Consider the following 452,110-nt stretch of genomic DNA (forward strand, 5'->3'; position numbering starts at 1 on the left):
CCGCGGCCTAGGGGGCACCTCCCCGGCCCTCCGGAACCGTGGGCCTGACCCCCCGCCCCGGGGGGGGGGGGCCCCCCGGCCGGGCCCCCCCACCACCGTTTCTGCGTGAGGATCAGCCGGCCCAGACGTCCTCGACGTAGCGTCCGGACCCGACGAGCGCGGCGAGCCAGGCCACGGCCCGCTCGTCACTCTCACCGGTCCGTTCGCGGTAGATCGCCATGAACGCCTCCCGTACGGCAGGGGCCATGCGACGGCCGTCGCCGCAGATGTAGACGCGCCCACCGGCTTCCAGGACCGACCACACCTCCTCGCTCTCGCGGGCGATGCGCTCCTGGACGAAACGGGCGCCGTTCTCGGGCGCGTGCATGAAGGTGGGCCGCATGCTGACGGCGCCGTCCGCCTCGGCCGCCTCGAACTCCTCCCGGTGCAGGAAGTCCACGTCGGGGTGGTCGCAGCCGAAGTAGCAGAGCAGGGTGCCGGTCGAGCCCGTGTGGTGGCGGTCCAGGACGGCTCCGCGGAAGGGAGCGAGGCCGGTGCCCGCGCTGACCAGGATCACCGGTACGGAGGTGTCCTCGGGGAGGCGGAAGGACTCGCTGCACGGCAGGACCCGGGCCTGGATCACGTCACCCGCGTTCACGGTCTGCAGGAAGTGCGAGGCGATGCCCCGGAAGGTGCCCTCGCCCGACCGGTGGGGCGCTGCGAGCAGCGACACCATCAGGTCGGCCTCGCCGGGCCGGGCCGCGGCGGACGACGAGATCGAGTAGTGCCGGGGACGCAGAACCGGCAGCAGCTCCAGGAAGCGCTCGAAGGGCAGTTCGCACGCCCGGTAGCGCTCCAGTAGGTCCAGGACGCTGAGCCCCGCGCCGGTCACCTGCTCCCGGAAGGTCTCGGGATCGGCGGTGGCGAGGGCGGTGAGCGGCTGCTTCTCGGGCGGGCATTCGGTGTGCTCGGCGAGCACGGCGACCTGCTCCTGGGTGGCCGCGTCCTGGAGCTCGACGAAGTCGGTGAGCAGGCGGCGCAGGGTCAGCGGCCGGTCGACGGGCAGGGCGCTCCGACTCCGGCGGCGGGCGCGCAGCCGGACGGTGCGGTCCAGGTCGAGGCCGAAGCGGTCGGCGACGCGCTGGACGAGGTCCTCGGGGTTGCTGGGCAGGACGGCGAGGTGGTCGGCGGTGCGGTAGGTGACGCCCTCGGGCAGCCGGAGCCTCAGGAACCGCTTGGAGCGGCCCAGCTCGTGGTCGGTGTCGACGAGTTCGTACGCTTCGAGGACCTCCATCGGCTGGACGCCGTGGCGCTCGGCGAGACCACCGAGGACCGACTCCGAGGTGTCCTCCAGCTCGTACAGTCCCTCCCCGTCCGCCACGGGTGCGGGGGCGGCCGCTTCACCGGCGACCGCGTCGCCGTACTCCTCCAGGAGCGCCTTCCACAGGTCTTCCGTCCACTGGTCGACCGCTCCGCCGAAGTCGCCGGAGGCGTCGGCGCTGCCTCGCTCCAGGAGCGGGACGGCGCCGGCGGCGGTCAGACGCTCGTCGATCAGGGTGGGGATCCGCTGGTAGGTGGCGGCCCAGTTGCGGTCGCCGACACCGAGGACGGCGTAGCGCAGCCCGGTGAGCGAGCCGGGGGCGAGGTTCTCCAGGGAGGCGACGAACTCGGCGGCGTCGTCCGTCGGGCGGCCGTTGTAGGAGGCGGCGACGATGACGACGGGACCCTTGGAGCCGGCCAGCCTCTCCGTGTACGCGTCGAGGGGGGCGACGGTCGGGGCGAAGCCGTGCTCCTCGCCGTCCGTGCCGAGGTCGCGGGCGATGCCGGCGCAGGTGCCGAGGTTGGAGCCGTGGAGCAGCGTCAGCGCGGTCCCGCTCGCCCGGCGCGTCACGGCCGCGGCCCGGCCCGCGGCGGCGTCCACCGCCGCGGCGACGGGCAGGCGCCGTTCGTCGCTGGTGCGGCGGGCGAGCCTCAGGCTGAACCCGTCAGGCTTGATCGTCAGCGTCGACTTGATCTTCATCTGGTAGTCGGTGTGGTCGATCAGGCGGTAGCGGTGCACCAGCAGGCCGAGCAGCAGGGTGGCCTCGTGCAGCGCGAACTGACGTCCGATGCAGGCCCGTTCGCCGTTGCCGAACGGCTTGAAGGCGTGGACCGAGCGGGCCGCCTCCCGCTCGGGAGTGAAGCGCTCGGGGTCGAACAGCTCGACGTTCTCCCCCCAGGCCGCGTCGCGGTGCAGGGCCGAGGCGATCACCATCAGCGACTCGCCCTTGCGCACGGGGTACTTGCCGCCGATGACGGTGTCCTCGATCGGCTCGACGGCGTACGCGGGCGCCGTCGGCCACAGCCGCAGGCTCTCGTTGAGCACCTGGCGGATGTAGGTGAGCTTGCCGATGTCGCCGTACTGGGGGTCCGGGGACTCGGTGTCGCCCCACAGAGCGTCCACCTCGGCCTGGGCCCGGGCGAGGACCTCCGGATGCTTGGTCAGGTAATACAGGGCGAAGGAGAGCGCGCTGCTGGTGGTCTCGTGGCCGGCGATCAGGAAGGTGATCACCTGGTGCCGGATGTTGACGTCGTCCAGCGGCTCGCCGGTGACGGGGTCCTTCGTGTGCAGCATCAGCCCCATCAGATCGTCCGTGCTGGTGTCGCCGGAGGCGCGGCGCTCCCTGATCACGTCGTCGACGAGGTCCGTCATCAGGTCGATGTCCGCGCGGAACTGCTCGACCTTCTTCCTCTTGAACAGCTCGGAGCCCGGGATGGACTCGCCCTTCTCCTGGGCGAAGACGAGGGCCCGGGACATCGCCTCGACGAACGGGTGCAGGTCGTCGCGGCGGAAGGACTGGAAGTCGTAGCCGAAGCCGCACAGGCCGATCGTGTCGAAGGTCAGCCGGGTCATCTCGTCGGGCACGTCCACCGACTGCACCCCGGCCAGCCGGTCCCACTTGCCGATCAGCGACCGGGCGACCTGAAGCATGGGGGCGTGGTAGCTGCGCATCGAGCCGAGAGAGAACGCGGGCATCAGGATGTCGTGGGCCTTGCGCCAGTTCGGCTCGTGATTGTAGGCGGTGAACAGACCGTCCCCGGCCAGGGCCCGGATCTCGACCAGGTCGGCGTGGACGTGCTTGCGGAAGCGGGTCTCGTCCGACAGCTCGGTCACGAGGTCCAGACCGCCGACCATGACGGTGTCCCTCCCGAAGAGCCGCAGCCGGTACACGGGCCCGAATTCCCTGAACTCCTTCAGCAGGTAGGCCAGGAAGTCCGCGCCCGCCGGAACGTTGAACGCGTGGCCTACGAGGGGCAGCGGGGGGCGCTCGGGGATCGCCCGCGCCGCGCCTACGGACACCTGAGTCATGAGCGTGCCTTTCGTTGCACTCCAGCAGTCACCAGCCAACATACACGCGACTTTGTCGAGTGAACATGTCGGATGACTGTACTGAACGACACAGTCGCAGGACGGAACTCGGAGCATGCCGCGAACGTCCGGCGGGAGCGGCTTGACAGACGACCTCGTCAATAGACACGGTTAGACGACATGGTCAGTCGACCATGTCGAGCGCCTGAGCTACGCACGCGCTTCCTCCACCGAACAACATCGAGGTCTCCGCATGAACACCATGCTGGCCGGGCGGCTGCGCCTGGACACCCGTACCTTCGCCGTCGAAGAGGTCCCGATCCCGGTCCCCGGCCCGGGCGAGATCCTCGTGGAGGTGCGGGCCGCCGGCGTCTGCCTGTCCGACATCCATCTGATCGACGGCAGCCTGAGCCCCTTCTTCCCCACCGACGCCGTCACGAAGGCGGGCGCCGTCACCCTCGGCCACGAGGTCGCCGGAGTCGTCCACACCCTCGGCCCGGACGTGAAGGGCGACTGGACGCCCGGACAGCGCGTGGTCCTCCAGGCCGGCGAAGCGTGCGGCGACTGCGGCGGCTGCCTGCGCCGCACGCTGTGCCACCGCCCCCTCACCCGCGGCCTGGACTACGACGGCGGCTGGGCGCAGTACGCGATCGCCCGCGAGGGCACGCTGCTCCCCATCCCGGACGACCTGCCCTTCGACCAGGCCGCGATCATCCCCGACGCGGTCTCCACCCCGTACGCCGCGATCGTGGGCACCGGCGCGGTCCGCCCCGCCCAGTCGGTCGGCATCTGGGGCGCGGGCGGCCTCGGCGCCCACGCCGTGCGGCTCGCCCGGATGGTCGGCGCGGCCCCGATCCTCGCGATCGACCCGCTGCCCTCGGCCCGCGAACGGGCCCTCCTCTTCGGCGCGGACGTCGCCCTCGACCCCCTCGCCCCGGACTTCGCGGAGGCGGTGCGGGAGGCGACGGCCGGGCGCGGTCTCGACGTCGCGTTCGACTTCGCCGGCGTGGGCGCCGCCCGCGCCCAGGCCGCGTCGGTCCTCGGCCCCTTCGGTTCGCTCGTCCTCGCCGGACTCACCCCGGAGCCGGTCGCGATCGCCGACAGCATCGGATTCTGCTTCAACGTCAACCAGGTCCGCGGCCACTACGGCTCCGAGCCGGAGCACGTGGAACAGCTCGTCGGCCTGGCCGCCGCCGGACGGATCGACCTCGGCCCCTCCGTCAGCGCCCACGTCCCGCTGGCGGAAGCCGCGGAGGCCGTCGCCCGGCTGGAGAAGAAGATCGGAGACCCGATCCGCCTCGTTCTCACTCCCTGAGCGGCATGGGGCGGTGGCAGCTCGCTCCGCACGCACGGACGAACCGCCACCGCCCCACCGTCGCCCGGAGACCGGCGGAACCCGTCAGCCTCCCTGCCCACCGTCCAGCGCCGCGACCATGCCGGCCACGATCACCGTGTTGAAGACGAACGCGATGGTCGCGTTGGCCGCCACCGTCCGGCGCATCTCCCGCGACATCACCGTGACGTCCGTCGTCCCGAACGTCGTCATGACCGACAGGGCGAAGTACACGTAGTCGGCCCAAGCCGCCGTCTCCCCACCCGGGAAGTCCAGCGCCGCCTCGTCCTCCACGAGGTTGTCGGCATGGAACGCGACCGCGAAGGCGACCAGAACGCAGATCCAGGCGACGACGACGAGACCGAGCGCCATCAGAACCCGCGCGCCCGCCGGGAAGGCGGAACCCAGATGCCCGGGACGCCACAACGCCGAGACCACGAGCGCCGCCGACGCGATGAGGACCGACACCCCGGGCCCCGGCGCGGTCCCCAGAAGGTAGCGCTGCAACACCGTCCCACGCTCCTCCCTCCTGGCCCAGAAGCGGATCCGTTCCGGCGGCGCGGCCGAAAAGGCTCTCAGCGTGACCACCAGGTAGCAGATCAGGTAGGCGAACAGTGCCACCACGCCCAGATCGGCACTGGAGGCGGACACGGACCCCGGCGCGAGAACCCCCAGCAGGCCGAGGAGCACGGCGACACAGGCCCCGAAGACCGTACTCACCGCGGACCGGCGGCGCTCGGAGAGCCATGAATGCACCGGCCGCGCCTCCTCTCGAACGTCCCCTCGCATGCGACGACAACCGCCCGGCCCCGCAAAGGAATCTGGAACAGAACGTGATCGTACGAAAGGGCGGCCATCCAAGGCCGCCGTCCACCGAACGACGCGCTGGTGGCGTGCACTCGCTCCCCGCCCCGCCGTGCTTCCCCCTCCTCCGGACGCGTTCGCCGTCCATCCGCGTAAGCAGGTGCCGGGAACAACCGAGTGTCGGCCATCGCCAACGCAGGTTCCACACTCCGGTCACGAAAGACCGGTCCTGAGACTCGTAAGAAACCGGGAATCAGGCCGCCTCCCAGAGGCCGGCGTCGAGGATCCGGGCGGCCTTGATGGTGCTGCCGGGCATCGCCCATCCACTCTGCGACGTCGGTGATGGGGACGCCGTTGCCGAGGGCGTTGGAGGCGAAGTAGTGCCGGAAGCCGTACATCCCGACGCCTTGCTCTGGCGGGAGGTTCTCGAAGAGTCGCTTCACGCGCCGCCGCTCCATCGGCTCCGTGTAGCAGTCACCGGGACCTCGCAGCAGGTATCCATCTCCTGTGGTGCCGTACTTCTCCGCGTAGCGCTCGATCGCCTCATGGACCGATCGGGGCAGAGGTACCCGTTGTTGACGTTCACCGCCCGCGCCTCGCCATTCCGGAGCCCGCAACCCGCCATCATCGCGATCTCCAGCGCAAGGTCCGTATCGGCAACCGCCAACGCCCGCTTCACATAAGCGAGCGACGGAATGGCCACCTGCTCACGCACGTACTCCGGCTCCTGGGCCCCCTTCACCGGATCGTCCACCATCGCCCCTTTGTCGTACGCGTCGCGCAAGATGGCCTTGAGGATCCGGAAGATGTTCACCTGGTTTCCCCGGCCCACCCCGCCGCTCTCCATCTCGTCCAGGAACCGCTCGACCACCATCGGGGTGACCGAGTTCAGCTTCCGCGATCCCAGGCGCGGGACGATGTGCACGTTGAGCGAGCTGTCGACGTGCTCTCCCGTGGAGTAGTCCGTCATCCTGCGCTGCCGGGGCCGCCACTGCTTCGCGTACTCCCCCACCGTCAGCTGACCCAGCTCACGCCGGGCCGCCGCCACCGAAGGCGCCGTGGTCTTCTTCTCCGCATAGAGCTGCGTGAGGCGTTCGATCGCGTCGTCCTGCGTGCCGTATCCGGACTCCTCGCGCTGCTTCCCGAGGGCGTCCCGAAAGCGGATCGAGTACGGGTGAGGGCAGCGGGTGGGCTTGGAGCAGTCGCAGTCCTTGAAGAAGGACCCCAGGCCGCGGGCGAGCTGTCGGGCCATGTACGCACATCCGTTCCAGCCCAAGATTCGTGCTCAGGCGCCTCGCTGTCGGTCGTAGGTCAGCAAGCGGGGACGCGTCCGGGACGCATGCTGACCGTTTGCTGACCTGGGGGGGCACATGATGCCCCTGACCTGCGGCGACGCCAAATAGTCAGATCTTGGACTTGAACATGGTGCGTATCACTGAGGCACTCCTGGACATAGGCTCCCTGCCTGCGTTTTTGCAGGTCAAGGGCTGTTTCCTCACCCTACAACGAGTCGCAAGTCCGGGCAGCTGTCCCCAGGTCTTTCAGGACTCATCTGACCACTTGCCGACTTCCCTGACGCATCGCCAGTCAGCGCCGGGGGGCTTCACCCGCCCCTCAGGACTGAGCACGACGACTTCACAAGCCTACGCAGCTCCCGCCCACGAGCCCCCGTGATCACCGTCACCCCGATGGACCGGCGACGGCGTCCGGTCCTGCCGGCTTCGGACCTGCCTCGGTGCAGGCCCGAACATCCTCTTCGTGCGGCCTGCCGAGCGGTCACGTCGTCCCGGTCGTCGCGTCGGGGCGGAAGGGCGGGGCGCCGTCCTCCATGCGGAGACCGATGGTCATCGTCAGGCCGCCGCCGGGGGTGTCCTCCGCCGTGACCGTGCCGCCCATGGCCTCGACGAAGCCGCGGGCGACCGCGAGACCGAGGCCGACTCCGGCGCCGCGCGGGGCGTCGCCGTAGCGCTGGAAGGCGCCGAAGATGCGCTCCTTGGCCTCGTCAGGGACGCCGGGGCCGCGGTCGACGACGCGGAGTTCGACGCGGTCGGCGAGGGCACTGGCGGCGACGAGGACCGGTGTGCCGGCGGGGCTGTACTTCACCGCGTTCTCGACGATGTTGGCGACGGCCCGCTCCAGCAGGCCGCGGTCGACGACGACCATGGGCAGCGTCTCGGGAATGTCGAGCTCGACGCTGTCGTCAGGCACTCCGACGAGGGCCATCGGGACGACCTCGTCCAGGTCGGTCTGCCGGAGTACGGCGATGACGGTGCCGGTCTCCAGGCGCGAGACGTCCAGGAGGTTGCCTACGAGGTGGTCGAGCCGGTCGGCTCCCTCCTCGACGTTGGCGAGGAGTTCGGCGCGGTCCTCGTCCGACCATTCGACGTCGTCGGAGCGCAGGGAGGAGACGGAGGCCTTGATGCCGGCGAGTGGGGTACGCAGGTCGTGGCTGACGGCCGCGAGCAGGGACGTGCGGATCTTGTTGCCCTCGGCCAGTCTGCGGGCCTCCTCCGCCTCGTCGACCAGGCGCTGCCGGTCGAGCACGACCGCCGCCTGGGCGGCGAACGCCCCGAGAACGCGCCGGTCCTCGCCCGGCAGCACGCGGCCGGTCAGGGCGAGTGCCAGGTGGTCGCCGACCGGCATGTCGACGTCCGCGTCCTTGGGGCGGCCGACCTGGCGGCCGGGGCCCACGACGGCGACGCACGTCCACGGCTCGGTGTCGTCATGGCGTTCCAGGAGCGCGACGGACTCCATGGCGAAGGTCTCCCGAAGGCGTTCGAGCAAGGCATCCAGGCTGGTCTCTCCGCGGAGCACGCTGCCTGCGAGGAAGGAGAGCGTCTCCGCCTCCGCCCGCAGGCGGGCGGCCTGATGGGTGCGACGGGCAGCCACGTCGACGACGGACGCTACGGAGATCGCCACGCCCACGAAGATCAACAGGGCGACCACGTTCTTCGGGTCGGCGATCGTGAGTTCGTGGACAGGAGGAGTGAAGTAGTAGTTGAGCAGCAGCGATCCGACGGCGGCGGAGGCGAGGGCCGGCTTGAGGCCGCCGAGCAGGGCGGCCGCGACAGTGAGGGTGAGGAAGAGCAGGACGTCGTTCGCGAGGCCCACGTCGGGGAGGGCACCGCTGAGCAGCAGGGTGAGCAGGACGGGCCCCACGAGGCCGACCAGCCAACCCCAGATGGTGCGGGAACGTCCCAGCTTCGCGCGGCGCGCGACGGGCAGGCCCCGGCCTTTCGCCGCCTCGTCGTGAGTGACGATATGGACGTCGAGGTCGGGACCCGACTCGCGAGCAACAGTGGCGCTGACCCCAGGGCTGAAGGCGTACTGCCACGAGCGGCGACGACTGACACCCAGGACGATCTGGGTGGCGTTGACCCCGCGCGCGAACTCCAGGAGCCCCGTGGAGATGTCGTCGCCGATGACGTGGTGGAACGTCCCGCCGAGGTCCTCGACCAGGGTCCGCTGAACCGCCAGTTCCTTCGGGGACGCCGCCGTGAGGCCGTCGCTGCGGGAGATGTAGACGGCGAGGACCTCGCCTCCCGCGCCCTTCTCGGCGAGCCGGGCGGCCCGGCGGATGAGCGTGCGGCCCTCGGGGCCGCCGGTCAGGCCCACCACGATCCGTTCCCGGGAGCCCCAGATCTTCGAGACCCGGTGTTCGGTCCGGTACTCCTGGAGGTACTCGTCGACCCGGTCCGCCGTCCACAGCAGCGCGAGCTCACGCAGGGCGGTCAGGTTGCCGGGGCGGAAGTAGTTGGACAGGGCCGCGTCGACCTTGTCCGGCTTGTAGACGTTCCCATGCGCCATGCGCCGGCGCAGCGCCTGGGGCGACATGTCGACCAGCTCGATCTGGTCGGCACGGCGCACCACCTCGTCCGGAACGGTCTCCCGCTGCCGTACCCCCGTGATCGACTCGACGACGTCGCCGAGCGACTCCAGGTGCTGGATGTTGACCGTGGATATGACGTCGATGCCGGCCGCGAGCAACTCCTCGACGTCCTGCCACCGCTTGGCGTTCCGTGCCCCAGGGATGTTGGTGTGGGCCAGCTCGTCCACGAGCGCGACGGCGGGCTTGCGGGCGAGGACCGCGTCCACGTCCATCTCGGTGAACACGGTGTGCCGGTACTCGATCTTCCTGCGCGGCATCGTCTCCAGGCCGTGCAGCATCACCTCCGTACGCGGCCGGTGGTGGTGCTCGACGAAGGCGACGACGCAGTCGGTGCCGCGCTCCACCCGCCGGTGTGCCTCCGAGAGCATCGAGTACGTCTTGCCGACGCCCGGTGCCGCGCCGAGGTAGATACGAAGCTTTCCGCGTCCCATGGTGTCGTTTCTCGTCGATGTCGGGCGGAGCGTGTCAGGGCAGAGCCCGTGGGGTGAGTGGGCAGGGGTGCGTGGGCGGGGTCACGCCTCGAAGCGGTACCCCATGCCAGGCTCGGTGATCAGATAGCGGGGGTGTGACGGGTCCGCCTCCAATTTGCGGCGCAGCTGCGCCATGTAGACCCTCAGGTAGTTGGTCTTGGTGCTGTAGCTCGGCCCCCACACCTCCTTGAGGAGACGTTGCTGGCTGATGAGGATGCCGGGGTTGCAGATGAGGATCTCCAGCAGATGCCACTCGGTCGGGGTCAGCCTGACGTCGCGGTCACCGCGCCGTACCTTCTTCCCCACGAGGTCGACGGTGAAGTCGTCGGTCGTGACCACGGCGCCGGCCGCCGCTCCAGCACCCGGCTGCACATGCGCGGGCGACTCCTCGATCCGGCGGGTGGCCGCCCTCAGCCGGGCGAGGAGCTCGTCCATGCTGAACGGCTTGGTCATGTAGTCGTCCGCGCCCGCGTCCAGCGCGCGGATCTTGTCCTCGGACCCGCTGCGGGCGGACAGCACGAGCACCGGACTCCGGTTCCAGCCTCGCAGCGCCCGTATGACGTCGATGCCGTCCATGTCCGGCAGTCCGAGGTCCAGCAGGATCACGTCCGGTTGCTCGCTGGCCGCGAGCCGGAGCGCGGTGGCGGCGTCGTAGGCCGCGTCCACGTCGTACTTGCGTGCTTTGAGGTTGATCGTCAGCGCACGCGCGAGCTGCGCGTCGTCCTCGACGACCAGGACGCGGGTCATCGGCGTACTGCCTTTCGTTGTGAGCATGGCGTCGGATGCGTGTCGGGAGCCGGCAGCCGGGGCGGTCCCGGACTGCCGGCTCCCAAGTGTCGGACCTAAGGCCATCAGCCCTTGGCCGCCACAAGGTTCTTCAGCGCGATGTTGAGCTGGAGGACGTTGACGCGCGGCTCACCGATGAAGCCGAGGATGCGGTCGTCGGTGTGGTCGGCTACCAGCTTCTCGACCTGCTTGACGTCGAGACCGTTCTTCTCCGCGACCCGGTGGACCTGGAGCTTCGCGTACTCGGGCGAGATGTGCGGGTCCAAGCCGGAGCCGGAAGAGGTGACCGCGTCGGCGGGGACGTCGGACGGCTTCACCTTGTAGTCGGCGGTGGAGTTGTCCTTGACGACAGCCGCCTTGGCGTCTGTCACCCACTTGATCAGGTCGGCGTTGTCACCCGAACGGTTCGTGGCGCCGGACAGGATGATCAAGTACTGGGTGTTGACGCTGTTGCTGCCGAGGCCGTTCGAGGGGCGAGGCTGAAACCACTTCAGGTCCGGGACCACGGCCTCCTCCGCGTCGTCCGGGTTCTTCTTCGGCAGGTTGTAGGTCTGGCCGATCAGCCCGGAGCCGACGACCTTGCCGCTCGCGTCCTTGATCTCGGAGCCGTTGGCCTTGCCGGGGAAGGCCACCTGGGCGATGCCGGTAACGGCGAGGGGATAGAGCACGCCCGTCACCACGGTCAGGACGAGCAGGGCGCGGAGCCCGGCCCAGAGCAGACGCCCTGCATTTCCGACAGAGTTGTTCATGGTCGTCAGCCGATCCCGGGGATGAGGGAGATGAGCAGGTCGATGATCTTGATGCCGATGAACGGGGCGATCAGGCCGCCCAGGCCGTAGAGGCCCAGGTTGCGGCGCAGCATCGAGTCCGCGCTGGACGGCCGGTACTGCACGCCCTTCAGGGCGAGCGGGACCAGGGCGATGATGATCAGCGCGTTGAAGATGACCGCGGACAGGATCGCGGACTCGGGCGAGGCCAGGCGCATGATGTTGAGCTCGTCGAGCGACGGGTAGGCCACCGCGAACATGGCCGGGATGATCGCGAAGTACTTCGCGACGTCGTTGGCGATCGAGAAGGTGGTCAGCGCGCCTCGGGTGATGAGGAGCTGCTTGCCGATCTCGACGATCTCGATGAGCTTGGTCGGGTTGGAGTCGAGGTCGACCATGTTGCCGGCCTCCTTCGCGGCCGACGTGCCCGTGTTCATCGCGACGCCGACGTCGGCCTGCGCGAGCGCGGGCGCGTCGTTGGTGCCGTCGCCCGTCATCGCGACCAGTTTGCCGCCGGCCTGATCCCGCTTGATGAGGGCCATCTTGTCCTCGGGCGTGGCCTCGGCGAGGAAGTCGTCGACGCCGGCCTCTTCGGCGATGGCCTTGGCGGTCAGCGGGTTGTCACCCGTGATCATGATCGTCTTGATGCCCATGCGGCGCAGCTCGTCGAACCGCTCGCGCATGCCCTCCTTGACGACGTCCTTCAGGTGGATGACGCCGAGGACGCGCGCGCCCTTGTCGTCCTCCACAGCCACCAGCAGCGGCGTGCCACCAGCCTGGGAAATGGCGTCGGTGAGTTCCTGGGCATCCTTCGCGACCTCGCCACCACGTTCCTTCACCCAGGTCACGACCGAACCGGTCGCGCCCTTGCGGACCTTGCGGCCGTCGACGTCGACGCCGGACATCCGGGTCTGGGCGGTGAACTCGATCCACTCGGCATGGGCGAGTTCGCCCTGGTGGCGCTCGCGCAGCCCGTACTTCTCCTTGGCGAGGACCACGATCGAGCGGCCCTCGGGCGTCTCGTCGGCCAGCGAGGAGAGCTGCGCGGCGTCGGCGACCTCGGCCTCGGTGGTGCCCTTGACCGGAACGAACTCCGACGCCTGGCGGTTGCCCAGGGTGATCGTGCCGGTCTTGTCCAGGAGCAGGGTCGAGACGTCGCCGGCGGCCTCGACGGCGCGGCCGGACATGGCGAGGACGTTGCGCTGGACCAGCCGGTCCATGCCGGCGATGCCGATCGCGGAGAGAAGCGCGCCGATCGTCGTCGGGATCAGGCAGACCAGCAACGCCGTGAGGACGATCATCGAGGTCTGCGCGTCGGCCCCGGCGTAGATCGCGAAGGGCTTGAGCGTGACCACGGCCAGCAGGAAGACGATGGTGAGGGACGCCAGCAGGATGTTGAGGGCGATCTCGTTGGGCGTCTTCTGCCGGGCGGCGCCCTCGACCAGGTTGATCATCCGGTCGATGAAGGTCTCGCCGGGCTTCGTCGTGATCTTGATGACGATCCGGTCGGACAACACCTTCGTACCGCCGGTGACAGCCGAACGGTCGCCGCCGGACTCACGGATCACCGGGGCCGACTCGCCCGTGATGGCGGACTCGTCGACGCTCGCGACGCCCTCGACGACGTCGCCGTCGCCGGGGATGACGTCGCCGGCCTCGCAGACCACCAGGTCGCCGATCCTGAGGTCGGTGCCGGGCACCTGCTCCTCTCCGATGCCGTCCTTGGTGAGGCGGCGGGCGACGGTGTCGGTCTTGGCCTTGCGCAGGGTGTCGGCCTGCGCCTTGCCGCGGCCCTCGGCGACCGCCTCCGCAAGGTTGGCGAAGATCGTCGTCAGCCAGAGCCAGGCGGTGATCGCCCAGCCGAACCAGTCGCCCGGGTTCTTGACCGCGAGCGCGGTGGTGACCACCGAGCCGACGAGCACCACGAACATCACGGGGGACTTGACCATCACCCGGGGGTCGAGCTTCTTGATGGCGTCCGGGAAGGACTTCACCAGCTGCTTCGGGTCGAACAGACCGCCGCCGACGCGGCCGGGAGCCTGGTGTCCGGCTGACAGGTCGCCGTGCGGCGCCTTGGTCGCCGTGGAGGTAGACGGCTGGTTCACAGCGTCCTCTTGCTTCTTTACGTCGATGGTCATGCCGCGAGCCCTTCGGCGAGCGGTCCCAGCGCGAGGGCCGGGAAGTAGGTGAGACCCGTGATGATCATGATCGTGCCGACCAGCAGGCCGGTGAACAGCGGCTTCTCGGTCCGCAGGGTGCCCGCGGTCTCGGGTACGGGCGTCTGCTCGGCGAGCGAGCCGGCGAGCGCGAGGACGAACACCATGGGCAGGAACCGGCCGAGCAGCATCGCGATGCCGATCGTCGAGTTGAACCACTGGGTGTCGGCGTTCAGACCGGCGAACGCGGAGCCGTTGTTGTTGGCGCCCGACGTGTACGCGTAGAGGATCTCGGAGAAGCCGTGCGCGCCGGAGTTCGTCATCGAGTTGGCCGGGGTGTCCAGGACGAACGACGCCGCCGTGAAGCAGAGCACGAGTGCCGGGGTGATCAGGATGTACAGCGCGGCGAACTTGATCTCGCGGGTGCCGATCTTCTTGCCCAGGTACTCGGGCGTGCGGCCGACCATCAGGCCGGCGATGAACACCGCGATGATCGCCATGATCAGCATGCCGTACAGCCCGGAGCCGACGCCGCCGGGCGCGATCTCGCCGAGCTGCATGCCCAGGAGGTTGATGCCGCCGCCGAAGCCGGTGTTGGAGGAGTGGAAGGAGTTCACGGCGCCGGTCGACGTCAGCGTGGTGGCCACCGAGAAGATCGCCGAGGCCCCGATGCCGAACCGGGTCTCCTTGCCCTCCATCGCACCACCCGCGATGTCGAAGGCCGGGCCCTTGCCCGCGAACTCGGTCCACATCATCAGGCCCGTGAAGACGAGCCAGATGGTGGCCATCGTCGCCAGGATCGCGTAGCCCTGCCTGACCGAGCCGACCATGCGGCCGAAGGTGCGGGTCAGCGCGAACGGGATGACGAGGATCAGGTAGATCTCGAAGAGGTTGGAGAGCCCGTTGGGGTTCTCGAAGGGGTGGGCCGAGTTGGCGTTGAAGTAGCCGCCGCCGTTCGTGCCCAGCTCCTTGATGACCTCCTGCGAGGCCACCGCCCCGCCGTTCCACTGCTGCGTACCGCCCGTGAACTGCCCGACCTCGTGGATGCCGGAGAAGTTCTGGATCGCACCGCAGGCGACCAGGACGAGCGCGCCGATCACCGAGATCGGCAGCAGGATCCGGACGACGCCGCGCACCAGGTCGGACCAGAAGTTGCCCAGCTCACCGGAACGCGAGCGGGCGAAGCCCCGCACCAGCGCGACCGCTACCGCCATGCCGACCGCCGCGGAGACGAAGTTCTGCACCGCGAGCCCGCCGGTCTGCACGACGTGGCCCATGGCCTGCTCGCCGTAGTACGACTGCCAGTTCGTGTTCGCCACGAACGAAGCGGCGGTGTTGAACGCCTGGTCCGGGTCGATCGACACGAAGCCGAGCGAGCCGGGCAGCGAACCCTGGAGCCGCTGCAGCAGGTAGAGGAAGAGGACGCTCACCGCGGAGAAGGCCAGCACACCGCGCAGATACGCAGGCCAGCGCATCTCGACGTTCGGGTTGGCACCGATCGCCTTGTAGATCCACTTTTCGGGCCGGTAGTGCTTCTCCGAGGAGTACACCTTGGCCATGTAGTCACCCAGCGGCCGGTACGAGAGACCGAGAGCGACGACGAGGGCGAGGAGCTGGAGGATTCCAGCCAGGACGGGACTCATATCCGTACTCAGAACCTCTCCGGCTTGACGAGGGCGAGGACGAGATAGACCAGCAGGCCGGTGGCGACCAGCAGACCGACGATGTTCTCGACAGTCACAGCTTCGCCACCCCCTTGGCGACGAAAGCCACCAGCGCGAAGATCGCGACCGTGGTGACGACGAAGGCCACGTCGGCCATCGTGAGCTCCCGAATGTGTGTGGATGAGATGAGCGGTCCGAACGGACCTGTTAGAGGAAAGCTCATTTCAGCCAGCACGCCGTCGGCGTTGACGCCCTCCTAACGTGCACTGCGGTCGTCTTTACACATCCCGTACGCGCCCTCGTCCTGGATCAGTCGTCTTCCCCGCCGGCCTGCCCCTTCAGCAGTCGGTTCAGCTCGTTCCCGGCGGCCTCGTACCCGGCGTCCGAGATCCGTTGCAGCGCGCGCAGGTCGCCCGCCGCGGCCGCGCGTCGCGTGAGCAGGAGCCCGGCCCGCATGGATCCCTCGTCCAGCAGCTCGCTCAGCTCCTCCAGGTCGCCGTCGGCGTCGGCCAGGTCGGCCAGCCTGTCCAGAGCCGTCTCGTTGCCCTCGTCAGCCAGCGCCCGCAGGGTCTCCCGATCGAAGTTCGTGTTCGTCATGACGCCAGGGTCCAACCCTGCCCCTGGGGAAAGGTCAAATGGGACCATGGCCGCGTGATCACCATCGGGCAGCTGGCCAGGTACGTCGGAGTGTCGACGAAGACGATTCGCGTCTATCACGACAAAGGGCTGCTCGCCGAGCCCGACCGCGACGCATCCGGATACCGGCGGTACAGGGCTACTGACGCGATCGAGCTGATCAAGATCCGCGCGCTCGCGGAAGCCGGAGTCCCCTTGGCCCGTATTACCTCAGAGCGGCGGCAGATGAGGACTTCCAGCAGGCGCTGCGTGAGATCGACGACGAGCTCACCGCCCGCATCCGTGGCCTGCGGGCGAACCAGGTGCGCTTGCGACGGCTTGCGGCGGGGGAACTGTCGCCCCTGCCCGCCGAGGTCGTCGCCTTTCTGGAGCGGCTGACCAGCTGGGGATTCACCTCCCGCTGGGTGGACCTGCAACGTGACCTGTGGATCCTTGTGTTCGCCACCCATCCGGACCAGGCGATCACGCTCTTCGAGGACCAGAGCGAGATCGTGTCCGCCCCAGCGCGGCGGCAGCTCTTCCTCGACTACGACCACGCGCACGACCTCGATCCCGACGACCCTCGCCTCGTCGACCTCGCCCGTCGGATCGTCGAGGAGACCCGGGCACGCTACGGACGCGACGCGGTGCCCGAGCTGGACACGGCCTCCGAGATCCCCGCCCTCATCCAGGGCACGGTCAACGCCGAGTCGCCGGCGTGGCGGCGTCTCGACACGCTGATCCGCACACGCCTGAACGAATGACCTGGCCTGACGGAGACACCCAGGTCGGCTCGCTCACCTGGCCGCCTTCGTAGCTCCCCCGGCACCACTCGCCTCCAGCGGTGCGCAGGGCAGGCTGAGGACCATGGTCAGGCCGCCGCCTGGGGTGTCCTCGGGCGTGAGTGTGCCGCCCATGGCCTCGGTCAAGCCTCGGGAGAGCGCGAGGCCGAGGCCGACGCCCGTGGTGTTGTCGGTGTCGCCGAGGCGCTGGAAGGGCTCGAAGGCCCGTTCATGGGCGTCTGCGGGCAGACCGGGGCCGCGGTCGACGATCCGCAGCTCAACCCGGCCGGCCAGGGTGCTGGCGGTGATCAGGACCGGGTGCTCGGGCGAGGCGAAGCGGGTGGCGTTGGCGACCAGGTTGGCGACGACCCGTTCGAGGAGGGGCGGGTCGGCGAGGACCTCGGGAGTGTCCTCCAGGGCGCCGAGCGTCGGCGGCCGGGAGCCGGGCGGCAGGGTGTCGAGAGCCGAGGGGATGACCTCCTCCAGGGCGGTGGGCCGTAGCGACAGGGAGAGCGCCCCGGCCTGGAGGCGGCTCATGTCTAGGAGGTTGTCGATGAGGTGGCCGAGCCGGGCCATGGAGGTGTCGGCGGTGTCGAGGAGTTCCCGCCGTTCCTCCTCGGTGAAGTCGACGTCGGGGCTGCGCAGCGAGGCGACGGCGGCCCAGCCGCTCGCGAGCGGCGTGCGCAGATCGTGGCTCACGGCGGCGAGGAGCGCGGTGCGCATGCGGTCCGCGGCCCGTACGGGTTCCACCTCGGCGGCGGCTTCGGCGAGCCGGTCGCGTTCGGTGGCGGCGGACACGTGCGCGGCGAACGCGGCGAGGACCCGGCGGTCGGAGGACGACAGGAGTCGGCCGCGCAGCACGAGGTGCAGGTCGTCGCCGACGGCGACGCCGGTGGTGGCCATGCCGTCGTCCGGTTCTGCCTGCCGGGCGGCGGCGAGTTCGGCCGAGTCCATGAGCTCGGCCGACGCCATCCCGAAGGCCTCCTTGGCCCGGCCGAGCAGGGCCGAGATGGCCTCCTCACCACGGACGATGGAGCCCGCGAGCGAGGACAGGGTCTCGGCCTCGGCGGTGGCGCGGGCGGCCCTGCGGGAAAGCCGTAGGGATCGGTCGACGGCCGCGGCGACCACACCCGCGACGACGGCGAAGACGACGAGGGCAAGGACGTTGTCGGGGTCCTGGAAGCTGAACTGCCCGACGGGCGGTATGAACCAGTAGTTGAGCAGCAGGGAGGCGGTGAGGGCGGCGACGAGCGCGGAGGCGACACCGCCGATGCACGCGACGCCCACCACGGTGAGGAGGAAGAGCAGCGCCTCGCTGGTGAGGTTGAGCGTGCCGCGGGCGCGGTCGAGCAGCAGGGTCAGCAGGACGGGGAGGACCAGGCCGGCGACCGGCCCGGCGACGAGCCGGGACGTCGGCAGCGTGCGCCGCCGGGAAGGCAGCAGACGGCCCCGCCCGGCCCGTTCGTGGGTGACCATGTGGACGTCGATGTCGCCGGAGAGCGCCACCGTCGTCTCGCCGATGCCGCGCCCGGTGAGGAATCGTTCCAGCCGCCCGCGCCGGCTGGTGCCGACGACGAGCTGGGTGGCGTTCTCCGCTCGGGCGAAGTCGATCAGGGCCGTGGGCACGTCCTCGCCGACGACCGTGTGGTAGCTGCCGCCCAGGTCTTCGACGAGCCGGCGCTGCCGGCCGAGGGCGGCGGCCGAGGCACCCGCGGTCAGGGCGTCGCTGCGGGCCACGTACACGGCGAGGAGTTCGCCGTGGGCGGCGGCGCGGGCCGCGATCCGGGCGGCCCGGCGGATCAGGGTCTCCCCCTCCGGCCCGCCGGTCAGCGCCACGACCACCCGCTCGCGGGTCTCCCAGACTCCGCCGATGCGGTGTTCCGAACGATAGGCGCGCAGGGCGTCGTCCACACGGTCGGCCAGCCACAGCAGGGCGAGTTCACGCAGCGCCGTGAGGTTGCCGACGCGGTAGTAGCGGGCGAGAGCGGCGTCGACCTCGCCGGGCGGGAGGATGTCGCCGTGGGCCATCCGGCGGCGCAGCGCCTCGGGCGCCATGTCTATGAGCTCGATCTGGTCCGCACCGCGCACGACCGTGTCGGGAACGGTGTCGCCGCCGGGCAGTTCGGTGATGCGCTCGACGGCGTCGCTGAGCGATTCCAGGTGCTGGACGTCCAACGTGGTGACGACGTCCACGCCGGCGGCGAGAAGTTCGGCCACGTCCTGCCAGCGCCGTTCGTTGCGGCAGCCGGGGGCGTGGGCGAGGTCGTCGACGAGCACGACCTCCGGGCGGCGGCTCAGCACCGCGTCCAGGTCGAGCTCCCGACCCTGGGGCGGGGTCCGTTCGAGCCCCTCGAGCAGGGTCTCGGTGTACGGCCTTCCGTGGCACTCCACGAGCCCGGCGACCACGTCCGTACCCCGCGCCGCCCTGCGGCGGCCCTCGTCGAGCATGCGGCAGGTCTTGCCCGCGCCACGGGCGGCCCCGAGGTAGACCTTGAGCCGGCCGGTGCGACCACGAGCCGTCTCGGTGGGGTGGCGGGCGTTCAAAACTTCTCGGGCTTGACGAAGGCGGCCACCAGGTAGCCGACCAGCGCGACCGCGACGATCAGACCGACGACGTTCTCGACACTCATGTTCCAGACGGCCCCTTCGACTGCCTTGCGTTTCATCGGAGTTGCGCTCGTGCTGTGCACGCACACTCGGAGGAGACGCCTCCCGCTGGGTCCTGCACAGCCACTTTGACGGCTCTCTGGCGCGCCGGGCCGCGATGCTGTCAGGCTCTTGACGCGATCCGTACGGGCGTCGTCCGCGGCCGGCACCCGGGCGGGACAGCCGAAACGGGCCGGGGTGCCGTTCCAGGAGTGCGTGTCAGAACTCCTGGGACTCCCCGGCCCGCGGCCGGCCCGACCCGCGAACCCCTTCTGGGTCACAGGCCGAACGAGGCCCCTGGCCGGACGGCCGTCGCATGGCGTTGGGCTTCAGTCGGGGCCCCCGCCCCCTGACTGCGCCCCGTCCCGGCGCTCATGGTCACGCGCCCCCCGATCTCAACGGTCGTCCGTCCTTCCGTGCCGATCAGTCTTGACCGGACGAAGACGGCAATCGATTGCTGTGACGTGCTTCTGACGCGCCGCCCGTGGGTCCTGACACCGCTTTGCCGGACAGCACTTGCGCGGTGCAAAGAAGCCGTCAGAGGAAGCGTCTCAACCGTCAGAAGGACGTCAACGACTTCCAGCGCGGCCCGAGTCGGGGACTAAATTCGGCAACCGCCGCCCACCGCCGAGGACGTCAGTGGCTCGACCCCTCGACGAAGGCCGCTCGGTGCCGTGCCTCCCATCCGCATGCGCCGAGCGGGGCCGGCGTCCCGCCGATCGCCCCACCTCTTCAGGGCTCGGCGGGATGCCGCCCCCTCTCTCCCGTTCCTCTGTCCGCTCGTCCATCCGGCGCACCCGGGGCCTCGCCCGGTGCGTCCAGCCGATCCAGCCGCCGCCCACCGTCCCGGGCGGCGGCTCCTTCATGAAGGTCCTGGCCCCATGAATCCCGCCGCTCCAGTCCAGCAGGCGCCTTCCGTCCCGCCCGCCGCCCGCCCACCACGGCGCAGACGCCGCGTGGAGGGCGGGCTGCTCGACCCCGCCCAGATGCTCAGCTCCTTCCCCGACGCCCTGCGCAAACTGCATCCGCGGCACCTGGTCCGCAACCCTGTGCTCTTCGTCGTCGCCGTCGGATCGGTGCTCACCACCCTCTCCGCCATCGTCCACCCGTCGGTCTTCACCTGGGTCATCAGCGTCTGGCTGTGGCTGACGGTCGTCTTCGCCAACCTGGCCGAGGCGGTCGCCGAAGGGCGCGGCCGGGCCCAGGCCGAGTCGCTGCGCAAGGCCCGGACGGACACGGTGGCGCTACGGCTGAAGCACTGGCGCTACGGCACCAATCTCCACACGGCCGAGACGGAGGCCGTCGCCGCCACCGATCTGGCGATGTTCGACTTCGTGCTCGTCGAGGCGGGCGAGCTGATCCCGGCCGACGGCGACGTCGTGGACGGCGTCGCGGCGGTCGACGAGTCCGCCGTCACCGGCGAGTCCGCACCCGTGATCCGGGAGGCCGGTGGCGACCGGTCGGGCGTGACAGGCGGTACGACGGTGCTCTCGGACCGGATCGTCGTACGGGTCACCTCCCGCCCCGGCCACTCCTTCATGGACCGGATGATCGCCCTGGTCGAGGGCGCCTCACGGCAGAAGACCCCGAACGAGATAGCGCTCAACATCCTGCTCGCCGCGCTGACGACCGTCTTCGTCCTCGTCACCGTCGCCCTGCAGCCGATGGCCGCGTACGCGGGGGCCGCTCCGTCCACCACCGTGCTTGTCGCCCTGCTTGTGACCCTGATCCCGACGACGATCGGCGCGCTGCTGTCGGCGATCGGCATCGCCGGCATGGACCGTCTCGTGCAGCGCAATGTGCTCGCGATGTCGGGCCGCGCCGTCGAAGCCGCCGGCGACATCAACACCCTGCTCCTCGACAAGACGGGCACGATCACCCTGGGAAACCGGGAGGCAGCCGACTTCGTACCGCTCCCGGGAGTCGACGAGGCCAAGCTCGCGGACGCCGCCCAGCTCTCCTCCCTCGCCGACGAGACGCCCGAGGGACGCTCGGTCGTGGTGCTCGCGAGTGAGCGCTTCGGGCTGCGGGCGCCGACCGAAGGCGAGTTGTCCAACGCGCGGTTCGTGAAGTTCAGCGCGCAGACCCGGATGAGCGGCATCGACCTGCGCTGGGGCAACGGCGCCGTCTGCCACATCCGCAAGGGCGCCGCCGCGCAGGTCATCGCCTGGGTGGAGATGTACGGCGGTGCGGTGCCGTCCGAGGCACGCCTCTGGAGCGACGCGATCGCCGCCTCTGGAGGCACGCCGCTGCTGGTGGCCGTGCACGACTGGGACGGCCCCCGGGTGCTCGGCATCGTCCATCTCAAGGACGTCGTCAAGGAAGGCATCAAGGAACGGTTCGCCGAGCTGCGGCGCATGGGCATCCGCACGGTGATGATCACCGGCGACAACCCGCTGACCGCCCGCGCGATCGCCGCCGAGGCCGGCGTCGACGACTTCCTCGCCGAGGCCACCCCCGAGGACAAGCTCGCCCTCATCAAGAAGGAGCAGGAGGGCGGCAAGCTGGTGGCCATGACGGGCGACGGCACGAACGACGCCCCGGCCCTCGCCCAGGCGGACGTCGGCGTCGCCATGAACACCGGAACGTCGGCCGCCAAGGAAGCAGGCAACATGGTCGACCTCGACTCCAACCCGACCAAGCTCATCGAGATCATCCAAATCGGCAAGCAACTCCTCATCACGCGAGGCGCCTTGACGACCTTCTCCATCACGAACGACGTGGCGAAGTACTTCGCCATCATCCCCGCGATGTTCGCCGGCGCCTACCCCGGTCTGGAAGCGCTCAACATCATGGGCCTGCACAGCCCCACCTCGGCGATCACCTCCGCCATCATCTTCAACGCCCTGATCATCGTGGCGCTCATTCCGCTCGCGCTGCGCGGCGTCCGCTACACGCCGGCGTCCGCGCACGACCTGCTGCGCCGCAATCTGCTGCTGTACGGCCTCGGTGGCCTGGTCCTTCCGTTCGTCGGCATCAAGGCCATCGACCTGCTCGTGTCGACGATCCCGGGCCTCGGGTGAACACACGTCAGGGGAGCATCAGAGAATGCCGTTGGCCTTGCCCGGGGACGCGGCCAGGGATTGGATGAGAAGCGTGAACAGCGCGTGGCTCCTGCTCGACCGGCCGCCTCATCAGGCGTCGCCGAGTCGCACGCCCCGCTGCCGTCCGGGCGCGTCCGCCCTGCGCTGACGCCTGCCCGCGCCCACGTCACAGGGGCGCCGTGACCGTCGTAACCGGTCACGGCGCCCCTCTTCTCGTACCTCATCGGCATCAACCATCCCTGGACGAACCATGTCTTCTTCTTCCCTGTCCGGACGCACCGTGCTCGTCACCGGCGCCACCTCCGGCATCGGCCACCAGACCGCCCGGCTGCTCGCCGAGCGCGGTGCGACCGTGCTCGTGCACGGCAGGACCGCCGAGGAGGCGCACGCGGCCGTCGACCGGCTCGTCACGCTCTCCGACGTGTCCGCCGAGCGCGTGTGCGCGTTCGGCGCGGACTTCTCCCGCCTGGAGGAGGTCGAGCAGTTCGCCGCACGGGTCCGCGCCGAACACCCGCACCTGGACGTCCTGGTGAACAATGCGGGCATGGCGGCGCCCGAGCGGCACACCGTCACCGTCGACGGCAACGAGATCGCCTTCCAGGTCAACTTCCTGGCGCACTACCTCCTGACCAACCTCCTGGAGCCGGCCCTGACCTCGGAGCCGGGCGGCCGGGTGGTCAACGTGTCCTCGTCACTGCACCGGTCCGGCTCCATCCAGTGGGCCGACCCCAACCGGGCCCGTCGCTACTCCCGGCTGGCCGCCTACGCCCAGTCGCAGCTGGCCCTGACGGTCTTCGCCGCCGACCCGCGTGTCACCGCCGTCTCCGTCCACCCCGGCATCTGCACCACCAGCCTGCTGCCGCTGTACGCCCACGAGGGCGTGTCGCCGGCCGAGGGCGCCGCCCATGTCGTACGGCTCTGCGACCCGGCCGTCGAGATCGTCAACGGCGCCTACTACGACCGCGACCAGCGCGTCGCCCCCGCGCCGGCCGCCACCGAGGAGCGCACGGTCAAGCGCCTCAACAAGCTCGCCGACGTGCTCGTCGGCCACACCGCCTGAAGGAGCGACCCACGATGTCGAAGCGCGCCCGCAAGAAGAAGGACCGCCGCAAGAAGAAGGCCAACCACGGCCGCAAGGCCGGCCAGCGCTGACCCCGACCGGGGCGGCCCGTCCCCGGGCGGGCCGCCCCGTGTCTATACCGGAGGTTCCCCCCGTGATCCCACACCCCGCCCACCAACCGCCCGCCTGCGCGCGCGTGTTCCCCGTCGGCACACCTGGCACCGCCGCCCTCGCCGAGCACGTCCTCGCCACCGGCCACGGCACCTGGTGGACCGACCGCGCCGAACACCCCCGCGCCATCGCCGTCACGTCCGGCGACCACGCCCTCCTCGCCGGCGACCCCACCGCCCTCACCCCGGCCGAGCTCACCCCACTGGCCGGTCGTTGCGTCGAAGCCTCCGACCACTTCCTGCCGGTCCTCGGTGCCGCCTTCGACCGCCTGCGCCCCTGGGACCGCATGCTCTACGTGCAACAGGCGGCAGGTACTCCGCCGCGCGTGCCGCGCGGGGTGACGGTACGGCGGCTCCATGCCGAGGACGGTCCGGCACTCGCCGCGATGGCCCCCTCCATGAGCTGGATCCACGCCACGTGGGGCGGTCCCGAGGTCCTCGCCGCCTCCGGGCAGGGCTGGGCCGCCTTCCGCAAGGGCCGCGTACTGGCGCTGGCCTGCACACGCTTCACCGGAAGCCGGTACGAGGACGTCGCCTGTGCCACCGACCTCTCCGAGCGACGACAGCACCTCGCCCTCGCCTGCGTCCAGGGCCTGACCCACGACATCTCCGCCCGGGGCAGGACCGCCACCTGGAGCTGCTCCCGCGACAACCGGGCGAGCCGCCTGTTGGCCTGGACCGCCAAATTCCGCCTCGTCCGCGAGTACGTGCACCACACGACTGGGCCCGTGACCGTCAGGAGCCCGACAATTCTGCGGGCGGCTGCGTAAGGACGGCGTAGGAGCTCGATGATCTGGCGGGACTGTGCGCCTAGCGTGAGCGCCATGAAGATGCCCCGTCGCATCGCCCGACCCGTACCGGGCGTCCCCGGCGATGTCCTTTCCGACGTGGGATGGCCGGGAGAGGCCCGGACCGCCGTCGGATGCGCCGTCATGCTGCTGTTGATGTCGCTGATCGCCGACGCCGGTACGCACGGCCTGGCCGTCCTCCGCACCGCGGCATTCATCACTCTCGCGTCGGTATTGCTGGTGATCCTGCTGCCCGCGCGGGTCACCGCAGCATCGGACCTGCTGATCATCCAGGGCCTCTGGGTGGCGAGGACGGTCCGCATCGACCGGCTCTCGTGCGTCGCCTGGCCGTCCGGGGGCACTTCGCATCGCGTGATCCTGAGAGATGCGGAGGGCGGCCGAGTCGAGGTCGACCTACGGGTTCTGTCCGCCAATCCGGCGATCTGGCTCCGGCTCGAGGCCGGCGCCCGAGCCTCCGTGCGGCGCGGCACGCTGAGCCGCGACACCAGCGATCTCGCTCGGCTCTCCCTCTACATCCACGCCGAGACGGCGCGATCGGTCCTCAAGGCGTCAGGGCTGGGATAGATCCGTTTGCCCTGCAAGCGCGAGGGCGGCCAGGCCCGCCAGGTCGACCGCGACCAGTCGGGCCTCCGGCGACGCCGGCACGACGCCGGGGGCAGGCGTCAGAAGAAAGATCCCTTGGCAGCGCCCCTGAGCGACGGCTTACAGCTCGGTCTGCCCGTCCGGCCATCCCTGCCGGTCATGTCCCAGATCCATCCTTCGACCCGCAGCGAGCCGTCGGGTTCCAGCCTGGGTAGCCGATCGGCGGCGGACTCCGCGCCGGGCTCGAAGTGGCAGTCGCGCAAGTCGAGGAGCGCGATGAGGTCCTCCCGGATCCGCTCGACGAGCTCGTCAGCCGAGCATCCGCCCGACCGGACGTACGCAGCACGCGCTCAAGAGCCCTCGTGATCACCGTCACCCTCACAGAGCAGCGACGCCCGATCCGCGCGTGCACGAGGACTCGCCACCGCAGGAGCCCACGGAAAACGGCGCGGCAACTTGGCAGCGAATCCCGGCCCAGCGAAACCGGCGCTCGTCATGACCATGGCCTTGGCCCGCCCCGTGACTCTACGGAGGCTTCACCGCTCCACCTCGCCGCAGATGTGGTCGAACGCAGCCACCGCTTCCACCCGCATGCGGTAGCTGTGCTGAACCGCGCGCGTTTCCGCGGACGCCCGGGGATTTCGCAGGCGCTCAAGGTGTGGCCGTCGAGTCCGCCACCCTTCACGGACCAGCCATGGCCGAAGCGGCAGGCGCTCGCGCTCGGCGAGGCCCTTCGGACGCTCCGCCGTACCTAGCCGCCGTCCCGTCGCTGATCGCAACTCGCAACGATGTCGTGCAAGCAGCCGGAAACCTGCAAGGTGGGCTCCCTTCGCCGGCATTGTCCGGATCAGGTGATGGAGGTCGCCTTCGGGTCTCACAGACCTTCCAGCCTCTCAGCCCGACCGTCGACAAACGCCCCGCGCAAGGCACAACCGTCCATCACCCGGGGCCATCCGGTCGACTCCCTCGCTCGCCCTGCAGGCCGATTTCCACGGTACTCCCGCCCCCGCCCAGCACCAAGGCCGAACGACCCCGTCACTGCACCGACGACCAGGCTGAAAGCGCCCCTGTGAATCCGCCATGTCCCCCGACTGCCCACTCGCGGTGGACGGCGGCGACCGAGTCGGCGGCGCCCACGGACCGCGGCCGACCGCCACCCCGCGTTGGGCCGGGCGGCCCATGTCCAACAGTCTCGGCCTCATTCACGCTGGAGATGCGGACTCCGGACGAAGAAGGTGGTTCCCGTACCCACGAGTGGTCACCATACCGACGGGCACTACAGCGGGCGGCTGCCCCGGCCCGACTCGCCCCTCCCCCGGGACGAAACCCTCACCCACCCCCTCAGAGGACAGGTCTGGACATGAACGAGCAGACGACGAACACGCCGATGCGTACCAAGACGTGGACCCTGCGCGTGGACCTCTTCGAGGAGGGCGACGTCACGAAGGTGCACGCCGTCCTCGACACCGGTGACAACCGGCTGGAGAGCCACACCGAAGCCCACCGCAACCCGCACGACCCTCCCGCGCCGGAGATCGGCGACGAATACGCGGCCGGACGCGCCCTGGTCGACCTCGGCCACCAGCTGCTGCGCTTCGGCATCGCCGACGCCGCCGCCAACGAACCGCCACCGCAAGGATGACCGCCACGGCTCCGGCCCTCGGCGGCCGCCTGTCCGCTCATCGCGGAGGCGGCCGGCCCTCACGGAGGGAATGGTGTTCATGAAGCACCCAGGCGGCGGGGACTGCCGATCACCGCCGGGCCCGGCTCCCAGACATCGGCCGACGAGTGGCCCGGCGCAGGCGACTGCCCGGTCTCACTCGCAGGGGCCTGGCAGACCGGCGGGCATGGCACCGGGGCACGTGAAGCCGTCATCCCGTGCCGTCGACGCCGTGGCTCTCACCAGGCGGGCCGCGGCACGCGGCGCGTGCACCGGGGAACCGCTGGGCGGCGAGCCGCAGGTGCGGTGGCTGTTCCGTCTCCAGGCGGCCGCCTGGAGACGGCGAACACGCCGCCCGCCATCGGCGAAGCCCTCCACGCCGGCCACGTCAGCACACGATCGCCGCCGTTCAGCTCGGCGAGGGAACTCCGGGCGTCCGCAGGTACCGCCCCGGAGGCGCACGCCACCCGCTCCTTCCTCGCTCTCAGGACCGCCGCACACGCGAGCGCGTACTGGCCTCCCATCGAGCAGCCGTGGACGGAGAAGCGATCGATCCCGAGCGCCTCGGCCGGCTCCGTCATGTCCGAGGCCCGATCCCGGGTCGTTCGGCCCGGTCCGGGATCGGAACGGCCGACGCCGGACCGGTCGGGAGAAGCCGGCCGGATCCCTGAGGCGCGTGCCTCGTGCGCCGCAGCGGTGTGGCAAGGCAGCCGAATCGAGCCCCAGCAAGCGCCGGAGCTGCGTCGGCGAGCCCGAGCCGGCGGGTCGCCCGGGCGGCGATACTGTGGTCCTTCCCCGTCAGCGACGCGGTCGTGGCCTCCGGCCCGGCGCAGCGGCCAGGGCGGTTTGTCCTCGTCTCGCGGCACGGCGGAGTCCCGGCCCGTCCCGATCGGCTCGGAGCGGCTGCCGTGCAGGAAGAGGTGATGTCGGGTGGCCGGTCTCGGGGCGGGCCGTGGTGTCCTGCGTCGCAAGCCGATCGAGCTCGTCGAGGAGACCGACGCCGGCGAGGGCCCGCGTCTGGAGCGGGCCCTGGGGTTGTGGCAGCTCACCGCGCTCGGTCTGGGCGGGATCATCGGTGCCGGGATCTTCGCGCTCGCGGGCGCGGTCGCGAAGGACACGGCCGGCCCGGCGGTGGTGGTGTCGTTCCTCGTCGCGGGCGTGGCCAGTGCCGCCGCGGCGCTCTCGTACGCGGAGTTCGCGGGACTGATCCCCAGGGCGGGATCGGCCTACACGTATGCGTACACGGTGCTCGGCGAGCTCGCGGGCTGGTTCATCGGCTGGGATCTGCTGCTCGAATACACGGCGATCGCGGCGGTCGTCTCCATCGGCGTCTCCGGATACTTCGGCTTCCTGGTCGCTGAGGCGGGCGTCGAACTGCCGACATGGATGCTGGGTGCGCCCGGTACCGGTGCCGGGCACCGGGTCGACCTGTTCGCCGCCCTGCTGTGTCTGTTCATCGCGTATCTGCTGAATCTGGGCATCAGGAGGGCGGCGCGTTTCGAGACCACCGTGGTGGTGCTGAAGGTCCTGGTGGTCCTGCTCGTCGTCGGCGTCGGTGTCTTCCACATCGACACCGCGAACTACCACCCGTTCTTCCCGTTCGGGGTCGGCGGGGCGTTCACCGGGGCCGCGACGGTGTTCTTCGCCGTGTTCGGGTACGACGCCATGAGCACCGCGGCCGAGGAGTCCACGGACGCCAAGCGCCACATGCCGAAGGCGATCATCCTCTCGCTGTCCATCGCGATGGTGCTCTATGTGGCGGCCTGCCTGGTGCTGACCGGCATGCAGAACTACCAGGACATCGACCCGGAGAGCGGGTTCTCCACAGCGTTCAAGTCCGTCGGGCTCGACGGCATCGCCGACGTCATCGCGGTCGGTGCGATCATCGGCATCCTCACGGTGATGTTCACCTTCATGCTGGGCGTCACCCGCGTGTGGTTCGCGATGAGCCGCGACGGGCTGCTGCCGAAGTGGTTCGCGAAGACGCATCCCACGCGGCACGTGCCCACGCGCGTGACCTGGATCGTCGGAGCGGTGTCGGCGGTCATCGCCGGTTTTCTGCCGATCACCGCGGCGGCCGAACTGACCAACATCGGCATCCTGCTGGCGTTCGTCGTGGTGTGTGTGGCGGTCATCGTGCTGCGCCACCGGCAGCCGGAATTGCCGCGCACCTTCCGCACGCCCGGGATGCCGGTGGTGCCGGCGATCGGGGTCGCCTTCTCGCTGTGGCTCATCACCTTCCTGCACTGGCAGACCTGGGTGCGCTTCGTCGTGTGGTTCGTGATCGGCCTTGGCGTGTACTTCGGATACTCCTACCGGCGGTCGGAACTGGCCCGCCGGTAGCGATTCGCTTCGGTGGGATGCCACTGGCCGAGGCATGGCGCAGGGCGGACGCGTCGCCGCCGGACCCGACCCGTACCCCTGTTTGCTCCTGCTGACGGCCATCGTGCTGTTCGCCTCGGTTTCGCTCCGGCGATCCACGCCATCGGGTACGGAACCAGCGCCACGGCCGTGCTTGCCACGATCGTCGTACTGCCGTCGGCAGACCCGAAGTGCTGCCAGGATCTCTCCTCCTGCTGCCGCTGATCGTCTCGATCCCAGGACAGCGTCGAGGGTCGTCGGGTCCAGCAGGTCTGGACGCCCGGCGCCACCGCGGTATTGCGTACCGGGTCGGGGCGTTGACCGCTCCGGAGGCTACTCGGGCGGCTTGCCGGGGTGCCGTGAGGCCGCACGCGGGTCGAGCCGGGACAGCACCTCTCGCCAGCGGTCGTAGGCGACCAGGTGCCCGGAGCCGTCCATGACGTGCAGCTCCGCGTGCGGCAGCCGGCGTGCGAGCCTCGCGTGCCATGTCGGTGGCACGAGCCGGTCCTCGGCTCCGAACCAGAGGTCCACGGGGGCCTCGACATCCTCGGGTCGAAAGCCCCATGGCCGCGCCCAGGCCCGGTACTCCTCGACCATCCCACGCGGCTGCCGCATCGCGTCGGCGGTGGCGTGCGCGAACGCGATCCCCATCCTCTCGATCGCGTCCCGGTCCGGAGGAGCGAAGAGACGCGCCGTCATTCCCATCGTGGGGCCCGGCAGCCAGCGGCAAAGCCGACCGGAGATGGCGAAGACGCCGGCTGCCACCGGCGAAGCCCTCCGCGCCAGCCGGGTGAGTGTACGGTCGCCGAGGTTCAGCTCGGCGAGAGCGTGCGGGTCGTCCAGCGGTACCGCCCCGGAGGCGAACGCCACCCGCTCCACCCTCGGCCTCAGGACCGCCGCGCACGCAAGCGCGTACTGGCCTCCCATCGAGCAGCCATAGACGGAGAAGCGCTCGATCCCGAGAGCGTCGGCCAGTTCTGACACGTCCGAGGCCCAATCCCGGGTCGTCCGGCCCGGCTTGGGGTCGGAGTGGCCGACGCCGGGCCTGTCCGGTGAGATGAGACGGATCCCGAGGGCGTGAGCCTCGCCTGCCGCGCTCACGACATCGAGCCGCCCGATCAGGCCTGCATGGCAATGGAAGACTGGCCAGCCCTTGGGATCGCCGAACTCGGTGTAGGCGAGCCGGCGACCGTCCGCAAGAATCACCGACCTGGTCTCGAACTCCTGCACCTCACTCCTCCTCACCGCAGGACTCCGCAGGCGACTCCCGTCGACGGGCACGGTGTTGGGCGTCGTCCAGGGCGTGGCCCAGGCCGCAGTCGCCGGCCACGCCACCGGCGCGTGGCCGAGCCGCCAGGTGCTCTGGACACCGCGTCAGTACCCGTTTGCGCAGTAGGTGTCCGCGCCGGGCCTGATCAGGTTCGTCGTGTCGAGCTGCGCGGTGGGGCTCGGGTACTTCGGCGGGCTGAGCGGCGAGGACGCATTGCCTGGCGCCGCATAGGTGTAGTCCGAAACCTCTCCGCTGAACTGCTCGATCCTGGGCGGCCTGCCGTTCCACCCCTTCTTCACCTTCAGCACCATCAGGTCGGTGGACCAGACGATGTCCTTGCCGAACTTCGGATAGCGGCCCTGGGGGAAGTGGTTCCGCACGCTGTTCATGGCGCATGCGACGGAGTCGTCGGCTACCGGAAAGTGCGCGATGACCGTGAGGTCGGGGCGGGGGTCGATCTGGCTCAGCAGATACCCGAAGGCTCCCTGCGGAGTGTGCGAGCTCGCTTCGACCGCCGCTGCCCCCGCGACGAGCTCCTTGAAGCCTGGAACCGAGTAGTCGGGGAACGTGAGGCCCATGTTCTTCATAGCGAGGAGCTCCGGCGGGAGGATCATCTCGTGGATGAACACGTCCACGCCCTTGCCGCCGTTGTGCGCCTGCTTGATGCTGATCGTCTCGGGCCTGGTGTCGCTCGTGTAGATCACGGACAGGCCGTTCCACTCGAGCTTGTAGCCCATCGAGCCCTTCCGGTCGTGGATCACCGGGAAGTGCGTGATGGTGACGCCGTTGTTGCGGTAGGCGATGTTCTGGTAGTCGGGGTTCCCGTTCGCGTCGAGCCCGGTCTTCGTCCAGTCCAGCTCGATGGGGACGAGCCCGTACGCGTCGTTGGCGGCGTCGTCACCGACCGGCTGGAGGGGTACCGGTGTGTTCCAGTCCTGCTGGGTGGGGATGTCGTAACCCGGAAAGCCCGTTGGCAGGAAGCTGAAGGCCTCGGTGTGCCACCGCATGGCCTCGCGGAAGTGCTTGCAGAAGTCACCCAGGCCGTCCTCGTAGTACTTCGGTTTCCCGCTCGGGTTCTCCACGCCGGAACGGCTCTGTCCCCAGACGTACAGAGGCCAGTGGCGGTCGTACGCGGGGCCGAAGCAATAGATGGGAGTGAGGTCGCTCATGTGATCGCCGTGCAGGTGAGAGAGGAAGATCTTGTCCATCCTGCCGAGCGAGATCCCCATCGCACCGTAGTTCGCGATCACCCCGGCTCCGCAGTCGAAGACGAAGGAGTCCGTCGCCCTGCCGAATCCCCCGTTGGGGTCCGGAAGCCACGGGCCGACCTCCACGAAGATGCTCATCAACTGCTGGGCACGGCGCCCCGGCGATGTCGGGAACGCGGTCCCCAAGAAGGTGATGCGCATCTCGTCGTCAGCGAGATCCGGCTGCATGTCCGGTGTGAACTTCCTCAGCCTGTCCGGATAGCTGTACCGCTGCGTGGACTCGGGATCCACAGGGTAGTTACAGCCGTTCTCGTCACACTGCTGCATGGTGGGCGTCTGCCCCGTCGCCGGGAGCTCCCCGCCCGCTGCGGTACCCGCCGTGGCGGTTCCGAGTGCCAGGCCGCCCAGAGCCGCTCCGGAGACCTTGAAGACATCCCGGCGGGAGACCCCTCCGGGCACTCCGTCCTCAGTTCTCTTCACGACCGTCCTCGATTCGTTTCGCAGTTCTCGCATGGACCTCGGCCCCGGTTCCGCCGTCACGACGACAACGGACGGCCGACAACGGGCACCGTCGCGCCGCCGGGAACGGCAGGGCTGCCGCGGGTCTGCTGATCCGGCCTCTTGGGCGGGCAGGGTGTGGTCGGGGATGACTAAGCTCTCTCATCCGTCGAAAGACCTCAGGTCCTCGACGGACGACGGGGCTGCGATGGCTCCGCAGTCTGCCACGCACCGGCCGTGTCCGAAGTGCACCTCCGGCGGGTGTCGCGGTGCGCATCACTCTGTGGCGCGCCTCATAGTGCGGGGGGGCCGGCGGCGGACCGTAGGCGCCTGGGCCAAACGGACCACACCGGGCTGGCCGCGCCCCGCCGGTCCACCGACCGGGTCGAGGAGGTCACCGAACTCATCCGTGCCCACGGCGGCCGACCGGGTGCGGACCGCGCGCGGGTCCTGGAGGCCGAGCTGTACACCCGGGCCCGGGGAACTGCAGGGGGTCAACGAGCGCCTGCGTCAGGCCCACGCCCGCGAGCGCGAGGTCGCGATCCACCTGCAAGAGGCCATGCTGCCCGCGCCCCGCCCGGCCGTCACGGGGCCGCGGTGCGCCACCGGCTCGCCTCGCCTGCCTTGCCGCACGAGCCGCGTCGCGTTTCACACCAGCCTGATCACCGGCCCTCGTCCGCCCGGAGGTACCCGAACGGCCCTTCACCACGAGTTGCCTCCCGGCGTCATCCTGGTCAAAGAGGAGAAAAACGGTAGCGAAGAAGGTGAGCCTCGATGAAAGCGCATGAAGGTGACGTGCTGCGGTTCACCGGCAGAACCGTGGGAGCGCCCGAACACCGCGCCACGGTCGTGAAAGTGCTCGGCCACGACGGGGAAGCGCCCTGTCGGGTGCGCTACGAGGACGGCACGAGTCAGAGATCTTTCCCGGCCCTGGATGTGTGGTCGAGCCCGGTCCGGTACGCGGTCCCTCATCCAGGTAGCCCCGCCGCGAGTGGCAGTGACCGGCTTCACTGCCCGCGATGACCAGGGTTGCCGATTTCCGAGGACAGCACCCGGTACTCAGCAATCCGGCCCGGTTCAGGTACGCCCACGGTGGGTCCACAGCGGTTCCACGGCGGCCCACTCGCGCTCCCACTCGTCCAGGGTGTGAGCCTCGGTGCGCCGCAGCCGCAGAGCGACCACGCCGGCGGCGGTAAAGGCGAGCGCCCCGGCGACGAGGGTGCCGCCGGCGACGGCGCCGAACTGCCCTTCGGCCGTACTGCGCGGGGCGCTGGTGACCGCCCCGGTGTCGTCGACCCAGATCGTCACCCTGGTGTCTTCGGCGGTACGGGGCTGGACGGCGACCTTGCCGGTGCGCGGTGTGCCGTCGGGCGCTCGCCAGGAGGCGTCCACGAGCGTGGAGGGCGTGCCGAAGCGGGCTGCCGTCGGCGCGCCGGTGGCGCGGGCGAGGGTGGTCGCGGTGGTCTCGTGACGGTGGGCGGCCTCGTCACGGGAGGTTCGTTCCGCGCCGCTCCACAGGCGGGCACCCACGATCCCGCCGCAGACCAGGGCGATGAGCACCGCGAGGGTGAGGCCGACATGCCAGCGGGTACGGGTCCGGTCGCAGGGGCGGACCAGGGGGTTGGCGTCCGGACCGGCGAAGTCACCGTTCCGGTCGTCGTGCGAGGGCCGCTGCGGTTGCCCAGGGGTCGGTGTCGCTCCGTCGCGCATGACGGGCCTCCAGTTGGGACGGCCCCGCCGGGCCCGGACGGGCTCAGCGCGGTGTGATGGGTTCGGTCCCGCGGGGTCGATCCGGGATCCGGCGGGGTTTCATGCCGTGGGTTCCGCCTCGCCGGATTCCACGGCGCGGGTCACGGGAACGGTGCGGGAGCGGGTCTCCTGGGGCTGCCGGAAGGCGACGCTGACCGTGAGGATGCCGTCGGCGTACTCAGCCTTCACGTCCCCGGCGTCGATCGTCTGCGGCAGGCGCACCGCGCGCTCGAAGGAGCCGTAGCGGAACTCGGAGTGGTCCTTCGTCTCGCTGCTCTCCTCGTGCTCGGCGCTGACCGTGAGGATGTCGCCGTCCACCGTGATGGTGATGTCCTTGTCCGGGTCCACCCCGGGCAGCTCCGCCTTCAGCACGTACTGTCCCTCCCCGGTCGCCACCTCGAGCGGGATGGTGTGGCGGCCGAAAGCTGTCCGCCACACGGGCCGGGGAAGGTCGCTGAACCAGTCCCTGACGTCGGGGAAGTCGGGGAAGAAGCTGCGACGCCGTTCCATGTCGCTTGACATGACCGTTCGCTCCTTGGGTCGTGGATCGACCTGTCGGCTCCAGCCTGCCGCCCATCGGTGTGGTCTCCGAGTGCCGGACGGGCCCGGGAAGGGGGACCGATCGGCCCCTCCGCGGGGCACGGCTGCGACGGTTCCCGCTCGCGCGGCATGAGAGGTGGGAGAGATCGAGCCCGCCGCGCTCCCGAGCCGGGTCACGTCGCGGCCCGCATGCGCGGCAGGACGATCTGGGGTACTCCTCGAATGAGAGGAAGGGAGCGTGCTTCGGCCTCGGTTGCCGGCACCCGTGCGCCCTCCCCGCGTCGTCGTGAGAGAGGGAGGCAGTCGCCATGGAGCCCGTCGTCACAGTCGGCCTCGACGGCTCGCCCGAGAGCCTGGCAGCCGCTCATTGGGCCGCCGACGAGGCCGAGCGGCGCAAGGTCACGCTGCGCCTGATGCATGCCTGGCCCATGCTCGCGCCCGAGCCGGTCCGCGCCGCGTCGGAGATCGATCAGAACTACTGGGCGAAGCGGCTCGTGCACAAGGCACAGGCGGAGCTCCAGGCCCGCCACCCGGGCCTCGTGATCGTCGGCAACCTGGTCGCCGACGACGCGCAGGACGCCCTGGTGAAGGCGGCATCGGAGTCCGAGCTGACCGTGCTGGGTTCGCTCGGCCTGACGTCCGCCGAGAGCTACTTCCTCGGCTCCGTCAGCATGGCCGTCGTGGCACGGGCCACACGGCCCGTGGTCCTGGTCCGCCCGGAGCCCCGCGAGAAGGGCACGTCGCCCGCCGCCGGCGGCGTCGTGGTCGCGCTGAAGCTGCACGGCCCCTGCGACGACCTGCTCGACTTCGCCTTCGAGGCCGCCGCGGCCCGCGACGTGCCCCTCCAGATCGTCCACGGCCGGAGTCTGCCGCTCCATGCGCACACCCCTTGGGGCGTGGACCACGACGTCGCCAAGGAGATCACGGAGGACGCACGGAAGCAGCTGGGTGAGGTCCTTCGCCCCTGGCGCGAGAGGTTCCCCGGCGTGGAGCCGGTCGACGCCGTCCGCCTCGAAAGCCCCGCCGAGGCTGTCGTGCGCGCCGCCGAGGGCGCTGATCTGCTGGTCGTCGGCCGGCGCAAGCACCGTCCCACGCTCGCACCCCGCCTCGGTCCCGTAGCCCACGCAGCCCTGCACCACGCCCGCTGCCCCGTCGCCGTCGTCCCCCATGACTGAGCCGACCCCATTGAACGAGCTCATCGCGACGGTGCGCCAGGAGCACACTTCCACCCTTCGGCCGGGCGTCGCCTCTGACACCGGCGCGCTCCCTCGGGCGGACGTGCGCGAGACCCACACGGCGGTCGTGTTCTTCGTCGGCGACCACGCGTACAAGCTCAAGAAGCCCGTCGACCTGACGTTCCTGGACTACACCACCGTGGAAGCACGGCGGGCCGCGTGCGAACGGGAGGTCGAGCTCAACCGTCGCTTCGCCCCGGATGTCTACCTGGGTGTGGGCGAGATCCGGATCCCCGACGCGGAGGCGCCCGAGCCGCTCGTGGCGATGCGCCGCATGCCGGCGGAGCGCCGCCTGTCCCGGCTCGTCCGGGAGGGAGCGGATGTCGGCGACGCGTTGCAGGCCGTAGCACGGCTGCTCGCCACCCGTCACGCGAGCGCTCCCCGCACACCGGAGGTGGACGCGCAGGGCACGCGGGACGCCCTGTCATCACGCTGGGAGGCGAGCTTCGCGCAGGTGCGCGAGATGAACGGAGATGGTCGCGTTCCCGAGGGCGTGGAAGAGATCGAGGAGCTGGTCCGCCGCTATCTCGCCGGGCGGGAGCGGTTGTTCGAGATGCGCATCGGGCAAGGGCGGATCGTCGACGGCCACGGCGACCTGCTAGCCGAGGACGTCTTCTGTCTCGACGACGGACCTCGCGTCCTGGACTGTCTGGAGTTCGACGACCGCCTGCGCCATGTCGACGGCCTCGACGACGCCGCCTTTCTCGCCATGGACCTGGAACAGCTCGACGCCCCGGATCTGGCGGCGTTCTTCCTCGCCCGGTACAGCGAGTACTCCGGCGACCCCGCACCACCCTCCCTGCGACACCACTACGTCGCCTACCGGGCCTTCGTCCGCGCCAAGGTCTCCCTGATCCAGGCCCGCCAGGGCGCGCCGGACGCAGGCCTCGCCGCGCGACGCCTGATCACGACGACCCTGCGCCACTTGCGCACCTCCGCCGTCGGCCTGACCCTCGTCGGAGGACTCCCCGGCAGCGGGAAGTCCACCCTTTCCGGCGCACTCGCCGACCGCCTGGGCGTCACGCTGCTCAGCAGCGACCGGCTGCGCAAGGAACTCGCGGGCATCCCGGCGGAACAGCCCGCTTCCGCCTCCTACGGCGAGGGGCTGTACACACCCGAGTGGACCGCCACGACCTACTCGGCCCTGCTGGAACGCGCCGCCACCCTGCTGACCCGCGGCGAGTCCGTCGTCCTCGACGCCACCTGGTCGAACACCACGCAGCGCGAGGCCGCCCACCGCGTCGCCGAACGCACCAGCGCCGACCTCGTAGCCCTGCACTGCCAGGTCCCGGACGAGACGACCGCGGCCCGCCTGGAAGGCCGTACCGCCGGACCGTCCGACGCCGACCTCGACGTGGCCCTCGCCATCGCGGCGCGGGAGCCTCCCTGGGAGGAAGCCGTCACGATCGACACCAGCGGCCCCCTGGAGGCCGCGGTCTCCCAGGCGCTGACAGCCGTACGACCGCACGACGCCGGCCCCCTGGTCTTCCGCCGCCCCTACATGGAGCCGGAGTAGCAGCGGAGGACACCCACGCGACCGACCCCGACCAGGCCCCGGCACGACTCATCCCATCGACCGGGAGAGCCCGCTCCCCCGGTCCCCCGCGAAAGGAGACGTGATGCCCGAGAACATCGCCCCGAACGAGCACGAGAGGCTGCGCATCCTGGAGGCCCAGGTGCAGGTCCTGGCCCAAGCCGTCAGAGCGCCGGCCGAAGGGCTGGAGGAAATCCCCTCGCAGGACACCGCGATGGAGAAGCAGGCGGCTCGCGGTGCCCGACTGGCGCACGAACTGCCGCTCTCTCAGGGACTGTAGGAGCCTGACGACGATGAGGGTCTCCGAGGCGATGAGCCATCCGGCGGTGTCCGTTCCGACGCGAACACCCTTGAGACAAGTCGCCCGTGAGATGGCGGACTACGGGGTCGGGTCCGTGATGGTCACCGAGGGCGGAATCCTCCGTGGCATCGTCACCGACCGCGACCTCGCGCTGGCCTCTCTCGTCAGGGGCCTCGACGCGAACGAGGTGGTCGATTCGGTGATGACCTCACCCGTGGTCACGGTGAACGTCACCGACGACATCCACGTGGCCTACCGGACCTTCCGCACGGCCGGGGTCCGTCGCCTGCCTGTTCTGGAGGACCACCGAGTCGCGGGTGTCCTCACCGTGGACGACATGCTCATCGACGTCTTCCAGCGGTTGGCCGACCTCCTGGGCCCGGTCGCCTGGAGCGTGCTCGAGGAACCACCCGGGCCGCCCTCCGCGGACACCCGCCCGTCCAAGGCGTGACGATACGCCTGCCGTTCATCCCTTGACGACCCCGAGCGGCACCAGGCGGGCGACCAGCCGGGCGAGGCCGGCGCTCTGGGTGGCGGTGGCCACGGCGTCGACGTCCTTGTAGGCGTCGGGGGCTTCCTCGGCGAGCGCCCGCCAGGACTTCGGCCGGACGGCGATACCGTGCGACTCCAGCTCGTCGTGCAGTTCCTCGCCGCGGACGCGTCGCAGCGCCTGGTGGCGGCTCCAGACGCGTCCGGCGCCGTGGGCGGAGGACCAGAAGGCGTCGTTGCCGGCCGTGCCGGCCATCACGTACGAGGCCGTCCCCATCGTGCCGGGCACCAGTACGGGCTGCCCGGACTCCGCCAGGTCGCCGGGCAGGTCCGGGTGGCCGGGCGGCAGGGCCCGGGTGGCGCCCTTGCGGTGGACGCACAGCCGGCGCCGTACGCCGTCCACGTCGTGGTGTCCCGTCTCATTAGATCTTGCAAGGACAGGACCGCTGACCTGCGGGCTGACAGGTTGAGTCGAGACTCAGGGCAGGTGGAACGGGGCGTCTCGGGAGAGCCGTGGACGGAGTCGAGTGCTCGTCTCACCGATCATGGCGAGGGAGGGGAGTCCTGAGCTGGACTCCGTCAGGATGGTGAGATTCCTGGTCCCATGATTCGCAGTGAAGGTGGCAGTTTCGGACCAAGCCGATGACCAACTTCGTGGCTGGGAGCTGGCAGCACCAATTCCGTCGAGACTGGTCAGGAAGGCGACGACTCAGGTTCATCCCAGTTCCAGCCGGTTTCGGGGAACTGTTCGAGCAGGGCGGAGAGCGACATCGCCTGGTGGATGGCGGATGACCAGTCCTGAGCGGAGACGTCGAGCAGGACCAGCGGCGGGGGTGTCTGCCGGAAGTCGTAGGTGAGCATTTCGCGGCTTCCGTCCCCACCGATGACGACGCTCCCGGGGAAGCGCTTCTGGAACTCGCCAGCCTCATTGACTTCGATGAGCTCCGTGATGGCATTGATCATCAGGAAGTCGTCCGCAGGGAGGATGAACTGGCTCATGCTCCCTTCCGTGGCCAGGAAGTGTCGATAGTCCGCGGGGAATCGGACTCCGAAGTGGCGCTCGGCCTGCACGATCTTGTCGTCGTTCGAACTCATGGGCCCGTTCTATCAAGGCCGGGCGGGCCTGCCCGCACGAGAGTCTCAACAGAGAGGAGTTGCTGCGGGGCGATGCCGAGACGGCGTGCTGCCTCGGTCGGCAACTGGGGGTGGTCTCGCCAATACGGCGCGGAGAACAGGCCGGCGAGAACGACGGCTTCGGGGTAGGTGGCCAGCTCGATCCTGGCCTCGGAGGGACGGAAGGGATCACCGAACGGGTCCTCGCCCAGCACGTCGAGTCGCCGGTTCCAGCGTTGCCGCAGGGACTCATTGCTGCTCTCGCTGTTGAACCACCTGGTCAGGCGGTCACGAGCGTCGATGTAGGCCAGCGCGGTGGAGGGATGGACGCCTCGCCGGACGATCCGCTGGTGCCGGAAGTTGGCCCGCAGGACCTCGGGTAGCCGTGTCAGGTCGTGCTGTTCATCGCCGAGGAGCCAGCGGTGATGCCAGTGGCAGACGCCTTCGTGGTGCGGCGTGCTGCGGACGACGAGACCGCGGATGTGCCGACGGGCCATGCAGAGACGGCAGGCCGGGCGGCGCCGCGGTTCGACGACCTCCTCGGTGGCGGACCGAAGGTGCCGGAGCGGGTCGCCGATCGAGCCGAGTGGCGGCATCGCGCGGATCAGGGTGGACGTGCTTCGGCCGGTCAGCGCGGCGAGCCGGGAGAGGCCGTCTGGGGTCCAGTAGCCGACTCGGTTGTCGACGCGGCGGTGCCGGCGCGACGGGCCGATCAGGGAGGAGAGGCAGCTGATGGTGAGGTGGTTGGCGTCGGCGAGGCGGTTCAGGTAGGAGCCGATGGTCTCGTGATGAACGGGCGGTGGCGCGAGCGGCAGGGACCGCAGCCCGGTGGTCACGCGATGCGCTTCTCGCTGCGGTTCCGTCGCCGGCGGGCGCGGGGGATGTTCTGCTGTTCCGCGCCCTCGTCCAGGTCGACCCGCTCCAGCGAGGCTTTGGTGATCTTCTCGCTGCCGTCGAGGATGGCGTCCAGGGCGGCTTCGCGGACGAGGTGGGACAGGCTGCCGATCATGCCGCCGGTGCGGTCGTGCAGGTAGTCGCTCAGCTTCAGCAAGGTGCCCGGCCGGTGGGCGTGCAGCCGCAAGGACTCCTCCAGCGTCGCTACGAGTGATCGCCAGGAGTCGCGCTGGTCACCGGTCTTGTGGCGGAAAGGGCTGGTGGGAATGAGGGTGTAGCGGCTGGCGATCTGGCCGCCCCGGCGCCCGGCGAACAGTCCAGTGCCCTCGACGTCGACGCCGGCCAGGACGAAGGTCGCCGGGATGCGTTCGGACAGGTACTTGATCTGGTCGGATGCCTCGGCACCGACCCGCGTACCGATGTCGAGATTGTGGAGCTCGTCGATGAGCACGAGACGGCAGCCGAGGGTGCAGAGCAGGTCGCAGACCTTGTTGGTGACCTCGACCTGGCTGAAGCGGGACGGCAGCGGCAGTCCGATGAACCGGGCGAACTCGATGGCCAGCATCTTCGGGGTAGCCGCGGGCGGGACGGTGACGTAGACGACCGGCAACGAGTCCGGCAGGACCTCGCCGCGCTGTCGCCCCAGCTGTTCGAAGTTCTTGCCCAGCTGGGTGATGGCGGTGGTCTTCCCGGTCCCGGCGGGTCCCGAAACGATCAGTCCGCGGCGGGCGGAGTGCTGGTGCCGGTTGAGCAGGACGCGCTTGCGGCCGGTCGCAGCGACATGGCGGATCGTCGGGGTGGAGACGATGACGAGTTGCGCGTGGTAGTCCTCCCGGGCCTGGTCGTAGGCGGTCCGTTCTGCCTCGGTGAGCCGTTGCAGGGCCGCCGGCGGCAGGACGGCCGGCGGAGTGGTGGTCTCCGCGACGAAGGCGGCCCAGCCCTCCTTGCTCGTCAGCGGGTGGTCTACGTCCTCGGGCCCGAAGAGGTGTGTCATCAGCGGGTTCCGTCGGTGAAGGCGTCGAACACGCCGAACGGGATGACCTGGGCGATGTCTTCTTCGCCTTCCGGTTCCTCGTCCGTCTCCGGCTCGGGTTCGTGCCGGGCCTGTGGCAGGGCCGGGACGGCTGTCGCCGCTTTGGTGCGGGCGGCGATGCGGCGGTCGGGTCCGTTTCCGGCGCGGGTCAGCAGGTCGTCGATGACGGCGGCGATGGCGTTCTCGTCGGTGTCATCGGCTCCCTTGGCGGCCAGCACGGCTCTGGCATGGCGCCAGGTGAAGTCGGCGAACGGCGCGGAGACCGTGCCGAGCCGGGTCCAGGGAACGGTGATCCAGCCTCCGGCCCGTGTGTCGCGTACCCAGACGTGGGAGAGGTCGTAGGGGTCGTGGTGGACCTCCCAGAGGTTGCCCTTGGTGTCCACTCCGGACGGCTGGCGCCGGTAAGGGCCCAGCTCCCGGCAGTCGTAGGTGCGGTAATCGAGCGTGATGCCGTAGTCGTTGATCTTCCGCCACTCCGCCGGCAGCAGCTCGATGTAGTCGTCACCGCCCAGACAGACGGGCAGGTAGCCGGTGCGGGAGACGAGCATGGCGTAGACCTCGTTCGGCGAAAGTGCCTTGCCCGGCAGGAACGGACTGCGCAGAGAGTCATGGGGGCGGGTCTGCCACCGGGCGACGACCCATTCGTGGAAGAGATCGGCGAGTTCCGCGATCGTCCAGACGGCCTGGACGTCGCGGCCGCGCCGGGTGGTGTCGAAGCCGACGTATCCGGCGACGTGCTGGCAGAACAGGGTGTTGATGGACTCGAACGTCCGCTCCACGACGCCCTTGTCCGTCGGCGTGGCCGGCCGTGCGGGCTGGACGGAGATCCCCAGCGAACGGCAGGCCGCGACGAACGTGTCCGAGACGAAGACCTTGCCCCGGTCCACGGTGATCGTGTCCGGGACGATCACCGGACGTGCCGCGGCGTGCTCCAGGCGGGCATCGACACTCATCAACCGCGCGTGCGGAACCAGTGAGGCTGACATCCGCAGGGCGTCCGACCAGCCGGGCCGCATCGGTTCCGGCACCAGCATCCGTGCCAACAGCAGCGCGGCATCCACGGCCTTCGTCCCGGCCGGACGCAGGATCGCCGCGCAGATGGTGCGGGAGGCGACATCCACCGCGATCGTCAACTCGACCCGGCCCGTCACACCGTCGTCCAAGACGGCCAGCACGTCCAGCGGGGTGGTGTCGATCTGCACCACCTCGCCGGGCCGGGCGGCCAGCGTCGGGGTGAACGGAGCCTCCGGCCGCCCGGCCAAAGAACGCCGGGTCGTTGCCGCCCCGAAGCTGTGGCGCCCTTCAGACATCGACTTGAGCAGCCGGAAGTACGTTGCCCGCGACGGAAGCGGGACCGTGCCCTCCCCGTGCCGCTCGGCGACCAGCTTCTCGGCCTGCCGAATCACGCGGGTGCGGGTCCCCGTCGACAAATCCTCCTGCGCGGCTAGGACTTCCAGCACCGCTTCGACCAGACGCCCGTCCACCCGGCCGGTGCCCGGCGCCATGGACAGCCTGGTGGCCCGCCGGTCCACCAGCCCCCACAACCCCTCGTCCCGCCACTTCGACCTCAACCGGAACAGCGTCCGTTCCGACACCTCGGTGCCCGACGCGGTCAGCTCGGCCGCCTTGGCTACCAGCCGTTCGTTCACGGTCCGCCACTGCGGGTCGTACTCGGGCCGGGGAACCGCTCCTTTCGGCGCATCCGGCGGGAGCCCGGTCTCTGCCTCGATCAGGTGCTTCTCGACGAACCGGGCCTTGCGCAGGGCCACTTCGGGAACTGTGTCCAGCAGGCCGAAGGGCGGCAGTCCCGGCGTGGGGGCCGTGGAGTCCAGCAGCTCGAACCCGTCCGACGCCATCAGGTGAGCGAACATCACCATGCTCGCGGTGTTGAGCTCGTCGACCAGGCGGACGGTCGTTCCCGACAGGCCCACCACCGTCTGGACCCGGTCCTCGAACCGGACTCGGTCACCCACCCGCAGCACACCCCGCGGCCGCTCGTGCTCCGGCATCAGCCCTCCACCCGGCAGACCAGGGAGTAATCGCCCAAGGGACACGACAGATCCGTCCCCAGGCGCCCGCACCACAGCAGGTGGAAGACGACCGGCAGCACTCGGATCGGGTCTCCGAGCTGAGCGGCTTGGCCCACCAGAGGACCGGGAACCGCGAAGGCGGCCTCCACCGCCTCCGTCAACCCGACCCCGCCGAACCGCGGATGGCGGAACCCGGCGAGCCACCGAAGGTTCGCCACCCGCACCCGATCGATCTCTCCGACGAGCCGGTAGTCCCAACCCACTGCCTCGCACGCAGCCTGCGTACCGGAGAACTTGGCCAGGTCCCGCGGCTTGCGCCGGCCCTCCGGCCGGCAGTCCACCACGACAGCCGAGCCATCGGCCCGACGCGCGAAGTAGTCCGGCGCGTGCGACAGCCGTCCGCCCTCCGCCGACGTCCAGAACAGCCAGAACGGCTGCGACGAGAACCCGGCAACACACGGGTCGAAGTCCATCGAAATCGCGTGATCCCGCTCCAGCCACGACTCGAACCCCACATGCCGCAGCATCGTGGCCGCCCAGTACAAGCCCGGAAAGTGCCGCTGTCCCCGGTACGACGGGAACTCCCGCACCGGAACGACTTCCTCGAAGGCCACCTCGGCCACGTTCCTCAGGGGTCGGCGCACTTCGACGCCCTCCCGGACCCAGGCCACGTCGAAACCGGCCGCCCTGTCCATGCCGCTCAGCGGCTCCCCTTCATCGTCCACACCAGGACGATGTCCACTGGATTGCGACAAGCCACATGCAACGAGACAAGAGCCACCCCAAAGCGGGACACCGTCTCACTCAAACCTGCCTCGACCCCCGCCCCGCAAGGTCGGCACGCAGATCAATGCGACAAGCCACAGTTCGATGCGACGGGACACGTGGGTCTCGATCTTCGCCATGTTGTGGGAGACGTCGTAGACCAGGTCGAGACTCACCCCGGCGGCGACGGTGAAGGCGTGGCGCGCGGCCTCGGTCAGCAACTGCCGGTTGGCTCGCCCGTAATTGGCGGCCGCTGCCATCGCCCCGAGGTAGGCGCGGCCCGGCGTGGAGACGGCGGGCGCGCACGCCAGCTGCCGGTCCGGCAGCTGGATGCCGAAGGAGCGCAGGGACTGCTCCATCACGCGGACGTGGTCGCTGCACACCTGGTGCCCCAGGCCGCGCGAACCGCAGTGGATCATGACGCACACCTGGCCGACGTGCAGACCGAAGGCGGCCGCGGCGGGCTCGTCGTACACCCGCTCCACGGCCTGAACCTCCAGGAAGTGGTTGGCCGAACCCAGGCTCCCCACCTGCCGCAGTCCCCGGTCCACCGCCCGCTGACCGACCTGAGACGGATCGGCTCCCGCCAGCGTCCCCCGGTCCTCGCAGCGCTCCAGGTCGCGCGGCACACCCCTGCCGTGCTCGACCGCGTAGGCGGCCCCGCCGACCATGAGTCCCTCCAGGGAGCGCCCGGACGGCTTCCACAGTCCGCCGGGTCCCAGGCCGCGCGGGACGGTGTCGCCGAGGATGTCCATCAGGCGCCGCATCCGGTGAGCGAGCGGATCACGGTCGATGCCGGCGGCCAGCAGCCGGACGCCGCAGGAGATGTCGAAACCGACGCCGCCGGGCGAGATCACTCCGCCGGCGTCGATGTCCGTGGCGGCGACGCCGCCGATCGGGAAGCCGTACCCCCAGTGCACGTCGGGCATGGCGTACGAGGCGCGGACGATACCGGGCAGGGTCGCCACGTTCGCGACCTGCTCCAGCGCCTTGTCCCCGGCCGCCTGCGGCAGCAGCTCCCGTGTCGCGAAGACGACGCCGGGGACGCGCATCGGGTCCTGCCGCTCGATGCGGAAGCGGACAGGTGTCTCTTCCACCAGGGTGATGTCCATGCCGTGGTCCCTTCCCCGGCCCTCGACTTCCAGTAGACCCTCGGCGTCACGGCTTCGCGCACCGGGAGCGCGGCGAGCGCCCGGTTCCTAGACTGGGAAACGTGGTCCGGCCCAACGAGGAGGTCGAAGCGCTCCTTCAGGAGTACGCGGATCTCATCGCCATCACCGGAGGCGAGGCGTTCAGGGCGCGCGCCTACGAGAAGGCGGCCCGCGCCATCGGGGGCCACCCCGCCGACGTGTCCCACCTCGACACGGCGGGCCTGCGGGACATCCCGGGTGTCGGCAAGTCCATCGCCGACAAGGTCGTCGAGTACTTCCGCACCGGCAAAATCGCGGTGGTCGAGGAGAGACGGGCCCGGATCCCTGCCGGGGTCCGGGAGCTCATGGCCATCCCCAACCTCGGCCCCAGGAAGGCGATGGCGCTCCACGAGGATCTGCACATCTCCTCGGTGGACGAGCTTGCCGACGCCATCAAGGCGGAGAGGCTCCGTGATCTACGGGGTTTCGGTGAGAAGACCGAGGCGAACCTCCTGCACGGCATCGAGCTGATGCGGCAGGCGGGCGGGCGCATTCTGCTGAGCAGCGCGATGGAGGCCGCCGAGGACATCGTCGCGACCCTCTCTCGAATCGCGGACTGCGAGGACTGCGCGTACGCGGGATCGCTGCGCCGCATGAAGGAGACCATCGGCGACCTCGACATCCTCGTCGCGGCCCGCCGCTCGGCCCCCTTCATGGACGCGCTCACCGAACTGCCGGCGACCGCGGAAGTCCTCGTGCACGGCGCCAAGAAGACCTCCGTCCGCACCGTCGACGGCGTCCAGGTCGATCTGCGCGTGGTGCGGCCGGAGTCGTGGGGTGCCGCCCTGCAGTACTTCACTGGTTCGAGGGCGCACAACATCCACACCCGCACGATCGCCGTCCACGCCGGCCTGAAGCTCTCCGAGTACGGCCTGTTCGGCGCGGGGAGCGGCGAACGGGTCGCCTCCCGGACCGAGGAGGAGGTGTACGCCCGGCTCGGCCTGCCGTGGATCCCGCCCACCCTGCGCGAGGACCGCGGCGAGATCGAAGCGGCGCTGCGCGGTGAGCTGCCCGAGGTCGTGACGGAGGACGACATCAGGGGCGACCTGCACACCCACACCGACCTCACCGACGGCCTCGCCACGCTGGAGGAGATGACGAAGGCCGCCGCCGCACGGGGCTACGCCTACTACGCCGTCACCGACCACGCGCCCGACCTGTCCATGCAGCGCATGACCGACGAGAAGATCCTCGCCCAGCGCGAGCACGTACGGTCCCTGGACGGCAAGCACCACCGGATGCGGCTCCTGCACGGCACCGAGCTCAACATCGGCCCGGACGGCGGCATGGACTGGCCCGACGCGTTCCTCCAGGACTTCGACCTCTGCGTGGCCTCGGTGCACTCCCACTTCGGCCTCGACCGGCCGGCGATGACCCGGCGGCTCGTCCGCGCCTGCGAGAACCCCCACGTCAACATCATCGGTCACCCCACCACCCGCCTCATCGGCAAGCGGCCGGGCATCGACGCCGACCTCGACGAGGTGTTCGCCGCGTGCGCACGCACCGGAACCGCCCTGGAGATCAACGCTCAGCCCGACCGGCTCGACCTGGGCGACGAGGACATCCTCCGCGCCAGAAGCCACGGCGTGAAGTTCGCCGTCGACACCGACGCCCACTCGATCCCCCAGCTCGCGTACCTCCGCTACGGCATCGGCACAGCACAACGGGGATGGCTCACCCCCGACGACGTGATCAACACGTGGCCCCTTCGGCGGCTGCGCCGGTTCCTCCGCGAAGAGCGAAGGCGCTGAGGCACAACGTCTTCCCGTCCCCGGCGGGGAGTCACACGTCGAGCGTCACCGAGCACGTCCAGCCGTCAGGCCTGCGCGTCATGGCCAGCCCGTGCAGCGTGACGGCCTTCGGAGCGGCCCCCGTCACGGGCAGCGACCCGGCATCTGCCATCCACAGGACGCCCCTCACCCCACCGTCGGCCGGGGCCAGTTCCACATCAACCGGTACCTCGCCCCCGGTGTCGAGCCGGTAGACAACCTCGTCCAACAGCGCGACGAGGATGTCCTCATCCCGCTCCGCCCGCACCACGACGTCCCGCCGCCGGCCGCCGGTCACCCCCGTCAGATCCAGGAACGACGCGCAGACACCCCGCACCGCCTGCGCCATGCACTCCTCACGCGTCGGTGCCCACGCCTCCACCCGCAGGTCCGCCGTGTGCGGAACACCGCGATACCCACCGCGTGCGGCGGCACTGTCCACGCTTCGCCTCCCTCGCGCGTCGCCTCCGGCGGTCAGGGGACAGCCCTGCCACGGTAGCCCGGCCGTGACGGCAACCCGGGCAACACCGTGCCAGCCCGTGGCCGACGGTCCGCCGGCTCGTGTGGTACCGGATGGCCGGCGAGGGCCGAGACGATGTCGGTGGCCGTCAGCACCCCGGCGAGACGCCCGTCTTCAGCCAGCACCGGAAGGGCGTCGGATCCGGTGTACGTCATGAGGTCGACCGCGTGGCGCACGGTCTGCTCCACGTGCACGAGCGCCGGCCCGTGCCCCCGAAGGAGTTCGTCCACCCGCAGCTCGGCCAGCGAAACGGCGGGGGCCCCACACGCAACCGCCACATCAGCCCTCTCCAGCAGGCCGGCACAACGACCGTCCGATCGCACCACCGGAAGGTGACGGGAACCCGACCGCTGCAACAACTCCCACGCCACGAGCACCGTTTCACCGACGTCGACCGTGACCACCGCGGGCCCCATCACCGCACCGACCGTCCGCGCCAGGACCTCCTCCTGCTCTTCCACGATCGCCTCCTCGGAGCATGGCCCGGACCTCGGTCGCCCGCCTGGACGACCGGACGGCTTCCTCGACACCGAAGACGAACCCCTGGCGAGCTGTGACGCGCTCGGCGCAAGGAGGCCGAGGTCTGGACGTGGTCGGAATTGCGAGCAGTCCGCTCATTCAGAAGTGACGGGGTGTGCGGGCGGCGCCTGTCGAGTGACATGCGGCGCGTGCAGCGTGGGGCGAACTCGATGCTTCTCCCTGCCCTACGGACTCCATGCTAGGGCGGGCGGAACCGGTCGGCAGCCGCAGCACCGCACGGCGTCCCAGGCGCATGGTGGATCGTCGGGGTCCACTGGGCGAGGTGCGCGGGTGGCGGCGCCGCCCGAGCATGGTCTTGTGCCTGTCGATATGGGCCCGGCCAAGGGCTGTCCCGTAAAGATCTGTGCGGGCCGCGCGGCTGGCATCCGACGCGTACGGGCGTGGCTGGACGTCTATGCGCCTGGGACCTGGTGCACACTGCTGACATGGCCGAGGACGAGGCACAGCTCAGCCCTCCTGAGTCGCTGTTGCGGTTGATCGACAATCTCGCGCGGTTCCATCGCGAGCATGAGGAGTACTACTCGCAGGCACCGTTGCGGCAGGCCGACGAGCTGCAAGCGCGGTCTCGGGCGCTGAAGACGCTGGCCGACCGGTGGAGCGTGGTGGGCGTGGGTGAGCAGACGTCGGCGGCTGCGTTCGCCGGCACGGAGGACCTCAATGCCCCCGGGCTCGCCGCGGCGTCGGGGATCCTCTTCATGGAAGGGGAGGGCGAGCCGGTCGAGCTACAGCGGCTGAAACGCGAGGTCGGGCTGCTCGCGGATGACGTCGAGCAGACGGGTGCCTGGCTGGCTGGTGCGATGGAGCAAGCGTGGGAGATGGCGGGGGGCCTGGCTGTCTATCCCGCTCTGGTCGACCTGCTCGGGGAGCGGCACCGGATCATCGCCAACGACTGGCAGTCGGCGGGCCTCCAGGCCCTGGTCGCACGGCTGTTGCGGCGCGCTCTTGACCTGCTGGCCCGCATCGACTTCGCTCCCGCGGCGCTGCGGGTCGATTTGGGAGGCGAGCGGACGGCCCCCGCCTACTTGTATTCGGCTTCAGAGCTGCTGGACCGGGCAGCTGATCTGATGACGGAGTCGGCAACGCTGGTGCATGACAACGAGCGGCGCTGGCGCATCTTCCGTGCCCGAGTTCGGGAGTTGCAGTCCACGTAGGTTCGGCGGCCCGCCCGCCGAGCCGGACGGCGAGCAGGTCGGTCAGGCAGCCCTCGCTGTACAGGTGCCGTTCGCTTCGGGAAGCTGCTCGGTGGCGCCCAGCGCGGGCCCGGAGGGGAGGATGGTGACCTTGGCGACGGGATCGGCGTGCTCGCACAGGGCCGCCACGAGCGCGTGTCCGGATTCGTGGACGGCGACGGCGCGCCGTTCCTCGGGGAGCATTCGAGGATTCCCGCCGCCCGAGTAGGAGCCGATCGCGGGCGTCGTCGAGGTCCCGGGCCTCGACGACGGCACGGCCGTCCCGGACGGCGTTGATGGCCGCTTCGTTGACCAGGTTGGCCAGATCGGCGCCGGAGAAGCCTGGAGTAGCCCGGGCGACCGTGTCCCAACCGATGTCGGGTGCCAGGGTCTTGCCGCGGGCGTGGACGGCCAGGATGGCCGCCCGCTCGGCCTGGTTGGGCAGCGGCACCGTCACGTGCCGGTCGAAGCGGCCGGGGCGCAGCAGGGCAGGGTCCAGGGATTCGGGGCGGTTGGTGGCGGCCAGAACCACGATGCCCACGGACTGGTCGAAGCCGTCCGTCTCGGCCAGAAGCTGGTTGGGGGTCTGCTCGCGTTCGTCGTTGCCTCCCAGCCGTGCGCCCGCGCCACGGCGGCTGCCGACGGCGTCGATCTCGTCGATGAAGACGATCGAGGGGGCCCGTGTGCGTGCCTCGGTGAACAGGTCGCGCACGCGGGAGGCGCCGACACCGACGAACATCTCCACGAATGCGGAGCCGGTCACCGACAGGAACGGGACTTCCGCCTCGCCGGCCACCGCGCGGGCGATGAGGTTCTTGCCGGTGCCCGGCGGACCGACCATGATCACGCCGCGCGGTCCTTTGGCGCCGGCGGCGGCGTAGCACCCGCGGCCGGCCCAGAGGAGCAGGCCGACGATGGCCAGCCCGGGCAGGAACAACACAAGGAGCGTGCTCCAGACGCCGCCGTCGTCGGTCCTGGACGCGGTGATCTCCACCTTCGCGGACTGCAGCTGCTGATCGAGGCGGCTGTTGTCCAGGGCGGTCGGGATCCGTGTGGTGAACTTCCCGCACCGCTGGTCCGGTGCGTCCGTGCGGCGGACACGTTCGCGATCGCGCCGACGTAACGCAGCAAGCCATCCTGCCGCTACTGTTCGTCGGGTCGCCAACCGCGCCCGGGCACGGCTCGGCGGGCCTCGGCACCCGCGGCGAACTTCTCACGCTCTTTCATGCCGCTGTCTCCAGATGCGGTCATGTCTTCCGCGCCCGGGACGGCACAGTGGGCTCGTCACCGTGCCGCCATGGACGCGCGCTCCCCGGCGGATGCGTCCGGCCGCGCCGGGCGGTCTGACAGGTCCGCCGGGGAACGCTTCTGGCCAGGCGCAGGCTTGGTCGGCAACCGGTTGAGCAATCGATCCGCTGCCACGACGAATGCCCTGGCCAGGCCTCTTTCCGGCAAGACCTCAGCCGTCACTCCGCTCCGAGACGGCCTTGTCGAATCCTCTCGGTCGCACCCGGCGACAGAACCGACGCGAACCGCATCGCCGCCGTCGGGGTGGTTCGCGCCGGGGCGGGTGCGGTCAGGGCATCATGCTGCTGGTCGCGGCCCGGCCTGGGCCGCCCATGCAGCAGCAACAGTGAGGTGGAGACCATGCCGTACGACCACACCGTCAAGCCGGCGGGAACCTTCGAGGAAACGGTGGAAGCCGTCCGCCGCGCGCTGGCAGACCAGGGCTTCGGCATCCTGACCGAGATCGACGTCCAGGCCACGCTCAAGTCGAAGCTCGGCCACGACATGGAGCCGTACCTGATCCTCGGAGCGTGCAACCCCCCGCTCGCCCGTCAGGCCCTGGACGCCGACCGCTCGGTCGGCCTGCTGCTGCCCTGCAACGTCGTGGTCCGCACCGACGGCAACCAGGTGATCGTGCAGGCGATCGACCCGTCCACGATGGTCGCTCTCACCGGCGTCGACGCCATGGCCCCCGTCGCGGACGAGGCGGCTCGCCGCCTCGACGCCGCGCTCGCCTCCGTTGCGGAAGGCGGTGCATGAGCGGTCAGGACACGGTGAGGGTCGGCCGGCCCTCCGCGAAAAGCACGACGGGGCCGGTCGGCCATCGAGGGCGTCACTCTGCGGGACCATGCGCGGGCAGCTCCTTGAGCTGCCCGGCGATGTCGTCCGCCCATGCCTCGACCGCCGCCCAGTCCCGGTGGTCTCCGTAACGACAGCCGAGCAGGCGAAAGAGCACGGCCCCCTTCCGGTCCAGGTGTTCGCGCCGGATCACGCCCGAGAACCGCCGATGCTCCCGGGGACGGACGAGGTCCACGAGCGCGGCGATACGCGGCTGCTCCGCACGGTCGGCCAGCAGGCGCAACGGCTTGGGCAGGGCGGCGGACATGCCGACGCTGAACATCCACACCGGCTGTTCGCGCAACTCCTCGGCCCCGCCCCGGATGACAGCTTCCGCCGCCGGCAGCCAGGCCCCGTCATGAACAGCGCTCCCCATCACGAGCGCGTCAGTCTGACGGAGCCCCTGCCTGCCACGGTCCGAATCCAGAGCCAGCACTTCGACAAGGTGACGGTGAGCTCTCAGCCGAGTGCCGATCCGCTCGGCTATCTCCTGCGTGGAGTGGTGCTCGGAGGCGTAAAGGATCCGCACGCGAGCCATGGCGATTCCTCCGTGTCCGGTTCGGCTCGGGGCAGGGGTCGTCCTTGCGGTACCGGATCGTGCGGTGCCCGGACGGTGGACGCCTCGGCGGAGTTCACGGCTGAGAGGTGGCGGCGTTCCTGCCGGAGTGCGGGAAGTGCTGAACGCGCGCGTCCGGACCAGGGAAGACCAGCGTGATCCGGCCCGTGTCCGACCAGCGGACGTCGAAGGGCGGGGTGCCGTCCGCATGGTGCAGGGCGATGATCTCGCCGTCCCGCCCTCCGTCCCCGACGGTGGAGCCCCCGACGATGAGTCGGTCGCCGACGCGGGCCCACAGGCCGGCGCGGTCCTCGTCCGCAGGGTGTCGTGCTGCGGTCCTGCTCATGGCCTCCTCCTCCCGGCACAAGCGCGGAGCCCGTTGTCTCCGTGACCGGCAGTTCTTCCCTCCACCCTGCGTGCGCATCGGTCGGCCCGCATAGGGGCCAAGGGTCCCAGAGCGGGACCGTTCGGCACTCCTGCCGGGAGGGTGGGCGCAGCAGGGTGGGTTCCACGAGGTTCCCCGTACGGTGAAGGAGGAGTGTCAGGGAGCACCGCACCGTATCCGAGGTGATGACGCACGACGTGGTCACCGCCGCTCCCGCCACCTCGTTCAAGGAGATCGCGCATCTCCTCGCCGAGCGCGACGTCTCGGCCGTCCCCGTCATCGACGAGGACCGGCGCTTGCTCGGCATCGTCAGCCGGGCCACCCTGCTGCGGCCGTTCCTCCGCACGGCATCATCGCCCCGCTCACCCTCGGTGTGACGACCGTCGTCGACGAGGGCGACTTCGGCCCCGAACGCTGGTACGGCATCCTCGGCGCCTCCGCCTTGAGCCGGGCCGCGCCACCCAGCAGCCAGAGGACTACGTCGCACACCTCGACCCCGTTCCGTCGGGCGAGGATCGCGTGCGCCGGCTCGTGCGCGAGCAGAGAGGCGAAGAAGACCACGGCGGTCAGCGGCCCGACCGGCCAGTACACCGGCCATGCGCGGCCCGGGTGAACCTCGGGGAGGCGGCCTTCCGAGAGCCCGAGCGCGATCACGGTGAAGATGGGCAGAACGCTCCAGTGGACTCCGATGGGAACCCCTGCGATCCGCCCCAGAACGAACGTCGGCCGCATGGTGTTCTCCCCCCTTCAGACGCGTCTCGAACCCGTGACCGCCGCCCGTCCCGATGCGGAGGCCCACCGTCTGCGGACGGATTCCTCGTGCTCCGTCTGCTCCAGACTCTGTTCGGCGGCGGCCAGCTCCCCGCTCAGCCGGGGGATCCAGTGGTGGCGTAGCGCGCGGACGCGCTGCCGCGTTCTGCGGACCTCGGCGGCCACGAGGCGGGTGGCCTCGCGCGCGGCCGCATATTCGGCTGCCGTCGTGACCGCGTCGCGGTAGGCCGCCTCGGCCCGGACCAGCGCGCTGTTGCGCGGCGTCGGATCATCCGGTGAGCGGGCGGCGGGTGTGCACGTCACGCCGGCGGGGTGCCGTACGCCCATGGCGGTCGTGTACGCGATCGTCACCGTCGCCCGGTCGACGGTGGCCGCCTGGGCGAGGGCCTGCTCGCCGCTCAGCAGCGTGCCGCGCAGCAGCCACGTCTCGGCCTCGCGAAGCCGGGACGACCAGATCCGGGCCGCTGCCTCCTCGGCCTGCCGCAGCGCTCGCTCCCGGTCCATCAGGAACAGCAGCTTGCGCTCCAGTACGTCGGCTCCTCTCAGCGCCGTGTCGAGACGCAGGCGCAGACGCAGTCGACCCGCCCGGCCCGGTGGGACTCGTCGCCCGCTCATCCCTCCCCCTCCGTGTCGGCTGATGCCCTCCTGGTCACGAGCAGGGCCTCCGGAAGCATCCCGAGTTCGCCGTCGGGCAGCGTCAGGAGCACCTGCCACGCCTCGTCGAGGGACTCGTTCAGGGAGCGTGGCTCGCCGGGCCGCTCAACGAGAAGGCGGCGCAAGAAGGCCCGTTCCAGGTCCAGGTACCTCCGGTCGACGGTGCTCAGGGCCTGCTCGCCGATCAGATCGGCGAGCTCCCGCACCTGTCTCGCCCGGGCGAGCGCGGCGATCAGCTGCCCGGCGACCGGAAGATGATCCTCGCGCGTGCGGCCCGCCCCCGCGCCCTTGCGCATGAGCCGGGAGAGCGAGGCAAGCGCGTCGACCGGTGGGTAGACGCCCTGAGCGTGAATCGCGTTCGAGAAGACGATCTGGCCCTCGGTGATGTATCCCGTGAGGTCGGGGACGGGATGGGTGATGTCCCCGGCCGGCATGGTGAGCACCGGGAGGACGGTGACCGATCCCGGCCGGTCGCGGATCCTTCCGCACCGTTCGTACAGCGAGGCCAGGTCGCTGTACAGATAGCCGGGGTAGGCACGCCGGGCGGGGACCTCTCCCCGGGCGGCGGAGACCTCGCGCAGCGCCTCCGCGTAGGCCGTCATGTCGCTCATGACGACGAGGACGTGACGGCCGCCGCGGAACGCCAGGTCCTCGGCGACGGTGAGCGCCAGCCGTGGCGTGAGCAGCCGCTCGATCACCGGATCGTCCGCGGTGTTCAGCAGCAGGACCAGGTCGCCGTCGGCCGAGCGTTCCGCGAGCCCTTCACGGACGAGGGCGGCGTCGGCGTGGGTCAGGCCCATTCCGGCGAAGACGACGCTGAACGGTTCCTCCCCGCACGAGGACTGGGCGGCGACCTGGATCGCGAGTTCGAGGTGCGGCAGGCCGGCGACCGAGAAGACGGGCAGCTTCTGGCCCCGGACCAGGGTCGTGAGAACGTCGATGGCGGCCACACCGGTCAGGACCGGCTCCGTCGGGGGTTCTCTGCGTGCCGGGTTGATCGGCGTGCCGCCGATCGCCGCCCGGACCCTGCCCAGCACCGGCGGCCCGCCGTCGACGGGTTCGCCCCGTCCGTTGCACACCCTTCCCAGCCAGCCGTCACCGACCGGTACGTGCAGCGGCGTCCCCGCGAAGGCGATCCGCGTGGTGTCCGGGCTCATCCCGACCGTGTCCTCGAAGACCTGCACCACGGCGAGGTCCCCGTCGACCTCCAGGACCAGCCCGTGGCGCCGGTCGCCCGAGTCGAGCGTGATCCGGACGTACTCGTCCCATCCCACGCCCGTGATCCCCTCGACCACGACGAGCGGGCCGTGCAGCTCCCGCACGGCCGTGTACTCGATCTCGTAGCCGCCGCTCATGGCGGTTCCGCCAGCCTCGTCAGCACCGTGTCGCGTGCCGCGGCGACGGCGGCCGTGTCGTCCGGCCCGGCCGCGTCGCGGGCCCGCAGGACCGGGGTGAAGTCGACGGCCTCGACGGTCTCCACCTCCGTTCCGGTGTCCACGAGCGCGTGGCACCGGTCGACCACGGCCAGCAGGGCGTCCGCGAGAGCCGCGGTCTTGCCCGGTGTGCAGTAGGCGTCCCGGGGCGAGAGCGCGCTCTGCTGGAGAAGGCCCTCGCGGATAAGCCTGCCGCCGAGGACGCTGACCCGTTCACGCGGGGGCAGGGCGGTGAGTCCGAGGAGCTCGACCAGGCCGGCGAGCCGGTCGGCCTCGGCGAGGCGCGCCGCGACCCTCCCGCGCCGCTCGGCCGCCACGTCGGGTTCCCCGGCCGATGCCACGGCGGCGTCGCGGGAGAAGGAGTCGGGCCAGGACACGGCCGGATAGTGACGGGCGTACGCGAGGTCGCGGTCCAGGGACCACAGGCACCGGACGAAGCGCTCCGTGTGCGCGGTGACGGGTTCGGTGAGGTCTCCGCCGGGCGGGGAGACGGCTCCGATGACGGTGACGGAGCCCGTGGCGCCCCCCAGGGTGCGTACGGCGGCGGCGCGCTCGTAGAACGCGGCCAGTTCGGAGGCGAGGTCGGCCGGGTAGCCCTCCTCGGCCGGCAGTCGGCCCATGCGGGCGGCGAACTCCCGCAGCGCCTCGGCCCAGCGGGACGTGGAGTCGGCGATGACCACGGTGTCCAGGCCCATGTCCCGGAAGTACTCGGCGACCGTGGCCCCGGTGTGCACGCTCGCCTCGCGTGCCATCATCGGCATGTTCGAGGTGTTGGCGATGGTCACGGTGCGGTCGGAGAGCCGACCTCCGGTACGCGGGTCCTCCAGCCGGGACAGCTCGTCGATCACGTCGGCCATCTCGTTGCCGCGCTCTCCGCAGCCGACGTAGACGATGACATCGGCGTCGCACCACTTGGCGATCTGCTGGAGCAGCATGGTCTTTCCGGTGCCGAACCCGCCGGGCACGGCGACCGTGCTCCCCCGGGCCACGGGAAACAGGAGGTCGACCACCCGTTGGCCGGTCGTGAGCGGGTCGCGGGCGACGAGCCGTTCCCGTACGGGACGCGGTACGCGGACCGGCCACTCGGACGTGATGCGTACCTCGATGCCGGCGACCACGGCCAGCACCTCGTCCTCCCCGTACCGGCCTTCCGGCGCGATGCGCTCGACGGGTCCCGAACAGCCGGGCGGGGTCAGGAGGCAGGCGGGCACTGAGGGCGTGGCTCCGCCGAGGTCGCCGAGCACGCCGCCCTCCGTCACGTGCCGTCCGGCCGCCGCACGCGGGTGGAAAGTCCATGTGCGTCCCTCGAGTGACGCTGCGGACGCTCCTGGCCACAGGCGTTCGCCGACGCCGGTGAGGGGCCTGAGCAGACCGTCGAACACACCGCCGAGGAGGCTGGGGCTCAGCCGTACCGAGAGGGGTCTACACAGGCGGCGGGCCGGGTGCCCGGGGGCAAGACCGCCGGTGTACTCGTACGCCTGGAGGGTGGCCACCGCGCCTTTGATCGCCACCACTTCCGCGGTCAGCCCGGCCTCGCCCAGCAGGACCAGCTCCCCCATGGCCAAGCCGTCGGTGTAGTCCACCTCCACCAGAGGGCCCGCCACCCGCCGTACCCGGGGCGGCGTGGTCACGGCGTCCACAGGGCCTCCGCTTCCGCTCCGAACCGCTCAAGGGCTCGGTCGCTCAGGGTGTCCGGAGTGAGATCGACCCGGCGGCCCGGGGCCACCACCGTCAGCCCGCCTTCCGGAGCGGCGGCTGTGGCGGCTTGGGGGCCAAGGAGCACGTCGGCGCGACGCCGCAGCCGGTCCTGCGCGGTCCGGTCGGCGGTTGCCCGTCGGACCGCCTCGCGAACCCGGGCGCGCAGATCCGCGTACGCCGCGGACTCCGCCGCCAGTTCGAGTTCTCTGGCGGCCTGGCGGGCGGCGGTGCGGCGGGCCCTCGCGGCTGCCGTCCCCTCGGCTCTTCCCTGGTGCCGGGCCCGTTCCAGGATCGCTGCGGCTTCGGCCTGCGCCGCCGCCACGAGCTCGTCCGCCTCCCGGGCCGCTCTCGCCAGGACGGTGTCGGCATCGGCGTGCGCCGCACGGAGCAAGGCGTCGCGCACCGGGACGAGTTCCGGCTCCAGCCGTGCCCGCCGGCCGGGGCGGGGCCGCCTCGCGATCACAACGGCATCACCGCCGTGAGGAACCGGGGGTCGGGCAGCTCTGGTCCCAGAGCCTCGGCCGCCGCAGGGGTGAGGATCACGAGGGACACGTCGTCCGGAAGCGACCACCAGGCCTCGCGTACGTCCTTCGCACGCTCCGCCTCGAACACGTCAACGCCGGCCAGGGCGAGTCCGCGCACTCTCATGTGCTCACCTACGGCCGCGACAGTCCCCATCTCTCACGCCTTTCCGATCAACAGGATGGCGACCACGAGACCGTAGACGGCGATGCCCTCCGCGAGTCCCACGATGACCATCGCCCGGCCGAAGAGTTCGGGCCGTTCACTGAGCGCGGCCAGCGCGGCGGCGCCGGTGTAGGCGACGGCCACGGCCGCGCCGATCGACGCCCCGGCCACCGCGATGGCTGCGGCGATGAGGGCGGTCCCGTTGGGTTCGGCCGCAGCGGCCTGGGCGGGCGCGCCGAGCGCGACCCCGGCGAGGCCCATGACCAGGAGGGCGAGTGCTCCCATCAGCATCAGCAGGTTCGATACCAGGAACCATCGGACGGAGCGTTTCCCGTCGCGTCGGGCGAGCGTGCGGAAGGCCCAGAATCCGGCGGCGAGGAAGGGGAGTGCGATCAGCCAGGCGATCATGTGGTCACCTCCGGGTCGGCCAGGGGCACGTGCCAGGGGCGGAACGGGCGTCCCTGCGCCTCGAAGACCCGTGAGAACAGTTCGTAGAACTCCAGCCGGAGGGCCTGGACTCCGGCGATCATTGCCTCCAGGGCGAACGCGGCGGCCGTGGCGACGGTGAAGAGAACGACAGCTGCCACCAGCGGCCCGGGCCCCTGGCGTGCCAGACCGGTGGTTCCCTGCCAGATGAGGTGCGCCAGCGCCGCGTGGGTCAGGCCGAAGGCCGCCAGCCGGGCGAAGGAGACGGTGTTCGTGCCGGCCCGCACGACGACCTCGAAGAGGCGCACGCCGGTCTCCGCCACGCCCGCCGCGCCGCCGGGCGTGGCGGCGAGGAACCCCGCGCCCGCGAGCAGCAGGCCCAGGGGGGCGAGTACGGCCCCCGCGACGACGTACGTCCGCTGGTCCAGGTACAACCCGGCGCCCATGAAGGCGAGGGACAGGTACACGGCGAAGCCGGCGAAGCCGGACGAGGCGTACACAGCACGCACCGGTCCGCCCTCGCGCCATCGGTTGACCGTCCCCGCCAGGTAGGCGAGCGCGAGGAGTACCCCGCCGAACACGATCGAGGCGGTCAGCAGCCGCTCCGGCGAGTCGAGCGGATCCAGCCACAGGACGGGCAGGATCCTGGTCGGTCCGAAGAACTCCCCGTACGCGATGCCCGCCAGGACGGTGGCCGTGCCGGCCCCGGCGAGGAAGGGCCAGATCCGGCGGTATCGCGCGAGGAAAGGAGGGAAACCGCGACGCAGCGCAAGAGCCAGGAGGAGAAGAAGCAGGCCGTATCCGGCGTCCCCGAACATGACTCCGAACATCACGACGAAGATGACACCGGAGGGCCACGACGGGTCCACGTCCCGGTAGGGCACCGTGCCATAGGTGGTCACAAGACGCGCGAAGGAGTCCGCCGTTCCCCGGGAGCCTCGCAGCAGAGTCGGCGGTTCCACCCCGCGCGGTGTCGGGAGGACGACCAAGGCGGCTCCCACGGTGGCAAGGCGTGAGGCCAGCCGTGGCACGTCCGTGGCGGGGCACCAGCCCGCCAGGGCCGCGACCTCTCCGCGCCGGACAGCGATCCGGTCGATGGCCGCCAGTTGTGCCTCACCGGCCAGCAGGTCCTCGCGACGTGCCTGTCGCAGCGCGTCGACGTCGGGGGTGGTCGGCGCGAGCTTCGCTCCGGGACCCGGGCCGGACGGGAGCCCCCGCGATGCCGCGGCCGCCCCGGCGGACTCCCCGCTCCCCGGCCGGTCGAGATCGACGCAGCCTTCGTCGGCGATGCGTACGAGGGTGTCCCGCATCGCGGCGGACGGGACAACGAGGGCCACGCGCCGCATCCGTACCGGCAGAAGGTGCTCAACCGACCAGGTCATCGAAGACCTCCATGGGCCCTCCGCCGTGCGCCGCGAGCTCCAGAGCCGCTCGTACGCGCCACGCGTCCACGGACAGCGCGGCCACCGCGCCCACCAGCGGGACGGGGCCGTACGCGGAGCCGCGCAGCATGCCCTCCGCGTCCCGGCCCAGGACCGCCCACCAGCGCGCCTCCGCCCGCCACAGGTCCGCCGGGTCGCCGACGCCCTCCACGGCCCATCGGGCTCCGGCGGACAGCCGGTCGCGGAATTCGCGGAAGCCGGCTGCTTTCAGGGCCCGGTCTCCCAGGACGTCCGCCGCGCGGTGCCGTACGGGTGTCGGCAGGTCGCGGCCGTGGACGAACAGCTCACGGGCCGTCAGCAAGGCTGCCCTGCCCTCGGCCCAGGTGCGTGCGGGCCCCACCTCCGCGGTCCGCGCGGCGGCAGCCATCCGCATGCCGACGCTCACGCCCCAGGCGGTGGCGGCACCGGGATCACCCCAGGGCGAGGCAGCGAGGACCCGGCGGACGGCAACTGCGGAATCGGCCCGTTCGAGACGCCGCCACGCCGTGCCGAGCGCACCGAGACGGTAGGCCCGCGGAGGGGGCGACGCGCCAGTGAAGGACTTCAGGAGTGCCTCGACGTTGGCGATCTCGAAGCCTGCCGCGAGCGGCCGCAGCAGGCGCGCTCCGGCGGGTGGCTGCCATCCCGCGAGGACCCGCAGATTCCACAGGAGCGCCGAGGCAACCTCGCGTTGCGCGTCGGCGAGCGAGGAGTCCGCCGCAGCGGCCTCTCGGTAGGGCGAGCCGGCCAGGCTGCGCAGCGCATGCCCGAGGGACGCGCTCGCGGCCAGCTCCCGGGCGGCGGCGGCACCCATCCGCCGGGACGTCAGAGCCCTGGCCCTGATCACACCGGCGACCCACCCGGCGCCCACTCGTCGCTCCCCGTGGTGTCGAGGCGTCCGAGAGCGTACTCGGCGACACGGTCGGCGAGACCGGGGATCCGCACGGCGGCCCGCGTGCGCACCTGCTCCGCCGCGCTCCGGCCGGCCGCGAGAAGGGCGGTCTCCTCGCGGCGAGCCGCGGCCAACGCGGAAGCCACGGCTTCCGCCCGCACCCGACCTGCCTGCTCCTGGGCATCGGCCACGATGCCGGCGGCCTGCCGGGCCGCCTCCCGTACGAGGGCCGCGGCCTCGTCCCCGGCTCTGGCGCGGATCTCCGACGCCTCCTCCTGCGCTCCCGCGAGCCGGGCGAGCACCGGATCGAGTTCCGCGGCGGGATCGCCCGTCCGGTCGGCAGGCACCGCAGCGACGGCCGCACCGGGCGCGCCCACCAGCCGGAACCGTGCGAGGAAGGTCCGCAGTCGCATCAGGCGACCTCCTCTCTCACTTCGTTTCCAGTCTCGCCACCCCCGCCCGAGCTGTCGCCTCGAACCGCGTCCTGGCCCGGCGGTCGTCCAAACAGACCGCCGGAAGAGTCACGGGGTCAGCCCTCGCCCGGCCGGCGCACCACAGCAACCGGGCAGTGCGCGTGATGCAGCACCGCCTGGCTCACCGAGCCCAGCAGCAAGCCGCTGAAACCACCGCGGCCCCGAGCACCGACGACCAGGAGCTGCGCGCTGCCGCTCGCCTCGATCAGAGCCTCGCGCGTAGCGCCGTGCACGGCACGGGACTCGACCGGGATGTCCGGGTACCTCTCCCGCTGACCCGCGAGCGCCTCGGCGAGCAGACGCTCCTCGGCCTGGGCGAGCATGCCCGGTGCGCTCGCGTACGGTTGGGCGGGATCCTGCGGCGGAGGCACGGGGGCGTTCCACGTGGTCCAGGCATGCAGGGCGACCAGGCCGACGCCGCGCAGCGCGGCCTCCTCGAAGGCGAAGTCCACCGCCGCCGCGCCCGACCGGGAACCGTCGACCGCCAGCACGATCGGCCCGGCCGGCTCCGGCGAGTCCCGCACGACGAGCACGGGACACCGACCGTGAGCCGCGAGCCGCACCGCCGTGGAGCCCACCATGAGCCCGACAAGGCCTCCCATGCCCCGGGACCCGACGACCACCAGCTCCGCCGCGCGCGACTGCGCCTCAAGGACCGTCACCGGATCCCCCGTCACCACGGCATGGGTGACGTCCATCGAAGGCGCCACCGTCCTGGCGCGTTCCACCGCCTCGGCCAGCAGGCCCTCGGCCATCTTCCGGACCTCACCCTCGTCCGGCATCGGCAGGGCACCCCACAGCGGCACACGCGCCGCCGGCCAGTGGAAGGCGTGCACGATCCGCAGCACCGCATCTCGCCACCGGGCCTCCCGGGCCGCCGCCTCCACTGCGACGAGGCTCGACGCCGAGCCGTCCGCTCCCACGATCACCAGACCACTCACGGTTCTCCTCCGCTCAGCCCCGTCTCAAGCCTCCCCGTCGACGCTCGGCGGCCACAGATCAGCCGACCGGCAGATGATCGTGCTGCGGTGGACCGGCGACGCGAACCGATCGCCGGAGCCCGGAGCCGGTGGCTCAGCTCGCGTGCCAGGACACGGTCGGGGCTGGTCCCCGCATCCCTCGTTCCCACCGGGGACCAGCCACCGTCCCTACCGGCAGTGGCCTTGTGCCGTGGTCGTGTCAGGCACAGACGGCCTCGACGAACTTCCCGACCTGCTGCTCGTCCAGGTGCCTGGCGAGGTCCGCTTCGCTGATCATGCCGACGAGCCGGTGGTCGTCGATCACAGGGACACGACGGATGCGGTGCTCTCGCATCGTCTGGAGAACCTGCTCGCTGTCGGCATCGGCGTCCACGGTGACCGGTTTGCCCTGGGCGAGGTGTCCGGCCGTCATGTGGTGCGGGTCCTTGTCCTTGGCGAGGCACTTCACCACGATGTCGCGGTCGGTGATCATTCCGTGCAGCCGGTTGTCCGGCCCGCAGATGGGCAGGGCGCCGATGCCGAGTTCGCTCATGCGCTGCGCTGCGTCCACGAGAGTCTCGTTCTCCTGTACGCAGACGGCGCCGGTGTGCATGATCTCGCGTGCGGTCGTCATGGCCGCCTCCTCCTTCCGCCCCCTCCGTCATGGATGGTTTCCGGCTTCCTCTGGAGCGGTCCCGGGTCGTCAGAGGAAGAGGGCGCTCACTCGAACGGTGTGCACCGGTCGCCTGGGACGTGCCCTGAACTTCTTCACCGGGATATACGCCGCCACGCTCTGCGCGGGGAGTACGTCACTCGGGATCTCCTGTCGATCGGACCGCGCTTCGGCCCTGGTCTCCCCCGTGCGCGACGGCTGTGCCGATCCGGTCACGGACGTCCTCCTTCCTGCGCCTTGCGCGGCCACTGTCCGTCGCCGTACAGCCGCTCGGGCGATACGAGAAGCACCTCCCCGTCCGCCTCGGCGGCGCGGAGTCGGGGGCTGAACCCTGCGGCTCCGTAGCAGGCGAGGCGGGTCCGGCCGATGTCCTCGCCGAGAGCGGCGAGCTGCGCCAGATAGCCACGCAGCCGTTCGACGTGGAGCGTGTCCATGGGGTGCGTCCAGGAGACCATGCCGATCGACAGCAGCGGACCGGGGCGGCTGGCTTGGCGACCGCGCACCACGACATCGATGATCGCCGGCTGACCGGCGGCATGGGAGCCGCCGACATGAGGGCCGCTGGTATGGGGGAGGGAGCCCGACGAGGCGGATGCCGGTGTGTCTCCGAGGCTCTCCGCCGGGGCGAACCGGACCGCCCATTCCCGGCAGATCTGCGCGAAGTGCGGGGCCGCCACGTCTCTCTCGAACGCAGACCGGGCCGACCGCCAGATCTCGTCGATCGCCGTGTCATCCGCGTCCACGAGGTCGGAGCGGTGGGGGCGGATCACGGCGTGGTCGAAGGCCAGCAGCGGTTCGGTGATGCGGTAGTGGATCAGCCCGGGCTGGAAGGCGTCGGGCTCGCCGTGTATCAGGCCGCGTGCTTCGAGGTGGGACAGGATGTGCGGCACGTCCGTCGCCGGCCGGTCGAGGAAGTCGGCGATCTCCGCGGGCGTGGAGCGGCCGCCTGCGAGCGCGGCCACGGTGGAGTGGCATGCGGCGACGTCCACGCCGTCCGGCACACAGTCCAGGAGGTGCCCGGCCTTCCAGAACAGCGGCAGCCGTGGGCTGAGCACGCACTCGCGTATCCACCGGTCGAAGTCGGCGAAACCGGCAGGGGGTCGGTCGCCCGCGGGGTCGAAGCGGAAGGCCGCGCTGCCGCCGACGACGGCGTGAACGCGCAGCGCGAGCGCGACGTCCTCGATCGCCCACAGGTCTCGCGCCTGCCGGAAGTCCAGGGGTGCCATCTCCACGACCTGGTCCACCCACCTGTCGGAGGCGCTGAGCAGTCGTCTCATCACCGGTGTCGTGCTGCCGCACAGCAGAAGCCGGATCCGGGAGGAACTGCCTGGGCCGTCACCCAGCCGGTGACACACCTCGCTGATCGCGGCAGGGAGGCCTGGGCTCTGGCGCACGACCTCGGGAAATCCGTCGATGACGACCAGCGCGGCCGGTCCGCGCCCCGAGACCGCCAGCGTGAGCAGCGCGTCCCGCCATCCCGTCCAGTGAGGTGCCCGTGCGAGATCGGCATGGCGCGAGTACTGCTGGGCGAGCGCGCGTAGGGTCTCCGCCTGAGCGGCTTCCTGACCGCAGAAGTAGAACCCGCCCGTCGCGCGGGCCAGGGCTTTGAGAAGAAACGACTTGCCGTGCCCCCGTGGGCCGGTGACGACACCGATCGCGGGCCCGGGACGCGGGTCGTCGACGAATGCGACAAGCTGGTCCCACTCGGCCTCACGGTCGTAGAGCCCCCGTGGCCGGGCGACAGGGGTGGTCAGAGCTCCCACTGTTCTCTCCCCTTCCCAGAACACTTCTCGTGCCTGTGGACGACCTGAGGGCGGGGGCTAGGACGGCCACGCCGATCGGATTGCCCCGAACGCCCGGAGTCGAGCCCGGGCTCGCGGGGATCCGGCTGCGCGCCGTGAGCAGAGACAGACGCCCTCCAAGAGTCGCACCCAAGGACGACGAACGCACCCGCACCCTTCGGGGTCGCTCGCAGCGGGGTAACACGGGTGGGCCGCGCTGACGCCGGACGAGCCGGCCGCTTCCACCGTGTGCGCGATCGATGCTCCTGAGACAATCGGGGCACAGGTTCTCAACCGTCCGTCGACTGGGATCCGGCATGACCGAGGTACCCACGCCACCCGCCCGGGTCTTCCTCGTGGACGACCACGAGGTCGTACTCCGAGGCGTGCGTGACCTGGTCGACGCCGAGCCGGACATGGAGGTGGTCGGGGAGGCATCGTCGGCGGAGCAAGCCCTGGCCCGCGGGCCGGCGCTGCGACCCGACGTCGCCGTTCTCGACGTACGGCTGCCTGACGGGAACGGCGTCTCGGTGTGCCGCGAACTTCGTTCCCGGATACCGGCGCTCACCTGTCTGATGCTGACCTCGTTCGACGACGAGGAGGCTCTGCTGGACGCGATCATGGCGGGTGCCGCCGGCTACGTCCTCAAGCAGGTCAAGGGCTCCGATCTGATCGCAGCGATACGGACGGTGGCCACGGGCGCGTCGATGCTCGATCCAGCCACCACGGCTCGCCTCATGGGCGCCCTGCGCGACCCTCAGGCTGGGAAGCCGCCGGAGGACGAGCGCCTGGCGGTGCTGACGGAGCGCGAACACGCGGTGCTCGACCTGGTCGGCGAGGGACTGACCAATCACGAGATCGCCAAGCGTCTGTACCTGTCGGAAAAGACAGTCAAGAACCACATCTCCCGGCTCCTCGACAAACTGGGCGTCGAGCGGCGTGTACAAGCCGCGGTGATCGCCGCCCAAGCACACGAGCACGATGCGCAACACCTCCCACACCGACAGCCACGGTAGCGACATCCTCCGTACCTGGCGCCCTCCGGAGCGTCGACACTGTCACCGTCATTCCATGGGCCAGCACGCCGCACCCGTAAGCGGCGCCGGCCGGGCACCGTTAGGCCCCGGCTCAGGACCGTTCGGCCCTGTTCCGGTGACAGCAGCCGCGAGGAACGTGAAGGTGAGGGAGCACTGCTCTGGTTCCCCAGCGAACCGACCACCGGAGGACGGAGCGCAATGGGACTTCACCGTCCCGATGAGGCGACCGGTGACCTCGTCGTCCCTCGCTCGTCGAGGACGCCCGACTTCGCGCAAGCGATGTCCTTCCGCGGTCGGCCGAGTTGGAAGGGCAATCACAGGCGGGCACAGCACGTGTGCCCGAGAACGGCGCGAGGCAACAGGGGTGGGAGGCAGCCGTGGATGTGTGGTGATGCCCCGCAGCGTACGGACACGACGGGAGCTGAGTGGCGTGTCGAACGTGACGACCACCGACCTTTTACGAGGTCACCATGGCCCTCTCCTACCTCCGCGAGGGCATGCGATCCCCTGCCACGTGGTCGACGCGCTCGTACGGTCCGGAGCATCGATCGACGTGTACGCCGTCGGAACGAAGGTGGGGGTATCGGCCGACGCCCCGTACCTCGACGCGGCCTACGAGCTCGTCGCGTACGACGGACGGCCGGTCATGAAGCTGTCATCCCGCAAGGTCACCGCCCCCGCACGCGAGCAGGTCTTCCGCCGGCCGGACCTCGTGGACGTCATCGGACTGCGCGACGAGCCGGTCCCGGCCGGCGCGGAACCACTGCCGCACACCGTGATGCGGAACGGTCGCCGGATCGGGCCGCCCCCCTCCCTCGCCTCCACGCGCGCCCGTTTCGAGACGGACCTCGAACAGGTACCGGAGGCGGCACGCCGCATCGACGAACCGCGGGCGCCGGTGACCTCCGTGTCACCACGTCTGGCGGCCCTGACGAACGAGGTGAGGCGGCGCATCGCCGCCGCGATCGGGAGTGACACGCCATGAGGCACCGCAGCGTCGCCGATCTGATGACCCCCACGGCGGTGAGCGTCCGCCCCGACACTTCCTTGAAGGAGATCGCCAGGCTGCTCGACGAGTTCGGCATCACCGCCGTGTGCGTCGTCACCGAGGAGAACCACCCGCTCGGCGTGGTCTCCGAACGCGATCTCGTCCGCCGCCAGGCGGTCGGCGCAGGGGCAGGCACCGCCGGGGAGCTCATGACGAGCCCCGCCGTGGTGGCACGGCCCGAGTGGAGCGTGGTGCGCGCGGCCCGGGTCATGGACCGGCAGGGCGTCAAGCGGCTGCCGGTCGTGGACGAGGAGGGAGCGGTTGTGGGGGTCCTGAGCCGCAGCGACCTGGTCCAGCTCTTCCTGCGCCGCGATCGTGCGATCCAGGAGGAGATCGTCGAAGACGTCCTCACCCACACCCTGCGTCTGCCTGCCTCCGCGGTGAACGTCGAGGTCGCCGACGGAGTGGTCACCCTCAGCGGCGTTCTGCCGCGCCGCGGCCTGGGACCGGTCGTCATGCGGCTCTGCGGCAGCGTGGACGGCGTCGCGGGTGTCGTCGACCGGCTGCGGTACGACGACTGAGGACGGCGACGGCGGGGCCGGCACCGCTGGACGCACTGGCCTGGACGTCGCTGTGGCGAACCGTCATTCATGGCCGCGACACCCAAAGGTGCCGGATGAGCGAACTCGGCACCGGGGGCCAGCGGGGTGCGGAGCCCAGGCGAGCCGGAGCCCGCTGGTGTGGAGTCCCCATCGCCTCGGTTCTTCGGCCGTACGTCCTCCCGCGCCCGGGACGCGTCGCGTCGGCTGCCGGTCGGTGGCGTGGCGCGTATGAGCCGCTGCAGACGTCACTAAGTGTCGAAAACGCTGACCAGGGCTCTGCGGGACTCAGTCATGGAGGGTCTCCGTACGACGTGGTCGCGACGGCGTCGTCAAGGGCGGACTCCGCCTCAGCCACGGTCCGTTTCACGGTGGGGAAGCTGTCGGGCGCCACCGAGATCGAATTCAGTCGGGCGCGGACAAGGAGCGCGGTGAATCCAGGGTCGTCGCTGGGGCGCTGGCCGCAGAGGCCGACCGGCCGGTCGGCCGCGTGGGCGCGTGCGGCGAGGAGCCCGATACTGCGGACGACGGCGGGGTCCCGCTCGTCGAAGACATCGGCGAGGGCCTCGGAGTCGCGGTCGATGCCGAGGGTGAGCTGGGTGAGGTCGTTGCTACCGATCGAGAAGCCGTCGAACCGCACCGCGAACTCATCGGCGAGGATGATGTTGGCCGGTATCTCCGCCATGACGTAGACGTGCAGCCCGTTCTCGCCGCGCACCAGCCCTTCTTCCGCCATCACGCCGAGCACCCGGTCGGCCTCGCCGAGGGTGCGGCAGAACGGGATCATGACGACGACGTTGGTCAGGCCCATCTCGTCGCGGACCCGGCGCAGCGCCCGGCATTCGAGGGCGAAGCCCTCGCGGTACCCGGGGCTGTAGTAGCGGCTCGCGCCGCGCCAGCCGATCATCGGGTTGGCCTCGTCGGGTTCGAAGGGGCGTCCGCCGAGGAGTTTGGCGTACTCGTTGGTCTTGAAGTCACTGGTGCGCACGATGACGGGGGCGGGCCAGCGGGAGGCGGCGATCCTGGCGATGCCCCGGGCGAGGCGGTCGACGAAGTACTGCCCGCGGTCGAGGTAGCCCTCGGTGAGGCGTTCGATCAGGTGCCGGTCGTGGGCGTCGAGGCGTTCGGGGTGCAGCAGGGCCATGGGGTGGACCTTCACCTGGTGGGCGACGATGAACTCCAGCCGGGCGAGGCCCACCCCGTCCGCGGGCAGTCGCCACCAGCGGAAGGCGGCCGACGGGTCGGCCAGGTTGAGCATGACCTGCGTGCGTGTGACGGGCAGGTCCGCGAGGTCGGTCTCGGTCTCTTCGTACGGCAGCGATCCCTCGTACACCCGGCCCCGCTGCCCCTCGGCACACGAGACCGTCACCTGCATGCCGTCGCGCAGACGACGCGTTCCGTCGCCGGTGCCGACGACGGCGGGGACGCCGAGTTCCCGGCTGACGATGGCGGCGTGCGAGGTGCGGCCGCCGTGGTCGGTGACGATCGCGGAGGCCCGTTTCATCACGGGTTCCCAGTCGGGGTCGGTGACGGCGGTGACGAGGACGCCGCCGGGTGGGAAGCGGTCGAGGTCGACCGGCACGTCGAGAGCGACGACGGGTCCCTGGCCGATCGCCTCGCCCACGGCGATGCCCTCGACGAGCGGGCTGGGCACGGGGGTGGCGGTCAGACGGCAGCGGCGCAGGGTCGTGGCGCGGCGTCGGGACTGAACGGTCTCGGGGCGGGCCTGGACGATCCAGAGCTCGCCGGTGAGGCCGTCCTTGGCCCATTCGAGGTCCATGGGGCAGCCGTAGTGCTGCTCGATGGCCGCGGCCCACTCGGCCAGGACACGTACCTCGGCGTCGTCGAGGACACGTGCGTTGCGTTCTGCGTCGGGGGTGTCGACGGTCCGGGTCAGACCGTCCTCGGCGTAGACGGCCTTGAGGCGCTTCGCCCCGATCCGCAGGTCGATGAGTGGATCGAGCGCGGGGTCCTTGAGGCTCGGCTTGAAGACGGTGTACTCGTCGGGGTCGACCTGACCGCTGACGACGGTCTCCCCCAGGCCCCAGGCTGCGCTGACAACGATGACGTCCGGGAAACCGCTCTCCGGATCGAGGGTGAAGGCGACGCCGGCGCCGGCGAGGTCGGAGCGGACCATGAGCTGGACGCCGATCGAGAGGGCGACGGCGAGGTGGTCGTAGCCCATGCGTTCGCGGTAGTCGATGGCCCGGTCGGTGAACAGGGAGGCGAAGCAGCGTCGGCACGCGTCCAGGAGCCGGCCGGCGCCTCGCACGTTGAGGTACGTCTCCTGCTGGCCGGCGAAGCTCGCCTCGGGCAGGTCCTCGGCGGTGGCACTGGAGCGGACCGCCACGTCCGGATCGGTCCGGCCGCACTCCTCGGCCAGTTGCCGGTAGGCGCCGACGATCTGGTCCCGCAGGGGGTCGGGCAGGGGTTCGGCGAGGAGGAGGGAGCGGATAGCGGCGCCGACCTCTTCGAGCGGTGCGCCGTCGTGGAGGCGTCCGGTCTGCTCCTCGATCGCCTCGCGCAGCCCATGGCCGGCGAGTAGCTCACGGTACGCCTCGGCGGTGGTGGCGAAGCCCGGTGGTACACGGATGCCCGCCGCGCCGAGCCGGGTGGTCAGCTCCCCCAGGGAGGCGTTCTTGCCGCCGACCCGGCCGACATCCGTGCGGCCGAGCACGGTGAAGGGCACAACCCTGGACTCCGATTCCCTGATGGCGCTCACGATGTCCTCCACGTCCGCCACGGCTCTGACCGAGGTCTCAGTACGGGAGCGGGCGGCCGGACGGCGTCCGCAGGTCGAGGGGGCTGGGCCGGCGGGGCGGCTGGGGCCGCCGGTGGATCCGGATGTGCTGCATCGTCCTCACCTCTCCGGGCCCGGACCACGGTCCGAGGGACTGTCGTCCTCCCACTCTCCCGTGGGCAAGGGAGCCACCCCAGAGCCGAGGGGATCAATCGGAGGGGGCCGGGCGGTCCGTGCGCGACCGGGCCCGGTCGGCCCTGTGCGCGGTGCCGACCGTCCCTGTCGCCCGGGGCGGTGGGACGGTGATGACGGGGCAGGCCGCTCCGTGCAGGAGGCCGCGGACCGTGGAGCTGAGCCTTGTGGCGGAGTCGTCGCCTTGGCCCCCTCGGCCGACGACGAGCGCAAGGGCTTCCTGGGAAGCGCGGGTGAGCTCCTCGACGGGGTGGCCGCGTACGATCTCCTGCTCGATGTCGACGTCTGGGTACCGCTCGGCCCAGCCCGCCAGCGACTCGGCGAGCAGCCGACGGCGTTCGGACAGCCTCTGGGCGACGTCGTCGCGGGCATGCAGAGGGCGGGACCAGACCCGGAGGGCGCGCAGTCGTGCCTCGCGCAGGCTCGCCTCCGCCACGGCGAAGGCGACGGCCGCCCGGCAGCCGCTACTGCCGTCCACGCCGACGACGATGAACGGCGGATGGACGGCGGGGTGCGCCGGTTCCCCGACCACGACGACGGGACATTCGGCGCGCGCGGTGAGCGGGACGACCACGGACCCCTCGCTGAGGACCTCGGCGACACGGCCCAGGTGCCGTGAGCCGACCACGGCCAGATCGGCGTACGGCGTCCTGGCCACGAGAACCTCCGCTGGGTTCCCGTCGACGAGTTCCGCCTGGGTCGGCGGCCCGGGGCGCAGCTCGCGCACCAGGTCCTCGGCATTGGCGAGCGCCGATTCGGCCCGGAGTCGCAGAGCGCTCAGGTGACCACCCACGTCGTGACGCAGTCGATCGTGGGCCGGGGGCACGGCGACGACGAGACGCAGCCGCAGTCCGCGACGTACGGCTTCCTCAGCGGCCCAGACGAGCGCGGGGATCGACGGATCGCGCGGATCGACTCCATGCACGATCTCGTTCACTGCTCCTCCCGGCGCTCCCAGTCCGTGAAGCCGGACGGGACGATCTGCACGGGGCAGTGGGCGTGGTGCAGCACGACGTGGGCGACCCGTCCGAGTGTCGGCGCCACGCCCAGGGCACGGTGCTCGGTGCCCATCATGAGAAGGTCCGCGTGGGCGCTGGCGTCGATCAGGATGCCCGGGGTGCTGGTGCCCGTCTCGACGTGGTGGCTGACGTCAAGTTCCGGGTGGTCGTGCCTCAGGCGATCGGCGATCTCCCTCATCTCCCGGACCCGTGTCCGGGCGATCTCGTCGAGGTCGTCGAGCATGGTCACGACGCTGCCGACGTGGGTGAGCACGTTCCACACGCTCAGCAGTCTCAACGAGGCCTTGCGTGCTTCGGCCTCGGCCGCCGCGACGCGCAGCCAGCTGAGGTCGGAGGCGCCGTGCACGGCCGCGGTCACCACGCCGGTCTCCGGCCGGTCCCCGTGGTCACGCACGACGATCACCGGGACAGTGGCGCGAGCGGCGACACCCAGCCCGACGGAACCCAGCATCAGCGCGGCGAACCCGCCGAGACCCCGGTTTCCCACCACGATCGTGCCCCGGCGGCCGGCGGTGGAGGTGAGTCCGGCCACCGGCTCCAGTTTGCTGAGTTCCTTGACCACGGTCAGGTCGGGGTGATCTTTCTGGACTGCGACGGCCGTCTCGTCGAGCAGGTCGCGACCCGCCTCGCGTATCGCCTGAAGAGTCTCCGCACGGACGAACAGGGCGCGCCGGTCGGTGTCGGCGGCGTGCACGAGGCACAGGGACTGGCCGCGCCGCGCCGCCTCGTCGGCGGCCCACAGGGCGGCCGTCCGAGCGGACGGGGAGCCGTCGACCCCCACGACGACGGTGCCGAGCTCCGGGTGGACGGGAAAGTCGCTCCTCATCGCTCCTCCTCGGCAGTACGTCCCGGGGCGGGGGGAATGCGTCCGCCCAAGGTGCGGCACCTTCCACGCTGGCTCCCTTGCGGGACGCCCGGCAATGGGCCCTTCGGTCCCTTTCGAACGCTGTCGGCCCCCTGGGCACGGACCGCTCCCGTGGAGCGCGGACTGGTCCCGCGGAATGCCGAACCCGCACGCATCGGGGGCACGCTCGGGGAGAGCCCGTCATGCCGGCCCAGGTCGGCGCGGGACTCGAGGCAGTGAGCTCAACGACGGGAACACCCAGCAGCCGACGGCGCACCCGCGCTCGGCGGGCAGGGGCCACGCCACGGGGGTGGCCGGGTGGTGGTCTGCCGGTCCACGCCGAACAGCAGGCGCAGCATGAGTGACCTGCGAAAGAACGGATCAGTCTGTACGGGGTGGGATCAGAGGACCCACCGAGCGATGTCCACCGCGAGCCCCGCCGAGTTGTCCCGTAGGGCCCACGAGGCGACGACCGCGGTCGTCACCCGGAAGCCGATTCGACCAGAGCGAGGATGTTCCCCTCGCTGTCCTTGAACCAGGCCGAACGAACCCCTCCCGCCTCAGCCACTCCGTCGACCGTCACCAGACCCGGCAGGTCGTACTCCTCGAACGTGACTCCGCGAGCGCGCAGAACCTCCATCTCCGCGTCCAGGTCCGTGACGGCCCAGCCGGCCAGAGTATGGGCGGCCTGGCCACCGCTCGGCGTGGCGTAGATCGTGAACACTGTCCCACCCGACTGGAAGACACCTCCACCCCATCAGCCTATGCATCCGACGCCCGACCGGCCGCCATGGTCTTGAGGTGAGCGCCCATCAGCCGGGGCATGGAGGCCGAGGAGGAGGCGAAGGCCATCTTCGGGTCCGCCGCGTGTCAACAGCTCGAGGCGTCTCGGAACGCGTTGTCCGGCGGTCGCCGGTCGCCGCCAGCGGGTGATACCGCTCGGGCCCCATCTCGGCGACGTGGCGCGCGGTGATCCGCCGCGGTGGTACCGCTCGGGCACACGCCCGGACCTCACGGCCAAGCACTGGCACCCGGCCACGCCGGGCCGTCTACGCCGGGCCGTCCGAACGACCCCCGGCTCCGGGCGCGCCTTCCACGACAATGCGCCGGCCGGTGACACGGCGCGGTGCCAAGACCATGACCACGTGCCGCCCCTCCCCCGCCCACGGTCCCGTGTACATCGCGCTCTGCAGTCGTCGGGTGGCGAACGGTTCGGTGACGTGGCGGACCGGGCCAACGACGAGGACGCTCCAGCCCTGGCTGAAGGCCTCGTCCACGTGGTCGGCCTCGAAGGCGATCTCCGTCCCGGCCGTACGGACCACAGCCGCGTCCCGCGCCGTCATGAAGACGATCTCCCCGTGGTCGATCTGGTAGTTGACGGGGAAGGCCGCGGGACCGTCTCCGGTAGTGAAGGCGATCCGCCCGACGCCGTGGGTGCCGAGCAGGCGCAGGCACTCCCCCTCGTCCAGCTCGGTGAGCCGGGCATCGCGTCCTGCTCGGCCGGTGCCTTCGGGCAGGTCGGCCGTGTACCCGGTGAGGTCCTGGACGGTGCACTCCAGGGCGTTGGCAAGACGGGCCATGAAGGCGATGCCCGGGGTAGCCACCTGCTCCTCCAGGTACTGGATGTAGCTCGGTGCCGAACCGGCGCGTTCGGCCACCTCCTCCCTGGTCAGGCCGAGAGCCTCACGCCGGGCGGCGACCCGGCGGCCGATGTCGCCGCGAGCGTGCGGAGTGGCGCCGGTCATCACCGTTCACCCCCGGTAGGAGCGCCGTGGCCCTGCGGGACGACGGCGACCGGGCAGGCGGCGTGGTGCAGGGCCCGGTGGGCGACCCGGCCCAGCTCCATGCCGACGTGGCCCTCGCGACGCCGTGCTCCGACGACCAGCAGGTCGGCCGCCGCCGACCGCTCGACGAGCGCCCTGTGCGCGGGGCCCTCGACCGTGGTGCGCCGCATCCGCACTTCCGGATAGGACCGGACGGCAGCCTCCACGGCCTTGTCGAGGAGCACGGTCGCCTGCTGTTCCTCGTGGTGCGAGGCGTCGCCTGTGAGCAGGGGATGGGCGACCGGTTCGTGTGCCGGGCGCCTCCAAGCGCGGACGACATCCAGGTCGGCCTGCCGGAGAGCCGCCTCGCGGAAGGCGAAACGGACGGCGGGCGAGTCCACGTCGTACTCGCCGATGCCGAGCAGGATGCTGCCGTGGCGCGCCTCCAAGGCGTGCCGGTGGCCGCGCACGACGATGACGGGACCGTCGGAACGGGCTGCCACGATGAGCCCGACGGAGCCGAGCAGGAGGTCGGCGAGTTCGCTGCGGCCCCGGGATCCGACGACGATCGCCTCGGCCGAGCGTCCTTCCCTGAGCAGGGCGCTCGCCGCGTCCTCGGCGAGGACATCCGTCGTGATCTTCAGGCCCGGGGCGCGACGCAGGGCACGTTCAGCCGTGGTGGCGGCGATGTTCTCGGCGAGCACCTGCCCGGAAGGGCGGTTCAGGCTCCAGGCCGGTACGGAGCCCTCGTACCGCTCCCACCGCGAGGCGTGCACGATACGCAGCGGGAGTCCCAGGCGTACGGCCTCGTCGGCGGCCCAGTCCGTCGCCGTGAGGCTGGCGTCGGAACCGTCGACTCCGACCACAAGGGGCGTCTCCATGGCCCCCACCGCCTTTCGGGATGCCGGATGCCTCGCTGCCACGCTCGCACGGGAAGGAGGAGGCCGGGTAGGGCCGGTCGGTCCCGGCCGTGGCCCGCCCGGACCTCGCGACACGGGAACGTCGGGAGGAGGGGCCCATCCGCTTCTCGCGGATCCTGATTGCGCGGTGCGCGGCTCGAAGTCCGTTTCTCCGCGTCTTTCCAGGAGGACCTCTCCTCACTCTCAGGAAAGCACGCGCCGAAGGCTCCTGCCAGGGCCGCCCGGGCCCCGACGGCCCCCGTTCGGCCCTTGCCATACGGGAAACGGCGGCGGCACCCTCGGATCACCGGAGCGCAGCAGCAACGGAGGCCCGCGCGCAGCGGAACACCTCAAGCGGCTTGCCTACGCCGACGGGCTCAGGGCCGTCTCGACCAGCCGGCGCCATTTCCGTTGTCGCGGGTCAGCGTGCCCAGATCACGCGGGTGATGACTTGTTGCCGTGGCCCAGGTCCTTCACGTACGGGTCGACGCCCGTGGTTTGCTCCACGCGCGTGCCCCGGCTCGCCTGCTCGGTGCCGACCCCCTGCGCGGGCACGACGGAGCCGACCTCGCGGCGCCTGCGGGTGCAGCGATGGAGGATCTCAGCGAAGGTGTCGCGGGTGCCGCTCCCAGGCTCCTGCGCCGATGGGGCGGGACCGTTTTCGGGCTCAGCCGGCACGGCGGTAGTAGGTGATCGAGACCTTGACCGGGTTGTCGTCCGATGGGGAGTTGAGGGTGCGGATGATGGCGATGTCCTGCCCGCCATAGGCGCGGACGCAGAAGCTGCGGTTGGCGCGCAGGGTGGTGAAGGGCAGGGCCGAGGCGGGTTGGGTGTCGAGGCCGGTGAGGCAGTCGGGGAGGGCGAGAGGGCCGTCGTCCGGTGCGATGTAGGTGGTGCTGTCGTCCGGGACGTAGAACTCGCCGGCTTCGCGGCCCAGGTACCAGGCGGGGGTTTCCTGGCTCACCTTCCCGGTCCTCAGGTCGATCTCGTAGTCGGAGTCGGGGGAGGTGAGTTCGACGTTCGTGTAGGGGACGGTGTAGCCGTGGGTGGTGGCAGGCCGCGGGGTGGACGGGGGGAGGCTGGCGGCCGGTGCGGCGCCCGGCTCGTCGGAGGCGTCCAGGTATCCGGAGTCGATCAGGAGGAAGGCTGCCGTCGCGCCGACGAGGAGGGCGGTGGTTGTCAGGAGCGCGGTGCGGGCGCCTCGCCGCGCGGGGGGTGTGGCTCTACGTCTGGCGGGGGCCGGCGGCTGCGGCGCAGGGGGCGCCGGAGTGGCGAGGGCGCGTGCGGTCGGGGCATCGGCCGCCGCGCGGGCGGGGTCGAGGACGGTGGCGGGCGGAGGCGGCGTGGCCGGAAGATCCGTGTGGCGGTGGAGTTCGCTGCTGACTTGCCGGGGCAACCAGCCGTCGGAGAAGCGGAGTTCGCCGCCGGTGGCGGGGTGACTGCGGGCGGCTTCGATCAACCAGCCGGTGCCGGGCCGGTCCTCGGGGTTCTTGGCCAGGCAGAGCCACACCAGTTCGTGCAGGCCGTACGGGAGTCGGGAGAGGTCGGGTTCCTCGTGGACCGCCCGGTAGAGGGCCGCATGCTCGGGCCCGCCTCCGAAGGGGGACGCGCCGGAGCCTATGTACGCGATGAGCGCGCCCAGGGCGAAGACGTCGGTGGCCGGGGTGGCGGGAAGGCCGAGGGCCTGTTCGGGGGCCATGAAGCCAGGGGAGCCGATGCGCAGCCCGGTGCCCGTGAGGGGGCTGGCGTCGGTGGCGCGGGCGATACCGAAATCGATCACGCGGGGACCGTCGGCGGCGACGAGGACGTTGGCGGGCTTGAGATCGCGGTGGACGACGCCCGCGGCGTGGATCGCCTGGAGGGCCTCGGCGATACCGACGAGCAGCAGCAGGACGGTCCGCTCGGGCAGCGGGCCGTGGCGGTGGACGACCTGCTGGAGGGAGGGACCGGGGACGAACGCGGTGGCGAGCCACGGGGTGGCGGCGTCGGTGCCGGCGTCGACCACCTGGGCGGTGTAGAGGCCGTGGATACGCCGCGCGCTGGCGGCCTCCTGGGCGAAGCGGTACCGGAACTCGGGGTCCTGGGCCAGCTCGGGCCTGATCACCTTGAGCGCGACCGGGCGCCCGCCCGGGGTGTGGGCCAGGTAGACGTGACCCATGCCGCCCGCGCCGAGTCGCGCGCTGATGCGGTAGCCGCCGATCTCGCGGGGGTCCTCCGGGGACAGCGCCTGGAAGGCCGAGGGCGATGGGGTGGTGAAGGGCTCTGCGGTCATGCTGGCTCCGTGCGGGTCGAGCGGGCGGAACGGGATGGCGAGGGCGGTTCAGGCCAGCGTCCGGAATCGCCCCGGATCGTATCCGGCGGTGATCTCCCGGACGGGTTCGCCCCAGCGTGGCGGCCGGTTTCCCCTGGGGCGCGACTCTGTCCCCGCCGTGTATGCGGCGGGGACAGGATCCGATGGCTTCTGTTGTGTACGGCTCTCTCAGCCCGTGATCTCCTCGGCGGCGCGGATTCCTGACAGGTAGGCGCCGTGGACGGTCGCGAAGGACTTGCGGTGGGTCGCCTCTCCGGCGAAGAACACGCGGTCGCCCACGCCTGCCGCGAGCTGGTCGCGCATGACCGGTGTGGAGCCGAGCTTGTTGAACGAGTACGCGCCGCGCGCATACGGGTCGGACGCCCAGCGACTGATCTGGAAGCCGGTCGGCGCGGGGATGTCACGGCCGAAGATGGTCCTCAGCGTCTCCATGGCACTGTCGACGATCTCCGCGTCGCCCCAACTCTCGATCGTCCGCCCGAAGTCGGCGGCGTTGAATCCGAGCAACACCGGCTGGCCGTTGACGCGGGTGACGTTGATCCACTGCGCCCACTGCCCGTACTTGTCCCACGCCGGCACGTAGTTCAGCCAGTCGGTGTCCGGCCAGAACTTCCGGGGGAAGCGCAGGTAGCACTTGTTGAGCAGCCCCATCCCGAGCTTGCTGATGGCGGCGCGCTTGGCCGCGGGCAGGCCGGGGCCGAAGGTGACCGCGCCGCTCTGCAGCACACCCAGGGGCAGCGTCACCACGACCTGGCCGGCCCGGAAGGTGCCCTTGTCGGTGGCCACGGTGACGCCGTCGGAGTCCCAGTCGACGTGCTTGACAACGTGCCCGGTACGGATGCTGAGCCCGGCCGCGAGGAGGTCGGTGATCTGCCCGTAGCCGTCGGGGAACAGCACATCGGGGCCGTTGATCTTGGTGTCGCTGTCGAAGTACAGGGCCGACATCTGGCGCACGCTGCCCGAGTACTCGTGCTCGTAGTCGTTGAACGCGTTGTTGACCATCGCCTTGTCGGCAGCCGTCAGCCCGGACCAGCCCAGCGTGCGCTCGACGACGCCGCGCATAGCGGCGTCCCTGTCCTGGCTGTTCTGGTAGGCGGTCAGGGCGTCGGCGGTCTCGTCCCGCCAGCGTTCGAGGGCCTGGGCCTGGGCGCCTTCGGCCTCGCTGCCGTCGGTGAGGTACTCGGTGGTGCTCTCCAGGTCGGTCTCCACCATCCGCGCCTTGGCCTTCTCGGCCAGCGCGGTGATCGGGTTCTTGTCGGTGCCGTGGATCCAGGATGCGCCAAGGTCGACCGGTGCGCCGTCCCATGCGTCGCTGGTCCAGATGCGGCCGCCGATCCGGTCGCGGGCTTCGAGGACCAGGACGCTTTCGCCCTGGTCGGCCAGATGACGGGCGGCGGCGAGGCCACTGATCCCGGCGCCGATGACGATCACGCCGGTGCGGCCGGAGGGCTCCGACGCGGTGGCGGCGTCGATGTCGTCCGCCCTGCAGGCGGTCAGCAGGGCCAGGCTGGGCAGGCCGAGGCCCGCACTCTGCAGGAAGCGTCGACGGTGCATCGTCATGTTCATACCGATCTGCGATCTGACAGGGTCTCTGAAGAATCTCGGTCAACGTTCCGCCCCGTGCGGAGCCTGGCCGCGCCCGAAGAAGCCGGGCGGGCTCGGAGCGGCCCGGATCTGGTCCGTTCGGGAACAGCCCTCGCCGGGGATGTGCGTATCTCTCGCCACAGCGCGGCATGGGCCGGCCAGGCGTTCGGGCTCACTGGAACGGATGTGGCGGCCCCGGCCCCGGCCGCCCCGGGCGCGGGGTTGCGACCGGGGTCGGCCGGGCGGCGCTCCTGCTGGACGCCAGGACATTCCGCGGTGGGGACACGGTGCGCGCGACAGCGGTGGAAACGGGGAGGAGGGGGCAGGTCGCGGCGGTGGCCGCGGAGCGTACGAGGTTTCCGGGCAACGGGTGACACCCCCTCTTCAGTACAATGAGACTGACACTTCAAAGAATAAATTGAAACACCAGTGTGTCAATAGAGGCATGGGAGTCTTCTCGGCGATGCGTACAGACGCGACAGAGGTGCTGGACTCGGCGATCCCGGTACTCGCCAAGGACCGAGCGGTGTCGATGCAGACCATTGCCAAGCGTGCGGGCATCAGCCGGGCGACCCTGGTTCGCCACTTCCCCACCCGCCAGCACCTGGTCCAGGCGATGGCCGAGAAGATCCTGGACGACTGCGAGCGGACCCTCTCCCGGGCCGAGGCCGACACCGCGCCCATGGGACAGGTAATGACCGCGCTGGTGCACGACTACGTCCCCTTCGCCCAACTGTGGAACCTGGTCTACGTCGAGCCGGACGTCCTGGGCGTGCCCGAGGCCAGCGCCCGGGCCGACGTCGTCTTCGACAGGACCGTCGCGCTCGTCGAACGCGGCCAGGCGTCGGGCCTGCTGCGCAAGGACATGCCGGCCACCTGGCTCGCCTCGACCTTCTGCGGCCTGTCCGAGACCGCGTGGGAGCTGACCCTTGAAGGCCACATGGGGCCCCGCCAGGCTCCTGACTTCATCACCGCGATCCTGCTGCGCGGAGCCATCGCCTGATCCTCCCCAGCAACCGCCTCTCATGCTTCGTCCGAGGACGGTGCCGGTTCGACCGGCGTCCCGCGCGGCACCACGTGGACCATGACCACGCCGAACGCCACGACCCCGAGAAGCGCCGTGCAGTCGAGCAGGCAGCCGATGGGCGACGACCCCTCGGCCGTGTTGCGGAATCCGGCCAGCGCGAACAAGGTCGCAGCCATCCATCCCACCGCTGGCCACACCCGGTTCCCGACGCGTCCCCCGACCACCAGCACCCCGACCACAACCGCCATGGCAGGCGAAGGGCAGTCGGTGAACTCGCCGTCGGCCGCGGCTGTCACTTCGGTGCGAACTGCTCCCGCATGGCGGTCGCCCTTCGGGGCTAGGGACAAGGCCGACCAAGATCCGGGCCATACGCGGACCAGCCGCCTGCAGCCTGGCCGAATCGTCGTCGTTTCCGCTGGTCAGCGGCCACACGAGGCGTGTACCACCAGTAGACGGAGAACCTGCTGGTCCGGTGACTCTTGGCGGCAGGGCGGGTGTCGACGAGTTTCAAAGGGGAGTTGTCGTCTCAACGGGCCGCGACCGTGCGCGGCACCGTGCCGCCCTCGGTGCTGTTGGTGAGGATCCGGTTCACCGCAACGGCGCGGATCGGCCCTCGAAGAGGTCGATGCTTCGCCGCGCCCGGGCGAGGGTCTCCTGTGCTGCGTTCTCGGCCTTCGCGTACTGCCTCGGCGTCCCGGAGCGGTGACCGGTCAGCTCTCGCCTGTACTCCTCAAGCCCGTGCGCTGCACCACCGATCGTCCTGATCTTCCCCCTGCCCCATGGGTTCGATGAGAAAGCGTCAGGTCGCTGACCCTGCGCCGCCTCATGGTACGGCCGGGGCGCGGTCGAGGTGCGTGACACGGCTGAGCGGCGGTGCCCGCCGTGTGGCGTCTGACGGTCCGGAGGTCCGCCACCCACCGGACGAGCCGGTTGACGGCTGCGGCGTATCCGATGCCGAAGAGCAGGGAGACGATGAGCGCCAGGGGTTCCGAGACGTCGTCGAAGAGCGGAAAGACCTGCCAGTGCGTGAGGTAGATGGCGAGCGAACTGCCCGCGAGCAGGCCGGCCACCTGGTTCACGCGACGAGAACTCGGCAGCGTGGGAAACCACACCAGGAGGCAGAAGCCCACCATGACGAACAGCTCCCGGCGCGGCTCTCCGGGGAAGAAGCCGGGGACGCTGGCCAGGGCGGTGGCCGTCACCAGCAGCCTGTGCGGCACGGTGCGCGACCGGGCTGCCGCCCAGCCGAGGGCGAAGAGCCAGAACACGGTGATGGCGTCGGTGATCTGGGCGCGGGCCGGCAGGCCCACCAGTTCGTAGCGGGTGAGCAGTCCGAGACCGGCCAGGGCGACCGGCAGCCCGTAAGGAAACCGGCGCTCGAGGCGGTGGACCGCGGGGGTGGCGAGCAGTGCCGTGAGGGCCAGCAGGATGTAGACGAGCGCCTCGACGAACCACAGATGGATGCCGGCCCCCATGACCTCCGGCCATAGCGCGTTGTGCAGGAGGAACAGGTTGGACAGGTCGTAGTCGTCGCTGATGAGGAGGGCGACGGCGGTCCAGGCCATGGTGGGGACCGCAATCCGCGCGATGCTGCGGAGCGAGCGACGCGTCCGCTCGGCGCGTTCGTCCGAGGAGAGCAGGAAGCGGGCGAAGTTGAACCCGGCGACGGCGAGCAGTAGGTGGGCTCCGCCGCGGATCTCGAAGAGACGGATGTGGGAGCCGACGACACACACGATGGCCACCGCACGCAGGACGACGCTGGTCTCCAGGCTCCTCCGCCGCGACCGGCCGCCCCTCCCGATCCTGGCGGGCCGCTCCAGCTCGCGGATGGGTGTCGTGTGCCAGTTCACGGGCAGACGTCCGAGGCGTGCTTCGAGGTGGAGGGACATCTCGACGTACGACAGGGAGTCGCCGCCGAGGGAGACGAACGAGCTGTCGGGCGTCACGTCGGGGCGGTCCAGGATCCGTGCGTAGAGCGCGCAGAGGTCGTCCGGCGTTTGCTCGCCGTCGGCCGCGGGCTGTGCGGCCGACCGGCTCAGCGCGCGTACCGCCTGGTAGTCGGGCTTGCCGCTGGCCAGCCTGGGCAGTTCGGGCAACAGACGGACGTGGACGGCGCGGGCGGGAAGGCCGCATTCGTCCACCACCTGTCTTCGGATGCGCCGCTCGTCCCAACCTGGTGTGGGGACGACGGCGAGGGCGACCCGCTCGTCGTCGCCCGTGCACAGGGCGTTCAGACCGTGGCGTTCGAGCAGGGCCTCGATCCGCTGCGGGTCAACGCGCAGGCCGAGGATCTTCAGGAAGCGGCTGCGTCGCCCGACGATCTCGTACAGGCCGTCCTCAGTGCGGCGGGCGAGGTCGCCGGTGCGCAGGGCGTCGACCGTACGGCCCAGCGCGAGGTCTTCGGGGGTGTGGGCGTAGCCGAGCATGACGTTCGGGCCGGTGTAGACGAGTTCGCCCACGCCGTCGGACGCGTCCTCGACCGGCTCCAGGCGGAACGTGCCGCCCGGAACAGGGACGCCGATGGCCGTCGGGTGCTCGGCGGCCAGCGCGGGAGGCAGGTACGCCATGCGCGCCGTCGCCTCCGTCTGGCCGTACATGACGAACAGGTCCCAGCCGCGCCGCCGTCCCAGTGCGGCGTACTTCACGACCCGTTCGGGCGCGAGACGGCCGCCCGCCTGGGTGATGTACCGCAGCCGGGGGAGCTCCATGTCCGCGAAACCGACTCGGTCGAGCAGATCGAAGGTGTACGGGACGCCCGCGAGCGCGGTGCCGCCGGCCGTCCGGAAGAGGTCCCAGAAGCAGGCGTCGGCGACCGAGAGGTCGGTGAGGACGAGTCCGGCGCCGCGCAGCAGGTGGCTGTGGATGACGGACAGGCCGTAGCAGTAGTGCATCGGCAGGGTAGTGGCGGCCCGGTCGGTATCGCGGATGCCGAGGTACGTGGCTATCGACTCGGCGTTGGCCTGGAGGTTTTCGTGGGAGAGCCGGACCAGCTTGGGCGAGCCCGTGGAGCCGGAGGTGCTCAGCAGCAGGGCGAGGTCGGGGTGGAGGGCGTGTGCCGAGGTGGGGCGCCGCTCCTCGATGCGCCACTCGTCGCCGTCGTCCGGGTGGACCACCACGTCCGGGTCGTATGCGGCGGTGAGCGCGGCGACCGACTCGTGGTGGTCGCCGGGCACGAGCAGCACGATGTGGCCGGCCGACAGGGCGGCCAGATGAATGACGAGCGCCCCCATGGTGTTGGCGCCCGGCAGCAGGAGCAGTCGCCGCTCCTGGCCGAGGCGTCGGGCCGTCTCGTCGACCCGCGCGGCCAGCTCACGGTAGGAGAGTTCACCGTCGGCGGTCAGCAGGGCGGTGCGGTCGCCGTGGCGTGCGAGGTCGCGGGCGAGAGGGAGGGCGTGGCCGCCGACGGGCGGGGCGGGGAGGAGCGTCACGGGCGCATCGTAGGTAAGGCTTTCCTTAGCGAAAAGAGGGGGAGGTTGCTCCGGATGCCGATCTGCGACTGGGTCGTTATCAAAGCCTGACTTGACCCTTAGGTTAGCTTTACCTTATCAATGCCGTATTCACAGGTTTCCCGGTAGAGAACAGCAGGAAGGCCCCTCCCGTATGCGCCGCCCCTTGGCCCGCACGCTGACCGCGTTCACCGCGGCCGTCCTGCTCGCCCCCCTCCTTGCCGCCTGCGGCAGCGACGAGCCGGCCGACCTCGTCATCTACTCCGGCCGCAACGAGAACCTCGTGAAGCCGATCATCGAGAAGCTGGAGAAGCACCTCGGCGCCAACGTCGAGGTCCGCTACGGCGACAGCGCCGAACTCTCCGCGCAGCTCCTGGAGGAGGGCGACAAGACCGAGGCCGGCCTCTTCCTCTCCCAGGACGCGGGTGCGCTCGGTGCGCTCTCCAACGAACAGCGCCTCGCTCCGCTGCCCCAGGCCACCCTCGACGAGGTGGACGCCGCTTACCGCGGTTCCGCGGGCGACTGGGTCGGCGTCAGCGGCCGCGTACGTGTCCTCGGCTACAACCCCGACCAGGTGCCGACGCCTCCGAACAGCGTCCACGAGCTGGTGAAGCCGGAGTGGAAGGGCAGGATCGGATTCGTTCCGACCAACGCCTCCTTCCAGGCGTTCGTCACCGGCATGCGCGTCCTGGAGGGCGACGAGGCCACCCGCACCTGGCTCAAGGGCCTCAAGGCCAACGAGCCCAAGGCGTACGAGAACAACCTCAAGGTTTTGGAGGCCGTCGACAAGGGCGAGGTCTCGCTCGGCCTGATCAACCACTACTACTGGTACGAGCAGGCCGCTGAGAAGGGCGCGGACAAGCTCAAGGCCAGGGTCCACTACCTGCCCAAGGGCGACCCGGGCGGCCTGGTCAACGTCGCCGGCGTCGGAGTCCTCAAGGGCGCCGACAAGAAGCAGGCCGCGTTCGCGCAGAAGGCCGTCGACTACCTCCTCTCCGCCGAAGCCCAGGAGTACTTCGCCCAGGAGACCAAGGAGTACCCGCTTGCCGCCGGAGTGAAGACCGCCGAGGGCGTACCGCCGCTGGAGACCCTGCAGCCGCCGAAGATCGACCTCGGCAGGCTGGCCTCCCTCAAGGAGACGCTGGCCATGCTGCAGGACGTCGGACTGGTCTGACGTGACCGCACCGGAGCCCTCCGCCCCGGTCCTTCGCGACCCCCGCCCGGCGGGCGCCCCGGCGCCTGCCGGGCGGGGACGTGTCGGCCGGCCGTCCCTGATCCTGATCGTGCCCGCCGTCCTCGCGGCCGCCCTCGCCGTGCTGCCGCTCGGCTACCTCGGCGTGCGGGCCCTCGAACGCGGCCCCGCCTTCGCCTGGGAGGTCATCGCCGACTCCCGCACCGGCGAACTGCTCCTGCGCAGCCTCGGCCTGACCGCCGTGGTCGTCGCCGCCTGTCTGCTCATCGGCATCTCGCTCGCCTGGCTCACGGTCCGCGCCGCGCTGCCAGGAGCCCGTGCCTGGTCGGTACTCGTCACGCTGCCGCTGGCGGTGCCCAGTTACGTCACCGCGTTCGCCTGGCTGTCCGCCGTGCCGTCCCTCGCCGGCTTCACCGGCTCGGCGATCGCACTGACCTTGGCGAGCTTTCCCTACGTGTACCTGCCGGTCGCCGCCGCGCTGCGCGGTACCGATCCCGGGCACGAGGAGGTGGCGCGCTCCCTCGGTCACGGCCCGCTTCACACCTTCCTGAGCGTCACACTGCCCCAGCTGCGCCCCGCGGCCGCCGGCGGCGGACTCCTCGTGGCGCTGTACGTGCTCTCCGACTTCGGTGCCGTCTCCCTCATGCGGTACGACACCTTCACCCGCGGCATCTACACCTCCTACCGCGCCAGCTTCGACCGCACCCCGGCGGCAGCACTCAGCGCCGTCCTGGTCCTCATGACGGTCCTGCTCGTCGCGGCCGAGAGCCGCACCCGGGGGCGCGCCGGGTACGCCCGCACCGGCACCGGAACCGCCCGGCGGGCCGTCCCCGCTGCTCTCGGACGCCTGAAGGCCCTCGCGCTCGCCTGGTGCGGCGCCGTCGTCGCTCTGGCAGTCGGCTTCCCGCTCGCCACGCTCGGGTACTGGCTCGCCGTCGGAACCTCCGCCACGTGGGACCCGGCATTGCTGACCACCACCGCGCTGACCACCCTTGGCGTGGCCGCCGCCGGCGCCGCCCTCACCGCGGTGCTCGCGCTGCCGGTCGGCGTCATCGCCGCCCGCCACCGCGGCCGGCTCGCCACCCTCCTCGAACAGGCCACGTACGCCGGCCACGCCGTACCCGGCATCACCGTCGCCCTCGCACTCGTGTTCTTCGCCGTCCGCTACGCGCGCCCGCTCTACCAGGAGACGCCGCTGCTGATCTGCGCTTACGCGGTGCTCTTCCTTCCCGTCGCGGTGGGCGCCACCCGGGCCGCCGTCCTCCAGGCGCCGCCCGTCCTCGACGACGTGGCCCGCTCGCTCGGCCGCAGCCCGTTCGGCGTCCTGCGCGAGGTCACCGTGCCGCTCGCGTCTCCCGGCATCGCGGCCGGCGCTGCCCTCACCTTCGTGGTCTGCATGAAGGAACTGCCCGCCACACTGCTGCTGCGCCCCACCGGCATGGACACCCTGGCGACCCGGCTGTGGACCGAGACCGGCAGCGGATCCTTCGCCGCGGCCGCCCCTTACGCTGCCGCGCTGATCTTGCTGGCCGCCGTCCCCTCGTACCTCCTCGGAAGGCACCGCACATGAACGAGCTCGAGGTCCGTCAGGTCGTCAAGGCGTACGGGCCGGGGGCACCGGTCCTCGACGGCCTGGACCTCAGCGTCCCCGGGGGCGCCCTTGCCGCAGTGCTCGGCCCGTCCGGCTGCGGAAAGACCACCCTGCTTCGGGTGATCGCGGGATTCCTCGAGGCCGACGCCGGCACCGTGACCGTCGCCGGTCGGCTCCTCGGCGGCCCCGGCGTCCACCTGTCTCCCGAGCGGCGTCGCATCGGGATCGTGCCCCAGGAGGGCGCGCTCTTCCCGCACCTGAGCGTGTCCCGGAACGTGGCCTTCGGACTGAGTGGCCTCGACCGCCCCGCCAGACGGGTGCGCGTGGAGGAAATGCTCGACCTGGTGGGTCTGCCGGGCTTCGGTGACCGCATGCCACACGAGCTTTCCGGCGGCCAGCAACAGCGGGTGGCACTCGCCCGTGCGCTCGCCCCTCGACCCCATCTCGTGCTGCTCGACGAGCCGTTCAGCGCACTCGACAGCGGACTGCGTGGTGCCGTACGGGCTGAGGTCCGTGCCGTGCTCCGGGAGAGCGGTGCGACCGGACTGCTGGTGACGCACGATCAGCAGGAGGCGCTCTCCACCGCCGACGTCGTCGCCGTCCTGCGTGAGGGGCGGGTGGCCCAGTGCGCCACCCCGGAGGAGCTCTACCACCGGCCGGTGGACCCGTGGCTGGCCTCGTTCGTGGGTGATGCCGTCCTCGTGCCCGGCACCGCCGACAAGGACGTGGCCACGACCGCGCTCGGGCGCATCCCACTGGCCGCTGCTCCGGCGGGCCGGCGCGAAGGACTGGTTCTCCTGCGGCCCGAGCAGCTCCGGCTCGCGGAGCCGGACGGCGCCGACGCCGAAGGCGTCGTGACCGATGTCCGCTTCTTCGGCCACGACGCTCTGGTCACGGTCGCCGTGGTCGGCCTGGACGAGCCGGTCGACATCCGCACTCCCACTCCGCTGCGGGTGGAACCGGGCCGGAGGGTCGGCGTGCGCCTGACCGGTGAGGCCACCTTGCACCCCGGCGCCCCCTGACCGGGCCCGGCCCGCCGGGCTCGCCGACGGCCGGCTGAGGCTCCTGCACCCAGGGGGCCGGGCAGCCTCGTGGCGCATCGCGAATGCTGCGCGACGAGATCCGAAGCGAGATCGACTCACCGGCGCGACGCTTGGTCGAGCCGGTGCTCATGGACACGTCCCGAGTCGCGACGATGCGGACGTGGACCCTGGCGGACGGCCTTCGAGTCCCCTCGCGGACGGCCGACCGAGGACCGTTCGGCCCCAGCGAGATGTCTCTCCTGTGGGCCAGACTGGTGGTGTCGGATCCGGGAGGTCTCATGGATACCCAGCCGAGCGCTACCGCGACAGCCGAGCCTCTCCTGCTCGACGCGGCTCTGCCCGAGTTCCGGTACTCCCGCCTGGAGTGCGCCGTGATCGCCGCCGCGCCGGACGTCGTGTACCGCGCGGCCCGTGATCTGGACATGCTGTCCATTCACTCGCCGCTGTTCGACGTGGTCATGTGGGCGCGTGGGGTGCCGGACCGGGTGCGCCGTCGGCCCGTGGCCACGCCACCTTCGATGCGGGTGTCCGACCTGTTCGACACCGCCGCGACCGATGGTCAGGGGGACGCGGAGGTCCAGCCCTGGGTTGCCCTCGGGGAGCGCGCGGGGCGCGAGATCGTCTTCGGGGCGGTCGGCAAGGTGTGGAAGCCCACCATCGAGTGGCGCCGAGTCGAACCCGGTGACTACGTGGGCTTCGAGGAACCCGGCTGGGCGAAGATGGCCGCCGCCTTCGTGGTCCATCCCTACGGGGCACGCCGGTCCCTCCTGACCTATGAAGCGCGCACCGCGTGCACCGACCCGGCTTCCACCGCGCGGTTCGGCCGCTACTGGACGCTGGTTGCCCCGGGCGTCGGCATCGTGCTGCGCGGAACGCTGCGGGCGGTCGAAGCGGCGGCGGAGAGCAGAGCAGGAAGCACCTGAGGAGATGAGTCGTGATGCGTGCCGTGATCGTGTACGAGAGTCTGTTCGGCAATACGCGCGAGATCGCTGACGCCATCGGGGAGGGCGTGAAGGAAGCACACCCGGACGCCGAGGTCGAGTGCGTGGCAGTGGCCGACGCCTTGCCGGAGCGCATCGGCCCCACCGACCTGCTGGTCGTCGGCGGGCCGACCCATATACGGGGCATGACCACCGGGATGAGCCGGAAGATGGGGCTGAAGTCCGAGAAGCAGGAGGCCGAGAAGGCGGAGCGGCCCTTCACCTCCGAGGAGGGCGCCGAGGGCCCTGGGGTCCGCGACTGGTTCCACGACACGCTCCCGAAGGCCCACACCGGCACCCATGCCGCCGCGGCCTTCGACACCCGGGCGGACATGCGCCTGGCCGGGGCCGCCGCCGGCGGCATCGCACGTCGGCTGCGCAGCCATGGTTACGAACTCGTCGCGGAACCGGAGGGATTCATCATCGAGGACACCGAAGGTCCGCTGCGCGCGGGCGAGCGGGATCGCGCCAGGGCGTGGGGTGCAGCCCTCCAGGTCGCCTGACCGAGCCACCCCCTTGCGGGAGGCAGTACCACCCGACCGACCGCAGGGGTGGTCACGACCGCTCTGCCGGCAGCCACCGCAGCCACGCGGGGCACCTCGGCGCGCCCGGAGCTCGTCGAGCAGCTCGTCCGGTCTCAGCCGCGGAAGTTCGTTGCCCGCCGGCACCGGCCCCTCGTGCTCCGTCACCACCTCCGGCCGCGTCGAGCGCGTGGTCCTCGTCAGGCGGGCGCTTCGTCACGGCCGTTCCCGTGTCCCCGACGCTCCAGCCGGGTGCGTCCCGCGGAAGGCCGTGCGGACGAGTCGCGCGGCGACGAACCCCGCGGGGGCTCCGGCCACGGCGATCCCGATGCCCGCCCAGCCGAGCGGTTCGGTCTCCAGGACCGAGCTCAGGAAGGGCACGTACAGCGCTGCCCCGGCCAGCAGGGCGGAGGCGAGGACGGCCAGGGGAAGGAACGGGTTCCTGCGGGTGAACAGCCGGGCGCGGAGTCCCAGGACGGCGCCCAGCTGGGCGGCCAGGAGGGCAAGGAAGAGAACGCTCTGCCAAGCCAGGTCCAGCGCCCGGGCACCGAGTCCCGCGCCGAGGGAGGCCGCGGTGACGACGGCGGCCAGGACGAGCAGGCGCTGCCAGGCGCCTCCGCCGAGGATGTGCTGGCCGGGTGGGCGTGGCGGTCGAAGCATCGCTCCCGGGGCGGCCGGTTCCGCGCCCATGGCGACGCCGGTGAGGCCGTGCGTCAGGAGGTTGATCCACAGGATCTGGCCCGCTCGCAGGGGCAGCGGCAGCCCGAGCAGCGGGCCGATCAGCATGACGAGGATCTCGGCCGCGCCGCCGGCCATCCCGTAGACGAGGAAGCGGCGGATGTTGTCGTAGACGCGCCGTCCCTCGTCGACGGCCGCCACCACCGTCGACAGCTCGTCGTCGGTGAGGACGAGGTCAGCGGCCTGTCGCGCGACCTCCGTGCCGCGCGCGCCCATGGCGACGCCGATGTCGGCCCGGTGCAGCGCGGGGCCGTCGTTGACCCCGTCGCCGGTCATGGCGGTCACGGCTCCCCTGGCTCGCCACGCCTCCACGATGTCCAGCTTCTGCTGGGGGTCCGTGCGCGCGAAGACCCGCACCGAGGTGAGGTCGGCAACGCGCCCTGCGGCCACGTCCGCCCCCGTGACGACGTGGTCTTCCCCTTCACCGCCGTCGCCCAGAAGGGCGATGTGCGACGCCACCGCCCGAGCCGTCGCCGGATGGTCCCCGGTGATGAGGACGGGGGTGATACCGGCGGCCCGGCAGGAAGCGAGGGTAGCCGCGGCACGCGGCTTGGGCGGGTCGCTGAGCGCGACGAGGCCGAGGAGCGCGAGTCCCGACTCCGCCGTGGTGGCCGGGCTCGGGATGTCGTTCCGCACGCCCGATGCCACGGCGAGCACGCGATACCCCTGCGCGGCCAGGCTCGCGGCCTCCTGGCGGGCCGCCGTGAGCGCCTCCGGAGTGTCGAGCAGAACGGCCGGGTCGAGTACGGCCTCGGGGGCGCCCTTCAGGCAGACCAGCACCCGGCCCTCCCCGGTCGCGTGCAGCGTGGTCATGCGTCTGCGGAGGCTGTCGAAGGGTGCTTCTCCGCGCCGGGGTCGGGTCCTCGCCAGTTCTGTGGGGTCCGGGCAGCCCGCCTTGGCCGCGGCCGTGAGCAGAGCGGCTTCCATGGGGTCGCCCAGGGCTGTCCAGCGGCCGTCGGCGGCCCCGTCGTCCGGCGGGCGCAGTGTGGCGTCGTTGCACAGGGCGGTCGCGGTCAGGAGCTCCGTGAGGGGTTCGAGCTCGTCCGCTGCCGCGGGCTGCCCGGCGACCAGGACCTCGCCCACGGGTTCGTACCCCACGCCGGACAGCTCGGCGCTCACCGATGGTGTCCAGAGGTGCTGGACGACCATGCGGCCCTCGGTCAGGGTGCCGGTCTTGTCGGTGGCGAGGACGGATACGGAGCCGAGCGTCTCCACCGCGGGCAGCCGCCGCACGAGGGCGTGCCGGGCGACCATGCGCCGGGCGCCGAGTGCGAGTGCCAGGGTGACGACGGCGGGGAGGGACTCGGGGACCGCCGCCACGGCGAGGCTGATGGCGGTGACCGCCATCGTGCCGAGCGGGAGTCCCCGGACCAGGCCGAGGGCGAAGACCAGGACGCACAGGGCGAGCGTCACGGCTGCGAGGACGCGCCCGAGGGCGGCGAGGCGGCGCTGCAACGGGGTCTGCTCGCGCCGTTCGTCGAGCAGAGCCGCGATGCGGCCGAGGGCGCTGCCGGCGCCGGTTGCCGTGACCACGGCCACGCCCCGGCCGCGCACGACGACCGTGCCCGCGCTCAGCGTCGTGCCGACGTCCTTGTCGACGGGGACGGACTCGCCGGTGAGCATGGACTCGTCCACGAGTACCGCGGACGCCTCGGCGAGCTCGGCGTCGGCGGCGACGATGTCGCCCTCACCGACCAGAAGGACGTCACCAGGGACGACGTCCGCCGCCGGGAGGTCGCAGACGGCGCCGTCTCGCCGCACGCGCGCGTGCGGCGCGGTGAGGGCGGAGAGTGCGGCGACGGCGTTGTCGGCACGGATCTCCTGCGCCACCCCGACGGTCGTGTTCACGAGGACGACCAGCCCGATGACGATCGCGTCAGGATGGTCACCGATCGCGAGGGTCAGCACGACGGCCCCGAGGAGCACCATGATCAGCGGGTCCGTCAGCTGGGCCAGAACCCGTTGGTGGAGCGGTACGGGCTTTCTCGCGGCCACCTCGTTGGGACCTGTGTCGGCGAGCCGTCGGGCGACTTCCTCCTGGGTGAGTCCCGTCGTCTCCCGCACCGGCGCGGGGGCCCGGTGCGGAGCCGGCGCCGTCATGGCGTGCTCACCCGGCAGGCACGGTGATCACCGGACAGTGGGCCCGGTGCGGCAGCCCGTGGACGACGGAGCCGACGCGCGTCCCGGTGTACCCGCCGCGGCCTCGACGCCCGACTCCGCGGCCCCGGGCAAGGGCCGTGTGCCGGTTCTTGACGGGGTCGACACCGACGACGATGCCGCCGCGGTCCGTGGTGCTGGTCATGACGTGCTCCCGTGTCCGGGGCCTTGCCGAACAATGAGCTCCACGGGGCAGTGGGCGTGCTGCAGCAGACCGAGCGTGGTCCGTCCGATGGTGGGCAGATCTCGGGCGCTCCCGTGGCCACCGTTGCGGACAGAGAGTGCTGCCCCGCAGCGCCGACTCCGCCGCCGCCCACGTCACCGCCGTGTCTGCGGACGGTGATCCGTCCACACCGACGACGACCCTGCCGAGGCCGGAACGGGCTGTGGTTCCGTTCATGGCTTCTCCTCCCAAGGGCCGCGGGACCTTCCTCCACACTGGCAACCGGACTCGGGAGGCTGGAGGGCCGCCGGGGGTAGTGACGGGACCAATGGTCCCCGCCCCGGCAGCGGGGCGCGACCTCTGGGGTGACGAGCCCGTTCGGTCCTGAGGGTGGACCGTTCGGCCCTCGCAGGCCTCGCGCGCGAGTCGGAGGGTGGTACGTAGGAAGCACCGTCCGGACCCTCGAACGGGAGGCGCGGCGATGAAGCACATGAAGGTCGGTGGTCTGATGACCGGCGACGTGGTCTCCGCCGTCCCCGCGACGTCGTTCAGGGAAGTGGCCAAGGTGCTCGCCGAGCACGACATCAGCGGGGTCCCTGTCGTGGACGACGACGACCATGTCGTGGGAGTCGTCTCCGAGAGCGACCTCCTTGCCCGCCACGAGCTGACCGTGCGGGACCTGATGACGACGCCGGCCGTCACCGTTCACGCCGAGGAGACGGTCGCGGACGCGGCACGGCTGATGGTGCGCCGCGGAGTCGAGCGGCTGCCCGTCGTCGACGAAGAAGAACGACTGGTCGGCATCGTGACCCGCCGCGACCTGCTCTGTGTCTACCTCCGCCCGGACGCGGAGATACGCCGTCGCATCCGTGAGGATGTCCTCTCGGATGTCATGGAGCTGCCCGCGGACGCGGTGGACGTGCACGTCCTCGACGGCGTGGTGACGCTGGGCGGCCGCCTCCGGCAGCGGAGTCAGGCCCTGACGCTCGTCGGACTCGCCGAGCGCGTGGACGGCGTCGTCGCCGTCGTGGACCGGCTCTCCTTCCACGAGGACGACACACGTCCCACAGCCCCCGCCCGCACTGCCCACGACATCTCCTGGTGAGTCACCGCAGACAGGACCGACCGTGTCTACCACCGCCCTGACCCGACCACTCGTGACGTCGCTGATCGAAGACGCCGTCACGGCTCCCTCGATGCACAACGCACAGCCCTGGAAGTTCGTCCACAGGACGGGCACCGGAGTCATCGGACTGCACGGGGATCCGCTGCGCGCCCTGCCGCGCGAGGACCCGGACCACCGCGCCCTCCACCTCGGCTGCGGCGCCGCCCTGTTCAGCCTGCGCGTCGCTGCCGCGCACCGGGGCCTGCGTCCCGTGGTCCGGCTGCTGCCCTCTCCGGATGACCCGTGGCATCTCGCCGACGTGCGCCTCGACGGTCCCGACGACGCCGACGGCGAACTGGGCGTCCTGCATGCCGCGCTGTCGCGTCGGCACACCAGTCGCTTCCCTTTCACCGAGGAGCGGATCCCCTCCGAGGTGATCGACGGGCTGCGTGCCGCGGCTCTGCTGGAGGGCTGCCGGCTGGTCGTCCCCGGGGCCTGGCACACCGACACCGTCATGGATCTCGTCCACGTCTCCGAGCTGTTCGAGGCGGCGGACGAGGCGGTGCGCGCGGAGATCGCCGCCTGGACGCGCACGGGCGCGGCCGGGGAAGGACCCGGCACCGAGGGCATCCCGGCGTACGCCTTCGGCCCGCGGCAGTACGACGTGACCTCCCCCGTCAGGGACTTCGGCACTCCCCGCACGGTGCCCGGCCGCGTCTCGGCACGCTTCGAGAGGAGGCCGCAGATCGCACTGCTCGGTACGGTCGGCGACACCCGGGAGGACTGGCTGAAGGCCGGCCAGGCCATGCAAAGGGTTCTGCTGCAGGCCACCCTCGACGGCCTCTCCTCCTCTCTCATGTCCCAGCCGCTGGAGTGGCCGGAGCTCCGTACCGACGCACGCGATCCCGGCTCGACGATCGGCTTCGTCCATATGGTGTTCCGCTTGGGCTACGGGCCCCGCGGTCGGGCCACGCCACGCCGTCCGGTCTCCGAGGTGCTCGCCTTCGACTGAACGGTGTCGCACGGACAGAGCCACTGCTCACGGAGCGACCATCTGCGCCCAGGGCACCTCCGTCGGTGAGGCGGTATCCGCGGCCGTTGCGGCAACGCCGGCACGCCGACTCCTCAGGTAAGGAAAGTGCGATGGCACCTCAGCCGTTCACCGTCCCCGATGTGAGCCGGGGGTGACAGGCGATGAGGCACCGCAGCGTCGCGGATCAGATGACGCCCACGGCGGTCAGCGTCGTACCGGGCACGACGTTCGAGGAGATCACACGGCTCCTGGACGAGTTCGACATCACCGCGGTGTGCGTGGTGGACGAGTCGAACCGGCCTCTGGGCGTGGTCTCGGAGGCGGACCTGGTACGCCGCCGTGCCGCCGGGGCCGCGCTCGACACCGCGGGCGTGCTCATGTCGAGTCCCGCCATCGTCGCCCGACCTGAGTGGAGCGTGGTGCGGGCCGCCCGCGTGATGGACCGGGCGAGGGTGAAGCGCCTGCCCGTGGTCGACGACGGCGGGCAGCTCGTGGGCGTCCTCAGCCGCAGCGACCTCGTCCAGCTGTTCCTGCGCAGGGACCATGCGATCCAGGAGGAGATCGTCGAGGACGTGGTCACCCACACCTTGGGGCTGAACCCGTCCGCCCTGTCGGTCGAGGTGACGGACGGCCGGGTCACGCTCAGCGGCACCGTAGGGCGTCGGAGCCTCGTTCCGGTGCTTCTCCGGCTCTGCAACAGCGTCGACGGTGTCGTGGGGGTCGTCGACCGGCTCGCGTACGAAGACGACGACCTGCCGAAGGAGGGGTGAGCATGAACACCCCGAGCACCCCGCATGCTCCCGTGGTGGTGACGGCCGAACTCGACAGCCGGCTGTCCCGCTGGCTGTGGCTGGTGAAATGGTTGCTGGTGATCCCCCACTGGATCGTGCTGTTCTTCCTCTGGATCGCCTTCCTCGTCGTGGCGGTGATCGCCTTCTTCGCCATCCTGTTCACCGAGCGCTTCCCACGGGGCCTGTTCGACTTCAACCTGGGCGTGCTGCGCTGGTCATGGCGCGTGTCGTACTACTCGTACGGCGCCCTGGGCACCGACCGCTACCCGCCCTTCAGCCTGGGCCCCGAGCCCGGCTACCCCGCCCGGCTGGACATCGCCTACCCGGAGCGGCTCTCCCGCTCACAGGTGCTGGTCAAGTGGTGGCTGCTCGCCATCCCCCACTACCTGGTGATCGCCTTCTTCACCGGCGGGATGGAGGTGCACTGGTGGAGCGGCGGCCTGATCACGCTCCTCACGCTCATCGCGGGCTTCGCCGTGGCCTTCACCGACCGGTATCCGCGTGATCTGTTCGCCCTGATCGTCGGGCTGAACCGCTGGGTCCTGCGCGTCGCCGCTTACGCGAGCCTCATGACGGACGCCTATCCGCCGTTCCGCCTCGACCAGGGTGGTGACGAGCCGGTCGTGGGTACCGCGCGCTGACGGCGCCGCCTGGCGCGCCGCAGCTCGTCCGTGCCCCACACCAGGACCGGGAACGTCGCGATGAGCAGGACGACGTCCAGGGGCAGGGCGGCCGTGCCGAAGAGGTGCTGGAGCGGTGGCGCGTAGACGAGCGCGGCGGTGAACGCGAGCTCGAAGGCGATACCCGCGAGGAGCAGCGGGTTCGAGAACACCCCGATGTCCCGCAGCGCGGCGTGGTCGGTGCGGGCCGCGAAGGCCGTACCGACCTGGCAGGTGACGATGCCGGCGAAGGTGGCCGTGGTGGCCGTCACGTAGGCGTGGTGCAGGGAGCTGCCCGTACCCGTGGGATCGCCCGGCTGCCAGCCCGCGCGCCAGAGCACGTAGAAGAAGCCGACCATGACGAGGGCGGCCGACATCAGGCCCAGGTAGCCCCAGCTGCGCACGAGCATGTCGCGGGAGATCACTCCCTGGTGCCGTGGCCGGGGCGGCCGCTGCATGATGCCGGGCTCGGAGCGTTCCCGGCCGAGGGCGAGGGCGGGCAGGGTCTCGGTGCCGAGGTCGATGGCGAGGATCTGCAGCACGGTGAGGGGAAGGGGGACGGCGCCGGCGGAGAGCGCGAAGACGAGGAAGGGCACGATCTCCGGCGTCGCGTGGGCGAAGATGTAGACGATGAACTTGCGTACGTTGTCGTAGACGCGGCGCCCGGATTCGACCGCGGTCACGATGGTGGCGAAGTCGTCGTCGGTGAGCACCATGGTGGCGGCCTCGCGGGCCACGTCGGTGCCCGAGCGTCCCATGGCCACCCCGATGTGCGCACGGTGCAGCGCGGGGGCGTCGTTGACCCCGTCACCTGTCATGGCGACGATCCGGCCGTGGGCCCGCAGGGTGTCGGCCACCTTGAGCTTCGTCTCGGGCGAGGAGCGGGCGAAGACGATCTCGGCGTCGCCCTCCACGAGGAGCCGGTCGAGCTCGTCGTCGCCCAGCGACTCGGAGGCCGCGACCACGTGCAGGCGGGGCACTCCGATGCCCACCTCGCGGGCGACCGCAGCGGCAGTGGCTCCGCTGTCCCCCGTCACGATGTGCACGCGCACCCCGGCGTCGTGGCAGTGGCGGACGGCCTCCGCCACCTCGGGGCGCGGCGGGTCGTACAGCCCGACCAGGCCGAGCAGTGTCAGTCCCGATTCGGCGTCCTGACGGCGCGACGGCGGCTCCGCCCCCGACGGCAGGTCGCGTGCGGCGACGGCGAGGACCCGCATGCCCCCCTTGGCCAGCTCCTCGGCCGCCGAGCGGGCCGCGTCCGTGGCGGAACCGGGAAGGACGCGGGCCAGGACCGCTTCAGGCGCTCCCTTGGCGACGATCCGCAGGCGACCCGTCGCCTCGTCGTCCTGCACGACCGACATCAGCCGGAGTCGCGGATCGAAGCGGAACAGTCTGCGCCGTGCAGCGTCGCGCCGGCCGAGATCCACCGGGACTCCGTGGTCGGCTGCTCCGGTGACGAGGGCGGCCTCGGTCGGGTCGCCGTGCAGCTCGCCCTCGTCCTCACGGGTGACGGTGGTGCACACGGCGCTCGCCCGCACCAGCTCGTGCGCCCAGGGGCCGGTTCCCGCTCCGTGCTCCGCGGTCCAGAGCTCTCTCAGGCGCATGCGGTTGCGGGTCAGCGTGCCGGTCTTGTCCGTGCAGATGACGTTCGTGGAGCCGAGCGTCTCCACCGCGCTGAGTCGCTTCACCAGCGCGCCTTCGCGGGCCAGCGCGCGGACGCCGACCGCGAGGGCCAGCGTGATGGTGGGAAGCAGCCCCTCGGGGACGTTGGCGACGAGGAGTCCGATGGCGAACGTGAGGGAGTCGGTCACCGGCAGTCCGACAGCCACGCCCAGGACCAGGAACACGGCCCCCATGCCGGTGGCGACGCCGGCGATGAGCCAGGCGACCTTCCTGACCTGTCGTTCCAACGGGCTCGCCTCGCGCCGGGTCCGCTGGCTGAGGGCGGCGATCCGGCCGATCTCGGTGTGGTTGCCGGTGGCGAACACGACGGCCCGGGCCTCCCCCTCGACGCACGTCGTCCCACTGAAGACGAGGTTCGGCTCCTCCAGCAACGGAGCACCGAGGAGCCCGGCCGCGGCCATGCGTTCGGCGGGGACGGACTCCCCCGTGAGCATCGACAGATCGACTTCCACGCCGCCTTCGGTGACGCGCGCGTCGGCCGGTACCTTGTCGCCCTCTTCCAAGAGGATCACGTCGCCGGGCACCAGGTCGCGGGCCTCCACGGTGAGGGGCCGGCCGTCGCGTACGGCGAGGGCGTGCTCGGGCAGATAGCGCGCGAGGGTCTCCACCGCCCGCTCGGCCTGGCGCTCCTGCAGCAAGGCGAAGCCCGCGTTGACGGCGATGACCGCCAGGATCGCCCAGCCGAGCACTCCGAGGTCCGCGACGAAGGCCAGCGCGGCGGCGGCCCAGAGCAGCAGAGCGAGGGGGTGGACCAGCTGTCCGGTCAGCTCCCGTACGAAAGAGGAGCGGGCCTTGCGTCGTACCTCGTTGGGCCCGTGAACGGCGAGCCGGCGGGCCGCCTCGCGAGCGGACAGCCCGTCCGGCCCGGTGGCGAGTTCACGGCGCAGCCTGGGCAGGGGCTCGCTGGGGTCGAAGGGCAGCGCCTCGGTGGGCGTGGCCGCCCGGCCCGTGGCGGCGTGGTCAGTCATCGTCGGTCCCCGGAGCGCTCCCCCGGCGGAGCCGACCGGACCACACGGGTTCGACCTGTTCCCACTCCTGTTCCCAGACCGCGAGCCGGCGGGCTTCGGTCCGCCGCCGGACGAGGACGAGGGCGCCGGTCCCGACCGCTCCGACGGCGGCGGTGACAGCGGTTCCGCCCGAGAGAGAGGTCAGCGCGCGGTCGGCGGCGCTGCCCGGCGGGCCCGCGGGGGCTCCGGAGTCGTCCACCCAGATCGTCACCTTGCGGCCCTCGGGCGTCCGGGGAGGAACGGGGACGGTGCCGGACCGACGGACGTCGTCGGGCTGTGCCCAGACCGCCGGTGCGACGGACCGCGGTGTCGATCCGGAGCGGCTGGCGACGGGCGGGTCCTTGGCCGGCCCGGTGGTGGTCGCCTGCACTTGGTGGCGGTGGGCGGCGAGCTCGCGGTCGGCCCTGGCTCCGGCGCTCCACAGGCTCATGACGGCGACGACGCCGCAGACCAGGGCGATCACCAGGATGAGGAGGGGTGCGGCGCATCCGCCGGCTCCTCCCCCGGACGGCCTGAGCCGCTCCTCCGACCGATTGTGGTGGTCCATGTCGCACCTCTGGGTGGAGTGGCCTCCAGGACGGGCCGACGAGACCGTTCAGCGAGGGGTGCCGGGTTCGGTCCCTATGGGGTGGGCCCGGTCCCGGGTCCGTTCCGGGTCGCGGATGTCCCCGCCTTGCCGACTCGCCTGGGGTTCACGACGTGGCTCCTCCGGGCGGGGTGTCGCCCCGCTTCACCGGGATGGTGCGTGCGGCGCCGGTCCTCTCCTCGGGCATCGGAACGCGGATGGTGAGGATGCCGTCCGCGTACGACGCCTCGACGTCGTCGGCCGGGATCGTGGCCGGGAGACGCACGGTCCTGCGGAACGATCCGTAGCGGAACTCCGAGTGCTCTTTGTCCTCCTCGCTCTCGCTGTGCTCCGCGCTCACCGTGATCAGGTTGTCCTCGACGGTGATGGTGAAGTCGTCGGGGTCCATTCCGGGCAGTTCGGCCCGCAGCACGTACCCGCCGGCGCCGCTGGACACTTCCACCGGGATGGAGTGCGCGGCCGTCGCGGGGCGCCATCCGGGCAGTCCCGGAAACTCGCGGTTGAACCAGCTGTCGAAGTCGGGGAACAGGCTGTGCCTGCGCTCCACCTTGCCTCCGGCCATTGTTCTGCTCCTCGTTTCGGGGCCCAGGACGGTCGCCGAGGACCCGGGTCGGGTGCGGACGGGCGGTGGACCGGGTTCGACCGGGTCACGGGGGCCGGTCCGTCTCCGTAACCCCATCGTCCGCCCGCGAGGTCATGCGGCGCAGCGTGCACGGGAGCTGTCCGTCGGGCCGAAGGGCCGTACCTGGACCGACCGGCCCCTGGCGCCACGGCTCTGGTGCCGTCAGCGGCAGATCTCCTCGACGAAGTGGCCGACTCGTTCCTCCGGCAGGTGCTTCGCCAGGTCCGCCTCGCTGATCATGCCGACCAGGCGGTGGTCGTCGATCACGGGCACGCGTCGGATGCGGTGGTCCTGCATGGTCCGGAGTACCTCTTCGCTGTCGGCGCCCGCGTCCACGGTGACGGGCTTGCCCTGGGCGAGGTGACCGGCTGTCATCCGTTGGGGGTCCTTGCCCTTGGCGAGGCACTTCACGACGATGTCCCGGTCGGTGATGATGCCGTGGAGCCGGTTGTCGGGCCCGCAGATGGGCAGCGCGCCGACATCCAGCTCGCTCATGCGGCGCGCCGCGTCCATCAGGGTCTCGTTCTCCTGCACGCAGCTCGCGCCGGTGTGCATGATCTCCCTTGCGGTCGTCATGGCCGCCTCCTCCTTTCCGGCCCCCCTGCCTTCCTGGCCTCCCTGCTCGTGATCCCGTCGACCCCCTGGTGCTCAAGGGAAGACGTGGGCGGGCCGCGGTGCGGCGACGACCAGGCGGAGCGCCGGTCCTCTTCGTACGGTCCCGCCGGCGGCCCATCCGGGTGCGGGGATCGGCTGCTCCCGGGGGTCGGTCCCGGGCAGTGTCTCGTTCACAGCTCCTCGACCCGGGTGGCAAAGGCGGGTGGAACGATCTCCACCGGAGCGTGGGCGTGGTGGAGCAGGACGTGGGCGACGCGCCCCAGGGACGGTCCTGCGCCCAGAACACGGTGTTCTCTGCCCATGACGAGCAGATCGGTGTGGGCACTCGCCTCCACCAGGATCCCGGGCGTGCTCGTGCCCGTCTCGACGTGATGGCTGACGACGAGCCCGGGATAGAAGTCACGCACGCGGTCGGCGAGCGCCTTGATCTCGTGCACGCGCTGCCACGCGATCTCGTCCAGGTCGTCCAGCATGGTCGCGACGCTGCCGACGTGGGTGAGCACGTTCCAGACGCTCACCAGTCGCAACACCGCCTTGCGTGCGTCCGCCTCGGCGGCCGCGACGAGCAGCCAGCCGACATCCGATGCGCCGTGCACGGCTGCCGTCACCGATCCCGACTCGGGGCGGTCACCGTCGCCGCGGACGACGATCACGGGCACCTCGGCGCGGGCCGCCACCCCCATTCCGACGGAGCCGAGCATGAGAGTCGAGAAGCCGCCGAGCCCCCGGTTGCCCACCACTATCGTGCCCCGATGGCCGGCAGCCGCCCGGAGACCGGCGACCGGCTCCTGGCGGCTCAGTTCCTTCGTGACGGCAAGGTCCGGAAAGCGCTCGTGGACCGCGCTCTCGGTGTCGATCAGCAGGTCTCGGCCCGCTTCGCGTACCGTCTGGATCGTCTCGGCGTCGGCGAAGAGGGCCCGACGGTCGGTATCGGCGGCGTGGACGAGATGCAGGGTCCGACCGCGTCGGTCCGCCTCGGCTGCGGCCCAGAGCACCGCCGTGCGCGCGGACGGGGACCCGTCGACTCCCACGACGACGTTGCCGAGCTCCGGTCGGGCGGGGATCTCGCTGGTCATGGCTTCCTCCTCCGGGGGACGCCCGGCGCTCGGGAGCACGTCCCGAGGGGATACCTCAACGCTGGCACCGTGGCCGGCTTCCCGGGGATGGGCCGTTCGGCCCCGATCGAGACCTGCCCGGCCCTGCTGCCGGGAGGCACGGGACCGCCAGCCTGAAGGTCGGGACGTCCACTTCCGTCCGGACCACGTACGGAACGGAGCGGACACGGTTCAGGAGGCGCACCATGACGGCCCTGGTCACCGTCGGATCGGACGGTTCAAAGGAAAGCCTCGCCGCCGTGGAGTGGGCGGCGAGGGCAGCGGTGTTGCGCGAGGTGCCGCTTCGGCTGGTGCACGTGGAGGAGTGGCCGAACACCCCTGAGGTTCCCCTGCCGTACGCCCGCACCATGGCGGAGCGGGCCGAGGGCCTCCTGCGGGACGAGGCGGTCCGCGTGCGCGAGGACCACCCCGGTCTCGAGGTCCTCGCGGAGCGTGCGCGTGGCCGGGCGGCCGAGGAACTGACGGCCGCCGCGAACGAGTCGGATCTGACGGTGCTCGGATCGCGTGGGCTCGGAGGCGTCCGGGGCTTCATCGTCGGCTCCGTGTCCCTTGCCGTCGTGGGCTCGGCGCGCCGGCCGGTCGTCCTCGTGCGCGCGGAGGGTGCCTCGGTGGCTCCCGAAGGCGGGATCGTGGTGGGCGTCGACATCTACCACCCGTGCGAAGACCTGCTCGCGTTCTCCTTCAACGAAGCCGCCCGCAGGGGCAGGCCGCTGCGGTTCCTGCACAGCTGGACGCTTCCCGCCTCGTACGGCTACGCGGCCGTCATGGACCCGGGGATCGGCGAGGAGCTGGGCGGCCACCTCCTCGGTGGCCTGGACGACCTGCTGGAACCCTGGCGCAAGCGGTACGCGGGCGTGGAGGTGACGCCCACGGCGGTGGTGGGCTCGCCTGCCTACCAGCTGGTCGAGGCGTCGCAGACCGCGCAGCTCGTCATCGTGGGACGCCGGAGCCGGAAAGTCCCCCTCGGCGCGCATCTCGGCCATGTCGCCCACGCGGTCATCCACCACAGCCCCGCGCCGGTCGCCGTCGTCCCTTTGACGTGAGCGGTCGGCTGACGTGAGCGGCGGCTGACGGAGCGTAGGGCGGCGATTCTGCTGTCGGCCACGCCCGGATGCATCACACTCCACCGGTCGGCGAGCGCCTTCCGTGCACGAGACCGCGCCGGCAGGTCGCCGGCCTGCCGCAACGGCGCCTGTGCGTGGTCACTGGCCTGTGCGTGGTCACTGGCCTGTACGTGGTCACTGGCCTGTACGTGGTCACTGGCCTGTGCGTGGTCACTGGCCTGTACGTGGTCACCGAGGGGACGGCCCTTGACCGGCTGCCCCGGGCGACGTGTCGGGAGCACCCGGCACCCGGATACGGCGGCCGGTCACCCGGCGCGGCGAGAGCACCACCACGGTGTCCCGCCCGGCCCCGGCCCACGGCTCCGAGTGGACGGCCTCCCTGATCCTCCGTACCGCGGTCGCGTCCGACACCGTTCGGGCCGGACCGACGAGGAGCACGCTCCACCCCTGACTGAAGGCTTCGTCCAGGCGATCCTCCTCGAAGGCGACCTCCGCACCGGACGCCGCGGTGCGCGCGAGGGACGAGTCCGCGGCGGTCATGAAGACGATCCGCCCGTTGACGACCTGGTAGTTCACGGGGATCACCATGAGCCCGTCCCGTCCTTCGACGGCGATCCTGCCGACGCCGTGGTCGTCGAGCAGCTCCCAGCACTCGGCCTCGTCGATCTCCTCCATCCGTGGCCGATACCCGGCGCGGCCTCCTCCGGGCGCACGGTCCGCCGTGGACCCGGTGAGCTCCTGGACGGTGGTCTCCAGGGCGTTCGCGAGCCGAACCAGGAACTCGATTCCCGGAGTGGGAACCCGCTCCTCCACGTAGGCGATGAAGCTGGGCGTCGAGCCGGCCCGGTCGGCCAGTTCCTCCCGGGACAGACCGAGTCGGGCGCGCCTTGCCGCGACGCGGCGGCCGAGGTCGCTCGTGGCGTGCGGGGCGTGCCGGTCGTCGGCTGTGTTCATCACGGCTCTCCTTCCGTGCCCTCGAGGCGCCGCCGGGAGACGACGGCGACGGGACGCGTGGCGTGGCGTGGCATGGTGCAGGGCGCGGTGGGCGCCCCTGCCGAGTTCGAGACCGACGAGCCCGTCCCGGCTCCGTGCCCCGACGAGCAGGTCGGCGGCGGCGGAGCGCCCGGTCAGCACCGTGTGACTGGAGGAAGGGCCCATCCGCTTCTCGCGGATCCTGATCGCGCGGTGCACGGCTCGAAGCCGCTTCCCCGCGTCCCTGGGGCGGGCCCCTCCTCACCTTCAGGAAAGCACCGGTCGACCGTCCGGGCCAGGGCTGGCCGGTTCCCGAGGTGCCCCTTTCGGCCCTTGTCGTCCGGCGTCCGGCGGCGACACCCTCGCAGGAACAGGAATCGGGGCGCAGAAGTGCCGGAGGCCGGTCATGAAGCACCCACGTACCGTCGACGACGTGATGACCCACGCGGTGGTGTCCGCCAGGCTCGACGCACCGGTCAAGGAAATCGTCCAGTCCATGCGGCGCTGGGGTGTGAGCGCGGTTCCCGTGCTGTCGGCCGAGGGGCGGGTGGTGGGCGTGGTGTCCGAGGCGGACATCCTCGGCAAGGTTCCGGGAGAGGACGGCGACAGGGCGGGTCCGGTGACGGCGGGCAGTCTGATGTCGGCGCCGGCCGTCGCCGTTCCGCGCGGCGCCACGATCGCAGGGGCGGCGCGGCTGATGGGGCGTGGGCGTCTCAAGCGGCTCCCCGTGGTGGACGACGACGGTCGCCCGGTCGGTGTCGTGAGCCGGGGCGACCTGCTCAAGGTCTACCTCCGCTCCGACGCCGAGCTCGCCGAGGACGTGAGGCACGAGCTCCTCACGCACCTGATCGCCGAAGGCGACGCCGCACTCACCGTACGGGTCACGGACGGGGTGGTGACGCTCGCCGGACGCCTGCCACCATCCGTACCCCCGGATCTGGCCCTGCGGCTCACCCGGGCGGTGCCCGGCGTGGTGGACGCGGCCGCGGAGTTCACGACCGCGTAGCGCCTTCGCGTCACGCGTCCGGCTCACGCGTCCGGCTCACGCGTCGGAAAGCGACCGGCCACGGCCCTTCCGGGACCGGTGCTCACGTCTTCCGCCCCGCGACCCGATCGGCCGCTCGTCATGGGGCCGACCGTCCCGGAAGGGGACCATTCGGCACTGCCCGCGGGCCGGCTCCGTGCAACAGGGTGAGAGCTACCGGGGCCGCCTCGCCGCGTGAAGGAGGACCGTCATGCAGCACCGTACGGTTTTCGAGGTGATGACCCACAACGTGGTCACCGCCGCCCCCCAGACCCCGTTCAAGCAGATCGCCCGGCTCTTCGCCGAACACGACGTCTCCGCGGTCCCGGTCGTCGACCCCGACCGACGCCTGCTCGGCGTGGTCTCGGAGGCCGACCTGTTGCGGGCCACCGCGGAGCTCCCCGATCTGGAGGGCCGTTCGGCGGGCGTCCGACTCCTTTCCCGGGAGCGAGGGCTGCCCGATGCGGAGACGGCCGCCCAGCTGATGACCTCGCCGGCCATCACGGCGCAGCCGGGCTGGAACCTCGTCGAGACGGCCCGGTCGATGCACCGCAAGGGAGTGAAGCGGCTTCCCGTCGTGGACGAGACCGGTCGGCTCGTCGGGATCATCAGTCGCAGCGACCTGCTGCGGCCCTTCCTGCGCAGTGACGCCGCGATCCGTGACGAGATCGAGCACGACGTCCTGGCCGACACCCTGCGCCTCGCTCCCGACACGATCCGCGTGACCGTCGACGACGGGGTCGTCCGGCTCACCGGCCGAGTCGACGAACGCGCCGACGTCCGCGTGATCGTGCGGCTCTGCCGCTCGGTCGACGGAGTGGTCGCCCTGCACGAATCGATCGAGTACGCCTACGACAATCTCGCGCTCGACGTGGAGCCACCGCGATGAACGCTCTGTGGGTGGCGCCGGTCATGCCCGACTACGACAGCGCCCGGGCCACGTTCTCCTGGCGCCGCGAGCGGTCCCGGCTCGCCGGGCTTCCGGACGGCGGCATCAACATCGGATACGAGGCGGTCGACCGGCACCTGCGTGAGGGCCACGGCGATCGCGTGGCGCTGCGCTGCGTCGACCGCGACGGCTCCGTGGCGACGGTGACCTTCGCCCGGCTCGCGGCCGGGAGCTCCCGCTTCGCGCACGTGCTGGAGACGCTCGGCCTGGGCCGCGGCGAGCGGGTGTTCACCCTGCTCGGCCGCCGCTTCGAGCTGTACAGCACCGTCCTCGGAACGCTGCGTGCCGGGCGAGTCCTGTGCCCCCTGTTCACCGCCTTCGGTCCCGAACCCGTCGCACTGCGCATGGAGCTGGGCAACGCCCGGGCGCTGGTCACGACCCGGGAGCTGTACGAGCGCAAGGTGGCCCCGGTACGGGGCCGGCTTCCGCACCTGCGGCACGTCCTCCTCCTCGACCCCGGGGCCGACCCGCCCCCGGGCACCCTGTCGTTCCCCGCGCTCACCGACGCCGCGCCGGACGAGTACACGGTGGGGCCGACCGATCCGGCCGAACCGGCGCTGCTGCACTTCACCAGCGGCACGACGGGCACCCCCAAGGGCGCGGTACACGTACACGAGGCGGTCCTCGCCCATCACGTCACCGCCGCCTACGCCCTGGACCTGCACGAGGGCGACGTCTTCTGGTGCACTGCCGACCCCGGCTGGGTCACCGGCATGTCGTACGGCATCATCGCCCCGCTCACCCACGGGGTGACGACCGTCGTCGACGAAGGCGACTTCGCCCCCGCTCGCTGGTACGGGATCCTCGCCGACCAGCACGTCACCGTCTGGTACACGGCTCCCACCGCTCTGCGCATGCTCATGCGGGCCGCACCGCGCAGCGGCGACCCGATGCCCGGCGCGCGCCACGACCTCTCGTCGCTCCGGTTCGTCGCGAGCGTCGGCGAGCCGCTCAATCCCGAGGCCGTGCACTGGGGGCGGGAAGCACTCGGGCTGCCGGTCCACGACACCTGGTGGCAGACCGAGACCGGTGCCATCATGATCGCCAACTTCGCGGCCGATCCGGTGCGGCCAGGGTCGATGGGCCGGCCGCTTCCGGGTGTCGAGGCCGCCGTATTGGCGTGCGGCGAGGACGGCCGGGCGGCGGTCACCGGCGGGCACGTCCGGATCCTTCAGGAGCCGGGCGCTCAGGGCGAGCTGGCCCTGCGGACCGGCTGGCCGTCGATGTTCCGCGGCTACCTCCACGAGCAGCAGCGTTACGAGGCGTGCTTCGCGGACGGGTGGTATCTGACCGGCGACCTGGTCAGCCGGGACGCCGACGGCTGGTACTGGTTCGTGGGCCGCGCCGACGACGTCATCAAGTCCGCGGGGCACCTCATTGGGCCGTTCGAGGTGGAGAGCGCGCTCATGGAGCATCCGGCCGTCGCCGAGGCCGGTGTCATCGGCCGCCCTGACCCGCTGGCGGGCGCCATCGTCAAGGCGTTCGTGCTGCCGCGCCCCGAGTATCCGCCCGACACCGAACTGCGGCGGGACGTCCTGGCGTTCGCCCGTCGGCGCCTCGGGCCGGCCGTCGCCCCGCGCGAGATCGAGTTCGTCGGGGATCTGCCCCACACCCGTAGCGGAAAGGTGATGCGCCGCCTGCTGCGGGCCCGTGAACTGGGCCTGCCCGAGGGCGACGTGTCGACGCTGGAGACACCCGAACCGGCCGGAACGGCCAGGCCCTCGGGGAAGGAGCCGTGATGGCCACCGCACATGGCGGCACGTCCGCCAGGACACCGCAGACGAAGCGGCCCCGTCGCGCCCGGGGACCCGCGACGCCCGCCCTCTCCCCCACGGCAGCCCACGACCTGGGTCTGTTGCGGCACATGCTGCTCATCCGGCGCTTCGAGGAGCGGTGCGTCGAGCTGTACAGCGCGGCGGCGATCCGGGGCTTCGTCCACCTCTACATCGGCGAGGAGGCGGTGGCGGTCGGCGTGAACCAAGCGCTCGGAGAGGCGGACGCGGTCGTCTCCACGTACCGCGAACACGGCCACGCGCTGGCCCGTGGGGTACCGCCCGAGGCCGTGATGGCGGAGATGTACGGGAAGGCCACCGGGTGCAGCCACGGCCGCGGCGGCTCCATGCACCTCTTCGACGCCGGCCGCCGCTTCTACGGCGGCAACGCCATCGTGGGCGGCGGCCTGCCGCTCGCGGCCGGTCTGGCCCTGGCCGACCGGATGCGCGGCGAGTCCCGGGTGACCTGCTGCTTCTTCGGTGACGGAGCCTTCGCCGAGGGCGAGTTCCACGAGACCGCCAACCTGGCCGCGCTCTGGGGGCTGCCCGTGCTCTTCGTCTGCGAGAACAACCTGTACGCGATGGGGACGGCCCTCGCCCGCGAACACGCCCAGACGGACCTGGCGATGCGGGCGGCGTCGTACGGAATGGCGGCCTGGGCCGTCGACGGCATGGACGTACATGCCGTGGAGAAGGCTGCGCGCGGAGCGGTCGAGTCGATTCGGGCCGGCAACGGACCGCACTTCCTGGAGATGCGGACGTATCGGTTCCGCGCGCACTCGATGTACGACCCGGACCGGTACCGGCCGAAGGGCGAGGTCGAGGAGTGGAAGCGGCACGACCCCGTGACGGGCCTCGCCGAGGGCCTGCGTAAGGCCGGTTTCCTCGGCACGGATGCCCAAGAGGCCCTGGACCACGAGGTCATGGAGGCGATCGACCGAGCCGTCCGCGCGGCCGAACAGGCTCCCGAGGAGCCGGCCGAAGACCTGCTGCTCCATGTCACGGGCCGACACGAGGAGGTCCTGTCATGAGCACGCGTACGCGACCGCGGGCCCACCCCGACGACGGCACCACCACCTTCCGGGAGGCCCTTCGGGAGGGCCTGCGCGAGGCGTTGGCGTCGGACGACCGGGTCTTCCTGATGGGCGAGGACGTGGGCCGCTACGGCGGATGCTTCGGCGTGAGCCTCGGCCTCCTGGAGGAATTCGGTCCCGATCGTGTCCGCGACACCCCCCTCTCGGAGTCCGCGTTCGTCGGAGCGGGGATCGGCGCCGCACTGGCAGGGATGAGGCCGGTCGTGGAGATCATGACGGTCAACTTCAGCCTGCTGGCACTCGACCAGATCCTCAACAACGCCGCCACCCTGCGGCACATGTCCGGCGGACAGCTCGGTGTGCCGCTGGTGATCCGCATGACGACGGGCGCCGGACGGCAGCTGGCCGCTCAGCACTCCCACAGCCTCGAGGGCTGGTACGCCCACATCCCCGGCCTCCGGGTCCTGGCGCCGGCCACGATCGACGACGCCCGCCATCTGCTGTCCGCCGCGCTGGCCGACCCGGACCCGGTGCTGCTCTTCGAACACGGCAGCCTCTACAACGCGGCCGGCCCGCTCGATCCGGCCGTCGAGGAGGTCGACCTGGACCGCGCGGCCGTCCGTCGCGCGGGCGACGACGTCACGGTCGTCGCGTACGGCGGCTGCGTGCCCAAGGCCCTCGAAGCGGCGGAGGAACTGGCGGGCGCGGGGATCAGCGCGGAAGTCGTCGACCTGCGGTCGCTGCGGCCGCTGGACGACGCCACGATCGTCGGCTCGGTCCGGCGGACCCACCGGGCCGTCGTGGTCGACGAGGGCTGGCGCAGCGGCAGCCTGTCCGCCGAGATCGAGTCGCGCATCTGCGAGCAGGCGTTCTTCGACCTCGACGCACCCGTGGAACGGGTCTGCAGCGCGGAGGTCCCCATCCCCTACGCCCGCCGGCTGGAGGAGGCGGCGCTTCCTCAGCCGGCCGGAATCGTGGCGGCGGCCCGTCGGGCGGTGAGCTGAGATGGCCGAGTTCACGATGCCCGCCCTCGGCGCCGACATGGACGAGGGCGTGCTCTCCGAGTGGCTGGTGCACCCGGGTGACCGCGTGGCGCGCGGGGACGTCATCGCGGTGGTCGAGACCGCCAAGTCCGCGATCGAGGCGGAGTGCTTCCACAGCGGTACGGTCGAGGCCCTCCTGGTGGACGAGGGCACCACCGTGCCGGTGGGCACTCCGCTGGCACGCATCGGCACGACCTCCGAAAGCCCGTCGGCCGGAATCAGTCCGACCGAGGGCCGACCGCCCGGGAGTCCACCTGCCGAAAGCCCGCCGCCATCGACGCCCCTGGTCCGCCGACTCGCCCAGGATCTGCATGTCGACCTCACCGTTCTCCGTGGTTCGGGCCCGGGAGGCAGGATCACACGCGCGGACGTGGAGCACGCGGAACCGGCATCGGAACCCGCACCCGCACCCGCACCGGAGCGCGACGAGACCGCGCCGGCGACACGGCCGGTGAAGCCGGTGCGCGGCGACGGCTCGGCCGAAGAGCGTCCCGCTCCGCCGCGGGTGAGGTCTTCTCCGCTCGCACGGCGGCTGGCCGCCGAGCTGGGCGTCGACCTCGCCGATGTGACCGGCACCGGTCGGGACGGCACCGTCCGTGCGGATGACGTCCGTTCCGTCGCGGCCGCCGAGGGCGCGCAGCGGCCGGCCGTCCCGGACACGGCGCGGGCGGCCACGGCCCGGATCATGAGCCGGTCCAAGCGGGAGATCCCGCACTTCTACCTCGCCACGACCGTGGACATGGCAGCGGCCCTGGATTGGATGCACGCCCGCAACCGCGAACTGCCGCTCTCCGCACGGCTGGTGCCCGCAGCACTCACGTTCAAGGCCGTCGCACTGGCGGCACGGAAAGTGCCCGAGCTCAACGGGCACTGGGTTGACGACGGCTTCGTGCCCTCGGAAGAGGTGCGGCTGGGCGTCGCGGTCTCCCTGCGGGGCGGCGGCCTCGTCGCTCCCGCCCTCGCCCACGCCGACACGCTCTCCGTGACCGAGGTGATGACCGCGCTCAAGGACCTGGTGGCACGGGCACGGCGCGGCCGACTCCGGGCGTCCGAGACCGTGGGCCCCAGCCTCACCGTCACCAACCTCGGCGACCAGGGCGTCGAGGCCGTGTTCGGCGTCGTCTACCCGCCGCAAGTCGCCCTCGTCGGCCTGGGCAGGATCGTCGAGCGGCCCGTGGCCGTGAACGGCCTGCTGGGAGTACGTCCCGTACTCACGGCGACGCTGTCCGCCGATCACCGAGCCGCCGACGGCGCCACCGGCGCGCGTCTCCTGACCGCCCTGGACCGGCTCCTGCAACACCCGGAGGAACTGTGAACCACGACCAGGCGAAAGCGTTCGTCCGGCAGGCCGTGCAGCGTGTCGTACCCGACGCCGACTTCACAGGGCTCGATCCCGGCGTGTCCCTGCGGGACACCTTCGAGATGGATTCGCTGGACTTCCTCGAGTTCGTCGAAGCGCTCGCCGAACTCAGCGGGAGGGAACTCACCGAGGACGACTATCCGGTCCTCGTCACCTGGGACGGCTGTGCCGCTCGCCTGGTGGCCGGAGCGGGTGCGTCCGCGCAGGGAAGGAGCGGGTGATGCGACACCGCAGGATCGACAAGCTGATGACCCGTGAGGTGGTGAGCGTCCGCGGCGACGCGCCGTTCAAGGAGGTCGTGCGGGTGCTGTCGCAGCACCGGGTCACCGCGCTGCCGGTGGTGGACGGGGAGAACCGGGTGATCGGTGTCGTGTCGGAGGGTGATCTGATGCGGAAGACGGCCGACCAGGCCACCACCCCGGGAGACATGCCGGCCGTGCCGGGGCTCGAGGCGTGGGAGCGGGCGAAGGCCGAGGGAACGCGCGCGGAGGAGTTGATGTCCGCACCCGCCGTGTGCGCACGGCCCGACTGGACCGTGGCGGAGGCGGCCCGGCTCATGGAGGTCCAGGGGATCAAGCGGCTCGTCGTCGTCGACGACGAGGACCGGCTGGTGGGCATCGTGAGCCGCCGCGACCTCCTGAGCATCTTCCTCCGCCAGGACGACGACATCCGCCGGGAGATCGTCGAGGACGTGCTCGGTGACACTCTGCGTCTCGACCCGGCCTCGCTCACGGTCGACGTGCGGGACGGGCGGGTCGACCTCACCGGGAAGCTGCGCTTCCGCGGCATGATCCCGGCCGTCGAGCGCATGTGCGCGACGGTCGACGGCGTGGTCTCCGTCTCCTCGACCCGTCTCACGTACGACGTCGACGACACCGCACAGGGAGGTGGACGATCATGACGCGGGGGATCGTGGCCGGGCCGGACGGTGAGTGGTGCTCGGACGCGCGGGGACCCGAGGCGAGACCCTTGCGGCTCACCGCTCCGCGCCGGGAGCCCGGTACCGGACTTGCCCGGCTCTGCCCAGGGCATCCAGTGTTTCGTCGACGGTCAGGAGAACGGTCGTCTCGAACGAGCTGAGCGCGCCGCCTCCGCTGATCGCCAGCGCAATCGCGGCCATGGACACGTTGTCCGGAGCCTCCCAGAGGTTGTAGCCGTCATGCGTGCCGAAGGCGTACCAGAAGCCGTGGAGCTTCCCGCCGACGGACTCGATGTACGACCGAGCGGCCTCCGCGCGGTCCTCCGGGTGCTCGATCAGCCTCGCCCAGGTCTCCGGCGTGTAGCTGAACCTCGACAGATAGAGCGGCATCGGGGTCTCCTTCCTGTCCGCCACGGATGCCGGCGCTCAGACGGAGAGGCGCCGGGCCGGAATCGGCCCCCCACACAAGCGTCCACCATTCACGTCCCGTGCTCCCGGTCACCTGCGAGCCACCGGTGTGCGCACGCGCTGCCGCGGCAGCCACGGACGGTGACCGGTTCACTGCGGAATGAGGTCACTGGTGACGCTACGACCGAGGGGCGGCATCACCGTACGGACTCGCCGCGGGACAGCCCCGTCGTGGGTGGCTCGCAGGATCAGTCCCGAGGGCTTCGGGCGGAACGGATGAGGGTCGACCGGCCGGGGCGTCAGGTGACCCAGCGGGCGAAGCCGGTGCTCTGCCAGGTGGTGCCGGTGGCGGTCGTCGCCAGGCCTTCGGCGTCCGGCTGCCTCTCCAGCCAGGGACGGGCCGAGTCGCCCATGGCGTAGGCGGCGGTGGCGAAGGCGTCGGCGATCGTGAGCGAGGAACCGACGACCGTCATCGCCGCGAGCGGGTGTGCGGGCGGTTCGCCTGTGTGCGGGTCGAGGATGTGGCAGCCCCTCTCCGCGGGGCCCGAGGTGGCCACCGCGGCCTCCGGTGTGCCGGCGTCGACTTCCACGACCGCGGACAGAGCTCCGGGGACGAGGGGGTCGGCGAGGCCGATGCGCCAGGGGCCTCCGAGGAGCTGGATGTCACCGCCGCCGTTGACGCACACGGCCTCGACGGGCACCGCCGAGGCCAGCATGCGAGCCGCGCGCTCCGTGGCCCAGCCCTTCACCAGCCCGGTCGGATCCCATCCGCCGCCGCTGCCCGCGTACCGGGGCGTGAACCAGCCCTCGGTGCGGCGCAGCAGGTCCTCGCACAGGTGCGTCACCTCCTGGACGTCGGGCCCGCACTGCTCGGGGGTGAGCTCCCCGCGCGCCAGGCGGCTGACCTCGCTGTCCTCGCGGTACGAGGAGAAGACGCGGTCCACGTGGTGCAGGAAGTCCACCGCTTCCGCGAGCGCCGCTCGCGTACGGGCGGGGTCGGAGCCGCCGCGGACGTCGAACGAGAACACCGTGCCCATCACGTGCTCGACGTGCCGCAGGCGCGGTTCAGACACCGGCCCTGTCCAAGGCGCTCTGCAACGACTGGCGGTAGCCGGCGCTCGTGTAGGTGGCGCCCGAGACGGAGTCGATGTTCGCGCTCTGCGCCGCCAGCGTCCGCTGATTGAGCTGCGGGATGGCCTCGGAGGAGATCTCCCTGCTCCGAGGTGTGGAAGACGGCGACTTCAGGGCCGTGGCCCCGGTGATCGTGCTCCCCCTGAGCGTGATCTGCACCTGGACGGACCCGTACTGCGTGCTGATCGTGGCTCCGGCGACGGTACGGGTGGTGGACCCGCCCGAGGTGCTGCCCGACGTCCCGGAGGACCCGGACGTGGTCCTGGACGCGGTGGGAGCGCTCGTCTTCGTCGGGGCGCCGGTGGTACGGGACGCGGAAGGGCCCGCCGACGGCGACGCGTCGGCGGAGGCGGTCGCGCGGGTGCTCGGCGAAGGCGACGACGGGTCGCCGGCCGAGGCCGACGGCGCGGTGGCGGCGGAGGACGGGCCCCCGGGATCGGCCGGTACCGCGGAGGCCAGGGGCGTTCCCAGGCCCGCGGCGCCCTGGGCGAGCGACGGATCCGTGGTCGGCTTGAGCGCGAGCAGGAGCACGACGGCGGATACGGTGCCCGCGCCGGCGAGCACCGCGCGACGGAGCGGGTGTGTCTTCCTCACACCTCGCTCAGCGTCACGGAAACCCCAGGCGTCACACCTGGGCGGACGCCCAGCGATCCGGCGGCTCAGAACGCGAAGGACTCGTGGTGGATCCGCTTGTCCGGAACACCCGCCTCCCGCAGAGCGGCGTACGACTCCTCGGCGAGCCCCTGCGGCCCGCACACGTACACGTCGTGCCGGGCGATGTCGGGCAGGATCCGGCGGAGCATCCCCGCGCTGATCTCCGGCCGTCTGCCGTCCGGACCGTTGACGGCGTACAGCAGCTGCGCCCCACGGTCGTCCGCGATCGCCTCCAGCTCCGCGCGCAGCGCGAGATCGTCCGCCGTACGGGCCCGGTACAGCAGCGTCAGATCCCGACCGGCGCCCGGCAGCGTCTCGAAGAGCGCGCGCAGCGGGGTGATGCCCGCGCCGCCCGCGATCAGCAGCACCTTGCCGCGGCTGCGGCGGGCCGCCGTCAGCGAACCGTACGGGCCCTCCGCCCACACCCGCGTCCCCGGGCGCAGCCCGGCGAGGGCCGCGCTGTGCCCGCCGACGGCCTTGACCGTGATCCGCAGGAGGTCGGGCCGGGGCGGCGCCGACAGCGAATACGGGTTGGCCGACCAGCGCAGCCCCTTCGCGAGGAACCTCCACCGGAAGAACTGACCCGCCTCGGCCCCGAGCCGATGCAGCCGGCGCCCGCGGACGAGCACGGACACCACCCCCGGCGCCTCGGACACCACCGCCTCCACTCGCATGCGGTGCGCGAGATTGAGCCGTACGGGAGTCAGCACCCGGTACCAGAGGAGCAGCCCGCCGACCGCGCCGTACAAGGCGTACCAGGCCGTGCGCGCACCGCGGTCGGCGATGAACTCCGCCCCTGTGGCGAGCTGGTGCCAGAAGGCGAGGTAGACGGCGACGTACGTGAGCAGGTGCAGGTAGTACCAGAACTCGTAGCGCACCCTGCGCCGCACGACCGCCGCCGATACGAGACCGACCACCAGGAAGAGCACGGTGCCGATCGCCGCCTTGCCCATCTCCGGGTACTCGGTGACCAGCGACACCGTCTGTTCCACCACGCCGATCCGGCCCTGCAGCGCGTAGCCGTACACCGTCAGCACCACGTGCGCCACGGTGAGGGAGAGCGCGTACCGGCCGCTCGTCGCGTGCCAGCGGGACACGCGGTCGGAGCCGACCCGCCGTTCCAGGGCCGGGACCCGTGCCATCTGCACCATGACGAGGGCGGTCACGTATCCGGCGAGGAGGCCGGTGATCCGCCCCGCGTGGATCAGGCGGTCGCCGGTCTCGGCGAGCACGGCCGGTGTGTTGCGCCACCACAGTCCGGCGACGGCCGCCGCGCCTGCCCAGGCGAGGACCACCAGCGGCACGGCGGGAGAACGCCGGGGGCGGATGCGGCGCTGCGCCTGCCGTCTGCCCGCCCTGCTGTGCTGGATCGTCGTCACGTGCTCTGACCTCCGGTTGCCTTGGTGCCCGCGCACCTTACCGGCTGCGGCTCTGCGCGGCGCCTTCCCCGACTCGCCGTCGGGGAAGGCGCCGGTCCGTGCCTGGTGCCTCCGGTCAGTCCGTGACCCGTACGACGCCCGAGGCGGTCGCCTCGGTGCCGGCGCCGTCCGCCGGGGCGGAGGTCAGCTGCCAGGTGTAGGAGCCGGTCGCCACCGGGGTGCCCGCCTCGGACGTGCCGTCCCAGGAGACGCGTACGGCGCTGAGGGTCCCTCCGCCCGTCCAGGTGCGCACCACCTCGCCGGTCTCGCGGTGGGTGAGCGTCACCCGCCAGGACGTCGCGGGCTTGGAGAGCCACCATGCGGCGGCCCACTCGGCGGTGCCGTCCTGCACGAGGGTGCGAGGCGCTGCGGCGCGGGCGACGCGCAGCGGGGAGACCTCCCGCTGCGGCGCGGTGACGTGGACGGTGTCGTCCGTCCCCACCCAGGCGAGCTTGCCGGCGCCCGCGTCGAGGGTCCAGGTGGTGCCGCGCCCGTCCCCGTTCGCGTGCTCCTTCAGTCCGGTGACGGTGCCGAGGTCGGCCGTGCCGCCGTCGGCCTTCAGCGCGGTGAGGCGCAGGTCGCCGGAGCCGTCGCGGTGGGCCAGGAAACGGTCGCCCAGGAGGACGCCCGACGCCGGGGCGGGGTAGGTGTGCCCGGTCGCCAGGTCGCGCACTCCCGCCGCGTCCTGGGAGGCGCAGCTCCAGTACAGCAGGGTGCCGCTGCGCTGGAGTTCGTCGGGGACGCACGCGGTGCCGAGCGCGATGGTCTCGGTCACGTTGCCGGTGAGCAGGTTGACCACCTTCACCGTGCCGGGATTCCTCAGCGCCGGCTTGAGCAGCCACTTCTGCTCCAGCACGGCTGCCTGGGCGGGCTGCTCGCGGACGACGGCGTCGCGCGCGGTGTCGACGACGTACTGCCGTCCGGCCGCCTCGTAGAGCACGAACTCCGGTGCCGTGTCGAGGATCCGGCCGCCCTTGCCCGGCAGCGTGAAGCTGTCCGCCGGGTGCTCCGGGTCGTCGCCGGTCACGAGCACGTCGGCACCCGTGTCCGGGTCCTCGACCAGGCGGGCCAGGCCCTCGTCGGTTCCGTCGGCGAAGCGGCCCGCCGCCGCGCCGGGAAGGTCGGCGAGCGCCGCCCCCTTCGCCGGATCGAGGCCGGATCCGATGTCCGTGCCGTGCAACGTGTCCTTGCCGGCGAGGGAGTTGACGTACCGGAGCCGCCCGCGGTCGAGGCTCAGTGCCTGGATGTGGCCGTCCGCCGTCGTGGCCTGCGGCACCTCGCGCAGGAGCAGGTCGAAGACGAGTCCGGAACCGTCCACGCTGAAGTGCCGGATGGCGCGCCTGCCCTCGGCGTCCTTGCCGAGCGCGACCAGCGAACCCCCGCCCTCGGAGCGCAGGAACGTCGCCTCGACGTCGCTCATCAGCGTCCGCTCGACCTCCGCCCCGGCGAAGGGGGTGAGGCGCAGGGGCCCGCCGTCGCCTTCGCGCCAGAGCACGTTGTCGCCCACGACGAAGGTCGTGACCGTGCTGTCGGCCGACCGCAGGGCGAGCGGCACGACGCGCGGGGCGGCGGCCATGTTGGTGCGCGTCATGACCCGCACGCCCGGCTCCCCGCCGCGGGTGAACCAGCTGACGGTGTCCCCCGTGATCCGGAAGCTGCTCGCCTCGCCGGTCACGGGCAGCGGCTCGACGGTGCCGTTGTACGCGGTGAGGATGCCGTACCCCGGCGTGCCGTCGGCGGTGCGGTAGCCGATCAGGAGCCGGTTGTAGTGGGCGCCCAGCAGTACGGGCTCGGCGCCGGTGGTGGCTCCGGCGGGAAGCTGCACGACGGGGTCGTTCGCCGGGGCGCCGCCGCGCGCGACGCGCAGCTGGTAGCTGCCGTCGCCCTGGTCCACGGTGGCCAGCACCCAGCCGTTGGCGACCCGCGGGTTGAGATAGCCGGCGGGCACGGCGACGGTGCTGGTGAAGCCGGGGTCCTCGATGCCGACCCGCACGACGTCCGTGCCGCCGTCCGCGCGCGGCCTGGTGTGGACGACGCGGTTGTACTCGTCATGGCCCCGGACGATCGCGTCCTCCGGTACGCCGTCGAGCTCCGGGAGGGGCTTGGTGGCCCCGTTGTACGTGTTGGTCCAGAGGTAGCCGCCGCCTTCGCGGTGCAGGACGCCCTGGCCGCCGGTCGCCAGCAGCGTCTCGACGCCGTCGCCGTACGCGTCCGGCGCGGGTACGAGAACCTCGGCGGCCTCGGCGGCGTGGGCCGTGGCCGGCAGCACGACGACCGGTCCGGCCGCCAGGGCCGCGGCGATGGCGGCTGCGGTGGCGGTACGCCGAGTGCGTCCGGTTCGGCTGGTACGGCTGGTTCGGCTGATCGTGCGCAGGTGATGGAACACCTGACCCCCCAAGTGTTAACAGGCGAACTTACGGTATCGAACTGTGAACGCGGTCAACACTACACACCAGGAAGGGGAGTTGTACACGAATTGGATCTGCTGCGGTATCCGTGGGGCCTCGCTCGGCCCGAAGCGGCGGTGGAACCGGTGCTTCGTGGTGTCGGACCGGCAGGACGGGGCACACGCGGGGACAGCGACGCGACGGGGTGCACCGCCGTGCCGCTCCGCGCACGACGCCCGTGCGCGGACCGCCTCACGGCCCGACGCCTGCGAGGAGCCATGGACCACGCACGCCCACCCCGACGCGACGCGCCGGAAGAACGCGTCCTCGCCGCCGCCCCGGCCGGGTGACCCCGCCGTGCGGCTGCGGACGAGCGAACCGTCCCGGCCGGGCTGGCAACGCGTCCGCCACGGCCGCGGGTTCCGCTACCTCGACGAGAACGGCCGGCCGCTGCCGGAAGCCGACCGGGAGCGAGCACGCGCGCTCGTGATCCCGCCCGCCTGGCAGGACGTGTGGATCTGCCCCTGGCCGAACGGACACCTCCAGGCCGTCGGCACGGACGCGGCGGGCCGCCGCCAGTACCTGTACCACGAGGAGTTCCGGGCCCGGCAGGAGCTCGCCAAACACGAGCACGTGCGGGAGGCCGCAGTGGCCCTCCCCCGGCTGCGCCGGGCCGTCGACCGGCACCTCTCCAGTCGGGGCCTGTGCCGCCTACGGGTCCTGGCCTGCATGGCGCGGCTGCTCGACCTGGGTCTGTTCCGCGTCGGCGACGACCGGTACCGGCGCGAGAACGACTCGTACGGGCTGACCACGCTACGGCGCGAGCACGTCCGCTGCGACCGCGGCCGAGTGTCCTTCGACTACCCGGGCAAGTCCGGCCGACGGCTCGCCGTCCGCGTCACGGACGAGGCCGCCGCCGAGGTGGTCCGGGCCCTGCTGAGACGCGGCGGAGGCGGCGAGCGGCTCTTCGCCTACTGGGAGGGCCGGTCCTGGCACGACGTCGACGCGGACGAGCTCAACGCCTACCTCCACGAGACGTCCGGCGTGGACCTCACCGCCAAGGACTTCCGTACGTGGCACGCGACCGTGCTGGCCGCCGTGGCACTGGCGGACCCCGAACGGACCGGCCGCCGGTCCGTCAAGGCCCGCCACCGGGCGGTGAGCCGCGCCATGTCCGAGGTCGCCTCACGCCTGGGCAACACGCCGGCGGTGTGCCGGGCCTCCTACGTCTCCCCGCGCGTCCTCGAACGGTACGAGGAGGGGGTGACCATCGCGCCCGCTCTGCGGGGCCTCGGCGCGGACTGCACCCCCGGCAGCCCCGCCTACCGGCGACGGGCCGAACGCGCCGTCCTCGACCTGCTGGACGAGGAGCAGCCCGACGGCGGCGGGGACGGGGCCGCCGGTCGGCCTCGACCGGGCCCGGCCTCCGGCTCCGGTTCCGGCTCCGAATCCAAGGGCTGAGGCGACACGATACGGGGCAGTCGCCCGGGCGGATCCGCGGCGACCGCCACCGGGCGGCCGCCGAACCGGCAAGGGAGGAGTGCCTCATGGACGGCATCGTGCTGCTCCGCGAAGACCACAAGACCGTGGAGAAGCTGTTCAAGGAGTTCGAGCGGGCGGGAGACGACTCCCACGGGCGCAAGCGGGAGATCGCGGACAAGGTGATCCGGGAGCTCACCGAGCACGCCTGGATCGAGGAGCGGGTGTTCTATCCGGCCGCCCGCGAGGCCGCGCCGGACACGAAGGACCACGTCCTGGAGAGCGTCGAGGAGCACCACGCCGTGCTGTGGATGCTGTCGGAACTCGTCGGGCTCGATGCGGAGGACGAGCGCTTCGACGCCAAGATGACGGTGCTCATGGAGAACGTCCGCCATCACGTCGAGGAGGAGGAGAGCGACTGGTTCCCCGACGTGCGCAAGGCCATGGGCCGCAAGCGTCTCGTCGCGCTCGGCGAGCGGATGGCCGAGGAACGGAAGAACGCGCCCGACAGCCCGCTCGACGTGCCGAGCGCGGACGCGTAACGGGGACGACCGGCGACGGGAAGCGGCGCGCCGGCGGTCCTGCCGACGCGCCTCCGCCGTCAGGGGCCCGGACGCGCCGCCGTCAGGAGGGCCGGGGCGCGCCCGCCTTCCCGGGCCGCCGCAAGGGGCCCGACGCGCCGCCCTCACAGGCCGTGCACGCCGCCGTAAGGGGCCCGACGCGCCGCCCTCACAGGCCGTGCACGCCGCCGTAAGGGGCCCGACGCGCCGCTGTCAGGGCTTGAAGAGGACCTTCACCGCGCCGTCGCGCTTGGCCTGGAACATCTCGTACGCCTCCGGGGCCTCGGCCAGCGGCAGCCGGTGGGTGGCGAAGTCGTCGACGCCCAGCGGGTCCTCGTCGGTCAGCAGCGGCAGGAGCCGGTCGACCCAGCGCAGCACGTTCGCCTGCCCCATGCGCAGCGTCAGCTGCTTGTCGAACATCTCGAAGAGGGGCATCGGGTCCGCCGCTCCCCCGTACACGCCGGCGAGCGACACGGTCCCTCCGCGGCGGACCAGTTCCACCGCGAGGTGCAGCGCGGACAGCCGGTCCACGCCGAAGCGGCGCATCAGCGGACGTGCGGCGGCGTCCGGCAGGTACGCGACGATCGAGTGCAGGCCGCGGGCGAGCGGCGCGCCGTGGGCCTCCATGCCGACGGCGTCGATGACCGCGTCGGGGCCGCGGCCGTCGGTGAGGTCGCGGACCCGCTCGAGCGGGTCGCCGCCGTCTTCGGACAGGTCGAGGGTGCGCACACCGCGGGCGGCGGCCCTGGCGCGCCGTTCGGGCACGGGGTCGATGCCGAGGACGAGATCGGCGCCGCGCAGCAGCGCGATGCGGGCCGCCATGTCGCCGATGGGGCCGAGGCCGAGTACCGCGAGCGAGCCGCCCGGGGGCACGTCCGCGTACTCGACGGCCTGCCACGCCGTCGGCAGCACGTCCGAGAGGTAGACGAAGCGGTCGTCCGCCGGTCCTTCGGGGACCGGGACGGGCAGGACGTCACCGAACGGCACGCGCAGGTATTCGGCCTGCCCGCCCGGGACCTGGCCGTACAGCTTGGTGTACCCGAACAGCGACGCCCCGGTGCCGTAGTCGTGCACCTGCGTCGTCTCGCACTGGGAGTGCAGGCCGCGCCCGCACATCGCGCAGGTGCCGCAGGAGATGTTGAACGGCACGACGACCCGGTCGCCGGGCGAGATCCGCCGCACCTCCGGCCCCACCTCCTCCACCACGCCCATCGGCTCGTGCCCGAGCACGTCACCCGGGTCGAGGAACGGCCCCAGCACCTCGTAGAGGTGCAGGTCCGATCCGCACAGCCCGCTCGTCGTGATCCGCACGATCACGTCCGCGGGCTCGCGTATCTCCGGGTCGGGGACGGTCTCGACCGAGACCTTCCGCCGGCCCTGCCACGTGACGGCCCTCATGTCCGTCACCTTCCTTCCGTCCGTCGTTCGGAAGATCCGGTGAGTCGGACCGGCTGCTACCCGTGCCGCGCCCGCCTACTCCTCGTCCGCACGTCCTTCTCGTCGACGGCAGGGACGCGCAGGTCAGCGGATGCGCAGGCCCGGGAAGCCGGGCGGGAGCGGGGTCCTGGCGTCCCCGTCACGGGCCACCACCCAGGCCGCGCCGTCGACGGCCACGGAGGGGCGGGTGCCGTGCTCGGAGCGGCGGCGGGTGAGCGGGGCGCTGACGTACGAGCCGGCTTCCGGCACGGGCAGGCGCAGCGTCTCGGCCATCGCGCGCCCGCGCGCGTTGCCCGCGAGGAGCAGCACCCCGTCCTCGCGCAGCGCCGCGCCCGCGAGCCGTAGCACCGGGTCCAGGCCGCGGTCCCAGCGCCGGTCGTGGATGAGGGGCCGCAGGGCCGTGCCGGGTACGGTCCGGAACCGGACGCGGCGGAAGAGCTCGGCGACCCGGCCGACGTCGTCGGGCTGGGACAGGACGGCCTCGCGGGTCCGCGCCGTCAGGGTGAGGAGGACGTTCTCGGGGAGGGGGGCGTCGCGGTGCAGCCAGACGACCGCCCCGGGGGCCGGGGCCTCGTCCCGTCCCCGCACCAGCCCCGCCGACCACCGGGCGCGGCCGTCGTCCGCGTACAGGAGCAGCGAGATCCTTCCGTCGGGCCGGGCGGTCGCGGCGGGGCGGCGGGGGTCCCGCAGCGACACGGCGACGCCGAGCGGCACGGAGCCCTGCGGTCGTTGCCACGTCAGGCCGGTCCGGCCGCCTCTGAAGGGGAAGACGCTCGCTGCGAGGGCCCGCCCGACCTCGTCGGCGACGCGCGCGCGTTCCCGGTCCGTGAGCTCCTCGGGATCGAAGCGTCCCGTGGCACGCGAGTCGAGGACGGTGTCGAGGGCGTCCCGCAGCATGCCGGCGAGGGTCCGGCCCGCCGGGTCGAGTTCGTTGAACACCCGGGCGAGGGCGAGGAGTTCGGCGTCGTACGCGGAGAGGTCGACGAGCGGCGTCAGGATGACGCACACGACCTCGCCGGAGGCGCTGTGCACCTCGCGCGCGGTGTACGCCCGGGCCGGCTCGCCCCCGTCCGCCTCGCCCGAGAGGCCCTCGTACGCCTCGGGTGAGACGCACAGCACCACGTCGTCCGGGTAGAAGGCCCGCACCTTCCCGAACTCCGCCGAGCGGAGCATCGTGCGCGTGTACTCGACGCCCACGTCGACAACGGGGTCGGCGACCACCGGTCCCCGGTGGACGGCGAGGCGCAGGGCGGCCTGTCCGAACCGCAGCGGCAGGCGCTCCACGAGCGCCTGGACCAGCCGGGCGATCGGTACGGAGCCGTCGACGAGCAGCACGAGTTCGTCGCCGAAGGCGTGGGACTCGAAGCGGTCGGAACCGACGTAGGCGAGGTCCGCGAGCAGCGCCGCCACGGCGGGGCCGAGCAGGGCGACCGGGGCGGCGGCCCGGACGGCGATCACGATGCGCTCGCGCGGGGCGTGCAGCGCGCGGATCAGCTCCCTGGCCGCCTCCCGGGTGGCGGTGTCGTCGGTGGTGTCGAGCAGCGTCAGGGCCCGGTCGATCGAGGCCTGGGCGTCCTCGGGGCGGCCGAGGCGGAGCATGGCGTCCGCGGTGCGCAGGTGCAGCCGCGCCACGTCGACGGTGCGTCCCTCCGGGAGCGCGTGGAGCAGCCGCCGTTGGACTTCCAGACGTTCCCGGTGGGCTCCGGTCGCCGCCAGCGCCTGTTCGAGACACCGGAGCGCGTCGCGGTACTCCGAGGACGAGGTGCCGTCGAAGCGTTCCACCGCTTCCTTCGCCAGGTCGACGGCTTCGCCCGCCCGGCTCGGGCGTACGGCGAGGGCCAGTTGGGCGTGGAGCAGCGCGGCCAGGCCGTAGATCCGCTCGTCGGACTCCAGGACGTCGGCGCTGACCTGGTGGAGGAGCTCCCACGCCTGCTCCGGCTCCCCCGCCAGCCACTGGGCGTGCGCGAGCGCGAGCAGTGCCCTCGTGGCGGCTCCTGTGGGGCGGGTCGCGTCGGCTCCGGCAAGCCTGATCGCGGCGCGCGCGAAGCGGTTGCGGTAGAGGCGCCAGGCTCCCAGGTCGCGGAGGAGGAGCAAGGTGTCGGCGTCGAGGGTCGCCCGTTCCAGGGCGTTGGCCAGCCATGCGTCGGGATCGGCGGCCGGCACCGGCTCGACGCCGAGGAGGTCCGGCAGCGCGCTGCCGGGGTGCCGCTCGCGGTACAGCGCGGCGGCGGCCTGCCGGTGGAACGTGCCGATGCGCGCCCGGGCGATCTCGCGCCGTTCGTCGTAGGCAGCCGTTCTCACCACCTCGTCGTAGACGACGGTGGGAAGGGCGTACCGCCCGCGCCGTGCGTGCTCCAGGAGTCCTTGGCGAACCAGCGCGTCGAGCTCCTGGGACGTGACGGAGGGATCTCCGGGCAGGACGGCACGGGCCTCCTCGACGGTGAACTCCCCTTCCGTGACCTCCGCGAGGCGGAACAGGGTGAGGGCGCGGCCGCCGTCGAAGCTGTCGAGCCAGCGGCGTACGGCGGCGGCGGGATCCGCCTGGGGCCGGTTCACGGCGGCGGGGTGTCCGGTCCGTTCGGCCAGTACCGTCTGCTCGGCGGCGAAGAGCACCGCCTGTGCGGCGACCTCGCTGACGGGCGATCCCATCGCCGAGCCGAGGATGCGCAGGGCAAGCGGCCACCACGTGCCCCGTCGAACCGGTTCTCCGGTGGTCGTGCCGGCCGCCCGCAACAGCCTGGAGGCGTCCTCGCCCACCAGGGGCGGCAGCTCGACGACCAGCTGGTTCGGCGGGCCGGCGCCCGGACGTCCGCGGACCGTCACGAGCGCGGCACAGCCTTCCGGCAGGCCGGCCGCGAGCACGCCGGCCAAGTCCCCGTTGCCCGCCTGGTCGAGGACGAGGAGTACGCGCCGTCCCTGCAGTGCGGCGACGACGGCGGCCACGCACTCGTGCGGGTCGTCGCCGCGGCCCGCCGTCTCCGGGGCGCCGCCCAGGTCGGCGAGCAGACCGAGCAGTGCCGTCTCCCACGACACGGGGCGTCGGCCCGACGCCCGGAGCGGCACGAAGAACACGCCGTCGGGGAAGTGCTCGCGCACGCGGTGGGCCACGGTCAGGGCGAAGGCCGTGCGTCCCGCGCCTGCGACGGGCTGCTCGGCGGTGATCCACACGACCCGCCGCCGGTCCTCGGCGACGGCCATGGCGACGGATTCGAGCAGGCCGTCATGGCCGACGTACGGCTCCGGCGCCGGCGGCAGGTCCACGACCCCGGGTAGCGCGGTGTCCGGGCCGGCGACTGCCTCGGACTCCGGCTCCGGCCCGGCCAGCCCCAGGAGTTCCAGTGTCCGGCGCGACGCCCGGGCGAACGCCTCCTTCTCCGCCGCCAGCGCCTCCGGGCCCTGCCCGTCGTACGCGACCGACGGCAGCCGGGTGCGGCCCGTGCCGCGGGACGCGATGTGGTCGTCGAGTGCCTGGTGGAGGGCCCACACCTCGTGGGCCGGGAGGTGTTCGCCCAGGACCTCCCGGGCCTCCGGCGGCAGCGTCAGCTCGACCGTACCGCCGGTCTCCTCCGTGACGTCGAAGACGCCGCTGGTGACGGCCTCGGCCACGTCGGCCACCGTCGCGTCCGGGACGAGTCTGGCGCGCACGAGGTGCAGCAGGCGCAGGCTCAGCCGGTCGAAGGGGGCGCACAGGACGGTGAGCCGGGCGGCGCGGGGCGAGGCGGTGCGCAGGAAGCGGCGGGTGAGTTCGGCCGGCGGGAGCGGGGCCGCCGGGGTGCGGGCGGGGCCCGGGGCGGTGCGGCCGGTGGGCGGGACGAGGACGGCGGTGCAGCCTTCCGGGTCGCCGCGCATCAGCGTGTCGGACCAGCGGCCGAGGGAGTGCGGGGTGAGGGAGAGGACGGGCACGGGCAGCCAGTCGCCGTCCGCTCCCGCGGCCTCGCTGCCCGGGGCCGGGAGCGGCGGTTCGACGGGGACGCGGCTGCGATGGGTGCCGGGCGCTGCCGGGGTGAAGCGGGTGGTGGGCAGGTTGAGGCCGCCCTGCCGCCACAGCTTGGTGGGCAGCGGGTTGAGGAGGGCGGTGGGCTGGGTGCCGGCCCACTGCCGGAGCAGGTGCCAGACCTCGGGGCGGCGCCAGGCGCCGGTCATGCAGTCGGATACCACGACGACCAGCCGGCGGCCGTCGGCGGCGCGCAGCGGGCCGGGGGCGTGGGGTTCGCCGGCCGCGTCGAAGGTGAGGTCGGTGACCTGGAGGGTGCGGAAGGCGCCGAGCCGGTCGAGGACGGCCGTGAACTCGGCGACGGTCTCGGCCCAGACCCGCATGCCGGGCGAGCGGTCGACGACCAGGACCAGGTCGAACCAGCGCTCGGGCGCGGCCTTGAGCACCGGGATCAGTTCGCCGCTGCGGGCGTAGCCGTCCACGGTGGCGTCGATGTCGAGGGTGCTGCCGCGGCCTTCGGGCCAGCGCCGTTTCCAGGGGCGCAGGGCGCGGGTGAGTTCGAGGGCGCGCGGCAGGCCGCCGGTGTGGGGTGCGGCGACGGCGCGGCCGGGGACCGGGGTGGCGCTGCCGGGCAGGCGTTCGTGGAGGGGGCGGGTGCCGGTCGTGCCGTCGGCCGCCGGCGGCGGCTGCGGGGCGGCGTGGGCCGGCGCCGGGTCGTCGGGGGAGCTCGTGGGGGGCGGTTCGGGGGCCGTCGGCCCCGGCCGGTCCTGGTGCGCGCCGGAGTCGTCCCGTACGGGCCGGGGCGCGGCGCCGTCGGGGCCGGCGGCCCGGTGGGCGGCCAGCCACAGCGCCTCCGCGAGGGCGGTGCCGTCCAGTTCGGGGACGGCGGTGCGCAGCGCGGAGAGCAGCCGGGGCAGCGGATCAGGCATGCGAGAGCTCGCGCAGGATCAGGTCCTCGACGGCCCGGCGCCGTGCCTCGTCGGGTGCGTCGGTGCCGGAGAGGAGGTGTACGGCGTTGAGGAGCTGGTCGACGGCGAGGCTCTCGCCCGCGCCGAGCCGGTCGAGGAAGGTGCGGACGAGCCGGTCGGCCTCGGGGGTCTCCGCGGTGCCCGCGCCCATGTGGGCCTCGACGATGCGCAGCAGGGTCTCGGGGGTGGGCAGGGGCATGGTGAAGCGGACGCAGCGGCGGAGGAAGGCCGCGGGGAAGTCGCGTTCGCCGTTGCTGGTCATGACGATGAAGGGGAACTCGGTGCACTGCACCCGTCCGCGGTGGACGTCGTGGTGCTCGTCGCCCTGCCATTCCCGTACGGCGACGACGTCCGTGCCGTAGCGGGCGAGTTCGGGGATCTCGAACTCGCCGCGTTCGAGGACGTCGAGGAGGTCGCTCGGCAGGTCGAGGTCGCTCTTGTCGATCTCGTCGATGAGCAGGGCGCGGGGCCGGTCGGCGGGCAGCAGGGCGGTGCCGAGCGGGCCCATGCGCAGGAAGGGCGCGATGTCGTCGCCGCCCGCGGGGCCCTGGAGGCGCTGGGCGTGGATGCGGCCGAGGGCGTCGTAGCGGTAGAGGGCGTCGGCGAGGCCGCTGCGTGAGGTGATGTGCCAGCGCAGCACGGTGCCGAGGTCGAGTTCGGCGGCGACCTGTTCGATCACCGTCGACTTGCCGGAGCCGGCGGGGCCCGTGACGAGCAGCGGGCGGCGCAGGGCGAGGGCGGCGTTGACGGCCTCGACGAGTCCGGCCGGCGGGACGAACTGGCGGTGCAGCGGGCGGCGGGGGAACTCGCGCCACGGCGGGGCCGCGGGCAGCGGGACGCGGTCCTCGGGCGTCGCGGGCGGGTTGCCGTGGCCCGCGTAGTAGGGCTGCCAGGTCATGGGTGTTCCTCCGGGTGCTGTTCGTGGTCCTCGCGGTCGAACCAGGTGCAGAAGTCCAGCCACTCGGGTCCGTCCCAGACGGTGCGGAGTCCGGCGAGGTGGTGCGGTCCGGCGACGCCGTCGGGCGCGGGCGGCTGCCCTTCGGGTGTGGCGCAGGCGCTCCACTTCTCCCGGTATGCGCGGCTGAACTCGCCGGGCAGCAGGTGCCAGTGGGCGTCGACGGAGCGGCGTACGGGGCCGGGCACGGATGCGTCGCCCGTTCCGGCGGCCGGCTCGTCACCGGGCCACAGCACGATGGGCGAGGAGGCGAGCAGGGTCTCCATCAGGCCCCTGAGCTGGGCCGGCCGGTGGGCGAGCGCGAGGGCGCGGGTGCGGGGCGCGCTCATCAGGCGGGCGCGCAGCTCGGCGGCGCGGCGGGTGTCGTCCGCGTCGAACCAGTCGACCCGGCTGCCTTCGTCCTGCCCGTCGATGGCCTTCAGGATGTCGCGGGCGTGGTCGTTGATCCAGAACAGGTGGTCGGGCGGCCGGATGCGGTCGCTCCAGCGCAGCACGACGTCGTACAGGGCGCCGAGCCGCATGCCGAACTCGGCCTCCTCGGGCCGCCAGGTGGCGAGCAGCGGGGCGGGGGCGGCGATCTCCACCCGGCGCAGCGGTGCGTCGAGGGCGCGGGCCTGCCTGGAGGCCCAGCGGAGCACGTCGACGAGGGCGCGCTCGGTTCCGGTGCGGTCCTGGGAGGCGCACGGGAAGGCCTCGCGGTGCCGGACGTTTCCGTCGTCCAGGAGCCAGGCTTCGAGGGTCTCGGGCCATTCGTCGCCGATCGCGGAGTGGAGGCTGACGACGAGCCGGAGCCGTAGTTCCGTGGTGCGTTCGGCGAGCCGCGCGAAGGCGTCGTTGAGGTCGATCACCGCTCCGGTGTCCTTCGCCCAGGCCCGCAGCACCGGATCCTGCGGGTCGACGCCGGTGTCCCGGGCGAGGTGGGCGACGAAGGCGGCGAGCGGAGCGGTGCGGCTCCGTCCGGCGCGCGGGGCGCGCAGCAGCAGGTGTTCGACGGCGTCGCGGAGGAGTTCGGTGCCGGTGGAGTCCGGGAGCGCGGTGGGCGGCGCGGGCACGGCGGCGGTCTCGACAGCGGCGAGGGTACGGCGCAGGAGAGCGGTCGTGAGGTCCGCGCCGGGCCAGGCGTCGAGCAGGGCGAGGGTGCGCGCGGCGTCGCGCAGGGCGTCGAGGACCACGCGCGCCCAGTGGCGTCCGGGACCGGGCAGCTCGGGCAGGCGGGCCCGCAGGGCGTCCAGGTCGCTCGGGTGGAGCACGGTGTCGGTGACCGGGCCGGAGCCCGCCGGTGCGGTGCCGCCGGTCCCGGCGCCCGGCGGACCGCCGTCCCAGGGACCGCTCGTGGGTTCACCCTCTCCCGAGGTTCGACCCGGGTTCGTGGGCCGCAAGGACCGGAAGGCACGGGCGAGTTCGGCGCGGCCGACGGGTCCGAGCGGGGAACCGGCGCCCGCGGCGGCGTGCCGGGCGTTGCGGGCGAGCCACAGCGACCCGGTCGCGAACGCGGCGCCGTCGTAGTCGACGTAGTGGACGTTCTGGCCGACGGCTCCGCCGTCCTGCCGTACGGCCCGGGCGACGGCCGCGCCGGTCAGGGTCTCCCCGGCGTCCGCGACGCCTTCCTGGAGCACCTTGACGACGGTGGTACTGAACCGCAGCGCGTACGCCTCCTCGTCGGCGGCGGCGCCCATGAGCAGGGAGAGGCGCGTGTCGCCGCGCCGGATGCCGTTGGCGAGGGAGGGCAGGTCGGGCAGGGCGTTGCCGGCGTGGCAGGTGTCGACGAGGGCGACGAGCCCGTCGAGGCCCGTGGTGTCGAGGAGCCCGCCGAGCAGCGAGCCGACGTCGACGGCGCTCAGCGGGTCCTCCGCGCGCGAGTCCCCCGCCATGTAGTAGAGCTGCGTGCCGGCGGCCATCCCGTGGCCCAGGAAGGCGAGGACGAGGACCGCTCCGGCCTCGGCGGCGGCGCGGCCGGCCCGCCGTACCGCCTTCTCGACGGCGTCCTGGGTGAGCCCCGGCCCGTGCAGCAGGGTCGGGCCGTGCGCCGGGTCCTTGGCGCAGGCGCCGGCCCACGGCGAGGTGAGGGTGTCGTGCAGGGCGCGGGCGGCCGGTTCGAGGCCGTCGAGCACGCCGAGGCCGGGGCACTGGGCCCCGATCACCAGCACGTGCCGCGGTCCGCTCATCGCTCCGCGAGGGTGGTGAGCGCTTCGACGAGCGGCCCGGCGACGGCGGGCTGCGCCAGGTACTTGGCGGCCGGGTGCACCCAGGCGCCGTCGGAGTCGACGCGGCGGCTCGCGGGGACGACGGCGGCGGCGTTCGGCCGGACGAAGTCCTCCAGGCGGGGCCGGGCGGCCACGAGGTCGTCGCGGTCCCAGAAGTTGAGCCAGCGCCCGACGGCGCCGGGAGTGCCGAGCGGATGCGGGCGGACCCGCGGCATGACGGCGCCGCGGATGCCCAGCGGCGAGCCGAGCGTCACGAACAGCGGCACGTCGACGGCGTGTTCGTGCAGCGTTTCCAGGGCGACGACGGTACCGAGGGAGTGGGCGACGACGACGTTGGGGCCGTCGGGGTCGAGGCTCGCGGCGACCCGGGCGCGGATCCGCTGGTCGAGGGTGGTGCCGCCGTCCGGTTCGGCGCGGTTGAGGTAGCGGGCGACCTGGCCGAGCATGCCCGCGGTGACGCGGGCGGTGAGCCAGCCGCCGAGCGAGCGCAGTCCGGGTACGGCGAGCAGGCTGGTGACGGCGTTGACCACGCGCCGGCCGGATGCGCCCGCGCCCTGCGCCCCGGCGGGCGGGGCGAGCCGGACGCGGGCGGCGCGCAGCGCCTGGGCCTCGACCGGGCTCAGCGGGGCCGGGTCCGCGAGCCGTTCGTCGACGGCTTCGAGGAGCAGGGCGGCGAGCAGCTCGTCGTCCGGCTCCCCGGTGGCACCGGCGGGCCCGCCGGGCGTGGTTCCGCCGCCCTGTGCCCCGGCGGTGCGGAACAGGTCGCCGTAGTACGCGAACCGGGCGTCGGCCGCCCAGCCGCCGGTGAGGGCGGAGACCTGGGCGGAGTGGCCGGCCGCGCGGGCGCCCGCGGCGACCGCGCGCAGCCATTCGTCCAGCTCGGCGGCGGCGTCGCGGGGAGCGCCGATGCCGTGGACGAAGACCAGGCGAGGCTTCATTGCTCCCCCGTTCGACATGGTGTTCCCGGTGATCCTGACCGCTACGGCGGTGCAGGAGCAAGCCGCGTTCGGCGGACCGTCAGGTCTCGGCCAACCTCGGCCGACTCCTGCGGACGGCATGGCGAGATGCTTGCGGTCATCCGCCGTCCGTCACGGCCGGTCGGGGCCGGTCGGGGCCGGTCGGGGCCGTTCTCCGCCGACGCCGGTCTCCGCCGGTCTCGGTCGGCAGCCGCCGGTCTCCGTCGACCTCGGCCGGCACCCGCCCCGTCGGTGCCGGTCGGTGCCGGTCAGTGCCGTCCGGTGTCGGTGACCATCCCTTCGATGAGGGCGAGGGCGTCGTGCGCCGCGTACTCCTTGGCGAGTGCGGCGGCCCGCTCCCGGTAGGACGCCGTGCCGAGCACGGTGTCGACGGCGGCGCGGAGCCGGTCGTCCGAGGGGTCGCCGGTACGGAGGTTGACTCCGCTGCCGATCCACTCGACGCGGGCCGCGACCTCGGGCTTGTCCTCGCTGTCGCCGCCGACGACGAGCGGGACGCCGTGGGCGAGGGCGGCCTGGGTTCCGCCGTAGCCCCCGTTGGTGACGAGGAGGTCGGTGAGCGGGAGGAGGTCGGCGAAGGGCACGAAGCCGGCGACGATCGCGTTGCCGGGCACGGCGTCCAGGTGTGCGGCGACCCGCTCGGCGGCGTCCGGCCGTCCGGTGGCGGCCACGACGAGGACGTCCTCGCGGTCGGCGAGCGCTCGCACGGTCGGGACGACGAGCCGGTCGAGGTCGGTGTTGGCGAGGGTGCCCTGGGTGGTCACCACGATCCGCCGGCCGGCCGCCCGGGCCCGCTCGAGCTCGGGCCACCAGGCGGGCGGCTCCTGGCCGACGGTGGCCGGGATCGGGATCGCGCCGACGAAGCGGACCCCCGTCGGCTGGTCGCTCCGCGGGTACTCGAAACCGGGGACGGTCAACTGGAGGAAGAAGTCGGCCGAGTCGGTGAGTGTCCGGCCCAACGGGCCCTCGGGCAGGGTCACTCCGGCGGCGGCGAAGCAGGAGCGCAGATGGCCGACGAGCGGCGCGCGCTGCTCGGCCATGCGGGCCGCGATCGCCGCGTACTCCGCCCGCTGGGCGTCGTCGACGGGAGGCAGCAGGCCGAGCACGTGCGGCGCGGTGTCCCGGCTCTCCACGCCGAGCGGCGAGATGCCGACGCTGTACGTGGCGGGCCGGCGGTCCGGGGCGTCGCCGAGGGAGAGGGCGACGCCGCCGAAGAAGAGGTTGTCGTAGAGGACGGCCGTGGCCGGGAAACCGGCCAGGGCCTCCTGGAGGGCGCGGTGCTGATGGGGCGTCGGGTCGCCGAAGACGTGCATGACGTCCCACATGGTCTGCGCGGGCCCGGCCGGGACGCCCGCGCGCTCGGGGAACCGGGCCGAGAAGTCCCGGTCGTCGTAGTCCGCCTCGGGCGGCAGCGCGCGGAACCCGGGCCCGGCGGCGCGTACGTCGTCGGCGAAGCGGGCGCCGCCGAGGAAGACGACCTCGTGCCCGGCCGAGGAGAGGTGGCTCGCGATGCGGAGCAGCGGGCCGTGGTGGCCCGAGACGGGTGTGGCGGCGACGAGGATGTTCGCCATGGTGGGTTCCCCCTGGGTGCGGTGGCCGGTGTGGTGGCCGGTGTGGTGGTGACAGATGTCGTGGGTGCGCTTCGGTGGCGCGCGTGGCGAGCGTACGAGCTGCGGAAACGGAGGATCGAGGGGTTGGCCGGGCACGGCGCGTCGGCCGCTCAGGCCCGCGACTTCCAGCGTCTGCCCTTGGAGGCGGCGCGTTCTTCGAGCAGCCGCCGGTAGTGCTCGGCGCGCTCTCCGTCGACGTCGTGCAGCCTGAGGACGGTGGCGACGGTGTCGGCGACGTGCGGGCGCCCGGTGAGCCCGATACGGACGAGCGGCCAGAGTCCTTCGGTGACGGCGCTCCCGACGCGTTGGGTGATCTCCGCCGGGGCGAACTCGGCGGTGACGATCCTCCACAGCGTGAACAGCAGGGTGTCGCGCGCGAGGGCCGACGGCTCACCGGTGAGCGCGGCCATGATGACGCCGACGGCCGCCGGGGTGCACGCGAAGAGGTCGCCGTCGCACTCGACGTGGCCGCCGAGGCCGTACCCGCGCAGCTCCTGCTCCGTCCCGGCCGTCAGGATCGCCTCGAACAGCAGCGGCACGTGCTCGGCGCTGTCTCCGCAGCCGCAGTCCAGCGCGGTCCAGTCGTGCCGGGCCAGTTCCTCCTTGACGAACTCGTCGAGCCCGAGCTCCACCGCGTCCCTCCCCCGTCACCTGCTCGCCCCTCGGGCCCCACCCTCTCATCCGGCCGGGGAGCCGGGGACAATACGAGCGTGAAGATCACCGCACGCGAGCTCAACCGGGCCACCCTGCACCGCCAGCTGCTCCTGGAGCGGGTGCCGTTGGGAGTCGCCGACGGTGTGCGGAGGGTCGTCGCGCTGCAGGCCCAGCAGCCCGGTTCGCCGTACCTGGCCCTGTGGAACCGGCTCGCGGGTTTCGACCCCGACGAGATGGACGCGGTCCTCGCCCGGCGCGAGGTGGTGAAGGCGACCCTGATGCGGATCACGCTCCACGCGGTGCACGCCGAGGACTACGGGGTGTTCCGGCAGGCGATGCAGCAGACGCTGTACGGCTCACGGCTGGGCTTCCGGTTCGCGGAGGCCGGGCTCACGCCCGCGGACGCCGAGGAGCTGCTGCCCGGGTTCCTCGGCTTCGCCGAGGTGCCGCGGAGCAGCGCGGAGATGAAGGGCTGGCTGGAGGAGCGGGTCGGCGCCGACGCGCGGGACGGGGCCTGGTGGGGGCTGCGCGGGTACGCGCCGCTGCATCACCATCCGACGGGCGGGCCCTGGTCGTTCGGTGAACGGCCTTCGTACGTGACGGCGGGGGCGGGTCCCGTGCCGGCGGGCCGCGAGGCCCTGCCCGAGGCGCTGCGGGAGCTCGTGGTCCGCTACCTGGCGGGTTTCGGACCGGTGTCGGTGGCGGACGTGGCGCAGTTCGCGATGGTGCGGCGGACGCCGGTCCGCCGGGTGCTGCGCGAGCTCGGCGGGGTCGGCGGGGTCGTGGAGCGGCTGGAAGGGCCGGACGGTACGGAGCTGTTCGACCTGGTGGGCGCGGAGCGGCCGGCCGGTGGGACGCCGGCGCCGCCGCGGCTGCTCGGCATGTGGGACAGCGTGCTGCTCGCGTACGCGGACCGGAGCCGGGTGATCCCGCCCGAGTACCGGCGCGTGGTGATACGGGTCAACGGCGACGTGCTGCCGACCCTGCTGGTGGACGGTCTGGTCGCGGGCGTGTGGCGGCCCGCCGAGGGCGGGATCGAAGCGACGGCCTTCCACGATCTGCCGGAGCCGGTGTGGGAGGCGCTCGCCGAGGAGGCCCGGGGGCTGCACGCGCTGCTCGCGACGCGCGAACCGCGGCTGTACGGGCGCTACGGCCACTGGTGGGCCAAGCTGCCGGCGGGGCGGGTGCGGCTGCTGCCCGGGTAGGGCCGCGGACGCCGCGGATCCGGCCCTGTTCCCGCCGAGGTGCCTTGGCCGTCGGACGGCCGTGAGGGCCCCCGCACCGGTGTGGGCGCGGGGGCCGTGGTTCACGGCGCGGGGCCGGCCGTGCGGGCGGCCTCGCGGTGCTCAGTCTCAGTGCCAGTACTTCATGTCCGAACCTCCTCCCCCGGTGAAGGGCGGGCAGTCAACTCGGCGTCGTGGTGCTCAGTGCCAGTACTTCATGGCCGTACCTCCTCCCCCGTGGCGGGGCGCAGCGTCACCTCGAAGCGGTCGAGTCCGCGCAGGGTGAGGTTGCGCCGGTGGTGTGGTTCGGCGACCGCCCGTGCGCCGGGGTGGTCCGTGGCGAGGGTCCCCAGGACCGATCCGGCGAGCCGGATCGCCATGGACGCGCCCAGGCAGGCATGGGCCCCGCGGCCGAACCCGAGGTGCGGGTTGGGCGCGCGGTCGAGTCGCAGCTCGGTGGGGTGGGCGAAGCGGAGCGGGTCGTGGTTGGCCGCCCCGAGGAGCAGGGTCACCGGGTCGCCCGCCTTGACGGTGACGCCGCCGATCTCGGTGTCGGTGACGCAGACCCGGGCGTCGGCCTGGACGGGTGCGTCGTAGCGGACGAGTTCGTCGACGCCGGTGGCCGGTCCCGCCGAGCGGAACGCGGCGAGGGCGCCGGGTGTGGTGAGCAGGGCCGCGGCGGCGTTGCCGAGGAGGCGTGAGGCCGACTCGTATCCGGCGTGCAGGACGGCGCGCAGGCTGTTGCGCAGGACGGCCGGGTCGACGCCGCTGTCGTCGGCGTGCGCGGCGACGTAGGCGACGAGGCCGTCCTCGGGCGGGTCGGCGAGCCAGCCGCCGGCGTACTCGGCGAGTTCGGCGCGGGCGGCGACGGCCGGTTCGTGCTTCTCGGGCCACAGGCCGGCGTCCATGCCGTCGACGACGGTGCGGGACATGGGCACGAACCAGGCCAGGTCGGGTGCGGGCACGCCGAGGAAGGCGGTGACGAAGCGGAGGGCCAGCGGCTCGGCGAGTTCGCCGACGAGGTCGAAGGAGGGCCGTAAGGCCAGCTCGGCGAGGAGTTCCGCGACCTGGTGGTCGAGCCGCTCGTGCAGGGCGTGCCGGTCCTGGGCGCGGAAGCCGTCGAGGAGCAGGTGCCGGATGGCGGTGTGCTCGGGCGGGTCGAGGGTCTGGACGCTCAGCAGCGGCGCGGGGATGTCCTCGCCGGCACGGCGCCAGTCGGAGGCGAAGCGGGTGCTGTCGGTGAGGACGGCGAGGCAGTCGGCGTGGCGGGTGAGGACCCAGGAGCCGAGGAGTTCGTGCCAGAACACGGGGGCGTTTTCGCGCAATCGGGCATATGCCGGGTACGGGTTCCCGAGTACCTCGGGACCGGCCAGTCCGAGTATCGGATCGGCCTCCACCGCCTGTTCGATCTGTGCCACGAAAAGCCTCCCCCTGCGCAGTAAGGCCTGGTGAGGCCGTAAATGCTGTCGGTTGAGCTGTGCGGAACAAACGTTTCGCCGGTGAGCGACGCCGTTCCGCGGACAATCCTCCGTGCTGATCGTCGGCGACGCTACCACGCAACTTCCGTGGCTGGTATGACTACCTGCCACAGATCTTTCTCTTGGTCACGGGGAGTGACGGATGTCGGATCAGAGTCGGACCATCGTTCACGACGTGCCGCTGAACGTCGCCCAACAGCCCGATCCCTACCCGCTGTTCGAGCGGATCCGCGAGCACGGTGTCGTGCAGCGGGTTCGGCTGAATCCCACCCTTGAAGTCTGGATGGTCACCGGTTACGACGAGGCCGTGGCCGCGCTCACCGACCCACGGCTCAGCAGCAGCCCGGCCGGGGTCAACGGCCTCGCCGAGGAGATGGCCCACCAGGAGCGCACCAACGTGCTGATGGCCAGCATGCTGGTGGCGGACGGCTCGGACCACACCCGGCTGCGCAACCTGGTGTCCCGGGCGTTCACCGCCCGCCGGATCGAGGAGCTGACGCCCCGGATCCAGGCACACACGGACGCCTTCCTCGACGCCTTCGCCGGGCGCGGAACGGCCGATCTGGTGGCCGAGTTCGCGCTGCCGCTGCCGATGGCCGTGCTCAGCGAACTGATCGGCATCCCCGCGGAGGGGCAGCCGGACTTCGCCCGGCTGGCGGTGGGCCTGATCATGCCGCCGAACACCCCGGAGCGGCTCGCGAAGGGAGCCAGGGCGCGGGCCGAACTCACCGAGTTCTACGAGCCGTTGATCGCCCTGCGGAGGAAGGAGCCGCGCGACGACCTGCTGAGCGCACTGTGCGCCGCGCAGGCGGAGGAGCGGATCAGCGACCGCGAACTCACCGCCATGGCCATCCTGTTGACGCTCGCCGGGCACGAGACCACGGCGAGCCTCATCGCCAACGGGGTGCACGCGCTGCTGCGCCACCCCGAGCAGTTCGCGGCACTGCGCGACAACCCCGGCCTGCTGCCCGGCGCGATCGAGGAACTGCTGCGCTACGAGGGCCCGGTGAGCCGTGGCGTCGCCCGCTTCACGGTCGACGACTACGAGATCGGCGGCGTCACCATCCCGGCCGGTGAGATGATCATCATCGGCCTCGCCGCCGCCAACCGCGACCCGGCCCGCTTCGACCGCCCCGACATCCTCGACGTGGCGCGCCGCGAGATGCCGCAGCAGCTGGCTTTCGGCCATGGCGTGCACTTCTGTCTCGGTGCGCCGCTGGCCCGCGCCGAGGCCCGGATCGCGTTGGGCACCCTGCTGCGGCGCTTCCCCGACCTGCGGCTCACCGACCCGGACGAGGACCTGACCCGGCGCGAGGGCATCCTGCGCGGCATGGCGACGCTGCCGGTCAGCTTCAGCCCGGTGCCGACGAGCGGGCAGGCGTGAACGGGGCAGCGGCCGGCACCGCCGCGTTCGACGCCATCGCCCCCGACTACGACGCCTCCCGCGGCGGCACCGCCCGGGCGGCCGGCTTCGCCGGCCAGCTGGCGCCGCTGCTCGACCCGGCCGCCGCGGTCCTCGACATCGGCGTCGGCACCGGCATCGTGGCGGCCGAACTCGCCGCGCTCGGACACCGGGTGTTCGGCGTCGACCTGTCCCCGGGGATGCTGGCCCGGGCCCGCGAACGGCTCGGCGCCCGGGTGGCGGTGGGCGACGCGGGCCGGCTTCCGGTCCGCTCGGCCTCGGTGTCCCAGGCGGTGTCCACCTGGCTGCTGCACGCGGGGCCGGACCCGCGCGCGGTGTTCGCCGAAGTGGCGCGGGTGCTGCGGCCCGGCGGCCGCTATCTGGTGATCCCGGCCCGCGGCATGCGCCCCGCGGACGACATCGGCCGGATCGTGGGCGAGCTCGAGGACCGGCTGGACCCCGGGGGCACCCGTCAGGACGCTCCGGAACTCCTCGCCCCGATCGCCGCCGCGCACGGCCTGGTGTACGAGGGCCGGGCGAGCGAACGCCCCGCCGTCTTCCGCGTCTCGCCGGACCAGATGGCCCGCTCGATCGCCGGCGGCCGGCTCTTCACCGGCGCCTGGCAGGTCCGCGAGGAGGACCTGGGCCTCGTGGCGGAGGCCTGCGCGCGGCTGCGGGCCCTGCCGGACCCGGAGCTGCCGCGGGTACGGGAGATGGCGGACTTCGTGATGGCCTTCCGGCGCGCGGGCTGAACGAGCGTCGCGGACCCGGAAGGACGGCGCCCCCGCGACGGAGCGCCGTCCCCCGGTACCCCTACCGCCCGTACCGGAGCGCCGCCGCGTACGCCTCGTCGGGGTCGAGGCGGCGGAGTTCCTCGGCGATGAGCTCGGCCGTGGTGCGGACCTTGAGGGCCATCACGCGGGTCGGCTGGCCCGGGATGGACAGATGGGCCACCGGGCCGTCGGGGCGGTCGATGCGGATCTCGCCGTCGGGCGTGCCCATGCGGACGGCCGTGACGACCGGGCCGTCGGTGACGACCCGCTCCACGGGGACGTCGAGACGGTCGCCGAACCAGCGGGCGAGGAGTTCGGCGCTGGGGTTCTCCGCCTCGCTCTCGACGGCGGCCGAGGTCACCGACGCCCTGGCCTGGTCGAGCGCGGCGGCCAGCAGGGAGCGCCAGGGCGTGAGCCTGGTCCAGGCGAGGTCGGTGTCGCCCGGCGCGTACGAGGCGGCGCGGGCCGCGAGCGCGCCGAGCGGGTCCTCGACGGCGTACGTGTCGGTGATGCGGCGCTGGGCGAGGGCGCCGAGCGGGTCCCTGGAGGGGACCTCGGGCGCGTCGACGGGCCACCAGACGACCACCGGCGCGTCCGGCAGCAGCAGCGGCAGCACGACGGAGTCGGCGCGGCGGGCCACTTCCCCGTGCAGCCGGAGCAGCACCGTCTCGCCCGCTCCGGCGTCGGTGCCGACCCGCACCTCGGCGTCGAGCCGGGGCTCGTTGCGGGCGCGGGGGGAGCGGGCGTGCCGCTTGATGACGACGAGGGTGCGCGAAGGGTGTTCGCGGGCGGCCTCGTTGGCGGCCTTCACCGCGTCGTACGCGTGTTCCTCGTCGGTGACGATCACCAACGTGAGGACCATTCCGACGGCGGGTGTGCCGACGGCGCGCCGGGCCTCCAGGATGGCCTTGTTGATCTTGCTGGAGTTGGTGTCCGTGAGATCGATCTTCATGACCGGCACCGGTCCCTTCCGTCGCGTCCCTCGCGCTCTTCGCGTCCGTCGCGTACCCGCATGCGCGGCTCCCCCTGCTCTCCCCGTAGCACCGGATCGGCTCCGGATCTTCCCGCACAGTATTCAGGTGCTCAGGACCCGTCGCCGACCGAAAGCACCAGCTTGCCCCTCGTGTGCCCCTCGCTGTTGAGGCGCCAGGCCTCCGCGGCCTCCCGCAGCGGCAGCACCTTCTCGACGAAGACGGTGAGCCTGCCCTCGTCGGCGAGGGCGGCGAGCGTCGCGAGGCCGGCGCCGTCGGGCCGTACCCAGACGTAGTGTCCGCCGAGGGCCGCGGCCCGGTGATCGGCGACGGAGGCGAGCCGGTCCGGGGAACGCAGCAGCTCGGCGGAGACGTCGACGGACTCGCCGCCGACGAAGTCGAGTGCGGCGTCGACGCCTTCGGGAGCCAGGGCCCGGACCCGGTCGGCGAGACCCGGGCCGTACGCGACGGGGTCGGCGCCGAGTCCGCGCAGGAAGTCGTGGTTGGCGGGGCTCGCGGTGCCGATGACCCGGGCGCCGCGGGCGGTCAGGATCTGGACGGCGAGCGAGCCCACGCCACCGGCCGCGGCGTGCACCAGGACGGTGTCCCCGGCGCCCGCCCCGACCCGGTCGGCGGCCTGCAGGGCGGTGAGTCCGGCGAGCGGGAGGCCCGCGGCCTGGGCCCAGCTCAGCGCGCGGGGCTTGCGCGCGAGCATGCGGACCTGCGCGGCGACCTGCTCCGCGTAACCGCCGTGCTCGGCGCTGTCCTTGCGGATGTAGCCGATGACCTCGTCGCCGGGGGCGAACTCGGTGGAGTCGAGCCCGTTGCGGGTGACGACACCGGCGACGTCCCAGCCGGGAACCATCGGGAAGTGGGACACCATGATCGGGTCGAGCCCGCCCGCGGCGAGCTTCCAGTCCACCGGGTTGACGCCGGCGGCCGCGACGCGCACCAGGACCTCGCCCGGGGCGACCTTGGGCTCGGGAAGCTCCATCAGGGTGAGGGCGTCGGCGCCCCCGTACTCCGGCATGGCCATGGCCTTCACGGTGTCAGCTCTCCCTCTCCCGGGCGCCGGTGTGCTCGGGCTCGGGCTCGTCGTCGGGCTCGGCCGCACCGGAGGAGTCGGCATCGGGCAGCGGCGCGCCGATGGCCTCGGCACGGCGGCCGACGACGGCCGCGGCGGCGAGCGCCGTGCCGATGAAGGCGGTGGCGACCACCCAGGGACGGTCGAGGACGTGCCCGGTGGCGTGGTCGAGCGAGAGCCGTCCGGCCCCGGTGACCCCGATGGCGGCGGCGGTGAAGCCGAGGAAGGCGGGGTACTCGTAGCCGCCGCTCATGGCGAAGAAGCCGGACGGGGCGTGCACGGAGACCGCGCCCGCCATGGCTCCCGCCGCGGCGGCACCGGCCGCGGGCGTCGCGAGGCCGAGGGCGAGCAGGGCGCCGCCGCCCGCCTCACCCAGACCGGCGGCGATGGCGCTCTCCCGGCCGGGACGGAAGCCCATGGCCTCCATCGCCTTGGTGGTGCCCTCGATCCCGCCCCCGCCGAACCAGCCGAAGAGCTTCTGGGCGCCGTGCGCGGCGAGCACGGCGCCGGTGCCGACCCTGAGGACGAGCAGCCCGAGGTCGCGTCGGTTGAATGCGGTCATGTCGGTCTCCGTTGCGGATACGGGTGCGGCGGGTGCGCGCGCCCTGCACAGTCGCTCTCCACTCTGCTCCGGAAGACGGCTCCGTCCGATGTCCTGATCGCCCATACAGGTCATCTTTTGCGGCGTTGGCCCCGTGCTGCTTGAGTGAGAGCGCCGCCGACGGCCCGTGGGCGGGCCGCCCGACGAAAGCTGGGGACGACGCATGACCACCCCGAGGCGGAGACCACCCCGATCGGGGCCGAGGAGCCCGGCCGCCCCGTCCACGCGCCCGACGAGAGCGTGGACCCGGGCGGGACCGAGGACAGGGCGCTCGCGGAGGCGCCGTTCCCGAGCACGTACGCGACCTCGCACCGAGGGCGCGGCTAGAGGAGTGGAGCAAGACCATGTCGCAGACTCATGACCGCCCGGCGCGGGAGGACCTGCCGGCCGGACCGCTCGGCCTCCTGGCCGGCATGGCCTGGCAGGCGCTGCTGATCGCGGGTGTCGTCTCCCTGGTCTTGGGCGTGCTCGTGCTGGCGTGGCCCGAGGCCACGCTGACCATCGTCGGCGTGCTCTTCGGCCTGTACCTGCTCGTCAGCGGCGTCCTGCAACTGGTCGCCGCCTTCGGCACGCACGCGAAGACCTCGCTGCGGGTGATGGCGTTCATCAGCGGCGCGCTGGGGATCCTGCTCGGTCTGTTCTGTTTCCGGGGCGCGACGCAGTCGATCCTGCTGCTCGCCCTGTGGATCGGCATCGGCTGGCTGTTCCGCGGCATCACCCAGACGGTGGCGGCGGCGTCGGATCCGGACATGCCGGCCCGCGGCTGGCAGATCTGCCTGGGCGTGATCAGCGCGCTGGCGGGCGTGGTGCTGATCGTGGCACCGCTGGAGTCGGTGCGGGTCCTCACCGTGCTCGCCGGCATCTGGCTGCTCGTCGTGGGCGTGGCGGAGATCGCGACGGCCTTCATGGTCCGCTCGCGCGCCAAGCAGATCCCGGCGGGCGTCTGAGGCCGGGCGGGAGCACAACCGCCCGGGCCGGCCCGACTCGCCACCCGTGACCCCGGCCCGGCCCGAGGGACACCCCGCCCGGCCTGAGGCCCCCTGGTCTGCACCCGCAGCCACCCGGCCGACCCGAGACCCAACGGGTCTCCACCCGCCGCCAGCCGGCCCGGCCCCAGGGCCGACCCACCCGGCCCGAGGGACACCCGGCCCGACCGCAGAGCCACCCGGCCCGCCCTGAGGCCACCTGGTCTGCACCCGTGGCCACCCGGCGGACCCGAGACCCAACGGGTCTCCACCCGCCGGCACCCGGCCCGACCTCAGGGCCACCCCAACCGACCCGAGGCCCAACTGGTCTCCACCCGCGCCCCATCCGGTCGGCGCGCCACGCCCCCGCCGACCGGCGCGCCCACAACCCGCCTGGTCGCGGGCCCACGACCCGCCCACCGGGGCGGACCGAGCCTGCGCTACATTTTGCCGGTCCTTGACCGCGATCATTCACGATCACTTCCTTCCGGAGCCGGCATCCCATGAGCGACATCGTCAACGGCCTCGGCCGGACCACCGCGTACGGCGCCCTCGGCGTCGTCCTGCTGATCCTCGGCATCGTCCTCGTCGACATCCTGACGCCCGGCAAGCTCGGCCGGCAGATCTGGGAGGACCGCAACCGCAACGCGTCGATCCTGCTCAGCTCCGCGCTGCTCGGCATAGGCGGCATCGTCTTCACGGCGATCTGGACCACCTACGACGACTTCGCCAAGGGCCTGCTGTCCACGGCCGCGTTCGGTCTGCTCGGCCTCGTGCTGATGGCCGTCGCCTTCCTCGTGGTCGACCTCGTCACGCCCGGCAAGCTGGGCGCGACCCTGGTCGACCCGGAGCCGCACCCGGCGGTGTGGGTGACGGCCTCGTGCAACCTGGCCGTGGCGGCGATCGTCTCCGCCTCGATCGCCTGACGCCCGGCAGACGTTCCCCGGCCCTCGCGCCAGGGGATGTCCTTCGGATCAGGCCTGTCCGGCCCTGATCCGGAAGAGACGGCCTGGGTCCTGTCGTCGGACTCCCGTCGTCGCCCGGAGGGCGGCCCTGCGGCGTCAGGTGCGTGTCCTCGGCGTGCCGGGCGCAAGGCCTCGTACGGGGACGTACTCGGGCTTGCGCCCGGTGCGGCGAGAGCGCGTGCACGGCGTCACGGGGCAGGCGGGAGTTCGACGACAGGGCCTACGCCCCCGGGTCCACCGGCTCGACCTCCAGGAAGCGGTGACGGCGCGGGCCCCGGTACAGGAGCGCGTCCCAGCCGAAGCGCTCCAGGGCGGCGGCGCAGGCGCCGAGGGCCGCTTCCTCCTCCTGGGCGGCGCCCGATCCAGGCGGGCCGAGCCACTCCACGACGGCGGTGCCGGGGCGTTCGCCCTGAGCCACCCGGTAGCCGGTGGCGACGCGGGCGCCGGAGGCGTCCAGGGCCGAGGGCGGCTGTCCGGCCGCCTCGAGGACCAGCGCCACCGCCCGCACCGGCTGCCGGCGCTCCCACTCGGCGGGCCGGGCGGCCGGGTCCCCGCCCTGGCGACCGGTCACGCGCCGGATCTGGAGCAGGCCTTCGAGCGCCGCCCGCACCTCTCGCGAGCGCTGCTCCGCCTCGGCTCCGGGCAGCGGCGGGCCGTTCCCGGTGGCCGCCTCGAAGCCGCCGCTCACAGCAGCCTCCGGATGTCGCCGCGGACCCGGTAGAAGCCGCCGGACGCCGGGTGCAGGGCGTCCACGACATAGCGGGCGCCCGGCTGCCGGATGGCGCGCGGGAACTGCACGTTCCACCCCGGCTCGTAACCTTCGGTCACCACGTGGACCCTCATCCGGCCGCCTTCCTGGACGCACTCCACGACCACCGAGCCGGCCGGGACGGTGCTGACCGCGTCGACGGCGGCGACCGTGGTCGCCGGGGCGTACGTGGGCAGGGCCGCGGCGAGCTTGACGTCCTGGGCGACCGGTACGGTGCCCTGCTGGGCGGCGGCGATGGCCGCCTCGCTCGCGTCCACGCACAGCAGCGAGCCGTCCGTGGTCACCAGGTAGAGGCGCTCGTCGCGGTATTGCATGGAGAGCGCCGAGCCTCCGCCGGTGCCCAGCTTCCACAGCCGGGTGCCGTCCTCGGCGAAGCAGTAGACGGACGAGGCGCTGTCCCCCGCGAAGACGAAGCGGCCGCCGGGTGAGGTGGCGCACGAGTACACCACGCTGTCGCAGGCGTAGACCGCCTCGGTCCTGCCGTCCTTCTTGGCGAGGCGGTGCACCTTGCGGCGGCCGGTGCCCGCGTACACCGCGGTGTCCTCCTGCCAGCCGAACAGCACGCCGCCCTCGGTGGCGGTGTGCCAGAGCTCGCGCCCGCCGTCGGGCGTGTGGGCGGTGACGCCCCGGCTGTCGCCGTAGTACACGGCGTCGCCGTCCGCCCGCACCATCCACGCGTGTTCGCCGCGGCCGCCCCGCGACCACTGGTGCTCGTCCTCGTGGTCGATGACGGTGAGCCGGCCCGAGCGGTCGGCGACGTTGAGCACGCCCTCGTGGATGTCGAGCCAGAAGATGTCGACGTCGGCGGCGATGTCGTAGGCGGCGAAGGGCAGCTTGGACGACAGGTCGTACACGCGGCCGTCGTCGCAGCCCGCGTAGATCCAGAAGTCGTCGGCGACCAGGCACTTGACGCCGTCGGGCAGGCTGAAGCGGGCCAGGACCTCGCCGGTGTGGCCGAGGGTGAAGACCTCGCCCGCCTGGTTGCCGACCCAGCAGCGCTCGTCGTCGACGTGGATGCCGAAGGCCGCGGAGCCGGTGCGGAAGCGCCACAGCACGGGCGCGACGGCGCGGGCGGTGGACGGCGCGGAGGTCACGGCGCGCCGGGTGACCGAGCGGGGCGCGCGCTGCCCCTGGACCGCCGGCGCGTACCCCTTGCGGACCTTCTCCCCTATCTTCCTCGCCGCCGCGGCCTGGGCCTTCTCGGCCGTCGCGAAGGTCGAGGTCTGCGTCTGTCCGGCCGCGCCGATCCGCCCGTAACGGACCGACACCACCGTGCCGTCCACCGTCACTTCGTAGAACTTGTGCGCGCCGCCGCCGTCCTGCGACAGCTCCAGATAGGTCTTCGTCGTCATGTCCTGAACGGTAGGGGGAGGCACTGACAACGGCTCGGCGGCGAGTCGGCGAAGGGGCGGGGACGGGTCGGCGAGGGGGCGGCGAGGGGTCGCTGACGAGTCGGCGCTGGAGGACCAAAGTCCGTCCGGTTGAGGACTTTCGTCGCGGCATTCCGGACATCGACCCCTGTGAGGATGGTTTGAAGATCATCCGACACGTCGTCACCTCGTCGAGTGACGGCCGGAAGGGCCTCATGACCGAGCAACAGAAGCGGCCCCTGCCCCAGCGCGTGCGCTTCCACGCCGACGGCATACCGATGGACGACCTGTTCCGCGCCGACTCGGCGCCCCGGACGGAGTCCCCGACCGCGACCTTGCCGGCGGTCCACCGGCCGGCCCGGCCCGAGTCCTCCGAGCAGCCGAAGTCCCGGGAGCGGACCGGCCCGCTGGAGCCGCCGCTCCGGCCGCCGCCCGAGGAGCCCGAGCTCGTCGAGCGCAACGGCCCCGCGCTGCCCGGCTGGTGCGCCGTCCTCGTCGGTCTGACGGCGCTCGGCACGGCGGCCGCGCTGCTGTGGCGCGCCCGGCCGCTGCACCCGGTCCATCTGCTGCCCTGGGAGTGGGCCGCGCTCGGCGGCTGCGCCGCGGTCGCCGTGCTGGGCTTCGGCGGGCTCACCCGGGGCCGTACCGGCTCCGCGTGGGTGCTCTCGCTGTTCGGCCGCTACCGGGGCAGCGTGCGGCGCACCGGTCTGGTCTGGATCAGCCCGTTCGTGCTGCGCCGCCGGATCGACGTACGGCTGCGGCACTGGCGCAGCGAGCCGATCGCCGTGGTCGACGCCGAGGGCGCGGCGCTGCGCGTGGTGGTGCTCGTCGTGTGGTCGGTGCGGGACACGGCCCGGGCCCTGCTCTGCGTGGACGACCATCTGGACTACCTCCGCGAGCAGGTGGAGGCCGCGACCGCGCGCGTCCTGTCCCAGCTGCCGGCCGACTCCTTCCGCGGCGAGGGGCCCACGCTGCGCGACGCGGAGGCGGTCGGCGCCCGGCTGACCCGGCTGCTCGCCGCGGAGTGCCGGCCGGTCGGCATCGGGGTGTTCTCGGCGCAGCCGACCCGCATCGAGTACGCGCCCGAGGTGGCGGCGGCGATGCGGCGGCGGCAGATAGCGGCGCTCGACGCCAGGCACCGGGACTCCGTGCTGACGGGCGTGATCGACGCCGTGGACGACACGGTGACGCGGCTGACGGCCCGCGGGCTCGTCGAGCTCGACGACTTCGAACGCCAGGCCCTGGTCAAGGATCTGACCGTGGCCTTCTCCACCCGGCGGGGCGGACTTCCCGGCCAGGAGCAGGAGTGAGAGGAAGCATGCGCGTGCGCGTACGGGACGAGGACACCATGGACCTGCGGGTCCCCGGATTCACCGACGTGGCGCCGGGGGGCGGCTGCGACTGCGCGGGCTGCGCGGCGGCCCGGAGCGCCGCCCGGGCCGAGCGCGGCGGCGGTCACGCGGCGCTGCGCGGCGTGCGCTGCGCCGTCGTGGCGACGCTCGGCGCGGCGGCGCTCGCGGGCACGGGCGCGGGCCCCGCCTCGGCGGAACCGGCCCCGTCGCACGCGGGCTGGGACGGCTCGCGGTACTGGTACAGGAACGCTGCGGGAGCGTGGCGTTGGACGGGCCACCACGACACGTACGTGCGGAGCGGCGGCGGTACGGCGCCGGCGGCGCAGCCGGCCGGCGCGGGCGAGGAACCGGTGTTCCGTGGCCGGCAGGGCTGGGACGCCCGGGACCGCGTCTACTGGTTCAGGAGCGGCGGCCACTGGTACTGGACCGCCCACCGGTGGAAGTACGAGCGGCGCACGGGCGCGAAGGCCGGCGGCCCGGGTACCTCGGCCGGCTCGGGCTTCCCGGGCGGCTCCCGTGGCGGTTCCACGGCCGGGGCCGTGCGCGGCTGGACGGCGCCGGTCTCCTCGTACGTCTTCACCGGCTCCTACGGTCAGCCCGGTTCGTGGTCGAAGGGCTATCACACCGGGCAGGACTTCGCGGTGCCGTCCGGCACCACGGTGCGCGCGGTCGGGCCCGGCCGGGTCGTCCGCGCCGGCTACGGCCGGAGCTACGGCAACGAGGTGGTGATCCGGCACGCCGACGGCCGCTACAGCCAGTACGCCCATCTCTCCCGCATCGACGTGCCGGTGGGCCGGAGCGTCTCGGGCGGGCAGCGCATCGCCCTCTCCGGGGCGACGGGCCGGGTGACGGGTCCGCACCTGCACTTCGAGGTGCGGACCACGCCGTACTTCGGTTCGGACGTGAACCCGCTGGCGTATCTGCGGGCGCACGGCGTGCGCGTCTAGCCGTTTCCTTCGGACCGGGGCCGGACAGGACGCGGTGCCCGGCCCGGATCCGGAAGAAGTGCCCTAAGCGGCGCCTGCCGGGACCGGGTTCTCCTTGATGGTGATCCGGCCCTTGTGGAGGGTTGCCAGGCGCGGGGCGCGGCGGGCGATGGCGCTGTCGTGGGTGACCATCACGAAGGTCAGGCCGTGCTCCTTCCAGAGCCCTTCGAGGAGGTCCACGATCTCGTCGCGCATCGACTCGTCGAGGTTGCCGGTGGGTTCGTCGGCGAGCAGCACCTTCGGCCGCTTCACCAGGGCCCGGGCGATGGCGACGCGCTGCTGCTGGCCGCCGGACAGCTCGGAGGGCAGATGGCCGGCGCGCTCGTCCAGGCCGACGGACCCCAGAGCCTCGGCGGCGCGGCGGCGGCGTTCGGGGGCGCGGACGCCGAGCGGGACGAGCGCGGTCTCGACGTTCTCCTGGGCGGTGAGCGTGGGGATCAGGTTGAAGCTCTGGAAGACGAAGCCGATGAGCCGGCTGCGCAGGTCCGTGAGGCGGCTCTCGGAGATCGTCGCCAGGTCGGTGCCGTCGAGCAGGACGCTGCCCGCGCTGGGCCGGTCGAGGCCGCCGAGCATCTGCAGCAGCGTGGACTTGCCGCCGCCGGTGGGGCCCTGGATGACCAGCCGGTCGCCCTCGCGGACGGTGAGGTCGATGCCGGCCAGGGCATCGACCCTGTCCTGGCCGCGCCGGTACTGCTTGGTGACGCCGGTGAGTTCGTACATGGTTGCGACTCCTGTGGTACGGGGTGGGGTCGGGCGTGCGGCGCCCGCGGGGCTACTCGACACGGCGCAGCGCGTCCGCCGGGCGCAGCCGGGACGCGCGCCAGGCGCCGAAGGCGCCCGCGACGAGGCCGCCGCCGAGGGCGAGGAGGACGGCGAGGCCGACGGTGGTGAGGCTGACCGGGGCGGTGAGGGCGATGTCGAGGGTCTTGCCGAGGGCTTCGCCGGCGCCGGGCCCGCCCGGTCCGCCGCCCACGACCAGCCGGCCGCCGCCGGGTCCGCCGAAGCCGCCGCCCGCGCCCGCGCCGAGTTCGGCGGTGAGGGTGGGGCTGACGGCGGTGACGAGCCAGGCGCCGCCGAGGCCGACCGCGATGCCGAGGACGCCGCCGATGAGGCCGTTGACCAGGGCCTCGCCCACGACCTGCCGGGTGACCCGGCCGCTCTTCCAGCCGAGGGCCTTCAGGGTGCCGAACTCGCGGACGCGGCGGCTGACGGCGGAAGAGGTGAGCAGTCCGGCGACGAGGACGGCGGCGAGCAGCACCGCGTACGAGAGCCAGCGGCCGACGGTGGTGGCGAGGCCCGCGGCGGTGTCGAGCGAGCCGGACACGGTGCGGGCGAGGTCGGCGGAGGTGGTGACGGTGGTGCCGGTGACGTTCTTCTGGATGGCGGCCTTGACGGTGTCGATCTCCTTGGAGTCGGTGGCCTTCACGTAGACCGTGGTGACCTCGCCCTGGGAGCCGGACAGCGTCTGGGCCTGCTTCAGCGGCAGGTAGACCTGGGCGGCGGCCTGGCCGCTGTCGGCGGTGGCGATGCCGATGACGGTGAGCTTCACGCCCTTCACCGTGAGGGTCCCGCCGACGGACAGCCCCTCCTGCCTGGCGTACGCGCTGTCGAGGACGGCGACCCTCGCGTCCGTCTCGGCGGTGGTGAAGCCACGGCCCGAGGTGATGGCGGAGGTGGTGAGGGGACCGAGGCCGGGAGTGGTGACGTCGGTGCCGTAGAGGGTGAAGGAGTCGACGTCGAAGGCCGCGCCGCCGCCGGTGACGGTGTCGCCGGGGCCGGAGCCGCCGCCCGCGCCACCGGGGCCGCCGGGCTGTGCGGCCTGGCCGCGCTGGATCTCGCCGCGCTTGAACTCGCCGTTGATCTTGAGGTTGACCAGGCTGAGGCCGCCGACCGCCTTGGCGACGCCCTCCTGCTTGGCGACGGTGGCGACGGTGGAGTCGGGAAGGGTCTGGAAGCCCTGGACCATCAGCCGGTCGCTGCTCTGTTCCTCGCCGTCGTCCCGGCCCTTGAACTCGAAGCGGGGCCGCTGGGCCTGCTGTCCGGCCTTGGGCTGCTCCTGCGCCTTGGTGACCGTGAGGTCCGTCCCGAGTCCGTAGAGCGATTCGAGGACCTTGCCCTGGGCCTGCTTCATGCCGGACGAGACGGAGTTGACGACGATGACCAGCGCGATGCCGAGCGCGAGCCCGGAGGCGACGACCAGCGCCGCCTTTCTGCGACGGCGCAGTTCGCGCCGGAGGTAGGTGAAGAACATGGGCGCGAAGCTAGGAGCGCCCCGTGATGAGCGGATAAGGCCCGGGTGAGAGGGGGATGAGAGTCCGCGGCACGGCCCTCGGATCGGCGGCGTCGCACCGCCGGACCCGACGTCAGCCGCCGTACGCCAGCGGGTCGGCCAGGATGTCGCGGAGCACCAGGGCCGCCGCGCCACGTGCGGCGTCGGCGGTGCCGGCGGCCGCGCGCAGCCGGCCCTTGGCCGGGGTCCAGAGTCCGGAGACCACGCGGCGGGCGAGTTCGGCCTCGGCGGCCGGGGCGATCCAGGGCATGAGGCGCGGGTAGATCCCGCCGAGGACGACGGACTGCGGGTCGAGCAGGTTCACGGCGCCGGAGACGGCGACCCCGAGCATCCGGCCGGCCTGTTCGAGCGCGGCGAGCGCGCGCGGCTCGCCCTCCTCGGCCCGCCGCACGAGGGCGTCGACCCCGCGCACCCCGGCGGCACGCAGCAGCGCCGACTGACCGGCGTACCGCTCCAGGCAGCCGTTGGAGCCGCATCGGCAGCGAGGCCCGTCGGGCACGACGGTGAGATGGCCGATCTCACCGGCGAACCCGTGGGCGCCGCGCAGCAGTTCGCCGTCGAGGACGATCGCGCCGCCGACGCCGATCTCGCCGGTGACGTGGAGGAAGCTGCGGATGTCGCCGAGGTCGCCGAACCACAGCTCGGCGAGTGCGGCGACGTTGGCCTCGTTGTCGGAGGCGACCGGCAGGACCGGGGCCCCGGCGGGCCGGGCGGCGCCCAGCGCGCGGGCGAACAGGGCGTCCGCGTCGACCCGGTTCCAGCCGAGGTTGGGTGCCTGCTGGACGGTGCCGCCGGAGACCAGGCCGGGCAGCGCGAGCCGTACGCCGGTGGGCCGCAGGTCCCGCTCGGCGGCCTCGGCGAGCACGTCGGCGGCGACGCCGGCCGCTCGGCGCAGCACCTCGACGGGTGCGAGGGCACGGTTGTCGAGCCGGACCGTGCGCCGGACCCGGTCGGTGCCGCCGAGGTCGGCGACGCACACGCTCACGTAGTCGACGTTGAGCTCGACGCCGAGCCCGGCGGGTCCGGTGTCCGCGGGCTTGAGGACGGTACCCGGGCGGCCCGCCTGGCCGCTGAACGTCTTGCCGGACTCGACGAGCAGGCCGCTCTCCAGGAGCTGTTCGACCAGCGAGGACACGGCGGCGCGGGTGAGGCCGACGCGGGCGGCGACCGCGGCGCGGGTCGTCTCGCCCGCCTCGTGGACGGTGCGCAGCACGAGGCTCAGGTTGTGCCGGCGTACGCCTGCCTTGTCGGCCTTGGGTTCCGGGGTGTCCTTGCGGGTCTTCATCGTGCGCAGAGCCTAACCGGCGGGCGGCCGAACGGCCGGGGCGGTGCCGGGACCGATCCGCGGCAGAAATACGGTTCGGTCACCGAACTCTTCGGGTTAGGGTCCGTCCATGACACTTCCGCGCGACTACAGCGGGCAGAGCTGCGCCCTGTCCCGCTCGATGGAGATCGTCGGCGAGCGCTGGACGCTGCTGATCGTGCGGGACGCGTTCCACGGGGTGCGCCGCTTCGGCGAGTTCGCCGCGCACCTCTCGGTCCCGCGCGCCGTGCTCACCGACCGGCTCGCCACGCTCACCGCGGCCGGGGTGCTCGAACGCCGCCCCGACACCGGCCGGCGCGAGGTGTACGTGCTCACCGCCAAGGGCGTCGAGCTCTGGCCGGCCGTCCGCGCGCTCAGCGCGTGGGGCGACCGGTTCTACCCGGCGCGGGGCGGGCCGCGCCGCGTCTACGTCCACGCCGCCGACGACGCCCCGGTCGGCGAGGACGGCCGCTGCACGGCCTGCGGCGACTCCGTTCCCGTGGCCGACCTGGTCGTCACCCCCGGGCCCGGCGTCGCGCCCGCCGGACCCGGTTCCGATCCGGTGACGGCCGCGCTGGCCCGGCCGCACCGGCTGCTCACCCCGCTGCTCCCCCAGCCCGCCCACAGAGAGGTCGTGGAACGATGAGGATCCTGGTCGTCGGCGCCGGTGCCACCGGTGGCTACTTCGGCGCCATGCTCGCCCGTGCCGGACAGGACGTCACCTTCCTCGTGCGCCCCGCCCGCGCCGAGACGCTGCGCCGGCGCGGACTGCGAGTCGTGGGCCGGGACGAGGAATGGCGGGTCGACCCCGTGCTGCTCACCGCCGACGAGCTGGCCGCCGCGCCGGAGCCTTACGACCTGGTGCTGCTCTCGGTCAAGGCGACGGCCCTCGCGGCGGCGACCGCGGACCTGGCCCCGGCCGTCGGGCCGGACACGGCGATCGTGCCGCAGCTCAACGGCTTCGCCCATCTCGACGCGCTCACCGCCCGGTTCGGGGCGGAGCGGGTGCTCGGCGGGGTCTCGAAGGTGGTCACCACCCTCGACGACGAGGGCGACATCCTGCGGCTCGCGCCGCTCGCCCACCTCACCGTCGGCGAGCGGGACGGCATCGTCTCGCCGCGCGTGGAGGCGATCCGCAAGGTGCTCGCCGACGCGGGCATCGACGCGCGCGTCCCCGAGAACGTGCTCACCGCCATGTGGCACAAGTGGGTCTTCATCACCACCTTCGGCGCCTTCACCAGCCTGATGCGCGGCACGGTCGGCGAGATCAACGGGCAGCCGGGCGGCACGGAGCTGGCGACGCGCCTCCTCGACGAGGCCTCCGCCGTGGCGGCCGCCGCCGGCCACCCGGTGCCGGAGGCCGAGCGCCGGGCGAGCCTGGCCGTGGTGACTGCCGCCGGGTCCCCCATGGTGCCGTCGCTCTACCGCGACCTCGTGGCCGGCCGTCCCACCGAGGTCGAGCACCTCTTCGGCGACCTGACGGACCGGGCCCGCGTCCTCGGCGTCCCGACGCCCCTGCTCGACCTGGCGACCCTGCACCTGCGGATCCACCAGGCGCGGGTGACCACCGGGTCCTAGGGGAGCCGGAAAAGCAGCGCCGTCTGCCCGCAGGGCAGGGTCCGCGGCGTCTGGTGCGTGCGATCGCAAGGCGCCGGGATGTCCTCGTAGCTCGCCCGGGATGCCCTCGTAGCTCGCTACGTGGGCATCCCGGCAACGCGGCGAGCGTGCGTGCCAGACGCCGCGGGCCGGCGGGACTTTGCGGACGCCCCCTAAGGGGCGACGAAGAGCCGGGGGAAGCGGGGGCCGAGCCAGGGCCTGCGGCCCCAGGCGAGCGCCCGGCCGGTCGCCATGACCGGGACCGGGTCGATCCGCCCGAGCGCCATCAGCAGGAAGGCGACGGGCTCGGTCAGGATCGTGCAGTCCGCGCGGTCGACGGCTCCCTGGACGGTCGTGACCCGCCCGTCGGCGACGGTCGCGCCGAACTCGGCGCCGCCCCAGAGCCGTACGCGGTACCGGGCGGTGAGCCCGGCGACGGCGGCCGGGTCCGTCACCCGGGGCATCACGGCGACCATGAACGGCAGGGTCAGCTCGACCCGGCGGCGGTCCAGCATGTGCGGGCGGCCGAGCGCGCGGGCCAGGTCGTAGCCGTGGCCGAGCATGTGGGTGAGCAGGTACGCGCCGAGCGCGGCCGGGCCGTACGGGCCCATCGGGGTCTCCATGACCTCCTCCGGGGCTCGCTCCTCGACCGCGTCGAGGAAGGCCAGGGCCTGGTCGTGGATCAGGTCGGCGAGCGGCCCGGCGGCCCGCTCGGGGTAGGCCGCCAGGACCTCCTCGTTGGCGGCCGCGATGCCCTGCGGGGTGCCGTCGCCGTACGGGCGGGGCCGGCCGGCGGCCAGGTCGGCCATCAGCCGGTTGGCCTGGCCGAGGTGGGCCGCGGTCTCGCCGAAGGTCCAGGTCAGACGGGGCACCGCGCACACGGTGTCGGGGGCGGCCCGGACGACGTCGGCGATGTCCCGCGCGGTGTCGCGTATCGCCTCTCCGAGTCCTTCCGGCAGCACGCCCATGTCTCCCCCAGCTCACCCGCCCCGATGGATCAGGGCGCAAGAGTAGGGGGTGACCCCGGTCCCTGCCCAGGGCCGGGGCCACCCGTCGTGCCTCACGCGCGGGCGAGCCGCAGCGTGAGCAACTGGAAGGGGCGCAGCTCGACGAGGACGTCGTCGCCCTCGACCCTTACCTGCTCCTCGTCCCGGGGCCGCTCCAGGAGGTCGCAGTACCGGGCGCCGGCGAGGGCGAAGCCGGCGGTGAGGCGGGTGCGGGCGCGGCCGCCGCGCGACTCGTAGAGGCGGACGACGACGTCGCCGCTGCCGTCGTCGGCGAGCTTGACGGCGCTGAGGACCACGGCCTCCTCGCCGACGCTCACCAGGGGGGCCACGTCCGCACTGCCGGGGACCCGCCGTTCGGGCAGGTTGATCAGGTAGCCCTCGCGGACCGCGTCGCCCACGCTCGCCCCGGGGACGAGGGCGTGCCGGAAGCGGTGGACGCCCTGGTCGGTGTGCGGGTCGGGGAAGCGGGGGGCGCGCAGCAGGGAGACCCGCACCGTGGTGGTCGTGCCGCCGTCCTCGGGCCGTACGGTGCGGGTGACGTCGTGGCCGTACGTGGAGGCGGTGACGAGGGAGACGCCCCAGCCGGGCTCCTCGAAGTGGACGAACCTGTGGTTGCAGGCCTCGAACTTGGCCGCCTCCCAGCTGGTGTTGGTGTGGGTGGGGCGGTACAGGTGGCCGAACTGGGTCTCGGCGGCGTAGCGGTCGGTGTGCAGGTCGAGCGGGAAGGCGGCCTTGAGGAACTTCTCCGTCTCGTGCCAGTCCACCTCGGTGACGAGGTCGACGCGCCTGGCGCCGGCGGTGAGGCTCAGGGTCTGGACGGCGGTCGAGGCGCCGAAGGAGCGGGTGACGCGGACGGACACGGCCTCCGGGGTGTCGGTGGCGACGGTCAGTCCGTCGGCGACGGTGAGGTCGGTGACGGTGTTGCGGTAGAAGCGGTCGACGTCCCAGGCGTCCCACATGTTGGGGAAGTCGGGGTGGAGCTGGAGGAGGTTGGCGGCGGCGCCGGGGGCGACGGTCTCGCGTCCCGTGTCGAGGTCGACGACGGAGACGAGAAGTCCGCGCCCGTCCACGACGGCCCGGAGCAGCCCGTTGTCGAGGACGAAGCCGCCCCCGTCACGGGGCTCGACGGTGCAGCGGGTGGCAGCGGCGGGCAGGGTGTCGGCGCGGCGGGCGCCGCCCGCGGGGACGCCGGCTGCTGCGTGCGGGGCGCTGTTGAAGACGACCTCGGCGCCGTCCCGTTCCGGCTCGCCCGCGAGGGCGCGCTGGGCACGCCCGATGATCCCGCCGAGTTCCTCGGCGACGGCGGCGTAGGTGCGTTCGGCTTCCCGGTGCACCCAGGCGATGGAGGAGCCGGGCAGGATGTCGTGGAACTGGTGCAGCAGCACCGTCTTCCAGACGCGGTCCAACTCCTCGTACGGGTAGGGCAGTCCGGCCCGTACGGCGGCGGTGGCGGCCCACAGCTCGGCCTCGCGCAGCAGGTTCTCGCTCGCCCGGTTGCCCTGCTTGGTGCGGGCCTGGCTGGTGAGCGTCGCGCGATGTAGCTCCAGGTACAACTCGCCGACCCACACGGGTGGTTCGGGGTACTCCGCCTGCGCCTTGGCGAAGAACTCGGCGGGCCGCTCCCAGCGGACCGTGGCGGAGCCCTCCAGGTCGCGCAGCCTCGCCGCCTTGGCGATCATCTCGCGGGTGGTGCCGCCGCCGCCGTCGCCCCAGCCGGTGGGCGCGAGGGAGTGGCGGGCGCGGCCCTTGTCCTTGAAGTTCCGTACGGCGTGGGCGATCTCCTTGCCCCGCATGGAGCAGTTGTAGGTGTCGACCGGCGGGAAGTGGGTGAAGATCCGCGTGCCGTCGACACCCTCCCACCAGAAGGTGTGGTGCGGGAAGGAGTTGACCTGGCTCCAGGAGATCTTCTGGGTCAGCAGCCACCGGGAGCCGGCCTCCTTGATGATCTGAGGGAGGCCGCCGGCGAAGCCGAAGGTGTCGGGCAGCCAGGCCTCCTGGTTCTCGACCCCGAACTCGTCGAGGAAGAAGCGCTTGCCGTGCACGAACTGACGTGCCATCGCCTCCGACGAGGGCATGTTGGTGTCGGACTCGACCCACATGCCGCCCGCCGGGACGAAGCGGCCCTCGGCGACCGCCTTCTTGACCCGGGCGTAGACCTCGGGCCGGTGCTCCTTGATCCAGGCGTACTGCTGGGCCTGGGACATCGTGTAGACGAAGTCCGGCTGGTCCTCCAGGAGCGCGGTCATGTTGGCCGTGGTGCGGGCCACCTTCCGCACGGTCTCGCGCAGCGGCCAGAGCCATGCCGAGTCGATGTGGGCGTGGCCGACGGCGCTGATGCGGTGGGCGGAGGGCTCGGCGGGCGAGGCGAGGACTCCGGCGAGCTCGGCGCGGGCCGCGGCGGCGGTGCCGTTCACGTCCTGGAGGTCGACCGCGTCGAGGGCGCGCTCGACGGCCCGCAGGACCTCCCAGCGGCGGGCGCCCTCGACGGGCAGCTCGGCCATCAGCTCGCCGAGCACCTCCAGGTCGTTGACGAGCTCCCACACCGTCTCGTCGAAGACGGCGAGGTCGAGGCGGGCGAGCCGGTACTGCGGCCGGTCGCCCGCGGTGTCCTTGTCGCCGAGGCCGGTGGGCAGGAAGGGGTGGTAGTCGAGGATCACCGGGTTGGACGCGGCCTCGACGTGCAGCAGCACCTCCTCGCCGCCCGCGGCCGGGGCCGCGATCCGCACCCACTGGTTGCGCGGGTGGAGGCCCTTCACCGGGGTGCCGTCGGGGCGGTAGACGAGGCCCTCGCACTGGAAGCCGGGCATGTTGGCGTCGAAGCCGAGGTCGATCAGCGCCTCGACGGTACGGCCGGTCCACTCCTCGGGCACCGCGCCGGAGACGGTGAGCCAGCTGGTGCCCCAGGGCGCGCCCCAGGCGTCGCCGACGGCGATCGGGGTGCGGGGTGCGGCGAGGCCCTCGGCGACCGGGACGGGTTCGCCGGGCGCGGTCCAGATGCCGGCCTGGAGGGGGACGGACTCGGGGTACACGGCCGGTCGGATGCGTTCGTCGAGGACGCGCTTGAGGCGGGACTCGACGAGGCTGCGGTCGTCATGCATGCGGGGCACTCCGTGGGTGGGAGGTGTACGGATACGGTGTCGGCTCTCCGAGGGGCGCCGTCCGGCCGGTGGGCGGGGAGGGCGCCGGGGACTCCGGGTGGAGTCCCCTCCCGCCGTCGCCGGGGCCCGGAACCCGCTCGCCGTTACCCGAGGTCGTCGAGGGTGACGAGTTCGGTGATGCCGCGGGCGGCCAGGTGGGTCCGGTCGGCGGCGCGGGCGGCCAGGACCACGGCCGGGCGGGCTCCGTCCGCGGCCAGCCGCACGAAGGCCTCGAACCAGCGGCCGCCGGGGGCGCACTCCGAGCGCTTGGTCCCGTCCTCCGCGAGGTCGAGGACCAGCGCCGTGCTCCTCGGCTCCGCGGGGACGAACGCCGCCCGTGTCCCGGCGATCGTGTCCGCCAGTGCCCGGCCGGCCGGCTTGGTCCGGCCGTCGTTGGTCAACAGGCCCAGGCTGTACTCGAGTTCGGGGAAGTCGGCGAGCGAGCGGTCGACGTCGTGGGAGCACCACCACGTGATACCCCACAGATCGGGGCAGTCGAGCGCGGCGGCGGCGGTCGTCCGGGTGAATTCGGCCGCCCGCTCGGGCGGCACGTGCGGGGCCGGGGCGCCCACCTCCTGGAGCCAGACAGGGCGGCGGGCGTCCTCGGCCCAGGCCTTGGAGAGCTCGATCAGGTACGCGGCGTGCTGCCCGGCGGCGAAGGAGTCGCCGCCGTACCGCTGGGCGGTTCCGTTGAAGACCCAGGAGTGCACGGCGGTGGCGCCGCCGATGCGGGCGGCGTGCGCGGGGGTGAAGGGGTGGTCGTCGAGGTACCAGGCGGCGTCGTACGCGGCGTGCAGGTGGAGCCGGCCGGGTGCGCCGTCCTCGCAGGCGGCGAGCATGCGGCGCAGCCAGTCGCCGGCCTGGTCGGGGGTGATGCGGTCGGGGTCGGGGTGCGGGTCCCCGGAGAACTGGTTGATCTCGTTGCCGACGGTCATGCCGAGGAAGTTCGGCCGGTCGGCGAGGGCGGCGGCGAGGGTGCGCAGGTAGGCGGTCTGGCCGTCGAGGACCTCGGGGTCGGTGAAGAGGTTGCGCCGGTGCCAGGTCTGGGTCCAGGACGGCAGGAAGTCGAAGCTGGAGAGGTGGCCCTGGAGGCCGTCCACCGCGATGTCGAGGCCGCGCTCGGCGGCGGCGTCGACGACCGAGGCGAGCTGGTCGAGGGCGCGCGGCCGGATCAGGGTGCGGTTGGGCTGGAAGAGGGGCCAGAGCGGGAACGCGCGGATGTGGTCCAGGCCGAGGACGGCGATGGCGTCCAGGTCGGCGCGGACCGCGTCGAGGTCGAAGTCGAGCCAGTGGTGGAACCAGCCCTGGCTGGGGGTGTAGTTGACGCCGAAGCGTGGACCGGTGGTGTTCCGAGGGTTCGTCATGCGAGGTGCGGATCCTTCGCGGTGGAGGGTGGGGACGTGGTCGGGTCAGCCCTTGATCGCGCCCTCCTCGACCCCCTTGAAGAAGAAGCGCTGGAGCGCCGCGAAGACGGCCACGACCGGCAGGAAGGCGATCATGGTGCCGGCGGCGATCAGCCGGGGATTGGCCGAGAAGGTGCCGTCGAGGTACTGGAGGCCGACCGTGAGCGTGTAGCGGCCGGGGTCGTTGAGGACGATCAGCGGCCACAGGAAGTCGTCCCAGGCTGCGATGAACGTGAAGATCACCACGACGCTCAGCATGCCCCGGACGTTGGGCAGGCCCACGTGCACGAGGCGCTGCCACACGTTCGCGCCGTCGACGAGCGCGGCGGCGTCGAGCTCGGGCGGCACGGCGCGGAAGGCGGTGTACATGAGGAGCACGTTGAGCATGCCGATGGCGCCGGGCAGGGCGACGCCGAGGAGGGTGTCGGTGAGGCCGAGGCTGCGGACCGTCACGTACTGGGAGACGATCGTGACCTCTCCGGGCAGCACCAGGGTGGCCGCGAAGAGGGCGAACGCGAAACGGGCGCCCCTGAACCGCAGCCGGGCGAGCGCGAAGCCGGCGAGGGTCGCGCCGACGACGTTGCCGCCGACCGCGATGCCCGCCACGACCAGCGAGTTGGCGGCGTAGGTCCAGACCGGGACGGTGTCGGCGACCTGTGCGTAGTTGGCGAGCGTGGGAGCGTCCGGCAGGAAGGAGGGGGTGCGGGACCAGATGTCCTCGCCCGGTCCCTTGAGCGAGGTGGACAGCTGCCAGAGGAAGGGGCCGATGGTGAGGAGCAGGACGAGGAAGAGCAGCAGGTAGCGCACCGCCTGCTCGGTGGCGCGCGGGGCGCGGCCCGGGGTGGTCATGCGTCAGGCCGCCTTCCGGTCGAGCCGGGCCAGGAGGAGCATCGGGCCGACGGTGAGGACGAAGAGCAGGATGCTGAGGGCGGAGGCGTAGCCGATGTGCCCGGTGAAGCCGCGGCTGTACATCTGGATGAGCATGACCACCGACATGTCGCGCCCGCCGGGTCCGCCGGTGCCGTTGGACAGGACGTACAGCTCGGAGAAGACGCGCAGCGCGGAGACCGAGACGAGGACCGATATCAGCATCATCGCGGGGCGGACGCCGGGCAGGGTGACGTGCCGGAACCTGCGGGCGGCGGAGGCGCCGTCGACGGCCGCGGCCTCGTGGAGTTCGCGGCCGACGTTCCCGAGCGCGGACAGGTAGATGACCATGTAGTACCCGAGGCCCTTCCACACCGTGAGGGCGATGGCGCTGAAGAGCAGCAGCCAGCGGTCGGTCAGGAAGGAGACGGGCCGGTCGGCCAGGCCGAGCTGGTGGAGCATGCCGTTGAGCAGTCCCCGGTCGTCGAGGACCCAGCCCCAGACGAGGCCGACCACGACGGCCGAGGCGACGACCGGGGTGTAGAACGCGGTGCGGAAGAAGGTGATGCCGGGCAGCTTCTTCTCGACCAGGAGCGCGAGCAGCAGCGGCAGCAGGGTGAGCAGGGGCAGGCAGACGGCCAGGTAGATGACGCTGTTGACCAGCGCGTCGGTCAACTGCTCGTCGTCGAGGGCCCGTCGGTAGTTCTCCAGGCCGGTGAAGTGTCCGCCGCCGAGCGGCCGGGCGTTGGTGAAGGACAGGATCACCGTGTTGACCGCGGGCCACAGGTTGAACACGGCGAGCCAGACCAGTGCGGGACCGGCGAGCAGCCAGGGCGTGAACCAGCGCCGGTGGGTCATGGGAAGCCTTTCGTGGATCCGGTCAGTCCTTCAGCAGCTGGTTGGCGCGGGCGACCGCGGTGTCCAGGGCTTCCCTGGAACCGGTCCGGCCGCTGACCGCGAGGGCGATCTGCTGGTTGATCAGCGTCTTGATCGCCTCGTTGGCCTGGACGGGTTCGAGGACGCGGGCGGAGGCGAGCGAGCGGAAGGCGGTGACCTTGGCGTCGCCCGCGTTGCTGCCGTCGCTCCTGCTGAAGAAGGGGTCGGCGGCGGAGGCGGTGGTGGACGGGAAGATGCTCGTCTCGTGCGCGAAGGCGGCCTGGTTCTCGGCGTTGGTCACCCAGCGGGCGAGGGCGAGGGCCGCGGCGGGGTTCTTGGTGTTCTTCGGGACGGACAGGCCCTGGACGTAGAGCGGCGGGGTGCCCATGGCGGGTGAGGAGACCACCTTGGGGGCCAGGCTCGGGTTGTCGACGGCGAGGCTGGTGACGTAGTTCGCGCCGGCGGTGGTCCAGGCCGCGGTGCCGGAGCCGAACAGCTTGGTGTTGCCCGCGTAGGTCTCGGTGAGCACGTCCTTGGGCAGCAGGCCCTCCTTGAAGGCCGCGCGGTAGGTGTCGAGGACGGCGGCGGCCTCGGGGGTGTTGAAGGTGAAGGTCTTGCCGTCGGCGGACATGATCGGCACCCCGGCGTTGGCCAGGTCGATCAGGTTGGGCTTGCGGCTCATCAGATACGTCTGGCCGCCGGACTTCTCCTTGACGGTACGGGCGGCCTCGACCAGCTCGTCGAGCGTGGCCGGCGGCTTCTTCGGGTCGAGGCCGAACCTGGTGAACAGCTCGCCGTTCCAGTAGTTGACGTCGGTGTTCAGGTACCAGGGGTAGCCGTAGGTGCCGTCGTGGCCGGGGAAGCGGTAGGCGTCGAGGCCGCCCTTGACGTAGTCGGCGGCCGCCGCCGGGTCGGCGTTGCCGATGTCGAGCAGCAGGTTCTGCTTCACCAGGGGCAGGGCGAAGTCCGGCGGCAGGTTGACGACGTCGGGAAGGGTGCCGCCGGCGGACTGGCTGAGGACCTTCTCCGAGTAGCCCTCGCCCGGCTGGTCGAGCCACTCGACCTCGACGCCGGGGTACTTCTTCTCGAAGCCGGAGATCACGCCTTCCATGTAGGCGGTGAACTTCGGCTTGAGCGCCCAGGTCTGGAGCGAGACCTTGCCCTTGACCTCGCCGCCGGTGCCGACCGGTCCCGGCGCGCCGGAGTCCTCGGCGCCGCCGAGGCCGCAGCCGGCGAGGGTCACGGCGGCCAGGGCGGTGGCGGTCCACCGGCCCCACCGGCTCCTTCGTATGTGTCGCACGAGGGTGTCTCCTTGCTCGGATCGTCGCGGGGGAAGTGCGCGGACCTTGCTCGGCTTGCTTGACTAAACCGCTCTAGCGATGCGGGACTATCCTCCCGGCTAAACTCCGGTGTCAAGAGAGCGTGCGGAAACGCGCAGGACGAGGGAGCGCCCGATGGCCCGACCGACCATCGCCGACATCGCCAGGGAGGCGGGCGTCTCCAAGGGCGCCGTCTCCTTCGCGCTCAACGGCCGTCCGGGCGTCAGCGAGGCGACCCGGGAGCGCATCCTGCGGGTGGCCGAGCGGATGAACTGGCGCCCGCACAGTGCCGCTCGGGCCCTGGGCGGGGCGCGGGCGGGCGCCGTCGGCCTCGTGCTCGCCAGGCCCGCCCGCACGATCGGGCTCGAACCCTTCTTCGGCCAGCTGCTCTCGGGGCTCCAGGCCGCGCTCTCCACCCGGGGCACGGCCCTCCAGCTGCTCGTCGTCGAGGACACGGCGGCGGAGATCGAGGTCTACCGGCGGTGGACCTCCGAGCACCGGGTGGACGGCTTCGTCCTGGTCGACCTCCAGGTGCGCGACCCGCGCATCCCCGTCCTCGAGGAACTCGGCGTGCCGACCGTGGTCCTCGGCGGACCCGGCAGGCAGGGGCGGCTGCCCGCCGTCTGGGCCGACGACCGTGAGGCGATGACCTCGATCGTCGAGTACCTGGCGGCCCTCGGGCACCGCCGGATCGCCCATCTCGCCGGACTGCCCTCCTTCCAGCACACCCGGCGCCGGATCCGGGCGGTGCGGGACGCGGCGCGCCGGCTCGGGCTCGACGAGGCGGCCTCCGTGCCGACGGACTTCAGCGACGCGGAGGGCGCGGCGGCCACCCGGGCGCTGCTCGCCCGGCCGGGGCGGCAGCGGCCGACGGCGATCGTGTACGACAGCGACGTGATGGCCGTGGCGGGCCTCGGCGTCGCCGCGGAGATGGGGGTCGCGGTGCCCGGCGAGGTGTCGGTCGTGTCGTTCGACGACTCGGCGCTCGCCAGGATCGTCCACCCCTCGCTCACCGCGCTGTCCCGTGACACCTTCGCCCTCGGCGAGCAGGTGGCCACGGCCCTGCTCGCCGTGATCGACGACCCGTCGTCCGCGCGGGACGTCAGGAACCCGACCCCGCGCCTCACGGTCCGCGAGAGCACGGCGGGCCCCGCCGTGGGCCGGTCGCAGGGGTGACGCCCCCTTGACCGTGTTCGCTAAATCCCTTTAGCCTCCGCACCGGACCAGGGCCCGTCCGGCAGTGGTCCGCCGGGCAGGCCCTGCCCTCCGCACCGTCGCGCCACCGGCACCACCAGCCCCTTCCCCCTCAGCTGGACCGGAGCTCCGATGAGACGACCCCTGCACCTCCTGCTGGCCGCGGCCCTGTCCGCGGCAGCGCTCGGCCTGGCCGCCACACCGAGCGCGTCGGCGCCCGCGCGCCCTACGGCGCCCGACAACGTTGTCGCCGCCGCCGCGGGCAACCAGCCCTACGCCTCGTACTGGTACCCGAACACGATCCTGGACTGGGACCCGGCCACGGACCCCGACGCCCGGTTCAACCGCTCGCGGGTGCCGCTCAGACCGCGCGTCTCCGATCCCGCCCTGAAGGCGAACCCCAACGCCCGCGCCGGAGAGGGCGGGGTCGCGTCACTGGTCTCCTTCGCGCCCACCTCGAACAACCCCTCCCAGGGCTCGCTCGATCCGCGCTACTACGCCTTCGGGCACTGGCAGTACGTCGACAAGCTGGTGTTCTGGGGCGGTTCGGCCGGCGAGGGGCTGATCCTCGCGCCGAACCCGACCGTGATCGACGCCGCCCACCGCAACGGCGTGAAGGTGTACGGCACGGTGTTCTTCCCGCCCACCGCGTACGGCGGCCAGATCCAGTGGGTGCGCGACTTCGTCCAGAAGTCCGGCACCCGCTACCCGGTCGCCGACAAGCTGGCCCAGGTCGCGCGGCACTACGGCTTCGACGGCTGGTTCGTCAACCAGGAGACGGCCGGCGGCGACACCGCCCTCGCCACCGAGATGCGCAACACCATGCGCTACGCCCGCTCCCTCGGCCCGGTCGAGTTCATGTGGTACGACGCGATGACCGAGTCCGGCTCCGTCAGCTGGCAGGACGCCCTCACCAGCGCCAACGACGCCTTCCTCCAGGAGGGTTCGCAGCGCACCAGCGACTCGATGTTCCTCGACTTCGGCTGGGGCGCCTCCGCTCTGAACTCCTCGCGGACCCTCGCCCGGAGCCTCGGCCGCAGCGAGTACGAGCTGTTCGCCGGCGTCGACACGGAGGCGAACGGCTACAACACGGGCGTCCCGTGGAGCGCGGTCTTCCCGGACGGCCGGCCGCACACCACCTCGCTCGGCATCTACCGGCCCGAGTGGACCCACAACTCCTCGACGGACCGTGCCGATTCGTACGCCCGCGAGGCGCGGTTCTGGGACGGCGCCAACGGCGACCCGTCCGACACCACGACCACGTCCTCCTGGAAGGGGCTCGCGACCTACGTCGCCGAGTCGTCGCCCGTCACCGCCAAGCCCTTCGTGACCTCGTTCGACGCGGGTCAGGGCGACTTCTACCACTCGGGAGGCGTGCGCGTCTCGTCGTCCGGCTGGAACAACCTCTCCCTCCAGGACGTGCCGCCGACCTACCGCTGGCTGGTGCAGTCCACCGGGACGAAGCTGAAGCCGTCGATCGACTTCACCGACGCCTACGAGGGCGGCTCCGCGCTGCGCCTGACCGGCGCCCTGGACGCCGTGAACACCGTACGGCTGTACCAGTCGCGCCTTCCGGTCGCCGCCGACACCAGGCTCTCGGTCGTGGTGAAGACCCCGGCCGCCGGGCCGACGCACCTGAAGGCCGCGGTGTCGTTCACCGACTCCCCCACGGCCTTCACCACGCTCGACCTCGGCTCCACCACGTCGACGGGCTGGGAGCGCAAGACGCTCGACCTGTCCGCGTACGCCGGCAGGACGGTCGCGCAGATCGGTCTCCAGACCACCGGCACCACCGGCTCCTACGACATCAGGGTCGGTCAACTCGCCCTGTACGACGGGGCGGTGGACGCGCCGTCCGCCCCGACGGCGCCGACGGTGCTCGGCACGACGGACACCGGCGCCACCAAGTCGCTGCGGCTCGCCTGGACGGCGTCGTCGGCCGGGGACGTGCACCACTACGAGGTGTACCGCCGCAACCCGGACGGCAGCCGGACCTTCCTCGGCGCGACGCCGAACGACAGCTACTTCGTGCCGAAGCTGGAGCGGGCCGGTACGGAGACGTCGACGACCCTCGACGTGGAGGCGGTGTCCACGGAGTTCGGCCGTTCGCCCGCCACGAGCACCACGGTCGCGTGGTCGGCGACGACCGGTACCAATCTGGCCCTGAACCGTCCCGCGACGGCGTCCGGCCAGTGCAACGGCACCGAGACGCCGGCCAAGGCGGTCAACGGCAGCGTGTCCGGCGGCAACGGCGACAAGTGGTGCACCACGACGACCGCCAAGTGGCTGGAGGTCGACCTGGGTTCGGCGCGTGCGCTCGACCGCTTCGTCGTCAAGCACGCGGCGGCCGGAGGCGAGAGCGCCACCTGGAACACCCGGGACTTCCGCGTGGAGGTGCGCGACAGCACCACCGCCGCGTGGACCACGGCCGTGACCGTCACCGGCAACACGGCGGCGACCACGACCCATCCGGTGTCCCTGACCGCCCGGTACGTACGCCTCACGGTCACCAGGCCCACGCAGACGACGGATCCGGCGGCCCGCATCTACGAGTTCGAGGCCTGGGGCTCGTAGTACCCGCCCTGGTGCTCCCGGCACCGGCCCGGGCCCGGGCGGCCGTCCTCAGGCCTGGGACGCCGTGGCGACCTTCACCCCGAAGCCGATGAGCACGACGCCGGTGATCCGCTCCATGGCCCGGCGCACCGAGGTCCGGGCGAAGAACGCCCGGGCCTTGGTGAGCAGCAGCACGTACGCGCCGAGCCAGCCGACCGTGAGCGCCGCGTGGACGAGGACGAGCAGCGCCATGCCGGTGTGCGGGGCGAGGCCGTGCGGCGCGAGGGTCGGCAGCAGACCGGTGTAGAAGACGGCGATCTTCGGATTGAGGACGTTGCTCACGAGCCCGGTGCGCCAGGGGTTGCCGCCCGGCGGGGCCTCCCCGGACGGCGTCGCCTCCGCGTCCTCACGGCCCCGGCCCCGGCGGGTGGCGAGCAGCGCCTGCGCGCCGAGGAACACGAGGTAGACGGCGCCGGCCAGCTTGACCACCGTGTACGCGGTGGCGGACGCGGCGAGGACGGCCGCGAGCCCGGCCACGGACAGCACGCCCCAGACCAGCAGGCCGGTGGTGATCCCGGCCACCGTCCGCAGCCCGTCGCCCCGGCCGGCCGCGACGGCCCGTCGGGTCACGACCGCCATGTCCGGTCCCGGCACCATCGTGAGCAGCGCGAGCACACCCGCGGCGGCGAGGAATTCGTACACCATGCGGCGAGTGTGCCATCCGCGCCCCGATCCGCCGCGGCCCGGGTCAGCTTCGTCACGGGCCCACTCCGCCACCGGTCCGCCTCGCCATGAGGCCGCCCCGTCGTGGGGCCCGCTCCGTCAGGGGGCCGCTCCGGTCATGGGGCCTGTCGCGCGGGCCGCCGTCCGTGGTCGACTGGGGCCCATGAGACTGCTGAGCCGCGGTTATGTGGACGAGTGCCTGAACGGGAACGAGGGGCTGCGGGACGCGGTCGCACGCGCCGGGCTGCCACCCGCCTTCGACGCGGCGTGGCGGCGTCATCTGCTGCCGCGCCCCTGGTTCGTGCGGGGCGAGGAGATACGGGCCTTCGCCCGGGACCTGGAGCGCCTGTTCGAGCTGCTCGTCTCGCTGCCGGAGCGGCTCTTCGACGGCGACCACGAGCGGTACGCGGCGGAGCTCGGGATCGCGCCGCGGCACGCGGCCCTGCTGCGGCGGTCCGCCGACGGGCGGCCGGCGAAGCTGGGGCGCGCCGACGCGTACCACGACGGCGGCCGCTACCGGCTCCTGGAGTTCAACCTCGGCAGCGAGGTCGGCGGTCTGGACATGGCCGTGTGCAACGAGGCGCTGCTCGGGGTCGGGGAGTTCGCGGACTTCGCCGCCGCGCACGGCCTGGCGCACGTGGACACCGCGGCACTGCTCGCCGAGGACCTGCGGGAGCGGGCCCGTCCCGCGCTCCCGGGCGGCGGGCGGGAGCCGGTGATCGGTCTCGTCGAGGGCAACGGGGCCGTCGGCCCGTACGGGAGGCTGATGCGCGCCTTCCAGGAGGCGATGGCGGCGCAGGGCCTCGACCTGCGGATCGGCGAGGTCGGGCAGTTGCGGAGCCGGGCGGACGGCAAGCTGACCCTGGACGGCGCTCCGCTGGACCTGGTGCTGCGGAACTTCGGCGCGAGCCAGCTGCTCGACGACCCGGCGGGACCGGAGGTCGCCGAGGAGCTGTTCCGGGCCCATGAGGCGGGCCGTACCGTGTTGTTCACCTCGCTGGAGAGCGGTCTGTACGCCCACAAGAACGCCCTCGGCCTGCTCTCCGACCCGCGCTGGGCGGGCGCCTTCGACGCCGCCGAGCGGGACCTGGCCGACCGGGTGCTGCCGTGGAGCCGGCCGCTCGGCGGCGCGGGCGGGGCGGGGCTGCTCGACGAGTGCCGGGAGCGCAGGGAGCAGCTGATCCTCAAGCCGGGCGGCGGGCACGGCGGTCTGGACACCTTCGTCGGCTGGGAGTGCACCGACGCCGAGTGGCGCGAGGCGCTCGACGGGGCGGCCGGGCGCGGCGGCTATCTGGTCCAGGAACGGGTGGTGCCCCGGTCCGAGCCGGTGCACGACCCGGCGTCGGGCACCGCGGACGAGTGGATCGCGGCACTGGGCGTCTTCCTCACCTCCCACGGGTACGCGGGCGCGCACGCCCGGGCGAACCGGGCGGACGGCGGGGCGATCGTCGGCATGAGCAGCAATCCCGACACCCGCATGGCCTGCGTGTTCTCCCATCCCTGAGCGGAGAGGTCCGGAGAATGGACTGTGGTTCCGGCCCGTTCGTCCGCCGGTCACCGCAGGGCACGGGCAGGGAGCGCGCATGACGAGGGTCGAGGTCAACGGTGTCGGACTGTTCTGCGAGGCCGGTGGTGACGGGGACCCGCTGGTCCTCGTGCACGGCTCGTGGTTCGACCACCACAACTGGGACCTCGTCGTCCACGGCCTCGCCCTGCGCCACCGGGTGCTGGTCTACGACCGGCGCGGGCACGGCGAGAGCGACCGGCCGGAGGGGCAGGGCTCGCTCCGTGAGGACGAGGAGGACCTGGCCGCCCTGATGGAGACGGTCGGCTTCGCCCCCGCGTACGTGGTCGGCCACTCCCTCGGCGCGTCCATCGCGCTGCGGCTGGCGGCCCGGCGGCCGGAGCTGTTCCGGGGACTCGTGGTCCACGAGCCGCCGCTGCTCGACCTGGCGGCCGACGTGCCGGCCGTCCGCGAGGAGGTCGCGGTGACCCGGCAGCGGCTCGGTCACGCGGCGGACCTGGTGCGGCAGGGCGACGACCTGGCCGGGGCCCGCTCGTTCGTGGAGCAGGTGGCCGACGGGCCGGGGGCGTGGGAGGCGCTCCCGCAGGAGCAGCGGGACGCGTTCGTCACGCACGCGCCCACGTTCCTGGACGAGCAGAGCGACCCGGGATGGGCGGCGCTCGACCTGGCCGCCCTGCGGGGCTGCGGCGTGCCCGCGCTGCTGACCGGCGGTTCGGAGAGTCCGGCGCTGTTCGGCGCGGCCCTCGACCGGGTCGCCGGGGCGCTGCCCGGAGCCCGTATCCACGTCTTCGAGGGCGCGGGCCACATGGCGCACGTGACGCACCCCGAGGAGTTCACGGCCGTGGTGACCGCGTTCCTCGCCGGCGACGCCGGCTCGTAGGACGTCACTCACCCGGTGCGGCGATCCTCCGCAGCAGCCCGTGCAGGACGGTCCGTTCCTCGTCCGACAGCGGTGCGAGGAGGCCGTCGGTGACGCGGCGGCTGGTCAGGTCGGTGTCCTTGAGGAAGACGCGGCCGGCGTCGGTGAGGACGACGATCCGGCTGCGCCGGTCGCCGGGCGCGGGGCGGCGTTCCACGAATCCGAGCCGTTCCAGGTCGTCGACGAGACCGACGATGGCGCTGGGGTCGTAACCGAGCCGGGTGCTCAGCTCACGCTGGAGCGCGCCGTCGACGGTCGCCAGGTAGCGCAGCACGGCGTAGTGGCGCAGCCGTAGCCCCGACTCCTGGAGCGCGGAGTTGAAGAGCTGCCCGGAGCGCAGACCGAGCCGGTAGAGGAGGTAGCCGGCGTCGGCGTGCAGTCCGAGCATCCATGGGTGGTCCCTGTCGTCCATGGCACCAGCATGCCCCAAGACTGATGCCGACAACAACCATTGACGTCAACAATGATTGGTCCTAGCTTCCTTTCAGCGGACCGACGCCGATCGAGCGCGAGCTCTCCCGTCCGCCGCTCCTCCCGTTCCCTCCCGCCTCCCGAAGGGACCTCCATGCCGCACTCCGCCACCGTCGACCTCACCGGAAAGGTCGCCGTCGTCACCGGCTCGGGCCGGGGCCTCGGCCTCGCCTACGCCTCCGCGCTCGCCGCGGCGGGCGCCGCCGTCGTCGTCAACGACATCGACGAGGACATCGCGCAGAAGGCCGCCGACACCATCGTCGAGGCCGGCGGCCGGGCCGTCGCCGAGGCCGTCGCCGTCGGCACGACCGAGGCCGCCGACCGGCTCGTCGGCCGGGCCGTGTCGGCCTTCGGACGGCTCGACGTGCTCGTCACCAACGCGGGCATCCTGCGCGACCGCGTGCTGTGGAAGATGACCGACGAGGACTTCGACGCCGTCGTCGCCACCCACCTCAAGGGCACCTTCACCTGCGCCCGGGCCGCCGCCGTCCGCATGCGCGAGCAGGGCGGGGGCGGTCGGCTGATCCTCGTCGGCTCGCCCGCCGGCCAGCGCGGCAACTTCGGCCAGACCAACTACGCCGCGGCCAAGGCGGGCATCGCCGCCATGGCCCGCACCTGGTCGATGGAGCTCGCCAAGGCCGGCATCACCGTCAACGCGATCGTGCCCGTCGCCGCCACCGCCATGACCGAGACGATCCCCGTCTTCGCCCCGTACGTCGAGGCGATGCGGCGCGGCGAGCCGCTGCCCGACGCCCTGCGCAAGGGCGAGGGCTTCGGCACGGCCGAGGACTGCGCCGCCCTCGTGCCCTTCCTCGCCTCCGACGCCGCCCGCGGGATCACCGGGCAGTGCGTCGGCATCGGCGGCGACAGGCTCGCCCTGTGGTCGCACCCCCAGGAGGTGGCGACCGCCTACGCCGACGGCGGCTGGACGCCGGACACGATCGCCGCCGCCTGGCACACCTCGGTGGGCCGCGAACCGCAGACCGTCGGCATCCCCGCGCCGAAGCTCCCGGAGACCCGGTGACCGGCCTCGACGTCGCCGCCCTCGAAGCGATCGACGTCCACACCCACTGCGAGGTCTCGTCCAAGGGCCACGCCTCGCTCTCCGACGACCTGCACGCCGCCTCAGGCGCGTACTTCAAGGTCGAGGGCGAACGGAAGCCCACCCTGGAGGAGATGGCCGCCTACTACCGGGAGCGGCGGATGGCGGCGGTGGTGTTCACGGTGGACGCCGAGCACGCCACCGGCACCGAGCCGATCCCCAACGAGGAGATCGCCGAGACCGCCGCCGCCCACCCCGACGTCCTCGTCCCCTTCGCCTCGGTCGACCCGTTCCGGGGCAGGGCGGGGGTGCGGCAGGCCCGGCGCCTGGTCGAGGAGTACGGCGTGAGGGGCTTCAAGTTCCACCCCAGCATCCAGGGCTTCTTCCCGAACGACCGCCTCGCGTACGGCCTGTACGAGGTCATCGAGGAGACGGGCGCCATCGCCCTCTTCCACACCGGACAGACCGGCATCGGCGCGGGCGTGCCGGGCGGGGGCGGGATCCGCCTCAAGTACTCCAACCCGCTGCACGTGGACGACGTCGCCGCCGACTTCCCGCACCTGAAGATCATCCTGGCGCATCCGTCCTTCCCGTGGCAGGACGAGGCCCTGGCCGTCGCCACCCACAAGCCGGGCGTGCACATCGACCTCTCCGGGTGGTCGCCGAAGTACTTCCCACCGCAGCTCGTCCAGTACGCCAACACCCTGCTCAAGGACAAGGTGCTCTTCGGCTCGGACTACCCGGTGCTCAGCCCCGACCGCTGGCTGGCCGACTTCGCGAAGCTGCCGATCAAGGACGAGGTGCGCCCGAAGATCCTCAAGGAGAACGCCGCCCGGCTGCTCGGCCTGACCGAGCCCTCCGCCTGAAAGGGCCCGTGATGCGCAACGAGGGACTGGGGTCGTGGCCCGCACGCCGGGCCCGCAAGACCCCGCACCGCACCGCTCTGATCCACGGCTCCACCACCGTCACCTACGCCGCGCTGCACGAGCGCACCACCCGGCTCGCGCACGGCCTGCGCGCGGCCGGCGTCCGGCGCGGCGACCGGATCGCCTATCTGGGCCCCAACCACCCGGCCTTCCTGGAGACCCTGTTCGCCGCCGGACTGCTCGGCGCGGTGTTCGTGCCGCTCAACACCCGGCTCGCGGCGCCCGAGATCGCGTACCAGCTGGAGGACTCGGGCGCGAGCGTCCTGCTCCACTCCCCCGCCCACGCCACGACGGCGGAGACGGTGACCGGGGTGCGGACCGTCGTCGAGGCGGGTGGCGCCGCGTACGAGGAGCTGCTCGCCACGGGCTCCGCGGAGCCGATCGACGAGGCGGTCTCGCCCGACGACGTGTGCATCATCATGTACACCTCGGGCACGACCGGGCGCCCCAAGGGCGCGATGCTCACCCACGGCAACCTCGTCTGGAACGCGGTCAACGTCCTCGTCGACCACGACCTGCTCGCCGACGAGACCGCCCTGGTGTCCGCGCCGCTGTTCCACACGGCGGGCCTCAACATGCTCACGCTGCCGGTGCTCCTCAAGGGCGGCGCCTGCGTCCTCGTCGAGTCCTTCGACCCGGGCGGCACCCTCGATCTCGTCGAACGGCACGGCGTCACCTTCATGTTCGGGGTGCCGACGATGTTCGACCGGATCGCCCGGCACCCGCGCTGGGCCACGGCCGACCTGTCCAGCCTGCGGCTGCTCAACTGCGGCGGCGCACCCGTGCCGACCTCGCTCATCGCCGCGTACCAGGAGCGGGGACTCACCTTCCTCCAGGGCTACGGAATGACCGAGGCCTCTCCCGGGACGCTGTTCCTGGACGCGGAGCACGCCCTCACGAAGGCCGGTTCGGCCGGGGTGCCGCACTTCTTCACGGACGTACGGGTGGTGCGGCCCGACCTCACTCCGGTGGCGGCCGGTGAGACCGGGGAAGTGCTGATCCGCGGCCCGCACGTCATGGCCGGCTACTGGGGCCTGCCGGAGGAGACCGCGGCGGCCTTCACCGACGGGTGGTTCCGCAGCGGTGACGCGGCGCGGGTGGACGCCGACGGTTACGTCACGATCGTCGACCGCTTCAAGGACATGATCATCTCGGGCGGGGAGAACATCTACCCGGCCGAGGTCGAGGACGCGCTCCTGGCCCACCCCGACGTCGCCGAGTGCGCGGTGATCGGGGTGCCGGACGAGAAGTGGGGCGAGACGGCCCGCGCGATCGTCGTCGCCCGCCAGGGCACCGCGCCCGACCCGGCGGCCGTGCTCGCGTCTCTGACCGGACGGCTCGCCCGGTACAAGATCCCCACGTCCCTGGTCCTGGTCGACGCCCTGCCGCGCACGGCCTCCGGAAAGCTCCTCAAACACTCCCTGCGCGCCCGCTACGGCGCGGCCTGATCCGTGAAACCGAAAGGAACCGTTTCCATGACCCTCACCGTCGACGGCATCGACGCCCTGAAGCAGCTCGCCGGCAGCGAGCTGGGCACCAGCGACTGGATCGACGTCACCCAGGACCGGATCGACGGCTTCGCCGACGCGACCGGCGACCACCAGTGGATCCACGTGGACGTGGAGAAGGCGAAGGAGGGCCCCTTCGGCGCCCCCATCGCCCACGGCTACCTGACGCTGTCGCTCTTCATCCCGCTCTTCACCGGACTGCTCGACGTCCGCGGAGTCACCACCAAGGTCAACTACGGCCTCGACAAGGTCCGTTTCCCGTCCCCGGTGACGTCCGGCTCCCGGCTGCGCCTGGTGGCCCGCCTCGCCGAGGTCCAGGACGTCCCCGGCGGCGTCCAGATAGCGGTCGACGGCACGATCGAGATCGAGGGCGCGCCGAAGCCGGCGTGCGTGCTGCGGAGCCTGTCGCGGTTCTACGTGTAGGCCCTCGTCGCACCCCTGGGACGCCTGACCGGGACCCGCCCTGGATCCGCCCTGGACCGCCCTAGGCCAGCAGCTCCCGCAGGCCCCGCGCCAGGCGTTCGTACTCCTCCGGGCGGTTGTAGATCTGGGCGCTCACGCGGATGCCGCCGCCGGTGGGCCACGGCCAGACGAGGACGCGGCAGCCGAGGCGGGCGGCGATGTGCTCGCGCAGGGCGGCGGCCTCGGGGTGGGTGCGGGCGAGCCGGCGGGGCAGCCGGAGCGAGCGCATGGCCAGGGATCCGTCGTACGGCAGCGGCGTCAGGTCCGGCAGTCCGGCCAGCAACCCGGCCCCGTAAGCGACGAGTTCGGCGTTGTGCGTGCGCACCTTCGCGGCGCCGAGGGCGGCCAGCAGGTCGAGCCCCTCGGGTGCGGCGAGCAGACCGGTGTAGTCGGTGGTCGCGCGGTACTCCACCGCGCGCGGGAAGCCGTGCTCGTCCTCCCAGGACGGCACCGGGGCCGGCACCCGGTCGCGGTGGCGCGGGGCGACGGCCAGGACGGCGCTGCCTGCGGGCGCGTACGCCCACTTGTGCAGGTTGCCGAACCAGAAGTCGGGTTCTCCGGCGAGCGGTTCGGCCAGCATGCCCGGCGCGTGGGCACCGTCCACGACGGTGACGACTCCGCGTTCGCGCAGTGCCGTGAGGAGCGCGGGTCCGGCGATGGTGCGCGCGGTGGGCGAGCTGACGGCGTCCAGCAGCGCCACCTTCGTCCGGGGCGTGACCGCGGCGAGCACCGCCGCCGCGACCGCGTCCTCGTCCGGCAGGTCCGGGTCGAGGGCCACGGTGGCGACGCGGGCCCGGCGGGCGGCGGCGCCGGTGACGGTGCCGTATCCGTGGTCGGTCACCAGGACCTCGTCCTCGGGGCCCAGGTCGAGGGCGCCGAGGGCGAGGTTGGCCGCCTCGGTGGCGTTGCTGACGAGGGCGATGCCCTCGGGGTCGGCGCCGAGGTGGGCGGCGACCCGCCGCCGGGCCTCCGCGAGTCTGCCGGGCACGGCCAGGAAGAAGGCATCGGGGTCGGCGTCGGCCTCGGCCGCGAGGTCCTCGCGGACCCGGGACACCGGGAGCGGCACGGCGCCGAAGGAACCGTGGTTGAGGTGCGCCACCGCCGGGTCGAGCCGGAACAGTTCCGCGCCTCCGGGGAACGCCACGGGACCGGCGGCCCCGGACGCGGTCATCCGCTGTGTCGCCATGGTCCCGCCGTCTCCTTCTCGCCCCGCCTCGGCACCCGGCCCGCCCGGGCGCCGCTCCCTACGCCGCCGAAGTATGCCGTGCGGCCCGGCGTCGGTCGACGGCGCCGGGAGCCGGACGGCGGGGGCATGGGTGGCGGGGGCACGGGCCCGCGGGGACACGGGCCGCGCCGGGGCCGCGGGGGCACGGGACTGCGGGGGCACGGGCCGCGGGTGGAGCCGAGCGGGCCGGGTCGGGGCCGACCCGCTCGGCTCGCCCCGGCTCGGCTCCACCCAGCTCGGCCCGCTCGGCTCCACCCGGCTCGGCTGCTCCCGCCCCGGTGCCTCCCGGCTCAGCCCGTCTCGACCCGGCTGAGCTCCGCCGATGCGGGCGTGTCGTCGAGGAAGCCGCCCGACTGGTGCTGCCACAGCTTCGCGTACGGGCCGTCGGCGAGGAGCAGTTCCTGGTGGGTGCCCTGTTCGACGACCCGTCCGCGGTCGAGGACGACCAGCCGGTCCATGCCGGCGACCGTGCTCAGGCGGTGCGCCACCACGAGGGCCGTGCGGCCCTCCATCAGCTTCCACAGGGCGTCCTGGACCAGGATCTCGCTCTCCGAGTCGAGCGCGCTGGTGGCCTCGTCCAGCAGCAGGATCGGCGCGTCGCGCAGGATCGCCCGGGCGAGCGCGACCCGCTGGCGCTGGCCGCCGGACAGCTTCACGCCCCGCTCTCCCACCATCGTGTCGAAGCCGTCGGGCAGCGCGTCGGCGAACTCCGTGACGTGCGCCGCCTCCGCCGCGCGCCGGATCTCCGCCTCGGTGGCGTCCGGCCGGGCGAAGGCGATGTTGTCCCGCAGGGTGCGGTGGAACATGGCCGGTTCCTGCGGCACGTACGCGATCAGTCCGCGCAGGTCGGACTGGCTCATCCGGCTGATGTCCTGGCCGCCGACCAGGATCCGGCCGGCGTCGACGTCGGTCATCCGCAGCAGGAGCCGGGTGAGCGTGGTCTTGCCGCCGCCGGACCGGCCGACCAGACCGATCTTCGTGCCGTCGGGCACGTCGAGGTCGAGACCCTCGAAGAGCGGCCTGGCACCGCTTCCGGCACCTCCGTGCGTGAAGGTCACGTTCTCGAACCGCACGTGCCCGGCCCGGGAACGCAGCGGCTCCGGGCACTCCGGGTCGGTGACGGTCGGCGGGACGAGCAGCAGCTCGGTGAACTGCGCCGCCTCCGTCATCGAGCTCTCGATCCGGCGGTAGATCTGGTTGAACTCGAACATGATGCGGGTCGCGTTGGAGTAGTACGTGAAGGCCACGATGACCGCCTCCACGCCGTGCTGCCCGGCGCCGAGCAGCAGGGCGACGACCAGGCCGAGCACGTTCGTCAGCACGGACATCGGCGCGACGAGGGTGTCGATGCGCAGGTTGCCGTAGTCCCAGGAGCGCAGCGTGAGACGCCGCGACTCGGCGACCCGGGAGCGGTGTTCGGCCGCCTCGCGCTCCTCGGCGGCGAAGGCGCGCACGGTGTCCATGTTCATGAGGCTGTCGGCGACGTGCCCGGACACCCGGGCGATGGCCTCCTCGCGCCGGGCGACGAGCGCCTGGCGGCGCCGGATCAGCGGGACGACGCAGAGTGCGGTGACCGCGATCATCAGGAGCAGGCCGACCACGAGCAGCGGCTCGTACTGCCAGAGCACCACCGAGGCGAACAGCAGCGGCACGAAGCTGCCCATGACGTTGAACGTGAGGGTGTCGACGAACTCCTCGAAGCGGGAGGCGAAGCTCAGCACCCGCTTGGTCAGCGAACCGGCGAAGTTGTCGTGGAAGAACGCGGCGTCCTTGGCGAAGAGTTCGTCCATGCCGAGCACGTAGAGGCGCTCGATGCCGAGGGCGTCCAGACGGTTCAGACAGTGCAGTCCGACCCGCCACAGCGCCTCCGAGAGGAGGAGGACGCCGGCGAAGCCCAGGACGTACGGCAGCATGGCGTCGAGAGCGGTGCCGCCGCTCCCGCCGGTGTCCCCGCCGGCGATCCGGCCGACGAGTTTGGCCACGATCAGCGGGGCGACGTAGGCGATGCCGATGTTGCCCAGCGCGGGGAGCAGCAGCGCGGGGACGGTCATCCGGCGGAGTCTGGCCAGCTCTTTCCCGTAGTAGCGAAGTGCGAGGAGGACCGGGCCTCGGCCCGGCGAACGTTTGAGTGATTCAGGCGAATCCATTCCAACCCTGCTTTGTCGGACCCTCAGGGACATTGTTCGCAGTGTCCCGTGACGGTCCCTCTGCCGTCCAAGCGTTTTTCGGCGGGATCGGTCGCATGGACGGGCGCCCGGCGCGTGCCCGACGGCGCGCCGGGAGACGTCGATGAAAGGCGCTGGTCGACGACCGGCCGCAGGGGTGGGCCACGGCGGTTGCTGACACCTGACCCCGGATAGGTTAGGTTAGGCATACCTAAGTAGACGTCAGGCGTCTACGGCACCCGCCGGGAGAACACGCATGCATCCCCACACCGCCCGCTCCACCCAGCCGACCCCCGCCGAGCGGCTGCGTTCGATCATCACGTCCGCGCACTCCATGACCGTGGTGACCGACGGCCGGTACGAGGAGGTCCACAGCCTCGACGGAACGGGCCCGATGGGCCGCGTCCACCTCCACGAACCCGCCGAGTCCTTCGAGTCCTTCGCCTTCCTCGGCTCCTCCGGCCCGGGCGAAGGAGCCGACGAAGGAGCCGGCGAAGGCGCCGGCGGCAGCCACGGTCACGGCAGCGGCACCGGTCACGACGGCGCGGCGCGCATCCCCATCCGGCTGGAGCTCACGGACGTCTCGCCCGTCCCCGTGCGCGACCGGGTGCGCGCCCGCGTGACGCTCTCGGGTCTCGTGGCGGCGCCGTACGACGCGGACTCCGGCGAGAGCACCTGCATGGAGTTCGGCCAGGCGGTGCTCCAGGACTCCCGCGGACGGACGTACGTGACGCTGGAGCAGCTCCACGCCGCGGAGCCCGACCCGCTGGCCGGCTGCGAGGCCGCCATGCTCCACCATCTCGTCTCCGGCCACCCCGAGCTGGTCACCCTGCTGCTCCGGCTCGTCGAACCGGCCGCCCGGCACGGCCTGGTGCGCGCCCTGCCGCTCGCCGTCGACCGCTACGGCCTGACCCTGCGGCTCGAGTACGCCGCCACGCAGCGCGACGTGCGGCTGCCGTTCCCGACGCCGCTCACCGAGGTCGACCAGGCCGGCCTCCAGATCCACGCCCTCCTGGCCGCGGCCCGCCGCGCCTCCCACACCCACCTGCCGGCCTGAACGGCCCGAGGGCCCGTCCGGAGACCGGCTCCGCACGGCGCCGCGGCCGGCGTGCGTCACGCCGGCCGCGGCAGAGCGGCGCTGAACCCTCGTCAGCAGGCGTAGTCGATAAGGTCGAACGTGGCGTAGTGGTCGGCGGTGTAGTAGTCCTCCTGCGAGTTCTGCCCGGTCACGATCCGGCGGGCTCCCCGGGTGGTGACGCCCGGCGTCCTGACCGTGTACTCGTGGTAGTAGCCGAGCGAGTGCGACGGGAGCACACCCTCCCGGTTCTGGAACACGGAGCCGTCCTGCCGGTACGGGAAGGGGCCTCCCGCGTCGATCAGCCGCAGCGTGTCGTACGCCTGGGACGGCAGGTCGGAGTAGCAGATGTCACCGACGGACGCGGTCGCCGCGGCGACGGCGACGGGCGCGGAGACCGGGACCGCGGGCGGGGCCGCGCTCGCGGCCGCGGGGGCGGCGAGCAGGAGGGAGGAGACGAGTGCGGCGACGGTGAGGCGTGGGGGGATTCGCATACGCCGATGCTGACGCGCGCAGACGGCCGTGGGGAAGTCTAACTCCCTTCGCTTCCACGGACGTTCACCGCACGTCCACTCCGCTTCCCGAGCCTCTGCGCATGCCGTGCGCATCGCGCCGCCCGCCCCTACCCGAGACCGCCGTCGCTGCGCAGCAACTGGCCGTTGACCCAGCCGCCCTCCGCCGAGCAGAGGAACGTCACCAGGTGCGCGCAGTCCTTCGGCACCCCGAGGCGGCCCAGCGGCGTGGCGCGGATCAGGTCCGCCTTCAGCTCCTCCGTCATCCAGCCGGTGTCGGTCGGCCCCGGGTCGACCGCGTTGCAGGTCACCCCGAGGTGGGCGAGCTCCCGGGCGGCGGCGAGCGTGATCCGGTCCATCGCTCCCTTGCTCGCCCCGTACGGCAGGTTGCCGGCGGTGTGGTCGCTGGTCAGGCCGACGACCCGACCGCTGCCGTGCGGTCCGCCGAAGCGCAGCCCGTACTCCCGGATCAGCAGCCAGGTCGCCCGCGCGTTGACCGCGAAGTGCCGGTCGAAGCTCTCCACGGTGGTGTCGAACAGCCCCGAGTCGACCGACTCGCAGTGGCACAGCACCAACGCCGTCACCTTCCCCAGCGCGCGCTCGACGCCGTCGAAGAGCCGGACCGGTGCGTCCGGGTCGGCGAGGTCTGCCGCGACCGCGTACGTCCGCGCTCCGAGGGCGGCCGCGCGCTCCCGCAGTTCCCCGGCCGCCCCGGGGTCCGCGCCCCAGGTCATGCGCTCGTCGTACGGGGTCCAATAGGTGAAGGCCACGTCCCAGCCCGCGCCCGCCAGGCCGAGGACCACCGACGCCGCGATGCCCGCCGACCGCCCGGCCCCCGTCACCAGGGCGACCGGTCGCCCTTCCGCCCGGTCCCGCCCCTGCTCCTCCATGTCCGCTCCTCCGGTCCGCTTCGGCCTTCCGCGGTCCTCATCCTCGCGGACGGGGCCGCGGCGAGCGGGGCCCGGGGCGCCGTCCCCGTGCGGGGCGGCGCGGGGCCGCGCATGCTCGAAGCATGTCCGAGGTCACGACCACCGACCTGTACGAGGTCACGATGGCGCTCTCGTACCTGCGCGAGGACATGCGGGCACCGGCCACGTTCAGCCTCTTCGTGCGCGAGCTGCCGCCGGGCCGCGGCTTCCTCGTCGCCGCCGGGCTCGAGCCCGCCCTCGACCTCCTCTCCCGGTTCCGCGTGGGCCGCGCCGACGTGCAGGAGTTCGCCGACGCGCTGCGGCGGCCCGTCGAGGACCTGGAACCGCTGCGCGGCCTCTCCTTCGACGGCCAGGTCCGCGCGGTGCCCGAGGGACGGCTGGTGTTCGCGGGTGAGCCGCTCCTGGAGGTCACCGCGCCGCTGCCGCAGGCGCAGCTCGTCGAGACGTACCTGCTCTCGCTGGTCTGCCACCAGACCGCGGTGGCCTCCAAGGCCGCCCGGTGCGTCCTGGCGAGTGCCGGGCGGCCGGTCGTCGACTTCTCGCTGCGCCGGTCGCACGGTCCCGAGGCGGGTACGCAGACCGCGCGGCTGGGCGCGCTCGTCGGCTTCGCCGGGACCAGCAACGTCGCCGCCGCCCGCCGCTACGGCATCCCGGCGGCCGGCACGATGGCCCACTCGTACGTCGAGGCCTTCGCCTCCGAGGAGGCCGCGTTCCGGGCCTTCGCCCGTACCCACCCGGGGCCGGTGACCTTCCTGGTGGACACCTACGACACCGACCGTGGCGTGGCGACGGCGGCGCGGGTCCTCGCTGACCTGGGGCTCGGGCCGGGCTGCGGGATCCGTCTCGACAGCGGCGACCTGGGCGCGCTCGCCCGGCGGGCCCGCGCCGCCCTGGACGCGGCCGGGCTCGCGGAGGTGCGGATCATCGCGAGCGGCGGCCTGGACGAGTACGCCGTCGACCGGCTGGTACGGGAAGGGGCGCCGATCGACGCGTACGCCGTGGGGACGAAGGTCGGCACGGCCGCGGACGCCCCGTACCTGGACGCTGCCTACAAGCTGGTCGAGTACGACGGCCGGCCGGTCATGAAGCTGTCCTCGGCGAAGGTGACGGCGCCGGGTCCCAAGCAGGTCTTCCGCGGCCCCGGCCTGCGCGACGTCGTCGGCCTCGCCAACGAGGAGCCGCCGGCGGGCACGGAACCGCTGCTGCGGACCGTGATGCGCGGCGGGCTGCGCACGGACCCGCCGGACACGCCGGCGGCCGCCCGGGCCCGGTTCGAGGCGGATGCCGCCGCGCTGCCGGAGGAGGCCCGGCGCGTGACGGACCCGGTGGCGCCCGTGCCGTCGGTGTCGACGCGGCTGACGGTCCTGACGACCGTCGTCAGGCACCGGATCGAGGTGCGGACCGGCGCCGGGCGGACGGGCGGCCCCGGGCCGGGCGGCGGTCGGACGGTGCCCGGATGACCTGGGTGCTCACGCTCGTGGGAGCGGCCCTGATCCTCTTCATCCTGCGTGACGTCTTCCACACGCTGTGGCACCCGACCCGCCACGGCGGGCTGAGCCGGCTGGTGATGCGGAGCGTGTGGCGGCTGTCGGCGCACCACGGCGAGCGACGGCGGCCGGCGGGCCTGGCCGGGCCGACCGGGATGATGGCGGTCGTCGCCGCGTGGTCGCTCACCGTGGCCGTCGGCTGGGGGCTCCTGTACTGGCCCCGGATGCCGGAGGACTTCTCGTACGCCTCGGGGCTCGCGCCCGGCGAGCACGCGGGACCGGTGGACGCGCTGTACGTCTCGCTGGTCACCCTCGCGACGCTCGGCCTCGGCGACATCGCCCCGACGTCCGGCTGGCTGCGGGTGCTCGCCCCCCTGGAGGCCCTGGTGGGCTTCGCCCTGCTGTCCGCGACCGTCGCCTGGATCCTCGGCATCTACCCGGCCCTCGCCCGCCGCAGGGCCCTCGCCCTGCGGCTCTCGCACGTGCGGCGGGCGCAGATGGACGACGGGGCCCTGGACTCGGCCGGCGGCGCCGCCCTCCTCGACGGTCTCGCCTCGGCGCTGTCGACGGTGACGGTCGACTTCGAGCAGTACCCCGAGTCGTACTACTTCTACGACATCGACGAGCACACCTCCCTGCCCGCCCAGCTCGACCACGCCGTCGGCCTCGCGGACCGGGCGGCCCGCGCCCGTCACCCGGACGTCCGGCTCTCCGCGTCGGTGCTGCGCACGGCGCTCCAGGACCTGTCCGAGGTGCTCGACGAACGCTTCACGCGTACGGGAGCGGACCCCGGACGGGTGTTCGCGGCGTACGCGGCGGACCACGGGCGCTCCTGAGTCCGGTCGCGGGCGTTCCTGCACCCGGCCACGGACGGGCGGTTCCTGAGCCTCAGGCGCGCCTCGCCCGTCCGAGGCGGTAGCGGGAGGTGAACCGGCGGCGGCGTTCGCGGCTCTCGCGGGTGTGCCGGTCGAGTTCCTCCATGAGGCGCCGGCCGCGGTGTTCGGGGTCGAGCTCGTCGAGGACGCGGTCGAGTTCGGTGAGCATCGCTCCGTACAGCTGCCAGCGGCCCGGCTCGCGCAGCGCGAGGACGAGGAGCAGGGCGGCGGCGCGGTCGCGGCAGGTGCGGGCCGCACGGAGCTCGCCCGCGAGCCGGACCTCGGCCGACTCGGCGGCCTCGCTGCCGGAGGCGGTGACGAGGACGGCGTAGCTGACGAAGGCGTCGGCGGTGTGCTGCGCCGTTTCCTGCAGCGCGAGGGCGGTCGGGCCGGGCAGCAGCTCCTGGCCCGTCCGCTCCTTCGCCAGGTCGGTGAGGGTACGGGTGAGGACCCGCAGCACCACGGCGCAGATCTCCAGCGTGTCGAGCCCGGTGCGCAGCACGATGCGGTGCAGCAGTCCCTCCTTGACGCGCGGGTTGAGCCGCAGGCTGTCCTCTGCGGTGCGCAGCGCGGCGTCCACCTCGGCCACGTCGTTGTCGAGCCGCCGTGCCTCGTGCAGCCGGGCCGCGGCCCGCTCGACCGCAGGCTCCTCGCCGAACTCCTCGGCCACCTCCAGCAGGAGTCTGCGCATCCGCCTGGCCAGGTCCTCGATGGAGTCGCCGGCGGTGTCCACCCACACGGGCGGGGCGAGCATCAGGTTGAACAGCAGTCCCACGACGGCGCCGATCAGCGTCTCCAGGACCCGGTCCCACGCGGTGTCGGCGACCTGGGTGACGCCGAGCACCAGCATCGCGCTGATGGCGACCTCGGGGATGAACTCCTCGACCCGCACGAGCCGCCCCACGACGAGGGACGCCAGGATGATCAGGGCGAGACTCCACCAGGAGAGTCCGACGAGCACGCTGAACGCGATGGCGATGAGCACGCCGACGACGACGGAGTTCACCCGGCGCAGGCTGGTGGTGAGCGTGGAGTACAGCGTGACCTGGACGACGAGCAGCGCCGTCAGCGGCGCGGTGAGCGGCGCCGGCTCGCTGCTGAGCCCGAGCGCGACGACGTACGACAGCGTCGCCGCCGCCGTGGACCGCACGGTCTGCACGGCGAAGGGGTCGCGCCGCAGCCTTTCCAGCCACCTGCCGGCCGCTTCGCGCCGGGTGCCCCACCTGCTGCGTCGCGTCACGTGATCCTCGCCTCGCTCCCGTCGCCGGCCACCAGGCCCGCACCTGCCGTTCCGCTCGACCGTGCCACCCGAGCCGCGCCCGGGCACGCCCGGCGCGCCGTGGCCGCGGCCCCGAGGGGCTGACCTTCGCGGGCGTTCGCCGTAGCGTGGAGGTGTTCGAACGTCCGGAGACCCAGGGTGGTCGAGGTCCATGACCCGTTCCCGTCGAGCCCGTGCGGGCGTCGCCGCGGCCGTCGCGGCGACGGCTCTCGGCGCGCTGTCGGTCGCCCTGGCGGGCTGCACGCCGAGCGACCTCGCGGGCCCGTCCGTCCCGCCGGTCACGGCCCCGGCGGCGCCGTCGCCCGTCGTCCCCGCGGCGCCGCCCGCCCCTCAAGGGCCTCCGGCCGCCTCGACTCCCCCGGCCGCCTCGACCCCGCCGGTTCGTCCGGCTCCCTCGGCGACCACCGTGCGGCCGCCGGTCGCCGAGCTGGACATACCGTCGATCGGGGTCGACGACCTGCGCGTCGTCCCGTACGAGGGCACGACCGACGACCGCCCCGGCACCCGGATACAGGACCGTGGGACCGCGGCCAGCCCGTACGGGAAGCGGGGCGGCGTGGGGCCCGGCGACGTCGGGAACTACCTGGTGACGGCGCACCGTCTGTCCGCCGGCGGACCGCTGCGCGAGCTGCCGGACGTCGACGTGGGCGACAAGGTGCTCGTGACGGCCGAGGGCCGGGTCTACGAGTACCGGATCACCGACACCCGCTCGACCTCCTTCCGCTCGGCCCGTTCCCTGGCCGAGCAGCGCGCCGCCGTGCCGGGCTCTCCCGGCGAGCGCCCCACCGAGGCGATGATCACGATCTCCACCTGCGCGACGCCGGAGGACGACGCCGCGGGCAACAGGTGGCGCGACGCCCAGGGCAATCCGGAGCACCGGATCGACAAGATCGGCGTCCTCGTCTCGGTGCGGCCGAGCCCCTAGCCCGTGTGCGCCGGCCTCCGCGCATCAATTCCCGCGGACGGGGCAGCGGCGGGTGGAAGACCGCTCCCGAGAGGAGTCCCGTCATGCGCAAGGGCAAGGGCAAGGTCCAGAAGGGCAAGGGCAAGGTCAAGGAAGTCGCCGGCAAGGCGACCGGGAACGAGCGGATGGAGATGGAGGGCAAGACCGAGAAGGCGGAGGGCAAGACCCGCGAGGGCATGGAGTCGGCACGTGACACGGCCCGGAAGTCCGGGGACGCGATGAAGCGCCGCACCTCGTAGTCCGTCCGCTACCGGAACGTCGCGAGTTCACCCTTGCGGCGCACGTCGAGCGTCACGCAGTGGAAGCCGCCGCCGAGGGTCCTGGAGTGGGTCAGCTGCGCCGGGATCACCTCCACGCCGTGGCGCTCGAGCTCCCGGATCAGGCCCACCTGACGCTTGTCCACGACGGCCTTCCCGGGCGCCACCACGAGGAAGTTCATCCCGATCCACACGGACGACTTCGGGTGGTCGCCGACGAAGCCGGTGTCCACGAGCTCCGGGCAGACGATCCGGTCCCAACCGCGCAGGAAGTCCGGCATGTTGTCCTCGTTGACCCGCGCCGGGTTCACCAGGACCAGGCCCGGGCGCAGCGGCACGATCGTCGAGTCGATGTGCGTGGAGGTGTACAGGCCCTCGCAGGCGTGCACCGTGTACCGGTCGCCGAGCGCCGCCTGCAGCCAGCGCGCGCCCATCTTGTTGCCGCTGTCGGAGACCTGGTAGAGCAGGTCGGTGCCGAACCTGAGCACGTTCGCCGCGTCGAAGACCGGCTCCAGGTCCCGCAGCCGCTCTCCGGGCGGCGCCGTCGGCTCGTACAGGTCGTCGGTCAGCCGCGGCTTGGGCGCCGAGAGCCAGCGGGCGCCGCTCTCCAGGTACTCGACGAACAGGTCCTTGTAGGCGAACCCCTCGAGCCACCGGGACCGCAGCACCATCGGCGACTCGATGAGCGAGGTGCCGACCGTGAGGAAACCGTCCCTGGGGCAGTAGTCGTAGAAGCCGTCGGTGCTCCAGTCGGGCGTGGAGACCATCGACTTGTGGTCCCTGCCGCCCGGCCGGCGCACCTTCACCCCGAGACCGGTGAGGATCTCCACCAGCTCTTCGAGCTCGGCCTCGGTCTGCTCGACCACATGCCCCGGGTAGGGGCCGGACGGGATCCGCTGCGGGTCGTCCGCCTTCTCCGGGTACTCCACGGCGACGAGGCTTCTGTCCGGGACGGGCACCCGGGCGCCTGCCATGGTTCCTACCACGATCTCTTCGAGCGGATCCCATTCGGTGTGCACGTCGACGAGGCTCATCGGGGGTCTTTCCTCTCTGCGGAGGCCAGGGCGAGCCGACTCAAACACGCTGCGGTCGAAGCGGTCAACATGCCATGGTCATATTGGTCAAGTGTGCTTCTGTGCAGGGCAATTGCCGCCCGGGAAGCCCGGGGGACACGACCGGAGGAGACTGCTTGACACTCGATCAAGGCGTGGTTTAGAACCTCTTGGGCCCGCTCCACAGCTCCAGGAACCGCAGTTGCCCATGGCTCCATGGGCACGATTCGTCGCAGGAACAGAGCCGTCCTTTCCGACTCAGCTTTGGCGCGTTCACGATCAACTTCTCGTGTCGCCTCGTCCGCAGTGTGGACACTGCAGCGGCTGCCCGCGCAGGCTGGAGACGAACCAGCCTCGCGGTCCGCACCGGAGGCGGCGAGGTGCACGACAAGGCTGCCGAACCGCCTGAGACCCAGGCCCGCGGCGGCGACCAGACTTCCACCTACACCCCCATCAAGGCGGAAACAGTGACCATTCGTGTACTCATCTGCGACGAACTGCCGGTCATCGGGGACGGCTTACGGACGCTGCTCGACGCGGTGCCCGACATCGACGTGATCGGCACGACCGACAACGGAATGGAAGCCATCGTCCTGGTGCGCACCAAACGCCCGGACGTGATAGTCACCGATCTCAGCCTGCGGACCATCGACGGACTGGAAATGATCCGCAGGCTCGGCAAGGAGGAGACACGGCCCAACATCGTCGTGTTCACCCGGTCCGACACCGACAAGACGGTCAGCGACGTGCTGCACGCCGGCGCGAGCTGCCTGCTCGGCAAGGACGCCAGCCCGCAGGAACTGGTCACCGCGATCCGGGCGGCGGCGGCCGGCCGGACCATGCTCGCACCGGACATCGCGCACCGCCTGGTCACGTGGTTCCGCGAACAGCCGGACACGCCGGAGTCGGCGCCGTACCCGGAGGTCACCGACCTGACCCCGCGGGAGCGCGAGGTGACCCAGATGGTGGCACGGGGCATGTCGACCGAGGAGGTGGCCCGCGAGCTCACCATCGGCGTGGCCACCGTGCGCACCCACCTCTACCGGGTGCGCACCAAGCTGGGCGTCCGCGACCGCGCCCAACTCGTGTCGCTCGCCTACCAGTCCGGGCTGATCTAGCCCGTACGACGCGTCCCGGCCGACGGAAGGCCCGGGTCGCGGGAAGACTTCGGCGGGGTGGACCTCACCGCGGCCGGCCCGCCGCCACGACCGAGCGCCCCGTGCCGTTCTCCCCGACGGCACGCCGGGCCAGGTCGAGGCGGGCGGCGCCGGCCAGCCGCCACAGCGCGGCGGGCTCGCCGTACCGGCTCGACTCGGCCGTGGCCAGCCGGAAGTACCGGTGCAGACCGAGCTCCGCCGTCATGGCCCGTACGCCGCAGCTCTGCATGCACAACCGTACGGCGTCGCGCGCGGTCTCGGCGGCCGTCGCGAGCGCCACGACCGGCGCCGTGCCGGCGAGGGCGTCCGCGGTGCCGAGGCCGTCCGTGCCGTCGGCGGCGGCGTCCTGGTCGTGCGCGGCGTCGACCAGCCAGGCGCCCCGGTACACCGCGGCCCTCGTCGCGCGCAGGGCCACCATGGCACGGGCCAACGGGAAGGCCACCGCCGGCAGGTCCCGCAGCCGGGTGTCGAACTGCCGCCGGGTGCCGGCGTAGCGCACCGCGATCTGGTGCGCGCCGTCGGCGATGCCGAGCAGGTAGGCGGCCTGCCGGAGGCGTGCCCGCGCGAGCGGGCCGGCCGGCGCGTCGTCCAGTGCGCCGACCACGTCCGCCTCGGTGACCGGCGTGCCCTCGAAGCGGACGACCGGCGGCCAGCACGCGCTCTCGACGCGGACCCCGGGCGCACCGGCCGGCACCGCGACGAGCACCGGACCGGCGTCCGTCCGGGTGGCCACGAGGAGCGGCCGGCCGGCTCCCGGGTCGTCGACCGTGGCGGTGCCGGTCAGCTCCCAGCCTCCGTCGCGCGGGCTCGCGGTGATCCCGGTGCCGGCCGGCAGCGCTTCGAGGCCGGCCAGGGCCGCGCCCGCCGGACCGCCCACGTCGGCGGCGAGCGCGTCGGCCCGGTACGGGTTCCCGCGTGCCGCGCGGCCGAGTTCCTCGCTGACGAGCACGCCGGCCGTCAGGCCGAGGTCGAGGCCGCCGGCCGCGGCGGGCCGTTCGAAGCCGGCCGCGCCCAGGCGGTCGAGCACCGTCCGCGCGGGGCCGGAGGCTCCGTCGGTCACCGGAGCGCCGTGCACCTCGGGCCGTACGGGGACGGCGGCGAGCGAGGTGCGCAGGGCCTTGCGCAGCTGCACGAGCAGCGGATCGGGGGTGAGGTCCATGTCAGCGCTTCTCCTGTCCGATGGAGTCGAACGCGGCGGCCATGATCTGCAGCATCACCTCGGAGGTTCCCGCCGACAGGGTGAGCCCGGGCGCCTCCCGGGAGGCGGAGTCCAGGATCACGGCGGCCCTGGTGCGGTCAGCCCGCTGCCCGGGGTCGGGGATGTCGGCGGCCCACGCGGCGATGCCCTGGGCGAGTTCGCTGCTGTGGTACTTGGCGACGGCGGCCGCGACCTCGTCGACGCGGTCGTTCGCGAGTCCGGTGATCACCTCCCAGGCGAGGGCGTGGTCGGCGAGGAGCGCGCCGTGCCAGCGGCCGATCTGTTCGAGGTGGGCGTCGTGCGGGGAGCCGGGCGCGCGGTCGACCAGCGCCTCGAGGGCGGCGTCCAGCCAGTGTTCCGCCTTGAGGTAGTAGTCGAGGCCGGTGCGTTCGATGGCCAGGGCCTGGTTGAGCAGGGGCCATCCCTGGTCGCGCGCGCCGATGAGGTCGTCGCCGGACACCGCGACGGCGTCGAGCTCGACGTGGTGGAACTGCTCGTCGTTGACGCTGGGGATGACCGTGACGGTGACGCCGGGGGCGTTCATGTCGACCAGGAACAGGCTGATGCCCTGGTACTTGCCGGTCCCCGGTGTCGTACGGGCGGCGCACAGGCCGAGGTCGACGAACCGGGTCTTCAGGCTGAAGACCTTGGTGCCGGTGATCCGGTAGCCGTCGCCGTCGGGTTCGGCCACCGTCCGCAGGGCGCCGAGGTCCGAGCCGGCGTCGGGTTCGGTGTAGAGCACCGAACCGAAGCGCTCGCCGCTCGCCAGGGCGGGCAGGTGCCGTCGCTTCTGTTCGGTGCTGCCGGCCATGAGGAGGAACTGGCCGATGATCTGGATGGTGTTGACGTGCAGGGTGTCCGGCACGTCCGCGCGCACCAGCTCCTCGGCGACGATCGCGGCGTCGGTGAGCGGCCGGCCGGATCCGCCGAACTCGGCGGGCCAGTGCACGGCGAGCAGTCCGAGCTTGCCGAGCAGGCGGTACAGCGGCCGCTGGTCCGGCTCGACGCCGTCCGCGGGGGTGGCGTCCGCGACCGCGGCGCGCACCTCGGCGGAGCGCAGCGCCCTGCGCACGTCCGCCCGGAACCGTTGTTGTTCCTCGGTGAATCCGAAGCGCATGTGCGTCTCCTCAGGTGGCGAGTGTGCGTTCGATCGCGGCGGCGATCCGGCTCAACGCCGGTTCCGTGAACAGCGTGTAGTGGTCGCCGGGCAGTTCGCCGGACCGGAACGGGCCCGTGCACGCGCTGCGCCACTCCGCCGCGACGGCGGCGTGGTTCGAGGCGGTGAGCAGCGTGACGGGTCCGCCGTACGGGCTCGGCGGACGGTACTCCTGCTGCGCCAGGGCGCAGGCCCGGAAGGTCGCGTAGCGGGCGGCCAGTTCCTCGTCGCCGAGCTCCAGTTCGACGCCGAGCGAGGTCAGCGTCCGCCTGAGGCCGGCCTCGCCGACCGCCGGGTCGTCGAGCACCGCGCGTACCGCCGGACCGTCCTGGCCGGCCAGTCTGGCGACGTCGTGCACGAACCGCTGCCGTACCGTCCGCTCGTCGAGCGGTACGAGGTCCTCGTCGTAGGAGGCGTCGAGGAGGACCACCGGCGGCCGTGCTCCGGTGTCCCGCTCCAGTTGCCGGGCGACCTCGAAGGCGAGCACGCCGCCGTAGGACCAGCCGGCCAGGCAGTACGCCTCCGGCGGGCCGGCGGCGGCGAGTGCCCTGGCGATCCGGGCGGCGGTCCCCGTGACGCCGTCCTCGGGGGACAGGGCGGCGTCCTGCGGGTCGGCGGCGAAGCCGGCCACGCCGATGCCTTCGCGCAGCGCCCTGACCAGCGGTACGTAGCAGAACAGTTCGCCGCCCGAAGGGTGCAGCAGGACGAGCCGCGCCGGGCCGGGCGGGCGCATCAGCACCGGTGCCCGGTCGCCGGCCGGTGCTCCGGCGGTGTTCCGGTCGGGCTCCTCGGGCAGGTTCTCCAGGAGGCCGAGCGGATCGTCGTCCGCGCCGCGCCGCGCGGTGCGGACGGCGTCGACGGTGGCGGCCAGGTGGGCGACGGTGGGCGAGGTGAAGAAGTCGCCGAGCGCGATCTCCACCCCGAACCTGCGGTTGATCGCCGACATCAGCTGGGCGGCCTGGAGGCTGTTGCCGCCGGCCAGGAAGAAGTCGTCGTGGACGCCGAGCCGGGCGTTGCGCAGCAGCGGGCCGAGCACGTCGTGCAGCAGGACCCGTTCGGTCGCGGTGCGCGGTTCGTCGCCGGTGCCGTCGCCGGCCGACTTCGGGTCGGGCGCGGGCAGCCTGCGCCAGTCGACCTTGCCGCTGCTGGTGAGCGGGAGTTCGTCGAGGACGACGAAGTACGACGGGATCATGTACGAGGGCAGCACGGTGCCGAGCTGTTCGCGCACCGAGGGCAGCTGCTGCTCGGCGACGCCCGTGAGGTAGCCCACGAGGTGCTTGTCGCCGGTGTCGTCGGTCCACGGCCGCACGGTGACCTGTCCGATGCCGGTGACTCCGGCCAGCGCCGACTCGACCTCGCCGAGTTCGATCCGCAGTCCGCGGATCTTGACCTGCTGGTCGATCCGGCCGAGGAAGACGAGACGGCCGTCGGGCAGCCGCTTCACCAGGTCTCCGGTGCGGTAGAGCCGGCCGCCCGGCGCGGTGCCGAAGGGGTCGGCGACGAACTTCTCCGCGGTCAGCTCGTCCCGGTCGAGGTAGCCGCGGGCCAGGCCGGCGCCGCCGATGACCAGTTCGCCGGGCACGCCGACCGGCACCTGGCGCAGTTCGCGGTCCAGGACGTGCGCGACGTGGTTGGTCATGGGCAGGCCGATCGGCGGGGAGGCGTCCCAGGTGCCCGGGCACTCCTCGACGATCATCGTCACCGTGCACTCGGTCGGGCCGTAGCCGTTGAACAGCCGCCTGCCGGAATTCCAGCGGTTCACCAGCTCGCCGCTGAAGGCCTCGCCGCCCACGAACGCGATCCGCAGGTCGGTGAACTTCTCCGGCGCGAGCAGCGGCATCACCGTCGGCGGCAGGTCGATGACGGTGATGCCGGCGCGTTCCATGAGCGACTGGAGGCGGTCGATGGAGAGCCGTTCGTCGTCGGTCGCCAGACAGAGCCGTGCGCCGGTGAGCAGCGCGGAGAAGGTCTCGAAGACGGAGACGTCGAAGGTGATCGACGCGAATCCGAGCACGCGGTCGGCGGGTGTCAGGTCGAACAGGTCGCGCGCGGAGTCGATGAAGTTGACCACGCCGCGGTGTTCGAGCAGGACGCCCTTGGGCCGTCCGGTGCTGCCGGAGGTGTAGATGATGTACGCGAGGTCGCTGGGCTCCGCCGCGAGCGGCGGGTTGGCGTCGGGCAGCGCCGCGAGTTCGGCGCGGACCTCGTCCAGGATCACGACGGGCGCGGCGACGGCGCTGACGGCGCCGGCGACCTCGGCGTGCGCGATGACGGTGTGCAGGCCCGAGTCGGCGGCGATCTCCGCGACGCGCGCGGGCGGGTGCGTCGGGTCGAGCGGCACGTAGGCCGCGCCGGTCTTGAGGACGGCGAGCATCGCCGTCGTCAGGTCCGCGTTCCTGCGCAGGCACAGGCCGATCCGCGTGCCCGGCTCGGCGCCGCGCTCGCGCAGCAGGGCGGCGAGCCGGTTCGCGCGGGCGTTGAGTTCGGCGTAGCTCGTCGCGACGTCCTCGACGACGAGCGCCACGCTGTCCGGGGCCTCCTGGACGCGGGCCTCGAACTGCTCGACGACGGTGGTCTCGCGTACGGGGCGGACCGGTCCGCGGGCGACCTCGTCGAGGAACTCCCTGTCCGCCGTGCTGAGCACGTCGGCCGCGGACAGCGGAGCGTCGGGGGCTGCGGTCAGGGTGTGCAGCAGCCCGTCGTAGTGCCGGGCGAACCGGGCGATGCTCTCGTCGTCGAAGAGGTGGGTGTTGAACGCGATGTCCAGGACCGCGTCGGTGCCGGGACGCGCCGGCTCGACCAGGTTCCAGCTCATGTCGTGGCGGGAGGTGTCGGTGCGGACGTCCTCACGGGACGTCGCGAGACCGGGCAGGGCCGTCGGCGCGTCCGGCCGGCTCAGGGCGAACGTGATCTGGAAGAGCGGTGAGCGCGAGGGGTCGCGGGCCGGGTCCACGGCGTCGACCAGCTCGGTGAACGGCAGTCCGCCGTGCTCGTGCGCCTCGGCGACCACGCGGCCGACCCGTCGGACCAGTTCGCGGAAGGTCGGGTCGCCGGAGACGTCGCCGCGCAGCACCGTCGTGTCGGCGAAGGGCCCGATCACCGAGGACACGGACCCGTGCCGCCGGTTCGCGTCGGGCGAGCCGACCACCAGGTCCTCCAGGCCGGAGTAGCGGTGCAGCAGGGTGAAGAACGCGGCGAGGAGGACGTCGTACGGCGTCGTCCCCTCCTCCCGGGCCAGGGTCCTCGCCCGCTCCAGGCCCTCGTGTCCGACCGCGAAGCCGCGGGCGCCGCCGGCATAGGTCGGTGTGTCGCCGCGCGGCCGGTCGGTGGGGAACTCCAGGACCTCGGCGCCCGCCAGCCTCTCGCGCCAGTAGGTGGCCAGCCGGTCGAGCTCGGCGCCGTCGAGGCGGTCGCGCTGCCACACCGCGTGGTCCGGGTACTGCACGGGAAGGGCGGGCAGCCGTGGTGCGTCGCCGTCCTGCGACGACCGGTAGACCTCGGCGAGTTCGCCGGCCAGGACGGCGAGCGAATGTTCGTCGCACACCACGGGGTGCGCGACGAACAGGAACAGGTGGTCGTCGGTCGCGACCCGGACGAGCAGCGCGCGCCACAGCGGCGCCCGGCTCACGTCGAAGGGTGCCGTGATCCGTTCTCCGACGAGGGACCGGGCGGCGGCGAGGCGTCGCTCGTGGTCGTCACCCGGCGCCTCGACCAGGGGCAGCTCGACCCGGACCTCGGGGGCGACCACCTGCACGGGTCCGCCCTCGCGCGTCACGACCGCGGTCCGCAGCGCCTCGTGCCGCGCCACGACGGCGGTCAGCGCCGCACGCAGGGCGCCCGTGTCCAGGTCGCCGCGCAGCCGCAGGCACAGCGGCAGATGGGCGGCGGCGCCGTCGGTCGCCTTGCGGCCGAGCTCCCACAGGGTCTCCTGCGCGGACGACAGCGGTGCGGGACCGGTGTTGCCGCGCGGCGTCGGACCCTGCGCGGCCGCGTCCTCCACCGTCGCCTTCAGCAGCGCGAGGAACCGCGCGCGGCGCTCCGCGGGCAGTGCGGCGAGGCGCTGGGTCATTCCGGTCAACGGAGACTCCCTTCGGGCAGCGCGTCGGTCACCTGGTCGTCCGGGCGGACGGGCATGTCCGAGAGCTCCGAGATGGCGGTGGACAGGACGTCGATGCCGCGCAGGAAGTCGGACAGCACGATGTGCTCGGTGTCGGCGTGGTCGAGCCTGCTGTCGCCGGGGCCGTAGGTCGCCATCGGGATGTCCCAGACCTCGGCGAGGGTGTTCATGTCCGAGGTGGCCGTCTTCACCACGAGCCGGGGCTGGGCGTGCACCCGCCGGATGCCGGAGACCAGTGCGCGGACCGCCGGGTTGGAGCGGTCGGCCCGGCAGGCCTCCACCGAGTTCAGCACTTCGAGCCGGCCGGCGGGCAGCCGCTCGCGCAGTCCGCTCACGAGTCCTTCGACGTCGAAGCCCGGCGGGGTGCGGACGCTGAGGTCGACGGTGGCCGACGTGAGGTCGGCGTTGAGCTGGACGAGCGTCGCGCCGGGTTTGGCGAAGGCGTCGTGGCCCGCGTCCGGCCCGAGCAGGTCGACCAGTGCGTTCCAGGACTCCACGGCCAGTTCGGACGCCTTCGGCTCCGGGTTGCTGGGGTGGGTGGCGGGACAGGTGACGGTGTAGCGCATGTCGAGCTTGCCCTTGTAGCCGATCACCACGCTCGACCAGCCGCTGGGTTCGCCGATGATCAGCGCGTCCGGCCGGTCGTGGGTGGCGCGGATCGCCATCGCCCCGCGGGACTTCGGGGTCTCCTCCTCGACGACGCCGATGACGACGATCCGGCCGGGGAAGTCCGCCGCGCTGGCCGCGGCGCAGATCATCGCGGCGAGCGGTCCCTTCGCGTCGACCGCGCCCCGGCCGTACAGCCGGCCGTCCTCCGAGCGGACCGGGATCTGGCCGGGGACGGTGTCGAGGTGCCCGAGCAGCATCAGGGTCGGTCCGTCGCCGCGTTCGATCACGCCGATGACGTTGCCCACGGTGTCGATGTGGGCCCGGAAGCCCAGGTCCGCCATCGCCTCGGCGAGGTAGTCGGCCAGTGCCCGCTCCTGGTACGACGAGGAGGGGATCTCCAGCATTCCGCGCAGCAGCCCGACGGCACACGTCTCGGTGACGTTGCCGGACGAAGTGAATGCCCAGTTCATCGTTGCGCTCGCTCCCGTAGGTGTTCGACGATGCGGTCCGCGACATCGACCCGGTCGCCGAGGGCGGATTGGAAGCCGGAGAACTCGACCCGGTGGTTGACCTCGAGGACGAGCAGCCGGCCGTCGCGGTCCTCGATCAGGTCGACGCCGGCGATGTCGGCGCCGACGGCGGCGGCGGCCTCGACCGCGAGCTTGGCGAGCTCCGCTGTCGGTTCGCACGGCAGGGTCCTGCCGCCGAGCGCCACGTTGGTGCGGGTCGACTCGCCGGTCCGGTAGACGGCGCCGAGGAGCCGGCCGCCGACGACGATGGCCCTGATGTCCCGGCCGGGCTTGTCGACGAGCTCCTGCACGTAGGCGAGGTGCGACTGCGGGCTCGGCAGCGCGCCGACGTACTCGAGCACGCCTTCCGCGGCGGCGCGGTCATGGAGGGGAACGATCAGCCGGCCCCAGGAGCCGACCAGCGGTTTGATCAGCGCCGGGTAGCCGATGGAGTCGAGCGCGTCCAGTGCGGCCTGCGGGGTGAGGCCGAGCGCGGTGCGCGGGATCGGCAGCCCGGCCGCCTGGAGGGCCAGCGTGGTGCGCCACTTGTCGCCGCACACCTCGGTCGCGTCCGCGCTGTTGACCACCTCGACGCCGGCCGCGGCGAGGCAGCGGGCCGCGTACGCCGCGCGGGCCTGGCCGATCTCCCGGTTCAGGGCGAGGTTCCAGGGCAGGCCGCGCTGCCCGGCCGGGAACCACTGCACGCGCGTGTCGACGTGGTCGAAGGCGACGCCGCGCCGGTCGAACGCGTCGAACAGCCGTTTCTCGTCCGCGCCTACCCTGCTGGCGAGTACGGCGATCCCGCCGTCGCCCGGGTGCTCTGCTGTCGCTGACACGTGACCTCCGTAGTAGGACCACTGGTTGACCGGACGGCACGACCGGTCTGCCGCGTCGCACGGACGTTACGGGTGCGCCGCCGCCGCGCGCGTCCGCGACAAGTTCAACGGCGGGGACGCATTGTGTTTACTTCGCTCTCCCCCGGCTGCTCGTTTCGCTTACCCGGGCCGGCCGCCGCCCGTGTCACGCTGGACCGGATTCCGGCTGCCTGCCGCAGAGTTCACCGCGCGCTTTCCGTCCGGTTTCACACCGGCCGGGCCAGAGTGAAGGGGAAACCGTGGACCACAAATCAGAGCGGATACCGGTGCTCGCGCTGTGGAGCGCGCCGCGATCCCGCTCCACCGCGTTCGCGCGGATGATGGCGGAGCGGGGCGACCGCGTCGTCGTGCACGAGCCGTTCTCCCAGGTGGTCGACTTCGGCGAGGTGAAGGTCGGCGAGCGGGTCGCGCGCAGCGAACAGGACGTGCTCGCGGAGCTGCGCGCCATCGCGGCCCGTCAGCCGGTGTTCTTCAAGGACACGACGGACTTCGCCTACCCGGCGCTGCTCGCCGACGAGTCCTTCCTCGCGGCCGCGACGCACACCTTCATCATCCGCCACCCGGCCGAGGCCATCGCCTCGCACCACAAGCTCAACCCGGACCTGGGCCGGGACGAGATCGGCTTCGCCCGGCTGCACGAGATCTTCACGGCCGTACGGGCCGCCACCGGCGCCACGCCGGTCGTGATCGACTCGGACGACCTGCTCGACCGGCCGGCCGAGACCGTCCGGGCGTACTGCGCGGCGGTGGGCATCCCCTTCCTGCCGGACGCGCTGAACTGGCAGCCGGGCATGCGCTCGGAGTGGGAGGCGACCAGCCGCTGGCACGAGTCGACCAGCCGGACCGCCGGCTTCACCCGCGGCTCGGGCCGCGGCGCCGAGACGGTCGAGGCGGACCCGGTGCTGCGGGCCCACCGCGATTACCACCTGCCGTTCTACGAGGAGCTGCGCGCCGCCGCGCTTCGCCCGTGACCGCCCTGCCGGAATGCGCGGCGGGATTACCCGGTGAGTACACCGGAGCGCCGTTTCAGGCATTCGAGGTAATCACGGTGTGGATGAACAGCGCTAATCAGCGGCCTAGTTTGGGAACTCCGAACGGCATTCCAGTGAGGGGGATCACTTGACGGACATGCCGGTTTCTTCCGCCATTACCCGGCTGTGCGATCCGGTCGACATCTCCGGCCATCGCAACAACACCGCCGTCTCCGCGGCGACGGACACCAAGGCGGGACGGTTCAACGTCTGGGGGAACTCGTTCGCCGCCGAGTACCTGCCCGCGGGCGGGAGCCTCGTGCACGTGGCGGGCGTTCCCTTCCGGTTCCCCCCGGTCTGCGACGGTCCCGACAACGTGCGGTGCGAGGGCCAGTTCCTCGAGGTGCCGGAGGGCCGTTACGACTGGGTGCACGTGCTCGCGGCCTCGGAGCGGCGCTGCGAGGACACCGTCGGGATGCACTTCGCCGACGGCGCGGTCGACGCGGAACCGCTGCGGGTCTCCGACTTCTGGGCGGCGCCCGCGTGGTTCGGCGAGGTCAAGGCCTTCGAGAGTCTCGTCATGCACTACCCGCACCATGTGCAGCGGAACGTTTCCGCGCTGATGTGGGCGCAGCGGGTGCCGGTCACCCGGCGGGCCGGCCTGACCGGCGTCCGGCTGCCCCGCAACATCGCGGTGCACGTCTTCGCGGTCACCCTGCAGCGGACGGAGGCCGGGGCATGACGAGCGACGTGACGACGACGAGGACGTACATGATCACCGGGCCGGAGCCCGAGCTGTGGTACCGCGACCCCATCAGCTGCCTGCAGTCCACGTTCGGCGCGATCGTGGCCCGCTCGGGCGCCGATCCGCTGGCCGTGCTCGGCGCGGGCTGGCGGTTCCTGCACCTGCCCGGGGACGTCAGGTCCGAGGAGTTCTACTACCCGTGCCCGCCCGGCGAGTCCGACCTCGGCGCCGCCCTCGCGCCGCACCACGACCTGCACGCGCGCTGGTGGCAGCCGGCCGACGAGGACGACGTCTGGCGGGAGGTGCGCGAGAGCCTGGCCGACGACCGGCCGGTCATCGCCGCGGTGGACAACTTCCACCTGCCGTTCCGGCCCGCGTACAGCGACGTGCACGCCGCCCACCTCGTGGTGGTCTACGGCCTGGACGAGGTCCGCGGCGTCGTGTACGTCTCCGACGCGATGCCGCCGGCCTTCCGCGGCGCCGTCCCCGTCGAGGCGTTCCTGCGCAGCTGGGGCTCGGCCAACCCGACCGACCACCAGGACGCGTTCTTCAGCGACTCGCGGATCGGCAGGCGCTGCCTCGACGTCCGGCTCGACGTCGTGCCGCCGCCGCTGACTCCCGAGGCGCTCGGCGGCTTCCTGCGCGCCGACGTCGAAGGCTTCACCACCGCGGGCCCGGCCCGTACCGGGCTCGCCGGGCTCGACGCGTTCGCCGCGGAACTCACCGACCGCTGCCGCGCCGGCGACGCGAACGCGCTGCGCGAGCTGTACCCGTTCGGCTGGGGCATGCAGGCGCAGGCCGCCCTCCACGGCGAGCTGCTGCGCCGCTGCGGCCGTGAGTGGGGCGACCCGGAGCTGGCCGGCGCCGGACGCGCGGTGGAGGCCGTCGCGCACGCGTGGACCGGGCTGCGGATCACCGGCGCGCACGGCCTCGACGACCCCCGCGGGGCCGCGGCCGACATCGCCCACCACGCCACCGTGCTGCGCGCCCGGTACGCCACCGCGGTCGACGCCGTCGGCGCGGTCGCGACGCGCCTGTGACCGCGCCCTGTTCGACCACCGTGACCATGTCGAGAGGACAGTGATGAGCAAGCTGGCAGCGTTCGGCGGTACCGCGGCCGTGCCGAGGGACCGGCGCCACGTGGACTGGCCGCTGGTCGAGGACGAGGACCGCAAGGCCGTCCTCGACGCGCTCGACGGCGCCAGGCTGGTGTCGAACTCGGACGGTGCGAACCCGGTCTCCACGCTCGAGGAGCGCTGGGCGCGGCGGTTCGGCTACGAGCACTGCGTCGCGGTGTCCACCGGCACCGCCGCGCTCTCCCTCGCGCTGGCCGCGCTGGGTGTCGGGCCGGGTGACGAGGTGATCGTGCCGGCGATGAGCTTCATCGCCACCGGGCTCGCGCCCGTGCACCAGATGGCCGTTCCGGTGTTCGCCGACATCGACCCGGTCACGTTCAACATCGACCCGGACGACATCGAGCGCCGGATCACCGACCGGACCAGGGCGATCATCCCGGTGCACCTGCACGGCGCGCCCGCGGACATGGACCGGATCACCGACATCGCGCGCCGGCACGGCCTCGCCGTGGTCGAGGACGCCGCGCAGGCGCCCGGTGCGACCCACCGCGGGCGGCCGGTCGGCTCGATCGGCGACGCGGGCGCGTTCAGCCTCCAGGCCACCAAGAACATCCCCACCTGCGGTGAGGGCGGGCTGCTCGTGACGGGCGACGCCGGCCTCGCCGAAGCCGTGCGCAAGGGCAGGCAGTTCGGCGAGGTGATCGAGGCCGGCCGCGACCGCGACTACGTCTCGTACGGCCTCGGCTGGAACCACAAGATGAACGCCCTCCAGGCCGCGTTCACCGACGCCCAGCTCGCCCGGTTCGACGACTACGAGAGCATGCGGCAGCGCAACGTCACCGAGTTCCTCGGCAGGCTCGCGGAGCTGCCCGGACTGGGCGTGCCGACCGCGCTCCCGGACACCACCCACGCCTGGCACATCCTGCGGTTCCGCTTCGACCCGGCCGCGTTCGGTCTCGACGGCGTACGGCCCGAGGCCCTGCGCTCGGCACTGCGGCGGCTGCTGCGCGCCGAGGGCGTGCCGATGTCGCAGTACCAGCTCATGCCGCTGCCCGACCAGAAGGTCTTCGTCGACCGGGTCGGCTTCGGCTCGGGCTACCCCTGGACCGTCACCGGCGCACCTGCACCGGTGAAGGGCGAGGGCTACCCGGTGGCCCGCGCGGTCATCGCCGACTCGCTGACGCTGCAGAAGCGCCATCTCCACCCCGGGTCCGGCGAGCTGCTGCGCCTCTACGCGGACGCCTTCGAGAAGGTGTGGGCCAACCGCGACATGGTGGCGACCCTCGCGGCGGCCCGGTCATGACCGCCGCCCAGGCTCCGACCCTGGAGTCGCTGGAGGCGGTCGCCGCACGCATCCGCTCGCACGTCGTCGACATGTGCGCGGGGCCGGAGGGCGGTCACCTCGGCGGTGCCTTCTCGGCCACCGAGGTGCTCACCGCGCTGTACTTCTCGGTGATGAACGTGGACCCGGAGCGGCCGGACGACCCGGACCGCGACCGCTTCCTGCTCAGCAAGGGCCACGCCGCCGTCGCCCTGTACGCGACGCTGGCCGAGCGGGGCTTCCTGCCGGTCGGGGAACTCGCCACGTACGGGCGGCCGGGCAGCAGGCTGATGGGCCATCCGGTGCGCGCGGTGCCCGGCGTGGAGCTGCCGACCGGCTCGCTCGGCCACGGTCTCGCACTGGCCTGCGGGTTCGCCCTCGCCAACCGGTACGCGGGCCGTGCCGCGCGCAGCTTCGTCCTGCTCGGCGACGGCGAGCTCCAAGAGGGTTCGGTGTGGGAGGCGGCGATCGCGGCCGCGTCGCTGCGCCTCGACCGGCTGGTCGCCGTGGTGGACCGCAACGGGCTGCAGCTGACCGGCTCGACCGAGCGGATCGCCCCGATGGAGCCGCTGGCCGACCGCTGGCGCGCCTTCGGCTGGTCGGTGCGCGAGGTGGACGGCCACGACGCGGACCGGGTGGCGGAGCACCTCTCCGCCGGCCCGTGGGAGCCGGGCAAGCCGAGCGTGCTCATCGCCCGCACGGTGAAGGGCCACGGGCTCCCGTTCCTCGCGGGACGGGCGGCCAGCCATTACGTGACGCTGTCGCCGCGCAACCACGCGCGGGCGACGGCCGCGCTGGGGGGACACCCCCTGCGGACGACGACGGAGACCTCAGGATGAGCCGCGCGACCCGAGAGGCCTACCGGGACTCTCTCCTCTCCCTGCTCGACCGGAACCCCGAACTGATCTGTCTGGACAGCGACACCGGTCTGTTCAGCGCGGACCACGCGGCGGCGGCCGGCGAGCAGTACCTCAACCTCGGCATCGCCGAGCACAACCTGATGGGCATCGCCGCCGGCATGGCGGCGTGCGGGCGGATGCCGTTCGTCAACACGATGGCCGCCTTCGCGACGTCCCGAGCCCTGGAAGCGATCAAGATCGACATCGCCTACAACCGGCTGCCGGTGCGCATCATGGCCACCCACGGCGGTCTCGCCGCGGGTCACCTCGGCCCGACCCACCAGGCGCTCGAGGACCTCGCCGTGATGCGGACGCTGCCGGGCATGACCGTGGTCGTGCCCGCGGACGCCGCCGCAACGGAGGCGTTCGTCGAGCAGAGCCTGGACCTGGCGGGACCGCTCTACGTCCGGCTCGGCCGCAAGCCGTCCCCCGCACTGCCGGAGTCGGCCCCTCCCCCGGTCATCGGGAAGGCGCAGACGCTGCGCCGGGGCGAGGACGTCGTGCTCGCGTGCTGCGGCCCGTACCCGGTTCTCGCCTGTCTCGAAGCGGCGGACGCCCTCGCCGGTCTCGGCATCGAGGCCACCGTCCTGAACCTGCACACGCTGCGGCCGTTCGACGCGGAGACGCTCGTGGCGGCGGCGGGGCCGGCCAGGCTCGTCGTGACGCTGGAGGAGCACTGGCGCGGCGGCGGTCTCGGCGGCGCGGTGGCCGAGACGCTGGCGGAGGAGGCACCCACGCGCGTGCTGAGGCTGGGCATGCCCGACCGGTTCGTCGACGAGGTCGGCAACCAGGAGCACCTCGTCGCGCACTACGACCTCACCGCGGAGCGGGTCGTCAGGACGGTCCGCACCGCGCTCGGCAGGACGGCCGTCGACACGACGGCCCTCGCCGGAACCACCCACTGAGGCAGCACCACCGAGGCACCACCGATCCGAAGGGACACCACCGATGACCACAACGACCCAGGCCTGCCCCGAGTGCGAGGACGAGGTGCAGATCAGCGCATCCGTGCGGCTCAACGAGATCGTCGAGTGCGCCGGCTGCCGCAGCGAACTGGAGATCGTGGCGCTGAGCCCCGCGGTGCTCGCCCTCGCGCCCGAGGTCGAAGAGGACTGGGGCGAGTGACCGTGCGAGGACGGACGGCACCCACCGGGCGTACGACGTGATCCGGGTCGCGGTCGTCGGCGCGGCCGGCTACATCGGAGGGGAACTGCTGCGTCTGCTCGTCGGCCATCCCGAGGTCGAGCTGGCGCACGCGGTCTCCTCCCGGTTCCCCGGCAAGCGCGTCGACGGCGTGCATCCGAACCTGCGGTCCGCCACCGACCTGCTGTTCTGCTCGGCGGACGAGGTGGAGGAGTGCGACGTGGTCTTCCTCGCCACGCCGCACCGCGCCGCCATGACCCAGATGGAACGCTGGACGGGACAGGCCAAGCAGGTCTTCGACCTCACCGGGGACTTCCGGCTCGACGACCCCGAGGTCTTCCGGCGCTACTACGGCACCGAGCACGCGGCGCCGCACCTGCTCGGCGAGTTCGTGCCCGGGATCCCGGAGCTGTACCGGGACCGGCTGCGCACCGCCGATCTGGTCAGCGTGCCCGGCTGCATGGCGGTGGCGGGCGTGCTCGCGCTGCACCCGCTCGCGGCGGAGGGACTGGTCGAGCCGGAGGCGCAGTTCGACGCGCGCACCGGTTCCAGCGGCTCCGGCGCCACCGCGGGCGAGGCGAACCTCCATGCCGAACGCAGCGGCGCCATGCGGGTGTTCGCGCCGACCGGCCACCGGCACGAGGCCGAGATCTCCCGGCACCTGGGCATCTCGGCGGCGATGACGGCGACCGGCGTCGAGGCGGTGCGCGGCGTGCAGACCATCTGCCACGCCACGCTGCGCCCCGGCGTGGACAAGTCGGCGGTGCGCAGGGCGTTCCGCGAGCACTACCGGGACGAGCCGTTCGTCCGGGTAGTGGCCCACCAGCGCGGCACGTTCCGCTATCCGGAGCCGAAGATCCTGCTCGGGTCGAACTTCTGCGACGTCGGCTTCGCCGTCGACGAGGAGGCGGGCCGGCTGGTGACCATCGCCGCACTGGACAACCTCATGAAGGGCGGCGCGGGCAACGCGGTCCAGTGCCTGAACATCCGCATGGGCTGGCCGGAGAACCTCGGTCTGTCCTTCCCCGGCCTGCATCCCGTCTGAGCCCCGGTGACTGGAGACACTGTGACCACCAGACCGCTGACCGTCGTCAAGTGCGGCGGCAACCCGGCCGTCGACGCGGCGGGCATCTGCGCCGACGTCGCCGGGCTCGTCCGGGCCGGAGAATCCGTTCTCCTGGTGCACGGGGGCTCGGCGGAGATCGCCCGGCTGGCCGGGAAGCTCGGCGTGCCGCAGCGCCGGCTGGTCGCCCCGGACAACGTGTCCACCAGGTACACCGACCCGGCGACCCTCGAAGTGGTCGTCCTCGCCCTGGCCGGTGCGGTCAAGCCGAAGATGGTCGCCGAGCTGTCCCGGCTCGGCGTGCCCTCGGTCGGCCTCACCGGCCTGGACGGCGGCATGCTGCGCGCCCGCCGCAAGGCCGCCGTCCGGTCCGTCGTGGACGGCAGGACGACCCTGGTCCGGGACAACCTCAGCGGCCGGCTGAGCGAGGTCCGCACCGAACTGCCGCGGACGCTGCTGCGGTCCGGCTTCGTGCCGGTCGTGTCACCGCCCGCGATGGACGAGCAGGGCCAGCCGGTGAACGTCGACGCCGACCGCGTGGCGGCGGCCCTGGCGGCGGCACTCGGCGCCGACCGCCTGGTGCTGCTGACCGGCGCGCCGGGCGTGCTCGCCGATCCCGACGACGCCACCAGCGTGCTGAGCGGCTACGAGGTGCCGGCGAGCGGCGCGCCCGGCCGGTTCGCCGGCGGTGGCATGGCGCTCAAGCTCGTCGCCGCGCGGGAGGCACTGGCCGGCGGGGTCGGGTCGGTACAAATCGCGGACGGGCGGGTGCCGGACCCGGTCAGCCGGGCACTGGCCGGGTCCGGCACCACGGTAACCATGACGTGCGCGGAGCCGGCCACCGCCGGACCGAGCGGAAGGGAGCTCCGAACATGAGCGAACCGAACGGCGAGACGGCCGTGTGGCAGGGCGGCACGGTCTGGCTGACCGGACTGCCCAGCGCGGGCAAGACCACGCTCGCACTGGGCCTGGCCGGGCGACTGCGCGCCGAAGGACACCGCGTCCAGGTGCTCGACGGCGACGAGGTCCGCGCGGCGCTGTCCGCGGAACTGGGCTTCTCCAAGGAGGACCGGGACACCAACGTGCGACGGATCGGCTACGTGGCCGGGCTGCTCGCCTCGCACGGCGTCACCGTCCTCGTGCCCGTCATCGCCCCGTACGCGGTCTCCCGCGCGGCGGTGCGGGAGCGGCACGCGGCGCAGGGCGTCCCGTACGTCGAGGTGCACGTGGCCACGCCGGTGGAGCTGTGCGCCGACCGCGACGTGAAGGGTCTCTACGCCCGGCAGGCGGCCGGCGAGCTCACGGGCCTCACCGGCGTGGACGATCCCTACGAGGTACCCGTCGACCCCGATCTGCGGCTCCCCACCGAGGACCGTACGGTCGAGGAGTCCGTCCTGCTGCTGCGTGCGCTGCTCACCGCACGCGGGCTGTCGTGACCGCCGTGGCGCGGGCCGCGCTCGACGACGCACCCGGACGCCTCGGGCCGCCGGCGGCCCCCGCGGCGCCGTCGCTGTCCCACCTGGAGATGCTGGAGACCGAGGCGGCGCACATCTTCCGCGAGGTGGCCGGCGAGTTCGACCGGGCGACGCTGCTGTTCTCCGGCGGCAAGGACTCGATCGTCATGCTGCACGTGGCGCTCAAGGCCTTCGCCCCGGCGCCGCTGCCGTTCTCGCTGCTGCACGTGGACACCGGGCACAACTTCCCCGAGGTGATCGCCTACCGGGACCGGATCGTCGAGAAGCACGGCCTCCAGCTGGACGTGGCGTCCGTGCAGGCGTACATCGACGACGGCAGGCTCCGCGAGCGTCCCGACGGCACCCGCAACCCGCTGCAGACCGTGCCGCTGCTCGACGCCATCCGGGACGGCCGTTACGGCGCCGTGTTCGGCGGCGGTCGGCGCGACGAGGAGAAGGCGCGCGCCAAGGAGCGGGTGTTCAGCCTGCGCGACGAGTTCGGCGCCTGGGACCCGCGCAGGCAGCGGCCGGAACTGTGGCAGCTGTACAACGGCCGCCACGAGCCGGGCGAGCACGTCCGCGTGTTCCCGCTGTCCAACTGGACCGAGCTCGACGTCTGGCAGTACATCGAGCACGAGGGCATCGAACTGCCCGAAATCTACTTCGCGCACCGGCGCGAGGTGTTCCGCCGCGACGGCATGTGGCTGACGGCCGGCGACTGGGGCGGCCCCCGGGACGACGAGCCCGTGACCGAGCGGCGGATCCGCTACCGCACGGTCGGCGACATGTCCTGCACCGGCGCGGTCGACTCGTCGGCCTCGACGGTGGAGGCGGTGATCGCCGAGATCGCGGCGAGCCGCGTGACCGAGCGCGGTGCGAGCAGGGCCGACGACCGGCTGTCCGAGGCCGCCATGGAGGACCGCAAGCGAGAAGGGTACTTCTAGACATGTCAACGGACGTTGCGGAGGCGGAGGTCCGGTCCGGCGCGTCCCGGCGGCTCTCGGGCGGCCTGCTGCGCCTGGCCACCTGCGGGTCGGTCGACGACGGCAAGTCCACGCTGGTCGGACGGCTCCTGTACGACACCAAGTCCGTGCTCGCCGACCAGATGGAGGCCATCGAGGAGGCGTCCCGGCGGCGCGGGCAGGACGGGCCCGACCTGGCGCTGCTCACCGACGGCCTCCGGTCGGAGCGCGAGCAGGGCATCACGATCGACGTGGCCTACCGCTACTTCGCAACGCCCCGGCGGCGGTTCATCCTGGCGGACACGCCGGGCCACGTGCAGTACACGCGCAACATGGTGACCGGCGCCTCCACCGCTGACCTGGCGGTGATCCTGGTCGACGCGCGCAAGGGCGTCGTGGACCAGACCATGAGGCACTGCGCCGTCACGGCCCTGCTGCGGGTCCCGCACGTCGTGCTCGCCGTCAACAAGATGGACGCCGTCGGCTACGAGGAGTCCGTCTTCACCGCCATCGCGGACGAGTTCACCGAGCGGGCCCGCGAGCTGGGCATCGCCGACGTCGTCGCCATCCCGATGTCGGCGCTCGCCGGGGACAACGTGGTCGAACCGTCGGCCTCCATGGACTGGTACGGCGGTGACACGCTGCTGTCCCACCTGGAGAGCGTGCGGGTGGGTGGGGACCCGGCCGGTATGCCGCTGCGCCTGCCCGTGCAGTACGTGATCCGGCAGCCCTCCGGCGACCGGCAGACGGTCGAGCGCTGGCTGGCCGGACAGCTGGCCTCCGGCCGGCTCGCGGTCGGCGACCGCGTCGTCGTCCAGCCGGCCGGGGCGGCCAGCACGGTCGTCGACCTGAGCGTGCTCGGCCGGAAGGCCGACGTCGCGTGGGCGCCGCAGTCGGTCGCGGTCCGCCTCGCCGACGACATCGACGTGGCCAGGGGCGACCTGCTCACCGCCGGCCCCGCTCCCGCGCCGGTGCGGCGGCTCACCGCCACCGTGTGCCACCTCGACCAGCGCCCGCTGCGCCCCGGACAACGCGTGCTGCTCAAGCACACCACCCGGACCGTGCCGGCCGTGGTCGAGCGGATCACGTACCGCATGGACGTCACCGTCGCCGGGCGGCTGCCCTGCGAGGACGGCCTGTCCGCCAACGACATCGGCGGGGTACGGATCCTCACCGCCGAGCCGCTCGCCGTCGACGACTACGTCGACAACCGGCGCACCGGCTCGTTCCTGCTCATCGACCCGCAGGACGGGGCGACCCTCAGCGCCGGCATGGTCGACGCGAGGACGGAGCACCCGTCGCCCGAGTGACCCACCGCGCAAGTGATCCACCGCACCAGTGATCAACCGCCGAAAGGGTGAACCACGCCATGAGTACGACCGCGGACGCCACTTCCCCCCAGGAGCACGTCGCCTTCGCCGAGCGCTGGGGCGCACACAACTACCACCCGCTGCCCGTGGTGCTCAGCCATGGGGAAGGCGCCTGGGTGACCGGGCTCGACGGCCGGCGTCATCTCGACTTCGTCGCGGGGTACTCCGCGCTCAACTTCGGCCACCGGCATCCCGCCATCGTCGCCGCGGCCAAGGCGCAGCTCGACCGTCTCACGCTGACCGGCCGGTCTTTCCACAACGACCAGTTCGGCCTCTTCTGCCGGGAACTGACGGAGCTGACGGGCACCGAGATGGTACTGCCCGCCAACACCGGCGCCGAGGCGGTCGAGTCGGCCGTGAAGGTGGCCAGGAAGTGGGCGTACCAGGTAAAGGGCGTGCCGGACGGCACCGCCGAGATCGTGGTCGCGGGATCGAACTTCCACGGCCGCACCACGACGATGGTCTCGCTCTCCACCGACGCGGCCGCCCGCAAGGAGTTCGGCCCGTTCACGCCCGGCTTCCGGGTCGTGCCGTACGGGGACATCGACGCGCTGCGCTCGGCGGTCACCGAGCACACGGCGGCGGTCCTCCTCGAGCCCGTCCAGGGCGAGGCGGGCGTCGTCGTCCCGCCGAAGGGCTATCTCGCCGAGGTCCGCCAGCTGTGCGACGACACCGCCACGCTGTTCCTCGCCGACGAGGTGCAGTGCGGTCTCGCCCGTACCGGCGCGACCCTGGCGCTGGACCACGAGGGCGTCCGCGCGGACCTGTACACCCTGGGCAAGTCGCTGGGCGGCGGCCTCCTCCCGGTGTCCGCGGTGATCGGCCGGGCCGACGTCCTCGGCGTGCTCAAGCCCGGCGAGCACGGCTCCACCTTCGGCGGCAACCCGCTGGCGGCGGCGGTCGGCCGCGCGGTGGTGAAGCTGCTCGCGACGGGTGAGTTCCAGGAGCGGTCCCGCGAGCTCGGCGCGTACCTGCACGCGCGGCTCGGCGAGCTGGACAGCGTCGCGGAGGTCAACGGCCGCGGCCTGTGGGCCGGCGTGGAGATCGCGGAGGGCCGTCCGACCGGACGGCCGGTGTCCGAGGCGCTGCTCGAGCGCGGTCTGCTGGTGAAGGAGAACAAGTCGCACCTCCGGATCGCACCGCCTCTGGTGATCACCCGCGAGGAGATCGACTTCGGAGTCGACGCCATCGCGGAGGTGCTGGGCTGACACCTCGTCAACCGGGTTCCGCCGTACGGCGGAACCCGGCCGGGTGAGGCCCACCGTGATAGCGTTGCACCCGGTGATCCTTTACCACGAGGAACAGCATTCCCTCTGACCACCTGGCAGGGACGACCCGTCGGCCGGACCACCGTCGGGCATCCCGTGCCGCAAGTCCCACCGTCTCGACCGCACGTGGACGGACACGAGGCCGCTGACCCTCCGTGCGGCGCACCGCGCGGACGTGCCGAGCTGATCCTTCCAGCGCCGTGACGCCATTTCCGACTCCCGGCGATCCCGCGGGTCGGCACGCGAGAGAAGGAGCCGCATTGTCCATCGATGTCGAACCCACCGGACGGCCTCGCGTCCTGGTCGTCGGCGGCAAGCTCAAGCTTGTGCGCAAGGCCCGCGAGCTCGGCCTCGACGTGGTCCACGCCCAGTACCCGGACGCGTACGACCGCGACCACTGGCCGCACGTCGACCAGGCGCTGCTGCTCGACTACGGCGACATGGACCGCTTCCTGCCGCTGGCCCGGGCGTTACACGAGGTGTACCCGTTCCAGTCGGCCGTGGCGCTGTTCGAGCTCGGGCTGCTGCCGGCGGCGAGGATCAACGAGGCGCTCGGCCTGAACGGCGAGTCCGTCGAGACCGTGGAACTCCTCCTGGACAAGTGGCGGATGCGGCAGCGGCTCGCCGAGAAGGGCATCAGCCCGATGGCGTCCGCGGTCGGCCGGTCCGCCCAGGACGTGCGGGACTTCGTCAAGGCGCACGGGCTCCCGATCATCGTCAAGCCGATCCGCGAGTCGGGCAGCGTGGGCGTGTTCCGCGTGAACGACGAGGCCGACGTGGAGGCCGTCGCCGGGCGCTACCGCTCGCTCGACGACGAACAGTGGGCCGTCGGCGACCTGTTCAGCGCCGACTCCTTCGACGAGTTCCTGATGGAGGAGTACCTCGACGGCCCCGAGATCAGCGTCGAGACGCTGAGCTTCGACGGCCGGCACGTGGTCTGCGCCGTGACCGACAAGGCGGCGTTCGGCGGCGGTTCCGGCTTCGTCGAGCTCGGGCTCTCGCAGCCCAGCCGGCACCCCGAGGAGACGCTGGCCGAGGTCAGGCAGCTGGTCGCCGACTTCCTCGACGCGATGGGACTGCGCAACGGTCCCAGCCACACCGAGATCCGGCTGACCTCGCGCGGCCCGCGGATCATCGAGTCGCACAACCGCATCGGCGGCTACGGGGTCAACGAGATGGTCGAGGTCTCCTCCGGCGTCGACATGGAGCGCTACACCCTGGGCGTGCGGTTCGGCCTGGTGGAGCCGCTGACCGGGTCGCCGGAGCCGCTGGGCGGCGTGGCCCTCCAGGCCCTGACGCCGGAGCCCGGCCGGGTCGTGGAGGTGAACGGCGTCGACGCCGTGCGCGCGGACCCGGCGTTCGTCGACCTCCACGTGAAGGTCAAGCCCGGCGACGTGGTGAACCCGCTGACCTGGAACGAGGACATCGGCGGCTACGTCATCGCCCGCGGCGCCGACGCCACCGAGGCGATCGCCCACAGCAAGCGTCTCGCCGCGGCGGTCCACGTCCGCACCGAGCCCGTCGCGTGAGCACCGCACCGCCGGACAAGTCACGCGTCGCGGAACCCCGGTTCCGCGACGCGTTACGCACCTTGCCCGCCCGGGTGTGGATCATCAGTCTCGGCATCCTGGTCAACCAGGTCGGCAACTTCCTGCCGGTGTTCATCGTGCTCTACCTGACCGAGCGGGGCTACTCCGCCGGAGCCGCGGGCCTCGTCCTGGGCGTGTCCGGTCTGGGCAAGGTGCTCGGCAACGCCGTCGGCGGCTACCTCGCCGACCGGCTCGGACGGCGCTGGACCATCGTGCTCTCCGCGGTGACCACCGCCGGACTCACGGCCGTGGTGCCGTACCTCGAAGCACTGCCGGTCATCATCGTCGTCGTCGGGCTGATCGGCGTGACCTCGCAGATCTACCGGCCGGCCGCGGCAGCGGTGCTGATCGACGCGGTGTCGAGCAACCAGGAGCGGCTCGCGGCCTTCGGGGTGTTCCGGTTCGCGATGAACGTCGGCTCCGCGCTCGGCGGCGTCATCGGCGGTGTCCTCGCCGCCACCTCGTACGTCGAGCTGTTCCTGGGCAACGCCGTGGCGTGCCTGCTGTTCGGCGTGGTCATGGCGCTGCTGCTGCGGGACGGGCCCAAGTCCGCCGCGGAGCGGGAGGACGCGGAGGCGAAGGCGGACCGGGCGGCCGGCTACCGGCAGGCACTGGCCGACCGCGCGCTGGTGCGGTTCCTGGTGATGATCCTGGTGGCCGAGTTCGTCTACATCCAGTCGAGCGTCGCCCTGCCCCTGCACGTCAACGACGTGGGTCTGAGCGAGCGCGACTTCGGTCTCCTCATCGGGCTCAACGGTCTGCTGGTGCTGGCCCTCGAACTGCCCATCACCGGCTGGGTCTCCCGTTACCGGCTCGAGTACGTCCTGGCCGTCGGCAACCTGGTCATCGGCGTCGGGCTCGCGCTGACCGGGTTCATGGACAGCATGGTCATGCTGGCCGCGACGGTGGTGCTGTGGTCACTCGGCGAGATGATCTCCACCTCCGTCTCGCAGGCCTACCTGGGGAGCATGGCTCCGCCGCACCTGGTCGGCCGCTACCAGGGCCTGTACGGCGTCGCGTACACGATCGGCACGGGCGCGGGGCCGCTGATCGGCGGGGCCCTGTACGCGGTCAGCCCGTGGGGCCTGTGGACCCTGGTCGGCCTGGCCGGGCTGCTGGCCGCGCAGCTCTGTCTGCCGCGCCGCGGCGCGGCGCCGGCGGTGAAGGAAGCGGATTCCCGATGTTCCGTAACGGATGGACAGGAGAGAACTCGTGAGTGACTTCGCAGGACTCGTCGCGATCGTGACCGGCGGCGCGTCGGGAATCGGCCTGGCCACGGCGAAACTGCTGACCGGCAGGGGAGCCAAGGTCGCCGCGCTCGATCTCAAGCCCGACGGGCTGCCGGACGACATCATGGGCATAGCCGTCGATGTGACCGACGACGCCCAGGTCAGGTCCGCCGTGGACGCCGTGGTCGAGCGGTTCGGCAGGCTGGACGTGGTGGTGAACAACGCCGGCATCAGCGCGGTCGGCGACGTCACCGTGAACAGCGACGAGGAGTGGCTGCGCGTCCTCGACGTCAACGTGGTCGGCATGGTGCGGGTGGCCCGGCACGCGGTGCCGCACCTGCGGCGCTCGCCGGCCGCGGCCATCGTCAACACCTGCTCCATCGTCGCGTGGGCCGGCGTGGAGCAGCGGGTGCTGTACTCGGCCAGCAAGGGCGCGGTGCACGCGCTGACGCTGGCGATGGCGGCGGACCACGTCCGCGAGGGCATCCGGGTCAACTGCGTCGCTCCCGGCACGGCGGACACGCCGTGGGTGGACCGGCTGATCGACCGCATGCCCGACCCGGACGCGGCCCGGGCCGCGCTCAACGAGTTCCAGCCGATGGGCCGCGTGGTGACGGCCGACGAGGTCGCGAACGCGATCGCGTACCTGGCCAGCCCGCTGTCGGGGTCCACGGTGGGCACGGTGCTGTCCGTGGACAGCGGCATGCACGGCCTGCGCCTGCGTCCGCCGACCGACAAGGGCGGCAAGTACTGACGGAACGGCGCGGCGGGTTCTCCGGTCACGAGCACCGGGGAACCCGCCGCGCCCGTTCCGTCCTCAGCGGCCGGCCGCCGCCGCCCGTACGGCCCGGGCTCCGAGGACGCCGAGCAGACGGGTGACCTCCTCGGCCACGGCCGCGCGCCCGGCACCCAGGTAGCCGCGGGTGTCGACCGCCGTGCGGTCCGCGGCGAGGGCTGCGCGCGCCGCCGTCGTGAACACCCGGTTCAGGTGGGTGGCGATGTTGACCTTGGTCATGCCGTGCTCGACGGCGGTGGCGAGATCGCGGTCGGCGACGCCCGACGAACCGTGCAGCACCAGCGGCACGGGGACGCCCGCGCGCAGGGCCGCGATGAGGTCGAAGTCCAGGGCGGCGTCCCGGGTGAGCATGGCGTGCGAGGTGCCCACGGCCACCGCGAGGGCGTCCACGCCCGTGGCGGCGACGAAGGCCGCCGCCTCCCCCGGGTCGGTACGGGCCCCCGGCGCGTGCACGCCGTCCTTGCCGCCGACCTCGCCCAGCTCCGCCTCCACCCAGACCCCGGCGGCGTGGCAACGGGCCCGTACGGCGGCGGTGGCGCGGACGTTCTCCTCGTACGGCAGGGTCGAAGCGTCGTACATGACGGAGGTGAAGCCCAACGCGACTGCCTCGTCGACGAGTTCGGGCGAGGTGGCGTGGTCGAGGTGGACGGCCACCGGGACGGCGGCGGCGCGGGCGACGGCCAGGGTCGCCGCGCCTATCGGAGCGAGGGCGCCGTGGTAGCGGACGGCGTTCTGGCTGATCTGGAGGATCACGGGGGCGCCGGCCGCCTCCGCGCCCGCCACGATGGCCTCGGCGTGTTCGAGCTGGATGACGTTGAAGGCTCCGACGCCGCTTCCGGCGCGGACGGCGGGGTTGACGACGTCGGCCGTCCCTACGAGGGGCATGGTGTGTCTCCTGGAGTACGGGGCAGGGGTGCGACGTCCACGAGGTGGCGCAGCCGGTGGTGGACGTCGGGCTCGAAGGAGCCCGCGAGCGGGGCCGCCACGGCGGCGGCCGACAGCGCCACCGCCTCGGCGAGGCGTAGGGGCCAGGGGTCGCGGGCCGCGAGCCCGACGGCCAGCGCGGCGACGGCGGCGTCCCCGGCACCGGTCGGGTTGCCGCGCAGCCGCTCGGGAGGACGCGCCCGCCAGGCACCTTCGGCGGTGACGGCGACCATGCCCGCCGCCCCGAGCGAGGCGACGACGGCCTCGGCTCCGGCGGAGAGCAGGGCCTCGGCCGCGGGGAGGGCGGCGCGGTGGGGGCCGTCGGGGCCGGGGTCCGGGCCGGCGCCCGCCGCGGCCGCGAACCGTGCGGCGACCTCGGCGAGTTCGTCGGCGTTCGGTTTCACCAGGGCCGGGCCGGCCGGCAGGGCGGCGAGCAGCGCCGGGCCGCTGGTGTCGAGGAGGGCCGGGACTCCCCGTTCGCGGGCGGCCCGGACGAGGACCGCGTAGGCGTCGTCCGGCAGGCCGGGTGGCAGGCTGCCGGAGAGGACGACGACGGTGGCGCGGGCGAGCAGCGCGCCGAAGGCGTCGCGGAAGAGGGACCACTCCTCGGGGAGGACCACGGGTCCCGGTTCCAGCAGGGTCGTGGTGTCGCCGGTGGAGGCGTCCACGACGGCGACCGTGCGGCGGGTCTCGCCGACGACGGGGATCAGCTCCTCCGCGAGGCCGGCCCGGTGGAGTTCGCGGCGGACCGCGGCTCCCGTCGCACCGCCGGCGAGGCCCGTGACGAGGGTGGGACGGCCGAGGGCGTGCAGGACGCGGGAGACGTTGACGCCCTTGCCGCCCGCGCGGGCGGCCACGCCGTGGACGCGGTGGGCGGCGTGGGGACGGAGCCGGTCGACGTGGTGGGTGATGTCGAGGGCGGCGTTGAGCGTGACGGTGAGGATCACGGCGACACCGCTTCCGGCCGGACCAGGAGGTCCCGGGCGAGGAACGCCGCGCCCATGCAGCCGGCCCGGTCCCCGAGGCGGGCCTCGACGACCCGGGGCACGGCCTGGAAGGTGAGGCGTTCCGCGAGTGCGGCGCGCAGGGGTGCGAGGCAGGCCTCGCCGGCCCGGGAGAGACCGCCGCCGATGACGACGCGATCCGGGTCGTAGAGGGTGATCGCGGTGGTCAGCGCGTCGGCGAGCGCCTCCATCGCGTCGGACCAGATGGACGCGGCCACCTCGTCGCCGGCCTGGGCGCGGCACTGCACGTCACGGGCGGTGACGCCGTGCCGGCGGGTGGCGCGTGCGTAGCGGCGGGCGACGGCCGAGGCGGACGCCACGGTCTCCAGGCAGCCCCGCGCGCCGCACCGGCAGCGCTCTCCCCCGGGTCGCACCACGACGTGCCCCAGTTCGCCGGCCCGGCCGTGACGCCCCGTCAGGGCGCGGGCGGAGCCTCCGGTGAACACCGCGGCGGCGATCCCGGTGCCGACCGGGACGAAGAGGAAGTCGGCGCAGTCCCGCCCGGCGCCCGCGCGGGCCTCCGCGAGGCCGCCGGCCCGGACGTCGTGGCCGAACGCGACGGGCAGGCCGAGGTGTTCGGCCAGCCAGTTCCGTACGGGCACGCCGCGCCAGCCGAGGTTGGCGGCGAGGACGGACACGCCGTCGTCCTCGTCCACGATGCCGGGTACGACGACGCCGGCGGCCTCGGCGGCGGGGAAGCGCTCGGCCAGTTCGGCGGCGCGTGCGAGCACGGTCTCCAGGACGGCGTCCGGGCCACGGTCCGCCCGCGTGTACCAGCGTTCGGCGTGGATCGGCGTGCCGTCCCCGGCGAGGACGGCGCCCTTGATGAAGGTGCCTCCGACGTCCAGGGCGATGACGGTCATGATCCGGGCAGGACGACGGAGCGGGTGAGGTTGCGGGGCCGGTCCGGGTCGAGGCCCCGGCGTTCGGCGAGGGCGACCGCGAGGCGCTGGGCGCGGACCAGGTCGGCGAGCGGGTCGCCCGGGGAGACGGCGGCGTACGCGCCGGTCGAGCGCACCTCGTCGAGGAGGCCGGCCGGCGGCGCGCCGAAGAACCAGACGGCGCGCCCGGGCCCCGCGATGCTGATGGGGCCGTGCCGGTACTCCATGGCCGCGTAGGACTCCGTCCAGGCACCGGACGCCTCGCGCAGCTTGAGCGCGGCCTCGTGGGCGAGGCCGACGGTCCAGCCGGTGCCGAGGAAGGTGAACTGCCCGGCGGTCACCGCCTCTTCGGGGAGCGGGGCGAGCACGGCGCGCTCGGCCTGCTCGGGCAGGTCCTGCGGGACGGACCCGAGGCCGGCGCGCAGCAGCACGAGGGCCGTGGTGGCGAACCGGGTCTGCACGACGGACCGTTCGTCGGCGAACGAGAGGTCGACGACGACGTCCGCGGCATCGCGGACGGGCGTGTCGAGGTCGCCGGTGAGCGCGACGGTCGGGGTGCCGCCGGCCGTCAGGCGGCGCAGCGCGTCGAGCACTTCGGTGGTGGTGCCGGAGCGGGTGATCGCGAGGACGCGGTCGTAACGGCGGGTCAGCGGGTACGCGGAGGCGGCGAAGGCGTCGGTCTCGCCGAGGCCGGCGGATTCGCGCAGCTCCGCGTAGGCCTGGGCGATGTGGAGCGAGGTGCCGCAGCCGATGACGGCTATGCGTTCGCCGTCCTTCGGCAGCCCGGCCGGGCCGGTTTCCAGCGCCCGACGCCAGCACGCGGGCTGGCTGGCGATTTCCGCTTCGACATGGCTCACGGGGACTCCCGGATGGTTCACGGTCGACTCACGCCGACTCGATGATTGAAGATGGAGTTTTTATAGGCCTAACGAGCAGCACTGCGCAAGTATGTGCACGTGCGCGCAGCACGTGCGCAGGGCGGGTTACGCTCGGCACCCGAAGCAGGCAGGCCGGGACGAGCGAGGAGAACGGTGATGGGGACGCACGAGCGGTGGACGCGGCTCCTCGACGCCCTGAGCGAGCGGGGCAGCATCGAGGTGGGCGAGGCGGCCGCGCTGCTCGACGTCTCCCCGGCCACGGTCCGCCGGGACCTGGAGGAGCTGGCCCGCCAGCAGCTCCTGACCCGGACCCGCGGCGGCGCGGTGCTCAGCGGCGTCACGTACGACCTGCCGCTGCGCTACAAGACCGCCCGCAAGGCGGACGAGAAGCAGCGCATCGCCCGCGCCGCCGCCGCGCTCGTCCCGCCGGGCGCGGTCGTCGGGCTGAACGGCGGCACCACGACCTCGGAGGTGGCCCGCGAGCTGGCCACCCGCCCGGACCTCGCGGAGCACGCGGCGGGCACCGCGCTGACGATCGTCACCAACGCGGTGAACATCGCCAACGAGCTGGCCGTCCGGCCGTACGTGAAGACCGTCGTGACCGGCGGCGTCGCCCGCCCGCAGTCGTACGAGCTGACCGGTCCGCTCGCCGCCGCCGTCCTCCAGGGCCTGTCGCTGGACTACGCGATCCTCGGCGTCAACGCCGTCGACCCCGGCTTCGGCGCGTCCACCCACGACGAGGGCGAGGCCAGCGCCAACCGGGCCATGGCCGAGCGCGCCGACCGGGTGGTCGTGGTCGCCGACTCCACCAAGCTCGGCCGGCGGGCCTTCGCCCGGGTCTGCACGATCACCGAGATCGACGTCCTCGTCACCGACCACGACGCACCGGACGAGTTCGTGGAGCAGCTGACGGGCCAGGGCGTCGACGTCCACTGCGTGTAAGGGCCCCGGCCACGGTCCGCCGGACGGGCCCGGTGCCCGTCCGGAGCTCCCCCGGGCGTCACTTCACCGAGCCGGCCGTGAGTCCCGAGACCACATGGCGCTCGATGACCGCGAACAGGATCACGACCGGGACGATCGCGACGAGCGACGCCGCGAAGACCTGGTTCCACTGCACGCTGTAGGCGCCGATCATGTTGTTGATGCCGACGGTCAGCGGCTGCCGCTCGGGCGAGGTGGTCAGCGTCAGGCCCATGACGAACTCGTTCCACGCCGCGATGAAGGTGAAGATCACCGCCGTGACGATGCCCGGCACGGCGAGCGGCAGGGTCACCCGGAACAGTGCCCGGGCCCGGCCGCAGCCGTCCACCATCGCGGCCTCCTCCAGCTCCACCGGGATCGAGCCGATGTAGGCGCTGATGATCCACACCGCGAACGCCAGGTTGAACGCCGCGTTCGCGACCATCAGGACGGTCACCGTGTCGAGCAGGCCGAGGGCGTGGAACTCCCGGTAGAGGCCCACCTGGAGGGCCGTCGGCTGGAACATCTGCGTGACCAGGACCAGGAGGAGGAAGGCCCTGCGCCCCCGGAAGCGCACCCGTGCCGTGTAGTACGCGGCCGGCAGCGCGACGAGCAGCACGAGGAGCGTCGAACCGCCCGCGACCAACAGGGTGTTGGCGAGGTTCTGGCCGAGCGTGGTGTCGGTCCACACCCGGGTGAAGGCGGACCAGTCGAAGCGGGACGGCAGATAGCCGTTGTCCCGCAGCTCGCCGGCGGGACGCCCGGCCGTGACGATCATCTCGGCGTACGGCAGGAGGAAGAGCGCGGCCAGTCCCCACGCGGTGACGGTGAGCAGGACGGTCGTGGTGCGCGGCCGCGGCCGCGCGGTGGGTGCGGTGTTCATCGGCCCGCCTCCTCCTTCCAGCCGCTGACCCTGAGGAAGACCAGGACCATGGCGATGACGGCCGCGAAGTTGACCACCGACAGGGCCGCCGACTCGGCGACGTCGTCGGCGCGCAGCATGTACATGAACACCGTGGTGGTGGCGGTGTCGGCGTCGGGACCGCCCTGGGTCATGCCCCAGATCACGGGGAACGAGTTGAAGACGTTGATCAGGTTGATCACGAGGGCCACGAGGAACGCCGGCCGCAGCAGCGGCAGCGTGATCCGCAGGTACGTCCGGAGCCGGGAGGCGCCGTCGACGCGGGCCGCCTCGTACACCTCCGCCGGGACGGTCTGGAGTCCGGCGAGGAGGGTGTACGTGGTGAACGGGAGGGACACGAAGACGGCGACGAACACCAGCCAGGGCCTGGCGTGGGCGGCGTCCCCGGTCCAGGCCTCGGCCGAGTCGATCACGCCGAGGTCGAGCAGGAGCCGGTTGAGGACGCCCGCGACCTGGTCGAGCATCCAGCGGAAGCCGATCGCGGTCATCAGGACCGAGGCCGCCCAGGGCGCCACGAGCGCCCAGCGGGTGATCCTCCGGCCGGGGAAGCGCTGGTCGAACAGCTGCGCGAGACCGAGCGAGAGGACCATGGTGAGACCGACCACGACGACCGTCCACACGGCCGTCCAGGTCAGGACGTCGGGCAGCCGCGGATCGGCGAACAGCTTGCGGTACTTGTCGAGCCCGGCCGGACCGAGGTCGGCGCCGGACGTGTCGATCCTCCGCAGCGAGGTGCGGACCATCTCGACGACCGGCCAGACGACCACGGCCAGGATGAGGAGCACGGCCGGGGATATCCACGGCAGGGCGCCGAGGTGCCGCCGGGACGTCATCGCTTCGCCTGCCGGGCGGCCTGCTGGAGCGCGCCGAGGGTCTTCTCCGGCTCGTTCACCGCGCCGCCGATCCGGGTCTTGATCTGGGCGGAGACTCCGGGCCAGGTGGGGTCGCCGAGCGGGTAGAAGGTCGCGCTCGGCAGGATGTCGAGGAAGGGCGCAAGCTCCTTCTGCGCCGGGTCGTCGCGGAGCGCGGCGAGCGCGGAACCGGTCACGGGCATAAGGCGGTACGTCGTGGCGAACCGGACGGTGTTCTCCTTCCGGTAGGCGAAGTCCAGGAACGCCTTCACCTCCTTCTTGTGGCCGCCCTTCTTGAACGCCATCACCCAGTCGGCGACACCGAGGGTGCCGGGGCTCTGCGCGTCCTTGCCGGGCATCGCCGTCCAGCTGACGTCCATGCCCCTGAGCTCGGCGAGCTGTCCCGGGAAGCCGTTGAGCATGCCGACCTTGCCCGAGGCGAAGGTCTTGGTCAGGTCGGTGCGGTTGACGGCGGCGGGGCTCTTCTCGGTCAGGCCCGCGTCGACCCAGCTCTTGAGCTGGGTGAAGGTCTCCACGTTGGCAGCGGAGTCGATCGCGTACGCGCCGCCGGGGTCCTGGTATCCGCCCTTGTTGCCCATCATCCAGATGAACGCCTCGGCCTGGGCCTCCTCCTTGCCGAGCGGGATGCCGAGGGGCACCTCCACTCCCGCCTTCTTCAGCGCGGTGGCGGCGGCGGTGACCTCGGCCCAGGTCTTCGGCGGCTTCTTCGGGTCGAGGCCGGCCTTGCGGAACAGCTCGTTGTTGATCAGGAACATCCGGGCGCTGGACACGAACGGGATGCCGTAGCGGGTGCCGTCCTGGCTGCCGGCGTCGGCCATCGCCGGGACGAGGTCGGCCTCGGTCGCGGACGAGAGCACCTCGGGCACGGAGTAGAGCAGTCCGCTCTTCGCGTAGTCGGCGTAACCGCCGGTCTGGAGGACGTCGGGCTGGTGGCCGTTCTGGACCATCGTCCTGACCTGGGCGTCGATGTCGTTCCAGTTGATCACCTGGAGGTCGACCTTGATCTTCGGGTTGCTCCGCTCGAACGCCTCGATGACGTCCCGCCAGTACGCCTGGCTCGGGTTGTCGCCGTTGGAACCGTAGTCCGCCGCGACGAACCTGATGGTGGTGACCCCGTCCGCCGGGGCTCCGGACCCGCCGCCCCCGCACGCCGCGAGCGAGAGGACGAGCGCACCGGTGAGACCGGCCGCGGACAGGGCGAGGAGACGTCGCTTCATGGCAACTACCGCCTTACGCAAGAAGAGAGCGACTTCTGCTCACACGTGAGCAGGTCGCCGAGATTTGCTCAAGTCTGAGCATCACGGCGCCGACGTGTCATCGCCGGGACCGGCTGAGTTATGCACTTGTGACCGCGAAAGCGCTGTCTATCGAGAGCTGCGCGATCGTGCGCGTTTCTGATTGGAACAAGGATCGCGTGAGCACTTGACGTCATTCGGCGGGACTGTCGAGCATGTCGCGTCAGCACGTGTTGTCGGCGGCGCCGCGGACGGCGGCGGCCGCATGGCCCGAAAGGCGGCTGTGATGCAAGAGAACTCCGTACGTCCCCCGCGCCCGTGGGGAGGAGGCCGGGCCCGCGGCGGACGCCCGGCCGTCCTGGTGCTGGTCGCGGCGATGGTGGCGGCCGTCTTCTCGGTCGCCGGACCCGTGTCCCCCGCGGCGGCGGCGACCGCCGGCAACGCCACCGGGGTCAGCCAGTCCGGGAACACCGTCACGATCAGCACGTCGACGGCGGCGAAGGCCAGGGTGGTGATCGCCCGCCAGGACATCTTCCGCATCTGGCTCTCGCCCAACGGCACCTTCACCGACGACCCGGCGGGCAACGCCCTCGCCACCACCACCGACTTCGGCCCGGTGACGACGAGCGTCACCGACGCCGGCACGTACTACCGCATCACCACGCCGGCCCTGAACGTCCGGGTCGAGAAGTCCCCGCTGCGCTTCTCCGTCTACCGTGCCGACAACAGCACGCTCGTCTGGGCCGAGTCCCAGCCCATGTCCTGGACGGGCACGCAGACCAGCCAGTACCTGACGCAGGGCGCGGACGAGCAGTTCTACGGAACGGGCCTGCGCCTCGGCGAGTGGGCGCTGCGCGGCAAGACGGTGCCGGTCTCGGTCGCGAACACGTGGAAGGAGAACACCAACGCGAGCCCGGCGCCCTTCTACATGTCGACCAACGGCTACGGCGTGATGCGCAACACCTGGGCGCCCGGCAGCTACTCCTTCGGCGCGCCCGGCACCTTCACGCACAACGAGAGCCGGTTCGACGCCTGGTACTTCGTCGGCGACTCGCCGAAGGGCGTCCTCGACGCGTACACCGACGTGAGCGGAAAGCCGTTCCTGGCGCCGATGTGGGGCTTCGAGCTCGGCAACGCCGACTGCTGGAACGCCTCCAACCCCGACTACACCGGTGACCACGACCGCCTCCGGCACCAGACCACGAAGGACGTCCTCGGGTACGCGGCCGACGCCCGCGCCGCCGACATGCCGTCCGGCTGGTTCCTGCCCAACGACGGCTACGGCTGCGGCTACAGCGATCTGAAGGCCACGGTCGACGGTCTGAAGGCGAAGGGCTTCCAGACCGGTCTGTGGACGTCGACCGGCCTCGCGAACATCGGCCAGGAGGTCGGCACCGCCGGCAGCCGGGGTGTGAAGACCGACGTCGCCTGGATCGGGTCCGGCTACAAGTACGCCTTCGACGGCGTCCAGCAGGCCGTGGACGGCATCGAGAAGAACTCCGACGCCCGCCGCTACGTCTGGACCGTCGACGGCTGGGCCGGCACCCAGCGCAACGCGATCGTGTGGACCGGCGACACGCCGGGCACCTGGGACGCCATGCGCTGGCACGTCCCCGCCATCACGGGCGCGGGCCTGTCCGGGTTCAACTACGCGGCCGGCGACGTCGACGGCATCTTCCAGGGCAGCCCCAAGACCTACGTCCGCGACCTGCAGTGGAAGGCGCTCACGCCCGCCTTCATGACGATGTCCGGCTGGGGCGCCACCAACCCGGAGGCCGGTTACCAGGACAAGCAGCCCTGGCGGTTCCCGGACCCGTACCTCTCCGTCAACCGCAAGTACCTCAAGCTCAAGATGCGGCTGATGCCGTACCTGTACTCGGCGAGCCGCGTCGCCGCCGAGACCGGGACGCCGACCGTCCGCGCCATGGTCCTGGAGTACCCGGACGACCCGGTCGCGCGCGGCAACCAGACCAGTGGCCAGTTCATGTCCGGTGACTCGCTCCTGGTGGCACCGGTCGTGACGGACACGACGACCCGCGACGGCATCTACCTGCCGGCCGGCACCTGGACCGACTACTGGACCGGGAAGACGTACAGCGGCCCGGGCTGGCTGAACGGCTACGACGCCCCGCTCGACCGCCTCCCCATGTTCGTCAAGGGCGGCGGCATCGTGCCGATGTGGCCGCAGATGAACCACACCGGCGAGAAGCCCGTCGACAAGCTCACCTACGACGTGTACCCGCGCGGCTCGTCCACGTTCACGCTGTACGAGGACGACGGCATCACCCGCCAGTACCAGAACGGCGCCTACGCCGAGCAGAAGGTCGACGTCACCGCCCCGGCCTCCGGCACCGGCGACGTGACCCTCTCCGTCGGCGCGAGCACGGGCACGTACGCCGGCAAGCCGGCCTCGCGCGGCTACGAGTTCACCGTCCACGCGGCCGCCGCCCCCTCGGCCGTCACGGTCGAAGGCTCCGCCCTCCCCGCCCTGAGCTCGAAGGGCGCGTACGACTCCGCGAGCACCGGCTGGTACTTCGACGCCGCCGACCGCTCCGGCACGCTCTGGATCAAGACGGGCTCGAAGTCCGCGGCCTTCACGGTCACGGCGAGCGGCCTGACGCTGCTCCCGGCCACGGCGGTCCCGACCGCCGGCACGCCGATCCCGAAGGCGTCCTGGAAGGTCCAGTACGCCGACAGCCAGGAGACCTCGGCCGAGAACGGCGCCGCCGCCAACGCCGTCGACGGCAGCGCGTCGACCATGTGGCACACCGCCTACTCCGGCGGCCAGGCCGCCGCGCTCCCCCACGAGATACAGATCGACCTCGGCGCGCGCCACGACGTCGACAGCGTCTCCTACCTGCCGCGCCAGGACGGCGGGAGCAACGGCCGGATCGGGTCGTACGAGGTGTACGTGTCCGACACGACGGCGAGTTGGGGCAGCCCGGTCGCCACCGGCACGTGGGCGGACACCGCCACCGAGAAGAAGGCCGCGTTCGCCCCGAAGACCGGCCGCTACCTGCGACTGAAGGCCTTGTCGGAGGCGGGGAACCGGGGCCCGTGGACCAGTGCCGCGGAGATCTCGGCGACGGGCCGGGTCACGCCGCTCCCGGCGAACGCCACCCTGGTCAACGCGGCCTCCGGGACGTGCGTCGACCTGCCGTACGGCGCCACGACCGCGGGGACCGAACCCACCCTCTACACCTGCCACGGCGGCACCAACCAGCGCTGGACCTTCACCGCCGCCGGCGCCCTCACCGGCAAGGACGGCGTCTGCCTCGACGGCTCCGGCGCCACGGTCGCCGTCCAGCCCTGCAACGGCTCGGCCGGCCAGAAGTGGCAGCTCGGCGCCCAGTCGAGCGTCACCAACGGCGGTCGCTGCCTGGCTCCGGCCGGAGCAGGCACGGTCAACGGCACGAAACTGACCCTCGCCACCTGCACCGCCACCTCCGCGGCCCAGCGCTGGACCCCCAGCCCCTGACCCGGTTCCACCAGCACTGATCCCGTCACACCCCCGCCCGCGCCTCCGGTCGTCGAACTCCACGGCCGGAGGCGCGGTCACGCAAAAACCTAGACATCCAAAGTTTTGGGACTTACCGTGGCTTAACGGACGGCTTCGAGCCGCCGACCGCGCCCCCTCCCCACAGGCGCAAGGAGCCCCCACATGTCCATCCCCGCCTTCCCCGCAGCCGTGCGGACCACCTCACCCGGCGTCTCCCCGAACGCCATCCCCCACCAGCCCGCCCCGGGCCTCCACGGCACCCGGCGGGCCCTGTCCGTCATGGCCGCGACCGTCGAGGCGGTCCCTTCGCTCCGGCGCTTCGCCCGGGACACGGCGCGCCGGTGGAACCTGGACGACCGCGCCGACGAGGCCCTGGGCGTCGTGGTCACCGAACTCGTCGCCAACGTGGTCCGGCACAGCGGCAGCCCCGACGTCGCCGTGCTCCTCACGGCCACCGACCGGACGGTCACGGTCCAGGTCCACGACCGCGGCCGGTGGCGCCCCCGGCGCAGCCGCCTGCCGGGCGACGGCGCCGACGCGTGCTGCGGCCGCGGCCTCGACCTGGTACGGGCCTACGCCGCGGACTGCGCGGTCGTCCGCACGGCGCACGGCACGCGCGTGGCCGTGACGCTCACGCCGGGCGCCGACCACCCCGCCGCCGGCGACTCCTGCGCCGGCTACTCCTCCGGCTGAGGACCGGCTTCCCGCCCGGCACCGCCGTCGCCGCGCAGGGCCTCGAGCAGCACGTCACGCAGCCGGCCGATGTCGCCCGCCATATCGATGGACGGCTCCAGCAGCCACTGGAGCTGCAGGCCGTCCGTCGCGGCCAGCAGGATCCGGGCGGCCCAGTCCGCGTCGCACGCGGACTCCGGGCCGGCGTCCTCCATCGCCGCGGGCGGACCTGCCAGGAGCAGGGCCGCGATCTGCTGCCGCAGCCCCCGGTAGCGCTCGGTGAAGAACCCGTGCCCGGGATGGTCCGGGTCCGCGGCCGCGGCAGCGATGTCCAGGAACAGCTTGACCAGCCCGGGCGTGGCGGCGTTCTGGGCCACCAGCTCGGTCCGCCACAGCACGGTCTCCGGCGTGTAGGCCGCGAGGGCGGCGGTGTCGCGCGCCTCGACGACCGCGGTGAGCAGCGCCTCGCGGCTGCCGAAGTGGTGCAGCACGCCCGCGTCGGTCATCCCCACCCGCTGGGCGATGTCCCGCACCGACACCCCTCGGCTGCCGGCTTCGGCATAGGCCGCCAGGGCGGCGTCGAGGATCTTCTGTCGCCTCTCGGCGGTCTTGGCGTAAGGCCCCCGGGACCCGCGTGTACTCACGCGGGCACTCTAACCACGGAAGCCCCGCGGCCTCAGTGCGCCGCGATCTCCTCCCGCGACGTGACCTCCCGGTCGGCGAGGATGAGGAAGTCCCGGTCGTGGTCGGTGAGCACCTTGAGGAAGCCCGGTTCGGCCTGCATGACGTATCCCCGCAGCTCAGCTCCGCCGCGCAGGCCGATCCGTTCCAGCGGCACCCAGGGGGTGGTGATCGTCGCGGCTCCGAGCAGCATCGCCAGACCGACCAGCGCCAGCAGGTGCCGACTGGCCCACAGGGCCCCGCGCCTGAGCCGTCCGCCCGCCCGGACGCCGTACCCGATCCCGAGGACCAGCGCGCTCACCGCGAACACCAGGGGCAGCACCCACCAGCTGGCGTAGGTGCCGACGTACGCGGCGACGGCCACGACCGCGACGAGCATCAGGAGTGCGCCGGTCATGTCGGACCGCTCGGGCCGCTGCTCCTCGGCCGGCACGCGGATCCCGGCCTCCCGCGCCGCGCGGAGGTCTTCGATCAGCCGGAGGGCGGCGATGGGCAGGAGGAGCGTGAGGATCAGGACCGACGCGAGGGAGTCGGCCATGACGGTGCCGATGACGAGGCCGATCGTGTCGTCGAGGTCGAGGGTGTGGAGGACGGCGAAGGCCGTGTGCCAGTCGTAGGCGGACACGGCGAACAGCCGCAGCACGACGAAGGCGAACGCGGCGGCGGTCACCGTGAGCCCGGTGCCACGACCGTCCGTTTCCGTCCCATGGGATGCCATGTGCACCTGAGGCCCTCCTGTGGCGGGCTCGGTCGCGCCGCACGGCCGCCGAGCACGTAGCCAGGGTGCGGTGGGACGTCGTGCGCCACCGGGAGCCACGCCGTGCGCGCGGGGGCCGCGGCGGTTCGGCTCCGCTCCCCGCTCCCGCCGGGCGAGGGGAGTGTGTTACGGTTCAAGTGTTGCAGTTGTGGTACCCATGAACCTATGTGCGCCTGACGGGAAATGCTTTCCTCCAGGCGCATTGTTTGTTTTCCGGCATCTCCGGATGGGGCCTCTGCCTACAGAAGGAGAAAGTCATGGCACAGGGAACCGTGAAGTGGTTCAACGCCGAAAAGGGTTTCGGCTTCATCGAGCAGGACGGCGGCGGCCCCGACGTCTTCGCCCACTACTCGAACATCGCGACGCAGGGCTTCCGTGAGCTCCACGAGGGCCAGCGCGTCTCCTTCGACGTCACGCAGGGCCAGAAGGGCCCGCAGGCGGAGAACATCGTCCCCGCCTGATTGCCGGACACGATTCCGTCTGCCGGGGTCCGCACTTCTGTTGGGTGCGGACCCCGGTTTTGCGCTGTTTCCAGGAAGGTCAGATATCCGCATGTCCCGAAGGGGCCAGAAGCCGAACCGGCGTACGCCGTCGCCCGCACCCGCCGCAGCTGCGCCGAAGGAGTTCCGGCTGCCGCAGAGCACGACCCCCGCGCTTCCCCCGGTCGAGGAGTTCGGCGACCTCGACATGCCCACGGGACTGCTGAACACGCTCACCGCACAGGGCGTGACCGCTCCGTTCCCCATCCAGGCCGCCACGCTGCCGAACTCGCTCGCGGGTCGCGACCTGCTCGGCCGGGGGCGTACGGGATCGGGCAAGACGCTCGCGTTCGGCCTCGCGCTGCTGGCGCGCACGGCGGGGCGGCGAGCCGAGTCCAAGGCTCCGCTCGCGCTCGTCCTCGTACCCACCCGTGAGCTGGCCCAGCAGGTGACGGACGCACTGGCCCCGTACGCGACGGCCGTGAACCTCCGGATCGCCACCGTGGTCGGCGGCCTGTCCGTCACCAAGCAGGCCAATTCCCTCCGGCGCGGCGCCGAGGTCCTCGTGGCCACGCCCGGCCGGCTCAACGACCTCGTGGAACGCGGCGACTGCGTGCTGGACCAGGTGCGCATCACCGTGCTCGACGAGGCCGACCAGATGACCGACCTGGGCTTCCTGCCCCAGATCACCAAGCTGATGCGGCAGGTGCGGCCCGACGGTCAGCGGCTGCTCTTCTCGGCCACCCTGGACGGCAACATCGACCGCCTGGTCCAGCAGTTCCTGTCCGATCCCGTCGTGCACTCCGTGGACCCGTCCGCCGCGACCGTGAGCACGATGGAACACCACGTGTTCCACGTCCTCGACGAGACCGACAAGAAGGCCGTCACGACGCGCATCGCCGCGCGGGACGGCCGGGTGATCCTCTTCCTCGACACCAAGCGCTCCGCCGACCGCCTCGCCAAGCGGCTGCTGAGCTCCGGTGTCCTGGCCGCCGCGCTGCACGGCGGCCGCTCCCAGGCCCAGCGGACCCGCACCCTGGAGCAGTTCAAGAACGGCCAGGTGACGGCGCTGGTGGCGACCAACGTCGCGGCCCGCGGCATCCACGTGGACGACCTCGACCTCGTCGTGAACGTCGATCCTCCCGCCGACCACAAGGACTATCTGCACCGGGGCGGGCGGACGGCCCGCGCCGGCACGTCCGGCAGCGTCGTCACGCTCGTGCTGCCCGACCAGAAGCGTGAGGTCGACCGGACCATGTCGCACGCGGGCATCCGGGCCCGCACCACCCGCATGACGTCGAGCGACCCGCGGCTGGCCGACCTCACCGGTGCCCGCGAGCCCTCCGGCGTGGCCGTCACCCTGGAGGTCCCCGCGCCCACGGCACCGAAGGCGTCCCGTCCCAGCCGGGCGAACGCGTCGGAGCCGGGCCGGCGGCCTCGCCGGCGCGGCAAGGCCGCGCCGGAGACGGACCAGCGGCCCGGTCGGCGCCGGCAGGACGCGTCCGAGCCGGACCAGCGGCCCCGCCGACGCCGTAACGGCGGCGGCGAGGGAGCAGCGGCGGACTCCGCCGCCGCCCGCGACGGCAGGTCCGCCGACCGCACAGCGGGTTCGCGGGCGCGGACGGGCCGCCCCACGACGGCGGACGGCCGCGGCTCCGGCCGCAAGCCCGCCTCGGACGAGGCCGGCGCCCGCACGACCGCGACCGCGGCCGGTACCGGGAGCAGGCGCGGCCGCAGCGGCGCCGCACGCAAGAGCCGCTGACTCCCCCACGGGCCCCGGGCTCCGTACGGGTCCCGGCTCCGTAGGCGGCGAGCCACTGGCGCAAGCGCACGGGGCCGTTCCGGATCTCTCCGAAACGGCCCCTGACGCGCTCCTACCTCAGGAGACGGTGATGAACCGGGCGGTGCTCGGCACCCCCTGGGCGTCCAGGGCGAAGAGCATGTAGGTGCCCGGCAGGACCACGCCCTTGTCGGCCGGCAGGGACACCGTGTACGTGCCGTTCCCCGCGGCGGTGGATGTCAGCGGGACCCGCCGCTGGTCGTTGTCCGTGGAGTGGGTCGCGGCCGCGGCCCGCATCAGGACGAAGGAGGCCACCGCTCCCTCGGTGGCGACGGTGAGCGAGGTGCCGGCGGCGGCCCTGGGCGGTACGCCGCCGGTGATGACGGGACGCGGCTTGGGCGAGCCGTCGGCGTTGAGCAGGTACGGCGGGGTGAACACGGCCCCGTCGGCGTGGTTGGTGGCGCAGTCACCGCACAGGCCGCCGCCGCCGGAGAAGATCCGCCCGTCGGGCAACAGGTTGGCCAGGCTGTGGTAGTTGCGCGGGATGGCCATGGTGGCGAGCGGCGTGAAGCGTCCGGTCGCCGGGTCCCACAGCTCGGGGGTCAGTACGGACGTGGCGTCGCTGAAGGGCACCGGGTACGCCTGGCCGCCGAACACGGCGACCTTGCCGTCGGGCAGGACGACGCTGTTACCGAAGGAACGGGCGTAGCCCATGTCGCCCGTGCGCACCGCCCGGACCTGGTCGCCGTCGACGCTCACCGTGTACGCGCGCCGGGTGGCGGGCGTCTTCTCGTACGCGGGCGAGCCGCCCAGGGTGAGCAGCTTGCCGATGTCGTAGGCGACGGCGTTGCCGGTCATGGCGTCCTGGCTGTCGGCCCGGGTGCCGGCGGAGGTGATGCTGCCGTTCCCTCCGGTCGTGATCCAGTTCATCTGCTTGCTCGGGCCCAGCTGGAGCACCTTGCCGCCCGAAGTGGCGTACAGCCACATGTGGTTGTCGGCCCGGTATGCGCCGGCCGGGTCGGCTGTCAGGGCCGGGGCGGCGGGGACGCCGGAGAGCCTGCGCCAGGTGCGGGTGTCCGGGGACCAGACCTCGCCGGCCTTGTCGCCCGTGGCGCCGCTCCAGGATCCGCCGAGGACGAAGGCCTCGCCGGTGGAGAGCAGGGTCATGGACTGGTAGCCCCGGGCGATGTTCATGCTGGTGGTCGCGGACCAGCTGTCGGTTGCCGGGTCGTAGATGCTCGCCTTCTCCGCGTTGCTGCCGCCGGTGACCAGGACCCGGCCGTCGGCGAGCATCGCTATGCCCGGGCAGAACATGTCGTGGCCGGTGTTGTCGATGCGGCGCTGGGTGACCCTGCCCGTCTTCAGGTCCAGGATGGCGGTCTGGGTGTAGCCGTTGCTGCCGCCGTAGCGGTCGACCGCGTACGCCGACCAGGCCAGGAGCTTGTCGCCCGGCAGGACGGCGGTCGCGACCGGCACCAGGGGGAAGCCGGTTATCCGGCTCCAGGAGCCGTGTGCGGCCGGGTCGGCCGGCCCGCTCAGGCGTATCTCGGCGGCGGAGGTCCACGGCCCGCGGTTGCCCGCCTCGCTCGTCACGGTCAGGCGTATGTAGCGGGCGTTGCCGGGGCGTATGAACGTGGCGGTCTTGACGGTGTCGTCGTCGCGCCAGGTGCCCGAGGAGACCGGTGTGCCGAAGGTCGTGCCGTCGGTACTGGTGGTGACGGTGTACGCGCCGACGCGCCCGTTGGGGCTGTCCTTGCGGGGCTGGTAGACCAGGGCCGAGACGGCCGCCGTGCGGTGCATGTCGATGGTGATGCTGTGCGGCAGCGGGGCCGGGGTCCCGGACCACCGGCTGTGCCAGATGGTGGCGCCGTCCCCGTCGAGGACGTTGGCCGCGCGGCCGTTCTCCTTGACGGTCTCCTCGTCACTGGCCGCGGCGGTCCATCCGGTCCGCGCCAGGTCGACGGTGGCCGCCGGGGTTCCGGGGTCGCCGAGCAGGTTGAGCTCCGCGGCAGAGGTCCAGGGGCCGCGGTTGCCGGCCTCGGTGAGGGCGGTGAGCCGGACGAACCGCGCGCCCTGCGGGGCGAATCCCAGGGTCTTGGCACTGGCGTCGTCCGCGAGGGTGCCGGTGGCCACCGGGCTTCCCCAGGTCCGGCCGTCGACGCTGACGCTGATGCTGTACTCACCGACGCGCCCGTTGGCCTTGTCGGTGCGGGGCTGGTAGACGAGCGCCGAGACCACCGTCGTGCGGTGCATGTCGAGGGTGATGCTGTGCGGCAGCGGCGCGGGGGTGCCGGACCACCGGCTGTGCCAGATGGTGGCCGTGTTGCCGTCGAGGACGTTGGCCGCGCGGCCGTTCTCCCTGAGGGTCTCCTCGTCGCTCGCCGTGGCCGTCCATCCGGTCCGGTCGAGCAAGGGCGCCGTCGGCTCCATGGCGTTCGCGGGGGCGACGCCGTGGTGCGGCGACTGCTGGGCGGTCTGCTGGGTGAAGGGCACCGGGGGCGTCGGGCCGCGGCCGCCCGGCCCCGTGCTCGCCACTCCCAGCCAGGGGGTGAGCCCGACGAGAAGGGAGCCGAGGGCGAGGGCGATGAGCAGCGGGGAGCGTCGGAATGATGCGGCTATGGCGCGGATGCGTCTGGACTGCAAGCGGACCTCCTGGGCGACCGTGAACCGCGGGCCCATAGAAGATAGGACGAAAGGGCCCAACTCGACTACGGAAAAGGCGAGTTGACCAGATTCCGTCCGCACCGCACGCGGAACCGTCCGCTCCGCCGGATCCGGCGGCCGGTCCACCGTCCGCCCGCCGAGCGTGAGCCCGCGCAGCCCGTGACGAGGCCCCTCGGCCGAACGCGCTCCGGGAGGGCGGGCGCAGGCCGTCGGACGGAACGGAACGGGCAGTGAGCGCCGTACGGGAGCGAGGGAGCAGGAAGTGCGACATGCGCGGGCCCGGCTGCGCGGGAACGCCGAGCGGTCGCGCACTCCGGACCCGCGGGCGAACGGGCAGGACGACGAGGTCTTCCGAGAGGACGAGGGCCGGCGCCGCTCGGGTCCGCGTCGCACGAGGCGGGGCCGCGTCCCCAAGGACGAGCGCCGGGAGGGCGAGCGGGCCGTCGGTCAGGCGACGACCGGAAGCCGGGCGGCAGCCGCCGCCCGGCTTCCGGTCTCCCCGTGCGGCACGCGGCGCCGCACGCGCGCCGTCGGACCGTCCCGCATGCGGTCAGTTCGTCCGCCGTGCCGTCGGACCGTCCCGCGTGCGGTCAGACCGCTCGCCAGGTGTCGTCCGGCAGATGGGAGCCCGCCATCGGGCCCATGCGCAGCATCCCGCCGTCGACGGCCCAGGAGGCGCCGGTGACGTACGAGGCGTCCGGGCCGGCCAGGAAGGCGATGACCGCGGCCACCTCGCGGGCGTCGCCCGGGCGCCCGAGCGGGATGCCCGGACGGGGCGCCGTGGTGACGTCGCGGTCCTCCTGACCCGTCATCGGCGTGGCGATCTCACCAGGGGCGACCGCGTTGACGGTGATGCCGTGGGGTGCCAGCTCCAGGGCCATCACCTGGGTCAGGAGCCCGAGTCCGCCCTTCGCCGCACAGTAGGGCGCCGTCCCGACCCTCGGCTGGTGCTCGTGGACCGACGTGACGTTGACGATCCGGCCGCCGTGGCCCTGGCCGATCATGCGCCGGGCCGCGCGCTGCGCGCACAGCAGCGGGCCGACGAGGTCCACGTCGAGGATCCGCCGGACCGTCTCGTGGTCCAGGTCGAGGAAGGGCGTCGACGTTCCGGTGCCGGCGTTGTTCACCAGGACGTCGACACCGCCGAGCCGGTCGGCGAGCACGTCGACGGCCTCGGCGGCGTCCGGCAGCAGCGTGAGGTCCATGGGTTCGACGTACGCCTCGCGTCCCAGGCCGCGTACCTCGGCCGCGGTCTCCTCCGCGCCGCGCAGGTCCCGGTGCCAGGTGATGCCGACGTCCGTGCCGGACGCGGCGAGACGGACGGCCGTGGCGCGCCCGATCCCGGAATCGGCGCCCGTGACGACGGCGGTCCGAGGGTGGAAGCTCGACGGACTGTTCATGACAGCACCCTCCTCGGCGCATTCCCGGACGCCGCACCCGACCGCGTCTGCCCACGGAAGCGCGACGCATGCGCGCCGGCGGGCTCCGGCGCCGGGTTCGTTTCACCACGGGTGCGCGGGGCACACGCGCGACACGCCCCGTGTGGCGCCTTTCGCATGACCACGACGAGACGGAGCAGCCATGGACCACTCGCGCGCACCGGTGCTCGAAGCGCTGGAGGACTTCCGGCGGCGTGGGGACGTCGTCTTCGGACCGCCGGGGCACAAGCAGGGCCGGGGCACCGATCCCCGGGTCGGCGACGTCCTGGGCTACGACGTCTTCCGCTCGGACGTGCTGCTGCTCAACGGTCTCGACGACCGGCGGGAGTCGCAGGGCGTGCTGGACCAGGCTCAGGAACTCATGGCCGACGCGGTCGGCGCGGAGCGGGCGTTCTTCTCGACGTGCGGGAGCTCGCTGTCGGTGAAGACGGCGATGCTGGCCGTCGCGGGCCCGGGTGAGAAGCTGCTGCTGTCCAGGAACGCGCACAAGTCCGTGATCGCGGCCGTGGTCGTGAACGGGGTCGAGCCGATCTGGGTGCACCCGAAGTTCGACGCGGACCGGCATCTGGCCCATCCCCCGGAGCCCGACGACGTACGCGCGAAGCTGCGGGAGCACCCGGACGCGAAGGGCATGCTGCTGATCACGCCCACGGACTGGGGCACCTGCGCCGATGTGAAGGGCGTGGCCGACGTGTGTCACGAGGCCGGTGTGCCGCTGATCGTCGACGAGGCCTGGGGCGCCCACCTGCCGTTCCACCCCGACCTGCCGGCCTGGGGCATCGACGCGGGCGCGGACCTGGTGGTGACCAGCGTCCACAAGATGGGCGGCGCGATCGAGCAGAGCTCGGTCTTCCACCTCCAGTACGACCGGGTGTCGCCGGAGGTCCTCAAGCAGCGCGAGGACCTGCTCGGCACCACGAGCGCCTCCTCGCTGGTGTACGCGTCGCTCGACGGCTGGCGGCGGCAGATGGCCGAGCACGGCCGGGAGCTGCTCGACGGTGCCCTGCGCCGGGCGGCCCGGGTCCGCGAGGCGGTGGCGGGGCTGCCGGGTCTGGTGCCGATGGGCAAGGAGGTGCTGGAGGCCGGCCTCGCGGCCGACCTCGACCCGCTCAAGATCGTGATCGACGTGCGGGGCCTCGGCATCAGCGGGATGCAGGCGGCCGAGTGGCTGCGGGACGAGTGCCGCGTCGACGTGGGCGGTTCCGACACCTGCCGGATCAACGCCGCCCTCACGCACGCGGACGACGACACCACCGAGAAGGTGCTGGTGGACGCGCTGCAGGCGCTCGTCGAACGGGCCGGCGAGCTGGAGCCCCGGCCGGCGGTCCGGCTGCCGGAGCCCTCCGGCCTCGAGCTGGAACAGGCCCGGCTGCCGCGCGAGGCGTTCTTCGGGGAGGCGGAGCACGTGGCGGCGAAGGACGTGGTCGGCCGCATCTCGGCGGAGACGATCAGTCCGTACCCGCCGGGGGTGCCGGCCGTGACGCCCGGCGAGGTGATCAACGCCGAGGTCGTGGAGTACCTGCGCAGCGGCGTCGCGCACGGCCTGCTGCTCCCCGACGCCGCCGACCCCTCCCTGGCGACGTTCCGGGTGGTGGCCCGCGACCAGAGCTCCTGAGCGGCCGCACGGCGCCCTACGTACGCGCTTTCCGTGGCGTCGCTCGTGACACGCGTACGGGCGCGCCCGTCGCGGAGGCGCCGTAGGGACGTCGGCTGCCCCGCCGGCCGCTGTCCCGCCTCCGCGGTGTGAAGACCAGGGCGGGGCGGCGTCATGGTGCACGGTCGTACGCCGGGGGCGGCCCGTGGTCGTACGCGAGTGGCTCGCCGCTCAGGGAGCCTGGCGCCCGGCCCTGCGGCGGAGCCTGAAGGGCAGGACGTACCAGCACAGGGCGAACCAGACCATGACCGCGCCGACGATCACCTGGGCGAGCGGTGAGGGCAGGACGGCGTGCAGGAGGAACAGCAGGGTGCACGCGATGGTCAGGGCGAGCAGCACGATGCCGCAGGTCATCATCCGGCCGGCGGCTTCGACGACCTCGCGCTTCATGCGCAGTCCGCACAGGCACCGGTGGATCGACACGGGGGCGATCAGGGCGGCCGTCGAGGACGCGGCCAGGACCACGGTGACGACGTAGAGGGCCCGGTCGAAGGCCGACAGGGTGCCGAAGCGCGCGGTGAAGGCGATGCTCAGCAGGAAGCCGAAGAGGATCTGCACGCCGGTCTGCGCGACGCGCGTCTCCTGGAGGATCTCCGCCCACCGCCGGTTGACCCGCTCCCGAGCCGTCTCCGGCGGCCCGACCCCGTCCAATCCGCCGACGGGGTCGTCCGCCTCGGCTCTTCGGCCCGGTCGGGCGGCCGTTCCCGGGCCTTCGGGCGCGGGCCGTCCGCCGGACCCGGGCGACCGGCCGGAGCCGGGAGGACCTGCTGATGCGGGCGTCTTCCCCGAGGTGCTCGACGTGACGGTCATGGCGGCCTCCTCTTCCGGCGGGCGGGACCCGGCGGGCGTGCGCGGTCAGTCGTCTCCGCGGATGATGTTCCGCTCGGGATCGCCGCCGTCAGGCTCGTCCGCCGCGGCGTCACCGGAAGGGGCCCGGGCGGGGCGGCAGGTGGACAGGGTCGTGTCGCGCGTCACGACCCCGTCGGCCGGTGGTGTGTCGATCCACGTGTTCATCGCCGTCAACTCCTCGTGCCCTCGCGGGCCTTGTGGCCCTCACGGCCCTCGTCGCCCTCGCGGCCGCTAGCTGTCCTCGCTGCCCTCGTTGTCCTCGGGTGTCTCGCGCGAGCCCTCGCCGTGCGGCCGGAGGGTCGCGCACGCGACTACCCGCCGGAGCGGCGGAGAGTCGCCTTTCCCGCCGAGAACTTCACAATTGTTCAAATTCCTCGGTGAACACCGCGCTCGCGTGGAGTGCCGCACATGTGGCCGACCGGGGCCCGGAAAGGGCACGGGGACGCCTGGGCTCCCGGAGCCCCGGCCGTTGCGAGAGCTGTCGTGACGGACGATCCGGCGCTTGTCCGAGGTGCTGTCCCGGCGGCCCCGGGTCAGGCCGTACGGCGCCGCGATCGCATGGCGATGATCACGGTGTCGCACACCATGGCAACGGCGCCGAGCAGTGCGAGCGGCCAGGTGCCCTCGGGTGGGACGTACTGCCAGGTGATCCCGGCGGTGATTCCGCCGGCCAGGGCGATGCCTGTACCGGAGGGGTATCGGAGGGGGATCGTGAGGTGCCTGCCGGGCCCGGGTTCCGGTCCGGCGACGGGCATGGGATCCTGCAGGGACATCTGGTGCTCTCCTTCGTGGTGGTGCCGGGTGGTTCCGCCGCTCCCACGGTTCCTAGGCCGAGAGGGGAGCGGCGGACTGCTTCGTGGGGCTCGGTGGCCGAGCGGGGTGCAGGTGCTCATGCCTTCCTACGCTTCCTTGACCTGGCGATCACCCCGATCGGGATCGCGCGGGCCGAGATGCGGGTCAGGTAGATCGCCCGGATGCGACGCGGACGCCGGGGCAGGTCGTGCCACTCTGCCGCCCATTCCTCGGCGTAGCGGGCGCTGTCTCCCGTCAGCCGGGCGGCAAACGAGATGCGGCGGCTGCCCGGTGGCGCCGAACGTGCTTCGTCCTGAGTCTTCACCGCCAGGTCCGACACACGCGCTCCGTCGCCGTGCCGCCTCCACCACGGGTACGCCACGACGAGCGCCGCTGACGATCCGCTCTCTGTGGCGAATTCGACGACCTCCAGAAGGGCGCTCATGCCGCCTCCCTGCGCTTCTGGACGCGGAGCACCCAGGCGAGGGCGGGCCCCGTGCGAACGAGAAGCCGGGTGAGGAACGCGAGGCGAGTGAGGAAGGGCCGTTCCCGTAAGTCCTGCCACTCCCCCGCCCACTCCTCCGCCCAGCGCTCGCGGTCACGCGTGGGCAGCATGCACGCGGTCAAGCCGACCGTGCGCGATCGGTGCGGCGCGAGAAGCGGCACGGTGTGTTCTTTCACCGTGTACTCGATGGGAGCCCCGTTCAGGAACAGCTGAGTCTTGCTGTCCTTGATGGACACTCCCTTGGAATTGATCTCCTCGACCAGCCGCTTCGAGAAGGCGTCCACATTGTCGAGTCGGTACCGCTCTTCGCTATCGAGTAGTGCGACGTACGCGTCCATCAGCCGGGCGTCTTCGGAGTCCACCTGCCAGGACTCGCCAGTGATGTCCTTGAAGCCGTCGTCGTGCATGGATCACGCTCCCAGCCCGCCGGCGGCGGGACGCAGTCGCGCGGAGGTGGTGCCGCCGTTGTACGCCTGGGCGAGGGCGAGGCGGGCGGACTCGGCGCCGCCGGGCGAGAAGCGGTAGTAGCGGCGGCGCGGGCGGGGCGGGTCGGTCTTCTCGATCTCGCTCTGGTCTTCCCAGAAGGACTCGAGCCAGCCGGTGTTCTCCAGGCGGGCGAGGATCGGGTGGATGGTGCCGGTGGGCAGGCCTGCGGCGTTGGAGAGTTCCAGGCCGTAGCGGGCCTTCGTGGGGGTCTCCAGCAGGGTCCGCAGCACCAGCTGTGTCGGGAGCGTCATGCGCGGAGTCTTAGCCATGCCAAAACTCTAGTATGGGTGTGACCTGCTATGTCAACGCTCAGTTGAGGGTCAGTCACGCATGATGTCCACCACCGGAGTTCGGCGTCGGGCGTCGGCGCAGGTCAGCGCTGCGGGCTGATCCTTCTCAGCTGCTCACCGTCGTCGAAGGCACCAGCCCGCGCATCGAGCCGCTCTCCGCGGACTGGTCCGCGTACGTCGACCTCACCGGTCGGCCAGGCCCACTTGCGCCAGGACCTGGGAGGCGGATCTGCCTCGAGCCGCTGCCGTCGCTGACGAAACGGGTCCTCCTGGGACCGGGAGGGCGCGTGGATGCCGGCGAGCCGGTCCGGTGGGCCTGCCGGTGCCGGCGTACACGTGGACGTCCGGCCCACCGCGCGGGCCGGACGTCGTGGTGATGCGCGCTCAGCCGGCCTTGGGCGTGAAGCCCTTCGCCGCCTCGGAGACGAACGGCTCACGGACGGTCCGCATGCCGCCCGGGACGGACTTGTCCGGCTGGAGGATGACGGACTCGCGTGAGGACGGCGCCTTCGGATCGCTGAAGTCGTGCGTGCCGAACCCGGCGTCGTACGCGTTCAGGGTCAGCAGGGCCTTGTCGATGCCCTCCCGTGTGAGGTCCTTGGCGTCGCACGCCCTCTTCAGGGCCTCCCCGTAGACACTGGCCGCCGTCCACCCGGCCACGATGCCGTTGTCGAGGCTGTCGTTCGGGTACGCGGCCTGGTAGTCGGCGACGAGCTTCTTCGCGGCCGGGGTGTCGGCGCCGATCGGGAGGCTCGGAGAGGCGAACCAGTACATCTTCTCCAGCGCCGGTCCGGCCTGGGTGCCCAGCAGCTGGGGCGCGAAGGCCGAGTTGTTGCCGATGACCGGCACCAGGAACTTCGCCGCCGCCGCGACACCGACCAGCGAGGCGGCCTGCCGCGGGCCCGCGCTGATGACGACGGCCTTGACGCCCGCCTGCTTCAACGCCGCCACCTGCGCCGACATGTCGTTGTCGGTGGGCTTGATCTTCTGCTCCACGACCGTCAGCCCGGCCTTTCCGGCCGCGAACTTCGACCCCGCCAGCGCGTTCTCGCCGTAGTCGCCCTCGAAGTAGACGTGGCCCAGCTTGTCGCCCGCCTTCAGTCCCTTCTCCTTCAGCAGGAAGTCGACGGCGTTGATCGTCTCGACGTCGTAGGTGGAGCCGAGGACGCGGATGTACGGGGAGCCGAGCAACGAGGCCGACCAGGCCTGCGGCAGCACCAGTCCCTTGTCCCGGCCGTCGACGCGCTGCTTCACGGCGGCGACGAACGGAGAACCGATGAACTGCATGTATCCGGCGACCTTCGGCTCCAGCTCGGTGTAGGCGGAGAGCGCCTTCTGCGGGTCGTAGCCGTGGTCGCGGACCGTCAGCTCCAGCTGTCGGCCGCAGACCCCGCCGGCCGCGTTGACCTGCTTCACGTACAGCTGCTGAGCCTGGGTGACGCTCTTGCCGAGCGTGGCGTACACGCCCGTCATGTCGGTGAGCGCACCGACCGCGATGGTCTTGCCGGTGACGCCCGTGCCGGACTTCACCCCGTCCGCTCCGGTGTCCGCCCCGTCGGTGGACTTGGCCTTGGAGCTGCAGCCGACGGCGGTCAGCACGACGAGGGCGGCGGCGAGCGCGACGGCCGTCGTTCTCGGGGCCTGGCGTCGGTGGGTCATCGTTCCTCCCCAGAGGAGTGCGAGGGTTGGGCGGTTCGCCTGCGTGGCCGGGCGGCGAGCCGGACCAGGCCGCCGGGCAGGAAGAGCACCACCGCGACGACGGCGGCGCCGTAGAGATAGCGGGAGGCCTCCCCCGGTGCGACCCCGCCCGTCCCGGGGGCGGAGACCAGGGGCAGCGCGTCGCTGTACCGGTTGAGGAGCTGCGGCAGCAGGGAGACGAACACGCCGCCCACCACCGCTCCGGCGACCGAACCGAGACCGCCGATGACGATCATGGCCAGGTACTCGAGGGAGAGCAGCATGCCGAAGTACTCCGGCACGGTGCGCTGGAACACCAGCGCGAGCAGCACCCCGGCCAGTCCCGCGTACATGGACGACAGGACGAAGACGGCGGCGCGGTAGCGGGCCACGGGGACGCCCATGACACCGGCGGCGATCCGGTGGTCCCGGATCGCGTTCATGGCTCGGCCGGGGCGGCCGCGGAGGACGCCGCGAGCGAAGAGGACACCCGCGAGCAGGAGGAGGAGACCCAGATACCAGAGTTTCTCCGCGGAACCGAACGGGACCTGGGCCACCAGCAGTTCGCTGTCGTCGAAGGTGAGCCCGAAGAGGTCGAGCGGGGGCACGGCTCGGCCGTTGAAGCCACCGGTGATGTCGTGGGCGTTGAACAGGACGTGCTGTCCGATGAAGATCAGCGCGAGGGTCGCGATGCCGAGGTAGGCGCCCCGCAGCCGGCCGGCGATGGGGCTGAACACCCCGCCGGCCGCACCCGCGAGGGCCACGGCGAGGACGGCGGCGAGCCAGCCGGGCAGGCCCAGTCCGGTGAGCCCGTCCGTCCCGTCCCCGGCGAAGGCGCAGTAGCCGTACGCGCCGACGGCGAGGAAGAAGGCGTGGCCCATCGAGAGCTGGCCGGTGGCTCCGGTCAGCAGGTTGATGCCGATGGCGCCGATCGCGGCGGCCATGGCGAACAGCCCGGCCTGGAGCCAGAACCGGTCCAGGTAGAAGGGGAAGGCGACGAGTACGAGCCCGGCGGCGGCCCACCCGTACACACGGGGCCGGGCGAGGGCGGCCGTTCCACGGCGGGGAAGCGCGTCAGACACGGGACAGCTCCTTCGTGCCGAGGAGTCCGGCGGGGCGGAGGAGCAGTACCGCGACCATCACCAGGTACGGGGCGAGATCGCCGATGCCGCGGCCGAGGAAGGTCAGATCGCCCTGGTAGCCGGTGGCGAGGGACTCGGTGACCCCCACCAGCAGGCCGCCGACGAGGGCGCCGGTGGTGGAGTCGAGACCGCCGAGGATGGCGGCCGGGAAGGCCTTCATCGCGGCGAGGGAGGTCGTCCGTTCCAGGCCCGGGGTCGGGAAGACGGTGAGGAAGAGCGCGGCGACGGCGGCGAGGCCGCCGGCCACCGCCCAGGCGCCGAGCGAGACCCGGCCGAGCCGGATGCCCATGAGGGCGGCGGTCTCCTGGTTCTCGGCCGCGGCGCGCATGGCGACGCCCCAGGAGGTGTGGCGGAAGGCGAGCAGGAAGGCGGTGATGAGCAGTCCGGCGGTGAGGAAGGCCGCGATGCGGGTCTGGGCCAGGGTGACCGGGCCGATGGTGACGACGGCGTCGCCCCACGGGTCGCCGGGCGAGAGGATGTCGGTGCCGATGCGGCGGGTCAGTTCGGTGGCCAGCAGGATGTCGACGCCGATGGTGACGATGGCGAGGACGCTCTGGTCGGAGCCGCGGTAGCGGCGCATGACGAGGAACTCGACGGCGGCGCCGACGAGGGCCGCGCCGCCGATCCCGGCCAGCAGCGCGGGCCAGAAGCCGATGCTCTCGTGGAGCACGGCGGTCACGTAGCCGCCCGCGAGGAGCAGGGAAGCGTGGGCGAAGTTGACGACCTCGGTGGCGCGGAAGATCACCACGAAACCGAGGGCGATGAGGGCGTAGACGGATCCCAGCGAGACGCCGTTGAGCAGGAGTTCGACGAAGGTGGTCACCCGGAGGTCTCCTCTCCGAGGTAGGCGCGGACGACCGCGGGGTCGTTCTGGACGTCGTCGGGAGTGCCGTCGGCGATCCGGCGGCCGAAGTCGAGGACGGTGACGGCGTCGGCCAGCCGCATCACCACTCCCATGTCGTGCTCCACGAGGACGATGGAGATCCCGAGGCTGTCGCGGACGCCGGCGATGACGGCGGCGGTACGGCGGCGCTCGTCGGCGGTCATCCCGGCGACGGGCTCGTCGAGGAGCAGCAGCGACGGCTCCATGCAGAGGGCGCGGGCCAGTTCGGCGAGCTTCTGCTGCCCGTAGGGGAGGGATCCGGCGGGCTGTGCGAGCTGGTTCTCCAGGCCGACGAAGGCGGCGATCTCGCGGACGCGTGCGCGGTGGCGGGCTTCCTCGCGGGCGGCGGAGGGCAGCCGGAGCCCGGCGGCGAGGAAGCCGGTACGGGTGAGCCGGTGACGGCCGAGCATCAGGCTGTCCTCGACGGTGGCGCGGGGCGGGAGCGCGAGGTTCTGGAAGATGCGGGCGACGCCGAGTCCGGCGATCTTGTGCGGAGGAAGGGTGGTGAGTTCGTGCGGGCCGAGCCGGACGCTTCCCGAGGTCGCCCGGTAGACGCCGGAAAGCACGTTGAAGCAGGTGGACTTGCCGGCTCCGTTGGGGCCGATGACGGCGTGCACGGTGCCGGGACGGACGGTGAACGAGACCGCGTCGAGCGCGGTGAGCCCCGCGAAGCGGACGGTGACGTCGCGTACGTCGAGGGCGGGGACCGGGGCGGGAACCTTCAAAGAGGCGGACCTTTCCGAGACGGGGGCCTCCGAGGAGGCAGGTGCGGCCTGCCGCTCGGGCGCGGGGGCGTCCGCGGAGGTCGCCGAGGACCGGGCTTCCGCGGAGGTCGCCGAGGACCGGGCGTCCGTCGCGGCGCCCTCGCGGGGTGCGGCGGGCGGCTTCGCCGGACCGCCCGGGCCGGGCTCGCTCATCGGATCTCCTCCCAGCGGGCGAGGACAGGGTGCGCTGCGGGGGCGTCCGGCGCGTCCGCGTCCGCGGTCTCGTCGGAGACGCCGAGATAGCGCCGCCGTACCTCGTCGGAGGCGGCGAGTCGGGCGGCCGGGCCGGAGAGGGAGACCTCGCCGACCTCCAGGACGTACGCCCGGTCGGCGAGCCGCAGCGCGAGCGCCGCGTTCTGCTCGACGAGGAGGACGGCGGTGCCCTGGGCGTTGATCTCGCGGATCGTGTCGGCGATCCGGGCCGCCATGAGCGGGGCGAGGCCCAGCGAGGGCTCGTCGAGGAGGAGGAGTTTCGGCGAGGCCATCAGCGCGCGTCCGACGGCGAGCATCTGCTGTTCACCGCCGGACAGCAGTCCGGCGCGCTGGCGGGACCGGTCGGCGAGCACGGGGAAGAGTTCGTGGACCCGTCGCAGGGCCGACGCCTTCGCCCTCCGGTCTCCCCGCGCGCCGAGCGCCCCCGCCCGCAGGTTGTCCTCCACGGTCATCCGGGCGAAGACCTGCCGCCCCTCCGGCACCTGGGAGATCCCGGCGGCGACGACCCGGTCCGGCGCGAGCGCGCCGATCGGCCGCCCGCCGAAGGCGACGGTGCCGGAGGTGACGGCCCCGCCGTGGAACGACAGCGTGCGCGAGACGGCCCTCAGCAGGGTGGACTTCCCCGCACCGTTGCCGCCGAGGACGGTGACGACGGCGCCCTCCGGCACGGTGAGCGACACCCGCCTCAGGGCGCGTACCGGCCCGTATCCCGCCGACAGGTCCGTGACCTCGAGGGCGAGTCCGGTCCCTCCCATGGTTCCCCTTCCGTGGCCTGTTCAGTGGCGCTCACCCCAGCACCGCGGTGGCCGCCCGTCCACGTGCGGCGGCCGAAACGCTGCCGGTGACCAGCGGGCCCCGGCAGGTGTTGTGCACGCGCACAACACCGCGTGTCAGGGGCCTGTCGGGAAGGGGTGCGGGGTGGCATCCTCCGGGCATGGGACGGCGCAGACCACGGACCGGCGATGACTGGAAGCTGCTGGCCGAGGCGTGTACGGCGCTTCTGGAGCGGCTGCCCGAGCTGGTGGACCAGCACCTGAGAGAACTGCACGAGTACGAACCGGCGTACGGCCAGATCGTGCCGCACGACCAGCACTGGCGTGAGGCCCACGAGGCGCTGCGGATCGGGATCGAGATGATCTCGGCACCGCGGGATTCACCGCGGCGGGACCTGGAGCACGCCGACGAGCTGGGGCGGCGGCGTGCCGAGCAGGGGATGCCGCTGGAGCTGCTGGTGCACGCCTACCGGCACGCCGGCCACCTGGTGTGGGAGGCGCTGGTCGAGGACGCGGCGGCGTTCCCGCCCAGGCTGGCGGTGCTGACCCAGTCGGCGACCATGGTGTGGCAGGCGGTGGACGCGCAGGCGGACACGGCGTCGGAGGCGTACCGGGCGACGGAACGGGAGCTGCGGCGGCGTACCGACGAGCAGCTCCAGGCCCTCCTCGACGCCCTGCTGCAGGGCCGTTGTTCACCCGAGGTGACCTCGCGGGCGGCGGCCGGCCTGGATCTGCCGGAGCACGGCCGGTACGCGGTGGTGGTGCTGCGGCACGACCGGCGGGAGGCCCCCGAGCCCTTCCACCGGCGGGTGCAGGGGGCGGGTGCGCGGTTCCTGTGGCGGATGGGCGCGGACTGCGAGATCGGGGTGGTGTCGCTGGCGGAGGGCATCGGTCTGGACGCGCTGTCCGAACTGCTCGACGGGCGCTGCCCGGGGCCCGGAGGGATCAGCCCGGTGGTGACCGGGCTGGCGGAGCTGGGACGGGCACGCAGGCTCGCGGAGCTGGCCCTGCGGACCAGCCCGCCGGACTCACGGCAGCTCGTCCGGCTGGACCGCCGGATGGCGGGCGCCCTGGTGGTCGGACAACCGGAGCTGGCCGGGCTTCTGGTGACGGACGTCCTGGGCAGCGTGCTGGAACTGGACCCGGCCGACCGCGCGATCCTGCTGGAGACGCTGGACGTCTGGCTGGAGTGCGAGGGTTCGGCGGGCCGGGCGGCGGCTCGGCTCTACTGCCACCGCAACACGGTCTTCAACCGGCTGCGCCGCCTGGAGCAGCTGACGTCCCGGTCCCTGTCCCGGCCGAGGGACCTCACGGAGATGACGCTGGCCCTGGACGCCTTCCGTCTGAAGGCCTCGTGCTGAAGCAGCGGGACCCGCGCGGGCTGCTCGTCCCGGACCGCCGGCGCGTGCGGTCGGACCGGTGGTGGCGACGGCGGGGGGAGGACGGCCGTGGTGCCGGCAACGCGGTGCCGCCGGGGAGCGGACGCTCGCCCGCCCCTGGTACGGGACAAGAGCCGCCCCCATCATGTCACCGGCCGGAGCGGCGGCCGTCGCCGGTGGTACGTGACAGGAGCCGCCCCCCTCAGGTCACGCCTCGGAGCGGCGGCCGTCCCCCGTGGTACGGGACAGGAGCCCGGAGAGTTCGACGCGGGAGCGGATCCCCAGCCGGGCGAAGACGTTCCGCAGGTGGTGATCGACGGTGCGGGGGCTCAGCGACAGCCGGTCGGCGATCTCGTGGTTCGTCGCCCCCGCCGCCACCAGCCCGGCGATGCGCTGCTGCTGAGGGGTCAGCTCGCCCACCGCACCGGGGACGGTCCGTCTGTCCGCCGCACCTCCGGTCGCGCGCAGTTCGGCCCGCGCCTGGTCGGCCCAGACTCCGGCCGCAGCGCGCTCGAAGGTGACCAGCGCGTCGCTGAGCGGGCCCCGGGCCTCGACCAGACGCCTGCGGCGGCGTAGCCACTTGCCGTACGCGAGGAGGGTCCTTGCGCGTTCGAAGTCGTTGCCGCTCTCCTCGTGGTGCCGCACCGCCTCCCGGTACCAGTCCGCCGAGTCGCCTCCCTGGGTCAACAGCGCACGGCAGCGGGCCAGTTGGCCGGGTGCCTGGGGGTCGAGGCCGAGCCCGGCCCAGACCGCGAACTCCTCGGCCGCCGTGCCGGCCTCGGCCTCCCGGCCCGCCGCGCAGGCGGCCTCGACGAAGCAGGGCACGACGAGCATCCGCAGGGCGAAGTGACCGCCGCGCGGCCCCCTTCCGACGAGGGGAGCGAGACGCGCCGCGGCCTGCGCGGCGAGCCCGCCCGCCAGTTCGGCCCGGGCGATCGACCACTCGGCGAGCGTCCTCGCCTGGACGAGGCCGTGCGCCCGGGCGGTCCCGAGCGCACGGCCCGCGTGCTCGACGACCGCCGGAGCGTCGCCCCGGACGGAGGCGGCCAGGGCGAGGACCGCGTGCTGGTGGGCGGCCGCGTTGCGCTGCCCGGTGGACTCCGCCGTACGGAGTCCCTCCCTGGCATGCGCGGCGGCGAGCTCGTGCTGTCCGGATCGCAACTCGGCGTAGGCCAGGTGCTCGAGGACCCGGGGCAGCAGCGCGGCCCGGGCGGTGGCGCGCATCGTGGCCAGGGCGCGGGTATGGACGCGTACGGCGGCGGGCGCGTCGCCCAGGACCAGGGCCGCGGCGCCCGCGCGCAACAGCCGGCGGGGATCGTCGGACGCGCCGTCGTGGGCCACGACCCGGCCCAGCGGTGCACGCGCCTCCTCCAGCCGCACCGCGAGCGCGGCGCACATTCCGTCGCGGAAGTCCCGTTCCACCGCGTCGGCGCCGGCGGAGGATCCGGTGCGGTCGGCGCCGAAGCCGCCCCCGCCGAGAGCGATCGCGCAGGCCTCCGGGTCCCCCGCGGCCCACGCCGCCTCCATGGCGAGGAACCGCGCTTCCGAGGCCTCCTCGGGCGCCCCGTCGCGCAGCAACGAGGCGGCGAGGAGCAACACCTGATGGGCGTCACCGACCGGACCGTCGCCCAGTGCGGCCAGGCCGCGCGCGAGTTCGGCCCTGCCCCGCACCACACCGGGCATCCCCCGTACGTCCTCCGGCGCCCGCCCCTCGCCGGTCGCCTCGCCCACGAAGTGTGGTGCCCGGAACCGGTCGGACGGGTGGCCGGCCTCGCGGACCGGATCTCCTGCTGTCGGGGCGCCGGGAACTCCGGCCGTCTCGGATTCCGCCGACACTCCAGGAGGGCGGGGCGGCGGGGCCGGCATCCCGGCACCGTGCCCGGCGGGGTGCGGCGTACGCGCCGCCGCGGCACCCTGGCCCTTCGAGACGTCGTCCCCGCCCGCCGGCCCGCTCCCGGCGTCGGATCGGCCTCCGGCGGGAGGGACGAGGAGGGCGTACAGCTCCCGGCGCCGGGACGGCGGCACGGCACCCAGGACCGCGCGCCGCAGGAAGGGGTCGTCGAACCGGAGTGCTCCCCGTGTCCCGCGCAGGAGCCCGTCGGCGACCAGCCGGTCGAGCGCCTCGGGCGACGCGCGCACGGCGCGGGCCACCGCCAGGACCGCGTCCGCGCCGACCGGGCGCGGGGCGTCCGGTCCCCCGGCCGCCGGACCGGGCCGCCCGGCGTCGGGACACGGCTCCCCGGCGACGGCCACCAGCGTCAGCACCCGCCCGCACTCCGCCGGCAGGGAGTCGAGGAGCCCGCGGTACACCTCGGACAGCGAGGCGTCGGCGATGACCGGACCCGAGGGACCTTCTCCGCCCCTCGGCTCGGCGGGGACACGAGCGGCCGTCGCCGCCAGGACACCGGGATGGCCCGCGGCCTCGTCGAGCAGCCGCGTGCGGAAGGACGCCGTCAGGGGCACCGGGCACACGTCGTCGAGCAGGCGCCGCGCTCCCTCGCGGCTCAGTCGCCCGAGGGACAGCAGCCGGGCACCCGGCACATCGGGAGGCCGGTGATGGGCGGCGAACGAGACGACCCACGCCCACGGTCCGGTGTTCCCGCGCCAGGCCGCGTCGAGCGCGGTGCGGGAATGGGCGTCCCAGAGGTGGTGGTCGTCCAGGCAGAGCAGCAGCGGCTCGCCGGGGCACAGGGCCGCGAGTGCCCCGGGCACGCCGGCCGGGCCACGGGCCGCCCGCAGGGCACGGCGGGCGGCCGAAGGGGTGGGGGCGAGGGCGGACAGGAGGGCGCGTATCCCGCTCCAGGGGACGCGGTTGCCGCCGGGCGCGGCCACCCGGTGCGCGCGCACCCGGGAGTCCCGTACGGCCTGCTCCAGCAGGGCGGTCCGACCGGTGCCCGGGCCCCCGGTGAGCAGCAGGACGGCGCCCCTCCCCTCGGCGGCCCGCGCCGACAGCTGCGCGACGGCGGCGAGTTCGGACGTACGGTCGTACAGCCGCGGAGCAGCGGCGACCCTCGGCGCTCCACTCACGCCGTCACCGTACTGGCCGGTAAGAGGCGAGGAAAGAGGGAGGCGTTGGGCCGGGGTCCACACCTCGGGCCGGTCCTCTGTGCACGCGGACAACCCGAGCGGTCCGGCCGGGCGGCCCGCGGAGACCGGGCCCTTGGCGGGCCTTCGCGGGCCGTCGGGGCCGAACGCGGCCGAACGGCCGGTCCCGAGGTCCTCGCCCCACCCGCGGCGAGACCTCGGCACGTCAGGAGCCGAGGGGGCAGGTGCCCCGGTACTCCTCGATCGTCAGGCTCGGCCGTGGCAGGGGGCAGAGGAACTGGTCGTAACGGGTGTCGTCGTCGATGAACCGCTTCAACCAGGAGATGCTGTACTTCGCGATCGTCGTGTCGGAGCTGTTGGGGGTGAAGTGGGTGGCCCCGTTGAGCTCCAGGTAGGCCTTGTCCAGTGAGGCGGGCAGGCTCTCGTAGAACGGCTCCGAGTGGGTGGCGACCGGGGCGATCGTGTCGCCGTCGGCGCCCACGACCAGGGTCGGGGTGCTGATCTCGGGCCAGGTCTTGTCGGTGTTCCAGCCGGTGAGCGGGATGGCCGCCTTGAGCGAGGGCCGGCTCTTCGCGGCTTCCAAGGTGCCTCCGCCGCCCATCGAGTGGCCCATGACGCCCAGCCGCGAGGCGTCGACGCGGCCGCGGACCGCGCTGCGCTGGGTCAGGTAGTCGAGTGCCGCGAGGAGTTGGCGTCCCCGGCTGTCCGGCTGGTCGAGCGTGGTGAGGGTGTCGATCGTGAAGACGACGAAGCCCTGCGAGGCGAGCCGCGGTCCGAGCCACGAGATCGAGGACTCGTACGCGGTGAAGCCCGGCGAGATCGCCACGGCGCCGAACGTGCCGTCGCTCGTGGAGGTGGGGTAGTAGATGGTGCCGCCGCCGAACCCGGTGACGGCGAGGGAGGAGACGCTGGTCTGGGAGACCGCGTACGACCCGCGGGCCGCCTCGATGGAGGCCACGGTGGGCGCCGGGCCGCGCTGATAGGGGTTGTCCGCGGCGGTGGCGGCGGGCGCGGCCAGGAAGGCCAGGGATGCCAGGGCTGCGGCGGCAGCGATGTGTCGTTTCACGACGGAGTCGTCCTCTCGAGTCGTGTGCCGTCATGGCGTGGGCTGCGCGGCGCCGACCGGAAGACGGCCGGCGCACCGGTGTGGACCGGCCCCGTCACTGTCGGGGCGACGACGGAGGAAGGCATCGGCGAAATGACCGGTTCCCCGTTCGCGGGCGTTCCGGTGGGCGCGACGGCGAACCCGCACCGCGCCGGCCCGTCGAAGGCGCCTTGGGCCCGCAGTGGACGACGGGTGCGGGACCCACGGCGGCGTCCCCGATCGCACCCCGTGTCTCCACGGCGGTCCTCGTGTCCTGACGGCGGTTGCCGACGGCGGCCCGGCTGTCCCCGGCCCGTACACCAAACGGTGCAGCCGGCCCGGACGATGACACCGGCCGGTGTACGACCGGATGTCGGCATCGGGACGACGCGGCGGCCCTCACCTCCTCCGTAGGTTCTGGATCACCGGAACGACACCCAGGAGGACGGTATGACGGCGACGCACACGGCACCGGCGGCGGGAGCGCGGGCTCCGCTCGCCCTGATAGGCACCGGGGCCCTGGCGATGGCTGCGGTGGAGACGCTCAACCCGGGGTACGACCTGGTGAGCGAGACCCTCAGCCGGTACGTACACGGCACGGCCGGCTGGCTGCTCCCGGCGGCACTGCTGGCCGTCGGAGCCGCCTCGGCCGTCCTCGCGGTACGGCTGGGTGCCGGGAGCCGGCGGGCGGGCCGGGCCGCGCTCGTGGTGTGGACGGCCGGGATCCTGGTGGCGGCCCTCTTCCCGGCGGACCCGCCCGGCCACTGGAGCCGCCCCTCCCTCTCCGAACTCGTCCACGGCAACGCCGCCTTCCTCGCCTTCGCCGCCCTGCCGACCGCCGCCGTGCTGCTTCGCAGGACGCTCGCGGCCCACAGGCCCGCACTGAGCACGGCGCTGAACGTCCTCACCGTGGCCTCGGTCACCGCCACGGCGGCGCTCGCGGTCTTCCTGGCCGACGTGATGGACGGCGGTCCGTCGCTGGGGCTGGGCGGCGCTCCCACGCTCGTCGGTCTCGTCGAACGCCTGGTGCTCGCCGCCGACTTGGGATGGATCGCGCTCGCCCTGGCCGCGGCGCGCCCCCGCGGCGGGCAGAAGCGGGGCCCTCGTGCATGATCGGCGGATGGACCGACCTTCCGTCCCCGCCTCCGCCGACCCCCGCACGGCGCGGCTGATCGACGGGCTCCTCGCGGCCGGCACCGCCGTCGCCGTCCTGGCGGGCACCGCCTGGCTCGGCGGCCGGCCGGACGCCGCCGGGGCCCTGCCGCTCGCCCTGTGGCTGGGCCTGCTCCTTCCGGCGCGCCGCCGCCTGCCGCTCGCCGTGCTGCTGCTGAGCGTGCAGGCCGTGGCCGTGTTCCGCGTCTCGGGGCTCACCGACGTCGGCTGGGTGTGGCCGGCCTCGGCCGCCTACGCCGGCCTGGCCGCCGACGACCGGCCCGGCCGGCCCGGCCTCCCGTGGGCCGCCGGCGTCGGCCTCGCCGAACTGGCCCTCGCCGCGACGTGGGAGACGACGGCCGGTGACGCCACCCCGCGGGAGATCCTCGTACCCCTGGGAGCCGAGGCGCTGTGGCTGGCCGTGCTCCTCGCCGCCGCGACGGCCTACCGCAACCGCCTCCGCTGGCGCGCCGAACTCGACGAGCGCCTGCTGCGGGCCGCGCGGGAACGGGACCTGGAGGCCGGCCGGCGGATCGCGGAGGCCCGCCTGGAGATCGCCCGCGAACTGCACGACGTCGTCGGCCACACCCTCACCGTCGTCGGGATCCAACTCCGCGTCGCGGCCGAGGCCCTGAACGACTCACTGGAGGAGGCGCGGACCGCGCTCACCACCGCCCAGCAGGTCCGCACCGAGGCCGTACGGGACCTCCGCGCGCTCGTCCACGTGCTGCGCGCGCCGGGGGAGGTCCCGGAGGGCCCCGCGGCCGGGGTTCCGGAGGTCGCGGCGCTCGTCGACCGGATGCGGTCGGCGGAGCTGGACATCCGGCTGGAGACGGCCGGCGACCTCGCCACCGTCCCCGCGCCGGTGTCCCTCGCCGTCCACCGGGTCGTCCAGGAGGCGCTGACCAACACGGCCCGCCACGCGGGGGCGTCACGGGCCGACATCTCCGTCCGGCTCGTCGACGGGCGGGTGGAGGTGAGCGTCACCGACGACGGTCGCTCCGCGGTGCGGACACCCGGGGCGGTCGGGCACGGGGTGCGCGGGATGGACGAACGGGTCCGGGCGCTCGGCGGCCACTTCTCCGCCGGACCGCACGGCAAGGGCGACGGATGGCTCGTGCGGGCCGCCATCCCTCTGCCAGGCTTCCACCCATGACGATCAACGTGCTCATCGCCGACGACCAGGCCCTGGTACGGGCCGGATTCAGCAGCCTCCTCTCCCGGGCCGAGGACATCGAGGTCGTCGGCGAGGCGGGCACGGGTGACGAGGCGGTCCGCTCCGTCCGCTCCGTCCGCCCCGACGTCGTCCTCATGGACATCCGCATGCCCGGTACGGACGGACTCACCGCCACCCGGACGATCGTCGACGACCCGGATCTGACGGACTGCCGGGTCATCGTGCTCACCACCTTCGAGACCGACGAGTACGTCTTCGCGGCCCTGCGCGCGGGCGCGAGCGGCTTCCTCACCAAGGAGATCGAACCGGACGACCTGCGCCAGGCCGTCCGGGCGGTGGCGGCCGGCGACGCGCTTCTCTCACCGGGCGCGACCCGAAGGGTGATCGGGCAGTTCGCGCACCGCCCGGCAACCCCCACGGACACCGCCGAACGGCTCGCCGTGCTCACCTCGCGGGAACTCGAGGTGACCCGCCTCATCGCGACCGGCCTGTCCAACGACCAGATCGCCGCACAGCTCTTCATCAGCCCGCTCACCGCCAAGACCCACGTCACGCGAGCGATAGCCAAACTCGGCGTCCGCGACCGCGCCCAACTGGTGATCCTCGCCTACGAGACGGGCCTGGTCCACGCCGGCGGCTAGGACGTTTCCTTACGGAGGGAGCGTCCTTGACGAGCGCGGTGCCAGAAGACGGCTACCGGATGCCGCGGCCGGCGGCCTGCGCGGGTCCGCGGGACCGGGCCGGGCGCCAATGGAGGGCGAACAGGTCGCGGGTACCGGTCAGGTCCAGCACGTGCAGCGCCTGGCGGGGGACGTCGATGAGCTCCAGGCGGCCGCCTTCGGCCTGGGCACGTGCGCGCAGGGTCAGCAGCACGTTGAGACCGGTGGAATCCATGAAGACCAGTCGGGACAGGTCCAGGACCAGGACGTGCCCGGCCAGGGGCGGGAGGGCGTCGGTGGCGTTGGTGACCTGCGCGCAGGTGTCGAGGTCGAGTTCGCCGGCTACGGCCACCACGGTCGTGTCGGCGTGCGTGCGGACGTGCACGGTCAGAGCGGGACGCATGGTCTTCCGCCTCCGTAGAGGAGCCCATCACGGTCGGCTCCCACGATCAGGGGCAGAAGAGGGCCGTCAAGCGCGCGGCGCCGGGCCGCGTATAGCCGAGTAAGACCACCCGTACCGGCCGTCAGCCACTTTTGGTGACCGGTTGGTAGCACGGGGTCTCCCACCAGACCAGGCTGGTTGACACCAGTATTCCCCCTCCGCACCGCGTTCACCCACCGTGGGGCCCCGGTCGCGGCGGTGATCGGCGCGAGGACCGTCGTCACGACCGTCAGGCCGGCCGGGACCGCTGCTGATCCAGGCCTGACTTCCCGGGGAGCGGGCGCCGGACAGTCGGGAGGTGCTGACGGGCGTCGGGAGTGGCAACCTGAATACGGAGCCTCCGACCAGGTCGCCCGACGTGGCGACGAGGTGCTTCTCGAAGGAGCCCGAACCATGGCCAGCAACGTCAGTGGGGCACCGAGAGGGGCCCAGACCACTCGAAGGCCGTTCGCCACCGGCTGGACGGTCTTCGCCGCCGTCATGATGATCTTCGGCGGTGCCATGGCGATATTCGAGGGGATCGCCGCCATCGCCAAAGACGACCTGATCGTCGTCGCCCGCGACTACACCTTCAAGATGAACACCACTGGATGGGGCTGGATCCACCTGATCCTGGGCATCCTCATCGTTCTGGCCGGCATGGCCCTCTTCTCCGGCGCCATGTGGGCGCGCGTCGTCGGTATCGCCCTCGCCGGACTCGGGATGCTCGCCAACTTCCTGTGGATTCCCTATTACCCGTTCTGGGCCATCATGCTGATCGCCATCGACGCTGTCGTCATCTGGGCTCTGTGCGCCGGAACGACCAGAACAGCCGGACAGGATTGAATGCGCAGCCGCCGGCCCGCGACACGCGGGACCGGCGGCGCGGCACTGAGCAGGAGACCGTGGCTCAAGGAACCTTGCCCCTGAGGGGCTACGGGCGGACCTCGGATGCTCGATCGGGGGTACGAAGCGGTCCGGCCGGAGATCCTGCGACGGCGGAAGGAGCCCGGCCTGCTCCCGGGGGACACCGAGCTCGCGCTGCCTCAGTGGTGGAAGCCGACGCGGTCGGCGTCGTGCGGGTGGCCTGCGTCGAGGTGCTTGATCGCCCTGCGGATGTCGTCGGCGAGGAGTTCGATCTCGTCGCGGCCGACGCCGTGGCGGACCAGCACGCGCTGGACGACGGTTTCCTGGCGGTCCGGCGGCAGGGGGTAGGAGGGGACCTGCCAGCCGCGCAAGCGGAGCTGGTCGGAGAGGTCGTAGAGGGTCCAGTCGACGGAGTCGGGGTCGGTGAGGGTGTAGGAGACGGCGGGCAGAGCGCCAGCTCCGTCGTAGAGCAGGGTGAAGGGGCCCATGTCGGCGATCCGGCGGGCGAGGTGCTGGGCGGTGTCGGCGCAGGCCTGGTAGACGCGGCGGTATCCCTCGCGGCCCAGGCGCAGGAACATGAAGTACTGGGTGATGACCTGGCCGCCGGGGCGTGAGAAGTTGAGGGCGAGGGTGGGCATGTCGCCGCCGAGGTAGTCGACATGGAAGACCAGGCCGTCGGGCAGGGCGTCCTGGTCCCGCCACAGGGCCCAGCCGACGCCGAGCGGGGCCATCCCGTACTTGTGGCCCGAGGCGTTGATGGAGGCGACCCGCGGCAGCCGGAAGTCCCACTCCAGGTCGGGGTGGAGGAACGGGGCGATGAACCCGCCGGAGGCGGCGTCGATGTGCAGGGGGACGTCGATGCCGTTCTCGGCCTGCATGCGGTCGAGTTCGGCGGCGATCTCCGCGACCGGCTCGTAGGTGCCGGTGTAGGTGACCCCGAGGATCGCGACGACGCCGATGGTGTTCTCGTCGACGTACTCACGCAGCTGGTGTGCCTGGAGGCCGGTCGCACCGGGTTCGACCGGGACCTGGCGCAGTTCCACGTCGAAGTAGCGGGCGAACTTCTCCCAGCACACCTGCACGGGTCCGCACACCAGGTTGGGCCGTTCGGTCGACTGCCCCGCGGCCTGCCGGCGGTTGCGCCAGCGCCATTTGAGGGCGAGGCCGCAGAGCATGGCCGCTTCGCTGGAGCCGGTGGTGGAGCAGCCGACCGCGTTGACCTGGTCGGCACCGGCCGGGGCGTGCCAGAGGTCGGCGAGGATGTTGACGCACCGGGACTCGATCTCCGCGGTCTGCGGGTACTCGTCCTTGTCCACGATGTTCTTGTCCAGGCACAGGTCCATCAGGCGGCGGACCTCGTCGTCCGTCCAGGTGGTGCAGAAGGTGGCCAGGTTCTGCGCGGCGTTGCCGTCCAGGAGCAGCTCGTTGTGCAGCAGCTGGTAGACGACGGGAGGGGGCGACGGCAGGTCGGGCATGGATCGTTTGGGCAGGGGCTGTTCGCTCAGGGGCGAGGCGAAGATGTCGACGGCCGGGTCGGCCGCCGGTTCCTGGGCGTTGTGGAGGGCCACCGGGTACCTCTCATTTCGGTCCTTTGGTCCGAGTAGGACCTTACGGACGCGGCTGAGGGGTCGGCATGTGGACGTACGCCATCTTGGGACTTTGCCAGGAGGGCCCTGAGGCCGGCTGACGGGCGGACACTCGGCCGGCCCTGTCTCCGTCGCGGTGCGACCGCTGAGGTGACAGCGTGACCCTGGATACGTGTGTCGCCGCAGCCCGAGGGTTTCCAGGCGATCATCGACCCAGGCGGTCATTGCCGGGAGGGTGCATCATGCGGTCGAGGGATCAGTCCCCCGGTGATTCGCGAGACGACCACGGGTCCCGGACCACCCACGGGGGCGGACCGCCGCGCGGAAACCCCGGGCGTACCCGGCGGGCCGCCCAGTGGGGCAAGGCGAAGTACGCCGGGTCCTGGGCCGAGAACCTGTGGCACCGGCTGGACGCGGTGGACTTCCTGAACCGGGCCATGCTGCTGGCCGCCACACTGCTGCTGTGCGCCGTCCCGTTCATGCTGATCGTCGCCGCTCTGGCCGGGCGGTCGGCGGTGTCGTATCTGAGCGAGCGGCTCGGCCTGAACCACGAGGCCGCCGCCGAGGTCGGTGACCTCTTCGCCTCTTCCACGGCCACCACCTCGGCGGTGACCGGCCTGTCGTGGGCGTTCTTCATCCTCGGCGGCATCGCATCGGCTTCCGCCTTCCAGACCCTGTACCAGCAGGTGTTCGAGGTCCGCCCGCACGGCGCACGGGACAGGCTGCGCGCGCTGGTCTGGCTGGCCGGGGTCGTGGCCTGGACCGCCGCGGGCACCTCTGCCGGGCACGAGTTGCACGCCGCTGCACCGGTCGCGTGGTGGATCGTCAACATCCCCGCGAGCGTCGCCTTCTGGTGGCTCACGATGCGGCTCCTGCTGGGTGGCGAGGTCGCCTGGCGCAGGCTGCTGCCGTGCGCCGTCGCCACCGGCGGGTTCTGGGTCAGCATGCTGGCGGTCTTCCACTTCGTCTTCTCCGACATGGTCATCAGCAACGACCAGAAGTACGGGCCGATCGGGGTGGTGTTCGCCCTCATGTCGTTCTTCATCGCGATCGGGGTGGTGATCACGCTGGGCGCCGCCGTCGGCATGATGTGGCACGACCGCGGCATGTCCTTCCGGGCCGCGGTCAAGAAGATGCGGAGGGCATCGTGACCCCTGCCACCGGCGCAGCGCGCCGGAACCGAGCCGGCGCCCCGCCCTCGTTCGGCCGCATCACCTGGACCGTGCTCCGCGTCGTCGGCACGGTCGCCGCGCTCGCCGATGACCCGGGCGCGGAGCACCGCGAAGGACCAGGGGCGGGGTCGGCTTCCGCCGCGGGGTGTCGCCGCTTCCTGCCCGTGCAGCCCGTCGCGCGTGCGAGACCGACAGAGGCCACGCTCCCCGATCGGCCCCGAGCAGGAGGACAGCGGGGACAGGCCGTCGGCCGGAACGACGCGGGCCGTCGTCCGGTGCCAGAATGGAGGGAAAGGGGCCTCGTTGCCGGGCGCTTCAGGGAGGCGATCATGGGCCGCGAGTACCAGTTTCATTGCGAGTACGCCGGCTGCTCGGTCACTGTGGGCCTGCGGACGGGCGGGACGCGGGAGCTGGAGCTCCTCGTGGACGGGAAGCAGGTCGCCGCCGCCAGCGTCCATGGCCGCCGCGCCCGGACCACGGTGATGGCCGCGGTCCTGCCCACCGACCCGCCTCGCGACATCGAGGTCGAGGTGGCGCTTCCGGGCGCTTTCGGCGGCGATCCGGCAAGCACCCTGCTCGCGGGTGGCGAACGCAGGCCCATGCCCGAGCGGGAGGTGCCCCGGCGGACGCGGCCGGCGGAGGCGACCTGGTACTCCTAGACCACCCCGGACGGCGCCGCACTCACCGCCCGCCTCAGCGCGCTCCGCGCTCGCGCTCCCCGGTTCCTGCCGAGCCGGATCGTCGTGGCCCGCTGACGCGGGGGGGCAAGGCGGGCTGGTCCCCCAGTGGTCCCCAGTGGTCCCCAAAAACGATCAAGGGGCCGTGTCAGATTTCTCTGACACGGCCCCTTGATCTGCGACTCTTTCGAGTCGGGACGACAGGATTTGAACCTGCGACCCCTTGACCCCCAGTCAAGTGCGCTACCAAGCTGCGCCACGTCCCGATGCCCGTCCGTCCCGGTTTGACCCCGGCGGCGGCGTGCAAGAGAACATTACCTCACTTCACGGGGTGGATCACCACACGGGGTGTCACCGGGCGTCCGGGCGGAGAATGGGGCGATGGACAGGGACTCGGGACGAGAGCGGGGCAGGGACAGGGACGCGGAGGGGCGGGCGCGGAGCGCGCGGCCCCGGGACGGGCTAGGGCGGGCGCGGAGCGCGCGGCCCCGGGACGGGCTAGGGCGGCCGCTGGCGTACGGGGCGGAGGGCGTGGCGCGGCAGCCGGAAGGGGTCGTGCGGTCACCGGACGGGACGGTGCGGGAGGCGCAGCGGCTACTGGACGCCGGAATGCCGTTCCACGCGCACGAGGTGTTCGAGGACGCCTGGAAGTCGGGGCCGGACGGCGAGCGGGATCTGTGGCAGGGCCTCGCGCAGACGGCGGTCGGTCTGACGCACGCGGCGCGCGGGAACGCGGCCGGCGGGGCGCGGCTGCTGCGACGCGGGGCCGGGCGGGTCGAGGAGTACGCGCGGGGCGGTGCCGAGACGTACGGGATCGACGTCGCCGGGGTCGTCGCCTGGGCGCGCGGGCTCGCCGCCCGGGTGGAGGCGGGCGGCGGCCCGAGCGCGGCCGGTTCCGTGGACGCGGCGGCGGAGGCACCGCGACTGCGCCGGCTCAGCAGGTGAGGAGGAGTTCCTCCGGCGAGCGGTGGATGAGGGTGGGCCGCATCGGGACGTGACGGCCTTCGACGAGCCGCAGTCCGGGCAGCCGCCGCGTGAACACCGCGAGGGTCGCCCGGAGTTGGACCCGGGCCAGCTGGGAGCCGGGGCAGCCGTGCGGGCCGTGGCCGAAGGCGAGGTGGTGCCGCGCGTGCGCCCGGGCCCTGGTGATGTCGAAGACGTCGGGGTCCGGGTGGCGGGCCGGGTCGCGGTTGGCGGAGCCGTACGCGACGAAGACGGTGGCGCCGGCGGGCAGTTCGGTGCCCGCGAGGGTCACGGGGCGGGTGGTGGTGCGGCGGAAGCCCTGGACGGCGCTGTCGTAGCGGGCGGCCTCCTCGACGGCCGCCGGTATGAGGTCGGGCCGGGCGAGCAGCCGTTCCCACTGGTCGCGGTGGCGGAGCAGGTGGAGCACCGTCGTGCCGATGAGGGCGGTGGTGGTGAGATGCCCCGCGATCAGCAGGTTCTGGAGGTTGGCTACCAGTTCGCAGCGCTGGTCGCCGGTGAGGGCCCGCGGCCCGGGCCCGAGCCCCGCGTCGGGCGCCAGGGCGGTGACGAGGCCGGTGATCAGGTCGTCCCCGGGGCGGGCCCGGCGGTCGCGGGCATAACGGTCGAGCAGGTGCTGGAGGGCGAGGACGTCCTCGGCTGCGGCGATCTGCTCGGGCTCGGACAGCGGTCGGTACAGGAGTCGTTCGGCGCTGTACGAGCAGTGGACGGCGGTCGGCACGTCCGCCGGGTCCAGGCCGAGCAGCCGTCCGACGACCGCGCCGGGCAGCGGGCGTGCGTAGTGGGCCATGAGGTCGGCCCGGCCGTGTTCGGCGACGGCGCCGGCGAAGGCCTCGGCGAGCCTCTCGGCCTGCTGGGTGACGTACGCCGTGAGCGCGGCGGTCCGGGCGGCGGACAGGCCGCTGTTGAGCGGGGCGCGGTGGCGGCGGTGGGCGGGACCGTCGGTGGAGACGACGGTGGGCCGGGGCGCGAAGCCGCCGCCGAGGACGGCGAGGGCGGCGGGCGAGGGCTGGACGTCGGGGCGCAGGGACTGGGCCGAGGAGAAGTCCTGGGGTCGCAGCAGCACCTCCCGGATGTCGGCGTCCCGGGCGACCAGCCAGGCGTCGAGCAGTGGGACGAAGGTGAGCCCGGCGGTGCGCCGGGCCCGGTCGTAGAGCGGGTAGGGGTCGCGCTGGAACCGGTCGAGCCGGGCGTGCCGCTCCCGCCGGGCCTCCTCGGCCGCGGCCGTGTCCGCGTCAGCGGTCGAGTCAGCGGGCCGGCGCAGGGCTCCCGGCCGGGGCGGGAACGCCGTCGGGCCGCCCGCGGTCGCGGCCGTGGCCGCGTCAGCCGTCGCGGCCCCGGTCCCCTCGGCGGGCGCGGCCGTGGGCGGCTTCCCGGGCGCGTCCGGGGCCGCCTCCGCGGTCTGCTCGGGCTGTCGGGCCTGGTCCATGTGCGCCTCCTCGCCGGGGCGGTCGGTCCTTCGGGGCCGTTGCGTCCGTCGGGCCGTCGGGCCGTTGACGTCGGGCCGTTGGTCCGTCGGGGCCATGGTGGGGCGGGCGGGTGCGGGTGAACAGGGCCGTGCGGGGAGGTGGCGGGAAAGCGACGTGCGGAGGCGGGCGGGGTGTGGCGTGGTCCCGCGCTCTTCCCCCGCCCGTGGGCGGGCCCTGATCCGTCGGGTGTGCCCTATCGCGCTTCCAGGGCCGCCGTGAGGACCGTGGTGTGGCTGGCCGACGGGTCCTTCGCGGCGGTGAGGAGCGTGACCGGTCCTTCGGCGGCGCGGGCGCGCAGCTCGGAGAGGGCCTCGGCGGCGGCCGGTTCGGCGAGCTCGCGCTCGTAACGCCGGCGGAACTCCTCGAACTCGCCCTCGGGGCCGTGGTACCAGCGGCGCAGTTCGTTGGAGGGCGTCAGGGCCTTCGGCCACTCGTCGATGTGCGCGTCGGCCTTGGCGATGCCACGGGGCCAGAGCCGGTCGACGAGCACCCGCAGGCCGTCGTCGGGCTCGGGCGGCTCGTAGATGCGCCGGACGCGGAGCCGGGGCGGTGGGGTGTGGGGCATGGCTTCAGAGTGCCGGACGGGCCCGGGCTTCACATCCGGGGGTCGGTCACCTGCGGGGTCGGCCAGGAACCGGGGGTGGTCCCGACCGGAGGGTCAGGGCCGGGGGTCGGCCAGGACCCGAGGGCGGTCCCGACCAGAGGGTCAGGGCCGGCCGGGGTTCGGTCACTCCCGACGGTCGGTCAGGGCCGGAGGGCGGTCGCTCCCGAGGGTCGGCCAGGGCCGGGGTTCGGTCACTCCCGACGGTCGGTCAGGGCCGGGGTTCGGTCACTCCCGACGGTCGGCCAGGGCCGGGGCCGGTCACTCCCGAGGGTCGGCCAGGGCCGGGAATCGGTCACCGGGCGGTCACTTCCCGGGGCCGGTCACTCGCGGGAGTCGGTCACGTCCACGCGGAGGGCCGGCAGCAGTACCGCGTCCACGAAGGTCCGCATGGTCGCCTCGTCGACGAACCGGTCCTCGAAGAGGCGCTCGATGCGGAGCATGCCCAGGAAGCAGGGGGCGACGAAGCCGATCGCCGGGTTGTCGGCGGCGATCTCGCCGCGCTCGACGGCCCGGCCGAGCATCGCGTCGAGCGCGGCGACCTCCGGCTCGATGACGGTCTCGCGCAGGGCCGCCCGCAGGTCCGGGTGCTGGATGTACGCCTGGCTGACCGCCTCCATCAGTTCGGCGTCGCGCTCCCGCCCGGAGGCGGCGATGCGGGCCACCTCGCGCAGGTCGCCGACCAGCGAGCCGGTGTCGACGCCGGTGAAGACGGCGCAGCGCCGCTTGTCGAGGGCCGCGGTGACGAGCCGGGGCTTGGTCCCCCACTGGCGGTAGAGCGTGGCCTTCCCGCACTTGGTGCGGGCCGCGACGCCCTCCATGGTGACGGAGTCGTAGCCGCCCTCGCGCAGCAGGCAGATGACCGCCTCGTACAGCTCGGCCTCCCGCTCGGGGGTCAGCTTGCTGCGACGGGCGGCGGCGGTCGCGGCCTGCGTGGACATCGGTTTTCCTCCCGGACACCCCGTACCCCAGCGGATCTGTTTCCGCACATCCGAGAGTAGGGGGCGCACAATCGAGACGCAAACGTATCGAGACGCTTGCGTCTCGATAGATTCGGATCTAGAGTTCCTCCGTTTGCTGTCCGCTTTGGCGGAGAATTCGACGGAAAACGAGGGCCGCGCCATGGCTTCCGGGATACGCGGGATACGAAGAACTCGTCCTGCAGGACCGGGGGCGACGGCTACCCCCGCACGCCCGCCGCTGGTGCGCGAGCTGCTGCTCGTCACGGCGCTGTTCCTCGTCTACAAGTTCGGCCGGCTCTTCGCGAACGGCCACGAGACCCGCGCCTTCCACAACGCCGACCGCGTGTGGGACCTCGAGCGCGCCGTGCACCTGCCGGGCGAGGGCGCGGTCCAGGAGCTGCTGCTGCACGGCGAAGGCCTGGTCAGGGTCGCGAACACCTACTACGCGGCCGTGCACTTCCCGGCCACCCTCGCCTTCCTCGCCTGGCTCTACTGGCGCCGCCCGGGCCACTACCTGTGGTCCCGCCGCGTGCTCGCCCTCCTCACCGCCGCCGCGCTCGCCCTGCACCTGCTGCTGCCGCTCGCGCCGCCCCGGATGCTGGCCGCGAGCGGTCTGATCGACACCGCGCGGGTGTACGGGCCCTCCGTGTACGGCGCGACGCCGGAGACGGACTCGATGGCCAACCAGTTCGCCGCGATGCCCTCGCTCCACTTCGGCTGGGCGCTGATGGTCGCGATCGGGCTGATCGCCGCCACCCGCTCGCGCGGACGGTGGCTGTGGCTGCTGCACCCGCTGCTCACCCTGTTCGTGATCGTCGGCACCGCGAACCACTACTGGTTCGACGCGCTGGTGGCCGCCGCCCTCCTGGCGCTCGCGCTGCTCGCCGTACCGGCACCGGACCGGTGGCACAGACCCCACGACGACCCCCGGCCGCTCGCGCCGCACACCCGGCCCGCCCGGCCCACGCAGGCAGCCCCGGCAGCCCCGGCCACTCCTGACCCGGTCGCCTCCACCCCGGTCACTCCGTCCCCGGCCACCCCTGTCCCGACCACCGCGGTCACGGCCGCCGCCACCGCGGGAGCGCTGCGATGAGCGCCGACGGAGGGGCGGCCGGGACGGCGGTCGCGGTCCTGCTCTCGCTCGTCTCGGCCGCCGGTTACGCGCTCGCCGCTGTCGCCCAGTCACGGCTCGCCTCGGCGTCCGCCGACGGGCGCGGGGCGCTGCGCCGGCTGCTCGCCCGCCCGCAGTGGTGGTGGGCGGTCGGACTGAACGCCGGCGGAGCACTCGCCCATGTCGCCGCCCTGCACTACGGGCCGCTCACCCTCGTCCAGCCGCTGGGCGCGCTGACCCTCGTGGCGGCGCTGCCGATCGGCGCGTACGGGGCACACCGTCGGGTCAGCAGGGTCGAGTGGCGGGGCGCGCTGTGGACCCTGGCGGGCCTGGTCGGGCTCGTGGCCGTGACCGGCCCGGTCGCGCCCGACGAGGTGCTCGACCTGCGCGAGACCCTGGTCGTCACGGCGGCCACGCTGCTGCTCATCGCCCTGCTCGCCGCGCGGGGGCGGAGTGCCGGCCGTGAGCGGGGCCGCGGCCTCGGGCACGCGACGGCTTCCGGGGTGGCCTCGGCCGTCGGCTCGGCGCTGACGCAGACGCTGACCGTCGCGCTCGCCCGCGACCTGCCCGGTGGACTGACGGGCGGGCCGACGGGCTGGTGGCAGACGACGCTGCTCGCCCTCCTCATCGCCGCGTTCGCGGTGGGCGGGCTGCTCCTCTCGCAGGTCGCGTACCGCGGCGGGCTCGCCGCTCCGCTCGCCGTGGTCAACCTCTCCAACCCGGCCGCCGCCGCGGTGATCGGCGTGGCCCTGCTGGGCGAGACCTTCCGCGCGGGCGCCTGGGGCTGGGCAGTGGCCGCCGTCGCGGCGTTGGTCGCGGCCCGCGGGGTGGTCCTGCTGACCACGGGCCTCGGCCCGGAGCAGTCGCCGGAGCCCGAGCCGCCGACCGGGACCGCGTCCTCGCTTCCGGCCCGCTCCCCGAGCGCGTCCTCGGCCACGGGGCCGGGCCCGGTCCTGTCACCCCGCACCCCGGCACCCCACGCCCAGCCGGCCACCCAGCCGGCTTCCGAGTCGGCCGCCGAGCCGGTCGGCCGGCCTCTCGCCCCACCGCTCGGAACACCGCTCGACGAGCCCGCGCTGCTCGCCGTACCGGCCGGCCTGACCAGTCCCGACCCGCTGCCGGAGCCCGCCCGCTAGAGCGTGACCCGCCGACCGGCCGAGGCGCGCCTCACCTCCCCCCTCCGCCTCCCTCCCCTCCCCGCCTACGCGCCCTTCGGCGCGCCCGTGGCGCGCCGTCGCGGACGCCGAGCTGCACCCGAGCGGGAGCTGCGGGACGAGGTCGCGCAACCGCCGCCGGCCTGAGCCGCCCCTCCTCTCCTCACTCTCGGAAACACCCGCGCGGGCCGTCACCCACCCGGACGCGGTCGGCGATCGCTCCCGGGGCCGCGTTCGTACAGTGACGGACATGGCATGCCGCATCAGTGAGCTGGTCATCGACTGCGCCGACCCCGAACGGCTCGCCGCGTTCTGGAGCGAGGTCCTCGGCTACGTCGACCTCGGCCGGGAGGCGGACGGAAGCATCCAGATCGGGCCGCCCGGCGTGGGCTTCGGCGGCCCGCAGCCCACACTCGTCCTGAGCCCGAGCAGCGACCCACGGACGGGCAAGCTGCCGCTGCACATCGACGTCAACGCCACCGACCGCGACCAGGACGCCGAGCTGGAGCGGCTGATCGCCCTCGGCGCCAAGCCCACCGACGTCGGCCAGACCGGCAGCGAGAGCTGGCACGTCCTGGCCGATCCGGAGGGCAACGAGTTCTGCCTGCTGCGGGAGCGACTGCCGGCCCTCTGAGCGCGCTCCCACCTCTCCCTGGTCCGACCTCCACTCATCTCGTCATCCCGTCATCTCGTCATCTCGTCATCTTGACGACAACTCTCACGACCCCCTATCGTCACACTGACGACAAGGAGGGTCCCATGGCCGACATCACCCGCCGCGCCGGCTGGCGACACCTGCGCTCCGCGCCCACCGCGCACATCCGCCACCAGCGGCGCGGGAAGCTCGCGCACGAGGGCGTGGGACTGAGCTTCTGGTTCCGCCCGCTCTCCGCCGCACTGTCCGAAGTGCCGGTGGACGACCGGGAACTGGCGATGGCCTTCCACGCCCGTACCGCCGACTTCCAGGACGTGAGCGTCCAGTCGACCGTCACGTACCGGATCGGCGACCCGGCCGCCGCGGCCACGCGGCTCGACTTCTCCGTCGACCCGGACACCGGCGCCTGGCGCGGAACCCCGCTGGAGCAGATCGGCACCCTGCTCACCGAGACCGCGCAGCAGCACGCCCTCGCCGTGCTCGCCCGGATCCCGCTCGCCGAGGCGCTCGTCGACGGCGTGGGGACGGTGCGGGACCGGATCGCGGCCGGGCTCGCGGCCGAGCCGCGGCTGCCCGACACCGGCATCGAGGTCGTGGCGGTACGCGTCGTGGCCGTACGCCCGGAGCCCGAGGTCGAGCGCGCGCTGCGCACTCCCGCGCGCGAGCAGATCCAGCAGGAGGCGGACCGGGCGACGTACGAGCGGCGGGCCGTCGCCGTCGAGCGGGAGCGCGCCATCGCCGAGAACGAGCTGGCCAGCAAGATCGAACTGGCCCGCCAGGAGGAGCGCCTGGTCGACCAGCGCGGCATCAACACGCGCCGCGAGGCGGAGGAGAGCGCCGCGGCCGACGCCGTGCGGGCGGAGGCCGAGGCCGCACGTACGGTACGGCTCGCCCACGCCGAGGCGGAGGCCGCGCGGGAGGTCGGCGCGGCGCGCGCCGAGGCGCAGAGCGCGTGGCTGCGGGCGCACGCCGAGGTCGCCCCCGCGACGCTGCACGCGCTGGCCGCCACCCGGGCGGCCGAACAACTGCCGCGGATCGAGCACTTGACGCTCTCGCCGGACGTCGTGACCGGGCTGCTGGCCAAGCTCGGCGGAGGTGCGGGCGCGTGAGCCTGGCGCCGCGGGCGGTGCTGGTCCACCGGACCACGGAGTACGAGGAGTTGCTCGCCCGGCACGGTACGCACGGCCAGGCCGCCTTCCAACTGGCCGCGCGCGGGCGCTCGGTGACGGAGGTGCACGAGCGGCACGAGCGGAACCGGCGGGCGCTCGCCGAGGTGGCCGCGGCGGTGCCGCTGCGCTGGCGGCAGGCCCGGGTCGAGCGTGCCGACCTCGACCGCTTCCTGTTCGGTCCCGAGGACCTGGTCGTGGTGGTCGGGCAGGACGGCCTGGTGGCGAACGTCGCCAAGTACCTGTCGGGGCAGCCGGTGGTCGGGATCGACGACGATCCCGGGCGCAATCCGGGCGTCCTGGTACGCCACCGGCCGGCGGACGCACGCCGGCTGCTGCCGTCGGCCACGGGCGCGCGGACGGCGGCGGAACCGCTCACCATGGTCGAGGCGGTCACGGACGACGCGCAGCGACTGCTCGCCCTCAACGAGATCTACATCGGCCCGCCCGGGCACCAGACGGCCCGCTACACCCTGCGGGCCCCGGGCGCGCCGCCCGAGGCGCAGGCCTCGTCGGGCGTGCTCGTCGGAACGGGCACGGGGGCCACGGGCTGGCTCCGCTCGCTCTGGCAGCAGCGTGGCAGCACGCTCCCGCTGCCCGGGCCGACCGCGCCTCGGCTCGCGTGGACGGTACGGGAGGCCTGGCCCTCGCCGGTCACCGGAACGGCGTGCGTGGAGGGCCTGTTGGCGGCAGGGGACGCGCTGGGTCTCGTCGTGGAGTCGGACCGGCTGGTCGCCTTCGGGGACGGGATGGAGTCGGACGCACTGGAGCTGACGTGGGGCCGGTCGGTACGGATCGGGGTCGCGGAGACCGTGCTGCGGCTGGTGGGCTGAGCGGCCGGCCGCCTGGGCGGAGTCCGCCCCCGCCCGGACCTCGCGCGACCTGCGGCCCCGGGCGAAGCCCACCCTCCCCTGCCCCGCCCGGACCTCGCGCGGGCCGGTGCCCCCGCCCTCGCCCGGACCTCGGCGGCCGGCAGCCCGGGCGGGGCCCGCCCCTCCCCCCTCACCTCCCGCCCGGACCTCGCGCGGCCGGTGGGCGGGAGGGCAAGCAGGGCTCACCCACGTCGCCCAGCAGAAGAGCGCCGGCAGCGGCCCGGCCGGAAAACGCCGACGACGGCGCGGCCGAAACGCGACGACGACGGCGCGGCCGGAAAGCGACGGGGACGGACGGGACCCGCCTCCGACGCCGCTATGCTCGGCCGCTCCACTCCCCCGAAGCCGTCGAAGGGACCCCCATGACCCTCCACGTGTCCCGCGCCTCTCTCCAGGACTGGTCACTGGTACGTGACTGGTGCGCGGCGGAGGGCTGGAACCCGGGTGCGGCGGACGCCCCGGCGTTCTTCGCGCAGGACCCCGAGGGCTTCTTCATGGGGCGGGTCGACGGGGAGCCGGTGTCCGCGATCTCGGTCGTCAACTACAGCGACGACTATTCCTTCCTGGGGTTCTATCTCGTTCGCCCGGATCTGCGCGGTCTCGGTCACGGCCTGGCGACCTGGCGCACCGCGCTCGCGCACGCGGGCGGGCGGACGGTCGGGCTCGACGGGGTGCCCGCCCAGCAGGACAACTACCGTCGCTCGGGCTTCGCCCCGGCGTACCGCACCGCCCGTTACGTGGGCGAAGTGCCGCTTCCCGACCGGCCGGTGACGGGCGTGGTGGCGGCGGAGCGGGTGGATCCGGCCGAGCTCGCCGCGTACGACAGCGCGTGCCATCCGGCCGACCGGCCGCGCTTCCTCGCCGCCTGGCTGAGCGCGCCGGGCCATCGCGCCCTGGTGCGGCTCACCGAAGGGCGCCTCAGCGGCTACGGCGTGGTGCGGCCGGCCGAGCAGGAGGCCCGGATCGGGCCGCTGTTCGCGGACACGCCCGCCGACGCCTCCGCGCTGCTCGACGCCCTCGCCGCCGAGGCCCGCGCCTTCGGCGCCCCGCGCATCGCCGTCGACATGCCGGAGGCGAATCCGGCCGCGGCCCGCCTCGCCCTGTCCCGCGGCCTGGAGCCCACGTTCGAGACGGCCCGGATGTACACGGGCCCGATCCGGCCCCTCGCGAAGGACCGGGTCTTCGGTGTGACGACCCTCGAACTCGGCTGAACGGTACGGTTCCTCCCGACCGCGCACCTACCGGGGCAAGCCCACCCCAACCGCCGTCATCGACACCCTCCCGCGGGGCCGCGGCGGGAGCGGGCGGAGGGCGGGGCCACCGTCCCGCCCCTGCGGCCCTTCCACCCTTGTCACCAGGCCTAACGCCCGCCCCCGCCCCTCCCCCTCCCTCCCCCTGGGGGTGACAAGGGTTTTCCCCGTATCGAGTTCACCTCGGCGTTCCCTACTGTCTGCCGCACCGGCAGATCCTTCCTTCCACCTCAACCTGTCAGGTCCATGAGGACGGGTGGGTGGTGTCCGCCGGGGACGGCCTTGACCCGGGCCGTCGCGCCGGTGGCGGCGCACGGGCCCCCACGCCCAGGGAACGGCGGATCGCGACCCCACTTCGCCCCGCGGTTTCCGCGCCGCCGCCACTGCTCCACTCACGTCGTACTCGAAAGGGCCCCACCTTGAACGGTTCCAGGCGGAGAGTCATATCCGTGGTGGTCGCGAGCGCCGCTATCCTCGGCGCCGCTGCCACCACCTCCGGGGCGTTCGCCGCCGTCCCGGCCGCACCCTCCCCGAAGCCGGCTCCGGCTTCGCAGTCGATGACCGCGCTGCCCAGCGCCCCCGTCGAGAAGGTCATCGTCACCTACAAGTCCTCGTCCGCCGAGGCCGGCTCCAACGCCGCCGCGAAGAGCGACGCGGCCGACAAGGCCGCCGCGACCGGCGAGAAGCTCGCCTTCGAGCGCCGCCTGGCCGGCGGTGCCGCGCTGGTGGACCTGGGCGGTTCCGCGTCCCAGCAGGACGTCGCCGAGGTCATGGCCGCGTTCAAGGCCGACCCGCAGGTCGCCTCCGTCGAGCCCGACATCCGCGCGTACGCCATGGCGGTCGCGCCGAACGACACCGACTACGCCAAGCAGTGGGACCTCTTCGAGGCCACCGGCGGCATGAACGTCCCCACCGCCTGGGACAAGACCACCGGTTCGGGCGTCACCGTCGCCGTCATCGACACCGGCTACGCCGCCCACTCGGACCTGGCGACCAACGTCGTCTCCGGTTACGACTTCATCTCCACCTCCGCCGACGCCCGTGACGGCAACGGCCGCGACGCCGACGCCAAGGACGAGGGCGACTGGAACGCCACCGACGGCGAGTGCGGCACCGGCTCCAAGGCCTCCAACTCCTCCTGGCACGGCACCCACGTGGCCGGCACCATCGGTGCGGTCACGAACAACACCAAGGGCATCGCGGGCATCGCGTACAACGCGAAGATCCAGCCCGTGCGCGTGCTCGGCAAGTGCGGCGGTTCCTCCGCCGACATCGCCGACGCGATCACCTGGGCCTCCGGCGGCACCGTGCCGGGCGTCCCGGCCAACCCGACCCCGGCCAAGGTCATCAACCTCAGCCTGGGCGGCGCCAGCGCCTCCTGCCCGAGCGTCTACCAGACCGCGATCAACGGCGCCGTCTCGCGCGGTACCACCGTCGTCGTCGCCGCGGGCAACAGCAACGCCAACGCGTCCGGCTTCACTCCCGCGAACTGCTCGAACGTCATCACCGTGGCGTCGACCAGCCGTGAGGGCAACCGGTCGTACTACTCCAACTACGGCACCATCGTGGACGTGGCGGCCCCGGGCGGCGAGACCCGCCGCGCGACCGACACGCCCGGCACCGTGACCACGCCCGAGAACGGCATCTACTCCACGCTGAACTCCGGCACGACGGTCCAGTCGACCGAGAACTACAAGCCCTACCAGGGCACCTCGATGGCGGCCCCGCACATCGCCGGTCTCGCCGCGCTCCTGAAGTCGGCCAAGTCGACCCTGACCCCGGCCGAGATCGAGTCTGCGATCAAGACCAACGCCCGCCCGCTGCCCGGCACCTGCACCGGCGGCTGCGGCACCGGCATCGCGGACGCCGCGAAGTCGGTGGAGGCGGTCACCGGCACCACCACGCCGCCGACCGGCTCTGTCTTCACCAACGCGAACAACGTGACGATCTCGGACAACACCACCGTGTCCTCCTCGATCGCCGTCACCGGCCGCACCGGCAACGCCCCCGCCGCCCTCAAGGTCGACGTGGACATCAAGCACACCTGGCGCGGGGACCTGGTCATCGACCTCGTCGCCCCCGACGGCACCGTGCGCAACCTGAAGGCCTCCTCCGGGTCCGACAGCGCCGACAACGTGCTCGCCACCTACACGGTGGACGCGTCCAGCGAGGTCGCCAACGGCACCTGGAAGCTCCAGGTCCGCGATGTGGCCTCGGGTGACACCGGCTACATCGACTCGTGGAGCCTGACCTTCTGAACCGGCTGATTCGCTCGCGAATCGCCGCCTGATCACCCCCCACACACCAGCATCACCGCTGGTCAGCGAAGCGCCCGTGGTCTACACCACGGGCGCTTCCGGCAGTTGGGGGCGCCCGGTTCCGGGACGGCTTTCCGGGGCTCGTTGTCCGTATGCCGGACAAGGGGCCTGGACTGGGGCGCCCTGCTCCGTATTCTCTGCGCAACGGGCTCACGGGCAGGGCCCGAGCGCCGGAGGGGTGGTGGACACATGACGACAGCGCCGCTCCGGCCTGCTCCAGTGGGCCGGGAGGAACTCCTGGCCCGGCTCGAACGCGTGCTCCAGGCCAGGGGCCGTGCCCTGCTGACCGGTCCCGCCGGCGTCGGCAAGACCGAGGTCGCCGTCGCGGCGGCCGCCCGCGCCGAGGCGCGCGGCGAGACGGTCCTGTGGCTCGCCACGCTCCCCGCCGACCGCGCGATACCCGGCGCGGCCGCCGCCGCGCTCGTCGCGTCCGTGGCCGCGACGGTCACCTGGCCGGGCCTGGCGGCGCCCGCGACCGTACCCGCGCCCAGGTCCGCGGCGGCCTCGATGGCCGCGACCGGAGGGTCCACGGGCGCCGGTGAGCCCCTGACGGCCGAGGGCCGTCCGCCCGCCGCCGGCGGCGCGACGGGCGGCACCGACCGGCTCGCCGGCTCCTTCGCCGGACCGGGGTCCGCCGGACCCGGATCCGCCGGTCACGTTTCGGCCGGCTCCGGGTCCGCGGGTGGGCACGACGGCGGGTGCCCGCACGCCTCCGCCCCCGGCCTGGGCGTCATCGCCTCCGGGGTCTTCGACGGGCTGCCGGGGCCGCAGCGGGCGGCCGTGGCGATGCTGTGCCGGGAGGCGCCGCCGGAGGAAGGCGGCTGGGACCCGATCGCGCTGCGGCTCGGGCTCGCGGGCATCCTGCGGGCGCTGACCGTCCGGGGCCCCGCGCTGCTCGTGGTCGACGGTATGCAGCACATCGACCCGGAAAGCGCCGATCTGCTCCGCTTCGCCCTTCATCTCGCCCCGCCCGCGCTGCGGGTGATCGGCGTCGAGACGCCCGAGGCGTACGTGGCGTACAGCTCGAACTACGGCATCACCGGCGGCGTGGGCGGCACGGGTGCCGCCGGTACCGCGGGCGGGCCCGCCGAGGCCTCCTCCGGCCCCGTCACGGGCTCCGTGGCGGACTCCTCCGGCGGCGCCGCGGCCTACGGCAAGGACCCGCACGAGACGCGGCTGTGGGTGCCGTCCGAGGCGGACGTGCTGCTCGTACCGCCGCTGCACGCCGACGAGATCGCCGAACTGCTCATCCACCACCGGCTGCCCTCCCGGATGGCCGGCCGCATCCACAAGGCGAGCGGCGGCAATCCGCGGCTCGCGCTCGCCGTGGGCCGCTCGCTGGCCGACGCGAGGACGCCGGTGCACCACGCGGAGGCGCTCACCCTGTCCGGGCGCGCCCGGGACCTGGCCCGGCAGCTGCTCGGCGCGGCGCCGCCCGAGGTGCGCGCGACCCTGCTCCTGGCGGCCCTGGCGCTGCGGCCCACCGCGGCGCTGGTCCGGCGGGCCGGGCGGCCCGGCGCGGAGGCCGACCTGGCCGCGGCCGAGCGGGCCGGTCTGGTGTCGATGTCCGAGGACGGCACGGTCGCGTTCACGGCCGGGCTGCTGCCCTCGACCCTGGTGCACGACGCCTGCTGGGCCGAACGCAGCGCCGGTCACGCGGCGTTGGCGCGGGTGGTGGACGACCCGGTGGAGTCGGTGCGGCACCGGGCGCTCGCCACCGACGCTCCGGACGAGGACCTCGCCGCCGAGGTCGCCGAGGCCGCGGACCTCGCGCGGCGGCGCGGCAACAGCGCGCTGGCGGCCGAACTGGCCCTGCTCGCGGCGGAGTCGACGCCGGGCCGGAACGGCCGGCAGCGGATCGCGCGTCTGGTGGACGCGGCGGAGGAGGCGGCCCGGGCGGCCCGCGCGGATCTGGCGATGCGCGCCGCGACGGATCTGCTCGCCCGGGACGCGGCGCCCGCGGACCGGGTCCGGGCCAGGCTCGCCGTGCTCGACACGGCGGGGCAGGGCCTGACCGGCCTCGACGAGATGTACGTGCACGCGATGGAGGACTCCGAGGGAGACACCGCGCTGCGGGCCGCCGTCCAGCTCCGGCTGGCCGTCAAGTACGTGCTCGCGGACGGCGATCCGCTGCGTTCGCGGGCCGCCGCGATGGAGTCGGCCGAGCTGGCCGCCTCGATGGGCGATCCGCGTACGGCCGCACAGGCCCTGACCGTACAGGCGCGCATGGAGCGGGCGCTGGGTTCGTCGGACGCGGAGGCGGTGCTCGCGCAGGCCCGGGCCCTGGAGACGGCCGAGCGGCCGTCCGGGATCCGCAACGCCGCACAGATCCTGACCATCCGTCACGCCCTGTTCGACGGGCGCCTCGTGGACGCCAGGGCGCAGCTCAACGCGCTGCTGCCGCTGGTGCAGCGGCGTGGTTCGGTGGAGGACGCGATCGAGCTGCTGAGCACGCTCGCGGAGATCGAGTCGCGGATCGGCCCGTGCGCCTCCGCGCTCGCGCACGCCGGGCAGTCGCTCGCGCTCACCCTTGAGGCCGGCCTCTCGCCCGGGCCCGCCTGGTACGCCCTGGCGCTTGCGGAGACCGCAGGCGGCAGCTTCGCCCGGGCGGCCAGCTACGCGCGGCGCAGCGTGCAGGCCTCCGAGGAGGAGGGCGACCGGGTCTTCCTGTCCCGCAGTCTGTACGCGCTGGGCCGGGTGCAGCTGGTGAACGGGGACGTCGCGGCGGCCCTGGAGACGCTGCGCCGGGTGGAGGCCAACGAGCGCGCCCAGTCCACGGTGGACCCGTCGATGCTGCGCTGGCACGAGGAGCTCGCGGAAGCGCTGCTCGCGCACGACGCGGTGGACGAGGCCCTGGCGGTCCTCGCGGAGGTGCGGCCGGTGGGCGAGCGGCTCGGCCGGACGACGGTGCTGCTCGGCTGCGACCGGGCGTACGCGCTGTGCCTGGCGGCGGAGGGCCGTACGGACTCGGCGGCGGAGCTGCTCGCGGGCACGGCGGCCCGGTTCGGCGAGGCGGAGCTGCCGCTGGAACAGGGCAGGGCGCTGATCGCGCTGGCCCGGGTGGAGCGCCGGCGGCGGCGCCGTTCGGCGGCGCAGGCCGCGCTGCACTCGGCCGCGGCGGCGTTCGAGCGGGTCGGCGCGGTGCCGTGGCTCGCGCTCACGAGCGAGACGCCGGCCGGTCCGGCGGGCGAGGGACCGGTGGGCGAGGACGCCCTGCCGGGTCTCGCCTCGCTGACGGAGGCGGAACTGCGGCTCGCGCGTCTGGTGGGGCAGGGTGCCAGCAACCAGGAGGCGGCGGCGAAGCTGTACCTGAGCGTGAAGACGGTGGAGGCGCGGCTGACGCGGATCTACCAGAAGCTGGACGTCCGCTCGCGCGCGCAGCTCGCCACCGCCCTCCGGCCGTGAGCCCTGTGCGCCGTTCCCCCGTGACCCGTTCGGCTCACACGGTGAACGGACGCTGCCCCAGGAACGCCGCGGAGGGCGCTCCGGTCGTGTAGAGGTTCGGGCTCTGACTGGGCGGCAGCCTGCGCTGGATCGCCCGGTGGAAGGTGCGGTAGTCGCCGCGGAAGGTGCCGTCGCCCCAGACCGCGAGCAGTGCCTCGGTGAAGGCGCCGTTGACGGGTCCGTCGGCGGCGGTCTGGTTGTCCTGGCAGGCGGAGATCAGGATCACCGGGGGCCCCTGTCCGTCGCCCCCGGCGACGGCGTCCTTGGCGAGCGTGCGCTGGAGGTCGTCGTAGAAGTCGCGGTCGCGCTCGTAGAGTTCGACCTGTTTCGGTTCGGGCAGGTAGCGGCCGGTGATGTCGGCGGCGCCGGGGAGTTCGACGCTGCTGCCGCTGTGGCAGCAGTCGAAGAACGTGACGATCCGTACGCCGTCGTCGAAGCGCAGGAACTCCTGGTGGACCTCGTCGTCGAGGAACTGGCGGTCGTAGAGGACCAGGGTCTCGTCGCGCCGGTCCGGTTCGTCGTCGGGGCCGGTGACGTCCGGGACCTGGCCGCCGTGGCCCGAGTAGGTGAAGAGCAGGACGTCTCCGGCGGCGAGCCGTTCGGCCGCCGCGCGCAGCTCGGTGACGACCCGGTCGACGGTGCCCTCCTGAGTGAGGACGACGGTGTCCGCGAAACCGGCGGCGCGCGCCAGGCGTGCCATGTCGCGGGCGTCGTTCTCGCAGGCCAGAAGGGTGCCGTCCCAGCCGCCGTAGCGGTCGGGGTCGACGCTGTTGAGTCCTACGTGCAGGGAGATTCCGGTGGGCATGGGTGCCTCCTTGGCCGGATCGGAGGGGGGCACCGGGGGCGTCTGATCGAGTGGCCTGCGGGTCCGGTGCCGTGGGCGGCCCTCTTCCGCGCGGTACTTACATCGTATGAACCCAAGCGACACCCGGCACGGCCGGCCGTCGGACGACCGCACCGGTTACGACGAGAACTTCCTCGGCCCGACCGTGCCGCTCGCCCTGCCGGCCCGCACCTCCGTGGAGACGGTGGTCCTGCCGTACACCCACTTCACCGTCGTCTTCCGGCCCGACCGGCGGCTCGCCGCGTCGACGGCCGTCTGCATCGAGGGCGGCGAGCTGCTCGACGACGTGCCGCGCGACGACAAGTGGCTGTACGACCCGCGGCTGCCGCGCGAGCAGCAGGCGGGCGACGACATCTACCGGAACAACAGCCTGGACCGCGGCCATCTGGTGCGGCGGCTCGACCCGGTGTGGGGCGCCGCGGCGGTGGCGGGCCGGGCGAACACGGACACCTTCCACTTCACCAACGCGGCTCCGCAGGCGGACGTGTTCAACCAGGGCAAACAGCTGTGGCAGGGCATCGAGAACTACCTCCTCGACCACGCGGCGCAGTACGACCGCAAGCTGGTGGTGCTGACGGGGCCGGTGCTCCAGGACTCCGATCCGCCGTACCGGGGCATCCAGGTGCCGTTGCGCTTCTGGAAGGTGGCCGCGTTCATGCAGGACGGGGCGCTGGCGGCGACGGCGTACGTGCTCGACCAGAGCCCGGATCTGAGCCGGGACGCGGACCGTGCGTTCGCCGGGGCGAAGGCGGGCGCGCCGCCCCCGCTCGGGCCCTTCCGCACGTACCAGGTGCCGGTGTCGGACGTCGCCGAGATCACCGAGCTGGAGCTCGGACCGCTGCCCGACGTGGACCTGATGCCGCCGATGCGGGCACCGGAGGAGCGCTGGCGGCGTCTGGAGTCGTACGAGGACATCGCGATGGCGGACTGAGCCGACGGGGCCCGGCACGACGCCAGCGCGGCCGGAGGCACGCCGCCCCGTGCGGCCCGCGGCACGACGCCCGCACGGCCCCGCGCGACACCCGCACGGTCCCGGGCACGACGCCCCGCGCGGCCCCGCGCGGCCCGGCGCGGCACCCGCGCGGCTCCGGCGCGACGCGCCTTGGGTGGAGGGTGCGTGGTGCCCGCAGCGATTGCGGGCACCTGCGCCCGGCGGGACGATGACAGCAGCGAGCAGGTGTCCCCCGTCGGCGCAAGGACACCCGGGCAGGTGTGTCATGCCGCTCACCGAAACGGAGTGGGGCCTCGTCACCAGCTGGGTGCGGGACCATCTCCTCGACGACCCCGATCCCCGGGCCAGGCTGTTCCGCACCGCTCTGACCACGGACTTCGTCACCGATCTGCCGCTCACTCCGGACCGGGACGCCAACGCCCGGGTCGTGGTGGGCGCGGCACGCCGGGACATCACGCACCAGCGGAGGCTGCTCGACGCGCTGGCCCGGCTCGACGTCCTCGACCGGCTCGACGCCACCGACGCCGTCGGGCGCGGCATGGAGGTACGGGCGCTGCTCGGCCGGCTGCGCGAGGACGAGGAGGTCCGGCACTCGGCGCTCGACCCGTTCGAGGCGGTGGTCCTGCGGCACGGCACCGAGGTGTTCATCGACCGCGCGGAGCTGCGCGGCACGCTGCGCAGGTTCGTGGCGGACCCGGAGCAGACGGTCCTGGTGGTGGACGGCGAGCCGGACAGCGGCCGCTCGTACACCTACCGGCTGATCCGGCACCTGGGTCAGCACAGCGGGTTCCGTCCGGTGCGGGTGACGCTGACGCGGACGTCGACGGCGGAGCGGCTCGTGGCGCGGCTCTGGGAGTTCGTGGCGGGCCCGGAGGCGGACGGATTCCCGTTGAACCCGACACGGTTGAACGATCCACTGCCCTCGATCGACGACGCGGTGCACCGGATCGTGAGCCGGGCGACTGCCGCCGAGGACCGTTTCTGGCTGGTGCTCGACGAGTGCGACGCGCTCGATCCGAACTCCGACGTCTGGGACTGCATCGGCAAGCTCGCCCTGGCGATCTACGAGCACACGCCGGTGCGGAAGGAGACCGTGCCGCGCCTGGTGCTGCTCGGCTACTCCACGACGCTGCACCAACTCCCTTACGACATCAGGCTGAACGAGTGCCATGACACGGCGGTCCCGGCCGGTCCTGACGAACTGCGGGACTTCTTCGGCCGGTTCTTCCGCGGGAGCTCCGGCGCTCCGGACGCCGAGCTCCCGCCCGGGCTCGTGGAGAAGACCGTGGCGGAGGTGCTGCGGGCGGTCGACTCCGCCGATCCCGGGGAGAGTTACATGCGGCGGGTGTGCACGGCGGTCGAGGAGGCGGTACGGATCCATCTGAGCCTGGGCCCCGGCGAGGACTTCCCCGCCCGGCTCCACACCGGGCTGCACTCGCCCGCGGCGCCCGTCGTGTCCGCCCTGCCCGAGCTGCGCCGCGCCTACCGTGAGGCCGCCTGCCTCCTGGACGCCTTCGACCCGGCGGCGCTGCGGCTGCCGGGCGAACGCGAGGCGAGCGGCCGGGCCGCCCTGGAACTCGTCGACGACTGCACGGCCCTCGCCACCCCGCAGCGCTCGGTGCGCTGGGTGCTGACCCCGGAGGTCCGCGCCGAGGCCCTGCGCGGCCTCGCGGGCCCGCGGGCCGCCCGTACGGCACTCGCCGCCAACGCCGACGCGCTGCCGGCGGACGCGGGCGTGGCACGCGCCGCGCTGGCCCTGCTGGCGGACGCGGAGGCGCCCGGCACCGCGTCCGGCGCCCGGGCCGACACCGCGTCGGCCGCCCTGCCGGCCGCCCTGCCGGGCGACCCGTCCGGAGCCGCGGTCGCCGCGCCCTCCGCGGCTCCCCCGTCCGCCGCGGCGGACGCCCTGCTGGTCGAGGCCGACGTGGAGGAGCTGTCCGACGTCCTGCAGGCGGTGCTCTGGCTGAAGCAGGTGCCGGGCACGGCCGGGCTCCTGCCGTCCGTCGAGGACCTCCAGCGCCGCCTGGAGCGCGCCCGGCTGCTCCAGCCGCTGCGGCTGCTCGTCCGCGACACCTTCCACGGGCGCACGCGCGAACTCGACGCGCTGCGCGCGTACATCGCGCTGCCGACCGAGCCCGCCGAGCCGCCCGTGCTGCTGCACGGCATCGGCGGCATCGGCAAGAGCACCCTGCTCGCCCGTTTCCTCCTGGACAGCCTGCGCGAAGCCGCTCCCGACAGATTCCCCTTCGCCTACATCGACTTCGAGCGACCGACGCTGTCCATCCAGGAACCGGCCACCGTCATCGCCGAGTCGGCCCGGCAGCTGGGCATCCAGTACCCGGACCACCGGGAGGCCTTCGACTCGCTCGCCGACCGGTGCGGCGAGACCGCCAGCGTCCAGCGCGGCGAGCGCAACGAGCTCGACGAGCTCTCGCGGCTCTCGGCGACCCGCGCCACCTACGGCCGCGACTACTCGGCCGGTTTCCACGCCCGGGCCAGCGCCCGCGAGCAGGACCTCGCCCGCGAGCTGGCGAGACTGGTCGCGAAGGCGGTCGCCACCCCGCCGGGGGTGATGGACCCGCCGCTGGTCATCGCGGTCGACTCGTTCGAGGAGGCGCAGTACCGCGGTTCGCCGCTCATCTCCCGGATGTGGGCGGTGTGGACGGCGCTGCGCTCCGCCTATCCGCGGCTGCGTTGGGTCACGGCCGGCCGGGCACCCATCGACCACCCGGCCCGGGTCCTCACGCCCCGCACCATGGAACTCACCGAGCTCGACGAGCAGGCCTCCGTCGACCTCCTGACGTCCTCGGGCGTCGACGACGAGACCGTGGCGCGCAGTCTGTACGCGCACGTCGGCGGCCACCCGCTGAGCCTGCGGCTCGCGGCCCGTACCGCGGTCTCGCTCGGCCAGGACGCCGAGTCGCTGGGCGAGCTGCTGCGCGGCCTGACGGGGCGGCGGCGGCTGCACAGCAGCGTGGACCAGATGCTGATCCAGGGCACGCTGTACGACCGGCTGCTCAAGCACATCGCCGACGGGGACGTGCGTGCCCTCGTCCAGGCGGGTCTCGCGCTGCGGGTCATCACGCCGGAGCTGGTGCGCGAGGTGCTCGCGGTGCCCGCCGGGCTCGCGGAGCCTTCAGTCGCGGAGGCGGGACGGCTGCTCGGGCTGCTGACCTCACGGATCGACCTGATGGAGTCGGCGGGACCGCGGGCAATCCGGCACCGGCCCGACCTGCGCTCGATCATGCTGCGGCTCTCCGACGGCGCGCGGACCGATCTGATGCGCGCGGTCGACGCCCGCGCGGTCGGCTGGTACGCGGCCCGCGACACCGTCCGGGACCGGGCCGAGGAGATCTACCACCGGCTGCGGCTCGGCGAGAACCCCCGTACGGTCGACGCGCGATGGCTCCCGGGCGTGGAGCAGTACCTGGCGGGCGCCGAGCGCGACATGGCACCGCGTTCGGCGGCCTTCCTGCTCGGCCGGATCGGCGGGCACGTGCCGGACCAGATCATGGCCGAGGCCGACCAGGAGGACTGGGAGCGGATCACCGCCCGCGAGGTCGAGGACCTGCTCACCCAGGGCTATGTGGAGGCCGCCGCGCAGCGGCTCGCCGCGCGGCAGCCGTGGACGCCGTGCAGCAGGCTGCACGCCCTGCTCGTGGAGACCCTCGCGCGCTCGGGGCGGGCGGAGGACGCGCGGGAGACGGCCGAGCGGGCGGTCGACCGGGCGGAGGAAGCGGGCTGCGCGGAGGCCCGTCTGGAGCTGCTCCAGCTGTCCGCACGGCTCGCGCAGGACGCGGGCGACTTCGCCGAGGCCGACCGGGACCTCCAGGAGGCGGAGGCCGTGGCGGCGGGTCTCGGGCTGCCCTACGAGTCGATCGGCGTCCTCGTGGCCAGGTCCCGGCTGGCCACCATGGCGAACGCGGACTCCGCGGAGACGGACGCCCGGCTCGCCCGGCGGCTGCGCGGGCTGCCCGACGAGGATCTGGCCCGGCAGCCGGCGCTGGCCCGCGCGGCGGCGGTCTCGGCCTGCCGGGTCGACCCGCCGGCCCTGGCGCGCACGCTGCGCCTCGTGGGGCTGCCCGAGGACGACGAAGCGGTGGTCTCGGCCCTCGCCCGCTGGTTCGACACGGCGATGGCCGACGAACCCCAGCTGCGCGAACCGCTGGCCCGCATCCTGGAGTCGGCCGCGGCGGGCGCCCCCGCGGCCGGAGGCGGCACGGGCGGCGGGCCGGCCCGCGCGCCCGCCGTGCCCGGGTACCCGTCCGCCTCCGTGTCCACGTCGGGTGTCCACGCCGCGCCGATGCCGCCCGACCGGGTCGAGGAAGCACTGCGGGAGGCGCGGCGCCACGGCACCCTGGACAGTCTGGCCTGGCGGGCGCTGACACTTGACGACCGCAGCGGCGATCTCCTGCTCGGTGTCGCCGCCGCCGTCGAAGCGGGCTCGGCGCTGCGGGACCGCGGCAGCGGTCCGGGGCGCGGACCGGTGCCGGGCGGGACGGACCTGGTGGGCCTCACGCCGCCGCCGGACCAGGCCGAGGCCGCGTGGCGGGAGGAGCCGTACCTGACCTCGGACGAGCTGCTCGGCGTGGAGAACGCGGCCATGGAGGCGGGACTCGCCGACCGGTCGCTGCGCGGCCGGCTGTTCGCGGGCATCAAGGACCACTTCTGGATGGCGCTGCTGCCGCAGCCGACCCCGTTCCGGCAGCTCCAGTCCGACCTGCGGACGATGAACCGGGTCGAGCGGCTGATGGAGGGCGAGGTGCCGCTGGAGCTGTGGCTGCGCAACGCGATCGGCCTGGCCGCCGACCTCGGCGCGGTCGCCGTCTTCCAGCGGGCCCTCGACCACGTGGTGCGGGACGCGGCGGGCGAGCCCGACCTTCCGGACGAGTTCCTGTCCGCGGAGTTCAAGGAGGAGATCGTCGTCCGGGACGACATGGTGCCCTTCGAGTTCCTGTACGAGGGCTTCGTGGCCGGCGCGGCCGTCGCCCGCGTGACCGTGCCCCCGTACGAGTCGGGGCAGCAGCTCCACCCCGCGTACCCGCACGTCGGCACCGGCTGGCTGATCGCCCCCGGGCTCCTCGTCACCAACCACCATGTGGTGAACGCCCGCAACGGCATCGGCGGCGGGCGCAAGCGGGCCGCGGAGGAGGACCTCCAGCTCCAGGTGCGCAACTCGCGCACGCGCTTCGACTACGGCGCCGACCAGGCCGAGACCGAGGAGGCCACGGCCTCCGGCCTCGTCGCCTGGGACGAGGAACTCGACTACGCCATCGTGCGTCTGACGGCCGCCCAGCCCGGGCGGATGGTGCTGCGGGTGGCCACCGCGCCCTGCGAGGCCCGGGGGAACGCCCCGCAGGCGGTCAACATCATCCAGCACCCCAAGGGCATGCCGAAGCGGGTCGCACTGCGCAACAACCTGGTGTACCAGGCGGACGAGAAGAACCTCGCGTACTTCACCGACACCCAGGGCGGTTCCTCCGGCTCGCCCGTCTTCACCGACCGCTGGACGGTCGTCGCACTGCACCGCGGGGCGCGCCGGGTCAGCGACCTCGACTACCAGGGACGGACGACGGCGGTGGTCAACGTCGGCACCCAGATGAGCCGGATCCTCACCCATCTGCGGGAGAACCGGCCCGAGTTGTACGAGGAGATCATGGCGGCGCAGGCGGCGCTGCCGCGGGAGCCCGACCTGTGACGAATGACGGATGACGGATGACGGGCGACAGGCTAGGCGACAGGCTAGGCGACAGGCAGCGGAGGTGACGGGAGATGCGCTACGGATCACGCAGCGGCTCGCACAGCGGGTCGCCGGTCGCGACCGGCCCCGAGCAGGTCTTCGGCGACCTGGGCGAGGTGGCCGCCCGGGTGCGCGGCCGGCTCGAAGAGGAGCTGGAGATCCAGGAGTCCGCCGAGGAGCTGCCGCCCGGCGCCGCCCCGGCCGCCGAGATCGGCCGCTTCGCCCAGGAGGAACGGGCCCGGGTCCTGGAGGCCGGGGTGACCGGCCTGGAGAAGCTGGCCGAGGGACGCGCGGAGGAGATCGACGAGGACGAGTACTTCGGGGTGGAGGCGATCGTCCTCCTGGAGGGCCGGCCCGCCATCCTGGTGCAGGGGCAGGACTTCGCCCCGCAGGAGGGCGACTGGTCGGTGCTCGACGCCGGCCGGGCCGCGATCCACGAGTCGATCGCCCGGGTGGGGCGGGTGGAGGTCACCGGGCATCCCAGCCTGGAATGGATCGGCACGGGCTTCCTGGTGGGCCCCGAGGCGGTGATGACCAACCGGCACGTGGCGGCCGAGTTCAGCCGCGCCGAGGACGCGGGCTGGACCTTCCAGCAGGGCATGACGGCCCGGGTCGACCCCGGCGAGGAGCTGCCGGCCCATCAGGCGCCCGGCCCGGTGCCGGCCGCCGGCCCCCTGCCGTACGAGGTCACCGAGGTGATCGGGATCCATCCGGACGTGGACCTGGCCCTGCTGCGGATCGCCCCGCCGGACGGCGAGCCGCTGCCGACGCCGCTGGCGGTCGCCGCGGACGCCCCGGCGAGCCTGCCCGGCAGGCCGGTGTACGTCATCGGGTATCCGGCCTGGGACGGGCGCCGCAACGAGCCGGAGTCGATGCGGCGGATCTTCATGGACGTCTACAACGTGAAGCGGCTGCAGCCGGGGATGGCGACCGAGTTCACGCCCGGCGGTCTGGTGATGCGCCACGACTGCTCCACCCTCGGCGGCAACAGCGGCTCCCCGGTCTTCGACCTCACGGACCACCGGGTCCTCGGTCTCCACTTCGGCGGGCGCTACCGGATCGGGAACGTGGCCGTGCCGTTGTGGGAGCTGGTGGACGATCCGCTCCTCGCGCAGGCCAAGGTCAACTGGGTCTGAGCCGCGCGCCGGGGACGGCCGCTACGCCGTGCCGCCGAGCAGCCCGAAGACCGGGAGCAGCCCGTGCGGTCGGCGGTCGACGGGAAGGTGGTCGACGAAGTGCACCCGGGCGCCGAGCGCCTCGGCGCCCCCGTCGGCGCGCCGGTCGTCGCCGACCATCAGGGTCTCGGCCGGAATCAGGCCCAGCCGTTCGCACGCGAAGCGGAAGATGGCGGGGTCGGGCTTCTGGACGCCGACCTCGAAGGAGAGGGCGTACACGTCGACCCATTCGTCGAGGCCGTGGGCGCGGAAGACCGGGCGCAGGTCCCAGCCGATGTTGCTGACCACGGCGACCGAGACGCCGCCGCGGCTCAGCTCGCCGAGGGTGCGGGCGGTGTCGGGATAGGGGTGCCAGGCCTCTGGGCACTTGTGGCGCTCGTAGAGGGCGTCGGCCAGCGCCGGATCGGTGACGCCGGCCTCGTGGATCAGCGCGGTGTACGCGGCACGGTGCCGCTCGGCGTCGAGGTCCCGCTCCCGCCACAGCTTCTCCAGCCGCCGGGGCACCCGTTCCGGCGACGGGCCGCCGGGCAGGGCGCCGTAGTGGGTGAGACGTTCCACGGTGTGGGCGAACTCGTCGCCGGAGAGCCGGACCTCGGCCCCGGCGAGGACGGCGTCCAGCCAGTGGGCGATGGACTCGACGCGCAGCAGGGTGCCGGAGAAGTCGAACATGACGCCTTTGATCACCCCTCGATCGTAGAACGCCCCGCCGGGAACTCCCGTACCGACTCCGGCGTTATACCCCCTAAGGGTATGCAGACTTCGTGGGTACGACCAGGAGGCAAGGTGCGACGACTGACCGCGCTCGAACCCGGGCAGGCGACCGGCAAGGCGCGTGAACTGCTCGCCGACATCGTCGAGCGGCACGGCTCGGCCGGCGAGATGGTGTCCACGATGGCCCACTCTCCGGCCGTCCTGGAGGGCTATCTGAGCCTGTCCCGGGCGATGAGGCGGGTGAAGATCCCGCGGCCGCTGAGCGAGAAGATCTCGCTCGCCGTGCAGGAATGGATCGGCTGCGGCACCTGCCGCGAGGCCCATGTGGCGGCGGCCCGCGCCGCGGGCCTGACGGACGACGACATCGGACTGGCCCGCCAGGGCACCTCGACGGACGCCCGCGAGGCGGCGCTCATCGCGGTCGCCCTGCGCGTCCTCGCCGAGCCGGGCACGCTGGCCGACGAGGACGTGGCGGAGCTGCGGGCGCACGGCTGGAGCGACCGGATCATCGCCGAGGTGGTCGGCGTGGTCACCCTCAACCTCCTGACCGGCGCCTTCAACCTGCTGGCCGGCATCCAGCCGGAACCGGCCGAGGCGGACGCCTGACGGGACGGCTCCCCGGGCGTCCGGGCGGGCCCGTGGCCCCCGGCACCGGATTGCCGGGGGTGACGGGCGGTGCGGTAATGGAGACGCCGGCCCTTCGGCCGCGCGTCCCACCGGCGACACCGAGCAGGGAGCAGGTATGACCGACGGTCCCGAGCCCATCAGTGCCGACGCCCTCCGGGCACTCCGGCAGGAGCTCGCCGAGCTGCGGGCCGAACGCGGGGCGGTGGCCGCCACCCTGCGGGACGAGAACCCGGTCGGCGACCGGGCCGACGAGGCCGACGAGTTGCAGCGGGCCGACGATCTCGCCCGGCTCGACCGGCGGATCGCGGCGATCGAGGCACGACTGGGCGAGGGCGCCGCCGCGTCCGCGCCGTCCACCGTCGAGGTGGGCGTCGGCAGCACGGTCACCGTGCGGTTCGAGGACGGCGGCGAGTCGACCGTCCACGTCGGCGAGCTCGCGGACGCCGACGACCCGGCCCTGGTGACCTCGGACAGCCCGCTGGGCTCCGCTCTGCTGGGCAGGCACGCCGGCGACACCGTCACGTACCGGACGCCCGGGGGCCCGATGAGCGCGGTCGTCGTCTCCGTCGGCGACTGAAACGACCGGAGGCCGAGCAGGCGAGCAGCCGTTCACGGGGCGGCGGTACGGGCGGAACTCCGGCTGCCCTCGGGTCCGAGCCCCACGCGGGTCTGCCGCCGGCCCGTGTCTTCCTGGGAGGTGCCCACGTCGTTCACCCTTCCGCCGAGCGAGCACGTCGCCGCGCGCGCCGTGACACACGGTGATACATGGCCTGATATGCGCGTTTTCGCCCAGCGTGGGGCGGGGCACCACGGCCCGCCGTCGCAGGCCGCGCTCCGGCCCGGGATCCCGCTTGCGGGGCGGGAACGGCCGGGTTTGAGTGGGTGTGCCCGCCCCGGACAGTGCGCGCGGTGGGTCACCCCCACCCCGTCAGGAGCTTCAGATGTCGATGGCGTTCGGTTCGTCCTTCGGTTCCTCCGATCCGTTCAGCGACCTGCTGAACCGGTTCTTCGGTATGTCGCCCGCGTCCTCGCCCCCTGCCGTCCAGCGCGTGCCCATCGGACGCCTCCTCACCGAGTCCTCGCACGAACTGCTCAACCAGGCGGCACGGAAGGCGGTGCTCGACGGCACGAGGGACCTCGACACCGAGCACCTGCTGTGGGCGGCGACGCAGGTGGAGCCGTCCCGCCGGATCCTCGAGGAGGCCGGGGTGAGCCCCGAGAAGCTGGCCGAACAGATCGCCCAGGTGCTTCCCCGCGAGTCCCGCGAGCCGTCCGCCGAACCCGGGCTCACGCCGGCGGCCAAGCGCACGCTCGCCGCCGCCCACGCCTACGCCCAGGCCTCGGGCGTCTCGTACATCGGCCCCGAACACATCCTCGGCGCCCTCCTCCGCGACCCCGACTCGGGCGCCACCCGCTTCCTGCGCGCCGAGGACCTGGACGTCCAGAAGCTGCGCGGCCTCGCCGAGCAGGCCTCGCGCCCGGAGAGCGCGCCCGCCGCGCCCCGGGAGCCGGCCACCGCCCTGGACGAGTTCGGCCGGGACCTCACGGAGGAGGCGAAGGCGGGCAGGCTGGACCCGGTGGTCGGCCGGGCCGAGGAGATCGAGCAGACCGTGGAGATCCTGTCCCGGCGGTCCAAGAACAACCCGGTGCTCATCGGCGAGCCCGGAGTGGGCAAGACCGCCATCGTCGAGGGCCTCGCCCAGCGGATCGTGGCGGGCGAGGTGCCCGACACCCTCAAGGACAAGCGCGTCGTCTCGCTCGACCTGTCCGGCATGGTGGCGGGAGCCCAGTACCGCGGCCAGTTCGAGGAACGCCTCAAGAAGGTCATCGAGGACGTCCAGAGCGCCGAGGGCGAGATCATCCTCTTCATCGACGAGCTGCACACCGTCGTCGGCGCGGGCGCGACCGGCGAGGGCGCGATGGACGCGGGCAACATGCTCAAGCCCGCCCTCGCCCGCGGTGAGCTGCACGTGGTCGGCGCGACCACCATCGACGAGTACCGCAAGCACGTCGAGAAGGACGCCGCCCTCGAACGCCGCTTCCAGCCGGTCCTGATCCCCGAGCCGACGGTGGAGGAGACCGTGCAGATCCTCGAAGGACTGCGGGACGCGTACGAGGCCCACCACCAGGTCCGCTTCGCCGACGGCGCCCTCGCCGCGGCGGCCGAGCTGTCCGACCGCTACATCAGCGACCGCTTCCTGCCCGACAAGGCGATCGACCTCATGGACCAGGCGGGCGCCCGGGTCCGGCTGCGCAGTGCCGGACGCTCCACCGAGGTCGTCAGCCGCGAGGACACGCTCGCCAGGCTGCGCCGCGAGAAGGACCAGGCGGTCGCGGGCGAGGAGTTCGAGAAGGCCTCGGAGCTGAAGCAGCGGATCGCCGAGGTGGAGGGCGAGCTGGCCGGCATCGAGGAGCGCCGTGAGGGCGTGGTGTCGGTCACCGCGTCCGACATCGCCGACATCGTCTCCCGCCGCACCGGCATCCCCGTCTCCCAGCTCACCACCAGTGAGAAGGAGCGCCTCCTCAGGCTGGAGGAGGAGATGCACGCCCGGATCGTCGGCCAGGACGAGGCGGTCACCGCGGTGTCCGAGGCGGTCCGCCGCAATCGCGCGGGCATGGGCGACCCCGACCGCCCCGTCGGCTCCTTCCTCTTCCTCGGCCCCACGGGCGTCGGCAAGACCGAACTCGCCAAGACCCTCGCGGAGCTGCTCTTCGGCGACGCGAACCGCATGGTCCGCTTCGACATGAGCGAGTTCCAGGAGAAGCACACCGTCGCGCGGCTGGTCGGCGCGCCTCCCGGATACGTGGGGTACGAGGAGGCCGGCCAGCTCACCGAGAAGGTGCGCAGGCAGCCGTACAGCGTCGTGCTGTTCGACGAGGTGGAGAAGGCGCACCCGGACGTCTTCAACACCCTGCTGCAGATCCTGGACGACGGCCGGCTGACGGACGGTCAGGGCCGGACGGTGGACTTCCGCCACTGCGTGGTCATCATGACGTCCAACATCGGCGCCCACCGGATCCTCGCCCACGAGGGCGACGCGGCGGAGCTGAAGGACGTGCTGATGGAGGACCTGCGGGGCCGGTTCCTGCCGGAGTTCCTCAACCGCATCGACGACATCATCGTCTTCCACAGCCTCACCGAGCAGGATCTGACGCAGATCGTCGAGCACCTCCTCGACCGCAGCGAGCACCGGGTCCGCGCCCAGGGCCTCAGGCTCGAGGTCACCGAGGCGGCGAAGAAGCTCCTCGTCGCCCACGGCTACCAGCCCGAGTTCGGTGCCCGCCCGCTGCGCCGCACCATCCAGACCGAGTTGGACAACCGGATCGCCTCGCTGCTGCTCGGCGGGGAGGCCGAACCCGGGGACACGATCGTCGCCGACGTGATCGGGGACTCGCTGCACTGCACCATCCGCAGGAACGAGGATTCCGGGGCGGTGTCCGGAGCGGCCGCCGGCTGACGGAGCAGGCGGCGGACGGCGGAGCAGGCGCCGGCTGACGGAGGACGCGGCAGTAGCCGGAGTCGGTGCCGGTCGACGGAGCAGGCGGCGGACGGGGGAACAGGTGCCCGTCGACCGAGCAGCCGGCGGTCGGCGGACTAGGTGCCCGTCGACCGAGCAGCCGGCGGTCGGCGGACTAGGTGCCCGCCGACGGGGTAGCCGCCGGATGACGGGGCCGATCCCACGCCGTGAGGAGGAGACCGTGGGTCCCACGCACGCGCTGAACGAGTACCACCGTCGCCGGGACTTCTCCCGGACCGCCGAACCGCGCGGCGGAGACGCGGCCGCGGCACCCGGCGAGCCGCCCTCGTTCGTGGTCCAGATCCACGACGCGACGGCGATGCACTTCGACTTCCGGCTGGAGGTCGACGGGGTGCTGCGGTCCTGGGCCGTTCCCAAGGGCCCGTCGACCGATCCGCAGGACAAGCGTCTCGCCATGCCCACGGAGGACCACCCGCTGGAGTACCGCGAGTTCGAGGGCGTGATCGCCCCCGGGGAGTACGGCGCCGGCACCGTCATCGTCTGGGACGAGGGCACCTACCGGAACCTGTCGGAGGACCGGCGCGGCCGGGAGGTCCCGTTCGCCGAGGCCCTGGACGGCGGGCACGCCTCGTTCTGGCTGGACGGCCGGAAGCTCCACGGCGGCTACGCGCTGACCCGGATCCGCGGTGACGGCGCGGGCCGCGAGGCGTGGCTGCTCGTCAAGCACGCCGACCGGCGGGCCCGGGCGGCGGGCGGCACCGACCCGCACCGCGCCAGGTCGGCCCGCACCGGCCGTACCCTCCGTCAGGTCGCCGACGACGGCGACGGGAACGGGAACGGGTCATGAGCGCGGCGAGGGGCACGGCGTCCGCCGTACGGGTCGGGCGGCGCACGGTCGAGCTGCCACGGCCCGACAAGGTCCTCTTCCCGGCCGACGGACTGACCAAGGCCGACCTGGCCGACTACTACCGGCGGGTGGCCGGGCAGATGGTGCCGCAGCTGCGCGGCCGTCCGCTGATGCTGGAACGCCACCCCGACGGCATCGACGACTCCGGCTTCATGCAGAAGGACGTCCCCGAGCACTTCCCGGACTGGCTGGCCCGCGCCGAGCTGCCCAAAGCGGACGGCACGGTCACCTACGCCCTCTGCGACGACGCCGCCTCGCTCGTCTACCTGGCGGGCCAGGCCTGCGTCACCCCGCACCGCTGGCTGTCGCGCGCCGACCGCCCCGACCGCCCCGACCGGCTGGTCTTCGACCTCGACCCGCCGGGCGACGACTTCGGCTCCGTGCTCCGGGCCGCCCGTCGGCTGCACGCGCTCCTCGACGACCTCGAACTGCCCTCGCTGCCGATGACGACCGGCTCGCGCGGGCTGCACGTCGTGGTGCCGCTGCTGCGCCGCGACACCTTCGACGAGGTACGGGCCTTCGCCCGCGACCTCGCGGAACTGCTCGCCGCCCGCCACCCGGACGAACTGACCACCGCGGCGCGCAAGAAGGACCGCCGCGGGCGGCTCTACCTGGACGTCCAGCGCAACGGCTACGGCCAGACCGCCGTCGCCCCCTATGCCGTACGGGCCCGGCCAGGGGCCCCGGTCGCGGCTCCGCTGGACTGGGCGGAGCTCGACGAACCCGGCCTCACGGCCCGCCGCTGGACCCTTCGGGACGCCGAGGAGATGCTCGCCCGCACTCCCTGGAGCGACGCGCCGCGCGGCCGGTCCCCCGCGGCGGCGCGGCGGCGGCTCGCCGAGCTCGGCGGAGGAGGGTGATGCCGTGACGCGCGTGACGGTCGAAGAAACCGAGATCGTGGTCCGGCTCGGACTGCGCGAGGCCCTGGCCGCCCGGCGGCGTACGGTCCGGCTGCCGGTCTCGGCGCTGCGCGACGTCGGCGTCGAGAACAGCTGGTGGCGCGTGCTGCGCGGCGAGGCGGCCCGTGGCGTCTGGCTGCCGGGTCGCTGCGCGGGCGAGCGGCGCGGCCCTGCCGGGACGGACTTCGTCGCGGTACGGGCCGAGACTCCGGCGCTGCAGATGGATCTGGGCCCGGCCTCCCCCTACGCCCGGGTGGCCGTGTCGGTCCCCGACCCCGAACGGACCGAACGCGCGCTGCGCGGGCTCATTCCGGAGGACGCCGTGGAGCCGCCCACCGAGGAGTCCGACACGCCGTGACGGACGAGACGCGCACCCGGTCTCCCCAGGGGTCTAGGCGGCCTGCCGGCCGGCCTGCTCCAGGGCTTTGATCAGCTCGTCCCGCTTCATGCCCGAGCGGCCGGGGATCCCGGCGGCCGAGGCCCGCTCGTACAGCTCGGCCTTGGTCAGCTCCGAGAGCCCGGACTCCTTCCGCCCCTGCCGCCTCCCCGTCCTGCCCTGCTTCCCGCCCTTGCCCTGCCTGCTCTGCTCGCCCGTGCGCTGCTTCCTCTCCTCGCCCTTGCTCTGCTCGCCCTTGCTCTGCTTCCCCTTGCTCTGCTTTCCCTTGGCGCGGGCCCGTTCGACGCTCGCACGCAGCGCCTCGGTCAGGTCGATCACGTTGGTGGCCTCCGCCGCCGGTTCGGCCTTCTCGACGGTCTCGCCGGCCTGCTTCGCCTTGATCAGGTCGGCGACCTTGTCGCGGTAGGTGTCGTGGAACTCCTCGGGATCCCAGTCCATCGCGAGCGTGTCGATGAGCTGCTCGGCCATCCGCATCTCCTTCGCGCCGGCCGAGACGCGCGAGCCCGGCAGGTCGGGGACCTCCTCGCGGGGGTCCCGGATCTCGTCGGCCCAGTGCAGTGTGTGGAGGGTGAGGATGCCCTCCTCGGACTTGAGGGCCACCAGGTACTCGCGGCCGCGCATGACGAAGGTGGCGACACCGGCCCGGTTGCTCTTCGCCAGGGCCCGCTCCAGCAGGGCGTAGACCTTCGCGTAGTCCTTGCTCTTCGGCCCGAGGTAGTAGGTCCGGTCGAAGAAGATCGGGTCGATGGCGTCCAGGTCCACGAACCCGTTGATCTCCAGCGCCTTCGAACGCCCGGGCGCGATCTCGTCCAGCTCGTCGGGCTCGACGAGGACGTACGCGTCGCCCGCGTCGAAGCCCTTGACGATGTCGTCGAGCTCGACCTCCTCACCGGTCCGCTCGTTCACCCGCCGGTTGCGGATCCGGTCGGAGGTCCCCCGCTGCAGCTGGTGGAAACGCAGCGTGTGCGCGGAGGTTGCGGTGTACAGCCCGACGGGAATGCTGACGAGCCCGAAGCTGAGCACCCCGGTCCATATCGGTCTGGCCATCCCGCTCACCACCACCGCAGCCGTACGGCCCCCGCTGCTCCGCGACTGCCCCACCGGGACCGAGCGGAAACGGCCGGGAGCAGGCCCTGGCTCACGTCCCCGATCCGGAGGAGACGGCCTAGCCGCGCAGGCGCACGGCGAGGGACGTGAGCCAGGCACCGGGAGTGAGGGAGGCCGGCGGCACCACCTCGGCGCCGAGGGCGGCCAGGGCCAGGGCGAACTCGTCCTCCTCGAGGGGAAGGGCCAGCAGGTCGTGCAGCTCCCCCGTCAGCTGGGCGACGAGCCCCGGGTCGGTGCCCTCCAGGTAGTCGGCGAGGGCCGCCTCGTGGTCGCCGAACTCCTCCGGCATGTCCTGCGAGAACCAGCCGCCGAGCAGCTGCGCCAGCTCGGGGAAGCGGGCCCGCCATTCCCACGGCGTCGCGGGAGGCGCCGGCGGCGGCGCCTGGCCGTTCGCCAGGCTCTCGTCGAGCCGGTCGGCCAGGCCCGTGAGCCAGTCACGGACCTCCTCGGGCGGCAGACCCACGTCGGGCAGCCGGTAGTACTCGCCGAGCCGCAGCCGCAGCCGTCCCGGCGGATTGTCCGCGTAGACGCGCAGCTGCTCGGCGGCGACGGCGATCGCCCAGGGCCGGGTGCGCCAGGTCTGCCGCAGATATCCGGACACGGCCTCGGGGGCGTGCGGGCCGAGGCCCAGGTGGGCGCGGACGACCTGGTCGAGCTCGCCGTACTTGCGGTCGTGCTCGGCGGGGTTCAGGGACACGGGGGCCTCTACAGGACGACGGGCAGGGAGGAGTGCACGGTGAACGGGTACGCGCCGGGCTCGGCGGAGCCGTTCCGGCGGAGCACGACCCGCACGGCGCGCACCGGGATGGGCTCCTGGCCGACGAGGGCCATTCCGGTGGTGAGCAGCGTGCCCACGGGATCGGGCCGCGAGGGCCAGGCGGCCTCGATCACGAGTCGCTGCCGGGTGGACTGGGCCAGCCAGCGGTGGATGACCTGCTCGTTCAGGGCGATCACCTGCTGGGTGGCCCACTGGGCGGTCACCCGGTCGGGGAAGGTCGCGGCACGGTCGGCGCGGGCCGGGACGGAAGGCGCGGGCGGCTTCGTCATGTCAGGCGTCGGGTCAGCGGTCATGTCAGGCTCCGCCCCAGCCGCGCAGGATGGCCCGGTGGGCGGCCGAGTAGTTGGCGTGCCCGGTGGTGACGACGGCGTGCAGCCACTTCTGCGCGGCCTGCAGGTCCTCCATCTGACGGTCCCAGCGGTCGAGCTCGTCCACGAAGGCCTCGCGGGCCTCGCCCTGCCAGGTCAGGACGACCGGCACCGTGCGGTCGTACAGCGCGCCCAGTTTCTCGTTGAGCTTCTTGACGATGTCCTCGAGGTCGCCGGCTATCTCGCGCAGCGCGACCAGATCGACGGAGATTGAGCCGTCGTCGTTCACGATTCCCCCTGCCTTACGGACGTGCGGATGTGCAGATCTGCGGTCTGCGGACGTGCGGTGTGCGCACGCGTGGTGCGCGCACACGTGGTACGCGGTCGTGCGTCAGATGTCATTGATCTTGCTGGTCGGCGCCGCTGCCCCGCCGGAGCCCGGGCCGCGGCCCGGTCCCTCGCCGGACAGCTCGCGCACCTCGGCGTCGATGTCGACCTTCTTCATCTCGGCCCGGAACTGCCGCAGCATGTCCAGCTCCTGGCGCGTGAACCCGTCCCGGCTCATCCGCACCGCCTTCGCCAGGACCCCCAGGATCTCCCGGACCCGCACGGCGTCCGCGCCGGCCTCCCGGTGCAGCTTCCGGTACGCCGTCGCCGCCTCGCTGCGCCACCGCGCCTCGGCCCGGTCGACGATGGCGTCCATCCGGCGCACCTGCCCGTCGATGTGCGTCCGCATGGCGTCCAGGTCGTCCGCGAGACGCTTCAGGTCCTGGTCCGTCACGTCGAGGTTCGGCTCGGTGGCCATGGCGGCGGCTCCTTCCGTGGCGATGGGGTGGTGGTTCAGTGCTGCTCGGCGAAGTGGGCGTGGACGGCGTCGAGGAGCAGTCGCAGCCGGGCGCTCGTCACCGACGGCATCACGGGCGCGAAGGCCGCGTCGAGCTCGGCGGGCGAGCGGAACATGTACAGGACGCGCTGGAGCTGGCCGGCGAGATCGGCGATCCTGCCGTGGCAGTCGGGGTGGTCCATGGCGACCAGCTCACGTGCCTCCGCCTCCGGGTCGCTGCCGTACTCACCGGTGGGCAGCTGGGACGCGAACTCGTTGACGACGCCGAAGCGGGCGAGCGCCTCCCACTGCGAGAGCGGCAGCTCCTCGTAGCCCGGGCAGTCGGCGAACCACGGGTCGCGGACGAGTTCCGCCAGGGAACGCAGGAAGGCGTCGACGGGTTCGTCGCCGGCCGCCCGGGCGAGCCGGTCACGGAACACGGCCGGCCGGGTGCCGAACCGCTCCGTGCCGTACTCGTCCGCCAGTCCGTCGAGGAGCGAGGCCACCACGTCGAAGGGCATGACCCAGGCGATCGCGTGCGAGTCCTGCATCAGCCGGGAGAAGCGCTGGAGTTCGTCCTCCAGCGGGGCGGCCCCCGGGTTCCGCGAGGTCACGGCGAGATCGACGAGGCGGGCCAGTACCCCGCTGGTGAGGACGGCGTCGGTGGGTTCGGTCACCTGACGCATGTTAAGGGGCCTTCGGATAGGCGGTGAGCACGTAGAACGACTTGGACTCGGGCGAGTAGGCGAGGACCACGTGCACCGTGTGGACGTTCTTGGCCTGGGCCGAGTAGCCGGACGCGGCGAAGTCGGCCTGGCTCACGGAGGTGCCGACGGCCACCGGCTGCCCGTTCGTGTCCGTGACGGGGAAGTCCCAGGCCTTGACGGATCCGGGCTTGAAGGTGCCGTCGGCGACCTTCCGCTCCTGGTTGCGCATCCAGGTCTCCAGCTCGGTCTTCCTCGCCGGGTCGTTCACCGCGGTCTGCACGTACTGCTCGGCGGACGAGAGGTCGCGGAACGTCGACGCGTCGGCGCCGCCCTGGTCGCGCAGCCGGTGCATCAGCTGCTCGGGGGTGAGCCCGATGTGCTTGTCGATCGTGTGGGCCTCCTTCCCGGGCCGCAGCGCCTCGGGGGGCGGGGGCTGGAAGTCGTTGCGCTCCCACTCCATCGACGCGAGGTCGATGCCGAACCGGGCGTTCGGGTCCCGCGACTGCTCGTTGAGCGGGACGATCGACCGGTCGAACTCGAAGAGCGAGCGCGCTCCGAACGCCTCGGCCCGCGCCGACTGCGACTGGAAGGTCGGCACCGCGCGCGAGGCCTCCCGGAGCGGCTCCAGCAGCTTCTTCACCACGTCGATCTGCGTCCGCAGCGAGGCCTCGTAGGTGTCGACGGCCTTGTTCACGGCGTCCGTGTCGATGCTCGCCATCACCGCGGCGCCCAGGCCCTTCCACAGCTTCTTGAGGCGCTCGCCGAAGTTCTTGAAGAAGTCCTTGGGGTCGGTCAGGTCGAGGAGGGCCAAGGCGTCCTTGATGGCCTTGTACAGGATCCCGCGCAGCTCGGTGCGGACCTTCTCGGCGGCCTCCGCGTAGGAGCGGATGGCCTGGGCCAGCATCTGGGCCGTGGTGCTGAGGACGCCGAAGACCGGGAGGCTCGTGCCCGCGCCGGTCGGCGGCTTGTGCCCCCACTCGTAGCCGACCGTGCTCTTGCCCCAGGCCGTCGTTCCCCACAGCGACGACACGAACTGCAGCATCGCTCCGTGCCAGTCCCCGTTGGAGTGGTCGGTGATGGCGTTGATGGTGCCGTTGAGCTGCCCCTGGATGGTGCCGATGCCCGTCTGGTACGGCAGCCACGCCTGCGAGAGCTCGTTCACCCGCAGGTAGTTCGGGAGCGGCAGGATCTCCAGCGCGCGGCCGGTGCGCAGGGCCTGCTCGATCACGGTGCGCATCAGGGAGCCGGGGATGTCGCCGTCGTCGAAGATGTCGGCGAACTCGTCGACGGCGTTGCCGTCGCGGACGCCGAACGGCGGCGGGGCCGCGTACGCCGGCGGCGCGGTGATGACCTGCGGCGGCGCCTGCGGCGTGAAGGGCAGGTTGAGGGGGTGGGTGGCCGCGTCGGCCTGCCGGAAGTTGTTGGCCGTCGTGGTGAAGCCGACCGCCGCGCCGCCGATGGCGACCACGGCCTTGGCGTGGACCTCCAGGAGGAGGGCGAGGACCGCGGCGTACTGGGTGGCGAACTCGGCCGTGACGGTGCCGGAGCCGCCGACCTTGGAGTAGCCGGCGTGGACGTCGAGGAACTGCGTGAGCGCCTTGTGGAACGACTGCTGCTCGACGGCGAGGGCGTTCGACACCTGGTAGAGGTGGAGCGGCTGAACGTCGAAGCCGCCGGGGCCCGTGAACGGGTTGGTCACGGGGGGCGGGGTCGCCGGAGGCAGCTGGGGCGGCGGGCCGGACTGCGGCGGGCTCGGCGACGCGTTCGGGCTCGGCGACGGCGTCGGCTGGGGGCTGGGCGTGCCCGAGGACGGACTCGGCGACGGCAGGTGCGTGGTGCCGGGTGTCGGTGTCGTCGTGGGCTGGGGACTCGGACTCGAGCTCGGGCTGGGACTCGAGCTCGGGCTGGGACTCGAGCTCGGGCTGGGACTCGGCGACGCGGTGGCGGTCGGGCTCGGCGTGGGCGTGCTCACCGGCGGGTCCCGGCCGTGCCGCCCGTTCCGTACGCCGCGCGGAAGCGCGCGTGCGTGGCTGTGCCCCGTATGTGTCCCATGAGTCCCCCCGGCTCCGTATCAGACTGGGGCCGAAGCTAACAAGGAAGCCGGCGAAATCCCAAAAGCAAAGAGGATGTTGGCCGGATCTGGCGTGCGACGGAGCCGGACCCGGCCGAAAATCGGTCGGGCCCGGCTCCTTTCCGCCGGTGGGGCGGCGGTCAGACGCGGTCGGCCGCGATCAGGAGGTACTGGAAGGAGCCGTCCTTGTACGACTCGATGAAGGCCTCCTCGATCCCGGTGACCAGCGAGGACGTGGCGCGCAGTTCCCAGTAGGGCAGGGTCGCGGCGGTGAGGTCCACGACGGCCTGGGGCACCAGACGGTTGTCGGCCATGGCGCGCAGGTATTCGCGGCGGGAGTGGATGTTGCACTCGAAATGCGCGTTGATCTGGGAGACCCACTTCGAGGGCTGGCCGTAGCGCGGGTTCCAGCAGCCGGTGATGGTGACGTAGCGGCCGCCGACCGCGAGGACCCTGGAGTGCTCGGCGAAGAGGTCGTGCAGGTCGACGTACATGCTGGACTCGTTGTTCCACGAGCCGGCCATCTGCCCGGTCTCGAACGGGGTGGCGAGCATGTTGCACACCCGGGCGTGGACGTGGTCCTCGATGCCGATCTCGCCGGCCCGCCGGTTGGCGAAGTCGGCCTGCTTGGCGGAGAGGGTGACGCCCTCCACCTTGCAGCCGAAGCGCTGATGGGCCATCACCATCGAACCGCCGCGCCCGCAGCCCGCGTCCATGAGGGTGTCGTCGGGGTTGATGGTGCCGAGGTGGTCGAGGAGCACCTCGGCCTGCGCCGACTCCAGCCGGTGCAGCTCGGCGATCAGCTTCTTCTCGTACTCGCTGTCCTCGGGGTCGCCGAGGGACGCGTGGTCGATGTCGCCGATGCCGTAGTGGTGGTGGTAGAGCCCGTCCACATCGCCGAGACGCAGGTTCACGGGCCTGGCCTCGTTGTTCCAGTAGCGGGCGATGTCGCCCTGGTAGGGCGTCGCGGGCGAAGGGACGAAGGTGGCGGTGCCTTCGGCGGTGGTGAACTCGGTGCTGGTCACAGATAAAAGTCCGTTTCTTACCAGAAGTCGGGCAGGCTGTATCGATAGGTGTTGGTCTGGTGCCAGTAGTGGTTGCCGTCGACCCACACGGCCACGCCGCGGAGGAAGCGCAGCACGACGGGGGCCGGGCAGGTGGCCGCGAGGGCGGCGGCCGCGGCCTCGAAGGCGTGCATGAGGTCGTTGTGGACCTCGACCGCCTTCAGATAGCCCTCCTTGGCGGAGAGGCCCTCGCGCTCGGCGATCACCACGGGCAGGTTGAGGTGCGTGCCGGGACTGTCGAGCTCCTTGGTGTAGGAGTACAGGTCGTTCACGATGGTGGTCGCGTTCCCGGCGAGCGCGATGACCCGCTGCATGGCGGGCTGGGCGTGCAGGTCGGCCGGCAGCTCGTAGCCGCCGACGGTGTCGGTGATGGTCGGGCAGGGGCGGAAGTTGTTGAACTGGCGCATCGCCAGGTACTCCCACACCTCCGGCACGTGGTCGGTCTCGGCCCACGCCGCCTCGGCGAGGTACCCCATGTGCAGCCGTGCCATGTCGTGCCGGAAACGGTCGGCCTGGGACGGCGTGGCCAGTCGGCAGAAGTAGTCCATCGCCGAGCGGTAGGCCCGTCGCGGGGCGTCCGATCCGAGCGACTCCCGCCAGGCCGGCGCGTACTCCTCCGTGGTGTGCACCGGGTCGAGCGCCGTGTGCGCGAGGAGGAGACGGCTGCCGAGCCCGACGGGCGAGCCGCCGTGGTCCTCGCAGTAGACGTCGTCGACCGCGTTCTCCGCGACCATCAGGCGCGTGGCGGCCATCAGGTGGTCGACCGTCGGCGCGTCCGGGTGGCAGGCGACCATGTAGCGCCCGACGGAGAAGCCGTCGAACTGGTCCTCCCACTCCGCCGGGACCGCCTGGACCTCGTCGACCGCCCACTCCTTGATCCGGCGGCTGACCTCCGCCACCCGGGCCGGGTCGGGCTCGGCGATCGGGTGGTGGTAGAGACCGGGGATGGGCGTGCCCTGGACGGCCGTGGGCGCGTCGGCGGGCGGCGCCGCCGGTGCGGCCGGCGGCTCGGCCCTCGGGACGAGGGACAGCGCCGTCGTGCCCAGACCGCTGGGGCCGCGCAGAACGCGCTCCAGTGCGGACTCCGGCGGTACGGGGGCGAGGCCGCCGTCCGTGACGGGGGCCGCGGGCACGGCGGGTGCGGGCGGTGCTTCGACGGTCGCGGTCCCCGCGGCACCGAACGGGGCGGAGGGCGGACCGGGCAGTGGTGGACGGGCTGGCGCCGCGGCCGGACCCGGGGGCAGGGAGGAAGGCCCGGGATCGGGCATCCGTGGCTCCTTGGTGGGATGGTGGGGCCGTCCCGGCCAGGGAAGCCCGGCCCGGCGCGGCCCTCGGACGAGTCCTCGCCGCTCGGGCGCTAGTCGCGCCTGCGGGCGATCTGCACGTTCTCCAGCACGCCGAGCGCGTCGGGCACGAGGATGGCGGCGGAGTAGTACGTGGTGACCAGGTAGGAGATGATCGCCTGCTCGTTGATGCCCATGAAGCGCACCGACAGGCCCGGCTCGTACTCCTCGGGCAGGCCGGTCTGGCGCAGACCGATGACGCCCTGGTTGTCCTCGCCGGTGCGCATGGCGAGGATCGAGCTGGTCTGCTCCTTGCTGATGGGGATCTTGTTGCAGGGCAGGATCGGTACCCCGCGCCAGGCCGGGACGGACTGGCCGCCCACGTCGACGTGGTCCGGGTAGAGGCCGCGGGCGTTGAACTCGCGCCCGATCGCCGCGATCGTCTTCGGGTGGGCGAAGAGGAACTTGGTACCGCGGCGGCGGCAGAGCAGTTCGTCGAGGTCGTCCGGGGTGGGCGGGCCCGAGTGGGTCTGGATCCGCTGCTTGAAGTCGGCGTTGTTGAGCAGACCGAACTCGCGGTTGTTGATCAGCTCGTGCTCCTGGCGCTCGCGGAGCGCCTCGATCGTGAGCCGGAGCTGTTCCTCGGTCTGGTTCATCGGGCCGTTGTAGAGGTCGGCGACCCTGGTGTGGACCCGCAGCACGGTCTGCGCGACGGAGAGCTCGTACTCGCGCGGCTTGAGCTCGTAGTCCACGAAGGCGCCGGGGAGTTCGGCCTCGCCGACGTGGCCGGCCGACATGGCGATCTCGGCCTCGCCGTGCTTGTTCTGCCGCTGCTCGGGCAGCGAGCTGAAGTTCCGGATGTGCTCCGCGAGCGCGGGCGCCTGGGACTGCACGGCGGCGAAGTCGGCGCGGGAGAGGGTGAGCAGGGTGCCGGGCGTCTCGGCGGTGGCGGTGTAGTCCCACATGGCGTCGGCGTCCAGGAGGGCGTTCTCGCCGAACCGGTCGCCGTCGGCGAGGACCGCTACGGCGACCTCGTCTCCGTACTTGCCGACCGAGGTCTGGCCGATCCGGCCGTGGGCGATCAGGTGGATCTGCTCGGCGGGCGTGCCGCGCTCGACGATGACCTCGCCGGCGCGGAAGTCGCGCTGGACGCACCGGTCGGCGAGGGCCCTGAGCACCTCCTCGTCCTCGAAGTCGCGCAGCAGGGCGAGTTCGCCGAGTTCCCGGGGGATGACCCGGACGGCGGCACCGTCCTGGACGAACTCGATGACACCGTCGCCGACGGTGTAGGTCAGCCGGCGGTTGACCCGGTAGGCGCCGCCCTTCGTCTCCACCCACGGCAGCATCCGCAGCAGCCACCGGGAGGTGATCTCCTGCATCTGCGGGGCGGACTTGGTCGTGGTGGCGAGGTTACGGGCAGCCGCGGTGCTGAGGCTGGACTGCGGCCGCGACGGCTCCAGCTCCGTGTCCGGGCCGGTCTCAACGGTCATGGGACGAGCGCTCCTTGAAAAGAGGAAAAACCGACACAATCTCTGGGAATCCGTCCAGATCCGTGGGAACAGTAGCGGCCTGAGGACGGCGTCCGCCCAGCTGGAACGGGGGCATTACCTCGAAGCAGTGATCTTGTTCGACGCGGGGTTTATCCGGGCCGACGACGACATTCGAGCCACCCGGGGAGAGCCCGCGGGGGCGCGCGCTTCCGGCTTTGCGCCCCTGCGCAACTCCGTTAGCGGAAATCCACTTTGACGATCCCTCAGGTCATGACCCGGGAGACGGGTGCGCGACGGCGCACGACGGCGTCCGCCGAACGGGCGGCCCCGCACGCCGGAGGCGAGACGTTTCAGCCACACCGCCCGCGCGCCCGCGCCGACGGACCCGCGGCAGGCGGGTGCGGCCACCCGGGGTCGAACAGGAGTCCACACGAACGGGCGCCCGGCGGGCGGCCCGATGGATGGAGAAGAGGGCGGCCGGAGGGGCGACGGCGTCTGATGTAATCGTCGACGGACGGTCCCCGGACGTGGGATCACCGGCTGGGGGGACGTTGGAAGAGCTGGGCGCCGCAGACCCGCGGCAGGTGGGGCGCTACCGGATCCTCGCGCGCCTCGGCGCGGGCGGCATGGGCCGGGTGTACCTGGGACGCTCCACCAGCGGCCGGATGGTCGCCGTGAAGGTGGTGCGCGCCGAACTCGCGGAGGACCCCGACTTCCGGCGCCGCTTCGCCCGGGAGGTGGAGGCGGCCCGCCGAGTGACGGGATTCTTCACCGCGGCCGTCGTCGACGCCGACCCCGAGGGCTCCCCCGCCTGGCTCGCCACCGCGTACGTGCCCGGCATGCCGCTCGACGCGGCGGTCCGCGCCCACGGCGCCTGGCCCCGGCGCCCGCTGCTCGTCCTGGGGGCCGGCCTGGTCGAGGCCCTGGAAGCCATCCACGGCACGGGGCTCGTCCACCGGGACCTGAAGCCGTCGAACGTGCTCCTCGCCGCCGACGGTCCCCGCGTCATCGACTTCGGCATCTCCATCGTCGCGGAGGCGAGCGTCCTCACCCGGACGGGCATGGTGATCGGCACTCCCGGTTTCATGTCCCCGGAGCAGGTGACCGGACGTCAGGTCGGGGCGGCTAGCGACGTGTTCTCCCTCGGGGCGGTGCTGGCCTACGCGGGGACCGGTGCGGCACCGTTCGGCAGCGGCTCTCCGCACTCGGTGAACTTCCGCGCCGTGTACGAGCCTCCCGCTCTCCAAGGCCTGCCCACCGACACCGACTTCGTCGGCCGGTGCCTGGCGAAGGATCCCGAGCAGCGGCCCACCGTTCCCGAACTCCTCGCCGAGTTCGCCCGGTTGCTCGGCGAGACCGGCGGCCACACGTACGGCGGCGGGCTGCCCAAGGAAACCGACTGGCTGCCGGACGCGGTGGCCCTGGCCCTCACCCGCCCGACGGGCCCCGAATCCCCGGCGGCACCGTCAGCGGATCCGTCGCCGGATCCGGCCCCCGCGCCGGACCCGCGCACCTCCGGTTCGGGCAAGGAGGACGGTGCCGGACCGGCGCCGACGCCTCCGGACCCGCGGGACGCCCTGATCAAGAAGCCCGCGCCGGCACCGGATCCGGCCCCCGCCCCGGCGCCGGACCCCGCCACGGCCACCCCGGCCACCGCTCCCCCGGCCACGCCGCCCGCGCCTGTGCCGCCCCCGCCCCTCCCGCCGACGCCGCCTCCCACACCGGCACCGACGTCCGGACCGGTGGCCGGCACGACGGCGCCGCAGCGGCCCGGCGGCGATCCGGTCCTCGTCTCCACCTGGACGTCCGGCTCTCCCGCGACGTCACCGTCCCGCCCCGCCGGCGCCCGTCCGGGCGGACGCGCGCGGACCCGCCGTATCGTGGCGATCGCCGTCGCGGCGGCACTGGTCACCGGCGGCGGCGTCACCGCCCTCGTCGTCAATCTGGGCAAGGACAAGGACAAGGGCGGGAACACCGCGGCCACGGGCGGCGGCTCGGGCTCGCCCTCCGGAGGAACCGCCTCCGGCGGCTTCGACGCCGCGGTCGGCAAGGTGGTCAACGCCTCGGCCCGGAAGGGCGGCACCCTGCGCCTCGCCAGCGGCGTCGACGCCGACTCCTGGGACCCGGCCCGCTCCTACTACGGGTGGGTCTGGAACATGCAGCGCCTCTACAGCCGGACGCTGCTCACCTACGACACGAAGCCCGGCAAGCAGGGCCTCGAACTCGTCCCCGACCTGGCCGAGGCCCGGCCCGAGGTCTCCCCGGACGGAAGGACGTACACCGTCAGGCTCAGGACCGGGGTGACGTTCGAGGACGGCACTCCGATCACCTCCCAGGACGTCAAGTACGCGATCGAGCGCGTCTTCGCGCAGGACGTCCTCTCCGGTGGTCCCCTCTACATGACGGAGCTCCTCGACCAGGGGCAGAACTACCTGGGCCCGTACAAGGACGGCGGCACCGGTCTGAAGTCGGTCGGGACACCGGACGAACGCACCCTCGTCTTCCGCCTCGCCGCACCGGACTCGCGCTTCCCGCACCTGCTGGCCACGGGTGCCACCGTGCCCGTGCCCAAGACCAAGGACACCGGCAGCCGCTACGGGACGAAGCCGGTCTCGTCGGGGCCCTACAGGTTCGACTCGTACAAGCCCGGCACGTCGCTCGTCCTGGTGCGCAACACGAACTGGAGCCCGGCGACCGACCCACTGCGGAAGGCACTGCCGGACCGGATCGAGCTGAACGTCTCCTCCGATCCGGAGCAGGTGGCCCGGCGGCTCGTCGACGGCAGCGTCGACCTCGACGCCTCGCAGGCCGGGCTGACCCAGGCCTCCTCCGTCAAGGTGCTCCGGGACCAGAAGCTGAAGGCCCATGCCGACGCCCCGTACTCCGGCTACCTCCGGGCGTACGCGCTCGTCTCCAAGACGGCTCCGTTCGACGACGAGCACTGCCGCAAGGCCGTCCTGTACGCGGCCGACACCACCGCGCTGGAGACCGCCCACGGCGGTCCGGTCGCCGGCACCCGCTACGGCAACATGCTGCCGCCGACCGTCCCCGGCAGCGACGCCTACGACCCCTTCGGCCTGACGACGGGGAAGCCCCGGCCGGCGAAGGCGAAGGAGGAGCTCGCTGCCTGCGGACGGCCGAACGGATTCACCACCAGGATCGCCGTGCGCGAGTCCAGGCCGAAGGACGTCGCGGCCGCCGAGGCGCTCAAGGCCGCCCTCGGGAAGGTGGGCATCACCCTGGAGATCGAGAAGCTGGAGATCTCGAAGTTCTTCGAGACCGCCGGCTCTCCCAGCCAGGTGAAGAACAAGGGCTACGGCCTGATCTCGACCAACTGGGTCGCCGACTTCCCGCACGGCTCGGGCTTCCTGCAGCCGCTGGCCGACGGACGTCAGATCCTGCCGAGCAGCAACACCAACTACGCCCAGGTCGACGACCCGGCGATCAACGCCCTGTTCGACCAGGCCAGGGCCGAGAAGGACGGCACGCGGGCCACCGAGCTCTACCGCCAGATCAACCACAGGCTCACCGACGGCGCCTACTACCTGCCGGCGTCCGCCGTGAAGTCCCTCAACTACCGCAATCCCCGGCTCACCAACGTGTACGTCAGCGAGGCCTACGGCATGGTCGACATCCAGTCCCTGGGCGTCACCGGCTCCTGAGCCGCACCCGGAGCCGGCACCTGAGCCGGCTCCGGCACCGAGCGGCACCTCCGTGGCCTCCGTGTCACTCCGGATGGTTCCGGATGGTTCCGGATGTTATGCCCGACGCCCTCGGCACCGCCTTGTCGGCGACCTCCGCCAGTCCGACCGGTCCGGGCGTCGGTCCGCACGCGGACACGCTGGGGACGGCCGATGAAATCCCGATGACGCAGCCGCTCGTCCACCCGGGCGCGATGATCCATGTCACTGCTCGGGTGCCTTCAGAACGTCACCGGGCAGCCCTTAGCGTTGCCGAAACGAGCCGGGCGAAGGGATCAGAAATGTTCCGCAAGGTGTTGGTGGCCAACCGCGGCGAGATCGCGATTCGCGCGTTCCGCGCCGGCTACGAACTGGGCGCGCGCACGGTCGCCGTCTTCCCCCACGAGGACCGCAACTCGCTGCACCGGCTGAAGGCCGACGAGGCGTACGAGATCGGCGAGCCCGGGCACCCGGTGCGCGCCTACCTCTCGGTGGAGGAGATCATCCGGGCGGCCCGTCTGGCGGGTGCCGACGCGGTCTACCCGGGGTACGGATTCCTGTCCGAGAACCCGGAGCTGGCGCGCGCGTGCGAGGAGGCGGGCATCACGTTCGTGGGCCCGTCCGTGCAGACCCTGGAGCTGACCGGCAACAAGGCGCGTGCGGTGGCCGCCGCCCGCGCGGCCGGGGTGCCGGTGCTCGGTTCCTCGGCGCCGTCCACCGACGTGGACGAACTGGTCGCGGCCGCCGAGGACATCGGCTTCCCGGTGTTCGTCAAGGCGGTCGCCGGCGGCGGCGGGCGCGGGATGCGGCGGGTCGAGGAGCCGGCGGCCCTGCGCGAGGCCATCGAGGCGGCGGCCCGCGAGGCCGAGTCCGCGTTCGGCGACGCCACCGTCTTCCTGGAGAAGGCCGTCGTCGACCCCCGGCACATCGAGGTGCAGATCCTCGCCGACGGCGAGGGGAACGTCATCCACCTGTTCGAGCGGGACTGCTCGGTGCAGCGCCGCCACCAGAAGGTGATCGAGCTGGCGCCGGCCCCGAACCTCGACCCGGCGGTACGGCAGCGCATCTGCGACGACGCCGTACGGTTCGCCCGCGAGATCGGCTACCGCAACGCGGGCACCGTGGAGTTCCTCCTCGACCCCGAGGGCAACCACGTCTTCATCGAGATGAATCCGCGCATCCAGGTCGAGCACACGGTGACCGAGGAGGTCACCGACATCGACCTGGTGCAGTCGCAGCTGCGCATCGCCTCGGGGGAGACCCTCGCCGACCTCGGCCTGGCGCAGGAGTCCGTCGTGCTGCGCGGCGCCGCGCTGCAGTGCCGGATCACCACCGAGGACCCGGCCAACGGCTTCCGCCCGGACACCGGCATGATCAGCGCCTACCGCTCTCCGGGCGGCTCGGGCATCCGGCTGGACGGCGGCACCACCCACGCCGGTACGGAGGTCAGCGCCCACTTCGACTCGATGCTGGTCAAGCTGACCTGCCGGGGCCGGGACTTCAAGGCCGCCGTCGGCCGTGCCCGGCGCGCGGTGGCCGAGTTCCGCATCCGGGGCGTGTCCACCAACATCCCGTTCCTGCAGGCCGTGCTCGACGACCCGGACTTCCAGGCCGGGCAGGTCACGACGGCCTTCATCGAGCGGCGGCCGCACCTGCTGACCGCGCGCCACTCGGCCGACCGCGGCACGAAGCTGCTCACCTATCTCGCCGACGTCACCGTGAACAAGCCGCACGGCCCGCGGCCCGAACTGGTCTCCCCGGTCACCAAGCTGCCGGCGCTGCCCGCCGGCGAGCCGCCCGCCGGCTCCCGGCAGCGGCTCACCGCGCTCGGCCCCGAGGGCTTCGCGCGGAGCCTGCGCGAGTCGCCGACCATCGGCGTCACCGACACCACCTTCCGCGACGCCCACCAGTCGCTGCTCGCCACCCGGGTCCGCACCAAGGACCTGCTCGCCGTGGCCCCGGCGGTGGCGCACACCATGCCGCAGCTGCTGTCCCTCGAGTGCTGGGGCGGCGCCACCTACGACGTGGCGCTGCGCTTCCTCGCGGAGGACCCGTGGGAGCGCCTGGCGGCGCTGCGCGACGCGGTGCCGAACATCTGCCTGCAGATGCTGCTGCGGGGCCGCAACACCGTGGGCTACACCCCGTACCCGACCGAGGTGACCGACGCCTTCGTACAGGAGGCCGCCGCCACCGGGATCGACATCTTCCGGATCTTCGACGCGCTCAACGACGTGGACCGGATGCGGCCCGCGATCGACGCCGTACGGGAGACGGGGACGGCGGTCGCCGAGGTCGCGCTGTGCTACACGTCCGACCTCTCCGACCCCGCCGAGAAGCTGTACACGCTGGACTACTACCTGCGGCTCGCCGAGAAGATCGTCGACGCCGGCGCCCACGTGCTCGCGGTCAAGGACATGGCCGGTCTGCTGCGCGCCCCCGCCGCGGCCAGGCTGGTCTCCGCGCTGCGCAGGGAGTTCGACCTGCCGGTGCACCTGCACACCCACGACACCGCAGGCGGCCAGCTCGCCACGTACCTCGCGGCGATCCAGGCCGGGGCGGACGCGGTGGACGGCGCGGTGGCGTCCATGGCCGGCACGACGTCGCAGCCCTCGCTGTCGGCGATCGTCGCCGCGACCGACCACTCCGACCGGCCCACCGGCCTCGATCTGCAGGCGGTCGGCGACCTGGAGCCGTACTGGGAGAGCGTCCGCAGGATCTACGCACCCTTCGAGGCGGGTCTGGACTCCCCGACCGGGCGCGTGTACCACCACGAGATCCCCGGCGGCCAGCTCTCCAACCTGCGCACCCAGGCGGTCGCGCTCGGCCTCGGCGACCGCTTCGAGGACGTCGAGGCGACGTACGCGGCCGCGGACCGGATGCTGGGCCGGCTGGTGAAGGTCACGCCGTCGTCGAAGGTGGTGGGCGACCTCGCGCTGCACCTCGTGGGCGCCGGGGTGGCGCCCGAGGACTTCGAGGCGGCGCCGAACCGCTTCGACATCCCCGACTCGGTCGTGGGCTTCCTGCACGGCGAGCTGGGCACGCCGCCGGGCGGCTGGCCGGAGCCGTTCCGCAGCAAGGCCCTGGAGGGCCGGGCCGGGCCCAAGCCGATGCGGGAGCTGACCGCGGAGGACCGGGCGGGCCTGGAGAAGGACCGCCGGGCGACGCTGAACCGCCTGCTCTTCCCCGGGCCGACGCAGGCGTTCGAGGCCCACCGCCAGGCGTTCGGCGACACCAGCGTGCTCGACAGCAAGGACTTCTTCTACGGGCTGCAGCCCGGGAAGGAGTACGCCGTCGACTTCGGCCCCGGCGTGCGGCTGCTCATCGAGCTGGAGGCGGTCGGCGAGGCCGACGAGCGGGGCATGCGGACCGTGCTGTCCACCCTGAACGGCCAACTGCGCCCGACCCAGGTGCGCGACAAGGCCGCGGCCGCCGACCTGCCGGTGACCGAGAAGGCCGACAGGTCCGACCCGGGGCACGTCGCGGCACCGTTCGCCGGCGTGGTCACGCTGGCCGTCGCCGAGGGCGACGAGGTCGAGGCCGGTGCGACGGTGGCCACGATCGAGGCGATGAAGATGGAGGCCGCGATCACCGCGCCGAGGAGCGGCCGGGTCTCCCGCCTGGCCATCGCCCGCATCCAGCAGGTGGAAGGCGGCGACCTCCTCGTAGAGATCGCCTGAGACCTCGCGCGAGACCGGCGGCCGGGACACCTCTCCAGGTGTCCCGGCCGCACTGTCGTTCCCTCAGGTTCGCTATTAACGATAAGCAGCGATCAATTCGATCGCTTGATGTCATTTTTCGAGCGAATTCCGGCCGCCTAATGACGCCGTTTGACCGATGGGCGCCTTCCCTTCATCGAGGTCACACGCCAAACCCGAACTGACTATGCTCCCCACATGTGTTGCGGCGCGCTCACTGCGAGTGATGGACGCTGCCATTCGAGCACGTGTGCGCGGCCGAGCGACGTCGCTGTTCCTTCCTGACGGCGCGTCGCATCACTTCGCATCACTTCGGTCAGCTCGTATTCCCGACTGTTTAGGGACGCCCTTGATGGTTCGCGCAGGTTCAACTTCCAGAGCCCGGCCCCGTGCGACAGCTCCGGTGTGGCTCGTCCCGCCGGGGCTCCTGGCCGGCGTCCTCGTCATAGGGCTGGCCCTCTCCCCCGCGCAGATACGGCCCACGATCGCCTGGTGCGGCCTCGCCGCGGTGTCCCTCACCGTCGTCAGCTCGATGGTGACGGTGCGCCTGTCACGAGCGGCGGAGGCGGCCCGTCACGCACGGGCGTCCGCCGAGGCCCGGGAAGCGGCCGCCCAGCGCGAGGCCGCGCTGCTCGGGCGCCTGGCCGACCAGCGCACCGCCACCACGTGGATGGCCGAGAAGCTCCTCCCCGCGGCCGTCGCCCGGCTGCGCAAGGGCGACGCCACCTCGGACATCCTGTACTCCGTCTCCTTCGGGGAACACCTCGACGACGAGTTCACCAAGGCGCTGCGAGGCGCCCTGCGGACGCTTCTCGAGGCCGTGGAGGCCGAGGAGAGCACACGGGACTCCTCCCAGCGGGCACTCGTGGCCGTCGCACGCCGGGTCCAGGCGATCGTGCACCAGCTCGGCAAGGACCTCCACACCATGCAGATCGTCCACGGCACGGACCTCCTGCTCTCCCGCGACCTGCAGAAGGTCGACCACCGCAACGCGCTCATCGGCCGCCTCGCGGCCAGCATCGCGGTCATGGGCGACGCCCGGCCCGGGCGCCAGTGGTCGAAGGCCATTCCGCTGTACGACGTGCTGCGCGGTGCCATGTCACGCATCGTCGACTTCCCCCGCGTGAAGCTGCAGTCGGTCACGCAGGTGGCGGTGATCGGTCCCGGAGCCGAACCGCTGATGCACCTGCTCGCCGAACTCCTGGACAACGCCACGTCGTTCTCGCCCCCGCACACACCGGTGGAGGTGAGCGCGAGCGAGGTGCCCTCCGGCATCGCGATCGAGATCGAGGACCGCGGCGTCGGACTCACCGAAGAGGTCCGGCAGCGCATCGCACGCGTCATGACCCAGTCGACGACCGGCATCTTCCTGGCCGGCCTCGGCGAGGTGACCCAGCTCGGCCTGCCGGTCGTGGCCCGACTGGCCCGTGAGCACGGCTGCGACGTCGACCTCCGCACCTCGGCGTACGGAGGCGTGCGCGCCGTCGTCCTGGTGCCCAGACGCCTGATCACCACGATGGAGGGGCCCGTCGTGAAAATCCCGGAGCCCGTCCGCAAGCGCATGGGCGGCCCGAACCGTCCGCTCCCCCCGCCCGCGGCCCGGCCAGCGGCCCGGCCCGTGGCCCCACCCGCGGCCGAGCCCGTCGCCGAACCCCTGTCCGAAGGCCCGTCGCCCTTCGTCGCGGCCGAGAAGACCGTGAACGGGCTCCCCCGCCGGCGCCGGGAGTCGCCCGTCCCGCCGCCGATCGTCCGTACGGGCCCCGAGCCCTCCGCCACCGGCACCTCTCTGCCGGCCCGCCAGCCGGGTCTGATGTGGGAGGCGTTCAACGGCACGAGGCGATCGGGCGCCGAATCCCCCACTCCACACAGCGAGCCGTCTGATGAGGTCGACTAACATGCAGCCACTGCCCAACATTGACTGGATGCTCAAGGAGCTCGTGGGCGGCGTTCCGCACGTACGACACGTCGTCGTCCTCTCCTCGGACGGCCTGTGCATCGGCCAGGCCGAGACGGCTCCCGACCGGGCCGACGCCATCGCCGCCGCCTGCTCGGGCATCCAGAGCCTGGCCCGGGCCATCGCGCAGATGTTCCCGCACGGGGACGGCTCGACGCACATGGTCGGGATCGAGGCCGACGCCGGCTACTTCTCCCTGATGGCGGCCGGCCCCGGGGCGTACCTCGCGGTCCTGGCGGACCCGGAGGTGGACGCGGGCCTGCTCGGCGACCGCATGCGCACGCTCGTGGTCCGGATCGGCCGGAACATGACCAGTCCGCCTCGTGATGACGTCCGGCAGGCGATGTGACGTCGGAGAACCAGGATCCCTGGGACGAGGCCCAACCCGTTCCGCTCTACGTCATCACCGGCGGCGCGGAGTCCTCGGCCAAGAGCTTCGACCTCGTCACCCTGATCGCGGCGAGGTCCGAACCGGAACCCTCGATGTCCCCCGAGCCGGCGGCCATCCTCTCCATGTGCCAGTACCCGCTGTCGGTGGCCGAGGTGTCGGCCTACCTCACCCTTCCGTTCAGCGTCGTCACCGTGCTGCTCTCCCAGCTCGTCGCCGACGAACACGTGGAGGCGATTGCACCCGTGCCCGTCGCGGCCTATCCCGACCGCGGCCTACTGGAGGCGGTGATCCATGGACTACGCAAACTCTGACGCGCCGCCCAAGGCAGGCCCGCGTGACACCGACCTGCTGCTGCCCCACGGCGCCAGGGGCGTGAAGGTCGTCGTCGTCGGCGGCTTCGGTGTCGGCAAGACGACCATGGTCGGAGCGGTGAGCGAGATCCCTCCCCTCACCACCGAGGAGACCATGACCCAGGCCGGCGTCGGCATCGACCACAACCCCGGCGCCGCGGGCAAGAACACCACGACCGTCGCGATGGACTTCGGCCGCATCAGCATCAACGAGGAGCTGGTGCTCTACCTGTTCGGGACGCCCGGACAGGAGCGCTTCTGGTTCCTGTGGAACGGGATCTTCGAAGGCGCGCTCGGCGCCGTGGTCCTCGTCGACACCCGCAGGATCGAAGTCTGTTTCGAGGTCGTCACCCGCCTGGAGGACCGCCGCGTCCCGTTCGTCGTGGCCGTCAACGCCTTTCCGGAGGCTCCGCACTACCCCGTACCAGAACTGCGCACGGCTCTGGCCCTCAGCGATTCCGTCCCCATCGTCACCTGTGACGCGCGCGACCGGGCGTCCTGCCGGGACGCCCTGCTCTCGCTGATGGTCTACCTGTGCACCCTCGCCGCCCAGGAGACCGCATGACCCTTCCATCCTCCGAACACGCCACCGAGGAGCCCGGGGTCCTCCCGCCGCCGGGCTGCCCGGCCCACGTGGGCACGGGAACCGGCGGCCGGACCCGGCTGCACGGCCCCGTCGCGGAGACGGACCCGATGGGCCTGTACGAGGAACTCCGCGCCGCCCATGGTCCGGTGGCGCCCGTCCTGCTCGAGGGAGACGTACGCGCCTGGCTCGTGCTCGGGTACACCGAGAACCGGGACGTGGCCACCCGCTCCACCCAGTTCTCCCGCGACCCCCGGATCTGGCACGGCTGGACGAGCGGGGAGATCGACGCCGAGACCTCGCCGCTCGTGCCGATGATCGGCTGGCGTCCCGACTGCGTGAACGCGGACGGCGAGGAGCACCAGCGGCTGCGCGGAGCCGTCACGGCCTCGCTCGACCAGTTCGACCACCGTGGCGTCCGGCGCCACATCAACCGCTTCGCGCACGAACTGATCGACTCGTTCTGCGAGAAGGGCGAGGCCGAGCTGGTCGACCGGTTCACCGAGCAGCTTCCCATGCTCACCCTCACGCACCTCCTCGGCATGTCCGAGGAGGGCGCTCCGCGGCTCGTGCACGCCGCACGCGACCTGTTCAAGGCCACCGAGACCTCGCTCGCCAGCAACGCGCTCGTGGTCGAGAGCCTCGAACAGATCGTCAGGGACAAGAAGGTGAGCCCGGGGCACGACATCGCCTCCGCCCTGCTGGCCCATCCGGCGAACCTCACCGACGAGGAGGTCATGCAGCACCTGCGCCTCATCCTGCTCGCCGGCTACGAGACCACGGCCAACCTCATGTCCAACGTCCTGCGCATGGTGGTCACCGACCCGCGGTTCCGCGGCTCGCTGGCCGGCGGGCAGATGACCCTGCCCGAGGCCGTCGAGCAGGTCCTCTGGGACGAGCCCCCGCTGATGGTGTGCCCCGCCCGCTTCGCGAACGGGGACACCACGCTCGGCGGTCAGCACATCAAGGCCGGGGACATGCTCCTCTTGGGCCTCGCCGCCGGGAACGTCGACGAGACGATCCGCCCGGACCCCGCGACCCCGGTGCACCACAACCGCGCGCACCTGTCCTTCAGCGCCGGCAGCCACGAGTGTCCCGGCCAGGACATCGGCCGCATCATCGCCGACACCGGCATCGACATCCTGCTCACCCGGCTCCCGGACATCGTCCTGGCCGTTCCCGAGGAGGAGCTCAGCTGGCGCTCCTCCACCTGGGCCCGGCACCTGACGGCGCTGCCCGTCACGTTCGCCCCCCGCCCGCCCAGGGGCGAACAGCTTCCGGCCCCGCTGCCGGCCCCGCCGCCGCAGACCAGCGGGAAGCCCACGCCGGCGGCGCCGACGGAGACGGTCCGGGCGAGCGGCCCGGAAACCGGCCGGCGGCCCGAGGTGCGCGCCGGGTGGTGGACGCGCCTCGGACGCCTCCTGCGCCGACGCCGGACGACGCGGGCGGACGGGCGGGACTAGAGGGAGGGGGGTGCCGGAGCGCACATGCCGGTGCCCCCTTCGCATCGTTCCTCGGCGTATCGGGGGGCTCCGGTGTACCAGGCGTGGAGACCGGAGAGGAAGCCGCAGGCTCCGTTGATCCAGGTGTCGAGCTCGGCCCGCTCGTCCTGACGTAAGCCGAACTGGCGGGCGAGGCGCGGGATTTCGTCCCGCCGTAGGTCCTCGAAGTCGCGCATGCGGGAGTTCACCAGATGGACGGCGGCGGGAACGGCCTCGTGGAGGGGGATTCCCATGGACGTCCCTATGACCACGACCAGGTTGTTGACGTCTCGTTCCTCGTGGACCTCCCGTTCGTAGGACGCGATGTCGTTGGCGAGTCCCATGACGTCCATGAAGGCGGCCAGCAGTCCGTGGACGGTCCGACTATGTCGGACCCGCTCGGGTATTCGTGCACCCGTGGAGAGTTCGACGGAGTAGGGCGCGGTGTGAGCGGCGAAGCTGTCGCGCCGGAAGGGCGCGTAATCGATCAGGTGCGGCACTCGGCCGGCGCGGCTGTTGGCCAGTTCCTGGACCCCCGCGTCGACGTACCGCGCCAGAGCCCGGTTGAACTCCTGCCGCCAGTGCGCCAGCCTCGGCGGGAACAGGTGCTGCTGGAGGTCCGCGATTCCCCGCTCGACGGCGTTCGTCGGTTCCGGCAGCCGCACGCCCGGCTCCGGCCGCAGGAAGGCGTGGAGCCGGGCGGTGAACTCCAGGGCGCCCTGGAAGTCACCCGTGCGTTTGAAGGCGGAGGCGAAGTAGTCGTCCCACGCCAGTGCCCATACGTTGAACCGGTGGTTGAGCCGGAGGTCGTCCGGGGCCGCGTCCGGAAGTGTCCAGGCGGTGAGCTGGTCGACCGTCATGGCCCTGAATTGGGGCCGGGTCCAGATCGCGCGGCGGTCCGGCCCGTCCGGCCGTCCTTCCGCGCCGCTCAGCATGCCCATCTCGCGCGCCCAGGTCTCGCTCTCGGCGCGCAGACCGGGCAGGTGCGGATTGACCCGCAGCGGATGAGGCATCCACAACTCGGGGAGCTCGACGGCGGGCATGGTCATGGTCACTCCACCTCCCCCTCAGAATCAGCCATCAGTTCGACGGCGCGACTGAATTTGCCCGTGCCACTGACCGCCGTCCATTCCCTCCGGAGGGTGCCCCAAACCTGCCGCCCTGGCCCGATCCGCACCCATGCCCCCGCGCACCCGCGATCACCGGGGCGCCCGCCCCGGCTCCGAACGCGCCGAAGGCCGCCCTCTCGATCCCGAGAGAACGGCTTCCGACCTGCGTTTCCGCAGGGCCGGGACGACAGGTGTGAACCCGCGCCCCCTTGACCACAGGAGTGGGTCGGGGAAGCGCCTTCGCGGCGGCGACCGGAGTCGGCCACCCCGCGCGACGACGAGCGTGCGCTCCCACGGCCCCTCCTGGGCGCCGCCGTCGGAACCGTAGGCGCGCGAGGGCGCTCGCGCCGGAGCGTACGCCCGGCACACCGGCGCGCGGGGACAGCGGGCGGGCATCGAGTACCGGCCGCTATACGGACCGTGGACACCGGCGGCGCAGCATCGGCGGACAGCGTCAGGGAGCCGACGGTCCGCTGCTCGCCCGTCGCCGGGTCGGGAGCGGTGCGGAAGACACCCGCGTCGCCGCTTTCGCCGGCCGGCACCCGTGCGCCCGGACCGTGTGCCTCCGATTGGCCGCATCCGCACCCCGGTTGCGGCCGGTGTGTCGCGGGTATCCCTCCGGCGCGCTCATCCGAGGGGGGACCATGAACAGCGAAGAGGACAACGAGGAGACCGGCGGCGAGCCCGGCAAGCGCCTGCGCGGCCGCGCCGAACTGCTCTGGCGCATCGGCACGGTGGTGGCCCTGGTGGCCTGGATCGCCTTCCTGATCTCGATCTACGAGGATCCCGGACCGGTGTGCGGCACGGGCCAGGACAAGGGCCCCTGCTGACGCACGGAGGGTTTCAGGCCACGCCACGGATGCGGCTGACCAGGAGGCCGCCGATGAGGATGACCAGGGCCGCGGCGGTGTAGAGGCCGGTGTAGCCGCCGAGGTGGGCGATGACCGGCGAGGCGAGGGCGGGAGCCAGCACCTGGGGGCCCGAGTTGGCGATGTTGATGACGCCGAGGTCCTTCGCGCGGTCCGCGGCCTCGGGCAGGACCTGGGTGACCAGGGCCTGGTCGACGGCGAGGTAGACGCCGTAGCCCGCGCCGAGGACCGCTGCCGCGGCGAGGGTGGACGGCCAGGTGCGGAACAGGGCGAGGAGCAGCGCCGCGGCGGCCATGACCAGCGCACACAGGACGACGAAACCCTTGCGGCGCCCGACGCGGTCGGACAGCACCCCCACGGGAACGGCGGTGAGCGCGGCGCAGGCGGTGTAGACCAGCGTGAGGACCAGTACGCCGGTGCCCGGGTCGCCGTAGTGGACGGCGTCGGCCAGGAAGTAGAAGAGGTAGAGGGTGCCCAGGGCGTTGCCCAGGTTGATCAGGAACCGGGTGAGCCAGGCCCAGCCGAAGTCGGGGTGCCGACGAGGACTCAGCCACAGCGAGCGCGCGAAGGCGCGGGCGTCGAAGGCGGGGCGCAGTTCCGACGGAAGCGGCGGCTCGGCGTACCGGAGCACGAAGGGGAGGGCGAGGGCGACGGTGAGCACGGCCAGGGTCACGTAGCCGGACAGGACGCCGGTGACCAGGAGGGTGGTGACCAGCGCGCCCAGCACGAGGCCGACGGACTGCATCAGGCCGGTCCAGCCGGAGACCTGGGCGCGTTGGCCGAGCGGCACGCGGTCGGCGATCGGGGTGGTGACTCCGGCCAGCATCGCGTTGAGGCCCGCCTGCGCGAGGCACCAGCCGACGGCGACCCCGGCCACGGTGTGCTGCGAGGCGGTCACCGCGAGCCCCGCCGCCCCGGCCAGGGCGCCCCCGAGGATCCAGGGCCGCCGGCGGCCGAAGCGGCTCGTGGTCCGGTCCGACCAGGCGCCCGCGAGCGGATTGGCGATCACCGCCACGAGCGCGCCGAGACCGGTGACGAGCGAGAGCGCGGCGTTCTTGTCGTGCGGGTCGATGTGCTCGAGCTGGAGCGGCAGCAGGATCTGGATGGGCGTCATGAACGCCATGAAGACGGCGAGCGTGGCGAGCGAGAGGCTCGCCGTCCACGGGGCCGTGACCGGGACGGTGGGCTCGGCCAGGACGGCGGCGCACACGGCGTCCGCGTCGTCCGCCGCGGGGGCAGGGGCCATGGTGACTCCGTCGCTCAGGACCGCTGGGAGGCGATGAGGTCGCGGTACCACGCGAAGCTCGCCCTGGGCGTGCGACGCAGGGTGGCGAAGTCGACCTCGACCAGGCCGAAGCGCTGGTGATAGCCCTCCGCCCACTCGAAGTTGTCCAGCAGCGACCAGGTGAAGTAGCCACGTACGTCCACCCCTCGGTCCATGGCGCGCCCGACCGCGGCGACGTGTCCCGCGAGGTAGTCGATGCGCTCCTGGTCCTGGAGTCCGGCCGGCTGCGAGCAGCCGTTCTCGGTGATCCACACCGGCGGCAGGGCCGTGCCGTAGCGGGTCGCGAGACCGGTGAGCAGCTCCGTGAGCCCGTCGGGGACCACGGGCCAGTCGAACGCGGTGCGCCGGTAAGCCTCCTGCGGCTCGGCGAGGTCGAAGGGCAGTCCGGCGGCGGGGTCGGCGGGAGCGGTGACCCAGGTCGGGTTGTAGTAGTTGATGCCCAGACCGTCCAGCGGTTCGGCGACCGTGGCCAGATCGCCGTCGCGCACCACCCCTCCCCACTCCGGGTCGGTCATGCCGTAGGCGGACAGGTCCGGGTAACTGCCCAGCAGGATAGGGTCGTTGAACAGCCGGTTGTGCAGGACGTCGTAGGCCGAGGCCGCGGCGGTGTCCTCGTCCGACCGGGCGTCGGGCCGCAGGCGCACCGGCGTGCAGTTGTTGGCGATCAGCACCTGCGCGTGCGGAACCGCGGCCCGCAGGGCGGCGGTCGCCAGCCCGTGGCCGAGCAGCTGGTGGTGGGCGACAGGCAGCGCGTCCAGCATCAGCGCGCGGCCCGGCGCGTGGACGCCGAAGCCGTAGCCGAAGGACATGTGCACGAAGGGCTCGTTCAGGGTGATCCACCGCTTGACCCGGTCGCCGAGCCGTTCCGCGGTCACGGCCGCGTACTCGGCGAACCGGTGCGCGGTCTCCCGGTTCAGCCACCCGCCCTCGTCCTCCAGGGCCTGCGGCAGGTCCCAGTGGAACAGGGTGGGGGTCGGCTCGATCCCGGCGTCGAGCAGCGCGTCGACCAGCCGGTCGTAGAAGTCGAGGCCGCGCGGCTCGACCCGCCCCGCACCGGCGGGGAGCACGCGCGGCCAGGAGACGGAGAAGCGGTACGCGTCGAGGCCGAGCCGGCGCATCAGCGCGACGTCCTCGGCGAGCCGGTGGTAGTGGTCACAGGCGACGTCGCCGGTGTGGCCGTCGCGCACGGCCCCGGGGCGTCGTACGAAGGTGTCCCAGACGGAGGCACCCTTGCCGTCCTGCCCACCCGCGCCCTCGATCTGGTACGCGGCCGTGGCGGCGCCCCAGACGAAGCCCTCCGGGAACCGAGGAAGCCGTACGGGGTCGGTGGAGCTCGTGGTCACAGGCACCTGCCTCCGTTGCCGGTACGCGGAACGCCCGTGCGGGGCCGCCCCAACGACGCGTAAGGGGACGGCTGTTGGTGTCCGCGCCGCCGTCCGAGTGGGCCGCACCCTAACATGAACCGATGTTCGTGTTCTATGGGTCGGAGGGGCGCGAGGTGGGGCTTCGCGGGCGGGCTGGGCGTGAGGTGCTCCGCGGGCCGACGGGCCGGCCGGGCGTAAGGTGCTCCGCGGGCCGACGGGCCGGCCGGGCGTGAGGTGCCCCGCAGTCCGACGGGGCGGGGGGCGTGAGGTGCTCCGCGGGCGGGCCGGGCGGGCAGGCGAGCGAAGGGAAGGCCGTGCAGGGCAAGGCAGGGAGGGCAAGGCTAGGGAGGGCGGGGCAAGGCTAGGGAGGGCAGGGCAAGGCGGGGCAAGTGAGGTCAGGAAGGTCAGCTCAGAGGGGCCGGCCGTCCGACGGCACTCCCGTGGCGCCCGGGCACGACGAGCAGCGGAACGCCCCCGCTCACCCTTCCGCGGCAGACAGCCGGCCGCGCAGATCCTCCCAGTAGGCGTCCAGCATCCGCTTGAGCTCGTCGACCGTCTCCAGGTCCGGCTCGCCGCCGCCCTTGAACACCTCGTGCAGCACGGCGTTGGCGGCCCACACCACCATCCGCGTCGCCCGTCGCACCTGCTCGCCGCCCGCCCGGCCCGTCAGGTGCTCCACGATGCGCTGCAGCCCCTCGGCGATGAGGGCGTTGCTCGCCTCGTCGGCGCGGGCGAGCTCGGGACTGAGGTGCCGCCCGGCCCACAGCGCCATGCCGCCCGGCTGGGTGCGGAAAAGATCGGCGTAGACATCCACCATGGTGCCCACCAGGTCGGGCAGCCCGCGTGCGACGGCCCGCTCCACGAGGTCGTCGATGGCGGTCCGGAACGCCTCGAGGTACCGCCGGCCCAGCGCGTCCACGACGGCGCTCTTGTCGGGGTAGAACTGGTAGATGCTGCCCACCGGCGCGCCCGACTCCTCGGCGATCCGCCGCATCGTCAGCGCCTCGTACCCCTCCTGGGACAGGATCCGGTCGGCCGCGGCCAGGACCGCCTCGACCCGGGCCCGGCTGCGCGCCTGCTGCGGCTGCCGCCGCAGGCGCGCCCGCGACGCCGGCTGCGGTCCCGTTGTTTCCGTCACCCCACGCTCCCGGTCGTCCGACGCAGGGAACCTAGCACGCCCTCCCGCACGGACCGCGGGCCCAGCCGGGCCCCGGCACCCCGAGCCGCCGCCGCTCATCAGCGGCACGATGCCCCTCGCGAGATATTCGCCAGTATGTTCGGTTCCTGGGTGTCGGTGACGGGCGCCCCCGCTGCGCTCCGGCCGTCTTGCGGTCCAGAACAGGCGGAGGCCTCTGGATTCGCCAGAGCGCTGCGCCTTCATCGCGCAGATATTCTGTGAAGTGTGATCGAGTCTGGACGGCCGCGGCTCCGTCGGCTCCCCGGCCCGGGAAGACTTGTGCGGCTGTCGCCGGTCATCCTGACCATCGTCATTGCGAGCCTGGCCTACGCCACTCCGCCGGAAATGGCGTTCAGCCGCCTCCTGCCCGCCGCGCCGGCCCTGGCCGCCGCCATGTGGCCGGTGCTTCCGACCGTGCTGCTCGGGACGGTCTGCCTCTTCCTGATGATCGGCCTCAGCCTCGTCTTCCCCGACCTGGGAACGTGGTGGACGGCCGCGGGGATCATCGCGGTCACGGTGGCCGCCGCGTACGGGAGCCATCTCCGGCTCCAGCGGGAGCGCACCCTCTTCCAGGTCCGGCTCGTCGCCGACGCGGCACAGCAGGTGGTGATGAGTCCCATGCCCCGCCGCTTCCGGAACGTCGAGATCGAGTCGCTGTACCTCGCGGCTGCGGCGGAGGCGCGCATCGGCGGGGACTTCTACGAGGCGGCCGACACGCCGTACGGGCTCAGGCTGCTCATCGGTGACGTGCGGGGCAAGGGCCTGCCGGCGGTCGGGGCGGCCGCGGCGATCGTCAACGCCTTCCGGGAGGCGGCCTACAGCGAGACCGACATGGTCGACGTCGCGCGCAGGCTGGACGCCAGCAGCACCCGCTACAACGCCGCCTTTCCGCCCGAGGGGCCGATGGAGCGCTTCGCCACCGCTCTCCTCGTCGAGATCCCGCACGAAGGCAGACGCATCCACCTCCTCAACTGCGGGCACCCTCCGCCACTGCTCCTGAACCGCGGGACGCTCCGTGTCCTCGAGCCCGCCGTCCCCTCGCCGCTGCTGAGCCTCGCGGAGCTGATCGGCGATCACTACAACGTCGAGACCTACGACTTCGCCCCCGGTGACCTGCTGCTCCTCTACACCGACGGGATCGCCGAGACGCGCGCGCACGACGGCGAGTTCTTCCCGCTGGCGACGTGGATGAGTCGACAGGCCCCGGCGCAGCCACGCGAACTGCTCGCCGCTCTTCACCGCGACCTCCTCCGCTACAGCAGAGGGCGCCTCGACGACGACATCGCCGCCCTCGCCGTACGCCTGCGCGAGCACGAAGCCACGGAACCGCGGTGAACAACCCCGCGGGACGCGGCGTCGGATGCTTGGGCCAGGGCCTCTGACCTGCGTCACAGCGGAGCACTCCCGCCTGGTCGCCCGTCTCCGCCGCCCCTCGGAGCGGACACCCTGTGAGGCGACCCCGCCGCTTACCGTGAGCACGGGAGACCTGGCGGCGGGGAGGTGTTACAACTGGGGTTGTGAGCCCCTCCTGTCTCTCGTCTCCGGCGTGCCGGTGCGGTCGAGCCTAGGCAGAAGATTCGGAAGCGTCGCCGGGCAGGTCTTCGTCCTACAGGTGGCGATCGTGGTGCTGCTCGCCGCCGGGGCCCTGCTGGCCCTGGTGCTGCAGTCGCGGAGCGACATCGACCGGGAGGCGCGCAACCGGTCGGTCTCCGTGGCGCAGACCTTCGCGAAGTCCCTGGGCCTCCAGGACGCGCTGAAGGCGCCGGACCCGTCCTCGGTTCTGCAGCCCCTGTCCGAGGAGACGCGCAAGGCCGCAGGGGTGGACTTCATCGTGGTGATGGACACCCAGGGCATCCGCTACAGCCACCCCCAGCCCGATCGCATCGGCGAGCGGTTCGTCGGCACGATCGAGCCCTCGCTCGCCGGGCGGGTGCACACCGAGAGCGTGCAGGGACCCCTCGGCAAGGAGATCCAGGCGGTCGTGCCGGTCACCTCGCCCGAAGGCGAGGTCGTCGCCCTCGTCTCGGCGGGTCTGACGGTGAAGAGCGTGACCGGCGTGGCCAACCGGCAGCTTCCGGTCATCCTCCTGTCCATCGCCGGCGGTCTGGCGCTGGCCACCGTCGGCACGGCCCTGATCAGCCGGAGACTGCGCCGACAGACCCACGGGCTCGGCACGCAGGAGATGACCCGCATGTACGAGCACCACGACGCGGTGCTCCACGCCGTCCGCGAAGGGGTGCTGATCACCGACGGCGAAGGACGGCTGCTCCTCGCGAACGACGAGGCCGGGAGGCTGCTCGACCTGCCGGACGACGCCGAAGGGCGCCCGGTCGACGAGGTCGGCATGGACCGCCGGATGGCGGACCTGCTGCTGTCCGGCCGCATCGCCACCGACGAGGTGCTGGAGGCCGGGGACCGGCTGCTCGTCGTCAACCAGCGGCCCACCAGCCCCGGCGGCCGCCCGCAGGGCTCGGCGGTCACCATCCGTGACTCCACCGAGATGCAGCTCCTGAGCAGCCGGGCGGAGACGGCCCGCAGACGGCTCAAGCTGCTCTACGACGCCGGGGGCGACATCGGCACCACGCTCGACGTGGTGCGGACCGCGGAGGAGCTGGCCGACGTCGCCGTCCCCCGGTTCGCGGACTTCGTGACGGTCGACCTGGCCGACCCGGTGCTGAAGGGCGACGAGCCCGGCCCGGGCGCCGACATGCGGCGCACGGCCGTCAACGGCATCCGCACCGATCACCCGCTGTACCCGCTCGGCACTCTGATCGACTTCCTGCCGTCCACGCCGCAGGCCCGCGGTTACGGCACGGGCGCGGCGGAACTCGTACCCGATCTGCGTGACGCGCCGGGCTGGCACGCCCAGGACCCGCCCCGGACATCGGCGATCGTCGACTACGGGATCCACTCGCTCATCGCCGCTCCCCTGAAGGCCAGGGGCGTCGTGCTCGGCGTGGTCAACTTCTGGCGGTCGCAGAAGCCGGAGCCGTTCGACGAGGACGACCTGTCCTTGGCGGAGGAGCTCGTCGGCCGCGCCGCGATCACCATGGACAACGCCCGCCGCTACACCCGCGAACACCATCTCGCCGTGACGCTCCAGCGCAGCCTGCTGCCGCAGGACCTGCCCGAGCAGAGTGCCGTGGACGTCGCGCATTTCTACCAGCCGGCCCAGCTCGGCGTGGGCGGGGACTGGTTCGACGTGATCCCGCTGCCGGGAAGCCGCGTCGGTCTCGTCGTCGGAGACGTCGTAGGCCACGGTCTGCACGCCGCCGCCACCATGGGGCGGCTGCGCACGGCCGTGCACAACTTCTCCTCCCTGGACCTGCCGCCCGACGAACTCCTCGCCCGTCTCGACAACCTCGTCCAGCGCATGGACCAGGAAGGCGACGGCATCGCCCCCGAAGGCGGCGTTCTGGGCGCGACCTGCCTGTATGCCGTCTACGACCCGGTCTCCCGGAACTGCAGCATGGCACGGGCCGGACACATGCCACCCCTCGTGGTCGCCCCGGACGGCACGACGACGATCTCGGAACTGCCGGCCGGCCCCCCGCTGGGACTGGGAGGCATGCCGTTCGAGGCCACGGAACTGCGCCTGGCGGAGGGCAGTCAGCTCGTCCTGTACACCGACGGGCTGGTCGAGGAACGCAGCCGGGACATCGCGGAGGGCGTGGAAAGGCTGCGCACGGCACTGAGCCACCCCGACCGGGACCCGGGCGCCAGCCGCCGCGCCGTACTGGACGCCCTGCTCCCCAGTCAGCCGTCCGACGACATCGCGCTGCTCATCGCCCGGACCCGCACCCTGGGGCCCGGCCGGGTCGCCGAGTGGGACGTTCCGTTCGACCCGAGCGAGGTCGGTGTCGTGCGCAGCCGCGCGGCCGAGCAGCTCGAGGAGTGGGGGCTGGAGGAGCTCGCCTTCAGCACGGAACTGATCCTCAGCGAGCTCGTCACCAACGCCATACGGTACGGCGCGGCGCCGGTTCACGTGCGACTCCTGCGCGACCGCACCCTGACCTGCGAGGTGTGGGACAGCAGCAGTACCGCCCCCCACCTGCGGTACGCGGCGGGCATGGACGAGGGAGGCCGCGGGCTGTTCCTGGTGGCACAGATCAGCGAGCACTGGGGCACTCGGTATACGCCCGAAGGCAAGGTCATCTGGGCCGAACAGCTCCTGCCCGCCGCCGACCGAACCGTCTCCTAGGTCCGCTGCCGTCCGGACTGCCAGTCGCTCCCAGGGCCTGTGCCGACCCGACGGCCGGTCACCCGACCGCAACTGGTGTGCGCGCTGCCCGCCCGGGAAGGGCGAGCCGGCCCCGGCTCCGGCGTGCGACCGCACTCCGGCCCCCACGGCCGAGCGCGTCGACGTTGCCGCCGCGCGCGTCAGCGCAGGATCTGGTCCGTCAGCCGCTTCCGAGTGCCACGCCCGCGTACGCCACCGACGTCAGGGCAAGGACGACGGCGGGCAGGGCACGCGCGGGCGGGTCGCCGTGGCGCAGGTGGACCACCGCCGCCCCGGTCATCAGCAGCGCCAGCCCGATCGCGGCGGCCATCCCGAGGGGCGTGGAAGCCAGTCCGAGCACCAGTCCGACGGCTCCGGCCACTTCCAGGGCGCCGACGAGGCGGTAGAAGCCCGGCGACATGCCGAGGTGTGCTGCCGCCCGGCGCATGAACGGCACCGCGGCGATCTTCGCCGCTCCCAGTGGCAGGAAGACCAGGGTCAGGAGGGCGGCGAGGGCGATCTGCGCGGCTGTCATGTCGACCGGTCCCGGCGTTCGGCGCCCAGGCGGGCGAAGTGGTCGATGAGGTCGGGGGCGTCCACGGCTGCCGGGTTGACGACCTGCTCGACCGGGGCGCCCTGAAGGAGGCGTTTGACGGGGACTTCGAGTTTCTTGCCGGTGCGGGTGTGCGGGATGCCGGGGACTTCGAGGATCTCGTCGGGGACGTGGCGGGGTGAGGCGCCGGTCCGGATCTGCTCCTTGATCTTCTCGCGGAGCGGGTCGTCCAGGGTCGCGTCGGCGGCGAGGACCACGAACAGGGGCATCCAGTAGCCGCCGTCGGGTTCTTCCGCGCCGATGACGAGGGCCTCGGTGATCTCGGGGAGGCGTTCGACGACGTCGTGGACGTCGGCGCTGCCCAGGCGGACGCCGTTGCGGTTCAAGGTGCTGTCGGAGCGGCCGTGGACGATCACGGAGCCGTGTCCGGTGACCGTGATCCAGTCGCCGTGCCGCCACACGCCGGGGTGGGAGGAGAAGTAGGCGTCGCGGTAGCGGGTTCCGTCGGCGTCGTTCCAGAAGTACAGCGGCATGGACGGCATCGGGCGGGTGACGACCAGTTCGCCGACCTGGTCCACGATCGGGAGGCCCTCGGCGTCGTACGCGGCCAGGGCCACGCCCAGGTGGGGTGCCGAGAGCTCTCCCGCCCAGACCGGTGTGTTGGGGGCGCTGCCGGCGAATCCGGAGACGACGTCCGTGCCGCCGCTGATGGAGGCGAGCAGGACGTGGTCGCCGACGTGGTGGCGGACCCAGGGATAGGCGGAGGCCGGCAGTGCGGAGCCGGTGCAGCCGACCACACGGACCGACGACAGGTCGTGCGCCGAGGGGTCGATGCCGTACTTGGCCATGCCCAGCAGGTACTGGGGGCTGGTGCCGAAGACGGTCACCCGGTGGCGCGCGGCCAGCTCCCACAGGACGTCGAGCCTGGCGGAGGGCGCCGGGCTGCCGTCGTAGGTGCACGTGGTGGCGCCGGTGAGCAGCGTGGAGGCGACCAGGTTCCACATCATCCAGTGGGTGGTGGTGTACCACAGGAGGCGGTCGCCGGGGCCGAGGTCGGAGTGGAGGCCGAGGGTCTTGAGGTGTTCGAGCAGGACGCCGCCGTGGCCGTGGACGATGCCCTTGGGCAGGCCGGTGGTGCCCGAGGAGAACACGACCCACAAGGGGTGGTCGAAGGGCACGGGCGTGCAGGTGAGTTCCTCGGTGCGGGTGGCGGCGTCCTCCCACGGCACCACAGGTGACGGGTACGTCTGGGGCGCCCACGGCAGGCCCACGTGGTCCACGAGCACGGTGGCCTTCAATGTCGGCAGCGCGCCGGCGAGTTCGAGGGTGGCGTCTCGGCGGTCGTGGGTGGTGCCGTTGAAGAGGTAGCCGTCGGCGGAGATCAGGACGGTGGGTTCGAGCTGGGCGAAGCGGTCGGCGGCGGCCTTGGGGGCGTAGTCCTGCCCGCAGACCGACCACACGGCGCCCAGGCTCGCGGCGGCGAGGAAGGCGACGATCGCGTGCGGGGTGTTGGGCAGGTAGCCGACGACCCGGTCCCCCTTGCCGACGCCCACATCGCGCAGGGTGGCGGCGACGGAGGCGACCTGCGCGCGCAGCCGGCCGCCGGTCACCTCGTGGCTGGAGCCGGTCTCGTCGAGGGCGATGATCGCCACGGTGTCGTCGGCGAGGTTGCGCAGGGCGTGGTGGGTGTAGTTGAGGGTGGCGCCGGGGAACCAACGGGCGCCGGGCATCCGCTCCTCGGCCAGTACCTGCTCGTACGGGGTGTCCGCGTCGATGTCGAAGTACTTCCAGACCGCGCCCCAGAAGCCCTCCAGGTCGGTGACCGACCAGTGGTGCAGGGCGGCGTAGTCGGTGCCGTCCACGCCGGCGTGCCGGGCGAAGTCCATGATGCGGCTGTCGGCGACGGCCTGCGGATCGGGCGCCGCGAAGGGCTCCGGGTACGGCCTGGTCATCGTGTGGCGCTCCTCGGGAGGCTGTTCTCGGCGGTCCGTGGGGAAGGGTCAGGGCTGCGCGTGGTGTGCAGGAGGGACGCCCAAGCGGCGGTGTCCGTGAAGTCGTGCCTCCCGGCCGGGACGACGTCCATGACGACGCGGTCCGGGCGCAGCAGGACTGCGTCCGCCCGGCCGGCGCGTAGCCAGGCGGCGAGCGTGCCGTCGTCACGGAGGCCGGTCACGGGGATCGCCGGGACGCCGAGCCCGTGGGCGAGGGCGCCCAGCGAGGGCCAGGGATCGGCGGCGGTCAGGACGGTGAAGGCGTTGCCGAGCAGTTCGTCGAGACGGGTGCGCCGGCCGTCGGGTCCCACCACCCATGGTTGCGGGCAGTGGGTGCCCACGAGGCTCCTGCGCACATGGCGCCGGACGAGGGGCCCGGCGGTCAGGGAGGGGCTGAGGTCGCGGCCCGCCGCCGCGGTGAGGCCGGGTATGCGGCAGGCCGCGGCCAGGATCCTGCGGCGCAGTGCGGCGGCGCCGTCCTGGCCGCCGGTCATGGCCCAGCCCATGGCGACCGCGAGCCGTATCACGTGCCGTGCGTGCGGCTTGCGCTCGCTCTCGTAGGTGTCGAGCAGCCGCTCGTCGCCGCCCTGCTGGAGGACTCGGGCGAGCTTCCAGGTGAGGTTGTAGGCGTCCCGCAGGCCCGAGCAGAGTCCCTGCCCGATGAACGGCGGGGTGAGGTGGGCGGCGTCGCCGAGGAGGAACACCCGTCCCCTGCGCCACCGGTCGGCCACCCGTGCCCGGAAGGTGTACTGCGTCTCCCGTACGACGTCGAAGTCCCCGTCGTACGAGGGCGACAGCCACGGGGCGATCAGCTCGCGGACCGGTTGCTGCCCTTCTTGCAGCCGGAACTCCCAGCGGTAGCGGTCCTCGCCGACGCGCATGAACGTCGCCGGCCGGTGCGGGTCGCAGACCTGGTCGACGCCTTCCCAGCAGCGGACGTCGGCCTTCGTGCGGACGTCGATGACGGTCCAGCGCTCCTCGAAGCGCAGGTCTTCCCATGCGGCGCCGATGGCGTCACGGGTGAGGCTGCCCGCGCCGTCGCAGCCGAGGACCGCCTCGGCCCACAGGTGATGCTCACCGTCGTCGTCGCGGTAGGTCACGCGCACGGGGCCGGCCGGGTCCGGGCCGACGCCGGTGACCTCGACACCGCCCCGCAGCTCGCACTCCGGGCGATCGGCGAGGGCGTCGCGCAGCAGTCGCTCCAGCTCGGGCTGGTCGAACATGCTGGTCTGCGGGTAGCCGTGGTGGCCGTGCTCGGAGCGCCGGAACTCGGCCATGACCCGGTGCCGGGCGTCCAGCAGCCGGAGTCCGTTCGCGGGGCGGGCGATCGCGGCGAACTCCTCGCCCACGCCCGCGGCCTGGAGGATGCGGCGCACCTCGTCGTCGGTGGCGACGGCGCGCGGGAGCGGGTAGACGTCCTGGTGGCGTTCCAGGACGACGGTGCGGATCCCGCGCCGGGCGAGGAGGAGGGCGGCGGTCACGCCCACCGGCCCGGCACCGATGATCACGACGGGTACGGGGTCCGTCTGTGCGGGCCCGGTTGCGGTGTCCCGGGGTCCGGCCTGGTCGGCGGTCATGTGCGGCTCACCTCGGGTCCTTCCCCCAAGCTCTTCGAGCGGGAGGTACCCCCAGCGTCCGTGACGGGCGTGCGCTGCTCGCCGAGGTCGATCCGCCCGTCCGCGGTCGAGATCGTCGCCGTGATCACGTCACCCGTGTGCAGGTAGTGCGGGTTACGGGCCTGGCTCTTGAAGAACGCCTTCCACTTCACGGCGGGCGGCAGCAGCGCGCCGATCTTCTCGACCGCCTTGGGCGGGGCCTTGAGGGCCGTGCCGCCGGGGGTCCCGGTCAGCAGCAGGTCGCCGGGGTCGAGGGTCTGGAAGCGGGCCAGCAAGGTCAGCGCCTGTGCCGGGCGGACGATCATGTCGGCGAGGGTGCGGTCCTGGCGCAGCTCGCCGTTGACCGACAGCCGCAGCCGCAGATCGAGGAGGTGGGCGAAGTCCTCGGGCTCCAGCAGCGCCAGGTAGGGCCCGGTCGGTGTGAAGGTCGGGTACGACTTGCTCTCGTAGAACTGCGTCTTGGTCAGCTGCACCTCACGGGCGCTGACGTCGTTCGTGATCACCAGCCCGGCGACGTACGACGGCAGGTCGCGCTCCTCGACCACGGTGCCGACGGGCAGGGGTGCGCCCACGACGAGCCCGAGTTCGATCTCGTAGTCGAGGAACTTCACGTGCGACGGCCGGACGATCGCCTCGCCCGGGCCGCTCACCGACCCGGACGCCTTACGGAAGAAGGCGGGCGGGATGTCGCCGGTGAAGCCCGAGTCGCGGGCGTGGCTGCGGTAGTTGACCATCTGCGCGACCACCCGGCAGGGGGTGGTGACCGGCGAGAGGGCGACCAGGTCGGCGACGGGCGTGCCCGGCTCCCCGGAGAGGGCGGCCTCGCGGACGGCCGCCCGGTCGGCGATCAGCTCGGCGGTGGTGGCGGCCTTGCTGTCGACGGGGACGGCCCGGTCGCCGCGGAGGACCCACCAGCCGTCGGCGGTGCGCAGGACGTTCGTGCTCATGTCAGTGCCTTTGTGAGGGGGTTGGGGGTGCGGGGTTCAGGACTTGGCGGCTTTGAGCAGGCCCAGCAGGCGTGCCGGGTCCATCTCGTTGTCGCCTCGCAGGGCTTCGATGACGTCACGGACCCGCTGCGGGGAGGGGCTCGCGCCGAGGAAGTCACGGGTGGCAGGAGGTCCCCACTGGGCGAGGCCGGAGGTCGACATGGGCGCCCAGCCGGGCTCCAGGTCGCAGGAGAACAGGTCGCCGTCGGCGAAGTGCTCCAGCATGAAGCGGTCGGGGTCGCGCCAGTAGTCGAAGAGCTGGCTGCCCTGGATGTGCCGGCCGATGCCCCAGCTGCGCTGGTAGCCGCGCTCCGCCAGGTACTCTCCGCCGGCCGCGATCGAGTCGAGGTCGGTCACCTGGTAGGCGGAGTGGACGTAGCCGTTGCCCGGGCCCAGGTGCATGGCCAGCGTGTGGTGGTCGACGGCCCGGCTGCCCTGGTCACAGCGGATGAACGCCATGGTGGGGCCGCGGTCGCGCTGACCGTCCAGGAACAGGAAGTCGGAGACGATCATCCCGAGGGTGTCCAGGTACCAGTCGAGGGCGCGCCCGAAGACCCTGGTCTCCAGGACCACATGGCCCAGGCGCTGGATGCGGGAGGGTTCACGCGGCGGGCGCTGGGTGACGTTCGTGCGACGGTGACCGGTGCCGAAGTTGAGCAGCAGCGGCTGCTGCTCGGGCAGCGCCGGCAGTTCCTCCGCGCAGTGCACGACCCGGACCGGGAAGCCGGAGGGGTCGAGCAGGTCGACCACCTTGCCGCCGCCGGGCACGTCCGCGTCCCGCACGGACGTGCCCGTGGCGCGGGCCAGCCGGTCCAGGTCGGCCCGCTCGGCGGCGCGGAACGCCGGGCCGATGAAACGGGAGGCCCGGCCGCGCCGGATCACCATGCACGGTGAGCCGGCGAAGGTGCCCCGCAGCCACAGCTCGCTCTCGCTCCGGGCGGCGATGCCGAAGCCGAAGTCCCGGGCGAAGACCTCGGCCCGGTCCAGGTCGGGCTTCTCGAACTCCAGCCAGGCCAGGTCCGCCACCTTGATCACGGGGTTCCGGGAGCGCCCGGGATGCTCGCCGCGCTGGGCGCCCTGCGCGCTGTGGAGGTCCTGATGGGCCGTCCTGACGTCCGGGACGCCGACTGCGTCGACGCGGGTTTCGGACATGGTGTCCTCCAAGCGACATTGCCGTAATGATGAAATCATCAAGTCTGACAGTTCCGTCGTCAAGGTGCTCGCGATGGAAATGATGAATTCATCAGGACTGCGATGGTCATCGCCCGCAGTTAGAATCCGGACATGCCTACGTCAGCCCCGCCCGGCAACCGATTCGAGCGGCGTCGCGCCGAGACCCGCGGGGCTCTCGTCCGCGCGGCTCGCCAGATACTCGCCGAGGACGGCGACACCAGCGCCAGCATCCAGGCGATCGCCGAGCGCGCCGACGTCGGCTTCGGCTCCTTCTACAACCACTTCGAGTCCAAGACGGAGCTGTTCGAGGCCGCGGTGCAGGACGCCCTGGAGGAGTTCGGCCAGAGCTTCGACGAGCACCTGGCCGGCATCGACGACCCCGCGGAGCTCGTCGCGACGGGCTTCCGGCTCAGCGCCCGCATGGCCGACTCGCACCCGGAGCTGATGCAGGTGCTGCGCCGCCGGGGCCTTGGCCACGTCCATGCGGACAACGGCCTCACCCGGCGGGCACTGCGGGACATCGAGGTCGGCATGGCCTCCGGCCGTTTCACCGCCGTCGACCCGACGATCGCCTTGTCGGCACTGGGCGGAACCCTGCTGTCCCTGGTAGAGCTGCGATTCGCCCGCCCCGACGTGAACGGCGACGACGCCGCGGTGAACCTCGCCGAGATGGTCCTGCGCATGCTGGGCGTCCCGCCGGACGACGCCCACGAGGTCGCCCGGCGCCCCCTCCCCGACCCCGCCTGACCGACCACCGACGCCCGCTCGCCACGCGGTGGACGACGCGCCTGAACGGAGGGTGACCGGGCGGCCGGTGAAGCGGACCTCGACCCCGCCCTCCGCGGTAGTGACCGAGCGGCCGGTGAAGCGGACCTCGTCCCCGCCCTCCGCGGTAGTGACCGAGCGGCCGGTGAAGTGGGCATCGTCCCCGCTCTCCCCGGTGGTGACCGAGCGCGGGTGCACTCCTTCGGGGACGTTCCCGCCCAGCGGGACGGGCTCTTCCAGGGCCTTGTCGAGCAGCGCCCTCAAGGGCGGGATCAGCTCGCCCTGGACCGCGCGGACGTTCGTGGAGGCGATGCGGGTTGCCCTTCGCCACGGAGACGGCCGCACTCACGGTGACGTCGCCGACAAGCGGCAGACCGGCCCCCGTTCCCGGACCATCTCGCTCGCGGGAGCATCACCGCCACCATCACCGCAGGCCGGCGCCTCGGAACTCCCACATCCACCGCCTTCGCGCAGCCCTCCACCAGCTCCGCTCCCCCACGCCGCCCGCCGCCAGCACCCTGGCGAACCATCCCCGGCTCGGGCGTGCGACCACTCTGCGACCACCACGGCCCTGGACGCACGAAAGGCCGCCCTCTCGATCACGAGAGAACGGCCTCCGACCTGCGTTTCCGCATGGTCGGGACGACAGGATTTGAACCTGCGACCCCTTGACCCCCAGTCAAGTGCGCTACCAAGCTGCGCCACGTCCCGGCACCCGTCTGACCTGGGGTTTCCCCGGCCCGACGTGCATGAGAACAATACCGCACTTCCACGCGTGGTCACGAACCCGTTTGCGGCTTGACCTCAAGTGCGCTTGAGGTAGCACCGTGTGCGTCATGAACAACACGACGTACACGACGTACACCACGGATGCGACGAACACGACGGACACGGCCGCCCACGGGGCCGGCGACGTGGCCGCTGACATCGCGCGGCTCGGCCGGCTCATGGGGCTGATGACGGGGGACGAGAAGCACTCGACCGCGGCGACCTCGACGCTCGACGCGCTGTGGGTGCTCTACGACCGGGTGCTGCGGGTGTCGCCCGGGACCGCCGGGGATCCGGGGCGGGATCGCTTCCTGCTGTCGAAGGGGCACGGGCCCATGGCGTACTACGCGGTGCTCGCGGAGAAGGGGTTCGTCGACGAGGACCTCCTGACCGGGTTCGGCGGTTACGCCTCGCCGCTCGGGCACCACCCGGACCGGACGCTGGTGCCCGGGGTGGAGATCGGGAGCGGGTCGCTGGGGCACGGGCTGCCGCTGGCGGTGGGGACCGTGCTCGGGCTGCGGGCGCAGGGGCTCACCGATCCGCAGGTGTGGGTGCTGATCGGGGACGCCGAGCTGGACGAGGGCAGCAACCACGAGGCGCTCGCCTACGCCGGGCCCGCCGGCCTCGAACAGCTGCACACCCTGGTGATCGACAACAGTTCCGCCACCTACGGCTGGCCCGGCGGCATCGCCTCGCGGTTCGAGGCGGCCGGCTGGTCCGCCGAGACCGTCGACGGGCGTGATCACGAGGCGCTGTACGCGGCCTTCACCGCCCCGCACCCCGGGCGGCCGCGGGCGGTCGTCGCCCGGGTCGAGCCCAAGCAGTGAGCCTCTCGCACCGGCCCCCTGCACCGGCCTCTGCATCGACCTCCGCACCGATCCCGGCACTGGCTTCCCGCGCCGAGCCGCTCGCACCTCATCACGACATTCTTGAGGAGAACCCCGTCATGGACACCATGCGCGACCGTTTCATCGCCACCACCGGCCGGCTGCTCGACGAGGATCCGCGGCTCGCGCTGGTGCTGGCCGAGATCAGCAAGGACGGTTTCCAGCAGACCTTCGACCGGCATCCCGACCGTGCCGTCAACGTCGGCATCCGGGAGCAGCTGCTCATCGGCGTCGGCGGCGGAATGGCCCTGACCGGGATGCGGCCGATCATGCACACCTTCGCCAGCTTCCTCGTGGAGCGGCCCTTCGAGCAGCTGAAGCTGGACTTCGGGCACCAGGGCGTGCACGGCGTCCTGGTCAGCGCGGGCGGCTCGTACGACTGGCCGGCTGGCGGCTTCACCCATATGTCACCGGGTGACGTGGCACTGATGGACACCCTGGACGGCTGGACGGTGCACGTGCCCGGCCACCCGGACGAGGCGGAGACGCTGCTGCGCCGGGCCGCCGCGAGCGACGAGTCGGTCTACGTGAGGCTGTCGGTGCACGCGAACGCCTCGGCGCACCCGGTCTCCCGGAGCGGGTTCACGACACTGCGCGAAGGCTCTCGGGGGGTCGTCGTCGCGGTGGGTCCGATGCTCGACGCCGTGCTGGCCGCGACCGAGGGCCTGGACGTGACGGTCCTCTACGCCACGACCGTGCGGCCCTTCGACGGCGCGGCACTGCGCAGGGCGGTCGCCGGGTCGCGCCCGGACGTTGTCCTGGTGGAGCCGTACCTCGAGGGGACGTCCACGGCGGCCGCGAACGACGCGCTCGTCGAGCAGCCGCACCGCGTGCTCGGTCTGGGCATCGGCCGGCGCGAGCTGCGCCGGTACGGCTCGATCGAGGAGCACCTGGCCGGCCAGGGCCTCGACCCGGCGGCACTGCGGGCGCGGATCGGCGCGTTCCTGGGATGACCCTGCCGGGCGATCGCCGCTCACGCTCCGTTACGGACCCTTGCGCCCCGCAACTCCCGGGGCGCGCCTCCGCCGGGCCGGCCGGGGCGGGTTCGCGGGGCCGGGAGCCGTGCGGCGCCGACGCGTACGGGAGGAGGGGACGGGTCCGGAATGCCGACCCTTCGGTGATGAAGTGAGGCATGGGGGGATCACGCCCGACTGCATGTCATATGCCCCTGAAACTCTTGCCGTTGGCATGTGGCAGAAAGACGACCATGGGAAATGCCCGTCCGACTCGACTGAGCAGGCCAAGACCACGCGAAACACAGTCAGAAACGAACGTCAACCGTTCCGGTTTCAGACAAACTTGGTGTCGATATTGATCCACCCCGGAAAGATCAACACCATGAAGTGGTCGGCCTGTTCGGGACGGGACCACTGCCGATGCACCACCTGCTCGGACCACTCGACGAGCAGGCGTTTCGCAGAGGAGGACCCTATGGACGGCTACTTCAGCAGCCGGCTGCATCACCAGCTCCGGCAGAGGGTGCGGGACTTCGCAGAGCGTGAGGTTCGGCCACGCATACCGGAGATGGAAGCCGGCCGCACGGTCCACCACGAACTGTCCCGGCTGATCGCCCGACAGGGCTGGCTGGGAGCGACTATCGGCCACGAGTACGGGGGCATGGGCGCCGGCCATCTGGCCAAAACGATCATCATCGAGGAGCTGTCCCGGGTCAGCGGCGCTATGGGCGCCATGGTCCAGGCCTCGCAGCTCGGGACGGCCAAGATCGTCCACTTCGGCAGCGACGAACAGCGCAAGACCTGGCTTCCGGCCATCGCCGCCGGCGACTGCCTGCCGACCATCGCGGTCACCGAGCCGGAGTCGGGCGGACATGTCCTCGGCATGACCGCGAGCGCGGTCCGTGACGGCGACGACTACGTCCTCAACGGCAGCAAGGTCTACGTCGGCAACAGCCACGTCGGCGACCTGCACGGTGTCGTGGTCCGGACCGGCCCCGGTTCCAAGGGGCTCACGGCCTTCCTCGTGGAGTCCGACCGCCCGGGATTCCGGACCGGTCCGCAGCAGCCCTCCATGGGCCTGCACGGCTTCAGCTTCGGTGAGCTCATCTTCGAGAACTGCCGGGTGCCGGCCGCCAACCGGCTCGGCGACGAGGGCGACGGCCTCTCCGTGGCGTACTCCTCCAGCGTCCTCTACGGTCGGGCCAACCTCACCGCCGTGTCCCTCGGCATCCACCAGGCGATCCTGGAGGAGACCACCCGCTTCGCCACCGAGCGCATCCGCTACGGCAAGCCGCTCGCCGAACTCCCCACCGTCAAGCTGAAGCTGGGCCAGATGCAGTCGCGTCTGATGACCGCGCGCCTCGCCGCGTACCACGCCGTCCACCTGCTCGACCAGGGCATGTCGTGCGACACCGAGCTGATGAACGCCAAGCTGGTGAACGTCGAGTCCGCGATCGACTCCGGGCGCAACGCGATGGAGATCCACGCGGCGGCCGGTCTGTTCACCGACCGCCCCATCGAGCGGTACCTCCGCGACGCGCACCACATCTTCGCCCCCGCGGGCACCTCCGACATCCAGCTCCTCCGGCTCGCCGAGGTCGCCCTCGGCCAGGACAAGGGCAGCTGGTCGGAGCGGCTAGCCGACGTGGTCCGCATGGAACCCGCTCACGTCTGACGGCACGTCAACAGCAGGAGAATGCCCCGGAGTCCGGCAAAGGAGCCGAACCCCGGGGCATCCGTACGTCTCGGACGGGGGACCGTACGACCAGGCCGTGGGAGACCGGGCCGACGGATCCCGCCGCCTGAACCAGCCGCCTGATCCCGCCGCCTGATCAATACGTCAGATCAGTACGCAGTACGTCAGATCATGCCGTCCTCGCGGCGGTGGATCTGCTCCACCAGCTCGGCCGCCATCGCCTTGATGGTCTCCAGGCCGGCCCGCCCCCAAGGGCGGACGTCGGTGTCGACGACGCAGATCGTGCCGAGCGCCGTGCCGGTCCGGTCGATCAGCGGAGCGCCCATGTATGAGCGGATGCCGATCTCGTCCACGACCGGGTTGCCCGCGAAGCGCGGGTAGTCGCAGACGTCCTCCAGGACGAGGGCCTTGCGGCGCACCACCACGTGCGGGCAGTAGCCGTGGTCGCGCGCCATGAAGCGGCCGACGCCACCGCTGCCGGCGGCGGTGGCGCCCAGGTCGGTGCCCGAGTGGGTGCCGGCCGGGGTGTGCAGACCGGCGAAGAACTGCCGGTTCTCGTCGATGAAGTTGACCATCGAGAACGGCGCTCCGGTCACCTCCGCGAGCCGGTGGGCGAATTCGTCGAAGGCCGGGTCCGGCTGCTCGCCGAGCCCCAGCTCGCGCAGGCGGCGGACCCGGGCGGGGGCCTCCTGGTCGATCGGGGTGAGCAGCAGATGACCGGTCGGGTCGTAGGTCATGTCGTGGCTCCGTAGGTCGGCACGGCGGCCGGGATGGTGGTGAGCAGATGCTGGACGAGGGTCAGCAGGGTGCGGATGGCGGAGCTGGAGATCCGGGCGTCGCAGAGCACGACCGGCACGTCGGGCTTGAGGTCCAGGGCCGCCCGCACCTCCTGCGGTTCGTAGCGGTAGGCCCCGTCGAACTCGTTGACCGCCACCACGAACCCGATGCCGCGCCGCTCGAAGAAGTCGACGGCCGAGAAGCACTCCTGGAGCCGGCGGGTGTCGGCGAGGACGACTGCTCCGAGGGCGCCCTCGGAGAGCTCGTCCCACATGAACCAGAACCGCTCCTGGCCCGGGGTGCCGAACAGGTAGAGCACGTTGCGGTCGTCGAGCGTGATGCGGCCGAAGTCCATCGCGACCGTGGTGGTCGTCTTGGACTCCACGCCCTCCAGGCTGTCGGTGGCAGCGCTGACCGAGGTCAGCAGCTCCTCGGTGCTCAGCGGTTCGATCTCGCTGACCGCGCCGACGAAGGTGGTCTTGCCGACCCCGAACCCGCCCGCCACGAGGATCTTCAGCGCGGTGGGAAACGGGTCGGCCGCGAGGCTTTCGGGGCCTCGGTCGTGGCGCTCAGAGCCGTTGTCGTAGGCCATCGAGCACTGCCTCCAGCAAGGAACGATCGGTTGGGTTGGCGTGGAAGCGGGGTGCTCGGGCGGTGAGCGCCCCGCAGTCCACGAGGTCGGAGAGCAGGACCTTGGTGACGACGGCCGGAAGCCGTAAGTGCGCCGCGATCTCCGCCACCGAGGTGGGCCCCTCGCACAGCCCGAGGGCCAGGCTGTGCTCGGGACCCATGTGGGCCTGCGGTGCCGTGCCGGTCGCCATCACCATCGAGAGCAGGTCGAGCGCGGCGGTGGGCTGGGTCCGTCCGCCGCTCACGGTGTACGGACGGATCAGCCGGCCCGCCGCGTCGTCGAGCCAGGGCCCTTCCTGATGGGAGGCCATGGTCACTGTCCCGCACTGCCCGCCGCGCCGGCGGCCTGCCTGGCCGGGGTGACCAGATACGGCCGCACGCTCTTGACGAGCATCGCCATCTCGTAGCCGAGCACGGCGGCGTCCGCCTCGCGTCCGGCGAGGACGGCGAGGCAGGTGCCGGAGCCGGCGGTGGAGACGAACAGCAGGGTGGAGTCCAGCTCGACGACGACCTGCCGGACCTCGCCGCCGTCGCCGAAGCGCGCGCCGGCGCTGCGACCGAGCGAGTACAGGCCGGAGGCCAGGGCGGCCATGTGGTCGGCCGCGTCGGGGTCGAGGCCGTGGACGGACTTCACCAGGCCGTCGGAGGAGAGCAGTACGGCGTTACGGGTGTAGGGCACCCGCTGGACCAGGCCGCTCAGCAGCCAGTCGAGATCCGAGGAATGGCCGTGCGGCGCATTGCTCGCCATGTGCATCTACTCCTTGTGCGCGTCGCCGGGACGCAGCGATTCACGGGGGGCGGGCTGGGATTCGGCGAGTCCGATGCCGCGCTGGAAGGCGGCCATCAGACCCGGGTCGTGCAGGGCGTGCTCCTCGGGCTTGCGGACCGTGGGCTCCTCGCGCAGCTGCGGGACGAGGTGTTCCTGGGCGCGCCGCTTGGGGAGGACGGGCCTGCCCGGTGCTCCGCCGTGCGGGGCCGTGGGGGCCTCGGCGGCCGGAGCGGGGTGTGCGGTGCCGGGCCCGGCGGGCGCGGCGTGGGCGGGCTGGGACGGTACGCCGGGTGCGCCGGCGACGCCGGCCGCTCCGGGGGTGGACACCGCGGGCCGCTGCGCCGTCGGGGGAACGGGCGCCGGGGCGGGGACGTGCGGGGCCGGGAGGTGCGACGACGCGTGCGCCGTCATGGGGGCGGGCGCGGGCGCTGCCGGGGTATGCGGCATCGGGAGAGGGGTGCCGTGGGCGGGAGTGCCGTGGGCCGGGGCGCCGTGACCGGGTGCGCCGTGGGCCGGCGTGCCGTGGAGCGCGGTGCCGTGGGCCGGCGTGCCGTGGGCGGGTGCCGGGCGGTCGGCGGCGGGGACCGCGGACAGGGGCGCCGTACGCGGATCGGTCGCGCCGACGCCGGCGGTGTGGTGCTGGGGCTGGGGCTGCGCGTGGGGCTGGGGCTGCCCGTGGCCCTGGGCCTGACTGTGGGACTGGGCCTGGTGCTGGACCTGCTGGGCCTGGCCCTCGCCACGGGCGAGGCCCTCGGGGTCGGAGCCGAGCAGACCCTGCGGCAGGACGAGGACGGCCTGGACGCCGCCGTAGATGTTCGACTGGAGGCGTACGGCGATGCCGTGGCGCCGGGCGAGGGCGGAGACCACGAAGAGTCCGATGCGGCCGTCCTGGAGCAGATGGGCGACGTTGACCTGGTCGGGGTCGGCGAGCAGGGCGTTCATCTTGTTCTGCTCGGCGACGGGCATGCCGAGGCCGCGGTCCTCGACCTCGATGGCGAGGCCGGCCGTGACGTACTGGGCGCGCAGCAGCACCGTGGTGTTCGGCGCGGAGAACAGCGTGGCGTTCTCGACCAGTTCGGCGAGGAGGTGGATGACGTCTGCCACGGCATGGCCGCGGAGCGTACCGTCGATCGGCGGGACCAGCTTCACCCGCGGGTACTGCTCGACCTCGGCGATGGAGGAGCGCAGGACCTCGGTCATCGTGACCGGATTCGACCACTGGCGACGGGAGATGGCGCCGCCGAGGACGGCGAGGTTCTCCGCGTGGCGGCGGATGCGGGTGGCGAGGTGGTCCACGTGGAAGAGGCCCTTGAGCAGCTCCGGGTCCTCGACCTCGTTCTCCAGTTCGTCGAGGAGCTGGATCTCGCGGTGGACGAGGGACTGGAGGCGGCGGGCGAGGTTCACGAAGACCTCGACCTTCTGCTCGTTGCCGACGCTGCTGGAGAGCTGCGCCGCCTGCACCACGGCGGCCACGGCGGCCTCGTGAGAGCGGGTCAGTTCCAGTGCGAGCAAGTCGAATTCGTCACCGGAGGGCGAGGCCGCGGGGGCTGCGGGGCGCGGCGCAGGGCTCTCACCCCTGCGCAACTGTTCGACGATCGTCCCGAGTTCGCTCTGACCGCGGGCGCTGGAGCGGCGCAGGGCGTTGGCGCGGTCGAGCACCGCCTTGGCGGCGCGGTCCGCGCCGAGGGCGGCGGCGGTCACCGAGGCGACCGTGATCGCCGCGGCACCGGTGAGCGCCGCCCACAGGCCGGGCGTCGCCTCGGCTCCGGTGGAGCGGATCGTGAACAGGACGGCCGCGGCGCCACCAAGGGCGACGGCGACCGCCGGGAGGACGGAGGTACGCAGGAGTTGGGAGCGTATGCGGGCCTCGGCCGGGAGCGGCGTGGGGGAAGGAGCGGAGCCGGCGCCGGTCGGGCCGGCGGCGGTGCGGGCGCCTGACCGGCCGTGCCGCCCGCCCTCGCGGCGTTCGGACCGCGCGGCGGGTGCGCGAAGTTGAGACATGAGTGTCCTTGGTACGTGCCCAGGAATCGGCGTACTACGGGGGTGGCACTACGGGGGAGTTGTTGCGTGAGTGAGTTGAGCCTACCGATGATCACCAAGCACCCACGATAGTCGTCAACCGTTCACGTGCGGTGCGCAGTTGGCAAACTTACCCGTAGACCTGGCCGGTCTGGTATCGCCCCGTACACGACAGGCCGGGAACAGTTGGCCGAAACTCGCCGTACGCTCGGCGCGGGTCGGGAGCGGAGGGGGACGGACGGGCACGCCTGCCCCGGTCCTCCGCGTTTTTCCCCTCTGACCGGAATCCTGTCGCGGGTGTACGGGCCAGGGAGCGCGCGCCCGCTCCGGCGCGCGCCGTACCACGTCCGCGCCTCGGCCCCGGGACGGAACCGTCAGGTCCGGATTCGCTTTCGCGTCCTTCGCGGCCTTTGCGGGCGCGGCGTCAGCGGCCGCCCGCGAGGTCGAACTCGTCGCTGCGGCCCTCGGCGGCGGGCGCCTGCGGAGGCCGCGGGCTGTGCCAGGGCCGCTCGAGCGGGTGTGCGATCCCGGTCCACCAGGGCTCGGCCGGGAGGGCTCCGGCGGGCTCGAAGGGCTCGCCGGGCCGCGGCAGGGCGACCGCCTGGCCGGCCTCGTCGGCGGCGTCCTTGGTCCACTGCCCGGGCTCTGCCCACGGGTGCGGAGCCAGGTTGAAGGTGCCCCAGTGGATCGGCAGCAGCACGCCGTGCGGCCGGCCGCCCTGGAGGTCGAGGTGGGCGCGCAGCCCCTCGGCGGGGGTCATGTGGATGTCGGGCCAGTACTCCGAGTAGGCCCCGATCTGGATCATGGTGGCGTCGAACGGACCGTGGGCGGCGCCGATGTCCTTGAAGCCGGAGAAGTAGCCCGTGTCGCCGCTGTGGTAGATCCGGTGGTCCGGGCCCTCGACGGCCCAGGAGGCCCAGAGGGTGTGCTGCTGGTTGCGCAGTCCGCGGCCGCAGAAGTGGCGGGCCGGGGTGGCGGTCAGCCGCAGGTCGCCGACCTCGGTGGACTCGGTCCAGTCCAGCTCGCGCAGCCGGGAGGCGGACACGCCCCAGTGCTCCAGGTGGGCTCCGACGCCGAGCGGCACGGCGAAGAGGGTGTCGGTGGTGGCGAGCGCCTTGATCGTCGGCAGGTCCAGGTGGTCGTAGTGGTCGTGGGAGATCACCACGACGTCGACCGGGCCCAGCGCGGCCAGCGGCGCGGGCACGGGGTGCAGGCGCTTGGGGCCCACGAAGGCGAAGGGCGAGCAGCGGTCGCCCCAGACCGGGTCGAAGAGCACGCGGCGGCCGTCGATCTCGGCGAGGACGCTGGAGTGGCCCATCCAGGTGAGGCGCAGTCCGGTGGCCGCGGGCCGGGCCAGGTCGGCGACGGTGGTGGGGTGCACGGGAATCGTGCCGGTCGGGGCCCGGCGCGCCCGTGCCTCCTTCTCGAAGTAGACCTTGGCGAACTCGACGGTCGAGCCGGACGGCCGGTGCCGGGCCGCCTCGGGGTTCTGGAAGACCCCGTCGGCGAAGTTCGGAGAGCGCCGGATGCGCTCCAGACGCGCTCCCGTCGGGTCGGCGCCGAAGGCCGCGGGGCGCAGGGCGCGCAGGCGTGCCCGCAGCGCGTGGTCGGAGCCGGTGCCGGTCACAGGGCCTCCTGAAGTCGGGGGGTCCCTTCATTATGGGCGGCCCGCCGGATAAGGCGCCGTGGCGATCATGTCTTTGTCATGTGCTGTGTAGGGTCAGGACGTGGCGAGAGAGCGGTTGAGCGTGACCGAGCGGCGCGAGGCGCTGCTGCGGGCGGCCGTGGCCCAGATCGAGGCCCGCGGCGTGGCGGCGCTGCGGATCTCCGACGTGGCCCAGGAGCTCGGGGTGAGCAACGCGCTGGTCCTTTACCACTTCGCGACCAAGGAGCAGCTGGTCTCGGCAGCCTTCGCGCACGCGGCCGAGGGGGACCTGGCCCGGCTGCGCAGCCTGCTCGGGCGGCGGACCTCGGCGGTGCGGCGGCTGCGGGCGGCGGTCCGCTGGTACGCCCCGACCGGCCAGGCCAAGGGATGGCGGCTGTGGATCGAGAGCTGGGCGGCCGCGCTGCGCGACCCCGGGCTGCGCGAGGTCGCCGGTTCCCTGGACCAGGCGTGGAAGGCGGCGCTGGCCTCGGTGATCGCCGAGGGTGTGGAGGCCGGCGAGTTCCGCTGCCCCGACCCGGCCGCCGCGGCCTGGCGCCTCACCGCCTTCCTGGACGGCCTGGCCGTCCAGATGACCTCGTACAGCGGTTCCCTCTCCCGCGCCACGATGCTGACCTGGGCGGACGCGGCCCTCGCCCGGGAACTCGGCCTCCCCGGTACGGACCCGGCGGGTGCCGCGGAGGAGGCCGCGCCGCCGGCAGGGTGACCGGCTCCGCCGGGCCTGGCAGCGCCCTTCCCGGGGCTCGGACCAGAGCCCCTTTCCCGAGGCTCGGACCAGAGCGCCGAGAGCCCCTTTCCCGAGGCTCAGACCAGCTCGAACACGGCCGTGACCGTCACGTGCTCCTCGATCTCGCCCGGCGCGAGCGGTACGCCCTCGCCGCCGTCGGCGGGTGCGCTCGGGACGGCACCGGGGCCGGGGCGGCTGCTCTCGCCCTCGGTGAGCGAGACGAGACGGCCCAGCCTGTGGCCGCTCAGACGGGCGTGCTGGGCGGCCTTGTCGTGGGCGTCGCGGTAGGCGGCCTCGCGGGCCTTGGCGCGCAGTGTGGTGGGGTCGGCCACGTCGAAGACGACGCCGTTGATCCGGCCCGCGTCACCGGTGGCCTCGTTCACGGCGCCGATGATCTGGCCGGTCCGGTCGATGTCGCGGACCTTCACGGAGAAGCTCTGCCCGGCCTGGTAGCCGGTGACCTTGCTCTCGCCCTCGGGGGTCTGGGTGTAGACCGGCGACAGGGAGAGGCTCTCGGTGCGGATGTCGCGTTCGGCGATGCCCTGCGCGTGCAGCGCGTCGACCAGCGCCTTCGCCGCCTCGCTCTGGGCGGCAAGGGCCTCCTTCGCGGTCTTGCGGGTGGCCTCGACACCGACCGAGAGCGCCGCGAGGTCGGGGGCCGCGGCGGCCCGCCCGCTGCCGCTGACGGTGACGGTGGTCGGCTGCGGAGCCCGTACGGCGGCCGCGGACGCGGTGGCCCCCGGCGCGGCGGCGAGGGCGGGAGCCGCGGCGCCGAGGAGGAGCCCGCCGAGCGCGGCGCCTGCCAGGGCGCCGGCGACGCCAAGCGTGCGGAAGGGGCCTCCGGACCACCGGCCCGGGGAGCGGCGGCGACCGGTCGCGGCAGTGGCGTGCCCTTTCCCGTGCGCTTCGTCCGGCGCTCCGTCCAGGGCCTCGCGGACGGCTTCGTGGAGGACCTCGTCCCGGGCTTCCGGGAGGGATCCGGGGTGGGTGTCGGCGTGACGAGGCGTCATGGGCGGTCCCTTCGGCGGTGGTTGCCGGTGATCGTCCGGCGCGCACATCCCACCAGCCGCCGCCCGTCGCGCCGCCGCGCCACTCCTGGACGGCCCTCTCCTTCACCTCTCCGTACCAGGGCCGCGGGCCTTCAGCAGTCGAGTCTGAGCGGCGGCCGCCAGAGCTGCCCGTCGCCCGCGACGCCCGGTGTGGGCGTGTAGGCGAGCGGGACGAGATGGGTGGCGGCGGCGGCCTCGTTGCGGGTGCCGAGCCACAGGTCGATGATCTGCCAGGGCCGCCCGTCGAGCACGGTCACGGTCCTGGGCTGGCCGCCGCAGCTGTTGCCGTTGAAGATGCGGCGCCCGAACGCGGGCGCGTTCCAGCCGAGGTTGTCGGGCGCGGCCCAGCCGGAGTAGAGCGAGGGCGCGGTGGCGTAGCCGATCGGGGTGCCGGTGCAGTAGCCGCAGGCGGGATCGGCGTAGGTGAGCACGTAGAGCCGCTGCACCGGGTCCCAGTAGCCGCCGGGTCCTTCGATCTTCTTGAGCCCGGCGACCTTGCGCACGCCGACGCCGGTTCCGCCGCTCCCCCAGGCGTCGAGCTCCTCGATGTTGAGCTGCGAGGAGCCCGGGAGCGTGCAGACGATCGCGGGGTGGCCGCCCGGCGTGCCGGACTCGATGATGCCGAAGTCGCCGTTGCCCTTGCAGACGGAGAGCGCGGGCTTGCGGTAGAAGCCGTCGGTGACGGGGGCGGGCCCGCACGGTCCCTCGGCGGAGGCACAGCCCATCGCGTTGTAGGCGTGGGACCCGTCGGCGGAGTAGTGCTGGGGGCTGTTGAACCAGAGGACGAAGGCCCCGTCGTCGCGGCCCCAGCCGGAACGGCGGATCATCCGCGGGTTGAAGCAGCCCCGCCCGGAGGCACCGCAGGTGTCCTGCCAGGAGTCGTCGGTCCACGGGTCGACGGTCGTCGGGTCGAACAGCGCCTTGGGCGCAGTCCACGGGCCCTGCGGCGCGGGCGCCGTGGAGACGCCGAAGCCGCACCAGGGCGTGCTCTTGACGAACCATTCGAAGCCGCAGCCGTACATCGAGCCGTACATGTAGTAGGTGTCGCCGAACCTGGCGATCTGGGCGTCGTGGAGGTCGGTGCCGGAGATCGTGAACGAGGCCGGGGGCGCGGCGCGCGGCGCGGAGGCGGTGTCCCCTCCGGCGGTCGCGCCGCCTCCCTCGCCCGGGTCGGCGCCGGCCGCCGGTGGGACCGTGGCGAACAGGGCGGCGGTGGCGAGCAACAGGGCCGTGAGGATGCGACGGACGTACACGGATGATGATTATCAGACAAGTCATCACATTCCGGAACGGACACGCGCGGTACGGGTCTTCGGCCTCCTCGCCCACCCGGGAGCCGCCGGCCGAGCCCGCCCCACCGCCCGCGCGGCCGCAGGTTCCGGCCCGGTCCGGGCGTTGTCAGTGCCGCTTGGTAGAACTTCTGCCATCAGCCGATCAACGCCGTCCGGCGGCCGCACTGGTGTCTGGAGCAGCCATGACCATCGGGAATTACCTGCGGGTGTTCCACGACCTGCCCGTGTCCGAGTTCCCCGCTCCCGGGTCGCCGGCCGAGCTGCCCGACCCCGCGTCGGTGGCCTGGCGGCTGTCCGCGCCGACGTACAGCGAGGCGGAGGACGAGCCGTGGGAGGAGCTCTTCCAGCGCTTCCTCGCCACCGTCGACACCTCCGGGGTCAGGGCCCTGGTCGTCGGCGGCTGGGACGAGGCGTACGACACCTCGTCAGCCCCCATCGTCGAGGCGCTGGTGGCCGCCGCGGACCGGCTGCCCGCGCTGGAGGCGGTGTTCCTCGGCGACATGCTGTCCGAGGACTGCGAGATCAGCTGGATCGTCCAGTGCGACGTCACCCCGCTGCTCACGGCCTATCCGCGCCTCGCCACGCTGGCCGTCCGCGGCGCCAGCGAGCTCGCCTTCCCGCCGCTGCGGCACGAGGGGCTGCGCCGGCTCGTCGTGCAGACCGGTGGCCTGCCCGCCGCCGTGGTGCGGGACATCGGCGCCTGCGACCTGCCCGCCCTGGAGCACCTGGAGCTGTGGCTCGGCACCACCTGGTACGGCGGCGACAGCACCCCCGAGGACCTGGAGTCCATCCTCTCCGGCACCCGGCTGCCCGCGCTGCGCACCCTGGCGCTGCGCAACTGCGTGACCCAGGACGCCGTCGCGGCCGCCGTCGCGAGCGCCCCGGTCGTCGCCCGTCTCTCCGAACTCGACCTGTCCCTGGGCACGCTCACCGACACCGGCGCCGAAGCCCTGCTCGCCGGGCAGCCGGTCACCCACCTCAAGCGGCTCGACCTGGAACACCACTACCTCTCGGAGGAGATGAGCGAGCGGATCGTCGCCGCCCTCGCGCCGCACGGCGTGGACGTGGACGTCACCGACCGGCAGACGCCGGACGTGTACGACGGCGAGATCAACCGCTACACCGCGGTCGGCGAGTGACCTCCGCCGCGGGCCTCCGCCTGGCCGTCGTCGGGAACGCGGGGAGCCGTCGGGTCCTGCTGTTCCTGGAGGCGGTCCGCGCCGCCGGGCTGCCCGAGGCGCGCGTGGTGCCGTGGATCGACGTGCTGCGCGGCTCGGCGGAGTTCCGGTCCGGCGAGACCGTCCGCGTCGACACCCCCGGGGAGGACCCGGAGGTGGACCGGCTGCTGCGCGGCGCGGACGACCCGACGCGGGTGGAGGGCTCGCGGCGCTGGTACGAGCGGTTCACGGGCGCCCTGCCGGGACTCGCCGCGCGGGTGGCGGATGCCGGAGCGGCGCTGGTGGACCAACCGGCCGAGACCGCCGTCCTGTTCGACAAGCGGCTCACGCACGCGCGGCTGCGGGCGGCCGGCGTTCCCGTGCCCGGTTCGCCCACGTCGGGAGCCGGCGCACCGCCCGTGCGGGGCTGGGCGGACGTGCGGGCGCTGATGGCCGGTGCGGGGCTGCGCCGGGTGTTCGTGAAGCTCGCCCACGGCTCCTCCGCCTCTGGCGTCCTGGCCGTCGAGACGGCCGGCGGCGGACGGGTCCAGGCCACCACCTCGGTGGAACGGGATCCGGACGGGCGCCTGTTCAACTCGCTGCACGTGCGGCGCTACCGCACCGAGGCCGAGGTCGGCGCCCTCGTGGACGCCCTGGCTCCCGACGGGCTGCACGTCGAACGCTGGGTGCCCAAGGCCGCCCTCGACGGCCGGGCGGCCGATCTGCGGGTGGTGGTGATCGACGGCCGCGCCACCCATGCCGTGGTCCGCACCAGCCGCTCCCCCATGACCAACCTCCATCTGGGCGGCGCCCGGGGCGATCTGGAAGCGGTCCGGGCCGCGACGGGCGCGGCCGGCGGCAGCCTCGCGGACGCGCTCGCCGTCTGCGAGCGGGCCGCCGCGGCCTTCCCCGGCACCCGCTGCGTCGGCGTCGACCTGCTGCCCTCCGGCGGCTGGCGCCGCTTCTCGGTGGGCGAGGTCAACGCCTTCGGCGATCTGCTGCCCGGGCTCACCGGGCTGCCGGGCAGCGGCGCCGAGGGCCGGGACACCTACGCGGCCCAGGTCGCCGCCCTCGTCCGTACGCGAACCACAGGAACGAGCACTTCGTGAACCCCCCCGTCCGCTGCCCCACCCGACATGAACGAGATCGTCGGCAGCCACGACATCCTCCTCGTCACCCTCGACACGCTGCGCCACGACGTGGCGGCCGAGCTCGCCGCCGAGGGCCGCACACCCCACCTGGCCCGTCATCTGCCCGGCGGCGTCTGGGAGCGACGGCACGCGCCCGGCAGCTTCACCTACGCCGCCCACCAGGCCATCTTCGCCGGATTCCTGCCGACGCCGGCCACACCCGGGCCGCATCCCCGTCTCTTCGCCGCCCGGTTCGCGGGCAGCGAGACCACCGCCGACGGCACCTACGTCTTCCACGACGCGCCCGACCTGGTCTCGGCGCTCGCGCACGAGGGCTACCGGACCGTGTGCATCGGCGGCGTCGGCTTCTTCAACAAGCAGCCGCCGCTGGGCTCGGTGCTCCCCGGCCTGTTCCAGGAGAGCCACTGGGAGCCCTCCTTCGGCGTGGCCTCGCCGACCTCCTTCGAATCCCAGGTGGCCCGCGCCGAGGAGGTCGTCGCCGCGCTCCCCCGCGACCGCCGGCTCTTCCTCTTCGTCAACGTCTCCGCCCTGCACCAGCCCAACTGGTTCCACCGGCCGGGCGCGACCCTCGCCGACGGCGACACCCGGGAGACCCACGCCGCCGCCCTGGAGTACGTGGACCGCCACATCGGCAGGCTGTTCGCCGCGATGAGCAGCCGGCGCGACTGCTTCGCGATCGTCTGCTCCGACCACGGCACGGCATACGGCGAGGACGGCTTCACCGGCCACCGCCTGGGTCACGAGAGCGTGTGGACGGTGCCGTACGCGCAGTTCGAACTGACCGGCCCGGACCGGGACACGAAGGAGACGGCCGCATGAGCCCCGCGACCACGACCACGGCCACGGGCATCACCACGGCCACGGCCCGGAACGGCCCCGTGCCCTCGACCGGGAGCGCGGCCGGCCTCCCGCGCCCGTACCGGAGTTACGTCTACGCCTACCCGCACAAGACGGCGTACCGCCCGCTGGCCGACCGGCCCGCGCTCGCCGGGCTCTGGGCCGACGAGCCGAAGGACGCGCTGTCCCTCTACGCGCACATACCGTTCTGCGAGGTCCGCTGCGGCTTCTGCAACCTCTTCACCCGCATCGGCGCCCCTGACGGGCTGACCACCCGCTACCTCGACGCGCTGGACCGGCAGGCCGCGGCCGTACGGGAGGCGCTCGGCGACGACGGCCCGGTCCGCTTCGCCACCGCCGCCTTCGGCGGCGGCACGCCGACCTTCCTCACCGCCGCCGAGCTGTCCCGCCTCTGTGACATCGCCGAGCTGCGCATGGGAGCCGATCTGCGGGCGGTACCCCTGTCCGTGGAGACCTCGCCGGCCACGGCGACCGCCGACCGGCTCGCGGTGCTCGCCGAGCGGGGCGCGACCCGGCTGAGCATCGGCGTGCAGAGCTTCGTCGAGGCCGAGGCAAGGGCCGCGGTGCGCCCGCAGCGCCGCGCGGACGTCGAGGCCGCCCTCGGCCGCATCCGGGACACCGGCGTCCCGGTCCTCAACATCGACCTGATCTACGGCATCGGGGGCCAGACCGAGGAGTCCTGGCGCCGCTCGCTCGACGCCGCACTCGCCTGGCGTCCCGAGGAGCTGTACCTCTATCCGCTGTACGTGCGCCCGCTGACGGGTCTCGGCCGGGTCCAGGACCCGGCGGCGGCCGACCGGGAGTGGGACGAACAGCGGCTCCGCCTCTACCGGCACGGCCGCGACCACCTCCTCGCCCACGGCTACGAGCAGGTGTCGATGCGCATGTTCCGCCGGGCGGACGCGCCCGCGCTGGGTCCCGACGACCACGCCTGCCAGACGGACGGCATGATCGGGCTGGGCTGCGGCGCCCGCTCGTACACCTCGCGGCTGCACTACTCCTTCGACTACGCGGTGGAGATGCGCGAGATCCGCTCGATCATCGACGGCTACACGGAGACGGCCGACTTCTCCCGTGCGGAGGTGGGCCGCCGGGTCGACGCCGACGAGGCGCGCCGCCGTCATCTGCTGCAGTCGCTGCTCCAGGCCGAGGGCATGCCGGTGGACGGCTACGCGGCCCGGTTCGGCGGCTCGCCGTTCGCGGATTTCGGGGCCGAGCTGGCCCGGTTCGAGCAGTGGGGCTGGCTGGACACCGACGCCCCGGACGGGTTGCTGCGGCTGTCGCCGGAGGGACTGGCGTACTCGGACGGGCTCGGCCCGGAGCTGTTCTCGCCGGCGGTGCGGGCGGCGATGGCCGCGTACGAGGCGAAGTAGCGGGGCCGGGATGGATCTGACCCTGCTCTACCGGGGGCCGCTGGCCTCCTGCGACTACGACTGTCCGTACTGCCCGTTCGCGAAGCGCCGCGACAGCCGGGAGCAGCTGCGGGCCGACCGGGCGGCGCTGGAGCGCTTCGCCGCGTGGGCGGCCGGACGGACCGGGGACCGGCTGCGGATCCTGTTCACGCCCTGGGGAGAGGGACTGGTGCGGTCCTGGTACCGGCGGACGATGGTGGAACTGTCCCGGCTGCCGCACGTGGAGCGGGTGGCCATCCAGACCAATCTGAGCTGCCGTACGGAGTGGCTGGCGGAGGCCGACCTCGGCTCGCTGGCGCTGTGGTGCACCTACCACCCGGGCCAGACGCCGTACGAGCGGTTCCTCGGCAAGTGCCACGACCTCGCCGCGCGGGGCGTCCGCTTCAGCGTGGGCGTCGTCGGTCTGCCCGAGCACCGGGAGCACGCCCGGCGGCTGCGGGCGGAGCTGCCGGAGCAGGTGTACCTGTGGGTGAACGCGGCGGAGGGCCGTACGTACACGGACGAGGAGGCCGAGGACTGGACGGCCCTCGACCCCCTCTTCCCGTACAGCCGGCATCCGCACGCCTCGGCGGGGCTCCCCTGCCGCACCGGCGAGTCGGTCGTCTCGGTGGACGGCGACGGGACGGTGCGGCGCTGCCACTTCGTCCGCGCCGAGCTGGGCAACCTGTACGACGGCTCGTACCGCGCCGCGCTCCGCCCGCGCCCCTGTCCGCTCGCCGTCTGCGACTGCCACATCGGCTACGTGCACCTGGAGACGCTGCCGCTGTACGACGTGTTCGCCGGCGGCGTCCTGGAACGGATCCCGGCCCTGCCCTAGAGGGGGATGAGGTCGGGCCGCTTGGCCTCGACGTGGTCGCCGGAGCTCTCGCCGCGCAGTCGGCGCCCGATCCACGGCACCAGGTACTCCCTGGCCCAGTGGATGTCGTCCTTGCGGACCTCCAGGGTGCCGCGCGGCGGCCGCGGCGGCCACGGCTGCTCCGGGTCGGCGGGTACGGGCCTGCCGAGGACCTGGGCGGCGCGCAGCGCGACCCGGGTGTGGCCCTCGGGCGACAGGTGGAGCCGGTCCTCGTCCCAGGCGCGGCGGTCCTGGACGGACTTCAGCGACCACAGGTCGAGCACCGGGCAGCCGTACCGGTCGGCGATGGCGCGGACGTGCCCGTTGTACGTGGCGATCTTGCCCCTCAGGTGCTTGAGGAGGGGCACGTCGCGGGTGTCGAAGCCGGTGGTCACCATGACGGTGCCGACGGCGGAGGTGAGGTCGGCCACCGCGCGCTCGAAGCGCTCGGCGACGTCGTCGGGGTCGGTGCCGGGGCGGATGATGTCGTTTCCGCCCGCGCAGAAGGTCACGAGGTCCGGGGCGAGTTCCTTCGCCCGCGGGACCTGTTCCACGACGATCTGGTCGAGTAGGCGCCCCCGTACGGCGAGATTGGCGTACCGGAAGTCCTCGTGCTCCGGCAGTTCGTCGGCCAGCAGGACCGCGAACCGGTCCGCCCAGCCGACGAAGGTCCCGTCGGGCCCGGGGTCTCCGACGCCTTCGGTGAAGCTGTCACCGATCGCCGCGTACGACCCGAATGCGTTCTTGTCTGTTGATCTCGAATCGTCTGCCACGGGAGCACATCCTTCCCCTCGGGATGTGACCTACGCGACCGTAAGGAGGGGTTGACGGTGGGTGACATATGCCACCGATAAAGATTCCACCAAGCCGGAATACGCCGGAGGCCCGGCACTGGTGTGCCGGGCCTCCGGAGTGCCGCCGCCCGTGACGACGGGGTGCTGACGTGAGGTCAGATGCCCACGCCGTGCTGGCGGAGGTAGGCCAGCGGGTCGATGTCGGAGCCGTAGCCCGGGCCGGTGCGGATCTCGAAGTGGAGGTGCGGTCCGGTGGAGTTGCCGGTCGAACCGGAGAGACCGATCTGCTGGCCGCCGCTCACGGACTGGCCGGCGGAGACGGACAGCGAGGAGAGGTGGGCGTACTGGGAGTACGTGCCGTCGGCGTGCTGGATGACGACCTCGTTGCCGTAGGCGCCGCTCCAGCCGGCGGAGTGGACGGTGCCGGGGCCGACCGCGCGGACGGAGGTGCCGGAGGAGGCGATGAAGTCGACACCGGTGTGGTAGCCGGAGGACCACATCGAGCCGGAGGCCCGGTACGGGGTGGAGATGCCGCCGCCGACGGGGGCGACCCAGCCGGAGGAGCTGGCCGCGCCGGCCGACGAGGAGCCGGCGGACGAGGACGAGGAGGAGGCCGAGTCCGAGGAGGCGACGGCCGGGGCCGAGGCGCGCTCGCTGCCGCGGGAGGCGCGGGCGGGCGCGTCGTCACCGTTCTTGGCGGAGCTCTTGGGCGCGGCGGCCTTGGGCGCGGGCGTCGCCTTGGCGGTGTTCTTGGCGCCGAGGGTGAGCTTCATGCCGGGGAGGATCAGCGAGGGGTTCTCGCCGACGACCTGGCGGTTGTCGCGGTAGAGCTTCTGCCAGCCGCCGGCCAGGTGGTGCTCGGTGGCGATCTTCGACAGGTAGTCGCCGCGCACGACGGTGTACGTCTTCGCCTTGGCCGGGGCCTTGGCGGGGGTCGCGGCGGCCGGGGCAGCGGCGGCGACGGCCTGCTGCGGGGACGCGGGGGCGTTCTGCTCGGCGGCGTGAGCGCCGGTGGCACCGATCAGCGGGAGGGCGACGACGGCGCCTCCGGCGCCGGCGGCCACGAACCCGCGGGTGATCGGGTTGACCTTGGGACGGCGGTGCTTACCCTTCGCGGGCATGGCGAATTCCTCTCCGTCGCCTGCGAGGTGAGCTGTCGGGTTCGGACTGGAGATGTCCGGCCGCGTGGTCGCGCGGCTTCACCCCGAGCCGTCCTTTCGAGGGGTCGGCGTCATACCTGGGTCCCCCGCTCCTGCCGTGTACGGGTGGGTGCGGATTCCGGTCGGCGGCAGGATTAGGCGGTCCGTCCGGAGTGAGCGCGACGCTAGACGAGCGAGGACGACGGGAACAACCCAGGGGTTCCATGAATTCGATTGCCGTGTGAATTGCGGCCGGAATTCCGGTCACCCTCCGTGGATGACGGTCCCTCGATTTCCCTTTGCCCAAGGGAATTTGGGAAAGACGATCAGCCACGGTCCGTCACGGGTGAGACGCTGCTCACGCCCCGGCACCCATCTCCCCTACAACCAGGGCGCCTTATGTCCAATCAGTCAATTGGGACAGATCGCCCATTCCATCCCGATGGGGTGTGTGCGGAGCGTTCCAGCCATGATGATTGCCCCAGGAACCGATCTCGAGAGCAGGAGCAACCGTGACGCAAGCGACGACCGAGCCCGAACTCACCGGCGTACGCAACTTCCGCGACCTGGGCGGACTGCCGACCGTGGACGGCCTGTCCGTGCGTCCCGGGCGGCTCTTCCGCAGCGGCCACCTGGCGCACGCCACGACCGAGGACGCGCAGTTCCTCGCCACCCTGGACCTCCACACCGTCTTCGACTTCCGCAACGAGGCCGACCGGAACGTCGAGGGCCCGGACGTCGATCTTCCCGGCGTGCGGAACGTGAACATACCCCTGAGCGACCCGGCCGACGGCAAGGAGTTCTGGAAACTGGTCCGCAGCGGGGACGTGGCCCAGCTGCGCGAGCTGCTCGGCGAGGGCAAGGCCGCTGCCCGGATGTCCGATTCGTACCGGAAGATGATCGTCGGGAAGACCGCGGAGCACAGCCGGATCCTGCACGCCATGGCCGAGGACAGCGTCCCCGCCCTGATGCACTGCGCGGCCGGCAAGGACCGGGCCGGTCTGGCCATCGCGATCTCGCTGCTCGCGGTCGGCGTGGAGCGCGAGGCGATCGAGGAGGACTACCTGAAGTCCAACGCCCCGCACCGCCGCTACAAGGTGCAGCGCAGCTCCACCGCCCCGGACGCCATGTCGCCCGAGGTGATGGAGCTGCTGAGCCCGCTCTTCGATGCGCGGGTGGAGTACCTGCGGGCCGCCTTCGACGCCATCGGGGCGACCTGGGGCTCGGTCGACGCCTATCTGACGGAGGGGCTGCGGCTCGCCCCGGAGACCCGAGAGCGGCTGCGCGAGCGGCTGCTCACCGGCGCGTAGGCCCCTGAGGAGGTTCCCCTACTGGTTCTGCGCGCCCATGGCGAACAGCAGGTAGAGGAACGCGGCGAAGAGGTGGCCGGCGACCAGGTAGGCGAAGAGCCGGAGCACCAGGCCCTTCGGGAACTTGCCGCCACCGCGCTCCTCGCCGGTGACCGGTGCGGACTTCTCGGACATGTCGATCCTCTCGGGGGGGTCAGCGGCGGTGCGGAGTGCCGTCGCCGAGGCACAGTTCGGCGGCGGGGCTCTGCAGCAGCGTGTGGACGAACAGCAGCTCGGCGCCGCCGCGGGTGGCGGCGCCGATGCGGTGCGGGGTGAGCGAGTCGAAGTGCGCGCTGTCCCCGGGGTCGAGGACGTGCACCGTGTCGCCGAGCGCGAGCCTGACCCGGCCCTCGAGGACGTGGATCCACTCCTCGCCGGGGTGGACCCGCACGATGTCGGCGCTGGTGGCGTACGGCACGTGGACGCGCAGCGCCTGCATGGCGCGGCCCGCCGCTCCCGCGGGACGGTAGAGCCAGCCGTCGGCCTCGACGGCCTCGGCCTTCCCGCCCCGGACCACCGGGTCACGCTCGGGCGGGACCTCGCCGAGCAGCTCGGAGACCGTCGTACCGTAGATACGGGCGAGGGCCAGCAGCATCGGCAGCGAAGGCTGCCGGTTGCCCGTCTCCAGGCGCGACAGGTGCGCCGGGGAGAGGCCGGCCCGCTGGGCGGCGGCCTCCAGCGTGAGGCCGCGCCGACGGCGCAGTCCGCGCAGCTGGGGAGCGACGTCGGGCAGGACGTCGGCAACGGCGGGGACCGGGGCGGAACCCCCGGGGACGTGGTCCATGCGTCCATTCCGCCAGGATCTTTCCTCTGGGGCAAGTTTCTTGCCCCAGAGGCAAAACCCGTGGGCAGGATTCGGTCAGCGCTGCGCGACGGCCTGCTTGACCAGCGTCTTTCCGAAGTCCCACATCAGTCCGCCGCCGCCGTGCGCGTCGTCCATCACCGCGGTGAAGGCGGTCACGAAGCGGTCGACGTCCGCCTCGTCGACGACCAGCGGCGGGATCAGCTTGATCACCTCCAGATGGTCCCCTGACACCTGGGTCAGGATGTGGTGGCGCTGCAGCAGCGGCACCACGACCATCTGGGCGAAGAGTCCCTTGCGGGCCGCCTGGAGCATCGTCCAGCGGCTGCGCAGGCCCAGCGAGGAGGGCCGTCCGAACTCGATGCCGATCATCAGGCCGCGGCCGCGGATCTCCTTGAGGAGCTCGTAGCGCGGTACGAGCTCCCGCAGCCGGGTCGCGAGCAGGTCGCCGACCCGGCGGACGTGCGCCACCGTGCCCTCGGACTCCATCACCGACAGCACCGCGAGCCCGGCCGCCATGGCCTGGGCGTTCGAGCCGAAGCTGGCCGAGTGGACGAGCACCCGGTCCATCGACGAGTAGACCTTCTTGAAGATCCAGTCCTTGCCGAGGGTGGCGCCGACCGGCACGTAGCCGCCGGAGAGCGCCTTGGCGACGCAGACCAGGTCCGGCTCGACGCCGTCCTCGTGCTGGTAGGCGTAGAAGTCCCCGGTCCTGCCGAGGCCGGTCTGCACCTCGTCCGCGATCAGCAGGGCGCCGTGCCGGTGCAGGAGCTCCTGGGCGGCCCGCAGGAAGCCCGGCGGGGCCTCGTGGACGCCCTTGCCCTGGATCGGCTCGACGACGAAGCCCGCCACGTCGCCCTTGCGCAGCTCCCGCTCCAGCGCCTCCAGGTCGCCCAGCTCGATCGCCGTGTCGGGAAGGAGCGGACCGAAGCCGTCCCGGAAGCCGCTCTCTCCGTTGACGGAGAGGGAGCCCGTGGTCAGACCGTGGAAGGCGTGGGAGCAGTAGACGATCCTCGCCCGGCCCGTGGCGTACCGGGCGAACTTGAGCGCGGTCTCGACGGCCTCCGTGCCGCTGTTGCCGAAGAAGACCCGGTCGAGGTGCGGGCTGTGTGCGAGGAGCTTCTCGGCGAGGAGTCCGGGCAGCGGCTGGCAGTCGAAGCGGGTGAGGTCGGCGAGCTGCGCGTCGAGGACGTCGTGCAGCGCCTGCCGGACGACGGGGTGGTGCCGCCCCAGGCCCATGACGCCGAAGCCGGCGAGCATGTCGAGGTGGTCGTTGCCGTCGGCGTCCCAGAAGTGGGCGCCCTCGGCCCGCTCGTACACCTTGTCGAAGCCGATGGTGTGGAGCATCCGCGGGAGCTGGTGGTTGAGGTGGCGGGCGTGCAGCTCGTAGCGCTCGCCCCCGCGCTCGGCGAGCAGCGCCCGCAGGTCGAAACCGCCGGTGCCGGACCCGTCCGTCATGGCCGGCTCACCCGTTGTTCCCGGAGACGGTCTCGCGGACCGCGCGCAGCGACTCCTTGAGCGAGCCCATGGTGGCGAGGACGGCGGTGGGCTCGTAGCCGCAGTGCGCCATGCAGTTGGCGCAGCGCGGGTCCTTGCCGCGGCCGTACTTGTCCCAGTCCGTCTCCTCGATGAGCTCGCGGTACGTCGGGACGTAGCCGTCACTCATCAGATAGCAGGGGCGCTGCCACCCGAAGAGCGAGTAGTTCGGGATCGCCCACGCGGTGCACGGGAAATCGGCCTTTCCTTCGAGGAAGTCGAGGAAGAGCGGGGAGTGGTTGAGCCGCCAGCGCCGCCGGTTTCCGCCCGCGAACGCCTTCTTGAAGAGTTCCCTGGTCTGTTCCACGCCGAGGAAGTGCTCCTGGTCGGGAGCCTTCTCGTAGGCGTAGGCCGGCGAGATCATCATTTCGTCGACCTTGAGGTCGTCGTTGAGGAAGTTGAGGACCTCGATGATCGTCTGCGGGGTGTCGGTGTTGAAGAAGGTCGAATTGGTGGTGACCCGGAAGCCGCGCCGCTTGGCCTCCTTGATCGCCGCGACCGCCTCGTCGAACACGCCCTCCTTCGCCACCGATTCGTCGTGCCGTTCCCGCAGGCCGTCGATGTGCACGGCGAAGGCGAAATACGGCGAGGGCGTGAAATCGTCCAGCTTCTTGCGCAGCAGCATGGCGTTGGTGCACAGGAAGACGTACTTGCGCTTGGCCACCAGCTGGCGCACGATCTCGTCGATCTGAGGGTGCATCAACGGTTCGCCACCGGCGATGGAGACCATCGGCGCCCCGGACTCCAGGACCGCGCCGACGGCCTGGGCGACCGGCATCCGCTGCTTGAGGACGCCGGCCGGGTGCTGGATCTTGCCGCAGCCCTCGCACTTGAGGTTGCAGGCGAACAAGGGCTCGAGCTCGACGATCAACGGGAACTTGTCCCGCTTGCGGAGCTTCTGTTCGAAGAGGTAGGTCCCGACCCGGACGGACTGACGGAGCGGCATGGCCATAACTCGCTCACCTCCTGGGGAGCAGCAAAGAACGGTGCCATTCGGAGAATGCGGGAAGGACCGCACGGAGAACACGGAAGGCCGATATTCCCCCGCGCACCGTGCCGATCCGGACCAGTTCATGTTCTGGAGCGTCCACGACCACCCGGACGGCCGCAACCGGGCGCGGTCCGGCGGCCACGGCGGTGCTCAGCGTGGCGGCGGACTCCATGTCGACGGCGATCGCTCCGCCGGCGAGCAGCGCCGCCCGCTCGGGCCCGCGGACCACGTGGTCGGAGCCGGTCAGCGGGCCGGTGTGGACGGTACGCCCGGGCAGCGCCCGGACGAGCGCCTTCACCAGGAGCCCGGTGCCGTCGCAGGGGATGGTGCCGTCGGGGCCGCGGGTCTCCTCCGCGACGATCAGGTCGCCGGGGTGCATCCCGGGCGCGAGTCCCGCGCAGAATCCGGAGGCGATGACGGCGGCGTCCCGCCAGGGCTCGCGGCCGAGGGCGCGGGAGACCGCCCGGCGCGCGTGCGCCGGGCCCATCCCGGTCCGCACCACGGTCACGGGCGCGGGCGCGGCGCCTCGGTCGCCGCTGCGCAGCGCCAGCTTCTCGATGCCGAGCGCGCAGGCGACGAGCAGCGGCGGTACGGCGGCCCCGGCGGCCGGCTCCCTGTCCATCAGCGGCCCTCCCGGCCGTGCAGGACGGGCTCGCCGTTCACGTAGCGGCCGAGCGCGGTGAGCGGGAAGACCTGGCGGTAGAGGTGGTAGTTGATGGAGAAGTCCCAGGGGAAGCCGGTCCCGGTGAAGTACGGCTCGTCCCAGGAGCCGTCCTCCCGTTGCGTCCGCACCAGCCAGGCGACGCCGCGCCGGACCGCCTCGGACTCCCGCTCGCCGGCGGCGAGCAGGGCGATCAGCGCCCAGGCGGTCTGGGAGGCGGTGGAGGCGCCGTGGCCGATCCACTGCGGCTCCGTGTAGGAGCGCAGGTCCTCGCCCCAGCCGCCGTCCTCGTTCTGTACGGACTCCAGCCAGCCGACGGCCCGGCGGATCGCCGGGTGGCTGCGCGGGATCCCGGCGGCGGTGAGTGCCGGGACCACCGAGCCGGTGCCGTAGACGTAGTTGACGCCCCAGCGGCCGAACCAGGCTCCGCCGGGCTCCTGTGCGGCGAGCAGCCAGTCGACGCCCCGGCGGGTGCGCGGGTGGTCGGCCCGGCCCTCGTGGGCCAGCATCTCCACGACGTGGGCGGTGACGTCGGCCGAGGGCGGGTCGATGACCTCGCCGAAGTCGCAGAACGGCAGCCGGTTGGGGAAGGGGCTGGTGTTGTCGGCGTCGAAGGCGCCCCAGGCGCCGTTCTTCGACTGCATGCCCACGGTCCAGCGGCCGCCGCGGGCGACGGCCGCTTCCACCCGGGCCGGGTCGGGGTGCCTGACCCGGCGCAGCGCGAGGATCACCTCGGCGGTGTCGTCGATGTCCGGGTAGTTGTCGTTGTGGAACTCGAACGCCCATCCGCCCGGCGGGAGCTGGGGCCTGCGGACGGCCCAGTCGCCCTTGCGGACGACCTCCTCGCCGAGCATCCAGTCGGCCGCCTTCACGAGTGCCGGGTGGTCGGGCCGTACGCCGGCGTCGGCGAGCGCGATGGTGGCGAGGCAGGTGTCCCAGACCGGGGACTGGCAGGCCTCGATCATGCGGGCGCCGTCCTCGCGCCACACGGCGAAGCGGTCGAGGGACTCCAGGCCGGCCCGCATCACGGGGTGCTGGAGGTCGTAGCCGAGGAGGTGGAGGGCGATGACCGAGTAGACGGCGGGCGGCTGGATGCCGCCCCAGCAGCCGTCGTTCTCCTGCCGCTCGACGATCCAGCGGGCGGCGACGTTCATGGCCGCCTTGCGGAGCCGGCGCGGCGCGACCTTGCGGTAGAGGTGCAGTCCCTTGTCGACGCGCTGGAAGAAGCCGTCCCAACTAACCGCGGGAGCCAGGGTTCTGCCCGGGTTCGGGCGGGCCGGGTCGGTGTGCAGCTCGTCCAGCGCGAAGGGGGCCGGGCGCACCGGCCGCTTGGCGGAGACCACGGTGAGCGGCACGATCGTCTGCCGGGCCCAGCAGCCGAAGTCGTAGATGTTGAGCGGGAACCAGCTCGGCAGGAACACCAGCTCGGGCGGCAGCTCGGGCAGGTCCTCCCAGCGCCACCAGCCGAAGAGGGCGAGCCAGATCCGGGTGAAGACGCGGGCCTCGGCGATGCCGCCCCGGGCGCGGACCCAGGCGGAGGCGCGGGCCATGTGCGGGGCGTCGGGTGCGTCTCCGGCGAGCCGCAGGGCCACGTAGGCCTCGATGGTCGCGGAGAGTTCGCCGGGCCCGCCGTAGAAGGTGGTCCAGGCGCCGTCCTCGCGCTGTTCGCCGCGGATGAAGAGGGCGGCGGCACGGGTGGTGTCCGGGTCGAGGATCCCCAGGAACTGCCGGAGCAGCAGGTCCTCGGCGTCCATGGTGACGTTGGTCTCCAGGTCGCCCTTCCACCAGCCCTCGGCGTCCTGGCGGCCGAGGAGGTGGGCGACGGACCGTTCCGCCGCTTCGGCGGCGGCCTCGTCGAGGTCCCCTGGAGTGATGGTGGTCGTTTCGCTGGCCGCGGCTGCCCGGGGACCCACGGCCCCGGCGCTCCCGTCGGTCGTCGCTGTCATGGCTTCCCCTTCGTGCAGGCGGTGTACTTCTGCGTACGTTCTGCTTCTTCGGGTCTGCCGTCGTCCGGTGCCGGGCGGCACCGGACGGCGACTGCGAACTCATATCAGAGCGATGGTGATCATCTCTTCCGTACGACGACGAAATCGGCCAGAGCAGTGAGCTGTTCCCGGACATGGGCCGGCAGGTCCACGTCGTGCAGGGCACGGATGGCGATGGCGTGCTGGCGGCGGGCCTCCTGGGAGGTCCACTCCCGGCCGCCGGCCTCCTCGATGAGGGCGGCGCGGGTGGCGAACTCCTCCTCCGAGAAGGAGTCGAAGTCGGTGCTCTTGGCGTCGGCGGCGAGCAGCCGGCCGAGTCGCTCGGAGGCCGGGCCGCCGGCCGCGAGCGCGGCGACGACCGGCAGCGACTTCTTGCGCTGGCGCAGGTCGGACCACGTCTGCTTGCCGGTGGCCTCCGGGTCGCCCCAGATGCCGAGGAGGTCGTCGACGGCCTGGAAGGCGAGGCCCAGGTGGTAGCCGTACTCCTCCAGCTTGTCGGCGGTGCGGTCGTCGGCGCCGCCGAGCACGGCGCCGATGGAGACGGCGCAGGCGAGGAGGGCGCCGGTCTTGTTGCCCTCCATCTCCAGGCACTCCTCGACGGTGACCCGCTCGCGGTGCTCGTAGCTGATGTCCTGCGCCTGCCCGTCGATGAGCTTGCGGGTGGCCGTGGTCAGCCGGCGGGTGGCCCGGCCGGCCTCGACGGTGCCGAGTTCGAGGAGCAGCTCGTTCGCCAGGGCGAACAGGGCGTCGCCGACCAGGATGGCCTGGGCGGGGCCGTGCACCTTCCACACCGTGTCGCGGTGGCGGCGCTGCTCGTCGCCGTCCATCAGGTCGTCGTGGAGCAGCGAGAAGTTGTGCACGAGCTCCACGGCGACGGCGCCGGGGATGCCGACCTCGGGCGCGGCGCCCGCCGCCTCGGCGGAGATCAGGGCGAGCGCGGGCCGGACGGCCTTGCCGCTGTCGCCCTCGGTCGGGTTGCCGTGGGCGTCGATCCAGCCGAAGTGGTAGGCGGCCACGGTGTCCATGGGCGGCGCGAGGCGGTCGACGGCCGCCCGCATGACGGGCGTGGACAGGGCGCGGCCCCGCTCCAGCAGCGCGGCGACGTCCGCGGTGTCGACGGCCGGATTCCCCGGCGGCGCAGTCGGCACGGTCTCTCCTCTAGTTCCGGTACTCACACTCATGCCGCCTCCTGTAGCGGATGGTCGTAGTGGCGGCCGAGGGCGGAGAGTGCGGCGCCCGCGGCGCTGAAGCCGCTGCGGACGGCACCCTCCATGGTCGCGGGCCAGCCGGTGGCGGTCCACGCGCCGGCCAGGTACAGGCCGGGCGCGTGGGTGCGGGCGCCGGGGCGGAGCCGGCCGACGCCAGGGGTCGGGGCGAACGTGGCGGTCCGCTCGCGGGTGACGAAGAAGTCCCGGATCCCGGCGCCCCGGGCGGCGGGCAGCAGCCGCTCCAGCTCCGGGAGGTAGCGCTCGCGGAGCGCGGCGACGGGCTCGTCGATCTCGTCCTGGGCGGCGGACTGGGAGACGGCGAGGTACTGCCCGCCCCCGGTGAGCCCGGAGGACTCGGTGCGGTCGAAGACCCACTGGACCGGGGAGCCGAGAGCGGTGAAGAAGGGCTGCCGCAGCACCTTCCGGTCGTAGACGACGTGCAGGTTGAGGATGGGGGCGGTGCCGATGTCGAGGAGCCGGTCGGGATCGTCGAGGGCGCCGTCGGGCAGGAGCGCGCGGGCCTCGCGCTGCGGCACGGCGAGGACGACGACGTCGGCCTCCAGGGTCTCGCCCGGCACCTGCACGGTCCAGCGCCCGTCGTCGCCGCGGCTGATCCGCTCGGCCTTGGTGCGCAGCTCGGTGCGGACTCCGAGCGAGTCCAGGGCCTTGCGGGCGCGGGTGTCGTGGAGCTCGCCGAGCGGGACGTGCGCCCAGCCGATGTCCGCGGCACCGGGCTCGGAGAGCAGTCCGGTCTTGAAGACCATGGCCGCCAGGCCCATGGAGGCGTGCGGGGCGACGGCGTTGAGGGTGGCGACCCCGACGAGGTCCCAGAGGGCCTCGACGGCCCGCGCGGACTGGCCGTGCCGGCCGAGCCAGGTCGCGAAGTCGATGCCGTCGAGGGCCGGGTCGGCGGGGTCGAGCCTCTTCAGGGCGAGCGCGGCGCGGCCGACGCTCGCCCGCTCGGCGAGCGACAGGTGCGGATAGGTCGCGAGGCTGGCGGCGAGGTGCAGCGGTACGGGCAGGGCGGTGCGCCGCAGCCGCCCGAGCCGCGGTCCGCCGGGGTGCGCGACGTCGAGGACGGGCACGTCGAGCCGCGGCTGTACGGGCGCGAGGCGGGCGCCGTCGATCCGCTCCAGGAACCACCGGTAGGCGGTGCAGCACCGGAGGTAGACGTGCTGCCCGTTGTCGACCGTCAGATCGCCGCGCCGGAACGAGAACGCGAGCCCGCCGAGCCGGGGCCGGCCTTCGAGCAGCGTCACCCGCACACCGCTCTCGGCGAGCTGCAGCGCGCTGGTGACCCCGGCGAGCCCACCGCCCACGACGACGGCGTGCGCGCGCGGACCACCGTGTCCGGTCACGGACCGGCCATCCGCCACCCGGATGTCATCGGCGGTCATCCGGCCTCCTTCGCAGCCTCACGGTCGGGGACGCGCAACCGGCACCCCGGGTTGTCCCGGCGCCCGGGGCGGCACACGACGACGCCCGGACCCCGCGGGTCCCACCGGCACGTACGGACGTCACGCGGGCCTCCTGACCGAGCGACGGGAGATGTGACGGGCGTCGAGCCCGGACAGCCCGCGGACGGCGACGTAGGCCTTCTCGTGCCCGGGCAGCGAGACCCGGCCGCGCAGCACGGCCTCCGGGTCGCGCTCGATCCGGTCGAGGAGGCGCCGGTAGATGCCGGCCATGGCGGCCACGCAAGCGCCGCTGCGCCGGTCGAGCATGGGCAGCAGCCGGTAGCCCTCGGCGAACAGGGCGCGGGCACGCCGTACCTCGAAGTGCACGAGCCCCGCGAAGTCGGCGCCCGCCGCCGGGGAGTCCGAGGCGAAGCCGTCGGAGCAGCCGAACTTGGCCAGGTCGTCGCCCGGGAGGTAGGTGCGGCCGTTCCCGGCGTCCTCGCGGACGTCGCGCAGGATGTTGGTGAGCTGGAGGGCCAGGCCGAGGGTGTCGGCGTACTCGCCCGCGCGGTCGGCGCCGACGGCGCCGGGCTGGGTGCCGAAGACGCCGAGCGAGAGCCGGCCGATGGCTCCGGCCACGCAGCGGCAGTAGACCTTGAGGTCGTCCCAGGTCTCGTAGGTCTCGCCGCGCACGTCCATCAGGACGCCGTCGATGAGCTCGTCGAGCCCGCCGAGCGGGATCGGGAAGCGGCGGGCGGCGTCGGCGAGGGCGACGGCCACCGGATCGGTGTCGTCCTCCTCGACCTCGCCGGCACGGATGCGGGCGAGGATCGCGCGGGTGGCCTCCAGCCGGTCCTTCTTCTCGCCGGCAGCGAGCGGCCCGTCGCCGATGTCGTCGACGCGCCGCGAGAAGGCGTAGAGCGCCGACATGGCATGCCGCTTCTCGGTCGGCAGCAACCGGATCCCGTACGCGAAGTTGCGGGCCTGCTGTCCGGTCACGGCCTCGCAGTAGCTGTACGCGGCCTGGACCGGCGCGGACGGCTGCGACTGTCCCTCCACTGGGCGGCTCACCCCTCTCTCCGCGCCGCCAGCAGGACGGAGCCCGCCCGGCGCATCAGACTCGGTCGGTCGGCCTTGGGCGGCCCGGGCAGGACGTCGAAGCCCGCGGCGGCGACCGCGTCGAGCGCCGCGTACCCGCCGGCGGTGAAGCCGGCGAGCAGCAGCCGAAGCCGCCCGCGGACGCTGCCGACGAGCGGGGCGCCGTCGTCGAGCAGGGCGCGGGCCCGCTCGGCCTCGAAGGCGATCAGGGCACGCACCGAGGCTCCGGCGGTGGACCGGGCCAGGTCGTCCTCGGTCACGTGGAAGCGCTTCAGGTCCTCGGCGGGCAGGTAGATCCGGTCGCGCGCCAGGTCCTCGGCCACGTCCTGGAGGTGCTCGACGATCTGGAGCGCGGTGCAGATCGCGTCGGAGCGGCGGATCCGTTCCGGCGTCGCGGTGCCGGTGATGCCGAGGACGAGCCGGCCCACGGGGTTGGCGGAGAGCTCGCAGTACGCGACCAGGTCGTCGTAGGTCTCGTAGCGGCGGACCAGCTGGTCCTGGCGGTTGGCGGCGACGAGTCCGAGGAACGGCTCCGGGGCGAGCCGGCACCGCTCGACGGTGGGGACGAGGGCGCGCAGCAGCGGATGCCGGGGCGGGCCGTCGGCGGGCTCGAAGACGCGCATGAGGTCGGTCTCGAAGGCGTCGAGCATCGCGAGGCGGTCGTCGGCGCGCCCGGCCGGGACGCCGAGGTGGCGGGCGTCCGCGCCGCCGGGCGCGAGGTCGCCGTCCCCGATGTCGTCGACGAGCCGGGCGAAGCCGTAGACGGCCATGAGGTCGTCGCGCCAGGCGCGCGGCAGGAAGAAGGGGGCCACGGGGAAGTTCTCGTCCGCGGCCTTGCCGAGTGTGCTGCGCGAGGAGGCGTCGGGGCGCACCTGCCGGGTTCCCGTCACCGGCCGCTGCCCGACGCGGGGACGGCGACACCCTCGTGGAGCTGGAGATTCTGCGTCATGGCCGTCACATCTCCCGTTCTACACCGCGGATCCAATCCATCCTATTTCGGACACGCCGCCGAGCCCTGCCCGTGGCTCTCCGCCCCGTGCCGGGGCGCCGAGGGGTATCGCCCCACTTGCCGCGAAACAGACCGGTACAGCTTACGTTGTACGAGGTATCGTGCCGCGCCGGGGGCCCGGGCGCCTGTCGACAACACCGGCGGGTCCGTCAACCTTCCCGGCGAGAGCGGAAGTTCACACTTCCTTGACGTTTCTTTCGAATCGCCGTCCGTCAGGGGACGCGGGTGCCCGAGACCACCATCGCGAGGGTGGAGTCGACCACGTCGTCCCGGCGCTGGGCCGGCAGCCGGCGCAGCGGCCCTTCGAGGAGCAGCAGGGACAGTCCGTGCACGGCGGACCACGCGGCCGCGTCGGCGGCGGGCCGGGAGGCGCGCGGCGGCCGGGCGGTCGCGGCGAGGGCCGTAAGCGCGTCGGTGAGCAGGGTGAAGGCGCGCACCTCGCCCGCGCCACCCTCGGGGCCGGCGTCCGGGTCCCCGGCGGTACGCGGCGCGCCGAAGGCGGACCGGTAGAGGCCGGGCTGCTCGACGGCGAAGGCCACGTAACCGCGGCAGAGGGCGGCGAGCCGGGCCTCGGCGGCGAGCGCCTGGTCGTCGGCTCCGGGGACGCGGGCGGCGGCCCGCTCCATGGAGTCGGCGAGGGCCCGCCTGGCGTGGTCACGGACGGCGGCGAGGAGTTCGCCGCGGCCCTCGAAGTGCCGGTAGGCGGCGGTGGGCGAGACGCCGACCCGGCGGGCGGCCTCGCGCAGCACGACGCGCTCGGGACCCCCTTCGGTGGCGAGATCGACGGCCGCGCAGATGAGGGCGTTGCGCAGGTCGCCGTGGTGGTAGGTCTTGCCTCCCGAGATCGCTGCCATGCGCTCATCCTGCCCGATGTTGACCGCATGAACATTCCGGGCGGGTGCTCGACGCGCGAAAACCGGACGTCTGTGAACACGAAACCGCCCCCACCGATCGGATCGGCGGGGGCGGTGCGCGGTGGTGCGGCTACTTGCCGGTCTCGCGCTCGTAGGCGGCGATGACCTCGTCGGTCGGGCCGTCCATGAGCAGCTCGCCCTTCTCCAGCCAGAGCACGCGGTCGCAGGTGTCGCGGATCGACTTGTTGCTGTGGCTGACCAGGAAGACCGTGCCGGCCTCCTTGCGCAGCTCGCGGATCCGCGCCTCGGAGCGGATCTGGAACTTGCGGTCACCGGTGGCCAGCGCCTCGTCGATCATGAGGACGTCGTGCTGCTTGGCGGCGGCGATGGCGAAGCGGAGCCGGGCGCCCATGCCGGACGAGTACGTCCGCATCGGCAGCGAGATGAAGTCGCCCTTCTCGTTGATGCCGGAGAAGTCGACGATGTCCTGATAACGGCTCTTGATCTCCTCGCGGCCCATGCCCATGGCGAGACCGCCGAGGATCACGTTGCGCTCACCGGTGAGGTCGCTCATGAGCGCCGCGTTGACGCCGAGCAGCGAGGGCTGGCCGTCGGTGTAGACCTTGCCGCTCTCGGTGGGCAGCAGGCCCGCGATGGCCCGCAGCAGGGTCGACTTGCCGGACCCGTTGGTGCCGATGAGGCCGATGGCCTCGCCGCGGTAGGCGGTGAAGGACACGCCGCGGACGGCGTGCACCTTGCGCACCCCGCGGTCGGACTGGCCCTTGCGGCGCCGGATGATGCGGCTGAGCGCGGCGGTGGCGCTGCCCTTGCCGCCGCCACCGCCGTTGACCCGGTACACGATGTGGACGTTGTCCGCGATGACGGTGGGCACCCGGCCCTCGTTGGTGTCAGCCACGGCCGTACCTCTCCTCGGCCTTCCAGAAGTAGACGAAGCCGCCCACGCCGATCACCACGGACCAGGCGAGGGTGACGAGCCAGACGTGCGGCGGGAGGTTGGAGCCGCCGTAGCCGTCGATCAGCGCGAACCGGATCAGGTCCATGTGGAGCGCCGCCGGGTTGTACTGGAGCATGTCGGCGATCCAGGCCGGCTTGTCCTCCAGCATCACGGGGATCGAGAACATGACGCCGGACGCGTACATCCAGGTGCGCATGATGAACGGCATCAGCTGCGCGAGGTCCGGGGTCTTGGCGCCCATGCGCGCCACGATCAAGGCGAGGCCCGCGTTGAACACGAACTGCAGGACCAGCGCCGGGAGGACCAGCAGCCAGCTCGCCGACGGGTAGCTGCCGAAGGCCACCGCGATGGCGATGAGCACGAGCATCGAGAACATCAGCTGCTGGAGCTGCTGGAGCGCGAAGGAGATGGGCAGCGAGGCGCGCGGGAAGTGCAGCGCCCGCACCAGGCCGAGGTTGCCCGAGATCGCGCGCACGCCGGCCATCACCGAGCTCTGGGTGAAGGTGAACACGAACACACCGGTCACCAGGAACGGGACGTACACCGACCGCGACATGCCCCGGTCCGCTTCGAGGATCAGACCGAAGATCAGGAAGTAGACCAGCGCGTTCAGCAGCGGCGTCACCACCTGCCACAGCTGGCCGAGCTTCGCCTGGCTGTACTGGGCGGTGAGTTTCGCCTGGGAGAAGGCCAGGATGAAGTGCCGCCGGCCCCACAGCTGCCGGATGTACTCCACGAGACCCGGCCGGGCGCCGCTGACGGCGAGCCCGTACTTGGCCGCCAGCTCGGCCGGGCTCAGGCCGTCGTCGGCGGACGGTCGGGCGCTCGTCACGACCCCACCGTCCTGGGATGTGTCACTCACAGTCGAAACTTTCGTGTTCGGGATGCGCGGCAAGTCGGGTACCCACGATGTCAGACGACGGGCGGGCGTCCCAGTCGGGTCAGCCGCCACACCGTACGCCACCTCATCGGCTGCCGCGGACCGCACGGAGTCCGCCAGCCGGCCCGGAAACCGCCGAACCACGCCTGGAGGGCGGATGCGGAGGGACGCCGCGCCAGCGTGAGCAGCAGCCAGACGCCGAGATAGACCGGCACCAGGGGTGCGGGAAGATTGCGGCGCGCCAGCCACACCCGGTTGCGGGCCACGTTGAAGTGGTACGTCGCGTGACGGGAAGGCGGGGTGGTGGGGTGCAGCAGCACCATGTCGGAACGGTAATCGATCATCCAGTCGGCGTCGAGGGCCCGCCAGGCGAGATCGGTTTCCTCGTGCGCGTAGAAGAACTCGTCCGGCAGCCCGCCGACCTCCGCGAACACCTTGGTGCGCACCGCGTTGGCGCCGCCCAGGAAGGTGGTCACCCGCGAGGAGCGCATCGGGTCCGAGGCGCGCAGCCGCGGCACGTGCCGGCGCTGGGTGAGCCCGGTCTCCGGGTCCGCGATCCGGAAGCTGATGATGCCGAGCCGGGGGTCGGCGGTGAAGGCCTGGCGGATCAGCTCCGCGGTGTCGGTGTTCGCGAGCAGGCCGTCGTCGTCGAGGAAGAGCAGCGCGTCGACGTCGGTGCCGCCGGGTCCGAAGGCCTCGATGCCGATGTTGCGCCCCGCCGGGATGCCGACGTTCTCCGGCAGGCTCACCGTGCGGACGCCCTCGGGCAGCCCGGTGATCTCCACGCCCTGGCCGACGACGACCACCTCGACCGGGTCGCCGTCCTGCCGGGCGACCGAGTCGAGCAGCGCGCGCAGGTCGTCGGGGCGGTTGCCCATGGTGATGACGACCGCGCCCAGTCTCATCGGCCGGGTCATGACGGCCGGCCTCACTTGAGCCTGCTGGACGCGAGGATCGACACCAGGTGCAGCACGGTCTGCAGCAGCGCGATGCCGGCGAGCACGGCGACGCCGAGCCGGGAGAAGAACAGGTCGCCCCGGACCTGGTCGGCGATCGCCAGGACCAGGATCAGCAGGGAGGCCTCGATCCCCAGGATCAGCCGGTGGAACTTGAGCGCGGCGGCGGCCCGGCGGGCCAGCGCCATGCCGGAGGAGCGCGGCTCGGCGGCCGACTCCTTGACCGGCGCCATTCCGGCCTGGTGACGGGCGACGCCGACCAGGTCGGTCTCGGCCTTGATCAGGATGGCGCCGAGCGCGGCGAGGGTGCCGAGGAAGGCCCACAGCCAGTCGATCCGGCCGCCGCCCCACGGGTCGGCGGCGCGCAGGCCGAAGCCGACGAGCACGGCCGCGTCGCACAGGTACGCGCCGACCCGGTCCAGGTAGACGCCGGCGAGCGAGTACTGCTTCTTCCAGCGGGCCAGCTCGCCGTCGACGCAGTCGAGCAGCAGATAGCCCTGGACCGCGACCACGCCGAGCACGGCGCCCCAGATGCCGGGCACCAGCAGCGCGGGCGCGGCGAGGACGCCGGACAGCGTCATCAGGTAGGTCAGCTGGTTGGGCGTGACGCGGGTGGTCGCCAGGTGGCGGGTGATCCGCAGCGAGATCTCCCGCATGTACAGGCGCCCGCCCCAGTGTTCGCCGCTCCGCCGGTCCTTGACGCCCGGCGGGTGGACGACAGGTCGGAGTTCAGCTACCGATGGCTTTGGCATAGTCGGCGTACGCGTCCCTGATCTGGTCTGTGGACAGGTCGAGGTGTTCGAGGATGGTGAACCGGCCCGGACGGGTCTGCGGGGCGAACTCGACGGCCCGGACGAACTCGTCGACGGTGAAGCCCATCTCCTCCGGCAGCACGGGCAGGCCGTGCCGGCGCAGGGTCTCGACCATCTGCGCGGACTCCTCGCGGGCCCCGCGCAGGTGCATCGCGAAGGCCGCGCCGAGGCCGCACTGCTCGCCGTGGCTGGCCGCCCGGGTCGGGTAGAGCAGGTCGAAGGCGTGGCTGATCTCGTGGCAGGCGCCCGAGGACGGGCGGCTGTCGCCGCTGATCGACATGGCGATGCCGGACATCACCAGGCCCTCGGAGAGGGTGACGAGGAAGTCGTCGTCCCCGACGCCGCCGGGGTGGCGGAGGACCGCCTCGCCGGCGCTGCGCGCCATGGCGGCGGCCAGGCCGTCGACCTTCTCGCCGGTCTCGCGGTGGGAGAGCTCCCAGTCGGCGATGGCGGAGAGGTTGGAGATCGCGTCGCCGATGCCGGAGCGGACGAACCGGATCGGCGCGTCCCGGATCACGTCCAGGTCGATGACCAGCGCGATCGGGGTGGGCACACCGTAGGAGCCACGGCCGTTGTCGTTGTCCAGGGTGGAGATGGGCGAGCAGATCCCGTCGTGCGACAGGTTGGTGGCGATGGCCACCAGCGGCAGGCCCACCCGGGCCGCCGCGTACTTCGTCACGTCGATGATCTTGCCGCCGCCGAGCGCCACGACCGCGTCGTACCGCTTGCCGCGCATGGAATCGGCGAGCCGGACGGCCTCGTCGATGGTGCCGCCGCTGACCGGGTACCAGTCGGCGTCCGGCAGCTCGGGGGCGAAGCGGTCACGCAGCTTCAGGCCGGAGCCGCCGCTGATGGCGACGGCGATCCGGCCGTTGCTGGAGATCCGCTGGTCCGCGAGGAGCGCGGACAGGTCGTCCAGCGCTCCTCCGCGGATGTCGACGACGACCGGCGAGGGAATGAGCCGGGTCAGTACTGGCACGCGATGTCACGGCCCTTCGCGAGGTCGTCGTGGTTGTCGATCTCGACCCACTTGACGTCGCCGATGGGGGCCACGTCGACGGTGAAGCCGCGGTTGACCAGCTCCTGGTAGCCGTCCTCGTAGTACAGGTCGGGGTCGCGCTCGAAGGTGGCCTTCAGCGCGTCGGCCAGCTCCTCGGCGGCCTCGGCCTCGATCAGGGTGACGCCGATGTACTCGCCGGTGGCGTCGGCGGGGTCCATCAGCTTGGTGATCTTCTGGACGCCCTTGCCCTCGGCGGTGACGACCTTCATCTCCTCGTCGGCGAGGTTCTTCACCGTGTCGAGGGCGAGGATGATCTTCTGGCCGCTGCCGCGGGCGGCGAGCAGCGTCTTCTCGACGGAGACCGGGTGGACCGTGTCGCCGTTGGCGAGGATCACACCGCGCTTGAGGACCTCACGGGCGCACCACAGGGAGTAGGCGTTGTTCCACTCCTCGGCCTTGTCGTTGTCGATGAGGGTGAGCTGGATGCCGTACTTGGCCTCCAGGGCCTCCTTGCGCGCGTACACGGCCTCCTTGCGGTAGCCGACGACGATCGCGGCCTCGGTGAGGCCGACCTCGGCGAAGTTCTTCAGCGTGAGGTCGAGCACGGTGAGAGAACCGTCACCCGCCGGGTCCACGGGCACGAGGGCCTTCGGAAGCGTGTCGGTGTAGGGGCGCAGACGCCGTCCGGCACCGGCTGCCAGTACGAGGCCAATCATGCTGTCTCTCCTTCGTCATGTACGGCGGGTGCTCCGGAGGACACCCAGAAGCGGATGGACTCCACGAGCACCACGAGGCCCACGGCGACCGCGAGCGCGGTGAGGGCCGAGGTGAAGTCGTTGCCGCGGTTCGCCAGCAGGGCGGCGAGTACGGTCACCACGAGCGTGCGTCCCTCGTGGCCGCCGATGGTGCGCACCAGCCAGGCGGGCGGCGCGCCGGTGCCGCCGCGGATGCGGTACACCGTGTCGTAGTGATGGTAGGCGACCGCCGCGACCAGCCCGAATGCGGCGGGCAGGGCCTGCGCGGAGTCGGCCTTGGCGGCGAGCGCGAGCACGGTGACGTACTCGGCGGCGCGGAAGACGGGCGGGACGAGCCAGTCGAGGGCGCCCTTGAGCGGGCGGGCGACGGCAAGGCCCGCGGTCATCGCGTAGATCACGGCGACCGGGATCAGGCGGACGTCGCCGAACGGCAGGTACAGCGCGCCGCCGATCATCACGGCGGCGCCGAGCGCGGCGACGAAGAGGGGGCCGACGGCTCCGGCCCGCCCGCGCAGCAGCCGGGCCTGGAACTCGGCGAGCGGGCCCGAGTCGGCCAGGTCCGCCAGGGCCCGGCAGGCGCGCTCGGTGCGGGCCGCCCGGCGGGTGAGCGAGCGCAGCACGCGTCCCGCGGTGGTGTAGCAGGCGCCGAAGGCGCAGCCGACGATCAGCGCCCAGAACACGATCCGGGGGGTGGTGACGGCGGTGAGGACGGCGATCATCGCCCAGCGCTCGCCGATCGGCAGGATGATCATGCGCCGGGCCCACACGGTCCAGCCGACGCTGTCGAGCCTGCTGGAGAGGGCCGCGGTGGGGCTGGTGTTGGCGGTGGCGTCGTGGTTGGCCTCGTTGAAGGAGAAGTCCACGACGTGCCGGCAGGTCATCAGGACCATCGCGCCGAGCGCGAGGGCCCAGACGTCGTCGCCGTTCCGGGCGGCGCCGAGGGCCAGACCGGCGTAGAAGGCGTACTCCTTGGCCCGGTCGAAGGTGGCGTCGAGCCAGGCGCCCATCGTCGAGTACTTGAGCGCGTAGCGGGCGAGCTGCCCGTCGGTGCAGTCGAGGACGAAGGAGACCAGGAGCAGCACGCCCGCGGCGACGTACCCGGCGCGGTCGCCGGTGGCGGCGCAGCCGGCCGCGAGCAGCGCGGTGAGCAGCGAGGCGGTGGTGACCTGGTTGGGCGTGAGGCCCCGGCGCGCGCACCAGCGGGCGATGTAGCGCGAGTACGGGCTGATGAAGAAGGTGGTGAAGAAGCCGTCGTGGGCCTTCACGGCCGACTTCAGGCGTACGGCCTCGTCGTCGACGGCCTCGACGGCGGCACGGGCCTCGTGGCGGGCCTCGGGACCGTCGGGCACGGCGGCGACCAGCGTGCCGAGCTGCGGCCGGTGGACGGCGACGCCGTCGGCGTCGAGCGCGGCGGCGAGGGTGTCGGGGAGGTTGTCGACGACCGTGTGCGTCGCCCGGGCGGCGGGCGCGGCCTCGGCGGGCGCGTCGAGCGCGCGCGCGAGCGCGGGGCGGGCCTCGGGCCGGGCGGTGAGGGCGCCGGGGACCGCGGCGGCCGGGAAGCGGGGGTCGGTGAGCGCGAGCCGCAGGGCGTGGACGTGGCCGACGAAGCGGGGGTCCACGACGGCGACACGCTGTCCGGCGGGTACGGCGGCGAGCAGGGCGCCCGCCTCGTGCGGACCGGAGGCGACCTCGACGTCGAAGCCGAGGGACCGCAGATCGGCGTCGAGCGACGATCCGGGTACCGGCGGACCGGTGAGGATGGCGGTCGACAGGGCGAACTCACTCCTTGGAGCTGGCGGACGGGCCTGCGCGGCCCACGGCACGGCCCCGGGCGCGGTGTGTGCGGCCCGGCACCGGGCGGCGGCACGTCGGCTGAGGCTATCGGATGAACGGAAGCGCGAGTTCATCGAGGTTTCGCGGTGCGGACTCCCCCGGGCCCCCGCGCGTCCCCGCGAGTGCGCCCCGCCCCCGCGGAGATCATCATGGGTGATCGGCGGCCCGCCCTACAAACCGCGTCCGCGCGAGCTCCGGAAACCGCGTCCGCGCGAACTCCGGGCCGGCCGGAAGAACCGCAGGTCAGAGCATATGACAACGGTGTTCAGTACCGTGTTGCACATACCCCCCACCCGTAGTTCACTGGCTGATCGGGGCACAGAGACCGACATCACCGGGAGGCCTTGCATGGGGGCTGGACACGACCACGGGCACAGCCACGGCGGCCCGCCGCCGAGCGGTACCGCGGCCCTGGCGTACAGGAACCGGCTGCGGATCGCGCTCGGCATCACGCTCTCCGTGATGGTCGTCGAGATCGTCGGCGGCATCGCCGCCGACTCGCTGGCCCTGATCGCGGACGCCGCCCACATGGCGACCGACGCTGTCGGGCTCGCGATGGCCCTGCTCGCGATCCACTTCGCCAACCGGCCGCCCGCGGGCAACCGCACCTTCGGCTACGCGCGGGCCGAGATCCTCGCCGCGCTCGCCAACTGTGTGCTGCTGCTCGGCGTCGGCGGCTACGTCCTGTACGAGGCGGTCCAGCGGTTCCTGGAGCCGGCCGAGACCCGCGGCGGGCTCGCCATCGCCTTCGCCGCGATCGGTCTGGTCGCCAACATCGTCTCCCTGACGCTGCTGATGCGCGGCCAGAAGGAGAGCCTGAACGTGCGCGGCGCCTATCTGGAGGTGCTCGCCGACGCGCTCGGCTCGGTGACCGTGATCGTCTCCGCGGCCATCATCCTGGCCACCGGCTGGCAGTACGCGGACCCGATCGCCTCGATCGTGATCGGCCTGATGATCGTGCCGCGCACGGTGAAGCTGCTGCGGGAGACCCTGGACGTGCTCCTGGAGTCCGCCCCGAAGGGCGTCGACATGGCCGACGTACGGGCCCACATACTCGCCCTGCCGGGCGTCGAGGACGTCCACGACCTGCACGCCTGGACGATCACCTCGGGCATGCCGGTGCTCTCCGCGCACGTGGTCGTCGAGCCGGACGTGCTGGACTCGATCGGGCACGAGAAGATGCTGCACGACCTCCAGGGCTGCCTCGGCTCGCACTTCGACGTCGAGCACTGCACCTTCCAGCTCGAGCCGGCCGGTCACGCGGAGCACGAGGCCAAACTCTGCCTCTGAGGCCCGACCCGGCCTGCTAGCCTCGGAACGACGACTTGCCGGACCCGTTGTGGAGAGGAGCTGAGGTTGATGACCGTCGCGATGGAGGCCGCCCGTAGCGGCGCCGCCCGGTCCAGCCTCAGCTCCCGGGTCTCCGGCTGATCTGATCCCCGGTTCTTCCACCGGCACGTCATGACGTCGGCCGGGACCCCCTCACAAAGGGTTTCCCACGTTGTCCGACAACGACATCACCACCGACACCACCACCGCGCTCCACGACGCCTTCTTCGCCCTGCACCACGGTCTGCCGCGGCAGGGCCCCGGCTCCGACTCCACCACCCGGCGCCTGCTCTCCCTCGCGGGTCCGCTGCCCGAGCGGCCGCGCGTCCTCGACCTGGGCTGCGGTCCCGGCCGCTCCGCGCTGCTGCTCGCCGCCGAGGCGGGCGCCGACGTCACGGCGGTCGACCTGCACGAGCCGTTCCTGGCCGAGCTGCGGGCGGCGGCCGCCGCCCGCGGTCTGGCCGACCGGATCCGCACCCTGCGCGCCGACATGGGCGCGCTGGAGCAACTGGCCGACGGTTCCTTCGACCTGGTCTGGGCCGAGAGCTCGGTCTTCGTCCTCGGCTTCGACCGGGCGCTCGCCGAGTGGCGCAGGCTCCTCGCCCCCGGCGGCACCCTGGTGCTCACCGAGTGCGTCTGGAGCACCGAGGAGCCGGGCCCGGAGGCCCGGGCCTTCTGGGCGGACGCCTACCCGCTCCGTACGGTCGCCGGGAACACGGCGGCGGCCGTCGGGGCCGGCTACCACGTCCTCGGCACGTTCCCGCAGCCCGAGGGCGACTGGGACGAGTACTACGGCCCGCTCGCCCGTAACGCGGACGCGGCGGACACCTCGCTGCCCGGCATGGCCGAGGCGGTGGCCGGGGCCCGCGCCGAGATCGCCCTGCGCCGCGACCACGGCGGGGACTACGGCTACGCCGGTTACGTGCTGCGCCCCGCCGATCCCCGCTGGCCGACCCGTGAGGAGACCGCCGCCGACGTGGCCCGTGTGCGGGAGATCAACGCGGCGGCCTTCCCCACGCCCGAGGAGGCCGGTCTGGTGGACGCGCTGCGCGCGGACCCGGACGCGTGGCTGCCCGGCCTCTCGTACGTGGCGGAGGCTCCGGACGGCACGGTCGCCGCGTACGCGCTGATCACCCGGTGCCATGTGGACGGTGTCCCGGCGGCCGCCCTGGGACCGGTCGCGGTGGCGCCGGAGCACCAGCGGACGGGCGCCGGGCAGGCCGTCGTACGGGCGGTGCTCGACGCGGCGCGGCTGCGCGGGGAGCGGCTCGTGCTGGTGCTCGGCCATCCGGAGTACTACCCGCGGTTCGGATTCGTACGTGCGTCCGCGTACGGGATCAAGCCAGCCTTCGCGGTTCCGGACGAAGCCATGATGGCGCTCGGCCTGGACGGTTCCGGGCCCGTCACCAGGGGCACGATCTCGTATCCGGCGGCTTTCGGGGTCTGACGCGCCGGCCGCTCCCGCCGCGCCGGGTGTACTCCGGTGCGGTGGGAGCGGTCATGTCCGGCCGCCGAAGTACGGACAAGCCGGTTTTGTACGGCAGACTGAGGTGGCCCCTCAGGGCGAGGACCGAAGCGAAGGATGGGTATGCCGACCACATCAGCCACCGTGGCTCACAGCTCGTCGAACGGCGTGCGGCCGACCGAGGCCGAGGCGCCGATCATGCTCGAACTGGTCGACGAGGACGGCGTCACGATCGGTACGGCGGAGAAGCTCGCCGCGCACCAGGCGCCGGGGCAGCTGCACCGCGCGTTCTCGGTCTTCCTCTTCGACGAGACGGGACGGCTGCTGCTGCAGCAGCGCGCGCTGGGCAAGTACCACTCCCCCGGAGTGTGGTCCAACACCTGCTGCGGCCACCCCTACCCGGGCGAGGCGCCGTTCGCGGCCGCCGCCCGGCGCACCTTCGAGGAGCTGGGCGTGTCCCCCTCGCTGCTCGCGGAGGCCGGCACGGTCCGCTACAACCACCCGGACCCGGCCTCGGGTCTGGTGGAGCAGGAGTTCAACCACCTGTTCGTCGGCCTGGTGCAGGCGGGCCCGCGGCCGGATCCCGAGGAGGTCGGGGAGACCGCCTTCGTGACCGCGGCCGAACTCGCCGAGCGGCACGCGGCCGCGCCGTTCTCCGCCTGGTTCATGACGGTGCTCGACGCGGCGCGGCCGGCGATCAGGGAGCTGACGGGTCCGTCCGGGGGCTGGTGACCCCGGGCTCGGCCGGCGGTCCCGCGGGCCCCTGACTCGGTACGAACGGGTTCAGGGGCAGCGCCGCCCAGATGATCTTTCCGCCGCCCGCGGTGTGCTCGACGTCGCAGGCGCCGCCGGACTCGCGGGCGATCTCCCGGACGAGGAGCAGACCGCGACCGCCGGTCTGGCCCCAGTCGGCCTCCAGGGCCTTCGGACGGTAGGGATGGTTGTCCTCGACGGACACCCGTACCCATTCCGCCCCGATGGCCACCTCCACCGCTATCTCCGGGGAGAGCAGCGCGGCGTGCTTGACCGCGTTGGTGACCAGCTCGGAAACGATGAGAAGCAGTCCCTGCACGGTGTCGTCGTGGACCGGGACGCTCTGCCGGACCAGCAGGTCGCGGACGGCGTGCCGGGCCTGCGGCACCGAGACGTCGACCGCGGGAGCGGTGAACCGCCAGACCCCTTCGTAGGACGGTGGCCGGGCGGGGACGCTCCCGCGGCTCTCCATAGTCCGGCTCCCGCCCTCGTGCTCGATTGTCGCCACGGGTCGAGTCTTGGGAATCCCTTGGCACACCTCTGGCTACTGACCAGAAGTCGACACTTATCGACCGACTTCTGATCGGGTGAGTATGCCAACGTCAGTTGTTCGACTGCTCCTGATCCTCCGCTGACATCTTCGGAGGAGCGGCCGGCGGTGTGACCATATGCACGATACGACGGCCCCCCACCCCCATCGCGATCAGACCCAGACCGTCGAAGAGCAGCGCCAGCGAGAAGAACACCCCGATCACGTACCGGCTGCTGTCCGGCCAGTCGACGAGCACCAGGATGCCCAGCAGCAGCCCGAAGGCGCCCTGGACCAGGGTCCAGCCGAACTGCGGACCGCGCACCACCACGCTGCCCACCAGCCGGAACAGGCCGCCCGTCAGGAAGAGCAGCGCCGCGAACATCGTCAGCGCCTCCGCCGAGCCCTCCGGGTGCCGGATGACGACCACCCCGGCCGCGATGTTCAGCGCCGCGACCACCACCGCGAGCCAGAAGTAGCTGGATCCGCGCGACTCGACGGCATGCAGCAGACCGACGATCCCGCCGATCAGCAGCAGCCAGCCGAACAGCAGCATCGAGGTGAGGGTGGCCACGCCGGTGTACACCAGGCCGACGATCCCGCCGAGGACCAGCAGGATCCCGAGCGCGGTGAGCCAGCCGAAGCTGCGGCGGAGCTTCTTCCTTTCACGGCGCAGTGCGTTGCGCTCGTCCCCCGTCAGGTGCTCCGGGGGCAGGTCCTCGCGGGCCATGGGCGTCTCCTCCTCGCACCCCCTTCCCGATCGTACGTACGGGGTCCCCGGATAGCATCCGGCGCATGGAGCCGCAGCTGACCGTGAGCGTCGTCGACGAGGTCGCGACCGTCGTCATCGCCAACCCCGCCAAGCGCAACGCCATGACCGCCGGCATGTGGAGGTCCCTGCCGGGGCTGCTCGCCCCGCTGGCCGCCGACCCGGCGGTGCGCGCCCTGGTGCTCACCGGCGCGGGCGACACCTTCTGCGCCGGCGCCGACATCTCGACGCTGCGCGAACCGGGTGACGAGCAGCAGGCCCTCGCCGTGCGCGCCGAGGAAGCGCTGGCCGCCTTCCCCAAGCCGACCCTGGCCGCCGTGCGCGGCTGGTGCGTCGGCGGCGGCAGCCAGCTCGCGGCCGCCTGCGACCTGCGGTTCGCCGAGGAGGGCGCGCGCTTCGGGGTGACGCCGGCGAAGCTCGGCATCGTCTACCCGGCCTCCTCCACCCGCCGGCTCACCGCCCTCGTCGGCCCCTCGGCCGCCAAGTACCTCCTGTTCTCCGGCGAGTTCATCGACACCGAGCGGGCGCTGCGCACCGGTCTGGTCGACGAGGTGCACCCGGCCGGCGGACTCGACAAGCGGGTCGCCGAGTTCACCCGTACGCTCGTCTCCCGCTCGCTGCTCACCCAGGCCGCCGCCAAGGAGTTCGCCGACGGCCGCGCAGGCCGGGAGGAGCACTGGGCGGAGCAGGCGCGCGGCAGCGGCGACACCGCGGAGGGTGTCGCCGCCTTCCTGGAGGGCCGCACGGCCCGGTTCACCTACGGACGCTGAGCCGCTGCTACGACTCCTGGACGAGGACCTTCTCGGCCTGGCCGCGCCAGTGGGCGACGATCTCGGCCGGGGCCTTCTCGGGCGAGCCCGCGTCGTACGGCGGCTGCGGGTCGTACTCGGTGAGCAGCTGGACGGTCTGCGCGGTCGCGTCGCCGGCGATCCGGCCGAGCAGGTGCAGGGCCATGTCGATGCCGGAGGAGACACCGGCGGCCGTGACGTACTTGCCGTCGAAGACCACCCGCTCCCCCGTCGGCTCGGCACCGAGCACCGTGAGCTCGTCGAGGGCCAGCCAGTGACAGGTGGCGCGGCGGCCGTCGAGCAGCCCGGCGCCGCCCAGCACCAGCGAGCCGGTGCACACCGAGGTGGTCCAGGTGCTGGTCGCGTCGGCGGTGCGCAGCCAGGCGAGGAGCTCCGGGTCGTGCATCGCCTCGCGGGAGCCGGGGCCGCCTGGGACGAGCACGATGTCGGGTCGCGGCACGTCCGCGAGGGCCTTGTCGGCGACGAGCGCGAGGCTGCCCTGGTCGCCCCGGACGGGGCCGGGCTCCTTGGCGACGAAGACGGTCTCGGCGCCGGGCAGCCGGGCGAGGAGCTCGTAGGGGCCCACGGCGTCGAGTGCGGTGAAGCGGTCGTAGAGCAGGACGGCGATCTGCATTGCTGGTGGTCCCTCTCGGTTGACGAACGTGTCAGTTGACGGGTGCGTGGAAACGGCGGCGGTAGTCGGCGGGCGCGGTGCCGAGCGCCTTCACGAAGGCACGGCGCATGGCCTCCGGGGTGCCGTACCCGGAGGCCCGGGCCACCTCCTGGACCCCGTCCGTGGAGTCCTCCAGGAGCCGGCGGGCGTGTTCGAGCCGTACGCGGTCGACGTAGCGGCCCGGGGTCGTGCCGGTCTCCGCGAGGAAGGCCCGGGCGAAGTGCCGCGGCGAGAGCCGGGCTCGGGCGGCGAGCGCCTCGACGGAGAGGTCGCCGTCCGGGTGCTCGGTGATCCAGGTCTGGAGGTCCCGGAGCGGTTCCCGGCGGGCGGTCTGCGCGGCGAGCTGGGCGCTGAACTGGGCCTGGTTGCCCGGGCGGCGCAGGAAGACGACGAGGTGGCGGGCGACGCTGAGGGCGACCTCGCGGCCCAGGTCCTCCTCGACGAGGGCGAGCGCGAGGTCGATCCCGGCGGTGACGCCGGCGGAGGTGGAGACGCGGCCGTCCCGTACGAAGATCGGGTCGGGGTCGACGTCGACCTCCGGATAGCAGCGGGCGAGGTGGTCGCAGGCGACCCAGTGCGTGGTCGCACGGTGGCCGTCGAGCAGCCCGGCCTCGGCGAGCAGCAGGGCCCCGGTGCAGACCGAGACCAGCCGTTCGGCCTGCGGGGCGTACCGGCGCAGCCAGTCGACGAGCGCCGGGTCGGGCCTCCGGGTGCCCTCGCCGCCGGGGACGAGCAGGGTGTGCGGAGGCCCGTCGGCGACGGCTTCCGCGAGCGAGGTGTCCGGGAGCAGCCGCAGTCCGCTGTGGCTGCGGACCGGGCCGCCGTCGAGCGAGGCCGTACGGATCGGATAACCGGCCCGACGGCCGCCGGAGCACCGGGCTCCGGCGGAGCGTGAGGCGGAGGGAGCGGACTCGCCCGGACCCGAGGCACCGACGGCGCGTGAGGCACCGGCGAACACCTCGACCGGGCCGGTGACATCGAGGCTCTGCACGTCGTCGAAGAGGACGACCAGGACGGGTCGCTGCGTCATGCCTCCATCCTTCGCGCCCCCGCCGGGCGTCCGCAATGACGAACACCCCACCTTTCCTGCCATGGCCGCGGACGTCACACGCCCCGGGATTCCCACCGTACCGACCGGTAGGTAAGGTGCCGCTCCATGACGACTCTGCCGCCCCGCGCCGCCCGCCGCTGCGCCCACCCGGTCAACCTGCTGCACGCGACCCTGTTCTTCTCCCCCGACCTGGACGTGGTGTTCAAGGAGCTGGGCTTCGAGGACGGCAGCGCGATCCGGCTGGCGGCGCGCAGCGCCCCGCTCGGCGCCGTGGGCGCCGGAACCGTCGCCGCGACCTTCTACAACTACAACCACGGCTTCCTCGCCCGGCACCTGCCGGCCGTCTGGGAGACCGCCTCCCCCGCCGAGGTCCTCGACGCCCGGCTGCGGGCCATGGACACCACCCTGCGCCGGCTGCTCGGCGAGGACGCCGTCGCCTCCCCGGAGATGGCCGAGGCCGCCGACCTCGCGATGCGCGCCGCCGAGGCCTGCACCCGGCACGCCCGCCCGCTGTACTCGGGCAACGCCGACCTGCCCGTGCCGGACGCCGCGCACCTGCGGCTCTGGCACGCCACGACGCTGCTGCGCGAGCACCGCGGCGACGGCCACGTCGTGGCGCTGCTCAGCGCGGGCCTCGACCCGGTGGAGGCGCTCGCCAGCCACACCGCGACCGGCAAGGGCATGTCCCCGCGCTGGGTCCTCGGTACCCGCGGCTGGGGCCGCGCCGACTGGGAAGGCGCCGTGGAGCGGCTGCGGGGACGCGGGCTGCTCGACGCGGAAGGCGAGCTCACCGAGGCGGGCGCGGCCCTGCGCGAGTCCCTGGAGGAGGCGACGGACCGCCTGGACGCCGCGCCGTACGAGCACCTCGGAGCCGAGGGAACCGCCAGGCTGACCGAGCTGACGAAGGGCTTCCTGGTGGCGGCGGTGGGCGCGGGCGCGTTCCCGGCGGACCTCACCGGCAAGGTCTGAGGCACGCGGGGACGAGGCCGGGGCGGGTCGGTTGCCGCGTACGGGTGATCGACCCGGCAGAATGCATCCGCAAGCTTGAGGCACGAGAAGGCGGGTCGGACATCGTGACGACGTCCATCGAGGCAAGGATCGCCGAGGAACTCGGCGTACGCGAGCGACAGGTGAAGGCGGCCGTCGAACTGCTCGACGGCGGTTCGACCGTGCCGTTCATCGCGCGCTACCGCAAGGAAGCGACCGAGATGCTCGACGACGCGCAGCTGCGCACCCTGGAGGAGCGGCTGCGGTATCTGCGCGAGCTGGAGGACCGGCGGACCGCCGTCCTCGACTCGGTGCGCGAGCAGGGCAAGCTGACGCCCGAACTGGAGGCGCAGATCCGGGCCGCCGACACCAAGGCACGCCTGGAGGACATCTACCTGCCCTTCAAGCCGAAGCGGCGGACCAAGGCGCAGATCGCCCGCGAGGCCGGTCTCGAACCGCTGGCGGAGGGGCTGCTCGGCGACCCGTCGGTGGAACCGCTCGCCGCCGCGGCCGCGTTCGTCGACGCCGACAAGGGCGTCGCGGACCCGGCGGCGGCCCTGGAGGGCGCCCGGGCCATCCTCACCGAGCGGTTCTCGGAGGACGCCGACCTGATCGGCGAGCTGCGCGAGCGCATGTGGGGCCGGGGCCGGCTGGTCGCCAGGGTCCGGGAGGGCAAGGAGGAGGCGGGCGCGAAGTTCGCCGACTACTTCGACTTCGCCGAGCCGTTCACGGCGCTGCCCTCGCACCGGATCCTCGCGATGCTCCGCGGCGAGAAGGAGGACGTGCTCACCCTGGAGCTGGAGCCGGAGGAGCCCTCCGACACCACCGCGGCGGCCGGGGCGACCTCCTCGTACGAGCCGATCGTGGCGGCCCGCTTCGGCGTGGCCGACCGGGGCAGGCCCGGCGACAAGTGGCTCCTGGACACGGTCCGCTGGGCCTGGCGCACCCGCATCCTGGTCCACCTGGGCATCGACCTGCGGCTGCGGCTGCGCACCGCCGCCGAGGACGAGGCCGTACGGGTCTTCGCGGCCAACCTGCGGGACCTGCTGCTCGCGGCCCCGGCCGGCACCCGGGCGACGCTGGGCCTCGACCCGGGCTTCCGTACCGGAGTGAAGGTCGCGGTCGTCGACGCGACCGGCAAGGTCGTCGCCACCGACACGATCTACCCGCACGTCCCGGCGAACAAGTGGGACGAGTCGCTGGCGAAGCTGGCCCGGCTCGCGAAGGAGCACGCGGTCGAGCTGGTCGCCATCGGCAACGGCACCGCGTCGCGCGAGACCGACAAGCTCGCCGGTGAACTCATCGCCAGGCACCCGGAGCTGAAGCTGACGAAGGTGATGGTGTCCGAGGCCGGCGCCTCGGTCTACTCCGCCTCCGCCTTCGCCTCGCAGGAACTCCCGGACCTGGACGTGTCGTTGCGCGGCGCGGTGTCGATCGCGCGACGGCTGCAGGACCCGCTCGCCGAGCTGGTGAAGATCGACCCGAAGTCCATCGGCGTCGGCCAGTACCAGCACGACCTGTCCGAGGTGAAGCTCTCCCGCTCCCTCGACGCGGTCGTCGAGGACTGTGTGAACGGCGTCGGCGTCGACGTCAACACGGCCTCCGCGCCGCTCCTTTCGCGCGTGTCCGGGATCGGGGCGGGCCTCGCCGAGAACATCGTGGCCCACCGCGACGCCAACGGCCCCTTCCGCTCCCGCCGCGCCCTGAAGGACGTGGCGCGGCTCGGCCCCAAGGCGTACGAGCAGTGCGCGGGCTTCCTGCGCATCCGCGGCGGCGAGGACCCGCTGGACGCGTCGGCGGTGCACCCTGAGGCGTACCCGGTGGTGCGCCGCATGGTGAAGACGGCGGGCGGCGAGGTCGCGGCTCTGATCGGCAACACCGGCGTGCTGCGCTCGCTGCGCGCGGACGACTTCGTCGACGAGACCTTCGGCCTGCCGACGGTCACCGACATCCTGAAGGAGCTGGAGAAGCCGGGCCGCGACCCCCGTCCGGCGTTCCGTACGGCCACCTTCAAGGAGGGCGTCGAGAAGATCGGCGACCTGTCCTCCGGGATGGTCCTCGAAGGCGTCGTCACGAATGTCGCCGCGTTCGGCGCCTTCGTCGACATCGGCGTCCACCAGGACGGCCTGGTGCACGTCTCGGCGATGTCGAAGACCTTCGTCAAGGACCCGCGTGACGTGGTGAAGCCGGGCGACGTGGTCAAGGTGAAGGTCCTGGACGTCGACATCCCGCGCAAGCGGATCTCGCTGACGCTGCGCCTCGACGACGAGGCGGCGGCCTCCGGCTCGGAGCCGGGTGCGCCGAAGCGCGCCGATCGCGGCGACCGGAACGGCCGGGGCGGCCGCCCGCCGCAGCAGCGCCGTGGCGGCGGCGGTGCTGCCGGTGGCGGCGACCGCAACCGCGACCGGACCCAGGCCCCTGCGCCCTCGAACAGCGCCATGGCCGACGCCCTTCGCAAGGCGGGCCTGCTGAACGAGGGCGGCTCGGGCGACCGCGGCCGCCGCGGGAAGCGCTGACGGCGGCCGGTCCGCCGGGACCGCCACCGCCGGCCCGGCCGGGGCCCGCCGGGGCCGACGCGCTGCCGTGGCAGCGGTCGCCCCGGCGGGCCGTCACGGGTGGGCTTCCGGTCAGCCCGCCGCGCGGTAGGCCTCGGTCAGCCTGGCGACCGCGCCCACCGCGTCACCACTCAGCAGCAGATGGTCCGCGTCGGCGAACGGCTTCGCCGACGCCTCCGCGATGTCCTGCCCGATGCGGTCCTGGACGATCAGCCGGGCCCGGCCGACGAGGTGCCGGGCCGCGGCCGAGTCCCCGCGGCCGGCCTTCTGGAGGACCCGGGCGGCCAGGCCGATCGCCCGCAGGGCGGGCTCCCCGCCCCGCGGTGTGCCGCGGAGCGTGGTCAGGCCCCAGCCGTACGGGAACTGGGGGTCGTAGCGCGCGTCGCCGACGTTCAGCGGCAGCTGGTCCTCCGCCCTCGGCCAGCTGACCGGCAGCTGTCCGGTGAAGGGCTCGCGGCCGTACAGGACGTCGGCCACGCCGTCGCCCTCCGTGCCGGGCAGCCACGACGCCACCAGGGCGTCGATCGCGGGCAGCCGGTCCCCGATGAGCTGGGGACGGCCGGAGACGACGAGGACCGCGCACGGCATGGCGGCGCAGACCCGGTCGACGGCCGCCTTGTCGGCCGCGCCCAGTTCCAGGTCGTGCCCGTTGCCGACGTCGCCCACGCCCTCCGCGTACGGCGTCTCGCCGACCACGACCACGCCGACGGCGTGTCCCGCCGTGGGCGCGGAGGCGTCCTTGGAGTAGGTGACCGTCGTCCCCGGTTCGACGGAGTTCCGCATGGCCTCAAGGATCGTGGTGCCGGTCGTCGTCCGGCCCGGGGCGCCCTGCCAGGTGACGGTCCAGCCGCCTGCCTGGTTGCCGAGGTCGTCCGCGTTCGAGCCCGCCACGTACACGTTCTGGGCCGGCTTGAGCGGCAGCACGCCGCCCGCGTTCTTCAGCAGCACCTGCGAGGCGGCCACCGCCTTCCGTGCCACCGCGCGGTGCTCCGCCGAGCCGACGGAGGCCAGGTGGGTGGTGTCCGCGTAGGGCTTCTCGAAGAGGCCCAGGCGGAACTTCTGCGTGAGGATCCGGGCGACCGCGTCGTCGATCCGGGCGGTGGGGACGCGGCCCGCCTGCGTCTCGGCGACGAGGGTCCGCGTGAACTCCTGGTAGTTCGTCGGAACCATGATCATGTCGAGGCCGGCGTTGACCGAGGTGCGCACGTCGCTCGGGTAGTCCCCGGGGATCTGGTCGATGGCCTGCCAGTCGCTGATGACGAAGCCCTCGAAGCCCATCCGGTCCTTGAGCACACCGTTGATCATCTCGGCGTTGGCGTGCATCTTCACGGGGCCCTGGTCGTCACCGAGGACGTCGAGCGAGGAGTACGAGGGCATGACGGTGCCCACGCCGTGCCGCACGGACTCGGCGAACGGCGCGAGGTGGACGGCCTCCAGCTCCTGACGGGTGACCCGGGTGACGCCCTGGTCGATCGTGTACGAGCCGGTGGTCGACGAGCCGAAGGCCGTACCGCCGTCACCGACGAAGTGCTTGGCGGTGGTCAGCACCTTGTCGTCGCGGTCGAGGTCCCGGCCGTCCGCCGCGCCCTGCATCCCCTCGATCACGGTCTCCATGGCGGTGACGAGCGCCGGGTCCTCGCCGAAGGACTCGTAGGAGCGGCCCCAGCGTTCGTCCCGGGTCACGCACAGGCAGGGGGCGAAGTCCCAGGGCACGCCCGTGGCCCGGACCTCCTTGGCCGTGACGGCGCCGGTGCGGGCGGCGAGACCGGGGTCGCGCGTGGCTCCGAGGCCGATGTTGTGCGGCATGATCGTCGAACCGACGACGTTGTTGTGCCCGTGCACGGCGTCCACGCCGTAGACGAGCGGGATCTGCAGCCGGGTGGCACGGGTGCGCAGCTGGTACGCGTCGACCATCCGCGTCCACGCCTCGGGGGTGTTGGGCGTCGGGACCGAGCCGCCGCCGGAGAGCAGGGAGCCGAGGTGGAAGCCGGCGATGTCGCCGGGCGAGCGCAGGGCGTTGCGCTCGGCCTGGGTCATCTGGCCGGCCTTCTCCTGCAGGGTCATCCGCGAGAGCAGGTCCGCGACCCGCTTCCGCACCGGCAGCCGCGTGTCCAGGTACGGCAGTCCGTGTGCGTTCACCGCGACGACCGGGGTCTCCTCGGGCGCCTTCGCGCCCTGGACCGTCAGCTTCACCGGGATCGTCTCGGCCTCCTCGCCGGTCCGGTCCTTCAGCGTCCGCACGGCGATGGACCGCGTCGTCCCCGAGGGCGTCCCGGCGGGGAAGACGACGGTGCCGCTGACCGGCTCGTAGTCCGTGCCGGGCGTCGCCGGACCGCCGTCGTCCGTCGTGTACGCGACCGTGACCGGCTCACCGGTCGGCCGGGCGGCCGTCGTGGCGACCGAGACGTCGATCCGGGCGGTGCCGCCCTCGTCCACGGGGTGCACCACCCGGCCCGTCACGACCCGGGTGTTCTGGACCGGGTCGGCCTTGCCGTACAGCTCGACGCCGTCGAGGGCGAAGCGGCCCGGCGCACCCGTGGGCAGCGTGAGCGCGTAGCCCCACATCCGGTCGAGGCCGAGGACCTGGTCGATGCCGCCGACGGGCTGGTAGTCCGCGCGGTAGCGGAACTCGGAGAAGGGGATCTCGACGAGGTGCCAGCCCTCCCAGTCGTCGGTGAAGGAGGTCGTCCAGAGCTCGGACGCCTCGCCGTTCGCTCCGCCGTCCTTGATCTCGAAGTTGATCCGCTTGCCGGAGCCGGGCGGCAGCGGGGCGGTGTTCTGGCCGTACCACCAGAACCGGATGCCCTTGTGCGCGGTCCAGTCCCGTGCCGGCTCGGCGAAGGCGAAGTCGTGGGTGAAACCGCCCCAGCCGCTGATGTCGTAGCGGCCCTCGAGGACCTTGGCGCCCTCGGGGGCGTCGGCGCGCTCGGCGAGGGTGAGCGCGGGGTGGTCGTCCGTGTCGCTGCCCCAGGTGAACAGGCCCTCGGCGGGCGGCCCGGCGAACGGGACCTCGCCCTCGAAGCGGTCGACGGCGCGGGGCGCGGGGTCGTCCTCGGCGGCCGGGGCGGCGGCGCTGGGCACCGCGCCGGCGAGCAGCCCGCCGAGGACGGTGGTGGCGAGGGCGACGGCGAGCGTCATGACGCTCGTCCTTCTTCGATGACGCGGGTGCGGGTGCGGCATGCGGTCTCCTGTGGAGAGGGCGAAGAGGGGTGGATCGGGAGGTGGCACCTACCGGTTCTCGGCCGGGCTCGGCAGGAGGGCGCCGGTCACGAGGGCGGCGAGGCGGCGTCGGCGCGGGCGCGCGCGGCGGGCGCCGGCCGAGGGACGCTCGTTTGCAATGCACCTGACAGACCCTTCGACGGGGGTCACCTGCTCCCACGAGACGGCAAGGCTTTCTTCAAGCTGTGAAGTTATGGAGGCGCCCGATTCCCGTCAACCCCTCCTGCGTACAACTCCCGAACACACCAGGCGGGTTGAGGCCGGATTTGACGCAAGGTCTTGTCGACCCGGTCCGGACCATGGCAGCCTTCGTTGCCGTCCACGGCACCCTCCCCCCACTGTCGGCGGTGACAACGATGTCCGCACCTCCCTCTCGACGATCACGCCTGCTCCTCGCCCTCGGCCTCGGATGCGCCACGCTGGCCGCCCTGGTGAGCCCCGCGGCGCAGACCGCCGCGGCCGTGCCGACGTCGCCGTCCGGCGACGTCGCCGTCCAGGCCACCACGTTCAGCGACGAGTTCAACGCCCCGGCGGGCACTCCGGTCGACGGCTCCAAGTGGAACCTGGAGACCGGGGACAACGTGAACAACCACGAGCGGCAGTACTACACCAACTCGACCCGAAACGCCGTGCACGACGGCCAGGGCAACCTGGTGATCACCGCACGGCGGGAGAACCCCGGCAACTACAACTGCTGGTACGGCCGTTGCGAGTACACCTCGGCCCGGCTCAACACGGCCGGCAGGTTCACCCAGACGTACGGCACCTTCGAGGCCCGCCTGAAGATGTCACGCGGCCAGGGCATGTGGCCCGCGTTCTGGCTGCTCGGCAACGACATCGGCAGCGTCGGCTGGCCGCAGAGCGGCGAGATCGACGTCATGGAGAACGTCGGCTTCGAGCCGAACACCGTGCACGGCACCATCCACGGCCCGGGCTACTCGGGCTCCGGAGGCATCGGCGCCGGCTATTCGATCGGCTCGCCCTTCGCGGACGGTTTCCACACCTTCCGTCTCGAGTGGGCGCCGGACAAGCTGGTGTGGAAGGTCGACGGCGTCACCTACCAGACCAGGACCCCGGCCGATCTCGGCGGCCGCCAGTGGGTGTTCGACCACCCGTTCTTCCTCATCCTCAACCTCGCCGTCGGCGGCTACTGGCCGGGCGACCCCGACGGCAGCACGCCGATGCCGAACACCCTGACCGTCGACTACGTGCGGGTCACCGACGCCCAGCCGGCCCCGCCGTCCGGCGGCGGACCGATCACCGGCCTCGGCGGCAAGTGCGTCGACGTGGCCGGGGCCGACCCCGCCAACGGCACGCCGGTACAGCTCTACGACTGCAACGGCACCGCGGCCCAGAAGTGGACCGTGTACGGCGACGGCTCGATCCGCGCGCTCGGCAAGTGCCTGGACGTCACGGCCGGTTCGACGGCGGACGGGGCAAAGCTCCAGCTGTACGACTGCAACGGCACCGGCGCCCAGAAATGGCGCGTCGAAGCGGCCCGGGACATCGTGAACGTCGCCGCGGACAAGTGTCTCGACGTCCCGAACAGCAACACGGCCAACGGCACCCGGCTGCAGATCTGGACCTGCAACGGCACAGCGGCCCAGAAGTGGACGGTGGGCTGAGTCCTCGGACGCGCCTCCGGCCCCCGGATGCCCGGTCACGGACCCCGGGTGCCCGGTCACGGACGTCCGGTCCCGCGACTCTCGTCCCGGAACGCGGGACCGGACCGCGCGAGGGCCCGGTCGACGGCGGTCGACCGGGCCCTCACCGGCTCGCGCGTGTCACGGCACGAAGCGCAGGGCCCAGTCGGCGCGGTTGGCCACCGAGAGGTCGTCGTCCTCGGTGAGGGGGCGGAGCAGGCGCTGGGCGGTGTTCGGGTCGGCCTGGACGAGGTCGACGATCTCGGCGGCCAGGCCGTCCTGGTCGTCGCCCAGGTCGACGGCCGAGGCCCGGACGAGGACCGGGAGCCGTTCCGTACCGCCGAGGGCGGCGACGACACCGCCGAGGAGCTCGCGGGCGTAGGAGTTGCGGTCGGCGACCGCCCGGTCGAGTTCGGCTTCGAGGCGCGGGAGCAGGTCGCGGTCGCCCGTCGCCGCGATCTCGTCGGCGAGGTCGATCGTCTCGTCGACGTCGGCCTCGAGGTCGTCCAGCATCTCGATGAGCCGGGTCACACGGTCGTCGGTCATGGTGCCTCCTGGAATGCGCCGTCCACGAGGACGGGTACCACGGCGGACGCGTCGATCTCGGCGGCCACCTCCACGTCCTGCGGATAGCCGTACGCGTACAGTTCACGGCCCGAGTCGCAGCCGTGCAAGGCGGCGACCGGGTCCTCCGTGGCCGCCCACAGCGTGGCCGCCGCGGTCGCCTCGGGACTCAGGGTGGCTGCGCCCGCCTCGCGCAGGGCGGCCAGGACCGCGCCGGCCCCCAGCAGGTCCTCCAGGGCGGGGCGCAGGGAGCCGTCGGGCCAACGCTCGCCGGAGGCGATCACCGCGACGGGGCGGTCGGCGGTTCCGTAGCCGTGCTGGGCGAGCCAGTGGGCGACGGCGGTGCCGTTGCGCAGTGAGGCGGCCACGACGGCCGTCCGCCCGGCCGCGGCCTCCGCCGCGATGGTGGAGCCGTTCGGCGAGGGCAGCACGAGCCGCTCGGGCGCGGGCGCGGCGCGCAGGGCCGCCGGTGAGAGCGACCACGGGTGCGCCGCGGTTGCCTCGCTCCGGCCGACGGCGAGGGCCGCGCCCTTCTCCCGCGCGTACGCCACGGCGCTCTCGTCCCGCCAGCGGTACGGGAGGACGGCGGTGCCCGCCTCGACGGCGACGCCGACGGCGGTCGTGAACGACAGCACGTCCAGGACGACCACGCAGGCCGCGACGGGGAGCAGGGCACGGGCCTCGACCGGTCCCCAGCCGAAGGAGACGGCGGCCGTGGGGGAAGCGGGCACACCGAAGGCCGTGCCGGAGGGCATGCCTGAGGGCGCGCCGGAGGGCGCGCCGGAGGGCGCGCCTGGCTCGGCGGGCATCAGAGCTCGGTGACCTTTCCGTCCGCGACCTCGACGCGCCGGGTCGTCCGGACGGCGTCCAGCATGCGTCGGTCGTGGGTGACGAGCAGCAGCGTGCCGTCGTACGAGTCGAGGGCCGACTCCAGCTGCTCGATCGCCGGCAGGTCGAGGTGGTTGGTCGGCTCGTCGAGGACGAGCAGGTTCACTCCCCGGCCCTGGAGCAGGGCCAGCGCGGCCCGGGTGCGCTCGCCGGGCGAGAGCGTGGTGGCGGGCCGCAGCACGTGGTCGGCCTTGAGGCCGAACTTGGCGAGCAGGGTGCGCACCTCCGCCGGCTCGGTCTCGGGCACGGCGGCGCAGAAGGCTTCGAGCAGGGACTCGGTGCCGTGGAACAGCTTGCGGGCCTGGTCGACCTCGCCGACGAGGACACCGGGGCCGAGGGCCGCGTCGCCCGCGTCCAGCGGCAGCCGGCCGAGCAGCGCGGCGAGCAGGGTGGACTTGCCGGCTCCGTTGGCGCCGGTGATGGCGACCCGGTCGGCCCAGTCGATCTGGAGCGTGACGGGCCCGAAGGTGAAGTCGCCGCGGCGCACCTCGGCCTCGCGCAGGGTCGCCACGACGGCGCCGGAGCGCGGCGCGGCGGCGATCTCCATGCGCAGCTCCCACTCCTTGCGGGGCTCCTCGACGACGTCCAGGCGCTCGATCATGCGCTGGGTCTGGCGGGCCTTCGCCGCCTGCTTCTCGCTGGACTCGCCGCGCAGCTTCTTCCCGATCTTGTCGTTGTCGGTGGCCTTGCGGCGGGCGTTGCGGACGCCCTTGTCCATCCAGTTTCGCTGCATGAGGGCGCGCGCTTCGAGGGAGGCCTTCTTGTCGGCGTACTCCTCGTAGTCCTCGCGGGCGTGGCGGCGGGAGGTGGCCCGCTCCTCCAGGTAGGCCTCGTAACCGCCGCCGTAGAGGGTGATCTGCTGCTGGGCCAGGTCGAGTTCGAGGACCTTGGTGACGGTTCTGGTGAGGAACTCGCGGTCGTGGCTGATGACGACGGTGCCGGCGCGCAGGCCCTTCACGAAGGCCTCCAGACGCTCCAGGCCTTCGAGGTCGAGGTCGTTCGTGGGCTCGTCGAGGAGGAAGACGTCGTAGCGGGAGAGGAGCAGCGAGGCGAGTCCGGCGCGGGCGGCCTGGCCGCCGGAGAGGCCGGTCATCGGCTGGTCGAGGCCGACGGTGAGGCCGAGGGAGTCCGCGACCTCCTCGGCACGCTCGTCGAGGTCGGCGCCGCCGAGGTCGAGCCAGCGCTCCAGGCTGACGGCGTACGCGTCGTCGGCGCCGGGCGCGCCGTCGACGAGGCCCTGGGTGGCCTCGTCCATCGCGGCCTGGGCGGCGGCGACGCCGGTGCGGCGGGCCAGGAACTCCCGCACGGTCTCGCCCTCGCGCCGCTCCGGCTCCTGCGGGAGGTGGCCGACGGCGGCGGTGGGCGGCGAGAGCCGCAGCTCCCCGTCCTCGGGCGTCTCGAGGCCCGCGAGCAGCCTGAGCAGCGTGGACTTGCCGGCGCCGTTGACACCGACGAGGCCGATCACGTCTCCGGGGGCCACGACGAGGTCGAGCCCGGAGAAGAGGGAGCGTTCGCCGTGGCCGGCGGCGAGGTTCTTGGCGACGAGAGTGGCAGTCATCAGGGCACGAATCCTACGTGCCGGCCACGGGGACGTGGGGGCGCGTGTACGGTCCGGGCATGGACAGCGAGGTGATCGTGGTGGGCGGCGGCGTCGTCGGACTGACGACGGCGGTCCGGCTGGCCGAGCGCGGGCTGCGGGTCAGGGTCTGGTCGCGGGACGAGGCGACGGAGACCACGTCGGCGGTGGCGGGTGCCTTGTGGTGGCCGTACCGGATCGAGCCCGCGGCCGAGGCCGGCGCGTGGGCGCTGGCCTCGCTGCGCGTGTACGAGGAGCTGGCCGCCGATCCGGACGGGACGGGCGTGCGGTTCGTGCCGGGCGTGCACGCCGACACCGAGCTGGCCGGTCTCGGCGGCTGGGCAGGCGAGGTCGGTGGGCTGCGCCGGCTGCCGGCGGAGGAGGTGCCGGGGCCGTACGGGGTCGGGCTCGCGGCCCGGCTCCCGCTGATCGACATGCCGGTGCACCTGGGCTGGCTGCGCGGGCGTGCGGCGGAGCTGGGCGTGCGGTTCGAGCGGCGTACGGCGGCGGGTCCCGCCGAGGCGGGCGCGTGTGCGCCGGTGGTGGTGAACTGCACGGGGCTCGGCGCGCGGGAGTTCGTGGGCGATGCCGGGATGCGGGCGGTGCGCGGCCAGTTGGTGCTGGTGGAGAACCCGGGCGTGGAGGCCTGGTTCACGGCGGCGGACGGGGCGTCCAGCGAGACGACGTACTTCTTCCCGCAGCCGGGGCGGCTGATCCTGGGCGGTACGGCCGAGGAGGACGACGAGCGCACGGATCCCGACGGGGCGACGGCCGAGGCGATCGTCGAGCGGTGTGCCCGCATCCTGCCCGAGCTCGCGGACGCCCGGGTCCTGGGCCACCGGGTGGGCCTGCGCCCGGCCCGGGTGGGCGGGGTACGCCTGGAGTCCGAGCCGCTGGCGGGCGGCGGGACCCTCGTGCACAACTACGGTCACGGCGGCGCGGGCGTCACGGTGGCCTGGGGCTGCGCGGACCGGGTGGCGGAGCTGGCGACGGCGGCGGACCGGATCTGAGCTGACCGGCCCGGCGGAGCCGGCGACGGCAGCGGCGACGGCGACGGCGACGGCGACGGCGACGGCGACGGCGACGGCGACGACGGCAACGGCAACGGCAACGGCAACGGCGAACCGGATCCGACCGGCCCGGCGGGCCGACGGTGACGAACCGGACCTGACCACCCCAGCGACGGCAGCGGCGGCGGCCCTGGCCTGACCGCCCCGGCCGCCGCGCGAAGGCGCCCGCCCCGGGGCCGTACGGCTCCGGGGCGGGCGTCGTGTCACACGAGGTGCGGCCGCGTCGGCTCAGGGCCGACGCGGCTCCGTCCTGCTCAGCGCGGGAACGGCTTGGCCGCGGAGTCGTCCGCGTCCTCGCAGGCCTTGGCCTTCCGCTCCAGGGCGGCGGCCTGGGCGCGGGCCTTGCGGGCGGCGGCCTTCTCGCCCATTCGGTCGAGCTTGGCGGCCTTGGCACGCAGGTCCGCGGCGTCCTGGCGCAGCTCCGCGGGCTTGCAGATGACCGCCCGGCCGGCCGCCTGGGCGGCCGGTGCGGTCGCGGCCTGGCCGAGCAGCAGGCCCCCGGCCAGCAGCGTCGTGGCGGCCAGGGCCGACAGGGTGCGGCGCAGCGGCGTCGCGTTCGTCATGGTTCTCTCCAACTTCCGGGCCCTGCGGGCCCGTTCAGGTATGGTCAATACCGGTGGGTAACCATAACCCGGAATGATCATCGATCACGCCGTGGCTGACGGCGCTCACCGCCTCCTCAACACCTCTCCACAGGCTCTCCGCGAGTGAGTCCGTACCCGGCGCGCGGGTCGAGCAGCAGCGGGACGAGCGCGCGTTGCGACTGACGCAGCGGGACGAGCACCCCGCCGCCGTCCACGGCGCGCACGACGACGCCGTGCAGCTCCAGTTCGTCGGCCACGCCGGCGTACTGAACCGCCGTCAGCCGGTAGGCGCAGGGCGGGTCCTGGAGGATCTCGGTGGGTTCGGCCGGGTCGTTGTCGGCTCCGCCGAGGAGGACCGGGCCGCGGTCGGCGAAGCCCGTCACGCGTGCGTGCGCGGTGGCCGCCGTCAGCCGGCCCCGGCGCTCGTCGAGGTAGGCGAACGCACCCTTGAGGGCGGCCCGTTGGGTGGTGACCCGGCGGCGGTGGTTGAGGGCCGGGTCGTCCTTCTCCGCCGGGTCGAGCGCGTCCTCGCGGGTCTCCACGAGCAGTCCGACCGCGTGCTTGACGCCCGCGGTGTTGCGCAGGATGCGCTCCTGGCCGTCGCCGGCGACCTGCTTGACCGGCTTGCCGGTGAAGGGGTCGGTCCAGATGCCGTAGATGCCGGTGCTGAAGCCGGCGAGTCCGGCGGCGGGGCGCACGTACGACTCGGAGAGGCCCTGGGACTCCTCGTGGACCGCCGGGTCGGTGTTGAGGTTGCGCGGCCAGAGGGCCAGCAGTTCCTTGTCGTAGTAGGGCGGGGTGGCGCCGTACTCGTGGAGGTCGTAGACGAGTTCGGGGCGGCGGTCGCGGATCACGGCGGCGAGTGCCCGGGCCTCGGCGGTGCGCAGGACGAGGTGGTCGCGGTTGATGTCGATGCCGTCGCTGTTGCCCCGGGTGTTCGCCTCGCGGCCGTCGGGGTTGGCGGTCGGCACCACGAGGAGGGTGGTGCGGGCCAGGAAGCGCCGTGTCTCCCGGCCGCGGTCGTACGCGAGGTCGCGCAGGGTGCTCAGACAGGCTTCCCGGCCCGAGGGTTCGTCGCCGTGCTGGGAGCAGATGAGGAGCACGGTCGTCGGACCGGTGCCGAGGGTGGCGAGCCGCAGGGGGCGGCCCTGCGCGGTGCTGCCGATGGTGCGGACGGACAGGCGGGCGCTCGCCCGGTCGACGGCGGCCAGGAAGGCCGTCTCCTCGTCCTCGCCGGTCCACCGGGCGCCGCCGCTCTCCTCGAAGCCGGTGCGCGGCGCGGGCGGCGGGAGCGCGCTGCCTGCCGCCTCGTTGGGGGCGGCCAGCAGCGGCAGACCGAGGGCGGCGACGCCCGCCGTGACAAGGAGCGCGCGCCGGGGGGTGCGGAGGGTGCGGGTCGTCATCGGCATGGGGCGGAACGTACCCCGGTCGACTCCTGCGCAAAAGAGTGCCGTCACGGACAAGCGGTACGGGCGGTTCATGTCGGCCGAATGGCGATCATGTGACGGGCGGTGCTCTGGACGTGACGGCCCGTCGGTGGTCTGAATAGTGTCGCACTAAGGACCGACGACCACCCGTGCGTCTTACGTTTCTTATGACTTGGGGAGCACCTGTGCACCGCAGAATCATCGTCCCGAGCGCCCTCGCGGCCTCCCTGCTGCTGGCGATCCCGGCATCGGCGGCCGACTTCCAGGTGGGCGCGCCGGGCATCGGCGACTCCTACTACCCCGCCAGCGGTAACGGCGGTTACGACGTCTCCCACTACGACCTGCGGCTGAAGTACCAGCCCGCGACGGACCTGCTGGAGGGCACGGCGACGATCCTCGCCACCACCAGGCAGAACCTCTCCCGCTTCAACCTCGACCTGGGCCTCAAGGTCAGCGAGGTACGGGTGAACGGCCGCGTCGCGAAGTTCGCCACGTCCGGCGACCACGAGCTGGAGGTCACCCCGGCCGTCCCGCTCGAGAAGAACAAGCCGGTCTCGGTCGTGGTGCGTTACGCGGGGAAGCCGTCGGAGCTGAAGATCGGTGGCTGGACGGCCTGGCACCGCACTCCGGACGGCGGAGTGGCGGCGCAGGAGCCGGATTCGGCCGTCTGGTGGTTCCCGTCCAACGACCACCCGCTGGACAAGGCCACCTTCGACGTCTCGGTCTCGGTGCCGGACGGCACGCAGGCGATCAGCAACGGCGTCCTGCAGTCGCAGTCCTCCCGGCTGGGCTGGACGCGCTACAACTGGCGCTCCAACAAGCCGCAGGCGACGTACCTCGCCACGCTCGCGGTGGGCAAGTTCGACATCACCACGGACAAGACGGCGAACGGCCTTCCGGTCCTCAACGCCTACAGCAAGGACCTCGGCGACAACGCGGGCTCGGCGCGCGCCTCGATCGAGCGGACCACCGAGGTCGCGGAGTGGCTGGAGTCGGTCTTCGGCCCGTACCCCTTCAACTCCCTCGGGGGCTACGTCCCGAACGTGACCAGCGGCTACGCCCTGGAGACGCAGACCCGGCCGTTCTACAGCCCGCGGCAGTTCGCCAACGGTGCGAACGTCTCGGTCGTCGTCCACGAGCTGGCCCACCAGTGGTACGGCGACAGCGTGTCGGTCGCCGACTGGAAGGACATCTGGGTCAACGAGGGCTTCGCGCGCTACAGCCAGTGGCTGTGGTCGGAGAAGGAGGGCGAGGGCACGGCCCAGGAGCTCGCCGACTACGTCTACCAGACGCGTGCGGCGGACGACCCGTTCTGGACGGTGAAGCCGGGCGACCCGGGCGCAGACGACCAGTTCCACATCGCCGTGTACGACCGGGGCGCGCTGGCGCTCCAGGCCTTGCGCAACGAGATCGGCGACGAGGACTTCTTCGCGATCCTCAAGGGCTGGCCGCAGGAGAACGCGTACGGCAACGCGCGCGTGGCCGACTTCGTGAAGTACGCGGAGCGGGTCTCGGGCAAGCCGCTCGCCGGGCTCTTCGACACCTGGCTCTACCAGCCGGTGAAGCCCTCGGCGCCGACGGCCGCCGAGGCGGGTCTCGCGGCGGCTCCGCAGGCGGCGCCGACCGTCCGCACGGCGCCCGGCGCGAAGGCCGTGAAGCCGGTGCAGCCGAAGTCGTGGAAGAAGATCGCGGAGACGAACACGGTCCACGAGCACGACGCGCACTGACGCGTGACCGGCGCGCACTGACGCGTGACCGGCGCGCCGTGGCGCGCGCGGACCGGCGCCTTCGTCCCGCGGTCGGGCGGGACGGAGGCGCCTTCTCGTCGTCCGGGGTCGCCGGGCGGTACGGGCGCCGACCGGTGTCCGCGCCGCGCCGCCGGTCAGGTGCGACGGGCCCGCCACTCCCGGGCGAGGATGCCCCACAGCTGCTGGTCGTGACGGGTGCCGCCGTAGGGCCAGGACTCGCGCCGGGTGCCCTCCAGCGTCATGCCGAGGCGCTCGGCCACCGCGGAGCTGCGGGCGTTGTCGGCGCGGCAGTGCCACTCGGCGCGGTGCAGGCCGCGCTCGACGAGGGCCCAGTCGAGCAGGACGGCGCAGGCCCGGGTGACCAGGCCGTGGCCCTCGCCCGCGGGTTCGAGCCAGCAGCCGAGCTCGCAGCTGCCGCCGGCGGCGTCGAAGGCCGTGAACATCACGCCGCCGACCAGGGTGCCGTCGAGCCAGATGCCGTAGAGACGGCCGCCGTCGGCCGCCTGGCGCTCGCCGTAGCGGACCAGGGTGCCCCGGGCCCCCTCGACGCCGTCGGTGACGAAGGCCTGCCCGACCCACGGCCGGATGTGCTCGCGCGCCCGGTCCAGGTGGGCGGCGAACTCCTCGGCGTGCCGGGCCTCCAGCGGACGGAGCTCGGCGTTGTCCCGGAGCGGGAGGGCGAACATGAGGACCTCATTTACACAACAAGCGTTATGGCCATTACGGTAGCAGCATGGCACGATCCAAGGGCGACCACGAGGCCCGGCGCCGCGAGGTCTCCGAAGCGGTCTGGCGGGTCCTCGCCGCCCGGGGCTTCGGCGGGCTCACGCTGCGCGCCGTCGCCGCCGAGCTGGGTGCCACCACCGGCCTGCTGACCCACTACTTTCCGGCCAAACGCGACCTGGTCCGGCACGCCCTCGACCTGCTCGACGAGCGCACCACCTCCCGCCCCCGCCGCGCCGGAGGGACGGGGCTCGCCGCCGTACGGGCCGCACTCCTGGACGTCCTGCCGCTGACGCCCGAGGCCACGGCGAGCAACCGGATCTGGGTCTCCTCCTGGGACACCGCGCTCGCGGACCCCGGCCTGAGCGAGGACCACGCCGCCCGGTACGCCCGCGGCCGGGCCCGGCTCGCCGAGCTGATCGCGACGGCGCAGGAGCGGGGCGAGCTCCCGCCGGGCGATCCCGGCCGTCTGGCGGCCGGCGCGCACTCCTTCGCCCTCGGCCTGGTGGTCCAGGCCCTGCTCAGCCCGACGGCCTTCCCGCCGGAGCGCCAGACCGAACTCGTCGACGACTACCTGGCAGCGCTCGGCACGGGGGGATGACCGGACGTCAGGCATCCTGCGGGTACAGGCGTTCGGCGAGGAAGGCGAGGATCTCGTCCCTGGCCCGGAGCGTGGGATGGCCGGCCTCGTCGACGAGATGGGCGGTCACGACGCTGTGCGGGGTGCCGACCAGGCCGGCGAAGAAGGGCGGCGGAGCCGGGTTGGCGGCGGCGTCCGGGAGGACGCGCCCGTCGAAGGAGTCGCCGAGCAGCGCTCGGTAGGCGGCGAAGCGCTGTCCCGTGCACCAGCGGTCGCCCTCGAAGCGGTAGGCGAGGACGGTGAGTCCGTCGCGGGCGAGCCGGTCGCGCACGGCGCGCGCGTCCTCGGCGTCGAGTTCGAGCCCGCCCGGGTCGTCGAGCGGCAGCGACGGGTGGTTCACCACCGGGGCGAGCACCGCCGGCTCCAGGGCCATGGCGAGGGCGAAGTTGCCGGTGAAGCACAGGCCGATCGCCCCCACCCCGGGCCCGCCGCACGCGGCGTGGGCCTGGCGCGCCAGGCCGCGGAGCCACGACGTGACGGGGCTGGTGCCGCCTCCGGCGAAGGCGCGGAACTCCGCGCTGGCACAGGCGCGGCGGACGACCTCCCGGCCGCCCTCGACGGTGGGGTGGGCACCGTCCGTCCCGAACAGGGAGGGCACGTGGACGGTGAAGCCGGCGTCCCGCACCCAGCGCGCGAGCCGCAGGACGTCGGGGCTGATGCCGGGCATCTCGGGCAGCAGCACGACCGCGGGCCCGGCCCCGGCCACGTACACCGTCTTCTCCACCCCCTCCACGGTCATGCTCCGGCGGGTGAAGTCGCTGATCGGATCGTCGGTCATGGGCACAGCGTGGCCCGGTGCCCGGCGGTCCGTTGAGGGGCTGGATCGCCGAGCCCGGGGGTAATCTCGCCACGCGACGACCGGTCGGAGGGGGCGGGCGGGGGGCGGGGGGCGGGAATACGGGCGGGGGGACGGGGTGGCGTTGGCGGGGCGGTGACGGTGACGGTGACGGTGACGGAGGGACGATCACGGAGCGGGGGACGATGAAAGAGCCGACGCGGCGGGCGGAAGAGCGTCGGGGTCGTGACTCCGCGGCGGAGGAGCATCGGGGTCGTGACCCCAGGGCGGAAGAGCGTCGGGGTCGTGACCCCAGGGCGGAAGAGCGTCGGGGTCGTGACCCCAGGGCGGAAGAGCGTCGGGGTCGTGACCCCGCGGCGGAGGAGCCTCGGGTTCCTCGCTCTCGCGCTGAGGAGCGTCCAGCTCCTGGCTCCGGGACCGGGGCGCTGCGGGTCGGTGTCCTCGCCTACCCGGGCTGTTTCGCCTCCGAGGTGTACGGGATCCCCGACCTGCTGACGATGGCCGCGCACGTCGCCGGACCCGACGCGCCCGGCTACCAGGTGTCGGTCCTCTCGCCCCGTCGCCGGGTCACCGCTTCGGGCGGCACGAGCCTGGACGTGCGTCCGCCGCGCGAGGTCGACGTCCTCGTCGTGCCGGGTTTCGAACTCCTCCCGAACACGGACCTCGACGAACGCCTCGCCCGGCTCGCACCCGAGATCGCGGTGATCCGCACGCGGGCCGCCGCCGGCACCGCCGTCGTGTCCCTCTGCGTCGGCGCGTTCCTGCTCGCCGAGGCGGGACTGCTCGACCGGCGCCGCGCCACCACGTCCTGGCTGTACGCCGACGAGCTGGCCCGGCGCTGCCCCGGCGCGGACGTCCGGCCGGAGCAGCTCGTCGTCACCGACACGGGCGTGACGACCACCGCCGCCTTCACCGCCATGTACGACTTCGCGCTTGACCTGATCCGCCGGCACGGCGGCGCCCGGGTGGCCAGGACCACCGCACGGGTGGCGCTCGTCGACGACGCCCGCAGCTCCCAGAGCCCGTACGTCGACCCCAGGCTCCTCCCCCAGCCGGGCGGCGACTTCTCCCAGCGGGTCATGCGGCGGCTCGACCAGAACCTCGCCGAGCGGTACGACCTCGCCGCGCTCGCCGCCGCCTTCCGGGTCAGCAGCCGCACGCTGCTTCGCCGCTTCGCCGAGGAGACCGGGCGCAGCCCGCTGGCACATCTGCAGGCCTCCCGGGTCCGCCGCGCCCGTCACCTCCTGGAGACCACCGACCGCACCGTCGCCGCCGTCGCCGCGGCCGTCGGCTACCGGGACCCCGGCACCTTCGCCGCCCTCTTCGCCCGTCACACGGGCCACCGCCCGAGCGCCTACCGGACGGCCTTCCGCCGCACGGACCGGAATCCCGCAGCCTAGGCCGCTTCTTTCGGGATCGGGGCCGGACAGGCCGCGGACCGGCCAAGATCCGGGAGAGACGGCCTAGGACCGCCGCGCCTCGCGGCGGGCCTTCGCCCGGGCCTCGCGGGCCAGCGGGAGGTAGCGCAGACGCTCGGGGAGCACGGGCACGACGGTTCGTACGACACGGGTGAGGCGGCGCAGCCGGCGCTCCTGGGCCGGGGACCACTCCAGGCCGATGGCGGCGCGGGCCTCCGGCGGCATGAGCCCGACGGTGAGGAAGGCGCGGGCTCGGAGGAAGGGACCGCGGAGCAGCGGCCACAGGGCGGCGAGGGCGAGCCGTACGGGCAGCGGACCGCGGTCCGGGGCAGGTACGGGCACGTCCGTGGCGACCAGTTCGCGGACGACGGCGGTGGCCTCCAGCTCCTCGTCGAGGACCCGGCGGTAGTACGGCCAGAACTCCTCGATCGACTGCGGCATGTCGCGGTCGTGGATGCCGAGCACCCGGCCGACCTGGAGCCACTCCGCGTACAGCCGCCGCTCCTGGGCCTCGGTGAGGGGGCGGGCGAGGTAGCTCAGGCCGTGGCGGTACACGGGGAAACCGGTGGCGTGCACCCACGCGTAGTAGGCGGGGTCGAGCGCGTGGTATCGGCGGCCGTGGGCGTCGGTGCCCTGGATCTCCTTGTGGAGCGCGCGCAGCCTGCGGCCTTCTTCGGCGGCCCGCTCGCCGCCGTAGATCCACAGTTGGAGGGAGCGCAGCGAGCGCTCGCCGCGGCCCCACGGGTCGGTGCGGAAGACGGAGTGGTCGTCGACTCCGGCGCCGATGGCGGGGTGGGCGACCTGCATGGTGAGCGCCGCGGGCAGCATGAGCAGGGCCCGGACGTCCCCGGCGACGGTCCACAGCACGCCGCCGACGGGCGGCGGCACGGGCTCCGGGCGGGCGGCCCGCGGGCGCGCTGCCACTCCCGGTACCGCGGAGGCTCCGGCCCGCCCGGGAGGCGCGGCACCCGCGGGAGCGGCTACCCCGGCTGCCCCGGCGATCCCCGCGACCCCGGCGGGAGCCGGCTCCGGGTCCGGGGACGGGCGCGGGGCGGACGGGGCTCCCGGCGTACGCGAGGCCGCCGGCCCTGCGGGTGCGCGCGACGCCGCCGGTGCGTGCGACTCCGTCGGCCCGGCGGGTGTGCGCGGTGCCGTCGGTCCGTGCGACTCCGTCGGCCCGGCGGGTGTGTGTGCCACCTGCCCGTGCTGCGTCGCCGGTCCGGCGGGTGTGCGCGGTGCCGTCGGTCCGTGCGGCGCGTGGTCGTCGTGGTCCGTCAACGCGGTGTCCCTCTCGTTCTCCCAGGCTGCCCGGGTCCCGCGCGGCGGGCAAGGCGTCCGCTCGCACGGATGCCCGGCCCGCGGCGCACCCCGCCTGGATACGACCCGGGGCCGCGGCCCGGGCCTGTCGGAACGGCCCGGGGCGCGGCCCCTGCGGATGTGCGTGGTGCGTCAGGCGCGGTCGGCGCCGACCGGCTCGCCGACGATGCGGCCGGCCAGGGAGCGGGCCCAGGCGTCGACGTCACCGGCGAGCTCGCGCTCGGCGGCCTCGCGCTCGACGGCGATCTGCTCGTGACCGGAGGCGAGGATGCGCTCGCGCTCGGCGATGCCCTCGGCGCGGGCGGCGGCGATGGCCTGGGAGCCCTCCTCGGTGGCCTGGGCGCGGATGCGCGCGGCGTCGTGGCGGGCCTCGGCGAGCTCGGCCTCGTACTGCTCGCGGATGGCGGTGGCCTCGGCACGCAGGTCGTCGGCACGCTCGGTGCCGCCGTCGATGGCGTCCTCACGCTCGGCGAGCGTGCGCTTGATCTTCGGCAGGATCCCCTTGGCCAGGATCAGGAAGGTCAGGCCGAAGAGGACGGCGCCGAGGATGAGCTCGGCCCAGACGGGGTTGAGCGGTCCCAGGTCGGTGGGGAAGATCTGCGAGTTCTGCGCGAGGGTCATGCGCGCATCCTACCTGGTCGCAAAACTCTCAATTCAGGCAGATACCGGGGAGGCGCCGGAGAGTTGGTGTGTTCGTGCGAGCTGCGCAATATTCGCGGCACCCAAAGGCTACCGGAAGGTAACCACGGCTGATTTGATGTGCGGCGCCCGGTCCAACCCCCCACCCTCATTTGGGAGTTCATCGTGCGTTCCACCGCGCTCCGCCGCATACCCGGCGCCGCACTCTCGGCCGCGCTCGCCGCCACCACCCTGGCCGTCGCCGCCCCCTCCGCCTCGGCCGCCGACACCGCGGCCACCGCCGCGACGCCGAACCTGAAGGTGCTGACGTACAACGTCTTCCTGTTCTCGAAGACCCTGTACCCGAACTGGGGCCAGGACCACCGGGCCGCGGCGATCCCCGCGGCGTCCTTCTTCCAGGGCAACGACGTGGTCGTGCTCCAGGAGGCCTTCGACAACTCCTCCTCCGAGGCGCTCAAGAGCAAGGCGGCCGCCCAGTACCCGTACCAGACGCCGGTCATGGGACGCTCCAAGACGGGCTGGGACGCCACGAGCGGCGCCTACTCCGCCACGACGCCGGAGGACGGGGGCGTGACGGTCCTCAGCAAGTGGCCGATCGTCCGCAAGGAGCAGTACGTCTACAAGGACGCCTGCGGCGCCGACTGGTACTCGAACAAGGGCTTCGTCTACACGGTCCTCGACGTCAACGGCACCAAGGTGCACGTGGTCGGCACCCACGCCCAGTCCACCGACCCGGGCTGCTCGGCGGGCGAGGCGGCGCAGATGCGCAGCCGGCAGTTCAAGAACATCGACGCCTTCCTCGACGCCAAGAACATCCCGGCGGGCGAGCAGGTGATCGTCGCGGGCGACATGAACGTGGACTCGCGGACGCCCGAGTACGACACGATGCTCGCCGACGCGGGCCTGGCCGGCGCGGACGCCCGCACTGGTCACCCGTACTCCTTCGACACGACGCTCAACTCGATCGCGCACGACCGCTACCCGACCGACCCGCGCGAGGACCTCGACTACGTCCTGTTCCGCGCCGGTCACGCCCGCCCGGCGGGCTGGACGAACAACGTGATCCCGGAGCAGAGCGCGCCGTGGACCGTCTCTAGCTGGGGCACGCGCTACACGTACACGAACCTGAGCGACCACTACCCGGTGACGGGCTACTCGGCGGGCTGACCCTGCCGGAAGGCGGAAGGCGGAAGGCAGACGGCTGACGGCTGACGGCTGACGGCTGACGGCTGACGGCTGACGGCATACAGCGGACTGCAGACAGCTGACGGCAGACGCCTGACGGCAGACGACAGACAGCGGCGGCGCCGTGGGCTCGTGCGGAGCTCACGGCGCCGTCGCGCGTGAAGATGCGGGGACGTCCGCAAACATCCGGGGACATCCGGGCCCTTCGGCCCGCCCCGTACGCCGGCGGTCCCCTAGTACGCGCCGCCGAAGACGCTGTACGCCCAGAGGGCGACGACGCCCCCCACGCACAGCAGGATCACCCACGAGCCGACGCCGGTGTGGCGCCCCTTGCCCGGCCGGACCGGCCTGCTCTTCGCGGGCCTCGCCTTCCTCGCCGGCCGGGAGGTCCCGGCCGTCGAGGGCGCGGCCTCGGCGGCGGTCTCCGCGAGCAGCCGGCGGCAGACCGCGGCCAGCTCGCCGGTGCCTGAGGTCAGGTCCACCACGACCTCGAGCCGGGCGGGCGCGGTCGTCCCGCCGTCGAGGATCCGGCCGGCTCGGACCCGCGCCTGGTCCTTGCCTCCGGTCGGCGACAGACTGATCCACCGCCGCACGTGCTCGCCCCGGATCACCACACCGCCGTCGCGTTCGCGGTACACGGTGTGCTCCCGCCACAGGAGTCGGGCCAACTCGGTGGCCGTCTCCCTGAGTTGCGCCTGCATGCGCCTCCCCCTGCCTCGCGCCTGAATTCGAACAGGCGCCTGACTCTAGCGTCCGCCCAGCGCCCTCTTCCCCCGGGGGCCGGACCGGGCCCCGCATACTGCCTACGCCCCGAAGTCGTACACCGTGACCGGTATCCCCCGCGCCACCAGCCGCTCGGCTATCAGCGGCTCGACCCGCGACCACTTCCCGCCCGCGAGCCCGCAGCCGATCCGGGGCATGTGCACGGAGGCCCCGAGCTCCGCCGCCCGGTCGGCGAGCAGCGCGAGCGCGGCGTCGATCGCCTCGTACCGCACCGGCACCCCGCTGCTCCGCCCCGTCCGTATCCCCCGCTGCCCGACCAGGTTGGCCACCCACACGTACGGCTCCACCTGGACGAACTGGGCCGCCCCGAGACCGAAGTCGTTCCCCGCGCGCTCGCGGTGCCAGCGGCGGAAGGCCGCCTCGGGCTCGGGCCAGCGCCGCGAGACGGCCAGCACGAAGCCCTTGCCCCAGCCGCCCAGGTCGTTGCAGACGTGGGCGATGATCTTGACGCCTTTGCCCTGCGGCGCGGTGGCGTCCCCCCGTACGTACTCGATCACGCTCATGGACCCACCGTACGAGCCGCCACTGACATCGCCCCATGTCTTTTACAGCGGTGGTGAGACAGCAATACTGTTGAACCATGGAGCACGCGAGCGACGAGCAGGCCGCAGCGCCGGCCTACACGGTGGACGAGCTGGCCGCGCGGGCCGGGGTGACCGTGCGGACCGTGCGGTTCTACGGGACTCGGGGGCTGCTTCCGCCGCCCGTCATCGGGCCGCGCCGGGTGGGGCACTACGGGCCGGCGCACCTGTCGCGGCTCGCCCTGATCGAGGAGCTGCAGCGGCAGGGCATGACGCTCGCCGCGATCGAACGCTATCTGGAGCAGTTGCCGGCCGATCTGAGCGCCCAGGACCTGGCGATCCACCGGGCCCTGGTGGCCTCGTGGGCGCCGGAGTCCGCCGAGGCGATCACCCGGCAGGAGCTGGAGCGCCGGGCGGGGCGTCCGCTCGCGGACCGCGACGTGGACCGGCTGGCGGCGATGGGCGTGCTCGACAGGGGGCTGGACCCGGACGTGTTCCGGCTCGACGGCTCCCTGCTGCGGCTCGGCGTCGAGCTGCTCGACGTGCCCATCGAGCACGAGACGATCCTCGCCTCCCGGACCGTGCTCCTGGAACACGCGCGCAGCGCGGCGCAGGAGCTGGCCCGGCTGTTCCAGGAGCAGGTGTGGAACCCGTACCGGGAGAGCGGCGCGGACCCGGACCACCTGACGGCGATGAAGTCGCTCTCGGCGCACATGCAGCCGATGGTGGTCCAGGCCCTGGTCACGGCCTTCCAGCGGTCGCTCAGGGAGGAGCTGAGGACCGCCTTCAGGAGCCCGTGACGGCTGAGGCGTCACCCGGCCGCCGGTTCGGGCCGCCCGCCCGTCGGTCAGGGCCGACCCGGCCTTCGGCTCGGGACGCCCGGCCGTCGGGGCAGGCCCAGCCGTCTGTGCGAGCCCGCCCGCCCGTCGGCTCAGGCGTCGGTGAAGACCTCGCCCCGCTGGGCCTTCTCCACCAGGAGGGCCGGCGGGTTGAACCGCTCGCCGTACGTGGCCGCCAGCTCGCGCGCCCGCTCCACGAAGGCGGCGACGCCGACCTCTCCGCCGGCGCCGCCGTCGTAGCCGTTGATGTACTGGAGCACGCCGCCGGTCCACGCGGGGAAGCCGATGCCCAGGATGGAGCCGATGTTGGCGTCCGCGACGGAGGTCAGGACGCCCTCCTCCAGGAGGCGGACGGTGTCCAGGGCCTCCGCGAAGAGCATCCGCTCCTGCATGTCGCGGAACGGGATCTCGACCTCGGGCTTGGTGAAGTGCTCGCGCAGGCCCGGCCACAGCCTGCCGCGCCTGCCGTCCTCGCCGTACTCGTAGAAGCCGGCGCCGCCGCTGCGGCCCGGGCGGCCGAACTCGTCGACCATGCGGTCGATGACGATCTCGCCGGGGTGCGCGATCCAGGTGCCGCCGGCCTCCTCGACGGCCTTGCGCGTCTCGTTGCGGATCTTGCGGGGCAGGGTGAGGGTCAGCTCGTCCATGAGGGAGAGGACCTTCGCCGGGTAGCCGGCCTGGGCGGCGGCCTGCTCGACGGAGGCGGGCTCGGCGCCCTCGCCGACCATGGCGACGCCCTCGTTGATGAAGTGGCCGATCACCCGGGAGGTGAAGAAGCCGCGCGAGTCGTTGACGACGATCGGCGTCTTGTTGATCTGGCGGACCAGGTCGAAGGCGCGGGCCAGGGCCTCGTCACCGGTGCGCTCGCCCTTGATGATCTCGACGAGCGGCATCTTGTCGACGGGCGAGAAGAAGTGCAGGCCGATGAAGTCGGTCTGCCGCTCGACGCCCTCGGCGAGGTCCGTGATGGGCAGGGTGGAGGTGTTGGAGCAGAGCAGCGCGTCGGGCTCGACGACGTGCTGGACCTCCTGGAAGACCTTGTGCTTGAGGGAGGTGTCCTCGAAGACCGCCTCGATGACGGCGTCGCAGCCGGCCAGGTCGGCCACGTCGCCGGTCGGGGTGATCAGGGCGAGCAGCGCGTCGGCCTTCTCCTGGGTGGTGCGGCCCTTGGCGACGGCCTTGGCACACAGCTTCTCGGAGTAGCCCTTGCCCTTGGCGGCGGCCTCGCCGCTGACGTCCTTGAGGACCACCTCGATGCCGGCGCGGGCGCAGGAGTACGCGATGCCTGCGCCCATCATGCCCGCGCCGAGCACGGCGACCTTGCGGACCTTGCGGGGCTCGATGCCCCGGGGGCGGTTGGCGCCGGAGTTGACGGCCTGGAGGTCGAAGAAGAACGCCTGGATCATGTTCTTCGCGGTCTGGCCGACGACCAGCTCGGTGAAGTAGCGGCTCTCGATGGTGAGCGCGGTCTCGAAGTCGACCTGGGAGCCCTCGACGGCCGCGGCCATGATGTTGCGCGGAGCCGGGTAGGGCGCGCCGTTGAGCTGCTTGCGCAGGTTGGCGGGGAAGGCCGGCAGGTTGGCGGCGAACTTGGGGTTCGACGGGGTGCCGCCGGGGATCTTGTAGCCGGGCACGTCCCAGGGCTGCCGGGACTCGGGGTGGGCGTCGATGAAGGCGCGGGCCTTGGCGAGCATCTCCTCCGGCGTGGCGGCCAGCTCGTGGACGAGGCCGTTGTCCAGGGCGCGCTTCGGGGTGTACTGGGTGCCCTGGAGCAGCACCTTGAGCAGGGCGTCGGTGATGCCCATGAGGCGTACGGTACGGGCGACTCCGCCGCCGCCCGGGAGCAGGCCCAGGGTGACCTCGGGCAGGCCGATCTTGGAGCCGGGCGCGTCGAGGGCGACGCGGTGGTGGGACGCGAGCGCGATCTCGTAGCCGCCGCCGAGCGCGGCGCCGTTGATGGCGGCGACGACGGGCTTGCCGAGGGTCTCGATGCGGCGCAGCGAGTCCTTGATCTCGATGGCGGTGTCGAAGATCGCCTGGGCGTCCTCGGGTCCGGCCTTGATCATGTCCTTGAGGTCGCCGCCGGCGAAGAAGGTCTTCTTCGCGGAGGTGTAGACGATGCCGCGGATGGAGTCCTGCTCGGCCACCGCGCGGTCGGCGATCGCCTTGATGGAGGCCCGGAAGGCCTGGTTCATGGTGTTCGCGGACTGGTCGGGGTCGTCGAGGACGAGGGTGACGACGCCGGTCTCGTCCTGCTCCCAGCGGATGGTGGTGCTCTCGCTCATGCTGATGCTTCTCCGTAAGAAGGGTTCGGACCGGGCGGTCAGAAGCGCTCGACGCGCTCGACGATCGTGGCGATGCCCATGCCGCCGCCGACGCAGAGGGTGGCGAGGCCGTAGCGCTTGTCCTGTCGCTCCAGCTCGTCGACGAGGGTGCCGAGGATGATCGCGCCGGTGGCGCCGAGCGGGTGGCCGAGCGCGATGGCGCCGCCGTTGACGTTGACCTTGTCGAGGGAGATGCCCATGTCCTTGACGAAGCGCAGGACGACGGCGGCGAAGGCCTCGTTGATCTCGATCAGGTCGATGTCGTCGATGGTGAGTCCGGCCTTGGCGAGCGCCTTGCGGGTCGCGGGGGCGGGGCCGGTGAGCATGATGGTGGGCTCGGAGCCGGAGACGGCGGCGGAGACGATCCGGGCGCGCGGGGTCAGGCCGTGGCGCTCGCCGACCTCGCGGGAGCCGATGGCGACGAGGGAGGCGCCGTCGACGATGCCGGAGGAGTTGCCCGCGTGGTGGACGTGGTCGATCTCCTCGATCCAGTGGTACTTCTGCAGCGCGACCGCGTCGAAGCCGCCGAGCTCGCCGATGTCGGCGAAGGAGGGCTTGAGCCGGGCGAGGGAGTCGGCGGTGGTGCCGGGACGCATGTGCTCGTCGTGGTCGAGGACGGTGAGTCCGGCGCGGTCCTTGACGGGGACGACGGAGCGGTCGAAGCGGCCGTCCTTCCAGGCTGCGGCGGCGCGCTCCTGCGAGAGGGCGGCGTACTCGTCGACGTCGCGCCGGGAGAAGCCCTCGATGGTGGCGATGAGGTCGGCGCCGATGCCCTGGGGGGCGAAGTTGGTGGCGATGTTGGTCATCGGGTCGGCGAACCAGGCACCGCCGTCGGAGGCCATCGGCACCCGGGACATGGACTCGACGCCGCCGGCCAGGACCAGGTCCTCCCAACCGGAGCGGACCTTGGCGGCGGCCAGGTTGACGGCTTCGAGACCGGAGGCGCAGAAGCGGTTCTCCTGGACGCCGGCGACGGTGTCGGGGAGGCCGGCGGCGATGGCGGCGATACGGGCGATGTCGGAGCCCTGGTCGCCGACGGGGCCCACGACGCCGAGGACGATGTCGTCGATGGCGGCCGGGTCGAGTCCGGGGAAGCGGGCGCGGATCTCGTGGATGAGGCCGACGACGAGGTCGATCGGCTTGGTGCCGTGCAGGGCGCCGTTGGCCTTGCCGCGGCCGCGCGGGGTGCGGATCGCGTCGTAGACGTACGCTTCGGTGGTCACGGTGTTGCCTTTCGGGCGAGTCACTGAGGGTCGGGCGAGGGGTTGGGGGTCAGGCCCCGGTTTCGGGTCGGGCCAGGACCACGGGTCAGGCGAGCAGGGAGCGGCCGATGATCTCCTTCATGATCTCGGTCGTCCCGCCGTAGATGGTCTGGATCCGGCCGTCGGTGAAGGCCCTGGCGACCGGGAATTCGCTCATGTAGCCGTATCCGCCGTGCAGTTGCAGACAGCGGTCGGCGACCCTCTTCTGCAGCTCGGTGGCCCACCACTTGGCCATGGAGGCGTGCACGGCGTCGAGCCCGCCGCCGTCCGGGTCCGTGTGCTCCTCGACGCAGCGGTCGAGGAAGGTACGGGTGACGGCGCACTCCGTGGCCATCTCGGCGATCTCGAAGCGGACGTGCTGGAGCCTGGCCAGCGGGCGGCCGAAGGCCTCGCGCTCCTTGACGTAGGTGGTGGTGAGTTCCAGGAGGTGTTCGGCGCCGGCGATGGCGGCGACCGCGATGGCGAGCCGTTCCTGGGCGAGGTTGGTCATCAGGTGGACGAAGGCCCCGTTGAGCTCGCCGAGCAGGTTCTCCTTGGGGACGCGGACGTCGTGGAAGAAGAGCTCGGCGGTGTCCTGGGACTTCTGGCCGATCTTGTCGAGGTTCCGGCCGCGCTCGAAGCCCGCCGCGCCGCGTTCGACGACGAGCAGGGAGAGCCCGTGGGCGCCGCCCTCCGGGGTGGTCCTGGCGACGACGATCACCAGGTCGGCGAGGATGCCGTTGGAGATGAAGGTCTTGGAGCCGTTGAGGATCCAGTGGTCGCCGTGGTCCTCGGCCGTGGTGCGGATGGCCTGGAGGTCGGAGCCGGCGCCGGGCTCGGTCATCGCGATGGCGGTGACGGTCTCGCCGCTGCAGAAACCGGGCAGCCAGCGGCGCTTCTGTTCCTCGGTGGCGAGCGAGGTGAGGTAGGGCCCGATGATGTCGTTGTGCAGGCCGATGGCGAGGCCGGGCGTGCCGGCCCGGGTGAACTCCTCGGCGAGGACGACGCTGTAACGGAAGTCGGGATTCCCGCCGCCGCCGTACTCCTCGTCGACGGCGAGGCCGAGCAGGCCCTGCCGGCCGGCGGCCCGCCACACCTCGCGGGAGACGATGCCGTCCTTCTCCCACTGCGCGTAGTGGGGCAGCACCTCCTTGGCGAGGAAGGTGCGGACGGTCTCGCGGAAGGCCTCGTGGTCGGCGGTGTAGAGCCGGCGCTTCATGCCTGCTGCTCCTTGGCGGCTGGGTCGGATACGGGGGTGACGAGTGCGGGTACGGCCCAGTCGCGGGCGACCTCCTCGGTGTCGCCGCCCGGCAGGGCGGGCCCGGTGCGGACCGCGCCGGGGGTGACGGAGAAGCGCGGCGCGGGCGCGGGCTGGACGAGCCCCTCGTGCTCGACGAAGGTGCCGCGGGCGGCGAGGTGCGGGTGGCCGGGCGCCTCGCGCATCGAGAGGACGGGGGCCACGCAGGCGTCGGTGCCCGCGAAGACCTCCGTCCACTCCTCTCTCGTACGGGTACGGAAGCGCTCGGCGACGGCGCCGCGCAGCTCGGGCCAGCGGGCGAGGTCGCGGCGGGCCGGGGCGGTCTCCTCGATGCCGAGGAGCCGGACGAACTCGTCGTAGAACTGCTGCTCCAGGGCGCCGACGGCCATGTATCCGCCGTCGGAGGTCTCGTAGGTCCCGTAGAAGGGGCAGCCGCCGTCGAGCAGGTTGACCCCGCGCCGGTCCTGCCAGCCGCCGGCGGCGAGCATGCCGTGGATCATCGTGGCGAGGTGGGCGGCGCCGTCGACGATGGCGGCGTCGACGACCTGGCCCTCGCCGTGCGCGCGGGCGTGCTGGAGGGCGGCGAGGACGCCGATGACGAGGTAGAGGGAGCCGCCCGCGTAGTCGCCGACGAGGTTGGCGGGGATGGTGGGCGGGCCGTCCGGGTCGGGTCCGATCATGCCGAGGGTGCCGGTGAGGGCGAGGTAGGCGATGTCGTGTCCGGCGGTGGCGGCGAGCGGGCCGTCCTGGCCCCAGCCGGTCATCCGGCCGTAGACGAGCCGCGGGTTGCGCGCGAGGCAGGCCTCGGGGCCGACGCCGAGGCGCTCGGCGACGCCGGGGCGGTAGCCCTCGACGAGGACGTCGGCCCGTTCGACCAGGTCGAGCACGGTGTCCGGGCCGCCGTCGGCCTTGAGGTCGACGAGAACCGAGCGCTTGTTGCGGTTGGTGAGGTCGTACGCGGGGTCGACACCGAGGCCGGGGCCGCCGGGCCGGTCGACGCGGACGACGTCGGCGCCGAGGTCGGCGAGCAGCATGGCGGCGAAGGGGCCGGGGCCGATCCCGGCCAGCTCGACCACACGGACACCGGAGAGCGGGCCGCCACGGGACGGGCGCGGAGTCGTCATCGAGTCCCCAGGGTTCGCGGATGGGTGACAGCGGAGCACCGGACGGTGAACATCACCGCGAGTGTGACAGTGATGATGTAACACCGGAGATGCTAGGAACGTGTTCCACTCCGCACAAGCCCCCTGGCCGACCGGGGGCCGGGAAAACGCCCGGCGTCGGGGCGGGCCCGGTCTTCCGCTAGAGTCCGCCGACGACATGCGCGCCGGGGGTGGCGCGGCGACATCGGAGGGGCTGGGCTGGATGGAGACTGGGGCGGCCGTACGGCCGTACGACGTGGTCCTCTTCGGGGCGACGGGATTCGTGGGCGAACTCACCGCCGAGTACCTGGCCGAGCACGCCCCGGCGGACTGCCGCTGGGCCCTGGCCGGCCGCAGTCTCGGCAAGCTCACCGCCCTGCGTGACCGGCTCGCCGCGCGCCGGCCCGGGTGCGCCGGGATCCCGCTGCTCGTCGCCGACTCCACCGACCCGGAGTCGCTGCGCGAACTCGCCGGTGCCGCCCGGGTCGTGGCCAGCACCGTCGGCCCGTACGTCTGGTACGGAGAGGAGCTGGTCGCCGCGTGCGCGGAGGCCGGAACCGACTACCTGGACCTGACCGGCGAGGCGGAGTTCGTCGACAGGATGTACGTGCGGTACGACGCCCGCGCCCGGGAGACCGGCGCCCGGCTCGTGCACGCCTGCGGCTTCGACTCGGTCCCGCACGACCTGGGCGTCTACTTCACGGTGCAGCAGCTCCCGGAAGGGGTTCCGCTGCGGATCGACGGCTTCGTGCGGGCCGGCGCGATCTTCTCCGGCGGCACGTTCGCCTCGGCGCTCACCGCCTTCGGGCGCGGCCGGGAGATCCTGCGCGCCGCGCACGAGAGGCGGCTGCACGAGCCGCGGCTGGTGACCCGGCGGGCGCGGGCGCCGCTCGGCGGGCCGCGGTTCAGCCGCGAGACGGGGACCTGGGCGCTGCCGCTGCCCACGCTCGACCCGCAGGTGGTGGCGCGCTCGGCGCGGGCCCTGGACCGTTACGGTCCGGACTTCCGCTACCGCCACTACGCCTCGGTGAAGACCCTGCCGATGGCGCTCGGCGGTTCGGCGGTGGTGAGCGCGGGCGCGCTGGCGGCCCAACTCCCGTTCGTGCGGAACTGGCTGATGGGCCGTTACGAGCCGGGGCAGGGGCCGAGCGCGGAGCGGCGGGCGCGCAGCTGGTTCACGGTCCGCTTCGTCGGGGAGGGCGGCGGACGGCGCGTCCTCACCGAGGTGTCGGGCGGCGATCCCGGCTACGACGAGACGGCGAAGATGCTCGCCGAGTCGGCGCTGTGCCTCGCGTTCGACGACCTGCCGAAGACCTCCGGGCAGGTCACCACGGCGGTCGCGATGGGCGGCGCGCTGGTGGACCGGCTGGTGGCGGCGGGGCTGCGCTTCCGGGTGGCGCACTCGGGCTGAACGCCCGCGGCGCTCAGTGCCGTACGAGACAGAACGGGTGACCGGCCGGGTCGGCGTAGATCCGCCAGGCCCGGTCGCCGCCCTCGCTGTCGAGGCGCCAGGCACCGAGCGCGACGACGGCCTCGTGGGCCTCGTCGAGGTCCGCGACCCGCACGTCGATGTGGAACTGCTGCTCGGGCGATCCCCACACCGGTGGCCGGTGGTCGGCCACGCCCTGGAAGGCGAGCACGGGAGCGCCGCCGGCGCCGTGCAGGGTGGCCCAGGCGTCGCCGACCGCCCACTGCGGGTCGGGGCGGTTGATCTCGCCGCCGAGCAACCGCTGGTAGAACGCCGCGAGTTCCATGACGTCGGGGCAGTCGAGGACCACGCACTGCAGGGTGCCGACGGGGGCGGCGGGGGTGGTGGGGGTGGTGCGAGCGGAATGGGGGGAAGTCATGCCCACACTCTGCCGCCCCAGGGTCACGGGGCGATATCCGTACGGGTACTCACTCGTCCCGGGTGTCACTCGGGCCTCGTGCTCAGCGCCTCCTGGAGGGCCCGGCGACACAGGGAGTCGGCGTGCCGGGTGGTCTCGGGGAGGCGGTAGCGCGGGCTGAGGTGGAGCGTGTGGGCGCAGGCCCGGTCCAGCGAGACCCGGTGTCCGACGGAGACGAAGACCGGCTTGACGCCGGCGCGGGTGCGCAGCGCGCGGCCGACGGTCTCACCGTCGGCGACGAGGTCGCCGAACTCGCCGCGGTCCTGGCCGGGTTGCTCGTAGGAGAAGGTGAACGGGTTCTTGGCGACGCCGATGGACGGCAGCCCCGTGAGCACGCCGAGATGACTCGCGAGGCCGAAGCGGCGGGGATGGGCGAGCCCGTAGCCGTCGCAGACCAGCAGCCCCGGCCCGGCGGTGAGCCGCCCGAGCGCGGCGAGCACGGTCGGCACCTCGCGGAACGCCAACAGTCCCGGCACATAGGGGAACGACACCCGCCCCACGGCGGTCGCCTCCTCCACCACCTCCAGGGTCCGCCCGTCGAGTACGACGGCCGCGGCCGCGACGAGATCCCGCTCGTCGTCATAGGCGACGTCGACCCCGGTCACGTTCCCCTCCCCGACTCCCGGCCCCTCCTCCCCCACCACGAGCCGCCCCCGCAAGTCCTCCTGTACGGCCAGGGCCGTCTCCTCGTCGACGGGCCAGCCGTCGGGAACCTCGATGATCGTCATGGTGGGGACCCTACGCGCCGCGGGCCGAGGGGGCCGCATGCGTCGCCGGACCCCTGCGTCAGGCGCGCCTCATGAACGAGGACGACCGCGAGTCGCACTCCAACGCCCCTGCCCGGGCGATCCGATGGCCCCGGGAGGGGCGGGGTAGCCTGGCGATCATGTTCGTACTCGAGTTGAGTTACACCGCTCCGCTGGAGCGGGTCGACGCGCTCCTTGACGCTCATGTCGCATGGCTGGAAGCGCGGTACGCCGAGGGCGTGTTCCTGGCGTCCGGGCGGAAGGAGCCGCGGGACGGCGGGGTGATTCTGGCCGGCGGGGTCGGTCGCGCGGAGATCGAGGAGATCGTGGCGACCGACCCGTTCAGCGTCGAGGGCGTGTGTGCGTACCGGATCGTCGAGTTCTACGCCACGAAGACCGTGGCCGGACTCGCGCCGTTCCGGGACGAGTTGCCCGGCTAGGACGCGTCTCCCGGACCGGGCCGGGACGCCGGCAGGATCCGGAAGACACGCGCCTAGGACGTGCGGAGCAGGGCCCGCGCGATGCGGCCCTTCTCGCCCGAGGCCCAGCACGCGCCGTCCAGGGTGCAGTCGACCGTGTCGTACGAGCCGGGGTCGACGGTGCGCCAGGTGCGGCCGCCGTCGGTGGTGAGGTCCGTGCCGGTGGGGCCGACCGCGAGGGCGGAGGACCGGGTGTGCGGGAGCCAGGCGACGCCCGAGCGGTAGGCGGGCGGCGGCGTGGCGGCCGCCGTCCACGCGCGGCCCGCGTCGCCGGTGACGGCGGCGGCCCGCGGCGAGGGCTGGTCCCTGCGGTAGTCGCCGCCGACCGCGATGCCGTGCCGGCGGTCGCGGAAGGCGAGCCCGAACACGCCCTTGGCACCCTCGCCCGCCGGGATGGTGGTCTCGGTGGCGGTCCAGGTCAGTCCCCGGTCCGCCGAGTGCAGCACCCTCCCGGTCGCCCCGCCGCCGGTCGCCAGCCAGACGTCCCTCGGCCCGGCCGACACGAGGCACTGGCCGCTCGCCGCGAAGCCGGCCTCTCCGGGCAGCGCGTCCGGCATGCCGTCGTCCGGCAGGACCTCCCAGGACCGGCCGCCGTCGCGCGTCGACAGGATGCGGTACCGGCCGTCCACCGGGTCGCTCATCGCGAGTCCGTGCCGCCGGTCGAAGAAGGTCATGCAGTCGTAGAAGGCCCGCGGGTCGGTGTTCCGGAAGGACTCCGTCCAGGTCTCGCCGCCGTCCTCGGTGCGGTAGACCCGTGACGCCTCGCCCTCGCCGATGGCGAGGACCACCGCGCGCCGGGCGTCGAAGGCCTCCACGTCACGGAACTCCAGCTCCCCGGCGCCGGCCGGCGAGACGTTTCGCCAGCTCTTCCCGCCGTCGGTGGTGCGCAGCACCGTCCCCTTCGAACCGGCGGCCCAGGCCACGGAGCGGCTGACCGCGGCGAGCCCGCGGAAGCGGGCGTCCGTACCGGTCGCGGTGAGCCGCCACTCGCCGGGCACGCGCTCCCCCGCCGCGGCCGGCACCGCCGTGACGGCCGTCGCGAGCACCGCCCCCGCGAGTCCCGCGGCGAGTCCCGCCGCCCACACGCGGCCCGGCCGGCGCGCCCGCCCCGTCCTGCTCGTCCTGCTCGTCTCTCGCGTCGTTCTCGTCTTCCCCATGGACGTCATGCCGCCGGAAGCTAGCCCACCCCGAAGATCCCGTCCAGAGTGCCGGAGTGCGTACCGGCCGCCTCCTTCCTAGGCTGGGTCGCATGACGGACCGCACCACCGACCCCGTCCCGGACGAGGCGCCGAAGCTCAAGGAGTACGACGGCGAGGGCATCACCGTCACCTTCGAGCCGCGCCGCTGTCTGCACGCGGCCGAGTGCGTCCACGGCCTGCCGAGCGTGTTCGACCTGTCGAAGCGCCCGTGGGTGCAGCCCGACGAGGCGGCCCCGGACCTGGTCGCCGAGGTGGTCCGCCGCTGCCCTTCGGGCGCGCTGCGCTACCACCTGGCGGACGACTCCGCCGAGCCGCCGGACTCCCCCACCACCGTCCGCCGCATGCCGGACGGGCGCCTGGTGGTGCGCGGCGACCTGGTGGTCCGCTCCGGCCGGGGCGAGCGGCACGAGACCCGGGTGGTGCTGTGCGGCTGCGGGGCCTCCGGCAACCAGCCGTACTGCGACCACTCTGGGCCCTGCGCGGGCGGCGACTTCGACCTCGCCGACGAGCGGTGACGCAGCTCACGTACCTCCGCAGTGCACGCCGGCGCCTCCTCGTTCGTCCTTCCTTGTGTCGGGGAGACGCAGGAGAACGTGGCCCGTAGCCGCGCGACAGGAGGCTGGCCCCATGTCCACCGTCATCGAGCAGGCCGTTCAGGCCCGCCTGGTCGCGTCCGCGCCCCGGGCCGAGTCCGTCGCCGCCACCCTGCGGTACGACCGCGAGGACCCGTACGCCGTGAGCATGGCCTTCCCACCGCCCGCCACCCTGGAGGGCGTCGAGGTGTCCTGGGCCTTCGCGCGCGAGCTGCTCGAGCAGGGCGTGGACGGACCGGCGGGCGTCGGGGACGTGCGCCTGCGGCCGTACGGGTACGACCGCACGGTGGTCGAGTTCCACGCTCCCGAGGGCGTGGCCATGGTGCACGTCCGCACGTCGGAGCTGCGCAGCTTCCTGGAGCGCTCGCAGCACCTGGTGCCGAGCGGGCGCGAGCACCAGTACCTGGACTGGGACCAGGACCTGGCGCAGCTTCTGGAGGAGCACTCGTAAAGGGCGGCACCCGTGAGGAGCGGCCCTCGTGAAGGGCGGCCCTCGTCAAGAGCGGCAGCCGTAATTCGGTTGCCCTCCTCCTTCTCCCGGTCGTAACGTCTTTCACGGTCCTGTTGTCGCCAGATCGGAGAAGGCCGTTGCTCGTGTGAGGTCCGAGACACCGTGCCGCGCGTGCCGCCCCGCCGCCGCGCGTGCCGTCCTCGACCTCGGCGTACGAGCGCTGCCCCGTCCCGGTTCTCCCCGGCCGCCCTTACCGGCCTCCTACGGACCGTTCCGGCTTCCGCCCGCGTCCCGGTGTCTCACGCGCTGCCCCTGACCACGCATCGCAACCCGGGAGGCTTCCATGGCGACCCGCCCCACCTTCATCACCTGTACGTCCCTCTCCTTCTCCTGGCCCGACGGGACCGCCGTCCTCGACGACTTCCGCCTGGCGGTCGGCCCCGGCCGGACCGGGCTGGTCGGTCTCAACGGCTCGGGCAAGTCGACCCTGCTCAAGCTGATCGCCGGCGAGCTCACGCCGTCGGCCGGCACCGTCCGGATCGCCGGCGAGGTGGGCTACCTCCCGCAGAACCTGGTCCTGAACACGGGACTGCGGGTCGACCAGGCCCTCGGCATCGACGCGACCCGGACCGCCCTGCACGCCATCGAGTCGGGCGACACGTCCGAGGAGCACTTCACGGCGGTCGGCGACGACTGGGACGTGGAGGAGCGGGCGCTGGCCGTGCTCGACCAGCTCGGTCTCGGGCACATCGGTCTCGACCGCACGGTCGGCGAGATCTCGGGTGGCGAGTCCGTGCTGCTGCGGCTCGCCGCGCTGCTGCTCGCCCGGCCCGAGGTGCTGCTGCTCGACGAGCCGACCAACAACCTGGACCTGCACGCGCGGCGCCGGCTCTACGAGGCGGTGGACGCCTGGTCGGGAGTCCTGGTCGTGGTCAGCCACGACCGTGAACTCCTGGAGCGCGTCGACCAGATCGCCGATCTCCGGGAGGGCGAGGTCACCTGGTACGGCGGCGCCTGGTCGGACTACCGGGCCGCACTCGCCGCCGAACAGGAGGCAGCCGAGCGGATGGTCCGGGTCGCCGAGGCCGACGTACAGCGCCAGAAGCGCGAACTCCAGGAGGCGCACGCCAAGTTGGCGCGGCGCAGGCGCTACGCGCAGAAGAGCTACGAGAACAAGGTCGTGCCGAAGATCGTCGCGAACAACCGCCGCGCGGCGGCCGAGGTGTCGTCGGGCAAGCACCGCGCCCTGCACGCCGACCGGCTGGCCGAGGCCCGCTCGCGCCTCGACGCGGCGGTGGAGGCGGTGCGGGACGACGACGAGATCCGTATCGAGCTGCCGCGCACGACGGTGCACCCGGGCCGGGAGGTACTGCTGCTGCGCGACCTGGAGATGCCGTACGGGGCGCGGGTCGACGGGGAGTTCGAGCTGCGGGGGCCCGAGCGGGTGGCGCTCCTCGGCCGGAACGGGGCCGGGAAGACGACCTTGCTGCGGACGATCGCGGGCGAGCTCGCTCCGGTCGCGGGCGAGGCCGCGGTGCGGGTTCCGATGCGCTTCCTGCCGCAGCGCCTCGACGTGCTGGACGACGAGCGGAGCGTGGTGGAGAACGTCGCCCGGTTCGCGCCGGGGGCCACGGTCAACGAGATCCGGGCGCGGCTCGCCCGGTTCCTCTTCCGGGGCGCCCGGGCCGATCGGCCGGCCGGGACGCTGTCGGGCGGTGAGCGGTTCCGGGCGACGCTGGCGGCGCTGCTCCTCGCCGAACCCGCTCCGCGGCTGCTGCTGCTCGACGAGCCGACCAACAATCTGGACCTGGCGTCGGTGCGCAGTCTGACCTCCGCGCTCGACGCCTACGAGGGGGCGCTGGTCGTGGTGAGTCACGACGTGCCGTTCCTGGAGTCGCTGGGGATCACCCGCTGGCTGCGGCTCGACGGTGAGCTGCGGCCGACGACGGCCGAGGCCGTGCGGGAGGAGGATCCGTCGGCGTACGCCCCTCGGGAGGAGGACTCGGGGGACGTGGATCCTCGGGCAGCGACGCCGCTGTCGGTGGAATAGCGTCACCGGCAGTGGGATGACGCCACGAGCAGTGGGGTGACCCCACTAGCGGTGGAGCAGGGCCCAGGATTTCGTGCCGCCACCGGGCGTGATGACCGGGGCGAGGCCCCAGTCACCGCCGTGCGCCTCGACCGCCGCGGCCAGCAGCCACATGCTGCGGCTGCGGCGGTCGCGGCATTCCTCGGCGCCGGCGGGTGTGTCGTGCGCCGGGTGCTGGTCGTAGAGCACGATGCGCAGCGCTTCGTACTGCCAGCGCACCCGCAGGATCATCTCGTGGTCCGGGGTGAAGCGGTACGCGGCGGAGACCAGTTCCGAGGCGGCGAGCACGGCGGTGTCGACGAGCTCGGCGAGGCCATGGCGGGTCAGCAGGGTCCGGACGTTCTCGCGGGCGAGTCCGGCACAGTAGGCGCCCCCGGGCAGGAGCATCGAGTAGCTGAGGTTCTCGGTGGCGGGGGGTACGGGTCCGGCCGGGTCTAACGCGGCCGGAAGGCAACGCAATGCGCCCTTCATCAGGTTCTGCTCACATTTCCTCTGGTGTGGGGGTGCTCACAGCCGAAAGCGATAGCCCCGTGTGAGACTGGCGCTACCGACCGTAGCGCACGACCGGAGCACAGTGCTACTACTTGCCAGTACTCGCCGGCACTTATGGCATTCCGGCCATTTCTCCGGGATTCACCCGGAACCAAGGGGGAGATCGAGCGTGCCACCCAGGAGCACCCCGACCGCGCGCCAGCAGCGCCTCGGACACGAGCTGCGCAGACTGCGCGAGCAGTCCGGCATGTCGGCCCAGCAGGCTGCGGCCCTCCTGGGCGTCGACCGCACCCGCATCCCGCACATCGAGTCCGGCCGCTTCGGGATCAGCCCCGAGCGGGTCCGCACCCTGGCCTTCAACTACGGCTGCCCGGACACCGTCCTGGTCGACCTGCTCGCCGCCATGGCCCAGGAGCGGGACCGCGGCTGGTGGGAGCAGCACCGCGGACTGCTGCCGCCCGCCCTGCTCGACATCGCCGAACTCGAATACCACGCGCAGGAGTTGCTCACCTCGGTGACCACCCACATCCCCGGCCTGCTGCAGACCGAGGAGCATGCGAGGGCGGTGTTCGACACCGCCGTGCCGCCGCTGCCGGAGCCGGACCTGGAGGCCCGCCTGGCGTTGCGGCTGCGCCGCCAGGAGGTGCTCGACCGGGACCGGCCGACGCGGTACGAGGCCGTGATCCACGAGGCCGCGCTCCGCATGCAGTTCGGCGGCCGGAAGGTCGCGAGGGCCCAGCTGGAGCACATCCTGGAGCGCTCGGAGCGCGAGACGATCACCGTGCGGGTCATCCCGTTCACCGCGGGGGGTTTCCCCGGCGCCGGCCAGTCGTTCACCTATGTGTCCGCGCCCGTGCCGCAGCTCGACACCGTGCAGCTCGACTCCTCGCACGGCTCGACACTGCTCGACACGGACATGCAACTGCGCCGCTACCGGGGCCTGTTGGAGCGGCTGCGCGGACTCGCGCTGCCGCGGTCCGCCTCCCGCGACCTCATCCGCACCATCGCCCAGGACCTGTGAGGGACCTCCACATGAACGCCACCCACGACACCGCCTCGCCCCGGGACATCACCTGGAACGAGGCGTTCTGCAGCGAGGGCGCCAACTGCTTCCGCTTCGGCATCGACGACACGGGACGCGCCTACATCGGCTCGACCCTCGCGCCCGACGCGTACGTCAGCGACTCCGTCGAGGCGCTGCGGGCCCTGATCTCCGCCGTGAAGGCGGGGGCGGCCGACCATCTGCTCTGAGTAGCCGGCCCGGCGCGCGGGGCAGAGCCGAGGGGGGCGCACCGGCGCGTGACCTGGGTCTCCCGCACCCCTCGCGCGCGCCGCGTGACCCGGTCACATAACCGAACGTAACCGGACATCGCCGAGACGGGCTTGGCCACCGCCTTATGGGGCCTTTAACCTACGGTCTCGTAACCTACGAATCCGTAGGTAGTTCCGTATGCCCTTCTCCGTCCCCAGGAGTTCCCCGTGACGCTCACTTCTCCCCACCTCGGCAGCTCGGCAGGGTGGACCGACGCGCGGCTCCTGTACGCCCTGGAAGAGGTCGTGGAGAAGGAGCTGGAGCGGCACCTGAAGGTCACCAAGGACTGGATGCCGCACGAGTACGTGCCCTGGTCGGACGGCCGGAACTTCCCCGGCCTCTTCGAGGACGGCGAGGCCTGGGAGCGCTCGCAGTCGAAGGTCACCGACGTCGGCCGGATCGCGCTCGTGGTGAACCTGCTCACCGAGGACAACCTCCCCAGCTACCACCACGAGATCGCCACCCTCTTCGGCCGCGACGGCGCCTGGGGCACCTGGGTGCACCGCTGGACCGCCGAGGAGGGCCGCCACGGCATCGTGATGCGCGACTACCTGCTGGCCTCGCGTGCGGTGGACCCGGACGAGCTGGAACGTTTCCGCATGGCACACATGAGCGAGGGATTCGAGTCCGACAACCGGCACTCGATGCTTCACTCGGTCGCGTACGTGGCCTTCCAGGAGCTCGCCACCCGCATCTCCCACCGCAACACCGGCCACCAGTCCGGCGACCCGGTGTGCGACCGGATGCTCGCCCGCATCGCGCTGGACGAGAACCTGCACATGATCTTCTACCGCAACCTGCTCGGAGCGGCCTTCGAGATCGCCCCGGACCTCACCATGCAGGCGGTGCGGGACGTGGTCGTCGGCTTCCGGATGCCCGGCCACGGCATGCCCGGCTTCGAGCGCGCGGCGGCCCAGATGGCGATCGGCGAGATCTACAACCTGCGCATCCACCACGACGACGTGCTCCAGCCGGTCCTCCGCTTCCTCAAGGTCCTCCAGATCGAGGGCCTCGGTCCGGACGGGCTGCGCGCCCAGGAGGAGCTGGGCCTGTACATGGACGGCCTGGACGGCGAGGCCCGCAAGTTCGACGAGCGCCTCGCGGCGCGCAAGGCGCGGATGGCGGCCCGGGCCGCGGGCTGATCCGGATGGGCCGCCGGCTGATCAGGATGACGCCGGCGCCGGGGCGGAGCCCGGGTCGGCGCGGGCGCCCGAGCGGGGCGCGGGAGCGGGCACTAGTGGGGCGCGGGAGCGCGGCACCGCTGGAGCGGGCGCTAGTGGGGCGCGGGAGCGCGGCACCGCTGGGCGGACGCTAGCGGGGCGCCGGCTCGGTACTGCCGGGCGGTCAGCCCCGGCGCCGCTTGAGCTTGATCCGCTCCTTCTCCGAGAGCCCGCCCCACACCCCGAACCGCTCGTCGTGCGCCAGCGCGTATTCCAGGCAGGCGACGCGCCCCTCGCACGCCCCGCACAGCAGCTTGGCCTCACGGGTCGAGGAACCGGGCGCGGGGAAGAAGAACTCCGGCCCGGCCTGGGCGCACAGCGCGTCCTGCTGCCAGGAGAGGTCGTCGGCCAGGAGGGTCTGCGGGGCGGAGAACATGGTGTCGGTCTGCATGGAACCAGGCTGGTCGGACGCCCTAAACACGCCATCAACGTCCGATCAACGCGCTTCACGAAAGCCGTCAACGCGGCGCGCCGGGGCGTCCAGCCCTCCGTTTTCGGCCATTTCCCTCCCCCCCACCCCACCTCACGGCGTCACCCCCGACCCCGCTCCACGGCCTCACTCGATGACCCACTCCTTTCCTCACCGGCTCCCACGCCGTGGGACGGCTCGTGAACGGTGTGTTTCCGGCGCCGGATCCCGGCCGGGCGCGCTCCCGTCATATGGCAGCGTGAGGTCATGACCACCCAGGCCCAGCCCGCCCCCGCGTCCCTGTCCGCCTCCCTGCCGGCGCCGGCTCCCACCGGGCCGCCCGCGGGAGCGCAGGCCGTGCGCCGGGCCCTGGACGTCCTGCACTGTTTCCACGACAACGGCCCCGACCCGACCGCCTCCGACCTCGCGCGCCGGCTCGGCCTCTCCACGTCCACCGCCCACCGGCTGGCCAGGACCCTGCTCGCGGCCGGTTTCCTTGAGCAGGACGCGCGCACCGCGCGCTACCGGCTCGGGCCGGCCGTCACGGAGCTCGGCCGGCTCTCGTACCACCAGCGCGGGCTGCACCTGGCCGCCCCCGAGCTGCGCGACCTCGCCGAGCGGACCGGCACCACCACCTCCCTGGCCCTGCGCAGCGGGGCGCACGCGGTGATCGTGGCGGGCGACGCGGTCACTCCGAAGGCGGGCCTGCGGCGCCCGCTGCGCTCCACGGCGCCCGGCAAGGTCCTGCTCGCCTGGCCCGGGGACGGGGAACCCGGCCTGCCGGACGGAGAGTCGGCGCTCGTGCGGGACCGGGGCCACGCCCTGGACGACGACGATCCGTGCCAGGGTGTGCGCACGCTCGCGGTGCCGGTCCTCGACCGCTCCGGCCGCGCGCGGTTCGCGCTCGCGGTACGGGCCGCGTCTCCGGCACTCTCCGACGCCCGCCTCGACCGGCTGCTTCCCCAGGTCCGGGCCTGCGCCCGGGCCCTGGAAGTGCTGCTGCTCCCGCCCGGCGAGCGGCGGGCCCCGCAGGCGTAGGGCAGGACCCGCACCGGACACGGCAACTGTCCGCACGATCGTGCGGACAGTACGATGGGGGCATGACAGGCAGCACGAAGACGGACGGGCGCGTCGAGCGCGGCAACCAGACCCGGCGGCTCGTCCTGGGCCGCACGATGGACATCGCGTCCGTCGAGGGCCTGGAAGGACTGTCGCTCGGGCGGATCGCCACCGAGCTGAAGCTGAGCAAGAGCGGTGTCTTCGCACTGTTCGGATCCAAGGAGGAGCTCCAGCTCGCCACGGTCCGGGCCGCCACCGCCGTCTTCGCGCGCCGGGTCGTCACGCCGCTGGCGGAACTGCCGCCGGGCCCCGGCCGGGTGTGGGCGCTGTGCAGGAACTGGCTGGCGTACTCCTCCGAGCGGGTGTTCCGGGGCGGCTGCTTCTTCTACGCGGTCTCCGCGGAGTACGACGCGCGGACGGGCCCGGTGCACGACGCCGTCGCGCAGGCCCGCCTCGACTGGGTCGCGTACGTGGAGCGGGCGATCGAGGAGGGCCGGACCGCCGGCGGTTTCGTCGGGGACGTCGACGCGCCGCAGCTCGCCTTCGAGATCATCGCCCTCATGGAGTCGGCCAACGCCCAGTCCGTACTCCTCGGCGACCCCGCCGCCTACGCACGGGCCGAGCGCGGGATCGCCCGGCGGCTGCGGGCCGAGGCGAGCGACGGGGCACGGGACGAGATCGACGCCCCGGCGGGTCCGACGGGCCCGGCCTGAACCGGACGAGAGTCCCGGCCGCCCGCTTCAGCGGACGGCGCCCACCGCCCGACGCTCGGTCGTCACGAACTCCACTACCTGCGCGACAATCTGAGGGTCGTTCAGAATCCGCCGGTGGCCGAGGCCTTGGGTGACGACCAGCCGCGCGCGCTCGGCGTGCGCCTCGGCGAGGACGTGCGCGTGGGCGAGCGGCACCATGCCGTCGGCCTCGTCGTGGACGAGCAGCACGGGCGCGTCGAGGTCCCCGGGACGCCATGCGGCCTCCAAGTGCTCCCAGACACCCGGCTCGTCCGGGGCGAGCCGGCGCTCGACATGGCGGCGCATCGCCCTCATCGCACGGTCGCCCATCCCGAAGGCACCCTGGAACCAGGCGGTGAGCAGCGCGAACGAGCCCACGCCGGAGATCCCGACGAAGCGCCGGGCGCGCACCCCGTCGCGCAGCGCGAAGAGGGCCGCGCTGACACCGAAGGAGTGGGCGACGACGGCCTCGAAGTCGCCGTGCAGGGCGTGCAGTTCGCGGATGATCGCGCGGTACTCGAGGATGTTGCCGGTGCGGCCCGGCGCGTCGCCGTGGCCCGGCGCGTCGAACGCGACCGGGCTGTAGCCCCGGTCGAGCAGCGCCTCGGCGAAGGCGGCCAGGCGCGAGGCGCGCGAGGACCAGCCGTGGACCAGCAGCACCGGCCGCCGCCCGTCGCCCCACGCGTAGGTGACCGCCTCCTTGCCGCTCTTGCCGGCCTGGCCACCGATGCGTATCCGGCCGACCCGGGCGGCAGCCATCAGCGGCTCCTCGGCGGGTTTGACGCGGGGCCGGCCGGCCGGGCGGACGAAGAGGTGGAAGACGGCCCGCCCGGCGAGGGCGGGAGCGATGTACGCGGCGGTGTTCAGCGTCGCGCGGACCAGCAGAGCCTTCGGAAACATGCCGGATCTCCTCGATCGTCCTCGATACGAGAAAATACTAGCACGACCGTTCGTGTTGTTTTTGGGCGCAGGACCGAGCTCGAAGAAGCCCGACGGAGTCGGCCACGGCCCGGCGGAGTCCGCCACGGCCCGCCGGAGGGAGCGAGGGAGCGGGGCCCGGCCCCCAGGGCGCCCGGCCGGCCGCCCGACGGGACTAGTCCTTCTTCGCCCTGCTCGGCTGCACCCGCTTGGGTTCGCCCGGCATCTTCGGGTACTCCGGCGGATAGGGCAGGTCGCCGAGACCGTGCTCGGCCTCGTCGCGGCGGGCCAGTTCGAGCAGCGGCTCCAGGCTGAAGCGCTGGTCGTCCATGTCCGCGTGCACGTCGCCGAGTTCGGCGTACCGGGCCGGCATGGTGCGGATGTCGAAGTCCCGCGGCACGGCGTCGTCGATCTCCTCCCAGCGCAGCGGCGCGGAGACGGGCGCGTGCGGGCGGGGACGGACGGAGTAGGCGGAGGCGATGGTGCGGTCGCGGGCCGTCTGGTTGTAGTCGAGGAAGATCCGCTCACCGCGCTCCTCCTTCCACCACTTGATGGTGACCCGGTCCGGCATCCGCCGTTCCAGCTCCCGGCCGCAGGCGATGGCGGCCCTCCTCACCTGGGTGAACGTCCACTCGGGCAGGATCGGGACGAAGACGTGGAGGCCGCGCCCGCCGGAGGTCTTGGGCCAGCCGCGCAGCCCGTGCTCGTCCAGGACGGCGCGCAGTTCGTGGGCGGCGCGGACGGCGTCGGCGTAGTCGGTGCCGGGCTGGGGGTCGAGGTCGAGGCGCAGTTCGTCGGGATGGTCGGTGTCCTCACGGCGTACCGGCCAGGGGTGGAAGGTGACGGCGCCGAGATTGGCCGCCCACAGCACCGCGGCCGGTTCGGTGGGACACATCTCGTCGGCCGAGCGGCCGCTGGGGAAGGTGATGTGGGCCGTGGGGATCCAGTCCGGCAGGTACTTGGGCGCGCGCTTCTGGAAGAAGGACTCGCCGGTCACGCCGTCGGGATAGCGCTCCAGGGTCGTGGGCCGGTTCCGGAGGGCGCGGGTGATGCCGTCACCGACCGCCAGGTAGTAGCCGACCATGTCGAGCTTGGTGTAGCCGGTCTCGGGGAAGTACACCTTGTCCGGATTGGACACCTTCACGGTCCGGTCGCCGACCTCGAGCTCCACCGCTGCCGCCTTGCCTGCCATGCCGGTCAGCCTAGGTCGGGCACACATGACGCGCATATCGGGACGAATCACCCCCGGGCTCCTAGACTCGCGCCATGGACCTGCCGGTGATGCCGCCCGTGAAACCGATGCTGGCGAAGGCCGTCAAGAAGATCCCGCCCGGCATGCACTACGAGGCCAAGTGGGACGGTTTCCGTGCCCTGGTGCACCGCGACGGCGCGGAGGTCTTCATCGGCAGCCGCACCGGCAAGCCGCTGACCCGTTACTTCCCGGAGCTCGTCGACGCGTTCCTCGCCCGCCTGCCGCAGCGCTGTGTCGTGGACGGCGAGATCGTCATCGAACACGACGGCCGGCTCGACTTCGACCGGCTGACCGAGCGGATCCACCCGGCCGACTCGCGGGTGCGGATGCTGGCGGAGACGACGCCCGCCCGGTTCATCGCCTTCGACCTGCTCGCCCTCGGCGACGAGGCCTTCCTGGACACGCCGCTCGCCGAGCGGCGCGCCACCCTGGAGACCGCGCTCCACGGCGTCGCTCCCCCGGTCCACGTCGCGCCCGCCACGACGGACGCGGAGCTGGCCGCGCACTGGTTCGAGCAGTACGAGGGCGCCGGGCTCGACGGCGTGATCGCCAAGCCGCTCGACCTGCCGTACCGGCCGGACGCCCGGCTCATGTACAAGATCAAGCACGAGCGCACGGCCGACGTCGTCGTGGCCGGATACCGATTCCACAAGAGCGGCCCCGTGGTCGGCTCGCTGCTGCTTGGCCTGTACGACGACCGCGGCACCCTCCAGCACGTCGGCGTGTGCGCGGCCTTCACCGCCCGGCGCCGTGCCGAGCTGGTCGAGGAGCTGGCCCCGCTGGTCATGGACCCGCCCGGAGGACATCCGTGGGCGGCCTGGACGGACGAGTCGGCGCACGAGGCCTCCCGGCTGCCGGGCGCGCCGAGCCGCTGGTCCGGGAAGAAGGACCTGTCCTGGGTGGCGCTGCGGCCCGAGCGGGTCTGCGAGGTGGGGTACGACCACATGGAGGGCGACCGCTTCCGGCACACGGCGCAGTTCAAGCGGTGGCGCCCGGACCGCACCCCGGAGTCCTGCGGCTACGGGCAGCTGGAGGAGCCGGTCTCGTACGACCTCGGCGAGATCCTCTCGTAGCCGCGCGGCCCCTCCCGGGCGGTACGGAGATCGTTTCGCCTCGGGGCCGACGTGAGATGCCCCACATCGGGTTTGGTGGCAACGGTCATTTCCCGCCCTGCCGTTCGACGGACTGACGCTCGATCGGACCGGGAGACCCGGTCGCACCTGCGGGAACGTCCGGCGCGCCCGCGGGGCCCTCCGTACGCCTCGCCGAGGGCGGCCCGCGGGTGTTGCCCGGCGGTGACGGGGCCGTGGTCGAACCGCCACCCCCATCCGGTACGTATGGAAGTACGTACGGACGAGAGAAACCCTCTCGCCGCCCCACGAGCCCCACAAGGACCGACCGTGATCGTCTCGCCCTCGACCCTCGTCCCCGTGCCGATCCCCGACCGCGTCGCCGCGCTGATCGGGTCCTGCCTGCCGCTGCACGTGCTCCAGGCCGAGGTCGACGCCGACTGCGCCGCGCGCGAGGTCTACCGCTTCCGCGGACCGCTGTGCGCGGAGGACCGGGCGGACCGGGAGCACGCGCTGGCCGCGCTCGCCCGGGCCAACAAGATCCTGGCCAAGCACCACCCGAAGCTGCCGGTGCGCCCGGACTGCTGACGCGGCGACCGTCCGGCACGACGCCGTCCGGCCGCGCGGCGCACGGGCCCGACGCACCGCACCGGTTCGGGCGTACTCCACATGCGGGACACCGCCACCGGTGTGACCCTGCGAGAGTGACCACCACCAGCGAAGCAGCGCCCGCGCCCCCCGCCGCCGAGCCGCCGGTGCTCGACAGCCGCCGCCGCAACATCGTCTTCGGCACGATCATGCTCGGCGTCCTCCTCGCCGCGCTCGACCAGACGATCGTGGGCACCGCCCTGCCGACGATCGTGTCGGACCTCGGCGGCGCCGCCCACATGTCCTGGGTGGTCACCTCGTACCTGCTCGCGGAGACCGTCGCGACCGTCCTCGTCGGCAAGTTCGGCGACCTGTTCGGCCGCAAGGTGATCTTCCAGATCTCGGCGGTCGTCTTCATCACCGGCTCGTTCCTGTGCGGCCTCGCCACCAACATGACGCTGCTCATCGTGTGGCGCGGTCTGCAGGGCATCGGCGCCGGCGGTCTGATGGTCACCTCGATGGCGCTGATCGCCGATGTGATCCCGTTGCGCGAACGCGGCAAGTACCAGGGCGCGATCGGCGCGGTGTTCGGCGTCTCGACCGTCATCGGACCCCTGCTCGGCGGCCTGTTCACCGACCATCTGAGCTGGCGCTGGGCGTTCTACGTGAACGTGCCCATCGCGATCCTCGTCGTGATCGCCGCCGCCCGCACGATCCCCTCCGTCCGTTCCGCGAGCCGGCCGGTCATCGACTACATGGGCATCGCGCTGGTCGCCGTCGGCTCCAGCGCGCTGATCCTTGCGACGAGTTGGGGCGGCAACGAGTACGCCTGGGGCTCCGCCGTCATCATCGGCCTCTTCGTCGGCGGGCTGCTCGCACTCGCGCTCTTCTGCTGGGTGGAGACCCGCGCGGCCGAACCCATGCTGCCCATGCGGCTGTTCCGCAATCCGGTCTTCACCGTGTGCTCCGTGCTCAGCTTCGTCGTCGGCTTCGCGATGCTCGGGGCGATGACCTTCCTGCCGACCTATCTGCAGTACGTGGACGGGGACTCGGCGACGATCTCCGGCATCCGCACGCTGCCTATGGTCGTGGGCCTGCTGATCGCGTCCATCTTCAGCGGCAACGTCGTCAGCAAGACCGGCCGGTACCGGATCTTCCCGATCCTCGGCTGTCTGGTGATGGGCCTCGGTCTCTACCTGTTGTCGCTGATGGGCCCGGACACCGGCACGTGGCTGGAGTCGCTGTACATGTTCGTGCTCGGCGTCGGCATCGGACTGTGCATGCAGGTGCTCACCATCGCCGTACAGAACACCGTCGACTACGCGGACCTCGGCACCGCCACCTCGGGCGTCACCTTCTTCCGTACGCTCGGCAGCTCCTTCGGCACCGCCGTCTTCGGCACCATCTACGCCAACTCCCTCAAGCCCGACCTCGCGGAGGGCGTCGGCGAGGCCTCCGCGCTCGCGGCGGGTCTCGGGCTGGACCCGGCGGCCGTGGCCGGCGCCGCGCAGAGCCCCGCCGGGGTCCACGGACTGCCGGACCGGGTGGCGGAACCGATCGTGCAGGCCTACGCGGACACGCTGCACACCGTCTTCCTGTGGACCGTGCCGGTGGCGGCCGTGGGCTTCGTCGTGGCGCTCTTCCTCAAGCAGGTGCCGCTCCGCGACACGGCCCGCGCCTCCGCCCCCGACATGGGCGAGGGATTCGCCTCCCCCACCGCCACCGGCGACTCGGCCAAGCTGCTCGAACTCTCCGTGGGCCGGATCATCCGCAGGACCGACTACGCCACCGCCCGGCGCATCGTCGACGCCTCCGACACCCGGCTCGACGTCGCGGGCGCGTGGGCGGTCATGCAGGTGGAGCTGTTCACCCGGGTCGTCGGCCACGCCAGCCTGGGGCTGATCTCGGCGGGGCGGCGGGTGCCGCCGGAGGTGCTGCTGCCGGTCTTCGACCGGATGGTCGACGAGGGCTTCCTCACCCGGCACGGCAACCTGCTGTCGCACACCACCGCCGGCAAGCGGGAGGCGGACGTCATCACCAAGGCGTGGGGCGACTGGCTCAGCGACCGCGTCGAGCAGGAACGCGGCCGGCCCAGCGGTCCCGAACTGCGGGCGGCGACGGACGCCATCGCGAAGAAGCTGATCGCGGAGGACCTTGCGCAGGGGCTGCCGCGCGGCGAGCAGGAGCCGGTGGGAGCGGTGGCACGGTGAGCGGCCCTGCGGGCGGCGGCGCGGTGAGCGGAGCTCCGGGCGGCGGCGTGGTGAGCGGTTCCGCGGGCGGCGGCGCGGTGAGCGGAGCTCCGGGCGGCGGCGTGGTGAGCGGTTCCGCGGGCGGCGCTGCGGTGAGCGGAGCTCCGGGCGGTGACACGGTGAGCGGCCCTGCGGGCGGCGCTGCGGTGAGCCGGACCCCGAACGGTGACCCGGCGAGCGGCTCCGTCGCTCAGTCCAGGAAGTCGCCGTCCACGTACACCCACGCGCCCTCGTGCCGGGTGAACCGGCTGCGTTCGTGGAGCTCGCCCGGGGAGCCGTCGTGCGTGAAGCGGGCCCGGAAGGTCACCGTGCCCCGCTGGTGGAAGGCCGTGCCGTCGCCGGTCTCCTCGATCTCGAGCCCGGTCCAGCGCAGCGCCGGGTCGAAGTCGACGTCGGCGGGCCGGGTCTCCGGTGCCCATGTGCGCAGCAGATAGGGCTCGTCGCCGACGACGAAGGCGCTGTAGCGCGAGCGCATGAGCAGTTCGGCCGTGGGCGCGGTCCCGGGCCCGGCGTGGAAGCGGCCGCAGCACGCGCCGTACGCGGCCGGCAGGCCGCACGGACAGGGCGAGTCGGCGGTGACGGCCGGAGCGGCGGCGGTCCGCGGACGGGCGGAGGAGGCTGAACCGCCCGGGCGGGCGGTTCGTGCGGAGCCGGAGGGGCGGGCGGGGCGGGCCTTGCGTCGGGACATGTGCCCATTGTCGCGTGCCTGCCGCCGCCCGCCCCACCGAGGGCCGGTCCGGCCTGATCCGCCGGACGAGCCCTGGAGGCCGGGCCCGCGCGGGATCAGCGCGGGTCGCGCCACATCCCCCACAGCACCGGGCCGCCGCCCGGCAGCGCGAACTCCTCGCGCACGGTGAAGCCGAAGTGCTCGTACACCGGGATGTTGGCGGCCTTGGAGGACTCCAGGTAGACCGCCTGTCCCGCCGCGTCGGCCTGGGCGAGGCCGGAGCGGAGCAGCGCGGCGCCCTGGCCCTTGCCCTGGGCTGCGGGCGCGGCGCCGATCAGGGCGAGCGACCAGTGGGGCTCGCGCGGCGTGTGCTCGGCGGCGGTCTCGACGGCCTCCTTGAACAGGCCGGCCCGGTCGCCCAGGATGCCGATGAGCTCCTGGATGGTGTCCGCGTCCGGCACCGCCTTCTCCTGCGCCTCCGCGGGGACCCAGAAGGCGGCCGCGGCGTCGGTGCGCTCGCACACGCCGTTGAGCAGGTACTGGCGGGTGAAGATGGTCGAGAAGTAACGGCCGAGGGTGGCCTCGCGGGAGGCGTCCTCGGGGAAGAACCAGCGCATCATCGGGTCGTCGTCGAAGGCCAGGGCCAGCGTGTGGCTGATGTCCCCGGCGTCCTCGATCACTGCCTTCGTGGGCATGTTCGCTATCGCCATGCGGACATTCTGCCCACAAGTGATCTTGAAACGATCACCGGGGTACCCCGGGGCGAAACGGGCTCGCGGGCTTACGGGCGTGGGCCCTTGGGCCCCTTCCGGCCGCCGCTTGCGGGCCCCGCGCTTCCGGCCCGCTTCCGAGGTTCCCCGCTTGCGGCCCCGCGCTTCCGGGCCCCCGGCCTACGGCCGGTACCGCAGTGGGTGGTCCTCCGGGACCTCCACCACGGCGATCCGTACGCCGTCCGGGTCGGCGAGCCACATCTCGATCAGGCCCCAGGGTTCGGTGACCGGTTCGCGCAGCACCGTCACGTCCTTGCCGCGCAGCTCCTCGCGGGCCGCGTGGACGTCCGCGACCTGGAGCCAGAGCCGGATCCCGGGCTCCGGCGGCGGGGCGGCGGCGCGGCCGGAGAGTTCGAGGAAGCCGCCGCCGAGGAAGTAGACGGTGCCGCGGTCCGGGCCGGTGCCGAACTCACGGTAGACGGCCAGGCCGAGGGTCTCGCCGTAGAAGCGCCGGGAGCGCTCGGGGTCGGTCGGGCGGAGCAGAATCCTGCTGCTCAGTACCTGCATCCGAGTAGCGTACGGGCATGAGACTGACGATTCTCGGAGGCGGCGGATTCCGGGTGCCGCTGGTGTACGGCGCTCTGCTCGGCGATCACGCCGAGGGGCGGGTCACCCATGTCACGCTGTTCGATCTGGACCCGGAGCGCCTGTCGGCGATCGCGCGGGTGCTCGCCGAGCAGGGCGAGGGCGTGGCGGACGCCCCGGTGGTGACCGCGACGACCGATCTCGACGAGGCGCTGCGCGGGGCGGACTTCGTCTTCTCGGCCATCCGGGTGGGCGGGCTCGCGGGCCGGGCGGCCGACGAGCGGATCGCCCTGGCCGAGGGCGTGCTCGGCCAGGAGACGGTGGGCGCGGGCGGCATCGCGTACGGTCTTCGGACGCTGCCCGTGGTCGCCCACATCGCGCGGCGCATCGCCGAACTCGCCCCGGACGCCTGGGTCATCAACTTCACCAACCCGGCCGGGATGGTCACCGAGGCGATGTCGCGGATCCTCGGCGACCGGGTGGTCGGCATCTGCGACTCGCCGGTGGGTCTGGGCCGCCGGGTGGCGCGGGTGCTCGGCGCGGCGCCGGACGAGGCGTGGATCGACTACGTGGGCCTGAACCACCTGGGCTGGCTGCGCGGGCTGAAGGTCGGCGGACATGACGTACTGCCGCGGCTCTTCGAGGACGACGCGCTGCTCGGCTCGTTCGAGGAGGGCAGGCTCTTCGGGACGGAGTGGCTGCGCTCGCTCGGCGCGGTGCCCAACGAGTACCTGCACTACTACTACTTCAACCGCGAGGCGGTCCGGGCATACCGCGAGGCGGAGCGCACCCGCGGGGCGTATCTGCTGGACCAACAGGCCGGTTTCTACGAGGAGATGGGCAAGCCGGACACTCCGCCCCTGGACACGTGGCACCGGGTCCTCGCCGACCGCGAGGCGACCTACATGGCGCACAACCGGGAGGCGGCCGGGGTCGGGGAGCGCGACGAGGCGGACCTGGAGTCGGGCGGCTACGAGAAGGTGGCGCTGGCCCTGATGCGGGCCATCGCGCGCAACGAGCGGGCCACGCTGATCCTCAACGTCCGTAACCGGCACACCCTTTCGGTGCTCGACGCGGACGCGGTGATCGAGGTGCCGTGCTTCGTCGACGCGGCCGGCGCCCATCCGGTGTCGGTGGACCCGCTGCCGTACCACGCGGTGGGGCTGGTCACGGCGGTGAAGGCGGTGGAGCGCGAGGTGCTGGCCGCCGCGGAGAGCGGTTCGAAGGCGACGGCGGTGAAGGCCTTCGCGCTGCACCCGCTGGTGGACTCGGTGACGGTGGCCCGCCGGCTGGTCGACGGATACACGGCCGAGCACGCGGGACTTTCCTATCTGCGTCGCTGACATGGACGGCTGACGAACATCTTTACGACGTCGGGGGCGCGGCCTAGGCTCGCGCCCCATGACTTCACTGCGACGCAGGGGTGTGCGAAGAGGAGTTGCCCGGCTCGCCGCGGCCTGTCTGCTGGCCGGAGGCCTCGTGAGCACGGGATCCACGGCCGTCGGCAGCACGTCGGGCGGCGAGGGGTCCGGAGCGACGGTCGTCCCGGTCCAGACGACCGGGCCGGCGGACAAGCGGTTCAACCTGGTGGTCATGGGCGACGGCTACACGGCCGCGGAGCTGCCCGCGTTCCGGGCGGACGTGGAGCGGCATCTGAGCATGCTGTGGAGCATCGAGCCGTTCGCCTCGTACCGCTCGTACATCAACGTGTGGGCGGTGGAACTGCCGTCGAACGAGTCGGGCGTGGACTGCGATCCCTCGCTCGACGCGCCGGCCCGTGACACCGCGCTCGACATGGGCTTCTGGGGCGGCTGCAATCCGGACAGCGTGCAGCGGCTCCTCACGGTGGACGGCCGCAAGGCCGCGGCGGCCGCCGACCTGGTGCCGGGCACGAGCAGCGCCAACCGGCAGATCGTGGCCCTCGCGAACAGCTCCACCTACGGTGGTGCGGGCGGGAGTTACGCGACCGCGTCCGGCGGCAACGCGCTGTCGGCGCTCATCACCCCGCACGAGATAGGCCACTCGCTGGGCAACCTTCAGGACGAGTACGACTACTACGCACGCGGGGTGCCGGGCGGCGTCTACGAGAGCGGCGAACCGTCCTCCGTCCACCACACGCTCCTGACGGAGCAGCAGATGCGCGACCAGCGGGCGAAGTGGTGGCGCTGGCTCGGCGAGGAGAGCGAGGCCGGCGGGGTCATCGGCCGCCACGAGGGCGGTCTGTACAGCACGAAGGGCGTGTGGCGGCCGAGCCGGCACTCGATCATGAAGACCCTCGGCTACGCCTTCGACCAGGTCGAGCGCGAGGTGATGGTGCGGGCGATCTCCGCGAAGGTGAACCTGGTGCAGGACCACACGCCCACCGAGCGGCCGCTCGGGGCCGACCGGACGGTGTGGGTGGACACGCTGCACCCGGTGGGCGGTGAACTGGCCGTGGAATGGCGGCTCGACGGCCGTCCGCTGACGACCGGCGGCGCCCGTACGGTCGACCTGCGCACCCTGGGCCTGTCCCCCGGGCGAACGTACGCGCTGACGGCCACGGTCACCGACCCCACGCCGTTCGTCCGCGACCCGGCGGTGCGCGGCTCGGCGGCCCTGACCCGTACGGTGAGCTGGACGGTGAACCCCGCGCTCGGCACGCCCGAAGACGCCACTCCGGTTGCGTTCACCGGTCACACGGCGACCACGGCTCCCGTGGGGGCGCGTTCGGTGGTGTACGCCGACACGACGCATCCCGTACGCCGCGCCCCGGCCGTGACGTGGACACTGGACGGCCGGGCGGTGTCCAACCCGGGCAACGACCGTGACCTGGACCTGCGTTCGCTGCGCCTGACTCCCGGTACGCACGCGCTGACCGCCCGCATAGCCGGCACGGAGCGGGAGTTGAGGTGGACGGTCGACGCGCTGGCCGCCTCCGTCTCGTACGAGCTGTCGCCGCCGCTGCGCACGGTGCGGCGGCCGGGGCAGCCGGTGGAGTACGTCTACGACGGCGCGTTCACCATGCGGCTGACCGCCCGGGACGACCAGGAGGGCGCCGTGGTGAGCCAGTTCCGGGTGGACGGTGACGGCTGGTACACGTACTACGGCTGGCCGACGGACGCCGGCGCGCCGTTCCTCTTCTCCCCCTCGGGCACGGTGATCGACGATCTCGTGTACGGCAAGCTGGGCCGGAGCCGCGCGGTGCCGTGGGACGACGCCACGCCGGACTACGGCACCCACACGATCGAGTACCGCACGGTGGACGCGGCCGGGAACGTCGGCCGGGCGCAGCGCTTCCTGGTGACGCTGGTCCGGCCATAGCGCACGGAGGACGGGCGAGGCCCCCACCGTGTGCCGGTGGGGGCCTCGCCCGCGTACGGGCGCCGCGGTCAGCGCTTGCGGCCGACCGCCGCCCAGCCCGGGATCGGGTCGTCGCCCTGGACCGGCACGGGCTCGCCCAGCTCCGGGTGCCACTCGGCGGTCAGGGACACGCCCGGCTCGACGAGGTCGAGGCCGTCGAAGAAGGCCGCCAGCTCGTCACGGGAGCGGGGGCGGAGGGTCAGGCCGCGCGCCTTGTACATGGCGGAGGCCTTCGCCGCGCCCTCGGGGTCGAAGTCCCCGGTGACGTGCGAGAGGACGAGGTAGCTGCCCGGGGCGAGCTTGTCGACGATCTTGGCGACCAGGTCGTAGGCGCCGTCCTCGTCCCCCACGAAGTGCAGGAGGGCGAGCATCGACAGGGCGATAGGCTGGTCGAAATCAAGGACCTTTCCGGCCCTTTCGAGGATGACCTCGGGGTCGCGGGCGTCCGCCTGGATGTACTCCGTGGCCCCTTGCGGGGTCGAGCGGAGCAGCGCCGCGGCGTGCGCGAGCACGATCGGGTCGTTGTCGCAGTAGACGATCCGGGACTCCGGCGCCGCCTCCTGCGCGATCTGGTGCAGGTTGGGCTCGGTCGGGATGCCGGTGCCGACGTCCAGGTACTGGCGTACGCCGGCGGCGCTGAGCCAGCGGATGGCCCGGTGCATGAAGGCCCGGTTGACGCGGGCCATGTCCCGGCCCCGGGCGTCGACGGTGAGGAGCTGACGTGCCATCTCCTCGTCCACCGGGTAGTTGTCCTTGCCGCCCAGGAACCAGTCGTACATGCGCGCGGGGTGCGGCTTGCTGGTGTCGATGCGTATCTCGCCGCGCGGGGATGCGGCGGGGTCCTGGCTGGTCATCGGCTCTCCTCGGCGGGACGAACGGTGGCACGTACAGCAAGAGTTACGCGACGGACGCGTGGGGCGGAAGGTTCAGGTGAGCAGGAAGTCAGCCTGACCGGATTTGGCCCCCTGGATGAATGCGGCGATCTCCCCGTGGGTGTAGATGAGCGCGGGTCCTTCAGGGTCTGCGGACTGTCGCACGGCGACCCTGCCGTCGGCCAGCTTCATGGCCTCCACGCAGTTGCCCCCGTTCCCGCCGCTCCACGGCTTGTGCCATCCCTCGGCACCGAGCTCAGCGGCGGGCATGCCGTTGTATATGCGATCCATTCACAGCTCCTTGCGGAGACCCCTGAGGATCTCCTTCGTGCGTTGTGCAGTCGCGGCCTGGGCCGCCATGCGGTCCATGACCTCGAGGTGGGAGGCCACCTCGGGGCGCGCGTCGAGGTAGACGGCGCCGGTCAGGTACTCGCTGTAGACCATGTCCGGGAGTTCGGGCATGGCGAAGCGGAAGAGGACGAACGGTCCGTAGGTGCCGGGGTGGTGGCCGGACGCGTACTCCGCGATCTGCAAGGTGACGTTCGGCAGCTCCGACGCTTCGAGCAGCCGGTCGAGCTGGTCGCGCATCACTTCGGGCCCGTCACCGACCGGTCGGCGGAAGACGGTCTCGTCCATGATCACCCAGAACTTGGGCGCGTCCTCCCTGGTCAGCAGGGACTGGCGCTCCATGCGGAGGGCTACATGGCGCTCGGTCTCCTCGGCGGCGTCCTTGGCGCTGCCGACGCCGACGGCCCCGCTGCGCAGAATGGCGCGGGCGTAGTCCTCGGTCTGCAGCAGACCGGGGACGAACTGGGGCTCGTAGGCCCGGATGAGGCTCGCGGCCCCTTCCAGGCTGACGTACATGGAGAACCAGCCGGGCAGCACGTCATGGAACCGCTGCCACCAGCCGGGGAGGTTGGCCTCCTCCGCGAGGGCGACGAAGCCCTCCGCCTCGGAGTCCGTGATGCCGTACGCCTTGAGCAGCAGCTGGACGTAGGGAATCTTCAGCGCGACCTCGGCGGTTTCCATGCGCCGGATCGTGGCCGGAGCCACTCGGAGGATCTTGGCGGCCTCTTCCCGCTTGAGGCCGGCCCGCTCACGCAGGTCCTGCAGACGCCTACCGAGAACGACCTGTCCCACCGTGGGGGCGGACCGCGGCTCGCTCACTCTCAGACCTCCCCGACGCGCTGTTTGGACGAGTGTGCCACGAGGCCCGTCCAGAGAGAACACCGCACTCTGCAATTTTCAGAGTGCCACTTGCCAAGTGTCCGAGTCGGGAGCACAGTATTCCGGTGAACCAGTACGCATGCCGCCGTGCGCTTCGCAGCGCCGGCATGCGTACGGCAGTCCTGCCCACAGTTGTGAGGATCCGGTCGTGGCTTCTGGTAACGCGCACTCCTCAGGTCTCATGAGCGCCCGCGTCATGACCCAGCGCCCACGGCCGCACGCCGAGTTCCGCCGCTTCGCCTTCGAACTGCCCGCGCGCACCGAGTCCGTCGCCCGCGCCCGCAGGCTCGCCGAGGAACGCCTCATCCTCTGGGGCTGCGACCCCGACATACGCGACACCGTCGCCCTCGTCGTCTCCGAACTGGTCACCAACGCCGTCGTGCACACCGCGAGCGGACGCGTCGTCTGCGAACTGCGCGAGGGCGAGGACCGCCTGCGGATAGCCGTGCGCGACGAGGGCGGCCCCGCGGGACCGCGCATCCGCGACTGCGGCGAGGAGGAGCGCGGCCGCGGACTCATCCTGGTCGACGCCCTGTGCGCCGCCTGGGGCGCGGACCGCACCGGCCACGGAACGGCGCAGGTCGTCTGGGCGGAGCTCGCGCACGGCATGGGAGAGCCGTGCTGAGGTCGATGGCGACGCTCCTGATCCCGCGCGCCCGCAGGAGCCCCGAGAGCCACGCCTCCGGCACCTCCGGAAACCCCTCCTCCCTCTCCCCCGCGCCCGTCGGCGTGACCCGGCTGCCCGTGCCCGTCGACCTCCCGGCCACCCTCGGCTGCGACGCCGTCGGCGTGCCCGCCCGCTACGGCTTCCGCACCCTGTCCCGGCTCCCCGCCAAGGGCTGCGTCTACGCCGACGCCGACTGGTGGTGGTGGCTGGTCCCGGCCGGCTCCGACCTCGACCTCACCTGGCCGCTCCCCGCCTGCTACGCGCCCGGCGCGGTGATCCCGGACCGCGGGCCGCGACTGATCCACCACCCCGACGGGGGCTCCCCGTACACCCCTCCCATCCCCCTCTACCTGCTGATCTGCCAGCTGACCGGGATCGCCCCGGCCTGGAGCGTGCCGCCTCAGGTGAGCAGCGCGCTGTGAGCGGGACACGCGGGTCGTAGGGTCGGGGCATGTTCTCCCCCGAGGGCCCCACGCTCCGCGAACTGACCCGTCAGGCGCTGTCCTCCGTCGAGCACGGCTACGACCTGCTCGCCGCGAAGTTCGACGCCACTCCCTTCCGCACCTCGGACCGCCTCCTGACGGCGGTCGCGGAGACCCTGGAGCCGCTCGGCCCCTTCGACTCGGGCCTGGACGTCTGCTGCGGCACGGGCGCGGGGCTCTCGGTGCTGCGTTCGGTGTGCACGGGCCGGACCGCCGGGGTCGACTTCAGCGACGGGATGCTCGCCGAGGCCCGCCGCGCCCACCCCGCCGCGACGCTCGTCCGGGCCGACGCCCTGGCCCTGCCCTTCGCCCCCGTCTTCGACCTCGCCGTCAGCTTCGGCGCCTTCGGACACTTCCTGCCTTCGGAACAGCGCACCCTCTTCGCCCAGGTCCACGCCGCCCTGCGGCCCGGCGGCAGCTTCGCCTTCCCGCTCCCGGCGCCACCGCGCGTGGGCTCCGCCCCGTACTGGACGCTGTGGGGCTTCGACGCGGTGATGCGGGTGCGCAACGCGCTGTGGCGGCCGCCCTTCGTCATGTACTACCGGACCTTCCGGCTCGCCGACGTCCGCTCCCGCCTGGAGGGCGCCGGATTCACCGTGGAGCTGCTGCCGGTCCGGTCCCTGGGCCTGCGGGAGGACGGCAGCCCGCGGTGCCGGCTGGTGGTGGCACGCAAGGACCTGGACCACGACGAACCGCGTCGATCATGATGCCGGGATGACACCGAACCGGACGCGGCCCCGGACCCGGCCCAGGACACGCGGCCCGGCGCAGGACGAGCAGCGCCGGACGAGGCGCCGGCTCGTCACGCTCCTCGCCCTGTCCGCCGTCCTGCTGCTGCCGCTCGCGGCCGGGCTGTGGGCCGCCGCGCAGAGCGCGCTGGAGCACAAGAGCGCCACCGACTGGCAGGGCAACCACGAGACCCGGCTGGCGCTGGAGCGGGCGGCCATGCTGCTGGCGGGGCTGCCGCCGGCCGGGGCGGCCTGCGGCTGGACCGTGGCGCAGCTGCGCGGGCGGCAAGGCCGGATACCGGCGGCCAAGGGCCTGCTGGCAGGCACCGTCGCGCTCTGGGTCCTCGGCATCGGCAGCGTCTTCGTCGCGCTCCACGACAGCGGGCCGATCTTCGTCTGGTGAGGAGCTGCCGGCGAGACCTGCCGGCCCGGTGGGACGGCCCCGGCGCGCTGCCGGCCCTGGGTGAGACCTGCTGTCGAGCCGCCCCTTCCGACGTGGCGGGACACGAAACGCGGAAGGACCCCGACTGCCGTCGGGGTCCTTCCGTCTTGTGTCCGAGGGGGGACTTGAACCCCCACGCCCGATAAAGGGCACTAGCACCTCAAGCTAGCGCGTCTGCCATTCCGCCACCCGGACGAGGTGTCTCGCCGCCCCGGGTGTTCCCCGCGGCGACATGGATAACTCTACCAGGGGTTCGAGGTGGCTTTCACCAGCGTTTCCCGTGGTCAGTGCGGCGCGGCCGGCCCGTCGCCGCCGATGCCGGCCCGGATCCCTCCCGCTCGTCCGGGTCGGGGTACAGGGTGTCGCCGTCCGCGTACACGGAGTGCGGGCGGCGGCGGGCTAGCCTGCGCGGGGTGAGCCAGCACCCCCCGCTTCCGCCCCTGCCCGCGCCTGCGCCTCGCACCGCCCGCTACCCCAGACCGCGGATGCTCTCACCGCTGCGGGAGCACCTCCGGGACACCTTCTGGTTCGCGCCGGTCGCCACCATGGCCCTCGTCGTCCTGGTGTGGTGGCTGTGCGACGGCGCCGACCGGGCCATCGTCGACGCGCTGCGGGAGGAGGGCGAGTACGAGGCGCTGGGCGACCTCGTCGGGATCGCCGAGGACGCGAAGACCGTGGTCACCACCGTCAGCTCCGCGATGATGACCTTCATCGGTGTCGTCTTCTCCATCTCGCTGGTCGCGGTGCAGATGGCGAGCGGGCAGTTCAGCCCCCGGGTGGTGCGGATCTTCGTCCGCAGCCGGATCACCAAGGCGACCTTCTCGGTCTTCCTCGCCACCTTCGTGCTGTCGCTGCTCGTGCTCACCTCGTACGACAGCGAGACCGACCCGCAATACGTGACGAGCGTGCCGCTGGTGCAGTCGATCGTGACGCTGGCGCTCGTGGGACTCAGCCTGCTGCTCTTCGTGGCGTACGTGAACTCGACGCTGCGCCTGATGCGGGTGGGACACGTGGTGGACCGGATCACCCAGGAGTCGTTCCGGGTGCTGGCGAAGATGCCCTGGTACGAGGGCGGGGGCGGCGACCTCGGGCCGGTGACCGGGCACGTGGTGCACCGGGGGCGGGCCGGGGTGCTGCGGGACGTGAACGTGGTGCGGTTCGTGCGGGTCGCGCGGCGGCACGGTCTGGTGCTGCGCCTGCTGCCGCGGACCGGGGACTTCGTGGTGCCGGGGACCCCGGTCCTCGCGGTGCACGGCGGGGCGGTGCCGAAGGGGCTCGGGATCTCGGTGTCGGTGGGGATCGAGCGGACCTTCCACCAGGACCTGGGCTTCGGGCTGCGGCAGCTCTCGGACATCGGGCTGCGGGCCCTGTCCCCGGCCGTGAACGACCCGACGACGGCCGTGCAGTGCCTGGACCGGATCGTCCAGTTCCTGGCGGCGCTCGCCCACCGGCCGCTGGGCGCGGTGGAGTACCGCGAGGGGCGGCACGGCCGCGGCCCGGTGCGGCTGGTGCAGGACGTGCCGGAGTGGGCGGACCTGGTGGATCTGGGCTTCGCCGAGATCCGGGGCGCCTCCGGGACGAGTCCGCAGGTGTCGCGGCGGATGCTGGCAGGTCTCGACGACCTCCTCTCGATGGTGCCCGAGGAACGCAGGGAGCCGCTGCTGCGGCACCGCGCGCTCCTGGTCGAGCTGGTGGAGCGCGCGGTGCCGACGGCCGCGGACCGGGCCTTCGCCCTGGAGGCCGACCGTCAGGGCATCGGCTAGCCCTTCTCCCTCAGGGAGTGGAGGTGGGCGCTGGAGCGACGGGCGAAGGAGAGCGAGTCGACGGGGTTGTCGCGCTCGGCCTGCCAGTGGTGGCCGGGTCGGCCCTGGTGGCTGCGGGTGACCGCGGAGATGAAGCGCCGGTAGTCGATGTCGCCGTCGCCGACGTCGGTCATGCGGTAGCCGTAGAGGGCGGCGCTGTCGTCGCGCTCGCCGTCCTTGACGTGGAACAGCGGGTAGCGGTGGGGCTGGGTGAGGACGTAGTCGAGCGGGTCGAAGGGCGCGGGGGTGCCGTCGGGGCGGCGGGAGTAGCGGTACTGGCCGACGTAGGCCCAGAAGACGTCCATCTCCAGGTGGACCAGGTCGGGGTCGGTCTCGGCGAGCAGGACGTCGTAGAGGCGCACGTCGGGACGGTCGCTCGCGAAGGAGAACTCCTCGGAGTGGTTGTGCTGGTAGAACTTCATGCCGCGCGCCTTGGCGGCGGCGCCGAAGCGGTTGAACTCCTCGGCGCAGCGCTTCCAGCCGTCGACGGTGGAGCCGTAGCGCCAGGGGCCCGAGGCGGTGCCGACGTGCGGGAGGCCGAGGGCGGCGGCGTCGTCGAGGACGCGGTCGAGGTTCTGGGCGAAGGTGTACGCGGCGGGGTCGGACGAGTAGTAGCCGACGTGGCTGCCGATGCCGCGCAAGCCGTGGTCGGCGGTGAGCGCCTTGAGTTCGGTGAGGCCGATCGGGCCGGCGGAGCCCTGGGTGTAGCCGGCGAACTCGACCTCGTCGTAGCCGTACTTCTTCAGCTCGGCGAAGACGGTGGCGAAGCCGAGGGTCGCGACCTTGTCGCGCAGGGAGTACAGCTGGATGCCGAGGCGGCCGGGCGGCAGCACGGGGCGGCCGTGGCCCTGCCCCTGGGCGGCGGGGTCGGCGGCGCTCGCGGGGTCCGCGGCCGTGGTCGTGGCCGTGACCCCGGTGGCGTGGGCGGGTGCGGCGGCCGCGCCGAGGAGGGCGGCGGCGGTCGCTCCGGCGGCGACGCCGAGCATGTTCCGTCTGCTGAGGCGCTGGGAGAGCTCGGGGTCGGCGGTCCGGAGCGAGGTCCCGAGGGAAGTTCCGGGGGAGGTACCGAGGGAGGTACGGCGGGAGGTGCGGCTCATCTGTGGATAACTCCTTTGTCGTCGGATTCGTCTGCTCTACTGGACGGCGAAGGGGCTCGGGTCAGGACAGCCCGCGAGCCTCAGCAGCAGGGCTTTCACATCGGTGGCCGCGACGCGGCCGGATGCGGCGCGGGGGGTGGAGCACAGGATGAGCGGACCTTCATCCTCGCTCGCGGGGAGGCGGCCGTGGCTGCCGCGAATAGGTGAGGGATCGAGCGGCACGACCGCCATGCGGTAGCGCATGCCGAGTTTCTTGCGGGCGATCGCCTTGGCCGCCTTGAGCCGTACGTACGGGTCGAGCGGGTCCATGAGGAGTTCGGCGGGGTCGTAGCCGGGCTTGCGGTGGATCTCGACGAGCCGGGCGAAGTCGGGGGCCCGGTCGTCGTCGAGCCAGTAGTAGTACGTGAACCAGGCGTCGGGCTCGGCGACGGCGACGAGTTCGCCGGAGCGCGGGTGGTCGGGTCCGTGCTCCTTCTTGCCGGCGTCGTCCAGCAGCCGGTCGAGACCGGGGAGTCCTTCGAGCGCCGCGCGGGTGGCTTCGAGGTCGGCGGGCCGCCGGACGTACACGTGGGCGATCTGGTGGTCGGCGACGGCGAAGGCGCGCGAGGCCATGGGGTCGAGGTTCTCCATGCCGTCCTGGATGCGGACTTCCAGGAGTCCGGCGCGGCGCAGGGCGCGGTTGATGTCGACGGGGCGGTCGGCGCGGGTGATCCCGTACTCGGACAGGGCGACGACGGTGCGGCCCTCGGCACGGGCGTCGGCGAGCAGCGGGGCGAGCGCGGCGTCGAGTTCGGCGGCCGTTCCTTGCCGGCGTTCTTGGCCGCGGCCGCCGCCGGGCCGGCGAGGGCCGCGCCGTCGCCGCCGCCGAGGAGGTTGCTGCCGGACCAGGCGCGTACGGTGAGGGCCCGCTCGCGGAACATCGGGGCGAGCACCGATCGGAGCAGGGTCTGCCGGTCTTGCCGTCCCGGCCGGCGTGGCGCAGGTCGCTCTCCGCGAGCGCGGCCGACAGCCCGGGGTGCCGGAGGCCGGTCGAGGGGGTGAAGTTGACGTACGGGCAGCCGGCGCGCAGCGCGGCCGCGGCGTAGAGGGAGCTGGGTGGGAGCTCGACGCCCCCCGACGCCGGCTCCGTGGAAGCCACATTCACCACCACGACGCGTTCCAGGTCCAGTCCAATGCGGAAGTCCGTCAGGTCGGCGGCGAAGGCGGCGACGAGTTCGTCCTGGGTGCGGGTGTCGCCGGGCAGCGGGCCGCCGGGGCGGATCCGGGTGTCCGTGGCCTCCAGTTCGGTGGCGACGGCCGCGGCCAGTCCGGGCGGGAGCACACCGGCGGAGGTCAGTGTCTCGGCGCGTTTGGGCAGCGGGCAGTCGGAGGTGTCGTGCCCGCCGAAGACCACGTCGACCGCCGCCCCGCGACGACGTCAGTCGCCGCCGCCGAAAGCCGCGTCGAACGAGGCCGCCGGCGGGTCGAAGTCGAACCGCCTGAGGTGGGCGAGCGCCTCGGGAGCACCGGTCAGCCGGTCCATGCCGGCGTCCTCCCACTCCACCGAGACCGGCCCGCCGTACCCGATGGAGCGCAGCATCCGGAACACGTCCTCCCACGGCACGTCACCGTGCCCCGCGGAGACGAAGTCCCAGCCGCGCCGCGGGTCGCCCCAGGGCAGGTGGGAGCCGAGCCGCCCGTTGCGGCCGTCCAGGCGCTTGCGGGCCTCCTTGCAGTCCACGTGGTAGATCCGGTCCCGGAAGTCCCACAGGAAGCCCACCGGGTCCAGGTCCTGCCACACGAAGTGGCTGGGATCGAAGTTGAGCCCGAACGCCGGCCGGTTGCCGACCGCCTCCAGGGCCCGCTGCGTGGTCCAGTAGTCGTAGGCGATCTCGCTGGGATGGACCTCGTGCGCGAAACGCACGCCCTCGGCGTCGAAGACGTCGAGGATCGGGTTCCAGCGCTCCGCGAAGTCCTCGAAGCCCCGCTCGATCATCCGCTCCGGCACCGGCGGGAACATCGCCACCAGATGCCAGATGGACGAGCCGGTGAAGCCGACCACCGTGTCGACGCCAAGGGCCGCCGCCGCCCGCGCCGTGTCGGCCAGCTCATGGGCGGCCCGCCGCCGTACGCCCTCGGCGTCGCCGTCTCCCCAGATCCGGGCCGGGACGATCGCCCGGTGGCGCTCGTCGATCGGGTCGTCGCAGACGGCCTGCCCCACCAGGTGGTTGGAGATCGCCCAGCACTTCAGGCCGTGGCGGTCGAGGAGTTCGCGCCTGCCCTTGACGTAGGCGGGGTCGGCGAGGGCCTTGTCGACCTCGAAGTGGTCGCCCCAGCAGGCGAGTTCGAGTCCGTCGTAGCCGAAGTCGCGGGCCAGCCGGCAGACCTCCTCCAGCGGCAGGTCGGCCCACTGGCCGGTGAACAGGGTGAAGGGACGGGGCACGTCACGGCTCCTGTCGGGATACGGGGGTGTACACGGCGTTCTTCTCCGCGCTCTCCTCCACCGCGGCCAGCACGCGCTGGACCTGGAGGCCGTCCGCGAAGGACGGGGCCGGGGCGGTCCCGGACGCGACGGCCAGGACCAGGTCGCGGGCCTGGTGCACGAAGGTGTGCTCGTAGCCGAGCGCGTGTCCCGGCGGCCACCAGCCCTCCAGGTACGGGTGGCCCGGCTCGGTCACGAGGATGCGGCGGAAGCCTGCCGTGGCGGCGGGCTCGGTGTGGTCGTGGAAGGACAGCTCGTTGAGCCGCTCCAGGTCGAAGGCGAGCGAGCCCTTCTCCCCGTTGAGCTCCAGACGCAGGGCGTTCTTGCGTCCGGCGGCCATCCGGGTCGCCTCGAAGGAGGCGAGCGCGCCCGAGGCCAGCCGCCCGGTGAACAGAGCCGCGTCGTCGACCGTGACGGGCCCGTACGCGCCCGAGCCCGGGCCCGCCGAGAGTCCGGCCGCGGCCCCGGTGAGCAGCGGCCGCCGCCGTACGAAGGTCTCGGTGAGTGCCGAAACCCCCACCAGGAGCTCCCCCGCCAGGTACTGGGCGAGGTCCACGGCGTGCGCGCCGAGGTCGCCGAGCGCACCCGAGCCGGCGTGCTCCCGCTCGAGCCGCCAGGTGAGCGGGAAGTCCGGATCGACGAGCCAGTCCTGGAGGTACGTGACCCGCACGTGCCGCAGCTCGCCGAGCCGGCCTTCCGCGATCAGCGTGCGGGCGTACGAGACGGCGGGCACCCGGCGGTAGTTGAAGCCGACCATGGCGACCTGCCCGCGGGCGGCGGCGTCCTCGGCGGCCGCGGCCATCAGCTCCGCCTCGGCGACCGAGTTGGCGAGCGGCTTCTCGCACAGCACGTGCTTGCCCGCCTCCAGGGCGGCCACCGCGATCTCGGCGTGGCTGTCGCCGGGGGTGCAGACGTCGACGAGGTCGACGTCGTCTCGGGCGATCAGGGCCCGCCAGTCGGTCTCCGCGGCCGCCCAGCCGTGCCGGTCGGCCGCCGCCCGGACGGCGGCGCCGTCCCGGCCGGCGATCGCGGCGAGCACCGGCCGCAGCGGCAGGTCGAAGACGCGCCCCGCGGTGCGCCAGCCCTGTGAGTGGGCGGCGCCCATGAAGGCGTAGCCGACCATGCCGACGCCAAGCGTCTCTTCCATTGGTGTTCCTCCCGTTCGGGTGGTTCGGCTGCCGGCGTCGCTGGTCAGTTGAAGCCGGTGGGCAGGTACTCGTCGACGTTGTCCTTGGTGACGACGGCCGAGTAGAGGGTGATCGAGGCGGGGATCTCCAGCTCGGACATGCCGCCGACGCCCTTCTTCTGGCCGAGGGCGCGGGCCAGGTCGATCGCGGACGCGGCCATGGTCGGCGGGTAGAGCACGGTCGCCTTGAGCACGCTGTCGTCGGTCTTGATGGCGTCCATCGCGGACTTCGCTCCGGCGCCGCCGACCATGAGGAAGTCCTTGCGGCCGGCCTGCGCGATCGCCCGCAGCGCGCCCACGCCCTGGTCGTCGTCGTGGTTCCACAGGGCGTCGAAGCGCGGCTGTGCCTGCAGGAGTTGGGCCATCTTGGCCTGGCCGGACTCGACGGTGAAGTCGGCGGCCTGGCGGGCCACCTTGGTGATGTTGGGATAGTTCCTGAGCGCGTCGTCGAAGCCCTGGGTGCGCTGCTTGGTCAGTTCCAGGCTGTCCATGCCGGCGAGTTCGACCACCTTGGCGCCGGGCTTGCCCTTGAGCTTCTCGCCGATGTAGCGGCCGGCGTTGAGGCCCATGCCGTAGTTGTCGCCGCCGATCCAGCAGCGGTAGGCCTGCGGGGAGGCGAAGATCCGGTCGAGGTTGATGACGGGGATCCCGGCCTTCATGGCCTGGAGGCCGATCTGGGTGAGGGCCTTGCCGTCGGCGGGCAGGATGACGAGGACGTCGACCTTCTTGTTGATGAGGGTCTGGATCTGGCCGATCTGGGTGGCGGTGTCGTTGGAGCCCTCGGTGATCTCCAGGGTGACGTCGGCGTACTTTCCGGCGCGGTCCTTGGCGTTCTGGTTGATGGCGTTGAGCCAGCCGTGGTCGGCCTGGGGCCCGGCGAAGCCGATGGTGACCGGGGTGCCGGGCTTGTCGTCGGCGGCGGGCACGTTGCTCGTGGCCGGGTTGCCCGCGCTCTTCGGCTCGTTGCTGGTGCAGGCGGTGAGCAGGGCGCCGGCGGAGACGGCGGCGCCGCCGAGCAGGAGGGTTCTGCGGCTGGTCGCGGCGGTGTTCTCGGGCATGGCGGATCAACCCTTCGGGCGTGGGCGGACGGGGACGGGCGGGTGCGGGGAGGGTCAGGCGTCGGCGTCGCGGACGGTGCGGCGCTGGACCAGGACGGCGGCGACGATGATCGCGCCCTTGGCGATCTGCTGGACGTCGCTCTGCAGGTTGTTGAGGGCGAAGATGTCGGTGATGGTGGTGAAGACGAGGACGCCGAGGACCGAGCCGACGATGGTGCCGCGGCCGCCGCTGAGCAGCGTCCCGCCGATGATGGCGGCGGCGATGGCGTCGAGCTCGTACAGGTTGCCGTTGGTGTTCTGTCCCGAGCCGGACAGCACGATCAGCAGGAAGGCGGCGATCCCGCAGCACAGGCCGGAGAGCAGGTAGAGGTAGAGGCGCTGGCGGCGCACGTCGATGCCGGCGAGCCGGGCGGCCTCCGCGTTGCCGCCGACGGCTACGGTGCGGCGGCCGAAGGTGGTGCGGTTGAGGACCAGCCAGCCGGCGACGGTCACGGCGGCGAAGACGAGCACCAGCGGCGGGACGCCGAGGACGTACGCGTCGGGGACGCCGAGGTCGAGCACCGACTGCACGGTGACGATCTGGGTGCGGCCGTCGGTGATCTGCAGGGCGAGCCCGCGGGCCGAGGCGAGCATGGCCAGGGTGGCGATGAACGGCACCATGCCGCCGTACGCCACGAGCAGTCCGTTGACCAGGCCGCAGCCGAGCCCGACGACGACCGCGGTGAAGAGGATGCCCGCGAAGCCGTACTCCTGGGTGGCGACGGTGGTGGCCCAGACGGAGGCGAGCGCGACGACCGCGCCGACGGACAGGTCGATGCCGCCGCTGGTGATGACGAAGGTCATGCCGACGGTGACGACACCGATGACGGAGGCCTGGGTGAGCACCAGCTGGAGGTTGGAGGTGGTCAGGAACTCCGCCGGTCTGGTCACGCCGCCGACCACGACGAGCGCGGCGAGCACGCCCAGCAGGGAGAGGTTGCGCACGTCGGGCGTGAAGCCGAGGGCGGGGCGGCGGTGCTCCTGCGCGGGGGACTTGGCGGTGGACAGCGTCATGCCGCGGGGCTCCCTTCCATCACGAGGTCGAGTACGCGGTGTTCGTCGAGGTCGCGGGCGGGCGCGGTGTGCACGACCCGGCCCTCGCGCAGGACCAGGACGCGGTCGGCGAGGCCGAGGACCTCGGGGACCTCGCTGGAGACGAGGAGCACCGCGAGCCCTTCGTCGGCGAGGCGGCGGATCACCGCGTACAGCTCGGCGCGGGCGCCGACGTCCACGCCGCGGGTCGGCTCGTCCAGGAGCAGCACCCGGCAGCCGCGCAGCAGCCAGCGGGCGAGGACGGCCTTCTGCTGGTTCCCGCCGGAGAGGGTGCGGATCCGGGCCTCGGGCCGGTCGGGGCGCAGGGAGAGCTCGCGGGTCGCGGCGCGGGCGGCGTCCCGTTCGGCGCGGCGGTCGATCCAGCCGGCGCGGGAGAAGCGGCCGAGGGAGGAGACGGAGACGTTACGGGTGACGGACTCCAGGAGGAGCAGGCCCTGGGTCTTGCGTTCCTCGGGAGCGAGGCCGAGGCCGGCACGCACGGCGGCACGGACGCTGCCGGGCCGCAGCGGGGCGCCGTCGACGAGCACCTGTCCGGCGGTGGCCCGGCGCGCCCCGTAGATCGTCTCCAGGATCTCGGAGCGACCGGAGCCGACGAGTCCCGCGAGCCCGACGATCTCGCCGGGCCGCACGTCCAGGTCGAGCGGTGCGAACTCGCCCGCGCGGGCGAGCCCCCGGACGCGGAGCACCGGTTCGGTGCGGGGCGGCGGGGCGGGACGGTCGGGGAAGACGTACGGGACGTCCCGGCCGGTCATCAGGGCGACGATCTCGTGGGTGGGCGTGCCGGCGGCGGGAAGGCCGACGGCGACGGCCCGGCCGTCCTTGAGCACGGTGACCCGGTCGCCGATGCGCCGGATCTCCTCCAGGCGGTGGGAGATGTAGACGACGGCGACGCCGTCCGCGGTGAGCGCCTCGACGATACGGAAGAGGTTGGCGACCTCGTCGGGGTCGAGCGCCGCTGACGGCTCGTCCATCACGATGAGCCGGACGTCGTGGGAGAGCGCGCGGGCCATGGAAACGATCTGCCTCTGGGCGGCGGAGAGTTCACCGACGTGACGGGCCGGGTCGATCTCGGGGTGGCCGAGCCGGGCGAGCAGCGCGGCGGTCCTCGCGCGGGCGGTGCGGGTGCGGACGACGAATCCGGCGGTGGTGGGCTCGTGCCCGAGGTGGACGTTCTCGGCGACCGAGAGGCCCTCGACGAGGTCGAGTTCCTGGTAGATGGTGGCGATGCCGAGCCGCACGGCGGCACTCGGGGAGCGCAGGCGCACGGTTTCGCCGCGCCAGGTGATGGTGCCGGTGTCGGGCTGGTGGGCACCGGCGAGCACCTTGATGAGGGTGGACTTCCCGGCACCGTTCTGGCCGAGGAGGCAGTGCACCTCACCGGGCCGCACCTCCAGGTCGACGCCGTCGAGGGCGCGGACTCCGGGGAAGGACTTGGTGATGCCGGACATGGTGAGCAGGGGTGGCTGTTCTGGGGGCATGACGGGGATCCCCTCGGCGGGTGTGACCGTGCGCGGGCGGGGTGGGACCAGGGGGTGGACGTACGGGTGCGGGTGCGGGTGCGGGCCTTGCGGGTGCGGGACGGTGCCCTTGAATCCCGGCGATCCCGACGGACGGCGATGAGGGAGTGCACCGAGGAAGGGAGCACGCCGGTGAAGGGCAGGCGCCGGCGCCGATGGAGGGCTGGCGCTGGTGCAGGGGTGGCGCTGGTGCACGGGGCGTTGGTGCAGGGGTGGCGCTGGTGGAGGAGGTTTGCTGCCGGGGAGGGCGGGTTTACGCCGTGGGGGCGGGTCCACGCCGGTGGGGGCGGGTCAACGCCGGTGAAGAAGGGGCTGTGCCGGTGAAGGAAGGGCTGTGCCGGTGAGGAGAGGTTGTGCCGGTGAAGGAGGGCTTACGCCGGTGAGAAGACGTGGTCGCTGATGAGGCGGGCCGCGCCGATCACTCCGGCGGCGGCTCCCAGCTCACCGAGGACGATGGGCAGGTTGCCGGTGGCCAGCGGGAGGGACCGGCGGTAGACCTGGGTGCGGACACTGGCGAGGAGGTTGTGACCGAGGCCGGTGACACCGCCGCCGATCACCACCAGACCGGGGTTGAAGAAGCTGACGAGCCCGGCGATGACCTGCCCGACCCGGTTGCCGCCCTCTCGGGTGAGGGCGAGCGAGGTGGCGTCCCCGGCGGCCGCGGCCGTGGCGACGTCGACGGCGGTGAGCCGGCCGGCCTCGGCGAGGCGGGTGGCGAGCTCGTCGGACCGGCCCGCCCGCGCCGCCTCCTCGGCGTCGCGGGCCAGGGCAGCACCGCCGAAGTGGGCTTCCAGGCAGCCCGTGTTGCCGCAGGCGCAGGGGCGGCCGTGGGGATCGACCTGGATGTGGCCGATGTCCCCGGCGCTGCCCGTCGTACCGCGGTAGACGTCTCCGCCGACGACGATGCCGCAGCCGATGCCGGTGCCGATCTTGACGCACAGGAAGTCGCCTACGGAGCGGGCGACGCCCGCGTGCTGCTCGCCCATGGCCATCAGGTTCACGTCGTTGTCGACCATGACCGGGCAGCCGAGTTCCTGGCTGAGCGCCTCCCGCACGGGGAAGCCGTCCCAGCCGGGCATGATCGGCGGGGCGACCGGAACTCCCTCGGGGAAGCGGACGGGCCCGGGGACGCCGATCCCCGCGCCGTCGAAGCCCTCGGCGAGGCCCGACGCGCGCAGCTTCGCCGCCATCGCCAGGGCCTGTTCGAAGATCGCGACGGGGCCCTCGCGGACGTCCATCGGATGGTTCAGATGCCCGAGCACCTCCAACTCGGCGTTGGTGACGGCGACGTCGATGGAGGTGGCGCCGATGTCGATGCCGAGGAAGCGGAGTTCGGGCGCGAGCCGGATGTTGTGCGAGCGGCGCCCGCCGCGCGAGGCGGCGAGTCCGTCCGCGACGACGAGGCCGGTGTCGAGCAGCCGGTCGACCTCCACGGCGAGCTTGGAGCGCGAGAGGTCGATCTGATCGCCCAGCTGTGCACGGGAGTTGGGCCCCCCGTCGCGCAACAGCCGCAGGAGTCGCGCCTGGTGGGCGTTGGCAGGTCGTGCCGTCATGCGTCTCACGCGCCCCTCCCTTGACCGTCTTCGCGGAAGCTCCGCGTCGGGCTTTCGAGGGGAACGTAGCAGCGGGGTCCCGGGGTGGGAAGAAGTCGTGCAGGAATCAGCGCCGACTTTTTCCCGAGAGTGGACAAAGAGCGGTTCAGGGGTGGGGAAGTTCATGGAGCCCTACCTGCCGATCGGCGGGTTCGGCTTGTACCCCGAGCGGGCCGGATGGCCACCCTGGGTTCGGCTCCGTGCCTACCGAAAGCCGAGGTGCGCGTCGGTGCCGACCAGCTCGCCGCTGACGGCCCACAGACGAGCGGCGACGGCTGGGGCGGCCATATGAGAGGGGACGGGCTCACGCCTCGGTATGCCACGCAGGCCGAAGGCCCTCGGCCCCCACAGCTGCCCTCCCTGCACCTCCGCGTCGAGGACGGCACGGACGACGGGCCATGCTCCGGCGTCCTTGCCCTGTACCAAGAGCGCGGAGGGCAAGGCGCGCAGCCGCTCGCTGCGGGTTGTCACGCTTACCGGCGGGCGGGACGGGGTGAGGGAGTCCAGTGCGCCGCCGGGGTGGGCCACCACACTGAGCACCGTGCTGCCGACGGCACGCAGGCGGCGATCGAGTTCGAAGCCAAAGCACATCTGCGCCAGCTTCGATCGGCCGTAGGCGCGCTTGGGCCGGTAGTCCCGGGTCGACTGCAGATCGTCGAGGTCCAGGCGTTCGGACCGCGCCGCGAAGCTTCCCACCGTCACGATGCGGCCCGCCGGCGCCGCGGACAGCAGGGGGGCCAGCCACTGGGTCAGCGCGAAGTGGCCGAGGTGGTTGGTGCCGAACATCAGCTCGTGGCCGTCCTTGGTCTCTCGACGCGGCGGGTCGTCGAGCGCGACCCCCGCGTTGTGGACCACCGCGTCGAGATGACCGACGTCCAGCCTGTCTACGGCTGTCTTCAGGGACGACAGGTCGGCGAGGTCCAGTTGAAGGTGCCGCACGTGCGCGCCGGGGACACGCGAGCGGATGGAGGCCATGGCGGAGTCAGCCTTCGCGCGGTCCCGGCTGCCGAGTACGACGACGGCGCCGGTGGCGGCGAGCTGCTCTGCGGCGAAGTAGCCGATCCCGGCGTTACCCCCGGTGACCAGGAAGGTCCTGCCCTCGGCAGACGGCAGCCGGTGAACGTCCCACGGCTGGCTCTGGGATGCGGATGACACGATGACAGGCTCCTTGCGCTCCGGGGCGGCGTGCTCATGGAGAGCACCGACCCTCCCAAGGTCGCAACCGCCACCGACATACCGCCGACAGATCACGCTCACCACCGACAGATGTCCGACACCCCTTCGGACAACTGCAGAGAGCAGAAGGCCACTACGCCCATGACCGGCACGGAACCGAGGGCGAGTGCGGCCAGGTGAAGCACTCAGTCGGTCGACTCGGGCGCACCGTCACACGGCTTGATCACCACCACACACAGTCCCTAGCGGACCTCGGTCAGACGGGCGGAGACGACGACGTTGCTCTCGTAGCCACCGTCCGGTGAGTACCGGCCGCCGCAGGTGATCAGCCGGAGTTCCGGGCTGCCGGTGGAGCCGTAGATCCGCTCGGCGGGGAAGCCGTCCTTGGGGACGACCTCGACGCCGTACACGGTGAACACCGCCGTGCGCCCGTCGGCGCGGGCGATCTCCACCCGCTTGCCCCGGGCGAGCGCGCCGAGGTCGTAGAAGACGGCCCGGCCCCCGGGCGTGTCGACGTGGCCGACGACGACGGCGGTGCCCCGCTCCCCCGGTGTGACCGCGCCCGTGAACCAGCCCGCCAGGTTGCGGTCGTCCGGGGCCGGGGCGTCGATCCAGCCTTCGGCGTCCAGGCCCACCCGGGTCACCGGGGCGTCGATCCGGACGGCCGGCACGCGGACCCGTACCGGCGGCGAGGCGTTGAGCGGGTCGGGCACCGCGCCGGTGGCGGCGGACGGCCGGGCGGGCGCGGCGGCGGCGAGGGGCTGCGGAGGGCCGTCGGCCCACCGGTCGCCGGTCCCGTCGCGGACCAGGTGCACGCCCACCAGGAGGACCACCGCGATCACGCCCCAGGCGCCGCGCCGCCGGTGCCCGTTCGACCCCTCCACCTGCGTCCCGCCCTCTCCTCGTTCCAGTGGCCGGCCCCGTGGTCCGTGTGGCGCCCCTCCGTCCCGGACCTCGTCACACCGGGGCGGAGGGGCTGTTTCGGTCCCGCTCGGCGCCCCGTCAGCGCTCCGTGGTGTCGGCGGGTTCGCGGCGGCGCATCAGGACGACGGCCGAGCCGAGCGCCCCGGCGATGAGGACGGCTCCGGTGACCAGCTCGGTGGTGCCGATGCCGTCGGAGCCGAAGCCGGCCTTCACGCCCTTGTGGGCGCCGGTGGAGGGGTCGGTGTGGTGGCCGCCGCCGCCCGCGACGGTGAGCGTGGTGGTGCCCCGCTCGCCCTTGCAGTCGAAGGTGACCTCGTACTGGGCGCCGACCTTGGCGTCGAGGTCGACGGTCGCGGTGCCCTGGTGGCCCTCGTTCAGGGTGACGGTGTCGAAGACCCCCGACTCGACGGTCACGGTGGGCGCTTCGCAGCCGTCGGACTTGAGCGTCACGGTGCCGCCGGGGGCGACGGTCCGGGGCGTCACGGAGAAGCCGAAGGAGGTGATGCCGTGCCCGGTGCCGTCCTTCGGGAAGCCGCCGCCGTCAGGAAAGCGGCCGCTGTCCGGGAGGCCACCGGCATCAGGGAGGCCACCGGCATCAGGGAGGCCACCGCCGTCAGGGAGGGCGCCGACGTCCTTGGGGAAGCCGCCGCCGTCAGGGAAGCCGCCGTCGTCCGCCGTGCCCGACGGCGCCGCCAGGACGAGCGGTACGGCGGCGAGCAGGGCTGCGGTAGCTACGCGTATCGCGAGCATGACGGGCCTCCAGATCACGCGAGGGCGGACGCGGAGGGTTTCCGCGGACGGCCGGGCTGCGGACCCTCGCCGCGTTCGAAGCTAGGCCCGCCCCGACCGCCCCGCCACCGGGCTCCGCCGATCGGGTCACGACACGGGCCGGCGGGCCCGGGCGCCGCCGCGTCAGGGCGCCGGGTTCGCGGGAGGAAGGGTGTTCCAGCCGCGGGTGATCTCCTCGTGGAGCGAGCGCGCGTCGGGCACCGTGTGGCCTGGGCCTTCGGTGAGGAGGGCGAGGAGGGCCGTGCCGTCGGCGGGGCGGTCCGCGGGGCGGGTGCGCAGGGCCCGGCGGACGGCGGCTCCGAGGGCCGGGTCGACGGCGTCGACGGCGGCGAGCGCGGCCGGGTCCGGGGTGCCCTCCGTGATCCGTCGGTACGCGGCGCCGATGCCGGTCGCGGCGAAGGGGCTGTCGCCGTGTGCGGCGCAGACGACGCAGCAGGCCCAGGCCCACACGTCGGCGGCCGGCCCCGCGGGTCCGTCCTCGAACTGTTCCGGCGCCATGTAGCCCAGGGTGCCCGGCCCGCCGCCGGTCGCGGTGAGCCGCGTACGGTCGACGATCGTGGCGATGCCGAAGTCGAGCAGGCGCGGCCCGGCGCTCGTGAGCATGACGTTGCCCGGCTTGAGGTCCCGGTGGACGAGTCCGAGCCGGTGCACGGCGGACAGTGCCGCGGCGAGTGCGAGCGCGAGGGAGCGGAGTGCCTCGGGGCCGCGCAGCGGGCCGAGTTCGCGCAGGTGCCGGTCGAGCGGCCGGCCGTCGAGCAGTTCCATGGCGAGGTACGGCCGTCCCTCGTCCACGCCGGAGTCGAGCACCCGGGCGGTGTAGGCGCCGGACACCATGGAAAGCACCTCGGCCTCGCGCTCGAAGCGGCTCAGCAGTTCGGTGTTCCCGAGGAGTTCGGGGTGGAGGGTCTTGAGGGCGACCTGGGTGGCGGAGCCGTCCCGCCGGGCGAGGTAGACGGTGCCCATGCCGCCCGCCCCGATCTTCCCCAGGAGCTGGTACGTGCCGATGGTCCGCGGTTCGTGCGCGGCGAGGTCCCGTACGTCGGGCGGTGTGTCGGGCGTTCCCGGCGCGGGGCGGGCGGTCGGCACGAACCCGGCGGCGGCCGGGGCGGCCGCGATCGGGGCGGCGGCCGTCGGTGCGGCGTGCACCGCGGCGGCGGCCGGGGCGAAGGCGGGCATCGGCGGCGCGGGCGGGGCCGCCGCGACGGGCGGGTGACGGCGGCTCGTCACGAGGGCGACGGCCTGGAACACCAGGAACACGGCCGTCGCCCCGACCGGCAGCACGACCACCGTCAGGAGCAGCTGCAGCAGGAAACCGCCGATGACCCGCAGGCGGGTCCGGGACGAGAGCCACAGCTCCTCGGGCATGCCGACGGTCAGCAGGCTCTTCTGCGTCAGGACCCACAGGACGGTGGACGGGACGCAGAAGGCGAGTCCCCCATAGAGCGCGTCGTAGGACAGGCCGTGATGGCCCGAACTCGCGAACTCCAGGAACAGGGTGCCGAGGTCGAGCGGGTTGCCGGCGCTCCCCGGCCAGAGGGCCACCGACAGCTCGTCCTGGAAGTCGAACGGCTCGGAGACGTTGGCGAGGAGGGTCAGCAGGCCGGCACCGAACGCCACCATCAGCGCCCGCTCGAAGAACGGCGCGGCCCAGTCCGCGCCGCCGGACCGGGCGCCCGAGAAGGCCGCCGCCTCACGTTGTCTCACCGCGCGCTGCGTGCGCAGCAGCAGGGGCAGCAGTGCCAGCCGGACGACCAGCGCGCCGACGACGAGGACGAGCCAGGCGGACCCCAAGGTGGACGCCTCTTCCGCAGCCTTGACCATCTCTCCCCCGTCCGGCGGCTCCGCGACGCGCTGGAGTATAGGCGACGCCGGCGCACCGGCGAGGGCCGCGCCACGACCGGCCCGGGCCGCCCTACGGCACGCGGACGACCTGGCCCGCGTACGACAGGTTCCCGCCGAAGCCGAAGAGCAGGACGGGTGCACCGGAGGGCAGTTCGCCGCGTTCGACGAGCTTGGCGAGGGCGAGGGGCACGGAGGCGGCGGAGGTGTTGCCGGAGTCGACGACGTCCCGGGCGACGACCGCGTTGACCGCGCCGATCTTCGCGGCGAGCGGCTCCACGATCCGCAGGTTGGCCTGGTGGAGGACGACGCCGGCCAGCTCCTCGGGGCGGACGCCGGAGCGCTCGCAGGCCTGGCGGGCGAGGGCCGGGAGCTGCTGGGTGGCCCAGCGGTAGACGGCCTGGCCCTCCTGGGCGAAGCGCGGCGGAGTGCCCTCGATGCGGACGGCGTGGCCCATCTCCGGGACCGAGCCCCACAGGACGGGGCCGATGGCGCCGGTGTCGGTGTCGGTGGCCTCGACGACCGCGGCGCCCGCGCCGTCGCCGACCAGGACGCAGGTGGTGCGGTCGGTCCAGTCCGTCACCTCGGTCATCTTGTCGGCGCCGATGACCAGCGCGCGGCGGGCGCCGCCGGCGCGGATCGCGTGGTCGGCGGTGGCCAGGGCGTGTGTGAAGCCGGCGCAGACCACGTTGAGGTCCATGGTGGCGGGCGAGCCCATGCCGAGGCGGGCGGCGACGCGGGCGGCCGTGTTCGGCGACCGGTCGATCGCCGTGGAGGTGGCGACGAGGACCAGGTCGATGTCGCCTGCGCCGAGTCCGGCGGCGGCCAGGGCCTTGCCCGCGGCGTGCGCGGCGAGCTCGTCGACCGGCTCCTCGGGTCCTGCGACGTGCCGGGTGCGGATGCCGACCCTGCTGGTGATCCATTCGTCGCTGGTCTCCACGAGGGCGGCCAGGTCGTCGTTGGTGAGCACCTTGGCGGGCTGGTAGTGCCCGAGCGCGGCGATGCGAGTGCCCGTCATCCCGGGGACCCCCTCGGTGGTTCGATTGCGGCAGGAGGACCCAGTCTTGTCAGCGACTGATGGGTAACCGGTGACGTAAACCACCAAGATTCACCCGAAGTGCCTGTTCGACCGTGACAAGAGGAGAATGGGCCGGTCAGGCCCCTGAGGGCGTTCCGCGGGGACAGAGGCGTCCCGCACGGACAGAAACGGTGCAGCGACCATGGGACGGGTCACGGAGCGACGGCGTGTGGTGCGCGTGCGGGGCGGGGCGGTGAACACGCGGCCGGACACGCTCGTGGCGGAGGAACCGCTGGAGATCCGGCTGAACGGACGGCCGATCGCCATCACCATGCGCACGCCCGGCGACGACTTCGCGCTCGCGGTCGGCTTCCTGGTGAGCGAGGGCGTGCTCGCCGCCGCCTCGGACGTGCGGAACGTGGTGTACTGCGCGGGCGCGACGGCGGACGGCTCCAACACGTACAACGTGGTGGACGTGCAGCTGGCGCCGGGTGTGGCCGTCCCGGACATCACCCTGGAGCGGAACGTCTACACGACCTCGTCGTGCGGGCTGTGCGGCAAGGCGAGCCTGGACGCGGTGCGCACGACGGCCCGCTTCCCGATCGCCGACAACCCTCCGCTGCGGCTGACGCCCGAGCTGCTCGCGGCGCTGCCGGAGCGGCTGCGGGCGGCGCAGCGGGTGTTCGACCGGACGGGTGGGCTGCACGCGGCTGCGCTGTTCTCGGAGGACGGCGAACTGCTCGACGTACGGGAGGACGTGGGCCGGCACAACGCGGTCGACAAGCTGGTGGGCCTCGCGCTGCGGGAAGGGCGGCTGCCGCTGGAGCGGGCGGTGCTGCTCGTGTCGGGCCGGGCCTCGTTCGAGCTGGCGCAGAAGGCGGTGATGGCGGGCGTCCCGGTGCTCGCGGCGGTGTCGGCGCCGTCCTCGCTCGCGGTGGACCTGGCGCTCGAGTCGGGTCTGACGCTGGTCGGCTTCCTGCGGGGGCAGGACATGAACGTGTACGCGGGTGAGCACCGGATCGCGCTGGGGGCGCCCGCCCCGAAGGCGGAGGCGGAACCGGAGGCCACGCCGGAGGCGGCCCCGGAGGCGGCCCCGGAGGCGGAGGCGGAACCGGAGGCGGCCGGTTAGGAGCCTTACGGCGGCGCGCGCTCCTGGTGCCGCAGCGCCGCCGGACGGGACCTGCTTATCCGGCTCGCTCGCCGGTTCGCCCTCCTGCCCGCCCTCCTGCCCGTCCTCCCCCTTGCCCGTCTCCGGCTAGTTCTTCGGCGGGTCGATCATCTGGAGTTCGAGGGTGACCGGCGGCGGGGCGATGCCGGGGCCGCCGGCCTCGGTCCAGGCGAGGATGTCGTCGAGGCAGTCGTCGTCGGCGCTCCAGCCGATCCAGGCGGCCCGGCCGCCGCGGCGGCGGCCTTCGGTGGACGGCTGGACGACGAGGACGTTCGCCTGCGCGCAGGGTCCGAGGCAGTCGCTGGTACGGAGGAGCAGCCGGCCGCCGGAGGCCGCGGCGGCCTCGCGGAGCCGGGTGAGCTGTCCGTCGTGGTCCTGGCCGGGGTTCTTGCCGGCGTCGCCGCAGCAGCAGCCGCGGCAGACGACGAGGGAGCAGGGGCGGGCCCCGTACCGTATCGGCACCCGGGTCACTCGGCGCCGCCCAGGGTGATCGCGGCGACCGGGGCGACGGTGCCGAGGCGCGGGAAGTCCAGCTGGACGGAGGCGCGGTGCTCGTCGGCGGTGAGGGCGGTCATGGCGTCCTCGGCGAAGACGAGCTCGTAGCCGAGGTCTGCGGCGGCGCGGGCGGTGGACTCGACGCCGAGGTTGGTGGCGATGCCGCCGAACACGAGCGTGGTGGCGCCGTGCTTCTGGAGGAGGTCGTGCAGACCGGTGCCCTGGAATCCGCCGATGGTGCGCTTGACGACGGTCTCGTCGCCGGGATGGACGAGTTCGGCGACGAGTTCGCTGCCGGGCGGCTGGGTCTCGACGCCCGGGCGTTCGACGCGGATGTGGACGACGGGTGCGCCGGCTTCGCGGAAGGCGTTGGCGAGGCGGCCGGCGGCGGCGAGGACGTCGGTGCCGGGGCGGGGTGCGAGGGGCAGGGCGACGATGCGTTCCATCAGGTCGACGAGGACGAGCGCGGTGCGGCCGGGATCGAGTGCGGGCATGGGAGCACCGTATCGGCCCTGATGATCATCGCGGGGCGGCCGGGGATGTGATCCCGCCAACGGGGCCGGCGCCGGTCACGGGCCCGGCGTGGCGTCCTGGGGCGCGTCGCCGGTCGTGGACTCGTCGGTGGTGAAGGCCACGCGGCGGAGCAGGGCGAGGAACCGGACGCGCTCGTCGGGGGTGAGGGGCGCGAGGAGTTCGTCGTTGGCGCGGTCGGCGAGGCGGCGGCAGCGTGCGAGGAGGCGGCGGCCGTCCGCGGTGGCGGTGATGGCGTTCTTGCGCCGGTCGGTCGGGTCGGGTTCGCGGCTGATGTAGCCCTCGGTCTGGAGCTCGTTGAGCACGCCGACCATGTCCTTGGGGTCGATGGCGAGGCTGCGGCCGAGTTCGGCCTGGGCGACCGGGCCGCGTTCGGCGACGGCGGCGAGCACCGCGTGGTGCCACATGCGCATGCCCTCGTCGGCGAGCGCGGCGGCGACGAGGCCGCGGCCCCGGCGGCGGCGCGGCCGAGGACCCAGCTGGCCGGCGAATCGGTCCTGGTCACGGGCGCGGCAAGCGGCGTGGGCCAGCTCGCCGTTCCCCTCGCGAAGCTGCTCGGCGCGGGCCGGGTCGTCGCGGCGGCGGGCTCACCGGAGAAGGCGGCGTTCCTGCGCGCGCTCGGCGCGGACGAGGTGATCTCCTACGGCCGGGAATCCTGGGGCGAACCGGTGGACGTCGTCGTCGACGCGGTCGGCGGCGGCCTGCTCCCCCGCCTCGTGGCCGCGCTCGCCCCGGGCGGCCGGCTCGTGGCGTACAGCTCGGGCGGCGGCACGGTCCAGGCACACGACCTGCTGGCCGGCGGCAAGTCGCTCATCGGCTTCCAGATGGCCCGTCTGGCACGCACCCGAGCCGCCGACTACACGGCCTGGCGCGACGAGTTGTGGGCCCTGCGCGCCGCCGGGCGGCTGCGGCCCGCGATCCACGCGCGCGTGCCGCTGGCGGAGGCGGCCGAGGCGCACGCGATCATCGAGCGGCGGGAGAACCTGGGGAAGGTCGTCCTGGTGCCGTGACGAGGCCGGTCGGCGCCACGGCCCCCGGTCCCGCCGCTTCACCCGCCGCCGCTCCGGCAGCTGCTCCCGCTGTTTCTCCCGCCACTTCTCCCGCTGTTTCTCCCTCCGCCGCTCCGGCAGCTCTTCCCGCCGCTCCGGCGGTCGCGGCGTGGCCGGCGATCCCGACGGTCGCTCCCGCCCCGGCAGCCTCGACGGCCCCGGTGCTCGCAGCGGTCTCCGCGGGCCCGGCAGCCTCGGCGGCCCCAGTGCTCCCGGCGGTCTCCGCGGGCCCGGCAGCCTCGACGACCCCAGTGCTCGCAGCGGCCTCCACCGACCCTGCACCCTCGGCGGCCCCAAAGCTCGCAGCGGTCTCCGCGGGCCCGGCGGTCTCCGGGGTCTCGGCAGCCCGCTCCTCCACCGCCTCCGGGTCCTCCGCCCGGCGCCGGGCGACGACGGCACAGACCATCAGCTGCATCTGGTGGAACAGCATCAGCGGCAGCACCGCCAGCGACGCGTGCGCCCCGAAGAGCACGCTCGCCATGGGCAGTCCGGCGGCCAGGCTCTTCTTGGAGCCCGCGAACTGGATCGCGATCCGGTCGGCCCGGCCGAAGCCGAGCCGCTTCGCCCCGTACCAGGTCAGGCTCAGCATCACCGCGAGCAGCACCGCCTCGACCACGAGCAGCAGCCCCAGCCGGGCCGGGGTCACGAGGTGCCAGACGCCACGGTTCATGCCCGCGCTGAAGGCCGTGTAGACGACGAGCAGGATCGAGCCCCGGTCGACGTAGCCGAGCACCTTCTTGTGGCGGACCAGGAAGCCGCCCACCCAGGGGCGCAGCAGCTGTCCGGCGACGAACGGCACGAGCAGCTGGAGCACGATCTTGACCAGCGAGTCGGCCGACATGCCCCCCGCGGCGCCGCCGAGCAGCAGCGCCGCCAGCAGCGGGGTGAGGACGATGCCGGCCAGGGAGGAGAAGGAGCCGGCGCAGATCGCGGCGGACACGTTGCCCCGGGCGATCGAGGTGAAGGCGATCGAGGACTGGATGGTCGACGGCACCAGGCACAGGAAGAGGAAGCCGCTGTAGAGGTCCGGCGTGAGGACCGTCGGCACGAGGCCCCGCGCCGCGAGGCCGAGCAGTGGGAACAGCAGGAAGGTGCAGGCCAGGACGGTGACGTGGAGCCGCCAGTGCTTCAGGCCGTCGAGCGCCTCCCGGGTGGAGAGGCGCGCCCCGTAGAGGAAGAAGAGCAGCGCGACGGCTCCCGTCGCCGCGCCGTTCGCGACCGTCGCCGCCGCTCCGGACGCGGGCAGCAGCGCGGCGAGGCCGACCGTGGCGAGCAGCGCCAGGATGTACGGGTCGACCGGCAGCCAGGCCGGCAGGAGAGGCCTGCGGGGACCACGGGTCACGTGGGACGGTCGGGACGGGCGGGACGTGCGGGAGCTCATGCGTCCATCCTGGTGTACGGCCCGGCGATCGGGAATCCCGTACATCGCACTGACTGTCATCACGAATCGCGATAACCTCGCCCCATGCCCGCCCCGCTGTACGAGCCGAGCCAGCTGCGGACCTTCCTCGCGGTCGCGCAGACCCTGAACTTCACCCAGGCCGCTCGGCGGCTCGGGCTGCGGCAGTCCACGGTCAGCCAGCACGTGCGGCGGCTGGAGGAGGCGACCGGCCGGCCGCTGTTCACCCGGGACACCCACGCCGTGGAGCTGACCGAGGATGGCGAGGCGATGCTCGGCTTCGCCCGCTCGATCCTGGAGGCGCACGAGCGGGCGGCCGCCTTCTTCACCGGGACCCGGCTGCGCGGCAGGCTCCGTTTCGGGGCGTCGGAGGACTTCGTGACGACCCGGCTGCCGGAGATCCTGGAGGCCTTCCGGCGTGAGCATCCCGAGGTGGACCTGGAGCTCACGGTCGAGCTGTCCGGCACGTTGCAGGCGCGTCTGGAGGCGGGCCGGCTCGACCTCATCCTGGCGAAGCGGCGCGGTGGCGAGGACGGAGAGCGCGCTGGGGGCGACGGTGGAGAGGGCGGGGACGGAGGCGGCGGGGACGGCGACGGCGGTGGCGAGCTCGTCTGGCAGGACGTCCTCGTGTGGATCGGCGCGCCGCGGCTGCGGCTCGACCCGGACCGTCCGGTGCCGCTGATCGTCTTCCCGCCGCCGGGCATCACCCGGGCCCGCGCCCTGGAGGCGCTGCAGGCGCAGGGGCGGCCGTGGCGGATCGCGTGCACGAGCACGAGCCTGAGCGCGAACGTGGCGGCGGCCCGGGCCGGGCTCGGCGTGATGGCGCACACCCGCGGCCTGGTCCCGCCCGGCCTCGTCGTAGTCCCGGCCAGGGCCGGGCTCCCGGAACTGGGCGCCGTGGACTTCGTGCTGCGCAAGGGGCGGCGGCGTGGGGCGACCCAGGACGCGGCGGACGCGTTGGCCGCGGCAATCCTGGCGGGCGGCGACCGGCTGCACCGCCCGCGCGGGACCCTGCGGGGCTGACGGCGCGGGATCCTGCGGGGCTGACGACCGCGGGGCTGCGGGCGGGTCCGTCCGGGGATCCCGTCCGGGGATCCGTCCATGGGCCCGCCCGGAAATCCGTCCGAGGATCCCGTCCGAGGATCCGTCCATGGGCCCGTCCGGAAATCCGTCCGAGGATCCCGTCCGAGGATCCCGTCCGGCGATCCGCCCGAGGGTCCCATCCGAGGGTCAGTCCGAGGATCCCGTCCGGGGTCCGTCCATGGGCCCGTCCGCAGGCCCCTCCGCAGGCCCGTCCGCGGACCCCTCCGCAGGCCCCTCCGTGTGGCTTCGCGGAAAACGCCGGAGCCCCATGGACCCGGCCCGGGGCGGCGTGAACGGCCCGTGCTCTCGCGCGGTCGCCGTGATCGCCCCGTACAGATTCCGTGGAGATTCCGGCCACCATGGCTTGCCGACGGTTCGGCAACGGCGGTCGGAAGGCTCGCACTTGCCTCGTCCCCTGCCGCTGACCTGTGCATATGCACAATGTCCCGGCTTGGTGAAGGCCCTCCCGCCCGGCTGCGCCGTGGGGTAGTTTCACCCGCGCCGTACGGAGCGCGACGTCGAGCGGGCGAGGGAGCAGGTCAGTGCGTGAGTTCACCGTGCCGCCCGTCGCGGCGGCGCCTCAGGTCGGCGGTCTGGCCGACGCCGTGTTCGACCATGCCGAGAAGGACCCCGACCGGGTCACGCTGGCCCGCAAGGGCGCGGACGGGCAGTGGCGGGACGTGACCGCGGCCGGGTTCCGCGACGAGGTGCTCG

397 protein-coding genes, 3 tRNA genes, 8 pseudogenes and 2 riboswitches (1 of these 410 only partly in view) are annotated in these 452,110 nt (G+C 72.7%); of the genes and pseudogenes, 174 read left to right on the top strand and 234 right to left on the bottom strand.

The window, feature by feature from the left end; genetic code table 11:
- Positions 1-112: 112 nt before the first annotated feature.
- A complete protein-coding gene (locus ACFY8W_RS04695; RefSeq protein ID WP_391100202.1) occupies positions 113-3,328 on the bottom strand; it encodes a cytochrome P450 in 3,216 nt (1,071 codons plus the stop codon).
- Positions 3,329-3,581: 253 nt separating this feature from the next.
- On the opposite strand from ACFY8W_RS04695, the gene ACFY8W_RS04700 reads away from it, so the two are divergent.
- Entirely contained in the window at positions 3,582-4,643 is a 1,062-nt protein-coding gene (locus ACFY8W_RS04700) for an alcohol dehydrogenase catalytic domain-containing protein (protein ID WP_391100204.1), read from the top strand.
- Between the two features lie 84 nt (positions 4,644-4,727).
- Here the strand turns inward: ACFY8W_RS04700 and ACFY8W_RS04705 are convergent, their stop codons facing one another.
- The 10 genes from ACFY8W_RS04705 to ACFY8W_RS04750 all read right to left on the bottom strand — a co-directional run bounded on the left by ACFY8W_RS04705 (position 4,728) and on the right by ACFY8W_RS04750 (position 15,794).
- Positions 4,728-5,450, bottom strand: coding sequence for a DUF1345 domain-containing protein (locus ACFY8W_RS04705; protein ID WP_391101715.1), 723 nt, complete (start codon positions 5,448-5,450; stop codon positions 4,728-4,730).
- Between the two features lie 454 nt (positions 5,451-5,904).
- Positions 5,905-6,717, bottom strand: coding sequence for a hypothetical protein (locus ACFY8W_RS04710; protein WP_391100206.1), 813 nt, complete (start codon positions 6,715-6,717; stop codon positions 5,905-5,907).
- 524 nt (positions 6,718-7,241) lie between these two features.
- On the bottom strand, positions 7,242-9,785 hold the full coding sequence (locus ACFY8W_RS04715) for an ATP-binding protein (protein WP_391100208.1): 2,544 nt from the start codon (positions 9,783-9,785) through the stop codon (positions 7,242-7,244).
- 81 nt (positions 9,786-9,866) lie between these two features.
- The gene (locus tag ACFY8W_RS04720) at positions 9,867-10,571 is read right to left on the bottom strand and encodes a response regulator (RefSeq protein ID WP_391100210.1); all 705 of its coding nucleotides are present in this window, start codon (positions 10,569-10,571) and stop codon (positions 9,867-9,869) included.
- A gap of 104 nt (positions 10,572-10,675) precedes the next feature.
- Positions 10,676-11,359, bottom strand: coding sequence for a potassium-transporting ATPase subunit C (locus ACFY8W_RS04725; protein WP_391100212.1), 684 nt, complete (start codon positions 11,357-11,359; stop codon positions 10,676-10,678).
- Between the two features lie 5 nt (positions 11,360-11,364).
- The gene (gene kdpB, locus ACFY8W_RS04730; RefSeq protein ID WP_391100214.1) at positions 11,365-13,515 is read right to left on the bottom strand and encodes a potassium-transporting ATPase subunit KdpB; all 2,151 of its coding nucleotides are present in this window, start codon (positions 13,513-13,515) and stop codon (positions 11,365-11,367) included.
- Positions 13,512-15,176 carry a potassium-transporting ATPase subunit KdpA gene (gene kdpA / locus ACFY8W_RS04735; RefSeq protein WP_391100216.1) on the bottom strand — a complete coding sequence of 555 codons (1,665 nt, stop codon included), beginning with the start codon at positions 15,174-15,176 and terminating at the stop codon, positions 13,512-13,514. The genes kdpB (ACFY8W_RS04730) and kdpA overlap by 4 nt, the downstream gene beginning before the upstream one ends.
- 8 nt (positions 15,177-15,184) lie before the next feature.
- A complete protein-coding gene (gene kdpF / locus ACFY8W_RS04740; protein ID WP_391100219.1) occupies positions 15,185-15,274 on the bottom strand; it encodes a K(+)-transporting ATPase subunit F in 90 nt (29 codons plus the stop codon).
- Complete coding sequence (locus tag ACFY8W_RS04745) at positions 15,271-15,432, bottom strand: hypothetical protein (protein WP_386868788.1); 162 nt, start codon at positions 15,430-15,432, stop codon at positions 15,271-15,273. Before ACFY8W_RS04745 ends, kdpF (ACFY8W_RS04740) begins: the two co-directional genes overlap by 4 nt.
- A gap of 74 nt (positions 15,433-15,506) precedes the next feature.
- Positions 15,507-15,794, bottom strand: a complete 288-nt coding sequence (locus ACFY8W_RS04750) for a hypothetical protein (protein WP_391100222.1) — start codon at positions 15,792-15,794, stop codon at positions 15,507-15,509.
- Positions 15,795-15,884: 90 nt separating this feature from the next.
- On the opposite strand from ACFY8W_RS04750, the gene ACFY8W_RS04755 reads away from it, so the two are divergent.
- Both ACFY8W_RS04755 and ACFY8W_RS04760 read left to right on the top strand, forming a co-directional pair.
- Entirely contained in the window at positions 15,885-16,211 is a 327-nt protein-coding gene (locus ACFY8W_RS04755) for a MerR family DNA-binding transcriptional regulator (RefSeq protein ID WP_391101717.1), read from the top strand.
- Positions 16,136-16,576: a MerR family transcriptional regulator gene (locus ACFY8W_RS04760; protein ID WP_391100224.1), complete on the top strand. Its 441-nt coding sequence runs from the start codon at positions 16,136-16,138 to the stop codon at positions 16,574-16,576. The genes ACFY8W_RS04755 and ACFY8W_RS04760 overlap by 76 nt, the downstream gene beginning before the upstream one ends.
- Before the next feature lie 33 nt (positions 16,577-16,609).
- On the opposite strand, the gene ACFY8W_RS04765 is transcribed toward ACFY8W_RS04760, so the two are convergent.
- Together ACFY8W_RS04765 and kdpF (ACFY8W_RS04770) are read right to left on the bottom strand one after the other, a co-directional pair.
- Positions 16,610-19,138: an ATP-binding protein gene (locus ACFY8W_RS04765; protein ID WP_391100226.1), complete on the bottom strand. Its 2,529-nt coding sequence runs from the start codon at positions 19,136-19,138 to the stop codon at positions 16,610-16,612.
- A complete protein-coding gene (gene kdpF / locus ACFY8W_RS04770) occupies positions 19,135-19,224 on the bottom strand; it encodes a K(+)-transporting ATPase subunit F (RefSeq protein WP_386868782.1) in 90 nt (29 codons plus the stop codon). Before kdpF (ACFY8W_RS04770) ends, ACFY8W_RS04765 begins: the two co-directional genes overlap by 4 nt.
- 897 nt (positions 19,225-20,121) lie before the next feature.
- On the opposite strand from kdpF (ACFY8W_RS04770), the gene kdpB (ACFY8W_RS04775) reads away from it, so the two are divergent.
- The 6 genes from kdpB (ACFY8W_RS04775) to ACFY8W_RS04800 all read left to right on the top strand — a co-directional run bounded on the left by kdpB (ACFY8W_RS04775) (position 20,122) and on the right by ACFY8W_RS04800 (position 26,547).
- A complete protein-coding gene (gene kdpB, locus ACFY8W_RS04775) occupies positions 20,122-22,263 on the top strand; it encodes a potassium-transporting ATPase subunit KdpB (RefSeq protein ID WP_391100228.1) in 2,142 nt (713 codons plus the stop codon).
- A 271-nt stretch (positions 22,264-22,534) separates the two neighbouring features.
- The gene (locus ACFY8W_RS04780; RefSeq protein ID WP_391100230.1) at positions 22,535-23,344 is read left to right on the top strand and encodes an SDR family NAD(P)-dependent oxidoreductase; all 810 of its coding nucleotides are present in this window, start codon (positions 22,535-22,537) and stop codon (positions 23,342-23,344) included.
- Positions 23,345-23,358: 14 nt separating this feature from the next.
- Positions 23,359-23,436: a 50S ribosomal protein bL37 gene (locus ACFY8W_RS04785; protein WP_375138118.1), complete on the top strand. Its 78-nt coding sequence runs from the start codon at positions 23,359-23,361 to the stop codon at positions 23,434-23,436.
- Between the two features lie 62 nt (positions 23,437-23,498).
- Positions 23,499-24,284, top strand: coding sequence for a GNAT family N-acetyltransferase (locus tag ACFY8W_RS04790; RefSeq protein WP_391100233.1), 786 nt, complete (start codon positions 23,499-23,501; stop codon positions 24,282-24,284).
- A 54-nt stretch (positions 24,285-24,338) separates the two neighbouring features.
- Positions 24,339-24,887 carry a hypothetical protein gene (locus ACFY8W_RS04795; RefSeq protein WP_391100235.1) on the top strand — a complete coding sequence of 183 codons (549 nt, stop codon included), beginning with the start codon at positions 24,339-24,341 and terminating at the stop codon, positions 24,885-24,887.
- A gap of 825 nt (positions 24,888-25,712) precedes the next feature.
- Positions 25,713-25,834: riboswitch (TPP riboswitch) on the bottom strand.
- A gap of 431 nt (positions 25,835-26,265) precedes the next feature.
- Positions 26,266-26,547 (top strand): dsRBD fold-containing protein, encoded by a 282-nt coding sequence (locus ACFY8W_RS04800; RefSeq protein ID WP_365758542.1) that lies wholly within the window; start codon positions 26,266-26,268, stop codon positions 26,545-26,547.
- A gap of 257 nt (positions 26,548-26,804) precedes the next feature.
- Here ACFY8W_RS04800 and ACFY8W_RS04805 read toward each other — a convergent pair whose 3' ends face one another.
- Entirely contained in the window at positions 26,805-27,614 is an 810-nt protein-coding gene (locus ACFY8W_RS04805) for an alpha/beta fold hydrolase (RefSeq protein ID WP_391100238.1), read from the bottom strand.
- On the opposite strand from ACFY8W_RS04805, the gene ACFY8W_RS04810 reads away from it, so the two are divergent.
- Positions 27,496-28,908: an amino acid permease gene (locus ACFY8W_RS04810; RefSeq protein ID WP_391100240.1), complete on the top strand. Its 1,413-nt coding sequence runs from the start codon at positions 27,496-27,498 to the stop codon at positions 28,906-28,908. The two genes, ACFY8W_RS04805 and ACFY8W_RS04810, sit on opposite strands and share 119 nt — an antisense overlap.
- Positions 28,909-29,259: 351 nt before the next feature.
- Here the strand turns inward: ACFY8W_RS04810 and ACFY8W_RS04815 are convergent, their stop codons facing one another.
- Both ACFY8W_RS04815 and ACFY8W_RS04820 read right to left on the bottom strand, forming a co-directional pair.
- A complete protein-coding gene (locus ACFY8W_RS04815) occupies positions 29,260-30,156 on the bottom strand; it encodes an alpha/beta fold hydrolase (protein ID WP_391100243.1) in 897 nt (298 codons plus the stop codon).
- A gap of 144 nt (positions 30,157-30,300) precedes the next feature.
- Entirely contained in the window at positions 30,301-31,917 is a 1,617-nt protein-coding gene (locus ACFY8W_RS04820) for a hypothetical protein (protein ID WP_391100245.1), read from the bottom strand.
- A 366-nt stretch (positions 31,918-32,283) separates the two neighbouring features.
- On the opposite strand from ACFY8W_RS04820, the pseudogene ACFY8W_RS04825 reads away from it, so the two are divergent.
- Together ACFY8W_RS04825 and ACFY8W_RS04830 are read left to right on the top strand one after the other, a co-directional pair.
- Positions 32,284-32,529, top strand: a pseudogene (locus ACFY8W_RS04825) (protein phosphatase); the annotation flags it as partial.
- A gap of 147 nt (positions 32,530-32,676) precedes the next feature.
- Entirely contained in the window at positions 32,677-32,925 is a 249-nt protein-coding gene (locus tag ACFY8W_RS04830) for a DUF1918 domain-containing protein (RefSeq protein ID WP_391100247.1), read from the top strand.
- Positions 32,926-32,979: 54 nt separating this feature from the next.
- Here ACFY8W_RS04830 and ACFY8W_RS04835 read toward each other — a convergent pair whose 3' ends face one another.
- Positions 32,980-33,612, bottom strand: coding sequence for a hypothetical protein (locus ACFY8W_RS04835; protein ID WP_391100250.1), 633 nt, complete (start codon positions 33,610-33,612; stop codon positions 32,980-32,982).
- Between the two features lie 99 nt (positions 33,613-33,711).
- Positions 33,712-34,173: an Hsp20 family protein gene (locus tag ACFY8W_RS04840; protein WP_391100253.1), complete on the bottom strand. Its 462-nt coding sequence runs from the start codon at positions 34,171-34,173 to the stop codon at positions 33,712-33,714.
- Positions 34,174-34,499: 326 nt separating this feature from the next.
- Here ACFY8W_RS04840 and ACFY8W_RS04845 point away from each other — a divergent pair, with 326 nt between their 5' ends.
- The 4 genes from ACFY8W_RS04845 to ACFY8W_RS04860 all read left to right on the top strand — a co-directional run bounded on the left by ACFY8W_RS04845 (position 34,500) and on the right by ACFY8W_RS04860 (position 37,712).
- A complete protein-coding gene (locus ACFY8W_RS04845; protein ID WP_391100255.1) occupies positions 34,500-35,366 on the top strand; it encodes a universal stress protein in 867 nt (288 codons plus the stop codon).
- A 103-nt stretch (positions 35,367-35,469) separates the two neighbouring features.
- Positions 35,470-36,942 carry an AAA family ATPase gene (locus ACFY8W_RS04850; protein WP_391101719.1) on the top strand — a complete coding sequence of 491 codons (1,473 nt, stop codon included), beginning with the start codon at positions 35,470-35,472 and terminating at the stop codon, positions 36,940-36,942.
- A gap of 103 nt (positions 36,943-37,045) precedes the next feature.
- The gene (locus tag ACFY8W_RS04855; protein WP_391100258.1) at positions 37,046-37,240 is read left to right on the top strand and encodes a hypothetical protein; all 195 of its coding nucleotides are present in this window, start codon (positions 37,046-37,048) and stop codon (positions 37,238-37,240) included.
- A 31-nt stretch (positions 37,241-37,271) separates the two neighbouring features.
- Positions 37,272-37,712, top strand: coding sequence for a CBS domain-containing protein (locus tag ACFY8W_RS04860; RefSeq protein WP_391101721.1), 441 nt, complete (start codon positions 37,272-37,274; stop codon positions 37,710-37,712).
- 15 nt (positions 37,713-37,727) lie between these two features.
- Here the strand turns inward: ACFY8W_RS04860 and ACFY8W_RS04865 are convergent, their stop codons facing one another.
- The 7 genes from ACFY8W_RS04865 to ACFY8W_RS04895 all read right to left on the bottom strand — a co-directional run bounded on the left by ACFY8W_RS04865 (position 37,728) and on the right by ACFY8W_RS04895 (position 44,697).
- Entirely contained in the window at positions 37,728-38,153 is a 426-nt protein-coding gene (locus tag ACFY8W_RS04865; RefSeq protein ID WP_391100261.1) for an RtcB family protein, read from the bottom strand.
- Between the two features lie 290 nt (positions 38,154-38,443).
- On the bottom strand, positions 38,444-38,845 hold the full coding sequence (locus tag ACFY8W_RS04870; protein ID WP_391100264.1) for an SMI1/KNR4 family protein: 402 nt from the start codon (positions 38,843-38,845) through the stop codon (positions 38,444-38,446).
- On the bottom strand, positions 38,842-39,699 hold the full coding sequence (locus tag ACFY8W_RS04875) for a TniQ family protein (protein ID WP_391100266.1): 858 nt from the start codon (positions 39,697-39,699) through the stop codon (positions 38,842-38,844). Before ACFY8W_RS04875 ends, ACFY8W_RS04870 begins: the two co-directional genes overlap by 4 nt.
- Positions 39,696-40,751, bottom strand: coding sequence for a TniB family NTP-binding protein (locus ACFY8W_RS04880; protein WP_391100269.1), 1,056 nt, complete (start codon positions 40,749-40,751; stop codon positions 39,696-39,698). The genes ACFY8W_RS04875 and ACFY8W_RS04880 overlap by 4 nt, the downstream gene beginning before the upstream one ends.
- On the bottom strand, positions 40,751-42,799 hold the full coding sequence (locus ACFY8W_RS04885) for a Mu transposase C-terminal domain-containing protein (RefSeq protein ID WP_391100271.1): 2,049 nt from the start codon (positions 42,797-42,799) through the stop codon (positions 40,751-40,753). The genes ACFY8W_RS04880 and ACFY8W_RS04885 overlap by 1 nt, the downstream gene beginning before the upstream one ends.
- A complete protein-coding gene (locus tag ACFY8W_RS04890; RefSeq protein WP_391100273.1) occupies positions 42,799-43,545 on the bottom strand; it encodes a TnsA-like heteromeric transposase endonuclease subunit in 747 nt (248 codons plus the stop codon). The genes ACFY8W_RS04885 and ACFY8W_RS04890 overlap by 1 nt, the downstream gene beginning before the upstream one ends.
- 75 nt (positions 43,546-43,620) lie before the next feature.
- Positions 43,621-44,697 (bottom strand): RtcB family protein, encoded by a 1,077-nt coding sequence (locus ACFY8W_RS04895; RefSeq protein WP_391100275.1) that lies wholly within the window; start codon positions 44,695-44,697, stop codon positions 43,621-43,623.
- 101 nt (positions 44,698-44,798) lie between these two features.
- On the opposite strand from ACFY8W_RS04895, the gene polX reads away from it, so the two are divergent.
- Positions 44,799-46,526: a DNA polymerase/3'-5' exonuclease PolX gene (gene polX, locus ACFY8W_RS04900; RefSeq protein ID WP_391100277.1), complete on the top strand. Its 1,728-nt coding sequence runs from the start codon at positions 44,799-44,801 to the stop codon at positions 46,524-46,526.
- A 31-nt stretch (positions 46,527-46,557) separates the two neighbouring features.
- Here the strand turns inward: polX and ACFY8W_RS04905 are convergent, their stop codons facing one another.
- Positions 46,558-46,986 carry an archease gene (locus tag ACFY8W_RS04905; RefSeq protein WP_391100279.1) on the bottom strand — a complete coding sequence of 143 codons (429 nt, stop codon included), beginning with the start codon at positions 46,984-46,986 and terminating at the stop codon, positions 46,558-46,560.
- Between the two features lie 32 nt (positions 46,987-47,018).
- Positions 47,019-47,525, bottom strand: coding sequence for a CBS domain-containing protein (locus tag ACFY8W_RS04910; RefSeq protein ID WP_391100282.1), 507 nt, complete (start codon positions 47,523-47,525; stop codon positions 47,019-47,021).
- 504 nt (positions 47,526-48,029) lie between these two features.
- On the opposite strand from ACFY8W_RS04910, the gene ACFY8W_RS04915 reads away from it, so the two are divergent.
- On the top strand, positions 48,030-48,755 hold the full coding sequence (locus ACFY8W_RS04915; RefSeq protein ID WP_391100285.1) for a hypothetical protein: 726 nt from the start codon (positions 48,030-48,032) through the stop codon (positions 48,753-48,755).
- A 42-nt stretch (positions 48,756-48,797) separates the two neighbouring features.
- Here the strand turns inward: ACFY8W_RS04915 and ACFY8W_RS04920 are convergent, their stop codons facing one another.
- Together ACFY8W_RS04920 and ACFY8W_RS04925 are read right to left on the bottom strand one after the other, a co-directional pair.
- Complete coding sequence (locus ACFY8W_RS04920) at positions 48,798-48,977, bottom strand: hypothetical protein (protein WP_391100288.1); 180 nt, start codon at positions 48,975-48,977, stop codon at positions 48,798-48,800.
- Between the two features lie 55 nt (positions 48,978-49,032).
- Positions 49,033-49,614 (bottom strand): annotated as a pseudogene (locus tag ACFY8W_RS04925) (AAA family ATPase); the annotation flags it as partial.
- Between the two features lie 806 nt (positions 49,615-50,420).
- Between ACFY8W_RS04925 and ACFY8W_RS04930 the strand changes: the two are divergent.
- Positions 50,421-50,819, top strand: coding sequence for a DUF302 domain-containing protein (locus ACFY8W_RS04930; RefSeq protein WP_391100291.1), 399 nt, complete (start codon positions 50,421-50,423; stop codon positions 50,817-50,819).
- A 73-nt stretch (positions 50,820-50,892) separates the two neighbouring features.
- Here the strand turns inward: ACFY8W_RS04930 and ACFY8W_RS04935 are convergent, their stop codons facing one another.
- Together ACFY8W_RS04935 and ACFY8W_RS04940 are read right to left on the bottom strand one after the other, a co-directional pair.
- Positions 50,893-51,435, bottom strand: coding sequence for a flavodoxin domain-containing protein (locus tag ACFY8W_RS04935; protein ID WP_391100293.1), 543 nt, complete (start codon positions 51,433-51,435; stop codon positions 50,893-50,895).
- Between the two features lie 94 nt (positions 51,436-51,529).
- Complete coding sequence (locus ACFY8W_RS04940; protein ID WP_391100295.1) at positions 51,530-51,799, bottom strand: DUF1918 domain-containing protein; 270 nt, start codon at positions 51,797-51,799, stop codon at positions 51,530-51,532.
- Positions 51,800-52,023: 224 nt separating this feature from the next.
- Here ACFY8W_RS04940 and ACFY8W_RS04945 point away from each other — a divergent pair, with 224 nt between their 5' ends.
- Together ACFY8W_RS04945 and ACFY8W_RS04950 are read left to right on the top strand one after the other, a co-directional pair.
- Complete coding sequence (locus tag ACFY8W_RS04945) at positions 52,024-52,215, top strand: CBS domain-containing protein (protein ID WP_391101724.1); 192 nt, start codon at positions 52,024-52,026, stop codon at positions 52,213-52,215.
- Entirely contained in the window at positions 52,212-52,451 is a 240-nt protein-coding gene (locus tag ACFY8W_RS04950; RefSeq protein ID WP_391100298.1) for a hypothetical protein, read from the top strand. Before ACFY8W_RS04945 ends, ACFY8W_RS04950 begins: the two co-directional genes overlap by 4 nt.
- A 134-nt stretch (positions 52,452-52,585) precedes the next feature.
- Here ACFY8W_RS04950 and ACFY8W_RS04955 read toward each other — a convergent pair whose 3' ends face one another.
- The 12 genes from ACFY8W_RS04955 to ACFY8W_RS05010 all read right to left on the bottom strand — a co-directional run bounded on the left by ACFY8W_RS04955 (position 52,586) and on the right by ACFY8W_RS05010 (position 63,688).
- Positions 52,586-53,224, bottom strand: a complete 639-nt coding sequence (locus ACFY8W_RS04955; protein WP_391100300.1) for a V-type ATP synthase subunit D — start codon at positions 53,222-53,224, stop codon at positions 52,586-52,588.
- Positions 53,221-54,618 (bottom strand): V-type ATP synthase subunit B, encoded by a 1,398-nt coding sequence (locus ACFY8W_RS04960; RefSeq protein ID WP_391100303.1) that lies wholly within the window; start codon positions 54,616-54,618, stop codon positions 53,221-53,223. Before ACFY8W_RS04960 ends, ACFY8W_RS04955 begins: the two co-directional genes overlap by 4 nt.
- Positions 54,615-56,336 (bottom strand): V-type ATP synthase subunit A, encoded by a 1,722-nt coding sequence (locus ACFY8W_RS04965; protein WP_391100305.1) that lies wholly within the window; start codon positions 56,334-56,336, stop codon positions 54,615-54,617. The genes ACFY8W_RS04960 and ACFY8W_RS04965 overlap by 4 nt, the downstream gene beginning before the upstream one ends.
- Positions 56,324-56,797 carry a hypothetical protein gene (locus ACFY8W_RS04970; RefSeq protein WP_391100307.1) on the bottom strand — a complete coding sequence of 158 codons (474 nt, stop codon included), beginning with the start codon at positions 56,795-56,797 and terminating at the stop codon, positions 56,324-56,326. Before ACFY8W_RS04970 ends, ACFY8W_RS04965 begins: the two co-directional genes overlap by 13 nt.
- 56 nt (positions 56,798-56,853) lie before the next feature.
- Positions 56,854-57,042, bottom strand: coding sequence for a hypothetical protein (locus tag ACFY8W_RS04975; protein ID WP_391100309.1), 189 nt, complete (start codon positions 57,040-57,042; stop codon positions 56,854-56,856).
- A 33-nt stretch (positions 57,043-57,075) separates the two neighbouring features.
- Positions 57,076-57,489 (bottom strand): ATP synthase subunit C, encoded by a 414-nt coding sequence (locus ACFY8W_RS04980; protein ID WP_391100312.1) that lies wholly within the window; start codon positions 57,487-57,489, stop codon positions 57,076-57,078.
- Positions 57,486-58,889 carry a V-type ATPase 116kDa subunit family protein gene (locus ACFY8W_RS04985; RefSeq protein WP_391100314.1) on the bottom strand — a complete coding sequence of 468 codons (1,404 nt, stop codon included), beginning with the start codon at positions 58,887-58,889 and terminating at the stop codon, positions 57,486-57,488. Before ACFY8W_RS04985 ends, ACFY8W_RS04980 begins: the two co-directional genes overlap by 4 nt.
- Positions 58,873-59,799 (bottom strand): hypothetical protein, encoded by a 927-nt coding sequence (locus ACFY8W_RS04990; RefSeq protein WP_391100317.1) that lies wholly within the window; start codon positions 59,797-59,799, stop codon positions 58,873-58,875. Before ACFY8W_RS04990 ends, ACFY8W_RS04985 begins: the two co-directional genes overlap by 17 nt.
- Positions 59,772-60,233: a hypothetical protein gene (locus tag ACFY8W_RS04995; RefSeq protein WP_391100320.1), complete on the bottom strand. Its 462-nt coding sequence runs from the start codon at positions 60,231-60,233 to the stop codon at positions 59,772-59,774. The genes ACFY8W_RS04990 and ACFY8W_RS04995 overlap by 28 nt, the downstream gene beginning before the upstream one ends.
- 116 nt (positions 60,234-60,349) lie before the next feature.
- Positions 60,350-61,234, bottom strand: coding sequence for a universal stress protein (locus tag ACFY8W_RS05000; RefSeq protein ID WP_391100322.1), 885 nt, complete (start codon positions 61,232-61,234; stop codon positions 60,350-60,352).
- 238 nt (positions 61,235-61,472) lie between these two features.
- A complete protein-coding gene (locus ACFY8W_RS05005) occupies positions 61,473-61,886 on the bottom strand; it encodes a CBS domain-containing protein (RefSeq protein ID WP_391100325.1) in 414 nt (137 codons plus the stop codon).
- A 251-nt stretch (positions 61,887-62,137) separates the two neighbouring features.
- Positions 62,138-63,688, bottom strand: a complete 1,551-nt coding sequence (locus tag ACFY8W_RS05010; RefSeq protein WP_391100327.1) for an ATP-binding protein — start codon at positions 63,686-63,688, stop codon at positions 62,138-62,140.
- A 335-nt stretch (positions 63,689-64,023) separates the two neighbouring features.
- On the opposite strand from ACFY8W_RS05010, the gene ACFY8W_RS05015 reads away from it, so the two are divergent.
- From ACFY8W_RS05015 to ACFY8W_RS05025, 3 genes and pseudogenes are all read left to right on the top strand, one after another.
- The gene (locus ACFY8W_RS05015) at positions 64,024-64,722 is read left to right on the top strand and encodes a response regulator (RefSeq protein WP_391100330.1); all 699 of its coding nucleotides are present in this window, start codon (positions 64,024-64,026) and stop codon (positions 64,720-64,722) included.
- A gap of 532 nt (positions 64,723-65,254) precedes the next feature.
- Positions 65,255-65,728: pseudogene (locus ACFY8W_RS05020) on the top strand (nicotinate phosphoribosyltransferase); the annotation flags it as partial.
- Positions 65,725-66,312 carry a CBS domain-containing protein gene (locus ACFY8W_RS05025; RefSeq protein WP_391100333.1) on the top strand — a complete coding sequence of 196 codons (588 nt, stop codon included), beginning with the start codon at positions 65,725-65,727 and terminating at the stop codon, positions 66,310-66,312. The pseudogene ACFY8W_RS05020 and the gene ACFY8W_RS05025, both read left to right, overlap by 4 nt.
- A gap of 310 nt (positions 66,313-66,622) precedes the next feature.
- Here the strand turns inward: ACFY8W_RS05025 and ppsA are convergent, their stop codons facing one another.
- From ppsA to ACFY8W_RS05065, 8 genes are all read right to left on the bottom strand, one after another.
- Entirely contained in the window at positions 66,623-69,052 is a 2,430-nt protein-coding gene (ppsA, locus tag ACFY8W_RS05030) for a phosphoenolpyruvate synthase (protein ID WP_391100335.1), read from the bottom strand.
- A gap of 226 nt (positions 69,053-69,278) precedes the next feature.
- Positions 69,279-70,199 (bottom strand): universal stress protein, encoded by a 921-nt coding sequence (locus tag ACFY8W_RS05035; RefSeq protein WP_391100338.1) that lies wholly within the window; start codon positions 70,197-70,199, stop codon positions 69,279-69,281.
- Entirely contained in the window at positions 70,196-71,107 is a 912-nt protein-coding gene (locus ACFY8W_RS05040) for a universal stress protein (protein ID WP_391100340.1), read from the bottom strand. Before ACFY8W_RS05040 ends, ACFY8W_RS05035 begins: the two co-directional genes overlap by 4 nt.
- 499 nt (positions 71,108-71,606) lie before the next feature.
- A complete protein-coding gene (locus tag ACFY8W_RS05045) occupies positions 71,607-71,849 on the bottom strand; it encodes a hypothetical protein (protein ID WP_391100342.1) in 243 nt (80 codons plus the stop codon).
- A gap of 325 nt (positions 71,850-72,174) precedes the next feature.
- Complete coding sequence (locus ACFY8W_RS05050) at positions 72,175-72,870, bottom strand: pyridoxamine 5'-phosphate oxidase family protein (protein WP_391100344.1); 696 nt, start codon at positions 72,868-72,870, stop codon at positions 72,175-72,177.
- The gene (locus tag ACFY8W_RS05055; protein ID WP_391100347.1) at positions 72,870-73,769 is read right to left on the bottom strand and encodes a universal stress protein; all 900 of its coding nucleotides are present in this window, start codon (positions 73,767-73,769) and stop codon (positions 72,870-72,872) included. The genes ACFY8W_RS05050 and ACFY8W_RS05055 overlap by 1 nt, the downstream gene beginning before the upstream one ends.
- A 685-nt stretch (positions 73,770-74,454) precedes the next feature.
- The gene (locus tag ACFY8W_RS05060) at positions 74,455-76,059 is read right to left on the bottom strand and encodes a protein kinase (RefSeq protein WP_391100349.1); all 1,605 of its coding nucleotides are present in this window, start codon (positions 76,057-76,059) and stop codon (positions 74,455-74,457) included.
- Between the two features lie 207 nt (positions 76,060-76,266).
- Positions 76,267-77,652: an FAD-dependent oxidoreductase gene (locus tag ACFY8W_RS05065; RefSeq protein WP_391100351.1), complete on the bottom strand. Its 1,386-nt coding sequence runs from the start codon at positions 77,650-77,652 to the stop codon at positions 76,267-76,269.
- A 493-nt stretch (positions 77,653-78,145) separates the two neighbouring features.
- Between ACFY8W_RS05065 and ACFY8W_RS05070 the strand changes: the two genes are divergently transcribed.
- Complete coding sequence (locus ACFY8W_RS05070; protein WP_391100354.1) at positions 78,146-78,685, top strand: TetR family transcriptional regulator; 540 nt, start codon at positions 78,146-78,148, stop codon at positions 78,683-78,685.
- A 20-nt stretch (positions 78,686-78,705) separates the two neighbouring features.
- Here the strand turns inward: ACFY8W_RS05070 and ACFY8W_RS05075 are convergent, their stop codons facing one another.
- Both ACFY8W_RS05075 and ACFY8W_RS05080 read right to left on the bottom strand, forming a co-directional pair.
- Complete coding sequence (locus ACFY8W_RS05075; protein WP_391101727.1) at positions 78,706-78,957, bottom strand: DUF4436 family protein; 252 nt, start codon at positions 78,955-78,957, stop codon at positions 78,706-78,708.
- A gap of 462 nt (positions 78,958-79,419) precedes the next feature.
- Positions 79,420-82,137, bottom strand: coding sequence for an AMP-binding protein (locus ACFY8W_RS05080; RefSeq protein ID WP_391100357.1), 2,718 nt, complete (start codon positions 82,135-82,137; stop codon positions 79,420-79,422).
- 172 nt (positions 82,138-82,309) lie between these two features.
- Between ACFY8W_RS05080 and ACFY8W_RS05085 the strand changes: the two genes are divergently transcribed.
- From ACFY8W_RS05085 to ACFY8W_RS05105, 5 genes are all read left to right on the top strand, one after another.
- The gene (locus ACFY8W_RS05085; RefSeq protein WP_391100360.1) at positions 82,310-83,329 is read left to right on the top strand and encodes an extracellular solute-binding protein; all 1,020 of its coding nucleotides are present in this window, start codon (positions 82,310-82,312) and stop codon (positions 83,327-83,329) included.
- A gap of 1 nt (position 83,330) precedes the next feature.
- Complete coding sequence (locus ACFY8W_RS05090) at positions 83,331-84,917, top strand: ABC transporter permease subunit (RefSeq protein WP_391100362.1); 1,587 nt, start codon at positions 83,331-83,333, stop codon at positions 84,915-84,917.
- The gene (locus tag ACFY8W_RS05095) at positions 84,914-85,960 is read left to right on the top strand and encodes an ATP-binding cassette domain-containing protein (RefSeq protein WP_391100365.1); all 1,047 of its coding nucleotides are present in this window, start codon (positions 84,914-84,916) and stop codon (positions 85,958-85,960) included. Before ACFY8W_RS05090 ends, ACFY8W_RS05095 begins: the two co-directional genes overlap by 4 nt.
- Positions 85,961-86,259: 299 nt before the next feature.
- A complete protein-coding gene (locus ACFY8W_RS05100) occupies positions 86,260-86,904 on the top strand; it encodes a hypothetical protein (protein ID WP_391100367.1) in 645 nt (214 codons plus the stop codon).
- 14 nt (positions 86,905-86,918) lie between these two features.
- Positions 86,919-87,464 (top strand): hypothetical protein, encoded by a 546-nt coding sequence (locus ACFY8W_RS05105; RefSeq protein WP_391100370.1) that lies wholly within the window; start codon positions 86,919-86,921, stop codon positions 87,462-87,464.
- Between the two features lie 234 nt (positions 87,465-87,698).
- On the opposite strand, the gene ACFY8W_RS05110 is transcribed toward ACFY8W_RS05105, so the two are convergent.
- Both ACFY8W_RS05110 and ACFY8W_RS05115 read right to left on the bottom strand, forming a co-directional pair.
- Positions 87,699-90,320 carry an HAD-IC family P-type ATPase gene (locus ACFY8W_RS05110; protein WP_391100372.1) on the bottom strand — a complete coding sequence of 874 codons (2,622 nt, stop codon included), beginning with the start codon at positions 90,318-90,320 and terminating at the stop codon, positions 87,699-87,701.
- 7 nt (positions 90,321-90,327) lie between these two features.
- On the bottom strand, positions 90,328-90,522 hold the full coding sequence (locus ACFY8W_RS05115) for a hypothetical protein (protein WP_391100375.1): 195 nt from the start codon (positions 90,520-90,522) through the stop codon (positions 90,328-90,330).
- A gap of 499 nt (positions 90,523-91,021) precedes the next feature.
- Here ACFY8W_RS05115 and ACFY8W_RS05120 point away from each other — a divergent pair, with 499 nt between their 5' ends.
- From ACFY8W_RS05120 to ACFY8W_RS05135, 4 genes are all read left to right on the top strand, one after another.
- Positions 91,022-91,645 (top strand): CBS domain-containing protein, encoded by a 624-nt coding sequence (locus ACFY8W_RS05120; RefSeq protein WP_391100377.1) that lies wholly within the window; start codon positions 91,022-91,024, stop codon positions 91,643-91,645.
- Positions 91,646-91,667: 22 nt separating this feature from the next.
- Positions 91,668-92,657 carry an Acg family FMN-binding oxidoreductase gene (locus tag ACFY8W_RS05125; RefSeq protein WP_391100379.1) on the top strand — a complete coding sequence of 330 codons (990 nt, stop codon included), beginning with the start codon at positions 91,668-91,670 and terminating at the stop codon, positions 92,655-92,657.
- Positions 92,658-92,839: 182 nt separating this feature from the next.
- On the top strand, positions 92,840-93,448 hold the full coding sequence (locus ACFY8W_RS05130) for a CBS domain-containing protein (protein ID WP_391100381.1): 609 nt from the start codon (positions 92,840-92,842) through the stop codon (positions 93,446-93,448).
- A 2-nt stretch (positions 93,449-93,450) separates the two neighbouring features.
- Complete coding sequence (locus ACFY8W_RS05135) at positions 93,451-94,110, top strand: DUF4389 domain-containing protein (protein ID WP_391100383.1); 660 nt, start codon at positions 93,451-93,453, stop codon at positions 94,108-94,110.
- On the opposite strand, the gene ACFY8W_RS05140 is transcribed toward ACFY8W_RS05135, so the two are convergent.
- The 5 genes from ACFY8W_RS05140 to ACFY8W_RS05160 all read right to left on the bottom strand — a co-directional run bounded on the left by ACFY8W_RS05140 (position 94,050) and on the right by ACFY8W_RS05160 (position 99,717).
- Positions 94,050-96,779: an HAD-IC family P-type ATPase gene (locus ACFY8W_RS05140; protein ID WP_391100386.1), complete on the bottom strand. Its 2,730-nt coding sequence runs from the start codon at positions 96,777-96,779 to the stop codon at positions 94,050-94,052. The two genes, ACFY8W_RS05135 and ACFY8W_RS05140, sit on opposite strands and share 61 nt — an antisense overlap.
- Positions 96,772-97,365, bottom strand: a complete 594-nt coding sequence (locus ACFY8W_RS05145; RefSeq protein ID WP_391100388.1) for a hypothetical protein — start codon at positions 97,363-97,365, stop codon at positions 96,772-96,774. The genes ACFY8W_RS05140 and ACFY8W_RS05145 overlap by 8 nt, the downstream gene beginning before the upstream one ends.
- 145 nt (positions 97,366-97,510) lie before the next feature.
- Complete coding sequence (locus tag ACFY8W_RS05150) at positions 97,511-97,966, bottom strand: Hsp20 family protein (protein ID WP_391100390.1); 456 nt, start codon at positions 97,964-97,966, stop codon at positions 97,511-97,513.
- Positions 97,967-98,188: 222 nt separating this feature from the next.
- The gene (locus ACFY8W_RS05155) at positions 98,189-98,602 is read right to left on the bottom strand and encodes a CBS domain-containing protein (protein ID WP_391100393.1); all 414 of its coding nucleotides are present in this window, start codon (positions 98,600-98,602) and stop codon (positions 98,189-98,191) included.
- A gap of 209 nt (positions 98,603-98,811) precedes the next feature.
- On the bottom strand, positions 98,812-99,717 hold the full coding sequence (locus ACFY8W_RS05160; protein WP_391100396.1) for a universal stress protein: 906 nt from the start codon (positions 99,715-99,717) through the stop codon (positions 98,812-98,814).
- A gap of 224 nt (positions 99,718-99,941) precedes the next feature.
- Between ACFY8W_RS05160 and ACFY8W_RS05165 the strand changes: the two genes are divergently transcribed.
- The gene (locus ACFY8W_RS05165; RefSeq protein WP_391100399.1) at positions 99,942-100,799 is read left to right on the top strand and encodes a universal stress protein; all 858 of its coding nucleotides are present in this window, start codon (positions 99,942-99,944) and stop codon (positions 100,797-100,799) included.
- A 249-nt stretch (positions 100,800-101,048) separates the two neighbouring features.
- Here ACFY8W_RS05165 and ACFY8W_RS05170 read toward each other — a convergent pair whose 3' ends face one another.
- The gene (locus ACFY8W_RS05170; RefSeq protein ID WP_391100402.1) at positions 101,049-101,774 is read right to left on the bottom strand and encodes a pyridoxamine 5'-phosphate oxidase family protein; all 726 of its coding nucleotides are present in this window, start codon (positions 101,772-101,774) and stop codon (positions 101,049-101,051) included.
- 424 nt (positions 101,775-102,198) lie between these two features.
- On the opposite strand from ACFY8W_RS05170, the gene ACFY8W_RS05175 reads away from it, so the two are divergent.
- The 8 genes from ACFY8W_RS05175 (at position 102,199) to ACFY8W_RS05210 (ending at position 109,875) form a co-directional block, all read left to right on the top strand.
- On the top strand, positions 102,199-102,798 hold the full coding sequence (locus ACFY8W_RS05175; protein ID WP_391100405.1) for a CBS domain-containing protein: 600 nt from the start codon (positions 102,199-102,201) through the stop codon (positions 102,796-102,798).
- A 229-nt stretch (positions 102,799-103,027) separates the two neighbouring features.
- Complete coding sequence (locus ACFY8W_RS05180) at positions 103,028-103,705, top strand: CBS domain-containing protein (RefSeq protein WP_391100407.1); 678 nt, start codon at positions 103,028-103,030, stop codon at positions 103,703-103,705.
- Positions 103,702-105,504: an acetate--CoA ligase gene (gene acsA, locus ACFY8W_RS05185; protein WP_391100409.1), complete on the top strand. Its 1,803-nt coding sequence runs from the start codon at positions 103,702-103,704 to the stop codon at positions 105,502-105,504. Before ACFY8W_RS05180 ends, acsA begins: the two co-directional genes overlap by 4 nt.
- Complete coding sequence (gene pdhA / locus ACFY8W_RS05190; RefSeq protein WP_391100411.1) at positions 105,504-106,568, top strand: pyruvate dehydrogenase (acetyl-transferring) E1 component subunit alpha; 1,065 nt, start codon at positions 105,504-105,506, stop codon at positions 106,566-106,568. Before acsA ends, pdhA begins: the two co-directional genes overlap by 1 nt.
- Positions 106,565-107,575 (top strand): pyruvate dehydrogenase complex E1 component subunit beta, encoded by a 1,011-nt coding sequence (locus ACFY8W_RS05195; protein ID WP_391100413.1) that lies wholly within the window; start codon positions 106,565-106,567, stop codon positions 107,573-107,575. The genes pdhA and ACFY8W_RS05195 overlap by 4 nt, the downstream gene beginning before the upstream one ends.
- A 1-nt stretch (position 107,576) precedes the next feature.
- On the top strand, positions 107,577-108,929 hold the full coding sequence (locus ACFY8W_RS05200) for a 2-oxo acid dehydrogenase subunit E2 (RefSeq protein WP_391100415.1): 1,353 nt from the start codon (positions 107,577-107,579) through the stop codon (positions 108,927-108,929).
- Positions 108,926-109,195 carry a phosphopantetheine-binding protein gene (locus ACFY8W_RS05205; RefSeq protein WP_391100417.1) on the top strand — a complete coding sequence of 90 codons (270 nt, stop codon included), beginning with the start codon at positions 108,926-108,928 and terminating at the stop codon, positions 109,193-109,195. Before ACFY8W_RS05200 ends, ACFY8W_RS05205 begins: the two co-directional genes overlap by 4 nt.
- Positions 109,195-109,875, top strand: a complete 681-nt coding sequence (locus ACFY8W_RS05210) for a CBS domain-containing protein (protein WP_391100420.1) — start codon at positions 109,195-109,197, stop codon at positions 109,873-109,875. The genes ACFY8W_RS05205 and ACFY8W_RS05210 overlap by 1 nt, the downstream gene beginning before the upstream one ends.
- A 75-nt stretch (positions 109,876-109,950) precedes the next feature.
- Here the strand turns inward: ACFY8W_RS05210 and ACFY8W_RS05215 are convergent, their stop codons facing one another.
- From ACFY8W_RS05215 to ACFY8W_RS05235, 5 genes are all read right to left on the bottom strand, one after another.
- Entirely contained in the window at positions 109,951-110,283 is a 333-nt protein-coding gene (locus tag ACFY8W_RS05215) for a GYD domain-containing protein (RefSeq protein WP_391100422.1), read from the bottom strand.
- Positions 110,284-110,600: 317 nt separating this feature from the next.
- Positions 110,601-111,338: an FAD:protein FMN transferase gene (locus ACFY8W_RS05220; RefSeq protein ID WP_391101729.1), complete on the bottom strand. Its 738-nt coding sequence runs from the start codon at positions 111,336-111,338 to the stop codon at positions 110,601-110,603.
- A gap of 28 nt (positions 111,339-111,366) precedes the next feature.
- Positions 111,367-112,026, bottom strand: a complete 660-nt coding sequence (locus ACFY8W_RS05225; protein WP_391100425.1) for an FMN-binding protein — start codon at positions 112,024-112,026, stop codon at positions 111,367-111,369.
- Between the two features lie 65 nt (positions 112,027-112,091).
- A complete protein-coding gene (locus ACFY8W_RS05230; protein ID WP_391100428.1) occupies positions 112,092-113,465 on the bottom strand; it encodes a ferric reductase-like transmembrane domain-containing protein in 1,374 nt (457 codons plus the stop codon).
- Between the two features lie 115 nt (positions 113,466-113,580).
- Positions 113,581-115,890: a FlgD immunoglobulin-like domain containing protein gene (locus tag ACFY8W_RS05235; RefSeq protein ID WP_391100430.1), complete on the bottom strand. Its 2,310-nt coding sequence runs from the start codon at positions 115,888-115,890 to the stop codon at positions 113,581-113,583.
- Between the two features lie 358 nt (positions 115,891-116,248).
- Between ACFY8W_RS05235 and ACFY8W_RS05240 the strand changes: the two genes are divergently transcribed.
- Together ACFY8W_RS05240 and ACFY8W_RS05245 are read left to right on the top strand one after the other, a co-directional pair.
- Positions 116,249-117,352 carry a DNA topoisomerase IB gene (locus ACFY8W_RS05240; RefSeq protein ID WP_391100433.1) on the top strand — a complete coding sequence of 368 codons (1,104 nt, stop codon included), beginning with the start codon at positions 116,249-116,251 and terminating at the stop codon, positions 117,350-117,352.
- Between the two features lie 86 nt (positions 117,353-117,438).
- Positions 117,439-117,912 (top strand): hemerythrin domain-containing protein, encoded by a 474-nt coding sequence (locus ACFY8W_RS05245; RefSeq protein ID WP_391100435.1) that lies wholly within the window; start codon positions 117,439-117,441, stop codon positions 117,910-117,912.
- Positions 117,913-118,143: 231 nt separating this feature from the next.
- On the opposite strand, the gene ACFY8W_RS05250 is transcribed toward ACFY8W_RS05245, so the two are convergent.
- From ACFY8W_RS05250 to ACFY8W_RS05280, 7 genes are all read right to left on the bottom strand, one after another.
- A complete protein-coding gene (locus ACFY8W_RS05250; RefSeq protein ID WP_391100437.1) occupies positions 118,144-119,328 on the bottom strand; it encodes an alcohol dehydrogenase catalytic domain-containing protein in 1,185 nt (394 codons plus the stop codon).
- 123 nt (positions 119,329-119,451) lie between these two features.
- Complete coding sequence (locus ACFY8W_RS05255; protein WP_391100439.1) at positions 119,452-124,230, bottom strand: NaeI family type II restriction endonuclease; 4,779 nt, start codon at positions 124,228-124,230, stop codon at positions 119,452-119,454.
- Entirely contained in the window at positions 124,223-125,167 is a 945-nt protein-coding gene (locus ACFY8W_RS05260) for an AAA family ATPase (RefSeq protein ID WP_391100442.1), read from the bottom strand. The genes ACFY8W_RS05255 and ACFY8W_RS05260 overlap by 8 nt, the downstream gene beginning before the upstream one ends.
- On the bottom strand, positions 125,164-127,389 hold the full coding sequence (locus ACFY8W_RS05265) for a hypothetical protein (protein WP_391100445.1): 2,226 nt from the start codon (positions 127,387-127,389) through the stop codon (positions 125,164-125,166). Before ACFY8W_RS05265 ends, ACFY8W_RS05260 begins: the two co-directional genes overlap by 4 nt.
- Positions 127,386-128,366, bottom strand: coding sequence for an alpha/beta hydrolase (locus ACFY8W_RS05270; RefSeq protein WP_391100447.1), 981 nt, complete (start codon positions 128,364-128,366; stop codon positions 127,386-127,388). Before ACFY8W_RS05270 ends, ACFY8W_RS05265 begins: the two co-directional genes overlap by 4 nt.
- A gap of 287 nt (positions 128,367-128,653) precedes the next feature.
- The gene (locus ACFY8W_RS05275; protein WP_391100449.1) at positions 128,654-129,973 is read right to left on the bottom strand and encodes a nucleotide disphospho-sugar-binding domain-containing protein; all 1,320 of its coding nucleotides are present in this window, start codon (positions 129,971-129,973) and stop codon (positions 128,654-128,656) included.
- A gap of 149 nt (positions 129,974-130,122) precedes the next feature.
- Positions 130,123-130,644: a hypothetical protein gene (locus ACFY8W_RS05280; RefSeq protein WP_391100451.1), complete on the bottom strand. Its 522-nt coding sequence runs from the start codon at positions 130,642-130,644 to the stop codon at positions 130,123-130,125.
- 78 nt (positions 130,645-130,722) lie between these two features.
- Here ACFY8W_RS05280 and ACFY8W_RS05285 point away from each other — a divergent pair, with 78 nt between their 5' ends.
- Complete coding sequence (locus ACFY8W_RS05285) at positions 130,723-131,871, top strand: DNA glycosylase AlkZ-like family protein (protein WP_391100453.1); 1,149 nt, start codon at positions 130,723-130,725, stop codon at positions 131,869-131,871.
- A 233-nt stretch (positions 131,872-132,104) separates the two neighbouring features.
- Here ACFY8W_RS05285 and ACFY8W_RS05290 read toward each other — a convergent pair whose 3' ends face one another.
- Complete coding sequence (locus ACFY8W_RS05290) at positions 132,105-133,307, bottom strand: cytochrome P450 (RefSeq protein WP_391100456.1); 1,203 nt, start codon at positions 133,305-133,307, stop codon at positions 132,105-132,107.
- Positions 133,308-133,509: 202 nt separating this feature from the next.
- Between ACFY8W_RS05290 and ACFY8W_RS05295 the strand changes: the two genes are divergently transcribed.
- Both ACFY8W_RS05295 and ACFY8W_RS05300 read left to right on the top strand, forming a co-directional pair.
- Complete coding sequence (locus ACFY8W_RS05295) at positions 133,510-134,751, top strand: cytochrome P450 (protein WP_391100459.1); 1,242 nt, start codon at positions 133,510-133,512, stop codon at positions 134,749-134,751.
- A complete protein-coding gene (locus tag ACFY8W_RS05300; protein WP_391100462.1) occupies positions 134,748-135,521 on the top strand; it encodes a methyltransferase domain-containing protein in 774 nt (257 codons plus the stop codon). The genes ACFY8W_RS05295 and ACFY8W_RS05300 overlap by 4 nt, the downstream gene beginning before the upstream one ends.
- A 61-nt stretch (positions 135,522-135,582) precedes the next feature.
- Here ACFY8W_RS05300 and opcA read toward each other — a convergent pair whose 3' ends face one another.
- From opcA to ACFY8W_RS05315, 3 genes are all read right to left on the bottom strand, one after another.
- Positions 135,583-136,494, bottom strand: a complete 912-nt coding sequence (gene opcA, locus ACFY8W_RS05305; protein ID WP_391100465.1) for a glucose-6-phosphate dehydrogenase assembly protein OpcA — start codon at positions 136,492-136,494, stop codon at positions 135,583-135,585.
- A gap of 131 nt (positions 136,495-136,625) precedes the next feature.
- A complete protein-coding gene (locus ACFY8W_RS05310) occupies positions 136,626-137,558 on the bottom strand; it encodes a zinc-binding dehydrogenase (RefSeq protein ID WP_391100468.1) in 933 nt (310 codons plus the stop codon).
- 4 nt (positions 137,559-137,562) lie between these two features.
- Entirely contained in the window at positions 137,563-138,159 is a 597-nt protein-coding gene (locus ACFY8W_RS05315) for a DoxX family membrane protein (RefSeq protein WP_391100471.1), read from the bottom strand.
- 144 nt (positions 138,160-138,303) lie between these two features.
- Between ACFY8W_RS05315 and ACFY8W_RS05320 the strand changes: the two genes are divergently transcribed.
- From ACFY8W_RS05320 to ACFY8W_RS05330, 3 genes are all read left to right on the top strand, one after another.
- Entirely contained in the window at positions 138,304-138,525 is a 222-nt protein-coding gene (locus tag ACFY8W_RS05320) for a hypothetical protein (protein WP_391100474.1), read from the top strand.
- Positions 138,526-138,542: 17 nt separating this feature from the next.
- A complete protein-coding gene (locus ACFY8W_RS05325; RefSeq protein ID WP_391100477.1) occupies positions 138,543-139,145 on the top strand; it encodes a DUF308 domain-containing protein in 603 nt (200 codons plus the stop codon).
- A gap of 521 nt (positions 139,146-139,666) precedes the next feature.
- The gene (locus ACFY8W_RS05330) at positions 139,667-140,089 is read left to right on the top strand and encodes a DUF350 domain-containing protein (protein ID WP_361575902.1); all 423 of its coding nucleotides are present in this window, start codon (positions 139,667-139,669) and stop codon (positions 140,087-140,089) included.
- A 259-nt stretch (positions 140,090-140,348) separates the two neighbouring features.
- Here ACFY8W_RS05330 and ACFY8W_RS05335 read toward each other — a convergent pair whose 3' ends face one another.
- A complete protein-coding gene (locus tag ACFY8W_RS05335) occupies positions 140,349-140,816 on the bottom strand; it encodes a hypothetical protein (protein ID WP_391100480.1) in 468 nt (155 codons plus the stop codon).
- On the bottom strand, positions 140,813-142,249 hold the full coding sequence (locus ACFY8W_RS05340) for a WGR domain-containing protein (RefSeq protein WP_391100482.1): 1,437 nt from the start codon (positions 142,247-142,249) through the stop codon (positions 140,813-140,815). Before ACFY8W_RS05340 ends, ACFY8W_RS05335 begins: the two co-directional genes overlap by 4 nt.
- A 233-nt stretch (positions 142,250-142,482) precedes the next feature.
- Between ACFY8W_RS05340 and ACFY8W_RS05345 the strand changes: the two genes are divergently transcribed.
- Complete coding sequence (locus tag ACFY8W_RS05345; protein WP_391100485.1) at positions 142,483-143,577, top strand: SPFH domain-containing protein; 1,095 nt, start codon at positions 142,483-142,485, stop codon at positions 143,575-143,577.
- An 8-nt stretch (positions 143,578-143,585) separates the two neighbouring features.
- Entirely contained in the window at positions 143,586-144,566 is a 981-nt protein-coding gene (locus ACFY8W_RS05350; protein WP_391100488.1) for a peptidoglycan DD-metalloendopeptidase family protein, read from the top strand.
- Between the two features lie 63 nt (positions 144,567-144,629).
- Here ACFY8W_RS05350 and ACFY8W_RS05355 read toward each other — a convergent pair whose 3' ends face one another.
- The 3 genes from ACFY8W_RS05355 to ACFY8W_RS05365 form a co-directional block, all read right to left on the bottom strand.
- Positions 144,630-145,325, bottom strand: a complete 696-nt coding sequence (locus tag ACFY8W_RS05355) for an ATP-binding cassette domain-containing protein (RefSeq protein ID WP_391100491.1) — start codon at positions 145,323-145,325, stop codon at positions 144,630-144,632.
- Between the two features lie 52 nt (positions 145,326-145,377).
- A complete protein-coding gene (locus tag ACFY8W_RS05360) occupies positions 145,378-146,856 on the bottom strand; it encodes an ABC transporter permease (protein ID WP_391100494.1) in 1,479 nt (492 codons plus the stop codon).
- 112 nt (positions 146,857-146,968) lie between these two features.
- On the bottom strand, positions 146,969-148,180 hold the full coding sequence (locus ACFY8W_RS05365) for an ROK family protein (protein WP_391100496.1): 1,212 nt from the start codon (positions 148,178-148,180) through the stop codon (positions 146,969-146,971).
- 109 nt (positions 148,181-148,289) lie between these two features.
- Between ACFY8W_RS05365 and ACFY8W_RS05370 the strand changes: the two genes are divergently transcribed.
- Complete coding sequence (locus tag ACFY8W_RS05370; RefSeq protein WP_391100499.1) at positions 148,290-148,844, top strand: winged helix-turn-helix transcriptional regulator; 555 nt, start codon at positions 148,290-148,292, stop codon at positions 148,842-148,844.
- Positions 148,841-149,776: a 2-dehydropantoate 2-reductase gene (locus ACFY8W_RS05375; RefSeq protein ID WP_391100501.1), complete on the top strand. Its 936-nt coding sequence runs from the start codon at positions 148,841-148,843 to the stop codon at positions 149,774-149,776. The genes ACFY8W_RS05370 and ACFY8W_RS05375 overlap by 4 nt, the downstream gene beginning before the upstream one ends.
- 191 nt (positions 149,777-149,967) lie before the next feature.
- On the opposite strand, the gene ACFY8W_RS05380 is transcribed toward ACFY8W_RS05375, so the two are convergent.
- The 6 genes from ACFY8W_RS05380 to ACFY8W_RS05405 all read right to left on the bottom strand — a co-directional run bounded on the left by ACFY8W_RS05380 (position 149,968) and on the right by ACFY8W_RS05405 (position 158,384).
- A complete protein-coding gene (locus tag ACFY8W_RS05380) occupies positions 149,968-150,762 on the bottom strand; it encodes a maleylpyruvate isomerase family mycothiol-dependent enzyme (RefSeq protein WP_391100503.1) in 795 nt (264 codons plus the stop codon).
- Between the two features lie 92 nt (positions 150,763-150,854).
- Positions 150,855-153,899, bottom strand: coding sequence for a glycoside hydrolase family 38 C-terminal domain-containing protein (locus tag ACFY8W_RS05385; RefSeq protein ID WP_391100505.1), 3,045 nt, complete (start codon positions 153,897-153,899; stop codon positions 150,855-150,857).
- A 143-nt stretch (positions 153,900-154,042) separates the two neighbouring features.
- Positions 154,043-155,302, bottom strand: a complete 1,260-nt coding sequence (locus ACFY8W_RS05390) for a glycosyl hydrolase (protein WP_391100507.1) — start codon at positions 155,300-155,302, stop codon at positions 154,043-154,045.
- A gap of 45 nt (positions 155,303-155,347) precedes the next feature.
- A complete protein-coding gene (locus tag ACFY8W_RS05395; RefSeq protein WP_391100509.1) occupies positions 155,348-156,190 on the bottom strand; it encodes an ABC transporter permease subunit in 843 nt (280 codons plus the stop codon).
- 3 nt (positions 156,191-156,193) lie between these two features.
- Positions 156,194-157,066 (bottom strand): ABC transporter permease subunit, encoded by an 873-nt coding sequence (locus ACFY8W_RS05400; protein ID WP_391100512.1) that lies wholly within the window; start codon positions 157,064-157,066, stop codon positions 156,194-156,196.
- 22 nt (positions 157,067-157,088) lie between these two features.
- On the bottom strand, positions 157,089-158,384 hold the full coding sequence (locus ACFY8W_RS05405) for an extracellular solute-binding protein (RefSeq protein WP_391100515.1): 1,296 nt from the start codon (positions 158,382-158,384) through the stop codon (positions 157,089-157,091).
- 154 nt (positions 158,385-158,538) lie between these two features.
- Between ACFY8W_RS05405 and ACFY8W_RS05410 the strand changes: the two genes are divergently transcribed.
- Entirely contained in the window at positions 158,539-159,579 is a 1,041-nt protein-coding gene (locus ACFY8W_RS05410) for a substrate-binding domain-containing protein (protein ID WP_391100517.1), read from the top strand.
- Positions 159,580-159,729: 150 nt separating this feature from the next.
- The gene (locus tag ACFY8W_RS05415) at positions 159,730-162,171 is read left to right on the top strand and encodes a discoidin domain-containing protein (RefSeq protein ID WP_391100519.1); all 2,442 of its coding nucleotides are present in this window, start codon (positions 159,730-159,732) and stop codon (positions 162,169-162,171) included.
- Between the two features lie 48 nt (positions 162,172-162,219).
- Here the strand turns inward: ACFY8W_RS05415 and ACFY8W_RS05420 are convergent, their stop codons facing one another.
- Positions 162,220-162,855, bottom strand: a complete 636-nt coding sequence (locus ACFY8W_RS05420; protein ID WP_391100522.1) for a LysE family transporter — start codon at positions 162,853-162,855, stop codon at positions 162,220-162,222.
- A 181-nt stretch (positions 162,856-163,036) separates the two neighbouring features.
- Here ACFY8W_RS05420 and ACFY8W_RS05425 point away from each other — a divergent pair, with 181 nt between their 5' ends.
- Entirely contained in the window at positions 163,037-164,377 is a 1,341-nt protein-coding gene (locus ACFY8W_RS05425; RefSeq protein WP_391100524.1) for a hypothetical protein, read from the top strand.
- A 79-nt stretch (positions 164,378-164,456) separates the two neighbouring features.
- Positions 164,457-165,278 (top strand): alpha/beta fold hydrolase, encoded by an 822-nt coding sequence (locus ACFY8W_RS05430; protein WP_391100526.1) that lies wholly within the window; start codon positions 164,457-164,459, stop codon positions 165,276-165,278.
- A gap of 4 nt (positions 165,279-165,282) precedes the next feature.
- Here ACFY8W_RS05430 and ACFY8W_RS05435 read toward each other — a convergent pair whose 3' ends face one another.
- Positions 165,283-165,729, bottom strand: a complete 447-nt coding sequence (locus tag ACFY8W_RS05435; RefSeq protein WP_391100528.1) for a MarR family transcriptional regulator — start codon at positions 165,727-165,729, stop codon at positions 165,283-165,285.
- A gap of 153 nt (positions 165,730-165,882) precedes the next feature.
- Here ACFY8W_RS05435 and ACFY8W_RS05440 point away from each other — a divergent pair, with 153 nt between their 5' ends.
- Genes ACFY8W_RS05440 through ACFY8W_RS05455 form a run of 4 tightly spaced genes read left to right on the top strand, consistent with a single transcriptional unit; the run spans position 165,883 to position 169,687 of the window.
- Positions 165,883-166,812, top strand: a complete 930-nt coding sequence (locus tag ACFY8W_RS05440) for an SDR family oxidoreductase (protein WP_391100530.1) — start codon at positions 165,883-165,885, stop codon at positions 166,810-166,812.
- Positions 166,809-167,696 carry an amidohydrolase family protein gene (locus tag ACFY8W_RS05445; RefSeq protein WP_391100533.1) on the top strand — a complete coding sequence of 296 codons (888 nt, stop codon included), beginning with the start codon at positions 166,809-166,811 and terminating at the stop codon, positions 167,694-167,696. The genes ACFY8W_RS05440 and ACFY8W_RS05445 overlap by 4 nt, the downstream gene beginning before the upstream one ends.
- A gap of 11 nt (positions 167,697-167,707) precedes the next feature.
- Complete coding sequence (locus tag ACFY8W_RS05450) at positions 167,708-169,204, top strand: long-chain-fatty-acid--CoA ligase (RefSeq protein WP_391100535.1); 1,497 nt, start codon at positions 167,708-167,710, stop codon at positions 169,202-169,204.
- Between the two features lie 27 nt (positions 169,205-169,231).
- A complete protein-coding gene (locus tag ACFY8W_RS05455) occupies positions 169,232-169,687 on the top strand; it encodes a MaoC/PaaZ C-terminal domain-containing protein (protein WP_391100538.1) in 456 nt (151 codons plus the stop codon).
- Positions 169,688-169,748: 61 nt separating this feature from the next.
- Here the strand turns inward: ACFY8W_RS05455 and ACFY8W_RS05460 are convergent, their stop codons facing one another.
- Both ACFY8W_RS05460 and ACFY8W_RS05465 read right to left on the bottom strand, forming a co-directional pair.
- Positions 169,749-170,912 (bottom strand): aminotransferase class V-fold PLP-dependent enzyme, encoded by a 1,164-nt coding sequence (locus tag ACFY8W_RS05460; protein WP_391100541.1) that lies wholly within the window; start codon positions 170,910-170,912, stop codon positions 169,749-169,751.
- 329 nt (positions 170,913-171,241) lie between these two features.
- Positions 171,242-173,098, bottom strand: coding sequence for an ATP-binding cassette domain-containing protein (locus ACFY8W_RS05465; protein ID WP_391100543.1), 1,857 nt, complete (start codon positions 173,096-173,098; stop codon positions 171,242-171,244).
- A 274-nt stretch (positions 173,099-173,372) separates the two neighbouring features.
- On the opposite strand from ACFY8W_RS05465, the gene ACFY8W_RS05470 reads away from it, so the two are divergent.
- Complete coding sequence (locus tag ACFY8W_RS05470) at positions 173,373-174,173, top strand: DUF2470 domain-containing protein (RefSeq protein ID WP_391100546.1); 801 nt, start codon at positions 173,373-173,375, stop codon at positions 174,171-174,173.
- Positions 174,174-174,265: 92 nt separating this feature from the next.
- Here the strand turns inward: ACFY8W_RS05470 and ACFY8W_RS05475 are convergent, their stop codons facing one another.
- Positions 174,266-174,685, bottom strand: a complete 420-nt coding sequence (locus ACFY8W_RS05475) for a ribonuclease domain-containing protein (RefSeq protein WP_391100548.1) — start codon at positions 174,683-174,685, stop codon at positions 174,266-174,268.
- A gap of 128 nt (positions 174,686-174,813) precedes the next feature.
- A complete protein-coding gene (locus ACFY8W_RS05480; RefSeq protein ID WP_391100551.1) occupies positions 174,814-175,593 on the bottom strand; it encodes an SDR family oxidoreductase in 780 nt (259 codons plus the stop codon).
- 122 nt (positions 175,594-175,715) lie between these two features.
- Between ACFY8W_RS05480 and ACFY8W_RS05485 the strand changes: the two genes are divergently transcribed.
- Both ACFY8W_RS05485 and ACFY8W_RS05490 read left to right on the top strand, forming a co-directional pair.
- Positions 175,716-177,092 (top strand): nicotinate phosphoribosyltransferase, encoded by a 1,377-nt coding sequence (locus ACFY8W_RS05485; RefSeq protein ID WP_391100554.1) that lies wholly within the window; start codon positions 175,716-175,718, stop codon positions 177,090-177,092.
- The gene (locus ACFY8W_RS05490; RefSeq protein WP_391100556.1) at positions 177,089-177,955 is read left to right on the top strand and encodes an ion channel; all 867 of its coding nucleotides are present in this window, start codon (positions 177,089-177,091) and stop codon (positions 177,953-177,955) included. The genes ACFY8W_RS05485 and ACFY8W_RS05490 overlap by 4 nt, the downstream gene beginning before the upstream one ends.
- A 52-nt stretch (positions 177,956-178,007) precedes the next feature.
- On the opposite strand, the gene ACFY8W_RS05495 is transcribed toward ACFY8W_RS05490, so the two are convergent.
- On the bottom strand, positions 178,008-179,234 hold the full coding sequence (locus tag ACFY8W_RS05495; protein ID WP_391100558.1) for an aromatic acid exporter family protein: 1,227 nt from the start codon (positions 179,232-179,234) through the stop codon (positions 178,008-178,010).
- A 190-nt stretch (positions 179,235-179,424) separates the two neighbouring features.
- Here ACFY8W_RS05495 and ACFY8W_RS05500 point away from each other — a divergent pair, with 190 nt between their 5' ends.
- Positions 179,425-180,198 (top strand): sortase domain-bontaining protein, encoded by a 774-nt coding sequence (locus ACFY8W_RS05500; protein ID WP_391100561.1) that lies wholly within the window; start codon positions 179,425-179,427, stop codon positions 180,196-180,198.
- Between the two features lie 83 nt (positions 180,199-180,281).
- Positions 180,282-180,476, top strand: a complete 195-nt coding sequence (locus ACFY8W_RS05505) for a CsbD family protein (RefSeq protein ID WP_391100562.1) — start codon at positions 180,282-180,284, stop codon at positions 180,474-180,476.
- A gap of 8 nt (positions 180,477-180,484) precedes the next feature.
- Here the strand turns inward: ACFY8W_RS05505 and ACFY8W_RS05510 are convergent, their stop codons facing one another.
- Entirely contained in the window at positions 180,485-181,528 is a 1,044-nt protein-coding gene (locus ACFY8W_RS05510; protein ID WP_391100564.1) for an inosamine-phosphate amidinotransferase 1, read from the bottom strand.
- 485 nt (positions 181,529-182,013) lie between these two features.
- On the opposite strand from ACFY8W_RS05510, the gene ACFY8W_RS05515 reads away from it, so the two are divergent.
- Positions 182,014-182,664 carry a response regulator gene (locus ACFY8W_RS05515; RefSeq protein WP_391100566.1) on the top strand — a complete coding sequence of 217 codons (651 nt, stop codon included), beginning with the start codon at positions 182,014-182,016 and terminating at the stop codon, positions 182,662-182,664.
- A 64-nt stretch (positions 182,665-182,728) separates the two neighbouring features.
- Here the strand turns inward: ACFY8W_RS05515 and ACFY8W_RS05520 are convergent, their stop codons facing one another.
- From ACFY8W_RS05520 to ACFY8W_RS05540, 5 genes are read right to left on the bottom strand one after another with little or no spacing between them, the layout of a single operon-like run.
- Complete coding sequence (locus ACFY8W_RS05520; protein ID WP_391100569.1) at positions 182,729-183,862, bottom strand: acyl-CoA dehydrogenase family protein; 1,134 nt, start codon at positions 183,860-183,862, stop codon at positions 182,729-182,731.
- A gap of 1 nt (position 183,863) precedes the next feature.
- On the bottom strand, positions 183,864-185,018 hold the full coding sequence (locus ACFY8W_RS05525; RefSeq protein WP_391100572.1) for an acyl-CoA dehydrogenase family protein: 1,155 nt from the start codon (positions 185,016-185,018) through the stop codon (positions 183,864-183,866).
- A gap of 10 nt (positions 185,019-185,028) precedes the next feature.
- Entirely contained in the window at positions 185,029-189,126 is a 4,098-nt protein-coding gene (locus tag ACFY8W_RS05530; protein WP_391101731.1) for an amino acid adenylation domain-containing protein, read from the bottom strand.
- Between the two features lie 5 nt (positions 189,127-189,131).
- Positions 189,132-190,253: a M20/M25/M40 family metallo-hydrolase gene (locus ACFY8W_RS05535; RefSeq protein WP_391100574.1), complete on the bottom strand. Its 1,122-nt coding sequence runs from the start codon at positions 190,251-190,253 to the stop codon at positions 189,132-189,134.
- Positions 190,250-191,128, bottom strand: a complete 879-nt coding sequence (locus ACFY8W_RS05540; protein WP_391100576.1) for a RimK family alpha-L-glutamate ligase — start codon at positions 191,126-191,128, stop codon at positions 190,250-190,252. Before ACFY8W_RS05540 ends, ACFY8W_RS05535 begins: the two co-directional genes overlap by 4 nt.
- A gap of 278 nt (positions 191,129-191,406) precedes the next feature.
- Here ACFY8W_RS05540 and ACFY8W_RS05545 point away from each other — a divergent pair, with 278 nt between their 5' ends.
- From ACFY8W_RS05545 to ACFY8W_RS05620, 16 genes are all read left to right on the top strand, one after another.
- Complete coding sequence (locus ACFY8W_RS05545; RefSeq protein WP_391100578.1) at positions 191,407-192,138, top strand: sulfotransferase family protein; 732 nt, start codon at positions 191,407-191,409, stop codon at positions 192,136-192,138.
- A 157-nt stretch (positions 192,139-192,295) separates the two neighbouring features.
- Positions 192,296-192,880 (top strand): hypothetical protein, encoded by a 585-nt coding sequence (locus ACFY8W_RS05550; RefSeq protein WP_391100581.1) that lies wholly within the window; start codon positions 192,296-192,298, stop codon positions 192,878-192,880.
- Entirely contained in the window at positions 192,877-193,923 is a 1,047-nt protein-coding gene (locus tag ACFY8W_RS05555) for a BtrH N-terminal domain-containing protein (RefSeq protein ID WP_391100584.1), read from the top strand. Before ACFY8W_RS05550 ends, ACFY8W_RS05555 begins: the two co-directional genes overlap by 4 nt.
- A gap of 43 nt (positions 193,924-193,966) precedes the next feature.
- The gene (locus ACFY8W_RS05560; RefSeq protein WP_391100586.1) at positions 193,967-195,262 is read left to right on the top strand and encodes an aminotransferase class V-fold PLP-dependent enzyme; all 1,296 of its coding nucleotides are present in this window, start codon (positions 193,967-193,969) and stop codon (positions 195,260-195,262) included.
- The gene (locus ACFY8W_RS05565; protein WP_391100587.1) at positions 195,259-196,119 is read left to right on the top strand and encodes a thiamine pyrophosphate-dependent enzyme; all 861 of its coding nucleotides are present in this window, start codon (positions 195,259-195,261) and stop codon (positions 196,117-196,119) included. Before ACFY8W_RS05560 ends, ACFY8W_RS05565 begins: the two co-directional genes overlap by 4 nt.
- Positions 196,116-197,084: a transketolase C-terminal domain-containing protein gene (locus ACFY8W_RS05570; protein ID WP_391100589.1), complete on the top strand. Its 969-nt coding sequence runs from the start codon at positions 196,116-196,118 to the stop codon at positions 197,082-197,084. The genes ACFY8W_RS05565 and ACFY8W_RS05570 overlap by 4 nt, the downstream gene beginning before the upstream one ends.
- A gap of 43 nt (positions 197,085-197,127) precedes the next feature.
- Positions 197,128-197,304, top strand: a complete 177-nt coding sequence (locus ACFY8W_RS05575) for a lysine biosynthesis protein LysW (protein ID WP_391100591.1) — start codon at positions 197,128-197,130, stop codon at positions 197,302-197,304.
- 37 nt (positions 197,305-197,341) lie between these two features.
- Complete coding sequence (gene argC / locus ACFY8W_RS05580) at positions 197,342-198,367, top strand: N-acetyl-gamma-glutamyl-phosphate reductase (protein WP_391100593.1); 1,026 nt, start codon at positions 197,342-197,344, stop codon at positions 198,365-198,367.
- A 21-nt stretch (positions 198,368-198,388) separates the two neighbouring features.
- On the top strand, positions 198,389-199,261 hold the full coding sequence (locus tag ACFY8W_RS05585; protein ID WP_391100595.1) for a [LysW]-aminoadipate kinase: 873 nt from the start codon (positions 198,389-198,391) through the stop codon (positions 199,259-199,261).
- Positions 199,258-199,821 (top strand): adenylyl-sulfate kinase, encoded by a 564-nt coding sequence (cysC, locus tag ACFY8W_RS05590; protein WP_391100598.1) that lies wholly within the window; start codon positions 199,258-199,260, stop codon positions 199,819-199,821. Before ACFY8W_RS05585 ends, cysC begins: the two co-directional genes overlap by 4 nt.
- On the top strand, positions 199,818-200,783 hold the full coding sequence (gene cysD / locus ACFY8W_RS05595; protein WP_391100600.1) for a sulfate adenylyltransferase subunit CysD: 966 nt from the start codon (positions 199,818-199,820) through the stop codon (positions 200,781-200,783). The genes cysC and cysD overlap by 4 nt, the downstream gene beginning before the upstream one ends.
- 2 nt (positions 200,784-200,785) lie before the next feature.
- On the top strand, positions 200,786-202,111 hold the full coding sequence (locus ACFY8W_RS05600; RefSeq protein ID WP_391100603.1) for a GTP-binding protein: 1,326 nt from the start codon (positions 200,786-200,788) through the stop codon (positions 202,109-202,111).
- A gap of 59 nt (positions 202,112-202,170) precedes the next feature.
- Positions 202,171-203,379, top strand: a complete 1,209-nt coding sequence (gene rocD / locus ACFY8W_RS05605; RefSeq protein ID WP_391100605.1) for an ornithine--oxo-acid transaminase — start codon at positions 202,171-202,173, stop codon at positions 203,377-203,379.
- Positions 203,380-203,699: 320 nt separating this feature from the next.
- Entirely contained in the window at positions 203,700-204,968 is a 1,269-nt protein-coding gene (locus ACFY8W_RS05610; RefSeq protein WP_391100608.1) for an ATP-grasp domain-containing protein, read from the top strand.
- A complete protein-coding gene (locus ACFY8W_RS05615) occupies positions 204,965-206,248 on the top strand; it encodes an MFS transporter (RefSeq protein WP_391100611.1) in 1,284 nt (427 codons plus the stop codon). Before ACFY8W_RS05610 ends, ACFY8W_RS05615 begins: the two co-directional genes overlap by 4 nt.
- Positions 206,241-207,011 carry an SDR family oxidoreductase gene (locus tag ACFY8W_RS05620; RefSeq protein ID WP_391100613.1) on the top strand — a complete coding sequence of 257 codons (771 nt, stop codon included), beginning with the start codon at positions 206,241-206,243 and terminating at the stop codon, positions 207,009-207,011. The genes ACFY8W_RS05615 and ACFY8W_RS05620 overlap by 8 nt, the downstream gene beginning before the upstream one ends.
- Before the next feature lie 63 nt (positions 207,012-207,074).
- Here ACFY8W_RS05620 and ACFY8W_RS05625 read toward each other — a convergent pair whose 3' ends face one another.
- The 4 genes from ACFY8W_RS05625 to ACFY8W_RS05640 are packed head-to-tail and all read right to left on the bottom strand — an operon-like array spanning position 207,075 to position 210,719.
- Complete coding sequence (locus ACFY8W_RS05625) at positions 207,075-207,938, bottom strand: ketose-bisphosphate aldolase (protein ID WP_391100616.1); 864 nt, start codon at positions 207,936-207,938, stop codon at positions 207,075-207,077.
- Positions 207,926-208,924 (bottom strand): hexose kinase, encoded by a 999-nt coding sequence (locus tag ACFY8W_RS05630; protein ID WP_391100618.1) that lies wholly within the window; start codon positions 208,922-208,924, stop codon positions 207,926-207,928. Before ACFY8W_RS05630 ends, ACFY8W_RS05625 begins: the two co-directional genes overlap by 13 nt.
- Positions 208,921-209,847 carry an ROK family protein gene (locus tag ACFY8W_RS05635; RefSeq protein WP_391101734.1) on the bottom strand — a complete coding sequence of 309 codons (927 nt, stop codon included), beginning with the start codon at positions 209,845-209,847 and terminating at the stop codon, positions 208,921-208,923. Before ACFY8W_RS05635 ends, ACFY8W_RS05630 begins: the two co-directional genes overlap by 4 nt.
- Positions 209,841-210,719 (bottom strand): SIS domain-containing protein, encoded by an 879-nt coding sequence (locus tag ACFY8W_RS05640; protein ID WP_391100620.1) that lies wholly within the window; start codon positions 210,717-210,719, stop codon positions 209,841-209,843. The genes ACFY8W_RS05635 and ACFY8W_RS05640 overlap by 7 nt, the downstream gene beginning before the upstream one ends.
- Before the next feature lie 177 nt (positions 210,720-210,896).
- Between ACFY8W_RS05640 and ACFY8W_RS05645 the strand changes: the two genes are divergently transcribed.
- On the top strand, positions 210,897-211,682 hold the full coding sequence (locus ACFY8W_RS05645; protein ID WP_391100622.1) for a DeoR family transcriptional regulator: 786 nt from the start codon (positions 210,897-210,899) through the stop codon (positions 211,680-211,682).
- A 58-nt stretch (positions 211,683-211,740) separates the two neighbouring features.
- On the opposite strand, the gene ACFY8W_RS05650 is transcribed toward ACFY8W_RS05645, so the two are convergent.
- From ACFY8W_RS05650 to ACFY8W_RS05660, 3 genes are read right to left on the bottom strand one after another with little or no spacing between them, the layout of a single operon-like run.
- Positions 211,741-212,583: an ABC transporter permease subunit gene (locus tag ACFY8W_RS05650; protein WP_391100624.1), complete on the bottom strand. Its 843-nt coding sequence runs from the start codon at positions 212,581-212,583 to the stop codon at positions 211,741-211,743.
- Positions 212,580-213,455, bottom strand: coding sequence for an ABC transporter permease subunit (locus ACFY8W_RS05655; protein WP_391100626.1), 876 nt, complete (start codon positions 213,453-213,455; stop codon positions 212,580-212,582). Before ACFY8W_RS05655 ends, ACFY8W_RS05650 begins: the two co-directional genes overlap by 4 nt.
- Complete coding sequence (locus ACFY8W_RS05660) at positions 213,452-214,711, bottom strand: extracellular solute-binding protein (protein WP_391100629.1); 1,260 nt, start codon at positions 214,709-214,711, stop codon at positions 213,452-213,454. The genes ACFY8W_RS05655 and ACFY8W_RS05660 overlap by 4 nt, the downstream gene beginning before the upstream one ends.
- Positions 214,712-215,015: 304 nt before the next feature.
- Between ACFY8W_RS05660 and ACFY8W_RS05665 the strand changes: the two genes are divergently transcribed.
- A complete protein-coding gene (locus ACFY8W_RS05665; RefSeq protein WP_391100631.1) occupies positions 215,016-218,207 on the top strand; it encodes a TIM-barrel domain-containing protein in 3,192 nt (1,063 codons plus the stop codon).
- A gap of 183 nt (positions 218,208-218,390) precedes the next feature.
- The gene (locus ACFY8W_RS05670) at positions 218,391-218,921 is read left to right on the top strand and encodes an ATP-binding protein (RefSeq protein ID WP_391100633.1); all 531 of its coding nucleotides are present in this window, start codon (positions 218,391-218,393) and stop codon (positions 218,919-218,921) included.
- On the opposite strand, the gene ACFY8W_RS05675 is transcribed toward ACFY8W_RS05670, so the two are convergent.
- On the bottom strand, positions 218,906-219,544 hold the full coding sequence (locus ACFY8W_RS05675; protein WP_391100636.1) for a TetR family transcriptional regulator: 639 nt from the start codon (positions 219,542-219,544) through the stop codon (positions 218,906-218,908). The two genes, ACFY8W_RS05670 and ACFY8W_RS05675, sit on opposite strands and share 16 nt — an antisense overlap.
- A gap of 32 nt (positions 219,545-219,576) precedes the next feature.
- A complete protein-coding gene (locus tag ACFY8W_RS05680; RefSeq protein ID WP_391100637.1) occupies positions 219,577-220,299 on the bottom strand; it encodes a hypothetical protein in 723 nt (240 codons plus the stop codon).
- A gap of 296 nt (positions 220,300-220,595) precedes the next feature.
- On the opposite strand from ACFY8W_RS05680, the gene ACFY8W_RS05685 reads away from it, so the two are divergent.
- Together ACFY8W_RS05685 and ACFY8W_RS05690 are read left to right on the top strand one after the other, a co-directional pair.
- The gene (locus tag ACFY8W_RS05685) at positions 220,596-220,799 is read left to right on the top strand and encodes a cold-shock protein (RefSeq protein ID WP_015663066.1); all 204 of its coding nucleotides are present in this window, start codon (positions 220,596-220,598) and stop codon (positions 220,797-220,799) included.
- A 91-nt stretch (positions 220,800-220,890) separates the two neighbouring features.
- Positions 220,891-222,579 carry a DEAD/DEAH box helicase gene (locus ACFY8W_RS05690; protein ID WP_391100639.1) on the top strand — a complete coding sequence of 563 codons (1,689 nt, stop codon included), beginning with the start codon at positions 220,891-220,893 and terminating at the stop codon, positions 222,577-222,579.
- A gap of 117 nt (positions 222,580-222,696) precedes the next feature.
- Here ACFY8W_RS05690 and ACFY8W_RS05695 read toward each other — a convergent pair whose 3' ends face one another.
- Positions 222,697-225,240 (bottom strand): discoidin domain-containing protein, encoded by a 2,544-nt coding sequence (locus ACFY8W_RS05695; RefSeq protein ID WP_391100641.1) that lies wholly within the window; start codon positions 225,238-225,240, stop codon positions 222,697-222,699.
- A gap of 611 nt (positions 225,241-225,851) precedes the next feature.
- Positions 225,852-226,661, bottom strand: coding sequence for an SDR family oxidoreductase (locus ACFY8W_RS05700; RefSeq protein WP_391100643.1), 810 nt, complete (start codon positions 226,659-226,661; stop codon positions 225,852-225,854).
- 181 nt (positions 226,662-226,842) lie between these two features.
- Between ACFY8W_RS05700 and ACFY8W_RS05705 the strand changes: the two genes are divergently transcribed.
- Positions 226,843-228,315, top strand: coding sequence for an aminotransferase class I/II-fold pyridoxal phosphate-dependent enzyme (locus tag ACFY8W_RS05705; RefSeq protein ID WP_391100645.1), 1,473 nt, complete (start codon positions 226,843-226,845; stop codon positions 228,313-228,315).
- A gap of 210 nt (positions 228,316-228,525) precedes the next feature.
- Here ACFY8W_RS05705 and ACFY8W_RS05710 read toward each other — a convergent pair whose 3' ends face one another.
- From ACFY8W_RS05710 to ACFY8W_RS05760, 11 genes are all read right to left on the bottom strand, one after another.
- Positions 228,526-229,164, bottom strand: coding sequence for a DUF6328 family protein (locus tag ACFY8W_RS05710; protein WP_391100648.1), 639 nt, complete (start codon positions 229,162-229,164; stop codon positions 228,526-228,528).
- A gap of 45 nt (positions 229,165-229,209) precedes the next feature.
- Positions 229,210-229,368, bottom strand: coding sequence for a hypothetical protein (locus tag ACFY8W_RS05715; protein WP_391100650.1), 159 nt, complete (start codon positions 229,366-229,368; stop codon positions 229,210-229,212).
- Positions 229,369-229,736: 368 nt separating this feature from the next.
- Complete coding sequence (locus ACFY8W_RS05720) at positions 229,737-229,976, bottom strand: hypothetical protein (protein ID WP_391100652.1); 240 nt, start codon at positions 229,974-229,976, stop codon at positions 229,737-229,739.
- A gap of 116 nt (positions 229,977-230,092) precedes the next feature.
- Entirely contained in the window at positions 230,093-230,440 is a 348-nt protein-coding gene (locus ACFY8W_RS05725) for a hypothetical protein (RefSeq protein ID WP_391100654.1), read from the bottom strand.
- The gene (locus ACFY8W_RS05730) at positions 230,437-230,907 is read right to left on the bottom strand and encodes a hypothetical protein (RefSeq protein WP_391100656.1); all 471 of its coding nucleotides are present in this window, start codon (positions 230,905-230,907) and stop codon (positions 230,437-230,439) included. Before ACFY8W_RS05730 ends, ACFY8W_RS05725 begins: the two co-directional genes overlap by 4 nt.
- Before the next feature lie 3 nt (positions 230,908-230,910).
- A complete protein-coding gene (locus ACFY8W_RS05735) occupies positions 230,911-231,255 on the bottom strand; it encodes a helix-turn-helix domain-containing protein (protein ID WP_391100658.1) in 345 nt (114 codons plus the stop codon).
- A 405-nt stretch (positions 231,256-231,660) separates the two neighbouring features.
- Positions 231,661-232,935, bottom strand: coding sequence for an ABC transporter substrate-binding protein (locus ACFY8W_RS05740; protein ID WP_391100661.1), 1,275 nt, complete (start codon positions 232,933-232,935; stop codon positions 231,661-231,663).
- Positions 232,932-234,035, bottom strand: a complete 1,104-nt coding sequence (locus tag ACFY8W_RS05745; protein ID WP_391100663.1) for a branched-chain amino acid ABC transporter permease — start codon at positions 234,033-234,035, stop codon at positions 232,932-232,934. The genes ACFY8W_RS05740 and ACFY8W_RS05745 overlap by 4 nt, the downstream gene beginning before the upstream one ends.
- Positions 234,028-234,918, bottom strand: coding sequence for a branched-chain amino acid ABC transporter permease (locus ACFY8W_RS05750; protein ID WP_391100665.1), 891 nt, complete (start codon positions 234,916-234,918; stop codon positions 234,028-234,030). The genes ACFY8W_RS05745 and ACFY8W_RS05750 overlap by 8 nt, the downstream gene beginning before the upstream one ends.
- On the bottom strand, positions 234,915-235,895 hold the full coding sequence (locus ACFY8W_RS05755; protein ID WP_391100668.1) for an ATP-binding cassette domain-containing protein: 981 nt from the start codon (positions 235,893-235,895) through the stop codon (positions 234,915-234,917). The genes ACFY8W_RS05750 and ACFY8W_RS05755 overlap by 4 nt, the downstream gene beginning before the upstream one ends.
- Positions 235,892-236,710, bottom strand: coding sequence for an ATP-binding cassette domain-containing protein (locus ACFY8W_RS05760; protein ID WP_391100670.1), 819 nt, complete (start codon positions 236,708-236,710; stop codon positions 235,892-235,894). Before ACFY8W_RS05760 ends, ACFY8W_RS05755 begins: the two co-directional genes overlap by 4 nt.
- Before the next feature lie 179 nt (positions 236,711-236,889).
- Here ACFY8W_RS05760 and ACFY8W_RS05765 point away from each other — a divergent pair, with 179 nt between their 5' ends.
- Positions 236,890-238,089, top strand: a complete 1,200-nt coding sequence (locus ACFY8W_RS05765; protein WP_391100672.1) for a helix-turn-helix domain-containing protein — start codon at positions 236,890-236,892, stop codon at positions 238,087-238,089.
- Between the two features lie 225 nt (positions 238,090-238,314).
- Here the strand turns inward: ACFY8W_RS05765 and ACFY8W_RS05770 are convergent, their stop codons facing one another.
- The gene (locus ACFY8W_RS05770; protein ID WP_391100674.1) at positions 238,315-241,134 is read right to left on the bottom strand and encodes a LuxR C-terminal-related transcriptional regulator; all 2,820 of its coding nucleotides are present in this window, start codon (positions 241,132-241,134) and stop codon (positions 238,315-238,317) included.
- Positions 241,135-241,357: 223 nt separating this feature from the next.
- Positions 241,358-242,218 (bottom strand): dienelactone hydrolase family protein, encoded by an 861-nt coding sequence (locus ACFY8W_RS05775; protein ID WP_391100677.1) that lies wholly within the window; start codon positions 242,216-242,218, stop codon positions 241,358-241,360.
- 468 nt (positions 242,219-242,686) lie between these two features.
- On the opposite strand from ACFY8W_RS05775, the gene ACFY8W_RS05780 reads away from it, so the two are divergent.
- From ACFY8W_RS05780 to ACFY8W_RS05790, 3 genes are read left to right on the top strand one after another with little or no spacing between them, the layout of a single operon-like run.
- Positions 242,687-243,349 carry a DUF998 domain-containing protein gene (locus ACFY8W_RS05780; protein ID WP_391100679.1) on the top strand — a complete coding sequence of 221 codons (663 nt, stop codon included), beginning with the start codon at positions 242,687-242,689 and terminating at the stop codon, positions 243,347-243,349.
- A gap of 7 nt (positions 243,350-243,356) precedes the next feature.
- Positions 243,357-244,544 (top strand): histidine kinase, encoded by a 1,188-nt coding sequence (locus ACFY8W_RS05785; protein WP_391100681.1) that lies wholly within the window; start codon positions 243,357-243,359, stop codon positions 244,542-244,544.
- Complete coding sequence (locus tag ACFY8W_RS05790) at positions 244,541-245,206, top strand: response regulator (RefSeq protein ID WP_391100684.1); 666 nt, start codon at positions 244,541-244,543, stop codon at positions 245,204-245,206. Before ACFY8W_RS05785 ends, ACFY8W_RS05790 begins: the two co-directional genes overlap by 4 nt.
- Positions 245,207-245,258: 52 nt before the next feature.
- Here the strand turns inward: ACFY8W_RS05790 and ACFY8W_RS05795 are convergent, their stop codons facing one another.
- Positions 245,259-245,627, bottom strand: coding sequence for an anti-sigma factor antagonist (locus ACFY8W_RS05795; RefSeq protein ID WP_391100687.1), 369 nt, complete (start codon positions 245,625-245,627; stop codon positions 245,259-245,261).
- Positions 245,628-246,059: 432 nt separating this feature from the next.
- Here ACFY8W_RS05795 and ACFY8W_RS05800 point away from each other — a divergent pair, with 432 nt between their 5' ends.
- Entirely contained in the window at positions 246,060-246,491 is a 432-nt protein-coding gene (locus ACFY8W_RS05800) for a hypothetical protein (RefSeq protein WP_391100690.1), read from the top strand.
- A 200-nt stretch (positions 246,492-246,691) separates the two neighbouring features.
- Here the strand turns inward: ACFY8W_RS05800 and ACFY8W_RS05805 are convergent, their stop codons facing one another.
- Positions 246,692-248,080, bottom strand: a complete 1,389-nt coding sequence (locus tag ACFY8W_RS05805; RefSeq protein WP_391100693.1) for a glutamate decarboxylase — start codon at positions 248,078-248,080, stop codon at positions 246,692-246,694.
- Between the two features lie 260 nt (positions 248,081-248,340).
- Between ACFY8W_RS05805 and ACFY8W_RS05810 the strand changes: the two genes are divergently transcribed.
- Both ACFY8W_RS05810 and ACFY8W_RS05815 read left to right on the top strand, forming a co-directional pair.
- On the top strand, positions 248,341-249,249 hold the full coding sequence (locus ACFY8W_RS05810) for a YhjD/YihY/BrkB family envelope integrity protein (RefSeq protein ID WP_391100695.1): 909 nt from the start codon (positions 248,341-248,343) through the stop codon (positions 249,247-249,249).
- 350 nt (positions 249,250-249,599) lie between these two features.
- Complete coding sequence (locus ACFY8W_RS05815) at positions 249,600-249,929, top strand: hypothetical protein (RefSeq protein WP_391100697.1); 330 nt, start codon at positions 249,600-249,602, stop codon at positions 249,927-249,929.
- A gap of 210 nt (positions 249,930-250,139) precedes the next feature.
- Here ACFY8W_RS05815 and ACFY8W_RS05820 read toward each other — a convergent pair.
- Positions 250,140-250,213: transfer RNA gene (locus ACFY8W_RS05820), tRNA-Pro, on the bottom strand.
- Between the two features lie 115 nt (positions 250,214-250,328).
- Between ACFY8W_RS05820 and ACFY8W_RS05825 the strand changes: the two genes are divergently transcribed.
- Positions 250,329-250,892, top strand: coding sequence for a DUF309 domain-containing protein (locus ACFY8W_RS05825; protein ID WP_391100699.1), 564 nt, complete (start codon positions 250,329-250,331; stop codon positions 250,890-250,892).
- Here ACFY8W_RS05825 and ACFY8W_RS05830 read toward each other — a convergent pair.
- The 3 genes from ACFY8W_RS05830 to ACFY8W_RS05840 all read right to left on the bottom strand — a co-directional run bounded on the left by ACFY8W_RS05830 (position 250,882) and on the right by ACFY8W_RS05840 (position 253,939).
- Positions 250,882-252,357, bottom strand: coding sequence for a cytochrome P450 (locus tag ACFY8W_RS05830; RefSeq protein WP_391100702.1), 1,476 nt, complete (start codon positions 252,355-252,357; stop codon positions 250,882-250,884). The genes ACFY8W_RS05825 and ACFY8W_RS05830 overlap by 11 nt on opposite strands.
- Positions 252,358-252,590: 233 nt before the next feature.
- Positions 252,591-252,962, bottom strand: coding sequence for a DUF488 family protein (locus ACFY8W_RS05835; RefSeq protein WP_391100704.1), 372 nt, complete (start codon positions 252,960-252,962; stop codon positions 252,591-252,593).
- Between the two features lie 359 nt (positions 252,963-253,321).
- Entirely contained in the window at positions 253,322-253,939 is a 618-nt protein-coding gene (locus ACFY8W_RS05840; protein ID WP_391100706.1) for a TetR/AcrR family transcriptional regulator C-terminal ligand-binding domain-containing protein, read from the bottom strand.
- A gap of 181 nt (positions 253,940-254,120) precedes the next feature.
- On the opposite strand from ACFY8W_RS05840, the gene ACFY8W_RS05845 reads away from it, so the two are divergent.
- The 8 genes from ACFY8W_RS05845 (at position 254,121) to ACFY8W_RS05880 (ending at position 265,891) form a co-directional block, all read left to right on the top strand.
- Entirely contained in the window at positions 254,121-255,053 is a 933-nt protein-coding gene (locus tag ACFY8W_RS05845) for a phosphatase PAP2 family protein (protein WP_391100709.1), read from the top strand.
- Positions 255,050-256,207, top strand: coding sequence for a DMT family transporter (locus ACFY8W_RS05850; RefSeq protein WP_391100711.1), 1,158 nt, complete (start codon positions 255,050-255,052; stop codon positions 256,205-256,207). The genes ACFY8W_RS05845 and ACFY8W_RS05850 overlap by 4 nt, the downstream gene beginning before the upstream one ends.
- 268 nt (positions 256,208-256,475) lie before the next feature.
- Positions 256,476-256,859, top strand: a complete 384-nt coding sequence (locus ACFY8W_RS05855) for a VOC family protein (protein WP_391100713.1) — start codon at positions 256,476-256,478, stop codon at positions 256,857-256,859.
- A gap of 125 nt (positions 256,860-256,984) precedes the next feature.
- Entirely contained in the window at positions 256,985-257,989 is a 1,005-nt protein-coding gene (locus tag ACFY8W_RS05860; RefSeq protein ID WP_391100715.1) for an SPFH domain-containing protein, read from the top strand.
- Positions 257,986-258,879, top strand: coding sequence for a hypothetical protein (locus tag ACFY8W_RS05865; RefSeq protein ID WP_391100717.1), 894 nt, complete (start codon positions 257,986-257,988; stop codon positions 258,877-258,879). Before ACFY8W_RS05860 ends, ACFY8W_RS05865 begins: the two co-directional genes overlap by 4 nt.
- Positions 258,880-259,280: 401 nt before the next feature.
- A complete protein-coding gene (locus ACFY8W_RS05870; protein ID WP_391100719.1) occupies positions 259,281-260,129 on the top strand; it encodes a GNAT family N-acetyltransferase in 849 nt (282 codons plus the stop codon).
- Between the two features lie 596 nt (positions 260,130-260,725).
- Entirely contained in the window at positions 260,726-262,426 is a 1,701-nt protein-coding gene (locus ACFY8W_RS05875) for a S8 family serine peptidase (protein ID WP_391101736.1), read from the top strand.
- 249 nt (positions 262,427-262,675) lie between these two features.
- Positions 262,676-265,891 (top strand): AAA family ATPase, encoded by a 3,216-nt coding sequence (locus tag ACFY8W_RS05880; RefSeq protein ID WP_391100721.1) that lies wholly within the window; start codon positions 262,676-262,678, stop codon positions 265,889-265,891.
- 34 nt (positions 265,892-265,925) lie between these two features.
- Here the strand turns inward: ACFY8W_RS05880 and ACFY8W_RS05885 are convergent, their stop codons facing one another.
- Complete coding sequence (locus ACFY8W_RS05885; protein ID WP_391100723.1) at positions 265,926-266,735, bottom strand: caspase family protein; 810 nt, start codon at positions 266,733-266,735, stop codon at positions 265,926-265,928.
- Between the two features lie 106 nt (positions 266,736-266,841).
- On the opposite strand from ACFY8W_RS05885, the gene ACFY8W_RS05890 reads away from it, so the two are divergent.
- From ACFY8W_RS05890 to ACFY8W_RS05900, 3 genes are all read left to right on the top strand, one after another.
- A complete protein-coding gene (locus tag ACFY8W_RS05890; protein WP_391100726.1) occupies positions 266,842-267,705 on the top strand; it encodes a DNA/RNA non-specific endonuclease in 864 nt (287 codons plus the stop codon).
- Between the two features lie 286 nt (positions 267,706-267,991).
- Positions 267,992-273,424: a trypsin-like peptidase domain-containing protein gene (locus tag ACFY8W_RS05895; protein WP_391100727.1), complete on the top strand. Its 5,433-nt coding sequence runs from the start codon at positions 267,992-267,994 to the stop codon at positions 273,422-273,424.
- 74 nt (positions 273,425-273,498) lie between these two features.
- Positions 273,499-274,602 carry a trypsin-like peptidase domain-containing protein gene (locus ACFY8W_RS05900; RefSeq protein ID WP_391100729.1) on the top strand — a complete coding sequence of 368 codons (1,104 nt, stop codon included), beginning with the start codon at positions 273,499-273,501 and terminating at the stop codon, positions 274,600-274,602.
- A gap of 21 nt (positions 274,603-274,623) precedes the next feature.
- Here the strand turns inward: ACFY8W_RS05900 and ACFY8W_RS05905 are convergent, their stop codons facing one another.
- Positions 274,624-275,310: an HAD family hydrolase gene (locus ACFY8W_RS05905; RefSeq protein WP_391101739.1), complete on the bottom strand. Its 687-nt coding sequence runs from the start codon at positions 275,308-275,310 to the stop codon at positions 274,624-274,626.
- Positions 275,311-275,424: 114 nt separating this feature from the next.
- On the opposite strand from ACFY8W_RS05905, the gene ACFY8W_RS05910 reads away from it, so the two are divergent.
- From ACFY8W_RS05910 to ACFY8W_RS05935, 6 genes are all read left to right on the top strand, one after another.
- The gene (locus ACFY8W_RS05910; protein ID WP_391100732.1) at positions 275,425-275,958 is read left to right on the top strand and encodes a carboxymuconolactone decarboxylase family protein; all 534 of its coding nucleotides are present in this window, start codon (positions 275,425-275,427) and stop codon (positions 275,956-275,958) included.
- Positions 275,959-276,094: 136 nt separating this feature from the next.
- A complete protein-coding gene (locus ACFY8W_RS05915) occupies positions 276,095-276,556 on the top strand; it encodes a GreA/GreB family elongation factor (RefSeq protein ID WP_391100734.1) in 462 nt (153 codons plus the stop codon).
- Positions 276,557-276,920: 364 nt separating this feature from the next.
- Positions 276,921-279,437 (top strand): AAA family ATPase, encoded by a 2,517-nt coding sequence (locus ACFY8W_RS05920; RefSeq protein ID WP_391100736.1) that lies wholly within the window; start codon positions 276,921-276,923, stop codon positions 279,435-279,437.
- 205 nt (positions 279,438-279,642) lie between these two features.
- A complete protein-coding gene (locus ACFY8W_RS05925; protein ID WP_391100739.1) occupies positions 279,643-280,305 on the top strand; it encodes a DNA polymerase ligase N-terminal domain-containing protein in 663 nt (220 codons plus the stop codon).
- Positions 280,302-281,225 (top strand): non-homologous end-joining DNA ligase, encoded by a 924-nt coding sequence (ligD, locus tag ACFY8W_RS05930; protein ID WP_391100741.1) that lies wholly within the window; start codon positions 280,302-280,304, stop codon positions 281,223-281,225. The genes ACFY8W_RS05925 and ligD (ACFY8W_RS05930) overlap by 4 nt, the downstream gene beginning before the upstream one ends.
- A 13-nt stretch (positions 281,226-281,238) precedes the next feature.
- Positions 281,239-281,622: a hypothetical protein gene (locus tag ACFY8W_RS05935; protein WP_391100743.1), complete on the top strand. Its 384-nt coding sequence runs from the start codon at positions 281,239-281,241 to the stop codon at positions 281,620-281,622.
- Positions 281,623-281,655: 33 nt separating this feature from the next.
- On the opposite strand, the gene ACFY8W_RS05940 is transcribed toward ACFY8W_RS05935, so the two are convergent.
- The 10 genes from ACFY8W_RS05940 to ACFY8W_RS05985 form a co-directional block, all read right to left on the bottom strand.
- Complete coding sequence (locus ACFY8W_RS05940; protein WP_391100744.1) at positions 281,656-282,708, bottom strand: Ku protein; 1,053 nt, start codon at positions 282,706-282,708, stop codon at positions 281,656-281,658.
- A 118-nt stretch (positions 282,709-282,826) separates the two neighbouring features.
- Positions 282,827-283,465 (bottom strand): contact-dependent growth inhibition system immunity protein, encoded by a 639-nt coding sequence (locus ACFY8W_RS05945; RefSeq protein ID WP_391100746.1) that lies wholly within the window; start codon positions 283,463-283,465, stop codon positions 282,827-282,829.
- A gap of 8 nt (positions 283,466-283,473) precedes the next feature.
- Positions 283,474-283,815: an RNase A-like domain-containing protein gene (locus tag ACFY8W_RS05950; protein WP_391101741.1), complete on the bottom strand. Its 342-nt coding sequence runs from the start codon at positions 283,813-283,815 to the stop codon at positions 283,474-283,476.
- 25 nt (positions 283,816-283,840) lie between these two features.
- Positions 283,841-284,143 (bottom strand): WXG100 family type VII secretion target, encoded by a 303-nt coding sequence (locus ACFY8W_RS05955; RefSeq protein WP_391100748.1) that lies wholly within the window; start codon positions 284,141-284,143, stop codon positions 283,841-283,843.
- 102 nt (positions 284,144-284,245) lie between these two features.
- A complete protein-coding gene (locus ACFY8W_RS05960; protein WP_391100750.1) occupies positions 284,246-284,659 on the bottom strand; it encodes a WXG100 family type VII secretion target in 414 nt (137 codons plus the stop codon).
- A gap of 35 nt (positions 284,660-284,694) precedes the next feature.
- A complete protein-coding gene (locus tag ACFY8W_RS05965; RefSeq protein WP_391100751.1) occupies positions 284,695-285,354 on the bottom strand; it encodes a hypothetical protein in 660 nt (219 codons plus the stop codon).
- A 10-nt stretch (positions 285,355-285,364) separates the two neighbouring features.
- On the bottom strand, positions 285,365-287,083 hold the full coding sequence (locus ACFY8W_RS05970; RefSeq protein ID WP_391100753.1) for an RNase A-like domain-containing protein: 1,719 nt from the start codon (positions 287,081-287,083) through the stop codon (positions 285,365-285,367).
- Positions 287,084-287,595: 512 nt separating this feature from the next.
- Positions 287,596-288,480 carry a geranyl diphosphate 2-C-methyltransferase gene (locus ACFY8W_RS05975; protein WP_391100754.1) on the bottom strand — a complete coding sequence of 295 codons (885 nt, stop codon included), beginning with the start codon at positions 288,478-288,480 and terminating at the stop codon, positions 287,596-287,598.
- Between the two features lie 17 nt (positions 288,481-288,497).
- Positions 288,498-289,787: a family 2 encapsulin nanocompartment cargo protein terpene cyclase gene (locus ACFY8W_RS05980; protein ID WP_391100756.1), complete on the bottom strand. Its 1,290-nt coding sequence runs from the start codon at positions 289,785-289,787 to the stop codon at positions 288,498-288,500.
- A gap of 89 nt (positions 289,788-289,876) precedes the next feature.
- Complete coding sequence (locus tag ACFY8W_RS05985) at positions 289,877-291,292, bottom strand: family 2B encapsulin nanocompartment shell protein (RefSeq protein ID WP_391100758.1); 1,416 nt, start codon at positions 291,290-291,292, stop codon at positions 289,877-289,879.
- Between the two features lie 551 nt (positions 291,293-291,843).
- On the opposite strand from ACFY8W_RS05985, the gene ACFY8W_RS05990 reads away from it, so the two are divergent.
- The 7 genes from ACFY8W_RS05990 (at position 291,844) to ACFY8W_RS06020 (ending at position 303,408) form a co-directional block, all read left to right on the top strand.
- Positions 291,844-294,954: an ABC transporter substrate-binding protein gene (locus tag ACFY8W_RS05990; RefSeq protein WP_391100760.1), complete on the top strand. Its 3,111-nt coding sequence runs from the start codon at positions 291,844-291,846 to the stop codon at positions 294,952-294,954.
- 320 nt (positions 294,955-295,274) lie between these two features.
- Positions 295,275-298,649, top strand: coding sequence for a pyruvate carboxylase (locus ACFY8W_RS05995; RefSeq protein WP_391100763.1), 3,375 nt, complete (start codon positions 295,275-295,277; stop codon positions 298,647-298,649).
- A 421-nt stretch (positions 298,650-299,070) separates the two neighbouring features.
- A complete protein-coding gene (locus ACFY8W_RS06000; RefSeq protein ID WP_391100765.1) occupies positions 299,071-300,561 on the top strand; it encodes an ATP-binding protein in 1,491 nt (496 codons plus the stop codon).
- Between the two features lies 1 nt (position 300,562).
- On the top strand, positions 300,563-300,970 hold the full coding sequence (locus tag ACFY8W_RS06005) for a roadblock/LC7 domain-containing protein (RefSeq protein WP_391100767.1): 408 nt from the start codon (positions 300,563-300,565) through the stop codon (positions 300,968-300,970).
- A complete protein-coding gene (locus ACFY8W_RS06010) occupies positions 300,967-301,323 on the top strand; it encodes a DUF742 domain-containing protein (protein WP_391100769.1) in 357 nt (118 codons plus the stop codon). Before ACFY8W_RS06005 ends, ACFY8W_RS06010 begins: the two co-directional genes overlap by 4 nt.
- Entirely contained in the window at positions 301,304-301,927 is a 624-nt protein-coding gene (locus ACFY8W_RS06015; RefSeq protein WP_391100771.1) for an ATP/GTP-binding protein, read from the top strand. The genes ACFY8W_RS06010 and ACFY8W_RS06015 overlap by 20 nt, the downstream gene beginning before the upstream one ends.
- The gene (locus tag ACFY8W_RS06020; protein ID WP_391100772.1) at positions 301,924-303,408 is read left to right on the top strand and encodes a cytochrome P450; all 1,485 of its coding nucleotides are present in this window, start codon (positions 301,924-301,926) and stop codon (positions 303,406-303,408) included. Before ACFY8W_RS06015 ends, ACFY8W_RS06020 begins: the two co-directional genes overlap by 4 nt.
- Here the strand turns inward: ACFY8W_RS06020 and ACFY8W_RS06025 are convergent.
- Positions 303,405-304,475, bottom strand: coding sequence for a hypothetical protein (locus ACFY8W_RS06025; RefSeq protein ID WP_391100774.1), 1,071 nt, complete (start codon positions 304,473-304,475; stop codon positions 303,405-303,407). The genes ACFY8W_RS06020 and ACFY8W_RS06025 overlap by 4 nt on opposite strands.
- Before the next feature lie 704 nt (positions 304,476-305,179).
- Here ACFY8W_RS06025 and ACFY8W_RS06030 point away from each other — a divergent pair.
- Entirely contained in the window at positions 305,180-305,365 is a 186-nt protein-coding gene (locus ACFY8W_RS06030) for a hypothetical protein (RefSeq protein ID WP_391100776.1), read from the top strand.
- A 13-nt stretch (positions 305,366-305,378) separates the two neighbouring features.
- Here the strand turns inward: ACFY8W_RS06030 and ACFY8W_RS06035 are convergent, their stop codons facing one another.
- The 3 genes from ACFY8W_RS06035 to ACFY8W_RS06045 all read right to left on the bottom strand — a co-directional run bounded on the left by ACFY8W_RS06035 (position 305,379) and on the right by ACFY8W_RS06045 (position 309,191).
- Positions 305,379-306,650 carry an MFS transporter gene (locus ACFY8W_RS06035; protein WP_391100777.1) on the bottom strand — a complete coding sequence of 424 codons (1,272 nt, stop codon included), beginning with the start codon at positions 306,648-306,650 and terminating at the stop codon, positions 305,379-305,381.
- A 14-nt stretch (positions 306,651-306,664) separates the two neighbouring features.
- Entirely contained in the window at positions 306,665-308,038 is a 1,374-nt protein-coding gene (locus tag ACFY8W_RS06040; RefSeq protein WP_391100779.1) for a GH1 family beta-glucosidase, read from the bottom strand.
- 493 nt (positions 308,039-308,531) lie between these two features.
- Positions 308,532-309,191 carry a TetR family transcriptional regulator gene (locus ACFY8W_RS06045; RefSeq protein ID WP_391100781.1) on the bottom strand — a complete coding sequence of 220 codons (660 nt, stop codon included), beginning with the start codon at positions 309,189-309,191 and terminating at the stop codon, positions 308,532-308,534.
- A gap of 318 nt (positions 309,192-309,509) precedes the next feature.
- On the opposite strand from ACFY8W_RS06045, the gene ACFY8W_RS06050 reads away from it, so the two are divergent.
- The gene (locus ACFY8W_RS06050) at positions 309,510-310,565 is read left to right on the top strand and encodes a SpoIIE family protein phosphatase (protein ID WP_391100783.1); all 1,056 of its coding nucleotides are present in this window, start codon (positions 309,510-309,512) and stop codon (positions 310,563-310,565) included.
- A 277-nt stretch (positions 310,566-310,842) separates the two neighbouring features.
- Positions 310,843-313,431, top strand: a complete 2,589-nt coding sequence (locus tag ACFY8W_RS06055) for a SpoIIE family protein phosphatase (RefSeq protein ID WP_391100785.1) — start codon at positions 310,843-310,845, stop codon at positions 313,429-313,431.
- A gap of 199 nt (positions 313,432-313,630) precedes the next feature.
- On the opposite strand, the gene ACFY8W_RS06060 is transcribed toward ACFY8W_RS06055, so the two are convergent.
- From ACFY8W_RS06060 to ACFY8W_RS06080, 5 genes are read right to left on the bottom strand one after another with little or no spacing between them, the layout of a single operon-like run.
- Complete coding sequence (locus ACFY8W_RS06060; RefSeq protein WP_391100786.1) at positions 313,631-313,984, bottom strand: DoxX family protein; 354 nt, start codon at positions 313,982-313,984, stop codon at positions 313,631-313,633.
- The gene (locus tag ACFY8W_RS06065) at positions 313,981-315,954 is read right to left on the bottom strand and encodes an acetoacetate--CoA ligase (RefSeq protein ID WP_391100788.1); all 1,974 of its coding nucleotides are present in this window, start codon (positions 315,952-315,954) and stop codon (positions 313,981-313,983) included. Before ACFY8W_RS06065 ends, ACFY8W_RS06060 begins: the two co-directional genes overlap by 4 nt.
- Positions 315,951-317,570 carry a bifunctional 3-(3-hydroxy-phenyl)propionate/3-hydroxycinnamic acid hydroxylase gene (locus tag ACFY8W_RS06070; RefSeq protein WP_391100791.1) on the bottom strand — a complete coding sequence of 540 codons (1,620 nt, stop codon included), beginning with the start codon at positions 317,568-317,570 and terminating at the stop codon, positions 315,951-315,953. Before ACFY8W_RS06070 ends, ACFY8W_RS06065 begins: the two co-directional genes overlap by 4 nt.
- Positions 317,567-318,556 carry a fumarylacetoacetate hydrolase family protein gene (locus ACFY8W_RS06075; RefSeq protein ID WP_391100793.1) on the bottom strand — a complete coding sequence of 330 codons (990 nt, stop codon included), beginning with the start codon at positions 318,554-318,556 and terminating at the stop codon, positions 317,567-317,569. The genes ACFY8W_RS06070 and ACFY8W_RS06075 overlap by 4 nt, the downstream gene beginning before the upstream one ends.
- A gap of 36 nt (positions 318,557-318,592) precedes the next feature.
- Positions 318,593-319,747: a VOC family protein gene (locus ACFY8W_RS06080; RefSeq protein WP_391100795.1), complete on the bottom strand. Its 1,155-nt coding sequence runs from the start codon at positions 319,745-319,747 to the stop codon at positions 318,593-318,595.
- A 132-nt stretch (positions 319,748-319,879) separates the two neighbouring features.
- Between ACFY8W_RS06080 and ACFY8W_RS06085 the strand changes: the two genes are divergently transcribed.
- Positions 319,880-320,515: a TetR family transcriptional regulator gene (locus ACFY8W_RS06085; protein WP_391100796.1), complete on the top strand. Its 636-nt coding sequence runs from the start codon at positions 319,880-319,882 to the stop codon at positions 320,513-320,515.
- A gap of 652 nt (positions 320,516-321,167) precedes the next feature.
- Here ACFY8W_RS06085 and ACFY8W_RS06090 read toward each other — a convergent pair.
- A tRNA-Pro gene (locus tag ACFY8W_RS06090) sits at positions 321,168-321,244 on the bottom strand.
- 236 nt (positions 321,245-321,480) lie between these two features.
- Here ACFY8W_RS06090 and ACFY8W_RS06095 point away from each other — a divergent pair.
- The 3 genes from ACFY8W_RS06095 to ACFY8W_RS06105 all read left to right on the top strand — a co-directional run bounded on the left by ACFY8W_RS06095 (position 321,481) and on the right by ACFY8W_RS06105 (position 324,819).
- Positions 321,481-322,128: a transketolase gene (locus tag ACFY8W_RS06095; RefSeq protein ID WP_391101743.1), complete on the top strand. Its 648-nt coding sequence runs from the start codon at positions 321,481-321,483 to the stop codon at positions 322,126-322,128.
- A gap of 119 nt (positions 322,129-322,247) precedes the next feature.
- Positions 322,248-323,141: a transketolase C-terminal domain-containing protein gene (locus ACFY8W_RS06100; RefSeq protein ID WP_391100799.1), complete on the top strand. Its 894-nt coding sequence runs from the start codon at positions 322,248-322,250 to the stop codon at positions 323,139-323,141.
- A 478-nt stretch (positions 323,142-323,619) separates the two neighbouring features.
- Entirely contained in the window at positions 323,620-324,819 is a 1,200-nt protein-coding gene (locus ACFY8W_RS06105) for an acyl-CoA dehydrogenase family protein (protein ID WP_391100801.1), read from the top strand.
- A 185-nt stretch (positions 324,820-325,004) separates the two neighbouring features.
- Here ACFY8W_RS06105 and ACFY8W_RS06110 read toward each other — a convergent pair whose 3' ends face one another.
- The 6 genes from ACFY8W_RS06110 to ACFY8W_RS06135 form a co-directional block, all read right to left on the bottom strand.
- Entirely contained in the window at positions 325,005-325,577 is a 573-nt protein-coding gene (locus tag ACFY8W_RS06110) for a GAF domain-containing protein (RefSeq protein ID WP_391100803.1), read from the bottom strand.
- Complete coding sequence (locus ACFY8W_RS06115; RefSeq protein WP_391100806.1) at positions 325,574-326,209, bottom strand: ATP/GTP-binding protein; 636 nt, start codon at positions 326,207-326,209, stop codon at positions 325,574-325,576. The genes ACFY8W_RS06110 and ACFY8W_RS06115 overlap by 4 nt, the downstream gene beginning before the upstream one ends.
- Entirely contained in the window at positions 326,187-326,558 is a 372-nt protein-coding gene (locus ACFY8W_RS06120) for a DUF742 domain-containing protein (protein ID WP_384410910.1), read from the bottom strand. Before ACFY8W_RS06120 ends, ACFY8W_RS06115 begins: the two co-directional genes overlap by 23 nt.
- A gap of 2 nt (positions 326,559-326,560) precedes the next feature.
- A complete protein-coding gene (locus ACFY8W_RS06125) occupies positions 326,561-326,995 on the bottom strand; it encodes a roadblock/LC7 domain-containing protein (RefSeq protein ID WP_351660570.1) in 435 nt (144 codons plus the stop codon).
- Between the two features lie 6 nt (positions 326,996-327,001).
- Complete coding sequence (locus ACFY8W_RS06130) at positions 327,002-329,017, bottom strand: ATP-binding protein (protein WP_391100809.1); 2,016 nt, start codon at positions 329,015-329,017, stop codon at positions 327,002-327,004.
- 442 nt (positions 329,018-329,459) lie between these two features.
- Positions 329,460-330,662 carry an MBL fold metallo-hydrolase gene (locus ACFY8W_RS06135; RefSeq protein WP_391100812.1) on the bottom strand — a complete coding sequence of 401 codons (1,203 nt, stop codon included), beginning with the start codon at positions 330,660-330,662 and terminating at the stop codon, positions 329,460-329,462.
- A 100-nt stretch (positions 330,663-330,762) separates the two neighbouring features.
- Between ACFY8W_RS06135 and ACFY8W_RS06140 the strand changes: the two genes are divergently transcribed.
- Positions 330,763-331,404: a TetR family transcriptional regulator C-terminal domain-containing protein gene (locus ACFY8W_RS06140; protein ID WP_391100815.1), complete on the top strand. Its 642-nt coding sequence runs from the start codon at positions 330,763-330,765 to the stop codon at positions 331,402-331,404.
- Between the two features lie 98 nt (positions 331,405-331,502).
- On the opposite strand, the gene ACFY8W_RS06145 is transcribed toward ACFY8W_RS06140, so the two are convergent.
- Together ACFY8W_RS06145 and ACFY8W_RS06150 are read right to left on the bottom strand one after the other, a co-directional pair.
- Positions 331,503-332,435, bottom strand: a complete 933-nt coding sequence (locus ACFY8W_RS06145) for an SIMPL domain-containing protein (RefSeq protein ID WP_391100817.1) — start codon at positions 332,433-332,435, stop codon at positions 331,503-331,505.
- Positions 332,436-332,566: 131 nt separating this feature from the next.
- Positions 332,567-333,727 (bottom strand): hypothetical protein, encoded by a 1,161-nt coding sequence (locus ACFY8W_RS06150; RefSeq protein ID WP_391100819.1) that lies wholly within the window; start codon positions 333,725-333,727, stop codon positions 332,567-332,569.
- A 221-nt stretch (positions 333,728-333,948) separates the two neighbouring features.
- Here ACFY8W_RS06150 and ACFY8W_RS06155 point away from each other — a divergent pair, with 221 nt between their 5' ends.
- Genes ACFY8W_RS06155 through ACFY8W_RS06175 form a run of 5 tightly spaced genes read left to right on the top strand, consistent with a single transcriptional unit; the run spans position 333,949 to position 339,161 of the window.
- On the top strand, positions 333,949-334,905 hold the full coding sequence (locus ACFY8W_RS06155; protein ID WP_391100822.1) for an STM4015 family protein: 957 nt from the start codon (positions 333,949-333,951) through the stop codon (positions 334,903-334,905).
- Positions 334,902-336,032 carry an STM4014 family protein gene (locus ACFY8W_RS06160; protein ID WP_391100825.1) on the top strand — a complete coding sequence of 377 codons (1,131 nt, stop codon included), beginning with the start codon at positions 334,902-334,904 and terminating at the stop codon, positions 336,030-336,032. Before ACFY8W_RS06155 ends, ACFY8W_RS06160 begins: the two co-directional genes overlap by 4 nt.
- A gap of 27 nt (positions 336,033-336,059) precedes the next feature.
- Entirely contained in the window at positions 336,060-336,893 is an 834-nt protein-coding gene (locus tag ACFY8W_RS06165; protein WP_391100827.1) for an STM4013/SEN3800 family hydrolase, read from the top strand.
- Entirely contained in the window at positions 336,890-338,305 is a 1,416-nt protein-coding gene (locus tag ACFY8W_RS06170) for an STM4012 family radical SAM protein (RefSeq protein WP_391100829.1), read from the top strand. The genes ACFY8W_RS06165 and ACFY8W_RS06170 overlap by 4 nt, the downstream gene beginning before the upstream one ends.
- 10 nt (positions 338,306-338,315) lie before the next feature.
- Positions 338,316-339,161 (top strand): STM4011 family radical SAM protein, encoded by an 846-nt coding sequence (locus ACFY8W_RS06175; protein ID WP_391100831.1) that lies wholly within the window; start codon positions 338,316-338,318, stop codon positions 339,159-339,161.
- On the opposite strand, the gene ACFY8W_RS06180 is transcribed toward ACFY8W_RS06175, so the two are convergent.
- Together ACFY8W_RS06180 and ACFY8W_RS06185 are read right to left on the bottom strand one after the other, a co-directional pair.
- The gene (locus tag ACFY8W_RS06180; RefSeq protein ID WP_391100834.1) at positions 339,158-339,952 is read right to left on the bottom strand and encodes a GDSL-type esterase/lipase family protein; all 795 of its coding nucleotides are present in this window, start codon (positions 339,950-339,952) and stop codon (positions 339,158-339,160) included. The genes ACFY8W_RS06175 and ACFY8W_RS06180 overlap by 4 nt on opposite strands.
- A gap of 176 nt (positions 339,953-340,128) precedes the next feature.
- A complete protein-coding gene (locus ACFY8W_RS06185; RefSeq protein WP_391100837.1) occupies positions 340,129-341,094 on the bottom strand; it encodes a peptidoglycan DD-metalloendopeptidase family protein in 966 nt (321 codons plus the stop codon).
- Between the two features lie 4 nt (positions 341,095-341,098).
- Positions 341,099-341,251, bottom strand: a riboswitch (cyclic di-AMP (ydaO/yuaA leader).
- 373 nt (positions 341,252-341,624) lie between these two features.
- Between ACFY8W_RS06185 and ACFY8W_RS06190 the strand changes: the two genes are divergently transcribed.
- Positions 341,625-342,422: a tyrosine-protein phosphatase gene (locus ACFY8W_RS06190; RefSeq protein ID WP_391100840.1), complete on the top strand. Its 798-nt coding sequence runs from the start codon at positions 341,625-341,627 to the stop codon at positions 342,420-342,422.
- An 18-nt stretch (positions 342,423-342,440) separates the two neighbouring features.
- Here ACFY8W_RS06190 and ACFY8W_RS06195 read toward each other — a convergent pair whose 3' ends face one another.
- The 18 genes from ACFY8W_RS06195 to ACFY8W_RS06280 all read right to left on the bottom strand — a co-directional run bounded on the left by ACFY8W_RS06195 (position 342,441) and on the right by ACFY8W_RS06280 (position 361,153).
- Entirely contained in the window at positions 342,441-342,596 is a 156-nt protein-coding gene (locus ACFY8W_RS06195; RefSeq protein WP_391100843.1) for a DUF6126 family protein, read from the bottom strand.
- 19 nt (positions 342,597-342,615) lie between these two features.
- Positions 342,616-343,245 (bottom strand): helix-turn-helix domain-containing protein, encoded by a 630-nt coding sequence (locus ACFY8W_RS06200; RefSeq protein WP_391100848.1) that lies wholly within the window; start codon positions 343,243-343,245, stop codon positions 342,616-342,618.
- Between the two features lie 75 nt (positions 343,246-343,320).
- Positions 343,321-344,721, bottom strand: coding sequence for an aminotransferase class III-fold pyridoxal phosphate-dependent enzyme (locus ACFY8W_RS06205; protein WP_391100850.1), 1,401 nt, complete (start codon positions 344,719-344,721; stop codon positions 343,321-343,323).
- A gap of 7 nt (positions 344,722-344,728) precedes the next feature.
- Positions 344,729-345,751: an adenosyl-hopene transferase HpnH gene (gene hpnH / locus ACFY8W_RS06210; RefSeq protein WP_391100853.1), complete on the bottom strand. Its 1,023-nt coding sequence runs from the start codon at positions 345,749-345,751 to the stop codon at positions 344,729-344,731.
- Between the two features lie 7 nt (positions 345,752-345,758).
- Positions 345,759-346,412 (bottom strand): 1-hydroxy-2-methyl-2-butenyl 4-diphosphate reductase, encoded by a 654-nt coding sequence (locus ACFY8W_RS06215; protein WP_391100854.1) that lies wholly within the window; start codon positions 346,410-346,412, stop codon positions 345,759-345,761.
- Positions 346,412-348,397 carry a squalene--hopene cyclase gene (shc, locus tag ACFY8W_RS06220; RefSeq protein WP_391100857.1) on the bottom strand — a complete coding sequence of 662 codons (1,986 nt, stop codon included), beginning with the start codon at positions 348,395-348,397 and terminating at the stop codon, positions 346,412-346,414. The genes ACFY8W_RS06215 and shc overlap by 1 nt, the downstream gene beginning before the upstream one ends.
- Positions 348,398-348,516: 119 nt before the next feature.
- A complete protein-coding gene (locus ACFY8W_RS06225) occupies positions 348,517-349,617 on the bottom strand; it encodes a polyprenyl synthetase family protein (protein ID WP_391100859.1) in 1,101 nt (366 codons plus the stop codon).
- Positions 349,614-351,041, bottom strand: a complete 1,428-nt coding sequence (hpnE, locus tag ACFY8W_RS06230) for a hydroxysqualene dehydroxylase HpnE (protein ID WP_391100862.1) — start codon at positions 351,039-351,041, stop codon at positions 349,614-349,616. The genes ACFY8W_RS06225 and hpnE overlap by 4 nt, the downstream gene beginning before the upstream one ends.
- 120 nt (positions 351,042-351,161) lie before the next feature.
- Positions 351,162-352,112, bottom strand: a complete 951-nt coding sequence (hpnD, locus tag ACFY8W_RS06235) for a presqualene diphosphate synthase HpnD (RefSeq protein WP_391100864.1) — start codon at positions 352,110-352,112, stop codon at positions 351,162-351,164.
- The gene (gene hpnC / locus ACFY8W_RS06240; protein ID WP_391100866.1) at positions 352,109-353,029 is read right to left on the bottom strand and encodes a squalene synthase HpnC; all 921 of its coding nucleotides are present in this window, start codon (positions 353,027-353,029) and stop codon (positions 352,109-352,111) included. Before hpnC ends, hpnD begins: the two co-directional genes overlap by 4 nt.
- Before the next feature lie 331 nt (positions 353,030-353,360).
- Positions 353,361-354,002: a WHG domain-containing protein gene (locus ACFY8W_RS06245; RefSeq protein ID WP_391100868.1), complete on the bottom strand. Its 642-nt coding sequence runs from the start codon at positions 354,000-354,002 to the stop codon at positions 353,361-353,363.
- 130 nt (positions 354,003-354,132) lie between these two features.
- Positions 354,133-354,918 carry an ATP-binding cassette domain-containing protein gene (locus ACFY8W_RS06250; protein ID WP_391100870.1) on the bottom strand — a complete coding sequence of 262 codons (786 nt, stop codon included), beginning with the start codon at positions 354,916-354,918 and terminating at the stop codon, positions 354,133-354,135.
- Positions 354,911-355,840: an ABC transporter permease gene (locus ACFY8W_RS06255; protein ID WP_391100872.1), complete on the bottom strand. Its 930-nt coding sequence runs from the start codon at positions 355,838-355,840 to the stop codon at positions 354,911-354,913. Before ACFY8W_RS06255 ends, ACFY8W_RS06250 begins: the two co-directional genes overlap by 8 nt.
- Positions 355,841-355,890: 50 nt before the next feature.
- Positions 355,891-356,763, bottom strand: coding sequence for a glycosyltransferase (locus ACFY8W_RS06260; protein ID WP_391100874.1), 873 nt, complete (start codon positions 356,761-356,763; stop codon positions 355,891-355,893).
- 23 nt (positions 356,764-356,786) lie between these two features.
- Positions 356,787-357,566: a CDP-alcohol phosphatidyltransferase family protein gene (locus tag ACFY8W_RS06265; RefSeq protein WP_391100876.1), complete on the bottom strand. Its 780-nt coding sequence runs from the start codon at positions 357,564-357,566 to the stop codon at positions 356,787-356,789.
- Positions 357,544-358,605, bottom strand: a complete 1,062-nt coding sequence (locus ACFY8W_RS06270; RefSeq protein WP_391100878.1) for an iron-containing alcohol dehydrogenase — start codon at positions 358,603-358,605, stop codon at positions 357,544-357,546. Before ACFY8W_RS06270 ends, ACFY8W_RS06265 begins: the two co-directional genes overlap by 23 nt.
- On the bottom strand, positions 358,593-359,342 hold the full coding sequence (locus ACFY8W_RS06275; protein WP_391100881.1) for a sugar phosphate nucleotidyltransferase: 750 nt from the start codon (positions 359,340-359,342) through the stop codon (positions 358,593-358,595). Before ACFY8W_RS06275 ends, ACFY8W_RS06270 begins: the two co-directional genes overlap by 13 nt.
- Positions 359,339-361,153 carry a DUF5941 domain-containing protein gene (locus tag ACFY8W_RS06280; protein ID WP_391101745.1) on the bottom strand — a complete coding sequence of 605 codons (1,815 nt, stop codon included), beginning with the start codon at positions 361,151-361,153 and terminating at the stop codon, positions 359,339-359,341. The genes ACFY8W_RS06275 and ACFY8W_RS06280 overlap by 4 nt, the downstream gene beginning before the upstream one ends.
- Positions 361,154-361,562: 409 nt before the next feature.
- Between ACFY8W_RS06280 and ACFY8W_RS06285 the strand changes: the two genes are divergently transcribed.
- The 3 genes from ACFY8W_RS06285 to idi all read left to right on the top strand — a co-directional run bounded on the left by ACFY8W_RS06285 (position 361,563) and on the right by idi (position 364,740).
- Positions 361,563-362,504 carry a cation diffusion facilitator family transporter gene (locus ACFY8W_RS06285; RefSeq protein WP_391100883.1) on the top strand — a complete coding sequence of 314 codons (942 nt, stop codon included), beginning with the start codon at positions 361,563-361,565 and terminating at the stop codon, positions 362,502-362,504.
- A gap of 226 nt (positions 362,505-362,730) precedes the next feature.
- Positions 362,731-363,990, top strand: a complete 1,260-nt coding sequence (locus ACFY8W_RS06290) for a GNAT family N-acetyltransferase (protein ID WP_391101747.1) — start codon at positions 362,731-362,733, stop codon at positions 363,988-363,990.
- A 141-nt stretch (positions 363,991-364,131) separates the two neighbouring features.
- Entirely contained in the window at positions 364,132-364,740 is a 609-nt protein-coding gene (gene idi, locus ACFY8W_RS06295) for an isopentenyl-diphosphate Delta-isomerase (protein ID WP_391100885.1), read from the top strand.
- Here idi and ACFY8W_RS06300 read toward each other — a convergent pair.
- Both ACFY8W_RS06300 and ACFY8W_RS06305 read right to left on the bottom strand, forming a co-directional pair.
- Entirely contained in the window at positions 364,706-365,233 is a 528-nt protein-coding gene (locus ACFY8W_RS06300) for an ATP-binding protein (RefSeq protein ID WP_391100887.1), read from the bottom strand. The two genes, idi and ACFY8W_RS06300, sit on opposite strands and share 35 nt — an antisense overlap.
- Before the next feature lie 130 nt (positions 365,234-365,363).
- On the bottom strand, positions 365,364-366,020 hold the full coding sequence (locus ACFY8W_RS06305) for a DUF308 domain-containing protein (RefSeq protein ID WP_391100889.1): 657 nt from the start codon (positions 366,018-366,020) through the stop codon (positions 365,364-365,366).
- Between the two features lie 65 nt (positions 366,021-366,085).
- Between ACFY8W_RS06305 and ACFY8W_RS06310 the strand changes: the two genes are divergently transcribed.
- Positions 366,086-366,829, top strand: coding sequence for an enoyl-CoA hydratase-related protein (locus tag ACFY8W_RS06310; protein ID WP_391100892.1), 744 nt, complete (start codon positions 366,086-366,088; stop codon positions 366,827-366,829).
- Between the two features lie 7 nt (positions 366,830-366,836).
- Here ACFY8W_RS06310 and ACFY8W_RS06315 read toward each other — a convergent pair whose 3' ends face one another.
- Together ACFY8W_RS06315 and ACFY8W_RS06320 are read right to left on the bottom strand one after the other, a co-directional pair.
- Positions 366,837-367,481, bottom strand: coding sequence for a DJ-1/PfpI family protein (locus ACFY8W_RS06315; protein ID WP_391100894.1), 645 nt, complete (start codon positions 367,479-367,481; stop codon positions 366,837-366,839).
- A gap of 31 nt (positions 367,482-367,512) precedes the next feature.
- Positions 367,513-368,550 carry a DJ-1/PfpI family protein gene (locus ACFY8W_RS06320; RefSeq protein WP_391100897.1) on the bottom strand — a complete coding sequence of 346 codons (1,038 nt, stop codon included), beginning with the start codon at positions 368,548-368,550 and terminating at the stop codon, positions 367,513-367,515.
- Between the two features lie 126 nt (positions 368,551-368,676).
- Here ACFY8W_RS06320 and ACFY8W_RS06325 point away from each other — a divergent pair, with 126 nt between their 5' ends.
- Both ACFY8W_RS06325 and ACFY8W_RS06330 read left to right on the top strand, forming a co-directional pair.
- Positions 368,677-369,540: a hypothetical protein gene (locus ACFY8W_RS06325; RefSeq protein ID WP_391100899.1), complete on the top strand. Its 864-nt coding sequence runs from the start codon at positions 368,677-368,679 to the stop codon at positions 369,538-369,540.
- Between the two features lie 104 nt (positions 369,541-369,644).
- Positions 369,645-372,074 carry a helix-hairpin-helix domain-containing protein gene (locus ACFY8W_RS06330; protein ID WP_391100901.1) on the top strand — a complete coding sequence of 810 codons (2,430 nt, stop codon included), beginning with the start codon at positions 369,645-369,647 and terminating at the stop codon, positions 372,072-372,074.
- Between the two features lie 111 nt (positions 372,075-372,185).
- On the opposite strand, the gene ACFY8W_RS06335 is transcribed toward ACFY8W_RS06330, so the two are convergent.
- The gene (locus ACFY8W_RS06335; RefSeq protein ID WP_391100903.1) at positions 372,186-375,293 is read right to left on the bottom strand and encodes a glycoside hydrolase family 3 N-terminal domain-containing protein; all 3,108 of its coding nucleotides are present in this window, start codon (positions 375,291-375,293) and stop codon (positions 372,186-372,188) included.
- 395 nt (positions 375,294-375,688) lie between these two features.
- On the opposite strand from ACFY8W_RS06335, the gene ACFY8W_RS06340 reads away from it, so the two are divergent.
- The gene (locus ACFY8W_RS06340) at positions 375,689-376,957 is read left to right on the top strand and encodes a ricin-type beta-trefoil lectin domain protein (protein ID WP_391100905.1); all 1,269 of its coding nucleotides are present in this window, start codon (positions 375,689-375,691) and stop codon (positions 376,955-376,957) included.
- Positions 376,958-377,116: 159 nt separating this feature from the next.
- On the opposite strand, the gene ACFY8W_RS06345 is transcribed toward ACFY8W_RS06340, so the two are convergent.
- The 3 genes from ACFY8W_RS06345 to abc-f are packed head-to-tail and all read right to left on the bottom strand — an operon-like array spanning position 377,117 to position 379,985.
- Complete coding sequence (locus ACFY8W_RS06345; protein ID WP_391100908.1) at positions 377,117-377,521, bottom strand: hypothetical protein; 405 nt, start codon at positions 377,519-377,521, stop codon at positions 377,117-377,119.
- Positions 377,518-378,348 carry a 2-phosphosulfolactate phosphatase gene (locus ACFY8W_RS06350; protein WP_391100911.1) on the bottom strand — a complete coding sequence of 277 codons (831 nt, stop codon included), beginning with the start codon at positions 378,346-378,348 and terminating at the stop codon, positions 377,518-377,520. Before ACFY8W_RS06350 ends, ACFY8W_RS06345 begins: the two co-directional genes overlap by 4 nt.
- A complete protein-coding gene (abc-f, locus tag ACFY8W_RS06355; protein WP_391100914.1) occupies positions 378,348-379,985 on the bottom strand; it encodes a ribosomal protection-like ABC-F family protein in 1,638 nt (545 codons plus the stop codon). Before abc-f ends, ACFY8W_RS06350 begins: the two co-directional genes overlap by 1 nt.
- Positions 379,986-380,044: 59 nt before the next feature.
- Here abc-f and ACFY8W_RS06360 point away from each other — a divergent pair, with 59 nt between their 5' ends.
- Positions 380,045-381,013 (top strand): FAD-dependent oxidoreductase, encoded by a 969-nt coding sequence (locus ACFY8W_RS06360; protein WP_391100917.1) that lies wholly within the window; start codon positions 380,045-380,047, stop codon positions 381,011-381,013.
- A gap of 314 nt (positions 381,014-381,327) precedes the next feature.
- On the opposite strand, the gene ACFY8W_RS06365 is transcribed toward ACFY8W_RS06360, so the two are convergent.
- Positions 381,328-381,636, bottom strand: a complete 309-nt coding sequence (locus tag ACFY8W_RS06365; protein ID WP_391100919.1) for a hypothetical protein — start codon at positions 381,634-381,636, stop codon at positions 381,328-381,330.
- Positions 381,637-381,752: 116 nt separating this feature from the next.
- On the bottom strand, positions 381,753-383,060 hold the full coding sequence (locus ACFY8W_RS06370; protein WP_391101749.1) for a M14 family zinc carboxypeptidase: 1,308 nt from the start codon (positions 383,058-383,060) through the stop codon (positions 381,753-381,755).
- A 209-nt stretch (positions 383,061-383,269) separates the two neighbouring features.
- On the opposite strand from ACFY8W_RS06370, the gene ACFY8W_RS06375 reads away from it, so the two are divergent.
- Positions 383,270-384,811, top strand: coding sequence for a M1 family aminopeptidase (locus tag ACFY8W_RS06375; RefSeq protein WP_391100921.1), 1,542 nt, complete (start codon positions 383,270-383,272; stop codon positions 384,809-384,811).
- Between the two features lie 155 nt (positions 384,812-384,966).
- On the opposite strand, the gene ACFY8W_RS06380 is transcribed toward ACFY8W_RS06375, so the two are convergent.
- Positions 384,967-385,518, bottom strand: a complete 552-nt coding sequence (locus ACFY8W_RS06380; RefSeq protein WP_391100923.1) for a GNAT family N-acetyltransferase — start codon at positions 385,516-385,518, stop codon at positions 384,967-384,969.
- A gap of 47 nt (positions 385,519-385,565) precedes the next feature.
- Between ACFY8W_RS06380 and ACFY8W_RS06385 the strand changes: the two genes are divergently transcribed.
- Positions 385,566-386,156: a TetR family transcriptional regulator C-terminal domain-containing protein gene (locus ACFY8W_RS06385; protein ID WP_391100925.1), complete on the top strand. Its 591-nt coding sequence runs from the start codon at positions 385,566-385,568 to the stop codon at positions 386,154-386,156.
- Between the two features lie 7 nt (positions 386,157-386,163).
- Here ACFY8W_RS06385 and ACFY8W_RS06390 read toward each other — a convergent pair whose 3' ends face one another.
- Positions 386,164-386,973 (bottom strand): dienelactone hydrolase family protein, encoded by an 810-nt coding sequence (locus ACFY8W_RS06390; protein WP_391100927.1) that lies wholly within the window; start codon positions 386,971-386,973, stop codon positions 386,164-386,166.
- Positions 386,974-387,461: 488 nt separating this feature from the next.
- Between ACFY8W_RS06390 and ACFY8W_RS06395 the strand changes: the two genes are divergently transcribed.
- The gene (locus tag ACFY8W_RS06395) at positions 387,462-388,391 is read left to right on the top strand and encodes a helix-turn-helix domain-containing protein (protein WP_391100930.1); all 930 of its coding nucleotides are present in this window, start codon (positions 387,462-387,464) and stop codon (positions 388,389-388,391) included.
- Positions 388,392-388,454: 63 nt separating this feature from the next.
- Here the strand turns inward: ACFY8W_RS06395 and ACFY8W_RS06400 are convergent, their stop codons facing one another.
- Complete coding sequence (locus ACFY8W_RS06400) at positions 388,455-389,333, bottom strand: oxygenase MpaB family protein (protein ID WP_391100932.1); 879 nt, start codon at positions 389,331-389,333, stop codon at positions 388,455-388,457.
- Between the two features lie 525 nt (positions 389,334-389,858).
- Positions 389,859-390,347, bottom strand: a complete 489-nt coding sequence (locus tag ACFY8W_RS06405) for a hypothetical protein (protein ID WP_391100934.1) — start codon at positions 390,345-390,347, stop codon at positions 389,859-389,861.
- Between the two features lie 183 nt (positions 390,348-390,530).
- Here ACFY8W_RS06405 and sph point away from each other — a divergent pair, with 183 nt between their 5' ends.
- The gene (sph, locus tag ACFY8W_RS06410) at positions 390,531-391,532 is read left to right on the top strand and encodes a sphingomyelin phosphodiesterase (protein WP_391100937.1); all 1,002 of its coding nucleotides are present in this window, start codon (positions 390,531-390,533) and stop codon (positions 391,530-391,532) included.
- Positions 391,533-391,783: 251 nt separating this feature from the next.
- Here sph and ACFY8W_RS06415 read toward each other — a convergent pair whose 3' ends face one another.
- The gene (locus ACFY8W_RS06415) at positions 391,784-392,251 is read right to left on the bottom strand and encodes a hypothetical protein (RefSeq protein WP_391100939.1); all 468 of its coding nucleotides are present in this window, start codon (positions 392,249-392,251) and stop codon (positions 391,784-391,786) included.
- A gap of 102 nt (positions 392,252-392,353) precedes the next feature.
- The gene (locus ACFY8W_RS06420; RefSeq protein ID WP_391100942.1) at positions 392,354-392,836 is read right to left on the bottom strand and encodes an Appr-1-p processing protein; all 483 of its coding nucleotides are present in this window, start codon (positions 392,834-392,836) and stop codon (positions 392,354-392,356) included.
- A gap of 77 nt (positions 392,837-392,913) precedes the next feature.
- On the opposite strand from ACFY8W_RS06420, the gene ACFY8W_RS06425 reads away from it, so the two are divergent.
- The gene (locus tag ACFY8W_RS06425) at positions 392,914-393,654 is read left to right on the top strand and encodes a MerR family transcriptional regulator (RefSeq protein ID WP_391100944.1); all 741 of its coding nucleotides are present in this window, start codon (positions 392,914-392,916) and stop codon (positions 393,652-393,654) included.
- 131 nt (positions 393,655-393,785) lie between these two features.
- On the opposite strand, the gene ACFY8W_RS06430 is transcribed toward ACFY8W_RS06425, so the two are convergent.
- The 4 genes from ACFY8W_RS06430 to ACFY8W_RS06445 form a co-directional block, all read right to left on the bottom strand.
- The gene (locus ACFY8W_RS06430; protein ID WP_391100946.1) at positions 393,786-395,978 is read right to left on the bottom strand and encodes a 3-hydroxyacyl-CoA dehydrogenase NAD-binding domain-containing protein; all 2,193 of its coding nucleotides are present in this window, start codon (positions 395,976-395,978) and stop codon (positions 393,786-393,788) included.
- A 38-nt stretch (positions 395,979-396,016) separates the two neighbouring features.
- Positions 396,017-397,240, bottom strand: a complete 1,224-nt coding sequence (locus ACFY8W_RS06435) for an acetyl-CoA C-acetyltransferase (protein WP_391100948.1) — start codon at positions 397,238-397,240, stop codon at positions 396,017-396,019.
- Between the two features lie 85 nt (positions 397,241-397,325).
- Positions 397,326-398,477 (bottom strand): acyl-CoA dehydrogenase family protein, encoded by a 1,152-nt coding sequence (locus tag ACFY8W_RS06440; RefSeq protein WP_391100950.1) that lies wholly within the window; start codon positions 398,475-398,477, stop codon positions 397,326-397,328.
- Positions 398,474-399,640, bottom strand: coding sequence for a CoA transferase (locus ACFY8W_RS06445; protein WP_391100952.1), 1,167 nt, complete (start codon positions 399,638-399,640; stop codon positions 398,474-398,476). Before ACFY8W_RS06445 ends, ACFY8W_RS06440 begins: the two co-directional genes overlap by 4 nt.
- 241 nt (positions 399,641-399,881) lie before the next feature.
- On the opposite strand from ACFY8W_RS06445, the gene ACFY8W_RS06450 reads away from it, so the two are divergent.
- Positions 399,882-401,069, top strand: coding sequence for a saccharopine dehydrogenase NADP-binding domain-containing protein (locus ACFY8W_RS06450; RefSeq protein ID WP_391100954.1), 1,188 nt, complete (start codon positions 399,882-399,884; stop codon positions 401,067-401,069).
- Between the two features lie 13 nt (positions 401,070-401,082).
- Here ACFY8W_RS06450 and ACFY8W_RS06455 read toward each other — a convergent pair whose 3' ends face one another.
- Together ACFY8W_RS06455 and ACFY8W_RS06460 are read right to left on the bottom strand one after the other, a co-directional pair.
- Positions 401,083-401,505, bottom strand: a complete 423-nt coding sequence (locus ACFY8W_RS06455) for a VOC family protein (RefSeq protein WP_391100957.1) — start codon at positions 401,503-401,505, stop codon at positions 401,083-401,085.
- Between the two features lie 65 nt (positions 401,506-401,570).
- On the bottom strand, positions 401,571-402,272 hold the full coding sequence (locus ACFY8W_RS06460) for an endonuclease V (RefSeq protein ID WP_391100959.1): 702 nt from the start codon (positions 402,270-402,272) through the stop codon (positions 401,571-401,573).
- 158 nt (positions 402,273-402,430) lie between these two features.
- Between ACFY8W_RS06460 and ACFY8W_RS06465 the strand changes: the two genes are divergently transcribed.
- Positions 402,431-402,730 carry a YciI family protein gene (locus ACFY8W_RS06465; protein WP_391100962.1) on the top strand — a complete coding sequence of 100 codons (300 nt, stop codon included), beginning with the start codon at positions 402,431-402,433 and terminating at the stop codon, positions 402,728-402,730.
- Between the two features lie 53 nt (positions 402,731-402,783).
- Here ACFY8W_RS06465 and ACFY8W_RS06470 read toward each other — a convergent pair whose 3' ends face one another.
- A complete protein-coding gene (locus ACFY8W_RS06470) occupies positions 402,784-403,935 on the bottom strand; it encodes a WD40/YVTN/BNR-like repeat-containing protein (protein WP_391100965.1) in 1,152 nt (383 codons plus the stop codon).
- Between the two features lie 83 nt (positions 403,936-404,018).
- Between ACFY8W_RS06470 and ACFY8W_RS06475 the strand changes: the two genes are divergently transcribed.
- The 3 genes from ACFY8W_RS06475 to ACFY8W_RS06485 all read left to right on the top strand — a co-directional run bounded on the left by ACFY8W_RS06475 (position 404,019) and on the right by ACFY8W_RS06485 (position 407,062).
- Positions 404,019-404,483: a (4Fe-4S)-binding protein gene (locus ACFY8W_RS06475; protein ID WP_391100967.1), complete on the top strand. Its 465-nt coding sequence runs from the start codon at positions 404,019-404,021 to the stop codon at positions 404,481-404,483.
- A gap of 112 nt (positions 404,484-404,595) precedes the next feature.
- On the top strand, positions 404,596-405,012 hold the full coding sequence (locus ACFY8W_RS06480) for an SsgA family sporulation/cell division regulator (RefSeq protein ID WP_391100969.1): 417 nt from the start codon (positions 404,596-404,598) through the stop codon (positions 405,010-405,012).
- Between the two features lie 343 nt (positions 405,013-405,355).
- A complete protein-coding gene (locus ACFY8W_RS06485; RefSeq protein ID WP_391100972.1) occupies positions 405,356-407,062 on the top strand; it encodes an ATP-binding cassette domain-containing protein in 1,707 nt (568 codons plus the stop codon).
- Positions 407,063-407,107: 45 nt separating this feature from the next.
- Here ACFY8W_RS06485 and ACFY8W_RS06490 read toward each other — a convergent pair whose 3' ends face one another.
- Positions 407,108-407,572: an ATP-binding protein gene (locus ACFY8W_RS06490; protein ID WP_391100974.1), complete on the bottom strand. Its 465-nt coding sequence runs from the start codon at positions 407,570-407,572 to the stop codon at positions 407,108-407,110.
- A 190-nt stretch (positions 407,573-407,762) separates the two neighbouring features.
- Between ACFY8W_RS06490 and ACFY8W_RS06495 the strand changes: the two genes are divergently transcribed.
- From ACFY8W_RS06495 to ACFY8W_RS06505, 3 genes are all read left to right on the top strand, one after another.
- Complete coding sequence (locus ACFY8W_RS06495) at positions 407,763-408,614, top strand: Scr1 family TA system antitoxin-like transcriptional regulator (RefSeq protein WP_391100975.1); 852 nt, start codon at positions 407,763-407,765, stop codon at positions 408,612-408,614.
- A gap of 11 nt (positions 408,615-408,625) precedes the next feature.
- Complete coding sequence (locus ACFY8W_RS06500; RefSeq protein ID WP_391100978.1) at positions 408,626-408,844, top strand: hypothetical protein; 219 nt, start codon at positions 408,626-408,628, stop codon at positions 408,842-408,844.
- Between the two features lie 228 nt (positions 408,845-409,072).
- Entirely contained in the window at positions 409,073-410,047 is a 975-nt protein-coding gene (locus ACFY8W_RS06505; RefSeq protein ID WP_391100980.1) for an acyl-ACP desaturase, read from the top strand.
- Positions 410,048-410,249: 202 nt separating this feature from the next.
- Here the strand turns inward: ACFY8W_RS06505 and ACFY8W_RS06510 are convergent, their stop codons facing one another.
- Positions 410,250-410,516 carry a WhiB family transcriptional regulator gene (locus tag ACFY8W_RS06510; RefSeq protein ID WP_391100981.1) on the bottom strand — a complete coding sequence of 89 codons (267 nt, stop codon included), beginning with the start codon at positions 410,514-410,516 and terminating at the stop codon, positions 410,250-410,252.
- A gap of 285 nt (positions 410,517-410,801) precedes the next feature.
- Between ACFY8W_RS06510 and ACFY8W_RS06515 the strand changes: the two genes are divergently transcribed.
- Together ACFY8W_RS06515 and ACFY8W_RS06520 are read left to right on the top strand one after the other, a co-directional pair.
- Positions 410,802-411,572: a helix-turn-helix domain-containing protein gene (locus tag ACFY8W_RS06515; RefSeq protein WP_391100983.1), complete on the top strand. Its 771-nt coding sequence runs from the start codon at positions 410,802-410,804 to the stop codon at positions 411,570-411,572.
- A gap of 62 nt (positions 411,573-411,634) precedes the next feature.
- Positions 411,635-412,306: a TetR family transcriptional regulator C-terminal domain-containing protein gene (locus ACFY8W_RS06520; protein ID WP_391100985.1), complete on the top strand. Its 672-nt coding sequence runs from the start codon at positions 411,635-411,637 to the stop codon at positions 412,304-412,306.
- Between the two features lie 27 nt (positions 412,307-412,333).
- On the opposite strand, the gene ACFY8W_RS06525 is transcribed toward ACFY8W_RS06520, so the two are convergent.
- Together ACFY8W_RS06525 and ligD (ACFY8W_RS06530) are read right to left on the bottom strand one after the other, a co-directional pair.
- A complete protein-coding gene (locus ACFY8W_RS06525) occupies positions 412,334-413,224 on the bottom strand; it encodes an alpha/beta fold hydrolase (protein ID WP_391100986.1) in 891 nt (296 codons plus the stop codon).
- A 193-nt stretch (positions 413,225-413,417) separates the two neighbouring features.
- A complete protein-coding gene (gene ligD, locus ACFY8W_RS06530; protein WP_391100988.1) occupies positions 413,418-414,434 on the bottom strand; it encodes a non-homologous end-joining DNA ligase in 1,017 nt (338 codons plus the stop codon).
- A gap of 74 nt (positions 414,435-414,508) precedes the next feature.
- Between ligD (ACFY8W_RS06530) and ACFY8W_RS06535 the strand changes: the two genes are divergently transcribed.
- The 3 genes from ACFY8W_RS06535 (at position 414,509) to ACFY8W_RS06545 (ending at position 418,362) form a co-directional block, all read left to right on the top strand.
- Positions 414,509-415,567: an ATP-dependent DNA ligase gene (locus tag ACFY8W_RS06535; RefSeq protein WP_391100991.1), complete on the top strand. Its 1,059-nt coding sequence runs from the start codon at positions 414,509-414,511 to the stop codon at positions 415,565-415,567.
- A 330-nt stretch (positions 415,568-415,897) separates the two neighbouring features.
- Entirely contained in the window at positions 415,898-416,152 is a 255-nt protein-coding gene (locus tag ACFY8W_RS06540; RefSeq protein WP_391101751.1) for a hypothetical protein, read from the top strand.
- A gap of 116 nt (positions 416,153-416,268) precedes the next feature.
- Complete coding sequence (locus ACFY8W_RS06545) at positions 416,269-418,362, top strand: DHA2 family efflux MFS transporter permease subunit (RefSeq protein WP_391100993.1); 2,094 nt, start codon at positions 416,269-416,271, stop codon at positions 418,360-418,362.
- A 229-nt stretch (positions 418,363-418,591) separates the two neighbouring features.
- Here ACFY8W_RS06545 and ACFY8W_RS06550 read toward each other — a convergent pair whose 3' ends face one another.
- The 3 genes from ACFY8W_RS06550 to ACFY8W_RS06560 all read right to left on the bottom strand — a co-directional run bounded on the left by ACFY8W_RS06550 (position 418,592) and on the right by ACFY8W_RS06560 (position 420,345).
- On the bottom strand, positions 418,592-419,089 hold the full coding sequence (locus ACFY8W_RS06550; protein WP_391100995.1) for a YchJ family metal-binding protein: 498 nt from the start codon (positions 419,087-419,089) through the stop codon (positions 418,592-418,594).
- Between the two features lie 95 nt (positions 419,090-419,184).
- The gene (locus tag ACFY8W_RS06555; RefSeq protein ID WP_391100997.1) at positions 419,185-419,778 is read right to left on the bottom strand and encodes a GNAT family N-acetyltransferase; all 594 of its coding nucleotides are present in this window, start codon (positions 419,776-419,778) and stop codon (positions 419,185-419,187) included.
- 180 nt (positions 419,779-419,958) lie between these two features.
- Entirely contained in the window at positions 419,959-420,345 is a 387-nt protein-coding gene (locus ACFY8W_RS06560; RefSeq protein WP_391100999.1) for a glyoxalase superfamily protein, read from the bottom strand.
- Between the two features lie 17 nt (positions 420,346-420,362).
- Here ACFY8W_RS06560 and ACFY8W_RS06565 point away from each other — a divergent pair, with 17 nt between their 5' ends.
- Positions 420,363-421,706 (top strand): 6-phospho-beta-glucosidase, encoded by a 1,344-nt coding sequence (locus ACFY8W_RS06565; RefSeq protein ID WP_391101001.1) that lies wholly within the window; start codon positions 420,363-420,365, stop codon positions 421,704-421,706.
- A gap of 136 nt (positions 421,707-421,842) precedes the next feature.
- Positions 421,843-423,663 carry a M64 family metallopeptidase gene (locus tag ACFY8W_RS06570; RefSeq protein ID WP_391101003.1) on the top strand — a complete coding sequence of 607 codons (1,821 nt, stop codon included), beginning with the start codon at positions 421,843-421,845 and terminating at the stop codon, positions 423,661-423,663.
- Positions 423,664-423,731: 68 nt separating this feature from the next.
- Here ACFY8W_RS06570 and ACFY8W_RS06575 read toward each other — a convergent pair whose 3' ends face one another.
- From ACFY8W_RS06575 to ACFY8W_RS06585, 3 genes are all read right to left on the bottom strand, one after another.
- Positions 423,732-424,556, bottom strand: coding sequence for an SAM-dependent methyltransferase (locus tag ACFY8W_RS06575; RefSeq protein ID WP_391101006.1), 825 nt, complete (start codon positions 424,554-424,556; stop codon positions 423,732-423,734).
- Positions 424,557-424,628: 72 nt separating this feature from the next.
- Positions 424,629-424,865 (bottom strand): DUF397 domain-containing protein, encoded by a 237-nt coding sequence (locus ACFY8W_RS06580; protein WP_015037566.1) that lies wholly within the window; start codon positions 424,863-424,865, stop codon positions 424,629-424,631.
- Positions 424,866-425,741 carry a Scr1 family TA system antitoxin-like transcriptional regulator gene (locus ACFY8W_RS06585; RefSeq protein ID WP_391101009.1) on the bottom strand — a complete coding sequence of 292 codons (876 nt, stop codon included), beginning with the start codon at positions 425,739-425,741 and terminating at the stop codon, positions 424,866-424,868. It lies immediately after the preceding gene.
- 256 nt (positions 425,742-425,997) lie between these two features.
- Here ACFY8W_RS06585 and ACFY8W_RS06590 point away from each other — a divergent pair, with 256 nt between their 5' ends.
- The 4 genes from ACFY8W_RS06590 to ACFY8W_RS06605 are packed head-to-tail and all read left to right on the top strand — an operon-like array spanning position 425,998 to position 428,081.
- On the top strand, positions 425,998-426,426 hold the full coding sequence (locus ACFY8W_RS06590; RefSeq protein ID WP_391101753.1) for an ATP-binding protein: 429 nt from the start codon (positions 425,998-426,000) through the stop codon (positions 426,424-426,426).
- A gap of 5 nt (positions 426,427-426,431) precedes the next feature.
- Entirely contained in the window at positions 426,432-426,890 is a 459-nt protein-coding gene (locus ACFY8W_RS06595) for a hypothetical protein (RefSeq protein ID WP_391101012.1), read from the top strand.
- 29 nt (positions 426,891-426,919) lie between these two features.
- Positions 426,920-427,657: a methyltransferase domain-containing protein gene (locus ACFY8W_RS06600; RefSeq protein ID WP_391101014.1), complete on the top strand. Its 738-nt coding sequence runs from the start codon at positions 426,920-426,922 to the stop codon at positions 427,655-427,657.
- Positions 427,658-427,664: 7 nt separating this feature from the next.
- Positions 427,665-428,081 carry a hypothetical protein gene (locus ACFY8W_RS06605; RefSeq protein WP_391101016.1) on the top strand — a complete coding sequence of 139 codons (417 nt, stop codon included), beginning with the start codon at positions 427,665-427,667 and terminating at the stop codon, positions 428,079-428,081.
- A 149-nt stretch (positions 428,082-428,230) separates the two neighbouring features.
- On the opposite strand, the gene ACFY8W_RS06610 is transcribed toward ACFY8W_RS06605, so the two are convergent.
- A tRNA-Leu gene (locus ACFY8W_RS06610) sits at positions 428,231-428,315 on the bottom strand.
- 290 nt (positions 428,316-428,605) lie between these two features.
- Here ACFY8W_RS06610 and ACFY8W_RS06615 point away from each other — a divergent pair.
- The gene (locus tag ACFY8W_RS06615; protein WP_391101756.1) at positions 428,606-429,883 is read left to right on the top strand and encodes a DUF2254 family protein; all 1,278 of its coding nucleotides are present in this window, start codon (positions 428,606-428,608) and stop codon (positions 429,881-429,883) included.
- On the opposite strand, the gene ACFY8W_RS06620 is transcribed toward ACFY8W_RS06615, so the two are convergent.
- From ACFY8W_RS06620 to ACFY8W_RS06690, 15 genes and pseudogenes are all read right to left on the bottom strand, one after another.
- Positions 429,880-430,908 (bottom strand): TIM barrel protein, encoded by a 1,029-nt coding sequence (locus ACFY8W_RS06620; protein WP_391101757.1) that lies wholly within the window; start codon positions 430,906-430,908, stop codon positions 429,880-429,882. The genes ACFY8W_RS06615 and ACFY8W_RS06620 overlap by 4 nt on opposite strands.
- A 147-nt stretch (positions 430,909-431,055) precedes the next feature.
- Positions 431,056-431,817 (bottom strand): annotated as a pseudogene (locus ACFY8W_RS06625) (alkaline phosphatase family protein); the annotation flags it as partial.
- A 62-nt stretch (positions 431,818-431,879) separates the two neighbouring features.
- Positions 431,880-431,939 (bottom strand): annotated as a pseudogene (locus ACFY8W_RS06630) (hypothetical protein); the annotation flags it as partial.
- A pseudogene (locus ACFY8W_RS06635) lies at positions 431,936-432,412 on the bottom strand (inositol-3-phosphate synthase); the annotation flags it as partial. The pseudogenes ACFY8W_RS06630 and ACFY8W_RS06635, both read right to left, overlap by 4 nt.
- Before the next feature lie 24 nt (positions 432,413-432,436).
- Entirely contained in the window at positions 432,437-433,441 is a 1,005-nt protein-coding gene (locus ACFY8W_RS06640; RefSeq protein WP_391101018.1) for a TIM barrel protein, read from the bottom strand.
- Position 433,442: 1 nt separating this feature from the next.
- Positions 433,443-434,627, bottom strand: coding sequence for a Gfo/Idh/MocA family oxidoreductase (locus ACFY8W_RS06645; protein ID WP_391101020.1), 1,185 nt, complete (start codon positions 434,625-434,627; stop codon positions 433,443-433,445).
- A 44-nt stretch (positions 434,628-434,671) separates the two neighbouring features.
- The gene (locus tag ACFY8W_RS06650; protein ID WP_391101022.1) at positions 434,672-435,724 is read right to left on the bottom strand and encodes a substrate-binding domain-containing protein; all 1,053 of its coding nucleotides are present in this window, start codon (positions 435,722-435,724) and stop codon (positions 434,672-434,674) included.
- 54 nt (positions 435,725-435,778) lie between these two features.
- Positions 435,779-436,777 carry an ABC transporter permease gene (locus ACFY8W_RS06655; protein ID WP_391101024.1) on the bottom strand — a complete coding sequence of 333 codons (999 nt, stop codon included), beginning with the start codon at positions 436,775-436,777 and terminating at the stop codon, positions 435,779-435,781.
- Positions 436,774-438,294, bottom strand: coding sequence for an ATP-binding cassette domain-containing protein (locus ACFY8W_RS06660; RefSeq protein ID WP_391101026.1), 1,521 nt, complete (start codon positions 438,292-438,294; stop codon positions 436,774-436,776). Before ACFY8W_RS06660 ends, ACFY8W_RS06655 begins: the two co-directional genes overlap by 4 nt.
- 410 nt (positions 438,295-438,704) lie before the next feature.
- Positions 438,705-439,886 (bottom strand): ROK family protein, encoded by a 1,182-nt coding sequence (locus tag ACFY8W_RS06665; protein ID WP_391101760.1) that lies wholly within the window; start codon positions 439,884-439,886, stop codon positions 438,705-438,707.
- Positions 439,887-440,129: 243 nt separating this feature from the next.
- The gene (locus ACFY8W_RS06670) at positions 440,130-441,080 is read right to left on the bottom strand and encodes an SDR family NAD(P)-dependent oxidoreductase (RefSeq protein WP_391101028.1); all 951 of its coding nucleotides are present in this window, start codon (positions 441,078-441,080) and stop codon (positions 440,130-440,132) included.
- Positions 441,081-441,343: 263 nt separating this feature from the next.
- A complete protein-coding gene (locus ACFY8W_RS06675; protein ID WP_391101030.1) occupies positions 441,344-441,985 on the bottom strand; it encodes a class F sortase in 642 nt (213 codons plus the stop codon).
- A 118-nt stretch (positions 441,986-442,103) separates the two neighbouring features.
- Positions 442,104-442,775 carry a hypothetical protein gene (locus ACFY8W_RS06680; RefSeq protein WP_391101033.1) on the bottom strand — a complete coding sequence of 224 codons (672 nt, stop codon included), beginning with the start codon at positions 442,773-442,775 and terminating at the stop codon, positions 442,104-442,106.
- Positions 442,776-442,937: 162 nt separating this feature from the next.
- Positions 442,938-444,635: a protein kinase gene (locus ACFY8W_RS06685; protein WP_391101036.1), complete on the bottom strand. Its 1,698-nt coding sequence runs from the start codon at positions 444,633-444,635 to the stop codon at positions 442,938-442,940.
- Between the two features lie 91 nt (positions 444,636-444,726).
- Positions 444,727-445,671 carry a beta-ketoacyl-ACP synthase 3 gene (locus ACFY8W_RS06690; RefSeq protein WP_391101039.1) on the bottom strand — a complete coding sequence of 315 codons (945 nt, stop codon included), beginning with the start codon at positions 445,669-445,671 and terminating at the stop codon, positions 444,727-444,729.
- A gap of 202 nt (positions 445,672-445,873) precedes the next feature.
- Between ACFY8W_RS06690 and fdhD the strand changes: the two genes are divergently transcribed.
- Positions 445,874-446,800 carry a formate dehydrogenase accessory sulfurtransferase FdhD gene (fdhD, locus tag ACFY8W_RS06695; RefSeq protein WP_391101041.1) on the top strand — a complete coding sequence of 309 codons (927 nt, stop codon included), beginning with the start codon at positions 445,874-445,876 and terminating at the stop codon, positions 446,798-446,800.
- A gap of 126 nt (positions 446,801-446,926) precedes the next feature.
- Here the strand turns inward: fdhD and ACFY8W_RS06700 are convergent, their stop codons facing one another.
- The 3 genes and pseudogenes from ACFY8W_RS06700 to ACFY8W_RS06710 form a co-directional block, all read right to left on the bottom strand.
- Positions 446,927-447,310, bottom strand: a complete 384-nt coding sequence (locus ACFY8W_RS06700; RefSeq protein ID WP_391101043.1) for a (2Fe-2S) ferredoxin domain-containing protein — start codon at positions 447,308-447,310, stop codon at positions 446,927-446,929.
- The gene (locus tag ACFY8W_RS06705) at positions 447,307-447,828 is read right to left on the bottom strand and encodes an isochorismatase family protein (RefSeq protein ID WP_391101046.1); all 522 of its coding nucleotides are present in this window, start codon (positions 447,826-447,828) and stop codon (positions 447,307-447,309) included. The genes ACFY8W_RS06700 and ACFY8W_RS06705 overlap by 4 nt, the downstream gene beginning before the upstream one ends.
- A gap of 75 nt (positions 447,829-447,903) precedes the next feature.
- Positions 447,904-448,370: pseudogene (locus ACFY8W_RS06710) on the bottom strand (MarR family winged helix-turn-helix transcriptional regulator).
- A 16-nt stretch (positions 448,371-448,386) separates the two neighbouring features.
- On the opposite strand from ACFY8W_RS06710, the gene ACFY8W_RS06715 reads away from it, so the two are divergent.
- Entirely contained in the window at positions 448,387-448,875 is a 489-nt protein-coding gene (locus ACFY8W_RS06715; RefSeq protein ID WP_391101048.1) for a zinc-binding dehydrogenase, read from the top strand.
- A gap of 343 nt (positions 448,876-449,218) precedes the next feature.
- Here ACFY8W_RS06715 and ACFY8W_RS06720 read toward each other — a convergent pair.
- Positions 449,219-450,295 (bottom strand): annotated as a pseudogene (locus ACFY8W_RS06720) (bile acid:sodium symporter family protein); the annotation flags it as partial.
- An 84-nt stretch (positions 450,296-450,379) separates the two neighbouring features.
- Between ACFY8W_RS06720 and ACFY8W_RS06725 the strand changes: the two are divergent.
- Together ACFY8W_RS06725 and ACFY8W_RS06730 are read left to right on the top strand one after the other, a co-directional pair.
- Positions 450,380-451,336, top strand: coding sequence for a LysR substrate-binding domain-containing protein (locus ACFY8W_RS06725; RefSeq protein ID WP_391101051.1), 957 nt, complete (start codon positions 450,380-450,382; stop codon positions 451,334-451,336).
- Positions 451,337-451,938: 602 nt separating this feature from the next.
- A protein-coding gene (locus ACFY8W_RS06730) for an AMP-binding protein (RefSeq protein ID WP_391101053.1) crosses the window boundary here: on the top strand, positions 451,939-452,110 show its 5' end (the start). The gene runs 1,658 nt beyond the window's last position; 172 of the gene's 1,830 nt are visible here — the first part of the coding sequence; the start codon lies at positions 451,939-451,941; its stop codon lies off the right edge, out of view.

Source organism: Streptomyces sp. NPDC012637 (assembly GCF_042954805.1).
In the GTDB taxonomy this organism is placed as follows: domain Bacteria; phylum Actinomycetota; class Actinomycetes; order Streptomycetales; family Streptomycetaceae; genus Streptomyces.

What these genes read in the sequence shown, in the direction of transcription:
- ACFY8W_RS04695 (WP_391100202.1), bottom strand. Translation starts at nt 3,328, where the DNA reads ATGACTCAGGTGTCCGTAGGCGCGGCGCGGGCGATCCCCGAGCGCCCC.
- ACFY8W_RS04700 (WP_391100204.1), top strand. Translation starts at nt 3,582, where the DNA reads ATGAACACCATGCTGGCCGGGCGGCTGCGCCTGGACACCCGTACCTTC.
- ACFY8W_RS04705 (WP_391101715.1), bottom strand. Translation starts at nt 5,450, where the DNA reads ATGCGAGGGGACGTTCGAGAGGAGGCGCGGCCGGTGCATTCATGGCTC.
- ACFY8W_RS04710 (WP_391100206.1), bottom strand. Translation starts at nt 6,717, where the DNA reads ATGGCCCGACAGCTCGCCCGCGGCCTGGGGTCCTTCTTCAAGGACTGC.
- ACFY8W_RS04715 (WP_391100208.1), bottom strand. Translation starts at nt 9,785, where the DNA reads ATGGGACGCGGAAAGCTTCGTATCTACCTCGGCGCGGCACCGGGCGTC.
- ACFY8W_RS04720 (WP_391100210.1), bottom strand. Translation starts at nt 10,571, where the DNA reads ATGACCCGCGTCCTGGTCGTCGAGGACGACGCGCAGCTCGCGCGTGCG.
- ACFY8W_RS04725 (WP_391100212.1), bottom strand. Translation starts at nt 11,359, where the DNA reads ATGAACAACTCTGTCGGAAATGCAGGGCGTCTGCTCTGGGCCGGGCTC.
- kdpB (WP_391100214.1), bottom strand. Translation starts at nt 13,515, where the DNA reads ATGACCATCGACGTAAAGAAGCAAGAGGACGCTGTGAACCAGCCGTCT.
- kdpA (WP_391100216.1), bottom strand. Translation starts at nt 15,176, where the DNA reads ATGAGTCCCGTCCTGGCTGGAATCCTCCAGCTCCTCGCCCTCGTCGTC.
- ACFY8W_RS04750 (WP_391100222.1), bottom strand. Translation starts at nt 15,794, where the DNA reads ATGACGAACACGAACTTCGATCGGGAGACCCTGCGGGCGCTGGCTGAC.
- kdpF (WP_386868782.1), bottom strand. Translation starts at nt 19,224, where the DNA reads ATGAGTGTCGAGAACGTCGTCGGTCTGATCGTCGCGGTCGCGCTGGTC.
- kdpB (WP_391100228.1), top strand. Translation starts at nt 20,122, where the DNA reads ATGAATCCCGCCGCTCCAGTCCAGCAGGCGCCTTCCGTCCCGCCCGCC.
- ACFY8W_RS04780 (WP_391100230.1), top strand. Translation starts at nt 22,535, where the DNA reads ATGTCTTCTTCTTCCCTGTCCGGACGCACCGTGCTCGTCACCGGCGCC.
- ACFY8W_RS04785 (WP_375138118.1), top strand. Translation starts at nt 23,359, where the DNA reads ATGTCGAAGCGCGCCCGCAAGAAGAAGGACCGCCGCAAGAAGAAGGCC.
- ACFY8W_RS04795 (WP_391100235.1), top strand. Translation starts at nt 24,339, where the DNA reads ATGAAGATGCCCCGTCGCATCGCCCGACCCGTACCGGGCGTCCCCGGC.
- ACFY8W_RS04800 (WP_365758542.1), top strand. Translation starts at nt 26,266, where the DNA reads ATGAACGAGCAGACGACGAACACGCCGATGCGTACCAAGACGTGGACC.
- ACFY8W_RS04820 (WP_391100245.1), bottom strand. Translation starts at nt 31,917, where the DNA reads ATGCGAGAACTGCGAAACGAATCGAGGACGGTCGTGAAGAGAACTGAG.
- ACFY8W_RS04830 (WP_391100247.1), top strand. Translation starts at nt 32,677, where the DNA reads ATGAAAGCGCATGAAGGTGACGTGCTGCGGTTCACCGGCAGAACCGTG.
- ACFY8W_RS04835 (WP_391100250.1), bottom strand. Translation starts at nt 33,612, where the DNA reads ATGCGCGACGGAGCGACACCGACCCCTGGGCAACCGCAGCGGCCCTCG.
- ACFY8W_RS04840 (WP_391100253.1), bottom strand. Translation starts at nt 34,173, where the DNA reads ATGTCAAGCGACATGGAACGGCGTCGCAGCTTCTTCCCCGACTTCCCC.
- ACFY8W_RS04845 (WP_391100255.1), top strand. Translation starts at nt 34,500, where the DNA reads ATGGAGCCCGTCGTCACAGTCGGCCTCGACGGCTCGCCCGAGAGCCTG.
- ACFY8W_RS04855 (WP_391100258.1), top strand. Translation starts at nt 37,046, where the DNA reads ATGCCCGAGAACATCGCCCCGAACGAGCACGAGAGGCTGCGCATCCTG.
- ACFY8W_RS04860 (WP_391101721.1), top strand. Translation starts at nt 37,272, where the DNA reads ATGAGCCATCCGGCGGTGTCCGTTCCGACGCGAACACCCTTGAGACAA.
- ACFY8W_RS04870 (WP_391100264.1), bottom strand. Translation starts at nt 38,845, where the DNA reads ATGAGTTCGAACGACGACAAGATCGTGCAGGCCGAGCGCCACTTCGGA.
- ACFY8W_RS04880 (WP_391100269.1), bottom strand. Translation starts at nt 40,751, where the DNA reads ATGACACACCTCTTCGGGCCCGAGGACGTAGACCACCCGCTGACGAGC.
- ACFY8W_RS04885 (WP_391100271.1), bottom strand. Translation starts at nt 42,799, where the DNA reads ATGCCGGAGCACGAGCGGCCGCGGGGTGTGCTGCGGGTGGGTGACCGA.
- ACFY8W_RS04895 (WP_391100275.1), bottom strand. Translation starts at nt 44,697, where the DNA reads ATGGACATCACCCTGGTGGAAGAGACACCTGTCCGCTTCCGCATCGAG.
- ACFY8W_RS04915 (WP_391100285.1), top strand. Translation starts at nt 48,030, where the DNA reads ATGGCCGAGGACGAGGCACAGCTCAGCCCTCCTGAGTCGCTGTTGCGG.
- ACFY8W_RS04920 (WP_391100288.1), bottom strand. Translation starts at nt 48,977, where the DNA reads ATGCTCCCCGAGGAACGGCGCGCCGTCGCCGTCCACGAATCCGGACAC.
- ACFY8W_RS04930 (WP_391100291.1), top strand. Translation starts at nt 50,421, where the DNA reads ATGCCGTACGACCACACCGTCAAGCCGGCGGGAACCTTCGAGGAAACG.
- ACFY8W_RS04935 (WP_391100293.1), bottom strand. Translation starts at nt 51,435, where the DNA reads ATGGCTCGCGTGCGGATCCTTTACGCCTCCGAGCACCACTCCACGCAG.
- ACFY8W_RS04940 (WP_391100295.1), bottom strand. Translation starts at nt 51,799, where the DNA reads ATGAGCAGGACCGCAGCACGACACCCTGCGGACGAGGACCGCGCCGGC.
- ACFY8W_RS04945 (WP_391101724.1), top strand. Translation starts at nt 52,024, where the DNA reads ATGACGCACGACGTGGTCACCGCCGCTCCCGCCACCTCGTTCAAGGAG.
- ACFY8W_RS04955 (WP_391100300.1), bottom strand. Translation starts at nt 53,224, where the DNA reads ATGAGCGGGCGACGAGTCCCACCGGGCCGGGCGGGTCGACTGCGTCTG.
- ACFY8W_RS04960 (WP_391100303.1), bottom strand. Translation starts at nt 54,618, where the DNA reads ATGAGCGGCGGCTACGAGATCGAGTACACGGCCGTGCGGGAGCTGCAC.
- ACFY8W_RS04975 (WP_391100309.1), bottom strand. Translation starts at nt 57,042, where the DNA reads ATGAGAGTGCGCGGACTCGCCCTGGCCGGCGTTGACGTGTTCGAGGCG.
- ACFY8W_RS04980 (WP_391100312.1), bottom strand. Translation starts at nt 57,489, where the DNA reads ATGATCGCCTGGCTGATCGCACTCCCCTTCCTCGCCGCCGGATTCTGG.
- ACFY8W_RS04985 (WP_391100314.1), bottom strand. Translation starts at nt 58,889, where the DNA reads ATGACCTGGTCGGTTGAGCACCTTCTGCCGGTACGGATGCGGCGCGTG.
- ACFY8W_RS04995 (WP_391100320.1), bottom strand. Translation starts at nt 60,233, where the DNA reads ATGCGACTGCGGACCTTCCTCGCACGGTTCCGGCTGGTGGGCGCGCCC.
- ACFY8W_RS05005 (WP_391100325.1), bottom strand. Translation starts at nt 61,886, where the DNA reads ATGACGACCGCACGCGAGATCATGCACACCGGCGCCGTCTGCGTACAG.
- ACFY8W_RS05015 (WP_391100330.1), top strand. Translation starts at nt 64,024, where the DNA reads ATGACCGAGGTACCCACGCCACCCGCCCGGGTCTTCCTCGTGGACGAC.
- ACFY8W_RS05025 (WP_391100333.1), top strand. Translation starts at nt 65,725, where the DNA reads ATGAGGCACCGCAGCGTCGCCGATCTGATGACCCCCACGGCGGTGAGC.
- ACFY8W_RS05040 (WP_391100340.1), bottom strand. Translation starts at nt 71,107, where the DNA reads ATGAGGAGCGACTTTCCCGTCCACCCGGAGCTCGGCACCGTCGTCGTG.
- ACFY8W_RS05050 (WP_391100344.1), bottom strand. Translation starts at nt 72,870, where the DNA reads ATGACCGGCGCCACTCCGCACGCTCGCGGCGACATCGGCCGCCGGGTC.
- ACFY8W_RS05055 (WP_391100347.1), bottom strand. Translation starts at nt 73,769, where the DNA reads ATGGAGACGCCCCTTGTGGTCGGAGTCGACGGTTCCGACGCCAGCCTC.
- ACFY8W_RS05060 (WP_391100349.1), bottom strand. Translation starts at nt 76,059, where the DNA reads ATGACCGCAGAGCCCTTCACCACCCCATCGCCCTCGGCCTTCCAGGCG.
- ACFY8W_RS05065 (WP_391100351.1), bottom strand. Translation starts at nt 77,652, where the DNA reads ATGCACCGTCGACGCTTCCTGCAGAGTGCGGGCCTCGGCCTGCCCAGC.
- ACFY8W_RS05070 (WP_391100354.1), top strand. Translation starts at nt 78,146, where the DNA reads ATGCGTACAGACGCGACAGAGGTGCTGGACTCGGCGATCCCGGTACTC.
- ACFY8W_RS05075 (WP_391101727.1), bottom strand. Translation starts at nt 78,957, where the DNA reads ATGGCGGTTGTGGTCGGGGTGCTGGTGGTCGGGGGACGCGTCGGGAAC.
- ACFY8W_RS05085 (WP_391100360.1), top strand. Translation starts at nt 82,310, where the DNA reads ATGCGCCGCCCCTTGGCCCGCACGCTGACCGCGTTCACCGCGGCCGTC.
- ACFY8W_RS05095 (WP_391100365.1), top strand. Translation starts at nt 84,914, where the DNA reads ATGAACGAGCTCGAGGTCCGTCAGGTCGTCAAGGCGTACGGGCCGGGG.
- ACFY8W_RS05100 (WP_391100367.1), top strand. Translation starts at nt 86,260, where the DNA reads ATGGATACCCAGCCGAGCGCTACCGCGACAGCCGAGCCTCTCCTGCTC.
- ACFY8W_RS05105 (WP_391100370.1), top strand. Translation starts at nt 86,919, where the DNA reads ATGCGTGCCGTGATCGTGTACGAGAGTCTGTTCGGCAATACGCGCGAG.
- ACFY8W_RS05110 (WP_391100372.1), bottom strand. Translation starts at nt 90,320, where the DNA reads ATGACGGCGCCGGCTCCGCACCGGGCCCCCGCGCCGGTGCGGGAGACG.
- ACFY8W_RS05115 (WP_391100375.1), bottom strand. Translation starts at nt 90,522, where the DNA reads ATGACCAGCACCACGGACCGCGGCGGCATCGTCGTCGGTGTCGACCCC.
- ACFY8W_RS05120 (WP_391100377.1), top strand. Translation starts at nt 91,022, where the DNA reads ATGAAGCACATGAAGGTCGGTGGTCTGATGACCGGCGACGTGGTCTCC.
- ACFY8W_RS05130 (WP_391100381.1), top strand. Translation starts at nt 92,840, where the DNA reads ATGAGGCACCGCAGCGTCGCGGATCAGATGACGCCCACGGCGGTCAGC.
- ACFY8W_RS05135 (WP_391100383.1), top strand. Translation starts at nt 93,451, where the DNA reads ATGAACACCCCGAGCACCCCGCATGCTCCCGTGGTGGTGACGGCCGAA.
- ACFY8W_RS05140 (WP_391100386.1), bottom strand. Translation starts at nt 96,779, where the DNA reads ATGACTGACCACGCCGCCACGGGCCGGGCGGCCACGCCCACCGAGGCG.
- ACFY8W_RS05145 (WP_391100388.1), bottom strand. Translation starts at nt 97,365, where the DNA reads ATGGACCACCACAATCGGTCGGAGGAGCGGCTCAGGCCGTCCGGGGGA.
- ACFY8W_RS05150 (WP_391100390.1), bottom strand. Translation starts at nt 97,966, where the DNA reads ATGGCCGGAGGCAAGGTGGAGCGCAGGCACAGCCTGTTCCCCGACTTC.
- ACFY8W_RS05155 (WP_391100393.1), bottom strand. Translation starts at nt 98,602, where the DNA reads ATGACGACCGCAAGGGAGATCATGCACACCGGCGCGAGCTGCGTGCAG.
- ACFY8W_RS05160 (WP_391100396.1), bottom strand. Translation starts at nt 99,717, where the DNA reads ATGACCAGCGAGATCCCCGCCCGACCGGAGCTCGGCAACGTCGTCGTG.
- ACFY8W_RS05165 (WP_391100399.1), top strand. Translation starts at nt 99,942, where the DNA reads ATGACGGCCCTGGTCACCGTCGGATCGGACGGTTCAAAGGAAAGCCTC.
- ACFY8W_RS05170 (WP_391100402.1), bottom strand. Translation starts at nt 101,774, where the DNA reads ATGAACACAGCCGACGACCGGCACGCCCCGCACGCCACGAGCGACCTC.
- ACFY8W_RS05175 (WP_391100405.1), top strand. Translation starts at nt 102,199, where the DNA reads ATGAAGCACCCACGTACCGTCGACGACGTGATGACCCACGCGGTGGTG.
- ACFY8W_RS05180 (WP_391100407.1), top strand. Translation starts at nt 103,028, where the DNA reads ATGCAGCACCGTACGGTTTTCGAGGTGATGACCCACAACGTGGTCACC.
- acsA (WP_391100409.1), top strand. Translation starts at nt 103,702, where the DNA reads ATGAACGCTCTGTGGGTGGCGCCGGTCATGCCCGACTACGACAGCGCC.
- pdhA (WP_391100411.1), top strand. Translation starts at nt 105,504, where the DNA reads ATGGCCACCGCACATGGCGGCACGTCCGCCAGGACACCGCAGACGAAG.
- ACFY8W_RS05195 (WP_391100413.1), top strand. Translation starts at nt 106,565, where the DNA reads ATGAGCACGCGTACGCGACCGCGGGCCCACCCCGACGACGGCACCACC.
- ACFY8W_RS05200 (WP_391100415.1), top strand. Translation starts at nt 107,577, where the DNA reads ATGGCCGAGTTCACGATGCCCGCCCTCGGCGCCGACATGGACGAGGGC.
- ACFY8W_RS05210 (WP_391100420.1), top strand. Translation starts at nt 109,195, where the DNA reads ATGCGACACCGCAGGATCGACAAGCTGATGACCCGTGAGGTGGTGAGC.
- ACFY8W_RS05215 (WP_391100422.1), bottom strand. Translation starts at nt 110,283, where the DNA reads ATGCCGCTCTATCTGTCGAGGTTCAGCTACACGCCGGAGACCTGGGCG.
- ACFY8W_RS05220 (WP_391101729.1), bottom strand. Translation starts at nt 111,338, where the DNA reads ATGGGCACGGTGTTCTCGTTCGACGTCCGCGGCGGCTCCGACCCCGCC.
- ACFY8W_RS05245 (WP_391100435.1), top strand. Translation starts at nt 117,439, where the DNA reads ATGGACGGCATCGTGCTGCTCCGCGAAGACCACAAGACCGTGGAGAAG.
- ACFY8W_RS05250 (WP_391100437.1), bottom strand. Translation starts at nt 119,328, where the DNA reads ATGAGGGCCGTCACGTGGCAGGGCCGGCGGAAGGTCTCGGTCGAGACC.
- ACFY8W_RS05255 (WP_391100439.1), bottom strand. Translation starts at nt 124,230, where the DNA reads ATGCCTGATCCGCTGCCCCGGCTGCTCTCCGCGCTGCGCACCGCCGTC.
- ACFY8W_RS05260 (WP_391100442.1), bottom strand. Translation starts at nt 125,167, where the DNA reads ATGACCTGGCAGCCCTACTACGCGGGCCACGGCAACCCGCCCGCGACG.
- ACFY8W_RS05265 (WP_391100445.1), bottom strand. Translation starts at nt 127,389, where the DNA reads ATGAGCGGACCGCGGCACGTGCTGGTGATCGGGGCCCAGTGCCCCGGC.
- ACFY8W_RS05270 (WP_391100447.1), bottom strand. Translation starts at nt 128,366, where the DNA reads ATGAAGCCTCGCCTGGTCTTCGTCCACGGCATCGGCGCTCCCCGCGAC.
- ACFY8W_RS05275 (WP_391100449.1), bottom strand. Translation starts at nt 129,973, where the DNA reads ATGGCGAACATCCTCGTCGCCGCCACACCCGTCTCGGGCCACCACGGC.
- ACFY8W_RS05295 (WP_391100459.1), top strand. Translation starts at nt 133,510, where the DNA reads ATGTCGGATCAGAGTCGGACCATCGTTCACGACGTGCCGCTGAACGTC.
- opcA (WP_391100465.1), bottom strand. Translation starts at nt 136,494, where the DNA reads ATGAAGATCGATCTCACGGACACCAACTCCAGCAAGATCAACAAGGCC.
- ACFY8W_RS05315 (WP_391100471.1), bottom strand. Translation starts at nt 138,159, where the DNA reads ATGACCGCATTCAACCGACGCGACCTCGGGCTGCTCGTCCTCAGGGTC.
- ACFY8W_RS05325 (WP_391100477.1), top strand. Translation starts at nt 138,543, where the DNA reads ATGTCGCAGACTCATGACCGCCCGGCGCGGGAGGACCTGCCGGCCGGA.
- ACFY8W_RS05330 (WP_361575902.1), top strand. Translation starts at nt 139,667, where the DNA reads ATGAGCGACATCGTCAACGGCCTCGGCCGGACCACCGCGTACGGCGCC.
- ACFY8W_RS05340 (WP_391100482.1), bottom strand. Translation starts at nt 142,249, where the DNA reads ATGACGACGAAGACCTATCTGGAGCTGTCGCAGGACGGCGGCGGCGCG.
- ACFY8W_RS05345 (WP_391100485.1), top strand. Translation starts at nt 142,483, where the DNA reads ATGACCGAGCAACAGAAGCGGCCCCTGCCCCAGCGCGTGCGCTTCCAC.
- ACFY8W_RS05350 (WP_391100488.1), top strand. Translation starts at nt 143,586, where the DNA reads ATGCGCGTGCGCGTACGGGACGAGGACACCATGGACCTGCGGGTCCCC.
- ACFY8W_RS05355 (WP_391100491.1), bottom strand. Translation starts at nt 145,325, where the DNA reads ATGTACGAACTCACCGGCGTCACCAAGCAGTACCGGCGCGGCCAGGAC.
- ACFY8W_RS05360 (WP_391100494.1), bottom strand. Translation starts at nt 146,856, where the DNA reads ATGTTCTTCACCTACCTCCGGCGCGAACTGCGCCGTCGCAGAAAGGCG.
- ACFY8W_RS05365 (WP_391100496.1), bottom strand. Translation starts at nt 148,180, where the DNA reads ATGAAGACCCGCAAGGACACCCCGGAACCCAAGGCCGACAAGGCAGGC.
- ACFY8W_RS05370 (WP_391100499.1), top strand. Translation starts at nt 148,290, where the DNA reads ATGACACTTCCGCGCGACTACAGCGGGCAGAGCTGCGCCCTGTCCCGC.
- ACFY8W_RS05375 (WP_391100501.1), top strand. Translation starts at nt 148,841, where the DNA reads ATGAGGATCCTGGTCGTCGGCGCCGGTGCCACCGGTGGCTACTTCGGC.
- ACFY8W_RS05380 (WP_391100503.1), bottom strand. Translation starts at nt 150,762, where the DNA reads ATGGGCGTGCTGCCGGAAGGACTCGGAGAGGCGATACGCGACACCGCG.
- ACFY8W_RS05385 (WP_391100505.1), bottom strand. Translation starts at nt 153,899, where the DNA reads ATGCATGACGACCGCAGCCTCGTCGAGTCCCGCCTCAAGCGCGTCCTC.
- ACFY8W_RS05390 (WP_391100507.1), bottom strand. Translation starts at nt 155,302, where the DNA reads ATGACGAACCCTCGGAACACCACCGGTCCACGCTTCGGCGTCAACTAC.
- ACFY8W_RS05395 (WP_391100509.1), bottom strand. Translation starts at nt 156,190, where the DNA reads ATGACCACCCCGGGCCGCGCCCCGCGCGCCACCGAGCAGGCGGTGCGC.
- ACFY8W_RS05400 (WP_391100512.1), bottom strand. Translation starts at nt 157,066, where the DNA reads ATGACCCACCGGCGCTGGTTCACGCCCTGGCTGCTCGCCGGTCCCGCA.
- ACFY8W_RS05410 (WP_391100517.1), top strand. Translation starts at nt 158,539, where the DNA reads ATGGCCCGACCGACCATCGCCGACATCGCCAGGGAGGCGGGCGTCTCC.
- ACFY8W_RS05415 (WP_391100519.1), top strand. Translation starts at nt 159,730, where the DNA reads ATGAGACGACCCCTGCACCTCCTGCTGGCCGCGGCCCTGTCCGCGGCA.
- ACFY8W_RS05420 (WP_391100522.1), bottom strand. Translation starts at nt 162,855, where the DNA reads ATGGTGTACGAATTCCTCGCCGCCGCGGGTGTGCTCGCGCTGCTCACG.
- ACFY8W_RS05425 (WP_391100524.1), top strand. Translation starts at nt 163,037, where the DNA reads ATGAGACTGCTGAGCCGCGGTTATGTGGACGAGTGCCTGAACGGGAAC.
- ACFY8W_RS05430 (WP_391100526.1), top strand. Translation starts at nt 164,457, where the DNA reads ATGACGAGGGTCGAGGTCAACGGTGTCGGACTGTTCTGCGAGGCCGGT.
- ACFY8W_RS05435 (WP_391100528.1), bottom strand. Translation starts at nt 165,729, where the DNA reads ATGGACGACAGGGACCACCCATGGATGCTCGGACTGCACGCCGACGCC.
- ACFY8W_RS05440 (WP_391100530.1), top strand. Translation starts at nt 165,883, where the DNA reads ATGCCGCACTCCGCCACCGTCGACCTCACCGGAAAGGTCGCCGTCGTC.
- ACFY8W_RS05450 (WP_391100535.1), top strand. Translation starts at nt 167,708, where the DNA reads ATGCGCAACGAGGGACTGGGGTCGTGGCCCGCACGCCGGGCCCGCAAG.
- ACFY8W_RS05455 (WP_391100538.1), top strand. Translation starts at nt 169,232, where the DNA reads ATGACCCTCACCGTCGACGGCATCGACGCCCTGAAGCAGCTCGCCGGC.
- ACFY8W_RS05460 (WP_391100541.1), bottom strand. Translation starts at nt 170,912, where the DNA reads ATGGCGACACAGCGGATGACCGCGTCCGGGGCCGCCGGTCCCGTGGCG.
- ACFY8W_RS05465 (WP_391100543.1), bottom strand. Translation starts at nt 173,098, where the DNA reads ATGGATTCGCCTGAATCACTCAAACGTTCGCCGGGCCGAGGCCCGGTC.
- ACFY8W_RS05470 (WP_391100546.1), top strand. Translation starts at nt 173,373, where the DNA reads ATGCATCCCCACACCGCCCGCTCCACCCAGCCGACCCCCGCCGAGCGG.
- ACFY8W_RS05475 (WP_391100548.1), bottom strand. Translation starts at nt 174,685, where the DNA reads ATGCGAATCCCCCCACGCCTCACCGTCGCCGCACTCGTCTCCTCCCTC.
- ACFY8W_RS05480 (WP_391100551.1), bottom strand. Translation starts at nt 175,593, where the DNA reads ATGGAGGAGCAGGGGCGGGACCGGGCGGAAGGGCGACCGGTCGCCCTG.
- ACFY8W_RS05485 (WP_391100554.1), top strand. Translation starts at nt 175,716, where the DNA reads ATGTCCGAGGTCACGACCACCGACCTGTACGAGGTCACGATGGCGCTC.
- ACFY8W_RS05490 (WP_391100556.1), top strand. Translation starts at nt 177,089, where the DNA reads ATGACCTGGGTGCTCACGCTCGTGGGAGCGGCCCTGATCCTCTTCATC.
- ACFY8W_RS05500 (WP_391100561.1), top strand. Translation starts at nt 179,425, where the DNA reads ATGACCCGTTCCCGTCGAGCCCGTGCGGGCGTCGCCGCGGCCGTCGCG.
- ACFY8W_RS05505 (WP_391100562.1), top strand. Translation starts at nt 180,282, where the DNA reads ATGCGCAAGGGCAAGGGCAAGGTCCAGAAGGGCAAGGGCAAGGTCAAG.
- ACFY8W_RS05510 (WP_391100564.1), bottom strand. Translation starts at nt 181,528, where the DNA reads ATGAGCCTCGTCGACGTGCACACCGAATGGGATCCGCTCGAAGAGATC.
- ACFY8W_RS05520 (WP_391100569.1), bottom strand. Translation starts at nt 183,862, where the DNA reads ATGGACCTCACCCCCGATCCGCTGCTCGTGCAGCTGCGCAAGGCCCTG.
- ACFY8W_RS05525 (WP_391100572.1), bottom strand. Translation starts at nt 185,018, where the DNA reads ATGCGCTTCGGATTCACCGAGGAACAACAACGGTTCCGGGCGGACGTG.
- ACFY8W_RS05530 (WP_391101731.1), bottom strand. Translation starts at nt 189,126, where the DNA reads ATGACCCAGCGCCTCGCCGCACTGCCCGCGGAGCGCCGCGCGCGGTTC.
- ACFY8W_RS05535 (WP_391100574.1), bottom strand. Translation starts at nt 190,253, where the DNA reads ATGAACTGGGCATTCACTTCGTCCGGCAACGTCACCGAGACGTGTGCC.
- ACFY8W_RS05550 (WP_391100581.1), top strand. Translation starts at nt 192,296, where the DNA reads ATGCCGGTTTCTTCCGCCATTACCCGGCTGTGCGATCCGGTCGACATC.
- ACFY8W_RS05555 (WP_391100584.1), top strand. Translation starts at nt 192,877, where the DNA reads ATGACGAGCGACGTGACGACGACGAGGACGTACATGATCACCGGGCCG.
- ACFY8W_RS05560 (WP_391100586.1), top strand. Translation starts at nt 193,967, where the DNA reads ATGAGCAAGCTGGCAGCGTTCGGCGGTACCGCGGCCGTGCCGAGGGAC.
- ACFY8W_RS05565 (WP_391100587.1), top strand. Translation starts at nt 195,259, where the DNA reads ATGACCGCCGCCCAGGCTCCGACCCTGGAGTCGCTGGAGGCGGTCGCC.
- ACFY8W_RS05570 (WP_391100589.1), top strand. Translation starts at nt 196,116, where the DNA reads ATGAGCCGCGCGACCCGAGAGGCCTACCGGGACTCTCTCCTCTCCCTG.
- ACFY8W_RS05575 (WP_391100591.1), top strand. Translation starts at nt 197,128, where the DNA reads ATGACCACAACGACCCAGGCCTGCCCCGAGTGCGAGGACGAGGTGCAG.
- cysC (WP_391100598.1), top strand. Translation starts at nt 199,258, where the DNA reads ATGAGCGAACCGAACGGCGAGACGGCCGTGTGGCAGGGCGGCACGGTC.
- ACFY8W_RS05600 (WP_391100603.1), top strand. Translation starts at nt 200,786, where the DNA reads ATGTCAACGGACGTTGCGGAGGCGGAGGTCCGGTCCGGCGCGTCCCGG.
- rocD (WP_391100605.1), top strand. Translation starts at nt 202,171, where the DNA reads ATGAGTACGACCGCGGACGCCACTTCCCCCCAGGAGCACGTCGCCTTC.
- ACFY8W_RS05625 (WP_391100616.1), bottom strand. Translation starts at nt 207,938, where the DNA reads ATGCCCCTCGTAGGGACGGCCGACGTCGTCAACCCCGCCGTCCGCGCC.
- ACFY8W_RS05645 (WP_391100622.1), top strand. Translation starts at nt 210,897, where the DNA reads ATGGGGACGCACGAGCGGTGGACGCGGCTCCTCGACGCCCTGAGCGAG.
- ACFY8W_RS05650 (WP_391100624.1), bottom strand. Translation starts at nt 212,583, where the DNA reads ATGAACACCGCACCCACCGCGCGGCCGCGGCCGCGCACCACGACCGTC.
- ACFY8W_RS05655 (WP_391100626.1), bottom strand. Translation starts at nt 213,455, where the DNA reads ATGACGTCCCGGCGGCACCTCGGCGCCCTGCCGTGGATATCCCCGGCC.
- ACFY8W_RS05660 (WP_391100629.1), bottom strand. Translation starts at nt 214,711, where the DNA reads ATGAAGCGACGTCTCCTCGCCCTGTCCGCGGCCGGTCTCACCGGTGCG.
- ACFY8W_RS05665 (WP_391100631.1), top strand. Translation starts at nt 215,016, where the DNA reads ATGCAAGAGAACTCCGTACGTCCCCCGCGCCCGTGGGGAGGAGGCCGG.
- ACFY8W_RS05670 (WP_391100633.1), top strand. Translation starts at nt 218,391, where the DNA reads ATGTCCATCCCCGCCTTCCCCGCAGCCGTGCGGACCACCTCACCCGGC.
- ACFY8W_RS05680 (WP_391100637.1), bottom strand. Translation starts at nt 220,299, where the DNA reads ATGGCATCCCATGGGACGGAAACGGACGGTCGTGGCACCGGGCTCACG.
- ACFY8W_RS05685 (WP_015663066.1), top strand. Translation starts at nt 220,596, where the DNA reads ATGGCACAGGGAACCGTGAAGTGGTTCAACGCCGAAAAGGGTTTCGGC.
- ACFY8W_RS05690 (WP_391100639.1), top strand. Translation starts at nt 220,891, where the DNA reads ATGTCCCGAAGGGGCCAGAAGCCGAACCGGCGTACGCCGTCGCCCGCA.
- ACFY8W_RS05700 (WP_391100643.1), bottom strand. Translation starts at nt 226,661, where the DNA reads ATGAACAGTCCGTCGAGCTTCCACCCTCGGACCGCCGTCGTCACGGGC.
- ACFY8W_RS05705 (WP_391100645.1), top strand. Translation starts at nt 226,843, where the DNA reads ATGGACCACTCGCGCGCACCGGTGCTCGAAGCGCTGGAGGACTTCCGG.
- ACFY8W_RS05710 (WP_391100648.1), bottom strand. Translation starts at nt 229,164, where the DNA reads ATGACCGTCACGTCGAGCACCTCGGGGAAGACGCCCGCATCAGCAGGT.
- ACFY8W_RS05715 (WP_391100650.1), bottom strand. Translation starts at nt 229,368, where the DNA reads ATGAACACGTGGATCGACACACCACCGGCCGACGGGGTCGTGACGCGC.
- ACFY8W_RS05720 (WP_391100652.1), bottom strand. Translation starts at nt 229,976, where the DNA reads ATGTCCCTGCAGGATCCCATGCCCGTCGCCGGACCGGAACCCGGGCCC.
- ACFY8W_RS05725 (WP_391100654.1), bottom strand. Translation starts at nt 230,440, where the DNA reads ATGAGCGCCCTTCTGGAGGTCGTCGAATTCGCCACAGAGAGCGGATCG.
- ACFY8W_RS05730 (WP_391100656.1), bottom strand. Translation starts at nt 230,907, where the DNA reads ATGCACGACGACGGCTTCAAGGACATCACTGGCGAGTCCTGGCAGGTG.
- ACFY8W_RS05735 (WP_391100658.1), bottom strand. Translation starts at nt 231,255, where the DNA reads ATGGCTAAGACTCCGCGCATGACGCTCCCGACACAGCTGGTGCTGCGG.
- ACFY8W_RS05740 (WP_391100661.1), bottom strand. Translation starts at nt 232,935, where the DNA reads ATGACCCACCGACGCCAGGCCCCGAGAACGACGGCCGTCGCGCTCGCC.
- ACFY8W_RS05755 (WP_391100668.1), bottom strand. Translation starts at nt 235,895, where the DNA reads ATGAGCGAGCCCGGCCCGGGCGGTCCGGCGAAGCCGCCCGCCGCACCC.
- ACFY8W_RS05760 (WP_391100670.1), bottom strand. Translation starts at nt 236,710, where the DNA reads ATGGGAGGGACCGGACTCGCCCTCGAGGTCACGGACCTGTCGGCGGGA.
- ACFY8W_RS05765 (WP_391100672.1), top strand. Translation starts at nt 236,890, where the DNA reads ATGGGACGGCGCAGACCACGGACCGGCGATGACTGGAAGCTGCTGGCC.
- ACFY8W_RS05780 (WP_391100679.1), top strand. Translation starts at nt 242,687, where the DNA reads ATGACGGCGACGCACACGGCACCGGCGGCGGGAGCGCGGGCTCCGCTC.
- ACFY8W_RS05785 (WP_391100681.1), top strand. Translation starts at nt 243,357, where the DNA reads ATGGACCGACCTTCCGTCCCCGCCTCCGCCGACCCCCGCACGGCGCGG.
- ACFY8W_RS05790 (WP_391100684.1), top strand. Translation starts at nt 244,541, where the DNA reads ATGACGATCAACGTGCTCATCGCCGACGACCAGGCCCTGGTACGGGCC.
- ACFY8W_RS05795 (WP_391100687.1), bottom strand. Translation starts at nt 245,627, where the DNA reads ATGCGTCCCGCTCTGACCGTGCACGTCCGCACGCACGCCGACACGACC.
- ACFY8W_RS05800 (WP_391100690.1), top strand. Translation starts at nt 246,060, where the DNA reads ATGGCCAGCAACGTCAGTGGGGCACCGAGAGGGGCCCAGACCACTCGA.
- ACFY8W_RS05810 (WP_391100695.1), top strand. Translation starts at nt 248,341, where the DNA reads ATGCGGTCGAGGGATCAGTCCCCCGGTGATTCGCGAGACGACCACGGG.
- ACFY8W_RS05815 (WP_391100697.1), top strand. Translation starts at nt 249,600, where the DNA reads ATGGGCCGCGAGTACCAGTTTCATTGCGAGTACGCCGGCTGCTCGGTC.
- ACFY8W_RS05825 (WP_391100699.1), top strand. Translation starts at nt 250,329, where the DNA reads ATGGACAGGGACTCGGGACGAGAGCGGGGCAGGGACAGGGACGCGGAG.
- ACFY8W_RS05830 (WP_391100702.1), bottom strand. Translation starts at nt 252,357, where the DNA reads ATGGACCAGGCCCGACAGCCCGAGCAGACCGCGGAGGCGGCCCCGGAC.
- ACFY8W_RS05835 (WP_391100704.1), bottom strand. Translation starts at nt 252,962, where the DNA reads ATGCCCCACACCCCACCGCCCCGGCTCCGCGTCCGGCGCATCTACGAG.
- ACFY8W_RS05840 (WP_391100706.1), bottom strand. Translation starts at nt 253,939, where the DNA reads ATGTCCACGCAGGCCGCGACCGCCGCCGCCCGTCGCAGCAAGCTGACC.
- ACFY8W_RS05845 (WP_391100709.1), top strand. Translation starts at nt 254,121, where the DNA reads ATGGCTTCCGGGATACGCGGGATACGAAGAACTCGTCCTGCAGGACCG.
- ACFY8W_RS05850 (WP_391100711.1), top strand. Translation starts at nt 255,050, where the DNA reads ATGAGCGCCGACGGAGGGGCGGCCGGGACGGCGGTCGCGGTCCTGCTC.
- ACFY8W_RS05855 (WP_391100713.1), top strand. Translation starts at nt 256,476, where the DNA reads ATGGCATGCCGCATCAGTGAGCTGGTCATCGACTGCGCCGACCCCGAA.
- ACFY8W_RS05860 (WP_391100715.1), top strand. Translation starts at nt 256,985, where the DNA reads ATGGCCGACATCACCCGCCGCGCCGGCTGGCGACACCTGCGCTCCGCG.
- ACFY8W_RS05870 (WP_391100719.1), top strand. Translation starts at nt 259,281, where the DNA reads ATGACCCTCCACGTGTCCCGCGCCTCTCTCCAGGACTGGTCACTGGTA.
- ACFY8W_RS05875 (WP_391101736.1), top strand. Translation starts at nt 260,726, where the DNA reads ATGACCGCGCTGCCCAGCGCCCCCGTCGAGAAGGTCATCGTCACCTAC.
- ACFY8W_RS05880 (WP_391100721.1), top strand. Translation starts at nt 262,676, where the DNA reads ATGACGACAGCGCCGCTCCGGCCTGCTCCAGTGGGCCGGGAGGAACTC.
- ACFY8W_RS05885 (WP_391100723.1), bottom strand. Translation starts at nt 266,735, where the DNA reads ATGCCCACCGGAATCTCCCTGCACGTAGGACTCAACAGCGTCGACCCC.
- ACFY8W_RS05890 (WP_391100726.1), top strand. Translation starts at nt 266,842, where the DNA reads ATGAACCCAAGCGACACCCGGCACGGCCGGCCGTCGGACGACCGCACC.
- ACFY8W_RS05895 (WP_391100727.1), top strand. Translation starts at nt 267,992, where the DNA reads ATGCCGCTCACCGAAACGGAGTGGGGCCTCGTCACCAGCTGGGTGCGG.
- ACFY8W_RS05900 (WP_391100729.1), top strand. Translation starts at nt 273,499, where the DNA reads ATGCGCTACGGATCACGCAGCGGCTCGCACAGCGGGTCGCCGGTCGCG.
- ACFY8W_RS05905 (WP_391101739.1), bottom strand. Translation starts at nt 275,310, where the DNA reads ATGTTCGACTTCTCCGGCACCCTGCTGCGCGTCGAGTCCATCGCCCAC.
- ACFY8W_RS05915 (WP_391100734.1), top strand. Translation starts at nt 276,095, where the DNA reads ATGACCGACGGTCCCGAGCCCATCAGTGCCGACGCCCTCCGGGCACTC.
- ACFY8W_RS05920 (WP_391100736.1), top strand. Translation starts at nt 276,921, where the DNA reads ATGTCGATGGCGTTCGGTTCGTCCTTCGGTTCCTCCGATCCGTTCAGC.
- ACFY8W_RS05925 (WP_391100739.1), top strand. Translation starts at nt 279,643, where the DNA reads ATGACGGGGCCGATCCCACGCCGTGAGGAGGAGACCGTGGGTCCCACG.
- ligD (WP_391100741.1), top strand. Translation starts at nt 280,302, where the DNA reads ATGAGCGCGGCGAGGGGCACGGCGTCCGCCGTACGGGTCGGGCGGCGC.
- ACFY8W_RS05940 (WP_391100744.1), bottom strand. Translation starts at nt 282,708, where the DNA reads ATGGCCAGACCGATATGGACCGGGGTGCTCAGCTTCGGGCTCGTCAGC.
- ACFY8W_RS05950 (WP_391101741.1), bottom strand. Translation starts at nt 283,815, where the DNA reads ATGACGAAGCCGCCCGCGCCTTCCGTCCCGGCCCGCGCCGACCGTGCC.
- ACFY8W_RS05960 (WP_391100750.1), bottom strand. Translation starts at nt 284,659, where the DNA reads ATGGCCACCGAGCCGAACCTCGACGTGACGGACCAGGACCTGAAGCGT.
- ACFY8W_RS05980 (WP_391100756.1), bottom strand. Translation starts at nt 289,787, where the DNA reads ATGCCCGATCCCGGGCCTTCCTCCCTGCCCCCGGGTCCGGCCGCGGCG.
- ACFY8W_RS05985 (WP_391100758.1), bottom strand. Translation starts at nt 291,292, where the DNA reads ATGACCGTTGAGACCGGCCCGGACACGGAGCTGGAGCCGTCGCGGCCG.
- ACFY8W_RS05995 (WP_391100763.1), top strand. Translation starts at nt 295,275, where the DNA reads ATGTTCCGCAAGGTGTTGGTGGCCAACCGCGGCGAGATCGCGATTCGC.
- ACFY8W_RS06005 (WP_391100767.1), top strand. Translation starts at nt 300,563, where the DNA reads ATGCAGCCACTGCCCAACATTGACTGGATGCTCAAGGAGCTCGTGGGC.
- ACFY8W_RS06015 (WP_391100771.1), top strand. Translation starts at nt 301,304, where the DNA reads ATGGACTACGCAAACTCTGACGCGCCGCCCAAGGCAGGCCCGCGTGAC.
- ACFY8W_RS06020 (WP_391100772.1), top strand. Translation starts at nt 301,924, where the DNA reads ATGACCCTTCCATCCTCCGAACACGCCACCGAGGAGCCCGGGGTCCTC.
- ACFY8W_RS06025 (WP_391100774.1), bottom strand. Translation starts at nt 304,475, where the DNA reads ATGACCATGCCCGCCGTCGAGCTCCCCGAGTTGTGGATGCCTCATCCG.
- ACFY8W_RS06030 (WP_391100776.1), top strand. Translation starts at nt 305,180, where the DNA reads ATGAACAGCGAAGAGGACAACGAGGAGACCGGCGGCGAGCCCGGCAAG.
- ACFY8W_RS06035 (WP_391100777.1), bottom strand. Translation starts at nt 306,650, where the DNA reads ATGGCCCCTGCCCCCGCGGCGGACGACGCGGACGCCGTGTGCGCCGCC.
- ACFY8W_RS06060 (WP_391100786.1), bottom strand. Translation starts at nt 313,984, where the DNA reads ATGACAGCCGCGCAGATCGCCCTCGCCGCCCTCCTGACCCTGGTCTTC.
- ACFY8W_RS06065 (WP_391100788.1), bottom strand. Translation starts at nt 315,954, where the DNA reads ATGACCAGGCCGTACCCGGAGCCCTTCGCGGCGCCCGATCCGCAGGCC.
- ACFY8W_RS06070 (WP_391100791.1), bottom strand. Translation starts at nt 317,570, where the DNA reads ATGACCGCCGACCAGGCCGGACCCCGGGACACCGCAACCGGGCCCGCA.
- ACFY8W_RS06075 (WP_391100793.1), bottom strand. Translation starts at nt 318,556, where the DNA reads ATGAGCACGAACGTCCTGCGCACCGCCGACGGCTGGTGGGTCCTCCGC.
- ACFY8W_RS06080 (WP_391100795.1), bottom strand. Translation starts at nt 319,747, where the DNA reads ATGTCCGAAACCCGCGTCGACGCAGTCGGCGTCCCGGACGTCAGGACG.
- ACFY8W_RS06085 (WP_391100796.1), top strand. Translation starts at nt 319,880, where the DNA reads ATGCCTACGTCAGCCCCGCCCGGCAACCGATTCGAGCGGCGTCGCGCC.
- ACFY8W_RS06095 (WP_391101743.1), top strand. Translation starts at nt 321,481, where the DNA reads ATGGGGCTGATGACGGGGGACGAGAAGCACTCGACCGCGGCGACCTCG.
- ACFY8W_RS06100 (WP_391100799.1), top strand. Translation starts at nt 322,248, where the DNA reads ATGGACACCATGCGCGACCGTTTCATCGCCACCACCGGCCGGCTGCTC.
- ACFY8W_RS06105 (WP_391100801.1), top strand. Translation starts at nt 323,620, where the DNA reads ATGGACGGCTACTTCAGCAGCCGGCTGCATCACCAGCTCCGGCAGAGG.
- ACFY8W_RS06110 (WP_391100803.1), bottom strand. Translation starts at nt 325,577, where the DNA reads ATGACCTACGACCCGACCGGTCATCTGCTGCTCACCCCGATCGACCAG.
- ACFY8W_RS06115 (WP_391100806.1), bottom strand. Translation starts at nt 326,209, where the DNA reads ATGGCCTACGACAACGGCTCTGAGCGCCACGACCGAGGCCCCGAAAGC.
- ACFY8W_RS06120 (WP_384410910.1), bottom strand. Translation starts at nt 326,558, where the DNA reads ATGGCCTCCCATCAGGAAGGGCCCTGGCTCGACGACGCGGCGGGCCGG.
- ACFY8W_RS06125 (WP_351660570.1), bottom strand. Translation starts at nt 326,995, where the DNA reads ATGGCGAGCAATGCGCCGCACGGCCATTCCTCGGATCTCGACTGGCTG.
- ACFY8W_RS06130 (WP_391100809.1), bottom strand. Translation starts at nt 329,017, where the DNA reads ATGTCTCAACTTCGCGCACCCGCCGCGCGGTCCGAACGCCGCGAGGGC.
- ACFY8W_RS06145 (WP_391100817.1), bottom strand. Translation starts at nt 332,435, where the DNA reads ATGACGCCTCGTCACGCCGACACCCACCCCGGATCCCTCCCGGAAGCC.
- ACFY8W_RS06155 (WP_391100822.1), top strand. Translation starts at nt 333,949, where the DNA reads ATGACCATCGGGAATTACCTGCGGGTGTTCCACGACCTGCCCGTGTCC.
- ACFY8W_RS06165 (WP_391100827.1), top strand. Translation starts at nt 336,060, where the DNA reads ATGAACGAGATCGTCGGCAGCCACGACATCCTCCTCGTCACCCTCGAC.
- ACFY8W_RS06170 (WP_391100829.1), top strand. Translation starts at nt 336,890, where the DNA reads ATGAGCCCCGCGACCACGACCACGGCCACGGGCATCACCACGGCCACG.
- ACFY8W_RS06175 (WP_391100831.1), top strand. Translation starts at nt 338,316, where the DNA reads ATGGATCTGACCCTGCTCTACCGGGGGCCGCTGGCCTCCTGCGACTAC.
- ACFY8W_RS06185 (WP_391100837.1), bottom strand. Translation starts at nt 341,094, where the DNA reads ATGCCCGCGAAGGGTAAGCACCGCCGTCCCAAGGTCAACCCGATCACC.
- ACFY8W_RS06195 (WP_391100843.1), bottom strand. Translation starts at nt 342,596, where the DNA reads ATGTCCGAGAAGTCCGCACCGGTCACCGGCGAGGAGCGCGGTGGCGGC.
- ACFY8W_RS06200 (WP_391100848.1), bottom strand. Translation starts at nt 343,245, where the DNA reads ATGGACCACGTCCCCGGGGGTTCCGCCCCGGTCCCCGCCGTTGCCGAC.
- ACFY8W_RS06205 (WP_391100850.1), bottom strand. Translation starts at nt 344,721, where the DNA reads ATGACGGACGGGTCCGGCACCGGCGGTTTCGACCTGCGGGCGCTGCTC.
- hpnH (WP_391100853.1), bottom strand. Translation starts at nt 345,751, where the DNA reads ATGGCCATGCCGCTCCGTCAGTCCGTCCGGGTCGGGACCTACCTCTTC.
- ACFY8W_RS06215 (WP_391100854.1), bottom strand. Translation starts at nt 346,412, where the DNA reads ATGGACAGGGAGCCGGCCGCCGGGGCCGCCGTACCGCCGCTGCTCGTC.
- shc (WP_391100857.1), bottom strand. Translation starts at nt 348,397, where the DNA reads ATGACAGCGACGACCGACGGGAGCGCCGGGGCCGTGGGTCCCCGGGCA.
- ACFY8W_RS06225 (WP_391100859.1), bottom strand. Translation starts at nt 349,617, where the DNA reads ATGAGTGTGAGTACCGGAACTAGAGGAGAGACCGTGCCGACTGCGCCG.
- hpnE (WP_391100862.1), bottom strand. Translation starts at nt 351,041, where the DNA reads ATGACCGCCGATGACATCCGGGTGGCGGATGGCCGGTCCGTGACCGGA.
- ACFY8W_RS06245 (WP_391100868.1), bottom strand. Translation starts at nt 354,002, where the DNA reads ATGGCAGCGATCTCGGGAGGCAAGACCTACCACCACGGCGACCTGCGC.
- ACFY8W_RS06260 (WP_391100874.1), bottom strand. Translation starts at nt 356,763, where the DNA reads ATGAGACTGGGCGCGGTCGTCATCACCATGGGCAACCGCCCCGACGAC.
- ACFY8W_RS06265 (WP_391100876.1), bottom strand. Translation starts at nt 357,566, where the DNA reads ATGCCAAAGCCATCGGTAGCTGAACTCCGACCTGTCGTCCACCCGCCG.
- ACFY8W_RS06275 (WP_391100881.1), bottom strand. Translation starts at nt 359,342, where the DNA reads ATGATTGGCCTCGTACTGGCAGCCGGTGCCGGACGGCGTCTGCGCCCC.
- ACFY8W_RS06285 (WP_391100883.1), top strand. Translation starts at nt 361,563, where the DNA reads ATGGGGGCTGGACACGACCACGGGCACAGCCACGGCGGCCCGCCGCCG.
- idi (WP_391100885.1), top strand. Translation starts at nt 364,132, where the DNA reads ATGCCGACCACATCAGCCACCGTGGCTCACAGCTCGTCGAACGGCGTG.
- ACFY8W_RS06300 (WP_391100887.1), bottom strand. Translation starts at nt 365,233, where the DNA reads ATGGAGAGCCGCGGGAGCGTCCCCGCCCGGCCACCGTCCTACGAAGGG.
- ACFY8W_RS06305 (WP_391100889.1), bottom strand. Translation starts at nt 366,020, where the DNA reads ATGGCCCGCGAGGACCTGCCCCCGGAGCACCTGACGGGGGACGAGCGC.
- ACFY8W_RS06310 (WP_391100892.1), top strand. Translation starts at nt 366,086, where the DNA reads ATGGAGCCGCAGCTGACCGTGAGCGTCGTCGACGAGGTCGCGACCGTC.
- ACFY8W_RS06315 (WP_391100894.1), bottom strand. Translation starts at nt 367,481, where the DNA reads ATGCAGATCGCCGTCCTGCTCTACGACCGCTTCACCGCACTCGACGCC.
- ACFY8W_RS06320 (WP_391100897.1), bottom strand. Translation starts at nt 368,550, where the DNA reads ATGACGCAGCGACCCGTCCTGGTCGTCCTCTTCGACGACGTGCAGAGC.
- ACFY8W_RS06325 (WP_391100899.1), top strand. Translation starts at nt 368,677, where the DNA reads ATGACGACTCTGCCGCCCCGCGCCGCCCGCCGCTGCGCCCACCCGGTC.
- ACFY8W_RS06335 (WP_391100903.1), bottom strand. Translation starts at nt 375,293, where the DNA reads ATGCCGCACCCGCACCCGCGTCATCGAAGAAGGACGAGCGTCATGACG.
- ACFY8W_RS06340 (WP_391100905.1), top strand. Translation starts at nt 375,689, where the DNA reads ATGTCCGCACCTCCCTCTCGACGATCACGCCTGCTCCTCGCCCTCGGC.
- ACFY8W_RS06345 (WP_391100908.1), bottom strand. Translation starts at nt 377,521, where the DNA reads ATGACCGACGACCGTGTGACCCGGCTCATCGAGATGCTGGACGACCTC.
- ACFY8W_RS06350 (WP_391100911.1), bottom strand. Translation starts at nt 378,348, where the DNA reads ATGCCCGCCGAGCCAGGCGCGCCCTCCGGCGCGCCCTCCGGCGCGCCC.
- abc-f (WP_391100914.1), bottom strand. Translation starts at nt 379,985, where the DNA reads ATGACTGCCACTCTCGTCGCCAAGAACCTCGCCGCCGGCCACGGCGAA.
- ACFY8W_RS06360 (WP_391100917.1), top strand. Translation starts at nt 380,045, where the DNA reads ATGGACAGCGAGGTGATCGTGGTGGGCGGCGGCGTCGTCGGACTGACG.
- ACFY8W_RS06365 (WP_391100919.1), bottom strand. Translation starts at nt 381,636, where the DNA reads ATGACGAACGCGACGCCGCTGCGCCGCACCCTGTCGGCCCTGGCCGCC.
- ACFY8W_RS06370 (WP_391101749.1), bottom strand. Translation starts at nt 383,060, where the DNA reads ATGACGACCCGCACCCTCCGCACCCCCCGGCGCGCGCTCCTTGTCACG.
- ACFY8W_RS06380 (WP_391100923.1), bottom strand. Translation starts at nt 385,518, where the DNA reads ATGTTCGCCCTCCCGCTCCGGGACAACGCCGAGCTCCGTCCGCTGGAG.
- ACFY8W_RS06385 (WP_391100925.1), top strand. Translation starts at nt 385,566, where the DNA reads ATGGCACGATCCAAGGGCGACCACGAGGCCCGGCGCCGCGAGGTCTCC.
- ACFY8W_RS06390 (WP_391100927.1), bottom strand. Translation starts at nt 386,973, where the DNA reads ATGACCGACGATCCGATCAGCGACTTCACCCGCCGGAGCATGACCGTG.
- ACFY8W_RS06405 (WP_391100934.1), bottom strand. Translation starts at nt 390,347, where the DNA reads ATGACCCTCGCGCAGAACTCGCAGATCTTCCCCACCGACCTGGGACCG.
- ACFY8W_RS06415 (WP_391100939.1), bottom strand. Translation starts at nt 392,251, where the DNA reads ATGCAGGCGCAACTCAGGGAGACGGCCACCGAGTTGGCCCGACTCCTG.
- ACFY8W_RS06420 (WP_391100942.1), bottom strand. Translation starts at nt 392,836, where the DNA reads ATGAGCGTGATCGAGTACGTACGGGGGGACGCCACCGCGCCGCAGGGC.
- ACFY8W_RS06425 (WP_391100944.1), top strand. Translation starts at nt 392,914, where the DNA reads ATGGAGCACGCGAGCGACGAGCAGGCCGCAGCGCCGGCCTACACGGTG.
- ACFY8W_RS06430 (WP_391100946.1), bottom strand. Translation starts at nt 395,978, where the DNA reads ATGAGCGAGAGCACCACCATCCGCTGGGAGCAGGACGAGACCGGCGTC.
- ACFY8W_RS06440 (WP_391100950.1), bottom strand. Translation starts at nt 398,477, where the DNA reads ATGAAGCGCCGGCTCTACACCGCCGACCACGAGGCCTTCCGCGAGACC.
- ACFY8W_RS06445 (WP_391100952.1), bottom strand. Translation starts at nt 399,640, where the DNA reads ATGACGACTCCGCGCCCGTCCCGTGGCGGCCCGCTCTCCGGTGTCCGT.
- ACFY8W_RS06450 (WP_391100954.1), top strand. Translation starts at nt 399,882, where the DNA reads ATGGAGACTGGGGCGGCCGTACGGCCGTACGACGTGGTCCTCTTCGGG.
- ACFY8W_RS06455 (WP_391100957.1), bottom strand. Translation starts at nt 401,505, where the DNA reads ATGACTTCCCCCCATTCCGCTCGCACCACCCCCACCACCCCCGCCGCC.
- ACFY8W_RS06460 (WP_391100959.1), bottom strand. Translation starts at nt 402,272, where the DNA reads ATGACGATCATCGAGGTTCCCGACGGCTGGCCCGTCGACGAGGAGACG.
- ACFY8W_RS06465 (WP_391100962.1), top strand. Translation starts at nt 402,431, where the DNA reads ATGTTCGTACTCGAGTTGAGTTACACCGCTCCGCTGGAGCGGGTCGAC.
- ACFY8W_RS06470 (WP_391100965.1), bottom strand. Translation starts at nt 403,935, where the DNA reads ATGACGTCCATGGGGAAGACGAGAACGACGCGAGAGACGAGCAGGACG.
- ACFY8W_RS06475 (WP_391100967.1), top strand. Translation starts at nt 404,019, where the DNA reads ATGACGGACCGCACCACCGACCCCGTCCCGGACGAGGCGCCGAAGCTC.
- ACFY8W_RS06480 (WP_391100969.1), top strand. Translation starts at nt 404,596, where the DNA reads ATGTCCACCGTCATCGAGCAGGCCGTTCAGGCCCGCCTGGTCGCGTCC.
- ACFY8W_RS06485 (WP_391100972.1), top strand. Translation starts at nt 405,356, where the DNA reads ATGGCGACCCGCCCCACCTTCATCACCTGTACGTCCCTCTCCTTCTCC.
- ACFY8W_RS06490 (WP_391100974.1), bottom strand. Translation starts at nt 407,572, where the DNA reads ATGAAGGGCGCATTGCGTTGCCTTCCGGCCGCGTTAGACCCGGCCGGA.
- ACFY8W_RS06500 (WP_391100978.1), top strand. Translation starts at nt 408,626, where the DNA reads ATGAACGCCACCCACGACACCGCCTCGCCCCGGGACATCACCTGGAAC.
- ACFY8W_RS06510 (WP_391100981.1), bottom strand. Translation starts at nt 410,516, where the DNA reads ATGCAGACCGACACCATGTTCTCCGCCCCGCAGACCCTCCTGGCCGAC.
- ACFY8W_RS06515 (WP_391100983.1), top strand. Translation starts at nt 410,802, where the DNA reads ATGACCACCCAGGCCCAGCCCGCCCCCGCGTCCCTGTCCGCCTCCCTG.
- ACFY8W_RS06520 (WP_391100985.1), top strand. Translation starts at nt 411,635, where the DNA reads ATGACAGGCAGCACGAAGACGGACGGGCGCGTCGAGCGCGGCAACCAG.
- ACFY8W_RS06525 (WP_391100986.1), bottom strand. Translation starts at nt 413,224, where the DNA reads ATGTTTCCGAAGGCTCTGCTGGTCCGCGCGACGCTGAACACCGCCGCG.
- ligD (WP_391100988.1), bottom strand. Translation starts at nt 414,434, where the DNA reads ATGGCAGGCAAGGCGGCAGCGGTGGAGCTCGAGGTCGGCGACCGGACC.
- ACFY8W_RS06535 (WP_391100991.1), top strand. Translation starts at nt 414,509, where the DNA reads ATGGACCTGCCGGTGATGCCGCCCGTGAAACCGATGCTGGCGAAGGCC.
- ACFY8W_RS06550 (WP_391100995.1), bottom strand. Translation starts at nt 419,089, where the DNA reads ATGTCCCGACGCAAGGCCCGCCCCGCCCGCCCCTCCGGCTCCGCACGA.
- ACFY8W_RS06555 (WP_391100997.1), bottom strand. Translation starts at nt 419,778, where the DNA reads ATGGCGATAGCGAACATGCCCACGAAGGCAGTGATCGAGGACGCCGGG.
- ACFY8W_RS06560 (WP_391100999.1), bottom strand. Translation starts at nt 420,345, where the DNA reads ATGCAGGTACTGAGCAGCAGGATTCTGCTCCGCCCGACCGACCCCGAG.
- ACFY8W_RS06565 (WP_391101001.1), top strand. Translation starts at nt 420,363, where the DNA reads ATGAGACTGACGATTCTCGGAGGCGGCGGATTCCGGGTGCCGCTGGTG.
- ACFY8W_RS06575 (WP_391101006.1), bottom strand. Translation starts at nt 424,556, where the DNA reads ATGACCAGCCAGGACCCCGCCGCATCCCCGCGCGGCGAGATACGCATC.
- ACFY8W_RS06580 (WP_015037566.1), bottom strand. Translation starts at nt 424,865, where the DNA reads ATGGATCGCATATACAACGGCATGCCCGCCGCTGAGCTCGGTGCCGAG.
- ACFY8W_RS06590 (WP_391101753.1), top strand. Translation starts at nt 425,998, where the DNA reads ATGACCCAGCGCCCACGGCCGCACGCCGAGTTCCGCCGCTTCGCCTTC.
- ACFY8W_RS06595 (WP_391101012.1), top strand. Translation starts at nt 426,432, where the DNA reads ATGGCGACGCTCCTGATCCCGCGCGCCCGCAGGAGCCCCGAGAGCCAC.
- ACFY8W_RS06600 (WP_391101014.1), top strand. Translation starts at nt 426,920, where the DNA reads ATGTTCTCCCCCGAGGGCCCCACGCTCCGCGAACTGACCCGTCAGGCG.
- ACFY8W_RS06605 (WP_391101016.1), top strand. Translation starts at nt 427,665, where the DNA reads ATGACACCGAACCGGACGCGGCCCCGGACCCGGCCCAGGACACGCGGC.
- ACFY8W_RS06615 (WP_391101756.1), top strand. Translation starts at nt 428,606, where the DNA reads ATGCTCTCACCGCTGCGGGAGCACCTCCGGGACACCTTCTGGTTCGCG.
- ACFY8W_RS06620 (WP_391101757.1), bottom strand. Translation starts at nt 430,908, where the DNA reads ATGCTCGGCGTCGCCGCCGGAGCGACCGCCGCCGCCCTCCTCGGCGCG.
- ACFY8W_RS06645 (WP_391101020.1), bottom strand. Translation starts at nt 434,627, where the DNA reads ATGGAAGAGACGCTTGGCGTCGGCATGGTCGGCTACGCCTTCATGGGC.
- ACFY8W_RS06650 (WP_391101022.1), bottom strand. Translation starts at nt 435,724, where the DNA reads ATGCCCGAGAACACCGCCGCGACCAGCCGCAGAACCCTCCTGCTCGGC.
- ACFY8W_RS06655 (WP_391101024.1), bottom strand. Translation starts at nt 436,777, where the DNA reads ATGACGCTGTCCACCGCCAAGTCCCCCGCGCAGGAGCACCGCCGCCCC.
- ACFY8W_RS06660 (WP_391101026.1), bottom strand. Translation starts at nt 438,294, where the DNA reads ATGCCCCCAGAACAGCCACCCCTGCTCACCATGTCCGGCATCACCAAG.
- ACFY8W_RS06665 (WP_391101760.1), bottom strand. Translation starts at nt 439,886, where the DNA reads ATGACGGCACGACCTGCCAACGCCCACCAGGCGCGACTCCTGCGGCTG.
- ACFY8W_RS06680 (WP_391101033.1), bottom strand. Translation starts at nt 442,775, where the DNA reads ATGCTCGCGATACGCGTAGCTACCGCAGCCCTGCTCGCCGCCGTACCG.
- ACFY8W_RS06685 (WP_391101036.1), bottom strand. Translation starts at nt 444,635, where the DNA reads ATGGTCAAGGCTGCGGAAGAGGCGTCCACCTTGGGGTCCGCCTGGCTC.
- ACFY8W_RS06690 (WP_391101039.1), bottom strand. Translation starts at nt 445,671, where the DNA reads ATGACGGGCACTCGCATCGCCGCGCTCGGGCACTACCAGCCCGCCAAG.
- fdhD (WP_391101041.1), top strand. Translation starts at nt 445,874, where the DNA reads ATGGGACGGGTCACGGAGCGACGGCGTGTGGTGCGCGTGCGGGGCGGG.
- ACFY8W_RS06705 (WP_391101046.1), bottom strand. Translation starts at nt 447,828, where the DNA reads ATGCCCGCACTCGATCCCGGCCGCACCGCGCTCGTCCTCGTCGACCTG.
- ACFY8W_RS06725 (WP_391101051.1), top strand. Translation starts at nt 450,380, where the DNA reads ATGCCCGCCCCGCTGTACGAGCCGAGCCAGCTGCGGACCTTCCTCGCG.